This window comes from Rhodoferax sp., from assembly GCF_018780565.1.
Classification (GTDB): domain Bacteria; phylum Pseudomonadota; class Gammaproteobacteria; order Burkholderiales; family Burkholderiaceae_C; genus Rhodoferax.
This window is the reverse complement of sequence record NZ_JADMJN010000005.1, coordinates 230,687-635,149: the sequence shown is the minus strand read 5'-3', so window position 1 is coordinate 635,149 and position 404,463 is coordinate 230,687. Positions and strand designations below refer to the sequence as shown.

Here is a 404,463-nt window from a genome sequence, read left to right as displayed (position 1 = left end):
ACCGCATCATGGTGCCGTTCTATGTGTACTACTCGATGTTCGGCTTCCAGCGCATAGGCGATCTGGCCTGGGCGGCGGGCGACATGCAGGCGCGTGGTTTCCTGCTGGGCGGCACGTCGGGGCGTACCACGCTCAATGGCGAAGGCCTGCAACACGAGGATGGTCACAGCCACATCATGGCCGGCACGATTCCGAACTGCATCAGCTACGACCCGACCTTTGCGCACGAAGTCGGCGTCATCCTGCACCACGGCCTCAAGCGCATGGTGGAAAAGCAGGACAACGTGTACTACTACATCACCTTGCTCAATGAAAACTACCCCATGCCCGGCCTCACGCCTGGTACCGAGGAGCAGATCATCAAGGGCATGTACCTGTGCAAGGAAGGGCCTAAGCTGACGCCGCGCGTGCAACTGCTGGGCTCCGGCACCATTCTGCGCGAATCCATTGCCGCGCAGGAGTTGCTGGAGAAAGACTGGGGCGTGGCCGCCAACGTCTGGAGCTGCCCCAGCTTCAACGAGCTGGCCCGCGACGGCCAGGACTGCGAACGCTTCAACCTGTTGCACCCGGGTGGCGAACAACGCGTCGCCTTCGTTGGACAGCAACTGGAAAAACACACGGGCCCCGTGGTGGCCAGCACCGACTACATGAAGGCCTACGCCGAGCAGATTCGCTCCTTCATTCCGAAGGGCCGGACCTACAAGGTGCTGGGTACCGATGGCTTTGGCCGCAGCGATTTCCGCAGCAAGCTGCGCGAGCACTTCGAAGTCAATCGCCACTACATCGTCGTGGCAGCCCTCAAGGCTTTGAGCGAAGAGGGCACAGTGCCAGTGGCCAAAGTGCTGGAAGCGATCGCCAAATATGGCATCCAGACCGACAAGGTCAATCCGCTTTACGCCTGACCCGGCATGCAGCCTGACAACAAGAACAAGGAGACAGTATGTCTTTAGTAGAAATCAAAGTACCGGATATCGGCGACTTCGCTGAAGTCACGGTGATCGAGTTGATGGTCAAGCCGGGTGACACCGTGCAGGCCGACCAGTCCCTGATCACGGTCGAGTCGGACAAGGCTTCGATGGAGATTCCATCCAGTCATGCCGGTGTCGTGCGGGAGCTTCGGGTCGCCCTGGGTGACAAGGTGAAGGAAGGTTCACTGGTGCTGATGCTTGAAGTGGCCGATGTGGCTGGTGCCACCGCACCAACGCCAGTGTCAGCGCCAGCGGCACCTGTTTCACAAGAAAAACAGCCTTTAGCCAGCGTGGAACATGCTGTTTCAGCTACTGTTTCTGTAGCGTCCAGCGTCAATGCAACGACTGCCACGCTGTCTGTGCCGGCACACAACCCGACGGCGCCGCAGTTCAACCTGCCGCATGCCTCGCCGTCAGTGCGCAAATTTGCGCGTGAACTGGGTGTGCCCTTGAACGAGGTCAAAGGCAGCGGCTTGAAAGGCCGCATCACCGATGCCGACGTCCAGGCCTTTACCCGTTCCGTGATGAGTGGCGCGGTGCAAACGGTGGCGGCAGCCGCACAGATCAAGAGTGCCGGGTCTGCATCGGGTGGTGATGGTGCCGGCTTGGGCCTGATTCCCTGGCCGAAGGTGGACTTCGCCAAGTTTGGTCCGGTGGAGCGCAAGGACATGTCGCGCATCAAGAAGATCAGTGGTGCCAACCTGCATCGCAACTGGGTCATGATTCCGCACGTGACCAACCATGACGATGCCGATATCACCGATCTGGAGGCCTTCCGCTTGGCCACCAACAAAGAGAACGAGAAATCCGGGGTCAAGGTCACCATGCTGGCCTTCCTGATCAAGGCCTGTGTGGCTGCGCTCCAAAAATTCCCGGATTTCAATGCCAGCATTGATGGCGACCAGCTTGTTCTGAAGCAGTACTTTCACATCGGCTTTGCGGCCGACACGCCCAATGGCCTGATGGTGCCGGTTATCAAGGACGCCGACAAGAAAGGCATCATGCAGATCTCGCAGGAGATGAGCGACCTGGCCAGAAAAGCGCGCGAAGGCAAGCTCAGCCCGGCTGAAATGTCTGGCGCCTGCTTCACGATTTCCAGCCTGGGTGGCATTGGGGGGCGCTACTTCACGCCGATCATCAATGCGCCCGAGGTGGCGATTCTGGGGGTCTGCAAATCCACCATGGAGCCGGTGTGGGACGGCAAGGTTTTCCAGCCGCGCCTGATGCTGCCGCTGAGCTTGAGCTGGGACCACCGCGTGATTGATGGTGCGTCTGCGGCCCGCTTTAACGTTTACCTGGGCCAGATTCTGGGTGACTTCCGCCGGGTGCTGCTATGACGACGGTGGTCGTGGTCAAGAAGGCCGGCCAGGTGGCGATTGCGGCGGACACGCTGGTCACGTTTGGTGACACGCGTCTGGGTCACCGTTATGAGCCCAACAGCAAGCTGTTCAAGGTGGATACGCCTACAGGTGTGAGCTATGTGGGCATTGCGGGCACGGTGGCGCATTTTCCGGTGTTGCGCAAAGCCATGATGGCCTTGCCCAAGGAAGAGCTCAAGCTTGGCAGCAAGGACGAAGTGTTTGACACCTTCACCAAGCTGCACCCCTTGCTGAAAGAAACCTTTTTCCTGCAGACCAAGGAAGATGACAACGACCCCTATGAGTCCAGCCAGTTCAGCGTGCTGATTGCCAATGCCAGCGGCATCTATGGTTTGTACAGCTACCGCGAAGTGTTTGAGTTCAATGAGTTCTGGGGGATTGGCTCGGGCCGCAGCTTTGCGCTGGGCGCCATGCACGCAGCCTGGGGTCATGCCAAAACCGCCCGCGAATTGGCCAGCATCGGCGTGAATGCCGGGTGTGAGTTCGACAAGAACTCGGCTGGACCGATTGAGGTGTTCACCGTCAAGTTGAAGAAGAAATAAGAGAGACACACGATATGGCATCCCTAGACATCAAGGTACCCGACATCGGCGACTTCGCCGAAGTGACTGTCATCGAGTTGTTGGTCAAACCGGGTGACACGGTCAAGCCTGAGCAGAGCCTGATCACCGTGGAGAGCGACAAGGCCTCCATGGAAATCCCCAGCTCGCACGGCGGTGTGGTGAAGGAACTCAAGGTCAAGCTGGGCGACAAGGTGAAGGAGGGGTCCCTGCTGATGGTGCTGGAATCGTCTGTCGCTGAAGGTGGTTGGCCAAATCAGCCTCAGGCCCCCGTTAATAATGCCCAGGTAGCTATTAAAACAGTAGCAAACGAGATCGCGTCCGTGCAAGCGGCAAATCCTGTACCTACGGGATCCAGCTACGCCGGTACCGTCGATCTTGATTGCGACCTGCTGGTGCTGGGTGCCGGGCCCGGTGGCTATTCAGCGGCGTTCCGTGCTGCCGACCTCGGCCTGAAAGTCATTCTGGTAGAGCGCTACGCACAACTGGGCGGCGTCTGCCTCAACGTGGGTTGTATTCCGAGCAAGGCGCTGCTGCATGTGGCTGCCGTGATGGACGAAGTGAGCCACCTGTCGGCCCTTGGTGTGGACTACGGCACCATGACGCTGGATATCGACAAGTTGCGTGGCCATAAAGAAAAGGTCATCGGCAAGCTCACCGGCGGATTGGCCGCCATGGCCAAGATGCGCAAGGTCACCATCGTGCGTGGTTACGGCGCCTTCGTCGGCGCCAACCACGTCGAAGTCGAAGAGACCACCGGTACCTCGCAAGAGAAGACCGGCACCAAGAAAGTGATCGGTTTCAAGAACGCCATCATCGCCGCAGGCAGCCAGGCCGTGCGCCTGCCCTTCATGCCCGAAGACCCACGCGTGGTTGACTCCACCGGTGCCTTGGCACTGAAGGAAGTGCCCAAGCGCATGCTGATATTGGGCGGCGGCATCATCGGCCTGGAGATGGGCACGGTCTACAGCACCTTGGGCGCCCGTCTGGACGTGGTGGAAATGCTGGACGGCCTGATGCAGGGCGCTGACCGCGACCTGGTCAAGATCTGGCAGAAGATGAACGCCAAGCGTTTCGACAACATCATGCTCAAGACCAAGACGGTGGGTGCCAAGGCCACGCCTGAAGGTATTGAAGTGACCTTTGCACCGGCGGAAGAGGGCGAGGCGGGAAGCAACGCAAGCGTTGCGGCCCCCGCCCCGCAGGTTTACGACCTGGTATTGCAAGCCGTGGGCCGCACGCCCAACGGCAAGAAGATCGCCGCCGACAAAGCCGGCGTGGCCGTTACAGACCGCGGCTTCATCAACGTCGACATCCAGATGCGTACCAACGTGCCGCACATCTTCGCCATCGGTGACATCGTCGGCCAGCCCATGCTGGCGCACAAGGCGGTGCACGAGGCGCATGTGGCAGCCGAAGTGATTGCCGGTGAACTGCAGGGCAACAAGGAACTGGCAGCCGCTGCCTTCAACGCCCGCGTCATCCCCAGTGTGGCCTATACCGACCCCGAAGTGGCCTGGGTCGGCCTCACCGAAGACCAGGCCAAGGCGCAAGGCATCAAGATCAAGAAGGGCCTGTTCCCCTGGACCGCATCGGGCCGTGCCATTGCCAATGGGCGCGACGAAGGCGTCACCAAGCTGCTGTTTGACGACAGCCCCGAGGCGCACGGCCACGGCAAGATTCTGGGCGGCGGCATCGTCGGCACCCACGCGGGCGACATGATCGGCGAGATTGCGCTGGCGATCGAGATGGGTGCTGACGCGGTAGACATCGGCAAGACGATTCACCCACACCCTACGCTGGGCGAGAGCATTGGCATGGCGGCGGAGATTGCGCACGGTAGTTGCACGGATGTGCCGCCGGCACGCAAGTAGCCCCTTCCTAGCCTACTTTGCCTTGCGACGCGTCGTAAAGCCCAGCAGGCCCAGCCCTGCCAGCAGCATGGCGTAGCTTTCTGGTTCGGGTACCGGAGCCAGTGCGTACAAACTGGTGGTGTTGGATGTTTCGTTGGCGATGGCGAGGTAGTGCTTACCACCCATCTCAAAACCCTTCAGGCCTTCGGGTGCCAGATCGCCGTCGGTCACTATCATGTCAACGAAGCTGGCGTTTTCAGGAGTTGTGATATCGAATATGGCCACGGCTCCCTTGGTGGTGCGCTCCAGCCCGACAAAGGCAAAGGTTTTTCCGCCGATCACCATCAGTTCCACGCCCTCGGGCTCGACCCCTTTGTCACGGCTGCGGCCGTCGTCGTAAATACCGCGGGCTGCTGCTTCGCGGTCCAAAGTCGAACCACTGTCAAACACCATATTTCCGTCGGTATCACGAATGGAGAAAGACCGTGCACCGGCTGTAATCAGGTTGCCCGCACTGGAGTCAGCATTGGAAACGCGCAGGCCAATCAGGTCACCGCTTGCGCCAATATTGGAGGCGCTGGCGGTCAACCGGTCGGCGTCGTCTTCCCGAAAGTCGCCTTCGTTGGCCATGACGATCAGGGTACGCCCACCGGACTCGTAGCTTGCCATGCCATCGGGCATGTACAGGCCTTTGGCTGCGTAGGTGTTAAAGCTGATCGTGCCGCCGGTTTTCGGGTCAATCTCGTTACCCACCGTGTTGAAATTCTTGAGTCCCAGGCCAATGACTTTTTCTGTCGTATTGGTATTCAGATTCAATACCCCCATGGCATTGGCTTCTTGCAGACTCACAAACGCTTTGGAGCCGTCTTTGCTCACGGCAATGTATTCCGGCTCAAAATTCATGCCCGTGTTCGTGCGAATGTTGCTGCCGGTTTGCGTTGCTCCCTGGAAGGTGGGGGTGGCCACGACCGTGCGGGTGTTCATGTCGAGAATGCTGACGCTACCCACTGGGTCCACCGCAGGGGTGTTGAATGTGGCGGGCAAAGTCGTGCCAATGCGTGTGCCGTAGGTCGATGGTGTTCCTTCATTCGCTACCAACAGCTTGCTACCGTTGGGGGTGAAGGTCAGCATGTCGGGCAAGGCCCCAACTACCACGTTATTGTTGCCTGCACTCAAGGTGCGGGTGGCCGTGTCATAAAACTGAACCATGCCTGCATTGGTTTTGGTGGGCGCTTCAATGGCAAAAGCCGCCACGCCATTGTGAATGGCCACACTGTTGATGGAGCCAAAACTGGTGGTGTTAATGTGCCCAATGAAGCTGCCGTTGGTGGCATTGAGGATGTCCACACCCGCCAAGCCGGCAACCCAAAGAGAGTTGGTGATGTTGTCAAACGCGACAATCTCCGCAGTTTGGCCGGCAAACCCCGACAGGCTGTGGTTGTAGGTCCAGGCTTTGCTCAAGCCAGAAAAAGTTTGGGCTGAAGCCGCCACAGGGCTCAAGGCAATTGCAACGGCAACGGCCAGAAAATTTTTCTTCATGGGTGACTTTCTTGGTAATGGGTGCGATAAATTCGCAAGCGAAACAGAACCCAAATAGGTTAACGAGTGGGTATGTCAGATCTGTGACCACCTTGCTCCCTATCCCGCGTTTTGCGCGCGAGCCATGTGCTGCGCATCCCTGGTGCCACCGCCGCGCACGCACCGGCACCGCTATTCGGTCGGCGTTTTGACACGCCCAACCCATGCCATACTTGACCTGATATGGTTGAATTTCCTATCCATCATTGCTGGCGCTTGAAGGCACTGGCGACGATGCACGGGCGCAGATCAATTTTCCCCGCCACGGGACCAAGTGGCTGGCACTGAGTGTGGCCAAGCTCACCTCTGTACCTTAGAACAATGACAAATCACCATGGGAGACAACAAGTTTTGAACAAAACGCAGGGTGATACCCAACGCGACGATCGGGTTGTTGACGTTGGCGTCTGGGAGTCATCAGTGCCCTACATGAAACTATTGGTCGTACTGGTGATGGTGGCAGTTGCCATGTTCCTGATCAGTCTGTACCTGTTTGCCCCAGGGCAGAGTGCACGGGTATTGGGCGCGGTTGCACTGGCTGTGGTGATGGCTGTTGTATGGGTGCAGGTGCAACGCGGTAACGTCCTGCGCGCCTTGCAGGTTGTGACCTATGGTGTATGGCTGGTTGCCACCGGCGTGGTCATGGCCAGCGGCAGTTTGCGTACGCCCATCATTTATGCCTACCCTGTCATCATTCTGGCCATCGGGCTGCTGATCGGTGGGCGTATGGCAGCGCGCATTACCTTGGCAACGATTGTGGTGATTCTGCTGTTGGCCGTGGGGGAAACCACCGGCCTTTTTCGCGTGAGCGTGACCCCGGCACCCGCCATGTTCGGCGTGATCCAAATCACGGTGTGTCTGCTGGCCTTGCTGCTGGTCCGGGTGGTTGTGAAGTCCTACCAGGCGGGACTGACGGAGCTCAGAAGTCTTGGACAGAGTCTCACGGTGCGTACCCAGCACCTCGAAGAAAGCCGGCTGCAGTTGCAGCAGGCCCAGGCAGTTGCCAGGGTTGGCAGCTGGGTCATGGATCTGGCCACTGGTGAGTTCACACTGTCTGCTGAGAGCCAGCGGATTTTCGGCATGACCCAGACGCAGCCGGAGGCCCGTGTGTCCATGCTTGAATGCATCTATCCGGAGGACCAGGCCCAACTGGAGCGGGCGCTGCAAGGCGCACATCAGGGGCAGGGGTTTGATATTGAGCAGCGCGTTGTGGTGGGTGATACGGTCCGCTGGGTTCGCCTCAAGTCCGATGTGCAGCGTGGTGTTCATGGTGAGCCGCAATATGCGGTCGGCATTGCCCAGGACATCACCGAGCGCAAGGAATCAGAGTCCCTGATCCAGAGTTTGGCGTTTTTCGATGTGTTGACCGGCTTGCCCAATCGAAGACTGTTGATGGATAGGCTGGCCCATGCCATGGCGGTATGGTCGCGCCACCAGCGTAAGGGCGCGCTCCTGTTCGTGGACCTGGACAACTTCAAGGTGCTCAACGACACCCATGGCCACTTCATGGGGGACATGCTGTTGCAGCAAGTGGCTCAACGCCTGTCAGGTTGCCTGCGCCAGGGCGACACGGTGGCCCGGCTTGGAGGAGATGAGTTTGTGGTGATGCTGGAGGAACTCAGCGAAGACACCGAGGAAGCCACCAACCAGGCGCGCATTGTTGCCGAGAAAATTCTCGATGTGCTGACCCAGCCGCACCAGCTGGACACCTATAGCCACCTCAGCACGTCTAGCATCGGCATCACCCTGTTCGGGCACCTGCAGGAAGGTATTGAGGAGCCCTTGAAACGTGCCGACATGGCGATGTACCAGGCCAAGGCCGCCGGGCGCAACACCTTCCGTTTCTTTGACCCCAGCATGCAACAGGCGATCGCAGAGCGCGCCAACCTCGAAAAGGACCTGCGCGAAGCCCTGGAGAGCAATCAGTTTCGCCTGGTGTACCAGCCGCAGATCAACGACCGTGCGGAATCCACGGGGGTCGAGGCGCTGGTGCGCTGGCAGCACCCGCAGCGTGGCCCGGTGTCGCCTGCGGATTTCATTCCGCTGGCGGAGTCAACCGGTCTGATTCTTCCTCTGGGTCAATGGGTTCTGGAAACGGCATGTATCCAGTTGGCGGCCTGGGCTACGCAGCCCGTGATGGCCCATCTGACCATGGCGGTAAACGTCAGCCCCCGACAATTCCATCAGCCTGAATTCGTTGACCAGGTGTTGGCGACCCTGGCGCGCACCGGTGCCAATCCCCATCGCCTGAAGCTGGAGCTCACCGAGGGCATGCTGGTCACCGACGTGGAAGATGTCATTGCCCGGATGATGTGGCTCAGGCATATTGGTGTGGGCTTTTCGCTGGACGACTTTGGTATGGGGTATTCCTCGCTGTCATACCTCAAGCGTCTGCCGCTGGATCAATTGAAGATTGACCAGAGCTTTGTGCGGGACATTCTGCTTGACCCCAACGATGCTGCCATCTCGAAAATGGTCATCGTTCTGGCCGAAAGCCTGGGTTTGACGGTCATCGCCGAAGGCGTGGAGACCATCGAACAGCGCGACTTTCTGTCGGGGCAGGGATGCCAAACCTATCAGGGGTATCTGTACAGTCGCCCCCTGCCTGCGGCAGAGTTGGAAACTTTCGTTCAATCGCGGTTAACTTCGCAAGCATGACGAATCGGGAAGAGGGTACCGTTCGTCGAAAGCCCCAAATACCATCCACCTCGTATTTGTGTTTTAAGATTGTGCATGCCTACCAAGCAAAAATTCACCACGAATTCAGTTGCACCCCAGAAGTTTCGTCCCCATGGGCGGGTCGAGTTTTCCAGTCAAGGCAATATCTTGATCAGCGAAGTTATTGGCCCGTTCAACGTCGAGCTGGTCAACGCCGTGGCGAACACGGAGGTTGATCGATTTGAGGAATTTATTGCACGTGGCAAGTGGGGGGACGTCATTGTTTTCCGGGAAAGCGCAATGGCTTCTCATGAAGCATTGGCAGCGGTCACTGCCAATGTCAGGAAAAATATTGAGAACGCTCACCATCCGTCTGCCACCGCCTTGGTGCTTGCACCTTGCGTGGAAGGGGCAAAGTTGATGGCTCGCCGCCATCTGCAGTGTTTTCTGGACGGAGGCTACACACAGGCGGGCATTCCCATTGCTGTATTCGAGGATGAGGACGAGGCAATCAATTGGCTTAAGTCTGTCTTGAACAAGACGAACTCCAGTGATCTCTAGCGTGTCCGGGTCGGGGAATCAGACGATGGCCGCAAGCTAACTTACCGGTACGGCAAACCCCGACACATCCGCAGACACAATGTGGCCTTCCGAGTTCACGAAAAATGCCCCCGCACCAAACTCCTTGCGCAGCCGGGCAGTGAGCTTGCCAAAAGACAAATCCACAGCCCCTTGCACGCCAATGCTCAGCTCAACTCTGGCCTTGCGCGCCAGCGCGAATTGCTGATCAAGTTCATTGCGTTCGGCCAAAGATCGCCCCCATATTTGGATGGCGTGTTTCAGGGATGCGTTGACTCGTTCCAGCATGCCTTTGGGGTCACCCGTGCTGCTCAATTGCTTCGCCAGCTTTTCCAGCGCCTCTTGCGCCGCCTTCTCTTTGTCAATGCGCAACTGCAAGGTCTGGTATTTGGCCTCCAGTTCCGGATTGACGCCCATCACGACCTTGGTCACACTGCCTTTCTCGGAGCCCAGGATGGGCGTGCGGATCAGCATCATGGCAATGGCGGTCCCGCCTGTCAGGCGCCCGCGCTGTGGTGAGCTTGCCCCCACGATGATCTGATTGAGTGACTGCAACTCGCATTCCAGGGCCATGTCTTCCAGTGCGATGACAGTGCCTGCAAAAATGCGGGCACCTTCCGCAAAACGCGCGCTCACCGATCCACCCGCACGCAGGCTGGCGTGGGCAATGATGCCGGCAGTCACCCGAATATTGCCACCGGCTTCGAGCAATCCCCCGTCGACCGTGCCATTCACCACAATGTCTCCGCTGGCCTGGATCTTCATCCCCTGGGTAACGTCGCCATCTACCTGCACGGTGCCGTCATAGTGGATGTTGCCGCTTGCCATGTTGACTTCAGGCACCCGCAAAACGGGCTCGACCATGACGCCGCAATGGACCCGTATCGGCTGCCCGGTGATGGCAGCCTGCAACAGATTGGGGTCTTCTTTGGCCAGCTCCGTGCCTTGCAATTGCGCGGCAAAGGGCTCGTCGTGCCCGGGGCGGGGCGGCAGGATCGTGCCCCGCACGGTTTGTCCCTGGATGCCGGGGCTTGCGGGAATGCGGCGCATCAACAGTTCGCCAGAATGAACCACCGCGATGCTGCCATGCTCCCGGTAGTCGATCAGGCCCTCCTCATCGAGTTGGGGCGCGCGGTCCACTGTTTGTGGATTGCTTTCCTCAAAAATCGTATCCGTTCCATCCTGGGGCGGCACACCCTGAGCCACGGGCGTGGGCTCGCCACTGCGTTGGTCACAGGCCTGCCGCACGGCTGCCGGGTCTATGCCGAACACCACCCCAGCCTCGGCCAACGCCTGCATCACATCGTCCACGGTAGCGGGTGCGCCACTTTGCGAGGGCGTACAACTGACGCTCGCCGTCATCTCGTCTTCGGTTATCTCGACCTGGACTTCGGCACCAAGCCGCTGGGCCACTTGAACAACGAAGGGGACTCTTTGTTCGTTGCAGCTGATGGCAGCACTGGCAATTGCTGCGTCGTCAATTTGACAGTCGCCAAAGCCGGCTTGCACCAGCAGGTCATTCAATACTGTCGCATCAAGCGATGCCCGGGCCGCAATCGGCTCGGATCGCAGAAACACGAACCCATCTGATTCACTGAAGGAAATGCCCGGGTATTCCATTTTCGTTGGGTTCAATCAATTGCCAATTCGTTTCAGGAGCATTCCTATTGAACTTTCCTGGCCGCGCCTTATCATTCATCTATGCGTCGCCCTTTGTTCATTTTCATGATCCTCCTGCTGCTGCTTCGCGGTTGGGTGGGGGATGCCATGGCCACGACCATGGCATCGGCCAAATTGCAGTCTACACAGATTGCTTCCGAAATGATAGCTACAGGGTCCCATTGCGTTGATCACGTCGCGGACCAGGCTTTTGAATCCGTGGGCCAGGATGGCACTGGACATGGCGGTTCCTGCGGCTTCTGCGCGGCCTGCCATGCAGTGGGTTTGTCGCCCCTGTTCGTTGACACGGCTTGTGTCGCCATTCCCCTGGCGCTGCCGCATGCGCCGTCGGCCCAATTTGCCAGTGCCATGGCGGCGCTGGGCCAAAAACCACCCATTTCCTGAGTTGCAGGCCCGTATTGGGCCTGTACTTGCCATTTGGCGCGGGCGCTGCCCCGCGTGTGATGCCCGATCCGTACCGTTTTCGTGATCGCTTCATTGGTCAATCAGGAGTTTTTTGTGGATATTGGTTTCTATTTCAAGGTGATGGCCTTGTCCGTGGGGGCGAGTGCTGCGGCGGCGCAGGGGGGGGCTGGCGGGTCGGCCAGCGATCCTGCTGCGCCCGTTCCGACCGTGCCTTATCGGTCGACCTTTTCAGACAGGCCCTCCGGGGTAGAGCCTGCCCGTGATGACTGGAAGCGTGCCAATGCAGAGGTAGGGCGTTTCACGCGTGGTCACCCGGATATTCTGAAATGGGAGCAGCAACAAGCGCCCGATGCATCCAAACCCCAGGCGCCTGACGCGCACAAACATTGAGCGCCGTCATGTTTCCATTTCAAACCTTGACGCTGGGTGCTTTCGTTCTGGTGGCGCTCACTGGCTGCGCCAGCCTGTCGCCCGATGGCAACCAGGCCGACATGGCCGACTTGATTGCGGGCAGAACCGGCGGTGTCAGTGCACCGGTCGGCATGGCTGACAGCCCAGCAAGCCGCGAAGCCGTCGCCAAGCTGCTGGCCACACCCTTGACTGCCGAGTCGGCCGTGCGCATTGCACTCTTGAACAACCCCGGTATCCACGCGTCCATGGCCGCTCTGGGCATCAGTGATGCGGACCGTGTGCGCGCCGGAACGCTGCCCAATCCTCATTTTTCGATTGCTCGTTTCGTCGAAGGCGACAAGGTGGAGATCGAACGAGGCATCAGCTTCAATGTCATGGGCTTGCTCACACTGCCGTGGCGCGCCAAATACCAGGGCCAGCAACACGAAATCGCCAAGCTGCAGGCGGCGCAGGAGCTTGTGGCGCTTGCTGCCGACACCCGCAAGGCCTGGATCAACGCGGTGGCGGCCCAGCAGTCGGCCAGTTACATGGCAGACGCCAAAGAGGCCGCCGAGGCAAGTGGCGAACTGGCCCGACGCCTGGCACGCGTGGGCAACTGGAGCAAGTTGAACCAGGCGCGCGAGCAGACGCTGGTGGCCGATGCCACCGCACAACTGGCCAAAGCCCGCAACCATGCTTTCGCGGCACGTGAAAAGCTCATACGCCTGATGGGCCTGTGGGGGGCTCAGACGCAGTTCACGCTGGCCGAGCGCCTGCCTGAATTACCCAAAACCGCATCCGATCTGTCCGATATCGAGGCCACAGCTTTGCGTCAGCGCCTGGATGTGCGTGCCAGCGTGGCGCAAGCCGGGTACGTCGCTGAATCGATGGGATTGACCCGCAGCACGGGTTTCATCAATGCGCTGGATGTCAAATACGCCCGCAACACCACCTTTGACAACGCAACAGGTGGCCAGGACAGCAAACGCGGCTGGGGGCTGGAGCTACCCTTGCCAATTTTCGATTGGGGTGGTGCCAGCAATGCCAGGGCTCAAAGCCTTTACCTGCAATCGGTAGCGCGTGTGCAGGAGACAGCCGTCAAGGCGAGGTCCGAGGCCCGAGAGAGCTACCACGCATGGCGCACCGCATATGACCTGGCCCGGCATTATCGCGACGAGGTGGTGCCCTTGCGCAAGTTCATCAACAACGAGCTGCTTTTGCGCTACAACGGGATGCTTGCCAGCGTGTTTGAGCTGCTGGCCGATACCCGCACCAGCATCGCCGCAGTCAACGCCAGCATTGAGGCCCAGCGCGATTTCTGGCTGGCAGACACCGACCTGCAAACCACACTCACCGGCACATCTGCTGGTTTGATGGGTGCGACTTCCGCCAATGCTTCAAGCAGCGGCAGCGAAGCCAAAGGACATTGAGATGAGCATCAACCAAAACCGCAGACATTTTTTTGCCGGCGCTGCTGCCGCGACTGCTACTGCCGTGGCTGCCAGCGCCGTCAGCCGCGTGGCCATGGCCGCATTGCCTGAACCGGTCCTGCAGGCCAGGCCTGACACCATGCCGCCGCTGGCACCCTCAACAGGCCGGCCCTACAAGCCCGTGGTCACGCTCAACGGCTGGACGCTGCCCTGGCGCATGAAGCATGGGGTGAAGGAATTTCACCTGGTGGCTGAACCCGTGGTGCGCGAGATGGCACCTGGCTTCAATGCCAATATGTGGGGCTACAACGGGCAAAGCCCAGGCCCTACGATTGAGGTGGTGGAGGGTGATCGCGTGCGCATTTTCGTCACCAACAAGCTGCCCGAGCGCACCAGCGTGCACTGGCACGGCCAGCGCTTGCCCAATGGGATGGACGGTGTCTCGGGCTTGACCCAGCCGGCGATTGAGGTTGGCAAGACTTTTGTCTATGAGTTCATTGCGCGGCGTCCCGGCACCTTCATGTACCACCCCCATGCCGACGAGATGACCCAGATGGCGATGGGCATGATGGGCTTCTGGATTACGCACCCCAAAGCCAGGCATCCGTTGATCGACGAGGTGGACCGAGACTTTGTGTTCCTGCTCAACGCCTACGACATCGATCCCGGCAGCATGACACCGAAGATCATGACCATGACCGAGTTCAACCTCTGGTCCTGGAACAGCCGGGTGTTTCCCGGTATTGATACGCTCAACGTACGCAAGGGCGACAAGGTGCGCATCAGAATGGGCAATCTCACCATGACGAACCACCCCATCCACCTGCACGGCCATGAATTCGTCGTCACGGGGGGCGACGGCGGACCAAGGCCTATGGCCGCGCGCTGGCCGGAAGTCACTACCGATGTGGCGGTGGGACAGATGCGGCAGATCGAATTCATGGCAGACGAGGAGGGTGACTGGGCCTTTCATTGCCACAAGAGCCACCACACCATGAATGCGATGGGCCACGACGTGCCCACCATGATTGGCGTGGACCACCGCGGCCTGATCAAGAAGCTGCAAAAGGCCGTACCCGACTATATGGTCATGGGTGAGCGCGGCATGGCTGATATGGGCGATATGGAAATGGAGATCCCGGAGAACACGGCGCCCATGATGACCGGTACCGGCCCCTACGGCAGCCTGGAGATGGGCGGCATGTTCAGCGTACTCAAGGTGCGTAAGGACCAACGGCCGGGTGATTACAAGGACCCGGGTTGGTACAAGCAACCGACAGGCACCCAGGCCTATGAATGGACGGGTGCACTGCCCGAGCCTGCTCGCCCCGGGGCTGAAAAACCAAACCTGTCGACGCTACCGCCCGGCCCCGCGACCGAGGTCCGGATTCGCAAGCCTGCAGGTCATTCCGGGCACTGATTGAAATGAACAAAATGAACAACATCTACCGCATTTTTCTTGTATCGCTGGTGGTCGGTGTCAGTACTTGTGCCCAGGCTCATGGAGAGGGTGTGCATGCACGGACGGTCAGCCCGGAACAAAAAGATTGGGGCATCGCAGGGGATGAACTATCGGTCAAGCGCACGGTGACCCTGAGCATGGACGACAACATGCGCTTCACGCCCAGTCTGTTGTCCTTCAAGCAGGGCGAGACCGTGCGTTTTGTCATTCGCAACAAAGGCAAGATGCTGCACGAACTCGTCATCGGCACGCGCAAGGAGCTTGATCAACACGCTGCAATGATGCTGAAGTTCCCCACCATGGAGCACGACGAGCCCTACATGGCGCACGTGGCATCAGGCAAAACCGGTGGACTGGTCTGGACTTTCAACCGCACTGGCGAGTTTGACTTTGCCTGCCTCATTGCCGGTCACTATCAGGCCGGCATGGTTGGCAAGATCCGCGTGACGGCTGTGGTGCCGTGAGGCCGAAATTTCAAGACACCCAAGGAGAAAGCTATGCAAAGAAGAATTTTTGTTCAAACCCTCGCCGCACTCGTGTCCGCTCCGCTGATGGCGCAAACAAGGCCCCAGATCGAAGTCTGGAAGGACCCCAGTTGCGGGTGTTGCAAGGACTGGATAGCTCATGTGAAAGCAAATGGCTTCGACGTCAAGGTTCATGAGAGCGGCAATGCCGCAGCCAGAAGCCGGTTGATGATCCCCGAAAAACTCGGGTCCTGTCATACCGCGATGGTTGGTGGCTATGCCATCGAAGGCCATGTGCCAGCCCGCGAGATCCACCGTCTGCTGAAAGAGCAGCCCCAGGCTATTGGTCTGGCGGTGCCTGGCATGCCAGTGGGTTCACCCGGCATGGATGATCCCGTGTACGGCGGGCGCAAAGATCCCTATGACGTGTTGCTCATTGCCCGCAATGGCAGCACCCGTGTTTATCACAGCTACCACCGCGCCTGAAAGGTGCCTCAAAGGATATCCCATGAAACGTTTAGCACTTCTTTTTCCGACGCTTATGACGTCCCTCGTTTTTGCTCAGGCTGTGCTGCCCGCGACTGAAGCCGAAGTCAGAAAAGTGGACCGGGAGACCGGCAAGATTACCCTCAAGCATGGCGAGATCAAGAACCTTGACATGCCGCCAATGAGCATGGTGTTTCAGGTCAAGACGCCTGAACTTCTGGACAAAGTCAAGGCTGGCGACAAAGTCAGTTTTACTGCTGACAAGATCAATGGGGTTTATACGGTCCTGTCTATCGAGTCGCAGCGCTGAGTCTTCCGCGCGGTCCCCGAGGTTTTCGGGATAGTATCCGCGCATGGTAATGACTCCTGACTTGTCTGTTCTGCTCGATCGCCTCGACCCCGAGGCTGATCGGGTCCATCGCCATCTTTGGCTGATGGCACTGGTGCGCTGGATCCGGGGGGACGCCATGTCCGTTACCGCAGCCGTAGCGCGTGTCGACTTGTTACTGGATGTACTGCACGCGCGTCCTGAACAGACCAAGCGGGTACAGGTCTGGTGGCATCGCCTGCTCGACACGCTGGATGGGAGCACGCTGCTGTCCGACTACGGTTTTGCTTCGCGCAGCGCTTTTGTTAGCGAGTTGGTGGATCGATTGCACAACAAGCTGCTGCCAGCGTCGCCAGAAACAGGCGATGCGGGTGAGTTGTTTGCGCAGTTGCTGCGCACCGAGTTTGACGCCCAGTGGCTGGGGGCCCTGTCGACGCAGACATTGGAGCGCATGGGAAAACTGCTTTGGGCACCCGCGCTCGCGGGTCCTACCCCCGGAATCAGCCACTGGCAGTACACCTTGATGGAAGCCATCACCTTTTGCACCAGCCAGGTTCGCGCGATCGGGTTTTCTCCTGAGGTTCGCTTGCGTATGAGTACGCCCGCGCAGGATGCCAGTCCGTTTCACACCCTGGCCTCTAATTGGGATGCCGTGCGCGACGCCTGGTTGGCAGACAAGGGGCTGGCCGAAGCGGTCCAGCACTTCAAGGCACAGCTTGATGCATGCCGCCAGGCTGCCGCATCGGTATATACCCATCTGGATGCGCACGGCATTTCGGTGGACCTTGTGTTTCGACTGCGGCAGTTGCGCCAGCGGGTGTTGCGTATTCGCGCGTTGATGGACTGCCTGTTGCAGGATCCAGGTTACCCGTACACGGCACGCCTGCTGGCCCACTTGGCTCTGGTGGGGCAAGAGCAGCGCAGCATTAGGGCGCTGATCAACGCCAACTCTTCGCTGCTGGCGGCCAAAGTCGCAGAGCGCAACTCGGAAACCGGCGAGCACTACATTACCCGCAACTGGACCGAATACAAAGCCATGCTGCGGCAATCGGCAGGGGGAGGGTGCGTCATGGCCTTCACCACCGCACTCAAGTTCGGCGTGATGGCATTGGGGCTGAGCGCTTTCTGGTACGGTTTCTGGGCCGGGGTGGTGTATGCCGCCAGCTTCGTGCTGATTCAGTTGCTGCACTACACCGTGGCAACCAAACAGCCGGCCATGACAGCACCTGCCATGGCAGCCAAACTCAAGGACATGTCGGCACCCCATGCGGTAGAGAGCTTTGTGGACGAGTTAACCCACCTTGTGCGCTCGCAGGTGGCTGCAGTGCTGGGCAATGTGGTGCTGGTATTTCCGGTGGCCGTTGCCTTGTCGATCGCGTGGAGCCTGATCTTTGGCAGCACGCTCATCACGCCCGCGACGGCGGACTACGTGCTCCACTCGATTACCCTGCTGGGGCCATCGGTACTTTTCGCTGCCTTTACGGGTGTGTTGCTGTTTTCCAGCTCCATTCTGGCGGGCTGGGTGGAAAACTGGTTTGTGCTGCATCGGCTGGATTCGGCACTGCGCTACAACCCGGCCATTACTTCATGGCTGGGTGACGCGCGCGCCGATCGGTGGGCGTTCTTTTTGCGTAACAATATTTCAGGTTTGGCAGCCAATATTTCCTTGGGCCTGATGCTTGGTCTTGTGCCTTCGATTTTTGGCTTTCTGGGTGTCGGGCTTGATGTGCGCCACGTCACCCTGTCCGCCGGCCAGTTGGGTATGGCATGTGCAGCTTTGGGCTGGAATGTGGTGTCTGCGCCTGCGTTGTGGTGGGCCGTGGCGTGCCTGCCCTTTATAGGGGCCTTGAACGTGTTGGTGAGTTTTGGGCTGGCGTTTCGCGTCGCATTGCGTGCGCACAATGTGACCGAGGTTGAGCGCAGCACGCTGTACCAGGCAATCCGCAAGCGCTTGCGCCACGAACCCCTGCGGTTCTTCTGGCCGGCTCGTGAAACCTGAATAACACCGATTTCAAAGACGAGTCGACGACCCCATGTGCAAACCAAGCCCATGGAAGACCTTGATGGCCGCCCAGGCATCGTTGGCAGAGTAAATAATCTGTCTTTCAGACAACTGCCGATTGGCCCAGTTGGAGGTGGTGGCTTTTTTTGATTTCAAAAAGCGCCGGTTGAACACCACGGCGACAGCGCTTTTGACGCCGAGCTCTTTCACGTAGCCTTTCTCCCTGAAGACAACATTCAGGTCCAGGACGTTCCGGGGACGCACGCCGAGGGTACGCAGGATTTGGGTGTGATCTCCAGCCAGGCCGAAACCTACCTTGGCGGTTCGCTCCGATACCAGAAGCCTGGAGACGATCTCACAGCAGCCCGGATCATGCAATTGAAAGACATAGGCCATATCCAGCGTGGAAAACTGAACGACGTGCGGCCCTTGCGAGACTTCGGTTTTGACAAAAGTCGGTTTGGACTCGGTGTCAAACCCCAGCACCGCATGGGTATCGAGTGCCTGAAATGCCTGTTCTGCTTGCTGACGTGTCGTGACGACAATGATGCTGTCCAGCCCGAGCCGTTTCAAAGGTTCAAGTTCTGCAATCTGCTCTTTGGTGGGTGAAGCCAGGCGTGACATGGGCTTATTTTTCCTTGCCCAGTGCCAGGCGAAATTCCTCCAGCTTGGCTTCGTAGTCTGCTGCGTCACCGTAATCCAGAAAGCGGTTGTAGCGGGCGTGGGTGCCCAGAATCTTGTGTGCGTGTTTGATGGGGCAGAAGTATTGTTCGGTACGCGCCAGAATCTCGGCCATGTAGCTCATGAGTCCGTTGCCGTATTCGCAGTAGGTGCAGTGAAATTTTTCGATAAAGTTGAGATAACCGAGATGGTGCCGGTCAAACACGATGTAGTCGGCGCGACGCACCTTGGTTACACCGTAGATCGGAAAGCAGGCCCACTGGTAGAAGCTGACACACAGATCCAGCATCACCAGCGGAAAGATCATGCCGTAAATGATGGGCCCGGTAATCAGGTTTTGCGGGCGATTGGTTACCAGCCAGCGGAAGAAATTCTTCTTGAGTTTGCGGTGTGCCGCTTTTACCGATGACTCGAATTCCACCCGTTTCCCTTTGATCTGGAAGAACATTTTGCTTTCCTGTTCCTGTACGGCAGTGCGCAGGTCGCTTTCAAGCGCCGCCATTTGGGCCAGTATCTTGGCAATTTGATCGTTCATCGAAGTCCCATCGCGGCAATAGACGCCAGCAGGTACTGGCTTGACTTTGCCTGCCGCCATTGTGCCAAGTGTCACACGGGCAGGTCCTGGGCGGGATTCAGCGCGGCGTTTGATCGCCCTGTGCCTGGGTTTGGGCCGTTTGCCCTGCTGGTTGGGTGGCCGTAACGCGGCGGGCGCCATCAAAACGGCGACTCCAGTAAGACACGCCCATGTCTTCGACGCGGACTTCAGCGCCTGGCTTGGGAGAATGGATGAATTTTCCTTCACCCACATAAATGCCAACATGGCTGAATGCCCGCCGCATGGTGTTGAAGAACACCAAGTCACCGGGCTGCAGGTCAGTGCGCTCGATTTTTTCAGTGGCTGCAGCCTGCTGTTCCGCTTTGCGAGGAAGAATCAGACCCACCGTTTGCTCATACATGGCACGCACAAAGCCGCTGCAGTCAAAGCCGGTTTCCACCGTGTTTCCACCGCGCCGGTAGGGTACGCCAAGAAAGCCCATGGCGGTTACCACCAGTTCGGAAGCCTTGTGGTTAATCGTCTGGCGAACCTGTTCGACGCGAGTCAGCAGACCTTTGTCAGACAAAAAACGGTCCATGTCATCGCCCGTCACAGCAGGCGCAGCATGTGCACCGCTGGCCAGCAGGAGGGTGAAAAGGATCGCGTAAATTCGCATGGAGGGTAGGATACTGGGTGCCTAAGCCGGCTGTCAAGTTAAAGTTTTTTCTAAGTTAATGTTGTAACCAGTTGATTTTTATAAATTTTTAGAGGTTTCCTATGTTTAATGCATTGCTATTGGATAACTCAAGCGGCTTCACGGCCTCGGTTTCCGCGGTGGATGAATCCCGTTTGCCCCAGGGGGATGTGACCGTTGCCGTGGCCTATTCAACGCTGAATTACAAGGATGGATTGGCCATTGCCAATAAGGGGCCTGTCGTGCGCAACTGGCCCATGGTGGCCGGGATTGACGGCGCCGGTACGGTGCTTGAGTCCAGTCATCCCGACTGGAAGGTGGGCGATGCCTTTATTCACAACGGCTGGGGGGTGGGCGAGACCCATTGGGGTTGTCTGAGCGAAAAGGCAAGGCTCAAAGGCGATTGGCTGGTTAAGTTGCCCCCTGCATTTACACCGCGTCAGGCCATGGCCATTGGCACGGCTGGCTACACCGCCATGATGTGTGTCATGGCTTTGGAGGATCATGGCGTCAAGCCGGATGCTGGCGAAATTCTGGTGACAGGTGCCACCGGTGGGGTTGGCAGCATCTCGATCGCGTTACTTGGGAAATTGGGCTACAAGGTGGTTGCTGCGACCGGCAAGGCGAGCGAAGAGGCGTATCTCAAGTCCTTGGGTGCCGAGAGCATCATTGATCGCGCCACACTTGCCAGCGCTGGCAAGCCGTTCCAGAAGGAGCGTTGGGCCGGTGTGGTGGATGCTGTCGGTTCACATACGCTGGCCAATGCTTTGGCCCAGACTCGTTACGGTGGTGTGGTGGCAGCTTGTGGACTGGCGCAAGGTATGGATTTGCCCACCACCGTGATGCCATTCATTCTTCGTGGCGTGACCTTGGCTGGCATCGATTCCGTCATGGCCCCGCTGGCCAAGCGGCAACGTGCCTGGGACCGTTTGGCTCGTGATCTGGATCCAGTCTTGCTTGAATCGATGGTTGAAGAGGTCTCACTGGAAGATGCCATTGCCAAGGCTCATGACCTGATGGCCGGGAAAGTGCGGGGCAGGGTGGTGGTGAAAATTGGGACCTGAACTGAGACTAGGTCTGCGATGAGGCACTGAATCAGAGATGATTCGTCAAATTTTCATCTAATAGAACATTTGGTTGTCTTTAAATCAAAAATTTAAACATTGTTTATTTAATAGTTTATTATTTAATTTAAAAAATTTTAGTTAAATATTTAAACTATCATCGATCAATGACTGCCAAGCACCAGCGTCAGCAAACCATGATCGAGGCCCGACGTGCCTTGGTGCTGGATGCCGCGCGCACTGTTTTTGACGAATCTGGTATGCAAGGGGCGAACATCCGCGAAATCGCCAAGCGGGCCGGCTATACGCCTGGCGCCATTTATTCCTACTTCGACAGCAAGGAGTCCATTTATGGCGCCTTGCTGGCCGAGTCGCTTGAACGGCTTCATGTTGACGTGGCAAAGGTGCGGATTGTCAAGAACAAGCCTGAAAAAACCTTGCTGGCCAAATCGTTGGCCTGGTTTGGTTTTTTTGCCCATAACCCGCGCGATCTGGATTTGACTTTTTACCTGATACGCGGGATGAAAGCGCGCGGTTTGCCGGCTGAAATCAAGCTGCCCCTTGATGAACGCCTGCGCGACGCTCTGCGTCCGGGCGAGGCCGCTTTGTTGGAGATGGGACTGAACGCGACGCAGGCGGCCCGGGAATCTGCGGCTTTGTTCGCCCATGGCATGGGGGTATTGCTATTGCCTGCCGGGAGTCCGACCCTGCTGGGGCAATCTCCGGAGTCCATGTTCCAGGTCTATCTGGAACAGCTCCTGAGTCGCTACAGTGCAGCCGGTGGATCCCTACCCGCCGATGAAGATGCGGCTACGGGGTCAACCCAAGTGGATTTGTTCGCGTAGCCTGCCTCGCCCAATGGGCCTTCGCACCTGCGGTTTAATGGGGAATTACCGCAAAACGCTCAACTTCTCAGAAAGCTTGCCATGTTGCTAGATGCCGCAGAATCACAACTTGTCCTGGTGGACTACCAGACCCGCCTGATGCCCGCAATTTATGACGGTGCTCTCGTTGGCGCCAATGCCGTGCGCTTGGGCCAGCTGGCCCGTTTGCTGGCTGTGCCTGCGTGGGGCACCGAGCAAAACCCCTCCAAACTGGGTGAGAACCTGGGCGATATCAAGGCGTTGTGCGCTCAGACGTTGAGCAAGATGCATTTCAGCGGTGTAGAAGAGGGTTTGGGTGAATGGCTTCGCCCTCCAGCCAAGCCCCCGGCGGGCAATGCCCGCAGTCTGCCCAAGCATTTGCAGAAGCCAGCCAACAACCCGGCAGAGCGCAACATGATCGTCATCGCTGGTTGCGAAGCCCATATTTGCCTGCTGCAAACCGCGCTCGACCTGTTGGAGGACGAGTTTGATGTCTGGGTGGTGACGGACGCCTGCGGTTCCCGGACCGAGCGCAATCGCGATGCCGCTTTTGACCGGCTTGCCGGTGCCGGTGCTGAATTGGTGACTACCGAAATGGTGGCTTTTGAGTGGGTGCGCACGGCTGAGCATCCTTCGTTCAAGGCGATGCAGGCGCTGATTAAATAGGGGCGCGTGCGGCGCTTGGAGCTCGCCATTGCTGCGAGTCAGGCTGTTGCAAGCTGTCTGCTCATAATTATGAATTCAGTTTACTGACCCGACTGGAGACAAATAATGACAAGTTACGCAGATTTCCACCGCCGCTCCCTCACTGAGCGTGACGCCTTCTGGGCTGAGCAGGCCCAGCTGGTCGACTGGAAAACACCGCCCCAGCAAATCTGTGACTACAGCAATCCGCCCTTTGCCAAGTGGTTCGTTGGCGGAACGACCAATCTTTGCCATAACGCTGTCGACCGGCATCTCAAAGATCGACCTGACCAGGCGGCGCTGATTTTTGTCTCTACTGAGACCAATCAGGAAACGGTCTACTCATTCCGCGAGTTGCACGCCGAAGTGCAACGCATGGCAGCCACGATCAAGGATCTCGGCGTGCAAAAGGGCGACCGGGTATTGATTTACATGCCGATGATTGCCGAAGCGGCGTTCGCCATGCTGGCTTGTGCCCGCATCGGTGCCATTCACACAGTGGTGTTTGGTGGTTTTGCATCGGGTTCGTTGGCCTCGCGTATTGAGGACGCATCGCCCAGACTGGTGATCAGTGCTGATGCGGGTTCCCGTGGCGGCAAGGCGGTGGCTTACAAACCCTTGCTGGACGAGGCCATTTCCCTCTCCAGCCACAAACCCGAAAAAGTGTTGTTGGTCGATCGTGGTTTGGTTGCTATGAATTTAGTAGCTGAACGTGACCATTTGTGGGGGGGCTTGCGGCAAAAGCACTTCAATACCGTGGTGGAGTGTGAATGGGTGGATGCCACCCACCCCAGTTACACGTTGTACACCAGCGGCACCACGGGCAAGCCCAAAGGTGTGCAGCGTGACACCGGCGGCTACGCCGTGGCGCTGGCGGCCAGCATGAAGCACATTTACTGTGGCAACGCGGGTGAAACCTATTTCTCCACCAGCGACATTGGCTGGGTGGTAGGACACAGTTACATCGTCTACGGCCCGCTGATTGCCGGTATGGCCACCATCATGTACGAGGGGCTGCCTACACGTCCAGATGGCGGCATCTGGTGGAGTCTGGTGGAAAAATACAAGGTCACCGTGATGTTCAGTGCGCCCACGGCGGTGCGCGTTTTGAAGAAGCAGGACCCGGCGCTGCTCAGCAAATACGATCTCTCCAGCCTGCGCGCCCTGTTTCTGGCGGGTGAACCTCTGGACGAACCCACGGCGCAGTGGATCAGCCAGGGTCTGGGCAAGCCTATCATTGATAACTACTGGCAGACCGAGACCGGCTGGCCGATTCTCTCCCTGTGCAATGGTGTGGAGCAGGCGTCCACCAAGTTCGGCTCGCCGGGCAAGGCCGTCTATGGTTACAACGTCAAGCTGCTGGATGACCAGACCGGTGCTGAGTTGACCGAGCCGAACCAGAAGGGCGTGGTCGCCATTGAAGGTCCGCTACCTCCGGGCTGCATGCAGACGGTATGGCAGGATGACGAGCGCTTCGTCAAAACCTACTGGTCCAGCGTGCCGGGCAAAATGGTTTACAGCACGTTTGACTGGGGCATCCGCGATGCCGATGGCTACTTCTTCATCCTGGGTCGTACCGATGACGTGATCAATGTGGCCGGGCATCGCCTGGGTACCCGCGAGATCGAAGAGAGCATTTCTGCCCATCCCAACATTTCCGAAGTGGCGGTGGTGGGCGTAGCGGACCAGCTCAAGGGCCAGGTGGCCATGGCCTTTGCCGTGGTGAAGGATGCCAGTCTGCTGGTGGATGATGCGGCACGCCTCAAGCTCGAGGGCGAGGTGATGAAGCTGGTGGACAAAGACTTGGGCGCGGTAGCCCGCCCGGCTCGCGTGCGCTTCGTCACGGTCTTGCCCAAGACCCGCAGCGGCAAGCTCCTGCGCCGGGCCGTTCAGGCGGTGTGCGAAGGGCGTGATCCCGGCGATCTGACCACCATGGATGACCCGGCCGCGTTGCAGCAAATCAGGGATTTGATGGCGGTGTAGTCCCTGACAACACGTCTGTACTATTTTCTTTGTGCCGGTTTGATGGCACAATCGCGTTCGTTACTAGGCCCTTCCCATGCCACAGTCGCATCCGCCAAACGGTTCAGCCGTGTCGCGGAAGGTTAATTTAATAAGCTTTAACCAGCTAATGTTCCCTGAAGGGGAACGGAGGTCAGCGGAATATGAGTGAGACAACGTCCCAAGGGGCGGCTTCGACTTCATCGACAACTTCGTCGGTGTACCAAGCCTATCAAAACAATACCTATTTGTTTGGTGGCAATGCCCCGTACGTCGAAGAGATGTACGAAAACTACCTCGCCAACCCGGGCAGCGTGCCCGATACCTGGCGTGACTACTTTGATGCCTTGCAGCACGTGCCCGCAGTCGATGGCAGCAGCGCCAAGGACGTTCCCCATCTTCCGGTGATCAACGCGTTTGCCGAGCGCGCCAAGCAGGGCGGTACCAAAGTCGTGATGGCCACTGGCGCCGACTCCGAAATGGGTCGCAAGCGCACCGCGGTACAGCAGTTGATCGCAGCCTACCGCAATGTGGGTGCGCGCTGGGCCGATCTGGACCCCTTGAAGCGCACCGAACGTGCCAAGATTCCTGAGCTGGAGCCGTCTTTCTACGGCTTTACGGATGCGGACCAGGAAACCGTTTTCAACATCAGCAATACCTTCTTTGGCCGCGAGTCGATGAGCTTGCGTGAGCTCCAGAACTCCTTGCGCGAAACCTATTGCGGTTCGATCGGTGCAGAGTACATGTACATGACCGATCAGAACCAGAAGCGCTGGTGGCAACAAAAGCTGGAAGCGATCCGCAGCAAGCCCAATTTCACAGCCGAGAAGAAGCGTCACATTCTGGATCGCCTGACCGCAGCCGAAGGCCTGGAGCGCTTCCTGCACACCAAGTATGTGGGACAGAAGCGCTTCTCGCTGGAAGGCGGCGAGAGCTTCATCGCCGCGATGGATGAGCTGATTCAGGGTGGTGGCGCCATCGGACTCCAGGAAATCGTGATCGGTATGGCCCATCGGGGACGCCTGAACGTGCTGGTCAACTCGCTGGGCAAAATGCCGGCGGACCTGTTTGCCGAGTTTGACCACACTGCACCGGAAGATCTGCCAAGCGGCGACGTTAAATACCACCAGGGTTTCAGTTCGGACGTGTCCACCCCCGGCGGACCGGTGCATTTGACGCTGGCCTTCAACCCCTCGCACCTTGAGATTGTGAATCCGGTCGTTGAAGGCTCGGTGCGCGCCCGCATGGACCGTCGCGCGGACCCCAAAGGCAAGCAGGTGTTGCCTGTACTGGTCCATGGTGACGCGGCTTTTGCCGGCCAGGGCGTGGTCATGGAGACATTGGCTTTGGCCGAGACCCGTGGTTACTCCACGGGCGGCACAGTTCACATCGTCATCAACAACCAGATCGGTTTCACCACCAGTGATCCGCGCGACAGCCGCTCCACGCTCTATTGCTCGGATGTGGTCAAGATGATCGAGGCACCGGTGCTGCACGTCAACGGAGACGACCCGGAAGCCGTGGTGCTGGCCACCCAGATTGCGCTGGAATACCGCATGGAGTTCCAGAAAGACGTGGTGGTTGACATCATCTGCTTCCGTAAGCTGGGACACAACGAACAGGACACGCCAGCACTGACCCAGCCGCTGATGTACAAGAAGATTGCCCAGCACCCCGGTACGCGCAAGCTGTATGCGGACAAACTGGCGGCGCAAGGTTTCGGCGCCACGCTGGGCGACGACATGGTCAAGGCCACCCGCGCGGCGCTGGATGCAGGCAAGAACACCTTCGATCCGGTCCTGACGAACTTCAAGAGCAAGTACGCCGTGGACTGGATGCCTTACCTGAGCAAGAAGTGGACGGATGCCGGCGACACGGCTATCCCCATGGCTGAGTGGAAGCGTCTGTCGGCCAAGCTCACGACTTTGCCCGACACCATCGCGCCACACCAGTTGGTGAAAAAGGTCTACGCCGATCGCGCCGCAATGGGACGTGGTGAAATCCCCGTGGATTGGGGCATGGGTGAACACATGGCGTTCGCGTCATTGGTTGCCAGCGGCTATCCCGTGCGCCTGAGCGGCGAGGATTGCGGACGCGGTACCTTCACGCACCGTCATGCCGTGATTCACGATCAGAACCGCGAGAAGTTCGACGAGGGAACCTACACCCCGCTGCAAAATGTGGCCGAAGGCCAGGCGCCGTTCGTCGTCATCGACTCCATCCTGTCCGAAGAGGCCGTGCTGGCCTTCGAATACGGGTACGCATCCAACGATCCGAACACCCTGGTGATCTGGGAAGCCCAGTTTGGCGACTTTGCCAATGGAGCCCAGGTGGTCATCGACCAGTTCATCGCCTCGGGTGAAGTCAAGTGGGGCCGTGTCAATGGCATCACGCTGATGCTGCCGCATGGCTACGAAGGCCAGGGGCCGGAGCACAGTTCGGCACGGCTGGAGCGCTTCATGCAGCTGAGCGCGGATACCAACATGCAGGTGGTGCAACCCACCACCGCCAGCCAGATCTTCCATATTTTGCGCCGCCAGATGGTGCGCAACCTGCGCAAGCCGCTCATCATCATGACGCCCAAGTCATTGTTGCGCGCCAAGGATGCGGCGTCCCCGCTGTCCGAGTTCACCAAGGGCGGTTTCCAAACGGTCATTCCGGAGAACAAGGAACTCAAGGCTGACAAGGTCAAGCGCGTGATTGCGTGTTCGGGCAAGGTCTACTACGATCTGGTCAAAAAGCGCGAGGAAAACGGCAGCAACGACACGGCGATCATTCGCGTGGAACAGTTGTATCCCTTCCCGCACAAGGCGTTCGCCAGCGAACTGAAGAAATACCCCAATGCGGTAGATATCGTGTGGTGCCAGGACGAGCCGCAGAACCAGGGTGCCTGGTTCTTCGTGCAGCACTACATCCATGAAAACATGAGTGAAGGGCAGAAACTGGGCTATTCCGGTCGTGCGGCATCCGCCTCACCGGCGGTTGGCTACTCGCATCTGCATCAGGAGCAACAAAAAGCGCTGGTTGAAGGCGCGTTTGCCAAGCTCAAAGGCTTTGTCCTGACCAAGTAAGCATTCGCGAATCAGCGCTTAGAACCCCATTACCGAAAGAATTGATATGGCTATCGTAGAAGTCAAAGTTCCGCAACTGTCTGAATCCGTGGCGGAAGCCACCATGTTGCAATGGAAAAAGAAAGTCGGCGATGCAATCGCCATCGATGAAATCCTGATCGAAATTGAAACCGACAAGGTCGTGATGGAAGTACCGGCTCCTGCCGCCGGTATCCTGGCCGAACTGGTGGTGCCGGACGGTGCCACGGTGACCGCGGAGCAGTTGATTGCACGGATCGATACCGAAGGCAAAGCGAGTGCGACAGCACCTGTGGCTGCCGTCGCCGCTGCGGTGGCTGCGACGCCTGCCGCGGCCACAGCATCCATGGCTGGCGTGGCCATGCCCGCTGCGGCCAAACTGATGGCCGACAACAATGTCGCCACTGGTTCTGTTGCCGGTACCGGCAAGGACGGACGCGTTACCAAGGGTGATGTGCTGGCGGCTGTAGCTTCCGGTGCAACAACCGCAGTTGCTGCTAAATCAGTAGTGTCTTCGGCCATACCTACGGGGGGCCCCACCACTTTCCTGCCTCAAGTGGCGGCACCGCGCACGAATGTGGGTGACACCTTGAGCGGTCGCCCCGAGCAGCGCGTACCCATGAGTCGCCTGCGCGCCCGGGTTGCGGAGCGTCTGCTGCAGTCCCAGTCCACCAATGCGATTCTGACCACGTTCAATGAAATCAACATGGCGCCGGTCATGGACATGCGCAAGCGCATGCAAGAGCGTTTTGAGAAGGAACATGGCGTCAAACTGGGCTTCATGAGCTTCTTCGTCAAGGCCGCAGTGCATGCCCTGAAGAAGTTCCCGGTCCTGAATGCATCCGTGGACGGCAATGACATCGTGTACCACGGCTACTTCGACATCGGTATCGCAGTGGGCTCCCCGCGTGGTCTGGTCGTGCCGATTTTGCGCAATGCCGACCAGATGAGCTTTGCCGACATCGAGAAGAAGATTGCAGAGTTTGGTCAGAAGGCCAAGGAAGGCAAGCTGGGTATTGAAGACATGACTGGCGGCACCTTCTCCATCAGCAATGGCGGTACGTTTGGCTCGATGATGTCGACGCCCATCATCAACCCTCCGCAAAGCGCCATTCTCGGTGTGCACGCCACAAAGGATCGCGCCATGGTCGAAAACGGTGTGGTGGTGGTGCGTCCCATGAACTACTTTGCCATGAGCTACGACCACCGCATCATTGACGGCCGAGAGGCTGTGCTCGGTTTGGTCGCCATGAAAGAGGCGCTGGAAGATCCAGCTCGCCTGCTGTTTGATATCTAAGTAACCTTGCAGGGCGAAACACCCTCCAATGGTGTTTCGCCCTCAACTGACAAACATCATGAATAAACAATTCGACGTGATCGTCATCGGTGGCGGTCCTGGTGGCTATATCGCGGCCATTCGTGCTGCGCAACTCGGCATGAGCGTTGCCTGCATCGACGAGTGGAAAAACGCCAAGGGCGGCCCCGCCTTGGGTGGCACTTGTACCAATGTGGGTTGCATCCCAAGCAAGGCACTGTTGCAGTCGTCCGAGCATTTTGACCATGCCAGTCATCACTTTGCCGACCATGGCATCGCCGTGTCCGGCCTGAGCCTGGACGTGGCCAAGATGGTGGGCCGCAAGGACACCGTGGTCAAGCAGAACAACGACGGTATCCAGTACCTGTTCAAGAAAAACAAGGTCGCCTTTTTTCACGGACGCGGTTCCTTTGTCAAAGCGGTCGATGGCGGCTACGAGATCAAGGTGGCGGGCGCGGCTGAAGAAGTCCTGACAGGCAAACAAGTGGTCGTGGCAACCGGCTCCAATGCCCGTGCGCTACCGGGTACACCGTTTGACGAAGACATGGTCCTGTCCAACGACGGCGCGCTGCGTATCGGCGCCGTACCGAAAAAGCTGGGACTGATTGGCTCTGGCGTTATCGGACTGGAGATGGGCTCGGTTTGGCGCCGTCTGGGATCCGAGGTCACCATTCTGGAAGGCTTGCCCACATTCCTGGGTGCGGTGGACGAACAGATCGCCAAGGAAGCGCATAAGGCTTTCGTCAAGCAAGGCTTGAAGATTGAGTTGGGCGTCAAGGTCGGCGAGATCAAGACCAGCAAGAAGGGCGTGAATGTCGCGTGGACCAATGCCAAGGGCGAGGCCCAGAGCCTCGACGTCGACAAGTTGATCGTGTCGATCGGGCGTGTGCCCAACACCATCGGCTTGAACACCGAAGCGGTGGGCCTCAAGCTCGACGAGCGTGGCGCGATTGTGGTGGACGAGCAGTGTCGCGCCAGCTTGCCCGGCGTATGGGCGGTCGGCGATGTGGTGCGTGGCCCGATGCTGGCCCACAAGGCTGAGGAAGAGGGTGTGGCGGTGGCCGAGCGCATGGCGGGTCAGCATGGCCATGTCAATTTCAACACCATCCCCTGGGTGATCTACACCAGCCCCGAAATTGCCTGGGTCGGGCAGACCGAACAGCAACTCAAGGCCGCAGGGCGTGCCTACAAGGCCGGTACCTTCCCGTTTCTGGCCAATGGTCGTGCCCGGGCCTTGGGTGATACCACAGGCATGGTCAAAATGCTGGCGGACGCCACAACGGACGAAATCCTCGGGGTGCACATCGTGGGCCCGATGGCCAGCGAATTGATTGCCGAGTGCGTGGTAGCCATGGAATTCAGGGCCAGCAGCGAGGACATCGCCCGCATCTGCCATGCCCATCCATCCTTGAGTGAAGCCACCAAGGAAGCCGCCTTGGCCGTGGACAAACGGACCTTGAATTTCTGATTGTTTTATGTATAAAAATGGCCTCTAGCCTTCATGGAATAAGCGCTATCAGCTATTTATTACATAGCAATTTTGAGGTGGTTTCTTGAGTGTCAAACAGGCCTACGAAGCCGAGCTGGCATCCCGGGGCTACAGCGCCGATCCAGCGCAGCTGCGTGCCGTCGCTGCCTTGGAGCGGTGTGCTGACGAGTGGGCGGCTTTCAAGGGCAAGCGTTCCAATGCCCTGAAAAAGCTGATCAACCGGCCTGACATTCCGCGTGGTGTTTACATGTACGGCGGGGTGGGGCGGGGCAAGAGCTTTCTCATGGACTGCTTTTACAACGCAGTTCCGCTCAAGCGCAAGACACGGCTTCATTTTCATGAGTTCATGCGCGAAGTGCACCGTGAACTGGCCGGTCTCAAAGGCGTGGTGAATCCACTTGACGAACTCGGCAAACGCATCGCCAAAAAATACCGGCTGATTTGCTTTGACGAGTTTCATGTGGCTGACATCACCGACGCCATGATCCTGCATCGTCTGTTGGCGGCGTTGTTTGACAACGGTGTTGGCTTGGTGACCACCTCCAACTTCAAGCCTGACGAGTTGTATCCCAACGGCTTGCATCGTGACCGCATTCTGCCCGCCATTGCACTGCTCAACGAGAAGCTGGAAGTCATCAACGTAGACAACGGTACCGACTACCGCCGTCGCACGCTGGAGCAGCTCAAGCTCTACCACGTGCCGCTGGGGGCCGAGGCCGATGCAGCCATGCGCGATGCGTTTGAGAGATTGGCAGAAACCCAGGATGAAGACCCGGTTTTGCACATCGAGTCCCGCGAGATTCGGGCGCGTCGCAAAGCTGGTGGCCTCGTGTGGTTTGACTTCAAGTCGCTTTGTGGGGGGCCGCGTTCCCAGAATGACTACCTGGAAATTGCGACGCAGTTTCATACGGTGCTCCTGAGTGATGTGCCTCATATGCCGGTGCGCATGGCATCGGAAGCGCGTCGTTTTACCTGGTTGATCGACGTGCTGTACGACCGCCGTGTCAAGCTGATCATGTCGGCCGCCGTACAACCGGAAGCGTTGTACACCGATGGGCCTTTGGCTCATGAGTTTCCCCGCACGATTTCCCGTTTGAATGAAATGCAATCGAGCGAGTTTTTGAATTTGGAGCGGCGTGTTGTTGATACGCGTTTGACATGAAAAGATACTTCCTGGCGTTGAGCTTGATCTTTGTCACGGGATGGACCCTTGCGCAACCAGTCGCACCCGCTGTCGTGGGAGGCCTTGATATTGAAGGCGAGCGCAGCCGCATCCAGGCTGAACGGATGCGTGAGGAGGCGCGTTTCGAACAGGAAGAGGCGGCCTGCTATGCCAGGTTTGCCGTCACGGATTGTTTGCGTGGCGTGCGGGTCAGACGAAGCAAAGTGATGGTCGAACTGCGCCAACAGGATATTTTGCTCAACGATGCGCAGCGTAAGCAGAAAGCGCAGGCTCAACTGGAACGAATCGCAGAAAAGGCGGCTGCGCAACAAAGCGAGGAGGGCGCTACAAACCGTTTGGAGGCGCTGCAGGCCCAGAAAGAACGCACAGAACGCGCCAAGCAGAAAGCTGCTGACGCGAATGCCAAGGCAGCTCAGGGCGCTGTCCGGCGTGAGCCCAAGGCGTCGGAGCCGGGCCGCAGCGCCCAGGAGATCACGAAAGAGCAGGAGCAATACACCCGCAAGGTCCAAGAAGCACAAGAGCGCAAGGCCAGCAAGGAAAAGAGCCTCCGTGAGAAAAGCGGTTCAACGTCAAAGCCGCTGCCAAGCGCTCCGTAACAGCCGGCTAGGACCCCAGAGGCTCCAGTTTCACGATCACCAAGGACAAATTGTCCCCACCGCCATGACCCCGTGATCTGGCTTTCTCAATCAAGAATTCCGTCGCTTCCCGCGCGGACAGGGTTGAGAGAACAGAGCCAAGCTCCGCATTGGTGAAGTAGTGCCAGACGCCATCGCTGCAGGCCATCAGAACGTCGCCCGCACGCAGCTTGGGGACAAAATGGATGTCGACCGGAGGGTCACTTTCCGTGCCCAGGCATCCCATCAGAATATTGGACTGCGGATGCACATTGGCCTGTTCTTCGGTGATCTCGCCACGGGCTACGAGCGTCTGCACATAGGAATGGTCCATGGTGCGCTTGATGAACTTGTTGCCGTGATAGTGATAGATCCGTGAATCGCCCGCGTGAGCCCAGTAGCAATCACCACCGGGATTGATCAAAAACGCAGCCACTGTGCTGTGCGGCTCTTCTTCGGACGAGACGGCCGTCAGTTTGATGACGATGTGAGCTTCCTGGACCAGTTGCATCAGCGTCGCAGCGGCATCATCGGTTTCGGGGGCGTACCGTTCAAACAGTTGCTTGGCAGTCATCATCACCTGATCCGACGCCTTGCGTCCGCCACTTCGGCCTCCCATGCCGTCTGCCAGCACAGCCAGAATGCATCCGCTGACACGCGAGTGGTTCAACAATATGACCTGGTCTTGCTGGTAGTCCCGGTCACCTTTGTGAATGCCGGTAGATGCGGTGAGTCGGTAGCCTTTGGACATGTTGGACAGCTTGAAAAGTCAAGACCTCAAGGTAGGTATTCGAAAGTCGTATTATCGAGCCAACTGATGAATCAATCCAGCTTGATTGATTTGCTTACTTTCCCTTACGGACGCCTTGGATTCCAACCTTCACTCTCCCGAACGTCGATTGATTGAGTTGCGCATGGAGCATGGCGACCTCGACGCCATGATTGATCGTGCTGCCCACGTGAGTCCGATAGACGAGCTGTTGATGCGGCGCCTGAAAAAGAGGCGGCTCGGCCTGCGCGACGAAATTGCACGAATTGAACGAACCCTCACGCCCGACGAGCCAGCCTGACGAATGAGTTTGCAGCACCACGTTCGCGAGACCTTCGCAGATGGCGGTCTGTTGTCGCGCACGCTCGATGAATTCGTGCCCCGGGATGGGCAAACGGAGATGGCTGTGGCGATTGCTCGCACGATCGATGATGGGGGCGCGCTGGTGGTGGAGGCCGGAACCGGAATCGGCAAGACGTTTTCGTACCTTGTCCCTGTTCTGCTGAGCGGCACACGGGCGCTGATTTCAACGGCAACAAAAACTTTGCAGGACCAGCTGTTTGGGCGTGACCTTCCCTTGCTGATCAAGGTTTTGGGCTTGCCGGTGCGAACCGCCTTGCTCAAAGGCCGGAGCAGTTATTTGTGCCAGCACCGTTTGGGGCTGGCGCGGCACAACACAAGTTCTCCCGAGCGTTCCCATTGGCACGCTTTGGCCAAAATCGAGTCATGGGCGCAGCAGACCCAAACGGGTGATCTTGCAGAGATGCCGGGACTCGATGAGCGCTCGCCTGTGATGGCGCTTGTAACGTCTTCCCGGGAGAACTGCCTGGGTGCGCAATGTCCCCAGTTTCGCGTTTGCCATGTCAACCAAGCCCGCCGCGCGGCTTTGGCCGCCGATGTGGTGGTGGTCAATCACCACCTGTTTTTTGCCGATTTGGCGGTTCGTGAATCGGGAATGGCCGAATTGCTTCCCTCTGTTCAGACCGTTGTCTTTGACGAGGCCCATCAACTGAATGAAACTGGCGTCCAGCTTCTGGGGCGGCAAATGACGACTGGCCAGTTGCTGGATTTTGCCCGCGACCTGCTGGCGGGTGGCTTGCAGCATGCTCGTGGATTCGCCGATTGGCAGCAGATGGCCTCGAACATCGAACACGCTGCGCGAGACTTGCGTATGGTTGTGGGACAGGTTTATCCCGGCACCAAGTTGCGCTGGGTGGAGCTTGCACCCGAGCAAATCAATCCGGCTGCCTGGAGCGATGCCTTGGGCGCACTTCGCCAGGCGTGCGCCTGTGCAGTGGCCGCGCTGGACGGTCTCGGCGAAGTGGACCCTGACCTGGCGCGGCTGGGTGAACGCTGCCATGCTTTCATCAATGGACTTGATTTGTTTTCGAGCGCCTGCAATGTTGATTCGGTGCGCTGGCTGGACGTTGGAACGCAACTCAGGCTGGTCGAGTCTCCGCTGGATATTGCGCAAACGGTTCAGGCCCGCCTGCTTCAGCCCATGAAGGAAGATGGCTCCAGGAAGTCATGGGTGTTCACCTCCGCAACCCTGGGTGATGACAGTCAGCTCCGCTGGTTTACCGAACCTTGTGGCCTGGAGGCGGCAGAAGTCTTGAGGGTTGGCAGCCCCTTTGACTATGCACGTCAAGCCGCCTTCTATGTACCGCAACATTTGCCCAGGCCAAGTGATCCCGGGCATAGCGAGCAAGTCGCAGAATTTGTTGCGGGTGCGGCCACGGTCATTGGTGGCCGAACACTGGTTTTGACCACCACGCTACGTGCCCTGAACACCATCAGCGAAGCATTGAAACGGCATTTGACGGATACCCATTCTCTTGAAATCCTTGTGCAGGGTCAAAAGCCAAAGCGTGAACTGATGGATCGATTTCGCCAGGGTGGGTTTGGTGGTCAGGCTGGCTGCATACTGGTTGCATCAGCCTCCTTTTGGGAAGGTGTGGATGTGGCCGGCGATGCGCTTCAACTGCTTGTGATCGACAAGCTGCCGTTTCCGCCACCCAACGATCCTTTGGTAGAGGCGCGGGCCAAGCGCCTGGAAGCGATGGGACGCAGTGTCTTTAAAGACTATTTCATGGCCGAAGCTGCCATCGCACTCAAGCAAGGCTCCGGCCGGTTGATTCGACGCGAAACCGATCGCGGCATTTTGGTTGTCTGTGATACGCGACTGGCCCTTATGGGCTACGGGCGCAAACTGATTGCGGCCATGCCGCCGATGCGAAAAATAAACTCGAAAGAAGAATGGAACGAGGCACTCGACGCCCTTACCAGACCTTCCACCACGGATCCGACGTTGTTTTGAAGCCGCGTGTCAGGTACTCGGTCTGAGGAAAGTTTTTTGTCAGTACCCGTTTGGCATCGTCGCGCAACTGTGCCATTCCCAGCGCATCATACGATTGCATCACGATAAACAGCGCCTCTTCAATGGCGGGAACCCCTTGGTAGTCCGACACCGCGATCTGAGCCCGGTTGATCGCTGCCACGTAGGCGCCCCGGCTGTAGTAATAACGTGCCACATGAACCTCGTATTGCGCCAGCGAGTTGACAATGTAGTTCATGCGCAGTGTCGCGTCCGGTGTATAGCGGGATGCCGGAAAGCGGGTCACCAACTCCTTGAACGATTCAAAGGACTCCTTGGCGGCCTTCTGGTCCCGTTCCGCCAGATCCTGGCGAGTGATAAACGAGAACATGCCTAGGTCATCATTGAAGTTGATGATGCCTTTGAGGTACAGGGCGTAGTCCAGTGCAGGACTGGCCGGGTGCAGTTTGATGAATCTGTCCAGCGTTGCAATGGCCTGCGCTGCCTCGCCAGCCTTGTACTGGGCGTATGCCTTGTCAAGCTGTGCCTGCTGTGCCAGCGGTGTGCCAGCGGCACGACCTTCAAGCTTTTCCAGCAGAGTGACGGCCTTGTCGTAACCGCCAGCGCTCAACTCATCCTTGGCTTCCGCGTAGATCTTGTTGGGGCTCCATGCCGTAGTCTTGTCTTCGGTGATGGATGAACACCCGGTCAACAGCAAAGCTGCGCCTGTTAGTGCCCAGGCGCAGACAACCGATAATTTGGCTCGAAGCATGAGGGACAACTTTCTTGAAAAATTCCGAGTTGATTATATCGAGTGGTCTTGATAGCGAAGATCTGGACGACCGGGCCGATACGGGGCCGGAGCTGGAGTTGCGCGACCTTGTTTTCAGCGAGACCCAGCATGGCATGCGGCTTGACCAGGCGCTGGTCGCCTTGGTCCCGGAGTTTTCCCGCAGTTATTTGCAGCAATTGATTGACCTGGAGGGGGTAAAGGTCAACGGCCGGGTGGTGCGAAAACCTTCGGCGCGTATCAAGGCGGCGGATGTCGGTAGCGTTGAACTGCGACCCACGCCGCAGAGCCAGGCGTTCAAGCCGGAGATCATGCCGCTGTCCCTGATCTATGAAGATGAGTATCTCATGGTGCTCAACAAGCCCGTTGGCCTGGTCGTTCATCCCGCCCCGGGCAACTGGAGCGGCACTTTGCTAAATGGCTTGTTGGCTCATGACCCGCAGGCAGTGAACCTGCCGCGTGCCGGAATTGTTCATCGCCTGGACAAAGACACCAGTGGTTTGATGGTGGTGGCTCGCACACGACCCGTGATGGATGCCTTGGTTCGATCTATCGCCGCTCGCCAGGTTGGTCGTCAGTATGTTGCGCTTGCCCATCACCCGTGGGTCGGCAAGGGCGTTCGTGAAGTCAGTGAGCCCATAGGCCGGGATCCAAGAAACCGGCTGCGAATGGCTGTAGTGGACATGGACAAAAATCCGGGGAAACTCGCAAGAACGGATATTGAGCTTCTTCAAAGCTGCGACCACGGCTGCCTGGTTCGTTGCACCCTGCACACTGGCCGAACTCATCAAATTCGAGTTCATATGGCGTGGATTGGCCACCCGCTTGTGGCCGATGCGCTGTATGGCGGCAGCAATGCCGCCGGCATGCAGCGACAGGCTCTGCATGCTTATCGTCTAGCCCTGATGCACCCGGTGACGGGGCAGTCCATGGTTTTTCGGGCGCCATTGCCCGATGATTTGAGTCATGCGCTGGCTGAGTGGGGTCTCAGTTACAATGAAACAACTATGGCGTAAAAACCAGCACCCTGACATACAGTCAGGGTACGCACTGCGAATTTTTCAATCCGCCTGCTGCGCCCCAACGAATCGTACTGATTTTGCACCGTGATGGTGCCCTTCCCGGAACCGCATGACCATGAATACGGCGGATGCCAAGCGCGTACTAGAAACCGCCTTGATTTGCTCCCAGCAACCCTTGCAGGTGCGCGAACTGCGTGCGCTGTTTGACGACGGCTTGGGCTTGGACACGATCAAGCTCATGTTGCAGGAGCTTCAGCTGGATTGGGCGCAGCGCGGGGTTGAGTTGGTCTGCGTGGCAACCGGCTGGCGTTTTCAGAGCCGACCAGAAATGAGGGAATACCTGGACCGGCTGCATCCCGAGAAGCCGCCTCGCTATACCCGCGCGACCCTGGAGACCCTGGCCATCATTGCCTACCGACAGCCCGTGACGCGGGGTGACATAGAGGACATACGGGGTGTGACGGTAAATTCGCTTCTGCTCAAGCAATTGGAAGATCGGGGCTGGGTTGAGGTGATTGGACACCGGGAAGCAATAGGGCGACCGGCACTGTTCGCGACCACCAAGCATTTCCTGGATGATTTGGGGCTGGAGTCTTTGGATCAGTTGCCTCTGCTGGAAACGCCAGCGCAACAGATTGAGGTCATGGACGCTCTGAATGCCAGTGAGTTGACCTATCAGGCCGATGCGGATAGTGCCCAGGCGCTCATAACGAACAACGACAGCGAGAGTGAAGTCTCGGCACCAGTCGAAGCTACCGGTGATGGCAATTCTGGTGATGATTTATTTTTCTTGACGGGAACCCAACCATGAACGAAAACAATCCCGGTTCGCCGGACCCGATGTCCGCCGAGCCTGCTCAGCAGGACGGCAGCCAGGTCGGCAATGAAATGGTTGAGGCCCGGGCAGAGTTGATCGGAAGCGAAGAATCAAAACCTGACGTGACGCCACGGATGCCGCCAGCACGCGACCAGCGGCAGGAATCCGCCATGGCGGGAATCCGGTTTGATGACGTGGTTTCTGGTCAGTTCGATGTGGATGAGGAAAGCGCCGACACGGCTCCGCTCAAACGGGTGCTGGCGCCCATGGCTGAAACCCCCAAGTTGCACAAGGTTCTTGCTCAGGCGGGCATGGGATCGCGTCTGGAGATGGAGCAACTGATCATGGAAGGCCGGATCACGGTTAACAACGAGCCGGCCCACATCGGACAGCGCATTCAATTCGGCGACCACGTGAAAGTCAATGGCAAGCCGATCAGGTTTCGGATTGACGCACCACCAGCACGCGTCATTGCCTACCACAAGCCGGTTGGCGAAGTTGTGACGCATGATGACCCGCAGAATCGTCCCACGGTATTTCGCAGGCTGCCAAAGTTATATCAGGGCAAATGGCAATCAGTTGGACGTCTTGACCTGAATACGGAGGGATTACTGCTATTCACCAGTTCCGGCGAGTTGGCGAACAATTTGATGCATCCGCGTTTTGGGTTGGAGCGCGAATATGCTGTGCGGGTTCTTGGTGCGCTGAGCAAGGACGAAAAGCAAAGATTGCTGGAGGGTGTCAAGCTCGATGACGGCGTTGCCCAGTTTGGTTCGCTGGAAGAAGGTGGCGGAGAAGGCTCAAATTGCTGGTATCGGGTGACCATATCTGAAGGGCGAAATCGGGAGGTCCGTCGGATGTTTGAGGCTGTGGGTCATGCGGTAAGTCGTCTGATCCGCATTCGCTACGGTGCCATGATGCTGCCCCGTGGTCTCAAGCGTGGTGCGTGGATGGAGATGGATGAAGGCGATATTCGCGCATTGATGCAGGCTGCAGGTACGCGAAATTCCCGTGAAGGCGGAGATGATGCAAGGCCGGATGCACCACGCCGTGATGCCTCCGACAAGGATGCGGCCGGGCAAAATCGCTCCCGCAGCAGGCGCGGGAGCGGTCCCCGAAGTTCGGGCAGTGGTCAGCGTAGCGCTCCGGCAGGCGGTGGTGCAAGAGATTCCGGGCAGGGATTTTCTGCGGGCTCAGGACAAGGTCGCAAGAATCGGGGTGAGCAAGGTGATCGGCAAGCCGGTGGAAATCAACCAGACCCCATGAAAACGGCCTTTGGCTACATCGGCGCCGACAGCTTCACGCGGCAGCGCCAGGATCAGGGTCAACGGCGCGGTGGCGGCTCCTCGGGTGGAGGCGGTCAGCGGCGCGGTGGGCGAGGGCGCTAAGGCGCGTGCACCGGTATTTTTCTATCGCCCCCAATTTCCTTCCTACGCAGGTTAAAATACAAAGCTTTGCCCAGTGGGTGGAAATTAATTCTTCAAGCTCAGGAAAAACTCATGACTATCGAACGTACTCTCTCCATCATCAAGCCCGATGCAGTTGCCAAAAACGTGATTGGCCAAATCTACGCCCGCTTCGAAGCAGCTGGTCTGAAAGTGGTTGCCTCCAAGATGGTGCATCTGTCGCGTGGCGAGGCCGAGGCTTTTTACGCCGTTCACAAAGAGCGTCCTTTTTTCAAGGATCTCGTGGGCTTCATGATCTCTGGCCCCGTCATGATTCAAGCACTGGAAGGTGAGAACGCCATTTTGAAGAATCGCGACCTCATGGGTGCGACGGATCCGAAAAAGGCTGCGGCCGGTACCATCCGTGCTGACTTCGCCGATAGCATTGATGCCAATGCCGTGCATGGCTCTGATGCTGCTGAGACCGCTGCTGCGGAAATCAGCTTCTTCTTTGCCGGCATGAACGTGTATTCCCGCTAACACATGGCCCACACGCCCCACTGCGTTTTGCTGCCCCTCAATGGGGCTGTAGTGCGCTTGGGGCAGCCCGGCGCCGCGCCGAAGCGATGACCGCCAATCTGCTTGATTTCGATCTCGAGGGTTTGACTGCTTTTTGTGAGCGGCTGGGTGAGAAGCGCTTTCGTGCTGTTCAGCTTTTTCGCTGGATTCACCAAAAGGGCGCCTCCAGTTTTGATGACATGAGTGATCTTGCAAAGTCCTTGCGAGAGAAACTCAAGAATGTGGCGCATGTGAAGGCGCTGGATGTCATTTCTCAGCACATTTCTGCAGACGGCACCATCAAATGGCTGTTTGATGTGGGCGGTGGAAACGCGGTTGAAGCAGTTTTCATTCCAGAGGAAGATCGCGGCACTCTTTGCATCTCATCGCAAGCGGGTTGTGCTGTTGGTTGTCGTTTCTGTTCCACAGGGCACCAGGGCTTCAGTCGAAACCTGACAACGGGTGAGATCGTGGCGCAGCTTTGGTTTGCCGAGCACTTTTTGCGAAAACACCTGCAACGTGACGAACGCGTCATCTCCAATGTGGTGATGATGGGGATGGGTGAGCCCTTGCAAAACTATGCTGAGCTGGTTCCTGCATTGCGCGTCATGCTGGACGATCATGGCTACGGCATGTCCCGCCGGCGCGTCACGGTTTCAACTTCGGGTGTGGTCCCCATGATTGACCGTCTGGCGCAGGATTGTCCTGTCGCCTTGGCGGTTTCCCTGCACGCGCCAAACGACGCCTTACGCGACAATCTGGTTCCTCTGAACCGTAAGTACCCGATTGCTGAGCTGATGGATGCCTGTAACCGGTACTTGGCCCATGCACCGCGTGACTTTGTTACTTTTGAGTATTGCATGTTGGATGGCGTGAACGACCAGCCAGAGCATGCGCGGGAGCTGGTCGAGCTTGTTCGCCGCCATTCGCGTGGGGGTGTCTGGTGCAAGTTCAACCTGATTCCATTCAATCCTTTCCCGGAATCCGGTTTGCACCGGTCAGCTACGGAAAAAATCCAGATTTTCGCCAAGGTTTTGAGCGATGCTGGTATCGTCACGACAATACGAAAAACACGGGGTGACGATATCGATGCGGCGTGTGGTCAATTGGCCGGTGACGTCATGGATCGTACTGGCGTTGGTGAGCGAATGGCGCGCCAGCGAACAATCATGCTGAAGCCTGTAGCAGCACCAAGCAAGCAAGTCAAGGAGACATGAACATGGATGTGACAGGATGGTTGCAGGACCGGCAGGGATTGCTTGGCGCTTTTTTGATCCTTGTAGCGGTGACAGGGATTTCAGGATGTGCATCCCGATCGGCTGAGCATGGGTCCGGAGGTGACAGAATAGAAATGGTGACCGACTCCGATGAACCTGAGGCGCGCAAACGCGCCCGTATCAGATTGGAGTTGGCCGTTGGATATTTTGAGCAGGGGCAAACGACGATCGCCCTTGATGAGCTGAAGCAATCCATTACGGCAGATCCCACCTATGCCGAGGCCTACAACTTGCGCGGTCTGATCTACATGCGGCTCAATGATTTTCGATTTGCCGAAGAGAGCTTCCGGAAAGTGCTGAGTCTCAATCCCCGGGATTCGAACGTCATGCACAACCTCGGTTGGTTGTTGTGCCAACAAGCTAGGTATCCTGAATCGCTGCAGCTTTTTACACAGGCGCTTGCCAACCCTCAGTATGGGGAACGCGCCAAGACATTCAGAGCCCAGGGCTTGTGTCAGGTCAGGGCTGGCTTTCGGGCAGATGCTGAAGCCAGTTTGGTGAAGTCATATGAATTCGATGCTGGTAACCCTATTACAGCCTATAACCTGGCGGCCTTGCTGTATCAGCGAGGGGACTTTGTCCGGGCTCAGTTCTATGTGCGGCGCCTGAATAACAGCGAACTCGCCAATGCGGAATCGCTGTGGCTTGGTGTCAAGGTTGAGCGTCGCCTGGACAATCGCGACGCCATGCTGCAACTTGCCGCGCAATTGGAAAAGCGGTTTCCAAAGTCAAGTGAGGCTGGTTCTTTCCAGCGGGGAGCCTTTGATGAGTGAGGGTTTGTCTAACGAGGGACTGGTGCCGGGTCAGGATGCAACAGTCAAGGTATCCGGCGGTGCGATGCTTCGCAAGGCACGTGAGGCTGCAGGTCTGCACATCGCCGCGTTGGCAGTTGCGCTGAAAGTCCCGGTCAAGAAGCTGGAAGCGCTTGAAACCGATCGCTTTGACCTGTTGCCGGACACCGTTTTTGTTCGTGCTTTGGCCTCCAGCGTTTGCCGAACCCTAAAGATTGATCCAAACCCGATCTTGGAAAATCTGCCGCACAACGCGGCCCCACGTCTGAAGACCGATGAGTCTGGCATTAACACGCCGTTTCGCGCAACCGGCGACGTATCGGGCTTGCCTTTCTGGGAGCAACTCTCAAAGCCAGTCGTATTGGCGGTTTTATTGCTTCTGGTTGGTGTGGTCGTGTTGGTTTTCTTCCCTTTTGCGGAACATATCAAAGCGGACAATGCTCCAAAGTCTGCGACGGCAGATTTGCCGCCGGTTGTTCTCGCCCCGGTGACTCCGCCGGTGCTAATCGAGCCACCTGCAGTGGTGCCAACACCGACGCCAGCGTTACCGTCCAATTTGATGGAACCTGTGGCGCAGGTTCCTCATGCCCCGGCCTTGGCCGCGAGTGCTGTGGCGATAGCGCCTGCCGCGTCCGCGAGCGTCGCTGCCTTGAAGCCAACTCCGGGCGCCGCGTCGAGTGGCGCAATGGTCGTTCTGAAGGCGCGCGCTTCGTCGTGGGTTGAAGTCGTCGATGCCAGTGGCGCGGTGCAAGTGCGCAAGATCATGGCTGAAGGCGAGGTGATTGGCGCTTCGGGAGCGATGCCTCTGTCGATCGTGTTGGGACGGGCCGATAGCATGGAAGTCCAGGTGCGTGGGAAACTCTTCGATCTGACGCGCGTCGCCAAGGACAATGTAGCTCGTTTCGAGGTGAAGTAGTGGACGCTTTTCTGCCGATTGAAACTGCAACCCCTATAGCACGACGAACCAGACAGGCTCGCGTGGTGTGGGGTTCACGGATCGTCACTGTGGGGGGCGATGCGCCTGTGCGTGTTCAGTCCATGACCAACACCGATACGGTTGATGTGATTGGCACTGCCATTCAGGTGAAGGAGTTGGCGCTCGCGGGTTCGGAGATGGTGCGCCTGACTGTCAATACGCCCGAGGCCGCGCAAGCGGTACCGCATGTCCGTGAACAGCTGGATCGAATGGGGATTGATGTCCCGCTAATCGGTGACTTTCACTATAACGGGCACCGACTCCTGACAGATTTTCCTGCGTGCGCGCAAGCTTTGTCGAAATATCGGATCAACCCGGGCAACGTCGGCAAAGGTGACAAGCGCGACAAGCAGTTTGGTTTGATGATTGAGGCCGCCATGCGCTGGGACAAACCCATACGTATCGGCGTGAACTGGGGTAGTCTGGATCAGGACTTGTTGGCCGGTTTGATGGATGAAAACAGTCGCCGACCTGTTCCCTGGGATGCCAAACCGGTTATGTACGAAGCCTTGATTACATCGGCGATTGAGTCAGCTCGCCGTGCTTCCGAGATGGGCATGAGTCAGAACCAGATTATTCTGTCATGCAAGGTCAGTGGCGTTAGAGACCTTATTGCAGTTTACCGCGAACTTGCACGGCGCTGCGATTACCCTTTGCACTTGGGATTGACCGAGGCAGGTATGGGGACCAAGGGGACGGTTGCCTCGGCTGCTGCACTGTCTGTTTTGCTGCAGGAGGGTATTGGCGACACAATTCGGGTATCGCTGACCCCCCAGCCGGGTGAAGCCCGGACCCAGGAGGTCGTCATTGCTTCGGAGATCCTGCAGGCTCTGGAACTCCGGTCATTTGTGCCCAGCGTGACGGCTTGTCCTGGCTGTGGACGAACGACCAGTACGACGTTTCAGGAACTGACCAAGCAGATCGAAGATTTCCTGCGGGCACAAATGCCGGTGTGGCGTGAAAAATATCCTGGCGTTGAAAAACTCAAGGTCGCCGTGATGGGTTGTATCGTGAATGGCCCCGGTGAAAGCAAACATGCGGATATTGGCATCAGTTTGCCCGGCACTGGCGAAGCACCTGCCGCACCAGTGTTTATTGACGGTGAAAAGCACCTGACCCTGCGCGGAGAGAACATCGCTCAGGAGTTTCAGAGTATTGTTGAAAACTATATTGAGAAGCGCTTTGGTAACCGCGTGGTTACCGAAGCGCCTGATGTGATTCATGAGTGAAAAAGAAAATGTGACGAAGTCAGTCAAACTGACTGGCGTCAAGGGCATGAACGATGTCCTGCCCCCGGATTCTGCTGCGGTTGAATGGCTTGAGGGCAAAGTGCGCTCCTTGATGGCGCGGTATGCCTATCGAAACATTCGTACGCCTATCGTTGAGCGAACCCCCTTGTTCATTCGCGGCCTGGGTGAAGTGACGGACATTGTTGAGAAGGAGATGTACTCCTTCGAAGACCGCCTCAATGGAGACCCGTTGACGCTTCGCCCAGAAGCCACCGCCGGTGTGGTTCGGGCGGTTGTCGAGCATTCCATGCTTTATGACGGTGGCAAGCGCTTGTATTACATCGGCCCGATGTTCCGCCACGAGCGACCACAGAGAGGACGCTATCGTCAGTTTGACCAGATTGGTGCCGAAGCACTGGGGTTCTCCGGTGCCGAGGTGGACGCGGAGCTAATTCTGTTGGCGGTGGCGCTGTGGAAGGATTTGGGTTTGACCGACGTCCGGCTTGAGATCAACAGTCTGGGACAGCCACAGGAACGTCTAACGCATCGGCAAGCGCTGATTGACCATTTTGAACGACACCCGGATGCGCTCGATGAGGACGCCCGACGGCGCTTGTACAGCAACCCACTGCGTATTCTCGACACCAAGAATCCTGTCATGCAAGCCGTAGTGGAGTCCGCTCCCAGACCGATTGACTACTTGGGTGAAGCTTCACTGGCTCATTTTGAGACCTTGAAGACAATCCTGACGGCCAATGGCGTTGCCTTTACCGTCAATCCCCGCTTGGTTCGGGGCATGGATTACTACAACCTCACAGTGTTTGAGTTCGTAACAGACCGGCTGGGTTCGCAGGGTACTGTTTGCGCTGGTGGCCGCTACGACTACCTCGTTGAACAGTTGGGAGGAAAACCTGCCCCGGCCGTTGGATGGGCGCTCGGCGTCGACCGGGTACTCGAACTTGTCAGGGAGCAGGGACTGGCTGCGATCGAGCCACCTTTGGATGCCTATGCGATCGTGTCCGACGCTTCGTCCTTGCCTTTGGTGCTGCAGACGCTGCAAACGCTACGGGCTGCAGGCGTAAGTGTTCAAATGCATACAAGTACCGGTGAAGGTATGGGCAGCATGAAATCCCAATTTAAGCGGGCAGATGGCAGTGGCGCTCAATTCGCACTCATTTTTGGGGCTGATGAAGTGGCTCAAAACTTGGTGACTGTCAAATCCTTGCGTGACGGCAGTGGAGCACAGGTCACCCAATCGCTCGCCTGTGTGGCCGAATGGGCCTCCAACCTACAATCGCGAACTTAACTGAACATTTCCATGGCAAATCATCTAGATCTCGAAGAACAAGAACAACTTGACCAGATCAAGCATTTTTGGAAGCAATACGGCAATGCTATTACCTGGGCTCTGATTGTTGTTCTGGGAGCGTTCGCAAGCTGGAATTTTTACCAGTATTGGCAGCGCAACCAAGCAACTCAGGCGTCCGCCATGTATGACGAGGTGGAGCGTGCCGTCAAGTCGGCGGATGCAGCAAAGATTGACCGTGTTTTTGCCGACATGAAGGACAAATTTTCATCGACTGCTTATGCCCAGCAAGCCGGTCTTCTGGTGGCCAAGCAGTATTACAGCAGTGGCAATATGGACGCCGCCAAGGCGGCGCTGAGTTGGGTTGCCGACAAGTCTGCGGATGCCGGCTATCAGGCCATTGCGAGATTGCGTTTGGTTTCCATATTGATGGATGCCAAGGCTTATGACGATGCATTGAAGCTGTTGACAGCTTCTTTTCCCACCAACTTTGAAGCGCTTGTGGCGGATCGCAAGGGTGACGTGCTGCTGTTGCAGGGAAAAAAAGCGGAGGCGCTTGCTGAATATGGCAAGGCCTATAAGGGTTTTGATGAGCGCACCGAATATCGTCGCCTGGTAGAAGTGAAACTCAATTCGCTTGGCATTGACCCTCTGGGTGACAGTGAAGTCGCCAAAGGCGTGGCGACGGCGAAATCCGCAGGTGCAGTGGCGGAAGGGAAAAAGTGAAGTTCAATTCTGTGATCACCATAGCCACGAAAGTGGCTTTGATTTCTTTGGTTCTGAGTGTGCTGTCTGCATGTTCGAGCGGGCCGGAAAAACCGAAACCTGCTGAATTGGCGCCCAACGCTGGCTTGTTGGGTGTGCGATTGGCTTGGACTTCCAAGATCGGCCTGGTCGATTTTCCGCTCGATGTCAGGGTAAATGGCAATTCGGTGGTCGTTGCCAGTTCAGATGGGGTCGTTGCCTCGTTTGACGCCGTATCTGGCGCAGAGCAGTGGCGAACCAATGTGGGGGGGGCGATTGCAGCCGGTGTCGGAAGTGACGGTCGATTTGCTGCCGTGGTGACGCGTGACAACGAACTGGTTGTTTTGGATGCAGGGCGCGAGGGCTGGCGTCAAAAGCTTGCGGCACAGGGCTTTACGGCGCCGCTGGTGGCTGGTGGACGGGTTTTTTTACTTGGGGCCGATCGTTCAGTGACTGCTTTTGATGTCTCTTCAGGACGCAAGCTTTGGAATCAACAACGTCCAGGTGAAGCCTTGGTATTGCGTCAGAGCGGAGCCTTGCTGGCAGTCGGCGATACGCTTGTGGCTGGATTGTCCGGGCGTTTGGTGGGTATCAATCCTGCGAATGGTTCGGTTCGCTGGGAATCACCCATCGCAACGCCGCGTGGCACCAATGACATTGAGCGTCTGGTTGACGTGGTCGGGCGTGTCAGTCGCGATGGCGGCGTTGTGTGCGCTCGTGCTTTTCAGGCCGCTGTCGGCTGTGTTGACACGACACGAGGTACCCTGCTGTGGAGCAAAGCAGCAAACGGATCAGTTGGCGTACATGGTGACGACAAACATGTATTCGGGGTTGAGAGCGATGGTAAATTGATCGCCTGGCGTCGTGCGGATGGTGAACGTGCATGGGTTTCGGAGCGGTTGCGGTATCGCAGTTTGACCGCACCTTTGATCATCGGACGATCAGTCGTCGTAGGGGATGACACAGGCCTGGTTCATTTGTTGTCGCGCGAGGATGGCTCGGCGCTGACGCGACTGGTCACGGATGGTTCACCGGTCGCTGCAGCCCCTGTGCTGGCAGGCGGAACCTTGCTGGTCGTTACCCGCAACGGTGGTGTTTTCGGCTTCAAGCCAGAGTAAATGTTAATGTCGGACCCCAAGTCATGAAACCAGTATTGGCCCTCGTTGGCCGCCCCAATGTTGGTAAATCGACGCTTTTCAATCGCCTGACCAAATCCCGTGATGCCATCGTTGCAGATTTCGCTGGCCTGACCCGGGATCGTCATTACGGCAACGGGAAGCTGGGTAAGCACGAGTTCATCGTTATTGATACCGGTGGTTTCGAGCCCGATGCTGCAAACGGTATTTTCAAAGAGATGGCAAAGCAAACACGGCAGGCCGTCGCAGAAGCGGATGTCGTTGTTTTTGTCGTGGATGCACGGGACGGCATATCGGCGCAGGATCATGACATCGCCAAATACCTTCGTCGTCTGGGCAAGCCATGTGTGTTGGCCGCCAACAAGGCCGAAGGATTGACGGCTGGCGCCCAGCTGGTCGAATTCTTTGAACTGGGTTTGGGCGAGGTTCATCCCGTTTCGGCTGCGCACGGCCAGGGCATCAATACGCTTCTGGAGTTGGCGCTGGCGCCGCTCCATCTCGCAGACCCTGATGATGAAGAGGAGTTGCGGGAGCCAGGCGTTATCAAGCTGGCCGTTGCGGGTCGTCCCAACGTCGGAAAATCCACCTTGATCAATACGTGGCTTGGTGAAGAGCGCTTGGTAGCGTTTGACTTGCCGGGGACGACTCGGGACGCAATTTCCGTACCTTTCGAGCGCAACGGTCAAAAATTTGAGCTGGTTGATACAGCGGGACTTCGCCGCAAGGGCAAAGTGTTTGAAGCCATTGAGAAATTTTCAGTGGTTAAAACTTTGCAGGCCATTGAGTCCTCCAATGTCGTGTTGCTTTTGATTGACGCGACCCAAGGCGTGACCGATCAGGATGCTCACATTGCTGGCTTCATTCTTGAAAATGGCCGAGCGGTGGTTCTGGCCGTCAATAAATGGGATGCCGTGGACGAGTATCAGAGGGAGCTCGTCAAACGCTCCATTGAAACCCGCTTGCCGTTTCTGAAGTTTGCAACTATGCATTTGATATCGGCAACGAAAAGACAGGGTCTGGGTCCGCTGTGGGGCTCCATTGCGCAAGCCTACAAGGCCGCAAACTGCAAGATGTCGACGCCTGTTTTGACGCGCCTGCTTTTGGAAGCTGTGCAGTTTCAGAGTCCCAAGCGCTCTGGCATGTACCGACCCAAGCTGCGCTACGCCCACCAAGGCGGCATGAACCCCCCTGTGATCGTGATCCATGGCAATTCGCTGGAACACGTTACTGCTGCGTACAAACGCTTTCTGGAAGGGCGGTTTCGCAAGGAGTTTGATTTGGTTGGAACTCCCATGCGGATCGAATTGAAAACATCAAGCAATCCTTATGCCGATAAGGCTGGGAATTGACTTGGCTGAGTTTCAAAAGTACCAATAACTTAATTCGGGGATTGCGTGTTCCGTTGGTGACAACCGACGTTGCTGTGGTATCGTGACACCCTCTTCATAATTTTTTGAACACGGAGAATATCGTGAGCAACAAAGGCCAGTTACTTCAAGACCCTTTTCTCAACGCGCTGCGTCGAGAGCACGTGCCAGTGTCCATTTATTTGGTTAACGGCATCAAGCTGCAAGGTCAAATCGAGTCTTTTGATCAATACGTTGTGCTCTTGCGCAACACGGTCACTCAAATGGTTTACAAACACGCTATTTCCACCATTGTGCCGGGACGTGCCGTGAATTTTGCCAGCGGCGAGGGTGAGCAGCCTGCCGCCGCCTGATCGTCTATTGGCTCCAACCATCCTGGTCGGGGTTGATTTTGGACTCCCCAATTTTGATGGCGAACTCGAAGAGCTGGGTTTGCTGGCTCAAAGCGCCGGGCTGAATCCGGTTGCCCGGGTGACCTGCAAACGCAAGGCTCCTGATGCGGCATTGTTTATCGGCAGCGGAAAAGCCGACGAGATCAAGCTGATGGCGACTCAGTTGGGTGCGGTTGAGATTCTTTTTGATCAGAGTCTGAGTCCCGCGCAGCAGCGTAATCTGGAGCGGCATCTGGAGCTGCCAGTCAATGACCGTACACTCCTGATTCTTGAGATTTTCAGTCAGCGTGCGCGCAGCCATGAAGGCAAGTTGCAGGTTGAACTTGCAAAGATGCAATACCTCAGCACCCGACTGGTTCGCAGGTGGTCCCATCTGGAACGGCAGAGCGGGGGCATTGGCATGCGGGGCGGACCTGGTGAAACCCAGATCGAGCTTGATCGCCGGATGATTGGCGAAAACATCAAAAAGATCAAGGAACGGCTGGTCAAGGTCAAACGCCAGCGCCAGACGCAACGGCGCCAGCGTGAACGCCGCGATGCTTTCAACATTTCCCTGGTTGGGTACACCAATGCTGGGAAGTCCACGCTTTTCAATGCCTTGGTCAAAGCACGGGCTTATGCGGCAGATCAACTTTTCGCGACTCTTGATACAACCACCCGTCAGCTCTATCTGGGCGAGGCGGGGCGCTCAGTCTCACTTTCCGATACGGTCGGATTTATTCGGGATTTGCCGCACGGTTTGATTGATGCATTTCAGGCCACGCTGCAGGAAGCGGTTGATGCCGATCTGCTTCTGCATGTGGTGGATGCGGCCAATCCCAATTTTCCTGAGCAGATCGCTGAGGTGCAGCGTGTGCTGGTGGAGATTGGAGCAGGTGAGATTCCCCAGCTGCTGGTGTTTAATAAGCTTGATGCACTTGAAAATGATCGACGCCCCCTGCAGCTCGAAGATACTTTTGACTTGGCGGGTGTGGCGACACCGAGAATATTTTTAAGCTCAAAGAGTGGCGAAGGCCTTCAGGCTCTGAGACAGCACTTGGCGCGTACCGTGACCGGGGGCGCTTCGCAAGAGGTGCAGGGGGAGCAATCCCCTGAAAATGGTGAGGCTGTCCCCTGATTGGGCACAATCCGGTATTGATATACAAGAGAAGAAGAGATGAAACTTCAATTAAGCGCCTTTCGCTGGGCTGTTTTGTCCGAGCGGTTCAGGGGAATGTTCAACCTGAATGACCCTCGGTGGGGTCGCCATGACGACAAGCCGGTTGAAGGCGAAAAAGGCGAGCCTGCGTCTCCAGATGGCCGGTCGTCCGATACTCCCTCCAAAAGCGGCAATGATCGTGGGCAAAAACAAGGCCCCAACCAGGGGCCACCCGATCTGGACGAGTTGTGGCGTGATTTGAACCGCAAATTGGGTGGCCTGTTCGGGGGCTTGAAAAATGCGGGGCGGGGCGGGGCGGGTGGTTCAATGGGCGGTGGAAATGGCCCTGGAGGATTTCAACCCGACATGAAGAGCGCAGGTATCGGCGCTGGTTTGATTGCCGGCGTTGTCTTGCTGATCTGGCTGGGCACAGGGTTCTTCATTGTTCAAGAGGGTCAGCAGGCCGTCATCACCCAATTTGGAAAGTACAAGTCATCGGTGGGGGCCGGTTTCAACTGGCGTTTGCCGTATCCGATCCAACGTCATGAGTTGATTTTCGTAACCCAGATTCGATCGGTGGATGTGGGGCGTGACACGGTCATCAAGGCCACGGGCCTGCGTGAGTCTGCCATGCTGACCGAGGACGAAAACATTGTCGAGATCAAGTTCGCGGTGCAGTACCGGCTGAGCGATGCCAGGGCTTTTCTTTTTGAGAGCAAGAACCCCGGTGAGGCCGTGGTTCAGGCGGCGGAAACTGCCGTTCGCGAAGTGGTGGGCAAGATGCGCATGGACAGTGCATTGTCCGAAGAGCGCGACCAGATTGCACCTCGCGTTCGTGCTTTGATGCAGAAAATTCTGGATCGCTACAAGGTAGGTATTGAAGTGGTTGGCATCAATTTGCAGCAGGGCGGTGTGCGTCCGCCGGAGCAGGTGCAGGCCGCTTTCGACGATGTGCTGAAAGCCGGTCAGGAACGCGAACGTGCCAAGAACGAAGCGCAAGCCTACGCCAACGATGTGGTTCCACGGGCAGTCGGTTCGGCTTCACGGCTGAAAGAAGAGGCCGACGCTTACAAGGCGAAGATCGTCGCGCAGGCTCAGGGTGATGCGCAACGCTTCAAGTCAGTGCTGACGGAATACCAGAAGGCACCGCAGGTGACCAAGGACCGGATGTACCTTGACACCATGCAACAGATTTACAGCAACGTGACCAAGGTGATGGTGGATTCCAAACAGGGCTCCAACCTTTTGTACCTGCCGCTGGACAAAGTTCTCCAGATGACGGGTCCGGGTGGCGCGTCGGCTGACACCCCGACTGCAGCAGTGCCTGCTGCGGCAGCGCAGACGACCCCGCCCACCGCATCAACCCTTGATGCGCGTACCCGGGATGCATCCCGTTCGCGTGATCGCGATTCCCGCTAAGGAGCCCTCACAATGAACAGGCTAGGTTTTATTTTTTCGTCTTTGCTGGTGGCTTTGGCTCTGGCGAGTTCCATGTTGTTTGTGGTGGACCAGCGGCAGTTTGGCGTGGTCTATGCCTTGGGGCAAATCAAAGAGGTTATTACCGAACCTGGTTTGAACTTCAAATTGCCGCCGCCGTTTCAGAATGTGTCCTACATTGACAAGCGTCTGCTGACACTGGAAACCAGTGATACCGAGCCAATGTTGACCGCTGAAAAGCAACGTGTGGTGATCGACTGGTATGTGCGCTGGCGCATTTCAGAGCCGACTGAGTACATCCGCAATGTGGGCCTGACTGAGGCCGACGGTGCCAATCAGCTCAACCGCGTGGTGCGCAATGCTTTCCAGGAAGAAATCAATAAACGCACCGTCAAGGAGTTGCTGGCGACCAAGCGTGAAGCGCTGACGGCCGACGTCAAAGCCGAAGTGCTGGATAAGGTCAAAGGCAGTAAGCCATGGGGTGTCGATGTGGTGGACGTGCGTATTACCCGTGCTGACTATGTCGATGCCATCACCGAGTCGGTTTACCGGCGCATGGAGGCGGAGCGCAAGCGCGTGGCCAATGAATTGCGTTCGACCGGCGCGGCTGAGGGTGAAAAAATTCGTGCTGACGCGGATCGACAACGTGAAGTGACGGTGGCCAATGCTTACCGTGATGCCCAGAAGATCAAAGGTGAAGGTGACGCTGAAGCTGCCCGCATTTATGCGGAGGCTTTTGGCCGCGATCCGCAGTTTGCCCAGTTTTACCGCAGCCTGGATGCCTACAAGGCCAGCTTCAGCAAGAAGAGCGATGTCATGGTGGTGGATCCATCGTCCTCTGAATTCTTCAAGGTGTTCCGTGGCAACGCGGGTCCGACAGGACCTGCTTCTTCCAAAAAATAGCGCTTGAGCAGCGAAGTTTTCTGGTTGGCCTTGGCCCTCGTTCTGCTGATCGAGGGCCTTTATCCGTTGATGTCTCCTTCCGGGTGGCGTCGGATGTTCCTGCAGATCCTGCAACTCAGTGATGGACAGCTTCGATTTTTCGGAATGTGCAGCATATCTGCAGGGCTCTTGTTGATTTGGTTTCTGCTTTGACAGTTTCCGGGCCTCAAGCCCGGTAAAATCACCGTTTTAACAGCTCCCCAAAATCACATGTCTGCTTGGGTCCTGCCGGATCACATTGCCGATGTCTTGCCGTCCGAAGCGCGGCACATCGAAGAACTTCGTCGAGACTTGCTGGACATGGCGCGATGCTATGGCTACGAGTTGGTCATGCCGCCTTTGCTGGAACACCTTGAGTCTTTGCTCACGGGTGCGGGTAAAGCGCTTGACCTGCAAACCTTCAAGCTCGTGGATCAACTTTCGGGGCGCATGATGGGCTTGCGGGCCGACAGCACGCCCCAAGTGGCCCGTATCGACGCGCATTTGCTCAACCGACAGGGGGTCACCCGCCTGTGCTACTGCGGTCCGGTGTTGCACACCCGTCCAGGCATCCCGCATGCCACGCGTGAGCCCCTGCAATTCGGCGCTGAAATCTACGGCCATGCCGGGCTTGAGGCAGATCTTGAAACCTTGCAATTGGCCCTGGATTGCCTCAAGGTGGCCAAAGTGCAGTCGCCCAGCGTGGATATGGCCGATGCCCGCATCGTCAATGCGCTGCTGGAAGGCGTATCGCTGGAAGGCGACCTGCTGGCGCAGCTTCATGCGGCGCTGGCCGCCAAAGACAGCAGCCAGCTCGCCGTGCTGACCCAGGATTTTCCGTCAGCTTCCCGCCAGGCACTTCTTGCGCTGGTGCAACTGTATGGCGATAAAAGCGTCCTGATTGAAGCTGAAAAAGTGCTTCCCCCCATGCCCGCTGTGCGTGAAGCGCTATCAAATTTGAAGTGGTTTGCCAGCCATCTGGAGGGTACCCAGATGACCTTCGATCTGGCCGATTTACGCGGCTATGCCTATTACACCGGTGCACGGTTCTCAATCTATGCCCAGGGTGCCAGCGATGCCTTGGTGCGGGGTGGTCGTTACGACGAAGTGGGCGCCGTGTTTGGCCGAAACCGTCCGGCCACGGGTTTCAGTCTGGACGTGAAGGCCTTGGTGGGTGTTCTGCCAGCGCCACCCTTGCGTGCGGCGATCCGCGCACCGTGGCGTGAAGCGACTGATTTGCGCACGGCGATAGCCTCGTTGCGCGTCAAGGGTGAAACCGTTGTGTGTGCCTTGCCAGGCCATGAGAGTGAAGTTGATGAGTTCCATTGCGATCGCGAGCTGATTCAGGTCGCGGGGCAGTGGGTCGTGAAAGCCATTTGAGAAATAACTGAAATGAATGCAACCAAAGGACGTAACGTTGTTGTCGTGGGTACCCAATGGGGCGACGAGGGCAAAGGCAAGCTGGTCGACTGGCTGACCGAGAGCGCACAAGGCGTGGTGCGTTTCCAGGGGGGGCACAACGCAGGGCACACCCTGGTGATCAATGGGGTCAAGACCGCGTTGCATCTGATTCCCAGCGGCATCATGCGTCCTGGCGTGAAATGCTACATCGGCAACGGTGTTGTCTTGTCCGCCGCCAAGCTGTTCGAGGAGATCGAAGGACTGGAGAAGGTCGGCATCGAGTTGCGTTCGCGCCTGCGTATCAGCGAGGCCTGCCCGCTGATTTTGCCGTTTCATGCGGCGCTGGACGTGGCCCGCGAAGCGGCGCGCGAGAAGGGCGGCAACGCCAAGATTGGGACCACCGGACGTGGCATTGGCCCCGCCTACGAAGACAAGATTGCCCGCCGCGCATTGCGCGTGCAGGACCTCAAATACCCCGAGCGCTTTGCGTCCAAGCTGCGTGAATTGCTGGATTTGCACAACCATGTGCTGACCACCTACCTGGGTTCGGCAGCGTTTGATTTTGGGCCAACGCTTGCGCCCTATATGGCAGACGGCAAAGTGCAGTTTCAGGCGGTGTTTGATGAGGCGATGCGCCATGCCGAGTTGCTCAAGCCCATGATGGCCGACGTCTCGCGTGAACTCAACGAAGCAAACCTCAAGGGTGCGAACCTGTTGTTTGAAGGTGCTCAGGGCACGCTGCTGGATGTGGACCATGGCACTTATCCCTACGTGACGTCAAGCAACTGCGTGGCTGGCAATGCGGCTGCGGGTTCTGGTGTCGGCCCCGGCATGTTGCACTACATCCTGGGCATTACCAAGGCGTATTGCACACGGGTGGGCGGCGGTCCGTTCCCGACGGAACTGGATTGGGAGACCCCGGGCACACCCGGCTACCACATGAGCACGGTCGGCGCCGAAAAAGGTGTCACCACCGGGCGCAGCCGTCGCTGCGGCTGGTTCGATGCGGCGCTGCTCAAGCGCTCGGCGCAGGTCAATGGCTTGACCGGTCTGTGCATCACCAAACTGGATGTGCTGGATGGTTTGAAGGAATTGCTGCTGTGTACGGGTTACGAACTCGATGGCGAGCTGATTGACATCCTGCCCATGGGCGCTGATGACATCGAGCGCTGCAAACCGATCTACGAAACCATCGAAGGCTGGAGCGACAGCACAGTGGGCGTGACCCAGTACGACAAGTTGCCGACCAATGCACGTCTGTACCTGCAGCGCATCGAGCAAGTCACTGGCGTTCCGATCCACATGGTGTCGACCAGCCCGGACCGTGACCACACGATCATGATGCGTCATCCCTATCTGGCTGATTGAACCGTCAGATATCCCCAAATATTGAATAAAATATTCCGGTAGCCCTCGTGTTACTTGCGTTAATAGCTACTAATTCAGGAGCAACTTCATGTTGACCGAAGACGGCAAACATCTGTATGTGAGCTACGACGAGTACCACAGCCTGATAGAAAAACTGGCCATCAAGATTCACCAATCGGGCTGGCAATTCGACATCATTCTGTGTCTGGCCCGTGGCGGCATGCGTCCCGGCGATATCTTGTCGCGTGTGTTTGACAAGCCGCTGGCCATCATGTCCACCAGTTCGTATCGCTCGGACGGTGGTACGGTGAAGGGGGAGCTGGACATTGCACGTTTCATCACCACCCCCAAAGGCGAGATTGCCGGCAAGGTGCTGCTGGTGGATGATCTGGCCGACTCGGGGCACACGCTGACCGCGGTGATCCAGCAACTCCGGGCCAACTACACGCCCATCACCGAGCTGCGCAGTGCCGTGATCTGGACCAAGGCCATGTCCACTTGCACGCCAGACTATTCGGTTGAATTTTTGTCGACCAATCCCTGGATTCATCAACCCTTTGAAGGTTACGACACCATGCGGCCGGAGAAGCTGATCCAAAAGTGGAGCGTTTGACAACGGAGCTGAACATGCAGGAGCGTTCGACAGCCCTGATTCATCACCCGTACGCGCCACCCGAGGGCTTTGCTGCGCCACAACCAGGGGTGTTCAAGGCCTCGACCGTCATCTTCCCCAGCGTTGCCGCCATGCGCAACTTCGAGTGGAAGGACAAGACGGCTTACACCTACGGCCTGCACGGTACGCCGACCACCTACACCCTGGAAGAGCGTCTGTGTACGCTGGAAGGCGGGCTGCAATGTGTGCTGTTGCCCAGCGGGCTGGCCGCCATCGCCAATGTGGCGTTGTCGCTGCTGCGCAGTGGCGACGAGGTGCTTATTCCTGACAATGCCTATGGTCCCAACAAGGCTTTGGCCGAGGGTGAGCTGACGAGCTGGGGCATCAGCCACCGGTATTACGACCCCCTGAATCCGCAGGATCTGGCGGCGAAAATCAGTTCGCAAACACGCCTGGTCTGGCTGGAAGCGGCGGGTTCGGTGACACTGGAGTTTCCGGATCTGTGCGAGTTGGTGCGGATTTGCCGCGCGCGTGGCGTGCTGACGGCACTGGACAACACCTGGGGTGCAGGGCTCGCCTTTGCCCCCTTTGATCTGCTACCGGGTGTCGAGCCTTCTCTGGGCGTGGACATCTCGGTCCATGCCCTCACCAAATACCCCAGTGGTGGTGGCGATGTGCTTATGGGCAGTGTCATCACGCGCGATGCGGCCTTGCATATGAAGCTCAAGCTGACGCACATGCGCATGGGTTTTGGCGTGGGCGCCAACGATGTCGAGGCGGTACTGCGAGGCTTGCCGAGCCTGGCCTTGCGTTATCGGGCGCACGACGAGACAACTCGGACCTTGGCCCAATGGTGCCAAACCCGCTGCGAGTTTGTACAGGTTCTGCATCCAGCCCTGCCGGATTCGCCGGGGCATGAACATTGGCGCGAGGTGTGCCAGGGTGGACCCGGACACGCGGCCGGATTGCTGAGTGTGATTTTCCAGGCGCACTACAGTCAGAGCCAGATCGATGCCTTTTGCGACGCGCTAAAGTTGTTCAAAATTGGCTACAGCTGGGGTGGCCCCATAAGCCTGGTCGTACCCTACAAGCTTGCATCCATGCGCAGCACTTGGCCTGGCCACCTGAAGCAGGGGACGCTGGTGCGCTTTTCGGTCGGTCTTGAGGCTGCAGCCGATCTGCAGTCTGACCTGAGTCAGGCATTGCAAGCAGCATTGACCTGAGTCAGTGTTTTCCTGAATTGTCATGCGCGACAGTCTCCGATAGGCTGTGGCCCATGAATTCATCTCCAGCTCCCTACGTGCCGCCGCCGGTTGAGGCGCCCACCAAAGAAATCGTCGATCTGCGGTTTTCGGCCCCGTTTCGCTGGCTCGGACGTGGTTGGCAGGACTTGATGGCCGAGAAGGGCATCAGCTTTTTCTACGGCGTGTGTTTCTGGATCATGGCCCTGGTGTTGGGGGCAGTCTTTCGCAGCAAGCCCGAGTACGCCATCTCGATCGCTTCAGGCTGTTTGCTGGTGGGGCCGTTTCTGGCCATGGGTTTGTACGAGGTCAGTCGCCGCCGGGAGCAGGGCTTAGCGCCAGACATGACCTCGTCCTTGACCTGCTGGGACAAGCACCTGGGTAGCATGGGCATGTTGGTGCTGGTGCTGATCGTGCTTGAATTGTTGTGGGGCAGGGCCTCGCTGGTTGTATTTGCGGTGTTTTTCAACACAGGCATGCCATCCACCACGGGCGTGATTCAGGCCGTCTTCAATCTTCAAAACCTGGAGTTCCTGGCGGTCTACCTGCTTGTGGGTGGATTCTTTGCCGGTCTGGTGTTTGCGACCGCAGTGGTGTCCATCCCCATGATTCTGGACCGCGATACCGATGCCATCTCGGCTGGCATTACGAGTTTGCAGGTGGTATTTTCCAACTTGCCTGTCATGCTGCTTTGGGGTGCCTTACTGACGCTGCTGGTGTTGCTGGCCTTGCTTCCCTGGGGGCTGGGCCTGCTCGTGGTCGGTCCCTGGCTGGGGCATGCAAGCTGGCATGCTTACCGGGGTTGCGTGCGCTGGTTGGATGAAAACGCCAGGATGGAGCCGGCCTGAGGCAACAAAAATTCCGTTCAGCATGCCGGGCGCTGGTCGGGTAATGGTAAAGTGCCCCTAACAACCTGAAAGCATACCTTGGCAACACCCAATTACGGATACGAAAAACGTCAGAAAGAGCTGGCGAAAAAGAAGAAAAAAGAAGAAAAGCTCAAGCACAAGGCCGAGCGCAAAGTTGGTGAGGGAGTTGACGATGCCGCGCCCGAAGAGAATGACACTACCGATGCCGCAGAGCCCGGCTCTGACGTCCCCGCACAACCCTGAGTTTTCTTACTTAGGTAGCCAGCCCAATCCCCTGGCGTGCAGGCTCTGGACATAGAGCCTGTCAGCCGTCTCCGTCGCCGCCGTGGTCTCCGGGTACGCCCCGCAAGGGTCTTGCAGATCCGCAACCACTTTCCCTTCTTCCGTGAATGCCATCACATGCCCGTAAGCTTTGGGGATGGGTCAGGGTGCGCGCGGCAAACGCAGCCCCCTGGCCACCACGCGGGTGACCCGCTGCATCAAAGTCGAAGCCCGGCGCCGACCTAGCCGGGAGCAGAATCATTTTTTTCCTTCAGTCTCCTGCAGCATTTCATGGGCTAGAACGGCCATAGCCCTCGTTGAATGGTCTTGGGGTGCGATGATCTTTGAAGTTTCAAACTGACGGAAGTTGCGTCGCATCGATTGCAGGTAGACCGGGTCGTAGTGCTGCGTGAGCAGTTCCTGCACCACCGGTTCGATCTGTCCCGCCCGCACCGAGGCCTGCCAGGCTTCCACCACGGCCTTGCCGCGAAAGTCGGTCAACACCTGCAGTCGTTCACAGAAGGATTCGACATCGCGGACAAAGAAGTCGTAGTCTTCCATCAGCAAGGCAACGCGTTCGGCATCGGGCAACACCAGGTTCAGGCAGGTGCTCTCGCGCATGGTCTCGATCAGCGAGGTGGGCACCGACACGTTGCCGACTTTTTTGCTTTCGCTTTCCACGAACACCGGGCGGGTTCGGTCCAGCTGGCGCAGGGCGTTCCACACCAGCGTATCGAAGCGCTTTTGGGTTGGTTGCGGCAGACCCGGAATGGCGCCCAGCACCGAACTGCGATGGTTGGCCAGCGCTTCCAGGTCAATCACCTGCGCGCCCTGTGCCGCCAGGGCCTGCAACAGCCGGGTTTTGCCCGAGCCGGTGGTGCCACAGATCACGCGCCAGTCCAGACCGTTGACCAGACGAGGAATGTCCTGCACCACGGCAGCACGAAAAGCCTTGTAACCACCCTCCACCAGCGTCACCCGAAAACCGATCTCGGACAGGATCAGCGAGAGCGAGCCGCTGCGCTTGCCCCCGCGCCAGCAGTAGGCCAGGGGTTTCCAGTCTTTGGGCTTGTCAATGACCTCGCGCTCGATGTGCGCTGCGATATTGCGTGCTGCGATGGCAGCCCCGCGCTTTTTGGCCTCGAAGGCATTGACCTGTTTGTATAGGGTGCCGATGTCACGGCGCTCTTCGTTGTTAAGCGTGGGCCAGTTGACAGCGCCGGGCAAGTGGTCCTCCAGATATTCATCTTCGCTGCGGGCGTCGATGAGGGCATCAAATTCATGCAGGCGCGCCAGGACTTCAGTGGCAGGAACGGTGGTCAGGCTCATTTCAGCAGCTTTTTAAGTTCAGGCCATACATTGGCCAGCATGATCGGGTGCGCCTCTTCTCTGGGGTGAATACGGTCAGGCTGGAACAGGCGGATGCTGTCCGGCACATCGGCGATGCCTTTGAGCAGGAAGGGCACCATGGCCGCCTTGTGGGTCTTGGCTACTTCGGCATAGACACCGGCAAAACGCGCAGCGTAGTCTTGGCCATAATTGGGCGGAACCTGCATGCCGACCAGCAGCACCTTGGCTCCGGACTTTTGGGCTGCCTGGGTCATGTGGTTCAGATTGTCGGCCGTCATCTGCAGCGGCAGGCCACGCAAGGCATCATTGGCCCCCAGTTCGATGATCACATGGGTTGGCTGGTGCTGGGCCAGCAGCGCCGCCAGCCGTGAGCGCCCCCCGGACGTGGTGTCGCCGCTGATGCTGGCATTGACAACCGTGGCTGGCCGTTTTTCGGCCTTAAGCCTTTGCTCCAGCAAGGCCACCCACCCGGTGCCGCGTTTGAGGCCATACTCTGCACTCAGAGAGTCACCCACAATCAGAATTTTTGGGGGAGCGTTGCTGATGGTGGCCTGCGTTGTCGCCGTGGCGCCAGCCAACAGGGACAGCCCCGCAAGAACAGCCAGAAAACCAGTTGCATAGAAGTGTCGTCGATACAAAGAAAGCCCCATGTCTGATTCAATTATTTCCGTCGAGCATGTTTTCAAGTCGGTGACAGATTCCACCGGCACCCTCGACATTTTGCGCGATATTGATTTTGTCCTGAATGTGCGCGAAACCGTGGCCATTGTCGGTGCTTCAGGTTCGGGCAAAAGCACGCTGCTGTCCATCATTGCCGGGCTCGATACACCCACCCGCGGCACCGTGCGGTTGGCAGGGCAGGACATGTTTGCGATGAGCGAGGACGATCGTGCGCACCTGAGAGCGCAAAAAGTGGGTTTCGTGTTCCAAAGTTTTCAGCTGCTGGGCAACCTGACCGCACTGGAAAACGTGATGCTGCCGCTGGAGCTGGCCGACCGGCGGGACGCCCGCAAGGCCGCCACCGAGATGCTGGCCCGTGTGGGCCTGTCAGAGCGACTGGGCCATTACCCCAAGGTACTCAGCGGTGGCGAGCAGCAACGGGTGGCCCTGGCGCGCGCCTTTGTGGTGAAACCTGCGGTGTTGCTGGCCGACGAACCCACGGGCAGTCTGGACTTTGCCACCGGTGAAAAGGTGATGGAATTGATGTTTGACCTGAACCGGGAACTTGGTACGACCCTGGTGCTGGTCACCCACGACCGCGCCATTGCCCAGCGGTGCGCGCGATGCATCACCATTGAAGCGGGTCAGGTGCTCGATACCACGGTTGGTGTCTGACCTGAGCACTTTTAGCGATAAAACGCTTCGACTTTGCCCTTGAGTTTGATCAACAGTGGCTTGCCTTTGCGATCGACTGTTTTGCCTGCAGGCACTTTGATCCAGCCCTCGCTGATGCAGTATTCCTCGACATCCATGCGCTCCTTGTCATTGAAACGTATGCCGATGTCATGTTCGAATACGGCCGCGACGTGATGGGGACTGCGCGGATCGCAGCACAGATGATCGGGGAGGGCGGGACGTTGAGTGGTTTCGTTCATGGGGTTTCTTCAATTAATGCGAATCAACGCCCATTTTCCCGCATTTGACCCATGCCGCGATAATGTCGTCATGTCTTCACCCAAAGTTCTTTTCGGCTTTCACGCCGTCGGCGTGCGTCTCAAAACCGCACCCAAATCCATTGTCGAGATTTATTACGAGCCTACACGCCGCGATGCGCGCATGCGCCAGTTCCTTGAAAAAGTGAATGAAGCGGGTGTGCGCCTGATCGAGGCCGATGGCATGCGCCTGGCCAAACTCTGCGGTGGGCATGGTCACCAGGGCGTGGCTGCGCGGGTGCAGGAGTTGACCCAGGTTCACTCACTGGACGAACTGCTGGAGAACCTGGAGGTGTCCAACGCCGCGTTACCTGCCAGCGAGCGGGTTGCGCCCCTGATTCTGGTGCTTGATGGCGTGACCGATCCGCACAACCTGGGTGCCTGCCTGCGCGTGGCGGATGGGGCGGGCGTGCATGCCGTGATTGCACCGAAAGACCACGCGGCCGGCATCAATGCCACCGTGGCCAAGGTAGCCAGCGGGGCTGCGGAAACCGTGCCTTATTTCATGGTGACCAACCTGGCGCGTACCCTGAATGAACTCAAGGAACGCAACATCTGGATCATCGGCACCAGTGACGCGGCCAGCCAGACCCTGTACCAGGCCGACCTCAAAGGTCCGGTGGCCTTGGTCTTGGGGGCCGAGGGTGATGGTATGCGCCAGCTGACCGCAAAAACCTGTGACCAGCTGGTTAGCATTCCCATGCGCGGCGCAGTGGAGAGTCTGAACGTGTCGGTGGCCAGTGGTGTCTGTTTGTACGAGGCCGTGCGTCAGCGGTCCAGCGTCTGAAACCGGCTTCGAAAGAATAATATGTTCGCTATCAAAAGAAGAGCTGGTGTGGCAATTTGGATAGGGGCTGTGTCCCTATTTCTTCTTGCAAGTTGCACCCAGGAGCAGCAAAACAAGATCAGCCGCGACATTCAGAACTGGACCGGCACCAACGGCGTTCTGGAGGTCTATGCGGGCGACAAGCTGGTGCGCCGGTTTCTGAAAATCGACAAGCTCAGTACCGCCATGGGCACCGATGACAACAAGCCGCGTGCCTATCGCTATGGCTATGGTGTGCTGGATGAAAACCTGAATTTTGTGGTCGATCCAGGCGAGAAAAAAGTGTATTTTGAATTCAGCGACTACGCCACCAACTACGTTTTCTTCGAGGGTCCGCGCTGACGAAACCTCAACCCTAAACCCAGCCCAGCCAGCCCAGCATGCCGCCCGCTCCCAGCAGCCACAGTAAATGCAGCTTGGTGCGCCAGACGATCAGTGCGCTCACACCCGTCAGCAGCCACAAGTGCCAATGCTCGGCCAAGCTGCCGTGGCCGGCGGCCAGAATCCAGCCCGTGGCAATCAGCAGTGCAATCACGATGGGTGCCATGCCCTGCTTGAAGGCACGTACAGCGCGCAGCTCCCGGTTTTGATGGGCCCAGCGGGTGGCGGCAAAGGTGAGGGTGGTGCTGGGTAGCATGATGCCCACCATGGCAATGCTCATTCCCATCAAGCCCAAACCCCAGGCCGATGCACCGGCGCCCATTCCGCCTCCGGCATTCACCCCCACGTTCCAGCCCAGCACGGCAATGAACAAAAGGTTGGGACCGGGGGCTGCCTGGGCCAGTGCGATGGAGGATGTAAATTGGCTGTCGGTGAGCCAGTGCTGCTCATCTACCAGATAGCGGTGCATATCGGGCGCGGTGGTGATGGCACCGCCAATGGCCAGCAGCGACAGCGACATGAAATGGGTGAACATGGCCAGCCAGTCAGTCGTGTTCAGCGCCAGATGCAGGTTCATGCTCATGGAGAGCCCTCAAGGGCCTGGACCTTGCCCAATTGTCGATACGCCCAGGCACAGGCCAAACCACCGATACCCAGGAGCACCCAGGCCAAGGGTATCCGGAGAAGCGCAATAGCGATAAAAGTAATAGCGGCCAGCGACCAGCAAACAATAGTTCCCATGATATTGGCCTTGATGGAGGCAATGAGTTTGAGCCCTGTTGCGGCAATCATGCCCGCCGCCACGGCACCCATGCCACGCAGCGCTCCCTGGATGCCGGGTGAATCCGATACGCCGGCAAACAAGGCTGCCAACGACAGGACGATCAGCAGTGGAAAGGTCAGCATGCCTGCCAGTGCTGCCAACGCCCCTCGCATGCCAAAGTAGCGGTCGCCAATCATCAGGGACAGGTTGACCACGTTGGGTCCCGGCAGAATTTGGGCGACAGCCCAGTCTTCAATGAACTCCTCGGGGGTCAGCCACTTCTTCTTCTCGACCATCTCCCGTTGCACGATGGCGACGACGCCGCCGAAGCCTTGCAGGGCCAGATTCGTGAATGACCAGAACAGGTCGCCAAGGGATTCAGGTTGGGGGTGCTTGCTGTTGGATGCGCCGGGCGGTTGGCCGGGCGTTGGCGGGGCAGGATGCGTCATGCCCTCGATTATCGAGGGTAGACCCGTCCTGTCCCCCAGTTGACGCGCCTATCTGGCAAGGCTTGCAGCGTTGACAGTTCCTCACGGTAGGATGGGTACCTCCTCTTCTTCACTTTAGGCGATCATGGAACCTACGCAAACCCTCACTCCCTTTCTTGGCCAGTTGGCCTTTCCCGAGGCGCCGCGCTGGCATGAGGGCGCGCTGTGGTTTTCTGACTTTTATACCCACAGCGTCAAACGAGCGACGATGGACGGGCGGGTGGAGACCGTGGTGAAAGTGCCGGGCCAACCCTCTGGCCTGGGTTGGTTGCCGGATGGGCGTTTGCTGGTCGTGTCCATGACCGATCGGCGTCTGATGCGCCTCGACCCGGAGGGGCTGACCGAGGTGGCGGATCTGTCAAAGCTTGCAACTTTTCACTGCAATGACATGGTCGTGGACGCACTGGGGCGTGCCTACATTGGCAACTTTGGTTTTGACAATGCCGCACGCCATGAGTTGGTGCCTGCGCGTCTGATCATGGTGACGCCTGAAGGCAAGGTTCGGGTTGTGGCCGAAGACCTGCATTTTCCGAACGGCAGCGTCATCACGCCGGACGGACGCACACTGGTGGTGGCCGAAACCTATGGTGCACGACTGACTGCGTTCACCATTGAGTCCGACGGTGGCCTGAGCAATCGCCGTGTCTGGGCGGAACTGCCCGGAACTTCACCAGATGGCATTTGCCTTGATGCAGAAGGAGCGATCTGGGTGGCATCACCCACCAGCCGCGAAGTCGTGCGTGTGCGAGAGGGTGGGGAAGTGACCCAGCGAACACCTACGTCCGGCCAGGCCATTGCCTGCATGCTGGGCGGGCCGGATCGAAAGACCCTGTTTGTGTTGATGAGCAAGTTGAAGTTCAATGCCGAGCAGTCGCGCGAGGCATTGGCGGGTTCGATCGCCACGATGCCTGTGGACGTGCCTGGAGCGGGTCGGCCTTAAGCTCGGGTAGTGACTGGCTTGGCAGTTGCAGATTTAGCCTTGGCAGGCTTTGGTGCAGGGGATTTTGCCAATACCGCCTTGCGTGGCTTGGCCGCGTTCCTGGGCGCAACAGGGCTGGCACTTTCGATGTTCAGTGCGGCTTCGAGTTCCTGAATGGCGCTGTCGGTGTAGTCCAGCATGCGTTGCAGATTGGGCAGCGAGCGGCGGCAGGCAATGTAGCCAAAGCCCAGGTTGTCGCCATAGCCGCTGATGGTGATGTTGAGTGCCTGGTAGTGGGTGACGATGGACACTGGGTAGACCTCATCGAGCCTGGCTCCGTTGAGGTACAGGTCGGTTTTTGAACCGGGTACGTTGGAGATGACCAGATTGAACAGCGGGTGCTCTTTCGCACTGCCCGTGACGATGCTGGCCCCCATGGGTGAGATCGAGGTAACGCCATGGGCCATTTTTTGCAGGCGGGGCATTGTGGACAACCTTGCCTTGGCCTCGGAGGTCGATTGCACAATACGTTGCAGGCGTTTGAGCGGGTCGCGCACATCGGTGGCCAGATTGGCCAGTAGAAGTGACACCTGATTTCCGCCCCCTTCGCTTTCACCATGCAGCGATACTGGCACCATGGCAATCAAGGGTTTCGCAGGAAGTGCGTTGTGGGCTTCCAGGTATTTGCGCAATGCGCCAGCGCAGATGGCCAGCGTGACATCGTTGACGGTGGCGCCCGCCATCTCACCGATACGCTTGAACCGCGCCAGTGAGTACGACTGCGACGCAAACCTGCGTGAACCCGAAATTTCAACATTGAAGGGTGTTGGCGGCGCCTGGAACGGACGCACGGATACGCTGTCGGCCTTGCTGGCCTTCACCATGTCCCACAGGCCGCTGCCAATGCCGGGAACAATATCGCGACCGGCCCGAGCCACGCTGCCAAGTTGCTGCAACAGACCTTGCGGGGCCGAAGCGCGCTGGGTCGAGGCCGACTTGAAATAGGTTTGAGCCCATAGCGGTGGTTTCTGCTCGTCAGGAGTGAGTGCCAGGCCTTTGGCCATGATTTTCGCGCCTGTTACGCCATCGACCAACGCATGGTGGATTTTGATATACGTTGCAAAGCGACCTCCCGGCAGGCCTTCGATCACATAGATTTCCCACAAGGGGCGGCTGCGGTCCATCAGGTTCCCATGCAGGCGCGAGACCATGGCCAGCAGTTCACGAATGCGCCCGGGTTGAGGCAGGGCCAAATGTCGCAGATGGTAGTCCAGCTCAAACTCTGCGTCTTCTTCCCAGAACCACAGGCCCAGACGCAGCACTGGACGCACATTGAAGGGGGCCGTGGCTTTCAGGTGCTTGCCCCATTGGGCAAGCAGACTGCTCACGAAGTCGGGGCCGGCCCCCTTGGGTGGTGTGTAGATGTTGAAACCTGCCACGTGCATGGGTTGGCTACGGGTTTCCATCCATAAAAAGGCGGAGTCGGTTGGGCTGAGGGCTTGCATGGGGACTGTTCCTTGGAATTATTTTTTGAAACCCCGGCGCCTAAGAGTGTGCAGGCGATGGTTCGTGAGACGAATCCAGATGATCGTTTGTGCCATAGAAAACGCGTGCAAGGCCTTCAGGCTCAAACGGCTTCCAGTTATTTTCGGTTTGTGCCAAGCGATCTGCAATCAGGTACAGGGCGCCAGGGCTGCTGCCCATGCCAATGTGTGTGTTGCCGCGCAGATTGATGCTCTCGCCTTCAGGTCGACCGTCTTCGATTGAACATTTCCAGGCCACCACGCCGTCGAGCTTGCTGTAAATTGAAGTGGTGGGGACTGGCGGTTTGTTGCGAATCTCCAGGTGCTGGTTGAAGTCCATGTCTTCAAATCGATCGCCTGAAAGCCACTCGTACAGGTGCGTGCCGGTGGATGCCAGGGGATGGCCGGTGAAGGGTGAACCCAGGGTAATGACCTGGCGCACCATGGAAGGCCCGAACTTGGCTACTTCGCGTGCAAACACGCCGCCCAGACTTTGACCAATGACACTGACCTTTTTCCCATGGCGGTCGAAGATGTATTGGAGTCGCTGCAACATCAAGTCTGATTTCTCTTCTTTGACGCCGGTGTTGCGACCCAGGCCCCAGGGGTAGGTCACGTAGCCCAGGTCATCCAGGAAGCGGCGCAACAGATCCGTCGACAAGTCAGACGCGCCCAAGCCAGGAATGACCAGTACCGGATGCCCGTCGCCCTTGGGAGCGACACGCCGGACAAGGCCATAAAAAGCGACACCCGCAAAGTATTCCCAGAATGCCCGGTACTCCGAGGCCAGCAGCCACATGGATGGCGCTGGAATATCTGGAAACTGGGTCAGAGAGGCCTTCAAACGCTTGATTCGTGACATAGCTTTCTTCCTTGCCGAATAGTCATGGATCAGTCTACCGTTTGTGGTGGAGGTTCATTGATGTGGCGCATCTATTTTTGCAGGAGGCATAGGGGTTAACGCCGAGGGGTGTTGCGAAAGCGTCGCCCAGGGCTTTGGGCAGTATTGAAGCGCATTAGAATCCGCCCGCTGCATCCTTTGTGTCAGCTCTGTTTTGGAAACCGTGAATTGACATGATGAAAGCTGATGACCTGCACTCTTTGAACGCCGAATCGCGTCGGCTCGCAGAGTGGTACCTGCTGCTGGGTGAGTTATCGCAGTGCCTGTGGTTCACCCGAGATCTGTCGGACATGTTGAATGGGTTCTGCAGGATTCTCACCGAGAAGGCCGCTTACCTGAGTGCAGAAATTGAACTCGAGCCTGGTGACAAGACGGCAATCTATCGTGCTTCCCGGGCGCAGGCAAACGCTACCCCGTCGGTACAGCATCTGACGCTGCCGCTCGGATCTGGTAGTGCGCCCTTGGCGCATTTGCGCGTCACTGCTGCTTTCGATCTGAGTGCCGGGCAAGAGGCGCATGGCATTCTGGAGCGTTTTGCGCGCGAGCTGGGCGAAGCGATTCGCGCCTTGTCAACGCCCCATGAACACCCTGATTTGCAGGACATCACCCAGAGCAAGCTGCAGTTGCGCGAGGCTGAACAGGCCCTGCTACTGCGGGAGCAGGCGCTGGTGTCCAGTAGCAATGGCATCATGATCACGCGCAGTGATGACCGCGATCACTCGATTGTTTACGTGAACCCGGCGTTCGAACGCATTACCGGCTACAGTGCGGCCGAGGTGATTGGGCGTGAGGGACGTTTTCTTGTGCGCGACGATCTGGCCCAGCCGGACCTGGAAGAAATTCGCGCGGCCTTGCGGGAGAAGCGTCAGGGCGAAGCACTGTTGCGCAATTACCGCAAGGATGGCACCCAGTTCTGGAACGAGTTGCACATTGCACCCGTGAAGGACGCCAGTGGCATGGCCACCACGCATTTTGTCAGCGTCATCAACGATGTCAGCGACCGCATTAACTACCAGAAAGAACTTGAATACCAGGCGACTCACGACAGCCTCACCGGGCTTGCCAACCGCAACCTGCTGAACGACCGGATCACACAGGCGATCGCCTGGGCCAAGCGCCAGGATCTGACGGTTGGCGTCATGTTGCTTGACCTGGATCACTTCAAGTTGATCAATGATGCGTCGGGCCACGGTGCGGGAGACGAGATGCTGAAGCAGGTGGCGCAGCGCTTGAGCGCTTGCATGCGCGAGACCGATACGGTGGCGCGCCTGGGCGGCGATGAGTTTGTGATTGTGCTCACCGATTTGCCCGAGACGGGCGATGTGGACCTGATTGCCGAGAAGGTGTTGAAAGCGCTGGCGCGACCTTTCGATATCAGCGGGCATGATGTGTTTGTGACCGCGAGCATTGGCATTTCGCTTTATCCGCGCGATGGCGATCATGGTGAAATTCTGTTGCGCTATGCGGACATTGCCATGTACCGCGTCAAGGAGCATGGCCGCAACAGCGTGCGTCAATTCATTCCCGAGATGGGCGTGACCGCTATCAGCCGCATGAACATGGAAGGCGCCATGCGCCGCGGCCTGGAGCGCGGTGAGTTCAAGTTGCACTACCAACCCAAGATCGACCTGGCGAGCGAGCGCATTGTGGGTGCGGAGGCGCTGGTGCGCTGGCAGCACCCGCAGATAGGTTTGATCCATCCGATCGAATTCATTCCCCTGGCTGAAGAGTCGGGCCTGATTCTGCCGCTGGGTGAATGGGTGCTGGCCGAAGCCTGTCGCCAGCAGGTGGCCTGGAAGGCGCAGGGCCTGGGTGTTCTGCGGATGTCGATCAACATGTCCTCCCGTCAGTTCAGACAGGAAGATTTGGCCGAACGCGTGGCGTCCGTGTTTGAGCAAACTGGTGCAGATCCGACGTACGTCACGCTGGAGCTGACCGAGAGCATGGTGATGCAAGACGTCAGCAGTACGCTGTTGGCATTGCGGGCCTTGAAAAGCCTCGGTCTGACGATTTCGCTGGACGACTTCGGCACCGGCTATTCCAGCCTTTCATACCTGCGTCGCTTCCCGATTGACGAGCTGAAGATCGACAAGTCTTTCATCAATGACATTCACGACAACGCGGACGACGCGGCCATTGCCGGTGCCATCGTTGCCATGGCCATTAGCCTGGGTTTGAGTGTGGTCGCTGAAGGGGTGGAGCGCAAGGAGCAGGTCGATTTGCTGCTGGCCATGGGTTGTGCGCAGGTGCAGGGCTATTACTTCGGACGCCCCGTGGAGGCGTCTGGTTTCGCAACGCGTTTTCTGAAGAACCAGGCGCGTGGCTCATGAAGAAGTTGAATTGGCAAGTTGTCTCGGGTACCGAGTTGTCGCAGTTATTGACGCAGTCTTCCCTTGAGGAATCAGGTGCCGTTGGCAGCGCCACCGTTTATCACCTGAGTCACGATGGTCAGGAAAAGATTGCCATCTCATTGCCTGATGGGCAAGTGATGCTGGTGGAGCTTGGCGACGTCAACAAGCCGCGTCGCCGACGGCTGGAATCCTGACTTGGGTGAGTGACGCCAACTGCCCAAGTACCCAGCGAATCACCGGCTGGTCCAGGCACATTTGCACATGTCCAATGCCCTCGAAGATCGTGGGCTCAATGCCGGGCAATACCTGGGCCCGCTGCGGATAGACGATGTTGTCCTGCGGTGTGATGGCGATGCGAATCAGCGCGCGGGCCTCGGCAGTCTCATGGGCCGAGAGCGCCTGTAACCAGGGGCTGCGCCAGCCCATCTGTTGACCATTCGGTGTGTGGGTGTTGGGCGCGATTTGCGTGCCGGCGTGAGGGGTGCCCAATGTCAACACCCGGGCTACCCTGGTGGCCCCGTGTGCACGCATCCACCCGCGAATGGCGAGCCCGCCCATACTGTGGCCCACCAGGGCGACTTGGGATGCGCCGGTTTGACGGCAAAGCTGTGCCACGGCAGATTCAACAATCGGCGCATAGTTGTCAATGGAGATGAACAGGGGTTCCAGATCCACGGCAAAAACCGGGTGTCCGGCCGAGCGCAGGGCAATGGACATATCGTCCCAGATGCGGTTGTTGCACAGGTAGCCATGCACGAGCACCACCGGAATTTTTTTGTCAGATCCTGTGGCGGCCCTGAAAGAGGGGGGCGTTCTGACCCAGGGCTGGCGCAGCAGGAACACCCGAATACCCGCACCAAACTCTCCGAACAGCGAGCGCCACCACATGGCAGCGCTTTCACCCGAAGCACGGGACTTGAGGGCTGTGATCACATCTACGAGCACCATGGTCAGAAAAGGCAGCAGCATGACTATGGCCACCAGGCTCCAGCTGGGCCATGCAGCGTAGGTGATCAGCAGGCAGGCCAGTCCGGCGCCCAGAAGCACCTGCACCAGAAACATGCGCCGTAAAAATTTTGCCAGCATGAGTCGTCCTAAACAGTGTGTTTGCGAGCCTGTGCCTTGCGGCGCAGATGGTTGCTCATGTTCGTGAGCCAGGCGGAGGACCTTGTGGGTACCAGCCGGTAGAGAAAATCCAGCACCTTGGCGTCGGTGCCAATCAGTACCCGGGTTTTGCCGGCCACTATGGCGGCAATAATGGTTTGCGCTGCCTGCTGTGGACTGGTACGCGCCACTTGCGAAAAGTTGTCGCGCAGCTCTTGCGCCGATCCTGCCACCGTGGCGAGATCGGTGATGCGCGCCTTGTTGGCAATATTGGTCTGGATACCGCCAGGATGCACACAGAGAACCTTGACGGTTGAGCCTCGCAACTCTTCGCGCAGGCCATCGCTAAAGCCTCGCACTGCCGCCTTGGAGGCGTTGTAGATACTCTGGGTGGGCATGGACACCATGGCAAAGATGCTGGATATATTGACCAGCAGGGCGTCAGGCCGGGTGCGCATCTGCGGCAAAAAGGCCCTGCAGCCATGCACCACGCCCCAGAAGTTGATGTTCATCAGCCAGTGTGCATCGGCTGTTTCCAGCTTCTCTACCGAGGACACCAGGGATACGCCAGCGTTGTTGATCAAAACGTCGGCCCCGCCGAAGCGGCTGTGCGCCTCGGCCGCCAGCGCATGGATGGCCGCCTCGTTGCCGGTATCGGTCACCAGGCCGAAACAGTCGCATCCGGCCGTGCGCAAGTTGCTGATCACGCGGTCCAGCCCTGTTGCGTCAATGTCCGCCAGCAGGAGCCTCGCACCCCGCTGTGCCAGTTCAACCGCCAGTGCCTCACCAATGCCTGATGCAGCACCCGTGATGACGACGACATTTCCTGCCAATGAACGCATGCAATGACCTTTCTGATCCCAAAAAAAAGAAACCCTGTTGGCGTCCGTTTGGCGACGCAAACAGGGTCGAGCCCTACTTTAACGGCTTAGTAGACCGGCTGGTACTTGCGGATCGCAGCCTTTACTTCGTCGGTCAGGGCAAAGCCTGGGCCAAACTGCTTCGCAAGCTCAGCGGCGCGCTTCTCGAAAGCCTCCACCCCCATGCCATAAATGAACTGCATGGCGCCGCCGGTCCAGGCTGGGAAGCCAATGCCAAAAATGGAACCGATGTTGGCGTCGTGCACCGTGGTCAGCACGTTCTCGCACAGGCAGCGCGCAGTCTCCACCGCTTGGCGGAACAGCAGGCGGTCTTTGATGTCGGTAACGTTCCATTGCACGTTCGACTTCTCGAACAAGTTTTTGAGCTGAGGCCACAAAAACTTTTTGGCGCCTTTCTCGGTGGGGTACTCGTAGAAGCCGCCGCCGCCCGCACGGCCTGGCCGGTTGTGTTTGCGCACCAGTTCAGCCACCAGCAGTTCGCCCGGCGAGGCCACATAGGTCTTGCCTTCCGCTTCAAAGTCGGCCTTGGTCTGCTCCATCACATGCAGGCTCAGCGTGAGGGCAGTTTCGTCCAGCACGGCCAGCGGGCCCACCGGCATGCCGCACTGCACACCTGCGTTTTCAATCGCTGCAGCCGGAATGCCTTCACCCAGCATGGCCACACCCTCCATGACGAAGGTGCCGAACACACGGCTGGTGAAAAAGCCGCGCGAGTCGTTCACCACAATCGGGATCTTGCCGATGGCCTGCACGTAGTCAAAAGCACGGGCCACGGTTTCATCGTTGGTCTGCTTGCCGCGGATGATCTCCACCAGCTTCATCTTGTCCACCGGGCTGAAGAAGTGGATGCCGATGAACTTTTCCGGGGCAGCGCTGGCGGTGGCCAGGCCGCTGATGGGCAGGGTGGAGGTGTTGGAAGCAAAGAAGCCGCCGGGGGTCAGCATGGGTTCGGCTTCTTTGGTGACCTTGGCCTTGAGCTCGCGGTTTTCAAACACCGCCTCGATGATCAGGTCGCAGTCCTTGAGGTCGGACGCGTTGGCGGTGGCCTGGATGCGGTCCAGAATTTTCTGCTGGTCTTCAGCCTTCATGCGGCCTTTGTCCACACGGCCCTGGGTGATCTTGGCGCTGTAGGACTTGCCCAGATCGGCTTTCTCCTGGCTCACGTCCTTGAGCACCGTGGCAATACCCTTGCTCGCCTGCGAGTAGGCAATACCCGCACCCATCATGCCGGCACCCAGCAAGCCCACCTTGGCGGGCTTGAAGCGCGGTGCCGTGCCAGGGCGTGACTGACCGCTCTTGATGGCGTTCATGTTGAAAAAGAAGGTGTTGATCATGGCGCGGGCGTTGATGCCGGTCATGAGCTTGGCCAGGTAACGACTCTCAATGCGCAGCGCAGTGGGCATGTCCACTTGCAAGCCTTCAACCATGCAGGCCATGATGGCTTCAGGCGCCGGGTACAGGCCGCGTGTCTGCTTCTTGATCATGGCAGGTGCAACCACCAGCATGCCGGCAACCTTGGGGTTGCTTGGCGTGCCACCAGGCACCTTGTAGTCCTGGGCTTCCCAGGGATGCTGGGCTGTCGGATGGGCTGCAATCCAGGCCAGCGCCTTGGCGCGCATCTCGGCCGCTGCTGTGTCGGACGGTGCCACCAGATCGTGCACCAGTCCCATGGCCTTGGCTTCGCTGGGGGAGAAGAGTTTGCCTTCGACCAGGTAGGGTTGTGCACCCATCAGGCCCAGATGGCGTGTCATCTTGGTCACGCCGCTGGCGCCGGGCAGCAGGCCCAGGGTGACTTCAGGCAGACCGAACTGAATCTTGCGGTCGTCAATGGCAATGCGGTGATGGCCAATCAGTGCCACTTCCCAGCCGCCGCCCAAAGCGGTGCCATTGAGGCAGCTCACCACGGGCTTGCCCAGGGTCTCGATGGTGCGGAAGTTCTTCTTGACAAGCTCGATGCCGGTGAAGATGCCGCCCGCGTCGGAGGGTTGCACGCGCATCACGCCCTTGAGGTCGGCGCCGGCGAAAAACGTGGTCTTGGCGGAGGCCAGGACGATGCCTTTGATGGCGTCCTTGTCTTTGAGTACTTGCGCCGTCAATTCCGACAGGTCTTCCTGCCATTGCATGCACATGGTGTTGACCGGCGAATTGGGCTCATCGAAGGTGACGGTGGCAATGCCGTCCTGCAAAGCGTATTGAATGGTTTTCATGAAATATTTGCTATTTAATTAGGAGCTACTTGCGTAATGAATACGAGGGCTAGAGGTTAATTTCTCTTAGATTCTCTCGACAATGGTGGCAATACCCATGCCGCCGCCCACACACAGGGTGGCCAGGCCGTAACGCAGATTGCGGCGGTGCAGCTCGTCAATCAGTGTGCTCAGAATCATGGCGCCGGTGGCGCCCAGCGGGTGGCCCATGGCGATGGCGCCGCCGTTCACGTTGACCTTTTCGTGCGGTACACGCATTTCCTTCATGAAGCGCATCACCACCGCGGCAAAAGCCTCGTTGACTTCAAACAGGTCGATCTGGTCAATCGTCAGGCCGGCCTTGGCCAGCGCCTTGCGGGCAGCAGGCATGGGGCCGGTCAGCATGATGGTGGGGTCGGCACCGCTCAGCGCAGCCGACACGATGCGTGCACGTGGCGTGAAGCCATGCATCTTGCCTGCAGCCTCGGAGCCGATCAACACGGCTGCGGCACCGTCCACAATGCCCGATGAATTGCCCGCATGGTGCACGTGGTTGATGCGCTCGACCTGCGGGTAGCGGGTCAGAGCGACCTGGTCGAAACCCATGCCACCCATCTGCTCGAACGATGCCTTGAGCGAGCCCAGGCCTTCCAGTGTGGATTGCGGCTTGATGAACTCGTCCTCCGCCAGAATCACCTGGCCCAGAAAATCCTTGACCGGAACCACCGAGCGAGAAAAGAGCCCACCGGCACGTGCCTTGGTGGCGCGCTTTTGGCTCTCCAGTGCAAATGCGTCCACGTCCTGGCGCGAGAAGCCTTCCAGCGTGGCGATCAGGTCAGCGCCGATGCCTTGCGGAACGAATGCTGTGGCCGAGTTGGTTTCCGGGTCCATGGCCCACGCGCCACCGTCCGAGCCAATGGGCACGCGGCTCATGCTCTCCACGCCACCGGCCACCACCAGGTCTTCCCAGCCGGAGCGCACTTTTTGGGCCGCCATGTTGACGGCTTCCAGGCCCGAAGCGCAAAAGCGGTTGATCTGCACGCCCGAGCAGGTGAAGTCCCAACCGGCCTTGAGTGCTGCCACTTTGGCAATGACCGAGCCCTGTTCGCCCACAGGAGAGACCACGCCCATGACCACGTCGTCCACTTTCGAGGTGTCGAAGTCGTTGCGGCTTTGCAATTCGGTCAGCACGCCGGCCAGCAGGTTGATGGGCTTGACCTCGTAGAGGCTCCCGTCTTTTTTACCCTTGCCACGCGGGGTGCGGATGGCATCAAACACAAATGCTTCAGTCATGGGGGCTCCAGTTGAGGGACAGGTTCAAAAAATTATGTGTGGTGACACATCAGAATGCAGTATATTCTTTTTACAAAGCAATCGCTTTGTAAAATTACCTCAAATTTTGTCAAACAGGCTGCACCATGATTCAGAGAACACTTTTTTCCCCTGAGCACGAAGCTTTTCGTGACAGCTTTCGCCGTTTCATGGAGAAGGAAATTGCGCCTTTTCATGCCGAATGGGAAGAGCAGGGCTATGTGGACCGTGCGGTGTGGAACAAGGCCGGCGACAACGGATTTCTGTGCATGACCATGCCCGAGGAATATGGCGGCGCTGGTGCCGACAAGCTGTATTCCGTAGTGCAGATGGAAGAGCTCAGCCGGGGCGGTTTCTCCGGCATCGGCTACTCCCTGCACAGCGAGATCGTGGCGCCCTACATCCTGCACTACGGCACCGAAGAACAAAAGAAAAAGTACCTGCCCAAGCTGGCCAGTGGCGGGATGATCGGCGCCATTGCCATGAGTGAGCCCGCTGCGGGCTCCGACCTGCAAGGCATCAAGGCCAATGCGATTCAGCAGGCCGACGGCAGCTACCTGCTCAATGGCAGCAAGACTTTCATCACCAACGGTTGGCACGCCGATCTGGTGATTGTGGTGGCCAAGACCAACCCCGCCGCCGGGGCCAAGGGCACCAGCCTGCTGTTGGTTGAGCGTGGCATGCCCGGCTTCTCGGTGGGCAAGCGGTTGAAAAAGCTGGGCCTCAAGGCGCAGGACACTTCAGAGTTGTTCTTTGACAATGTCCGTGTTCCCGCAAGCAACCTGCTTGGGGGAAAAGCCCAGGAAAACCGTGGCTTTATTTGCCTGATGGAGCAGCTGCCGTGGGAACGTATGCAGATCGCCATCGGTGCTGTGGCGGCGGCGCAGGCTGCCATTGACTGGACGGTGGACTACGTGAAGGAGCGCAAGGTGTTTGGCCAGCCCGTCGCTGCCTTCCAGAACACGCGCTTCACGCTGGCCGAGTTGCAGACCGAAGTGCAGGTGGCCCGTGTTTTTGTTGACAAGTGCACCGAGTTGCTGATGGCCAAAACGCTGGACACCGCTACCGCCAGCATGGCCAAGTACTGGTGCAGCGACCTGCAGTGCAAGGTGATGGACGAGTGCGTGCAGTTGTTCGGCGGCTACGGCTACATGTGGGAATACCCCATCACCCGCGCTTACGCCGACGCGCGCGTGCAGCGTATCTACGGCGGCACCAACGAGATCATGAAAGAGGTGATCACGCGTTCGATGGGATTGGGGGGAAAGTGACCACAGTTCTTTCGCTACAGACCGCGCAAGCGCGGCGCGTCCAGATCAGCGGGCGCTCCATCCTGACGGCCATTCACAAGCAGCCCGTGTCCGGCCCGGTCAAGGTCGCTCGCCTGGGACTTGACGGCGATGAACAGGCCGATTTGTCGGTACATGGGGGTCTGGACAAGGCGGTCTACGCCTACCCCAGCGAGCATTACCCGTTTTGGCAGAAGGCGCGTACGGACGCCGGGTTGACCGGCATTGACGATGCGCTGCCTTTTGGCTCCATGGGTGAAAACCTGAGCCTGCAGGGTCTGCTGGAAACCGAGGCGTGGGTTGGCGACGTGCTCAAGTTTGCAGATTGCACGCTGCGCGTGACGCAGCCGCGTGAGCCCTGCTACAAGTTCAATGCCGCCATGGGTTACAACGGTGCCGTCAAAGCCATGGCGCAAAAAGGCTGTTGCGGGTTTTACCTGGCGGTGGACGAGCCCGGGTCGATTGGCGCGGGGGAGTCCTTTGAATTGGTACCCGGCCCGCGGCGCCTGTGCATCACCGAGGCGTTTAACGCCAAGATGTTCAAGCACATGCGTTGAGTGTTTATCGCTATCTAATTGATAGCTTACGACGCTTTATGGATGCCGGCCTGGGGCCGAAGTAAGGCCTCAATCTGCGCATCCTTGTCCAGCCACATCTGGTGGACCCATTTCTGGTAGGCCTCGCGTACCGCGGGGTCGCCGGCGTAGTCTCCCTGGGCCAGTTCATGGGGTACCGGTAGAGGGCGCACCCGCACGATGACGCGTTTGAGCTTGCCGGTAAGGAACTGCCAAAAATCCGGTGCGCCATCGGGGTAAACAATGGTTACGTCCAGAATCGCCTGAAACTTGTCGCCCATGGCGTTGAGTGCCAGGGCAATGCCACCGGCTTTGGGTTTGAGCAAATGCCTGTAGGGTGATTGTTGCCGCTGATGTTTGGCGGCCGTGAAGCGTGTGCCTTCCAGAAAATTCATCACGCTGGTGGGGATGAGTGCATATTTTTCGCAGGCCTTGCGGGTCGTTTCCTGGTCCTTGCCCCGCATCTCGGGGTGTTTTTTCAGATATTCCTCGCTGTGGCGGCGCATGAATGGAAATTCCAGTGCCCACCAGGCCAGCCCCATCACCGGCACCCAGATCAACTGGTGCTTGAGAAAAAACTTGAGCAAGGGAATGCGCCGGTTGAACAAGTGCTGCAGCACCAGAATGTCCACCCACGACTGGTGATTGCAGTTCACCAGGTACCAGCTGCGGTCGTTGAGGCCTTCGATGCCTTGCACATCCCAGGTGGTGCGCTGCGTCAGCCGCATCCAGCTGCTGTTGCCCCAAATCCAGGCTTCTGCGATCAGTAGCAGGATGGGGTCGATCAGCAGACGCACAGCCTTGACCGGGATGATCAACTTCACCAGCGATACAAGCAGCAAAATGGGCACCCAGAACAGGGCGTTGAGCGCCATAAGCGTGGTTGCGATCAGGCCGACCAGGAGTGGCGGCAAAAAATTAAACATGGCGCGCGTTCTCAGTCATTGTTGTTGACACCGTGGCGATTTTTCATCGCGCAGATTTCAATTGCGGGCGTAGGACACATTAAAGCTGTTGACGCCGCTGAACCTGGCCATTTCCTGGGCAAGGTCCGACAGGGGCATCATTTTTTGCCGGCTGCGCGCAATGGCCACAAAACGCCACTCTTGCGAGCCGTCTTTGAGGCTGATGTTGACGGTGCCATCCGCGATGTCGTAGCCGCGTGAGTTGGCCATGCCGCGCAGTGCTGCCTCAACCGGCACGAAGTCCTTGTCGAATTTCAGGGTGATGGCCACCGCCTGCCGGGACGGAAGCCAGCTCTCGAGCCTGGATATCCAAACCATGCAGATGGCACTGAGCAGCGCCAGCGTCATCGCTGCACCGTAAAAACCGACCCCGACCAAAATACCGATGACAGAAGATGCCCATAGCGAAGCAGCCGTGGTCAAGCCACTGATGTTGAAACCCTCACGCATGATGACGCCCGCGCACAGGAAACCGATGCCGGTCACGATGCCCTGAATCACGCGTGATAGATCGCCGCTGGTGGATGCCATGGAATTGCCGCCAAACCAGAAATGGGAATAGCCGCCAATAACGGTCAACGCGGCCGACGCCATGCACACCAGTCCGTAGGTGCGCATGCCAGCCGCTCGACCATGGTAAGACCGTTCGTAACCCACCAGCAGGCCCAGCAGCAGGGCACCCAGCAGGTTCAGGAAGACGATGACATTGGTGGTGACGAGCGGTCCAGACCAATAGGCTTGCAAGGTGTCGAAAGTAAGCATGCAGTAACGATAGCGCATTTCGGATGCATTCAGGAAGATCCGGGGAGGCTCGATAATTAGTTGCGTGCGCAACCAATTTGCAATACAGTGAAGTTACAGCCTCACAAAGCGATACAGCACATGAACTTTTCTTTCACTGAACTCCCTCACCGCGTACCTGTGCTGATTGCCGGCGGCGGACCGGTGGGGCTGACCCTGGCGGCGCTGTTGTCGCGTCATGGCATTTCCAGCCTGGTGATCGAGGCGGACGAAGGCTATTGCTCAGGCAGTCGCGCCATCTGCATGTCGCGTCGCTCGCAGGAAATCCTGGGGTGGGTGGGGGCGGACAAGCCCCTGGTGGAAAAAGGCCTTTCGTGGGTGGGGGGGCGCAGCTACTACCGCAATGATGAAGTGCTGCACTTTCAAATGCCCAGCGAGCCGACGCAGCGCTTTGCGCCGATGGTCAATATTCAGCAGTTCTACGTGGAAGAGTTCGCCCATCAGGCCGCCATGCAAGGGGGCGATCTGACACAGGTGAGTTGGTCCAGCCGGGTAGAGACTGTTGTGCCGCAATTGCACGGTGTTCAAGTCCAGGTGCAAACACCCCAGGGCACGCGCAGCGTCCATGCCGACTGGGTGGTGGCCTGCGATGGCGGACGCAGCACGGTGCGCGAGCAATTGGGCCTGCAACTGCAGGGCACGCAGTACGACGGCAAGTATGTGATTGTGGACATCGTCCAGAAGACCAGTCGACCCACCGAGCGACTGGCCTGGTTTGACCCGCCCAGTAATCCGGGCTCCACCATCCTGATGCACCGCCAGCCCGACGATGTATGGCGCATCGACTACCAGATCCGCGACGACGAAGACCCGCTGGAGGCCGTGAAGCCCGAGAACGTGCTGCCCCGCGTGCAGAGCCACCTGAGCATGATCGGCGAGAACGAGCCCTGGGAGCCGCTCTGGATTTCGATCTACAACGCCAAATGCCTGACGCTGCCCAGTTACCGCCAGGGACGGGTTCTGTTTGCGGGTGATGCGGCACATCTCGTGCCGATTTTTGGCGTGCGCGGTCTTAACTCGGGTCTGGATGACGCCGGCAACCTGGCGTGGAAACTGGCGCGCGTGATCGAAGGCAGTTCGCCGGACCGCCTGCTGGATTCGTATTCTGCCGAGCGTGTTCATGCCACGCAGGAGAACATTGCTTATGGGGCCAAAAGCACCGAGTTCATGGCGCCGCCCAACTTTGCCTTCAAGCTGATGCGCGAAGCCACGCTCAGGCTGGCACTGAGTGACGACAAGGTACGCCCCCTGATCAACCCACGACAGTCGACGCCGATCAACTATGTGGGTTCGCCGCTCAACGAACCCGAAGCAGGCGTCTGGACCAACGCCATGGCGACGCCGGGCGCGCCTGCACCCGAGGCTTTGTTAAGTGGGCGTCAAGGCCCGCGCCACTTGAGCAGCTATTTCGGAACGGACTTTGTGGCGCTGGTATTCAGTGACGGCGCCATGCCCCATGTGGGCAAGACGCTGGTAGAGCAGGGCGTGGCGGTTCTTGAGATTGAACCCGATGCCGACCCGCAGGGCCAAGCCTGGCTGCGCTACGGATTGCCCGACACTGGGGCGTCGGGCCTGGTGCTGGTGCGACCGGACGGTTATGTGATGGGCCGCTGGCGCGGGCTTGATCCCGCGCCGCTACTGACGTGTTTGAAAAGTAAGGGAGTATGGGCATGACCGATGCTGATCTGGACCAGTCCTATTCCACCCTGTGTGCTGCGCTGGCTGATGTTGGAAAAGAGCAGGCTTCACTCTTTCTGGGGATGGTGTGTTTGTCGCTGATGAGCCGCTTTGAGCGGGCCGAAGAGGTGTTGCCGTTGATTGCCAATGCCCAGGCACAGTGCCAAGCCGAGTCGCATGGCGCCTGAGGGTGCGCCGCGTGGTGCGCGCGCAGAAGCGGCGTTGTCAACCTTGGCACTGCCTGCGCTGGACCGGTTTCTCACCTACCGCCTGCATTTGCTCAGCAAACTGAGTGACCGGCATACGGCTGAGGCCTATGCCAGCGAGCTGGATTTGCCCCTCGGCGAGGCACGCTGCCTGGCCGCTATTGGCAGTTTTGCACCCTTGTCCGTGAACGATCTGGCGGCCAGGGCCAACCTCAACAAAGGGCAGGCCAGCCGGGCGGCGCAGGCCCTGGTGGATCGGGGTCACGTCCACAAGCTGGCCAGTACCGTGGACAGCCGGGGTGTCGTTTTAACCCTGACGGAAAGCGGTGAAAGGCGGTTCACCCAGTTGATGGGCATCATTGCCAGTCGTAACGACGCTATTTTCGGTTGCCTGAATACGGCCGAACAGCAAGTGTTGGGTTCGTTGCTGGACCGATTGATCCAGCATGTCCGCATGGGCGTGCCAAACAGCCCGTCTCCCGGCGTCTGATACCCCAGGGGGATACCCCTTTAGGTGGTGCTGCCAAGCATAAAACCTTACACTTACCGGTTACTCCCGGTTATTCCTCCATGAACGCCCCCGTTGACGTCTCCTTTTTCGCGCGCGCCGCCAAACCACTGACCAGTTACCGCAAATACTGGGCGGCTCGCTTTGGCACGGCCAAATTCCTGCCCATGAGCCGGGCCGAGATGGACGTGCTGGGCTGGGACAGTTGCGACATCATCCTGGTGACGGGTGATGCCTATGTCGACCACCCCAGTTTCGGTATGGCCGTGATTGGCCGCATGCTGGAGGCCCAGGGTTTTCGGGTCGGCATTATTGCCCAGCCGGACTGGCAAAGCGCTGAGCCGTTCAAGGTGCTGGGCAAGCCCAATCTGTTCTGGGGCGTGACGGCGGGCAACATGGACTCCATGATCAACCGCTACACCGCAGACCGCAAGATTCGCAGTGACGACGCCTACACCCCCGGTGACGTGGGCGGCAAGCGCCCTGACCGTGCCGCCATTGTGTACAGCCAGCGCTGCCGCGAAGCCTTCAAGGACGTCCCCGTTGTGCTGGGTGGCATCGAAGGCTCGTTGCGCCGGATCGCACATTACGACTACTGGTCTGACAAAGTGCGTCGCTCCATCGTGGTGGACGCCAAGTGCGATTTGCTGCTCTATGGCAATGCCGAGCGCGCGATTGTCGAAATCGCCCACCGGCTGGCTGCCAAGGAGCCGGTCGAGCAGATCACCGATGTGCGTGGCACGGCCTTCTTCCGCCGCGAGTCTCCCGAAGGCTGGTTCGAGATTGACTCCACCAGCGTGGACGAGCCGGGCAGGGTGGAGTCGCATGTCAATCCTTACATGACCACCAGCGAGCAGGCAGCCGAAAAGGGCGGCACATGCTCCAAAGAAGATGCTACAAAAGATGAAGCATCAAGTTCAATGGATACCCTGGCTGGAGGCCAGAAAGTCTCAAAATCCGAGGTCAATGCGACGATCCAGCCCTTGACCTTCATGCCCAACCCTGCGCTCATGGGCAAGCTCAAAGTGCCGCCGCGTGACCGCTCGGTGATCCGACTGCCGAGCTACGAGCAGGTCAAAAGCGACGCCGTCTTGTATGCCCACGCCAACCGCGTGTTGCACCTTGAAACCAACCCCGGCAATGCCCGTGCATTGGTGCAGACCCACGGCGAGGGCGTGACTGCCCGCGACGTTTGGATCAATCCGCCACCGATTCCATTGACCACGGCCGAGATGGACTTTGTGTTCGACCTGCCCTATGCCCGCAGCCCGCATCCGGCCTATGCCGACGAGAACGGCAGCCATGACCATGGCACCAAGATCCCGGCGTGGGAGATGATCCGTTTTTCCATCAACATCATGCGCGGCTGTTTTGGCGGTTGCACCTTCTGCTCCATCACCGAGCATGAAGGCCGCATCATCCAGAGCCGTTCCGAAGACTCGGTCATCAAGGAAATCGAGGATATCCGCGATAAGGTCAAGGGATTCACCGGCACCATTTCCGATTTGGGCGGGCCCACGGCCAATATGTACCGCCTGGGTTGCCGCAGCCCCGAGATCGAGGCCGCTTGCCGCAAGCCCAGTTGCGTGTACCCCGGCATTTGCCAGAACCTCACCACCGACCACGGTCCTTTGATCAGGATGTACCGGCGGGGCAGGGCGCTCAAGGGCATCAAGAAAATCCTGATCGGCTCCGGCCTGCGCTATGACCTGGCGGTCCAAAGCCCTGAGTACGTCAAGGAACTGGTCACACACCACGTTGGCGGCTATCTGAAGATTGCGCCGGAACATACCGAGGCCGGTCCGCTCACCAAGATGATGAAGCCGGGCATCGGCACCTACGACAAGTTCAAGACGCTGTTCGAAAAGTTCTCGGCCGAGGCTGGCAAAAAGCAGTTTCTGATTCCCTACTTTATTGCTGCGCACCCAGGTACCAGTGATGAAGACATGATGAATCTGGCCGTCTGGCTGAAGAAGAACGGCTTTCGCGCTGACCAGGTGCAGACCTTCTACCCCAGCCCCATGGCCACCGCCACGGCGATGTACCACAGCAACAGAAATCCGCTGCGCAAGATCACCCGCGACAGCGAAACTGTGGACATCGTGCGCGGTGAAAAGCGGCGCCGCCTGCACAAAGCCTTCCTTCGCTATCACGATGCCAACAACTGGCCTTTGCTGCGCGATGCGCTCAAGGCGATGGGCCGTGCTGACCTGATCGGCAACGGCAAGCACCATTTGATTCCAACCTTTCAGCCGCTCACGGATGGCAACTACACCAGTGCACGGCGCAAAAATTCGACCCCGGCGGCTTCTAAACAGCCTCTGCCCGGGCAGCTTTTGACGCAGCACACTGGCTTGCCGCCGCGCCAAAATGGCGCTAAATCGACCGATTCGAAGCCAGCACGCAAGCGTCGCTGAACCGGAATTCCGTCAGGGCTGACACGTTCTGGTCGCTCAGGCTTTGGGAGCGCGTTGCAGTTTGATGTTGGCGGCCAGGCCGCCAGATGATGTGTTGCTGAGCATGAAGGTGCCACCCATGCGCACAATCGTTTTCTCTACGATCGCCAGCCCCAGGCCCGCGCCATTGGCGGCTGTGCGCGCTGCTTCTCCGCGGTAGAAGGGTTTGGTCAGGTTGAGCAACTGTTCGGGCGAGACGCCCATGCCATGGTCCCTCACCCTCAGCAAAATCCATTGTTCCCGCTCCTTGGCAGCGATGTCCACAACGGCAATACCCGTGTTCACCGATTTGCCGTAACGGCCTGCGTTTTCCAGCAGGTTGGTGATCACGCGGGCAAGCTCCACTTGGTCCGCAAGTACAGACAGATTGTCCGCCAGATCCAGATTGAAGCGCATGTCGGTGCGGTTTCGGATGCTGTAAATGCAGGAGTCGATGACATCGCGCAAGGAGACCACTTCCAGGTGACCATTGCCAGGGCGAGCGTATTCCAGAAATTTGTCGATGATGGCGTCAAGTTGCACGATATCTGCAGCCATGTGAGCCCGTGCCTCGGTGTCCGCCACGCTGAGTTCCGTTTCCAGTCGCAGGCGCGCCAAAGGGGTGCGCAGATCGTGGGAGATTCCCGCCAGCATGATGGCGCGGTCCTGCTCGATCTTGGCTAGCTTCTGGGTCATTCGGTTGAAGCCGATGTTGACCGCCCGGATTTCGCTGGTGGCCACCGTTTCATCCAGAGAACTGGCTTCAAAGTCGCCATCCCGTACCCGGCTGGCCGCAAACGAAAGCTGCTTGAGCGGCCGGTTGATGAGTCGTGCAATCAGGGCGGCACCGGCAAGCGACAGTGCGGCGGCCGTCATCAGCCAGATCATCCAGGTCCTTCCAGCCGTGCGGTTAAAACGCGCGCGGTCTGTGAGCATCCAGTAGTTGTCGCCATCGATCATGAATCCGACCCATAGGCCTTCTTCCTGGTTCACGCTGTTGGCAACGACCGTGCCGGGCCCCAGGCGCCCCTTGAGTTCTTGCGATATTCGCCGACCCAGCGAATCCGTGTCGAATGGTTCGAAGGTGTCGCCTGGTTCCCTCGGCACGATGCGCACGCCTTCCTGCTCTGTCATGGTCTTGATCAGGGAGACCCGGGCGATGGCATCGGAGTGAATCAGCGCCGCACGGCTTAAATTGACCAGGGACGCAATTTGCTGCGCGGTCTGGATGGCGCGGGGTTCGAATTCCAGGGCGCGCAGCGTCTGCAGCCAGGCCAGAACGCTGCCGATCAGCAGCAGGGCCAGCAGGAAAAAAGTCCGCCAAAAAAGATTCAGCCCAAACCGCTTCCCAGCGCGAAGAAGCCGCCCGGAGCGCGTCTCCAGCGGCATCGGCATGCTGACATCAGGGAGTACGGCTTGTTCGTCCGTCAATCTATTCAACCTGCGCCATCGGGTACGAAGACATAGCCAATGCCCCAAACAGTTTGAATGAAGCGTGGCGCCGCAGCATCCACTTCCACCAGTTTGCGCAAACGCGATACTTGAACGTCCAGGCTGCGATCAAATGGCTCGAACTCACGGCCTCGTGCCAACTGCGCCAGTTTTTCACGTGACAGAGGTTGACGCGGATGGCGCACCAGTGCCTTCAGCATGGCGAATTCGCCGGTGGTCAGAGGCAGTTCTTCTGCACCTTTGTGCAGGGTTCTGGCACCCAAGTCAAAGATGAAGGGGCCGAAGGTCACGGATTCATGGTCGGCCGATGGTGCGCCGGGTGCTTCCTGGACTGGTCGCCGACGCAATACCGCATGAATGCGGGCCAGCAGCTCACGGGGATTGAAGGGCTTGCCCAAATAGTCGTCTGCACCAACTTCCAGGCCGACGATGCGGTCCACATCCTCGCCTTTGGCGGTCAACATGATGATGGGAGTGTGGTCGTTGGCGGCCCGCAGGCGCCGACATATTGACAAGCCATCCTCGCCGGGCATCATCAGGTCCAATACGATCAGATCAACGGTTTCGCGCAGCAGGATCCGCGTGAGGGCCTTGCCGTCTTCTGCCTGCAGGACTTCAAAGCCTTCCTGGGCGAGGTAACGCCGCAAAAGGTCGCGAATGCGGGCGTCGTCATCGACGATCATTATCTTGTCAGTGCGGCTTGTTGCTTGGCTCATGATGGCCTTTGTAAATTTGTAACAAAACCGATTTTGCAGGGTCGTGAATGTAATTTCTGGAAATTTCGCCCAGCACTGACATACTGTTACAAATGTTGCCCCTGAATGCAAGTCCATCGAGAAACAATGTGAACATTGACATGAGGCTAAGCGTTAAGTTCCAACTTATGAAGTATTACAGGCTGATTTTGATCCCCATGGTGGGGTTGCTTGTGTCCACTGCTTGGTCGCAGCCGGCACCACCCAATGGGGAAAGTCCTGCCCGCAGTGCGCCGGAACAACGCCGTTCCGAGCTTCGATCAGCACTCCAAATGCCGCAGGCGCGTGAGGTTCAGGAGGAGAAAAGTGCCGCCAAGTTACCCCCAACGCGTCAATTGACAGCTCAGGAACGGGCGGACCTTCGATTGCAACTGCGTCAGCAACACCGATCTGTCAGCACGGATCGTCCGTGAAATGCACCAGAACTGTGCGCCGCAGATTTTGAATCTGGGCGCGTGTTAATTTTTTTTGGGAGACGATACTTTGAACTCAGCTACTAAATTAATAGCAATTTGTGCAATATTGGCAACTTCTTCTGGCGCTTTTTCACAGCAGGGCATGAATCCGCCGGTTCAAAATGTAGCCCAGCTGACCGCAACTGGCACGGTGGAGGTGACGCAGGATTTATTGTCAATTTCCATGAGCACGTCGCGTGAGGGCAGCGATGCCACGCTGGTGCAAAGCCAGTTGAAGGCGGCGCTTGACGCCGCGCTGACCGATGCCAAAAAAACGGCGCAACCGGGTCAGCTGGATGTACGTACGGGTAATTTCAGCCTGTACCAGCGTTATGGCCGTGACGGCAAGCCCAGTGGCTGGCAGGGCTCTGCCGAGTTGATTCTGGAAGGCCGTGACTTCGCCCGCATCAGCAGCACCGCAGGGAAGATACAGACGCTGACGGTCGCCGGGGTGAATTTTGCTTTGAGTCGCGAACAGCGTGCCCGGGTGGAAGGGGACGCTCAGGGCATGGCGATTGAACGCTTCAAGGCGCGTGCGATGGAAATCGCGCGCGGCTTCGGCTTTGCCGGGTATACATTGCGTGACGTCACGGTCAACACCAACGATCAGGGCATTGCGCCACGCCCCAGATTAATGCAGTTCGAAGCCAAGGCCGCAATGGCCGATGCACCATTGCCGGTCGAAGCTGGCAAGACTTCGGTGGTGGTCACGGTCTCCGGTTCTGTGCAATTGAAGTAAGCCGCCAACTCTGCGGCCATTCCCTGCTTTGGGTTTCGGCTGTTGCGGTACATAATCCGCGAATACTCGAATCCAGGGAGGTCGGACTTGGTCATTGAGCTCATCAAAGGAGTTGCTCTGCTGTTGGCACTCAGCCTGCTGGAGAGTATCAACAGTCGTTTCTGGGAAGGGCGCAAAGTCGCGGCGGCCATATCTTCGGGCGTTCTCTTTGGTGGTATTTGTGTCATCGGCATGATGACACCTGTTGTGTTGGCGCCGGGTGTCATATTTGACGCACGCTCTGTGGTGCTCAGCATGGCTGGCCTGTTTGGTGGTCCACTCGCAGCGGGTGTGGCGACAGCTATAGCGGGCGGGTATCGACTCTGGTTGGGTGGGGCAGGTGTAGGCGTGGGGGTCGCCGTGGTGGTGGCCTGCGCCGCCCTGGGGTTGCTCTATCGCCATGCCATTGGCAAGGGATGGGTCAAGCTGGGTGTCTGGGAACTGCTGGCCTTTGGACTGCTGGTGCATCTGGTCGTCATCACGATCTTCACCCAATTGCCCGCTGAAGTCGCAGCCAGGGTTTTGTCCAATGTTTCTTTTCCCCTTGTCCTTACATTCACGCCCGCAACCTTGTTCTTGGGATTGTTGCTGCAGGATGGCGTGAACCGCCGCAAGGTCGGGATGGCTCTGCGAGAGTCCGAGGCCCGATTTCGCAGTCTGCTACAGGACATTCCCGGAGTGTCGGTGCAAGGCTACGCACCGGACGGGACAACCCGCTACTGGAACAAGGCCTCTGAACGGCTGTATGGCTATAGCGCCGAGGAAGCGCTGGGGCGGAATTTGCGAGAGTTGATCATTCCGCCCGATATGCGCGAGGGTGTGCGGGAGGCCATGCACCAGATGTTTGAAACCGGACAGGCCATTCCTGCTTCGGAATTGGTGCTTCAGCGCAAGGACGGTTCTTCGGTGCCGGTTTTTTCCAGTCACGCGTATGTGGAGCAACCCGGACGTGAGCCTGAGATGTTCTGTATTGATATTGATCTGACCGAGCGCGCGCGTGCGGACGCGGAACTGCGTATTGCTGCTACGGCGTTTGAAGCCCAGGAAGGCATCATCGTGACCGATCCCCGGCAGGTCATTCTGCGGGTCAACAAGTCCTTTACCGACAGCGTGGGCTACACCGAGGCGGAGGCCGTTGGTCAAACGCTGGCCTTGTTCAATTCGGGGCGGCATGACGACGCGTTCTATGCCAACATGAACCGTCACCTGGAGCAGCATGGGCAATGGGCGGGTGAAATCTGGAGTCGACGCAAGAACGGCGAGGTGTTTCCTGAGTGGATCAACATCATGGCGGTTCTGGATGACCGACAGGAGGTGAGTCACTATGTCGCGACCCTGACCGATATCACGCAACGCAAGGCCGCAGAAGAGCAGATCAAGCAACTTGCTTTTTTTGATCCGCTTACCAGCCTGCCCAACCGACGCTTGTTGATGGACCGTTTGGAGCACGCTTTGGCGGTGAGTGAGCGCAACAAGCGCAGTGGTGCTTTGCTGTTCATCGATCTTGATCATTTCAAGACGCTCAACGATACGCAAGGGCACGATAAAGGCGACCAATTGCTGCAGCAAGTTGCCAAGCGCTTGACCGGGTGCGTGCGGGACGGCGACACGGTGGCACGTCTCGGAGGGGACGAATTTCTGGTCATGCTGGAGGATCTGGACCAGGTACCGGAGGTTGCCGCGGCGGAAGCCAGGCTTGTGGGAGAAAAAATCGTGGAGTTGCTCAACCGTCCGTATCGACTGGGTGAGCTTGATTTCCACAGTACACCCAGTGTTGGCGTTGCTTTGTACTATGACCACTCCGTGTCCATTGAAGAGTTGCTCAAACAGGCTGATCTGGCGATGTACCAGACCAAGTCGGCAGGGCGCAACGGCATGCGATTTTTTGATCCGGCCATGCAGGCCGTGGTCAACTCGCGTGCCAGGCTGGAGGCAGATTTACGTCAGGGCATATTGCTGGAGCAGTTTGTACTTTATTACCAGCCTCAGGTTGACAGGCACGGGCGCGTCACTGGCGTTGAAGCGCTGCTGCGCTGGCCCCATCCCGAACGCGGCATGGTGTCTCCACTCGAATTCATTCCGTTGGCTGAGGAAACGGGTCACATATTGCAGCTGGGAAATTGGGTTCTTGAAACCGCTTGTGCGCAGCTGGTGGCATGGGCAAAGCATCCGGTTCGATCCGAACTGACGATTGCCGTGAATGTCAGTGCAAGGCAGTTCCGGGAAAAGGATTTTGCGGCCTACGTTTTGGGTCTGATCGAGTACACAGGGGCCAACCCCCAAAACCTCAAGCTTGAGTTGACCGAAAGCATGCTGGCTGACAACCTGGAGGATATCGTTGACAAAATGAGCGCCTTGAGAGAACGTGGTATTGGTTTTTCACTGGATGATTTCGGTACCGGTTATTCGTCGCTGTCCTATCTCAAGAGACTGCCGCTGGATCAACTCAAGATTGACCAGTCTTTTGTGCGTGATGTGCTGACCGACCCCAACGATGCGGCGATTGCCCAAACCATCGTTGCGCTGGCCCAAAGTCTGGGGCTTGCAGTGATCGCAGAAGGCGTCGAAACGGAGGCTCAGAGGGGCTTTCTGGCAGACCATGGCTGTCATGCTTACCAAGGCTATCTGTTCAGTCGACCGCTCCCCGTCAAGGATCTGGAGCAGTTTGTGGAAGCTGTTCCGAGTCAGGCGCAACTCAATACTTGACCGTCTGCCTGTTGCGCTATAGCGCAGGGCCTGCGGCAATGTCATACTTGGGTCATTATTCGGCCGTATTTCCCTGATCGCCTTACTTCTGCCTGATTCATGGTTGATTTTTCTCCGCTCTCTACTATCAAAAGAATGGCCAATGGCCAGCCATCGCAGTCACAAACCCAAATGCTGGGGCGTTTCGAGTTAAGGCGTGTTTTGGGGCAAGGCGCACAGTCAATAGTCTGGCTGGCCTTTGATCCGCGTTTGGAACGCGAGGTCGCCATCAAGCAGATGAAGCTGGGCAAGGGGTCGGATGCGTCGGCCATTGCGCAGTGGCTGCAGGAAGCCCGCAGCGTGAGCCGCCTCACCCACCCCAACATCGTTCCCGTGTTCGAGGCCGACGTGCACGAGCAGCAGCCCTACCTGGTATTTGAATACGTACCGGGGCAGACCCTGGCGGCAGTGCTGGGCAAGCGTGGTGCTTTGCCTGCGCATGAGGCTGTGCCCATGATGATGGATGTATTGAACGCCCTGATCACAGCCCATGCTGCCGGTGTGGTTCACCGGGATTTGAAGCCCTCCAATGTCTTGATTGACGAAGCGGGTCGGGCTCGTGTGATGGACTTTGGTATTGCGGCCCAGGTACAGAGTGCCCCCAGTGCGGGCAAGTCGGATCGGCCCGCACCCGATGGCGGAACACCTGGTTATATGTCGCCGGAGGCCGCAGAGGGCACCGCTGCGACGCCTTTGATGGATGTCTTTTCTGCGGGCATTGTGTTGGCCGAAATGCTGACAGGCAAACCGCTGATCAACGAACGCGATCCGTACCGGGCCATCTACCGTGTGGTACATGAACAACTTGAACTCCCCAAGGACCTACGGTCCGATGTGGACGACAAGCTGCGCTCCATCGCCTCGCGTGCCCTGGCGCGGGATCCCTCGCAACGCCACGCCAGCGCCAAGGTTTTCCATGACGAGCTTGCCGGCTGGGCTGGCGCGATGTCCAAACCACAAGAGGAGGACGGCGAAGGGGCTTCTGCCAGCAATGGCAACAGCACCCTTGATTTTTTGCTGCGACGGATGCGCCACAAGAGCGATTTCCCCGCCATGTCCGATTCGGTGGTCCGTATTCAGGGCATGGCCACCTCCGAAACCGAGAGCGTGGGCAGCGTCACCAATGAAATTTTGAAAGACGTGGCCTTGACCAACAAGCTCCTGCGCCTGGTCAACAGTGCCCATTATTCGCGGGGTAGCAGTATCAGCACGGTGTCCCGCGCTGTGAGTCTGGTGGGTTTCAACGGTATTCGCAATATGGCGCTCAGCCTGGTGTTGCTGGAGCATATGCAGGACAAGGCTCATGCCAATGTCCTGAAAGAAGAGTTCCTGCGCTCGCTGATGGCAGGGTCGATTGGCAGCGAACTGTGTCCGGTGGTTCGGGAAAGTGAAGAAGCCTTCATTGGCTCCATGTTTCAGAACCTGGGGCGCCTGCTGGCCGAATACTATTTTCCCGAAGAAGCGCGCACTGTACGCGGTCTGACTGCATCTGCCCGTCAGCCAGTCAGTGAGGCAACTGCCTCGGCCGGCGTGCTTGGCTTGAGCTATCAGGCTTTGGGTATGGGTGTGGCCAAAGCCTGGGGCTTGCCCGAGGGCATACAGCGTTGCATGAAAAAACCTGACGGTGCACCGCCCGCCCGGGCTCCGGAAGAGACATCGGAGCGTTTGCGCTGGATCGCCGCAGCGGCCAACGAAATTGCCGATATCCTGCTGCACGCTGACCCCAAGGACGTGACCGCGCGAGTGGCGCAGGTCGCCAAAAACTATGCCAAGACCATGGGCGTTAGCGTCGCGGCCGTGCAGCTGGCGACCACTGCGGCGCGCACCAAGCTCATCGAGCTGGCCAAAGCCATGGATCTCAAGGTCTCCCCCGGCTCGGCCGCATCCAAGCTGTTGAACGATCCGGACGAAGATCAAACCGGTGTACGCGGTAACCAGGGACAAGATCCGCCTGACACACTCGTGCCTCATGAGTTGCACGCAACGCAGACCGCACCCCCTGAAGCCGGTGCTGTGACGCCTCGCGACGTGAAACACGTGGCGGAAATCCTGGCGGCCGGCATTCAGGACATCACCAATGCCATGGTGGAGGACTTCAAGCTGACGGATGTGCTGCGCATGATCCTGGAAACCATGTTTCGGGCCATGGAGTTTCAACGCATCATTTTTTGTATGCGTGATCCCAAGATCGAGGCATTGACCGGCAGGTTCGGTCTGGGTGAAGGTGTGGAGCGGGTCGTCAAATCGTTCAGCGTTACGCTCAAGGGCAGCACACCGGATCTGTTCACCGCGGTTTGTACCAAAGGTGCCGACACCATGATCAGTGACGCCACCGAGCCGCGCATTGCCGATCGTCTGCCGGTTTGGTACCGCAAGTCGATCAATGCACCCACGTTTTTGCTACTTCCGCTCATCATCAAAGGCAAGCCTTTCGGCCTGATTTATGCGGACAAGGGAGAGAAGGGCGGTCTGATCCTGGACGAGAAAGAGCTGGCCCTGTTGCGTACCCTGCGCAATCAGGCAGTGATGGCGTTCAAGCAGTCCAGCTGACTTGGCGTCACTGCGCCGTCCAGCCGCCATCCATGTTCCAGGCTACGCCGCGCACGTTGTTGCCTGCGGGTGAGCAGAAGAACACAGCCAGGGCGCCCAGTTCATCCGGCGTCGTGAACTGCATGGAGGGTTCTTTTTCGCCCAGCAGCTGTTTGGTGGCTTCTTCATTGGAGATGCCCTGTGCAGCGGCTTTGGCATCCACCTGCTTTTGCACCAGCGGCGTCAGCACCCAACCGGGGCAAATGGCATTGCAAGTCACGCCGGTGGTGGCATTCTCCAGTGCGGTCACCTTGGTCAAACCGACCACGCCGTGCTTGGCGGCCACGTAGGCTGATTTTTCTGCAGAGCCCACCAGGCCGTGGATCGATGCAACGTTGATGATGCGTCCCCAGTCGGCGGCCTTCATGGCCGGCAACGCCAGACGCGTGGCGTGAAAAGCGCTGCTCATGTTGATGGCGATGATGGCGTCCCAGCGCTCCACCGGAAAATTCTCAATACGGGCCACGTGCTGGATACCGGCGTTGTTCACCAGGATGTCGACACGGCCAAACTGGGCGGCTGCATACTTCATCATGTCTTCAATTTCGGCGGGCTTGCTCATGTCGGCACCGTGGTAGGCCACTTTCACGCCCAGCGCAGAAACTTCGGCTTTCGGGCCGTCGACATCGCCAAAGCCGTTCAGCACGATGTTGGCGCCTTGGGCTGCCAGCGCCTTGGCGATGCCAAGACCAATACCGCTGGTGGATCCGGTGACGAGGGCTGTCTTGCCTTTTAGCATGGTGTTTCTCCGTAATGGGTCTGAGGGCGCTTCGATTGAATTAGGATAAGGTCATGAAGACAGTCGAGCGCACCTGGCTATCTGCACACTGACATTATCAAACCATTTATTGCACCATGTCTGAACCTAAGCTGAACTACGTACTGTGCCCTGATGCATCGGGTGGGCACCGCATGGCCTATTGGGAATGGGGTAACCCGCAGGGCAAGCATGTTGTTCTGTGCGTGCATGGCCTTTCGCGCCAGGGGAGGGACTTTGACGTGTTGGCACGTACCCTGTGTGAAAAGGCTGGCAATGACCTTCGGGTGGTATGCCCGGACGTGGCAGGACGCGGCCAGAGTGATTGGCTCAAAGACCCGATGGCCTATCAGATCCCTTCCTATGCAGCCGACATGCTGGTTCTGCTGGCGCAGCTCAAGCCCGTCACGCTGGATTGGGTCGGCACCAGCATGGGCGGCTTGATTGGCATGATTGTGTGCGGGCAAGCCGATTTGCCCTTGCCCACTCCCGTGCGGCGCCTGGTGTTGAACGACGTGGGCCCCAGCATTCAGTGGCAGGCCTTGCAGCGAATTGGTGAATACCTGGGCAAGGCAGGGCAGTTTGCCTCACTGCAGCAGGCAGCAGATGTCATGTGGGCCCTATCCACCAGCTTTGGGCCGCATACGCCAGCCCAGTGGCTGGAATTGTCACGCCATATGGTCAAGCCGGTGGGGGACGCTGCAGGCAGCGTCATCCTGCATTACGACCCTGCGATTGCTGTACCGTTTCGTAGCGTCACACAAGAGTCTGCGGCACAAGGCGAAGCCATGCTTTGGCATTTGTATGACAACATCAAGGCGACGACCCTTTTGACACGCGGTGCACAGTCCGACCTGCTCTCGCGTGACACTGCCCAGGCCATGACACGGCGCGGCCCCAAGGCAAGGCTGGTGGAATTTGAGGGCGTGGGCCATGCGCCCACCTTCATTGCAGACGATCAGGTGCAAACAGTGGCATCTTTCCTGCTTGACTAAGAATTTGGTGAAACCTGGATGAAAAGCACTTCAGCCGAGCACGATAGCTCGGCACCCTTGCCGCAGTTGATTGCCGCCACAGCACAGACCCTGCCGGAACAGGCTCATGCGCTGTCGCGCGCCCGTGCCTTTGCAGAGCCGCTGCTCAGCAGTGAAACGCTGGACACTGGCGAGAATATCCTGGCCCACGCCGATGCAGTGGCCGCCATCCTGAAAACCATTGGCGGATCCGAGGCCATGCAGGCAGCCAGTTACCTCGTCTATGCCTGTGATCATCTGAACAAGCCGCAGGAAGTCATCGCCAAGGCCTTTGGCGACAACTTTGCCGCGCTGGCGGTGGAGACCACCAAGCTGGTGCGGGTGCAGCGTCTGGCCCGCCAGACCCAGGTGGCCAATGCACGGGCGGCAACAGCGATCCCCATGGCCCAAACAGCCGCGGCGCAAACCGAGAACGTGCGCAAGATGCTGCTGGCTTTTTCGCGTGATTTGCGTGTGGTGATGTTGCGTCTGGCCTCGCGCCTGCAAACACTGCGCCATTTCGCGGCCACCAAGTTGCCAGTGCCACCCGGGTTGGCACGCGAGGCCCTGCAGGTGTTCGCACCTCTGGCCAACCGCTTGGGCATCTGGGAAATCAAATGGGAGATGGAAGACCTGGCATTTCGCTTTCTTGAGCCTGAAACCTATCGGGAGGTCGCCCGCCTGCTTGATGAAAAGCGGGTCGAGCGCGAAGCCTATGTGGAGCGTTTGCGTGCCAAGCTGCAAGAAGATCTGAAGGCGCAGGACATCGTGGCTACCGTGCAGGGTCGCCCCAAGCACATCTACAGCATTGTCAAAAAAATGCGCGGCAAGTCGCTTGGGTTTGACCAGGTGTACGACATCCGTGCCTTGCGCATCGTGGTGGCGAGTATTCCTGATTGCTATGCGGCCCTGAGCTGGGTGCACAGTCAGTTCACGCCGGTGAGCGATGAGTTTGACGACTACATTGCCAAACCCAAGGTCAATGGCTACCAGTCTCTGCACACGGTCGTGCGAGACCAGGCAGGGCAACCCATCGAGATTCAGATTCGCACCCAGGCCATGCACGATCATGCCGAACACGGTGTAGCCGCGCACTGGGCCTACAAGGAGGCTGGTGTCAAGGGGTATTCAGGTGTTTCGGCCAGCGGCGCCTACGATGCCAAGATCGCCGTGCTGCGCCAGTTGCTGGCCTGGGAGCGCGATCTTTCCGGCGGACACGAGCAGGGCGCCTTTGAGGATCGTATCTATGTCCTGACGCCAGATGCTGCCATTGTGGAGTTGCCTCAGGGCGCCACCGCGGTCGACTTTGCCTACAGCGTACACACCTTGCTGGGCCATCGTTGCCGTGGTGCCCGGGTAGATGGTGCCATGGTGCCGCTGAACACGCCGCTGAAAAATGGTCAAACTGTAGAGGTTACCGTGGCCAAAGAGGGAGGGCCCTCGCGCGACTGGCTCAATCCTGAACTGGGTTATCTGGTCAGCCACCGCGCCCGTGCCAAGGTGCGGGCCTGGTTCAACGCGCTGGCCATGGGGGAAACCGTGGCCAAGGGCCGGGAGGCGGTTGAAAAGCTGCTTCAGCGCGAGGGCAAGACCGCCATCAAGCTGGACGACCTGGCGTCGCAACTGGGCTTCAATTCGGCGGAAGAGCTTTTTGAGGTGGTCGGGAAAGACGAGTTCTCGCTGCGCAACATCGAAATTGTGCTGCGTCCGCCCGAGCCGGTGTTGCCTGAGGATGATTTTCCGACGCTGAGGAAACCGCGCAGCGCAGTCAACGCGGGCAAAGGCGGGGTGCTGGTAGTCGGTGTTGACTCCCTCATGACGCAACTTGCCAAGTGCTGCAAGCCCGCGCCACCCGATGCGATCTGTGGCTTTGTGACGCGGGGCAAGGGCGTGAGCGTGCACCGTACGGACTGCTCGAATTTGCGCGAGATGGTGGCCAAGAACGGGGAGCGCGTCATTGAAGTGGAGTGGGGTCATCCGCAATCCGCCGTACCTGCCGTTTACCCGGTGGACGTGGCGGTGGAGGCGGCCGACAGGCAGGGGTTGCTACGGGATATTTCCGAGGTTTTTGCCAAGGAAAAAATGAACGTCATCGGCGTGCAGACCCAATCGGTCAAGGGAACAGCCTGGATGACCTTCACCGTGGAAGTGACCCAGTCCGGTGGCCTGGCCCGGGTGCTGGGTATCGTGGCCGAGTTGAATGGCGTGCGTTCCGCCCGGCGCAGGTAACCAGCTTGTTCCCTCCACAGAAACGTAACCAAGTTCTGATAAATTCCGGGCGTAGACAAGCACCTTGGAATCCCCGCCGCAGCAAGCTGGCCCCACCTTCACCGAAAGCCATGGATGAAAGACGACATCAGCAGTGCCGACGTAGCCACCCTTGCCTTGCGTGGTCTGCGCCTGCGCCCTGGCATGGCCTTGCAGACGCGGCGAATTGTGGAGGGTGCATCCAAAAAGGAATCCCTTTTTCTAGCTGCCATTGAAGGCAAGGGTGTCATGGTGGGCCCCGTGGGGCCTGACGGCGCCAAGACCGAGCTGGAGGAGGGCGAGGTCTGCATTGTGCGCGGCTTCACCGGGCAGCATGAATTTTCGTTTCTGAGCAAAGTTCTGCAGACCTTTGAGAAACCTTTTGCTTATGCCTTGTTGCAGTATCCCAAACAGGTCGACGCTCGCCTGGTGCGCCAGTCGATGCGCATCAAGACGGCCATGCCTGCTGTGGTGACATTGCCGCTTGAGTCGAGCGGCGTCGGTGCTTCGACCCGGTCGGCGACCCTGATTGACATTAGCACCTCCGGCGCCATGGTGAGTTGCGCCACTGGTTTGGGAGCTATCGGCAGTGCCGTTAGCCTGTCGTTTTCGGTCGATTTTGAAGGCGCTCCAGTTGAACTGAATTTGGTCACCAGCATCTGCCACAGTAGCAACAGCAGTGCCACGGCCAACGGGCAGGATGGTTTTTTCATAGGGCTGGCGTTCAAGTCGGTCACGCAGCACGACAAATTGGTGCTGCACTACATGACCCAGTCCCGCCCCGGTCAATAGTTTCGAGACGCAATCTTCCCTTTATTTCTATTTCTGTTCATACCTCAGCGCCCCGGCAGGCGTCGCGGCAAATATTGCTTTCATGAATGCCGCATGGATGCAGCTTCTGCGTTAGACTTTTTCGGTAGGACAAGAATAGCTGTCGCACCAAAAGTTGTTGCGGCGAGCCTGTCGGAAATTTTACAAACAAGGGACTTTGATGGCGGTCGAATCCAGCGAGTTGACAGTTAACTATTTGAGTGCGGAGCAGTTGCGCGTCGGCATCTTTGTGATGATTGAATTGCCCTGGTTCAAGCACAACTTCACGCTGAGCAGTTTCAAGATTCGAAATGAAGACCAGTTGCGTGAGTTGCGTGGCCTGAATCTGCCTAAATACCGCTATGACCCTGCACGCAGTGATGCTCCGGCGCTTGCCGCACTGTCGGCATCAGCGCCGCTCCTTGCTGACATAGCAAGGCCGGTACCGGCAGCGCCCACGGAAATGCCCGCTGCTCCACCCAGTGAAGCGGACCTTGCCAAGCGCGAACGTTCTGCGGCCCAGGCAAAACGGCTGGAGCAGGTCGCCAACGTAGAGCGGGCCTTTGGCAAGGCGGTGGCCACCATGAAAAATCTCAACCGCAATCTGCTGTCCCGCCCCAAGGAGACGCTGCAGGATATGGGGGCTCTGGTGGAGCAGATGATTGATGCCTTTCTGGAAAGCCCCGAAGCGACCCTGCATGTCATGGGGGACAAGGCGGGAGGCGAGGAGGTGTACTTTCACAGCCTGAACGTCACCATCCTGGCCATGATGCTGGCAAAGGACATGGGACTGGATGCAGCGTCAGCCCGCGATTTGGGCATCGGCTCCATGATCCACGATGTCGGTTTGATGGATATTCCTGACAAAGTGCTCAGAAAGCCCCCTGAGGATTACAACAATGTGGAGCGGTCCCTGCGAAACCTGCACGTGGATTATGGGTCCGCGATTGGTGCCAAACTGGGACTGACGCCAGGAGCGCTGGCTGTGATTGATCAGCACCACGAATTGGCCGATGGCAGTGGTTTTCCCAAAGGCCTCAAGAGCGAGCGTATGACGGAGGCCGCGCGCCTGGTTTCGCTGGTCAATCACTATGACAATTTGTGCAATCCAGTGGACATCAAAAAGGCGATGACGCCCCACCAGGCGCTGTCATTCATGTTTGCGCAGCGACGCAGCAAGTTCGATGCAAAAGCCCTGCAGTTGATGATTCGCAGTCTGGGGGTGTATCCGCCGGGCTCCATCGTACAGTTGTCCACCGATGCACTGGCGATGGTGACCTCGGTCAATCCCAAGAAGCCTCTTCGCCCCTGGGTCATGGTTTATGACGAGGCAGTGCCCAAGGATCAGGCGATCATGCTCGACCTTGAAAAAGAAAGCGAAATCAATATCACCAAATCGATTTCGCCAGCTTTGCTGCCGCCGAAGGTTGCGGCATACCTCAATCCGCGTAAACGGGTGACTTACTTTTTTGACGGTGCGAGCGGCGATGCCAGTGCCAACCCCAAAGGGTGATAGTGAACCATTTGCCAGATCCCGGTCAGTTTGATTCGCTGCTGCTGCAGGCCAGCAGCGAGATTCTTCTGCTTATCGACGGTGACACTTCGTGCATTCTGGCCGCCAATACTGCGGCATCCGCGCATTTGGGTTATGCCGGTGAAAATTTGGTCGGCCAATCCATTGGCGAATTTGAGTGCGCGCTGTCCGACATGTTCTTCTGGGATGAGATGCGTTCGCACAACGGCTTGCGTGAAGTCGAGAGCTCGCTGCGTTGCGCCGACGGGCGGGTGCTCAATGTCACCAAGTCCGTGCAAAAAGTCAGTGACCTGCCGTTGCGGTATACGCTGCGCGCCGTGCCTGCATCGCACCAAAATCTCATTGAAACCGAATTGGCCAACATGGGGTCACGTCTGCGCGCTACCCTGGAAGCCACGGCCGATGGCATCTTGCTGGTGAACCACGAAGACGCCATCATCAACATGAATCAGCGCTTTTCGAGCATGTGGGGTTTGCCGGAAAATCTTCTGGTTGATCGCGATGATGCGGGCGTCATGCGTCATATGCAGTCGCAGTGCATCGAGCTGCTGGAAGGCAGGCAGGACCAGGGTTTTGAAACGCTGTACCTGAAGGATGGTCGGGTTTTCGAAAGCAGTGTGCACATCGCCAACGCGGGCAAGGAAGTCATTGGTCGTGTGTACTCGTACCGCGATGTGACCGAGCGCTACCGCACGCAGCAGGAATTGGTGCATGCTCACGACGAAGCCAAACGTGCCAGCGCTGCCAAGGGCGAGTTTCTGGCCATGATGTCGCATGAAATCCGCACCCCCATGAACGGTGTACTGGGCCTTGCCGAGTTGCTGTCTGGCACAGACCTCAATACCGAGCAAACCGAGTATGTGCGAACCATACGTTCCAGTGGCGAAACCCTGCTGGCCATTCTCAATGACATCCTCGATTTTTCAAAGATTGAGGCCGGCAAACTTCAGCTGGAGCGCACGGACTTTTCTCTGGCACCGTTGCTGGATGAGTTGACCGCCTTGTTCCGTTTCCGCCTGCGCGAGGGGGGTCCCACTTTCAGTTGCACGGCAGATCCGGCAACACCATCTGTGTTGCTGGGTGACGCAGTTCGACTGCGCCAGATCCTGTTCAATTTGGTGGGGAACGCCTTCAAATTCACCGAGCATGGCCGTATCGATGTCCGTGTCAGTTTGTCAGACGCGATCTCACCGCGCCTTGATTCGACCGAGGGCGCCAAGGTTGGCCTGCGCTTTTCGGTGCGCGATACCGGCATCGGACTCACGCCGGAGCAAGCCGGGCGCCTGTTCCGAAGCTTCGAGCAGGCCGACAGTTCTACCACCCGCAAATATGGTGGCACCGGCCTTGGCTTGGCAATCTGTAAACGACTGGTGGAAATGATGGGTGGGGAGATCGGCGTCAACAGCGAGCCAGGGCTGGGTTCTGAGTTCTGGTTCACCGCCACGCTGGGTGCGGCAGTCGCGGGGGCGAAGCGGCAGCCTGAAGGGCTTGACACCATGGCCGCCCCTGCGTTGCCTTTGACGAAACATGTGCGCGTTCTGGTCGTGGAGGATCATCCGGTGAATCGCATGGTGATGCTTGGATTGCTGCAGCGCCTGGGCGGAGGTGAGCCGGTTGTTGCAGAAAACGGGCAGGAGGCTGTGGATATGGCAGCCAACCAGACTTTTGACTTGATCCTGATGGATGCCCAGATGCCGGTCATGGATGGCCTGGAGGCCACGCGCAGATTGCGTGCTGCGGGATTGACTACCCCGATCATCGGCGTGTCCGCTGGCGCTCTGGATGAAGAGCGCCAAGCCGCTCTGGATGCCGGTGCGGATGACTATGTGCTCAAGCCCGTCAACGCGGCGACGCTCGGCGCGGCGGTAGCCCGGGCATTGGGTGGCAAACACGCCGGGATGTAGCTGTGGCCATTGAGTTCACGGTCGATGGCGATCTTGTTGCCGCAACTTCCTGCTGACCATGTGCCTGGAAAATTCTTAGCGTTTGGAGCCGCCAAATATGCCGCCGAGCACGCCACGGATGATCTGTCGGCCCACCTCGCGGCCTACCGCACTGGCGGCGCTGCGGATCATCTGCTCACCAGCGCTGGTGCGGGTTCGCCGCGCACCGCCGCCAAAAATGGAGCCAATGCTGTCGAGCAGACCCCCGCCAGCGGAGGTCTCCTGTGCTTTTTCGTCATTGGGTGTTGCGGGCGCCGCCGGCTGGGCACCCAGGCGTTCCTCGGTGCGGCCCTTGATCTTTTCAAAGGCAGAGTCGCGGTCCAGCGTTTTCTCATAGACCCCCGCCACGACCGATTCCGCCATCAGGGCCTTGCGCTGTTCGGGTGTGATCGGTCCGATCTGGCTTGCAGGTGGCAGCACGTACACGCGTTCGGTCACGCCCGGGCGGCCTTTTTCGTCGAGAAAACTCACCAGCGCCTCACCCACCGCCAGCTCGGTGATGGCGGCTTCGATGTCGAGCTGGGGATTTTGCCGCATGGTTTCGGCGGCGGATTTGACCGCTTTCTGGTCACGGGGCGTGAAGGCGCGCAACGCATGCTGCACACGGTTGCCCAACTGAGCCAGTACGGAGTCCGGAATATCCAGCGGGTTCTGCGTCACAAAATACACGCCCACTCCTTTGGAGCGTACCAGGCGCACCACCAGTTCAATGCGTTCCATCAACACCTTCGGCGCGTCGGCAAACAGCAGGTGGGCCTCGTCAAAGAAAAACACAATCTTCGGCTTGTCCAGGTCGCCCACCTCGGGCAAGTTCTCGAACAGTTCGCTGAGCAGCCACAACAGGAAGGTGGCGTACATGCGGGGCGAATTCATCAGCTTGTCGGCTGCCAGCACATTGATCACTCCGCGTCCGTTGGCGTCGGTTTGCATGAAATCCTCGATGTTGAGCATAGGCTCGCCAAAGAACTTGTCGCCGCCCTGGGCCTCGATCTGCATCAGGCCCCGCTGGATGGCGCCAACGCTGGCCGCGCTGATATTGCCGTATTCAGTGGTGAAGTCGGAGGCGTTGTCGCCCACCAACTGGCACATGGCCCGCAGGTCTTTCATGTCCAGCAGCAGCAGGCCATCGTCGTCCGCAATCTTGAAGACCAGTTGCAAAACACCGGCTTGCGTTTCGTTCAGGTTGAGCATGCGCGCCAGCAGCAGCGGCCCCAAATCGCTGACCGTGGCGCGTACCGGGTGGCCTTGTTCGCCATACACGTCCCACAGGGTCGTGGGGCTTGCTGCAAATTCAGGAGCTGTGAGTGCACGTTCTGCAAGGACTTTGGCCAGTTTTTCGCCCAACTTTCCAGCCTGGGAGATGCCGGTGAGGTCACCCTTGACGTCGGCCATGAACACCGGCACGCCGATACGGGAAAAGCCCTCTGCCATGGTTTGCAAGGTGATGGTCTTGCCGGTGCCAGTGGCCCCCGTGATGAGCCCGTGGCGATTGGCTTTGTCGGGTCGAAGAAAACATTGGGTCTCGCCGTGTTGTGCAATCAGGATCGGATCAGACATGAAACCCTCAAAAAGTACAATTGAGCCTGTAGCGTAACGAATTTTTGAAGGATTCCCCGTGGCAGGACATAGTAAATGGGCCAATATTCAGCACCGCAAAGGTCGCCAGGACGAGAAGCGGGGCAAGATCTGGACGCGCATCATCCGTGAAATCACGGTGGCAGCACGTGCCGGCGGCGGAGATTTGAGTACCAACCCCCGTCTGCGTCTGGCCATTGATCGGGCCAAGGCTGCCAACATGCCGGCTGACCGCATCAAATACAACATTGACAAGGCCACCGGCAACCAGGAAGGCGTGCACTACGAGGAAATCCGTTACGAAGGCTATGGCATTGGCGGCGCGGCCATTGTGGTGGACACCATGACCGACAACAAGGTCCGCACGGTAGCGGAGGTGCGCCACGCCTTCTCCAAATACGGCGGCAACATGGGTACCGAGGGCTCGGTGGTGTTTCAGTTCAAGCACTGTGGGCAACTGATATTCGCGCCCGGCACGAACGAAGACAAGGTGATGGAAGTGGCGCTGGAAGCCGGTGCCGAGGACGTGATTACCGATGATGACGGTGCCATTGAGGTGCTAACGGCCTTTGCCGATTTTGAGACTGTTAAAAATGCACTGGAAGCCGCAGGCCTGAAGCCGGAAATGGCCGAGGTCACCATGCGCCCCGAGAATCCGATTGAGCTTGCTGGTGAGGATGCCGTGCGCATGCAGAAACTGCTGGATGCCCTGGAAGAGCTCGACGATACACAGAATATTTACCACAACGCACAGATTGACAGCACTGCACTATGAACATACTTGTGATTGGCGGCGGTGGCCGTGAACATGCCCTGGCCTGGAAACTGGCACAGTCTCCCAAAGTGCAAACCATTTACGTAGCGCCGGGCAATGGCGGTACGGAACTGGATGCTCGTTTTGAGAACCTCAACATCACGGACGTTCAGAAGTTGCGTGCGTGGGCCATTGAGAACAGGATTGCACTGACCGTGGTGGGCCCCGAGGCGCCACTGGCCGCTGGTGTGGTTGATGAGTTTCGCAAGCACGGCCTGCGTGTGTTTGGCCCCACTCAGGCTGCTGCCCAGTTGGAGAGTTCCAAGGCGTTTTCCAAGGCCTTCATGAAACGCCACGGTATTCCCACGGCCGAATACGAAACGTTTTCTGATCCTGTGGCGGCACATGCTTACCTTGAGAAGCGCGGTGCACCGATTGTGGTCAAGGCCGATGGCCTTGCGGCTGGCAAGGGCGTGGTCGTGGCAATGACTTTGGCTGAGGCGCACGAGGCGGTGGACTTCATGCTGGTGGACAACACCCTGGGGGTGTCTCACAACGAAGGTGGCGCACGCGTTGTCATCGAAGAGTTTTTAGCCGGTGAAGAAGCCAGTTTCATCGTCATGTGCGACGGCAAGAATGTGTTGGCGTTGGCGACCAGCCAGGATCACAAGCGCTTGCTCGACGGTGACCAGGGCCCCAACACCGGCGGCATGGGCGCGTACTCGCCCGCACCGGTGGTCACGCCCGATGTGCATGCACGCGCCATGCGCGAGATTATTTTGCCGACCATCAAAGGCATGGAGCAGGATGGCATTCCCTATACCGGCTTCCTGTACGCCGGGCTCATGATCGATACCAATGGGCATCCCAAGACGCTGGAATTCAACTGCCGTATGGGTGACCCCGAAACCCAACCCATCATGATGCGTCTCAAGACCGATCTGGTCGACGTCATGCTGGCCGCAACTGAACCCGGTCCGCACGGCCGCCTAGATAACGTCGAGTTGGAGTGGGATCGTCGCACCGCATTGGGTGTGGTTGTGGCTGCGCATGGCTATCCGTTGCATCCGCGCAAGGGGGATGTCATTTCGGGTTTGCCCAAGGAGGAGGACGATGCCGCCGTATTCCACGCCGGCACGGCCATCCAAGAGGGCGATGTGCTCACCACCGGCGGACGCGTTTTGTGTGTCACCGTGCTGGCGGATAACGTGCGTCAGGCGCAGCAGCGGGCCTATGAAGTGCTGCGGGGCATTCATTTCGACGGTATGCAATACCGCACGGATATCGGTCATCGCGCTGCCAAGGGTTGAGACCTCATGACTGCATTGGAGAAAAACACCCCCCGGACTGAGACCGTTCGCGCGTACCTGCAGGGCCTGCAAAGACGCATTACCACAGCCATTGCCGACCTGGATGGAGGCTCTTTCCTGACGGATGTCTGGCACAAGGCACCGGGCGAAATGCTGCAGGGCAACGGCATTACCCAAATTCTGGAGAGCGGCCCGGTCTTCGAGCGTGCCGGATGCGGTTTTTCCCATGTCCGCGGCCCCAAATTGCCGCCATCGGCTACGCAACACCGCCCCGAGCTTGCGGGCGCAGCGTTCGAGGCGATGGGCGTTTCTCTCGTGTTCCATCCGCGCAATCCCTACGTGCCGACGGTTCACATGAATGTACGCATGCTCGCGGCCACCGGCAGTGATGGCCAGGAAGTGTGCTGGTTCGGTGGGGGCATGGACCTGACCCCATACTACGGCTTTGAAGAAGACGCAGTGCATTTTCACGCCACCTGCAAGTCTGCACTGGAGCCTTACGGCAGTGATAAATATCCGCGCTTCAAGACTTGGTGCGATGAGTATTTTTATCTGAAACACCGCTCGGAGCAGCGCGGTATTGGCGGCATCTTTTTTGATGACTTTTCAGAACTGGGCTTTGACCAAAGCCTTGCCATGATGCAGGCTGTTGGCAACGCTTTTCTGGCTGGCTATTTGCCCATTGTGGAGCGTCGCAAAGATATGCCTCATGGTGAGCGGGAACGGGCGTTTCAGCTTTACCGGCGTGGTCGCTATGTCGAGTTCAACCTGGTTTTGGACCGGGGCACGCACTTTGGCCTGCAGTCGGGTGGCCGTACCGAATCCATTCTTCTGTCCATGCCGCCTCTGGTGAGTTGGTCATATCAGAATGTGCCGGAACCCGGTACGCCTGAAGCCGATCTGTATTCCCAATTTTTGGTGCGCAAGGACTGGGTTTGACTGAGGCTCAAGTTCAAGCTTCGCCCAAGCGAATCGGTGTTTTTGGCGGCGCCTTCGACCCGCCTCATGCCGCGCACATGGCTTTGGCGCGGGCCGCTGTTGCAGATTTGCAACTCGATGAGCTTCGTATCATCCCAACAGGCCAGGCGTGGCACAAGGCCCGGACCTTGAGCCCAGTCCATCACCGCCTGGCGATGGCGCAACTGGCCTTTTCCGGTTTGCCCCGCGTGGTCGTCGATCCCCGTGAAACGCAGCGCGCAGGCCCGACCTACACCGTGGACACTTTGCGTGAGTTGAAAGCACAATTCTCGGATGCCGAGTTGTTTCTCATCATTGGCGAGGATCAGGCGCATTTGCTGCCCAACTGGCACGCTTGGCAGGAAGTTCTGCAACTTGCTATAATTTGTGTAGCTGAGCGTGAAGATTTGACGGGGGCCAGACCCCGATTTATTGCTCCCAGTGCGCATGAATCCCGTTTTTTGCGCCTGAAAATGCCAGCCATGCCTGTAAGCGCCACGGAGATCCGGGCTCGAATTGCAGCGCATCAAGGCCTTGCCCCACTGGTTTTTGAACCAGTTGCGCGTTATATTGACGATCACCATCTTTACCAGACTACTTGATGACTACCACAACCCTTGCCAAAAAAGACATTCAAAAACTCCAGCGCGCCATTGTTGATGGCCTGGAAGACGTGAAAGCCCAGGATATTCAAGTCTTTGATACGGAGCATTTGTCAGCCTTGTTTGAGCGGGTGATCATTGCATCGGGTACCTCCAATCGCCAGACCAAGGCGCTGGCAGGAAGTGTGCGTGACGCAGTTCGGGACGCCGGTTTTCCCAAGCCCCGCATTGAGGGCGAGGGCAATGGCGAGTGGATCATCGTGGATTGCGGTCAGGCCGTTGTGCACGTCATGCAGCCGAATTTTCGACAGTATTACAACCTGGAAGAGCTCTGGGGCGAAAAGCCGGTGCGTTTGAAGTTTGGCGCGGTCAAGCCCGGTGACAAAGAGATTGTGGCACCGGCGAAAGAAACGAAAGAAGTCGTCAAGCCAGAAGGTAGTTTGAGGCGCTCCAATGCGGCTAAGAAGGGCGTCGCCGATGCATTCCCATCCAAGGCGCAGGTGAAGAAAACGGCCGCTGCTGCCGCCAAGACTTCGGCGTCCAAAACACCGGCAAAGAAGGCCGCTGCCAAGAAGGCCCCTGCGAAGACGACGACGGCAACGGCGGAAAAAAAGACACCGCTGACCAAGTTGATCGTGAAGGCACCCGCCAAGGTTGCAGCCAAGGCCGCAGCGAAAAAAGCACCAGCCAAGGCTGCGGCGAAGAAGGCGCCTGCCAAAAAACCTGCAGTTCGTAAAGCCTGACTGGGGTCTGCGTGAGGTTGGTGATTGTGGCGGTAGGCCAGAGAGTGCCCGATTGGGCACAGACGGCCTGGGACGACTATGCCAAACGCTTTCCGTTTGAGCTCAAGGTAGAGCTCAAAGCTGTCAAGACCGAGCCCCGAGGCTCCAAATCCCTCGAAACCCTGTACGCCGCAGAGCGCGCTCGGATCGAAGCGGCAATACCCAAGGGTTGCCGCATCGTGGCGCTGGATGAGCGTGGCACCACACTCACCACTGTTGCACTGGCATCGAAGCTGCAGAATTGGCAACTGGAGGGTGACGATGTGGCACTGGTCATCGGCGGACCGGACGGCCTTGACCCGGCGTTCAAGCAAGCCGCGCATGAACGCGTTCGTTTGTCAGACCTGACCTTGCCTCACGCCATGGTTCGTGTGCTGCTGATCGAGCAGCTGTACCGTGCCTGGTCCATCAATGCCAATCATCCCTACCACCGTGAGTGACTTTATTTACCTTGCCTCGCAAAGCCCGCGACGGCGTCAATTGCTGGAACAGTTGGGTGTGCGTCATGAGTTGTTGCTGCCTGATGCCAATGAAGATTCGGAGGCATTGGAGCTTGTACTGCCTAACGAAGCACCTACCGCCTATGTGAAGCGGGTGACGCAGCTCAAGCTGGATGCGGCCTTGTTGCGTATGAAGCGCCGGAGTTTGCCAGTGGCCCCGGTTCTTTGCTCGGACACCACCGTCGCTTTGGGGCGAACCATTTATGGCAAACCACAGGACGCGGCCGATGCCCGGCGCATGTTGGCCGAACTCTCGGGTCACAGTCACCGTGTCCTGACAGCGGTGGTTTTGGGCACGGCACGCAAACGCGAGCAGGCTTTGTGCGAGTCGCGCGTGACCTTTGCGCCAATGAGCTCTCGCCAGATCCAAACCTATGTCGCGTCAGATGAGCCTTTGGGCAAGGCCGGTGCCTATGCGGTGCAGGGCAAGGCGGCTGCATTCATTTCGCACATGAGCGGAAGCTACTCTGGCATCATGGGGCTGCCCATGTTCGAGACGGCACAGTTGCTGCGCTCTTTTGGATTCAAAATTTAAGCAGGCGACACATGCAAGAAGACATTTTGATCAACTGGTCCCCACAGGAGACACGTGTCGCCATCGTTGAAAACGGTGCCTTGCAGGAACTGCACGTCGAGCGTACTCTGGAACGTGGTCTGGTTGGCAATGTGTACCTGGGCAAAGTCGCCCGTGTGTTGCCCGGTATGCAGTCAGCATTCATTGACATTGGCCTGGAGCGTGCCGCCTTTTTGCATGTGGCGGATGTCTGGCATCGCCAGCCCGATGGTGAGCCGCCCAGCATGGCGCGCAATACCCAGGTGCAGATCCCGATTGAAAAACAGGTCTTCGAGGGCCAGGCCCTGATGGTTCAGGTCATCAAGGACCCGATTGGAACCAAAGGCGCCCGTCTGTCGACGCAGATCAGTATTGCGGGTCGCCTGCTCGTGTTTTTGCCGCAGGATGACCATGTGGGCGTGTCGCAAAAAATCCCTCAGCATCAGCGTGACGAACTGCGCTCGCGGTTGCAAGCTCTGACGGGCACCGAGGGCGGTGGGTTCATTCTGCGCACCAATGGCGAGGACGCCTCGGACCAGGAGTTGGCGGATGACATCAGTTATTTGAGAAAGGCCTGGGCCCGTATCAAGGGGGCATCCGTGCGACTGCCGCCTCTGTCTCTGCTACACCAGGACCTGAACCTGTTACAGCGGGTATTGCGCGATCTGGTGGGGGAGAGCACCCAGACTATTCGGGTAGATTCACGCGAGCAGTTCGAGGCACTCAAGACCTTTGGTCTTGAGTTCATGCCGACAACGGCAGCGAAGCTGCAGCATTACAAGGGCGAGAGACCCATTTTTGACTTGTACGGGATCGACGAGGAAATTGCCAAGGCACTCGGGCGGCGGGTTGACCTGAAGTCCGGTGGTTACCTGATTGTGGATCAGACCGAGGCTTTGACCACTGTCGATGTGAATACCGGCGGTTTTGTCGGTGCCCGCAATTTTGACGACACTATTTTCAAGACCAACCTGGAGGCGACGCAGGCCATTGCACGGCAGCTGCGCCTGCGCAATCTGGGTGGGATCATCATCGTGGATTTCATTGACATGGCCCGTGACGATCATCGGGAGTCCGTTTTGGCGGAATTCAGAAAGCAGTTGATGCGCGATCGTGTGAAAACGATGGCCGGTGGGTTTTCCCAATTGGGTCTGGTCGAGATGACGCGCAAGCGTACCCGTGAGTCCCTGGCGCACATGTTGTGTGAACCTTGTCCTGTCTGCGAGGGCAAAGGGATCGTCAAGACTGCGCGCAGTGTGGCCTATGACATCTTCCGCGAAATTCTGCGCGAGGCACGCCAGTTCAATCCGCGCGAGTTTCGCGTGGTCGCATCTCCCAAGGTAATCGAGCTTTTTCTTGACGAAGAAAGCCAGCATCTGGCGGGTCTGAGTGAGTTCATCGGCAAGCCGGTGTCCCTGCAGAGCGAAGGCGCCATGGGGCAAGAGCAATACGATATTATTCTTTTGTAGTCTGCGCGACCCCACTGTTTATGCCCAGCTCTCGCACCGTCATCCGGTCTCCGATTCCGATCCTCACTTACCACCAGATTGACGCGGCCCCCCCCCAAGGGGCGGCCTTTCGAAGCCTGTATGTCTCGCCAGCCAGTTTTGCACGCCAGATGGCTTTTCTGCGCATGTTGGGCTACCGGGGTTTGTCGATGTCGGCGCTGTTGCCTTATTTGAAGGGCGAGAAGGTTGGCAAGGTTGTGGGCATCACGTTTGACGATGGCTATCTGAACAATTTGACCCATGCCTTGCCGGTGTTGGAGCGCCACGGATTTTCTTCCACCTGCTACATCGTGAGCCAGCAGGTCGGTAAGACCAACGTGTGGGACCGGGAGCTTGGTATCGCCCAAACGCCATTGATGGATGCCTCGCAATTGCGTCAGTGGCTGGCGGGTGGACAGGAGATTGGTGCACACACGCGACATCATGTGCGCCTGACTCAGACCGATGGGCCCACCTGCGTGCAGGAAATCTCCCTCTGCAAATTGGAACTGGAAAGCATGACAGGGGCGCAAGTGCAACATTTTTGCTACCCCTACGGCGATTACACGGCCGATCATGTGTCGATGGCCAGAGCGGCCCAATTCAAGTCTGTGACCACCACGCAGCGTGGCCGATGCCAGTCTGGGGAGGACATGATGCAATTGCCGCGAGTGCCGGTGTTGCGTTCAACCAGTTTGCCTTTGCTGTGGTTAAAGCTGGCCACGGCTTATGAAGACCGGCGGCGGGCCGGATGAGTGAGTCCCAAGTTAAAGGCGAGTTGGCCTCCGGCAGGCGCTTGCGCATCGCCGTTTTCAATCGAATTTTTTCTCCAAGCGGCGGCGGGGCTGAACGTTATTCGATTGCTCTGGTTGAGCAATTGGCGCAAGACCACGAAGTCCATGTTTTCGCCCAACAGATCAATCATCAATGGCCCGGGGTGACCTATCACAAGGTGTCATCGCCGCTGACAAAGCCGCGCTGGATCAATCAACTGTGGTACGCCACCTCCACATGGTGGGCAACGCGTCGTGGTTTCGATGTTGTGCACTCACATGAAAATACCTGGCACGGGCAGGTTCAAACCGTGCATGTATTGCCGGTCAAGTACAACCTTTTTCATGGGCGCAGTGGCTGGCGTCTGGCTGTGCGCTGGCTGAAAGTGGTCACCAGCCCGCGGCTGCTGGCGTATCTCGGATTGGAAGGTGTCCGCTTTTCAAGACGTGCCAATCGCTGTATTGTCGTTACTTCCAATAGCCTGAAGAATCAGATGGCTGCTACCTACCCGGCCACTGGCGATGCGCTGCAGATCGTGACGCCGGGTGTCTCCCGTGTCAGTGGCGTTGCAAGCTCGGCACAACAACTCGCCGCGCGCCAGGGTTTGGGATTGCCCCTGGCCGGATTTGGCATTTTGTTCGTTGGCAACGATTATCGAAAAAAGGGATTGGATGCCCTGTTTCAGGCTTTGATTCGGTTGCCAGACCAGGCCTGGTTGGCTGTTGTTGGCAATGCTGCACATATTCCTGAATTCCGGGCGCAGGCCCAGGCAGCGGGTATCGCGCACCGTGTATTTTTTCTCGGCGCCATGAACGATGTCAGCGAGGCCTACCGTGCGGCAGATTGCCTGGCGCATCCGACTCTGGAGGATACTTTTGCGATGGTGGTACTGGAAGCCATGTCGCACGGCCTGCCGGTCGTGGTCAGTAGTGGGCAGCACTGCGGCATAGCAGAACTCCTGAACCATGAAACCCATGCCTTGATCCTTTCCAACCCCCGTGATGTCGCGGCTTTGGGCAAGGCTTTGAATAGGCTGCTTCAGGACCCGGAACTGCGGCGGAACCTTCGAGACGCCAGCCTGGCATTTGCCGGCCAGCACCAATGGTCCAACATCGCGCGGCAGCAGGAAAAAATCTACTACGCGGTGGCCAAGGCCTCTGATTGACTCGCCAGCATCCGGTTCAAGTCTCCGGCAGAACTGGCTCTACCTCCACTTCGGGCGACTCCGGGGTGCCGTCATGCAAACCAAGTCGGTAAAGGCGCGCGTACTGGCCTTCGTGCTGTATCAGTTCGGTGTGGTTGCCTGTTTCAACAATCCGGCCGGCTTCCATCACCACAATCCGGTCAGCATGATGCACAGTCGATAGCCTGTGGGCAATCACCAGTGTGGTCCGGTTTTGCATGAGTCGCTCCAGCGCCTCCTGGACAGCGCGTTCCGATTCTGAGTCCAGTGCCGAGGTCGCCTCGTCAAGAATCAGGATGGGGGCGTCCTTGTAAAGCGCTCGTGCGATGGCAAGACGCTGACGCTGCCCACCGGACAACTGCATGGCATTGTGCCCAACCTCGGTGTCGATCCCGCGAGGAAGCTCGGCAATAAAGCGCTCCAGATTCGCTGCCCGAAGGCACTCGGTTACCTTGTCCCTGTCAATGCTTTGACCCAATGCGACATTGGAGGCAATGGAGCCGTTCAGCATGACCACATGCTGGCTGACCACGGCAAACTGGGTTCGCAGGGCATCAAGTTTCCAGTCGCGCAACTCATGTCCATCAAGCTCAATAGAGCCTGAGCTGGGCTCGATGAAGCGAGGCAGCAGGTTGACCAGGGTTGTCTTGCCAGCGCCCGAAGCACCCACCAAAGCTACCGTTTCTCCAGGGCTGATAGAGAGTGAAAAATTGTCTACAGCCGGCGCAGCATCCGAATGAAAGCCGACTGTTGCTTGTATAAAGCGGATATGCCCGCTTGCCCGCGGCTTTGAAAAACTGCCCCCCACTTCGCCAGGCGTTGTTTCGATCAACTCCAGACCACGCTCAATGGCGGCCAATCCACGGGTGACGGGACTGGCCACTTCCGACAAATGCTTGATGGGTGCGACCAGCATCAGCATCGCAGTAACAAAAGCCACAAAGGAACCCACCGAACTGTTGTCGGTTTCACTTTGTATCAGGGCCATTGAAATGACGGCGGACAGTGCGACGGCCGCCAGCATCTGCGTCATCGGCGTCATGGCCGCTGATGCCACAGCGGACTTGATCGAGAGGCGGCGAAGGGCGTCACTGAGCACGCCAAAGCGGGCCATTTGTCCCGCTTGCGCCGCGTGCAGTCGAACATCACGATGTGCCAGTACGTTTTCTTCCACCACATAGGCCAGGTCATCGGTGGCAACCTGACTGGCCTTGGTCAGTCGGTAAAGTCGCGACGACAGTACATGCATCACATAGGCCACTGCGGGAAACAGGAAAGCCACAATTAGTGTCAGTTTCCAGTTCAAATAAAACAAATATCCCACCAATGCCAGCAGTGTGAAGCTGTCCCGGACCAGGCCCATCAAGGCATGGGTCAGCATGGCCGATCCGTTGTAAACCTCGTAGACAACGGAGTTGGTCAACGTGCTGGATGACTGGTTGCGGAACAGAGGCAATTGGGCCGTGAGAATTTTCTGGAACATGGCGCGACGCAAATTCAGCAATCCGGTGTTGGTAAATGTGGCCAGTGCAAACTGGGCCACAAATCCCGCCAGACCACGGATTCCGAACAGCAAAATCAGGGCAACCGGGACCACCCAGAGGTTGAATGCCCCTTTGTTGAATCCCTTGTCAAGCAGCGGTTGCAACAAGGCCGGTATGAGGGGTTCCGTGAAGGCGGCCAGCACAGTGGCAAGAATTGCCAGCATCCATGCTCCCTGACCCGGCCGAAAGTGTGGCCAGATGCGCTTCAAGCGGGCAATAAATTGAAATAGTGAATTCATGTTCTGATCGAGTCTTGGCGTTGGGGGCTGCAAGAAAGTTGCTCGTGACCTAGACGCCATCGAGGTACAAGGCTGCTTGGTCTATGGTTAACTGATCTGTCACGTAACAGGTTTTTTCAGCAATCTCGTGAGGTGCGATATCGTTGACATCCGCTGAGCTTGCGCAAGCGAATGCAACAGTGGGTCGAGAGGGAAGCCTCCATTCGGGCCGGATGCTTGAACTGAACAGGCCAACCATCGGGGTTGAAGTGGTGGCCGCGAGATGCATCAACCCCCCATCTGCGCAAATTACCCCCTTGGCCGCCGCCAGAAGGTCATGACTTTGTGCGATGGAACATTTGCCCACATAGTCATGCAGACGCACGGAATTCCTAAATTGCTTTTGCAGGCGCTGGGCTTCTGCGAGGCCGTTGCCACTGCCAACCAAAAGGAACTCATGATTGCCGCGCTGGATCAGCTCTGAAATCACAGATGACCATCCTGTGTAAGTACGCAAGGGGTCAACGCCACCAAGACACAGCCCAATGGCGTTTTTGACCTCAGAGGTTTGAGACTGGAAATCGTCCGAGGTCATTTGCGTCTTGAGCTTTTGACAAGCGTGCCGGGAAAATTCAGCGGGCGTTAAATCCAAGCTCAGTAAGTCCGAAAGGCGCTGGGTTACATAGCCAGCCCGATGGTAATCCGGTCCTGAAAAACTCTCCAGAAGGGAGACCCATGGCAAGTTCCTGAAATATTTGCGCTTGTGCTGAAGGGAGCGTCGTTTGTTGCTTAGAACAATCGCGAAATCGTAGGGAACTTCAGTCAGTGATGAAGCGTCGTCCGTCACGTTTTCAAACCATGGATCATTTTGGAATACGTGCGCAATGAATTTGTCGGTCAACAAGTCCATGCGAAAGCCCTCATCCTTCAGCAGTGAACGAGGCGCGAGGTCCATCAGTGCGTCCCCCATTTGCCCTTCGCCAAAGTAGAGCCAAAGGCCACGTTTTCCGACGAGCGCCAATGAGTCCAGCTTGCTTTTCGCCTGCCCCGAGCTTGCGAAAATCAGCCGTCTTCTCAAGGCTCGCCATCCCAGTCGCTGATATCCCATCTCGGTCATGTAGTCCTCCGTAGGAACAACGCCAACCGGCTTTGTCAGCTGTGGAGTGATGGTTTCGAGCGCAACGTGTTTCAAATAGCGATCTAGCAGGGAAGGGGTCTGATGGGACATGAACTCAGCCAGGCTCCGTGTCGCGTTCCCGCATGTTGGCCAGACAGGCCAAAAGAACGAAGGTCCAACCTTCCGATTCGTTGTGAAGTGACGAGTCCGTGACCGCATTCACCAGAAAGATAATCAGTCCAATCCTCACAATCCCCTTTAACCAGATATCCCGATGACGACCCGCACTCTGGTAAATCTGTTGCACAAGGCAAAAGAAAATAATCAAACCGATAATGCCGTGTTGCGATAGCAGCGTCAGATACTCATTGTGGGCGTGTCTATGCAATTCCTTATGCAACGGATTCTCAGGCTTTTCTAGATTTTTGCGAAATTTTCCTGGTCCATTACCTGTTAATGGTGCATCAAGAAACATGTTGAAGCTCATACTCCAATAATGAAGCCGGTTTCCACCACTTGTATTTGTATTACTATTTTCAGCATAAGCTCTGGCTTCACGTGCAATCGAATCTATCCGTTCTTGAATGCGTCCCGATAATTCATAAAGGGCCACGCTAGACATAAGAATGGCGAGAGCGACCATGACCCGAAGATGCACATGCGAGATGTAATTTAGGACGATTAGTAGGGAAATAGCTATGACCGCAATCAGTGCTGTGCGCCCGTGAATGAGTGTCACGATGTCAATTATGCAAATGGTCGCCATGGCAGTGCAGAGCCATTTCGTGCGGGGATAGCGGATGGCCGACAAAACACAGACTACAAAAAAAATAGAAACATGAAATCCGTGGACAATGTGATTACGCCAATAGACTAGACTCGTTTCGGAGTAGCTCCCATCACGAAATTGCGACAAGTCAAGCGAAGTCAGGCGCATCAGTCCCGTCCCGTCCAGCAGTGTCGGGAGCATGAGGCTCAAGACGCCAAAGCCATACGCGATCATCAGCCGCTTTGCCCATTTGACATCCCGGTACACCATCATGAATACAGGAATGATGAGCAATTTTCGGTATTTTTTGACATCGAACATGGCCATGTCGAGAGGCGCGCTCGTATAGAGCAACCCAAGTGCGATATAGGCAAAAAGCAGCAAGGCCAACAGGCCCGTGTTTTGCCGGCATGCCAGAAAGAATGTCCGGTAATACGCCGTTGAGGCGAGCGCGCATCCGAGCAAGCCAACAAAGCCAATGTAAAAGAAGGCGTGTGACCACGGCAGTCCAAAAATCATGACGAGGCCAAACCAGCCTGCTGCGGGGTAGGTGAACGCCGAGATTTTCTGTTGAACTTGGTGCATCGTTTTTATGGAAACTGATTGTGACCGTCCTGAGTGGGCTGGCTCGGGGAAAACGGTGGGTATCGATCAAACCACATTTATCAGGTCTGTTATCCTTTGGCCCGATGAAAGAGTCAAGTAAAACTATAGATTTGCGCGGTTCCGAGCTGGTTCAAAGATTTCTGCAAGGACGCGTGATCGACATTGGCGCTGGCAACGATGTGATTTGCCCTTGGGCTGAAGGATTTGATCTTTCACAGGGCGATGCGAACTATATTACAAAATTCAGGCCTGTTGAGGCCTACGACGCTGTATGCAGTTCGCATTGCCTGGAACATATGTTCAAGCCGCAAGATGCGCTGCGGGAGTGGTGGGCCTTGGTCAAACCCGGCGGGTATCTGCTTTTAACGGTGCCCGATGAGGACTTGTATGAGCAGGGATTCTTCCCCAGCCGATTCAATTCCGATCACAAAGCTACTTTCAGATTTCGAAAAACTGATTCCTGGAGTCCTGTCTCCCATGATGTGGAGAGCATGGTCGCGGCGCTGCCCGGATCCCACATTGTTTCGGCTGAGTTACAGAGCGACAACTACGATTTCTCGCTGCAGTTCAAATTTGGAATGCCTGTTCGTGCCAAGAAGTTGATGACACGTCTGTATTTGAAGTTGGAAAAAAAACTGGGCTACACAAACTCGTTGGTCGTGGCAATGCGGCGTCGTTTATTTGAGAAGGGCGTCCCGATTGATCAGACCCACGGCAGTGTTCTGGCTCAAATTCAGGTGGTAGTGCAAAAAGCGCTTGATCCAGCGTCATTCGCACCAAGATGAGTACGTGCAGTTGGGCAGTGAAGGTGACGATTCTGGTTCTAGGCCCTGAGGAAGATGTAGCTTGCCCAAACTGAGTGTCATTGTCATCACCTTCAATGAAATCGCCAATATTGAGGCGTGCTTGAAGTCTGTTTCCTTTGCCGATGAAATCGTGGTCGTAGACTCTGGAAGTACCGACGGAACGATTGATGTGGCTCGCCGCCTTGGAGCTGTGGTGCACGTTACGCCGGATTGGCCTGGCTTTGGGCCGCAAAAAAACAGGGCGTTGGAATTGGCTCAACATCCGTGGGTTCTCTCGCTGGACGCCGATGAACGGGTGCCAGCCGAATTGGCACGGCAGATTCGGCAAGTCGTCACAGAGGGCACCTGGAGTGCCTGCGAAATTCCCAGGTTGACCCAGTTTTGCGGTCAATGGATACGACATTGTGGATGGACTCCCGATTACGTGCTGCGTTTGTTCAAGCGGGGTGCAGCCCATTTCAGCGATGATCTGGTCCATGAGCGCGTTGTGTTCAGCGGTGGTGTGACGCACCGCTTGACCGTACCTTTGTTGCATTTCAGTTACCCCACGCCGACCCATTATTGGCGTAAGCTGGAGCAGTACAGCCAGGCTTGGGCGCAGCAGCGTTTCGCTGCGGGTCAGACCAGCTCCATGCTGCGTGCCGCCTTGGCTGGGGTGGTAGCATTCCTTCGCAGCTATATTGTCCGATTGGGTTTTCTCGATGGTGCAATGGGTTTCGCGGTATGCACCATGCAGGCCCAGGCAGCGTTTGGAAAGTATTTTGCTTTGTATTGCTTGAATCAAAAAAATGACATTTCGCCGACTCCACCGCATGTTTGATCTGCTTCGTGCTGCTGCACTGGGGCTGCTGCTGGTCTGCACGGCGCCTGTGCAGGCTCAGTTTCGCGTTGAGGTCTCCGGCGTTGGCTTGACCCAACTGCCAATTGCAGTAGCCGCTTTTCGTGGTGACGATCTGTCAATTCAAAAGATCGGCGCCATTGTTCAGGCTGACTTGGAGCGAAGTGGCCAATTTCGTGCGGTAGACACTGCGGGTGCAGCATTCGATGAGATCACTCGGCCGGATTTGTCGCCCTGGCGGCAAAAGGGCGCAGACTCCCTGGTGGCTGGAAGTGTGACAAGACTGGCGGATGGTCGCTACGATGTGCGCTTCAGGCTATGGGACGTCGTTCGTGGACAGGATATCGGACGGGATGGGCATGTTGTTGCTGCTGCTGACCTGCGTCTGGCGGCACATTTGATCTCCGACTATATCTACGAAAAGCTGACCGGCGACAAAGGCGCTTTCTCAACGCGCATTGCCTACGTGACCAAAGCCACGCAACGTTTCCAATTGTGGGTTGCAGATTCTGATGGCGAAAATGCCCAGTCAGCTTTTTCAAGTACCGAACCGATCATTTCACCGGCCTGGTCGCCCAACGGCAGCCAATTGGCTTACGTTTCGTTCGAATCTCGCAAACCCGTTGTCTATACACATGATGTTGCGACTGGCAAGCGTCGCCTGATCGCCAATTTCAAGGGCTCAAACAGCGCGCCTGCCTGGTCGCCGGATGGTCGATGGTTGGCCGTGACACTGAGCCGCGACGGCGGCTCCCAGCTCTATGTGATTGACGCGGGAGGTGGCGAACCGCGCAGGTTGGCGCAGACCGGCAGTATCGATACAGAACCCGCTTTCACGCCAGATGGCAAGAGCATCTATTTCGTCAGCGACAGGGGTGGTGCACCCCAGATCTACAAAATGTCGGCAACCGGTGGCAATGCGGAGCGGGTGACATTTACGGGCAGTTACAACATTTCGCCGGCTGTCAGTCCGGATGGGCGTTGGCTCGCCTACATTTCCAGAGTGAGTGGCGCCTTCAAATTGCACGTCATGGAACTGGCAAGTGGCGCAGTGAATGCCGTTACCGATACCTCGGCGGATGAAAGTCCGAGCTTTGCGGCCAATAGTCGTCTGATTGTCTATGCAACGCAGCAACAGGGCCGTGAGGCGCTGATGACGACCACGCTGGACGGCAAGCTAAAGGCGCGTCTTACCGGACAGAGTGGTGACATTCGTGAGCCGGCTTGGGGCCCGTTCCAGAAGTAATAATTTTGACAAGGAGTATTTTCATGAAACATCTCTTGCTGGCTCTGGGTATTGTTGCATTACTTGCAGGCTGTAGCTCTGCAGTGAAACTCGATGACGTACCGGTTGAAGACAAGTCGGGTGCAGTTGTCTCGAAGCAAGGTACTGAGGGGCAGGGCAGTGCTATTGGCAAAGGGGGCGTTGCTTCAGTGGAAGTTGGAAAATCCAACCCGCAAGTGGCTATTCCTGCCGGGGCAAGGATTGTTTATTTTGATTACGACAGTTTTGTGATCAAGCCAGAGTTTCAATCGGTGATGGAGACTCATGCGCGTTATATCAAGGCAGACAAGACTCGCAGGATTGCGATTGAAGGGCATACCGATGAGCGCGGCGGGCGGGAATACAACCTGTCGCTGGGGCAGAAGAGGGCAGAAGCCGTGCGCAGCGCTCTGGGTTTGCTGGGTGTTGGCGACGCCCAGATGGAGGCGGTCAGTTTTGGCAAGGAGAAGCCCGCTGTGATTGGTACTAGTGAGGAAGCCATGGCGAAAAATCGCCGGGCTGAAATCAACTATCGCTAAGTACCTTGGAGCTTGATACTGTGAAAATTCTTCGCCAAACGGCTTTGTCTGTTTTACTGTGTGTGGCGACTACCGTCAGCATGGCAGGCATTTTTGATGATGAGGAAGCGCGCAGGGCGATCCTTGATTTACGTCAGCGAGTCGATGCCATTCGTATCGAGTCGGAGCAAGCCGCTGGCCGTGCCAATGAGGATACGACCTCATTGCGCCGCAGTCTGCTGGAATTGCAGAACCAGATTGAAGGCTTGCGCTCTGAGATGGCCAAGCTGAGGGGCACGAACGAACAACTTTCGCGCGACGTTTCGGAAATGCAGCGAAGACAAAAAGACATCGCACAGGGCTTGGATGATCGACTTCGACCGTTTGAGCCGGTGAAGGTCACGGTCGATGGCCATGAGTTCATGGCCGAGCCTGCGGAAAAGAGAGACTATGACGCCGCGTTTTCTGTGTTCAGGAAAGGTGACTTTCCTGCTGCACAAACTGCGCTCGTTGATTTTTTGAAGCGCTATCCACAAACTGCTTATGGGCCATCAGCGCTGTTCTGGCTTGGCAATGCCCAATATGCGACGCGCGACTACAAAGAAGCCATGATCAATTTTCGCTCATTGATCGCCAGGTCACCCGAGCATTTGCGGGCGCCAGAAGCGGTGCTTTCCATCGCGAATTGCCAGATTGAACTCAAGGATATGCGTGGCGCCCGGAAAACCCTGGATGATCTGACCAAAGCCTATCCGCAATCCGAGGCTGCCATCGCAGCCAAAGAACGGCTGAGTCGTCTCAAGTAAAGCGCTTGGCCATCGTCGTAAAATCGAGCGATGCAAGCATCTGATCTAGCCACACTCAGCACGCAAGTGTTGTGGGCAACATTTATTCTTTCCATCGTGTTTGGTGCGGTTGCACAGCGAACGCATTTTTGTACTATGGGCGCGGTCAGTGACATCGTGAACATGGGGGACTGGACGCGAATGCGCCAATGGGCTCTGGCCATTGGTGTGGCCATGGCGGGGTTCGGCATCCTGGCGTACCTCGGATTGGTAGATCCAAGCAAAGTCATTTATGCCTCCAATCGCTGGATATGGCTATCGGCTGCGGTGGGCGGGAGTTTATTTGGCTTCGGCATGGTGCTGGCGTCGGGGTGCGGCAGCAAGACCTTGGTCCGCATCGGTGGCGGTAGTCTGAAATCGCTCGTTGTTGCCATTGTCATGGGCGTGTCCGCTTTTGCCACCATGAAGGGCATTACAGCGGTGGTGCGGGTCGCAACGGTGGATCGCGTCAGTGTCGATTTCGCAGCGGGGGCCTCACTGCCGCAGTGGCTGGCAGCTGCTTTTGCGATAACGCCGTCTACCGCCGGGTTGACATTGGGCTTGATACTGGGTGGTGGTTTGATCGTATGGGCGCTTGTTGGGCGCGACTTCCGACGTGCAGAGAATTTGATAGCTGGTATCGCTATTGGTTGCGTGGTGACTGCCATGTGGTGGGTTAGCGGGAGCATGGGCTTTGTCGCGGAACACCCCGAGACACTACAGGAGGCTTTCCTTGCCACAAATTCTGGACGTGCCGAGGCCCTGAGTTTTGTGGCGCCAGTTGCCTATTCGCTCGATTGGCTCATGTTTTTTAGCGATAAGAGCAAGGTGCTGACGGTGGGTGTCGTTTCTGTTGCCGGCGTGATCGTGGGCTCCTGGATGTGTGCCTTGTCAGTCCGAACCTTTCGATGGGAAGGTTTCGGAGGAACGGAAGATGTTGCCAATCATCTTGTAGGGGCCTTTCTCATGGGTGTGGGTGGTGTGACCGCCATGGGTTGTACTGTTGGGCAGGGCCTGAGCGGAATCTCCACCCTGAGCGCTACTAGTTTGATAGCGGTCCCCGCGATTTTGACAGGAGCTGTTTTGGCACTGAAATATCAGATGTGGCGTTTGGAGCGCCTGGTTTGAGCGTGGATCGGCGATTTGGTGGTTTGGCTCGTCTCTATGGTGTCGCGGGTGCTGCAAAAATAGCTGCGGCGCATGTGGCGGTGATTGGTGTGGGAGGCGTTGGCTCCTGGAGTGCCGAGGCGCTGGCGCGAAGTGGCGTCGGACGACTGACCTTAATCGATCTGGACCATGTGTCCGAATCCAATATTAATCGCCAGATTCATGCGCTTGAATCGACAGTTGGGCAGGCCAAGGTACTCGCCATGCGGGATCGCATTCTGTCGTTCAATCCGGATTGCGAGGTAACCTGCGTTGAGGAATTTGTCGAAGAGTCGAATTGGCCTGCAATACTGCCGCAGGGCGTGACTGCCGTCATTGATGCTTGTGATCAGGTTAAGGCCAAGACTGCAATGGCTGCATGGGCTCGAAGCTGTGGGACGATTTTTGTCTCGGTAGGTGCGGCTGGTGGCAAGCGACATGCTCATTTGGTGGACATCGACGACCTCGCCAATACGACCTATGATCCCCTGTTGGCACAGCTGCGTTATCGCCTTCGAAAAGAGCATGCTGCTCCCAAAGAGGGGCGAAAAATTGGGGTGACCTGTGTTTTCAGCCGTGAGGCTGTGAAATCTCCAGATGCCTCATGTGAGGTTGAGGGAGACGGGACGCTCAATTGCCATGGTTACGGGTCGGTGGTCAGTGTGACTGCCACGTTTGGACAGTGTGCTGCTGGTTGGATTCTTGATCGAATTTCTGCAGAAGGTAAAAACACTTAAAAAACACGCTATAATTTGAGGCTTCACAGATTGATGAAAATTAATAAGTGAAACCCTGATGGGATGTTAGCTCAGTTGGTAGAGCAGCGGACTTTTAATCCGTTTGTCGTGGGTTCGACCCCCGCACATCCCACCAATATTTAAAGGCCTGATCGATTGATCAGGCCTTTTTTATTGCCTGAAATGATGGGAAATCGTCAACTTATGACGCTGAACTCGCACGTCGTCGCAAAATTTCCGCTTTCACCAACGGCAATCGATCGTTGCCAAAATACATTTCGTCGCCGAGGTAGATCGTGGGTGAACCGAACCCGCCGCGCCGTATCACTTCTTCTGTGTTGAGCTTGAGTTGCTCCTTGATTGCAGGTTGCGCAATACCGGCTACACAGTCATCCCAGTTCACGCCAGTTTGCTCGCAGATGCTCTTCAACACTGCATCTTGTGAAATGTCTTCTTCCTGCGACCAGTAGGCCTCAAACACTGCCCGGGCGAAGGGTACCAGTTTGCCTTGTGATTCCAGCCAGATGCAGGCGCGCATGGCTTTGACGCTGTTCACTGGGAACACCTTAGGCGGCATGACAATCTTCAGGTTCGCTGCACGGGCCCAATCCTGAAGATCCTTGAGCATGTAGGCTTTTTTGGCTGGTACCGGATTCTCGCGCATCGCATAAACACTGGGGTTGATGCTATTGAAAATGCCCCCAACCAGCACAGGACGCCAATGGATCGATTCATTCAACTCGGCGGCCAAGGGTTGGATGTTATGGAAAGCGAGATAAGTCCAGGGACTGGAGCAGTCAAAAAAGAATTCAATCATCGTGGTGAGCCTTCAATTGAGTTTGTGATTTCCATCGCGTACGCTTTGCGCAGTCTGCCCAAACAGGGCCTTGCGCGCTTCTTCGGTCATCGTGCCCGCGCGAAGTTCTTTGCCCAGATCAAGTCCCCGTTTGACTGCTGGTCTCTGGAACAGGGCGTTATACCAACGTTCTACATGGGGGAACCCATTGAGCGAAACATTCTGAGCCTTGTGTGTACGTACCCATGGAAAGATTGCCATGTCGGCAATGGAGTATTCCGATCCCGCGACGAATGCCCCTGTTTTCCCAAGCTGTGTGTTGAGGACTCCGTAAAGGCGGTTCACCTCGTTTCCATAACGATCTATGGCGTATGGAATTTTTTCCGGGGCATACAGCAGAAAGTGTCCATTCTGTCCGGCCATGGGACCCAGGCCGCCCATTTGCCACATCAGCCACTCCAGTACCTGCAGTCGACCGCGCATCTCTCTCGGCAAGTACTGTCCCGATTTTTCTGCAAGGTAAATCAAAATGGCCCCGCTTTCAAAAACGGAGACTGGTTCTCCTCCATCAGTGGGCTCCGTATCAACAAGGGCAGGCATGCGGTTGTTTGGACTGATGGTGAGAAATTCTGGTGCGAACTGTTCACCTTTGCCGATGTTGACGGGTACCAGTTGATATGGCAATCCACATTCTTCCAGCATGATGGAAATTTTCCAGCCGTTTGGAGTTGGCCAGTAATACAGATCGAGCATAGGCAGTTCCTTACATAGATGCAGTCATGATATTCTCACTGCCGCAAGGATGCAGCCGGCCAACGGCGATACATCCACTGATCGCCTGATTGTCCTGAATAAATCAATGACGCACTACCGAACGCCAGAGACCTCCTCCATTTTTTCACGCCGATGGCCTACGAAATTCGGAAGATAAACAAGTGACAATTCCTGTGATCAATATCACCTTTGACCCCGACTTATGCTGGGGTATGGTGGCGTTTACCCTGCGTAGCGAGTATGGTGGTTCATTGTTTGCAACCCAGGCCCCAAGTAATTTGCGATTCCCTTTCACGATCGTGACTTGCGCATGAACACAGCACAGTCCGAATTCATTGATGTCCATCAGCTTCGAACAGGTATGTTCATTGAGCTTGAGGTGGGCTGGATGTCGCATCCTTTTCCCAAGGGTAGTTTCAAGATCTCTTCGCAGAAGCAAATTGAGATTATTCAGGGGCTTGGGCTTAAGCGGGTTCGTTATGTTCCTGAAAAGAGTGATCTCACTGGTGAGACCACTCTTGTCGAGGTGCCCGGGAGCTTGTCGGCGGATGATTTGAGTGCTCAGGCAAAAGCAGAGGCAGAGCGCGCAGCCGCAAAAGCCGAGGATCTTCGCCTGCGAAAGCTGAGAAGCGATTTGCTGGGTGCACAACAGCGGAGTCTGCTGGTTTGCGAGCGACGGTTTGGAGAGGCCATTCGCCAATACAAGACGACAGTGGAGCAAGTCAGTTCGAAACCCCAAGTGGTCATGGAGCAATGTCTTGCCCTGGTCAACAAACTGGTGACGGAAATGTTGGGCGACGGTGAAACGGCCATTCGCCTATTGTCTGAAGGGATGGGTGACAAGGCTTCCATGCACCCTGTCAATGTCACCATTGTGTCTCTTCTGCTCGGAAAATCCCTGGGGCTGTCTCAGTCGGATATGGTTGACTTGGGTATGGCAGCGTATTTGCATGACATTGGCAAATCCCAGTTGCCCGACCGGGTTCGCTGGCTGGAAGAAAATTTTTCTTCAGCCGAATACAAGCTCTATCAGGAACACGTGGCGCAGGGTATTGCATTGGGCAAGAGCATGGAGCTGACCCCCGGTGCTTTGCAAGCCATTAGCCAGCATCATGAGTTGGTGGATGGCAGTGGCTTTCCCTCGCGCCTCAAGGGTGACAAGCTATCCATGCCGGCCAAAATTCTCGCCTTGGTGAATCGCTATGAGAATTTGTGTAATCCCAGTCGACCTGCTGCGGCGATCACGCCTCATGAGGCCTTGTCACTGATTTTTGCGCAATTGAAATCCCGGTTTGACAGCGTGGTCCTCAGCGCATTCATTCGCATGATGGGGGTTTACCCACCGGGGTCAGTCGTGCAGTTGGTCGATGAACGGTATGCACTGGTTGTGTCTGTCAACTCATCGCGACCGCTCAAGCCCCGGGTGATGGTTCACGAACCTGCTGTCTCGAAGCACGAAGCTCTGATACTGGACCTGGAGCTGGCACCTGCTCTTGGAATCCGCCGCAGCCTCAAGGCCGCAAGTTTGCCCAGAGCTGCGATGGATTATTTGTCTCCCCGCCAACGGATTTGCTATTTCTTTGAAAGAGCGGTTGACCCTGGTAGTGCCGAGGTAGCCGCTTGAAACCCCTGGCCTGGAGCCCGTTGATCGAAGGCCTGCTGGAGGCTGTTTGGCTGGTTGATCCAGTCACGCTCAGAATCCTCGCGGTGAACCGCGCTGCCGCAGAATTGCTGGGATTGGTGTCTGAAGATCTGGTTGGCAAACCTGCCATTGAATTGACTGCAACGCCCGAAGACCAGTTCTTCTGGGAAGATATTGCCGCCGGTCTGATTAACAATATTCACTCGGAAACGCTGTTGCGTGGCGCTGACGGTATTGCGATACCCGTGGAGCGGCGAGTTAGCCGGGTTTGGCCAGAGCCTGAGCATCCGGTGTATGTGGTTGGAATTCGTGACTTGCGCCAGCAGCGCCGTACCGAGGATGAACTGGAGCGGCTGGTGGCGGAACTGCGCGCCACACTTGAATCGACGGCCGATGGGATATTGGTCAGTGATCTGAATGGCGCGATCCGAAATTACAACCGGCATTTTGCGGCGCTGTGGGATGTGCCGGAAGAGCTTCTGTTGACTCGACATGATGCCGCTCTCTATGCTCACCTGGCCAATCGTGTGCTGGACGGCCCATCGTATGCCAGGCGTCTCCAGGAGATTTCAGACAACGTTCTGCTGGAGACTTCCGATGTTCTGATTTTGACTTCAGGCCGGGTTCTGGAACGGGTGACAAGGCCACAGTACAGCCGAGGTCAGCCGACTGGCCGGGTTTTCTCATTCAGAGACATTACGCAAAGCAGGGACGCCGAGTCCCGGCTACGTCTGGCCGCAAAGGTATTTGAATCCAGCCTGGATGCGATATTCATCACGAGCGCGGACTTTGCCATTTTGGCCGTCAATCCAGCCTGTGAGCGACTGACAGAAACTTCTTTGGCGCAGTTGATGGGCTCATCGTCAGAGGAGCTGTTTCATGATCCGCACGATCAGAAGATGATCGCCCGTGTGGGGCAGACACTGATTGAGGAGAACTATTGGCGCGGACAGGTGTGGCTCAAGAGGAAAATCGGCGCATCTTGTGCAGTTCAGGTTTCCTGGGTTTTGTTGCGCGACGATCAGGGTGCGGTATCGCACACCATCGGTTTTTTCAAGGATTTGACCGAAGAGCTGGCGGCCCAAAAACGCATTGAGCAACTGGCCTACAGTGATGTGCTCACGGGACTGCCGAACCGGCTGATGTTGTCGCAGCGGGCTGATTTTGCCGTCCGTATGGCTGAAAGAAATGGCGGAGAGTTTGGCGTTTTCTTCATTGATCTTGATCGCTTCAAGAACATCAATGACTCGATGGGCCATTCATTTGGCGACCGTGTTCTGGTTGAAGTTGCGGACCGCATCAAGCGGTGTTTGCGTGACATTGACACCTTGTGCCGACTGGGCGGCGACGAATTTGTGATTTTCCTGCAGGAGATCGATGCCCACGGCGCTGAAGTCCTGGCGCGCCGAATTCTGGATTTGATGGGACGACCGTTCCAGATTGATGAGATGAGTTTTTCTGTAGGATGCAGCATCGGCATTGCGCTATTTCCTGAAGATGGCCGAACGCTGGATGAACTGATCAAATGCGCGGACACCGCCATGTACCTGGTCAAGGAGCGTGGGCGGGGCAGTTTCCGTTTTTACCAGCCGCAGATGAATGTCGATCTCCTGTCCCGCATGAAAATGGACCATGCCATGCGCCAAGCCATGGAGCAGGGGCTGTTTCGTCTTCATTATCAGCCGCAGATATCCTTGGCCAACGGACAACTGCTGGCAGCAGAAGCCTTGATTCGGTGGTCCGATGCGGAGCTGGGCAATGTGCCGCCGTCGCTTTTTATTCCCCTCGCCGAGGAAACGGGTTTCATCATCACTGTAGGTAACTGGGTGCTGGAAGAGGCGGTGCGACAGGCGGCTGCCTGGCAGAACCGTGGCACGCCCGTGGTTGTGTCTATCAACGTCTCGGCGCTTCAGTTTCAGCAGTCTGATTTTGTTGAAATGGTGGCCAGCGTCATCCGGGGTACCGGGCTGGCACCGCAGTTGCTTGAACTGGAATTGACGGAGTCCATTCTCGTGAAGGATGCCAATGAGGCCCTGGGCCGCCTGCATGCTTTGGCAACGCTGGGCGTTGCCATGTCAATCGATGACTTTGGCACAGGTTATTCCAGTCTGGCGTATCTGAAAAAATTTCCCATCTCCAAGCTCAAGATTGACCGCTCCTTTGTAACCGGTTTACCGGAAGACGAGAGTGATCGCGCGATTGTGAGCGCGACCATTGGTATGGCGCGCGGACTGAAGCTGAAAGTGGTGGCTGAGGGCGTGGAAACCGTGGCGCAGAGAGACTATCTGGCCGCGCTGGATTGTGAGTCCTTTCAGGGCTACCTGTGTTCACCCGGCTTGCCTGCCCATGAGTTTGAAGAACTGATGAGGTCTTTGCCTCAAGCGTAATGCTGCCCGGTCCGACGCTGACCGATTGAAGGCACAGGCAGGCGGGTATTACGCGCTCGCCAGACCTTTGTAGAGCATGTAGGCAGCCAACAGATAGAGGATGCTGGAGAAAACCCGTTTGAGTTGCTTGACGGGCAGCTTGTGCGCCGCACGCGCACCCAGCGGTGCCGTCAGGACGCTACAAGTAGCAATCACTGCGAGGGCCGGGAGCCAAATGTAGCCAAAGGAATGGGGTGGCAGGTTTTGCACGCTCTGGCCACTGATGATGTACCCGATCACGTTGGCCAATGCAATGGGAAAACCAAGCGCTGCCGACGTGGCCACGGCGTTGTGAATAGCGACGTTGCACCAGGTCATAAAAGGCACACTGACAAAGCCGCCACCGGCGCCGACCAGTCCTGACAGAAAGCCAATGACTCCGCCAGCACCGATGAGTCCGGCTGTACCGGGAACTTGTCGCGTCGGCGCTGGCTTCTTGTCCAAAAACATCTGGGTGGCAGAAAAACTGACAAAAGCCGCAAAGAACAGTGCCAGCCATGAGCCTTTGAGAATGGCGAAAACCCCCAAGCTGGCCACGGCCCCGCCCCAGACGATGCCGGGTGCCAGACCCTTCACCAGGTCCCAGCGGACCAGACCCCGCTTGTGGTGGGCTCGCACACTTGAAACCGACGTGAAGATGATGGTGGCCATGGAGGTCGCTATCGCCATTTTCACAGAGAGGTCTGGACTGATGCCGCGACCCGACAGGATGATGGTGATGAACGGCACCATCAACATTCCGCCGCCGATACCCAGAAGGCCCGCCAGAAAACCGGTGCCCAATCCGAGTGCGGCGAGTTCAACAATCAGAAGTGGTTCGAGGTTCATGGGGGTGTGGTGATAGGTGTCTGCGAATGCCACCGGACCGGCATCCTGAACCGGGGTTCAGGTGGGCTAGGTCAGCGCAAGCTTTGGGTTCATCTAACGCGAGATGATCACGCTAGCAGGGCAATGTTCCAGGCCCGGGCTCTAAGAGCATTGGTTCAAGGAAATATAAAGCCCGGCGAGCACCGCAGACATTGAAGATTGTAGGCCCTTATAGACCTGGCAGAAAAAATAGAGGCGTGCGGCAGGGGGATTTTGGGTGGTGCAGTCGCTAGATCAATCGACCGTCACCACTGAGGGCATCGTCCAGGCGCTCCAGCAGGGAGGTCAGCAGCAGGTCGCCTGTTTCCGATGGTTCGCGAGGGCCTGCGTCCGATGCTGTGGCTCGGGGGGCTGCCAGTGGCGCAGGGGGAGGGCGGTCGGCCAGATCAAAGGCCAGGTTGAGGGCTGCCAGTACGGCGATGCGATCCCGCGCCCGAACTTTGCCGCCGTCACGAATCTTGCACATGGCCGTATCAACGCGTTCAACGGCTTCGAGCAGGCGGGAATCGCCACCTTCGGGGCAGCCCAGCAGGTAGCTTTGCCCCATGATCTGTACTTCGAGTTGTTTCATGCAGAGCCTTTTGGCGAGCCTGTGGCCGCCATGTCAGGCAAGCGCTCCAGCAGCGCATCGACGCGTGCGCGGGCCGCACTGAGTCGGGATTTGAGGGAGTCGCGTTCCTGGGTCAGGGTGTCGACCTGCTTGCTGAGCAGGGCATTGGTGCGCTGCAGCTCTTCGTAGCGCACGAGCAGTCGCTCCACACGCTCGGCAATTTGGTCGATTTGGGTCTGATTCGCCATAGAACCCGCATTGTAGGGTTAGCGACAGCAAGTCCCGCGTAAAATGCGCATGTTGGTGCTCGCGGTGTGGTTCACACGCCGCAGTTCAACGGGAAGCAGGAGGGGTTGCCGCCCATGGCAAACCTAACCTGCGCTGCCCCCGCAACGGTAAGTGGACGAATCTTCTGATTCCGCTTCCATCACGGCCACTGAGCGTTCTGAACACGCGCTTGGGAAGGCGATGGAGGTTGTTCCACCAGCCCGGATACCGGCCAACAAGGTGGCTGCACGCCTTGTCGCGCAGCCTTGCCGCTCATGCACTGTCGGGGACGACGGTGAGGGCTTTTGATGCTGGTCGTTATGAAAACCTCTCTTCTTCTTGTGCGCACTCGCGCCTTCTGTCGGCTTGCCGTGGCGCCGCTTGCCTTGGTTATTGCTTCTGTGTCCCCCGCAAATAGCCAGAACTCTCTCTCGCTGAAGCCGGTCGTTGTGACGGCCAGCCGCGTTGCCACGCCCGTGACGGATGTCATTGCTGATGTGTCCATCATCGATCGAGCAACTCTGGACAAAGCGGGGCAGACTTCGCTGCGCGAGATACTTGCCCAGCAGCCGGGGGTTCAGTTCACGGCCAATGGCAGTTACCGGTCCTCCACCAGCATTTTTTTGCGCGGTGCCACAGGCACGCAAACACTGGTCTTGATCGATGGTGTTCGGGTTGGGTCCGCCACATCGGGCGGCGCTTCCATTGAAAACATGCCATTGGATCGCATCGAACGCATCGAAATTTTGCGGGGCGCTGCTTCGGCACTGTACGGCCCGGATGCTGTGGGCGGAGTGATTCAGATATTCACCCGCGCGCCAACGGATACGCTGCAACTCAATGCCACGGTGGGCGCAGGCTCCGACGGCCAGCGTCAGGCGGGTGCGTCGATTCGTGGTGCTTCTGGCGCCTTGGGCTACAGCCTTGGCGTGTCGGGTGAGAAGGCCAGCGGTATCAGCGTGGCCACCAATCCGGCTTCCAGTGGTTTTAACGCCGATGAGGACGGATTTTCTTCAAAGAGCTTCGATGTCAAACTTTCAACCAGATTGTCAAATGCGCACGCATTGACACTGGGTATTTTGCAGAGCCGGACCAACTACCAGTTTGACGGGACGCCTTCGCCCAATCCCTTGCTATTGACGAAGCTCAATTCGGACGCCCGCGCCATTGCTCGCCTCAACAATGTCAACCTTCAATGGGCGGCCCAATGGTTGCCTCAATGGAAGTCAACGCTGGTCCTGGGTAGCAGTAACGAGGATTCCGTGAGTGAATATTTCCGCATTCCGGATGGCGCATTGGGTGGCAATAGCGCTTTCAACAGCAGGCGCACGCAGGCGAGCTGGCAAAACGATCTCGCCTTGGGGCAGGACGTTCTGACCTTGCTTCTGGAAAATCGCACGGAGGCGGTTGAAAGCTCCGTCAACTACGCAGTGAAAGAACGCGCGGTGCGCAGTGCCATGATGTCCTATGCATTCAATCACCCGGCCTGGAATGCGCTGGCGGTGCTTCGCCGGGACAACAATTCCCAGTTTGGAAGTTTCAACAATTGGGCTTTTTCCGGCGGCTACAAGTTGACCGAGCATCTCAGGGCCGTGGCCAGCATGGGCACGAGTTTTCAGGCGCCCACCGTCAATCAGTTGTATTACCCGGGTTTTGGCACGGCCACACTGATGCCGCAAAGAAACCGGGCCAGTGAAGTCGGCCTGAAATACGGGCAGGGTGCCTTGAGTCTTGGTGCCGTGGTGTACTACAGTGAAATCCAGGGTTTCATTGTTCCTGCCACCAACGTTCAGAGTTCTCTGGCGCTTTTGCGTGGCGCCACGCTGAGTGCTGACCTGCAACACGGTGCAACCCACTACGCCGTGTCCTACGACTATGCCGACCCGCGCACCCAGCCTAATGATTTGCGCTTTGTGCGTGTGGCGCAAAACATTCTGAATCTTCGGGTCAATCACCGCATGGACGAAATCAGCCTCTTTGGTGAGCTCAGGTTGTCCAGTGACCGGGAAGATGCCAAGGTGGTGGGCACTGGGCGGGATATTTTGCCCGGCTATGGTTTGTTGAACGCGGGAGTGAGCTGGCAACTGCGCAAGGACCTGGTACTGATGGCGAGAGTCAACAACCTGACAGATACACAATACACGCTGGTCAACGGCTATTCGGTGCCTGGCAGAAACTATTTCGTCTCCTTGTCGTGGGCGATGTGATGTCGTACCCCTGCTCATTCAATCCCTGAAAGTATCCGCCTGACTATGTCGTCATCCCACTGTCCCGCCATCCTGATTGCCGCCCCCGCCTCCGGTCAGGGCAAAACAACGATTGCCTCCGCGCTGGCGCGTCTGCACACGCGCCAAGGTCGCAAAGTGCGTGTGTTCAAGTGTGGACCGGATTTCCTGGATCCTTATTGGCACACCCTGGCCAGCGGTGCGCCGGTGTACCAGATGGACCTGTGGATGACAGGCGAAGCCGATTGCCGCGCGCGCCTGAGCCAGGCTGCAACGCAAGCCGACCTGATCATTGTGGAGGGGGTCATGGGCTTGTTTGACGGCGAGCCCAGCGCCGCGGACCTGGCGCAGCGCTTTGGCCTGCATGTGCTGGCGGTGGTGGACGCTTCTGCGATGGCCGGAACTTTTGGGGCGCTGGCATTTGGCCTGCAAAATTACCGGGCCCATATGCCATGGGCTGGCGTGTTGGCCAATCGCGTGGCCAGCGAGCGGCATGCGGGCATGCTTGAGCGCAGCGTGCGCGAACCTGCCCAGTGGATGGGCGCGGTGATGCGCAATGCCGCCATGACTTTGCCCGAGCGGCATTTGGGCCTCACGGTGGCCAGCGAAGTGGGGGACGCGCTGCAGCGGCTCGATGCAGCGGCCGATGCCCTGGCCACCACCCCGTTGGGGCAAATGACGCTGCAGGACTTGCAGCGCTGGCGTGTGGAGTTCAATCCGGCTGAAGACGCGCGCACTGTGGTGCCGGTGCCTGGACTGCAAGGGAAAACCATTGCAGTGGCGCGCGACGCTGCGTTTTGTTTTATCTATGCCGCCAACCTGGACTGCCTGCGTGCCCTGGGTGCTGAGCTGGTGTTTTTTTCGCCTCTGGCTGATGCTGCGCTGCCGGCCTGTGATGCGGTGTGGATTCCCGGCGGCTATCCCGAATTGCATGCGCAGACCATTGCTGCCAATACGGCGCTGCGCGCCAGCCTGGCCGCTCACATCCAGGCTGGCAAGCCGGTATGGGCCGAGTGCGGCGGCATGATGGCATTGTTCGATACGCTGGTCACCGTGGACGGCCAGCACCATGCGCAGTGGGGTTTGCTGCGGGGTGTCGTCACCATGCAAAAGCGTCTGGCCGCCCTGGGTCCGCAGCAGTTGCGCTTGCCCAGCGGCACCTTGCGTGGTCATACCTTTCATTACTCAACGACAGACACGCCACTTGAGGCGAGCTTGCGCACGGCCCGACCCGATGCCGATCCGATGCCCGATGCGGGAGAAGCCCTGTGGGTGCAGGGATCGGTTCGGGCCAGTTACTTCCATGCCTGGTTTCCTTCCTGTCCCGAGGCGGTTGTGGAGCTGTTCTCCCCGCCTGCCAAGGTGGAGTTGGCCGCATGAGCCTGAACCTGCTCGCCTTGCCCCAAGGTCCGCAGCGTATCGTCTGCATGACCGAGGAGACCACCGAGTGGCTGTACCTGTTGGGGCAGGAGCATCGCATTGTCGGTATTTCCGGCTATACCGTGCGACCTCGCCGGGCGCGCGACGAGAAGCCGCGGGTCAGTGCCTTCACCAGCGCCAAGATCGACAAAATTCTTACCCTCAAGCCCGATTGCGTGCTGGGTTTCTCCGACATGCAGGCCGACATTGCTGCCGAACTGGTGCGCCGTGGAATTCAGGTCACCATTTTTAACCAGCGCAGTGTGGCGGAGATTTTTTCAGTGCTGTTCCAGGTGGCGTCCATGGTCGGCGAGGGCGCGCAGGCGCTGCAACGCATTGCAGGCATGCAGGCAGACCTACTCACCATGCAGGCGGCGGTGGCCCAGCGTGTTCAGGCTGGAGCGCGACGCCCCAAGGTGTTTTTTGAAGAGTGGGATACGCCGCATATCAGTGCCATCCGCTGGGTGTCGGAGTTGCTGGGCTTGGCCGGGGGCGATGATTGTTTTCCCGAGTTGGCGGGGAAGTCCCTGGGCAAAAACCGCATCATTGCGGACGGTGCCGAGATTGTGCGGCGCAACCCCGACATCATTCTGGGTTCCTGGTGCGGCAAGAAGTTTCGCGCCGAGAACGTGGCTGCCCGTGAAGGCTGGGGTGCTGTGAAGGCGGTGCGCCACCACCAGTTGTTTGAAATCAAGTCGCCCGATATCTTGCAGCCGGGTCCGGCGGCACTGACCGATGGCGTAGCGCAGATGCACAGCATCATCATGGGCTGGATGGATGCAGAACAAAGCGGGGCGTTCGCAGCATGAACAAGACCGAAGCCGCCATGCACGTGGCCCGCAGTGAGCTGATTTTGGGTGGGCAAAAGAGTGGAAAGTCGCGTCGTGCCGAGTTGCTGGCGCGCCAATGGCTGGGGGCTGACCCGACCCACCGTGCCGTGCTGATTGCCACCGCGCAGGCCTGGGACGAAGAAATGCAGCAGCGCATCGCCCGCCACCAGTCGGACCGTGCCGAGCGAGTACCGGGTATGTTGACAGTGGAAGAACCGCTGGCGCTGGCGCAGGCCATTTCCCGATGCAGCCGGGCGGACACGCTGGTGGTGGTGGACTGCCTCACGCTGTGGCTGACCAACTGCCTGATGCCGGCAGATGAGCAGGCTTCAGGCACTATGGGGAGAAATAGGGACATGGCCCATGTGGAACGAGTGCGGGTAGCTCCATTATTGATAGCAATTGAAGAGGCTGCAGGCCCCATCGTGCTGGTGGGCAACGAGATTGGACTGGGCGTGATCCCGATGGGGGCGCAGGTGCGGGCCTTTGTGGATGCACTGGGCCAGCTCAACCAGAATGTGGCTGCTGCCTGTCAGCGCGTCACGTTGATGGCGGCGGGACTGCCATTGACTTTGAAAGATTCACAATGACAGCGTCTGGCCTGCAACGCGTGTTCAAGCTGCTGATGTGCTTTGTCGCCGCCCTGGGGCTGGCCAACGCCGCCCGTGCCCTGCAAGTGACGGATGACCGCGGCGTGGTTGTCCATTTCGACAAGCCACCGCAGCGCATCGTGAGCCTGCTGCCCTCGCTGACGGAGAGCGTTTGCGAGTTGGGCCAGTGCCATCGGCTGGTGGGTGTGGACCGGTATTCCAATTTCCCTGCAAGCGTTCAGAAGCTGCCCTTGGTGGGGGGCGGGCTTGACCCCCATATTGAGGCCGTTGTGGCGCTGAAGCCCGATGTGGTGCTGCTGGCCACCAGCTCGCGGGCTGGGGAACGATTGCGGGCCTTGGGCATCAGGGTGGTGGCCCTGGAGCCCAAGACCCATGCTGACGTTCAGCGCGTCCTGCTTAAATTGGGGCAGCTGCTGGACGTGCCGGATGCCCAGCGCATCTGGCGCGCGATTGACGCCGGCGTCTCGGCAGCCGCCCAGTCGCTGCCAGCCAGCGTCAGCGGCACGCGCGTGTATTTCGAGGTGAACCCCGGGCCTTACGGAGCGGCGGAGTTGTCGTTCATTGGCGAAACCTTGACTCGCCTGGGCGTGAAAAATATCCTGCCCGCCAGGCTGGGACCTTTTCCCAAACTCAATCCTGAATACGTCGTGCGTGCCAATCCGGATGTGATCATGATTGGCCAGCGTTCCGAAGACGGCCTGGCGCAGCGCCCCGGCTGGAGCAGCATCCGTGCCCTGCGCGAGCAGCGTGTGTGTGTATTTCCCGCCGAACAGGCCAACACCCTGGTTCGACCCGGTCCGCGCATGGCCGAAGCTGCACGACTGATGGCCCAATGCCTGAGTGCCAAGGCACCGAAGGCGTCGACAAAGGGGGGCAAGTCTTGAATCTTCAGCGTGTCGCATGGCTGACCTGGGCCCTGCTGGGGATGAGTCTGGCTCTGGTGCTCCTGGGCGTGTGTGTGGGCAGCACCGGCTATGAAAATCTGGTGAAGCCCTTGCTCAACCCGCAACAGGACCCCGAGGCCTACGCCATGGCGCGGCAAATCGTATGGGACATTCGCCTGCCACGTACCCTGGGTGCCTGGGCCGCCGGGGCTTTGCTGGGGCTGGCCGGTGCGCTGGCGCAGGGCCTGTTTCGCAACCCGCTGGCCGACCCCTATCTGCTGGGCAGTGCCTCGGGCGCATCTCTGGGGGTGGCGCTGGCGCTGGCTGCCATGGGTGGCGGCGCTGGCATGCTGGGGGGCAGCATGATGAATGGCGGTGGGGTGGTGGTCAGCGTGTTTTCCAGCAGTGTGCTGGTGCGCCTGGGCCTGACCGGCGCGGCTTTTGCCGGCGCAGTATTGGCCGTGTTGCTGACGCTGGCGCTCTCGCGCGGGGTGCAGCACACACTGCGGCTGTTGCTGGCCGGGGTGGTGGTAGGTGTGGTGCTGGGCGCCATGACGCATCTGGTTCTTTTGTTCTCACCCGATTCGCTGCAGGCCATGCAGGCCTTCATGCTGGGCTCTACCGCTTTTGTGGGCTGGACGGCCTGCCTGTTGATGGCGGGCGTGTGGGCGGTGTGCGTGGTAGCGGGCGGCTTGCTGGGCCGGGTGCTGGATGGCTTGAGCCTGGGTGAGGCAACGGCCCACAGCCTCGGCTTGCCGCTGGCGCCGCTGCGCATTGCACTGGTGGCCGTGCTGGCATTGGCCACGGGCACGGCCGTGGCGCAAACGGGTTTGATTGCCTTTGTGGGCCTGGCTGCGCCGCATCTGGTGCGATCGGTCATACGGTGCACGCACGGCCGGCTGATCTGGATGTCCAGCCTGATGGGCGGGGCCTTGCTGATGGGGGCCGACACGCTGGCGCGCTGGCTGATTGCGCCGCAGGAATTGCCGGTGGGTGTGCTTACCGCTGTGCTGGGGGGCGGCTACCTGCTGTGGCTGATGCACCGCCGTAGTCCGTCTGGGAGAGGAGGGTGAACATGAACCTTGCTGCCACCTCAATAGCCATTCAAGCGCATTCGATCGAGGCCAGTCTCGGAAATGTGCCCGTATTGCACGACATTGACTTGAGCTTGCCCTCTGGCCGCTGGACCAGCATCGTCGGGCCCAATGGGGCTGGCAAATCGACTTTGCTCAAGGTGCTGGCGGGCTTGTTGCCCCACAGCGGCACAGTGGCCTTGCTGGGTCATCCCTTGCACAGCCTGCCGGCGCGCAAGCGTGCCCGACAGCTGGCGTGGCTTGGCCAGAACGAATCCTCGGGCGATGACCTCACCGTGCTGGACGTTGCCATGTTGGGCCGCCTGCCGCATCAGCCCTGGCTGGCCGCCCCCAGCCCGGCGGACCACGCGGCGGTGGAGCGTGCCTTGAGATCCACACAAGCCTGGGAGTGGCGCCACCGGGCGCTGGGACAGCTCTCCGGCGGGGAGCGCCAGCGCGTGCTGCTCGCCCGGGCGCTGGCTGTCGAGGCGCAGGTGCTGCTCATGGATGAGCCGCTTGCCAACCTTGACCCGCCACACCAGGCCGACTGGCTGGAGGTGGTGCATGCCCTTATCGCCGAAGGCAAAACCGTGGTCAGTGTGCTGCATGAGATCAGCATGGCGCTGCATGCCGATGAACTGGTGGTCATGGCGCAGGGCCGGGTTACCCATCAGGGTGCCAGCGCAGACGCCGCCACGCACCGGGCGCTGGAAGATGTGTTTGACAAGCGCATTGCCATCCACGCGCTGGACGGCCAATGGATCGCGTTGCCAAAAGCCAGGCCAGATGAATTGAAACTCGCCCCCCCATCAAGAAAGACAAGCTGATGCAAATCGAAACACCCCCCTCGGTCAAGCCCTACGAAAAATCCGAAGGCGAGCGCCGCGGTATTGTCATCGTCAATACCGGGGACGGCAAAGGAAAAAGCACGGCCGCTTTCGGACTGGCATTGCGCGCCCATGGACGGGGCAAAAAGGTCAAGATATTCCAGTTCATGAAAGTACCCACCGCGCGCTTTGGCGAGCACCGCATGTTTGAACAACTCGGTATTCCGATTGAGGGCCTGGGTGATGGTTTCAGCTGGAAAAGTCAGGACCTGGAGCACTCGGCCCAGCTGGCGCGCGATGGCTGGCAAAAGGCCAAAGCAGCGATCATGAGCGGCGACTATTTCATGGTCACGCTGGATGAAATCACCTACCCGCTGATCTACGGCTGGATGCCACTGGATGATGTGCTGCAGACCCTGCGCGAGCGGCCCGGCCATGTGCACGTGGTGCTCACGGGGCGACGCTGTCCGCCCGAGATCATTGAACTGGCCGACACAGTGACCGAGATGACCATGGTGAAACACGCGTTCAAGGCCGGTATTCCCGCGCAGCGCGGCATCGAAGACTGAGGCCCATTGCCGGGTGTTGCCGTCATGATCCTTGTTGCCTATTTGATCTCTGACAGTTTTGTGCTGGCGGGGGTGGCTGTGTGCACGGTTGCGGCGTTGTGGATGGCGCTCTGGCTGGATGTGCGATTCGGGGAACCGTCGGTGCGTTGGCATCCCGTGGTATGGATGGGCAATTACCTGGCGTGGGCGGGTGCGCGGATTGCCCCGACCGACCTGAAGACTCCTGCGACTGAGCCGGATTACAAGGCATTTTCACTTGGGGTTTTCGCCTGGATGGCTGGGGCAGCTGTTGTGTTGATGGCATCGTGGGGTGTCCAGTGGCTCAGCCTGCAGGTGCTTGCGCAGCTGCCGCGGGCCTTGGCCGCACCCTGGGCCGGCGGGGCAGGCTTGAAAGCACTGGTGCTGGTTTTGTGTGGCGCTGCGACGGTAACTGCTTTGATGAGCTGGCTGCTCAAGACCCTGCTGGCGTGGGCCATGCTGCGTGACGAGGTTCTGGCAGTGGAAGCCGCACTGGCTCCCTCGCGAGGCGGCTCCGTGGCTGCGGGGCGTGAGCGCTTGTCCTGGCTGGTTAGCCGCGATGTCAGCACCTTGAGCGAGACCCAGGTGCGTGAAAGCGCGATTGAATCACTGGCGGAAAACCTCAGCGACTCGGTGGTTGCCCCCATTTTCTGGTTCATGCTGTTTGGCTTGCCGGGCGCTGCGTTGTACCGTTTTGCCAATACGGCAGATGCCATGTGGGGCTATCCGGGCCAGTACAAGGGGCGTCACTGGGCCTGGGCCGGCAAGTGGGCTGCCCGTGCGGACGATGTTTTGTCCTGGCTTCCATCGCGCCTGACGGGTGTTTGGCTGGCAGCGGTGGCCGGTGGTTTGCCATGGCCGATGTTGCGTGCGCAGGCGCGTTGCACGCCGTCGCCCAACAGCGGCTGGCCCATGGCGGCGATGGCCTTGGCATTGGGCGTTCGACTGGAGAAGCCCGGGGTCTATACATTGAACCCCACCGGCCGTGCGGCGCAGGCAGCAGATACGCTGCGTGCCGCCGTTTATGCATCAAAAGTGGTGGTAGCCCTTGTATTCATTGCTGTTCCTGCTATTTTTATCGTAGTGTTTTGGATGCTGTGATGTCAATGAGCTCAACCTTTCTGCAACGTATTCACGGTGGTCCGGACGCACGGGGCGTGCCGCATTTTGATTTTTCCACCAACAGCAATGCCTGTGGCCCCTGTCCACAGGCGCTGGCTGCCGTGACACAAGCCGATGCCATGCATTACCCCGATGCCAGTTACGCAGCACTGCGTGCACAGCTCGCAGCGTTTCATGGGGTTGAGGTGCAGCGCGTGCTGCTGGCGGGCAGTGCCAGCGAGTTCATCTTTCGGATCACTGCATGGGTGGCGCAACAAGGCGGGCGTCATGTGCATGTGCCACCGCACAGCTACGGCGACTATGCGCAAGCAGCCCTTGCCTGGAATCTGGGTCGGGCGGCACAGGCGGATGACGCCCAGCTGCTGTGGGCTTGTGAACCTTCAAGCCCCCTGGGTGGCAGGCATGCCTGCTGGCCGGGCTGGTTGGTGGATGGCTGCGCCAGTGGCGGGGCGCGCATGCCAACCCGGCCTGTGTTGGTACTGGACTGTGCCTACGCGCCGCTGCGTCTGAGTGGAAATGCATCCTTGTCCGACGCCCAGCGCGCACAGGTTTGGCAGCTATGGACACCCAACAAGGCACTCGGCCTGACCGGCGTGCGTGCGGCCTATGTCATCGCCCCGCTGGACGCGCAGGCCGCTGTGGCGGCGCTGGAACGCCTGTGTCCTTCCTGGCCCGTTGGAGCCCATGGCGTGGCCATGTTGCAGGCCTGGGTGCAGCCAGAGGTGCAGGCCTGGCTGGCGGCGAGTCTGCAAACACTGCGAGACTGGAAGATCCGGCAGATCGGTATGCTGCAAGCCCTGGGCTGGACTTGTCTGCCCAGCGAAACGAACTTCTTTTGCGCACAGCCGGCCCCCGCCGACGACCTGAGCGCAGTCCTTCAGCATCTGCGGGTGGCTGGCATCAAGCTGAGGGACGCGACCTCGTTTGGTTTGTCGGGGCAGGTGCGCCTGGGCGTGCAGCCGCCGCAAGCGCAGGATGCCTTGAAAGCGGCATGGCAATCGATCCGGGAGATGACATGAGCGCTCAATGTGTGATGGTACTGGGCACCACCAGCGGTGCCGGCAAGAGCTGGCTCACCACGGCCCTGTGCCGCTATTACGCCCGCCAGGGCTTGAAAGTGGCGCCGTTCAAAGCGCAGAACATGAGCAACAACGCCCGCGTGGTTGAGCAAGGTGAAATCGGCAGTGCCCAGTACTTCCAGGCGCTTGCGGCCCGCGCTGTACCCGATGTGCGCATGAATCCGCTCCTGCTCAAGCCTGAACGCGATACCCACAGCCAGGTTGTGCTGATGGGACAGGTGGACGAGGCGCTATCGAAAATGGCGTGGCGTGGGCGCAGTGCCAGCGTGTGGCCTGTGATTGCCAAGGCACTGGATGAACTGATTGCAGAGAACGAAGTGGTAGTGATCGAGGGTGCCGGTTCACCTGCCGAGATCAACCTTGCCGGAAGTGACATCGTCAACATGCGGGTTGCCCTGCACAGCAAGGCGGCCTGCCTGCTGGTGACCGACATCGACCGTGGTGGCGCCTTTGCCCACCTGTACGGTACCTGGGCCCTGCTGCCCGAGAACGAGCGCGCCTTGATCAAGGGTTATGTACTGAACAAGTTTCGCGGCGACGCGAGCCTGCTGGCGCCGGCGCCGCAGATGTTGCAAAACCTCACGGGCGTGCCTACGGTAGCCACGCTGCCCATGTGGTGGCAGCACGGTTTGCCCGAAGAAGATGGTGTGTTCGATGACCGCAGCACCGCACCGGGTGCGGTCGCTCTCACAGTCGCGGTCATTGCCTACCCCCGTATCAGCAATCTGGATGAGTTTCAGTCACTGAAGAACATTCCTGGTGTGCGACTGCAATGGGTACGCAGCCCGTCCGAACTGGCGGGTCTGGCGCCGGGCGACTGGATCATTCTGCCGGGCTCCAAAAACACCAGCGGTGACCTGGCCTGGCTGCGCCGGCAGGGGCTGGATGCAGCGGTGGCTGCGCATGCAGGGCGGGGCGGTCCCGTGCTGGGTGTTTGTGGCGGTTTGCAGATGCTGGGCGAAGCCTTGATTGACACCCACGGCATCGACGGCAATGCGCCTGGCTTGGGGCTGCTGCCCTTGGTGACGGTGTTTGACCTGGACAAGACGGTGCGGCATACCTCGGCTTGTTTTAACGCGGACATGGTGGGGCGCACGGGTGGGACCGGGGCCGGGGGCCTCATACTGCCAAATGCGCAGAAATCGGCCCCCGGCCCCGACCCCACCCATGCGGGAGGCTGTGCCGACGCGCCAGCAAATCCATGGGCTGCTTTGGCGGGTGTACCGGTGCGTGGCTACGAAATTCACCATGGCCAGACGGCGCAGCACCCTGCGATGGCGGCTGCAAGTGACGTGGCCCGCCCTGTGTTGCCCAATGGTCTGGGCTGGCAGAACGGCGCGGGCAATGTGCTGGGCCTGTACCTGCACGGACTGTTTGAAGACCCTGCCGTGTTGCAGGCCCTGTTTGGCGCCAGTTTGGGTGGGCGCCCGGTACCCACATTGGACGCGGTCTTTGACGGCCTGGCCACTTACATCGAGCAGCATTTCGAGGCTGGCGTTTTGTCGGCGCTGATCGCCTGAACACCCACCTCATCTTTTTCAACAAATCCATCTACGCGAACGGAACCACCCACCATGACTCATTCCATGCCCACTCTGGCCGACATCTGCAATCCCATGCTCACCAAGGCGCTGCAGCACAAACTCGACAACAAGACTAAACCCCAGGGTTCCTTGGGCCGGCTTGAGTCCCTGGCCCTGCAGCTGGGTGAAATTCTCGGCACCGACTCGCCCGCGCTGGCGCAGCCGCAACTGGTGGTGTTTGCCGGCGACCATGGCTTGACGGCGCGCGGTATCTCGGCTTTTCCCAGTGATGTGAGCTGGCAGATGGTGGAGAACTTCCTCGCTGGTGGCGCGGCCGTGAGCGTGCTGGCACGCCAAAACGGCATCAGCCTCACGGTGGTTGATTGCGGCGTGAACCACGACTTCCTGGCGGGATTTCCCACCCCTACGCAGCGCCCGGGCTTGCAGGTGCGCAAGGTAGCCGGTGGGGAGCAGGGCACGGCAGATTCATCGGCGCAACCCGCCATGACCATGGCCCAATGCCTGCAAGCCGTGCAAAACGGTCAGGACATCGTGATGGGCCTGCCAGGCAATGCTTTGCTGCTGGGCGAGATGGGCATCGGCAATACCTCGGCGGCCTCCCTGTTGCTGGCGCGACTGGCCGGGCTGGATATTGAGGTATGCACGGGCGCCGGCACTGGGCTGGATGCGCCTGCCGTGCAACGCAAAACAGCGGTGCTGCGCGAAGTGCTGGCGCGCCACCCCGACGCCACAGCACCACTGGATGCGCTCGCTGCCCTGGGTGGTTTCGAGATCGCCACCATGGTGGGTGCGGTGCTGCAAGCCGCGCACGAGCGTCGCGTGGTGGTGGTGGACGGGTTTATCGCCACCTCGGCGGTGCTGGTGGCGCACGCGCTGCAGCCACTGGTGCTGCAGCGCTGCGTGTTTGCCCACCGCTCGGGCGAGCGGGGCCATGAGTTCATGTTGCAGCATCTGGGCGTGCAGGCCTTGCTGGACTTGGGCTTGCGCCTGGGCGAAGGTTCGGGCGGCGCACTGGCCTGGCCGCTGCTGCAGTCGGCCTGCACCATCCTGCGTGACATGGCCAGTTTTGAGTCTGCCGGGGTGTCCGAAAAGTCCGCCACGGAAGCCAGTTCAGCATGAGCTTCCTGAGCCGGTTTTGCCGCCACTACCTGCTGTCGCTGCAGTTTTTCACCCGCATTCCGGTGACCGGTCGGCTGGGCGCCTGGGTGGGCTACAGCCCGGCCATGCTGCGCGCCAGTGCCGGGCATTTTCCGGGCGTGGGCTGGCTGGTGGGAGCCCTGGTGGCTGGCTTCACGGCGCTCTTGTTGGCCTGCTTGCCCGATGGCGGGTTTTCTCCGCTGGTCGCGGCCGTGTGGGGGACAGCCTTTGGCGTGCTGCTGACGGGCGCGTTTCATGAGGATGGTCTGGCCGATGTGTTTGACGGGCTGGGTGGCAGCCCGGACCGGGAACGGGCCTTGGTGATCATGAAAGATTCGCGGGTGGGGGCTTTTGGCGCGATCGCCATGATGCTGGCCTTGATGGCCAAGGTGTCCTTGCTGGCCCTGTTGGGCTCGGTCAGCGGCGTGCTTCTGTGCATGGCACTTTTTCTGGCGCATGTGGTGTCGCGCACCTGGCCGCTGCTGTTGATCCGCCTGATGCCGCATGTTGGCGATGTGGCCGGCTCCAAATCCAAACCATTGGCTGATCAGATCAGTGCGCAGAGTCTGTTCAGCGCTTTTATATGGTGTTTTGGGGCTCTGGCCCTTGTAATTTATGCGCAGTATGCTACATATTTAGTAGCAATCGAGGTGCCGACATGGATCATGCTGCGCGCGCTTGGTGTGGCACTGGCCGCGTCCGCCCTGGCCTGGGCGCTGATGGGGCGCTGGTTTTGGCGGCGTCTGCAGGGTTTCACCGGTGATTGCCTGGGTGCCACGCAACAGGCGTGTGAATTGGCGTTTTACCTGGGGCTGGCGGTGAGCCTGTGAAGCCGATGGTGCGGTACACATGAAAGTTTGGCTGGTGCGCCATGCGCAACCCCTGATTGCACCGGGCATTTGCTACGGCGCCACCAATATGCCAGCCGAATCCCAGGCCACGCTGGAGGCTGCGCAAGCCTTGGCACGGACGCTTCCGCCGGGTATTCGGGTGGTGGCATCCCCGCTACAGAGATGTGAGCAATTGGCCCAATGTTTGAGAGAGCTAAGGCCTGATTTGCCCTACATAACCGATGCCCGCCTGGCCGAGATGGACTTTGGTTGTTGGGAGGGACAGCGTTGGGACGCTATCCCGCAAGCCGATTTTGACCAGTGGACCGCCGCGTTTGGCACGCATCGCTTTGGCGGCAGGGAGAGTGTTCACGAGTTCATGCAACGGGTGGCCGAAGCGTGGACGCAGATGCAGCGCCTGGCCCAGGACACGGTGTGGATTACCCATGCCGGTGTCATTGGGGCCGCAAGCCTGCTGTCACAAGGAGTGCTACAGGTGGAGCAAGCGGCCCAGTGGCCCCAAGGTGGGCCGGCGTTTGGCAAGTGGCGTGAACTTCAGGCCTGATTGAAGTCCGTCAAGCCGCCTCCACCCGGTTGCGTCCATTGGCCTTGGCCCGGTAAAGTGCGGCATCGGCACGTGCCAGCAGCGTGTCCACCGTGTCGTTGTCCTTCTGGTTGGTGGTGATGCCAATGCTCACGCTGCAATGTGGGCCGTCCACGTCAAGGGCAAACAGTTCCCGAATCCGCTCGGCCACATGGATGGCTTCGTCAAGGGATGTCTCCGGCAGCAGGGCCATGAACTCTTCACCACCAAAACGCCCCAGTTGATCGGCCCCGCGCAACAAGGCGTTGACCCGGGTCACAAAGTCGATCAGTACCCGGTCACCGGCTTGATGGCCATAGGTATCGTTCACCAGTTTGAAATGGTCCAGATCCATCATCAGCAGCGCCATGCTGCGACCATGGCGGCGGCAGCGTTCCAGTTCGGCCCGGCAGGCTTCGTCCAAATGGCGACGAGTCAGCGCATTGGTGAGCGAATCGTGGCTGGCAAAGTGCTCCAGTTCGATACGCAATCGGTCAGTGGCCATCAACACCAAGCTGATGGACAACAGGAGGCAGGAAAACGCGAAGGCGGTAATGTAGATCAGCTGAAACACTGATGTATCAAAAAATTCGGCGCTGGTTGGCAGAGGCGAGGTGAACGAGGTCACCAGGCGCATGATCTGTGCCGCAAACAGAGCCAGCAACACGCTGATCGCAAGCACGCGGGCAAATGTGAGCGTACCTTGTCTGATCAACAGCCACGCGTGCACCCCGGACAGGCAAGCCGTTATCAGCGTGGTCACAATCATTCGCTTGTGGTAGCTTGGGTCTCCCAGGGTAAACCAGGCCTGCAGCAACATCACAGCCGTGATGAACACCAGCCAGGGTGCGACGCGAGGCGCAACGCCACAGAAACGCTGGGTGCCCACATAGGCCAGGTATAGCCCGCACCACAGCAGATAGCTGGAAAAAACAATCACGAAAATGGCGGGTAGTTTGCCCATGGCGCCCACCAGTAGCGCACCTGCGAAAAGAAGCACCAGAGCCCCGGCCCATTCACCCGGCCCCTTGATGGAAGGCGGGTAATTGCGTTTGAGCGAATACAACACCATCGCCATCAGGCAACTCATCACGCTGGAGAGCAGAATGACGGTACGGGGATCGATAAGACTCATGGGGCAGTTGGGGTTCAGCGTGCTGATGCCTGATCGGCAGTGGTCTGGGGCTTGAACCCGCAATACTGGCTGACCGCACATTGCCAGCACAAAGGCTTGCGCGCCTGGCACACATAGCGACCATGCAGGATGAGCCAGTGATGGGCATCCACAAGGTACTGTGCCGGAATGCGCTTGAGCAGCTTCATTTCCACCTCATAGGGTGTCTTGCCCGGTGCCAGCCCGGTGCGGTTGCCCAGCCTGAACAAATGGGTGTCCACCGCCATGGTGGCCTCGCCAAAGGCCACGTTGAGCACCACGTTGGCGGTCTTTCGTCCAACGCCGGGCAGGGCTTCCAGTGCCTCGCGGGTACGAGGTACCACGCCCTGATGTTGCCGGACCAGGATTTCACAGGTTTGCATCAAATGCCGTGCCTTGCTGCGGTACAGGCCAATGGTCTTGATGTAATTCTCCAGCCCCTCCAGTCCGAGATCGATGATCTTTTGCGGTGTATTCGCGACAGGAAACAGGCGGCGTGTGGCCTTGTTCACGCCCACGTCCGTCGCCTGGGCCGACAGCAACACGGCCGCCAGCAGCTCAAAAACAGAACTGTATTCCAGCTCGGTCACGGGGAGGGGATTGGCCGCCCTGAGCGTGGCAAAAAAGCCTTCGATGTCGCTTTGCTTCATGTACAACAGGTCCGCAGTGCTCAGTCCTGCATGTCCATCACGTTCAGAAATTTCTCCGAACAGGGCAGGCTGGTTCGCATCCACTTTTCGTCCAAATGCAGCGCGGCAATTACAGCAGGGGGCAAGTCATCGACCGCTTGCGGCCCGGCATCGGGGAGGTCGGCCAACAGACCGGCCAGGTGCACAACGGCCCCCAGTCGTGAAAATTCTTGCTCCGCCAGTGGTTGTGCTACGGCGTCCAGGCCATCCACCATCTCGGACGGAAAGTCCCAGCGACGCGCCAGCTCTGCGGTGATCTCCCCTTCACTGAACCCTGTGAGTTGTCGTTCGCGAGCCCAGCGCTCACCGGGTGCACAAGGGCGTTTTTCGATCTCCTGCATCAGGTCGGGTGACTGTTGTGCCACGATCAATTCGCCCAGGCGCAGCATCACCCCCGTCAGCCAGGCTTGTTGCATGTCCATGGACAGCCTGCTGCAAAGCCACTGCGCATAGGCACCAGTGGCCATGCTGGTGCGCCAGAACTCACCGCGATCCATCCCGGGTGCGATAGGAAACGCATTGCCAAGGCAAATCGACAAGGCGTGGGTTCTGATCTGGGACATGCCAACCAGGTGGATCGCCTTGTCCAGGGAGTTGACCTGTTGTGACAGTCCAAACATGGCGCTGTTGGCCATACGCAGCACTGTGGTCGCCAGCGCAGGATCCCTGGCAATCAGGTCGCGCACCCGTACGGCCGACACATCCTCTTCATTCATGGTTTTGATGAGGGCGTGGGCTACTTCGGGCATGACCGGAAGCTTGATGGACTTGAAAAATAGCGAGAGTTCTGACATGGCACTTCTGCACCAGGCAGAACCCGTTGCAATGACTGAATAATAATTGGACCTTACCAGTTACTCAAGCTGCAATTTACCCCATTTGCCTCCAAGCGCCAAAATGAAAGACTTCAATGCAATTCGCTGACCGTCTGAACAATGTCGAAACCTCGGCCATCCGTGAACTTTTCAAGCTGCTGGGCAAACCCGGCATCATCTCGTTTGCAGGGGGGTTCCCCGATTCCGCCATGTTTGACGTGGCCGGCATTCAGGCCGCTGCCAATAAAGCGCTGACAGACGAACCCGGTGCTGCGCTGCAATACGGCGCCACCGAGGGCTACAACCCCTTGCGCGAACAGCTTGCCGCCTTCATGGCCTCAAAAGGCGCAGACCGGAGTGGCGCAGGCGTCACGGTGGCGCCGGATGGGCTGATCGTCACCACAGGAAGCCAGCAGGCGCTGGATCTGATTGGCAAAACCATGATCAATCCGGGCGACAAGATCATCGTCGAAGCGCCCACCTTTTTGGCCACCATCCAGTGCTTTCGCCTGTATGGCGCACAGGTGATTGGCGCGCCGATTGACGCACATGGCGTCAAGGTGGATGAGCTGGAAAAACTGATCGTTGAGCACAAGCCCAAGTTTGTCTACCTCATTCCCACCTTTGGCAACCCCAGTGGCGCCACGTTGAGCCTGGAGCGGCGCACCAAAGTGCTGGAGTTGGCTGTCAAGTACCAAACCCCTGTGGTGGAAGACGACCCCTATGGCGATCTGTATTTCGCTGAGCCGCCACCGCCCAGCATCCTGGCCTTGAGTGCAAAGGTTCCGGCCAGTCGCGACTGGCTGGTGCATTGCGGCAGTTTGAGCAAGGTGCTGTCGCCAGGCTTGCGCGTGGGCTGGATGATTGCTCCGCCCGAATTGCTGGCCAAGGCCACCATGTGCAAGCAGTTCAGTGACGCGCACACCAGCACTTTTGCCCAGGCCACTGCCGCGCAGTACCTCAAGGCCGGTGGCATGCCTGCCACCCTGGCCCATGTGCGCCAGGTTTATGCCGAGCGGGCGCAGACCATGGGACGGGCACTGAAACGTGAGCTGGGTGACGCGATCGAATTCACCCAGCCAGGAGGTGGCCTGTTTTTTTGGGCTCGCCTCACCGGTGCCAATGGCAAGCTGAAAGATGCCGGCGAATTTGCCAGGCGCGCCATTGACAAGGGCGTGGCTTTTGTGCCGGGTGCGCCGTTCTACGCGCATGACCCCGATCCCGCCAGCCTGCGCCTGAGTTTCGCCACCGCCGATGTGGCCAAAATCGAGGAAGGCATCGCGCGCCTGGGGCAGGCACTTTGACTGACAATTGCCAAATGAGGTGATTTCACAAGAGCCGACGATGAAGCCTGGAACGACGTACATCAAGACCGACAGCGGCCGGGCAGAGATTGCCGCACGCGCTCATGCCCTGGCTCCGGTGCAACGACGTTTGCTGATACTCATTGACGGCAAGAAGACGATCAACGATTTGCTGGCTTTTGTTCGCGTTGGCGAACTGGACACCGCGCTGGAGCATCTGCTGCAGGAAGGACTGATTGAATCAAGCCATGCCGTCCATCACTTGCAGGCACCCGTCGCGCCAGGTTTTGCTGCGGCCAGCCCGACAGAACTGCCGCGACCGGCCACGGACCCGGATCAGTTCAAAGAGGTGCGCTCGGCTGCATCGCATTTTGTGTCGGACCGCTTGGGGGCATCCGGTGAGCCCATTTGCGCAGCTATCGAGCGCTGCGACAGCCCTGCTGAACTACGCAAATTGTTGCGCGGCGTCGAAATATTCATTGGCCAACGACTCAGCGCTGAAACCACGCAGGACTTTGCGCGCCATTTTGGCGCCTTGCTGCTATAGCAAACCCCTGTTTCAGCGCTCCTGCAAGCGATTGATGTACTCGATGAGTGACAGGATGCGCGTTCTGACGTAGATCTCCGGGTCGTAAGGCACATCCATGTAGTACTCGGCCGCTTTCACACGGTAGTCAGTCCCCCACACCGGCATATCCCTGGAGCCATGGCTTGGCACGTTGGCACCCTCGATCGTCTCGTACATCCTGCTCACAGGAAAGACCCCGCCATTGCGCTTGGTCAGTGTCGTCAGGTCTGTGGGGCTGCGACGCAACCACTCCACCAACAATCCGTTGCCCTTGCCATTGGTGCCGTGACAACTGGCGCAGTTGGCCTCGAATTCCCGTTTTCCGAGGTCCACCTTGGTGGTTTGCCCGATCGCAAGGCCACTGACCATCGTGAGTGCAAACAGGCTGGCCGACAAGCGCGTGGTGCGTGTGTGTTTCATTTCTTTCCTCCTGGCTGTTGATCCAAACAAAGACAGGCAGATGCAAAGTGCGATTGCCTCAAACTGTCTTGAAGGGAATGTAGGCCGCAAGGCGCGCCGACGATTGAGTTTTCTCAATGAACAGCGGCTTTCTTCGCCAGGCGTTCAGGCTGCGCTTGAAAATATGCCCGACGTGAGTTCGTAAGAGCGCAGGCGAGCCGAGTGTTCAAAGATTTGCGAGGTAATCATCAGCTCATCCGCACCCGTGCGCTCAATGAAGGCTTCCAGACTGGCGCGAACGGTGCGCGGTGAGCCAATGGCGGCACAGGACAGCACGCTGTCAAGCAAGGCACGTTCGGCAGGGCCGACAAGATTGGGATAGTCGGCCAGGGGCGGCGGGAGCCGGGCAGGGCGCCCGCTGCGCAGATTGACAAAGGCCTGTTGCATGGACGTGGCGCGAAATGCCGCCTCTTCATCGCTGTCTGCCGCAAACACATTGAAGCCCAGCATCACGTAAGGCTTGGCCAGCCTGGCCGAAGGGCGAAAACGAGCCCGGTACAGGGCGATGGCCTGCATCATTTGCTGCGGCGCAAAATGGGAGGCAAAGGCGTAGGGCAGGCCAAGCATGGCAGCCAGCTCGGCGCCAAACAGACTGGACCCCAGAATCCAGATCGGTATATCCAGGCCCTGGCCCGGCACGGCGCGCACAGGGCTCTGCGACTCTGCTGAAAAATAATTCATCAGTTCGACCACATCGCGTGGAAACTCGTCCGCATCCGTCGCCAGGTTGCGGCGCAATGCGCGGGCGGTGATCTGGTCCGAACCTGGCGCCCGGCCAAGCCCGAGGTCGATACGGCCTGGATAAAGCGATTCCAATGTGCCAAATTGTTCGGCAATCACCAGCGGCGAATGATTGGGCAGCATGACACCACCCGCGCCCACGCGGATGCTGCTGGTGCCGCCTGCCACATACCCCATCAGCACTGAGGTGGCCGCACTCGCAATGCCCGGCATGCCGTGATGCTCGGCCAACCAGTAGCGCTGGTAGCCCCATCGTTCAGCATGCTGGGCCAGATCAAGGCTGTTGCGAAAAGACTGGGCTGCGTCACTGCCCTGCAAAATGGGAGAGAGGTCGAGAACTGAAAATGGGATCATGGTGTTTAACTTGGGGCACTCAAGGGGAGCACAAGAAGGATGACAATGTGCCATTTAACCCTATTCATCCATGCAACTGTGGCGACACCTCTGCGTACCCCTCGAAGTCATCACTACCACGTCTACGTGGTCGAGTTGTCCGACGAGGTGTGGAACGTGGGCCGTTTTCGCAAAGCCAACCCGGATTGGCAGTTGGGCAAGCCCTTTGTTTACGTGGGCATGACCGGGCTTGACCCGGACGTGCGTTTTGACAAACACAAGGCAGGCATCCAAAGCAATGTGTTCGTGCGCAAGTGGGGCGTGCGTTTGCTACCGGCGCTGTACACCATGTACAACCCCATGCCCTATGAAGGGGCTCGCGACATGGAGGTGGAACTCGGGATCGCATTGCGCGAAGCCGGTTATGGCGTTTGGCAAGCTTGAGGGCTGGCGTCGGGGGTAACATGAGCGGTGAAATCAACAGGTAAAAGACCTATGGCCATTTCCCGCCTTTCTCCAGATGCATTGCGTGTGACGATTGATCCTGCCTCTCTTGGTTTTTTGGACACCTCCGAGTTGCTGCACCTCCCTCTGCCCTGGATTGGCCAGGAGCGCGCTCAAACTGCAGCACGTTTTGGTCTTGGCATGGATCAGCCGGACTACAACCTGTTTGTGCTGGGTGAGGTGGGCAGTGGGCGCTCCACACTCTTGCGTCAGGTAATGCATGAAGTTGCCGCCACTCGCGCCGTGCCACCTGATTTGTGTTACCTGCACAATTTTGATGCACCGGAAAAGCCCCGAGCCTTGCGATTGCCACCCGGTCAGGGGCGTCTGCTGCGCCAGTTGATGGTGCAGATGTGCAAGACCCTGCTAAAAGAAATTCCCCAGCGACTCAATGGCCCGGATTTCAAGGCAGAGAGCGAACACATTGAAAACGCGTACAAGGTCGAGGAGGCCAAGGCTTACGCCGAACTCGATAATTTTGCCGAGGCGCGCAGTTTTGCGCTGTACCGTGAAAATGGTCACCTTGTGTTTACCTTGCTTGGGGAAAAAGGCAATGCACTGACCGAGAGTGAGGCGCGCTCCCTGCCCAAGGAGCGTCGCGCCCAGATTGACCAGTCTGAGCAGGAGTTGCGCGGGGAAATTGCCCGCTACCTGGACCGCACCAGACCGATGGAGCGGCTCATGAACGAAGGCCTGGCGGCCTTGCGTCGGCAGGTTGTCAAGCCTTTGCTTGAACATGAGGTGCAGGAAATCCGCATCGGCCTGAAAAAGCAGATCAAGGATTCCGTCAAACTGGGCAGCTACCTGGAGCAGGTCATGCACGACGTGCTCGATAACCTGGCCCTTTTCCTGATATCGGATACCGATGAAGAACTCCGCCAGGAAGAACTGGCAGACGTACTGTCGCGCTACCGCGTGAACCTGCTGGTAGACAACGAGGGACTGAGCGGCGCACCGGTCATCATTGAAAACAACCCGTCCTTTCGCTCCCTGTTCGGCAGCATCGAATACCAACCTGAAGAAGACGTGCTGCAAACTGATTTCTCCCGCATTCGTGCCGGCGCTTTGCTCAAGGCCCACGGCGGCTTCCTGATGCTGCATTTGCGCGACCTTCTGACTGATGAACTGGTATGGGAAAAATTGCGCCGATTTTCCAGAAACGGCCGATTGCAGATCGAAGAGCCGGGAACCGTCATTGCTCCGATTGCATCCGTGTCCTTGGCGCCCGAAGCGGTGGATGTGGATGTGAAGATTGTTTTGGTCGGTTCGACCGAGCAGTATTACGAATTGCAGGAAGCTGACCCCGAGTTTGCGCGGCGCTTTCGGGTCAAGGTGGACTTTGCCGAGAGTTTTCTGGCCAGCGAACAAACCTACAAGGCCTCTGCCGTGTTCGTGGCCCATACCTGCCAAAGACTGGGCTTGCCGCATTTTTCGGCGCCAGCGGTGGTGTGCCTGCTGGAAGACTCGCACCGTGAGGTGGATGACCAATTGCGCCAGAGTGCCATCTTCGCACGCACCGAGGCGCTGGTTATGGAGGGGGCAGCTGTCTGCCGGGCTCGGGGGGACGGCTTGGTGCAAGAGCGTGATGTCGAGTTGGCATTGCAGGCAAGAACTTTGCGCCACGATTACCCTGACCAAAGACTGCAGGAAACCATCACCGACGGCGATCGCCTGATAACCCTTTACGGCGAAAAGACTGGGCAGCTCAATGGTCTTTCGCAGATCGATCTGGGTGACTACCGTTTTGGCTTTCCGGTTCGGGTGACAGCCCGCACGTTTGCTGGAAATGAGGGTTTGCTCAACATCGAGCGCGAGGTCGAGATGTCAGGCCCGATCCATGACAAGGGCGTTCTGATCCTGCATAGCTACCTGTCAGCCGTATTTGCGCACATTGCGCCCTTGGCGCTGAATGCCTCCATCGTGTTTGAGCAGGAATACAGCGGGGTCGAGGGAGACTCGGCATCCTGCGCAGAGTTCTACGTGCTTCTGTCTTCGCTGTCGGGCCTGCCACTCAAGCAGGGTATTGCCGTGACTGGCGCGGTCAATCTGCATGGCGAGGTGCTGCCGGTGGGCGGTATCAATGAAAAAATTGAAGGCTACTTCCGCATCTGTCAGACGGCAGGGCTGGACGGCAAGCAGGGCGTTCTGATTCCACAACGTAACCGGCGTCACCTCATGCTCAATCCGAATATCGTCAATGCGGTGAAGGAGGGTTTGTTCCATATTTACACTGCAGAACACGTCAGCGATGGGATGGAGCTATTGACTGGATGCCCGTCTGGCATGGTCAGTGCGCCAGGCACTGCGGGGGAATATCCCAAAGACAGCGTACTGGGTCGCGCCGAAAAAACCCTGCAGGCTTATCGGCTGGCTTGCCAGCTGGCAGATTACCCCAAGGCCACGCGCAAACGTTCCCCGCGCACATAGTGTTCAAACTCGGCGCCAGGTACCGGGCGGCTGAAGTAGTAGCCCTGTGCCTCGGTGCAGCCACGGGCACGCAGGAATTCGAGCTGCCCCTCGGTCTCTACCCCCTCGGCAATGGTCTTGAGCCCCAGGCTGCTGGCCATGCTGATGATGGCGCCCACAATGGCCTTGTCATCCGGGTCTACGGTAATGTCGCGCACGAACGACTGGTCAATCTTGAGTTTGTAGACCTGAAAGCGCTTGAGGTAGCTCAACGATGAGTAGCCAGTGCCAAAGTCGTCGATCGACATGCGAACACCGCGCTGGCGCAAGTCATGCATGACTGCAATGGCTTCCAGCGGATGGGTCATTGCCACACCCTCGGTCAATTCAAGCTCCAGCAGATGTGGCGGTAACGCCGCTTCGTTCAGGATGTTGGTCACGAGCAAGGGCAGGTTGGCATGCCTGAACTGAACTGCCGACAGATTGACCGCCATGGTGATGGGGGTCATGCCGTTTTGGATCCAGGTCGCAAGCTGGGTCGTCGCGGTGCGAAGCACCCACTCGCCAATGGAGAGAATCAGGCCGCTGCTCTCGGCGATCGGGATGAATTCTGCAGGTGAAACGGCACCCAGTTCGGGATGGTGCCAGCGTAGCAGGGCCTCGGCGCCCACCGTCGAGCCGGTCTCCATCGAGATTTGTGGCTGGTAATGCAGTTCAAACTGATTACGTTCCATTGCCCGACGCAAGGCATTGCCCAGAATCAGTGTTCGATTGGAATAGGCCTGCATCTCCGCTGTAAAGAAGCGGTAGCCGTTGCGTCCATCCTCCTTGGCGCAGTACATGGCGGCATCGGCACACTTGGACAAGGTGTCGAGGTCTGCGCCATCCTTCGGATACAGCGCGATACCAATGGATGGTGTGACGGTGAGTTCATGCTGGTCAATCTGAAATGGCATCAGGGCTGCCTTGAGCAAACCCTCCGCCACATGTGCAGCACCCGATGCATCGGTATCCGGCAGCAGCAAGATGAACTCATCGCCACCCAGTCGCGATACGGTGTCCTGCTCTCGCACTGCGGCCTTCAGGCGGGCCGCAAGTTCGATCAAGACCTCATCGCCGACCCGGTGTCCCAGCGAATCATTGATGTTCTTGAAGTGATCCAGATCCAGAAAGATCAGCGCAACCGTCTGTTTCCCGCGTTGCGCCACGCTGAGGGCCTGCTGGCACCGATCGTTCAGCAGAATGCGGTTTGGCAGGCCTGTGAGGGCATCAAAATGGGCCAGACGCTGAATGTGGGCCTCAGCCTTTTTTTGCTCTTGCGCGGTCGCCTGCAGCGCGGCAACGGTCTGCCTCAGTTCCTGGGTCCTCAGTTGAACCAGTCTTTCCAGGTCTGCACGCGCCTGCAGCAATTCGTTCTGCGCTTTTTTGCGCGCCATGATGTCCATGGTGATCCAGATGGAGCCCTTGGCTGGATCGGCCGCATCGATGGCTTTGGCGCGAACTTCGCATTCAATGGCAGAACCGTCTTTCTTGCACAGCAGCATTTCTCCTTGAAACGCCTGACCCGCCGCGAACGGTGCATAGCAGCGACGCCCGGCCTCCAGCCAGTCCTCTTCACTCAGGTACCACTGGCGTGAGGAGCTGCCACGCAGTTCGCCAGGCGCGTAACCAAACTGCATCTCGAAAGCCCGGTTGCACAAGGTGACTTTGCGATCTCGCAGAAAAGCGATGCCAACCATGGCGTTGTCGAGAATGAGAGACTGTTCATTCAGGGCCGAATGCAACTGCGCCTGCGCCGCTTTTTGCTCGTCGATGTCGTCAACAATCCAGATAGAGCCTTCGTCGGTGTTCGATGGGTTGACAAGCTTGCCAGTCACATGGCTCCAGAACAGTTGCCCATCCCGGCGCTTCATCAGTATTTCTGACTTGTACGTCAAGCCCGTCGCCAGGATTTTGTACGCGGCCTCGCCCAGTGCGTGAAATGATTCGGCGTCGGGATACAGCGAAAGGCTGGTTGCGCCCAATATCTCTGCAGTCCCCGGGTAGCCATAAATCTCCGCAAAACGCTGGTTGCAGCGGATCACGACGCGGTGTCTGATAAAGGCAATGCCCAGGCCGGCGTTGTCCAGAACCACTTGCTGCTCACGCAACGCAAGACGCAGTTGCTCCATTGCACGTCGACGCGTGGAGGAAGCAGGAGATTCTGGTCTTGATGAGGGCATGGGGCCGGTAGTCGTTCGGGAAATCCTCGCATTGTGAGCCAAAAGTGTGCGCAGTGCCATAGAGAAACCTACCCGGTACAGCGAGGCGTCGCAGCAAAACAAATGCACAATTGGCAGATGGAGCTTCGATCAGTCCTCAAAAAAAATAGTCAGGCAAAAACAATGGGTCTTCAAGCAGGTTTGGGAAAAGGTGTGCTGATCACCGGTGCTTCATCGGGACTGGGCCGCCAGATGGCAATCGAATTTGCCCAGCGCGGTTACCGGGTGGCGGTGACGGCCCGCCGTCTGGATGCGTTGACGGCGCTGCAGACTGAGTTGCAGCAGGCAGGTTCATCCCAGGTGATCGTGGCCGAGCTGGATGTGACCGATGACGAAGCCATCACCCGGGTATTTGCCAGCGTCCTGGCGCAATGGGGCGCACTTGACATTGTTGTGGCCAATGCAGGCGTGGGTCATCACGGCTATATCGGCAAGCTTCCATTTTTCAAGGTGCGTGAGGTCGTGAACACCAATGTCACCGGATTCATGGCCACGGTGGACGCAGCCATGCACTGTTTCCGGGGGCAGGGTTTTGGACATCTGGTGGGTATCAGCTCTGTGGCCGCCTTTCGGGGCATGCCGGCGGGCGGTGCCTATGGTGCGTCCAAGGCCGCAGTCACAACCTATCTGGAGTCACTGCGTGCCGAAACGCATGGTACGAAAGTGCATGTCACTACGCTGTCCCCTGGATTTATCGATACCCCTCTGAACCGGGGTGCAAAAAGTCGCCCCTTTGTGATTCCGGTGGAGCGGGGGGGACGACTGCTGGTGGATCTGATTGAGCGACGGGTTCAAACCGCGACTGTGCCGCGCTGGCCTTGGGGTCTGGTGGCCTGGCTCATGTCGGCGATGCCAACCGCCATCATTGCACGGATGAGATGAGATTGAGCCAATGTCCAGAAACACATTGATCGTTGGAGGCGGCATTGGTGGCTTGGCGGCGGCGCTGGCCTGTGACCGCCGTGGCCTTCAGGTGGAACTGTTCGAGCGCGCTTGCGAGTTTTCTGAAGTCGGAGCAGGCATTCAGCTGGGACCCAATGTTGTACAGGTGCTGCATGGCTGGGGTTTGAAAGACGCATTGTCCGACGTCGCAGCGTTTCCCGAGCGGCTTCAGGTGCGCAGTGCCTTGTCTGGGGCGGAGTTGGGTGTGTTGCGTCTGGGCTCTGTGGCCGTGGCCAGGTATGGATCGCCGTATGCCACGATTCACCGCGCGGATTTGCATGCCCTGCTGCTCAATGCCTTGCGCCAGCAAACCCGCGTGCAGCTTGCCACAAACAGCGTTGTAAGCCGATTTGAACAGGATGAGGACGGGGTTCTGCTTCACACCGCAGAGGGCAAAGCGGTTCGAGGTGATGCACTGCTGGGTGCAGATGGCGTCTGGAGCCGGGTGCGCCAGCAGTTGCTCCATGACGGTGAGCCGCGACCCACAGGTCATCTGGCTTACCGCGCCATGGTGCCCCAGAGTGCCCTGCCTGACAGTTTGCGTTCGCAGCAAATCACCGCCTGGCTCGGGCCACGGCTGCATGTGGTTCAGTACCCGGTGCGGGGAGGGGCGTGGCTCAATGTCGTCGCCATCGTTCACGGCCAGGTGCAGGGAGATCCTCAGCATTGGGATCACAGCACCAATGCTGCGGAATTGAGGGGAAACCTGGTATCAACCTGTGCGCCTTTGCAAAATCTGGTGGCGGCCATTGAACATTGGCGGCTCTGGGCCTTGAGCATCCGTGCGCCGGTGGCTTCAGCCCGGGAGTTGGCGCAGGGGCGCGTGGCCTTGTTGGGCGATGCGGCGCACCCGATGGTGCCCTATTTGGCGCAGGGTGCTGGCATGGCCATTGAAGACGCCGACGAATTGGGGCGTGTCCTGGGTAACGATGGTGTGGCGGTGGCTGCGGCCTTGAGTCACTACGCAGCACGGCGTTGGCAACGCAACGCCAGGGTGCAGGCCCGCGCCATCCGCAACGGGCAGATCTTCCATGCCACAGGCCTGGTTCGCTGGGGACGCGATGCGTCTCTCAAATTGCTGGGCGAGCGTTTGCTGGACATGCCCTGGCTCTACCGCACGCCGTGATCAGGTAGCACGAAACCGTCGGTGCCAACGGGGTCCGCCAAGCCAGTGCCGCGCAAAAGATCCAAGCCGCAGATCAGAGCCGTCCGAAAAGCAAAAACTCCATGAGCGCTTTTTGCACGTGCAGGCGGTTTTCGGCCTCATCCCACACCACGGATTGAGGTCCGTCAATCACCTCGGCTTGCACCTCTTCGCCCCGGTGGGCGGGCAGGCAGTGCATGAACAGGGCGTCGGGCTTGGCCGCGCGCATCATGTCGGCGTCCACACACCAGTCGGCAAACGCGACTTTACGGGCCTCATTTTCCGCCTCATAACCCATGCTGGTCCAGACGTCGGTTGTCACAAGATCGGCGCCAGCGCAGGCCTGCATGGGGTCGCTGAAAACCTGGTAACTTTCGGCCGAACGAACGCCGGCAATCGCCTGGTTGACTTCATAGCCGCCGGGTGTGCTGACATGCACCTTGAACCCCAGAATCTCGCTGGCCTGCAGCCAGGTGTTTGCCATGTTGTTGCCGTCACCTACCCAGGCCACGGTCTTGCCCTGGATGGAACCACGGTGTTCAATGAAGGTAAAGATGTCAGCCAGAATTTGACAGGGATGGAACTCGTTGGTGAGACCGTTGATCACCGGCACCCGGGAATGCTCGGCAAAACGCTCGATTTTGGTGTGCTCGTAGGTACGGATCATCACCAGATCGACCATGCGACTGATGACCTTGGCACTGTCTTCAATAGGTTCTGCGCGGCCCAGCTGGCTGTCGCTCGTGGTCAGGTGCACCACGCTGCCCCCCAGTTGGTACATGCCGGCTTCAAAGCTCACCCGGGTACGGGTTGACGCCTTTTCGAAAATCATTGCCAGTGTGCGGTCAACCAGTGGTTGATGTTTCTCGTAAGCCTTGAACTTCTTCTTGATGAGGGCTGCGCGCTCAAACAGATAGGCATAGTCACTGGCACTGAGATCGCTGAATTGCAGGTAATGCTTCATTCCGGGTACTCTCGGATGGAAATTTGAAAAATCAGGCCGCGTCCAGCAAAAACTGCTTGATCAGCGGGCACAGGATGCTAACGACTTCGTCCGCTTCCGCGACGGTCATGATCAGCGGTGGTACCAGACGAATGACGTTGTCAGCCGTGACACTGATCAGCAGGCCATTGGCGGCACATTGCCCAACCAGGGCGGAGCAGGGTTTGGCAGTTTCAATGCCCAGCATGAGGCCCTGGCCACGAATTTCCCTGACTGCCTTGCTGGCCAGCTCAGTTTGGAGTGCCGCAGCAAGTGCCGCAGCCAGGTGTGCACCGACCTTGGCCGCGTTGGCTAGCAAGCCGTCTTCTTCCATGATGCGAATTGTTTCAACCCCGGCCCGCATGGCCAGCGGATTGCCGCCAAACGTCGTGCCGTGATTACCCGGCTGGAAAATATTCGCCGCTTTGGGACCTGCGACAACAGCGCCAACAGGCACGCCTGAGCCCAGACCCTTGGCCAAAGGCATCACATCAGGTTGGATACCTGCCCATTGGTGGGCAAACCACTTGCCGGTACGGCCCATGCCGCATTGCACTTCGTCAATCATCAGCAGCCAGTCGCGCTCATCGCAGAGCTGGCGTACTGCTTTCAAGTAATCCATGTGCATGGGGTTGACCCCCCCCTCGCCCTGAATGGCCTCAAAGAACACGGCCACCACATTGGGGTTGCCCTGGGTCGCAGCCTTCAGGGCTTCGATGTCGTTGAGTGGAACACGCACAAAACCTTCCACGAGTGGACCGAAGCCGGCCTGCACCTTGGGGTTGCCGGTGGCGCTCAGGGTGGCGATCGAACGGCCATGGAAGGCCTTTTCGTAGACCACGATTTCAGGGCGTTCAATGCCCTTGTCGTGCCCAAACTTGCGGGCCAGCTTGAGGGCCGCTTCATTGGCTTCCAGGCCGGTCGAGCAGAAGAACACATTGGTCATGCCCGACAATTCCACCAGCTTTTTCGCCAGTACTTCCTGATTGGGTACGTGGTAATAATTGGAGCTGTGGATGATTTTGGCAATCTGGTCCTGCAGGGCAGGCACCAGCTTGGGGTGGTTGTGGCCGAGCGTGTTCACGGCAATGCCACCGAGTGCATCCAGATACGGCTTCCCGTTGACATCCCAAACGCGACAACCCTGCCCATGGGAGAGGGCGATCGGTACCCGACCATAGGTGTTCATCACGTGGGGCGATGAAGCTTCAATGAATGGCGTGGCGGCTGTCATGGTTTCAAACTCCAAATGTGTCGCAAAAACAAAGCGGCCCAACTGGGTTGGGCCGTTGAAGCACGATTTTAGGCCCATCAATGGATTGAATTTTTGACAATTTGGCATCACTGCGATGCATTCAAACATTTGGGATGATGTCTTATATAAGACATAAGATAGGGTAGAATTCTTGTGCGCTGCACCATCCCGACAGCACACACCGACTAACATCTACCCGATGGTCTCCACCACTGCCAAAGAAATCTTCATTATGGGCATCACCCATGGTGGGAAGACGTTTCGCCCCAGCGATTGGGCCGAGCGTCTGGCAGGCGTGATGAGCCAGTTTCGACCCGGTGGCCCCCAGCCCGGCAGCCATCTGGGATATTCCCCTTGGTGCGTTCCCATGTCGGTCAACGGCGTGCGGTGCGTCGTCGTCCATTCCGATTTGCGCGATCACGATGTGATGGCATGGGACTTCTGTATGAACTTTGCCAAAGACAACGACCTGCAGGTTTCTCACGGGGCTCCTGCGCCGATGTGAGTTGAAACACCCGGCGCAAGAAACAAAAAAGCCGTCTTTCGACGGCTTTTTGCTTTGCTGACAGCGCACCCGTTACAAACGGCGCATTCTCAATTGCTTGGGAATGCGTGCGATTTGCCTGAAATCAGGCGGCTTTTGCGGCCAGGGCTTTCACCTTGGTCGACAGGCGGCTCTTGTCACGAGCAGCCTTGTTTTTGTGGAAAATGCCTTTGTCAGCCACGGTGTCCACCACGGCTTGCATTTTTGCAAACAGTTCGGTCGCCTTGGCTTTGTCGCCAGCCACAACTGCTTTTTCCACGTTCTTCACCGCAGTGCGGTATTTGGAACGCAGCGAAGTGTTGGCAGCATTGATCTTGACGTCCTGACGGACGCGTTTACGGCCCGACGCCAGGCGCGGGTTCTTTTTCTTGGGTTTTGTAGATGCCATATGTTTAGTTCCTTGTGTCGTAGGATGTTGTCAGCAAAGCTTTCGATTGTATCAGGTACTTCCCATCCTGTGCCTGGGCCGCAGGACTAGGTGCGCACGCGGCTACACTTCCCATCGTGAGCCTCTTCAAATCTGCCTCTGTTGTTTCTCTGTTGACCCTGGCGTCACGCATCACCGGTTTGGTGCGTGAGCTGCTGATCGCCTCGGCTTTCGGTGCCAGCGCCATGACGGACGCCTTCAATGTGGCGTTTCGCATTCCCAATTTGTTTCGCCGGTTCTTTGGCGAAGGCGCTTTCAGCCAGGCATTCGTGCCGGTTTTGGCTGCTACCAAGGCGCGTCATGGTGAGGCGGCCACCAAGGTTTTGATCGACCAGGTTGCATCCGTCCTGACATGGGCTTTGGCAGTCATCAGTGTGATTGGCGTAGCGGCCGCTCCCGCACTGGTCTGGGCAATGGCCAGTGGGTTGCAGCAGAATCCGCGGGGATTTGAGGCCGCCGTTGTGATGACGCGCTGGATGTTTCCCTATATTGCGTTCATGTCCCTGGTGGCGTTGGCTGCCGGCGTGCTCAATACCTGGAAGCGGTTTGCCGTACCTGCCGCGACACCCGTGTTGCTGAACCTGTGCATGATTGCCGCGGCCTGGCTGGGGGCTCCGTGGTTCAAGACCCTTGGGGTGGAGCCGATTTACGCCTTGGGCGGCGGGGTGTTGCTGGGTGGTGTTCTGCAATTGGGTGTCCAGTTACTGGCCCTGAGAAAGCTGGGGCTCATGCCGCATATCGCGGTGCGCTGGAACGCGGTGCGCAGCGCCTGGGCAGATCCGGGCACCAGGAGCGTGGTGTCGCTGATGGGGCCCGCATTGCTGGGCGTCAGCGTGGCGCACATATCGATGCTGATCAACACGCAGATCGCCTCGCGTCTGGCCGTAGGCAGTGTCAGCTGGATTACCTATGCCGACCGGCTGATGGAGTTTCCCACTGCCTTGCTGGGCGTTGCCATGGGCGTCGTGTTGATGCCTCAGCTGGCGGGTGCACGGGCCGCGGGGGACACGGCCAGATACTCTGCCATGCTGGATTGGGGCCTGCGACTGGTGGTGTTGCTGGCCGTGCCTTGTGCAGTGGCCTTGCTGGCCTTTGCCAAGCCCCTGGTAGCGGTGCTGTACCACTACGGCGCGATGACTGAGCATGATGTGCAGCAGATTACCTACGCACTGATGGGCTGGGGCGTTGGCCTGATCGGTATTGTGGCGATCAAGGTGCTGGCACCGGGCTATTACGCCAACCAGGACACCAAAACGCCGGTACGCATTGCCATTGGGGTGCTGATTTTTACGCAGTTGCTCAATATCGGGCTGGTGCCTGTTTTTGCACATGCCGCATTGACGCTGTCGATCGGCATTGGCGCCATGGTCAATGCCGCCTGGCTGTTGTTTGGCCTGCTCCGGCGCGGCAGCTACAAGCCGGAGCCGGGCTGGGGGATTTTTGTGTTGCAGGTGATTGCCGCCTGTGCGTTGCTCGCCGTGTTTCTGATGTGGGCCAACAGTGCTTTTGCATGGACCCAGTTGCGCAGTGAAAGTTTGAAGCGAATTGGGCTTCTGGCCCTTGTATTGATTGGTTCAGGCGCTATATATTTTATAGCTCTTTGGGCTGCCGGCCTGAAGCTTCGGGAATTTGTCAGGCGTTGAGTCAAAATGTAGCCGCTCGACAAGGATGTCCTCATGAACCTCTCGTTTGCTGTACCGACCCCGTTGGAGTACTTTGCCTCTCTGGTGCACAGTGATACCGAGTTTCCGTTGCTGGAGGCGGCTGTCAGCCTGGCGCAGGACGAATACCCGGATCTGGATGTTCAGCAGGTGTTGGGGGAGGTCGATCAACTGCTGGCCCGCCTGAAGCGCCGTATTCCGGCCGATGCTGGGCCCCTGCAAAAGTTGCGGGCAGTCAATCAGTTTTTCTTCCGCGATTTGAGTTTTGCGGGCAATGTCAACCACTACTACGATCCGGACAACAGCTATGTGAGCGTCGTGCTGCACACCCGCCGTGCGATTCCTATTTCCCTGGCGGTGTTGTGGATGGAATTGGCGCAGGGCTTGGGCCTGGCGGCCCGCGGGGTCGGTTTTCCGGGCCATTTCATGCTGAAGGTGAATTTGCCAAACGGCCAGGTCGTGCTTGATCCGCTCGACGGCCAGTCGCTCAGCCGCGAAGAACTGGCCGAACGCCTGGAACCCTACCGTCAGCGTAGCGGTCTGATGGACGAATTTGAAGTGCCTTTGGGTCTGTACCTGCAGGTTTCTCCGCCACGCGACATCATTGCCCGCATGTTGCGCAACCTGAAAGAAATCCATTCATCCCAGGAAGATTGGACCCGGTTGATCGCGGTGCAGGACCGTTTGATTGTGCTGTTGCCGCAGGCCTGGACCGAATACCGTGACCGGGGTCTGGCCCATGCCGAACTGGGTCACAGCGGGCGAGCCTTGGAGGACCTGGAGTGCTATCTCGTCAATGGCGAGGAGGGCAAGGACATGGACGCCATCGCCGCACGGATAGCCGAATTGAAACGGGCCAAGAGTTAATCCAGCCGGCTGATTAAACCCAAGGCCCGGATGCCGGGCGTTTCTTTCAGTTGACGATAACTGCCGCTCCATCGCCACGGGAGGCGATGACACCGATCTCAAATACCTGCTCGCCAGAGGCGCGAAGGGTTGCAGCACAGGCTGCGGCGTTTGCAGCGTCAATCACGACAACCATGCCGATGCCGTTGTTGAAGGTGCGATTCATCTCGAAATCGTCGATGCCCGCCGTGGCCTGAAGCCATGCAAACAGCTCGGTTTGTGGCCAGCTGCCTTTGCTCAAATGCGCTGCAGTGCCATCGGGCAGGACACGCGGAATATTTTCCAGCAGACCGCCTCCGGTGATGTGGGCCAGTGCCTTGATGGGGTGGGCCGCCAGTGCGGCCAGCACGTTTTTCACATAAAGGCGGGTGGGTTCCATGACGGCCTGCTTGAAAGGCTTGCCATCCAGCGTGGCGGGCAGTGAGGCACCAGCGCGCTCAATGCATTTGCGAACCAGGCTGAAGCCATTGGAGTGCACGCCGCTGGAGGCCAAGCCCAACACCACATCACCGGCTTTCACGTCCTGCCCGGTCAGAATCTTTGATTTTTCGACCGCGCCCACCGCAAAACCGGCCAGGTCGTATTCGCCGGCAGGGTACATGCCGGGCATCTCGGCCGTTTCGCCGCCAATCAGCGCGCAGCCTGACAACTCACAGCCTTTGGCGATGCCGCCCACCACAGCGGCAGCGGTGTCCACATCCAGCTTGCCACAGGCAAAGTAATCCAGGAAAAACAGGGGTTCAGCGCCTTGCACCAGCACATCGTTCACGCTCATGGCGACCAGGTCGATGCCGACGGTGTCGTGCATATTCCATTCAAAGGCCAGTTTGAGCTTGGTGCCGACACCATCTGTGCCACTAACCAAAACCGGTTCCTTGTAACGCTTGGGCACTTCAAACAGGGCTCCAAAACCGCCAATACCGGCCAGCACACCTTCGCGCATGGTCTTCTTGGCCAGGGGTTTGATCCGTTCGACCAGCGCGTCGCCCGCATCAATGTCAACACCGGCGTCTTTGTAGGAGAGAGGGGAGGAGGCGTTAGGTGTGGTCATTTAAATTGCTTGGATAAGGAGTATCGGGCAGGTCGAAGGAGCAGAGCCCTATAGAATTTGGCTAGATTTTAAAGGTTTGTCCCCGGCCATCCGTATGCAATTTACTTCCGCTCAAAAAAGTGCCGCAACCTGGGGCCTGATTGCATCCGTTATTGCGGCCACCCTGTGGTTGCTGGCCCCCGTTCTGACTCCCTTTGTCGTTGCTGCAATTTTGGCCTATGCGCTGACGCCCCTGGTCAACTGGCTGGATGATGTGGGACGCGGCCGCCTGCCGCGGCTGGTCGCGGTGGTGGTGGTCGAACTGGTGTTTATTGTGCTGGTGCTGGGCGTCATATTGCTCATCGTCCCGATTCTTGCCAAGGAGTTGCCACTTCTGCGTGAGCAGGTCCCGGTGCTGCTGGATGGCATGAATGCGGTGGTCAAACCCTTTTTGGCCCAGTTTGGCATCAAGATGGCCCTCGACGTGGGCAGCATCAAGGCCTTTGTCCTGAAGTACCTCAGTGCCAACGTTGAAGACACCTTTGGCTCCGTCATGACCTCGCTCAAACTGGGGGGCAGCGTGGCTTTTGCCATTCTGGGCAATGCGGTGTTGATACCGGTAGCCCTGTTTTACTTGCTGATGGACTGGAAGCGGTTTGTCACCCGGACGCTTGAATTCGTGCCACCTCGCCTGCGTGCGGCCTATGACAGCTTTACCAGCGAAGCGGATGCGGTCCTGGGTCAGTATTTGCGGGGGCAACTCTTGGTGATGCTGTTTTTGTCGATCTTCTACAGCGTCGGCCTGGCCCTGTTTGGCCTGGATCTGGCATTGCCGATCGGTATTTTTACCGGTCTGGCTGTGTTTGTACCCTACGTGGGCTTCGGGCTGGGTCTGATTCTGGCGACCCTGGCGGGCTTGCTGGAGTTTGCCGCTACGGCAGGTCCGGCCAAGGCCCTGATCATGGTGGCGGTGGTTTTTGGTTTGGGGCAATTCATCGAAAGTCTGTTTCTGACGCCACGACTGGTGGGGGAGCGCATCGGCCTGCATCCGCTGGCGGTGATTTTTGCATTGCTGGCGTTCGGACAGTTGTTCGGTTTTGTAGGGGTGTTGATTGCATTGCCTGCCAGCGCCGTGTTGCTGGTGGCCATGCGCAGAGCGCAGGCCCGTTACCTTTCCAGCAAGCTCTATCAGGGTTGATGCAGCGAATGAAACAAATTGCGCTCGATATCGGACTGGCCACAGGCCCCACGCTGGCGAGCTTTTTTGCCGGCCCCAATGAGGCCGTTCTCCGCCATCTGGAGCTCTGGGTGGGGGACAAGTCAGGTACCAGCCCGCGCTCGCCGGTGCCCACCTACTTGTGGGGTGTTGGCGCCAGTGGCAAGACGCATTTGCTCAAGGCCGTGCAGGCGGCTTTGCGGGAGCAGGGCGCCACAGTGGGCTGGCTCGATGCCTCGATCGCGGAGCCCCCCGAATTCAATGAAGGATGGGCGGCCATTCTGATGGACGATGTGCACCTGTACACGGCAGAGCAGCAACATGCGGCTTTCAACTGGTTCGTGAATGCACAAAGCCACCAACTCTGGGTGTTGGGCGCCGGTGCACTGCCACCGTCGGATCTCAAATTGCGTGAAGACCTCAGGACCCGCTTGGGCTGGGGTCATGTTTTCGAGTTGCAGGTGCTCAGCGAGCCGGAGCGGCGCGCCGTTTTGCGCAAAGCAGCGGATGCGCGAGGGGTATTCCTGGGCGATGACGTGATGGATTTCATGTTGACCCGATTCAGCCGCGATCTGGGGAGCCTGATGGAGTTGCTGGACCTGATTGATGGCTACGCCCTGCAAACCAAGCGGGGCATCACCATTCCCTTGATCAAATCCATGATGGAAAACATCTGACGCATGAAGCTGGCCCTTTTTGACCTTGATCACACCCTGTTGCCCATCGATTCCGATTATTCATGGGGGGTCTACACCAGCACCATCGGCTGGACCGATCCCGTGGACTTCAATCGGCGCAATGATGAATTTTTCGCCCATTACAAAGCGGGCACCCTGGATATCCACGATTACGTGCGCTTTGCAACCGATGCCGTGAGACGGCAGGGGGCTGTCAATTCCGAAGCAGCTCACGCGGATTTCATGAGAACAGTGGTTCAGCCGGTCGTCAAGCCGCAGGCGCTCGCACTGGTTCGGCAGCACCAGCAGGCGGGCGATGAAGTGCTCATCATCACGGCGACCAATGAATTCGTCACGCGGCCGATTGCGAAGGTTTTTGGCGTCAAGGAGCTGATCGCAGTCGAACTGGAGCGCGATACCTCACCGGGCGGCACGGGATGGATTACCGGTGAAATCAAGGGTGTTCCCTCGGCCCGTGAAGGCAAGGTAACCCGGATGGAGCAGTGGCTGGGCAGCCGCCGCCTGGGCTGGGCGGATGTTGAATCCACTTTTTATACCGATTCCATCAATGACCTCAGTTTGATGGAAAAAGTGACTCACCCTGTGGCCACCAATCCCGATGAACGCCTGCGTGCAATTGCCTTGGAACGTGGATGGCGCATACTTGACCTGTTTTAGGACATCTTCCAGTGGCGTGGACAACGCTGGCCGACTTTGCAGTCGGTGGCCCGTTCCGCAAAATTTCAGAATTAAATGATTAAAAAGTTTATTAACAAGCTGCTGGGCAAATCCCCATCGACAGCAAAGGGCAAGAAGCTCCAGTTTGGCAAGCGCGAAGAAGTCAGTGTCGATGCCCATGGTATTGACCCGGCACTGGTCGATGACCGGGCCCTCAATGTGGTGCGCACGCTTAAAAGCGCCGGCTATGAAGCCTATATTGTGGGTGGGGCGGTGCGCGATTTGATGGTCGGCCTGCGTCCGAAAGACTTTGACGTGGCAACCAATGCCACGCCCGAGCAGGTCAAAGGCCTGTTCCGGCGCGCCTTCATCATCGGCCGGCGTTTTCGCATCGTGCACGTGGTGTACGGGCGAGGGCGTGAAAACGAGGTGATCGAAGTCTCCACGTTCCGTGCCTATATGGACAATGCCGCGGCAGAGGCCGTTTCAGGCAATGAACGCACCAGCAAGAATGAGCTTGCTGGCATGAAGCATGCCGTGGATGCGTCGGGTCGGGTGCTTCGTGACAACGTCTGGGGTCCGCAGGAAGAAGACGCGGTACGGCGTGATTTCACAATCAACGCCATGTACTACGATCCCGAGACCCAGATCGTGGTCGATTATCACAACGGCATCAAGGACGCCAAAAAGCGCGTCATTCGCATGATTGGCGATCCGGCGACCCGTTACCGCGAAGACCCGGTGCGCATCATTCGCGCCGTGCGTTTTGCGGCCAAGCTCAGTGGCTTGGGCTTCCAGCTCGAAGCCAAAACGGCTGGCCCACTGGTCAAGTCGCAGGAGCTGCTGGCCGATGTGCCGCAAAGCCGGCTGTTCGATGAAATGCTCAAGCTGCTGCAAACCGGCCATGCGCTGGCTTCTATCGAGCAGCTCAAGGCGCTGGGCATGGCGCGCGGCATTTATCCCCTGCTGGATGTCGTGGTGGAGCGTGCGCAGCAGACGTTTGTCAACGCCGCCTTGAAAGATACCGACCGCCGCGTGGATGAAGGCAAGCCGGTGGCCCCCAGCTTCCTCCTTGCCTGCGTGCTGTGGGCTGACGTGCGGGACGGCTGGGCGCAACGTGTGCAGCAGCAGCGTCAGCACTCCCATCCCGCGCTGCAAGATGCTATCGACGATGTGTTCAACGCCCGTATCGGCGACGTGTCGGGACGCGGCAAGCTTGCGGGTGACATGCGCGAGATCTGGATGATGCAGCCGCGCTTTGAAAAGCGTGTTGGCAGTACTCCATTCGGTTTGGTGGATCAGCCGCGTTTTCGCGCTGCGTTTGACTTCATGCGCCTGCGTGCCGATGCGGGTGAAATTGACGTGGTACTGGCCGACTGGTGGCAAGAGTTCAGCATGGCCGATGACGACTTGCGTCAGGACATGGTTGACCAGGTCCGGGAAGAGCAGCAACAGCGCCAGCGTGCGCCACGCGTCCATAAGGCGCCTGTGGTGCGTGAGCCGAGCGCGGCATCTGACATGGCAGCAAGCCCCGTGCCGCCGACAAACTCAGGCGATATCCAGGGTGAGGAGGGCGCCAGCGCGCCGCGCAAGCGGCGTCGCCGTCGCCGCACTGGTGCGGCCAAAGGTGCCGAGGGCGCGGGCGGTGATGCTCCGCAAAGCGACAGCTGAACCTTGCCATGCGGGACCCGGTAAGCGCCTACATCGGCCTGGGTGCCAATTTGAGGGAGCCCGCGGCAACTGTGCTGGGTGCGATGGACGATATCGCTGCGCTGGACGGCGTAACACTTTCCCGCCGCTCCTCGCTGTACGGCAGTGCGCCGGTGGATTCAAGCGGACCTGACTATGTCAATGCCGTGGTCGAAGTGCAAACGCGCTTGACCGCGCCACAACTCCTGGCCCAACTGCAGGGCATCGAGGAGAAATCAGGCCGCGAACGACCCTATCGCAATGCCCCTCGAACCCTTGATCTGGATTTGCTCCTGTATGGTGACGCCACAATTTTGAGCGCATCATTGGTGGTTCCCCACCCACGCATGAACTCGCGTGCTTTTGTCTTGCGACCGCTGGCGGAATTGGTACCCGAAAGGGTGAGTGCAGCCAGCTTGCAAAGCGTCATGGATCAGGCCGCGTGGCGACTGTAAGCTTTTCAGTCCGAATGAGCATTTCGACGGGTTCAGTGCTATCCTGACGACACAACAATATTGGATGGAGACTCGTCATGACTCTGAACAACGTTCGCCTTGCTGCCAAGTTGTGGATTGCCACCGGCCTGATTGTTTTTGGCTTGTGCCTGGTGATCGGCTATGCCGCCGTGCGCGCCGGCAGTGACCGGGCCGAGAGTGCGGCGGTACTCGATGCCTTGAGTACCAAGATCAAGCTGACCAATCGTTGGGCGGGATTGACCGAAACCAACGCAGCGCGTTCGCAAGCCATTTTGCTCAGCAGCGACGCTACCGTGGAAGCCGGGTTGAAAGAGGCCCTCGCGGCAACCTCCGCTCAAATTGGCGACATCCAGAAGTCTATTGACGCCACCGAGTTGACGGCGGCAGACAAGTCCCAGATGCAAACCATTGCCAACAACCGCAAGCTGGTGCTTGAGACGCGGGCCAAGGCCATGAAGTTACGGGCTGAGGCCAAGCCAGATGAAGTGCTCACGGTCATCAACAGCCAGTACAACCCGGCCATGACAGCCTATCAAAAATCCCAGCGTGATTTTGTAGCGATGCAGGAGCAGTCCCATGCAACATCGCGCCAGTATTTTGAAAAAAGAGGCAAGGAACTGGTCAACATTTCCGCCATAGGCATTTTTCTGTTGATTGCCGGTATTCTTGGAGGCGCTGCCTGGTTGATTCGCTCGATTCGCGGGCCTCTGGTGCAGGCGAATGAACTCGCGGCCAACATCGCCAAAGGCGATCTCAGCATGCGAATTGACACCTCCCGCGGCGACGAGTTTGGTGATCTGATGAAGTCGCTGGCTTCCATGAACGAGTCACTGGGCCGCATGGTGCACCAGGTGCGCCAGAGCACCGACAGCATTGCCACCGCCAGCGCCGAGATTGCCAGCGGCAACAACGATCTCGCGCAGCGCACCGAGCAGACCTCCAGCAACTTGCAGTCCACCGCTTCCAGCATGAACCAGCTGACCGGCACCGTGCAGCAAAGCGCCGACAACGCGCGCCAGGCCAGCACCCTGGCGGCCAACGCTTCGGCCGTGGCCGAGAAGGGCGGGGCGGTGGTCAAGCAGGTGGTCTTCACCATGGAAGAGATCAACACCAGCAGTCGCAAAATCTCCGACATTATTGGCGTCATTGACGGCATTGCCTTTCAAACCAACATCCTGGCGCTCAACGCCGCGGTGGAAGCCGCACGGGCTGGCGAGCAGGGCCGTGGCTTTGCCGTGGTTGCCAGCGAAGTGCGCAGTCTGGCGCAGCGCAGCGCCGAGGCGGCCAAAGAAATCAAGGGACTGATTGGTACCTCGGTTGAAAAAGTGGAATCTGGCACCAAGCTGGTGTCGGATGCCGGCGCCACCATGAGTGACATTGTGCAATCGGTGCGCAAGGTGGCGGATGTGATTGGCGAAATCAGCGCCGCCTCCACCGAGCAGAGTTCCGGCATTGCGCACGTTCACCAGGCCATTGGCAACCTGGACCAGATGACGCAGCAAAATGCTGCTCTTGTGGAGGAAAGCGCGGCTGCCGCGGAAAGCCTGCGCGAGCAGGCCGATCAACTGGCGCAAGCGGTGGCGGTGTTCAAGATCAGCGATACGGTGAAGTCTGCGTCGACAGCAGCACGCCCTAGCAAGGACATTACGCCACATGCACAGCCACTGACCTACAAGCGACCGCAAGCTCTGACAAAAGCAAAACCGGCTGCGCCCCTGTCGGGCACAGGTGCTGCCAAAAAACCATTGACACTGGCCAACGGAAATACCAGTGCTGCGGCCAAACCCAAGCCGGCGCCAGCCCCAAGCCAGAAGGGCGGCGACGAAGATTGGGAAACCTTTTAGGCCAGCTCGGCGATCAGTTCAATTTCAACGCAGGCGCCCAATGGAATCTGGGCCACGCCGAAGGCGCTGCGGGCATGTGAGCCCTTGTCACCGAAAACATCGCCCAGCAGTTCACTGGCACCATTGGTGACCAGGTGCTGTTCGGTAAAGGCGTCGGTGGAGTTGACCAGCGACATGAGCTTGACGATGCGTTTGACACGGTTGAGATCACCCACCGCTGCGTGCAATGTGCCCATCAGGTCAATGGCCACTTGCCGTGCCGCCGTCCGGCCTTCTTCAGTCACCATGTTTTTTCCAAGCTGCCCCACCCAGGGTTTGCCGTCTTTTTTGGCAATGTGACCGCTGAGGAAAACCAGATTGCCCGTTTGCACAAATGGCACATAGGCCGCTGCGGGGATTGCCACGGGTGGCAGGGTGATGTTGAGTTCGGTCAGTCTTGCGTAGACGCTCATGGTGAATCCTTGTGGTGTGTAAATTACTGAATGAAAATGGCGATAGCCCCCGTCACATATGCCCATATTGCTATCTAATTGATAGTTCTCTGGCTTTGCGACTGGCTCTGGCTCGAAGGGGGTGGCAGGGTCTGGGGTGCTATGGTAGCCGGCATGTCGCTACTGATCGGTTCTACCGTGACGCCCACGGTGAGGGTGTGACTGGCGCCGCCATGGATGACACCGCGCAGGGGTGATACATCGGAAAAATCTCTCCCCATGGCCAGCGTCACATAGTCCTCGCCCGGTGAATGCCAGCCACAGCGGTTATTGGTCGGGTCCAGATCGCACCAGCGATCCTCTGGCGCCAAGTCGGCAAGGTATACCGCCACCCAGGCGTGCGACGCGTCGCTGCCCTTGAGCTTGACGGTGCCGGGTGCCGGTTGGGTCAGCAGATAACCGCTGACGTAACGCGCTGCCACGCCCATGGCGCGCAGGCACGCGATCATGATGTGGGCGAAATCCTGGCACACCCCCTTGCGCTGAGCCAGGGCTTCCAGTGCCGGTGTGTTGACCTGGGTACTCTGGCTTTCATACACAAAGTCGGCGTGAATGCGCTGCATCAGGTTTTGTGCTGCCGCCAGCAAGCTCACGCCGGGCGCAAAACTTGGCCGCGCATAGGCTGCGAACTCGGGTGCCCGGGGGCAAAAAGGTGAGGCGAAAACATACTCGGTCGCGGCATCAAACTCTCCGCCGGATCGGTATCGAAAGCGTTCCCGGGTCTGCTCCCAAGTGATGCTGCTGGCCGGCAATGCCTGGGCGGTGGTGAGCACAACACTGTGTGCCACCACCTCTAACACGGTGTGAGGTGTTTGCAGCGAGAAAAAGCTGCGTGTGTTGCCAAAGACGTCCATCACCGGCCTGATTTGGGCCGGTGTCGGGCTGATGTGCAGCGCGTGACTCAGCAACTGCTGATGGCGGGTATGCAAGGGCTGCAGATACGCCACGTGCTGTGCTGTTTCTACGGCGGGCACATAGTCGTAGCGTGTCTCGTGAGTGATTTGCAGCTTCATCAGCTTCCCAGGCTTTGCTTGATTTGGCCCGAGTGGGTGAAATAGGTGGTGCTGATTTCTTCGGACACCGTGAGGGCTGCCGCGGTACATTGCAACAAAAGATCGTTCAGAGACAGAAAAACGCCGGGTTGCGCGCCGGACTCACCGCCAGTGCCCGGTGCCACCAACATGGCCTCGCACAGTTGCGTCAGGCTCCAGGCCGTGGGGTCCGGCACTCGCATCGCCAGGGCACTGAGCTCGTGGGATTCGCTGCCCGCGAGTTTGGCCAGTCGTCCCCGCAGGGTATGTGCCACCCAGGCCAGTGAGCGGGGGTTGTCGCGGTCCAGCACCAACAGATCGATCAATGCGGCCAGATCCCGGCTTTGCTGGTACTGCGCATGGAAGGTGATGGTGCTGTCAAACAGCGAAATCATGGCTTCAAAGCCCGCGTCCAGATGCACTGCGCCGGTTTCCAGACCCCGCAGGAGTGAAGACGCCAGAAACCCCAGGCGCTCAATGTGCCGCCCGATGCTGAGCAGGCGCCACCCATCGTCGCGCGTCATCCGGTCGGTCTGCGCGCCGGTGATGGCCGCCATGTGGTCGCTGGCGTTCTTCAGCACTCTTTGGGCTTCCAGCGAAGAAAAATCGCCACCCCTTGTGAGGTCGGCGCAACTGGCGAAAAGCTCCTCTTCGGCCCGCACAATCACGCGCCAATGCTCTTGCGACAAACGTTCACGCACCGTGGCGCCCGCCATTTTGAGGGCGCGCAGGTTGTAGCCCACACTGGTGGCGCCATCGGTGCTGCCCAGGCTGGAGATCAGGGAGCGCTCAAACACTCGGCGCGCCTGCGGCGCCAGGGGCACGCCCGGCAGCACCAGGGTATTGGCAAGTGCCATCTTGCCCAGCCATGCCAGAAGCAGTGGCGACGAGGCGTCTTCTCCGTTAAGGCATTCCAGGGTCAGGCGGGCCAGTCGGATGGCGTTTTCGGTACGCTCGGTATAGCGCCCCAGCCAATAAAGATTTTCCGCCGCGCGGCTGGTCACCATGCGTTTGCGCTGTGCCAGCGAAGCCGGTGTCAGGTGCGGTTGCAGCAAGGTGGTCTTGTCCACCTCGCCATGGGTCAGTGCCCAGACATCGGCACTGCTGCCGCCGCGCTGCATGGAGGCAATGTCGGGCGCAGCGCCGGCCACGCGTGCCAACCCACCGGGCAATACGCGCCAGGACTGCGCGCCATCGGACACGGCAAAAACCCGCAGCATCACCGAGCGCGCAAGGACCTGTCCCTGCGCATCCGCAGCATTGCCGGATTGAGGGGGTGCTGCCTGCCAGGTGGGCATTTGGGACAAGGGCATGTAAGCCTGTACGGTGTGCTCCTCACTGTGCTGCGCAATGCGCCCGGCCCATTCGTCCAGCTCGCGCGGAGACAAGGTATGCCCCAGCACCGAATCGAAACTGCCATGGACCGGCGTGCCCGGGTAGGTGGGCTTGATGGCGCAGTCGCGCAAGCGGGCCAGGGCTTCTTCCATGGCTGAGCGCTCACCACACCACCAGGTGGGCAGAGCGGGTAATTGCAGCTCTTCGCCCAACAGGTGGCGCGACAAGGCAGGCAAAAACCCCAGCAGGGCAGGAGACTCCAGAAAAGCGGTCCCCGGTGCATTGGCCACCAGCACATGACCCGCGCGAATGGCCTGCAGCAGGCCGGGTACGCCCAGGGTCGAATCAGGGCGCAACTCCAAGGGGTCAAGGTACTCGTCATCCACACGTTTAAGCAGGCCATGCACGGGCACCAGCCCTTTGAGGGTCTTGAGGTACAGGTGTTCATCGCGCACGATCAGGTCGCTGCCTTCAACCAGCGTCAAGCCCAGATAGCGGGCAAGGTAGGCGTGCTCAAAATAGGTCTCGTTGTACGGGCCGGGGGTGAGCAGGGCAATATGGGAGTCGGCCCCAGCCGGGCTCATCTGCTTCAAGCTGTCCATCAACGCACGGTAGGTGCTGGCCAGTCGCTGCACGCGCATGGTCTGGAAAGCCTGGGGAAACTGGCCCGAGATGGCCAGGCGGTTTTCCAGCAGATAACCCAAGCCCGACGGTGCCTGACAGCGTTGGCTGACCACCCACCAGTTGCCGTCCGGCCCACGCGCCAGATCAAACGCTGCAATATGCAAATGGGTGCCGCCCACGGGCGTGACCCCGTGCATGGCTCGCAGATAGCCGGGATGCCCCTGCACCAGCGCGGGCGGGAGTAAACCACGCTTCATCAAGTGCTGGGGGCCGTACACATCGCCCAGCACCTGCTCCAGCAAGCGCATGCGCTGCAACACGCCAAGCTCAATCTGTTGCCAACTCTCGGGTTCGATCATCAGCGGAAACAGGTCCAGTGACCAGGGACGCTGCGGTCCATTTTCATCGGCGTAGACGTTGTAGGTAACGCCGTTGTCCCGTATCTGGCGCTCCAGACTGGCCGCACGCTGGTTCAGATTGCCGCTGCTGGTCGCCTCCATATGAGCAAAGAACTGGCTCCATGCCTCCGCGAAATCAGCATTGTTTGCTGCTGAATTGGTAGCGTTTGCGGCTTTTTGCGTGGCGGCAGCTGGGGGCACAACGCAGGCGCGCAGTTCATCAAAGTGGCCAGGGCTGGCCGAGCAGGCCTGCGCACTGGACAGCAGGTCGGCAGGCTGGCGCTGGATGGCGCTGCCAGCGGGAGATTCGTTAAGGTCATTCACTGGGCAACAGTATGCCAGCGTTGCCACCCAAGCCCGTGTCAGTCGGTCGCCAACAAATGCTTTGCAAGTGCGTGGTAGGCGGGAATGGATTGCGGATCAATGCCCATATTGCCAGCAATATGGTGGGAAGCGTAACGGGCAACCACCATCTCGGCTTTGGGGTCGATGTAGATAGCCTGGCCGTGGATGCCACGCGCCATGTAGGCACCGTGCGGGTTGTGCGACACCCACCACATCGTGCGGTAGCTCCAGCCCGGCAGGGTCACATAACCAGCAGGCGTGAACTTGGCGGGATCAGCGCCCCGGCGAATGTCATCCACCACAGCCTTAGGCACCACTTGCTGGCCCTGCGCCTGCCCGTCATTGCGCATCATTTCGCCAAAGCGGGCCAGGTCGCGCAGCGTGGTGTTCAGACCGCCGCCTGCAAATTCTGTTCCTGTGGTGTCCACCGTGATGTAGGCGTCATGCTCCATGCCGAGGCGGCTCCAGATGCGTCGCGACAGGTTTTCGGCAAGGGACAAGCCCGTGATGCGCTGAATGATCCAGCCCAGAACATCGGTATTGATCGTCTTGTACGAGAAACTTTCGCCATGGGTGCCCAGCTTTTTCACACTCTGCAGGTACTCATAAAAACTCTCGGGCCCCTCATAGCCAGCGGGACGCGCCATCAAATTGCCGGCCCGGGAGTAGGACCAGATTTCAGCCTTGGGATCGGTATAGACCTCGCTGTATTGCAGGGCCGTGGTCATGTCCAGCACCTGACGCACGGTGGCATCGCCAAACGCACTGGCTTTCAGTTCCGGCACATAGTGCGAGACCAGTGCCTTGTCGTCCAGCAGTCCCTCATGCGCCAGGCAAGCGGCTATCGTGCTGAAGAATGATTTGGTCACTGAGAATGCAATGTGCGGCGTGTCGGCATCCAGCGCACCAAAATAGCGCTCGTATACGATATTGCCCTTGTGCAGCACCACAATGCCGTCGGTGTAGTTCGCCCACAGGGCGTCGGCCCAGGTCATCGGGGCGGTGGCGCCAATGGGTGTGAAGGTGACGGCATCCAGGTCATCACGATCCGAGCGTGGCAGCGCAGCTACTGGCCCCGGCCCCCGCGCCACGGCTTTGGTGGGCACCAGTGCACGGTAGTTGCTGTTGGCCCAGCGATTTTGCGGAAAGCGCGACATGCTTCCGTCGGCAAAACGAACCAGCTTGTCAGGCGGTGGCGGTGAGCCCATCATCCAGCCCATCCGAATCGGATCGGTGTCCATGGCGCTCGGCATGGCCGAGTTTGACGCTGAATTCGAGGTCGCAGTAGATGTCATCTTGAGCCCGCCTGAAAGTGTTGTGGAATGAGCCTTGCAATTGCAGTGTCATGGTACCCGCTCTGGAAACAAGACTGCAATATGGATCTGCCATTTGCTGTCGTTCAGTTAAAGTCCTTGCCCTCAGGGTGAGGGTTGCCCATGTCGTGTGGCTTAAAAAACGAGGAAAACAATATGCTGTTAACTGATATCGCCGTCGAGCACACGCTGGTGTCCAAAAAGAATGGGGTTCGTCAGACTTATCTGCTGCATCCGTTTACCAATACGCAGCGAGATACGCTTGGTAAATTCGAGATCGTTCGTGACATCCGAGAGCCAGGGTTCAAAGATGTTAAACGCTCAGCCTTCGTGACGTTTCAACAATTGGCGGAGTTGTATGCGAAAGGCGTACTCGACGAATTCGGGTTTTCCGTGCGCATGTGTCCGGGTCAGGGCACGTACCCCACTGCGAATCCCCCCAAAAAGATACTGCCAACCACCATCAGGCCAGGCTCATCGTTCGACCTGGCGGTTCAAAAGGTGGATGTTTCAAAACCTGCTAACCGCGAATTGAGAACAGCTTTGCTTCGCACTAACGTCAAACTTTAAGGATACCTGTGAATCCATCCGTTGCCCATGCCGAACTCATCGCCACTTTCAAGCGGGCGCAGGCAGATGCTGCTCACAAGTTCGGATTGATCAAAGCGGCTGCGAAAAAGGGGCCCAAGGCAGTCCAAGCGGCCACCGAAACAGCTGCAAAGGCAGCAAAACGCAGGGACTCGTATGCCAAGAAGCTGGATACCCTGGGGGTGAGCCTCAAGGACTGAGCGCGGCCCAGCCTACTGCCCGACACCAGTCATTGGCGACTACCCCCAACTGGCCCCAAGCGATAGCAGCAACCGACCCAAAACTGAATTTGGTTGGTTCAAATTCATGGCCTAATAGCTGACATTCAGCATTGTCCAGCCAAGCGGATGCGGAGCTGCATCCGAAATGTATTGGTTACTGTCCGCCAACATGTCAGCCATGAGAGCGCTCTGTCGGCCAGAAGCTGAAACAGGAGAAGTGCGGCAGTGAAGAAGTCTGCCTGACCACCCCAGTCACCCAGAGCGCGCCCAACAGGGCAGACTCGGGACAGCTGGCTCCGTCTCATGGCTTGCGCAAGTAAGATGTCGTAGTTCAATTCACTGCCTGGGTCTGGAAAGTTCCTTCGGCGCGCCTGCAGGGAGGAAGATGCACAACGTACAGTTCGAGATTTCGAAGCCTACTGGCGACAGCGAATTCGAAGACATGTGTGCCCGCGTATACGGGACCGTTTTCAATGACCCACTGCCACAGACGAACGGGCGCCGCGGCCAGAAACAAGGGGGCATAGATGTATTCATCGACGCGCCAGAAGGGCGACTCGGGGTTCAGTGCAAGAGGTATGCGGACGGAGCTCTGAAGCTCAAGCACGTAACGCACGAAGTCTCCGAAGCCGACAAGGCGAACACCCCTATAGTTCGCCTAATCGTTGCCACTACTGCCACGAGCGACGCTGTGCTTCTTCGAGAAGTTCATGACCTCTCCGATGCGCGGGTGGCTAAAGGGCAATATCCGGTCAAGATCGAGTTCTGGCAGGACCTCTGCCGGCACATTCGCGGCAGCCTGAAGCTTCAAAATGACTACGCGCCAAACGCGCCTGGCGCTGTCTTCCACCGACTGGACGAGCAGAACGCAGGGCTTCAGGCGAACCTAATCAGCATCAACGCCAAGCTCGAGGTCTTGGCAGGGCTGCCCAGCGGCCGCCCTGACTCCGTAAACAAGTTCCTCTCCTCGCAGCTCGACGCGATCAACGAACTACTTCGGGTCGCTAGGTTCAAGGACGCACTTGAGGACCTGCTGCGCATCGGAGGCGACATGGCGCTCTTTGATGCCCACCAGCAGGCGCGCTGGCACGTGCAACGGGGGGTTTGCACGTGGCACCTGGAGAGCGGTGCTGCTGCCGCGCTAGATTTCCTCCGTGCCGCCGAGTTGTATCCCGACGACGAGAAGATTGCAGCAGCCAAGGTTCGAGGGCTGCTTTTCCTGGACCGAGTTGACGAGGCACTGACCGTTGGGCAAGCGTCGCTTGCAAGATTTCCTGCCTCAGTTCACGTCTGGATTGCCCACGCGAATGCCAAGATGATCAACGGACTCCCCATTACGTTTGCCGACGCTCCGGGCGCGATGCGCGACGACTGCGATGTGCTGCAGCTACTTGCGTGGGCACGAAAGAAAGCTGGGGATACTGCGGGTGCCGTTGAGCTGAGTGCTAGGGCGCTGGCTAAGCCAAACGCGGGGTTCTTTGTGCGGAACACGGCGCTCGTGTTGGCGCTTGAGGCGGCCGCTAGCGATCCCGTCAAGGTCGTGTATGGCCTGGTGAGCGAAGGGGCCATCGCCGCGCTCAAGTTGACTGTCGAGGCACTCACGCCGCGGAAAGACCGCGTGTGGTCGGTGCAATCACCGGAGTCAGTCCACGACACCCTGGTTCATCTTGGATACAGCTATCTTGTGCTGGGTGCGCCTGAGGAAACCTTGGCACTGGTCGAGGAGGCCCGACATGCCGGTGTCTTGTCCCCTTGGCTTAAGCGCGTGGCACTGGAGGCCTATCGCCGCTTGGACCGCTTAGACGAGCTGGTTCAAATCGGACGAGAGTGGCTGGGTGACCTTGGGGAAGAGGCGTTGATTCTGGTCGCGGAGACCGCCTCCGGTGTCGGCGACGTTCAGCTGGTTGAGGCCGTGCAGGCGTTGGTTGCGCGAAAGGGATTCCAGCAGGAAGAGGTGCCGCATCTGCTTCGCGCAATGCGGTGGGTAGCCCTCTGGCGTTCGGGCACCGGCAGGCAACAGGCGCTGGCAGAGGTCAAGGCTGCCGATGTTGCCAGCTCAGACAGCCTCGCAGTCATATGTGGAGGTGCCCGGATACTGCATGAGGGAAAGAGTGAGGCGGCAGCCGACGCGGCAATCGAGAAGGCCTGCACGCTGGTGTCAAAAGACACCGGGTCCGCAGAGCGACTCTTGCTCGCGGACCTGCTATTCGCCACGGACAAGCTGGAACTTGCTGCACGTCAGTACGAGCTGGTCGCCCCGAGGGGCAAGCACTCCGAGCTCCACAATCGACTGCTTCGCTGCTATGTGAGAACAGGCGCACTGCGCAAGGCGAAGGAACTGGTCTTGTCATTCCCGGACACTTGGACCGGCGATGAACGGGCGCTGAGTCTAGCGATTGACCTAGGGCAGCAGGCCTCGGACTGGGAGTTTCTAGTGCCCCTCGCCGAGCTGCATTGCGAACGGCGCCCCCTGGAGGCTGGCGGCTGGCTGCTACGGCTCGCGCTCGATCTAAAGATGCGCAAGATGGCCCGGTTCCACCATGCGCTGGATTCTGTTCCGGTTGAGTTATCCGGGTCACCAAGACTTCTCGCGCAGGTTGCGTCGCTTGAGCTTCGTTTTGGCCGCAAAGAGACAGGCATCAGGCGGTTGTATGGCATGTTTCGCCGCAACCTTGACGATATTGACGCAGCATCAGCGTACTTCATCACCATCCTGGCCGGGCCTCAAGACCTTCCATTTATGGAAGAAGCGCTGACAGAAGTTCAGCCGGGGTCAACCGTCGCGCTAAAGAACGAGATGGGCGAGACGATGACACTCTCGCTGGACCCGGATGGCTTGCCGAACCTTCCTGCCCGCGAAGGCATGGTCGCTCCTTCCGATGACATAGCCCGCAGTCTTCTGGGAGTGGCTGTGGGCCAGCAAGTCACTCTGCCCGGGCCCTTCGGAACCGAACAGCGCTTTGTTATCGAAGGGGTGATGACCACTTTCCGGAGTCTGCTTCGCATTGCGCAGAAACGGGTCACCTCACCGCTTGCGTCGAAGCTCCCGGTCATGTCCGTGCCGATCCCGAAGACAGATAAGGGCGTCGACTTCAGCCACGTGCACGCCATGTTGAAACGTCAGTCTGAGCACTCACGACGAGCGCTTCAAGGCTACGCGGAGAGCCCCATCACGCTGGGAATACTAGGCAAACTGCTCGGGCGAAGTGTCATCGACATGGTATCTGGGTGGCCATCTGACGCGCCGCCGTTGTTTGTGTGTGCCGGAACTAAGGAGCAACGGGCGGTTGCCGTCGAGCTGCTCCAGCGAGCTAACGCCGAGTACGTCGTCGATGCCGCGACCATTGCCGAGCTGGCATCACTTGACTGTCTCGAGGCTTTGGCCGCCTTGCCCCGCGTCTACATCTCAACGAAGGCCTTAGAGACTCTCGAAGGTCGACTCGAGGAGGCGAAGCTCGAGCGGTCTGGCGGACAGATGTTCGATGACAACGGCACCATGCGGTTTGTCGAATACACGAGTCAAGACAGGGAGCGGCAGACGGCGTTTAATCAAAGCATGGTTGACTCGGTCAGACAGCACTGCATCGTGCTCCCCGCCTATGGCCCAGAAGAGCTTCCAGTAGACCTAGAGCGAGCACAGAACATTCTTGAAGTCGAGGAACACGCGGCATTGCTTCTGACCGAGGAGAAGAAGGCCACGCTGTTTACAGTGGACGGGCGACTCGCTCAATTCGGCTTCCTCGCCGCGGGACTCAAGTCAGTGTGGCCACAAGAAGTTCTTCGGTACGCCAGTGAACGAGGGCAGCTGACGCGCCAGCAGTACGCGTTCGCTGTCGTTCGCATGTTCCTTCGGAATCGTAGCTTCGTTTCGCTGGGCGCGTACGATCTAGTCTTCATGTGCTTGCAAGGAGGTTACGCGCTTACCGCGGGTCTTCAACGGTTCAAGGACTACTTGGCCTCCAGCTCTACTGAGCTTGGGTCGGCTGTGTCTGTCGCGTTCGAGTTCCTCGAACTGCAAGCGCGGCACCCCACTCAGTTCAAGGCCTATGCGGAGCTCTTGGAGCACATTGTCGAGGCGAGCCTTCGCCACCCTCACTGCAATCATGAGGAGCTCTTGAAGTTCGCCCTTGAGTTTGCGATCGACATGGCCCGCAAGAGCAACGGCGCCCTCGTGCCGTATGCCCCAGTCGAGGGCCACCGGCAGGAGCGGATGCGCGTCTACGCCAAAGTCCTTGAGGATGCGATTGAGGCCGCCGCAAAGCTTACCATCTCTCCGTCGCGCCGACGAGCAATCAAGCTGCGCACGTTGAAGTGCATGCAGCTTCCGTATCTCACGTTTGACAGAGAAGCGAAAGACCTGGTGGAGCCACCTTTTCAGGACGTGGAGCCTTTGCAAGGAGATGACCTGCAAACCGGGAACGGCAGTACCACCGTAGGACGTAGTCCGACGAATCTGATGCCAATCGGAGACGAGGTAGTTGAACGCGACGGCGACGCGCCGGGTGGATCTGATCCGCCGCAAGTTGTGATGGCCTTGCATGCTGGCTCGGGGCTAAGTCCAGGTCTTGGACCCGCCTTGTAGGTCCTCGATGCTGAAGCGGTGTTTTTTCGTATTGTTTGGCTGAACCGGGTCCACTCTTTCCTCATGTCTAACGTGTACAGGGCGTTCTTGAAAGCCCGCTTCAAAGCCGCGAATCCGAATTGTGGACGACGCGTCTGGATTGGTATCGGCCGATCGATGGGTCTGTGATTAATGAACGATGCCAGCCTGCAGCCGAAATCTGGTTGCCTAATTCGCTTCTAGCGACATGAGTAAATTCACGGCCACTAAGCAGTCATTCGCGAACTTCCGCAACTGGCCCAATCCGGCTAACCAATTTCGTTCAGTGAACGACGGCTATCGCCCACCACGAGCCATTGACACCGCATTGCCGTCTGTCCAGACCTGTTCGCTGAACGTTTCTGGATGTGTGTACGCCTTCAATCTCGCAACATGTCAGCCCCGCCGCAAATCTCGGGTAAACGGGAATTCCTTACTGCCAGCCACATGAATCGTGGCCGGGGGCACATTCATTACACCGGGTGTATGTCCCATCGCGGCAAAGCGCGACATGCGTCGGCTTTCGGCCTCGTAGGCGTTGACCGGAAAAGTGTCCGGGTTCAGTCCGCCGGGGTGTGCCACGTAGTACTGGCAGCCCCCGAGCGAGCGCTTCATCCATGTGTCCACAATATCAAAGGTCAGCGGGGTATGGATGCCTATGCTGGGGTGCAGGCTCGACGGAGGATTCCACGCCTTGTAACGCACCCCGGCCACGTACTCGCCGGTGGTACCGGTGTTTTGCATGGGCAGGGCCTGGCCATTGCAGGTGATCACGTACCGGCTCTGGTTCATGCCGCTCACATGGACCTCGATACGCTCCAGGCTTGAATCCACATAGCGCGCGGTGCCGCCGCTGCCGCCTTCTTCGCCCATCACGTGCCAGGGCTCCAGTGCGTTGCGCAGGGTCAGTTCAATGCCGGCCGAATTGATGGAGCCAACGATAGGAAACCTGAACTCGTAGTGCGGCGCAAACCAGCTCGAATCAAAGGCGTAGCCGGCGCTGCGCATGTCTTGCATCACATCATCAAAGTCCATTTTGATGAAGCTGGGCAGCATGAATCGGTCATGCAGCTCGGTGCCCCAGCGCGTCGCCGGGGCCTTGTAGGGTGTTTTCCAAAATCGGGCCACGAGTGCGCGCAATAAAAGTTGCTGCACGCTGCTCATGTGGGGGTGCGGCGGCATCTCGAAGGCGCGCAGTTCCAGCAAGCCAAGGCGCCCCGTTGCAGAGTCGGGCGAGTACATCTTGTCGATAGAAAACTCGCTGCGGTGGGTGTTGCCAGTGGCGTCGATCAAAATGTTGCGCAGCGTTCGGTCCACCAGCCAGGGCGGCATGCTTTGCCCGTGTAGCTCACGGTTCTTGTAGATCTGCTCGATGGCAATTTCGAGCTCATACAGCTGGTCGTTGCGTGCCTCATCCACGCGTGGCGCCTGGCTGGTGGGGCCGACAAACATGCCGCTGAACAGATAGCTCAGGGCGGGGTGGTTGTGCCAATAGAGCAGCAGGCTGGCCAGCAATTCAGGCTTGCGCAAGAACGGACTGTCTGCCGGGGTGGCACCGCCCATCACAAAGTGGTTGCCTCCGCCCGTGCCGGTGTGGCGCCCATCTTTCATGAACTTTTCAGCGGACAGGCGTGACTCAAATGCCGCGTTGTACAGGAACTCGGTGTTGTAGACGAGCTCTTTCCAGTTCGTGACCGGGTGGATGTTGACCTCGATCACACCAGGGTCAGGCGTGACCTGCAAAAGCTTGAGGCGCGGGTCGCGCGGGGGCGGATAGCCTTCCAGCACCAGTTGAACCTTCAACTCCTCGGCGGTGGCCTCGATGGCTGCCAGCAGGTCAAGGTAGTCTTCCAGTTTCTCCAGCGGGGGCATGAAGATGTAGAGCACCCCCGACTTTTCCCCAACCGCCTCGGCCTTGGGGCCGCTGGCGCGGCGTGGGTCGCGCACCTCGACACACAAGGCGGTGCGGGTGACCCAGGAAGCGGATTCGCTGCGCGCTGGCACCCTGGCAAAGTCGGCAGGTTCGTTCTGTGCGTAGCTTTGGGCGTTGGTCGCAGCCGGATTCGCCGCTGATGAGGACGTACCCTGAAATTGCGGTGTTGCGGAGGGCGCATACCGCGCTGCCATCGCGGTCTGTGCCGGCAATGCCGGGCGCGGGGCAGAAGGGTCTTGCTCGATCAGGTAGGGGTAGTCCGCCTCGCTGACCCACGGTATGGAGTCCAGTGGCAGGCGCAGGCCCATCGGCGAATCGCCGGGCATGAGGTACATGCGCTCGTCGCGCAGGAACCAGGAACCCGTTGTCCAGACCGGTGCGCCTTCGCGGCGCACTTCGGCCACCTTGATGGGCAACACATAGCCCACCACAGAGTCGAGCTTCTGCTCAAACACGCGGCGCAGACGGGCGCGCTCCATTTCATCGTCCAGTTTCGAGTCAAACGGGTCCACATTGACCGGCAGACGGCGCTCGCGCCACAGGTAGTACCAGGCGTCCTCGTGGGCGCTTTGCATGAACTGACTGCTCACGCCCAGCTTGGTGGCCAGTGTTTGGGTAAAGCGCTTGGCGTCTTCGCTGGTGTAGTGCGTGGGGGCTCGTTCATCGGTAAACAAGGCCGGGTTGCGCCAGACGGCTTGGCCATCGGTGCGCCAATAAATGTTCAGGGCCCAGCGCGGCAGTTGCTCGCCGGGGTACCACTTGCCTTGGCCAAAGTGCAGGAAGCCGCCTTGCCCATATTCGGCACGCAGTTTATGCACCAGTGCGGTGGCAAAACCGCGTTTCGTAGGGCCCAGGGCATCGATGTTCCATTCTGGTGCATCGCGGTCGTCCACCGCCACAAAAGTGGGTTCGCCACCCATCGTCAGGCGCACATCGCCTTGTTCCAGCTCCAGGTCCACCGCATCGCCGAGCTTCATTACCTCGGCCCATTGTTCTTCGGTGTAAGGCTTGGTGACGCGCGGCGACTCGTAGATGCGGGTCACTGCCATGTGGTGTTCAAACTCGACTTCGCACTTGTCCATGCCACCCTCAATGGGCGCGGCACCGGACGGCTGGGGCGTGCAGGCCAGGGGAATATGGCCTTCGCCAGCGAGCAGGCCCGAGGTGGCGTCCAGCCCCACCCACCCGGCCCCGGGCAGGTAAACCTCGCACCAGGCGTGAAGGTCGGTGAAATCAACTTCAGTGCCGCTGGGGCCATCCAGTGATTTCACGTCGGGTTTGAGCTGAATCAGGTAGCCAGATACAAAGCGAGCGGCCAGGCCGCAGTGGCGCAGCAGTTGCACCATCAGCCAGGCGGAATCACGGCACGAACCCGAGCCCAGCTTGAGTGTTTCATCCGGCGACTGCACGCCGGGCTCCATGCGGATGGTGTAGCGTATCGCCTTGTGCACCAGCTGGTTCACATCCACCAGGAAGTCAATGGAGCGGCGCTTCTTGCGATCTATGCAAGCCAGACAGGCCTTGAGGCGCTTGGTCAGGTGATCAGTGGCGAGGTAGGGCGCCAGTTCCTGTGCCAGCAGGGCTTCGTATTTGAACGGAAACTTCTCGGCACTGGGTTCGAGAAAGAAGTCAAACGGGTTGTAAACCGCCATTTCGACGACCAGATCCACCGTGACCTTGAATTCACGCGTCTTGTTTGGAAAGACCAATCGACCCTGGTAATTGGAAAAGGGGTCTTGCTGCCAGTTGATGAAGTGCTCAACTGGATCGATCTTGAGCGAATACGAAATGATCTTGCTGCGGCAGTGCGGTGCCGGGCGCAGCCGAATCACTTGCGGACCGAGATTGACAGGTCGGTCGTATTTGTAGTGGGTGACGTGGTTCAGCGCGGCATGAATGGACATGGATTGTCTCGTATGTATGGCAAGGCGGAGCCTCGCGGTAAACACATACTAGCAATGTTGGTGCCAGTTGGCAGCTAGCCATGTCCTTCTCACCTCAGGGCATGACCCTGAGGTGCGGGACTACAAAGCCTGGGTCAGCATGTCGCGGTATTCGTCCGCAGTGGCAATGCGCGGATTGGTCTTGTGGCAATGATCCGCCATGGCGCCCGTGATGATCTGGTCAAACTGGGACGCTTGCACACCCATGGCCGACAAGCCGGTGGGCAGGTCCAGCCGGGCATTCATGTCCTTGATGGCTTCCGGGATATCACTGCTGGCACTCAGACCCATGGCGTGCGCCATGCGCTGCAAGCGCTGTTCTTTTTGAATCGACTCAGCAGCGGAATTGAACTTGATGACTGCCGGCAGAAACATCGCATTGAGGGTGCCATGGTGCAGTCGGGGATCTACACCACCCAGGCTGTGACTCAGCGAATGAACGCACCCCAGGCCCTTCTGGAAAGCCATGGCGCCCTGCATGGAAGCGCTCATCATGTTCAGGCGGGCTTCGCGGTCGCTACCGTCACGTGTGGCGCGCTCGATGTGGGCCCAGCCGCGGGTCAGTCCGTCCAATGCGATGCCGTCCGCCGGGGGATTGAACGACGGCGCCATGAAGGTTTCCATGCAATGTGCAATGGCGTCCATGCCGGTGGCAGCTGTCAGCTTCGGGGGCAGTCCCAGTGTGAGTTCGGGGTCGCAAATGGCAGCTTTGGGTACCAAGTGCCACGAGTGAAAGCCCAGTTTGCGATGGTCATCGACGATGATGATGGCGCCACGCGCCACTTCGCTACCGGTGCCGCTTGTCGTGGGCACGGCAATCAGGGGCGCCACGCGCTCGGTGATGCGGGGTGAGCCGCCTTCTATGGTGGCGTAGTGGGTCAGAGGACCTTCATGGGTGGCGGCAATTGCCACGCCCTTGGCGCAGTCAATGGCCGAGCCACCGCCCACCGCAATCAGGCCGTCGCAGCCCTGGGCCTTGTACATGGCGGCCGCAGCGCGCACTGCCGCCTCGGTCGGGTTGGAAGGCGTCTGGTCGAACACGGCGACCGTCATGCCCGGCAGGGCATCCAGGGCTTTTTGCAAAATGCCTACCGCCTTGACGCCGGGGTCGGTCACGATCAGGGGGCGCGTGATGCCGACACGTTCACATTCCTGCTTGAGCAGCTTGATGGCGCCAAAGTCGAACTGGATTTGCGTCACGTAGTAGATAAGGGACATGGTGTTTTGCGGTGTACGATGAAAACATCAACTGTAACAAATACCGATATCGCCATGACTGACACCCGCCGAACCGACTTCCGCTTTTTTCACCGCCTGCGCGTGCGCTGGGCGGAAGTGGATATGCAAAAAATTGTCTTCAATGCCCATTACCTGATGTATTTCGACACGGCCATCTCCGACTATTGGCGTGCGCTGGCCCTGCCTTACGAAACAAGCATGCATTTGCTGGAAGGTGATTTGTATGTCAAGAAAGCCACCGTCGAATACAACGCCTCGGCGCGGGTAGACGACCAGCTGGATGTCGCACTCAAGTGCAGCCGCATCGGCACCTCATCCATCTTGTTCCATGGCGCCATTTTTCGGGGCGACGAGCACTTGATCAGCTGTGAGCTGGTTTACGTGTTTGCCGATCCGGCCACGCAGACTTCAAAGCCCGTGCCCGCCGCTTTGCGCGAGATCATGCTGGGCTATGAAGCCTTCGAGCCCATGGTTCGCATCGAGCTGGGAAGCTGGCAGGCACTTGGTCCCGAAGCGCGGCAAGTGCGCACCGAAGTGTTCCTTGAAGAACAGCGCATTCCTGTGGAAATGGAGTGGGACGAGGCCGACGAGAGCGCCGTGCACGCCGTGGTGCGCAACCGGCTGGGCGTGGCGGTGGCCACGGGCCGTTTACTGCAATATGCGCCCGGAGTCAGCCGAATTGGCCGCATGGCGGTCAATCGCGTGTTGCGGGGCTCCAACGTGGGCCGCGATGTGTTACGGGCTTTGATGCAGGCCGCCACAAAGCGCGGGGATCGGGAAGTGATGCTGCACGCGCAGCGCAATGCCGAGGGCTTTTACGCCCGGCTCGGCTTTTTACCGCGCGGCGAGCCTTTTGAAGAAGCCGGTATCGTGCACATTGAGATGTACCACCCGCTACCAGCCTCTCTGGTTTGAGCAAGCTTTAAATATCGGCCAGCAGAGGGTAGGGTGCTGGCGTCACAGCCATGGCAGGGCCATTGGCGGCCCCCAAATGCAGACCACCAGCCTGCGCTGCGGAGACCTGAACCGAGACAATGGCGTCAAAGCCACCTTCCGGAGATGGGGCGGCTTGCGCCACGGTGCCGCAAGGTTGCGACCCGTCTTCGGCTTGAAACACTTCGTCCCCAGCCTTCAAGGCAGCATCGCAGTGCACCAGGTAGGCACGACGCTTCAGGGTGCCACGAAATTGGCTGCGTGCCACGACTTCCTGGCCGGGATAGCAGCCTTTTTTGAAATTGACGCCTCCCACGGACTCGTAATTGAGCATCTGGGGCACAAACGCCTCCACGATGGGCGCCGTGATCATCGCAATGCCACTGCGCACATCGCCCCAGGCCCATGTATCCAGGCTCAGTGCCACACCTGCCGGGGCTGCCTCGGCCACGGGGGCCACCCAAAGCGCACGGCGCACGCTGTCAGCAGGGTACAAGGAAATGAGGTTTGCATTGCCAATATCAACCTTGGCCCACGCCGATGGGGGGGCTCCAGCTATTGATTCAATAGCATTCCCAGCCAGGCCGTACACCGCGTAATCGTTGCTGGCATCGGTCAGCTTTGCCTTGGCGCGCATCACAAACATCGACAAGCGCTTGAGGGTAGGTGCCAGAATGTCCTTGCTGCACACGAGCAAAATCTCGGAGTGACTGCGTTTGAAGCCGTAAAAGCTGGCTTGCATGCGACCTTTGGCCGAGCAAAAAGCCGCCAACCGGGCTTCAGACAGACCCAAGAGCGAAAAATCCTGGGTCATTTGTCCATGAAGAAATTTGGCTGCGTCTTCGCCTTCTGCGCGGATGACGCCCAGGTCAATCAAGGGCGCTACGCCGTTTAATTCGTTTTTCATGGCGTGAATTATCATCCCCCATCAATTTCATAGAGGTCTGTAGGGCTGTGCGTCGTCTTATTGCAATATTTGCTCTGTTTCTGGGTCTCCTGGGCGCTGGCGCCTGGTGGTGGCTGAACCAGAGCCTCGCCATGAACGCGGAGACTGTTGACCTGTCGGTTGAGCCAGGCACTTCCGCTCGCGGCATCGCCCAGGCAGTCAGCGAGGCCGGCGTGCAGGTCGATCCTTCTTGGCTGTACTGGTGGTTTCGCCTGTCGGGGGATTCACGCCAGATCAAGGCCGGCAGCTATGAACTGAGCCGTGGCACAAGCCCGCGCAGCCTTTTGCGCAAGCTGGTGCGCGGCGAAGAGGCCTTGCGCGCCGTTACGCTGGTAGAGGGCTGGAACTTTGTCCAGGTCCGTGCAGCGCTATTGAAAGCAGAGCAGCTCAAACCCGAAACACAAGGGCTGAAGGCCGATGCGATCATGGCCGCGCTAGGCAGACCAGGAGTGCATCCTGAGGGGCGCTTTTTTCCCGACACCTACACCTACGCGAAAGGCAGCAGCGATCTCGCCGTGCTCAAGCGCGCCATGCGGGCCATGGACAAGCGATTGGAAGCAGCCTGGAGCCAGCGCCAACCCGACAGCCCCTTGAAAACACCGGAACAGGCGCTGATTCTGGCCAGTATTGTTGAAAAAGAAACCGGGCGCGCCAGCGACCGGCCCATGATTGCTGGCGTTTTTTCCAACCGACTGCGCATCGGCATGATGCTGCAAACCGATCCGACCGTCATCTATGGGCTCGGTGAAGCGTTTGACGGCAATCTACGACGCCGTGATCTGCAGACCGACACGCCCTGGAACACCTACACCCGGGCCGGATTGCCGCCAACCCCCATTGCGATGCCCGGCAAATCGGCTTTGTTGGCGGCGGTGCAGCCGGCCCAAACCAGGGCGCTGTATTTCGTGGCACGGGGTGACGGCAGCAGTCAGTTCAGCAGCAGCCTGGACGAGCACAATCGGGCTGTCAACAAATACCAGCGCGGTCAATAACAGAACAAGCTACGGCATATGACAACAGGCGGTCTCTTTATCAGTTTCGAGGGCATTGATGGCGCAGGCAAATCGACCCACATCGACGGCCTGGCGCAGGCGTTTCGGACGCAGGGCAGGGCTGTGACCCTGACCCGGGAACCCGGCGGAACGCCCCTGGCGGAAAAGCTGCGCACGATGGTGTTGAACGACGCCATGGACGCCATGACAGAAGCCCTGCTGGTGTTTGCTGCCCGGCGAGATCATTTGCAGCAGCTGATTGAACCCGCGCTGGCTCGCGGCGACGTTGTTTTGTGCGACCGATTTACCGATGCCACCTTTGCCTACCAGGGTGGTGGGCGTGGGTTTGATCATGAAATGCTATCAATTTTAGAGCAATGGGTGCAAGGCACACGGGGGATTGATGCCAATTTTGTTCGGCAACCCGACTTGACAGTGTGGTTTGATTTACCGGCTGAAATTGCGGCCCAGCGTCTGGCAGGCGCCCGCGTTCCCGACAAATTCGAGGCACAGCCGGTCGAGTTTTTCAGGCGCGTGTCGGACGGCTACAGGCAACGCATGCTGGCTTTTCCCCATCGGTTTGCCCGCATCAATGCGGACAGCACGCGCGAGGCCGTTTGGCTGGACGTGTTGCAGGCGGTCCGGCGCAGGGGTTGGCTCGCATGACCGTCCCCGCCGTGGCACCGTGGATTGCAACGCAGGCCAGGCAGCTTCTTGCACAGCGTGGCCATGCCTGGCTGCTAGCCGGGCCGTCTGGACTGGGTCAGTATGGTCTGGCGCTGGCACTGGCCCGGGCCTGGCTTTGCGAGGCTCCCACCGCAGCAGGGGCCTGCGCAAGCTGTGGCAGTTGCCACGCGATCGATGTGCGCACCCATGCAGATCTGTGCGTGCTGATGCCCGAGACAACAATGCTGGAGCTGGGCTGGCCCTTGAGTGAAAAGGCGCAGTCCGACATCGACGACAAAAAGCGCAAGGCCAGCAAGGAAATCCGCGTGGATGCCATGCGCGACGCCGTCGAGTTTTCCCAGCGAACCAGCGCCAGGGGGCGAGGCAAGGCGGTGCTGGTGTTTCCCGCCGAGCGCATGAACAACGTGACCGCCAACGCCTTGCTCAAGACGCTGGAGGAGCCGCCGGGCGATGTGAAGTTCGTGTTGGCCAGCGAAGCCGCACATCAGTTGCTGCCCACTATCCGCAGCCGCTGTCTGGGGCACACCATGCTCTGGCCTGATGCTGACACCTCGCTAGCCTGGCTGGCAGAGCAGGGCATCTCGCCTGCGGTGGCCTCAGTCATGCTGCGTGCGGCGGGTGGACGGCCGGAGGACGCTTTGATGTATTGCCGCTCAGGCCTTGATCCGCAAACCTGGGTTGCCCTGCCCAAAGCCGTGGCGCGCGGTGATGTGGGCGTGTTCAAGGACTGGTCACCGGCGCAGGTGGTGGACGCTTTGCACAAACTGTGTCATGACCTGCTGGCCGTTCAGAGCGGTGCCAGTCCCCGGTTTTTTGCGGCTGCTGATCTTCCCGCAGGCAGCTCCATCAGCCGATTGACCACCTGGAGCAAAGCCCTGGCCGAGGCAAGCCGAACGGTGGAACATCCTTTTAATGCGGGACTGATGCTGGAAACACTTGTGAGTCAGGCCCAAAACGCCCTAAACTCAAGACATTAGATACGGCTTATGAGCAATTCCTCTCCTCCCACGCCTCGCCCGAGCGTCATTCAATTGGCGATCAAGGAAAAGGCTGCCTTGTATGCAGCGTATATTCCGCTGTTTTCTGAAGGTGGCATCTTTATTCCAACCTCCCGGGAATACAAACTGGGCGATGATCTGTACGTGTTGCTTTCCTTGCCAGAAGATCCCCAGCGCTACCCGGTGGCCGGAAAAGTGGCATGGGTCACGCCGGCCAAGGCTGCCAGCAATCGAACCCAGGGGGTAGGAATTCTTTTCCCGAAGGACGAAAAATCCCGAGCGCTCAAACTCAAGATTGAAGAGATTTTGGGCGGACACATGGCATCCGATCGACCCACGCAGACCATCTGAGCTTCTCGCCCGTTGGCGACCAGGCGGTTTCGCTTACCTGACCCTCCATGTTCACCGATTCGCACTGCCATCTGACTTTTCCTGAGCTCGCCGCCCAAATGCCCGCGATCCGGCAGGCCATGACCGAGGCCCAGGTCGACCGTGCTTTGTGCATTTGCACGACGCTGGAAGAGTTTTCGGCGGTGCAGGGGTTGGCTGCCCAGTACGACAATTTTTGGGCTACGGTAGGGGTGCATCCTGACAACGAAGACGTCCAGGAGCCCAGCCTGGAAGACCTCTTGACCCTGGGCCGGATGCCAAAGGTGGTCGGCATTGGCGAAACCGGACTCGACTACTACCGTCTGGGCGGGCGCAACATTGCCGACATGGCCTGGCAGCGGGATCGTTTTCGCACCCATATTCGTGCGGCGCGTCAGCTCAAGCTGCCCTTGGTGATCCATACCCGCAGCGCTTCCGACGATACCCTGGCGATTCTGCAGGAAGAGGGTGAAGACGGCTCGCCAGGCAGTGCCGGCGGCGTTTTTCACTGCTTCACTGAAACCGCCCAGGTTGCACGCCAGGCCCTGGATCTGGGTTTTTACATTTCCTTTTCGGGCATCCTGACCTTCAAAAGCGCCCAGGATCTGCGCGACGTGGCTGCGTTTGTGCCGCTTGACCGCATTCTGATTGAGACCGACAGCCCTTACCTTGCACCAGTTCCTTACCGAGGAAAAACCAACAATCCTTCGTATGTGCCTTACGTAGCAGCCTGTCTGGCTGAACTCCGTCAATGCTCTGTGACGGAAATCGCCGAAATAACCAGCCGTAACTTTGATGCCTTGTTCAAAGAGGTCTCGCAATGAATTTCAAGGCCTGGGGGCTTTCCAGAATTTACTTTAGATTTACTTTCTATCTAATTGTTTTTATTGGGTTTTCTAATTGCATGGCGGGATCGTATGAAGATTATTTTCGGGCCCTAAAGCAGGATGATGCCGCCATGGTGACGGGTTTGCTTCGACGCGGCTTTGACGTCAATACACTCAGTCCGTCGGGTGAACATGGGCTGATGATCGCCGTTCGTGAGCCTTCGCTCAGAGTTGCTGCCGTTATCATCGCCTGGCCGCATGTGAAGCTTGAGGCTCGCAACGAAAAGGATGAAAGCCCGCTCATGCTGGCGTCACTCAAAGGTTTGACCGATCTTTGCCGCCAGTTGATCGAGCAAGGCGCTGACGTCAACAAGCCAGGCTGGGCGCCTTTGCATTACGCAGCAACACATGGGCATCTGGAGGTAATGAAGCTGCTGCTGGAGAACCATGCCTATATCGACGCAGGCTCACCCAATGGCACCACACCGCTGATGATGGCGGCGCATTACGGCACGCCATCGGCAGTCAAGTTATTACTGGAGTCTGGCGCCGATCCATTGCTGAAGAATGATCAGGGCTTGTCCGCGATAGATTTTGCCCAGCGTGCCAATCGGGCAGACTCCACTGAGATCATTGCTGCCTTTGTTCGGGGCAAGCAGCCCAAGGGCGCATGGTAATCGTAATTTATACGATGTATATTATGTTAATAAACAAAGGTGTTTGAAGTGTTAACTGCACCGAGTGATCCCTGGGCACGTACTGCCCCCAGTCCTTTGACTGAGCATCCTGCTCCTGCACGCGTCCCGGCCCGGGACATGAATGAACTGTGTGCATGGATCAGCAAAGCAAGACATGCCACCTTTCGCACACTGCCTCAATCCCTGGTCGAGCTGAAACTGGCCGATGTCGACAGTCTGGCCAAGGTTCTTCTCAATCCGTCGGATGGCCAAAGAAGCTCGGAACAGAGATTGCTCGAATCTGGACTGATCACCGAACTCCAGCTTGAACACGCTCGGGCGCACATGCTCGACACCCCTGAAGTCGACGCCATGGCATTTCAGGTCGAAACCCAGGCGCTGGAGCGTTTGAACTGGTCCACCGCCTTCAAACACCACGCCATGCCTTTGGGCATGGAGTCTGGCGTGCTGTATGTCGCATCGTCCACACCCTTCAAGCGCGAGCTGGAGTTGGAATTGAGTGTGATCGCTGATTGCATTGTCTCGCTGGTCTGGGCATCCAAACTTGACATTGATCACCGGCTGGCTCTGGAGAACCATGCCCAGCAAACCACGCACGCCGAATCAACGAGTGGTCCGGATGTCTGGCCGGGTACGGCTGAGCATGCGCCAATGGATGTGCACGCCTTGTTGACCGATGCGCTGATCGAAATGAAAGCTTCGGGCGGTGAGGAGCAGGTCAATGCGGTGAACGAAAGCTCCAGCGTCATCAAACTGGTCAACCAGATGATCATTGACGCTTATGAGCAAAAAGCATCCGACATCCACGTCGAGACCAATCCGGGCGACGATATCTCAAGGGTTCGTTTTCGCAAGGATGGTGACCTCGAGGACTATCTGTTGCTACCCTCAACCCTGCGTGCGGCCATGGTTTCACGCATCAAGATCATGAGTCGACTGGACATCTCGGAGCGCCGTCGGCCACAGGATGGAAAAATCAATTTCAACGAATTCTCGAACATCAAACTGGAGTTGCGGGTGGCGATATTGCCAACCCATGACAATCTGGAAGATGTGGTCATGCGGTTGCTGGCCTCCAGCAAGCCCATCCCCTTGCAACTTCTGGGATTTTCGGCCCGGGATGACCGGACCATCAAACGTCTGACAGAGCGTCCTTTTGGACTGATCCTGGCCTGCGGTCCCACCGGGTCGGGCAAGACCACCACCCTGCACTCCTTGCTGGCCCATATCAATACCGACAATCGGAAAATCTGGACCGCTGAAGACCCGATCGAGATCACCCAGAAAGGGTTGCGACAACTCCAGGTCAACCCCAAAATCGGCGTAACGTTTGCCTCTGCCATGCGGGCCTTCCTGCGAGCCGACCCGGACGTGATCATGATCGGCGAGGTGCGTGATGAGGAAACCGCCAGTGTCTGCATTGAGGCGTCCCTCACCGGGCATCTGGTTTTATCCACACTGCACACCAACAGTGCGGCTGAAAGTGTTATTCGCCTGCTAGATCTGGGCATGGACCCGATGAACTTTGGTGATTCCCTGATTGGTATCGTTGCCCAGAGACTGGTTCGGGCCTTGTGTAAACACTGCTCAGAGCCCAAGGTTTTGACGCGTGACGAGTACGAAGCTCTGGTGCATGAATACATTGATGGTACAGCACTGAGCGCCGCTGAAGGGCATGCACGTCTGGCGGCGGCGGCATCTGAATCAGCCGGCAAGCCCGTACAGCAAATATCCATGCGACATGCCGTCGGGTGTGAGCATTGCGGTGACCGCGGCTACAAGGGCCGCATGGGCATCTATGAGGTACTTGAAAACGTGGGAGACATGAAACACAAAATTCAGTCACGCGCCCCAACGTACGAGATTTTTGCCGAGGCGTCCAAAGCCGGCATGCGAACCCTGCGCCAGGACGCACTTGAAAAAGCGGTGGCAGGCCTGATTGACATGAAGCAGGCCAAGACCGTTTACGCCTGAGACGCCCCCATTTTTATCTTTGGCAAAAATTCAGGAAACAGAAAAACTCACGGTTGGGGCACTCAGATCGGCGAATGAAGAACCCAGGGCAATTTCACCACGCCCATGAAGCACGCATTCTTCCCTTCTCAACAGAAGGTCTGATCCCCCGCCAGAAAATCGCACCCAGCATCCGTAGGAGCTGACATCCACCAGCATGACGCTGCCGTTGCGCCAGTCTATGCGGGCATGGGTACGCGAAACACGTGGGTCATTCACCACAAAATCGGCCTGTCGCACGCGCCCAATATGGATGGGCAGTTCGAAGGACTTGAAGGTCTTTTTCGTGTCCAGCCAGGTCAGCTCTATCTGTCGTCCCAATGCGTCTGTGTAGCTGGCATCCAGCATGGGGTCGAGGTTGGCTTGCATGGTCAGGAAGTCGGACGCTACATCGTCCTGCCATTCAATCTGGTAGACGCTGCAGGGCTCAGCCCGGCCCCGAATATTGATGGGACCCAAAATTCTGAAACGAACACCCTCGGACTCGTCTGCACCATCCAGAGAGGCACTGTTGGCCCATATTTGGTGCGGGCCGGACAAATCACTCAAACGGGCCGCGACATTAACGGCATCGCCATAACAATCACCCGCAACCAACTCCACATCGCCAGTCGCCACGCCAATCCGGATCGGCATACGTTTTGCCACCGGCATCTGGGCCATGCGCTTTTGGTGACCGCGTTGCATTTCCACCACCGCGTTGATGGCCGATCGATTGTCAGCAAACAAAGCCAGAACCCCGTCTCCCAAGGTTTTCACTACCCGGCCTTTGTTGGACTGCACCACATTGGCGATCCAGGTGGTGACCTGCGTCACGGCCTCTGTCGCCTTGACATTGCCCAAAGCTTCAAATGCGCCCGTGCTACCGAAGAGATCGGTGAATACGACAGTAGAGTGAACGCCCATTCCTGACTGATTCCGTTTCTTGAACTTAAACCGAGTTTAGGGCATTGGTTGCCCAAATGAAACTGCCGTGCAAGTATAAGTTTGCACTAGCCAGGGCAAGAGATGGGATTCAAATCGGCATCATGCCGAAATTTGTCAATTAAAAGCGGGCTGAGACGCTGATGTGCAGCTTTTGATCGCCGCTTTGCGGCAAACCCGAGCCAACAGCGAAAGGCAGGGAGCTTCCACTGATGACGCGACCATACTCAGCGGACAGGGAAAACCCCGGCAATGAGTAACGCAAGCCCACACCTGCGCTGCTCAGGCTGTCATGTGCAGGTTTGGGATTGCCGTTGGGATTGTTGTTGCTCAGCCAGCCAGCGTCCACAAAGCCCATCAGGCGTAGTCCGGGAGCCAGTTCAGGACCCGCGATTTCCGCAGAAAGAAATGCCCCTCGATCACCAGAGATGGGGCGCTCCCCGGTACCTCGAACCGACGAGGCGCCGCCGATGCCGAACTGCTCCCCGGCAATCAGGGTGTGCCCGCTGTATTGAAATTGACCCTTGGCACTCCAGAGCCACCCACCGGACAGCGACGAGGCATAGTTGGCCGAACCTCGCAAAGCAGTCCAGCGTGCGGTAGTGATACGCGTGTCTTCGCTCTGGTACGAGGTCAGGTCGTTTCCATGACCGCCCGGCAAATTGACGACCAGATCTGCGCTGTAGCTCCAGGCGGCGGTATCCGAGTCCAGACGGGCGTTGTAGCCCAGGCTGAACGGTCGACTGCGTCTCACGGTTTGTCCGGCCAACCCTATGCCATTGATTTCAGTGACATTGAACTGTTTGTCGTCCAGCGCAACAAGCACGTAACTCCGAAAGCCGCCCGATGGCGGAAGGTAATGGTTGTAATTCAAGCCAAGTGTCTGACCGGCACCTGTGCTCCTGAATGCGCCGAAATCACCAACCACGTCGGAATGGGTATAGCTCCAACCGAAAACACCTCCTTGCCGGTACGCTGGCACACGGTAATTCAGTCCGACTTGTTTGACATCGCTCATCCGCTCAAAAGACGTCGTGTAAGCGGCGGTCATTTGGTGGTCGAGGTCAAAAAGATTGTTGTGTCCGCCAGCGACCGTGACGCGGTCATTGCCCGTTGCATTGGACCCATTGTTGGACATGTTCACCACGAGATTCCAGGGCTTCGCTTCCTTGACGAGTATTCGCGCATCAATCTTGTCTGCCTGCTCCGATTCCTTGAGGGAGATTTGTATTTGTTTTCCCGGATTCTCATTGGCGATGGCGGTTTGCACGGCCAGCGTACGGAAATTTGGTGCCGTGCCCTCAAGCAGTTCAGGCACACTGGCCCTGATATTGCCATTGCTGTAGCTTTTCTGGCCGTCCATGGCAATCTTGCCAATGACAAACTTCACAATATTCAAGGTAACCGTGTCACCGACCTCCTGTGGCGGTAACGCGACCCGGTGCAAGACGAAGCCCCGATCACGTAGCGCGGACTCCAGTGCCGCAGTTGCCTTTTGGAGTGTTTCAATAGTGCCATCAGCCCTCAGGAAGGGTGCCAGCACTTTGGAAACATCCCCGGCCGGAAGCGGATTTTCACCTTGGATGTCAAAGCCCCGGATCAGAAAACTTGGACTTGCCGTCTTGGTTGAAACCGGCGCTTGTGCTTGCTGTCCAACAGCCGATAGCTGCCAACCCAATGCGAACGTCAGTAGCAAAGGGCGCATCCGTTGCCTGGCGAGGCAAGCGGAGGATGTGCCAAAACGGATGGGGCTAGGTTTCAGATGGGACATGGCTATCGGCACACATTCGACGAGCGAATTCCGGTTTCGTCCAGGACGGTAATCAGCATCGGGTTCTTGCTGTCCGGCATCGGTGTGCGATCAAATTCCAGAAACAAGGGCATCAGGTTCGGACGTACCGTGTTGCCATTGTTGTCTGCAAAACCCGTCTCGCCTTTTCCAAGGTGCAAGGTGTCGCGGATCGTTGTGATTTCGATATGACCATCCCGGACAAAGACAAAAAGACCTTCTTGCACCTCGTCGCCACTCACAACGGAAAACAGCTGCCGGACATCCACGGAGACGCCATCAGGACGAGGGAGTTCATCCAGGGTCGGCGCATTCAGGCTGCGAATTTCTGTGGCACTCACGAAAAGGCCCTCCCCCGCCTGCAGCGTCTGCAAGGCCGTTTGCCCCGCTGGGGTCACTTCGATGGAGCCAAGCCAGGTAAAGAAGCTGCAATTGCCCTCGGTACTGCAGTCCATGTCGAGCCCGGTTCCCCGGATGCCGATGGTTGCCGTAGGGGTTGAGAAGCCGACATTGCGACGGTTTGCCTTAGCAATCAGTCCGGTCAAAGCCCGCATCGATCCCCGCAGCAGCGACACCAGAAACTTGCCCTCTGTTGGATTCTTCTCGTCGAAAACGAAGCTCTCCACCTTGAACCGGGTGGCTCCACCCAGCGTCAAGCGACTGTCGTCACGAAACGCAAGCACCGCCTTGGTATGGCTGCCGGTTTCCACGGTTTCCCCTGGGTAGACGCTGCCACCATTGACCAGGCGACGCCTCATACCCGCACCGTCCATGGCGCTGAGCTCGCCATCCACCGTGACCACCTTGGCGCTGGCCAACACAACATTGGGACGCGCCTTTTCCGGAATTTTTGCAGACTCTGACCGGCAGTCTGAAGTGCACAGGCGGGCATCAAAGTCAGTGCCACGAATACCGATCGTCGCCGTCGAGGTCTGGATCTTGGCTGCGTTGGGCGAACCCTTTGAGATCAGGCCGGTAATGGCGCGAAAACCACCACGCACCAGTTGCAGCAGCATATTGTTGTCTGGCGCAGACTCCTTGAACTGGTACTGCTGGATGATGACCTCGGAATTGGGCCGAAGGGTCATCCGCGTGCCGTCAGGCAGCTTGATGATGGCCGAAGCACCATCGGCCGTGCTGAGGCGATCCCCCTGTTTGAGTGGCAACCCTTTGCCCAATGTGCGGGGGGGCTGACCTGCGGTGTGCGCGAAACCGACACCGCGTGCAAATTCGACTTCACCGGCTGTCTGCGCCTCTGCCTTTGTGGTCAAACCTCCCAGGGCAACAACTAGCGCCGCAAGCAAAACACGCGCAGCGACAATGCGGGCATTCAGTGGACTCACGGTCGGCATATTTCGCCTTCCACCACCAGAGCATCCTGTACCTTGTCTTTTGCTTCCACTTGCTGGGCGACAAACAACACATCCTCGAACGACGCTATAAATGCAGCGACTGTGCTGCCCGGCAATGCGGCGTAGGTCCCTGCCATTGCGTTTGTCATGACGGCGTTGACACTCAATGCTGTCGCCGTCTGGGTCATTGACCATCCAGCGGGTCCATTGAACAAAAGAGCGGGGCCGGCGATGGAGCCGGCGCTCAGAACGGACGACAGGGTTCCTGACACCAGACCCGACGACAAATCCCCCACCGAAATGACTTCTGCCGCGGTTGATGCAGTTAAGGTCCCGGAAATATTGACGGTGTCATAGGCACTCGCATTCAGGACATCCAGCGCCAGCGTAGCACCGCCAAGCATGGTCAAATTTCCGTTGACCGTCAGGGTCCCGATGCCGCCAACGCCTCCGGGCTTCAAGGTAGAACCATTCAAGTCGACCCCCGGCGCTGCAGTCAGCGAAATACTTTTACCGGAAACGGACGAGCCACCAATAAGGAAGATACCTTGCGCACCATTGATCGTGACATTGCCTCCCGTACTGGAAATACCCGAGCCTATGGCCTGCACGTTGTAGCCGGTCAGATCGATATTGCCGGTTGCGCTAACCGATCCCTGAATGGACAGGGTGGATGTGCCGGCCGAAGAAATGGTCACGCCACCGCCGGTCGCTTGTACCCCGCTGGTGCTGCCCACGGTCGCAAGTTGGAGTCCTGATGAGTTACTGTTGTTGAAAGTGAAGTTACCCGCAATACTGGCGGCAAGTTTGTTGACGATGTTGGCGCCAGACATGGTCACGGCGCCCGAAGACAGTATCTCCAGCGAGTCAGATTGAAGCACTGACCCCGTTGCACTGATGCCGCCCACCCCTGACTTGAGGGTGATCGGACCGCCCAGGGTTCCGACGGATGAAATGTTACCTGCCAGAGTCATGGCATTGCCCGCGGTCAGGGTGATCGCACCGCCGCCCGAGCCGGAGGAGCTGAGCTTTCCTATGTTGAACAGACTGCCACTTGCTCCGGCGTTGAAGATGATTGAGGCTGCATTGTTGGAGAGAATTTCATCGGCGGCATCGACAAAGCTTATCCCCTGTCCTACTCCAGAGTTCAGAGTCTCCAGCTTGAAGGATGTAATGCCGCTATTCAACTGGAGCAGGTTGTCAGACAGATTGTTGAGCGTGATCCCTTTGTCCGCCTGCAACAGGATGACGCCACTGGACAACGCCTCAATGGCCTGTTCACTGATGGTGTAGGTCAAGCCAACGCCGTCTGTTGCGAACACGTTGTTGTCAGCAACCTGTCCGTCGTCAGCGCCAGAAACACCATTGGAGATCACAATAAAATCGGGGTCCAGCAGCACGGTGCCTGCTTGCCCTTTGGGCGCGCTGGTATCGACACGGGCGGAAAAGTCCAGCCGCTGTTTGCCAGAGGTTTCAACGAAGCCACCATTGCCGCCATTGCTGCCCCCGCGGGCTTCAATTTGGCCATAGGCACGCGTGGCATCGTCAGCCCACAAGATGATCCGACCGCCATCGCCAACATCCAGCGCGTTGGCCTTCAGCTTGGCCTCTGCACCGAAATAAGCCACTTGAGCATTCTGTACAGTCGTATTCTGGCCTTGGTAATCGCCTCCCACGCGGATGTTGCCGCCCCCGAACTGTCCAGAAACGTCGATGACAGCCTGATTCATCACGGCCACACGCTGCCCCAAGACATCGACCTGCCCGCCTTTGGAGCCCGTGGCCTCGATTCGGCCCGCGCCTTCTACATAGGCGTCGGCACTGGCCTTGAGTAGCACACGTCCACCTTCCAGGTTCGCTGTTGTCGCCTGAATCAAGCCGCTATGGCGCAAGGTTCCGGCAAATATGCCAACCGCATCACCCCTCAGGGTCCCCAGGTTGAGCACTTGATCGGCTGGTGCCTGCACTTGCATTGAAATGCCTTCGAGTCCCCTCCCGGTCACTTCCACACTGCGCCCTGCGGCGAGAATGACACTGCCCCCGGGAGCTTCAACCACAGCGGATTGGGCCAGTTCGATACTTGGCGCAATCAGCACAACATCTCCACCACGGGCGATGATATTGCCCTGAACCGTCAAGACCCCGGTTGCTCCGGCAAAGCCCTCATTGGTAAAGCGCAAGCGTCCGGCCAGGGCGTCGGCGTCCTGCATGCCAAGCACGGAGGCGGTAAAACCAGCGGTATCCACCAGTGCACCGGTTCCCACGGCGATGCCCGCTTGATTGACCAGCACCACTTGGCCATTGCTGGAGAGGGTACCGAAGATCAATGATGGCGTATTGGTCACCACCCGGTTGATGGACAGGCTCGTGGCACTGGGTTGCTGGATACGCGTGGTACTGCCTGCCGGGATGGAAAAGCTTTGCCAATTGATGGCAGAGTAATTGGTTCCTGCACCATTCTGAGTGGTGACCACCAATTTGTTCGCCTGACTCGCATCCAAGGTCGCTTTCCCGATGACAGCGACGCCACCGGATGGATTGGCGTGTGAGTAGGACGTCAAACCGATGAATGCGGATGCCACGGCCCAAGCGAGCAAAGAGCGGTCCATCCTCAACGGGGGCCCCAAAGCTGAGCTATTTGGAATCCCGCTCACTGTATTTGCAGATTGTTATCCATCGGGCCATGATAAACCGGCATCCGGACTTGCGGCAAATCAATTAAGGCACGATCTGAGCGTAATTGCGACAATTGCTATCCGTTTTCATGGCCCCAGAAAAGCAGTGCGTCCCGGTCTTCCACCAGCAGGTCGGTCTTGGCGCCCACAGGCAGCAGCACTTTGGTTGGCACATGACCGTAGGGCAAGTTGGTGAGCACGGGTACCTTGATCTGGCTGCGCAACCAGTTCACGACGGTCTGCAATTTATACCCTCGGTCATGCGGCAGCAGCTTGTATTCGGTGAATTGCCCCAATACGATCGCTTTTTGGCGCCCTAGCACGCCAGCATGCAGCAACTGCGTCAGCATGCGTTCGATGCGGTAAGGGTGTTCTGCCACATCTTCCAGAAAGAGAATGCCGCCTTTGATGTCCGGAAAATACGGCGTTCCAATCATGGAGACCAGTATGGACAGATTGCCACCCCACAAAACTGAGTTCTTGATAGAAAATGAGACCTTGGTCCTCGTATCCATTGGCATCTTTGCTATCGAAATAGATGCACTCGCGGCAGACTCACGGTTTTGTCGCCAACCTGCGCCCTCACCCTGCCCGCTCAGGAGATCGTCAAAACAGGCCTCCATGATGTCGTCTGGCGTCTGCTCTTCACTGAAACCATGGCCATCGGCCATGTCAGGTTTGCCACCGACCCCAAAGCCTTCACACAGTGCCGGCCCAGCCCAGGTGACAGCGCCAGTGCGCGCCAAAACGGCATTCTGAAATGCGGTGAAGTCACTGATACCGACAAACAACATGCCTTTGTCGATGGCTTTGGCGACCGATTTGTAGTGAATACCGCCCAGAATTCGCGTCAAGCCGTAGCCGCCACGGGAAATCAGGGCGACGTCCGCACCACTGGCCGCTGCCCGGTGAATGGCCGCCAGCCGGGTGTCATCGTCTCCCGCGAAACGCAAGTGGCTGCTCAACGCCGCCTCATCGATTTCGACCTCGTGACCGAGCATTTTGAGCCGGGCAATGCCCCGCCGAAATGCCGCCTTGTCGCGCACGGCGCCGGAGGGTGAATAGATATAAATGTGTTTTTTCACGAACTTGAATGCTTGGTCTGAGGGGGTAAAAAATACTGGACGGCAGCCTGTGCGATGGGTTCGCCATGCTCCTGCACGAAATGCCCGGCTTGTTCGAGACGCATCGGCTCCGGGCAGCTTCGAATAAGACTCTGCAAGTGCTGCATCATGGGCAAACCCAATACGGGATCCTGCATGCCGACAGCCATCAATGTCTGGCCTGACCAGCGCTCACGCCAGAAATCCCGAGCCTGGCGTGAGATGGCGGCACCATCCGAGTTTTCGAATTCCGGCACCATGGGTGCAAAGGCGCGCAGTGCGGCACGATGACCACGGTCCGGAAACGGTGCCATGTAGGCGGCACATTCCTGGGCACTCATGTGCGGATTGCCACGTGAAAAAAGCCGGGCAACATCAAATTCCGGGTTCTTGGCGCACATTTCGCGCCACCCCAGGAATCCGGCAGACAAAGGGGCATCACCGGTACCCAAAGTGGTGTTCATGACCAGCAAGCCGCAATAGCGTGCTTCGCTGGCCATGGGCAATGTGAGCCCAAGTATCCCGCCCCAATCCTGGACTACAAGAACAACATTTTTTAAATCCAGACGTTCCACAAACTCCAGCAATACCTGTCGGTGCCAGGTAAAGGTGTGAAAGTCATCTTTTTTGGGCTTGTCGCTTTTTCCGAAGCCGATAAGGTCGGGTGCAATGACGCGGCTTCCCGCTGCAGCAAGGGGCGGAATCATTTTCCGGTAGAGATAGCTCCAGGCGGGATTGCCATGCAGGCAGAGGTAGGTGAGCGGCGCATCGGCAGGACCGATGTCAAGGTAATGCATGCGCAGCCCGGCAAGTGCCGGCAGGTCACTCATGTAGTGGGCGGGCCATGGATAGTCCACAAGCTGTTGAAATCGGGCATCCGGTGTTCTCACGGCGTCATCGCGCAAAGGGCTGCTGCTCATTCGGATTTCCTCGCGCTTTTGCTTGAAAAATGCCTGCAACATGCCCGAGCATTCATCGGCCAGTACCTGGCCTTGAACCTGCGTCTGGTGATTGAGCCTGGTATCGGAGAATAAATCCACCACCGACCCGGCAGCGCCGGTTTTGGGATCCGGCGCACCAAACACCACGCGCTTGAGTCGTGCATGCAGCATCGCACCCGCGCACATGACACAGGGCTCCAGCGTCACAAAAAGCTCGCAATCGTCCAGCCTGTAGTTACCCAGGACGGTCGCCGCCGCACGCAAAGCGGAGATTTCCGCATGCGCGGTTGGATCATGCTTGCCAATAGGTGCGTTGTGACCCACCGCGATCACCCGCCCATCCCGAACCACCACGGCACCCACCGGCACTTCCCCCTCAGCCATGGCAACGCGTGCCTGCTCAAGGGCTCTTCCCATGAAGATTGGGTCATCCATGAACTTTGACACTAGGCCCCCATGCCCAGACGCTGCATCCACGCCGCCAGTGCGCGTTCGTTGTCATTGCCCGAGGCATAGATGGATTTCATGGATTCAAAGGCTTCCGGCCGGTGCTGGTTGATCTTCAATTTGCATTGCAACCCGGTCACGCGCAACTCAAAACCCACGATACCTCCCAGCATTTTTTGCGTGAATTCCTCGCTCAAACCTTGCCACTGCATGGCATAAGCCGGCTCGTGATCGGCAATCAGTTTCTTCAATAACTTGTCTTTTTCCGTGGGGTCTTCAACCAGCGTGGCCTGTACGGTGCAATGCACTGCCAGGTAGTTCCAGGTGGGGACACGTGCAAGGTCGGGATAGACCTGCGGCGACAAATAGGCATGCGGCCCCAGAAAGGTCACCAGGGCTTGAGAACGTGCAGCCAGATAGCGCCAGTGCGGATTGCCTTTGGCGACATGGCCCAGCAGGAATTTTTCCTCGTTGCGTTCCTCCAGATGCAGCGGAATATGACTCACGAACGGCAGACCGCCCTCGTCCATGCTGATCAGGCTGGCGAACGGGTTGGCCCGCATCAAATCAGCTGCATCCTGATTGTTTTTTGAATTGAACTGGGGAGAAAGGTACATGATCAGATCCGCGGGTTCTTTGGTATTTGGGGTCCCGTCATGGGCTCGAAAACCAGCTTGAGTGTTTTCAGACCGGGGGCACAGCTTGCTCGACCGGGTGTTCAATGATCCGGGCCAGTATGACGGTGAAACGGCTACCCTCACCCACCTGGGATTCGACACTTACCCGCCCTTGCAGTACCTGAGTGACCATCTGGTGCACGATCGCAAGGCCCAGGCCCGATCCTCCGGTCCCCAGCCGGGTGGTAAAGAAGGGGTCAAATATCCGACTCATTAAGTCCGCTGGCATACCAACGCCATCATCCGCGAACACCAATTCGACACTCTCATTGTCTATCTGACGTCCATGGACTGAAATTTGACCTTCAGTACGCCCCGCGAATGCGTGGATGGCTGCGTTCATGACGATGTTGATCGTCACTTGACCCAGTGCGCCAGGAAAGCTGTCCAGCGTGATGTCGCGCGGGATGTCAATGGCAATCTTCCATGGCATTTTTTTGAGATTGGGGCGCAGCGTAGCGATGATTTCCCGAACCACCTCGTCCAGATTGAACACACGTTGACGCTCCGAAGTTTGATCCACTGCGACCTGCTTGAAGCTGTGCACCAGATCGGAGGCCCGCTGCAAGGAGCGCTGTACCAGTTCGGCTCCTTCCAGACTGTCGGTCATAAAACGCTCCAGCAACGAGCGCTTGAGCTCATTGCGGATGACCAGACCCTGAAACTCGCGAGCCCTGTCGTGCATTGAACTGGCCACGACCATGGCATTGCCAATCGGCGTGTTCAGCTCATGCGAGACACCAGCCACCATGCTCCCCAGGGCGGCCAGTTTTTCAGACTGTACCAACTCCTTTTGGGCATGCTGCAGTGTCGTCAGCGCATTGGAAAGTTCATCATTGGCACTTTTGAGTTCAAGCGTGCGCTGCTCTACCCTCGCCTCGAGTTCGGCATTCGACTTCATTACTTTCGCCTCTGCCAGTTTTCGATCTGTCAGATCGAACAAAAGACTCATGGTCAGACGCCGCCCATCCTGTTCAACCGAATCAGCCGACACGGAGACAGACAACAATCGGCCATCGCGACCTTGCACCGTCATCTCCAGGTTGCGTACGCAGCCGTTGCGCCTGAATTCTGCGCCATAGGCCTGCCGAGCGGCGGGGTCGTACCAAACGCCCAGCTCCAGCGGGGACTTGCCAAGGACGTCTTGTTGCTTCCACCCAAGTACACTTTCCCATGCCTTGTTGACATACACCGTTTCGCCCGTGCTTGCGTCCGTCAGCGACAGCGGCGCGGGAACAATATCCCCGACTTTGGCGAAACGCGATTCCGCCTGGCTTAACTGGGTTTCGCGTGAAGTGAGGTTGGCCACGGTCTCACTCAAGCGTGCGTTGAGCTCTGCCATTTTTGAACCCTGACGCTGCTGGCTGCGCGAGATACTTTGAAGCAACAACATGCCAACGAGAAGGATCACCGAAATATCCGCAGCACGTCCCCAGGGGCCACGGTCAAACTCAATGAATTTGATGCCGGAAGCCTCCATCCATGCCAAAAGGAAAAGTGTGATTGCAGACATCAAACACATGGCGTAGCCGTGCCTCACCCCCAGCAACCATCCTCCGACAAGAATCAGTGCCGGATATAAATAAAGCAAGGTATTGTTGACACTACCCGTCAGCAGTGCCTCTGAAGTAATGCCAAGCCACACGCCCCAACCGTAGGTGACGAAGGCCAGGGTCAGTCGTCCGGCGCGCATCGAAACAATGGCCACCAGCGCGGCCACCAAAATGATGCTTCGCATGAGGGAGCCGTGGGCGTCATCGCCCATCAGGTATTTGAGCAAGGCAAAAAGAACTGTGAAGAGGCTGGCGGTCAGAACAATGGCGCGACCCAGCTTCACGTTTTCGTCGGCAATGACCGCCCCGGGATGACTACCCAGTTTAATTAGCTCACGCATGGCCCGGACTCAGCGGCTTGTATCCCGCGCCCGCAGCCAGTCTTTCAACTCAGGCGCAGGCATGGGTTTCGCATAGAGGTAGCCTTGCCCCTCATGGCAACCCATTTCGCGCAAGATCTTCGCCTGATTCTCGTCTTCAATACCTTCCGCAATCACCGTCATCTTGAGGTTGCGGCCCAACTCAATCACCATGGAGGCAATATGCCCACCCAGCACGGCTGAATTGAGTTCATTCACAAACGCACGGTCAATTTTGAGCCTGTCGACAGGCAGTTGCCGCAAGTGACTCAGAGAAGAATACCCGGTGCCAAAGTCATCAATGGCGATGGAAATTCCCATGCCCTTGATGAGCGCCAGTGTTTCCAGAATGAAATCCGGATCCTCCATGGCCACCGATTCGGTGATTTCCAACTCAAGGTGTTTCGGATTGATACCGGTGTCTACCAAGGCCGTATTCAATTTTGCAAGAAACTCCGGATGCCGGAATTGAATCTGCGACACATTGACAGACATTCTCAGGCCAGGCAGGCCCATCGCCTGCAATCGAATCAACTCGTGGCAAGCCATACGCAAGACCCAGTCGCCAATGGCGATGATCAGGCCCGAGGCTTCTGCTAACGGAATGAACCGGTCAGGGGGAACAAAGCTGCCGTCATCGTTGCGCCAGCGCAGCAAGGCTTCCATGCCAACCACCTGACCATTGTCCAGATTGATCTGCGGCTGGTACACCACAAACAGCCGTTCGGTTTCCACTGCGGAACGCAAACTTTGCAACAAACGCACGCGTTCGCGGATTTCAATTCCCATGTCGACCGAATAGACGACATAGCTACCCCGTCGACTTTTTTTCGCCCGTTTCAGCGCAATATTGGCGTCCTTGATGGCTTCCTGTCCGGACCCCTTGACATCCGCGAGGCGCACCAAGCCGACTGTGGCGGTAACGATCATGGAGTCGTTCAACACGGAAAACGGCTGGCGGAACAGTTTCAGCAGCAGTACAGGATCGATTGAAACCGCGCTGCCCATCAGACCAAAGGTATCGCTGCCGATACGCGCAATCACGACGTCATCGGACAGACTGGTCTTCATCCGTTGGGACACTGCCTGCAACAGCCGGTCGCCCTGCTGATGACCCAGGGCATCGTTGACCTCTGAAAAATCATCAATATCCAGAATGGCCATGACACTGTCACTGCACCCATCCCGCGCCAGCTGATCGTCGATCAGTGTAATAAAGCGATTCCGGTTGGGCAGACTTGAAAGACGATCGTAATAGGCAAGCTCATCCAGTGCGCGAATTTGCTCATAGGCACGGACGGCCGCGGTAACGGTTGCATAGAGCTTGGTGCGGGTTAGCTCCGACTTTGTTTTGTAATCGTTGATATCGAAGTCATGAATGGTTTCGATCTCTGGGGCATAGCCCGGTTGCCCGGTGCGCAAGATGATGCGAACGTCCAGCAATTTCAGATCGTTGCGTATGGTCCTGACGAGATTCAGACCCGCGTCCTCACGCTCCATCACCACATCCAGCAGAATGATCGCGATGTTGGATTCAGTCTTCAGGATTTTTGTCGCTTCGTCGGCCGAGTAGGCATGCAAAAACTCAATTGGACGACCCAGGATATTGACGCCGGTCAACGCAAAAGTCGTTGCGCGATGCACATCAGGCTCATCATCAACGATGAACAAACGCCAGCACAAGGGCTTCGACCCGTCATCCTGACCTTGGTCATCTAGGAAATGCAGATCGTCTGCACCGGATGAGGCGTCCAGTCTATTCACGTGTGGCATTCGGATATTTTGCACCAACGGACCAATGGTGTCTCAGGTTTTTTAAGGGTCATCACAAATGTTGCCTTCCTGAATTGTGGGTCATTGCACAGGCAACGTCTCTTGGGGTTAATCAGGAGCCTGGATCATTCCCATTCGATGGTTGCTGGCGGTTTGCTGCTGACATCATAAGTCACCCGATTGATGCCCCGAACCTCGTTGATGATGCGGCTGGATACTTTCTTGAGCAAAGCATAGGGCAACTCAGCCCAGTCGGCGGTCATGAAATCGCTGGTCTGCACGGCACGCAGGGCCACCACGTAATCGTAGGTTCGCCCATCACCCATCACGCCCACACTCTTGACCGGCAAAAACACCGTGAAAGCCTGGCTGGTCAGGTCGTACCAGCTCTTGCCGCTTTCAGCATCGATAAAATTGCGCAACTCTTCGATAAAGATGGCATCGGCCCGACGAAGCAAGTCGGCGTATTCTTTCTTGACTTCACCCAGAATGCGCACGCCCAAGCCCGGTCCGGGGAACGGATGGCGGTAAACCATGTGATAGGGCAAGCCCAAAGCGACGCCCAGTTCACGCACTTCATCCTTGAACAGTTCTCTCAAGGGTTCCAGCAATTTGAGGCCCAATTGTTCTGGCAGGCCACCCACATTGTGATGGCTCTTGATCGTGACAGCCTTCTTGGACTTTGCCCCGCCCGATTCGATCACATCGGGGTAGATGGTGCCTTGGGCCAGCCATGCAACATGGCGCGACTGGTCGCTCTTGAGCTTGCCAGCTTCGGCCTTGAACACTTCCACAAACTCACGACCAATGATCTTGCGCTTGGCTTCAGGCTCACTCACCCCTGCCAAATGCCCCAAAAACTGCTCCGCCGCATCGACCCGTACCACCTTGGCATGCAGTTTGCCAACAAACATGTCCATGACCAGATCGCCTTCATTCAGGCGCAACAAGCCGTGGTCAACGAACACGCAAGTAAGCTGGTCGCCAATGGCGCGGTGAATGAGCGCCGCTGCCACCGATGAGTCCACACCACCGGAGAGGCCCAGAATGACCTCTTCCTTGCCGACTTGTGCACGGATTTTTTCAACGGCTTCACTGATGTAGTCGCCCATGATCCAGTCCGACCGGGTACCGCAGATTTCCAGCACAAAGCGTTCCAAAATGGCTGCGCCACGTTTGGTGTGCGTTACTTCCGGGTGGAACTGGACACCATAGAACCGGCGCTCTTCGTCGGCCATGCCGGCAATCGGGCAGCTGTCGGTGCTGGCCATGAGCTTGAAGCCATGCGGCAACTCGGTGACCTTGTCGCCGTGGCTCATCCAGACCTGCAACATGCCGTGTCCTTCGGGCGTGGCGTAGTCCTGAATGCCCTTGAGCAATTGTGTGTGGCCATGAGCCCTCACATCCGCATGACCAAATTCACGTTTGTGACCGCTCTGCACCAGTCCACCCAATTGGTGGGCCATGGTTTGCATACCGTAACAAATACCCAGAACCGGCACACCCAACTCAAATACTGCTTGTGGGGCCTTGTCAGTAGTCTCTTCGTAAACGCTGGCGTGACTGCCCGACAAAATGATGCCCTTGAGCATGCCATCTCTGGCATACGCGCGCACCCAGTCGTCACTCACGTCACACGGATGAACTTCACAAAACACGTGCGCTTCGCGCACACGCCGCGCAATCAATTGGGTAACTTGAGAACCAAAGTCAAGGATGAGAATTTTTTGGTGCATGGTTTTTGCAGATCAGTCAGCCCGGTAGTTGGGCGCTTCTTTGGTGATTTGCACGTCGTGCACATGGCTTTCACGGATACCGGCGGTTGTGATTTCCACAAACTCGGCCTGGTTCTGCATGTCTTCGATCGTGGCGCAGCCGCAATAGCCCATGCTCGCGCGCACGCCACCGGACATCTGAAACACAATGGAAACCATGGAGCCCTTGTACGGCACGCGGCCTTCAATACCTTCGGGCACCAGTTTGTCGGCGTTCGGATTGCCGGTCGTGGATTCCTGAAAATAGCGATCCGCACTGCCCTGCTGCATGGCGCCAATGCTGCCCATGCCGCGGTAGCTCTTGTAACTGCGACCCTGAAACAGGATGACTTCACCAGGTGCCTCTTCGGTTCCGGCAAACATCCCGCCCATCATGACGCTGCTGGCGCCAGCGGCAATGGCTTTGGAGATATCGCCGCTGTAGCGGATGCCACCGTCAGCGATCAAAGGAATACCGCTGCCCTTGAGCGCGGTGGCGACACTGTCAATCGCCATGATTTGCGGCACACCCACCCCTGCCACGATACGGGTAGTGCAGATGGAGCCTGGACCAATACCCACCTTGACGGCGTCTGCCCCTGCTTCGGCCAGTGCCAGCGCAGCCGCACCGGTAGCGATGTTGCCGCCAATCACGTCAACCTGAGGATAGTTTTGCTTGACCCAGCGCACGCGTTCGATCACGCCCTTGCTATGGCCATGCGCGGTGTCCACCACAATCGCATCCACGCCGGCGCGCACCAGCGCTTCAACCCGCTCTTCCGTGCCTTCGCCCACTCCGACGGCTGCACCAACACGCAACTTGCCCTGTGCATCCCGTGCAGCATTGGGGAAACTTGTTTGCTTGGTGATGTCCTTGACCGTAATCAGCCCTTTGAGCTCAAACGCATCATTGACCACGAGCAAACGCTCAATTTTGTACTGGTTCAGCAACACCTTGGCTTGTGCCAGAGTTGTGCCGTCGGGCACCGTCACCAGCTTGTCACGCTGGGTCATGATATGGCTTACCGGCAAGTCATAACGGGTCTCGAAACGCAAATCACGACCCGTAACAATGCCGACAACTTTGCCCCCGTCGCAGACCGGAAAGCCGGAGACACCGAGTTGATCAGACAACTCAATGACCTGGCGCACCGTGTGATGAGGGGTAATAACGACCGGGTCACGCAACACGCCGGACTCGTAGCGCTTGACTTTGGCGACCTGCGCAGCCTGCTCCTGCGCCGACATGTTCTTGTGCACGATTCCGATTCCGCCCTCCTGGGCAATGGCAATCGCCAGTCGCGCCTCTGTCACTGTATCCATGGCCGCAGAGACCAGTGGCAAATTCAGTGCGATATTGCGGGAAAAACGGGTTGCAAGGGAAGTGTCCTTGGGCAGGACCTGGGAGAACGCTGGCACCAACAGAACATCGTCGAAGGTGAGCGCTTTACCAATTAGGCGCATGTCTGAGCTCCAAATGGACAATTGTACCCGCGTCATCCGGACCTGCGCTCCGGTGCATGGCGATAAACAGACACCGAGGGCCGCAAAGGAGCTTCTCGCTTGAAAATCCCGACTACTGCGCGCTAAACTCCAATCATGAAGCTCATTCAAAAAATCTTGGTGATGGCGGTTTGTCTGCTTTCGATGGCCGCATCGGCACAGTGGCAATGGATCGACAAGGATGGCCGTAAGGTATTCAGCGATCGTGCGCCGCCCTCCGACATTCTGGAGAAGAACATTCTCAAGCGACCCGGTGGTTCTGTAACGACAGTGCCAAGTACCCCCGTAAGCACAGGCATGGACGCATCGAGCGCTACGACGGCATCAGGTCCACAGGGCGGCGCAAGCGCACCGAAATCAAGTGGCGTTGACAAGGAATTGGCTGAAAAGAAAAAGAAGGCCGAAGAAGCTGAACTGGCCAAGCGCAAGGCTGAAGAAGAGCGAATTCTGAAAGCCAGGATCGAAAATTGCGCCCGCGCCAAGCAAAGCAAGGCCACATTTGATTCGGGCGTGCGTGTATCGCGAACCAATGAAAAAGGCGAGCGTGAAGTGATGGATGAGGCCGCGCGTGCGGCTGAAACCAAACGCATCCAGGCCATTATCGACTCGGACTGCAAATAATTACCCCCGGGCGCAGCGTCGGATAGGCAGCTTCAGTAGCCTGCTTTGGCCCCGGGGCGTTTCTTGATGAACAGTCCCGTGGTCCTTGCTCCTTGCTTCGCAAAGCGCTCCCGTCGTGCCATTTTGGGGTCTACGGTAAGCGTTCGGTAGATTTCGATCCGATCATTGTCTCGGAGTACCTGAGTCAACGGGACTTTGCGGCCCCAAACCCCCACCACAGCGGTTCGCAGATCAATGTCTGGAAATGACTGCAGGAGACCACTGGCGCCAAGCGCCTGCAAAACGGAGCATAAGGGCGCGACGCTCAAGGTGAACTCACGCACTTCACGTGGTGCCGGCGAATAGACCACGGTCACGCTGAGTCTCATGTCACTCACCATAGACTTGTGCGGCTCGTTTGACGAAGGCGTCTACCAAACTCGCGGCGATTTTGTCGAACACAGGCCCCACCAATTTACCAAGTGTCGCGTTTTCAAACCCGTAGCTCAAGCTCAGTTCGACCTTGCAGGCTCTTTGCGAACCATCGCCAAGCGGCAGGAAATTCCACTCGCCGTCCAGCTTTGAAAAAGGGCCATTCACCAGCGTCATGGCTACTTGCCGCCCTTGCGTGTGTTCATTGCGCGTGGTGAAAGTCTGGCGGATGCCACTGAAGGATATCCCGACCTCGGCCGTCATGCCCGTCTCATCAGAACTGACCACGCGGGCGTGATCGCACCATGGTAAAAATTTGGGGTATTGGTCTACCTCAGTCACCAGAACATACATTTCTTGGGGGCTGTACCAGATCAGGACGGACTTCTTTACGGTTTTCATAGAATGGAGGTCTGCGCGGGATTGTAGACAAGCCTTGTACGCACCATTTACACCCCCACTTCGACTATATGGCCAAGAAACCCGATACCGCGACCCGCATTGCTGACAACAAGAAAGCTGCTTACAACTATTTTTTTGAAGAACGGTTTGAGGCAGGCCTTGTTCTTGAGGGCTGGGAAGTTAAATCGTTGCGCGAAGGCAAGGTGCAGCTCACCGATGGTTATGTGGTTATTCGCAATGGCGAGCTGTTCATTATTGGGTTGCAGATCCATCCGCTGAATACGGCTTCCACACACATCAGCCCCGACAAAGTGCGTACCAAGAAGCTCTTGATGCACAAAGAGGAAATCAAGCGCCTGATTGGGAAAATAGAGCAAAAAGGCTACACCTTGGTGCCGATCAATTTGCACTGGAAGGCCGGCAAGGTCAAGTGTGAGATTGCCTTGGCCAAAGGCAAAGCCGAACACGACAAGCGGGACACCATCAAGGATCGGGAAGGCAAGCGCGAAGTTGAACGGGCCATGAAGACCCATCATCGATAGTTCAGGTAAGTTCCCGCAAGGGATGCGCCCACACTGGCCAGGGCGACTGGAAAAACGGTTCAACCTGGTCCGGCGTTACCTCCTCGATGCGCTGCGGATGCCACTTGGGATGGTGATCCTTGTCAACTGCCAGAGCACGGATACCTTCTACCGTTTCGGACGCTGCGCCTGAACGTCCCAGGTGCAATGTGCTGAAGCAATGACGCACGATATCGCGCTCCATGCGCAGGTCTTCTGCCAGGCTCATGGTCCGGGCGCGGCGAATCTGTTCAAGCACCACATGCAGCATGAGCGGGGAACGCTTGCGCAAGGTAGCAAGGGTCTGTTTCGACCATTCATCACCCTCGGCTGCCAGGGCCTGCACAATCCCAGTCACCGAATCAAGCGAAAAATACCGATCAATCTGCGCTCCAGCCAACGAAGTGGTTGATTCCCCCGCTATTGAATACATAGCGATCCAGTTTTTCAGCGCATCACTCTGGTCGAAATTCAGGCTTGCCAGGGAATCCCAGGCCAGGGGCATTTGGCTGGCGTCGAAGCAGGCATCTGCCAAGCCCAGCGACACGGCGGCAGGGCCGTCCAGAATTTCACCTGTCAGTGCAAGCCATTCTCCGGCGCGACCGGGGCAACGGCTCAGAAAATAGCCGCCGCCGACATCGGGAAACAAACCGATGTGGGTTTCCGGCATCGCCATTTTGGTGCGACTTGTCACCAGGCGATGCGAAGCGCCCTGACTGACGCCCATGCCACCGCCCATGACGATGCCGTCCATGAAGGCGATATAGGGCTTGGGATAGTTGTGAATCAGGTGATTGAGTGCGTATTCTTCGGTAAAGAAGTCTTCCAGCTCAGGGTTGCCAGCCAATGCGGCCTGATGGAAAAAGCGGATGTCGCCCCCGGCACAAAAAGCGCCAAAAGGACCTGTCTTGTTGGTGCCACGAATAGCCACGGCCTTGACGATGGCATCGTCGCGCCAGGCCAGCAAACACGCCGTCAGCGCCCGGACCATGCCAAGCGACAAGGCATTGAGGGCCTTGGGTCTGTTGAGCGTGATAAACCCCACCTGACCGCGAACCTCGGTCAGCACGTCGGGAGCATCGTCAGCGGGCAAGGCATTTTGTGCATTCATTTTCTGTTTCTCCATCCAATTAATTCGTTACCAAGCAGGGCACCAATCACCACCAAGCCTCCGACAAGAACGGATGCACGGGGTACTTCGTGGGCGCCCAGCCATGCGAGCAGTATCCCAAAGACGACTTCGAGCAGGGCCAGTAAAGCGATTTCCGGTGCCTTGAGGACGCGCGCGCACAGCACTGACAGTACGCAGGGAATAGCCAGTTGTCCCAAGCCGAGAAAAGCAAGCAAAGCCAGATCGTGCGACGTGGTCTGAAACGGAAACGCCATTGGCAGCGTCACGACCGATGAGATCACCGCCCCCACCAAAACCGCAGGAACCAGATCCACATCCTGACCCTGCGCATGAGCGTGTTGGGTCAGGGTCCAGTTCACCGCGCCCCCCAAAGGGACGCAAAGCGTCACCAGGATGGCCACAAGCGACGCCTCACCGACCTCGGCCGCGTACATGTAGGCCATGCCGGCACCCGCCACCACAATCGCGATCCAGGTACGCATCGGAATGCGGTGTCCGATAAAGACCCACGCCAGCACGGCGGTCAGCAAAGGCCCAATGGACATCGTCACCAGCACATTGGCCACGCTGGTCAGGGTGAGCGCCAGCATGAAGGAGGTGAACATCACGCTCCAGCAGACGCCCGAAGTCCAGAAGGCCGCTGAGCCCTGGCGGATCTGGCGAAAGACTTGTCGTCCCTGGAAAATGGGCAGTATCACCAGCAAAGACAAAGCTGTGAAAGCTGAGCGCCAGAAGGTCACCTCAAAACTTCGAGCCGCCTCCAGATGGCGCGTCACGACACCGGCGGTGGACCACATCAGGGTTACCGCCACCATCAGGAGCACCGCCCGGTTGTGGCTGAGTTTCATGGTGAAAATGAAAAAAGCGGGCTATCAAGCCCGCTTTGAATTCCGGCTCAAAGAGAGACGAAATGTTCTTGAGGCACGGTTTAGCGTCCAGCGCGCTTGCGCTCGCTCTCGGTCAGGTAGCGCTTGCGCAGGCGGATCGACTTGGGCGTGATTTCGACCAACTCGTCGTCTTCAATGAACTCCACACCATATTCCAGTGTGCATTCGATCGGGGGCGTGATCTTGATCGCGTCTTCCTTGCCGCTGACACGGAAGTTGGTGAGCTGCTTGGTGCGCGTGGCGTTTACCACCAGATCGTTGTCACGGCTGTGGATGCCGACGATCATGCCCTCATATACCGGATCGTTGGCCTTGACGAACATGCGGCCGCGATCATCGAGTTTGCCCAGCGCATAGGTGAAGATTTCACCAGCATCCATGGAAATCAACACACCGTTTTTACGGCCACCGATGTCGCCTTTGTGCGGCTCGTAGCTGTCGAAGATGTTGGAGATCAGGCCGGAGCCACGGGTCAAGTTCAGGAATTCGTTGGTGAATCCGATCAAACCCCGCGCCGGGATGCGGTACTCCAGGCGTACACGGCCACGACCGTCCGGCTCCATATTCACCAAGTCGCCCTTGCGTTCACCCAAGGCCTGCATCACGCCGCCCTGGTGTTGCTCTTCAATGTCGGCAGTCACCAATTCGATGGGCTCGTAGCGCACGCCATCCACATCCTTGAACACAACGCGCGGTTTGGATACGGCCAGTTCGTAGCCTTCGCGGCGCATGTTTTCCAGCAAAATAGTCAAGTGCAGTTCACCGCGGCCCATGACTTCGAAGATACCTTCTTCATCGGTTTCCTTGACGCGCAAGGCCACGTTGTGCTGCAGTTCTTTTTGCAGGCGATCCCAGATCTGGCGGCTGGTGACGTACTTGCCTTCGCGACCGGCCAGGGGGCTGGTGTTGACGCAGAAGTTCATGGTCAGGGTGGGTTCATCAACCTTGAGCATGGGCAGTGGCGCCGGATTGATCGGGTCGGTGATCGTGACACCAATGCCAATCTCATTGATACCGTTGATCAGCACAATTTCGCCGGGACCAGCTTCGGTGGCCTGCACGCGCTCCAGGCCCTGGAACGTCAGTACCTGATTGATACGGCCTTTGACGGGTTTGCCGTCCGGGCCTTCCATGACGACCACGTCCATCATGGGTTTGATCGTGCCCTGGCTGATGCGTCCCACACCGATACGGCCGACAAAGGTCGAGAAATCAAGCGCGGAAATCTGAAGTTGCAGCGGTGCTGCCGGATCACCCTTTTGGGGTGGCACGTGCTTCAGGATGGTATTGAACAGAGCCGACATATCAGGGCCCCACTGCTCGCCCTGCGCGCCCTCTTCCATCGACGACCAGCCGTTGATGCCGGAGGCGTAAACGACGGGGAAATCCAGCTGCTCGTCAGTGGCACCGAGCTTGTCGAACAAGTCGAACGCGGCGTTGACCACGAAGTCGGGACGTGCACCGGGCTTGTCCACCTTGTTCACCACCAGGATCGGCTTCAAACCCAGGGCCAGCGCCTTCTTGGTCACAAAGCGGGTCTGGGGCATGGGGCCTTCCTGCGCATCGATCAGCAGCACCACGCCGTCGACCATGGACAAGGCGCGTTCCACTTCACCGCCGAAGTCGGCGTGTCCGGGGGTGTCGACGATATTGATGTGCGTGCCTTCCCAGGTCACAGCGCAGTTCTTGGCCAGAATCGTGATGCCACGCTCTTTCTCGATGGCATTGTTGTCCATCACGGTGTCGACCACTTTTTCGTGCTCGGCGAAGGTGCCGGACTGGCGCAGCAATTGGTCGACCATGGTGGTCTTGCCATGATCGACGTGGGCGATGATGGCGATGTTTCTGATTTGCTTAATGGTCATGATTCACTTTCTCTTAAATCTGGTCAATATGTGTCATCGGGGTGCTTGAGGCCAGAGTTGCGTGCTGTGCGCTCACACCCGTTCCACAATTGCCCAATATTTGCTCAATCTCAGGCGGACTCAACAGCCGCCCGGGTATCAATTCACCCGCTTTGACATGGGCAGTGCCCAGCAAAGCGCGAGGTTGTTCGCCGTATACAGCCACCAACCCCGTGTCAGGCCAGTTTCCCCGGCGGCGCACGCCACTGAGGAATCGTCCTGCATTCTCACCATCCAGCGTGACAACCATGTGATCGCAAAGCAGCGACTCCACGGGCATCAGGCAACTCAAGCGCTCGTCCTCCGTCATGGCTTCCAGTGCCTCCAGCGTCACCGCTTGTGACACGTGGAAGCCGCCCGTCTCGACCCGTCGCAGCGCAGTCAAATGCGCGCCACAGCCCAAGGCCTCTCCGATATCCTCGCCAAGCGTTCGGATGTAGGTGCCTTTGCTGCATTTAACTATCATTTTGATAGCTGGTTGCGCACTGTTGACGGAGGCTAAAAGCATTTTTAGCTCATAAATCGTCACTTCGCGGGCTTCCCGCTCCACCTCAATGCCGGCGCGCGCGTACTCGTACAACGCCTTGCCATCCTTCTTCAATGCACTGTGCATCGGCGGTACTTGGCGGATCAGGCCGGTGAACTGCGGCGCCACATGGCTGAGGTCTGCCTCGGTCACATTGACCGGCCGCTCCTCAATCACATCGCCCTCGGCATCCCCGGTACTGGTCTTGACCCCCAGCTGCGCCACCGCCTCGTAGGTCTTGTCAGCATCCAGCTGGAGCTGACTGAACTTCGTCGCGGCACCAAAGCACAGCGGCAAAACGCCTGTTGCAAGCGGGTCAAGCGTGCCGGTATGCCCGGCCTTCTCCGCACGCAACAGCCATTTGACCTTTTGCAAGGCGTCGTTGCTCGACCAACCCAAAGGCTTGTCCAGCAACAGCACCCCATGCACGGGGCGCCTGGCAACCCGTGCTCGCGGCGCTTTTACCATGTCAATCCTCGTTTTTCGACCGCGAAGCAACCGCCTGCGCAATCAAGGCATTCATGTCCGCAGCTCGTTCCGTCGTGCGATCAAACACGAAATGCAGCGTTGGCACCGTATGAATATGCAAGCGCTTGAACAAGCCGGCGCGCAGAAACCCGGCCGCCTGGTTCAGACCTTCCGTACATTGCTTCGAATCACCCGCCAGAAGACTGAAAAAAACCTTGGCGTGCGCATAGTCAGGGGTCACCTCGACCGCCTGAATCGTCACCATCCCCACCCGCGGATCCTTGAGTTCGCGCGCGATCAGCTCAGTCAGATCGCGCTGGATCTGATCGGCTACCTTGAAGCTACGGTTGGGGGTACTTGACTTTTTTCGCACGGTTTACGCTTGGACTGTTAAAGAGTACGTGCAATTTCGCGAATTTCAAAGAATTCCAGCACGTCACCCGCCTGGATGTCGTTGTAGTTCTTGATATTCAAGCCGCACTCGAAGCTTTCCTTGACTTCCTTGGCGTCATCCTTGAAGCGCTTGAGCGATTCAAGTTCACCGGTGAAGATGACCACGTTGTCGCGCAGCAAACGAAGACGGGCAGAACGTCGAACCACGCCCGCGGTGACCATACAACCGGCAATCGAGCCAATCTTGCTGACCTTGAACACCTGGCGGATCTCGGCGGTACCGATGACTTCTTCCTTCTTGTCTGGTGTCAACATGCCCGACATGGCGAGCTTGAGCTCATCCACAGCGTCATAGATGATGTCGTAGTAGCGGATATCAACACCATTGTTCTCGGCCAGTTTGCGCGCACCAGCGTCGGCACGGGTGTTGAAACCGATGATGACGGCCTTGGAGGCAATGGCCAGATTCACATCCGATTCGCTGATGGCGCCCACGGCGGCGTAGACCAACTGCACTTTGACTTCGTCCGTCGAGAGCTTGAGCAAGGACTGAGCCAACGCCTCCTGAGAACCTTGCACATCGGCCTTGACGATGATCGGAACCATCTTGACTGCACCGGCCGCCATGTCGGTGAACATGTTTTCCAGCTTGGCTGCCTGCTGCTTGGCCAGCTTGGTGTGACGGAACTTGCCGGCACGGTAGGTGGCGATTTCACGGGCACGTCGCTCGTCAGACAGGACCATGAACTCGTCGCCGGCCTGCGGCACTTCAGTCAAGCCCTGAATCTCGACTGGAATTGAAGGGCCTGCAGTTTTGATGGCTTTCCCGTTTTCATCCAGCATGGCCCGAACACGACCATAGGTCGAACCGGCGAGTACAACATCGCCTGTCTTGAGCGTGCCAGACTGCACCAGAATGGTGGCAACCGGTCCGCGTCCCTTGTCCAGACGCGCTTCGATCACAAGGCCCTTGGCCATGGCATCCACAGGTGCCCGCAGCTCAAGCACTTCGGCTTGCAGCAAGACCTGCTCCAGCAAGTCATCTATGCCCTGGCCGGTCTTCGCCGAAACGGCCACGAAGGGTGATTCACCACCAAACTCTTCGGGCACGACTTCCTCGACGACCAGTTCATTCTTGACACGCTCCGGGTTGGCATCGGGCTTGTCGATCTTGTTGATCGCCACCACGATGGGGACCCCTGCCGCCTTGGCATGCTTGATCGCCTCTTTAGTTTGCGGCATCACACCGTCGTCAGCAGCGACCACCAGAATCACAATGTCCGTTGCCTTCGCACCGCGGGCACGCATGGCTGTGAAGGCCTCGTGACCAGGGGTATCCAGGAAGGAAATCATGCCGCGTGGCGTTTCTACGTGGTAAGCCCCAATGTGCTGGGTAATCCCTCCCGCCTCGGCAGACGCCACTTTGGCGCGGCGAATGTAGTCCAGCAATGAAGTCTTGCCGTGGTCCACGTGACCCATGACGGTCACAACGGGCGCACGCGGCAAAGACTCGGAGTGCTGCTGGGATACTTCGTCATCCGTAAACGCTTCTGGATCGTCCAGTGCCGCTACGACGGCGGTATGTCCCATTTCCTCCACCACAATCATCGCGGTGTCCTGGTCCAGCGGCTGATTGATCGTGACCATTTGGCCCAGCTTCATCAGATGCTTGATCACTTCGGAGGCTTTGACCGCCATTTTGTGGGCCAACTCTGCCACGGTGATGGTTTCGGGGACATGCACTTCGATGACACGCGCCTCGACCGGTGCGGCCGGTGCATGGTGATCGTCACGATCACGGTCATTGCTGCCACGCTTACCTCGTGGACCTGCACGCCAGTTGTTACCGCGACCAGCGCCCGGGGCGCCCGTGGCACCACGGGTTGGAATGGCCTTTTTCTTGGCTGGATCGCCCGCCCAGCTACTGGACAATTTGGCCGACTTGACTTCTTTTCCTGCACCCGCTGTTGCACCGGCGGCAGGCGCTCCAGCGACGCCGGGCTTGACCGTCTTGGCGGGAACGCTACCAACCGCTGGCTTGTGCAGGGTGCCTTTCATACCAGCCTTGGCTGCGTCAGCAGTTCCTGGTTTGGCGGCTGCTTTGAGCTCCTCCGGCTTTTTGACGGGCACCGGCTTCTTGGCGGGTGCCGACATCATCAAGCGGATGGCCGCAGCCTCGGCTTCCGCCTTGCGCCGGCGATCACCCAGATCGGCAGCACGAGCGACTTCTTCGTCGGCGCGCGCCTTGGAGATAGCGGCGGCTTTTTCACGCTCAACGGTTTGGGCTTTTGCGACCTCTTCCGCCTTGGCTGCGACTTCGGCGGCCTTTGCTGCCGCAATGGCAATGGCATCTTCCGCCACAGGCGCTGCAGCCGCAGGTTTGGCTTTTTCGGCAACCACTTGTGCAGCGGCGGCTTCAGCGGCCTTGGTGGCAGCTTTTTCAGCCGCTTCGCGCGCTTGAGCTTCCTGCTCTTCGCGCTGACGCCGGCGTTCGGACAGCTCTTCTTCCTGACGACGAATCAGTTCGGCTTGACGTCGCGCTTCTTCTTCGCGTCGTGCCAATTCGGCGTTGTCAATGAGAGGCGCCGCTTCGATTTCCGGTTCCACCTCGGGCGCTTCGACAGGCACTTCCATGCCGTCTTCACGGCGAACGAAGGTTCGCTTTTTGTGTGTGACCACAGGCACTGTGCGAACTTTGCCCGAAGAGTCAGCCTGCTTGATCTCGGTGGTAGATTTCTTTACCAGAGTGATCTTCTTGCGCTCAGGGCTGGCTGTGCCGTGGCTGGCCTGCAGGTGGCTCAGCAAGCTGTGCTTGTCGGCGTCGGACAGAGTGTCTGACGCAGCCGACTTGGCTACCCCAGCAGCTTTGAGCTGCTCAAGCAGCGTTTCGGTTGTTTTTTTGAGTTCATTTGCAAACTCGGCGACGGTCGTACTGGACATTTGTTCTGTAACCTTTCATGACCGTTACTCTTGAGAAGCGGCGTCATTGGTAAACCAATGCTCGCGCGCCTTCATGATCAGGGTCTTGGCTTCGTCCGCAGACTGGCCGGTGATTTCAATGAGTTCGTCAACGGCCAGATCGGCCAGATCGTCACGCGTGTGAACGCCGCCGTCGGCAAGCTTGCCGATCAGTTCCGGAGTCAGGCCTTCCATGTCGCGCAATTCAAGCGACACTTCTTCGACACTTTCCTCGTGTGCAATTTCCATGGTCAGCAACGCGTCTTTGGCACGGGTGCGGAGCTCATGGACGGTGTCCTCGTCGAAACTCTCGATTTCGAGCATCTCTTCAAGAGGCACATAGGCAATCTGCTCCAGGCTGGTAAAGCCTTCTGCGATCAGCAAATCGGCGATTTCCTCGTCGACATCAAGCTTTTCCATAAACAGCTTGCGGCCTGAGTCTGTCTCGTTGGCCTGCTTTTGTGCGGACTCGGCTGCATCCAGAATATTGATTTTCCAGCCCGTCAGCTCAGAGGCCAGGCGCACGTTCTGCCCGCCGCGACCAATCGCGATGGCCAGATTTTCCTCGTCGACCACGACATCCATCGCATGGCGCTCTTCGTCCACCACGATCGAGGAGACATTGGCTGGCGCCAGGGCACCAATCACAAACTGGGCAGGATCTTCACTCCACAGCACGATATCAACACGCTCACCTGCCAATTCATTGGTGACGCCATTGACGCGCGTGCCACGCACACCGACACAGGTGCCGATGGGGTCGACGCGCTTGTCATGAGACAGCACGGCAATCTTGGCGCGGGATCCGGCATCACGGGCACAGGATTTGATCTCCAGCAGGCCTTGTTCGATCTCAGGCACTTCACTGCGGAACAATTCAATCATGAACTCGGGGGCCGAGCGTGACAGGATGATCGGCGCGCCGCGCAGCGTCAGGTCCACTTCCATGATCATGGCGCGCACGCGGTCACCGGTTCGCAGGTTTTCCTTGGGAATCATCTCGCTACGTCGCAGACGGCCTTCAACCCGGCCGCTCTCGACAATGATGTCACCCTTGTCCATGCGCTTGACAGTGCCGACAAAAATCTTGTCGCCACGTGACATGAAATCATTGAGCAACATTTCGCGCTCGGCATCGCGGATCTTTTGCAGAATGACCTGCTTGGCCGCCATGGCGCCAATTCGTCCGATCGGAACCGATGCGACTGTCTCTTCGATGTATTCATCGACTTCGATGTCGGGAATCTGTTCTTTGGCTTCGAACAACAGGATTTCCTGGTCAGGCAATTGCAGGCCAGCCTCATCGGGGACCACATGCCAGCGTCGGAATGTTTCGTAGCTGCCGTTGTCGCGATCGACCGCAACACGGATATCAACCTCGCCTTGGTAAAGTTTCTTCGTCGCTTGCGCAAGCGCGGCCTCAACGGCACCAAAAACCACATCCCGCTCCACGCTTTTCTCACGTGAGATGGCTTCGACAAGCATTAACATTTCGCGATTCATGCCATGACTCTCCTGTATCAATTCAATCCGAATTCGACTCTGTGCCACCCTTGGCACCCCGTCCCTTGAAGCTCACAATGGGCGCCAGTCGCGCCTCTCTCAACTCATCCAGCGCAAACCCCAGGGCTTGCATGGGGGCTGGCACTCTTTTCTTGCTGACCTTCTGCCCAGGCTTGACGGCTGGCGCATCGCTCCAGACGATCTGCCAGCCATGAGTTCCGTCTTCACCCTCGATTCGCTCCAGGGTGCCGCGAAATTTTTTGCGGGTTGCGTTAACCAACGCCCCCGCTGCAGCACCAATGGGCGCCTTCAGGGTGACATCAATCTCCTGACCGACGAAACGTTCAAAATCTTTCTCATGGCGCAAAGGCCGATCAATACCGGGCGAGGACACCTCAAGCCGCTTGTAATCAATGCCATCCACCTCAAGCGCGAACACCAACTGCCGTGTGACCTTCTCGCAGTCCTCAACCGTGATGAACTGCTCATCCGCCGAACCTTCAGTGGGAGGCGACCAGGGCAGGTCAATCGTGATGCGCAGCAAACCACCGGCGGAACGTTCAGTTTCCACCAGGTCGTAACCCAGGCCGGCTACGGTTTGCTCAACAATTTCCTTCAGCGCCACGTCTATCCAGTTGCAGTGTGTAAAACGATCGACCAAAAAAAACGGGCGGTAAATACCCGCCCGTTTGGTCGTGAGCTTTGGATTGTACCCGAAAAGCGACTTAAGTGCCTTGATTTCTAAGGATTTATCCTGCTGCTGCCAGCAAGGTTCGGGTGTAGTCATGCTGCGGGCTGCCCAGCACCTGATCGGCCGTCCCGGACTCCACGATATATCCGTTCTGCATGACCGCGACGTGATGGGCCATGGCGCGAATGACGTCCACGTCGTGGGTGATCAAAAGGTAACTCAAGCCCCGTTCCCGCTGAAGCCGCTGCAAGAGTTGCAGCACCTGTTTCTGAATCGTCACATCCAGGGCGCTGGTCGGTTCATCCAGTACCAGTATCAGAGGATTGATGATGAGTGCCCGGGCGATGGCCAGGCGCTGTCTTTGCCCGCCAGAGAACTCATGCGGGTAGCGTTGCATCAGATCTGAAAACTGGGCTTGATCCAAGTCAACCCCGAGACCGACATCACGCAGGGCCTGCCCGACACGCTGGCGTCGTTCATCCTGCGTCAGGCCGGGCTCGTGCACCAGCAGCCCTTCTCCGACAATTTCCTCCACCGTCAGGCGTGGCGACAGTGACGAAAAGGGATCCTGAAACACCACTTGCACCAGGCGGCGCAAGGCCTTGTTGCTGTTTGCATTGACACTCCAGGCCTGTCCAGTCACCCGCAACTCACCGCCAGAGGGCAGCAAACCCAGCGCGGCCAGGGCCAGCGTGGACTTACCCGATCCGGATTCCCCGATTACTCCGAGGGTTTGCCCCGGCGCCAACTGAAAATCCGCCCCCTGCACGGCGATGAATTCTCCGCGTCGGAACCACCCTTTCAGCCCACTCAACGGTATCGCATAGCCAACCCGAAGCTTGCTTGCCAGCATCACGGGTGGCTCGCTTGACGGCTGAACCTGTTCAACGACATCTCGCACCGGTTTGCTGTCAATCAGTCGGCGGGTATAGCTGTGTTGCGGGTTGGCAAAGACATCGGACACGGTACCCTGTTCAACGACATAGCCGTTTTCCATGACAATGACCCGGTCGGCAAAGCGCCGAACCAGATTCAGATCATGGGTGATCATGAGCACGGCCATGCCATTTTTCTTCTGCATGCTGGCCAGCAGGTCCAGTATTTGCCCCCGCAGCGTGACATCCAGAGCGGTAGTGGGTTCGTCAGCCAGCAGGAGTTTGGGTTGACAGGCCAGCGCCATGGCGATCATGGCGCGCTGACGCTGGCCACCACTGAGCTGATGCGGATACGAAGCCGCGCGTCGTTCGGGCTCGGTGATACCGGTTTCTGCTATCAGTTCAATAGCTTCCTGCGCACAAAGTGTGCGGGCCAGGCCCTGTTTCAGTTCCAAAACTTCGGCAATCTGATCGCCCACCGTGAACAGCGGGTTGAGCGCCGTCATGGGTTCCTGAAAAATCATGGAGATGTCTTGCCCGCGCAAGCCACGCAATTCACGCTCGGACATGGACAACAAATCGCGCCCCAAAAACCGGGATTCCCCGGTGATGTGGGCGTTTTGTACCAGCCGCAACAGGCTCAGCGCGGTGACGGTTTTACCCGAACCGGATTCTCCGACCAGCGCCAGTTTTTCGCCGGGGGCAATGGCAAAGTCGATGCCGTGCACCACTTCCTTGCCGGCAAAGGAAATGCGCAGGTCCTGAACTGTCAGCAATGTGGGAAGCGTCGGGGTTGTCACTTCTCTGCCTTTCTGGGGTCTAGCGCGTCGCGCAGCGCGTCCCCCATGAAGGTCAGCAGCATCAGTGTTATCACCAGCACGCCAAAGGTGGAGATGGAAATCCACCACGCGTCGATATTGTTTTTTCCCTGGGACAGAAGCTCGCCCAGTGACGGCGTTCCGGGTGGCACACCCAGGCCCAAAAAATCAAGCGATGTGAGCGCCAGAATGGCACCACTCATGCGAAAAGGCAAAAACGTGACCACCGGGGTCAGGCTGTTGGGCAGGATGTGCCGGGTGATGATGTGCCAGTTGCTCACCCCCAAGGCACGGGCAGCGCGGACGTAATCAAGCTGACGGTTGCGCAGAAATTCGGCCCGCACATAATCTGACAAACCCATCCAGCCAAAGAGACTCAGCAAGCCCAGCAACAGGGCCAGACTTGGCGCAAAGACGGCACTGAAAATAATGAGCAGGTACAGCTCTGGCATGGAACTCCAGATTTCGATAAAACGCTGAAACGCCAAATCCGTTTTGCCACCGAAATAGCCCTGGACTGCCCCCGTGATCAAACCAAGTAACACACCGGTCGTGGTCAGCGCCAGGGCAAAAAGCACACTGACCCGAAAGCCATAGATCAGCTGGGCCAGCAAATCACGCCCCCGGTCATCGGTGCCCAGCCAGTTGTCGCGACTGGGGCCGGACGGGTTAGGTTCCTTGGCAAAGTAATTCAGGGTCTTGGGGCCGTAGCGGTTGGGTGCATAGACGGCCCAATTTCCCTCGCGTTGCAGCTGCTGCTGAATAAAAGGGTCCAGGTAATCGGTCGTGGTATCAAAATCCCCACCGAAAACCTTCTCCGGGTAGTCCTTGAGCATCGGAACATAGGTCGCGCCGTCAAAACGCACTAAAAGCGGCCGGTCGTTGGAGACCAGTTCCGCCAGCAGACTGAGTGCCACCAGGGTACCCAGTATCAGCAGGCTCCAATAGCCCAGGCGGTTGCGCCTGAAGCGCAGCCAGGCCCTGCGGGAGGGCGATGGAGACTTCGGGGCCGCGTCAGGGGGGTTAGTCAAATTTGACACGCGGATCCACCCATACATAAGACAAGTCGGAAATTAGCTTGGTCACCAGGCCAATCAAGGTAAAGAAATACAGAGTCCCCAGCACTACTGGATAGTCCCGCCGGATCACGCTCTCGTAGCTCAGGAGTCCGAGTCCATCCAGAGAGAACAGGGTTTCAATCAAGAGCGAGCCAGTGAAAAATGCGCCGATGAAGGCGGCCGGAAAGCCTGTCAGTATCGGAATCAGGGCATTGCGAAACACGTGCTTCCAAAGCACCTGCCGCTCGTCCAGGCCCTTGGCGCGGGCCGTCACCACATACTGCTTTCGAATTTCCTCCAGAAACGCGTTCTTGGTCAGCATGGCGGTAACGGCAAAACTGCCCAGCACCATGGCCGTCACGGGCATGGCAATGTGCCAGAGGTAGTCCACGATGCGGGCGCCCCAGGACAACTCATCCCAGTTGCTCGAGGTGAGTCCGCGCAAGGGGAACCACTGCAACTGCCCGCCAAAAATGACCAACAGTGCAACGCCCAGAACAAAACCGGGAATGGCATAGCCCACCAGGATCAGCAGCGTAGTGACGAAATCAAAGCGCGATCCGGCACGCACCGCCTTGGCAACGCCCAGGGGAACCGCAATCAAATAACTGATGAAGAAAGTCCACAAGCCCAGGCTGATGGACACCGGCAATTTTTCCCACAACAGTTGGGAGACGTCCTTGTTCTGGAAAAAACTTTTGCCCAAATCAAAGCGGGCGAACTGGCCAAGCATTTGAAAGAAGCGCTCATGGGCGGGCTTGTCAAAACCATACAAGGCCTTGATTTGTGCCAGCCGTTTGGGGTCCACGCCTTGCGCACCGCGGTAACTCAAACCGCCCCCCTCTGCACTGGCGCCAGGCACGGCCTTGGCCTCGGCCATGTATTGCTCCACCGGGCCACCGGGCACAAACTGAACCACCACAAAAGTGATCAACAGAACGCCCAAAAGCGTCGGAATCATCAGCAGCAGTCGTTTAAGTGTGTAGATCAGCATGGTTTACCTTTTGGCCCACCAGGTATCGATCGCCCAGGTTTCACCCGACGCATAAGGCGGCATGGTTTCCGGCTTGGCAACACGCCAACTGTTGAACACGATTCGGTGCGTTGTTGCAGTCCATTGCGGTATGAGCAGATGACTGTGGCTGACCACCCGATCCAGGGCACGGCAAGCCGGTAGCAACTCGGCCTTGGATCTGGCACCGGTCATGGCCTTGATCAAAGCATCGACAGCGGGACTTTGGATGCCCGTCAGATTGCCTGAGTCTTCAATCCCTGCTGCGGCCGAACCAAACATATCGGCATATTCCTGCCCCGGGTTGTGGGTGCCGCCATAGGCCATGGACGTGATATCGAATTCAAACTTCTGCAATCGCTGCTGGTAGAGCGCAAAGTCCACAGGGCGGAAATTCAGCCGAATGCCCAGTTTTTCCAGGTTTCGCGCCCAGGGGCCAACCACCCGGGCTGATCCTTCGTTGCTGTCCAGGTATTCAATCTCAAATGCCTTGCCCTGCGCGTTGCGCAAAGCGCCATCCCGGACTTCCCAGCCCGCAGCCCTGAGCAAGGCTTGCGCCTGACGCAGGTTGTTACGCAGTGATGAATCACCATCCGTGCGCGGAGACACTGCCATCGGGCCGAAAGCGGCGGGTGGCATATCTTTGCGCCAGGGTTCCATCAACGCGAGCTCGTCTGGTCCGGGAAGCCCCTTGGCCTGGCAATCGGTATTGCCGAACAGACCCGTCACGCGCTGGTAGGAGTTGTAGAACATCTGGCGGTTCATCCACTCGTAGTCGAGTGCCAGCCCCAAGGCCTGGCGCACGCGCACGTCCTTGAAATTGTCGCGCCGGGTATTGAGAACGTAGCTTTGAAAGCCGGACGGCAATCGGTGCTTGAACTCGGTCTTCACCAACTCCCCGGAATCAAAGCGCTTGCCATTGACGCGTCGTACCCAATCACCCGCCGAGAAAAACCGCATCAGGTCAAATTCGCCTGCCTTGAGCGCTTCCAGTCGCGCCGTGTTGTCCTTGTAGATCTTGACGGTAATCCGCTCAAAGTTCCCGGTGCCCCGTTTGACGTTCAGGTCTTTGGCCCAGTAGTTGGGGTCACGGACATACGTGATGTCCTTGCCGAACCTGACCGGGCCAATTTTGTAAGGCCCGCTGCCCACAGGGATGTCCATCACCACCTTGTCAAAGGACTTGGGCTTGCCGTTCTCCACGCCCCATTGACGGCTGAACACCGGCAAGCGACCGACGGTGAGCACAAGTTCCCGGTTGGGTTTCCTGAAGCGATAGCGCACCGTGCGCTCATCCAGCAGATCCATGCCAGCCACATCTTCCAGCAGGCTTTTGAAAGCAGGCGAGGTATGAGGCCCCATCAGGGTGTCAAAGCTGTGCTTGACATCAAGTGCCAGGACCGGGTCGCCGTTGTGAAAGCGAGCCTGCGGTCGCAGCTTGAAAACGGCGCTCATGCCATCGGCGGCCACGTCGACATCCTGGGCCAGCAGGCCGTAGCCGGATGCGGTTTCATCCAGGGAGCCGGTCAACAGGGAGTCAAACATCAAGTCGGACAGATAGGCTGGCGCCGAGCCCTTGATGGTGAACGGGTTGTACTTGTCAAAAGTGGAGACCCGCAGATTGCTGACGAGTCGCAATTCGCCGCCTTTGGGGGCGCCGGGATTGACGTAATCAAAATGTGAAAAATTGGCTGGGTACTTGAGGTCTCCCCACAGGGCATACCCATGGGCTGCCCATGACGAACAGGCAACTCCCCATAGCCATAAAAAAAGCAAGCTTCGCATGCGACAATTCTGCATCAAATGCCGTTGTCGTCCGGCCGGTGCATTTGGGCATCTTCAACGGGGCCCAAAAGCAGGCGGGTCATACTGCGGTGGTGCTTCACCTGTTTATATGAGAGAGACGCTATGGGATTCCTGACAGGAAAAAAATTGCTGATTACTGGTGTTCTGTCCAAACGGTCGATTGCCTATGGCATCGCCCAGGCCTGCCATGAGCAGGGGGCCGAACTGGCATTCAGCTATGTGGGCGAGCGTTTCAAGGAGCGTATTGCCGAATTTGCGGCTGATTTCGGCTCCACGCTGACCTTTGATTGCGACGTAGGTGACGACGCGCAGATTGACAAGCTGTTTGCCGACCTGTCAGTCCACTGGCCGAAATTTGATGGCTTTGTCCACAGCATTGGCTATGCCCCCCGCGAAGCGATTGCCGGCAATTTTCTGGATGGCCTGACGCGCGAAAACTTCCGTATCGCCCATGACATCAGTGCGTACAGTTTTCCCGCCATGGCCAAAGCGGCGCTGCCCTACCTCAATGACAATTCGTCCCTGCTGACACTGACCTATCTGGGTGGCGTGCGTGTGGTGCCGAGCTACAACACCATGGGCCTGGCCAAGGCATCGCTGGAATCTTCGGTTCGCTATCTGGCAGATGCGATTGGCCCACGGGGCATGCGCGTCAATGGTCTGAGCGCGGGCGCTATCAAAACCCTGGCAGCCAGCGGGATCAAGGACTTTGGCCGCTTGCTGGCCATTTCGGCCAATGCATCGCCATTGCGTCGCAACGTGACCATCGAAGAAGTCGGCAACGTGGCTGCCTTCCTGTTGAGCGACCTGGCTTCCGGCATGACGGGTCAGATTTCCTACGTGGATTGCGGCGTCAGCCAGACCGCCGTAGCCGTGGTGGAAGCTCCACAATCGTAATTAAAATAGCATCCAGCCCTCGAATTTCCTGGGCTGGATGCTATTAAATAAGTAGCTTTATTGGCGTCAGGCCTTGACGCAGTCTGCGTAGTAGCGGGTCTGGCCATCAGCCCCCACCTCTTCCACAAGACCATGGATATCGGTTTCAAAGCCAGGACACTGGGCATTGAACTCGCGTGAGAACTTGAGATAGTCCACGATCTTCTTGTTGAACACTTCGCCAGGAATCAGCAAGGGAATGCCGGGTGGGTAAGGCGTCACAAGTCCAACCGTGATCCGGCCTTCCAACTGGTCAATTTCCACTCGCTCAGTTTTGCGCAAGGCAATGTGGGCATAGGCGTCGCTGGGCTTCATGGCCGGTGTCAGGTCGCTAAGGTACATGTCGGTCGTCAAGCGGGCGATGTCGTACTTGGCGTACAGCTGGTGCACATGCTGGCATAAGTCCGCCAGACCCATGGTTTCGTATTTGGGGTACTTCTGGCAAAACTCCGGCAACACGCGCCACATGGGCTGGTTCTTGGCATAGTCGTCCTTGAACTGCTGCAAGGCTGTCAGCATGCTGTTCCAGCGGCCCTTGGTGATGCCGATGGTGAACATGATGAAAAAGCTGTACAGACCGGTTTTCTCAACCACCACGCCGTGTTCTGCCAAAAACTTGGTCACGATGCTGGCCGGAATGCCGGTTTTGGCAAACTTGCCGTTCAAGTCCAGACCTGGCGTGACCACCGTCGATTTGATGGGGTCCAGCATGTTGAAGCCCGCCGCCATCTTGCCGAATCCATGCCAGTTGACACCGGCCTTGGCCTTGGGAGATTCGCCTTTGATGACCCAGTTGTCAGCCCTGCCAATCCCCTCCTCGACCAACTTGTCCGGCCCCCAGACCTTGAACCACCAGTCATCGCCGTACTCTTCATCGACCTTGCGCATCGCACGGCGGAAGTTCAATGCTTCGGCAATACTTTCCTCGACCAGTGCCGTGCCGCCGGGTGGCTCCATCATGGCGGCTGCCACGTCGCAGCTGGCAATGATGCTGTACTGCGGCGAGGTGGATGTGTGCATCAGATACGCCTCATTGAAGAGATGCTTGTCCAGCTTCACCGTCTGCGAATCTTGCACCAGCACATGGCTTGCCTGGCTGATACCGGCCAGCAATTTGTGGATGGACTGCGTGGCATACACCATCGCATGCTTGGGACGGGCGCGCTTCTTGCCCATCGAGTGGTAGGTGCCGTAGAACGAGTGAAAAGCGGCGTGTGGCAGCCAGGCTTCATCAAAGTGGATGTTCTCCACATAACCGTCCAGCATGCCTTTGACGGTTTCCGTGTTGTACAACACACCGTCATAGGTAGACTGGGTCAGCGTCAGCACGCGGGGCTTGATGGTGTTGGCATCCGCATCCGGCAAGTGTTCGCGAATCAAGGGGTTGGCCTTGATCTTTGCCTTGATGGCGGCTGGTTCAAACTCGCTTTTGGGAATCGGTCCGATGATGCCGAAGTGATTGCGCGTGGGTTTCAGGAACACGGGAATGGCCCCGGTCATGATGATTGCGTGCAGAATGGATTTGTGGCAGTTGCGGTCCACCACGACCACGTCATTCGGCGCCACCGTGTGGTGCCACACCATTTTGTTGCTGGTGCTGGTGCCATTGGTCACGAAAAAGCAGTGGTCGGCGTTGAAGATACGTGCGGCATTGCGCTCGCTCTTGCCAATGGCACCATCGTGGTCCAGCAGTTGCCCCAGTTCTTCAACGGCGTTGCAGACGTCGGCGCGCAACATGTTTTCACCATAGAACTGGTGGTACATCTGCCCGACCGGGCTTTTAAGAAAGGCCACACCGCCGGAGTGCCCGGGGCAGTGCCAGGAATAGGACCCGTTTTCTGCATAGTCCAGCAAGGCCTTGAAGAAGGGGGGCTGAACGCCTTCCAGGTAACTCTTGGCCTCGCGAATGATGTGACGCGCCACGAACTCGGGCGTGTCTTCGAACATGTGAATAAAGCCGTGCAACTCGCGCAGGATGTCATTGGGAAGATGCCGTGACGTTTTGGTTTCGCCATACACGTAGATGGGCACATCCAGATTCTTGCGACGGACTTCTTCGATGAAATGACGCAAATCCAGCACCGCCGGGTCCAGATCCGGTCCAGGGGTGAACTCCTCATCGTCGATGGACAGGATAAATGCGCTGGCACGGCTCTGTTGCTGAGCGAATTCGCTCAGGTCACCGTAGCTGGTGGCACCAAGGACCTCAAAGCCTTCCGACTCGATCGCCTGAGCCAGAACCCGAATCCCCAGGCCGGAGGTGTTTTCCGAGCGAAAGTCTTCGTCGATGATCACAATGGGAAAGCGAAATTTCATGGAGACCTCCAGCCAGGCACGGGAAAAATATAAAGCAGGCGCGAAGTGTAAGGACTTATTAAGTCCACTCCCTTGCGCGTCCGGCCTTTTGCCTCAAAATGTGGCAATAGCAACACAAATTAGGGATGGATATGGCCGAATCAACGATCTGGTGGGTACTTGCAGGCGCGGCGGTCGCAATCGAGTTGCTGACAGGGACGTTTTATTTGCTGATGCTGTCCCTTGGACTGGCCGCAGCCGCCCTTGCCGCTCACGCGGGCGCCAGCGCCACACTGCAGGTGGTCGTCGCAGCAGTGGTCGGAGGCGGGTTTGTCGTGGTTTTTCGAGCCTACAAACGAGGCGCCCCCTCTGGACCACCAGCCAGCGCCAACCACGACGTCAATCTGGATATTGGGGAGACCGTGCAGGTCGACGTATGGCGTCCGGATGGAACCAGCGCTGTCAAATACCGTGGCGCCAGCTGGAACGTGTCACTGCTCGCCGGAGCCACCCCCTCCCCCGGTCCCCACACCATTGTGGAAGTTATAGGCAGCCGCCTGATTGTCAAAAAAGCGTAACCAGCTCGCCTGCCGCTTCAACACACTTGTTTATTGGAGAAATATATGGAAATTGCATTCGTCCTGCTCATCATCGCGATCATATTTGTGACGCAGTCGGTCAAAGTGGTGCCACAGCAGCATGCGTGGGTCGTGGAACGCCTCGGCAAGTACAACGGAACGCTGACGCCCGGGCTGAACTTCCTGATGCCCTTTATCGACAAGGTGGCCTACAAACATGTACTGAAGGAAATTCCCCTGGACATCGCCAGCCAGGTCTGCATCACGCGTGACAACACGCAACTGCAGGTGGACGGCATCCTGTACTTTCAGGTCACGGATGCCATGCGGGCCAGCTATGGTTCCAGCAACTTCATCGTGGCGATCTCGCAACTGGCGCAAACCTCGCTGCGCTCCGTCATCGGCAAGCTGGAGCTGGACAAGACGTTTGAGGAGCGCGACATCATCAACGCACAAGTGGTGCAAGCCATCGACGAAGCGGCCCTGAACTGGGGCGTGAAGGTCTTGCGCTATGAGATCAAGGACTTGACGCCGCCCAAGGAGATCTTGCATGCGATGCAACAGCAAATTACCGCAGAGCGCGAAAAGCGCGCCCTGATTGCGGCCTCCGAAGGTCGTCGCCAGGAGCAGATCAATATCGCAACCGGTGAACGAGAGGCTTTCATTGCGCGCTCCGAAGGTGAAAAACAAGCCGTGATCAACAAGGCCGAAGGTGACGCGCAATCCATCCTGGCGGTCGCCGAAGCCACCGCGCAGGCCATCGAACGCATTGCAGCCGCCATTCGCCAGCCCGGTGGTTCCGACGCTGTGCAACTCAAGGTGGCCGAGAAGGCTGTTGATGCCTACGCCCGAGTCGCATCAGATGCCACAACCACCCTCATTGTCCCCAGCAACATGACGGAGGTATCAGCACTTATTTCGTCAGCGATGAAAATGGTGCAGACACAGCGGGCATAGCTCAGCGAAAACAAAAAAGCCCCGTAGAGCTAGGCTTTACGAGGCTTTCAGGGGGTTTGCTTACATGGTTGGAGACCGATGAAACCCTAGTACTGGCGGAGCAGGCGGGATTCGAACCCGCGGAGGGTTTTACCCCTCGCACGCTTTCCAGGCGTGTGACTTAAACCGCTCATCCACCGCTCCAGTGGGGCGTATTCTACCCGAGCTACTGCACGCATTTTCCTCACAACGCAGATTGCCCCAACAAAAAAGCCACCCGGAGGTGGCCTTCTTGTCGGATAGCGCCCAGGGCGCCATCGCTTTGGTCTCTGTTAGCGAATAACTGCGAGATCCACGGCCTTGCCAGCACGGTAAGTTCGCAGGGTCAGTGCACCACCCTTGATATCACCCTTTTCATCAAACCCGATAGGGCCTGTGACGCCCGGATGGTTGGCCGTCTGCGCGAGAACTGGCAAATACTTGGCGGGGTCGGCAGAGTCGGCCTTGACCATCGCAGCCACCATCACATTGACTGCGTCATACACATAAGGGGCATAGAGTTTGACGTCATCGCCAAACTTGGTCTTGAACTTGGCCTTGAAGGCGTCCATGCCCGCCTTTTGCTGGCCCTCAACACCGCCAGCCTCAGCGCAGTAGACCTGGTCATCAGCCAGGGCATCGCCCGCGAGCTTAGGCAACTCACTGGTGCAGATGCCGTCGCCGCCCATGAACTTGGCATTGAGGCCCAGAGACTTCATTTGTTTCAGCATGGGGCCCGCCACGGTGTCCATACCGCCGAAGAACACGACATCAGGCTTTTTGCCTTTGATGGAGGTCAGGATGGAACTGAAATCCGTAGCCTTGTCGTTGGTGAACTCCTTGGCGATCACTTTGCCACCCGCGCCTTCAACAGCTTTGGTGAACTCTTCGGCCACGCCCTGGCCATAGGCCGTGCGGTCGTCGATCACGGCAATGGATTTGCCTTTGAGTGTTGTGACGGCGTACTTGCCGAGGTTGCTGCCCAAGTGAACGTCGTCCGCTACAACGCGAAATGCGGTTTTGAAACCCTGGCGCGTGTATTTGGGATTGGTTGCCGAAGGAGAGATTTGGGGAATGCCAGCGTCGCTGTACAGCTTGGAGGCGGGGATGGTCGTACCAGAGTTCAAATGGCCGATCACACCAGCCACCTTGGCGTCGACCAGCTTTTGAGCAACAGCAGTACCTTGCTTGGGATCGCCAGCGTCGTCTTCGGTCACCAATTCAAGGGTGACTTTTTTCCCACCGATCATCACGCCGGTTGCGTTGAGTTCTTCGATGGCCAACCGTGCGCCATACTCATTGTCTTTGCCCAAATGCGCAGACGCGCCACTGACGGGACCGACATGTCCGATCTTGATCACCGAAGCCGCAGGTGCTGCGGGCGCAGGCGCTGCCACAGGAGCTGACGCCGGTGCGGGAGCGGCCTCTTCTTTTTTTCCACACGCGACCAACAGAACCGCACCAGCGATCAGGGTCAAAGCACTCTTCACTTTGAATTGCATAAAAACTCCAGGTTGATAAATCAGAGAATCCAAAACCGAATTTGGCGACGCCAAACCGTTAACGATAACGCAATTTATGAGACTTCATCGCACCAGCACAGAAATACCAGGCGTGATCAATACGGCTCATTGGTCCGGATTGGGAAGACTGGGCCCCGGCGCCAGAACTTCAGAGAGGGCGTGTCTCACGACGCTCTCCAGTTCTTCTCTTAGGCCTGCACTAATTAACTGCAGTTGTTCAGCCATCCGCGACCGAATCAGCGCTTCGGCCTCGTCACTGATGCGGCGTTCGATCACCCGGTCTACGCGCTCCATGACCAATGAGACAGTGGCCTCGAGGTCTGGCTGAGTCGACGGCGTGGCCTTGACCAAACTGGAAGGATGCACCACTTCGGTCAAAGTCGGCAGAAAACGGGGAAGATTGCGTGGTGGGGTATTCGTGTTCATCACTGCGAGGGTTTCAAATTCAAATCATGGCGCGTGATCGCATAGCCGCGGTCCGCATAGTGTTTCCAGCGGGTTCGGGCGAATTGCCGGTCTTCGTCATCCAGGGTGACCACCTCAATGACGCGCTCAAAGCGTTCAAAGCCACCTGGTACTGCCTTCCCGAGGTTCACCAGGACCTGAAAATGCGGCGCAGATTCAGTGGATGTCATCAACATGACGGGCGACGCAGCCGCAACGGAAGGTTCGCTCTCCAAATAGCAGTGCGGTACAAAGTCGACGGGTGAGAAGGTCCACAGGGCTGCATCGAGTTGGCGCAGCGTGTCTGGCGAGCCTGTCACCACCAGCTGGGCACCACTGCTGACGGCCTTGCGCAACAAACGACAAGCGTAGGCCACCCGATCGGGGGCGTTGAAATGAAAGGCGACCTCGGTCACAGGCAAGACTGTTTTGCTTACTTGGACGAGGCCAGCAGGTATGCCAGCAACAGCGCAACCGGACGACCTGTTGCGCCTTTGGCTGCCCCACTTTTCCAGGCTGTTCCGGCAATGTCCAGATGGGCCCAGGGATACTTTGAAGTGAAGCGCTGCAAAAATTTGGCAGCCGTGATGGAGCCTGCGGCACGCCCGGCCACGTTGGCGACATCGGCAAAATTGGTTTTCAGACCTTCCGCGTAATCGTCGTCCAAGGGCATGCGCCAGCACAAGTCAAGAGACGACTCACCCGCCGACACAAGGGCCGCCGCCAGGTCGTCATGGGTCGAAAAAAGTCCGCTGCGCACAGCGCCCAATGCAATGACGCATGCGCCAGTCAGTGTGGCGATATCCACCACGGCACGGGGCTTGAAGCGCTCCGCATAGGTCAATGCATCGCACAAAACCAGCCGTCCCTCGGCATCGGTATTGAGAATTTCAATGGTTTGCCCACTCATGCTCGTGACCACGTCGCCTGGTTTGACTGCCCGGCCATTGATCAGGTTTTCACAGGACGGAATCAGGCCCACCACGTTGATGGCAGGCTGCAGTTCCGCCAGAGCCCGAAAAACGCCCAACACGCTGGCCGCGCCTGACATGTCAAACTTCATCTCGTCCATCTCGGGCGCTGGCTTGATGGAAATACCGCCGCTGTCAAAGGTAATGCCTTTACCGACCAATACGGTGGGCGCCTGGGTCTTTGCGGCACCGTCGTAGCGCAGCACAATAAAGCGCAGGGGTTCATCCGAACCTTGGGCCACAGCCATGAAAGAACCCATCCCCAACTTGGCCACTTCTTTGGGGCCCAGCACTTCGCATTTGATTTTTGGGAACTTCGCCAGCGATCGGGCGGCCCCTCCCAGAAGTGACGGCGTGGCATGGTTTGCAGGACGATTGGCCCACTCTTTGGCAAACTCAATACCTTTCACGGAGGCGACGACCTGGTCAAAAACCGGTCGGAACTTGACGGCATTGGGCATGCCAAGGAGCACCCGCTGGATCACCCTGCCCTCGGGCCTGGATTTTGTCGTGGTGAAGACGTAGCTCGCGTCGGCCACCGCCATCACTGCAGCGCGGACAGCCTCGTCCTTGGGCAGGGAGGCAAAGCAGATGACCAGCTTCTTGAGACTGCCCGCCTTGAGCGCTGCCACCGCAGTGGCCACAGCCTGGCGTACATCTTTGGCAGCCCCATCGCCGACCCCTGCCAATACGACACGGGAGCAGGCCATGCCGGTCGGGCGGTAAATCGCCAGCGACTTCCCTGCCTTGTAGTCCAGATCACCTGCCTTCAATACCTGTGCAACAAGCCCTGATAAAGCGTCTTTTCCCGGTTTGAAAGACTGACTTAGCAGCACAATCAGGGCATCGCATTTTTCATTGGCTGCGCCCAGGGAATCAATTGTCTTCAGTTCAAAGTTCATAATTCAGGTTTTCCTTTCCGCTGATGTTATTCCATTCCTCCATTCGCAAGGAGCTGGCGCGCAGTTTTGGGGCCACCCTGATCGTGCTGGCGACGGTTGTCATGACCATGACGCTGATACGTACGCTCGGCCAGGCCTCGCGTGGCAGCTTCAATCCGTCCGACGTGATGCTGGTCATGGGCTATACCGTGCTTGCCTACATGCCGACGATTCTGACCATGAGCCTGTTCATTGCCATCATTGCCAGCATGTCACGCATGTACCGCGACAGTGAAATGGTGATCTGGTTTGCCAGTGGCCGTGGTTTGTCCGGGTTTCTGGGCCCGTTGTTCCGGTTTGCCTGGCCGGTGTTGCTGGTGGTGATGGCACTGGCACTGTTTGTCCTGCCCTGGTCCAACCAGCGGATAGAAAACATGAAGGACCAGTATGAAAAGCGCGGGGACATTGAGCGCATCGAACCGGGCCAATTTCAAGAGTCAGTTGGAGGCAAGCGCGTGTTCTTCGTCGAAAAGAACACACCGGGGCAGCAGTCCGGCAACAATGTCTTTATTGCGACGACGGAATACGGGAAGGAAACCATCACCTCGGCCCGCAGTGGCCGCATTCAGAGCCTGAATGGGGACCGATTCTTGATGCTCAGCAACGGCCAGCGTCTGGAAAGCACTATTGGCAAGCAGGATCTAAAGATCAGCGAGTTCGAGGAGTATGGCACCAAGGTGGGTGTGGATATTCTGGGCGGAACAGACTATGTGCCGGTCAACACCCGCCCCACGATTGAATTGATTCGGACAGCGACGCCGCACAACTTGGCAGAGCTGTCCTGGCGCATCGGTCTGATTTTGGCCGCCATCAATTTCGTGATCATTGCCATCGCTGTGTCCAGCGTCAATCCGCGGGTGGGCCGAAGTGCAAACCTGGTCTTTTCCCTGTTTGCATTCGTGATTTATTACAACATGCTCAATCTCGGCCAGAGCTGGATCGTGTCGGGCAAAGTGACGTTCGCCGGGTTTTTGCTGGCCTTGCATGGGGGGGCGCTGGTGCTGGGCCTGTTCTGGCTTGCCAAGGGTCACAATAACTGGCACTGGCGCACCTTGACGGGTTCGCGGTCTGCCCTGTTGCGGAGGTCCAGGACGTGAAAACCATCCGACGTCTGATTTACGGCGAAGTGCTGTCTGCGGTTACCTTTGTCACCTTGGGCTTTCTTTCCCTGTTTTTCTTTTTTGATTTCGTCGAAGAGATACAGGCGCTTGGCCGACATGCGGCGGCGGGCTATCGGCTCATCCACGCGCTGGCCTTTGTCACGCTGATGATTCCGAGTCATCTGTATGAACTGCTGCCCATTGCCGTCCTCATCGGTACTATTTTTGTCATGGCACGCTTGGCCCAAAGCTCGGAATACACCATTTTGCGGACCAGCGGACTCGGCCCCTGGCGCGCCTTGAAAACACTCTTGCTCCTGGGCTTGGGATTTGTGCTGCTGACCTTTGCCATTGGTGACTACATATCCCCCGCCGCAGACCGGACCGGGCAACTTTTGAAAGCCCGCTATCAGGGACGGCTCACGGTCGGTCAAACCGGCGCCTGGTTAAAGGAAAAGCAGCGTTACGCCCAGTATGCGGTGAATGTCAACGCGCTGGAGTCCGATGGCAGCATGCGCGGGGTCCGGGTCTACGAATTCGACAACCAGGGATTCCTGATGTCCATGACGCAATCGCAGACGGCAGTTTTTGGCCGGGATGACTCCTGGACGCTGCAAAGCGTGGACCGGACCGAATTCCCCGCACGAGGCACCGATACCGCCCGCATCGACCGGCAACACCTTGACAGCTTGCGATGGCCGAACCAGATCAGCTCGGAGATGGTTTCTGCCGCGGTACTCAAACCGGAGCGCATGAGTACGATCGACCTGTTTCAGTATATCCAGCACCTGCAGGCCAACGCGCAGACGGCACAACGCTATGAAATCGAGTTCTGGAAAAAAGTCTTCTACCCCTTGAGTTGCCTGGTGATGGTGGTGTTGGCCCTGCCTTTTGCCTACCTGCACTTTCGCTCAGGCGGCATCGCAACCTATGTGTTTGGCGGAGTGATGGCGGGCATCAGCTTCTTCCTGCTCAACAATGTTTTTGGCTATATTGGCAACATGCAAAACTGGCAACCCTGGTTGACCGCAGCACTACCGGGCATGATTTATTCCCTGTTATCCCTGACGGCGTTTGGGTGGCTGGTGTTGAGGCGATGACGGCTATGCGCTCCGAAATTTTGCGTGGCACGATCCTGTTCGCACATGGATCACGTGACCCCTTGTGGAGCAAGCCCATTGAGGCCGTGGCTCATCGCATACAAACTATGTCCCCCGAAGTTCAGGTGCGCTGCGCCTACCTTGAACTGATGGCGCCGGATCTGCCCTCCAGCGTGGCCGATGTTGCGGCACTGGGCGTCACCCGCATCACAATAGTTCCGATGTTTCTGGGCGTTGGCAAGCATGCGCGGGAAGATTTGCCCTTGCTGGTGGACGCACTCCGGTTGAGCCACCCGCAAATTGCGTTTGACTTGAGAGCGGCAATTGGCGAGGCTCCTCAAATGATCGAACTCATGGCTCAAATGGCGCTGTCGTGAAGCGGTTTCGCCGATTCAATATACAACCAAGGCATAATAAAATTATTCTTTAGTTGAATTTTGATATGAATTTACACCAATTTCGCTTTGTCCAAGAGGCGGCACGCCGCAATCTGAATTTGACCGAAGCCGCCAAGGCATTGCACACCTCGCAGCCCGGCGTTTCCAAAGCCATCATCGAGCTGGAAGAGGAGTTGGGCATCGAGATTTTTGTGCGACATGGCAAACGCCTTAAACGCATCACCGAACCAGGACAACATGTCTTGAAGAGCATCGAGCTGATCATGCGCGAGGTTGGCAATCTCAAACGTATTGGTGAGCAGTACAGCGCCGAAGACAGCGGCACGCTGTCCATTGCAACCACCCACACCCAGGCGCGCTATGTGCTGCCCGAGCCCGTGGCGAAGCTGCGCGAAGCCTATCCCAAGGTCAATGTCAGCCTGCACCAGGGCTCGCCCGAACAGGTGGCTCGCATGCTGATTGACGAAGTGGCGGAGATTGGCGTAGCCACCGAGTCCCTGGCAGGCTATTCGGAACTGGTGACCCTGCCCTGCTATGAATGGCAGCACGTGCTGGTTCTGCCCCTGGGCCACCCCTTGTGCCTGAAGGAACACATCACGCTGGAGGACATTGCGCATGAGCCCTTGATTACCTACCACCCCGCCTATACCGGTCGTACCAAGATCGACCACGCGTTTGCCCTGCGCAAACTGGAGCCCCGCATCGCACTGGAAGCGATCGATTCGGACGTGATTAAAACCTATGTCCGCCTGGGCCTGGGTGTGGGCATCGCTGCTGAAATGGCGGTGCGTGATGTTGTGGAAGAAGGTATGAAGAGTGATCTGGTGGTACGTCCGGCGGGTCATTTGTTTGGCCAGAATGTGACCCGGGTCGCGTTCAAACGTGGTGCCTACCTGCGCAACTTTGTCTACAAGTTTGCCGAATTGCTGAGTGACCGCCTGAGCCGCGATCTGGTCGCCCGCGCCATGACCGGCCATGTCAACGACTACGAGTTATGAACCCACAAACGCCCCCCCTGACATCCAGACTGCCCAATGTGGGCACCACGATCTTCACCGTCATGTCCACGCTGGCGGCGGAAAAAAATGCCGTCAATCTCGGACAGGGTTTTCCCGACTTCAACTGCGATCCCAAATTGGTGGATGTGGTGACGGATGCAATGAAGCAAGGTCTCAACCAGTACCCGCCCATGACAGGTGTGCCGGTGCTGCGGGACGCCATTGCTGCGAAGGTCAAGGCCCTTTATGGCCACCAGTACAACGCCGCGAATGAAATCACCGTGACTGCCGGGGCCACCCAGGCCATCATCACTATTATTTTGGCTGTGGTGCACGCAGGTGACGAAGTCATCGTGCTGGAGCCCTGCTACGACAGCTACGTTCCCAACATCGAACTCGCCGGAGGTATACCGGTGCGAGTGCCCCTGACGCCAGGCACCTTCCGCCCCGACTTTGACAAGATTGCCGCCGCCATCACATCGAAAACCCGTGCGATCCTGATCAACTCGCCTCACAACCCCAGCGGCACGGTCTGGACCGCTGCGGACATGCTGCGCCTGCAAGAAATTCTCGCACCCACCAATGTTTTGCTGATCAGCGACGAGGTCTATGAACATATGGTGTTTGACAGCCAGCAGCACCAAAGTGCGGCGCGTTTCCCCGGTCTGGCTGCCCGTGCTTTCATTGTTTCCAGCTTTGGGAAAACCTACCACGTGACGGGCTGGAAAGTGGGCTACGTGGCCGCACCCGCTGCCTTGACGTCCGAGTTTCGCAAAGTACACCAGTTCAACGTGTTCACCGTCAATACCCCGGTGCAATACGGGCTGGCGACTTACATGAGCGATGCCAAGCCCTACCTGGAGCTGCCGGCGTTTTACCAACGCAAGCGGGATCTGTTTCGGGAAGGCCTCAAGCAAACCAAATTCAAGCTGCTGCCAAGCGAAGGCACCTACTTCCAGTGCGTGGATATCTCGGAGGTGAGCGATCTGGGGGAAACGGAATTCTGCAAATGGCTGACCTCGGAGATCGGCGTGGCCGCCATCCCGCTGTCAGCTTTTTACGGCAACGGATTTGACCAGCGCGTGGTGCGGTTCTGCTTTGCCAAAAAAGACGAGACGCTGCATGCAGCGCTCGCCCGGTTGGCCGCACTGTAGCGCGCTGAATCAGCCCTTGTTTGCCAAGCCCAGCCGCTCGATGGTGGCTTTCTCCGCAACAAAGCTGTCGCGGGCGAACTTGGTGTAGGTTTCGGTGTTCATGTAGATCACGGATTGGTCGTATTTCTCGAACACCGCCAACACCGCGGGGTCTTCAATCGCTTTCTTGAAGGCATCGTGCAGAGTGCGGGTGATGGCGGGGTCCATGCCCTTGGGGCCGCACACGCCAAAAGGCGAATCCGAGACCGTTTGGTAACCCAACTCGTCCAGCGTGGGCACCTGCGCCCAGCGTTTGGTTCGTTTGCTGCCATAGGTGGCCAGCAAGCGCAGCTTGCCCGACTCCACATGAGGGCCCCAACCGGTTGCATCGCTGGCACCCATGACGTGGCCACCCAACACCGCCTGCATGTTGTCGGCATTGCCCTTGAAAGGCACGTGGGTCAGCTTGATGCCGGCACGTTGCGCAAACTCTTCCACGGCCAGATGCGGACTGGTACCCGTGCCGGTAGAACCGTAGGTGAATTTCTCCGGGTTAGCTTTGGCATAGGCCACCAGGTCCTTGATGGACTTGATGGGCGAATCACTGGGCACCACCAGTCCGAAGGTGTAGCCTGTCAGGCAGGCGATCCAGGTGAAATCCTTGAGCGGATCGAACTGCGTTTTTTGCATGTGCGGTACGCGAAAAACGCCATGAGGCAATTGCGACACGGTATAGCCATCGGGTTTGGCGTTGACCAGTTCATTGGCGCCCAGCAAGCCGGCAGCGCCGGGTTTGTTGTCCACCACGATGGACTGTCCCAGGGTCTTGCTCGCGCTCAAGGCCAGCGCTCGGATGACCGCATCGGTAGAGCCACCCGCAGGCCAGGGGCAAATGTAACGGATGGGTTTGGTTGGGAACGCAGGTGCTTGCGCCAGCGAAGGCAGCGCCATGCTGCCCAAGGCAGCGGTCGTGCCGGCCATGAACGTGCGACGGTTTGTGTTTGTCTGGGCCATTGTGTCTCCTGATAGCTTCTAAGAAATATTGCCGATAGGTGGCAGTCGCGAGCTTAGCAGCAAGCCGTACCGCATGTTGTCACCACGGGGAGAAAGGCCACAAAAACCGGGCGCACAAGACCGGATCAACTGTTCAACTGCCCCCACGCCTTCTCCAGCCGCTTCACACTCACCGGTTGTGGTGTGCGCAACTCCTGTGCAAAGAAGCTCACGCGCAACTCTTCCAGCAACCAGCGGAATTCCTGCATGCGCTCGTCGCTCACACCTTTGCGCTCGGCCACCAAGCGCCAGTAGCGCTGCTCCAGCGGACGCAGTTCGGTCATGCGTGCGGCGTCGCGAGCCGGGTCGGCGCGGTATTTGTCCAACCGCGCGGTGATCGCCTTGAGGTAGCGGGCGAAGTACTGCAGCGGCCCCCAGGGGGACAGCGTGAGAAAGCGCTTGGGCATCAGGCGCGCCAACTGCTGGGCCGCGTCTGCGGTGGCCTCCGGTGCGTTCTTGGTGTCCTTGATCTTGCGGGCGGCTGCCGCGTACTCGGTCAGGATGGTGGCGGCCAGACGCGCCACTTCGTTGGCGATCAGGGTCAGGCGCCCCCTGCCCTCCTCCACCCGGCGTTTGAAATCAAATTCATTGGTGGGTAAAGGATCCAGCAGAAAAGCCCGGTCGAGTGCCACGGCGATGATCTGCTCTCGCAGTTCCTCAATGGTGCCGCCACCGGAACCATCCGGGCTCTTGCCCACCTGCATAAAGGTGACCGCCATTTTCTGCAGATCGGGAATGTTTTTTTCCAGGTACTTGAGCGCGTCCTTGATTTGCAGGGAAAACAGGCGACGCAATCCGGCGCGGTGTTTGGCAGCGGCCACATCGGGCTCATCGAACACCTCGATCGTGACCGCATCGCCCGCATCGATCAAACCCGGGTAGCCAATCAGGGTTTGACCACCTTTCTGGATTTCGAGCAGCTCGGGCAATTCACCAAAAGTCCACGCGGTGTGACGCTGGCCCACCGGGCTTGCTGAATTTGCTGCGTTTTTTATAGCTTCTTTTGTAGAAGATACGCGGGCCACGGGCTGATTTTCCTTGGAAATAGGCAGCGCAGCGGCATCCTTGGCCAGCTTCAATCCCGCCAGAGCCTGGAAGGCACCACGGGCCTGCGCGCCGAGCTCGGCTTTCAGGGCCCCCAGGTTGCGGCCGGTGCCGAGCTGGCGACCATGCTCGTCTACCACCCGGAAGTTCATGAAAAAATGCGGGCTGAGCATGTCCACCTTGATATCGGCGCGAACGACGTCAATCGAGGTGGCCGCGCGTACCAGCTTCAGCAGCGCGTCCAGCAGGGCGCCCTGACCAAAAGCCTCCGGAGCGTTCAGCAGCTCGGTCATCCGGGAGGCCGTCTCGGGCAAAGGCACCAGCCGCGAGCGCGGACGCTGATGCAGGGTCTTGAGCAGCGCCTGTACCTTTTCCCTGAGCATGCCGGGCACCAGCCACTCGCAGCGCTCCTCATTCACCTGATTCAGCACAAACAGCGGCACGGTCACGGTCAGGCCGTCCTTGGCATCACCTGGTTCATGCAGGTAAGTTGCAGCGCAGTCGACACCACCCAGGCGGATCGTTTTGGGGAAGGACTGGGTGGTGATGCCAGCGGCTTCGTGGCGCATCAGCTCTTCGCGCGTCAATAGCAACAGTTTGGGTTGTTTCTTGATTTCCTCACGGTACCAGTTCTCAAAGCTGTAGCCGCTGCACACGTCGGAAGGCAGTTGCTGGTCGTAGAACGCAAAGATCAGTTCTTCGTCCACCAGGACATCCTGGCGGCGTGCCTTGTGCTCCAGGTCCTCCACCTGTTTGATGAGCTTCTGATTGGCTTCCAGAAACGGCAACTTGGTTTCCCACTGACCATCGACCAGGGCCTGGCGAATGAAGATTTCCCGCGCCGACACCCTATCCACCCGGCTGAAGTTCACCTTGCGCCCGCTGTAGATGACGATGCCGTACAAGGTGGCCCGCTCGAGCGCGGTCACCTCAGCCGCCTTTTTTTCCCAATGCGGGTCAAGCAATTGTTTTTTCAGCAGATGGCCTGCCACCTGCTCCAGCCATTGCGGCTCGACGTTCGCAATGCCGCGGCCAAACAGCCGCGTGGTTTCCACCAGTTCGGCGGCGACGATCCAGCGGCCTGGCTTCTTGGCCAGATGCGCACCGGGATGGGCATAAAACTTGATGCCACGTGCGCCGAGATACTCACCCGAGGCGCCTTCGGTTTCCAGTTTGCAGCCGATGTTGCCCAGCAGACCGGACAGCATGGACAGGTGCAGCTGCTCGTAGTTGGCAGGCAAGGTGTTGAGCCGCCATTTGTGCTCGGCCACCACGGTGTGCAATTGCGAATGGATGTCACGCCACTCGCGCACGCGGCGGATGTTGACAAAGTTCTGGCGCAGCAGTTGCTCGTACTGGCGGTTGCTCAGTTTGTGTGAAGCACCGGCATCGTGCGAACCACCGCGTGCATCGTGAATCCACTTCCACAGCTTCAGGTAACCACTGAATTCACTTTTCTCGTCATCAAACTTGACATGTGCCTGGTCGGCTTGCTGCTGTGCCTCCATCGGGCGATCCCGGACATCCTGCACCGACAAGGCTGAGGCAATCACCAGCACTTCATCCAAAGCGCCCCGACTGCGTGCCTCCAGAATCATGCGGCCCACGCGCGGGTCCAGCGGCAATTTGGCCAACTCCTGGCCCATGGCCGTCAATTCATTGGCATCGTCCACCGCACCCAACTCGTTGAGAAGCTGGTAGCCATCGGCAATGGCGCGACCCGAGGGGCGCTCAATGAACGGGAACTCCTCGACGATGCCCAGGTGCAGCGACTTCATCCGCAAAATCACGCCGGCCAGCGAACTGCGCAGGATTTCGGGATCGGTAAAGCGCGGTCGGCCATTGAACTCTTTTTCGTCATAGAGCCGTATGCAAATGCCGTTGGCCACCCGGCCGCATCGACCGGCACGCTGGTTGGCCGAACTCTGGCTGATGGGCTCGACCAGCAACTGCTCCACCTTGCTCCTGAAACTGTAGCGCTTCATGCGCGCGGTACCTGCGTCAATGACGTAACGGATGCCCGGCACCGTCAAGGAGGTTTCTGCCACGTTGGTGGCCAGCACAATGCGCCGCCCGGTATGGCCGTCAAAAATCCGGTCCTGTTCGGCCTGACTCAAACGCGCGAAAAGTGGCAGCACCTCGGCGTTGCGGAACAGCGGCTGATGGCTCAGGTGTTTGCGCAAATGGTCCGCTGCCTCGCGAATTTCGCGCTCGCCGGGCAGAAACACCAAAATGTCGCCGCTGTTATGCACATCGCGCCACAGTTCATCCACGCCGTCGGCGATGGCCGAGTTCAGGTCGTACTCACGCGACTCTTCAAACGGTCGATAACGCTGCTCTACTGGAAACATCCGGCCCGACACCATGATGACGGGCGCAGGTCCGTTGCGCGAGGCAAAGTGGTCGGCAAAACGTTGCGCGTCAATGGTGGCCGAAGTCACCACAATTTTCAGATCGGGCCGACGCGGCAGAATCTGGCGCAGGTAGCCCAGCAGAAAATCGATGTTCAGACTGCGCTCGTGCGCCTCGTCGATGATGATGGTGTCGTAAGCCTTGAGCAACGGGTCGGTTTGCGTCTCCGCCAGCAAGATGCCGTCGGTCATCAGCTTGACGGACGCGTCACGGCCAAGCCGGTCCTGAAACCGGACCTTGAAGCCCACCACATCCCCCAAAGGCGTCTTGAGCTCTTCGGCAATGCGCTTGGCCACGCTGCTGGCCGCAATGCGCCGCGGCTGGGTGTGGCCGATCAATTTGCCCTTGCCCGGCGGATAGTTCAGCTTGCCGCGCCCCATGGCCAGCGCGATCTTGGGCAACTGGGTGGTCTTGCCCGAGCCGGTTTCCCCGCAAACGATGATGACCTGGTGCTTCTCCATCGCGGCCATGATCTCGTCGCGTTTACCCGACACGGGCAGGGATTGCGGAAACTCGATTTGGAGGGGCTGGGCAGTCAAGGTCATAACTTCGTAGAGAATCGGGGATTATCCCAGCCCACGCACCGAAAAACCGAACCCCGACCGCATGTCCTCTGTTTTCAACTTCACCTTTGTGCCCTGGTTTCGTTCAGTGGCGCCCTACATCCACAAGTTTCGCAATCAGACTTTTGTGGTGGGTATTGCTGGCGAAGCCATCGCCGCCGGCAAACTGCACCATTTGGCGCAAGATCTGGCCATGATCCAGAGCATGGGCGTGAAAGTGGTGCTGGTGCATGGCTTTCGTCCTCAGGTGAACGAGCAGCTCAAAGCCAAGGGCCATATTCCCAAATATTCCCACGGCATTCGGATTACCGATGAGGTGGCGCTGGATTGCGCTCAGGAAGCCGCAGGGCAATTACGCTACGAGATCGAAGCGGCTTTCAGCCAGGGCCTGCCCAACACGCCCATGGCCGACTCTACAGTGCGGGTTATTTCTGGCAACTTCATTACCGCGCGACCGGTCGGTATTGTGGACGGGGTGGATTTCCAGCATTCAGGGCTTGTGCGCAAGGTGGACACCGCCGGCATCATGCGCACACTGGACTTTGGCGCGATGGTGCTCCTGTCGCCTTTTGGTTTCTCTCCCACCGGCGAGGCCTTCAACCTGACCATGGAAGAAGTGGCGACCTCGGTGGCCACGGCCCTGCAGGCCGACAAGCTGATTTTCGTCACGGAAATTCCAGGCATTCGCATGCGCGCTACCGAACCCGCCAGCGACGACAACCCCATCGATACCGAGTTGCCCTTGGCCGCAGCCGAGAAGCTGCTGGCGGAGTTACCCGCAGCCAATCAGCCCACGGATACGGCGTTCTACCTGCAACACTGCGTCAAAGCCTGCAAAAATGGCGTGGAACGCAGCCACATCATTCCATTTGCCATAGATGGCTCCATCCTCTTGGAGGTGTATGTGCACGACGGCATCGGCACCATGGTCGTGGATGAAAAGCTGGAAAGCCTGCGCGAGGCCACGGTGGACGATGTGGGCGGCATCCTGCAGCTGATCGAGCCGTTTGAGAAGGACGGCACCCTCGTCAAGCGCAGCCGTACCGAGATCGAGCGTGACGTTGGCACCTACACGGTTATTGAGCACGACGGCGTGATTTTCGCCTGTGCAGCGCTCTACCCCTACCCGGAAGCGCGTACGGCTGAGATGGCGGCCCTGACAGTTTCGCCCCAGGTGCAGGGACAAGGTGACGGTGAACGGGTCCTGAAACGCGTGGAACAACGCGCCAAGGCCGCCGGGTTGGACAGTATTTTTGTATTGACCACACGCACCACCCATTGGTTTCTCAAGCGGGGGTTTGTGCTGGTTGACCCGGAATGGCTGCCTGAGGCGCGCAAACGCAAATACAACTGGGATCGCAAAAGCCAGGTTTTGGTCAAAAAATTATCATGAGCCCGTGTGCATTTCAGGCCCGGCGCCAGCGCGCAACCAGCCTGTATTAGGCCACCAGCTTGAACACTGCAACCGTCTCCACCAAGTCAAGTGCCTGTGATTTCAGACTGGACGCGGCGGCGGCCATTTCCTCCACCAGCGCGGCATTTTGCTGAGTGGCCTGATCCATCTGCGTAACGGCTTCACCCACCTGTGCCACGCCAGAGCTCTGCTCTGAACTTGCCGCGCTGATCTCACCCATGATGTCAGTCACGCGTCGGATGCTACTGACCACCTCGCTCATGGTGGCACCAGCCTGATTCACCAAATTTGAGCCCTGCTCCACTCGCGCCACGCTGTCATCAATCAAATGCTTGATTTCTTTTGCTGCTTCGGCACTGCGACCCGCCAGGGACCGCACCTCCGAAGCAACTACAGCAAAGCCACGGCCTTGCTCCCCCGCTCTTGCAGCCTCTACTGCGGCATTCAAGGCAAGGATATTGGTCTGGAAAGCAATTCCGTCAATGACACTTATGATGTCGGCAATCTTGCGCGAGCTTTCGTTAATACCCTTCATGGTGTCAACCACCCGCGCCACCACATCGCCGCCCTTAACGGCCACCGTGCTGGCGCTTTGCGCCAAGTGATTGGCTTGTCGGGCATTGTCGGCATTCTGTTTTACCGTAGAACCAAGTTCCTCCATGGAGGCGGCGGTTTCCTCCAGCGCGCTGGCCTGGCTTTCTGTACGGGCGGACAAGTCCTGATTACCCTGGGCGATTTCGGCGCTGGCAGTCGCCACTGACTCGCTACCCTCCCGGACATGGGCCACTATGCTCGCTACGTTGTCGCGCATGGCCCTGATCCCATGCATGATGCTGGAGTCGTCACCAGGCTTGAGGGCAATATCGATGCTCAGATCACCTTGCGCCATGCGATGCGTGATGGCGTTGGCATCGCCAGGTTCTCCACCCAGTTGTCTCACGATGCTACGCGTGATGAGCAGGCCAATACCCAACAAAACCACGGCCAGCACCAGTGCACCAAAGCCCGACTTCATAGCCCTCGACACAATTGCCGATTCAACCGTGTCAATGTAAACGCCTGATCCGATCACCCAACCCCAAGGTACAAAGCTTTTGACGTGGGACACCTTTTGAACCGGCGTATCGCTACCCGGCTTGGGCCACATGTAGGAAACATCGCCAGCACCGCTGGCTTGCACTGTCTTGACAAACTCCACGAACAACTGCTTGCCCGTTGGGTCCTTATTGTCAGTGAGGTCCTTGCCATCCAGTTCGGGCTTGATCGGGTGCATCACCATTTTGGGATGCATGTCGTTCACCCAGAAATATTCGGTGGCGTTGTAACGCAGGGGCTTGAGGGCGGCCAAGGCACGTTGCTTGGCTTCATCCTCAGTCATCTTGCCCTTTATGGCCTGATCGTGGAAATGGACGATCAGACCATGTGCAACGTCCACGGCTTGCCGGACACTGGCCTGGCGCTCCTGCAAGAGCATGCTGCGTTCGGTAATCATGAAGAAGGCCAGCAGGATGGCCAAGCCAACGATTGCACTTGTGATCAGCAATGCCAGACGCTTGGCGACGCTGTAGGAAACCAGTCGAAACATAATGTCTCTCCTTTTGTGTAAGCCGGTGATCGCACGACCATGCGCGAGGCAAGTATGGATTTCGACCTGTTTCCATCTTCACAAAATACATGAACGCACAAGGTCACCATTAGAGACTGTGCGCGTCAATGAAGAGAGATTCTGGACCGATTTATGACCAATCCAGACAATATCAGTCAGTGATTATTCTAGAAACAGATAAACCTGAGCACAAGCCTGCGAAACAGAAATTTGGGGAACGAGGGTAATCAAACGATGCGCCGCTCAATTCCTGCGAAAGCACCGCTCAAGCAGAAGCAGCGAAAGCAGGCCAATTGCAACAAAACACAAGAACGACCAATTGGCGATGGAGCCGCCCAAAAACGTCCAGTCGACCTTGCTGCAGTCACCACCGCCTTTGAAAATCATGGGAATTGCGCGCTGCAACGGAAATGTTTCGATCATTCCGTAAAAATCGCGACCGCAACTGGCCACCTCCGGCGGATACCACTGCAGCCAGCTTTGCCGGGCGGCCACAAAAGCACCGAAACCTGCCGTCGCCAACAACAGAAGCGCACCGCCGATGTGCAGGCCTTTCTTGTCCGCAGCTCCGCTCAAGCCTGCAATGATAGCTACCAAAAATAGAGCATACCGCTGCACGATGCACATGGGACAAGGCTCCAGCCCCACCACATGCTGCAAATACAGGCCAAACGCCAGCAGCGCCACACAAAGCGCACTGACAAGCGAGAACACGCGGCGAGGAGAGTTATCCAGCCACCCTGTCACAACCTGAAAAACCATGGGATCAGCCAGCGGCCTCGTCCAGCGCCTTGCACGAAGGCGAGCACACGGCCTGGGACTTGCCGAGTATCTTGCGCGAGATCATTTGAGACCTCGGCCTATGCTTGCCGCATAGAAAACAGGACATCGTAGCTGCGCCAAACGACGTTGCTGCCGTGAAGGGTGAACCCGATACTTTGGATTTGTAACGCAGGCCATCAGCCAGCATTTTCGTTTTAGTGTCTGCTTTTGCCATAGCTCACATCTTACTTCGACTGGGCCATGGCCCGTCTGATTACGGCTTTCGCCTCATTTTCTGCTGCCAGAGACTGATCAAGCGAGGAGCGACACAGGCCCGCCAACTCATAGTTGATGTTCTCGTAAAGCTCAGCAGCAGCCGGATAATTGTCCAGCAATGCGCCCAAAGCGGTTCCCGCTATGACATCACCGAATTCGTTCACCAGATGCATCACCACCGAGCGATATTGCTCGGCACCCACCGGCACACTGCTGTGCTCAAGGCGTTCAAGCAAATCAGCCAACACATGGGTGATGGCCAGATTTTCCTTTGTAGGCAATGGTTTGGTCGTGTTCATGTCTTCGATTTGGTGCCATTCTGCAGAATTTCAAGCATTCAAATGCGCGGACCTGACCCTTTCCGGACAGCGGCTTGTGAAAGCTTGATAAAGTCGCCCCTCTGACAAAAGATTTAGTAAAAGGCTTCAAATGGCACGCACTGTGAACTGCATCAAGCTCGGCAAGGAAGCCGAAGGTCTGGACTTCCCTCCCTATCCCGGCGAGTTGGGCAAACGCATTTGGGAAAGCGTCAGCAAGGAAGCTTGGGCTGCCTGGCTCAAGCACCAGACCATGCTGGTCAACGAAAACCGGCTTAACCTGGGTGATGCCCGGGCCCGTCAGTACTTGGCACGGCAGATGGAAAACCACTTTTTTGGCGATGGTGCCGACGCGGCACAAGGCTACGTTCCCCCCAACCCGTGAAACACCGGGCATAAGGCCGAACCAGCGGAAAATACCATGTTGACCGGGTGCGGCCTGCCCCAGGCATGGCGTCAGCAACAGGCGTGGCGTATTCTGGATTCCGATTTCGGTCGAGGTCTCCAGTTTTTCCGCACCTTGCAAGCCTGGAAAAACACCCCGCTGCGGCCACGCTTGCTGCACTATGTGGCGCTGAGCTTGGCGCCACCTTCGATGGATGATTTGCTGGCAGATCTGGCGGGCGACCCCGAACTCCGCGAGCTGGCTCAAGAACTGTTGCCCGAATGGACAGGACTGCTTCCGGGCTTTCACCGTCTGTCATTTCAAGGTGGCCAGGCACTGCTCACTCTGTGTGTGGGCGAATCAATGGCGATGCTGCGTGAGCAACAATTTTTCGCCGATTCGGTTTTTCTGAGGGCTGCCGGCACAGGGCCTGCGGGGGCGCAGCCCTGGAGCATCTGGTCGGTGAAGGCGCTGGCACGTTGCTGTCGCCGCGGAACCCGTTTGGCAGTGGCCGCCGATGCCCCTGTGCTGCAGGCTGACCTGACCCAATGTGGCTTTGAAATTCAGGCCCTCCCGAACGATACCCCGAGCGGGTCATACCAGGCCGAGTTCAACCCGCGCTGGACGATCAAAACAACGCGCCAACATTCAATCTCTCATCCTGTGGCCATCGGCAGTTGCGCCGTTATCGGTGCCGGGCTGGCCGGTGCCAGTGTCGCTGCTGCACTGGCCCGACGCGGCTGGCGGGTGCAGGTTCTCGACCAGGGCGCAGAGCCCGCCCTTGGTGCATCGGGTCTGCCTGTGGGGTTGGTGGTGCCGCACGTGTCGGCAGATGACTGCACGCTGTCGCGCCTTTCTCGTGCGGGCGTGAGAATGATGCTGCAGCAGGCTCGAAGCCTGTTGCGCCAAGGGCAGGACTGGGAACTCAGCGGCACACGCGAGCGTCAATTGGACGGTACGCCGGATCTGCCCGACATCTGGCACGCCCAAGCAGCCTGGCTCAAACCCGGCCAACTGGTACAACGCTGGCTGGCGCAACCGGGAGTGACTTTTCAGGGCAACGCCAGGGTCGCCGACCTTCGCCAGAAGCAGAATCAGTGGGAGTTGCTGGACGCGCTGGGTCAGCCGCTGGCCTGCGTCGATCGGGTCGTTCTGGCCAATGCCGGCGGCGCGCTGCCCCTGCTGGCAAGGGTGCAGGCGAGCTTGCCAGCATTGGGCATTCGGCCCGAGCAGTTGCCGACCCTGCACGGTGTTCGGGGCCAGTTGTCATGGGCCATGCACGATGGCAATCAGGAAGACCTTTTCCCATCCCACCCCGTCAATGGTTCGGGCAGTGTCATTCCGGCGATTCCAATGGGCTCTGGCTCAGCCTGGTTCGTCGGCTCCACTTACCAGCCTGATCAGCTGACGCCGTTGCCGGACGAAAGAAACCATCAGTCCAACCTGCAACGTCTTCTGCGCTTGTGCCCAACGCTGGGGCAAGCCCTGGCCAAGCGGTTTGCCGAAGGCAGCGTCCAGGCCTGGAAAAACACACGCTGTGTCAGCGCAGACCGCCTGCCTGTTGTGGGCCCCCTCTACCAGGCGGATAACCCCGGCCTCTGGCTTTGTGCCGCCATGGGGTCCAGAGGTTTGAGTTTCTCGGTGTTATGTGCTGAACTGCTGGCTGCTCAGTGGGGAGGGGAGCCTATGCCGGTCGACGCTGGTCTGGCCCGCTCACTCCAGGCCTTTCGCGGCGAAAGCCCTCGGATTAAATAACCCTTTAGCTATATCTTTTGTAGCAACTCGATAACTTTCGAGGGATCATAGGGTTTTTCAAGTACCGCCGAGCAACCGGATTTTTCGGCATGCTCGCGCATGTGCCAGGTCTTGTCGCTCGTACTCACCACGACCCTTCCAATGGCCGGCTCCAGGTCCACCAACTGGCGGATCACCGCCCAGCCATCCATATCCGAAACGGTCAACCCCACGACAACCAGATCGTAGTGACGGTTTCTGGCCAACTCAAGCGCCATCGCTCCGGTAGAAGCCTCGTCCACATCGGTATGCCCCGCCAATGCAAGACGGGCGCGCAGGTACATGCGGTCTTCACGGGAAGGATCAACCAGAAGGCACACCCGAGCGTCCGATGGCGCACCAAAGCCGGCTTCGGTGTCACCGAAATCCATGTCCATCACCTCGTCCGCGCTGTACAGGCTGTCCATGACCTTCACCACATCAGGCCAATGCAGCGGACGCATAAACGTGCACAAGGCATGGTCCGGTGCGCCTTCACCCACGCAAATCATTTTCAGGCCGGGATGTGCATCCGGCGAGGCCAACTCCAGCACAGCCTCATAGGCATCCAGGTCAATCAAGGCCAGGTGCGGGGCCACGGGAGCCTCGGGCGTCCACAAGGTGTACGACGTGGGTTGCCCTATCGACAATCTGAAAAGCGTGTTGAGCGCGTGACGCTCAACGTCCCGAAAGCCGACAACCTTGACATAAATGCTGGGTCCCATGAATGACAGACTTTCAAAGAAACAAATTCAGGCAAATTATGGCGGCCATTTCAGCTACTTGATAGCTGCCGCCGGTCTGCGCGCCAGCACATACTCATCACGCGGCAGGTAGGCCTTGCCGTCGGCATAACGCCACTGCACCATGCTGCCCTTGCCACCACGCTGATCCAGCTTGCCGACAAACGCGCCCATGGTTGACTGCTGGTCGATGGCGCGAAACTCGGCCGGCCCAAACGGTGTGCTGAATTTGAGTCCACGCATGGCGAGTACAAGTTTTTCGTTGTCGGTGCTCTTGGCCTTGTTGATGGCTGCAAAAATGGCCTGCATGGTGGCATAGCCCACCACCGAGCCTACTTTGGGATGTTCGTTGAACTTTTTGTAGTAATTTGCAGCAAACGAGGCATGTTCACGGGTATCGATCTGGTCCCAGGGGTATCCGGTCACGATCCAGCCGCGTGGGGTTTCGTCCTTGAGCACATCCAGATACTCAGGTTCGCCCGACAGCATGGAAACCACGGCAGTTTTCGGAAACACATTGCGTTGATTACCTTCGCGCACCAGCTTGGCCAGATCCGCCCCAAAGGTGACGTTGAAAATAGCATCCGGCTTGGCCTGCATGATGGCCTGCAAGGTTGTTCCCGCGTCCAGCTTGCCCAACGCAGGCCACTGCTCGGCCACAAACTCAACATCGGGGCGCTTGGCCTTGAGCAACTCTTTGAAACTTGCCACGGCACTTTGACCGTACTCATAGTTCGGGGCGATGGTGGCCCAGCGCTTGGCAGGCAGTTTGGCCGCCTCTTCGACCAGCATGGCCGCCTGCATGTAAGTACTGGGGCGCAGACGGAATGTATAGCGATTGCCTTTTTCCCAAACAATGGCATCCGTCAAGGGTTCACTGGCGACGAACAGGCGCTTGTTTTTGGCTGCATGATCCGCCAGGGCGAGGCCCACATTGGATAAAAAGCCTCCGGCGAGCACATCGACTTTCTCATTGCTGGTGAGCTCGACCGCGTGGCGCAGGGCCTCCTCCGGCTTGCCAGCATCGTCACGGGCAATGACCTCGACCTTGCGGCCCAGCAGGCCACCGCTTGCATTGATTTCCTCTACCGCCAGCTGCCAGCCCTGACGGTAGGGAACCGTGAACTGGGGAATGCTCGAATAGCTGTTGATTTCCCCGATCTTGATCGGACCACTCTGGGCGAACGCACCCGTCACCAGCAAAGATAAAAAACCTGCAATAAGCTTCATAAAATCTCCAAGGGCCGCACTGTAGCAGTGTCGTCCTGATAGGGGCTCCAAATAGGCCTGCAAAACCGTCTGTCCTATGATTCAACCATGATTCTTGTCGCCGGTTCAGCCAATCTTGATTTTGTCGTGCGGGCGCCGCATATCCCTGCGCCCGGTGAAACCGTGCTGGGGCACGATTTCCAGACCGTTCCCGGAGGTAAAGGCGCCAACCAGGCCGTGGCATGCGCGCGGGCTGGCGGTGCAGACACCCATATGCTGCTGGCCCTGGGTCATGACGCGTATGCGGTACCCCTGGAGTCATCCCTGAAAGCAGCTGGCGTGCACCTGCATGCCAGGCGGGTTATAGACCGCGCCACCGGTACAGCTTTTATCTGCGTTTCGGATGACGCAGAAAACGCGATCACTGTGGCACCAGGTGCCAACTACGCTTTGAGTCCCGCGGATTTGCCGCCGCTCAATGGTTTCACCCACCTGCTCATGCAGCTTGAGATACCGCTGGCGTGTGTCCTGGCCTACGCAAAAGCGGCCAGGGCGCAAGGCATCACGGTGGTGCTCAATGCTGCACCCGCATGCGCCTTGCCTGCTGAACTGCTGGCCCTGCTGGACGTGTTGATCGTGAACGAGGGTGAGCTGGCTGTTGTGGCCGACGCAGCAGGCAGCATTGCCCAGTGTCTGGCCCGGATTGCGGTGCCCTGTGTCGTGGTCACCCTGGGTCACCACGGCTGCTGCGTGCGTTCGGAAGGCTCGTTGTCGTACCAACCGGCTTTTGATGTGACGCCGATAGACACCACCGGCGCTGGCGATACCTTTTGTGGTGTTCTGGTGGCAGCCCTGAGTCAAGGACAGCCACTTCAAACGGCCATGCAACGGGGTAGCGCAGCGGCCGCCCTCGCCTGCACGCGCCTTGGTGCGCAGACCAGCATTCCGAACCAGGCCGAAGTGCTCTCCTTTTTGAGCGCTCAGCCACCGGCCACAGATGCGCGCCTGACTGAGCTCAAGCAGTTTTGCGGCCTTGAGTCCATCTGAAAACCTGGCAACCCTTGCTTTCATGATCACTGCGCCACCCCGAAAAGTCATCTATGACACCGACCCCGGCGTAGACGACGCCATGGCCTTGTACTATGCACTGGCACATCCGGCCATCGAGGTCGTTGGTATCACCACCACCTTCGGCAATGTCACCGTGGAGCAGGCAGCGGTGAATGCGCTCTATTTGAACGCCCTGGCAGGCAGAAGCATCCCTGTAACCCAAGGCGCTGCCGCGCCCTTGGTCAAGCCTTTGGAGCCGCCACCGGCTCATATCCATGGCGCCGACGGTCTGGGCAATTTGCCTGCACGAACCCTCCATCGACATCAACTTGACCCGCGCTCATCAGCCCGGTTCACCGTCGACATGGCGCGCGCCAACCCTGGAGAAATTACGCTGGTAGCCGTAGGCCCGCTGGGCAACCTGAGCCAAGCCCTGACATTGGAACCCCAGCTGCCGGAGTTGCTGCACGAAGTGATCATCATGGGTGGCAGCATTCTGGAGCCCGGCAACGCCTCCCCCGTGGCCGAGGCCAACATCTGGAACGACCCCCACGCTGCCGACCATGTTTTCACGGCCGGCTGGGCACTCACGATGGTGGGCCTGGATGTGACGCACCAGGTCATCCTGCCGGTATCACTGTTCAAAAAAATCGCCGATCACCATCGACACCCTGCCACCGACACGCTGCATCATGCGGTCGGTTTCTATGCCAACTTTTACAGTGCTTTGTATCCCCATGTGGCTGCCATTCATGGCTGTTTTGGGCACGACGTGCTGGCCTTCATCTACCTGGCGAGTCCCGAACTCTTTACGGTGGAGATGGGGCGGGTCCGAGTCGCTACGCAGGGGCTGGCGCAGGGTCAGACCATCATGAAACGCAAGGATTCCATTGACTATCCCCAAAACGGCTGGGGTAGCGACATACCGCTGACTCAAGTGTGCATGAAGGTGCAGGCCGAGGCCTGCAAAGCTGATCTGGAGAAAATCCTGATGAGCCCCTGGCTCACCCGCTGAAGCCGATCCATGCAGCGCGTAGTGCACTATCCGCCCCTGTTTCTGCACCCTCATCACGAAGTCGTGCTGTCTGAACGTTACGCGGTGGGTAGCTACTTTGAGGAACGGTTGCGGGCGTTGCGGGGAATGCAATAGGTGGGTGACTGCGATTGCATGTTGCCTACAACCTTCTATATTCCATATGAGAATATAGAAATCATGAAAATGTAGTTTGCAATCTAAAGGTGCCGCTTTAAAGTCTGCCCCTATGCATGACTTTGCGTTCATCTTTGCTGGCTTTTTTGTGGGAATCGTCGTCGGTCTGACTGGCGTGGGCGGCGGCTCCCTGATGACGCCCATTCTGATTTTCTTCTTTGACGTCAAGCCTTATATGGCGGTAGGTACAGACCTGCTGTTTGCGGCATTTACAAAGATGGGCGGCACGCTCAAGCTGGCGCGGGCCCGGCTGGTGGACTGGCGTGTGGTGCTTCACCTCTCGGCCGGCAGCATCCCGGCGGCACTGATTACTCTGTTCCTGCTGCACACCCTTGGCGCCACCAGTGCCCGGGTTCAAAGCCTGATGACCAGCACGCTGGGCGTTGCATTGCTACTGACCGCTGCTGCAACCCTGTACAAGGCGTTGCGCGGAAAAGCCGCTCCCGTCACAGTGGTGAGAGGCAAGGAGGCACAGGCTGCCACACCACGCCATTGGAGCCTGCCCTTGCTGTTTGGCGCGCTGATTGGCACGCTGGTCACGCTGACGTCGGTAGGTGCTGGCGCTATTGGTGTGACCGTTTTGATGATTTTGTACCCTCTGCTTCCTTTGCCGCGCATCGTGGCGGCTGACATTGCCTACGCAGTGCCGCTGACGCTGGTGGCAGGCATGGGGCACGCCTCCCTGGGCTCGGTGGACTGGCCCTTGCTTGCCAAGCTGCTGGCGGGCTCCTTGCCCGGGATCTGGGTGGGTTCGCACCTGATGTCCCGCATTCCTGAGCGGATCATTCGCTCACTTCTCTCCATCTTGCTGGCCTATGCCGGCGTGAAATTGATTGCTTTGTAAAACCTTGCGGCCATAGCCAAAACAGATACCCAACTATGTACCAATACACCGACTTCGACCGCCAGTTTGTTCGTCACCGTGCCGCGCAATACCGCGACCAACTGGGGCGCCATCTGTCTGGTGAGCTCAGCAATGAGGAATTTTTGCCTTTGCGCCTGCAAAATGGCTGGTATGTTCAGCGTTACGCGCCAATGCTGCGTATTGCTGTGCCCTACGGCGAGCTCTCCAGTGCGCAACTGCGCGTCTTGTCACGGATTGCCCGTGAATACGATCAGCCCAACGCCGAGGTCTATGAAACTGCACAAACTACGCAGGGCAAGCTCGGTACGGCCAAGCTGCCCACGGGCTATGGTCATTTCACAACCCGCCAAAATGTCCAGTTCAACTGGATTCCTCTGGCCAGGAGCGCCGATGTGATGGACCTGCTGGCCACGGTCAATATGCACGGCATCCAGACCAGCGGCAACTGCATTCGCAATATCACCAGCGATGAGCGTGCCGGCATCGCCGTGGACGAGATCGTGGACCCGCGCCCATTTTGCGAAATCATTCGTCAGTGGAGCACACTGCACCCGGAGTTTGCGTTTTTGCCACGCAAGTTCAAGATTGCCATCTCAGGTGCCAAAGAAGATCGCGCCGCCACCGCCTGGCACGATGTGGGTCTGCATGTGCTGCTCAACGCCGAGGGCGAGATGGGCTTCAAAGTACTGGTAGGTGGCGGCATGGGCCGCACACCGGTGATTGCCAGCACCATCCGCGAATTCCTGCCTTGGAACCAGATTCTGAATTACCTCGAAGCCGTGGTACGGGTCTACAACCGATGGGGACGTCGCGACAACAAGTACAAGGCGCGCATCAAGATTCTGGTCAAGGCCGAAGGCCAGCGCTTTACCGATGAAGTCGAAACCGAGTACCGCCAGATTGTCGAGCTCGACGGCGCCGTCCACACCATCACCCAGCAGGAGCTGGACCGGGTTAGCGCTTCGTTCATACCCCCTGCATTGACTTGCAACAAGTCGGATGCCGACCTCAAAATCGCCAACATCCTGCGCGCGGCTGCCGAGGACGACGTTGAGTTTGGCCGCTGGTTGCAGCAAAACGTGGCACCCCATAAAAACCCGGATATGCGTGCTGTGACCTTGTCGTTCAAGCGCCTGGGTTACGCCCCCGGCGACGCGACCGCCAGCCAACTGGAAATGGCCGCTTTGCTGGCTGACCAGTTCAGCGCCGGCGAAGTGCGCGTGACGCATGACCAGAATCTGCTGCTGCCCTGGGTTCGTTGCGATCAGTTGCCCGAATTGTGGCGTGCGGCTCGCAAGGCCGGCTTTGCCCGCCCCAACATCCGTTTGCTGACGGACATGATTGCCTGCCCCGGCGGCGATTTCTGCTCGCTGGCCAACGCCCGTTCGATTCCGATTGCAGAAGCCATCACCGAGCGTTACCAGGATATGGACGAACTGCATGACCTGGGTGAAATTGACCTGCACATCAGCGGCTGCATCAACTCCTGCGGGCATCACCACAGCGGCCACATTGGCATTCTCGGGGTAGACAAGGATGGACGCGAGTGGTACCAGGTATCCCTGGGCGGCTCGGACGGCTCTAACCTGAGTGGTGCGCCGGTAGCCGGCAAAGTGGTGGGCCCCTCATTTGGCGCCGAAGAGGTGCCCGATGTGATCGAAGCAGTGCTGGACACCTACCGCAGTGAGCGTCAGCATGGTGAGACTTTCATCGCCACGGTTCGCCGTATCGGCATGGATGCGTTCAAGCTGGCGGCCAACAGTGTGCGCCAGACAGCACCGGCCGAGCTGGTCTGAAAGGAATGAATACTATGAAATTAATAGCTGCAAACGAACACGCGACGAGGGCTATCGGCTCCAATGTTATTGAACTTGAAAACGATGCCGACCCACGCTCCCTGAGTCTGGAGGGCGTGGATCGTGTGGAACTGAGCTTCCCCAAGTTCACCGACGGACGGGCTTTCAGCCAGGCCTTTTTGCTGCGACGCCGGCTCGGCTTCAAAGGTGAGATTCGCGCCACGGGCGATGTGCTGATTGATCAACTGGTGCAAATGCAGCGCAGCGGCTTCGATGCGGCGGTGCTGCGTGAAGACCAGAACGCAGAGCATGCGCAACGCCAGTTTGATCGCTACCAGTCGTTTTACCAGGGCGATACCGTTGCCACTGTCCCCCATTTCATCGCAGGAGCCGCCGCATGAGCGCCATCGATCTGAATGCCCGCGCATCGGCTGATTTCTCGGCCAAGCTGGCAGAAACCACAACCTTGCTGCAACAAGCCGCACGCGACTATGCGCCTCTGGTCACTGGTGGCGCGGCGCGGGTCAGCCAGGCATCCAGTCTGGGCGCGGAAGACGTGGTTCTCACGCACTTGATCAACGCCTTGCAACTCCATATCGGCATCTTTGTGCTGGAAACCGGCATGCTGCATCCCGAAACACTGGCGCTGCTGGACCGCCTTCAGGCGACTTCCCGCACGCCAATTGAAGTCTTCACGCCGCGCAACGAGGCGGTGGTGGAATTTGTGGCCCGCGAGGGCAAGGATGCGATGTACAAGAGCATCGAGTTGCGCAAGGGCTGCTGCCATATTCGCAAGATGGAGCCGCTGGAGCGGGCACTGGCCGGCAAGGATGCCTGGATCACGGGCCTGCGCCGGGAGCAGTCTGGCGCCCGCGCCGACGTGCCCCTGATCGATACCAGCAACCCCGAGCGTGTCAAAATCAATCCTCTGGCCAACTGGACCTGGGGTGACGTGTGGCACTTCATTGCCGCCAACAAAATTGATTACAACCCGCTGCATGACCAGTTTTTCCCCAGCATTGGCTGCGCCCCTTGTACCCGTGCCATCAGCATGGGCGAAGATTTCCGTGCCGGCCGCTGGTGGTGGGAAGACGAGGCCGCCAAGGAATGCGGTCTGCACGTCAATCAGTCATCCCTGGAGAAAGCGCCAGCATGAACGCCCGTACCGAACCTGAATTGCTGCAAACCATGCCCCACCCGAATCGCCCTGATCACCTGAGCAACGCCCATCTGGATGCGCTGGAAGAAGAAACCATCTTCATCCTGCGCGAAGTGGCTGCCGCGTTCGAACGCCCCACCCTGTTGTTCTCGGGCGGCAAAGACTCGCTGGTCATGCTCAAGTGCGCCGAAAAGGCCTTTGGCGTGGGCCGCATCCCCTACCCCCTGCTGATGATCGACACCGGCCACAACTTCCACGAGGTGACCGATTTTCGCGATTCCCGCGCCAAAGAACTCGAAGCCAACCTGATCGTGCGCAGCGTGGAAGACTCCATGAAGCGCGGCACCGTGCGCCTGGCCCACCCCGGCGAGTCGCGCAACGTGCACCAGTCGGTCACACTGCTCGAAGCGATTGACGAATTCCGCTTTGACGCGCTGATTGGCGGCGCCCGCCGCGACGAGGAAAAAGCCCGCGCCAAGGAGCGCATCTTTTCCCACCGCGACAGCTTCGGCCAGTGGCAGCCCAAGGCGCAGCGCCCTGAGTTGTGGACGCTGTTCAACACCCGCCTGCAGCCGGGCGAACACTTCCGCGTGTTCCCGATCTCCAACTGGACCGAGCTGGACGTGTGGCAGTACATCGACCGAGAGAAGATCGCCCTGCCTTCGCTCTACTACACCCACAAGCGTGACGTGGTCGAGCGCAAGGGCCTGCTGGTGCCAGTGACTGCACTCACCCCCGCCAAAGACGGCGAAACGGTGGAGTCGCGCGACGTGCGCTTTCGCACCGTGGGCGACATCACCTGCACCTGCCCGGTGGAAAGCACCGCATCGACTGCGGCCGACATCGTGATTGAGACGCTGGCCGCTGATGTGAGCGAGCGCGGCGCCACGCGCATGGACGACAAAACCTCAGAGGCTTCCATGGAGAAGCGCAAGAAAGACGGGTACTTCTGATGACTGCTACTACTTTAATAGCTGATACTGCACAATCGGCGAGGGCTACAGGCCAAAATGACACGGGTTCAGCGCTGAAGTTCATCACCTGTGGTTCGGTGGACGATGGCAAGAGCACCCTGATCGGCCGCCTGCTGGTTGACAGCCGCTCGGTGTTGCAGGACCAACTGGCCAACGTTTCCAAAAGTGGCGAGGCCGATTTGGCCCTGTTCACAGACGGACTATCCGCCGAACGCGAGCAGGGCATCACCATCGACGTGGCCTACCGCTACTTCAACACAGCGCAGCGCAAGTTCATCATTGGCGATGCGCCCGGTCACGAGCAGTACACCCGCAACATGGTCACGGCTGCCTCCAGCGCCGACGCGGCCGTGGTCTTGGTAGATGCCACCAAACTCCAGTGGCAGACCAATGCTCTGGAACTGTTGCCACAAACCCGCCGGCACTCGCTGCTGGTCAATCTGCTGCGCGTACCCAGCATTGTTTTTGCGGTGAACAAACTGGATGCGCTGGAAGACGCGGCCAAGCCGGAAACGACGGGTCAGGCCGCGCTGGCTTTTGTCAACATCCGCCATGCGCTGGAAGCTTTTGCCAAGGCCGCCGGCATCACCGTTACGGCCATCGTGCCGATCTCGGCGCTCAAGGGCCACAACGTGGTGGATGCCGCCGCCGGTTGGTGCAACTACCAAGGCCCCAGTCTGCTGGAAATTCTGGAAGGACTGCCCGTCACGCCCGCAGAGACGTCGATTCCGTTCGCCTTCCCGGTGCAATGGGTGGAAAAATTTTCGGCCTCCAGCGACACATCCCAAGGCCGCCGCATTTTCTGGGGCCGTGTGGCCACCGGCGCTGCGCAAGTGGGACAACAGGTGTCCGTGTTGCCAAGTGGCCAGACCGCCACCATCGCGCAGGTACTGGGTCATACCCGCCAGCCGGGGTCTGTTCTGGCAGGCCACAGCGCGGGCATCGTGCTGGACCGTGAAGTCGACGTATCGCGTGGTGACTGGTTGCTGGCCGTTGAACCACGGGCAGATGCCAAGGACGACGAATTTGAGACCCCGGTCGGCACTTTCCTCCCCAGCCGCGAGCTCAAGGCCACCGTGGCCTGGATGGACGACGAGCCTCTGGTGGCGGGACGGGTTTACTGGGCGCTGCATGGACACCGCTGGGTCAAAGCCAAAATCAAGCGTATCGTGCACAAGCTCGACGTCAACACACTGGCCGAAGAAGACGCCGCCCAGCTTGACGCCAATGCGATTGGACACGTTGAACTGACGCTTCAGGAGGCCATTGCCGCGCTGCCTTACAGCCGCTCACGCGTGCTCGGCTCGCTGGTGTTGGTGGACACGGCATCGCACAAAACAGCGGGCGCAGTGCTGATTAATTGATCCAAACCAAGTAACCCTGGTGACTTCAAGGCCAGGTCCAATAAAAGGGACTATGGAAAACCAATAAAATATAGGGTTTCCACCCATTCGTCGAAAACTACAAAATGACACATACCGTCACCGAAGCCTGTATCAAATGCAAGTACACCGATTGCGTCGACGTTTGCCCCGTGGACTGCTTCCGCGAAGGCCCGAACTTTCTGACCATCGATCCCGATGAATGTATCGACTGCGCCGTGTGCATTCCCGAATGCCCGGTGAACGCCATCTATGCCGAAGAAGATGTGCCCGCTGACCAGCAACACATGACCAAGCTCAATGCCGAGCTGGCCAAGCTGCCGACCTGGAAAAGCATCACCAAACGCAAAGCCCCGCTGTCGGATGCCGACGAGTGGAAAGACAAGACCGGCAAGCTCCCGCTGCTTATCAAATAATTTGTAGATACCGTGATGGACCCTCAACTGAACCAAGAAGTGATTAACACCGCACAGGCCCATGAAGGCCCCATTGAAACCGATGCAGTCATCGTCGGCGCAGGCCCGGTCGGCCTGTTCCAGGTGTTCGAACTCGGTCTGCTGGAGATCAAGGCCCATGTCATCGACTCTCTGGCCTACCCCGGTGGCCAATGCGTGGAGCTGTATCCAGACAAGCCCATCTATGACATTCCGGCAGTGCCTGTGTGCACGGGTCAGGAACTGACAGACAACCTTCTGAAACAGATTGAGCCCTTTGGCGCGACCTTTCACTTTGGCCAGGAAGTCACCACCGTACAGAAACAGGATGACGGCCGCTTCTTTGTTGAAACGTCCAAGGGCACCAAGTTCATCACCAAGACCATCTTCATCGCTGCAGGCGTAGGTGCCTTCCAGCCCCGAACCCTCAAGGTCGATGGCCTTGATGCCTTCGAGGGCTCCCAGCTGTTCTACCGCGTGAAGAATCCCGATGATTTTGCAGGCAAGAACCTGGTGATCGTTGGGGGCGGCGACTCGGCACTGGACTGGGCACTGGACTTCGTCAAGGACAGCCCGCACAAAGCCGAAAGCGTGATCCTGATTCACCGTCGCGATGGCTTCAAGGCGGCTCCCGCCAACGTCGCCAAGATGAAAGAACTGTGCGACGCGCTGGAGATGCAATTCATTGTGGGTCAAGTGACCGGCTATGAAGAAAAAGATGGCAAGCTCGCCGGCGCCAAAGTCACCGGGGCCGACGGTGTAACCCGCGTCGTGCCTTTGGATGTGCTGCTGGTGTTCTTTGGCCTGAGTCCCAAACTGGGCCCGATCGCCGAGTGGGGCCTGGACATCGAGCGCAAGCAGCTCAAGGTCGATACTGAAAAATTCTCCACCAGCGTGCCAGGCATTTTTGCGGTGGGCGACATCAATATCTATCCGGGCAAGAAGAAGCTGATTTTGAGCGGCTTCCATGAATGCGCGCTGGCCGCCTTTGGCGCCATGCCGATCATCATGCCGGAGAAAAAGGTCTTCTTGCAGTACACGACGACCAGTCCGAAGCTGCACAAAGTGCTGGGGGTTGAAACCCCTGTGTTCGACTAAGTAAAATACGTACCGTGCTCGTTGGAGCACATTCGCTGGGGGTGTTGTCCGGTTTCCGAAAAGATCCGGGCGACTGAGAAAGTCCCTTTGAACCTGATTGAGGTAATCCTCGCGCAGGGAAGCAAGTCCGGTCAGCCAAGTCACGAAACTCTCTTGTGACCCCTCACGACGCCCGGACCCAAGCCCACCTGCCACAACTTTTGCATGGAGCAAATGGATGGCAAACTCAAATCTTTCCCGAACCGACAACCAGGCCTTGACGCCCGTTGCGACGTCTGACCGGGTGTTTCGCTGGCACGAGCACGCATCACTCTGGTTCAGCCTCGGTGTCGGCCTGTTGGTCATGCAGATTGGCGCGTACCTCGTGCCCGCAGTGGGAACACGCGATGCCGCCATAGCCATCGTACTGGGCTCTCTGGTGGGCTCGGGCCTGCTGGCCTGGACCGCCAAATTGGGCTGCGACAGTGGCCTGAGCAGTGCCGGGCTGATGCACACCACCTATGGCAGCTACTTTGCACGCTTGCCGGTTCTGTTGAACATTGCGCAGTTGATTGGCTGGACCACGTTCGAGCTGGTCATCATGCGTGACGGCACTGCCGCCATTGGCAAGCAGTCTTTCGGACTGATCATGGACGGTCCCAGCGGGATGCTCATCACCACCCTGTTATGGGGCGGTGTACTCACGCTGCTGCTGGCCGGCTCGATGACCCAGTTGGTACGCAAAATCGTTGCCCGCATCGGGCTGCCTCTGGTCATTGCATCCCTGTTATGGCTCACCTGGCAATTCGGCGGGCAGTTGCAGGCCAAAGGGTTTGACGCGTTCTGGACCCGTACGGGCGATGGCAGCATGAGCATGCTGGCGGCCATGGACCTGGTGATTGCCATGCCTGTCTCCTGGCTGCCTCTGGTGGCAGACTACGCCCGCCATGGCCTCTCGGGACGCGGTGCCATGAAAGGCACCTGGGTCGGGTACGCCGTGGCCAACATCTGGTGCTACGCCCTGGGCGTCATGGTGGTCAGCGTAGCGCAACCGGGTGCCGATCTGGTAGGCGCCCTGCTGTTGGCGCAAGGCGGCCTGATTGCGCTGAGTCTGATCCTGGTGGATGAAATTGACAACGCTTACGGAGACGTTTACTCAGGTGCCGTGTCCTCGCACAGCCTCAAACCGTCCCTGAGCATCCGTCAATGGGGACTGGTGCTAGCCGTGTTGTGTACTGGACTGGCGCTGGTGCTGCCCATGCACAGCCTGGAACCATTTTTATTGCTGCTGAGTTCTGTATTTGTGCCGCTGTATGGCGTCATTCTGGGTCGACTGGGCACAGGCCAACCCAGCTTTGCATTGACCCAACGCAAGCTTGATCCAACTGCCGCAGTTTTTTGGCTGGGCGGTATCGCGGCCTATCATATGATCGCTAAATGGGCTCCTCAGTGGGGCGCTGCATTGCCAACCCTGGCGCTGACCTTCACCCTGGCCTGGTTGACTCGGCCGAAACGAATCTAAGACCATCCTGCGAGAGCAACTATGAACATTGTCATCCTGGGCGCAGGCTTGATGGGGCGTCTCTTGGCGTGCCAACTGGCACGCGCCGGGCATTCGCTTGAGCTGTTTGATGCGGGGGGGCCTGAAGCCTTGAATTCGGCCGCCCGGGCTGCTGCTGCCATGCTGGCCCCGCTGGCCGAATCGGCCATCACCGAGGCAAGCGTGGTGCAAATGGGTGTTCACGGGCTCAAGCGATGGCCTGAATTGATTGCGCAACTGGACGAACCGGTTTACTTTCAGCAAGACGGCACCCTCGTACTCTGGCACCGGCAGGACGCCGCTGAAGCAGACCGCTTTTCACGCCAGTTGCAGGCCACGGGCGCGTCGCTGCCGAATCTTCCCAGGCCCCAGACTCTGGATGCCCAGGGGATTGCTCGCCTGGAACCTTCACTGGCCTCCAGGTTTGCCCAAGGCCTGTATCTGCCGGGCGAGGGGCAGCTGGACAACCACCAACTGCTGGCTGCCATGCTGAGCCAGCTTCAAGGCCTGGGCGTCAAGCTGAACTGGGACAGTCCGCGGGCGCCTTGCGATTTTTCACCCGGTAGTCCAGGGCAGCCGGATTGGGTGTTTGACTGTCGCGGACTCGGCGCACGCGAGCAATGGCCCGCCTTGCGAGGCGTGCGTGGCGAGATCATCACGCTGCTGGCACCGGAAGTGAAGCTGAGCCGTCCCACACGTCTGATTCATCCGCGCTACCCCATCTACATCGCACCCAAACAGGATGGTATTTTTGTGCTCGGAGCCACCGAGATTGAGTCCGACGACCGGTCGCCCATCAGCGTCCGATCCACCCTGGAGTTGCTGAGTGCGGCTTACTCGGTGGACAGCGGATTTGCAGAAGCGAGGGTGCTGGACCTTGTCACACAATGCCGTCCCGCATTGCCCGACAACCTGCCCTCCATCCGCCACCTTGGCCCGCGCGTGCTGCAAATCAATGGCCTGTACCGGCATGGTTACCTTATCGCACCGGCCATGCTGGATGTGGTCATGGAACTCTTTGATGCGAACACCTCCCCTCTGGCGGCCAACTTTTCCTTGTCCATCCAGAACGCGGACAACTGATGCCATGAAGGTCTTCATCAACCAGATGGCCTACGAACTGAAAGCCGGAGCAACACTGGCTGACGCTATTTCCCTGCTTCAGACAAAACCCCCTTTTGCTGCCGCAGTCAATATGGAATTCGTCCCCAACACCCAGTACAGCCAGAGGCTGCTCCAGAACGACGACCGCATTGACGTCATTGCACCAGTCACCGGGGGATAATTCCTCACACCATGAGCACTGACCCAAGCACCGCCACTTCCGCCGACCCATTGGTTCTCTACGGCCAGACTTTCTCAAGCCGCCTGCTGCTGGGAACCTCGCGCTATCCGTCGCCGCACATTCTAGAAACAGCAGTCAAGACGGCCAGGCCCGCCATGCTCACTGCTTCGCTGCGTCGGCAAAACGTGGCCTCCAGTGACACAGGCAATCGGTTCTGGGACATGTTGCGCCAGTTGCAAGTACCCGTGCTGCCCAACACCGCTGGCTGCCACAGTATTCAGGAGGTCATCACAACCGCGCAGATGGCGCGCGAGGTGTTTGGTACTCCCTGGATCAAGCTGGAACTGATTGGCGACGACTACACACTGCAGCCGGACACACTCAACCTGGTGGAAGCTGCCAGCCAGCTGATCAAAGACGGCTTCAAGGTACTGCCCTACTGCACCGAAGATCTGGTTTTATGCCAGCGTCTGGTGGATGTTGGCTGCCAGGCCATCATGCCCTGGGCCGCCCCCATTGGCACCGGCAAGGGACCGATCAACCCCTACGCCCTGCGAACCCTGCGTGAGCGCTTGTCAGTACCCATGATCGTGGACGCTGGTCTGGGGCTGCCATCGCATGCCTGCCAGGTCATGGAATGGGGCTTTGATGGCGTGTTGCTCAACACTGCCGTGGCACTTGCACAAAATCCTGTGGTCATGGCGGGGGCCTTTGCCGCGGCCACGCAGGCTGGGCGTGATGCCTTTCTGGCCGGCACGATGAGCGAACAGCAGGCGGCCCAACCCAGTACCCCCGTGTTGGGCACACCGTTTTGGCACCAGGCATGAGTAGCGCACCCTACTCCCACGAAACGATGGTGCAGGGCATCGTCACGGCACACCCGGGCCTGGCCCTGCCCGTTGACACCAGACAGTCTGTAACCTTCAGCAGCGACCAAGCGGTTTACTGCGCGGCGAAAGAGGCCTGTCTGGCATTGGGTTTCATCGAGACTGACGCGGAATGCTTGGGCGCGGCATGGCAAGCCATGGTGCAACGGACCGGCCGCTTCGACCCCACTGCCTGGCCCGACCGACCGGAAGACTTTCGCATCCGTCCCTGGCCCCGCAGCGACGCGTTTGCGTCATGTCCGCAACGACTCGGGCTTTACGCCGTTTTGCCTGATGCAGTTTGGGTCGCGCGCATGGCCCGCGCCGGTGTGGCCACCGTTCAGCTGCGTTTCAAGTCTGACGATGCCCAAGCCGTCGAGCGCGAGGTGCGTGCTGCCGTCCAGGCGGTTCAGGGCACAGAATCCCTGCTGTTCATCAATGACCACTGGCAAGCGGCCATTGCCGCGGGCGCCTATGGCGTTCATCTGGGACAGGAAGACCTGGACACTGCGGACCTGCAGGCCATCCGAAGTGCCGGTCTGCGATTGGGACTGAGCAGCCATGGCTATGCCGAAATGCTGCGTGCCGATCGTCACAGCCCCAGCTACATCGCCATGGGGGCCGTATTTCCCACCACCCTTAAACGGATGGTGACCGCACCGCAGGGCACTGGCAGGTTGCAGGCCTACACCCGCCTCATGCGCAACTACCCCTTGGTCGCCATCGGCGGTATCGATCAAAGCAAACTGCCGGAGGTTTTGAGTAGCGGGGTCGGTTCAATTGCCGTGGTTCGTGCCCTGGTGGCTGCGCAATACCCCGAAGAAATGGCTGCCAGCCTTCAGGCTGCGATCAACGCAGCGGCTTGAGTTGCATGGCCACCGGTGCATGGCCGTGGTTAAGTGGTCCGCTGCCCTGCCCGGTGCGAACCTGTGCACCTGAGAGCAAGGCCTCTCGCACATAAGTCCGCGCATGCTGTACGGCATCCAATAGCGAAGCACCCAGCGCCAGATGCGCCGCCATGGCGCTTGACAGCGTGCACCCGGTTCCGTGCGTATTGGCGCTGTGGATACGCGCCGCCTGCATCCAGAATTTCTCACCCGAGCAGGTCATCAACAAGTCAATGACGGTATCGCCCGGCAAATGGCCGCCTTTCAGCAAAACCGCGCGTGCCCCTTTGGCCAGCAGGGCAAGAGCCGCTTGTTCCATATCCTGCGCCGACTTCAAGGCCTGTCCAACCAACAGGGCGGCTTCGTCCAGATTGGGGGTGATCACATCCACGCGCGGGAAAAGCTCACGAACCAGAACATCAACAGCACCGTTGTCAATCAGAACTGCGCCACTGGTAGCCACCATGACCGGATCAAACACCACATTTCGAAGGGCATGCCGATCCACAGCCTCGGCCACCGTGCGCACAATGTCTGGTGAATGCAGCATGCCAATCTTGACCGCATCAGCGCCGAGGTCCTCCATCACCGCGTTAATCTGGTCGCGCAGCATTTGCGGGGGCACGCCGTGAATGGCGCGCACGCCAAGCGTGTTTTGTGCCGTCAGTGCCGTGATGGCCGTCATGCCGTAGCACCCCAGGGCAGAAAACGTTTTTAAATCGGCCTGAATGCCGGCGCCACCGCCACTGTCCGAACCCGCGATGGAAAGTACTCTGGGATACTCGAACTTGAAAGCGTCAACACTCATTGATATTCCTTGGGACTGCATGTCCGAACGTGCCACTTTGGGCGTCCCTGAATTATCCCGCAGCGCTGAATGTGCAAAATTTTCAAGAATTTTCTGCGGATTTTGAACGAATCCACATCTCAGCTCAAAGAGCTGCAAAAAATGACGCTATAATTTGAGGCTGCATTCCTCGATAGCTCAGTTGGTAGAGCGCCGGACTGTTAATCCGTAGGTCCCTGGTTCGAGCCCAGGTCGAGGAGCCAACAACAAGAAACGACTAGAGCACTTAGGCCACAAGCCTAGGTGCTTTTTTCATTCTCAAGTTGAATCTTTCTGATCACTTCAATGGCCCGGATCACCGATCGCTCCGCCAAACTGAAATACATGCAATTACCGAAAGAAACAATGTTTGATCAAAGCGGAAAGTGGATCCACCTCGAATCCTTCGACGATTTCGATAATGGCCTGTCAAATCTCATTGACCTCTGGTCCAGTACGTCAAAGACGGCCACCAAGGGCGTCAAAGAATCAGCACTCGCTCATTTCAAAGAAGATTTGGAAGCCGCTGTACTCAAGTGGAGTGACAACCGAGCCAAGTCGAAAAAATATGCGCAGATTGGTCAAGAGCTGGCAGAGTTTGAAGCCGTACTCCAAGAAGGCTCAGACCCTGCGCGTCCATGATCGAACCCACCTCGTCCTCTCCGCCTAGCCGTCACGCCGCGCGCTGGCGGGCTGCCACCATCGCTTGCCTGCTGCTCATGGCCATCGCCATTGCCACAGGTGTCAGCATGTTCGAGCAGTTGACGGCCCAGATTCGCCACCTTCAGACCAAGCTGCAGAGTAGCGCACAGATCAAATACATTGCCGTGTTGATGGACAGGCAGCAAACACCTGCCATGCTCATCACGCAAGACTCGCAGGACAGCGTCCTGCAGATTCAACGTCTGAACAGCGTCGTTGAAGGTCGCGAAGATACGATGCAGTTATGGGCACTTCCCTTGGCTGGTCAACCCTATTCACTGGGTATTTTGAAGAGCCCGGGCAAGACCCTGCGAATGGCCGCTGACGCAACAGCTTTAGTGAATGTGCGCCAATTGGCCATTAGCGTTGAAAACAAGGGCGGAACCGCACCGGGCGCTGGCCCCAGCCTGCCCTATCTGTTTACCGGCGCAGTCGTGCAAAAGGCGTTGTGACGGCATAAAGCCCGACGGTTCACGTAGACTGCACTACCGAGTTGAAGTCAACAGGCATCGAAGGATGCCGATGCATGCCCCCTATGGGGTCAAGGAAGATTCATGATCGAAGGCCTGATTGCTGGCAAGCTGGTAGGCGTGGCAGAGACCCGTCAAGGAAAGAACGGCTCCTCATTCGCGCTGGCCAAAGTCAAGGCCAGTGCTGGCGATGGCGAAAGCCTCATCGTCAATGTGATTGCGTTTGCTACAGAGGCCAGTGCGGCGCTGATGGCGCTGGACGACGGTGATGCCCTGGCACTGTCCGGCGCCCTGACCCCCAAGGTGTGGACTGACAAACAAGGTAACACGCGCCCCGCCCTGGACATGATTGCCACACAGGTGCTGACCGCGTACCACGTCAATCGAAAGCAGATGGACCTTGACGCCACAACCATGCGTGATGAACCCGCTGCCTAGAACTGCATGGGGATCAACGCTGTTCAGCGTGGGTCAATTTTTCTGATCAAACCTTCTTGTGTAACGCAGGCAACCAGGGTTCCATCGCGACGAAATACGTTGCCGCGATTGAACCCTCGGGCATGGCCACTGGTTGGACTATCGCTGGCGTAAAGTAGCCAGTCATCCATCCGAAAATCACGGTAAAACCACATCGCGTGATCAAGGCTCGCCGTCATCATGTCGGGCTGGGCGTGGGTAACGCCATGCGGTCGCATGCAGGTGCTGAGCAAATTGAAATCAGATGCGTAGGCCAAGAGGCACTTCTGCAGTGCCTGGTTATCAGGAACCGGACCATCGGCGCGAAACCAGATGTACTGGACCGGGGTCTTCTTTTCGGGATGCTTGGGATCCACGGGATCCACAGGACGGATTTCAATGGCCAGATCAGGCCTGATCGGCTCCTGTGCTCCCGAGGACTTCAGTTCGGGCGCTGGGCGAGTTTGACGAAAAACATCGGTGAGCGACTCGGGCGGTGGCACGTCCGGCATGTCTATCTGATGCTCAAATCCTTCCTCATCCGCCTGAAACGATGACGACAGAATCAGGATGGCCTTCCCCGCCTGAGAAGCTGTGACACGACGTACACTGAAACTGTTGCCATCCCGAAGACGGTCCACGTTGTACTGAACGGGCGCGCGCGCATCGCCACCCCGGATGAAGTAAGCGTGCAGGGAATGTGCGTTGCGTTGCTCACACGTGTTTCCGGCAGCCACCAGCGCTTGTCCGAGAATGTGCCCACCAAAGAGATTGCGAAACCCAAGATCCAGACTCTGGCCGACATAGTGATCCGGCTCGACGTGTTCGAGCTGGAACAAATCCAGCAACTGGCCCAGGGCCGTACCTTTGCTGCTCTCTGGCGCAGCCTTTGCTGCAGCGTCTTTTTGCATGTCAATCTCAATCGTTGGTGGGTGCCTGCCTCAATTATAGAAAGGGGTAGCAGCCATTGAGCTCACACTCCAATGTGGTAGAACCCTCACATCAACACAGTGGTTCTGACACATGAAAAACACACGCACCCTCTCCTTGTTGACCTGCGTACTACTGGCTATGGCAAATGCTTATGCTGCGGACTCGCTGTTACGCGTGACCTGCGACGGCGAAGCTACAGGCGCTGAAGTACTGGTCAACGGCAAGTTCAAGGGCGAATGTCCGCTGGATATTGCCGTGCAGGAGGGGGAGCAAAAACTACGGGTTGTCAAAACCCTGGATGCATCCCGCGAACGGATTTTTGAACAGACCGTGCGGCTGGGTGATGGCGTTGTGAAGAAGGTGGAAGTCACGCTTTCTGCCCCCCAACTGAGCGCAGCAGGTCAACAGAGTGCGTTGGAAGCCCGGCGTCAGGACGAAGCCGCCATGCAAAAATCACTGCAGTTGGCGGAAGCCGGGAATGCTGTGGCAATGTTCACGGTGGGCTACAACTACGCAATTGGCAAGGGGGTTGCTCAAAATGACGTGCAGGCGGTCCACTGGTATCGCAAAGCAGCTGAAGGTGGCCAGTCAGGTGCAATGCTCAATCTCGCGACCCGCTACGCAAACGGAAAGGGTATTGAGCAAAGTGACGAACAGGCGGTGATCTGGTACCGAAAAGCGGCAGAGGCGGGGCAGGTTGTCGGCATGACCAGTCTTGGCTATAACTACTACATTGGAAAGGGAGTTGAGCAAAGCAGCGAGCAAGCCGTTTTTTGGTTCCGCAAAGCAGCCGAAGCCGGTTATCCACTTGGCATGTTCAACCTCGGGGTTCACCTTGCCACAGGTAAGGGTGTTGCACAAAATGAGACAGAGGCCATCGCCTGGTACCGAAAGGCGGCGGAAAAGGGCTATGCGTCGGCCATTAGTGAATTGAAGCGGCGTGGCCTGCAATAGATCACTTGTCGCGGCGAAAAATATGGGTGTCGATGATCGAGCTGAATTTGACGACGACCTTGATGGATGATCCCACGCCACAAGCGCCGCAGCCCGAATACTCGGTCACTGTTCCGCCCTGGGCTCCCCAAACCGCCTGAGCCGCCGACATTGAACTCATTTTGCTGGCGACAACATCGCCGGGAATATTTCTTTCGTGGTCAGGGTACTGCTTGACCACGCCGGTTGCGATGACCTGGTTGCTGTAGTCATCGTGCCACACCTCACTGCTGCGCGATCCTGCCCCCACAGCAGGGCTGGCCGCCTGCTGAGCCGAGTTGCGACCGCTGCCAGAAGGTGCACTGCTGTTAAGTGCCGCCGTGGTGTTGCCAATACCTGTCTGTCCCGCCGAGCTGTCCTGCAGGATTCCAGTGATGATTTTGACTTGCGTTTCTCCTGACAATTTGCCGATTCCGCCAATGGCGGATCCCGCCAACAAGGCGCCGGCCTTACCCCACTGAAAACCACTGGACTTGCTGGCTTCAGCTTGTTGCTGCCTTTGACGCTCCGCCTGCGCGATTCGCTGTTGCTCGGCCTCGGCACGTTGTCGCTCTGCTGCAGCTCGCACACGGGCTTCCTCCGCAACCCGCGATTTTTCAACTTCGATACCCTGCCGTGCCGAGGCAATCGACTGCCGATCCGCAGCGCTGGAGGCCAGCTTGGACGCGTCAGCAAGCTGTTCATTCGCACATGCAAAATCACGTTTTCGTGTGCATGCGTCAGCAATGTCCAATGAGGCGCGGAAATCCTGTTTGTCCAATTTATCCTGCTTGTCCACCATATCCAGAAGGCCGGACAAGGATGAGGACGGCGCACGGACCGGTGCGTTTGCGACGGACGGCATGGGGGGAAGTTGGCCAGCTTCGTTGCTGAACCGGGTGCCGGCGACCAGCCTGTCATACAAGTCCCGCACAGAGGCGCTGCCCCCCAGATTTTTGCCCTCCGCCCAGTTGTAGACCCGATCAGCGGCAATGCCCACGGCAACGCCGGTACCGACCGCAACCAGAAACGGCGCCGCAGCGGCCACGGCGCCGCCCAGGGCAACGGTTTCACCCGTCGCCACCGTTTGCCCCACCAGCTTGACCGTGAACGCTGCAGCCCCCACCAGGGAGCCTTTGAACATTTCATGCAAGGGTGCACTCCATCGCTGTCTGGCGTCCTGTGCAGACTGGCTGAAAAACCCCTGGATCAGGTTTTCCTCTTCCTGGGCATGCGCAGTTGAAATCAGGTGGATGTTCTGCCACGCATTTTTGAACCAACGGGCCAGGTCAAGCTTTGGCTCCGTGGATTGAAACGCAAACTTTTCGCTTACATCGGTCACTCCGGTCAACACCGAATAGCCGGCGAAAGCCTCGCTCGTCATCAGCCCTTGCATCCAACGCCCATCCTTTCGGTAGAGAACCGATCCGATGATGAACCGGCGGTCCGGCGCGTACAGGCGGTATTCGATTCGCTCTTGACCGACCCGATTCAGCGTCATCCGCTGCCCCTTGTCCAGAGCCAGGATCTCCTGCAAACCCTTGTTGTCGTCTATGGTCAGTCGCACACGGTCAGTCGGCGTACCCGTGTACACAGTCAACTTGCCAACGCCCAGCGCACCTGTGCGCACCATGTTGACAGTTTGCCCCTGATACTTTCCGGTAAGGTACAACTGTTTGCCCGGTTGCGCTGAATAGGCAAGGTCAGTGATGGGATTTTGGGTGACAGGTCCCTGGGCGAATGCAGCAAACGCCAGCAAAAAGACCATGCCAGCCACGGTGCAAAATTTTCGGATCATTTTATTTTCCCAAGCCCGCGTCTGGCGCTTTGGGCTGAAGGGTCCGCGCGACACGCAGTCCCAGGGTCGACAGCCCGTGCTTTTCGTAGCCTTGGCTGATGGAAATACCGCTGCCGATGTCCTCGTTCCAACTGGCACCCATGACAACATAGGAGTCACCCAGAATCGCCCTGCTGGCTGGCGGACTCGTGATAGCGCAATGCTCGGCACGCGAAGGACTTCCATCCTTGGGCATCGCGGCATACTTGGCAGGCAGCACATTACAGTCCGCAACCATCTCGCTCACGTTGCCCAGCATATCGTGCAAGCCCCAATCATTGGCAGCAAAGGACCCCACAGGGGCCGGTTGCGAGCCGCCTAACCTGAAGTCGCAGTTCTTGCAGTTCGCATTGTTAGACCCGACCTCGTCACCCCAGGGTAATTTGCTGCTGCGCCCGCCGCGTGCCGCATAGGTGAATTCAGCAAGCGACAACAGTCGGTAGCTATATCCGGTTTTCTTGGAAAGCCAGGCGAGGTAGGCCAGCGCATCCGATCGCTGGGGGAAGATCACCGGTTGGCGGCCTTTGCCCCAGCGCGTGGTGGTGAAGACCCCAGAAGTCACGCCTTCCGGCATAGGGCTGCAGGCGCCAACGGCCACACACGCCTCCCATTCATCGTAGGTGACCTCGAATTTACCAATGGCCAAAGGATTGGCAATGGTGACTTGATTCAGCCAGGCAATCAGCGCATTGGCCGGCGGAATTCGCTGCGGCAGCTGTCCAGGAGGTACCAGGACCATTTCAGGACACTCTGGACAATCGCGGAAAGATTTGCCATTGCCGGGTTCAAGGCCCTGGGCCTTGAATTCAGCGAGCGCACGGGTCTGCATTTCGATCCTGCGTTGTTCGGCCAACGCAAGTTCGCGCTGGCGGTTGTCCTCACGCACCCGGGCGGCTTCTTGCTCCTGGCGACGCTTGTCTGCAGCCTGACGCTCCCGCTCGGCTTCGATGCGCTGACCGTCAGCCGTAAATTGGGCAGGACCCAAGCGAGCTTCGATCTTCTTAACCACCCCGTCACCCATACGCACCTCTTGCTCAAAAATCTTTTCACGGGTGCTCTCCACCTTCTTCACCAGACGCAACTTGAAGGTTCCGGCCCCAACCGACATGTCCAAGGGGCATTCGCCTTTGAACACCCCATTGACCGACACCTCGGCACCGACATCAGCGCCCTCGCAGGTCACCCGAAGCATTGAGCCCTGAGCATGGCCATTCAGGTGAACCAGCAGGAAACCCAGCAAGATCAGGAACCGCAAGAGCAACTTCATCTTTTTCCTTCATCAAAAAAATAGACTGTACCCATTTTCACTGTGAGCACAAATTTCTGATGTTCTGCGTATGCAGGCCGTCCGGTGCTGACTCTGCCGGGGCTGGTAGCTTTGCTCATGCCGGGTTTGAAATTCATCAATGCCGCAACAAATCAATAAAAGAAAAAACCCCCTCAAGCCCGAAGGCTGGAGGGGGATGAATTCCCGGGGAGTCCAATTCCCGGGGTTGAGAGACGGTTCAAGTATCTCAATCTCCGGTCGTGCAGCATTGAGAATCCTCAAAAAAACTGCTGTCTCCAGCGTCGCCGAGGATGCAAGTCCTCATGCGTCCCGCCATCAGGCTGGCAAAGCGATCTTGTTGTCCGTGCTGAACTGGTAGTCCTTGAAAATGTGCTCGGCACTCAAGGTCTGGTAGTTGCCGTCAGCCAAACGGCGGGTCGTGTCTTTCAGGCGGTAGGTATAGTGACCGCACGTCCAGCAGTTGTAGTTGCGCATGTGGGTGCACAGGCAGGTCTTGTCCATGACCGAAATTGTCTTGGCGTCGGGGTGCAAGGCCACCTCGCGGTTGTAGGCGGTGATGTAGGCACAGTTGCCATTTCCATCAAGCAAGTAACCATAAGACTCACACCCCGGACGGATGCCCGAGCCAATGGCCGGCGTGCTCTTGAGCATACGCATCGGGTAGCCGGTTGGTGAGATGTTGTTGACAACGATGTCGTCTTCGCTGGCCTTGAAATATTCCTGCTTGACCTTGTCCGGCAAACCGCACTCGTTGGCCACCGTAAAGCGGGTGGCGACCTGGACAGCGGCGGAACCATTTTCCAGAAAGGACACCGCGTCGCTGCCGGTAAAGATGCCACCGGCTGCAACCACGGGAATATCGAGCTGCTCAGTTTTCAGGTATTGCACGATCTCGTTCGTGATGGTGGCCAGATCGTACTGAGCCCAATCCATGCCAAAACCCAGATGACCGCCGGCCAGGGGGCCTTCCACAATCACGTAATCAGGGAACCGGTTCAGCCTGGCGTTCTTGCGCAGGAACAACTGCAGCGCTCTCACTGAAGACACGATGATGCCGAGCTTGGCATCGCGAAACCGGGGGTGATCGGCAATCAGCGCAAATGAACCGAGATGCAAACCAGCACTCAGGGTAATGCCATCAATGCCAGCATCCAGTGCCGAGGCCATACGCACCTGCAAGGTTTCGCGAGGCCCGTTCATTGTGAGCTTTTCCATGCAGTTCACAAAGATCATGCCCTCGCCACGCTTGGCTTGCATGGTTGCGTCCACATGCCGTTTGGTTGCATCGGCGAGCACACCCAAATCGAACTTGATGATGGATTTGTCTGCGTTGTCGATGTTGTGCTTGTAAAAACGGGTTTTATCCTTGACGAAACTGGTGTCAAAACGTCGGTCGGAAACGTCGGGAACCATTGCATCGGAGATGTGCCCAATGCCACCAAGTCGCGCAGCTTCGAGGGCCAACTCAGCAGTTGAAATATCAACACCCATGCCACCAACCATGATTGGCACAAACTCTCTTTTCCCGAACTTCAAGCGGAAATCATCAACACGTTTCATCAAAATCCTTGGGGGGTTCCGGTGCCCCTGGAGACCCTCTTGAGCGACGGCACAAGCAAGCCCAGGGAGTGCGGAAAATCGCAAGCCAAGCCGGTCTTGCATGGCTGGGATTCTACCCCGCTCAAATGTCAGATTTGCGTATTTGACAATTCCCCTACCCGGTTCGAGTACTTCACGCCAGCCTCCATTTTCTCCACCTGCACAGAGGCCGAACGGCCTGCATAAACGGTCGATTTGAGCCAGTCATATTCAGCGATGAGTTGCGCTTCATCAACAAGTCGTGTGTACCAGACTTTCTGCTCTGCGTTCCAGCGGTAGGCTCGCGCCTTGAGAAGGTCTTTGGCTTCGAAGGGCGCTCGGGTCGCCTGCAGGCGAAAGGCTGGCCTGCGGCTGGCCTCGATGATGGTGGCAAGACCGGTACGCCCGGAACTTGGCAAGATGTCGCCAAGCACCGCCAGCAGTGCGTGGCAATCCATCTCGGCGCGGTGCGCGTCGTAGAACCAGCCTTTTTCCATGGCAAGGTACTCCAGCTTGGCGGACCCTTGGCCTTCCTTTTTCCAGTCGATATCAGCGAAGGAACAGCCCCACGGCAGTTGCATGAACGCCGGAATTCGGGCCTCACAAAACGGTCGATCAAACCCGGCGTTGTGGGCGATGACCAGATCGGCTCCTTCCAGCATTGTGGCGATTCGGGCCTCGTCCAGTCGCTGACCCTTGACCATGTCATTGCTGATGCCGGTAATGGTCTGCACTTCAGGCGAGATGGGAATGCCCGGGTCTTCCAGGCCATCGTAGACCTCGACCTCACCCACCGGCAAACCGGTTGCGGTGTCGACATGGACCCGCAGCAGGGCCAACTCGATGATTTTGTCGCGGCTATGGTCCAACCCCGTGGTCTCGGTATCCAGCACCAGCACACATTGAACCGGACCCTGGGGGACTCGATCAAAATGCAGGGCAGGAACCAGCCGACGCAGCACCTTGTAGTCGGGATGGTTTGACAGCAATGCCGCCATAGCCTCCATGTCCAGTACGACCTCAGCTTTTGGCGCCAACGGTCGACGCGGCTTTACCCGGGGTTTTGCCTGGGGCTGCGCTGTCTGCGGCTCATCGGTCGGGTCGAATCCAAGCGGTAATTGGGGATCAGTCACGTCGGTTCTTTCGGTTGGAAATCGATTCAAGGGGGCATTAAACCGCAGTCCTTGAACAAAACCCTGGCTCCATCGAAGAAAATGCACTATAGTGCATCTAAATTATTAAATAGCAATTTAATGCATGCGCAAATAAAACTGCTTGAGACGCACTTAAAGCCCGCTACAGGAATGTCGCAACTGCAATTTGATCCTCTATTTGGGTTTATATTCATTTATGCTTAAACAATTCAAATTTAAAGTACGGGTTTCTCTCTAGTGCAAGAACAGCATGGCCCGCTACGATCAACGCCACTCAAATGACTCACCCTTCAAGGAATTTCACATGACATCCCACTCCACTTCACGCCGTCTTGTCCTGTCCCGCGGTGCCGCCTTGATTGGTGCTGCTTCCAGCGGCCTTCTGTTGCCGGAAATCGCCCGGGCTCAAGGCAGCAAAGTGCGTGTTGGCCTGATGCTGCCCTATACCGGTGCCTTCGCTCCGCTGGGCGTGGCGATTGAAAATGGCGTGCGCATGGCGATTGCCGAACAAGGCGGCAAGCTCGGTGGCCGTGACATTGAATGGTTCAAGGTCGACGATGAGTCCGACCCCTCCAAGGGCGTAGAGAATGCCAGCAAACTGGTACAGCGTGACAAAGTCGATGTACTGATCGGCACTGTGCACTCGGGGGTGCAGATGGGCATCCACAAAGTGGCGCGCGAATCGGGTGTGCTATCCCTCATCCCCAACGCCGGCGTGCATACCGCTACCCGCGCCCTGTGCGCCCCCAACGTGTTCCGCACCAGCTTCACCAACAGCCAGCCCACCCGTGCACTTGGCAAAGTAATGGTGGACAAGGGCCACAAGAAAGCCGTCTGGATCACCTGGAAATATGCGGGTGGCGACGAGGCTTTCGAGGGCTTCAAGGAAAGCTATACAGCCGCCGGCGGCACCATCGTCAAAGAACTGGGCCTGCCTTTCCCCAACGTGGAATTCCAGGCGCTGTTGACCGAGATTGCATCCCTCAAGCCGGACGCCGTGGCCTGCTTCTTCGCCGGCCCCCCTGCCGCCAAGTTCATGAAAGACTTCGCGGCAGCCGGCCTCAAGGGAAAGATTGCGCTGTACGGTTCAGGTTTCCTGACCGAAGGTGTGCTTGAGGCCGCCGGACCCGCAGCGGATGGCGTGATCACGACCATGCATTACAGCGACTCCCTGGACACGCCCCGGAACAAGAAATTCCGACTTGAATACGCCAAAGCGTTCCGGATGCAACCCGATGTCTATGCCGTACAGGGCTATGACACGGGCTTGCTGCTGGTGCAGGGCGCCAATGCCGTCAAAGGCGACTTGAGCGCAAAGCCCGCTTTGTACAAGGCCCTGGAATCTGCCACCATCGACAGTCCGCGCGGCAAGTGGACCATGAGCAAGGCGCACAACCCGGTGCAGGACATTTACCTGCGGGTGGTGGAGAACAAGGAAAACAAGGTGATTGGCGTTGCCGCCAAGGCACTGGCCGATAGCGGCGCGGGCTGCAAACTGGGATAACTGGTCTGACCCTCCAGCAACGGGAGGCCGACCTCCCGTTTTTTTTGAGTTTTTCAGATTTTATGGATTTCCCCACCTTTCTTATCCAACTGCTCAACAGCGTGCAGTACGGCCTGTTGCTGTTCATGCTGGCGGCTGGCCTGACCCTGATCTTCGGCATCATGGGCGTGGTCAACCTCGCCCATGGCAGCTTCTACATGCTGGGGGCTTATCTGGCGTACGCGCTAAGTGGGCTGTTCGGCAGTCTCACAATGGCGATCGTTTGCGGCGCCGTCCTGGCCGTGGTGTCTGGCCTGGCGCTGGAGTGGTTGCTTTTTCGTCACTTTTACCAGCGCGACCATCTGGACCAGGTGCTGTTGACTTTTGGTCTGATCTACATCTTTGAAGAATTGCGCTCCATGCTGTGGGGCGATGACGTTCACAGCGTGCCTATCCCCGACTTGCTGAGCGCATCGATTCCCCTGACCGACAACCTTTCGTACCCGGTCTACCGTTTGTTCATGTCAGGCGTGTGCATTGCGCTGGCCGCTGGCTTGTACCTGTTGATTTCCAAAACCCGTCTGGGCATGAAGATCCGCGCGGGGGCCTTCAATCGCGACATGGCCGAGTCACTGGGCGTGAACATCAAACTCATTCACGCCATTGTGTTCGCGCTGGGCGTGGGCCTGGCCGCCGTGGCGGGAATGATTGCCGCCCCCATCGCCAGCGTGTATCCCAATATGGGCTCGCAAGTTCTGATCATGTGTTTTGTGGTGGTGGTGATTGGCGGCATTGGCTCGGTGCGGGGTGCGCTTATTTCTGCCTTGCTGGTGGGCCTGGTCGACACTTTTGGCAAGGTGTTGCTGCCTTCCGTGTCAGGCATGCTGGTCTATATGCTGATGGCCGCCGTGCTGTTGTGGAAGCCCGAAGGATTATTCAAGCAATGAGCACCGCCAAAGCCAATCTCGAAATACTGCCGCGCAGCGTGCAGGTCGCACTGGGGCTGGCGCTGGTCGCGCTGGCGGCCTTTCCTTTTGCCGGCACCGATTTCTACATCCAGATGGTCACCCGGATGATGATTCTGGCCATCTTTGCCATGAGCCTGGACCTGTTGCAGGGTGTCACTGGCCTGGTCTCGCTGGGCCACGCCGCGTACTTCGGTCTGGCAGGCTATGCACTGGCGTTTCTGATGCCCCAAAACGAGGCTGCATCGCTGTGGCTGACCTTGCCGGTGGCGGTGTTGGCCTCCGGGCTGGCGGCGTTGGTCATTGGTTTTTTTGTGGTGCGCACCCACGGCATCTACTTCATCATGGTCACGATGGCTTTTGCGCAGATGGTGTTTTATCTGTTCTTTGACAACAAGGCCCTGGGCGGCTCTGATGGCCTGTATATCAACTTCAAGCCCACCGCCACGGTGATGGGACTGACCCTGTTTGACCTGGACAACAAGAACACCCTGTACTACTTCACCCTGGGGGCGATGCTGCTGGTCTATGCCTTTTTGCGGCGGCTGCTGTGGAGCCCGTTTGGTCGCGCACTGGCAGGCATTCGTGTCAACGAGCACCGCATGCGGGCCATGGGCTTTGGCACTTTCGGCTACAAGCTCACGGCCTTTACGCTGGCGGGCGCGCTGGCCGGTCTGGCAGGTTACCTGTGGGGCGTGCAAACCGGCTACATCAATCCCGAGCTCATGGGCTTTCACATGAGTGCGCACGCCATCATGATGGTGATTCTGGGTGGTATGGGCAACTTTGCCGGCGCCATTGTGGGAGCCTTTACCTTCGAATATGTCTTGCATGTGTTCAAGGACTTGCCGCAGCTTGGCAGCGTCAACCTGGGCAAGCACTGGCAGCTCTGGATGGGCAGCTTCATTGTGCTGCTGGTGGTGTTTGCCCCCCGTGGCGTGCTGGGGCTGGCACAGTATCTGAGCCTGCGCAAGGAGAAGCAGGATGAATGAAATTTTGCTCTGCGCCAAAGGCCTGACCAAGCGCTTTGGCGGTCTGGCTGCAGTCAATGATGTGTCCATTGACCTCTGGCGCGACCGCATTCACGCGGTCATCGGGCCCAACGGTGCGGGTAAATCAACCCTGACCAACCTGCTCGCCGGTGATTTGCCTCCCACCTCCGGCCAGATCACCCTGTGCGGCACCGACATCACGGGTTGGGACCCTGAGCGCATCTCCCGCCAGGGCCTGGGCCGCAGCTATCAGAAGACCAACATTTTCCTGCCCTTCACGGTGTGGGACAACGTGCACCTGGCGGCCCAATCGCGCGAGCCCCAGCAACCCTGGAATCCCCAGCGCTGGATGCAGCTTGCTGCCAATTCAATAGCTGTAAGAGCAAGAACCACGAGGGCTATTGAGCTATCTGGTATGGAAAATCGGCGCCATGTGATTGCCGGAACCATCAGCCACGGCGAGCAGCGCCAACTGGAAATTGCCATGACGCTGGCCACCGAACCCCAGGTGCTGCTGCTGGATGAACCCCTGGCCGGCATGGGCGTGGCCGAAGCCCAGCGCATGGTGGAACTCTTGCTGAAACTCAAAAAAGACCACGCCATGCTGCTGGTTGAACATGACATGGATGCTGTCTTCACCCTGGCCGACCAGTTGACCGTGATGGTGAATGGCCAGGTGATTGCCAGCGGCACACCGGCACAGGTGCGTGCTGACAGCGGCGTGCAGGCGGCTTACCTGGGTGAGGAGCACGCATGAGCGAGCTGCTGATCAATGCCCGGGGGCTGAACACCTACTACGGCGCCAGCCACATCCTGCGGGACCTGGACTTTTCCGTGGGCCGCGGTGAAACCATTGGCCTGATGGGGCGCAACGGCATGGGCAAGAGCACATTGCTCAAAAGCATCATGGGCCTGGTCAAACCCCGCAGCGGCTCGGTCGAGATCATGGGCCACGCCATGACGGGGCACGCCCCGTACAAGATTGCACAGCGCGGCATCGCCTACGTCCCCGAGGGGCGTGGCATTTTTGGCAACCTGAGTGTGGTCGAGAACCTGAAAATGGCGGCCCGGCCCGGCACACGGGGCCAGCGGGACTGGACCTATGAACGGGTGCTGGAAACCTTCCCGCGCCTGCAGGAGCGCCTGGGCCATGGCGGCCAGCAATTGTCGGGCGGCGAGCAGCAAATGCTGACCATTGGCCGCGCCCTGATGACCAACCCCGATGTGCTCATTCTGGACGAAGCCACCGAAGGCCTGGCGCCCCTGATTGCCCGTGAGATATGGCGCATCTGCGGCCTGATCCGCGAGACCGGCATCAGCAGCGTGATTGTCGACAAGAACTGGAAGCACGTCACCCAGATCACCGACCGCAATGTGATTCTGGTCAAAGGCCAGGTGGTGTTTGAAGGCAGCTCCGATGAACTGCGCGACAAGCCGGAATTACTGGCGCAGCATTTGGGTGTTTGATCGGCGCCCTGCCCGGCACGTCTAAAGCAACGGGCGCAGTTCGCGCGCCGCCTCCAGCAGCAGCGGCAGCAGATCGCGCTGCATGGCGGGCACTGACAATCGGCTTTGAGATGCCACCACATTGAGCGCCGCCACCGCCACGCCTTTGCTGTTGCGCAGGGGAACGGCCAAAGCGTGCACACCCAGTTCATGCTCTTCGCTGGCCAGACAGAAATCATCCTGGCGGACCTGGGTGATGAGAGCCCGGAAAGACCGCGCATCGGTGGTGGTCATGGGTGTCATGCGGGCCAGCGTGCGGCCCTTCATCCATTCTGCAAACGCCGTCTTGGTTTTGGCCGCCAGCAACACGCGCCCAGTCGAGGTGGCATGGGCGGGCAACCTGGCCCCCATGTGAAGGCCATAGGCAATCACGCGCCCGCTGCCGGCCGAAGACGAGTGGCGGTCGTTGCCGCTGCGCGCCACGATCACGACTTCATCGGCATCCAGCACTACGGCGGAGAAGGACTCCTGGGCCTGCACCGCCAAGCGGTTCAAGGTGGGCTGCAGGGCACGCGGCAAACGGGCAGATGCCAGATAGCTGCCCGAGAAGCGCAGCACCTTGCTGGAAAGCCAGAAGTAACTGCCATCGGTTTCCAGGTATCCCAAATGGGCCAGCGTCAGCAAATGACGCCGCGCTGAAGCACGGGTAATGCCTGCGCGCTCGGCCGCCAAAGTGGCGTTGAGCCGCTGGCGCTCGGTATCAAAACTCTCCAGCACCGCCAGACCCTTGGCGGCGCCTTCGATGAAATCTGCCTTGGCTATGGTCACGCTGAATTCCCTCCAGATGCTGCGCGATGATCGCGCAATCAGTGCAATGATCGCACAATTGATGCGCATCACGCTTTACGCAAGGCCGCGTCGGCCCTAACCTTGCGGCATTCCCACAGGAGCTCAGTATGCAAACGCGAACCCAAGTTGCCATCATCGGCGCCGGCCCCTCGGGCCTTCTCCTCGGCCAACTGCTGCACAAGGCCGGTATTGACGCCATCATTTTCGAGCGCCAGACCGGCGACTACGTTTTGAGTCGCATCCGGGCCGGCGTGCTTGAGCAAGTCTGCATGGACCTGCTGGACGAAGCCGGCGTGGGCGAGCGCATGCACAAGGAGGGCCTGGTGCATGGCGGCTTTGACATGCTGTACAACGGCACGCGTCACCGTGTGGACCTGAACAAGCTCACCGGTGGCAAAAACGTCATGGTCTACGGCCAGACCGAACTGACCCGGGACCTGATGGACGCCCGTGTGGCAGCCGGCCTGCCCACCGTTTACGAGGCGACCAACCTGGCCGTGCATGATTTCGACACCAAGCACCCGCGCATCACCTACGAGAAAGACGGGCAGTCCTTCGAGCTTGCGTGCGACTTCATCGCCGGCTGCGATGGCTTTCATGGCGTGTGCCGCGCCAGCGCGCCGCGCAGCGCCATCACCGAGTATGAAAAGGTCTATCCGTTTGGCTGGCTGGGCCTGCTGTCCGATACGCCCCCCGTGCATGACGAGCTTATCTACATCAACAGCCCCCGTGGCTTCGCCCTGTGCTCGCAGCGCAGTAAAACCCGCAGCCGCTACTACCTGCAGGTGCCACTGACCGACAAGGTTGAACAGTGGAGCGACGATGCCTTCTGGCAGGAGCTGCGCCTGCGCCTGGACGAGGAAGGCCGTGACAAACTCATCACCGGGCCATCCATCGAGAAGAGCATTGCGCCGCTGCGTAGCTTCATCACCGAGCCGCTGCGCTTTGGCCGAATGTTTTTGGCGGGTGACGCTGGCCACATCGTGCCGCCCACCGGCGCCAAGGGTCTGAACCTGGCCGCCACTGATGTGAAATACCTCTCCAGCGCCTTCATTGAGTACTACCAGGACAAGACCGAGGCCGGCATTGACAGCTACTCGGAGCGCTGCCTTAAACGCATCTGGCGCGGCGAACGCTTTTCATGGTGGTTTACGCAACTCATGCACCGCTTTCCTGACGACGGCCCCATTGGTGCGAAGTTTCAGGAAGCCGAACTTGAATACCTGCTCAACTCCGAAGCGGGCTCGCGCACCATTGCCGAAAACTACGTGGGCTTGCCGCTGGATTTTGGCGCCTGATTTTTGGGGTAAATTCGAGCTGTCCCCGGCGCAAGTCGGCCCTGAAGTGCTCCTTTTTGAATAGCGCCATGACATCCTCTGCAAAATCCCCTGCCCTGCGTCCCCTGCGCGGTGTGCGCGTGCTCAGCCTCAGTCTGAATTTGCCCGGCCCCGCCGCCTTGATGCGTTGCCAGCAAATGGGGGCTTCTTGCGTCAAGCTGGAGCCGCCTCCGCATCCCGGCGCAGTGCCCGGCACCTCGGGCGACCCCATGGGCTTGTATGCGCCGGCCGCCTACCAGGTGCTGCACCAGGGCGTGCGCGTGGCGGTGGCCGACCTCAAGACCGAAAAAGGCCAAAAAGCCCTGCACCGCGAACTGGCCAAAACCGATGTGTTGCTGACCTCGTTTCGCCCCTCTGCCTTGAACAAGCTGGGGCTGGACTGGAAAGCGCTGCACAAGCTCTACCCGGCCCTGTCCCAGGTAGCCATCGTGGGCGCCCCCGGCGCGCGCGCAGAGGAGCCGGGGCACGACCTCACTTACCTGGCCGAGAACGATCTGATTGGCGCGCTGGACCTGCCACCCACCTTGTATGCCGACATGGGTGGTTCCTTGATGGCCTCGGAAGCGGTGTTGAAAGCCGTCTTGCTACAGCAACGTTCAGGCAAAGGCAGCTACCTGGAGGTGGCGCTGTCTGAAGCGGCTGGCTACCTGGCCCTGCCGCGCTCATGGGGACTGACCAAAAAGGGCTCGGCCGTCGGTGGTGGCCACGCCGGCTATCGCGTCTACCCCTGCAAGGATGGCCGTGTGGCCGTGGCTGCGCTGGAGCCTCACTTTGCCAAGTCGCTGTGCGCGGCGGCGGGCATTCAAAACGCCAACATCATGACCATGATGTCACCCGCCACCCACCAAACCATCGCCGCCTATCTGCTGACCATGACGCGCCAAGCCCTGGATGCGCTGGGCGTGGAGAAAGACATACCGCTTTATACGTTGCCGCAGTAGCAGATGCCTATTGGAAACAATGGCGTTGGGCGTGTCTCCTGTTACGCCCTTAGAGAGTGACGCGCAACATACTGCTGCAGCACGCCATCCATTCGCGACTATCCCAATACACTGCAACGAAACTTGGTTTTCCACATGCTTCGCAGCCCTTATGCAGTCTGCGTTTTTTTGAAATCAGCATATTGATCCTCCCCAAATGAGCCGTGTAACCCGGCAATTTTTTGGTTCATTCTAATCAGAAGCCGATTTACCTGGGTCTGCAAAGCAACACCACCGCCCGCGCTTCCATCGCCTGCCCCAGGCCAACCGGCCCCATCTTCTCAGCGGTCTTGGCCTTGACGTTGACCTGATCCACCTCCACCGCCAAAGCGAACGCAATCCGGGCGCGCATGGCTGGAATGTGGGACATCAGTTTGGGCGCCTGTGCGATCACGGTGCTGTCCACATTGCCAATCTCAAAACCTTGGGCACGCACGCGGCGGGCGGCCTCGGTCAAGAGCACGATCGAGTCGGCACCTTTGAAGCGCACATCCGTATCCGGGAAATGCGTGCCAATGTCGCCCAGCGCAGCCGCGCCCAGCAAGGCGTCGGTGATGGCGTGCAGCAGCACATCGGCATCCGAATGGCCCAGCAGGCCCAGGTGGAAAGGAACATCCACACCACCCAGAATGAGCTTTCGTCCTTCCACGAGGGCGTGCACATCCCAGCCCTCACCAATTCTGAAATTCATGTCATTCGCCTTTCAAGCGTGCGGTCAACACCGCTTCGGCCAGTGCAAAATCTTCGGGGTAAGTTACCTTGAAATTCTGCGCGCTGCCCTGCACCAGCAGGGGCTGAAACCCAGCCGCTTCCATGGCGCTGGACTCGTCGGTTACGGTGTCGCCCGCCTGCTTCAATGCGTCCAGCAGCATGCCCACGCGAAACATCTGGGGCGTCTGGGCCAGCCACTTGTCGCTGCGGTCCAGTGTGTCGGCCACCCGGCCGCCCACCTCACGCTTGAGCGTATCGGGCAGTTTGTGGGCCAGCAGCCCGCCAACAGGGTCCGCCGCGCAGGCATCGATCAAGGCGTTAATCTGGCCCGGGGTCACCAGGCAGCGCGCCGCGTCGTGCACCAGCACCCAGTCGGTAGAGGTGGCGCCGTGCTGCAGCAGAAACAACAAGCCATTCAATACACTGGAGGCCCTTGTGCAACCTCCGCAGTTAGCTATTAAATAAGTAGCACTACGGGACGCAAAGAAATCGTCATCCGGGGCAAGCACCAGCGCCGTGTTGGTGAGCCGGGCCACGCTGGCAAAGGCTGCCAGGGTGTGCATCACCATGGCTTTTCCCGCCAGTGGCTGGTACTGTTTGGGGCCGTCGGCCCCTGAGCGCGAGCCAGTGCCAGCACAGGGAATCAGGGCCCAGAAGCGGGGGCTGGCAGGGGGATTTTGTTGGGGATCAGTCATGGGTTTGGCCTCCATTCTAAAATCCATACTGCATTCGCTACAAAACACCCCCCGCCTGCGTCGCGGGGGGTGTTTTGTATTTGTGTTTCTGAACTTAACCATCGGTCTCCAGGCAATTCATGGATTTACCCAAACTGCATCCCGGCAAACGCTATACCCTGCCCCGCCCCACAGGCTCGGCCGATGCATTGCTTCTGGCCCGACTGGGCATGCGCGAAAAAGGCGACAAGCGCCTCACGGCCATCGTCACCGCCAACGCCACCGATGCGCAGCGCCTGCTGGACGAGATCACGTTTTTTGCGCCCGCCCTGCGCTGCGCCTTGTTCCCCGACTGGGAAACCTTGCCCTATGACGCCTTCTCGCCTCACCAGGACCTGATCAGCGAACGCCTGGCCACCCTGTGGCGCATCAGCCAGCGCGACAAGGAAACGGGCGCGGATGTGGTCATCGTGCCGGCCACCACCGCCCTCTACCGGCTGGCGCCGCCAAGCTTTCTGGCGGGCTACACCTTTCAGTTCAAGGTCAAGCAAAAGCTGGATGAAGCCCGGCTCAAGGCGCAACTGACCCTGGCGGGCTACAGCCATGTGACCCAGGTGGTGAGCCCAGGTGAATACGCCGTGCGCGGCGGGCTGATTGACCTGTTCCCCATGGGCAGCCCGGTGCCTTACCGCGTGGACTTGTTCGACGACGAGATCGACAGCATCCGCACCTTTGACCCCGACAGCCAGCGTAGCCTGTATCCCGTGCCGGAAGTGCGGCTGCTGCCCGGGCGCGAGTTCCCGATGGATGACGATGCCCGCGCGCGGTTTCGCAGCCGCTGGCGTGAATTGATGGAAGGCGACCCCACGAAGAGCCGCATCTACAAGGACATTGGCAATGGCGTGGCCACGGCCGGCATCGAGTACTACCTGCCCTTGTTTTTTGAGGAGACCGCCACCGTCTTTGATTACCTGGGTGCCGACGCCACGGTGGTTTTGCATGGCGATCTGGAGCCCGCGTTTCAGCATTTTTGGCAAGACACCAAAGACCGCTATCGCCTGGTGCAGGGCAACCGCGAATCCCCCGGCCTGCCGCCCGAATCCTTGTTCCTGAACACCGAGCAGTTTTATGCCCGCGTCAATCAGCATGCGCAGTTGGCGATTCGGCCAGCTATTGAGGACACGGCAGACAATGCGCAGTTTCAAAAACTGGGTGAACTGTCGGTGGTGCGCGGTGCCGAAGACCCCTTGAGCCGACTGAAGGAGCATATTCGCAACACGGCCCAGCGCGTGCTGGTGCTGGCCGAAAGCGAAGGCCGGAAAACCAGCCTGCTTGATTTTCTGCACGCCAGCCAGTTGCGTCCGCCTTCGTTCGACTCGCTCGCTGAATTCGAAGCCAGCGACGAAAAACTGGGCATTGCCACCTCGTCATTGAACACCGGCTTCAGCTGGCTGGAAGAAGGCATTGACTTCGTCACCGAGACCGAACTTTTTGCGGCAGGCCCCACGACGCGCCGGCGCAAGAAGCAGGAGCAGGTCAGCGATGTTGAAGCGCTGATCAAGGATCTGAGCGAACTCAATGTGGGCGACCCGGTGGTGCACTCGGCACACGGCATTGGCCGCTACAAGGGCCTAATCAACCTCGACTTGGGCAATCTGCAAGCCAATGGCGAGCCCGAAATTCAGGAGTTTTTGCACCTCGAATACGCAGACAAGGCCACGCTGTATGTGCCGGTGAGCCAGCTGCAGCTGATAAGCCGCTACACGGGGGTGAGTGCGGATGAGGCACCGCTGCACCGCCTGGGCTCGGGCCAGTGGGAAAAAGCCAAGCGCAAAGCGGCAGAGCAGGTGCGCGACTCGGCTGCCGAGTTGCTCAACATCTACGCCCGGCGTGCGGCCCGCGAAGGCCATGCTTTCCGCTACTCACCCAACGACTACGAAACTTTCGCCAACGACTTCGGCTTTGAAGAAACCGCTGACCAGAAAGCCGCCATTCATGCGGTGATTCAGGACATGATCAGTCCGCGCCCTATGGACCGCCTGATCTGCGGGGATGTGGGTTTTGGCAAGACCGAGGTCGCCCTGCGCGCGGCTTTCATTGCCATCACGGGTGGCAAGCAAGTGGCGTTTCTGGCACCCACAACGCTGCTGGCCGAGCAGCATTACCAGACGCTGGTGGACCGTTTCAGCAAGTGGCCGGTGAAGGTGGCCGAGATGAGCCGTTTCCGCTCGGCCAAAGAGATCACTGCGGCGCTCAAGGGCGTAGCCGACGGCACCATCGACATCGTGGTGGGCACGCACAAGCTGCTGAGTGAGTCGACCAAGTTTCACGACCTGGGCCTTTTGATCATCGACGAGGAACACCGCTTTGGCGTGCGCCACAAAGAACAGATGAAGGCGCTGCGCGCTGAGGTGGATGTGCTGACGCTCACGGCAACGCCCATTCCCCGTACGCTGGGCATGGCGCTGGAAGGCCTGCGCGACCTGAGCGTGATTGCCACCGCGCCGCAGCGTCGTCTGGCGATCAAGACCTTTGTGCGCACTGAAGGCAATGGCGTGATTCGCGAAGCCGTGCTGCGCGAACTCAAGCGTGGCGGGCAGGTTTACTTTTTGCACAACGAGGTGGAGACCATTGAGAACCGCCGCGCCATGCTGGAAGAATTGCTGCCCGAAGCCCGCATTGCGGTCGCTCACGGGCAGATGCCCGAGCGCCAGCTGGAGTCGGTGATGCGCGACTTTGTGGCCCAACGCTACAACCTGTTGCTGTGCTCCACGATCATTGAGACCGGCATTGACGTGCCCACCGCCAACACCATTGTCATGAGCCGTGCCGACAAGTTCGGTCTGGCCCAGTTGCATCAACTGCGTGGCCGCGTAGGCCGCAGCCACCACCAGGCCTATGCCTATCTGATGGTGCCCGATCTGGAAAGCCTGACCAAGCAAGCCAAGCAGCGGCTGGAGGCGATTCAGCAAATGGAAGAACTGGGCTCTGGCTTTTACCTGGCCATGCACGACCTGGAGATTCGCGGTGCCGGTGAGGTGCTGGGCGAGAACCAGAGCGGCAACATGCTCGAAGTCGGCTTTCAGCTTTACAACGAAATGCTGTCCGAGGCCGTGCGCTGCCTCAAGGCGGGGATCGAGCCGGATCTGCTGAGTCCGCTCAACGTCACCACCGACATCAACCTGCACGCCCCGGCGCTGCTGCCCGACGACTACTGCGGCGATGTGCATTTGCGCTTGAGCTTTTACAAGAAGCTGGCCACCGCCAAGACAACCGATCAGATCGACTCCCTTCTGGAAGAAATTGTGGACCGTTTCGGCAAGCTGCCAGCCCAGGCGCAAACGCTGATCGATGTGCACCGCCTGCGCGTGATCGCCCGGCCCTTCGGCGTTGTCAAGGTGGATGCAGCGCCCGGTGTGATCACGATCACCTTCAAGAAAAATCCGCCTATCGATCCGATGAAGATTATTTCAATGATTCAGAAGAACAAGCACATCAAACTGGCGGGCAACGAGAAGCTGCGTATCGAGCGCGAACTGCCCGAGGCCAAAGACCGTGCGCAGATGGTGCGGGATGTATTGCGCAATTTGGGGCAGCCGGTATTGGATGCCGTCGCTGGCTGACATTCGGCATCTGCAGAATTCCGCCGAGTGGCCAGAACGCCCTGCGTTCAGCTGCGCTCAATCACAGGGCGACCGCTTTGAACAGAAAATTGGGCCAGGGTTTCGATACGGGTGTCCCTGCTGGTCACGTCATCGACCACGCGCAAGGTGGTGGTGAGTTCTTTGGGCGTGAATTCCACCACGCCATAGCCCTTGCGCTCGGCGTCGGCAAATACAAAATGCGGGTTCTCGGCCAGTCGCTCGGCCGTTTTGGCATTGCCACCCGAGCGCGAGGTGATGCTGGTGCCACAAAATTCAACGCCTACGCTGACGCTGTTTACATCCGCGTAATCGGCCTTGATGTGGCCCACCCAGTTTTCATGCACATCGCCACCCAACAGAACAGGGTTGGCCACCGAGTGCTTGCGCAGCGAATCGGTCAGGCGCATGCGCGCGGCGCTGTAGCCATCCCAGCCGTCGTTCCAGAGGGTTTGTCCGGGGCCAGGCTTGAAGTCACGCTGCCCCAACAGCGTCTGCTGCCCCACCACGTTCCAACCAGAATCACGTGACTGTGTCTTGGCCAATTCGTTGCTCAGCCACTGCTCCTGCGGCAGACCCAGCATGCTGCGCTTGGGGTCATTCCATGAGGGACACTGGGCCGGATTGACCGTGCTTGAGCCCAATCCGTTGCCCTTGGTGCATGCCTGTGGATCCTTGTATTGCCGGGCATCCAGCAGGTACAGGGATGCCAGGCGACCATATTGCAAACGTGAATAGATCCGCATCTCGGCCCCACTTGCCAAACCGGCCACGGCCTTGGTCAACACAGAGGCACGAATCGGCATGTGCTCGTAATACGCCTGATAGGCCGCAGCCCGACGCGCCGCAAAATTGGCCGGTGACGAGGGGTCGGTCATGCCGCTGTCGCCGGCTTGAAGTCCGGCGTAGTCGTTTTGCACCTCGTGATCATCCCAGGTCATGAGCCATGGGCAGGTGGCATGCATGGCCTGCAAATCGGCCTCGCCTCTGTACAAGGCATAGCGCTGCCGATAATCATCCAGACTCAGTACCCAGCCTCCACTGGGTATGCGCACCTTGCTGCTTCGGCCTGTGTATTCGTAGATGTAGTCGCCCAGAAACATCACCGCGTCCAGGTTTTCCTCGCGCATGTGCCGCCATGCGGTGAAGTAGCCGTCCTCCCACTTCTGGCAGGAGGCATAGCCCAGTCGCAGCCTGGCCACTGCCGCGTCGGCCTTCGGGAAGGTACGCGTACGCCCCACCGGACTGACGGCATCACCCACCATGAATCGGTAAAAGTACCAGCGGTCCGGCTCCAGACCGGCCACTTCAACATGGACCGAATGCGCCAGCTCCGGGCTGGCGATGGCTTGCCCGCTCAGGACGATGCGTGCAAATTTGTCGTCATGCGCCACTTGCCACTGCACGGTGATAGGCTCGCGCCCCAGGCTGGCGCCTAACAGGCCTGGGCCATGCAGGCGCGTCCACAGCACCACCGAGTCATGGGTAGGCGAGCCACTGGCCACGCCCAGCGTGAAAGGGTTGCTGGTCAAGCGGGGCTGACTCCAGGCGCTGCGCGGTAGCCAAAGTGCCATGGCACTGGCACCGGCGAGTTGAAGAAGCCGGCGTCGATCCGGAAAATCAGGACTGGTCATACTGCGCCCCTGCTGCGGTCGAAGCTCAAAGCTGGCTTCGCTCCAGCAAACGGTCTGCATACTGTTGCCACGCGGCGTCCTTGGGCAAACCCTCGAACACGCCGTCGCGGCTTTGCTGGGCAACCCAATCGTGCTTTTCGGCGATGGCGCAGGCCATCCAGGGCTCGAACCCGGCCTCGCGCACTGTGTTGGCCGCCTCGCGCATTTCCTCGGCGCGCCGCTTGCCATGCTGCGCCACCCGGCTGAAGAAATAAGAACCCTGCTTCTCCCAGTCGATGGAGGGAAAAGTCTCGACCAGGGTTGGAAGCACATGGGCTTCCACCCCATAGGCGCGCGCTGTGGTGTAGCTTTCAATGACCAGGGCCTCCAGGCCCTTGATCATCACACTGCGGCACATCTTGATGGCCGAGGCCACACCGATTTCGGTTGCGACCGCCCTGGCGTCCATGCCCATGGCGCACAGCAGTTCCGCCAGGGCCTGCGCTTGTCCGCCACCCAGCAACATGGGCACACGGATACCGTAAGGTGGCACCGAGGTCATGACACCCGCTTCCACGTAATGAGCGCCCGTCGCATCGATCAGTTGCGCGGCCTGCTGCTTGGTGCCCGGCGAGGCTGAATTCAGGTCCAGAAAAATGGTGCCCGGGCGAATATGCAGCGCTGCGGCCTGTGCCACGGCCAGCGTGTTGGAGGCCGTCACGGCAGAAATGATGAGGTCGGCGTTCTCGCACAGGTCCTGCATGGATCGGCATACCCGCACGCCCGACTGTGCGGCGTGAGCGGCTTCGGCTTCGCGCACGGTTGCCAGTTCAAGCGCCGGATCCAGTTTGAGATCCCAGGCGCTTATGCTGCTCACACCGCCCTTCAGGCCCGTCGTGAATATCTTGCCGACTTCACCATAGCCGACCATGCCAATGTGCTGCACTTTCATTCAGCGCGCCCTGGCAGCAGCCGATGTGTCCCTCATGCCGCAGCACCCCGTTTGGCTGCGCGCTCCGCCACAAAGGAAAACGCAAATTCGAGCACTTCCTTCATGGTTGTTTCAATGGCGTGACGCTCGTGCTCGGTCAGATAAAACATCATGTCCACATCGTGCCGAACGTAGCGAGCCGGCAAGCGGTTCAAAGCAACGCAAGCCACATCGGCCAGCATGTCGGGGGTGAAGTCTGGATGCGCCTCTGAAAGACGCACCACGTCTTCAAATACCAGACGCTCGTAATAGTTGTGAACCTGCTCGAAATTGATAGCCATAAATCTCTCCAAAAGCCAAAAACAAGACGCTGCCTAGCGTCGAACCTTAGCAGCAACAGCGGTATCTGACAAGAAGGATAGCGGCCCCTGCGACTCTAAAAGGCGGCACCCTTGGGTACAAGAAACAAGGGTAAACACCAATTCAAATTGTAATTTCGGAGCTTGAACTAGTTATATTTAATAATCATAATTCAACCCACCAACAGAAAATCATCATGAGCAACAAACACATTCACTTCGAACTCCAGGGCGAACAACAGGAAGTCGCGATCATCCGCCTCACGCGCAGCGCCAAGCGCAATGCCATGAATGATGCGCTTGTTCTGGCGCTGCGCGCGTTGTTCGAAAAGATGCCTGCCAGCGTTCGCGCCGCCGTCATTGACGGCGATGGAGAACACTTCTGCGCCGGCCTGGATCTGAGCGAGTTGCAGGAACGCGATGCCGGCCAGGGCATGTTCCATTCCCGCATGTGGCACGCGGCCCTTGAATGCGTGCAGTACGGCCCAGTGCCGGTCATCGCTGCGCTGCACGGTGCCGTGGTCGGCGGCGGGCTGGAGCTGGCCAGTGCTTGTCATATCCGCGTGGCCGACGACACCACCTTCTATGCCTTGCCCGAGGGGTCGCGCGGCATCTTTGTCGGGGGTGGCGGCTCGGTGCGCATTCCGCGTCTGATTGGTGCAGCTCGCATGACCGACATGATGCTCACGGGTCGTGTCTACAACGCCCAGGACGGCGAGCGCATTGGCTTGGCGCAGTATCTGGTGCCCAAAGGGACCGCGTTTGACAAAGCCCTGGAGCTGGCCAAACGTGTGGCGCAGAACGCCCCGCTCACCAACTATGCCCTCACCCACGTGCTGCCCCGCATTGCCGAGCAACCGGCCGATCAGGGCTATATCACCGAAGCCATGATGGCCGCGATTGCGCAGAGCGCGCCAGAAGCCAAGAGCCGCGTGCGCGCCTTCGTCGAAGGTCGCGCAGCCAAAGTGCAAAGAGCCTGACGAAGCCATGACAGCTCCTCAATTTCGACCGCTGACATTTGGCGTCACCCGCGTCAACCTGCGCGATGGTGCAACCGGTGTGCACTACCTGCGTGCCGAACAGTCTTTACAGGACTACCCGGCGCGTATCACCGACCGCCTGCAACACTGGGCGCAAGTGGCGCCTCAGCGCACCTTCATGGCACGGCGTGAAAGACTGGCCAGTGGCGGCACAGGGGACTGGCGCCACATCACTTACGCGCAGGCCTGGCGCACGGCGCGCAACATCGCACAAGCACTCATCAACCGCAAGTTGAGTGTGGAGCGCCCTGTGGCGATCCTGTCCGAAAATGACCTGGAACACGCTTTGCTGGCATTGGGTTGCTTGGTGGCAGGCGTGCCTTTTGTCCCGGCTTCCCCGGCCTACTCACTGGTCAGCCAGGACTTTGAGAAGCTGCGTCATGTACTGCGAACGGTGACCCCGGGTCTGGTGTTCGCCGCTGACTCGGCCCGCTACGGGAAAGCCTTGACTGCCGCGGTGCAGGACGATGTGGAAGTGATCCTGACCGAAGGCTCCTTGCCGGGTCGCACCAGCACGGCGTTTGCCGATTTGGCCGACACACCGGCCACAGCGCAGGTCGATCAGGCGATGCAGGCCACCGGGCCTGACACGATCACCAAGTTCCTGTTCACCAGCGGCTCCACCAAATTGCCCAAGGCCGTGATCAACACCCAGCGTATGTGGTGCGCCAACCAGCAGCAAATGGCCCAATCCATGCCGGTGCTGACGCAAGACCCCCCGGTACTGGTGGACTGGCTGCCCTGGAACCATACCTTTGGCGGCAACCACAACTTCGGCATGGTGCTGTACCACGGCGGCACCATGTACATCGATGACGGCAAGCCCACGCCGCTGCTGGTGGCTGAAACACTGCGCAATCTGCGCGAGATCGCACCCACCGTGTATTTCAACGTGCCGACCGGGTTTGAAGCGATTGCCAACGCGATGAAGACCGATGATGCCCTGCGCAGCAAGCTGCTGTCCCGCGTGAAGATGTTCTTTTATGCAGGTGCGGCGTTGGCCCAGCCGGTATGGGATAGCCTGTACGAATCCGAGGAAAGGGAAATTGGCGAGCGCATCGTCATGACCACAGGCCTGGGCATGACCGAGTCCGGCCCCTTCGCCATTTTCGTCACCAACCCCAATGTCAAGGCCGGGGACCTGGGTGTACCCACGCCGGGCATGGAGCTCAAGCTGGTGGACATGGGCGGCAAGACCGAGGTGCGCTACAAGGGTCCGAATATCACGCCCGGCTACTGGCGCGCACCCGAGGAAACGGCGGCTCATTTTGACGAAGAAGGTTTCTTCTGCTCAGGCGACGCGGTCAAGTGGATCGATGAGACCGACGTGCACCAGGGCTTGAAATTTGACGGCCGCATCGCCGAAGATTTCAAGCTCGCCACTGGAACCTTCGTCAGTGTGGGACCCCTGCGCGCCAAAATTGTGGCTGCAGGCGCGCCCTACATTCAGGATGTGGTGCTGACCGGCATCAATCTCAAGGAGGTCGGCGCCATGGTGTTCCCGACTCAGGCGGTGCGTTCCCTGAGCGGCCTGGATGCCAGCGTGCCCATGGCCGACGTGCTGTCGAGCCCGGCGGTGCTGGCGCATTTTCAGAAAGTCATCAACGCGTTGAGCCAGGCCAGCACAGGCAGCGCCAGCCGTGTTGCCCGCATGTGCCTGTTGTCCGAGCCGCCCACCATTGACCGGGGCGAAATCACCGACAAAGGCTCCATCAACCAGCGCGCGGTACTTGCGCATCGCGCCGAAACGGTCGAGGCACTGCATGCCGACACCCTGCACACCATTTTGAAACCCCAAACGAACTGAAAGCCTCACGACCATGGCCACCAAAGGATTTTTCTCCCATTTCGACGATGTCTGGATGCTGGACGGCGTGCGCACTCCCATGGTGGACTATTGCGGCGCACTCGGCCACATTTCACCCACCGACCTCGGCATCAAGGTCGCCCGCGCCGTGCTCGAACGCAGCGATGTACCCGCCGCCGACATTGGCTCCGTCATCACCGGCAACATGGCACCCGGCGACTTCGAGCAATTCATGCTGCCGCGCCACATTGGCTTGTATGCCGGCGTGCCAATCGAAGTGCCGGCCCTCATGACACAACGCATTTGCGGCACCGGATTCGAGCTGTTTCGCCAGGCTGGCGAGCAAATTCAAAGCGGCGCCTGCGAGGCCGCGCTGGTGGTAGGCGCAGAAAGCATGACGCGCAATCCCATTGCCGCGTTTGACCACCGCACCGGTTTCAAACTGGGCGCGCCGGTGGGTTTCAAGGATTTCATGTGGGAAGCCCTGAACGATTCAGCGGCCGGTATCAACATGATCCAGACCGCAGAAAATCTGGCCAAAAAATACAGCATCACGCGCGAACAGGTGGACGAGTTTGCCTCGCAATCGTTTGCCAAAGCGGTCGCTGCGCAACAGGCGGGCTTTCACGCTGGCGAGATCGTGCCGGTGGTCTCTGAAAAGTTTGAGCTCCAAGGCTACAAAACCCGTGGCATCAAGCTGCAAGGCAAAACGCTCGAAGTCGCGCAGGATACCCATGCCCGCATCTCCCCTGTCGACGTACTGGCCAAGCTGCGCTCGGTGTACGAAGGCGGCGTGCAAACAGGTGGCAACAGTTCGGCCCTGGTGGACGCTGCGGCTGCGGCCGTCGTCGCATCCGGCGCTTACGCCAAGGCGCATGGCAAGAAGCCGCTGGCTCGCGTGGTGGCCGCTGCCGTGGTGGGCGTCCCCCCCGAAATCATGGGCATTGGCCCGGCACCGGCCATCCGCCTGCTGCTCGAGCGCACCGGTTTGACGCTCGACCAGATCGGCCGTTTCGAGATCAACGAAGCCCAGGGCGCGCAAACGCTGGCCGTCGGCAAGGACTTGGGACTGGACATGAGTCGCCTCAATGTCAATGGCGGCGCCATTGCGCTGGGTCACCCACTGGCGGCCACTGGAGTCCGCCTGACGATTACCGTGGCGCGGGAACTCAAGCGCGCTGGGCTGCGCTGGGGCATTGCATCGGCCTGCATCGGCGGCGGACAGGGCATCGCGTTGCTGCTGGAAAACACCGACGCCCCTTGAGCTCCCCACTTCTTAAGAAAATAGGCCTCCGGCCCTCATCGAACCTCAACAATCAGCTATTAAATATATAGCAATCATTTTTCGAAAGACCGACATGAACATTCAAGGACACTCCGCTCTCGTGACTGGCGCTGGCTCGGGCCTGGGTGAAGCCACCGCTCGTGAACTCGCCCGCCTGGGCGCCAAGGTTGCGTTGCTGGACATGAATCTGGCCAACGCCGAGAAGGTGGCCGCCGAGATCAATGCGGCCCATGGACAAGGCAGCGCGCTGGCCTGCCAGTGCGACATCACCAACACCGAGAGCCTGCAAGCCGCCATCGCCAAGGCATCTGCCGCTCAAGGTCCGGCACGCATCCTGATGAGCATTGCCGGCATTGGCGCGGCCAAGCGCGTGGTCGCCAAGGACGGCTCGGCCGCCCCGCTGGAAGATTTTGTGCGCGTGATCAACGTCAACCTGATCGGTACCTACAACGCAGCACGCCTGTTTGCTGCCGAATGCGCGAAGCTGTCCCCCATGGAGGACGGCGAGCGCGGCGTGATGGTGTTCACCGCTTCGGTTGCGGCCTTTGACGGCCAGGTGGGTCAGCAGGCCTACAGCGCCTCCAAGAGCGGCGTGGTTGGCATGACCTTGCCCATGGCACGCGATCTGGCGCAGCATGGCATTCGTGTCTGCACCATTGCCCCCGGTTTGTTTGCCACACCGCTGATGAAGACCCTGCCCGAACCCGTGCAGGCATCGCTGGCCGCCAGCATCCCCTTCCCTGCACGCCTGGGCAAACCCGAAGAGTTTGCGCAACTGGCCAGCCACATCGTGACCAACGTGCACCTGAACGGCGAAGTGATCCGCCTGGACGGCGCACTGCGCATGGCGCCCCGCTAATTCAGGCACACCACCATGAGCAAAACCGTTGTCTATGAGGTCGAGGTGATGTTCGGCGATTGCGATCCCGCCGGCATTGTGTTTTTCCCGAATTTTTCCAAGTGGATGGATGCATCCTCGCTGAATTTTTTCGTGAAGTGCGGTGTTCAACCCTGGCGCGAACTGGTTAAGACCACCGGCATCATCGGCACACCGCTGCTGGAAATCCACACCAAATTCATGCGTCCTGCCACCTATGGTGAAACGCTGCAGATACACACCTCGGTTGAAGAATGGCGCGACAAGGTCTTCATTCACAAGCACCTGGTCAAGCGGGGCGACGATTTGCTGTGCGAAGGCAGCGAAACCCGTGCGTTCTGCATGCGCCTGCCGGACAACCCGGATCGCATCAAGGCGATTCCTGTGCCGCCGGACATTCGCCAGCTTTGCAGCTAGCGCATTAGCCACCGATCTCTTTCCCTCACCACTACTACTCAGGAGACAAAACCATGAAACTCTTCAAGACAACTGTTGCAACTGCCATCGCGGCCCTGGCGGCCGGTGTGGCACAGGCCGACATCAATATCGGCGTCAGCCTATCGCTGACCGGCCCCACATCAGCGCTGGGCATCCCGATCAAGAATGCGATCGGCATGTACCCCACCAGCATTGGAGGACAAAAGCTCAATGTGATCATTCTGGACGACGCAACCGATCCGGCCAGCGCCACCAAGAATGCACGCCGCCTGGTCACGGACGACAAGGTCGACATCCTGCTGGGCTCTGTGGCCACGCCACCGGCCAATGCGGTCGCGGCAGTGGCCTCGGAAACCGGCACCATGCACCTGACCTTTGCACCCATTGATGTTTCTACCAACAAGGCACCCTGGTCGTACAACATGCCCCAGTCCACGCTGGTCATGTCGCACGCCATCGTGGCGCACATGAAGAAGCAAGGCGTCAAGACGGTCGGTTTCCTGGGTTATGCCGACGCTTTTGGCGAACTCTTCCTGCGCGACATGAAAGTCAAGATGGCCGGCACCGACCTGAAATTCGTCTCCGAAGAGCGTTTTGCGCGTACCGACACCAGCGTGACCGGCCAGGCGCTCAAAGTAACCGCCGGTGCGCCGGATGCGATCCTGATCGTGGCTTCCGGCAGCGGCGCTGCAATGCCCCACAAGGCCCTGATTGAGCGCGGCTACAAAGGCAAGATCTACCAAACCCACGGTGCCGCATCGCGCGACCTGATGCGGGTTGGCGGCAAGGACGTGGAAGGTGCTTTTGTGGTCGCCGGCCCTGGCATGGTGGCCGAGCAACTGCCCGCCAACCACCCCAGCAAAAAGGTTGCGATGGCCCACGTGGAAAGCTGGGAGAAGGTTTACGGACCCAACACACGAAATCCGTTTGCCGGTCATGCTTACGATGCGTCCATCGTTCTGCAAAAAATCATTCCGATTGCGTTGAAAACAGCCCAGCCCGGTACCAAGGAGTTCCGTGGCGCGCTCAAAGCGGCACTGGAAAACGCCGGTCCGATTCCGCTGTTTCACGGCACGGTGAACTACACCGCCACCAACCATGCGGGCTACACCGATGACACCGGTGTGATCATGCGCATCACCAACGGCGACTGGAAACTGCAATAACCATGGATTTCTCAATCGCCAGCATCCTTGTCGTCGATGGACTGACCAATGGTGCTATCTATGCCTTGCTGGGACTGGCAACGGTGCTGGTGTTTGCGGTGACCCGCGTGATCTTTATTCCCCAGGGGGAGTTCGTCACCTACGGCGCACTCACCCTGGCGATTTTGCAGACGGGCAAAGTGCCGGGCACGATCTGGTTGCTGCTTTTGCTGGCCGCTGTAGCGGCCCTGGCGGAGTCCTTTCAGACCTGGAAAAGGCACCAGTCCGCCACATCTGCCGTGGTGGCTGGCCTCAAGGTCATGGTTATTCCGGTCGTGATTGGCCTGGTCACCATCTGGGCAGCCCCACAGCAGTTCTCTTTGCTGGTGCAGGCCGTCTTGTCGGTCTGCATCGTGACTTGTTTCGGACCCCTGGTGTACCGGCTGGCTTACCAGTCGCTGGCCGATGCAAGCTCCCTGGTGCTGCTGATCGTGTCGGTCGGCGTGCACTTTGCCCTCACCGGGCTGGGCCTGGTGTTCTTTGGTGCAGAAGGGTTTCGCAATCCGCCGTTCTGGGACGCACGCTTCAGCCTGGGTGCGGTCAACCTCTCTGGTCAGGCGATCATCATCGCCCTGGCCTCGGCCTCGCTGATCGTGCTGCTCTGGCTCTTCTTTGAGCGCAGCCTGTATGGCAAGGCCCTGCGCGCCACCGCCGTCAACCGGCTGGGTGCGCGGCTCATGGGTATTTCCTCGCAGACGGCGGGGCAGCTCACACTGGCCATGGCCGCCCTGATCGGTGCGCTGTCGGGCTTGCTGATTGGTCCCACCACCACCGTGTTTTTTGACTCAGGATTTCTCATCGGCCTCAAAGGCTTTGTCGCAGCCGTCATCGGTGGGCTGGTCAGCTACCCCGGGGCGGCGGTGGGCGCCTTGCTGGTTGGGGTGATCGAGGCCTTTGGTTCTTTCTGGGCCAGCTCGTTCAAGGAAGTCATTGTGTTCACCCTGATCCTTCCCGTGTTGCTGTGGCGTTCGCTCACATCGGGTCATTCCGACGAGGAGCACTGAGATGACTTCAAGAAAAGCAGGATGGCTGGCCATCATCACCCTCATTGGACTGATCGCGGTGCTGCCAGTGCCGGAATTCTGGATCATCCAGCTCAATTACATTGGCATCTCCAGCCTGGCTGTGCTGGGCTTGATTCTTCTGACGGGCGTGGGCGGCTTGACCTCGTTCGGACAGGCGGCCTTTGTTGGCATCGGCGCCTACACCTCTGCCTACCTCACGGTGAACGCCGGGCTTTCGCCCTGGCTGACGCTGCTCATCGGCATGGCGCTCACGGCAACATGCGCCATTGTGCTGGGCTGGATCACCTTGCGCATGTCGGGGCACTACCTGCCTCTGGCCACGATCGCCTGGGGACTGTCGCTCTACTACATCATGGGCAACCTGGAAGCACTGGGCAAATACGATGGCATTCTGGATGTGCAGAGCCTTAAGGTTGGGGGCTGGGATCTGGGCCACGGGCGCGTTTTCTTTGTCATGACCTGGAGCCTGCTTCTGCTGGCCAGCCTTGGCATGATTCACCTGCTGGACTCGCGCGTGGGCCGGGCCATACGCTCGCTCAAGACTGGCTCGCAAATGGCCGAGTCCATGGGCATTGACACCCTCAAATTCAAGATCGGCATCTTCACCCTGGCGGCGCTGCTGGCCAGCATGTCGGGCTGGTTGTACGCACATTTTCAACGCGCAGTGAACCCGTCTCCCTTCGGCATGCAGATCGGCATCGAGTACCTGTTCATGGCCGTTCTGGGCGGCGCCGGGCATGTTTGGGGTGCCATCACGGGCGTCACCATCACCAAGCTCTTGTCCGACCAGTTGCAGGTGCTGTTGCCCAAGCTCATCGGCACCAGCGGCAGCTACGAGATCATTGTCTTCGGCGTATTGCTGGTGCTGACCCTGAAGTACGCACCCGAAGGCATCTGGGCGTTTGTGGACCGCAGGCTTCCCAAAGCCCCGCGCAAAGTCGACTGGCACCAGGCCGCCCCACTGGCCCACCGCAGCAAACCCGCTGCCGGTGAGGTCGTGTTGCAGGTGAAGGATATCCGCAAGGAATTTGGCGGCCTGGTTGCGGTGAACAACATCAACTTCACGGTGCAATCGGCCCAAATCGTCGGCTTGATCGGACCGAACGGCGCTGGCAAGTCCACCACCTTCAACCTGATCACGGGCGTGCTCCGGCCCACCAGTGGAAGCGTCACATTCCGGGGCGAAAGCATCACCAACTCTGCGTCGCGCGAAATTGCCAAGCGTGGCATTTCGCGCACCTTTCAGCACGTCAAGATGATCGCCGACATGACGGTGCTGGAAAACGTTGCGCTGGGTGCTCACCTGCGGGGCGATCAGGGCGCGGTGTCGGCCATGCTGCGACTCGATCGCAGCGAAGAGCAAGGCTTGTTCAAAGAAGCCGAGTTCCAGTTGCGACGTGTCGGCATGGGCGAGTACCTGCATGAACTCGCAGGCAACCTGGCCATGGGCCAGCAGCGCCTGCTGGAAATTGCCCGTGCCCTGTGCAACGACCCGGCCCTGCTGTTGCTGGACGAACCGGCCGCCGGTTTGCGCCACAAAGAAAAGCAGGCACTGGCCGATGTGCTGCGCCAGCTCAAGTCCGAAGGCCTGAGCATTCTGCTGGTCGAGCACGACATGGACCTCGTCATGCAAGTCACCGACCGCATTGTGGTCATGGAATTCGGCACCCGCCTGATCGAGGGCACACCGGAAGAAATTCAGGCCAGTCCTGAAGTGCGCGCGGCCTACCTCGGCACCGAGCACTGAGAAAGCCATACAACATGTCATCACCCATCCTCAAGGTCCAGGGGCTCCATGCGGGCTATGGCAAAGCCGAAGTTTTGCGCTCCATCGAGCTTGAAGCCGCGCCGGGCAGCATCATCACCGTCATCGGGCCCAATGGCGCCGGCAAATCGACCCTGCTAAACGCCTTGATGGGCGTGCTCCCATCGACCGGACGCATTGAGTACGCCGGCGAATCCATTGCAAATCTGCCACTCGAAGAGCGTGTGATGCTGGGCATTGCCCTGGTGCCCGAACGCCGCGAGCTGTTTGGCAGCATGTCGGTCGAAGACAACCTGGTGCTGGGTGCCTACCGCCAGCTCAGACAGCACAACAAACAATGGCGTGAGCAGATTGACGTGGTGTTCGAACTGTTTCCGCGCCTGAAGGAGCGCCGCCTCCAGGAAGCCGGTACCCTGTCCGGTGGCGAGCGGCAAATGCTGGCCGTTGGCCGGGCGCTGATGTCGCGCCCCACCCTGCTCATGCTGGATGAACCCAGCCTGGGTCTGGCACCCTTGATCGTGAAAGAAATTTTCCGCACAATTGACGCCCTGCGAAAAACCGGCGTCACCACTTTGCTGGTGGAACAAAACGCACGTGCAGCCCTGGAAACCGCCGACTACGGCTACGTCCTGGAGATGGGCGAAATCGCCTTGCAGGGCCCCGCATCAGACCTGGCCACCGACCCGCGCGTGATCGACACCTACCTGGGCGCTGCCCGAAAAAGCACGCCATGAACTACACGCCACCGCTGGAAGACATTCACTTTATCCTTCATGAAGTGCTCAAGGCCCCTGCACAATTGCAGGCCTTGCCATCGTTTGCAGACACGGATGCCACCCTGATGCACCAAGTGGTGAACGAGGCCGGCAAATTCGTCGCCCAGGCAGTGGCGCCCCTGCAAAGTGTGGGCGACACCATGGGCTGCAAGTTCGTCAACGGCGCCGTGACCACCCCGCCCGGATTCAGGGATGCGTACCAGGCCTTCTGGCAAGGCGGCTGGCCTGCATTGGCATGCGCGCCGCAAGACGGCGGCCAGGGTTTGCCCGCCGTGCTGGAAGCTGTGCTGTTTGAGATGCTCAGCGGTGCCAACCATGGCTGGACCATGGCCCCCGGCCTGCTGCACGGCGCCTACGAATGCATCAGGCACCACGGCAGCGAGGCGCTGAAAAGCCGCTACCTTGAAAAAGTGGCTACCGGCGAATGGCTGGCCACCATGTGCCTCACCGAGCCGCATGCCGGCAGCGACCTCGGGCTGGTGCGAACCCGTGCGCTGCCCCAAGCCGATGGCAGCTACCGCATCAGTGGCACCAAAATTTTCATATCGGGTGGCGAACACGACCTGACCGACAACATCATTCATCTGGTGCTCGCCAGACTGCCTGATGCGCCGCCCGGACCCAAGGGCCTGTCGCTGTTTCTCGCGCCCAAGCTGATGCCCGATGCCTCGCGCAACACCATTCACTGCGAACGCATCGAGGAAAAAATGGGCCTGCACGGCAGCCCCACCTGCGTCATGCGGTTTGACGAAGCTACCGGCTGGATGATTGGCGAGCCGCACCACGGACTGAATGCCATGTTTGTGATGATGAACGCGGCGCGCTTGCATGTGGGCCTGCAAGGCATTGGTCTGCTGGAGGCAGCCTGGCAAAAGGCCGACGCCTACGCCAAGGAACGTCGGCAAATGCGTGCGCCCAAGCAAGTCATGAGCGCCACGCCGGACCTGATCGGCGAACACCCCGCGATGCGCCGCATTCTGGCCACGCAGAGAGCCTGGATTGAAAGCGGCCGGGTGCTGGCCTACCGCACCGCCATCGAACTCGACATGGCCAAACACCACCCCGATGGCGCCCGCCAACACGCAGCGCAGCAGTGGTGCAGCCTGGTCACGCCGGTACTCAAGGCGGCCTGGACCGCCCAGGCGTTTCACGGCAGCAGCGATTGCCTGCAGGTATTTGGCGGCCATGGCTATGTGCGCGAAGGGGGCATCGAGCAAATCGTGCGCGACTCGCGGGTCAGCATGATTTACGAAGGTACCAACGAGATCCAGGCGATTGACCTGCTGGTTCGCAAAGTTCTGGGCGACGGTGGCGCGGGCATGTCCGCCCTGCTGCACGATCTGTGCGACGGACTCGATCTCCAGGTCGCCATACAGGCGAGCCTGCACGCGCAGGCGGATTCACTGAATCAAATTACCCGGGATTTGGTTCATGCCGCCAAGACCAATCCTGAACTTCCGTTCTGGGTGGCCGACGACTACCTTCGCGCCGTGGCCCTGACCTTGCTGGCCTGGTCATGGGTGCAGATCAATGCGGCCACGTCGTCCCGCGCTCTGTCGGCCGATCCAGCCCGATGGGTCGAACCCGCACGCGCCGTCGAGTACTGGATTCTTCCGGAGTGTCACATGCGTCTGCACATCATCAAGGCGCGCCTGATGTGAGTCTGTATGATCCCCGGCTTTCCCCCTTGACGCCCTATGGACGACCAGACCCAGCCACCTTTCGTAGATAAAGTCGATACCAGCTACCTGGAAACCCTGGTCGGCTACAACTCGCGTCGGGCAGCGCTGGTCATCATTGGCGAGTTTCTGGAGCGCATGGCCATCTACGACTTGCGTCCGGTTGATTTCTCGGTGCTGTCACTCGTCGTGCACAACCCCGGCATTACCTCCCGTCAGTTGTGCAGCACCCTGGGCATACTGGCGCCCAACCTTGTCGGCATGGTCAATGCCATGGAAAAGCGCGCCCTGATTGCCCGCAGGCCCCATCCACATGATGGTCGCGCCATGGGGCTGCACCCCACCACAGCGGGCCTGGACATGATGCGCCAGGCAGAAAAAACAGCCGCTCAACTGGAAAAAGAAAGCACCTCGGCACTGAGCGCGACAGAACGAAAGACCCTGATGCGCTTGTTGAAAAAGATCTACAAGTAGTTTTGCCGCAACTTCCATCGCCTCTTTTGCGGTTTTTAATGTGCATTGCCCACGCTAAATGGCTAAAGACAGCTATGAAACTTGTAGCAGGCAAAAATCTACGTTATAGTTTCTGGTCACGCCGGAAAACTGCGGGCTTCGAAAGCCGATGCCCCTGACAAGTTAAAACACCCCGGCGAACAACCAACGCTTTGAGGAGAGCCGTTTAATGAGTTCCAAAGAAAATGCCGCAGTCGGTCAGTTGCTGGGCCTGCTCGAGTCACGGTACGCCATCCGGGTACTGTGGGCCTTGAAGGATGGGCACGCCCAGACCTTTCGGCTGTTGCAAGACAGCGTTGGCGGCATTACCCCCAATACCTTGAACACACGTATCAAGGAATTGCGCGAAGCTGGCCTCGTCAGCCACGGCAATACCGGCTACATCGTGACCTCCTCGGGTGCAGACCTGCTCAAACGCCTGGGCGATCTGCCCGCGTTTGCGGCCAAATGGGCCAGCACCCAAGCCAAGAAGGTCAAGCCGTAACGGCCATCTGACCGGGAAAGCGCTCACCCATCGCACCCGCAGTGGGCGTTGCCTCCAGAAGACAGGTTCAGCCTGTCTTTTTTTTGTCCCCTATTTGATGACTCCGGGTACTGGCAATGCCGCTGGCGTCAGGCTCTGCTGGCATAATTTCGGGTTTTCTGGGTGTCGTCCACGCAAAACGTGCACGCCCAGCTACATATTTGATAGCAAACAAGGAATACCTCATGACGACCACCCCATCCGGCCTGCAATATGAAGACACTACCGTCGGAGAAGGCGCAACAGCGACCAAAGGCCAGAGCGTGACAGTCCACTACACCGGCTGGCTCTACAACGACGGCGTGCAAGGCGCCAAGTTCGACTCCAGCAAAGACCGCAACGATCCGTTCGTCTTCTCACTGGGCGCCGGCATGGTGATTCGCGGATGGGACGAAGGCGTGGCCGGCATGAAGGTGGGCGGTGCCCGCACCCTCATCATCCCGTCTGACCTGGGCTATGGCTCGCGTGGTGCCGGTGGCGTCATCCCGCCCAATGCCACCCTGAAGTTTGACGTGGAACTGCTCGGTCTCTCGGGCTGATTTTTGCCATTGCCGGAACCGAATCCGGCTCTTGAATTGCCTTCATACGCCCCCATTTGCGGGGCGTAGTATTTGAAATTTGGCTCCATAGCATGTCTGACACCAATCCAACTCAACCCCATCCAGCCCAGTCTGGCTACCAAAGCACCGAGGAAATGGTTGCCGCCCAGTCCTCTCACGAGTCCGATGCACTCTCAAAGGCCCAGGCCGATCTGGCTGAACTGCAGGCCAAGAGCGCCGATCTGGCTGATCAGTACCTTCGGGCCAAGGCCGAGGCCGACAACGCCCGCCGCCGTGCTGAAGAAGAAATCTCGAAGGCCCGTAAATTCGCGGTGGAGAGTTTTGCTGAAAGCCTGTTGCCGGTCACTGACAGCCTGGAGGCTGGCCTGCTCATCAAGGACGCCACCATCGAGCAGATTCGCGAAGGTGCCCAAGCCACATTGCGCCAGTTGCTCGCAGCCCTGGAGCGCAATAAGGTGATTGCCATCAACCCGGCCGCCGGTGCCAAATTTGACCCCCATCTGCATCAGGCCATCAGCGTGGTGCCTTCCGAGCATGAGGCCAATACCGTGGTCACCGTACTGCAAAAAGGCTATTCCATTGCAGACCGCACCTTGCGTCCCGCGCTTGTGACCGTCTCGGCGCCCAAATAATCACTATTGCGACTTGAAATATTTCGAGTTATCCACAAGTTCAAAACATCTAAAAACTGGAGTTAATCATGGGAAGAATCATCGGCATCGATTTGGGCACCACCAACAGCTGCGTGGCCATCATGGAGGGCAACACGCCCAAAGTCATCGAGAACTCTGAAGGTGCGCGCACCACACCCTCGATCATTGCTTACCAGGAAGACGGTGAAGTATTGGTTGGCGCCTCGGCCAAACGCCAGGCCGTGACCAACCCCAAGAATACCCTGTACGCGGTGAAGCGCCTGATCGGCCGCAAGTTCACCGAAAAAGAAGTACAAAAAGACATCGACCTGATGCCCTACAAGATTGCCGCTGCCGACAACGGCGACGCATGGGTTGAAGTGCGTGGCAACCGCATGGCGCCCCAACAGGTCAGCGCCGACGTGCTGCGCAAGATGAAGAAAACCGCCGAAGACTACCTCGGCGAAGAAGTGACGGAAGCCGTCATCACGGTACCCGCTTACTTCAATGACGCACAGCGCCAGGCTACCAAGGATGCAGGCCGCATCGCGGGTCTGGACGTCAAGCGCATCATCAACGAACCCACCGCAGCAGCCCTGGCCTTCGGCCTGGACAAGAACGAAAAAGGCGATCGCAAAATTGCCGTGTATGACCTTGGCGGCGGCACCTTCGACGTGTCCATCATCGAAATCGCCGACGTTGACGGCGAGAAACAATTCGAAGTGTTGTCCACCAATGGCGATACCTTCCTGGGCGGCGAAGACTTCGACCAGCGCATCATCGACTTCATCATCTCCGAGTTCAAGAAAGAGCAAGGCGTTGACTTGGGCAAGGACGTGCTGGCCCTGCAGCGTTTGAAAGAAGCCGCTGAGAAGGCCAAGATCGAACTCTCCAGCAGCGCGCAGACCGACATCAACCTGCCGTACGTCACCGCTGATGCATCGGGCCCCAAACACTTGAACATCAAGTTGACCCGCGCCAAGCTGGAATCCCTGGTGGAAGAGTTGATCGAGCGCACCATTGCTCCAATCCGCACGGCTTTGAAAGATGCCGGTGTCAGTGCCTCTGACATCCATGACGTGATCCTGGTTGGCGGTATGACCCGCATGCCCAAGGTGCAGGAAAAGGTCAAGGAACTGTTCGGCAAAGAGCCGCGCAAGGACGTGAACCCCGACGAAGCCGTGGCGGTTGGCGCTGCCATTCAAGGTCAGGTGCTCTCCGGTGACCGCAAGGATGTGCTCCTGCTTGACGTGACACCTTTGAGCCTGGGTATTGAAACCATGGGTGGCGTGATGACCAAGATGATCACCAAGAACACCACCATCCCGACCAAGTTTGCGCAGACCTTCTCCACGGCAGAAGACAACCAGCCGGCCGTGACCATCAAGGTGTTCCAGGGCGAGCGTGAGATTGCATCGGGCAACAAGATGCTGGGCGAGTTCAACCTCGAAGGCATTCCACCTGCAGCACGCGGCACACCGCAGATCGAAGTGTCTTTCGATATCGACGCCAACGGCATTCTGCACGTCGGCGCCAAAGACAAGGGCACCGGCAAAGAGAGCAAGATCACCATCAAGGCCAACTCCGGCCTGAGCGAAGCTGAAATCCAGCAAATGGTGAAGGATGCCGAACTCAATGCCGCCGAAGACAAGAAGAAGCTTGAACTCGTGCAAGCCAAGAACCAGGCCGATACCGCGATGCACAGCGTGAAGAAAAGCCTGACCGAATACGGCGACAAGCTCGAAGCCTCTGAAAAGGAAAAGATCGAAGAAGCGATCAAGCACCTTGAAGAAGCCATCAAGGGTGACGACAAGGCGCACATTGACGAGAAGAGCACTGCACTGATGACCGTCAGCCAGAAGCTGGGCGAGAAGATGTATGCCGACCAGCAAGCCAAGGAAGCCGCTGCAGCCGCACAAGCCGGCGGCGATGCGGGTGGCGCTGGCCCACAGGGTTCTTCGGCGCAAGCCGCTGACGACAACGTGGTCGATGCGGAAGTGAAAGAAGTCAAGAAGGGATAAGCGCTTGCGCTGAACACTGCAAATAGGCGCCGCGTTGAACAGCTTGAATGTTCAACGCGGCGTTTGTGTTGAAACCGGGCACTGAAAGACCATGGCAAAAAGAGATTACTACGATGTTTTGGGTGTTCCCAAGAACGCCTCGGACGAAGAAATCAAAAAGGCATATCGCAAACATGCGATGAAGCATCACCCTGACCGCAATCAGGGTGACTCCTCCAAGGTGGCCGAGGAAAAGTTCAAGGAATCCAAGGAAGCCTACGAAATGCTGTCGGACCCGCAAAAACGCGCGGCCTACGACCAGCACGGCTTCGCCGGTGTCGACCCGAATATGCGGGGTCCGGGCGGAGCAGGCGGTGAGGGATACGGCGGATTTGCCGAAGCTTTCGGCGATATTTTTGGCGACATGTTTGGGCAGCAACGCGGACGCCCCGCAGGTGGCGGACGCCAGGTATTTCGCGGCAGCGACCTGAGCTACGCCATGGAAGTGACGCTGGAAGAAGCAGCCAAGGGCAAGGATGCACAGATCCGTATCCCGAGCTGGGACTCCTGCGACACCTGCCACGGCAGCGGCGCAAAGCCGGGCACACAAGCCAAGACCTGCGGCACCTGCAGCGGCTCGGGCTCGGTCCAGATGCGTCAGGGCTTCTTCAGCGTGCAGCAAACCTGCCCCACCTGCCGGGGCACGGGCAAGGTGATTCCCGAACCTTGCACGGCCTGCCACGGACAGGGCAAGATCAAGAAGCAGAAAACGCTGGAAGTCAAAATTCCGGCCGGTATCGATGGCGGCATGCGCATCCGCAGCGCGGGCAACGGCGAACCCGGCACCAATGGCGGCCCGGCGGGGGACCTGTACATTGAAATCCGCCTCAAGAAGCACGACATTTTTGAGCGCGATGGCGACGACATCCACTGCTCGGTGCCCATCAGCATCGTCACCGCCTCCCTCGGTGGCGAAATCGATGTGCCCACGCTGGCAGGCAAAGCCGCCATTGACATCCCAGAAGGCACGCAAACCGGCAAGCAATTCCGGCTGCGTGGCAAGGGCATCAAGGGTGTTCGCTCCAGCTATCCCGGTGACCTGTACTGCCACATACTGGTGGAAACACCTGTGAAGCTCACCGAGCATCAGCGCAAGCTCTTGCGTGAACTTGACGAATCCCTCAAAAAGGGTGGCAGCAAACATTCACCCAGTGGCGACAGCTGGACCAACCGACTGAAGAGCTTTTTCAGTTGATGAACATCAGCGATCATCAGGAAAACTGATGCCCCAGGAATGCCGCGAATGATACGAATCAGTTCGCGGCATTTTTTTGGGCATAGTCTGGCCATGGCAACAAACCAAGGGGAGTCCCTCATATGAGCGTCAATATTACATTTCTGGGGGGCACCGGCACCGTTACCGGTTCCAAGTACCTGGTACGCCATGGCACGGAGAGCGTGCTGGTGGACTGCGGCCTGTTCCAGGGCTACAAGCAGCTTCGCCTGCGCAACTGGACCCCCCTGCCCATGGCGCCGGACCAGATTGATGCCGTGCTGCTGACCCACGCCCACCTGGACCACAGCGGCTACTTGCCCCTGCTGGCCAAGGAAGGTTTCGCAGGCCACGTGTACGCCACCCCCGGCACACGCGACCTGTGCCGCATCCTGCTGCCTGACAGCGGTCACATCCAGGAAGAAGACGCCGCCTTTTTGAACCGCCACGGCCTGACCAACCATGCACCGGCCATGCCGCTGTATACCCGGCAAGACGCACTGGACTGCCTGCCCCTGATCAAGACCATGGACTTCAGCAAGCCCTTTGCCCCCCTGCCCGGCTGGCGCGCCACCTTTTTCCCGGCCGGCCACATACTGGGTGCGGCCAGCTTGCTGCTGGAGGTGTCCGGCCGGCGCATTCTGTTCTCGGGCGATTTGGGGCGGCCCGATGACCTGATCATGAACCCACCGGACCGGCCACCCTTGGCAGACACGGTCTTGATCGAATCCACCTATGGCGACCGCGAACACCCCAAGGAAGACGTCCTGGCTGAACTGGGCCCGGCCTTGCGCAAGCTGGCCAAGCGCGGAGGCGTGGCCGTGGTGCCCGTGTTTGCCGTAGGGCGGGCGCAGGCCCTGCTGCATGCCATCCACCTGCTCAAGGCGAGTGGTGACATACCCAAATCGCTGCCGATTTTTCTGGACAGCCCGATGGCGGTGCACACCACGCATTTGTTTGAACATCACCTCGGGGAACACCGGCTCAGCACCAAGGATGCCCATGCTCTGACACACTCGGCCACCATGGTCAACAGCACCGATGAATCGCGCGCCCTGGCCAGCCGGCACGGCCCCATGGTGATTCTGTCGGCCAGCGGCATGGCCACCGGTGGGCGCGTGTTGCACCACCTGGCTCTCTACGCTGGCAACCACCGCAACATGATCATCCTGACCGGCTACCAGGCCCCCGGCACGCGCGGCGCCACGCTGGCCAGTGGTGCCAAAACCGTGCGCATTCATGGACGCGATGTGGAGGTCAATGCCGAGGTTGTGCAACTGCAATCGGCCTCGGCCCATGCGGACGCCAGCCAGATCCTGACATGGTTGCGCTCCATGCCCCAGGCGCCCGATCAGGTCTATGTGGTGCATGGCGAGCTCGGCGCATCGGACGAACTGCGCAAGCGCATCAAGCATGAACTGGGCTGGCGCGCCATGGTTCCCGAACACGGGTCCACCTGGCCCACCTGAGGCCCCTGGACTGCCCCGCTTAAAACAGGCTGCCCTGCCCGTGCAGCAATGAAGGGCGAAACTGTGTGACATCCAGCGCCACCCGCTCCCGGTTCAAGCCCAGGCGGGCACAGGTTTTTTCAAAGCGCTGATGAATCAAATCGGCCCACAGCCCCCGCCCCTTCATGCGGGAGGCAAAGTTGCTGTCGTAAACCTTGCCTTGATGCCGTGCGTCGCGGTCCATGTTGTGCATCTCCTGGATGCGCGCCATCACGCGGGCGGCACGCTGCGGGTAATGCAAACCCAGCCACTCCTGAAACAGTGGGTTCAGCTCCCAGGGCAGGCGCAGCACCGTGTAGAAAGCACTGCGTGCACCAGCGTCATAGGCTGCTGCCAGCACCTGCTCCATGTCGTCATTGATAAAAGGAATTTGTGGCGCCACACTCACGCCCACCGGCACCCCGGCCGCGGCCAGCGTGCGGATGGTGCGCAGACGCCGGTGCGGTGCAGCTGCGCGCGGCTCCAGCTTGCGGGCCAACTCGCCATCCAGCGTGGTGATCGTCACGTACACCGCTGCCAGCTTGCGCGCCGCCATGGGGCCGAGCAGGTCCAGGTCACGCTCGACGCCGCTGCCCTTGGTCACCAGCGCCAAGGGGTGATGACACGTGTGCAGAAGCTCCAGCACACTGCGGGTGATGCGCAGCTCGCGCTCCAGCGGTTGGTAGGCATCGGTGGCCGAACCAATGACGATTTGCTGCGGCACATAGCTGCGCGCACTCAACTCACGCGCCAGCACAGCAGCCAGATTGCGCTTGGCGATGATTTTGGTTTCAAAGTCCAGCCCGGGCGACAGGTTCAGGTAACTGTGCGTAGGCCGCGCGTAGCAGTACACACAACCGTGCTCGCAACCCCGGTACGGATTGAGCCCGTAATCGAAGTGAATGTCGGGCGAATCGTTGCGCGTGATGGCGCTTTTGGCTTCTTCCAGCATCACCTCAGTGGCCAGGGGCTGCGGCCCATCGGGCGCGGACTCTTGCAGCGTGCCCCAGCCATCGTCAAATGCATCACGCTCGACCGATTCAAATCGATGCGCCAGGCGTGTGGCAGCGCCCCGGCCCTTGATGGCATGGATGGGGATGCCAACTTCTTTCATGCCACGGCACTCAAAGCATCCCTCACCTCCGGCGCGGTGCGAATACGCTCGGTTGCCAGCATCTGACCATTGCGCCCTGACCAACGGATAAAGAGACGCACCCAGTACAGGTAAACCTTCTCGGTACTGAGGCTATAGTGCATGTACCGAATGCGCTCGCGCAACTGATCCAACAAGCGAACGGATTGCAGCGGAGGGTTGCCGGGTTTCATGGAAATTTTATAACTGTATTTTTGTACAGTATATCCAGATAAAAACAAGGCTACAAGCCACTTTCAGGGAGATTTCATGGCCAGTATATCGAGCAGGGTCCAGTATATCGAGCGCGTTGCGCTCTGGACATCACGTTAGAGCTTTCCCTCATGCATAACGATCCGGAAAGAACCACACCACTTGGAATGGCCCGCTACGCACATGAGTTTCTTGAGGCAGCGTTGGCCGTCGACAAAAAGATCGGGAATCGATTGGGATATGAAATCGTTGCCCCTATTCCAGCGCTTTATTTAATTGGTCATTCAATTGAGCTGTCGTTGAAAGCCTACTTGTTAAGCTGCGATGTTGGTTTGAAGCAGGTACGAAACCTAAATCATGATTTACACGCGGCTCTTCGAAAGGCGAAAGAGTTAAGGCTTTTGGAGCATGTCCAGTTCAAAGGGGAAGAAGAGGGAGCTGTTGAAATTCTTAATGGCCTCTACTCAACTAAGCAACTCGAATACATTGTTACCGGAGCGAAGCATTTTCCGGTGTTCGGCTTGGTTGAGGCTTTTGCTGTCAGACTCTTCAACTCTGTATCTCTCATCGTTGGCTACAAAAAGCAGGTTGAAGGTTATGTATAGCTCTAACACTTCGGTCAAGCGGGACCGTCTTCCGGCGTGCCGCCTCCAGACGGCCCCTTACCTCCAACGTTGGGCGTCAGTAGGCGACCATCCGTAGCAGGAGCAATGCATGCACGTCGATCGCTGGCCAATCAATGGCAAGGGCCGTAGTCGCACTGTCGCGTATAGCAATCTCGTGTGGACCGTCGCCAACGCAACCGACAGCCAGGCCAGCTTCGAAGTACAGGTCAGCCAAAGTCTTCAAATGCTTGAGGCGCACCTCAAGGAAGCAGGCTCTGCACGCACTCATCTACTGTCCCTGCAAGTCATCCTCACGGATATCGCAAACCGACCCGCCTTTGACGATCAATGGCAAGAATGGATTGGGCCGAATCCGGAGCAATGGCCTCAGCGAGCATGTTTTCAGTCAGGCCTGGCACCCGGGCTACAAATCGAGCTCATCGCAGTTGCAGCGTCGGCCTCAGCGAGTCAAAGATCAGCCAACGCCGGTCGTAGCAAAGCTTCCTGATCTCGTGCAAGCATGACGCCCAACCCCTCATATATGGACTCCCCCACAAGCGCAAGAGACTGACTGATATTTTGGCTGTTGGGGATGCGCCTGCAAAGGCGTAACATCCATTTTCCATTCCAAACCGCATTGAAAGGGGAATCCACCATGGCCACAGGTACGGTTCGACTGCATCGCGTGCTCCGAGCAACCCCAGAGCGTGTCTATCGGGCGTTTCTGGATGCCGACGCAATGGCAAAGTGGATACCACCCTACGGTTTCACGTGCAAGGTTCACCACATGGATGCCAGGGTCGGTGGCACGTTCAGGATGTCATTCACAAATTTCAACACAGGAAACGGTCACTCGTTCGGCGGCGAGTATCTCGAGCTGGTTCCTCACGAGCGCATTCGCTACACGGACAAATTCGACGATCCGAACTTGCCCGGAGTCATTCAGGTGACGGTGGCTTTGACAAAAGTGTCCTGCGGAACGGAGATCAACATCGTGCAAGAAGGGCTGCCCGAAGTCATTCCCGTCGAGATGTGCTACTTGGGTTGGCAGGAGTCTCTAGCACAGCTTGCCACACTCGTCGAACCCGAGATTCCGGGCTAGCAAGGTGAGGCGCAAGCGAGCAAGACTATCGGAGGTACTCTCATGCGTCAGTTGAAACTAAGCAAGGCTTTTACGCTGATGGAATCAGGGCCTGTGGTCCTCGTGACGACCCATGATGGGAAGAAAGACAACATCATGACCATCTCCTGGACCATGGTGATGGATTTCACGCCGGTATTTGCCATCACCACGGGTGAATGGAATCATTCCTTCGCGGCGTTGCGAAAAAATCGGGAGTGCGTGATTGCAATTCCCACCGTTGACCTGCTGGACAAGGTGGTTGGCATAGGGACATGCTCGGGGGCAGACACCGACAAGTTTGCCCAGTTCAAGCTCACACCGGTGCAGGCCAAGCTCGTCAGGCCGCCCTTGATCAAGGAGTGCCTCGCCAACATCGAGTGCAAGGTCATCGATATCGTCAAGAAGCACAACATTGTGGTGCTGGAGGCGGTTGCCGCCTACATCGATGTCGCGCGCAAGGAGAAGCGCACGGTTCACGCCGTTGGCGACGGAACTTTCATCGTCGACGGGCGCAAGCTTGACCGCAAGAAGATGATGGCCGCCAAGCTGCCACCGGGCGCTTAGCGTTCATTGTCTCAGACGCGATTCGGTGGCGCCTGTCCGCTCAAACCCATTACCAGGTTTTTGACAGCCAGCGCGATCATCGCCTGATGGGTGCCGGATGTGGCACCCGCGCTATGCGGTGAAAACATCACATGGGGCGCGGCCAACAACTCTGGATGGACCTGCGGCTCGTTTTCCATGCAATCCAGGGCCGCAGCAGCAATCGTGCGATCCGTGAGCGCCACAACCAGTGCCGATTCATCGATGACCCCGCCACGGGCGACATTGACAATGACCGCTGATTTTTTCATTAGCGCAAGTTGCGGCGCGGCAATGATGTGGTGTGTTTCGGTGGTGTAGGGAACGGTCAGAACCAGGTAGTCCGACTGGGTCAGCAAGGCATCAAGAGGCACATGCGTGGCCTTCAATGCAGATTCAACTTCCCCACTGACGCGGCTACGGGTTTGGTACAGCACCGGCATATCGAAGCCCAACGCTCGCCGGGCCACGGCCTGACCAATCTGGCCAAACCCCAGCAGGCCCAGGGTTTTTCCGCTCACGTCCAGGCCGCTTCCGAAGCCCATTCGGTTCGCGGGCGTCCAGGCTCCGCTGCGCACAAACTGGTCCGCCGCGACCAGACGCCGGGCCGCTCCAATCAGCAGCCCCCAGGCGTGGTCGGCCACGGCATTGCTGTTGGCGCCTGGGGTATTGGTCACGGTAACGCCGCAGCGCTTGGCAGTCTCCAGGTCGATACCATTGACACCCACCCCAATATTGACCAGCAATCGCAGCTTGGGGCATGCCTCCATAACCGCGCCGCTAAGGGTATCCAGGCTGGTGATCAGGGCCGCATCCGCGTCGCGCATCAGGGCGATCAATCCACCATCGTCCAGCGTGGCCTCGGTGGGGTTGATCAGCAATTCGCCGTAGGGCGACAGGGTGTCGACCAGGCGTTGCAGCGCAGGGCCCGGGGGGCGACGGATGATGGCAATTTTCTTCTGGGTCATGAGGCGGCTTCTTAAGATTCGTATGTGTGAACATTATTAACCGCTCATGGAAGGTTGCGCTCCAAAGGGGTTGATTCGTGTCCTGCCCGGGACTTTGCCTTGTCGGCGAAAATACCCCCATGCCTGAATTCCTGACCGCCGCGTTTTACAAGTTCGTCGAATTGCCCGACTTCGCTGAGCTCAAGGCCCCGCTGCTCACCTGCTGCGAGGAGAACCATGTCAAAGGCATCATTTTGCTGGCCACCGAAGGCATCAACAGCACCATTGCAGGCCCGGCCGAGGGCGTGCGGGCGGTGCTGGCCTACCTGCGCCGCGATCCGCGCCTAGCGGACCTGCAGCACAAGGAGGCGTGGTCGGCCAAGTCGCCGTTCTACCGGATGAAGGTGCGTCTCAAGAAAGAGATCGTCACCATGGGCGTGCCGGGCATCAGCCCCACGCAGATGGCGGGCACTTATGTGAAGCCGCAAGACTGGAACGCGCTGATCAGCGACCCCGATGTGGTGGTGGTGGACACGCGCAACGACTACGAGGTGGGCATTGGCACCTTTGCCGGGGCGCTGGACCCCCAGATCAAAAGTTTTGCCATGCTGCCGCAATGGGTCAGCGAGGCGCCGGCGCTGAACCCGGCCACGGGCAGGAAGCCCAGGGTGGCGATGTTTTGCACCGGCGGCATTCGCTGCGAAAAATCCACGGCGCTGCTGCGTGCCCAAGGGTATGAGGAGGTGTACCACCTGGAAGGCGGCATCCTGAAATACCTGGAGACCGTGCCCGAGGCGCAGAGCCTGTGGCAGGGCCAGTGTTTTGTGTTTGACGAGCGGGTGTCTGTAGGCCATGGACTGGTGCCCGGGCAGCACGGTTTGTGCCGGGCCTGCCGCCAGCCGCTCAATGATGACGATATGGCCTCACCGCTGTTTGAGGCCGGTGTGAGCTGCCCCAAATGCCATGCCACCACGCTGGAAACGCAAAAAAACAGTGCCCGCGAACGCCAGCGCCAGTGGGAACGGGCCAAAGCCCGGGGTGAGGATGCCCCGATCGGCACACCGATGCCACGGCCCAAGGCATGACGCCCGCGCCCTGCCCGGTTCTCTATTCATTTCGCCGCTGCCCCTATGCCATGCGGGCACGGCTTGCGCTGCTTAGCAGTGGACAGGTGTGTGAACTGCGTGAAGTGGTGCTGGCTGACAAGCCCGCCGCATTGCGGGAGGCCTCGGCCAAAGCCACGGTACCAGTGTTGGTACACCCCGACGGGCAGGTCCTGGAACAGAGCCTGGACATCATGCTGTGGGCCTTGCGCCGCCATGATCCTAAGCAATGGCTGCATGCCAACGGGGTGCCGCTGGACAGCATGCTGCAATTGGTGGCGCAGTGTGACGGCGAGTTCAAGCACCACCTGGACCGCTACAAATACCCAAGCCGCTTCGGCCTGCCCGATGGCTCGGCGCACCAAGCACAGGGTGCAGTTTTCTTGTCTGATTTGAATGGGCGACTGAGTGCACATCACAACTTGATGGGCCAGCAGACCAGCTTGGCGGACGCAGCCATGGCACCGTTTGTGCGCCAGTTTGCGCACACCGATCCAGCCTGGTTTGCCAGCCAGCCCTGGCCCGCGCTGCAGGCATGGCTGGTGCGGTTTGAAGATTCAGCAGCCTTCCAGCAAGTGATGGCCAAGTACCCACCGTGGCAAGCCGGCCATCCTGTGGTATTTTTTCCGGCAGCCTCGAATGCTATAAATTAAATAGCTAACTGCGAATATTTCACGAGGGCTTTAAGCTCATTTATTTAAATTTACCAGCGTTCCATGTAGGGTCGCAGGTCTAGCTCAAAGGTCCAGGCATCGCGTGGCTGTGAGTGCAGGTACCAGTAGTTCTCTGCAATGTGTTCGGGATTGAGGATGCCGTCCTGGTCCTTCAATGCATAGCGTTCGGGGAATGAGGTGCGAATGAAGTCGGTGTCGATGGCGCCGTCCACCACGACAAAAGCCACGTGGATGTTCTTGGGGCCGAGTTCGCGCGCCATGCTCTGCGCCAGGGCGCGCAAGGCATGCTTGGCACCGGCAAATGCGGCAAAGTTGGCGGCACCACGCAAGGCGGCGGTTGCACCGGTAAACAAAATGGTTCCCTTGCCACGGGCGACCATGCGCCGCGCCGCCTGCTGGGCATTGAGAAAGCCGCTGAAGCAGGCCATCTCCCAGATTTTGAAGTATTTGCGCGCCGTTTCGTCCAGGATGCTGCACGGCACATTGGCGCCGATGTTGAACACCAGCACTTCGATCGGGCCGTGCTCGGCTTCGATCTGCTCGAACAGGGCCACCACATCTTCTTCCTTGCGCGCATCGCTGGCGTAGCCGTAGGCCTGGCCGCCATCGGCGCGAATGCTGTCGACCAGCGGTTGCAGTTTGTCAACCGAGCGGCGCGTGACGCAGGCGATGTAGCCCTCTTTGGCAAAGCGGCGGGCAATCGCGCCTCCGGTGGAATCGCCTGCGCCAATCACCAGCGCCACTTTAGGTTCGGATATTTCCATCAACATGCTCCTTTTTAAATAAACGTTCGTTTAGTTAACGAACGTTATTACAAATCAAACGGCCTGTCAACCGGGCGGAGATTTCAGTGCAGCGTGACGCGGCCCTCAGGCCTTCTTGTTCAGGTCTTTCATCTGTGCGTTGTCCAGAAAGCGCCGACTGGAGGCCAGGATTTCCTTGCGTGTTTTGTCGCTTTCAACCGCACGCGCCAGAACCAGTGCGCCAACGCACTGCGCTATCAGCGCCCAGGCAGCGTCCGGATCGCCCACACGGGCACTCCAGCTTTTCTGGGTGTGCTTGAGCGCACGCTCCACCGTGGCGCGGACCTCGGGGCCCGCGCGCGCAATTTCTGCGCCCAGGGTTGGCAACACGCAGCCCACCTCAGGGTGCATGGCGTGAAAAGTGCTGAGATAGTCCCGCAGACACTTGGCTACATGGTTGTCGGGCGAATCTTCACCGCCAGCCAGCATGTCGCTGCTGTTTTGCATTTCTTCTTCGATCAGCGCCTCAAACAGCGCTTGCTTCGAGGGGAAATGGCTGTAGAAGGCCCCGCCGGTCAACCCGATGGAGGACATCAGGGCATCGACACCGGTCGAGTTGAACCCGCCCTTCTTTGCAATGGCCCGGCTGCTGGCCAGAAGCTTCTTGCGGGTCTCGTCTTTGTGGGTGTTGGCGTAGCGCATGGGGAGCCCTCGGTAATTTCCTGGTTGACAGTTTTTCAACGATAGCATATCGTTCGTTTATTAAACGTTCGTTTACTTACGGAGACCCTGATGGAAAAAATTGTTGAGTTCTATTTCGATGTTGGCAGCCCCTCCTCTTACCTGGCATGGACCCAGTTGCCCGCAATCTGCGAACAAGCGGGCGCGCGCCTGATCTACAAACCCATTCTTTTGGGCGGCATCTACCAGGCCACGGGAAACGCATCGCCTGCGGCGGTACCGGTGAAGGGCCGCCACGTGTCGCATGATCTGGGCCGCTTTGCCAAGCGCTACGGCGTGCCCTTGTCCATCAACCCACACTTTCCCATCATCACGCTGCATTTGATGCGGGCGGTGATGGGCATGCAGCTGCGCCAGCCGGAGCGCCTTCATGCCTTCCTGCAAGTGGTATTCAAGGCACTGTGGGTGGATGCCCTGAACCTGAACGACCCCGCCTTGACCATGCAAACGCTGGCCGACGGCGGTTTTGCGCCCGCCGAGGTGGCGGCACTCGTCAATGACCCGGAAGTGAAAGCCGCCTTGAAAGCCAACACCGAAGAAGCCGTGCGACGCGGCGTATTTGGCGCACCCAGCACCTTCGTCGGCGACGAGATGTACTTCGGGCAAGACCGGCTGGACTTCGTGCGCGAAGCACTGGCCTGAGCCGCCCTCACGCGCCCCGTTTCAACACCTTTCACAACACCGTGCCGGCCATGACCGGCACCAGGAGACCCCATGCAAAACCGAATCTGGCATCGCTCGTATCCCCCGGGCATGCCGCGTGAAATCACGCTGGACAGCCAGCAAACCATTGCCTCGATGATCGCGCAGTCATGCCTGCGGCATGCGGAGCGCATTGCAGCCAGCTGCCAGGGCGAGCAACTGCGCTACGCCGATCTGGACCGACTGTCGGTGGCCTTTGGGGTCTACTTGCAGAGCGTCGGCCTGCAAAAAGGAGAGCGAATTGCCTTGATGCTGCCCAACTGTTTGCCTTACCTTGTTGCCCTGTCTGGCGCACTGCGCGCCGGGATGGTGGTGGTGAACGTCAATCCGCTGTACACGGCGCGGGAACTTGAGCACCAGCTGGCGGATTCCGGCGCGACCTGCATAGTGGTCGCAACCCCTTTTCTGTCAACCGTACAAAAGGTACTGTCCGGCACGCGGATCAGGCAGCTTGTCACCACCCCTCTTGGCGATCTGCAGGCGACAGTCGCACTGCGGATGGCAGAGAAACAAAGCGCCGCAGTGTTGCCTGACGAAGTTTTACTGTCTGACGCCATTGCAAAGCATATGGGCCGCAGCCTTGCGCCACTCGACATACAGGCAAGCGACACCGCGTTTCTGCAGTACACCGGCGGGACCACCGGGGTGTCCAAGGGCGCCGTGCTGACCCACCACAGCGTCGGCGCGAGCCTGGCACAGATGCAGGCATGGGCCGGCTTTGCGCTGGAGAAACCGGGCGCCTCTGTTGTCACGCCCTTGCCGCTATACCACATCTATCCGCTGGCCATCACCCTGGTATCGATTGCCTTGGGCTCGGAGAATCGCCTGATCCCCAATCCGCGGGATAGCGCAAGTGTGATTGCAGAAATGCGCCGGCAGCCGTTCGAACTGTTCATCGGTGTCAACACGCTGTTCAATGCGCTGGTGGAAAACCCGGATCTCCAGCAAGTGGATTTTTCGCGCACGCAGCTTGTGACAGGTGCCGGGGCCTCCGTACAGGGGGCGGTCGCCACACGCTGGCTCGCTGCAGGTGGCGCACCGATCACCGAAGGCTACGGACTGACCGAGACATCGCCCAGTGCCACCTTCAACCCGCCCGGGCGCAACGGCACGATCGGCATCCCCGTGCCATCAACCGATGTGCTGGTGGTCGACAACGACGGGCACCCGGTGGAACGGGGACAGCCGGGCGAACTGCTGCTCAAAGGGCCGCAGCTCTTTGCCGGCTACTGGAACCGGGACGAAGAGACACGCAACGCGTTCACGCCGGATGGCTGGTTCAAGACCGGCGACGTGGTCACCATGGACGATGCGGGTTTTCTGTACATCGTGGACCGCAAGAAAGACATGATTCTGGTCTCGGGCTTCAACGTGTATCCGAACGAGATCGAGGCGGTGGTGGCACTGCTGGCGGACGTGCTGGAGTGTGCCTGTGTGGGTGTCCCGGATGCACGCTCGGGTGAGGCACCCCACCTGTTTGCAGTGCCGCGCCACGCCAGCGTCACACCCGAACACATCGAAGCACATTGCCGGGCCAATCTGGCGGCCTACAAGGTGCCACGGCACATCACCCTGGTAGACGCCCTGCCGAAGTCCGCCATCGGCAAGATTCTGCGCAAGGAACTGCGCGGCCAATAAAAAATGCCCTGGCGGCCAGGCCCCAGGGCATTATTTACGCAGGACCGATCAGTCAGGCCAGTTGCAGGCGCGCGCGGGCGGCAGCGTATTCGCGCTTGAGCCTGGCCACAAACTCGGCCGTGCTCTGCACCTTGTCGATGGCGCCAATGCCCTGGCCGCAGCCCCAGATGTCTTTCCAGGCCTTGGTTTTTTCGCCGCCAAAATTCATCTTGCTGGGGTCGCTGACCTCCAGGTTGTCGGGGTCCATGCCGGCGTTACGGATGCTGGGCGCCAGGTAGTTGCCATGCACACCGGTGAACAGGTTGCTGTAGACGATGTCGTCGGAGTTGCTGTCCACAATCGACTGCTTGTAGGCTTCTGCCGCACGCGCTTCTTCGGTGGCAATGAAGGCTGAGCCGATATAGCCAAAGTCAGCGCCCATGGCCTGGGCTGCCAGCACGGCGTCGCCGGTTGCGATGGCGCCGCTCAGGGCGATGGGGCCGTCAAACCACTGGCGGATTTCCTGGATCAGGGCAAACGGGCTCTTCACACCCGCATGGCCGCCAGCGCCTGCTGCCACGGCGATCAGGCCATCGGCACCCTTCTCGATGGCTTTGTGCGCGTGCTTGTTGTTGATCACGTCATGCAGCACCACGCCGCCATAAGAGTGGGCGGCGGCATTGATGTCTTCGCGTGCACCCAGGCTGGTGATGATGATGGGCACCTTGTACTTGACACACATGGCCATGTCGTGTTCCAGACGGTCGTTGCTCTTGTGCACGATCTGGTTGATAGCAAAAGGCGCGGCCGGCTTGTCCGGGTTGGCCTTGTTGTAAGCGGCCAAAGCCTCTGTGATCTCAATCAGCCACTCTTCCAGCTGCGCTGCCGGACGGGCATTGAGCGCAGGCATGGAGCCCACCACGCCGGCAATGCACTGGGCAATGACGAGCTTGGGGGTGCTGATGATGAACAGCGGTGAGCCGATCACGGGAAACGGCAGCGCGTTCAGGGGTGCGGGAAGCTTGGACATGAAATCTCCGTAAGAGTCTGGCAATTATGGGAATAAAAAAGGCCGCACGCCCTCGTGGAACATGCGATCCTAGCTATGCATTCAATAGCAAATCAGAAAGCGTCGAGAGCCAGGGCGGTAACACTTTCCGCACCTTCGACGATGGCGTCGCGCATGCCGCAGGCCTTGGTCAACAGATGGTCGGCGTAAAAACGCGCAGTGATGATCTTGGCCTGCATGAAAGGCACATCCACACCCTGGGCAATTTGCTCTTGCGCCACCAGCAGGCCGCGGGCCAGCTGCCAGCCGGCCATCAGGTTGCCCGCCAGCATGAGGTAAGGCACGCTGCCTGCAAACACGGCATTGGGGCTGGCCTTGGTATTGCCCGCCACAAAGTTCACGACATCGACATAGGCTTCGCGGGCGGCCATCAGGCGCTTGGCCACGGCCAATGCCTGGGCGGTGCCGCTCTGGATCAGCAGGCCTTCGGTGGCTTCAATCTGCGTGGCCAGCGCCTTGGCTGTCTGGCCGCCATCACGCGAGGTCTTGCGACCCACCAGGTCATTGGCCTGGATGGCGGTGGTGCCTTCGTAAATGGTCAAAATCTTGGCATCGCGGTAGTACTGTGCCGCACCGGTTTCCTCGATGAAGCCCATGCCGCCGTGCACCTGCACGCCCAGCGAGGTCACTTCCAGGCTCATCTCGGTGCTGTAACCCTTGACCAGCGGCACCATGAACTCGTAGAAAGCCTGGTTTTGCTTGCGCACATCGGCATCGGGATGATGGTGCGCGGCATCGTAGGCGGCCGCAGCCACCGTGGCCATGGCGCGGCAGCCTTCAATGTAGGCGCGCATGGTCATGAGCATGCGCTTGACGTCGGGGTGGTGAATGATGGGTGCGCTGGCTTGGATGGAGCCATCCACCGGGCGGCTCTGCACGCGGTCCTTGGCGAAGGTCACGGCCTTCTGGTACGCACGCTCGGCAATCGCGATGCCCTGCACACCGACGCCAAAACGCGCGGCGTTCATCATGATGAACATGTATTCCAGACCGCGGTTTTCCTGGCCCACCAGGTAACCCACGGCGCCGCCATGGTCGCCATACTGCAACACGGCGGTCGGGCTGGCCTTGATGCCCATCTTGTGTTCGATGCTGACGCAATGCACGTCGTTGCGCGCACCGAGCGAGCCGTCCTTGTTGACCATGAATTTCGGCACCACGAACAGGCTGATGCCCTTGACGCCTTCGGGCGCGCCGCTGACGCGGGCCAGCACCAGATGGACGATGTTCTCGGCCATGTCATGCTCACCCCAGGTGATGAAGATCTTGGTGCCGAAAACCTTGTAATTGCCATCGGGCTGTGGCTCGGCACGGCTGCGCACCATCGCCAGGTCAGAGCCAGCCTGGGGTTCGGTCAGGTTCATGGTGCCGGTCCATTTGCCGCTCACCAGGTTTTCGAGGTAGATGGCCTTGAGCTCGTCGGAGCCAGCGGTCAGCAGCGCTTCAATGGCGCCGTCGCTGAGCAGCGGGCACAAAGCGAAGCTCATGTTGGCGGAGTTCTGCATTTCGCCACAGGCCGCGCCAATGGTTTTAGGCAAGCCCTGACCGCCGAAATCGACCGGGTGCTGCAGCCCCTGCCAGCCGCCCTGGGCGAACTGGTGGAACGCTTCCTTGAAGCCTGGGGTGGCGGTAACCTTGCCGTCATGCCAGCTGGAGGGGTACTTGTCGCCTTCCCAGTTGAGTGGACTCAACACGCCCTCATTGAACTTGGCAGCTTCTTCCAGAACGGCTTGTGCGGTTTCGAAACCGGCATCTTCAAAGCCGGGAATCTGTGCAATCTGTTCGATATCAGCCAGGTGCTTGATATTGAAAAGCATGTCTTTGAGGGGGGCAACGTAGCTCATGTCGAGTCTCCAGAAAATGTCTCAGAAATGGGCGCCTGAATGGGCGCGAAAAAAAAGGGCATCGCAAGCGATGCCCTTTTTCTGCAGTGCTTACAGCGCGGCAATCAGTTCGGGCACCGCCACGAACAGGTCAGCCTCCAGACCGTAGTCGGCCACGGAGAAGATCGGCGCTTCAGGATCCTTGTTGATCGCGACGATCACCTTGGAGTCCTTCATGCCAGCCAGGTGCTGGATCGCACCGCTGATACCGCAGGCCACATACAGCTGGGGTGCCACGATCTTGCCGGTCTGGCCCACTTGCCAGTCGTTGGGCGCATAACCTGCGTCCACGGCGGCACGCGATGCACCCATGGCAGCACCGAGCTTGTCAGCCAGGGGCGTCATGACTTCCATGAACTTCTCGCTGGAACCCAGGGCACGACCACCGGAGACGATGATCTTGGCAGCAGTGAGTTCGGGGCGATCGTTCTTGGCAATTTCGCTACCCAAGAAGCTTGCCTTGGCGCTGGCCGCAACAGCTGCAACGCTTTCAACCGCCGCTGATCCGCCGGTCGCAGCGGCGGGGTCAAACCCGGTGGTGCGCACGGTGATGATCTTGGTGGCATCCAGACTCTGCACGGTGGCAATGGCATTGCCGGCATAGATGGGGCGCTCAAAGGTGTCGGGGCTGTCCACCTTGGTCACATCGGAGATCTGACCGACATCGAGCTTGGCCGCTACGCGCGGGGCAATGTTTTTGCCGGAAGCGGTAGCGGGAAACAGGATGTGGCTGTAGCTGGAAGCCACGGCCAGAATCTGCGCTGCCACGTTTTCTGCCAGGCCGTGGGCAAAGCCCTCGCCGTCAGCGTGCAACACTTTGGATACGCCAGCGATCTGGGCTGCTGCCGCTGCCGCTGCACCTGCATTGGCACCGGCCACCAGCACGTGCACATCGCCACCGCATTTCGCTGCCGCTGTCACGGTGTTGAGGGTTGCGCCCTTGATGGACGCGTTGTCATGTTCAGCAATTACAAGCGCTGTCATTTAGATCACCTTTGCTTCGTTCTTGAGTTTGGCCACCAGTGTGGCGACGTCTGGCACCTTGATACCGGCGCTGCGCTTGGGCGGCTCACTGACTTTGAGCGTCTTGATGCGGGGCGACACGTCAACGCCGAGGTCTTCGGGCTTGAAGGTGTCGAGTTGCTTTTTCTTGGCCTTCATGATGTTGGGCAAAGTCACATAGCGTGGCTCATTCAGGCGCAAGTCGGTGGTGACGATGGCGGGCAGGGTTACAGAGAGTGTTTCCAGACCGCCGTCAACTTCACGGGTTACCGAGGCTTTGCCGTCAGCGATTTCAACCTTGCTGGCAAACGTGGCTTGCGGCAGGTCAGCCAGGGCGGCGAGCATCTGGCCGGTCTGGTTGCAATCATCATCAATAGCTTGCTTGCCCAGAATTACCAAACCAGGCTGTTCCTTGTCGACCAGCGCCTTGAGCAGCTTGGCCACAGCCAAGGGCTGCAACTCTTCAGCGGTTTCGACCAGAATGCCGCGATCAGCGCCAATGGCCATGGCGGTGCGCAGGGTTTCCTGGCACTGCGCAACGCCGCAGGAGACAGCGATGACTTCGGTCACAACGCCTTTTTCCTTGAGACGAACGGCTTCTTCGATGGCGATTTCGTCAAATGGGTTCATGCTCATTTTGACGTTGGCGATATCTACACCGGTATTGTCCGACTTGACACGGACCTTCACGTTGTAGTCCACCACGCGCTTGACTGCGACCAGGACTTTCATTACTAGGACTCCAGATAGTTACACGAAATTCGTTGATGTAGTTGATGCAAGCGTCAAGGCGATTGATGCTTACGCCAAACTGATGATTTTATCCTGTGCGGACTGCCACCTCTGTCACCGATGCAAAAAACTCGCAACATTCGATGAATTCGGCTGCAATCGGTCATGTGCGCATATGAACAACCCGTTGCGGATAGGGGATTTCGATATGGTTTTCGCGCAGGGCCTTCAGGATATCCAGATTGATGAGCGATTTGAGGCTGAGATTGCCCTTCTCGGGATCCTGAATCCAGAAGCCCACGGTGAATTCAAGTCCATCCACACCAAAAGATGACAGGGCCACGGTTGGCTCGGGGTCGCGCAGCACGCGGTCCTGGTTCAGGGTGGCCTGTTTCAGAAGGCGCATCACCAGATCCACATCGCTGTCATAGGCCACCGAAACCACGGTGGATTGCCAGACCCGAGCGTCGGCCAGGGACAGGTTTTCCACGCGGCTGGTGATCAGCATCTCGTTGGGCACGATCGACTCCCGCCCGGTGACCGAGCGAATGACGGTGTAGCGCGCATTGATCTGGGTGATGCGGCCTTCAAAGCCATCCACCCGCACGTTGTCGCCAATGCGCATGCTGCGCTCCGCCAGGATGACAAAACCGCTGACATAGTTGGCTGCAAGCTTTTGCAGGCCAAAACCCACCCCGACCCCGATGGCGCCGCCCAGAACCGACAGGGCCGACAGGTTGATGCCCACCGCCGACATGGCCAGGAGCAGGCCCACAAACATCAGAAGCGCACGCGTGGCATTGCTGACCGCCTTGCGCAGCGACAACTCGCCACCGGTGGCCGAACGCAATAGCCGCGCCTCCAGGGCCGACGAAATCCACAAGGTAAAAATCAGCACGGCACCCGCCGTCAAGGCACCCTCGATCATGGTGCGCACCGACAGCGTGGTGCCGCCAACCTTCCAGGTGATCTGATCGAGCTCCTCCAGAATCATCGGCAGCAACCCGCTGACCCACAACACCATGGCCAGCCAGGCCACCCAGGAAATGGTTCGCTCCAGCAGCCGGACCACGGGTGTTTCGCTGAACGCAGCCTGCAGCACCTTGACCCCAAGGCGGATGACCAGCAGGGAAATCAGAACAGGAATGGCGATTTTGAAGACGGCCAGCGGCAGCGACTTCATGAGCAGCGCCTTGGCCAGGTAGGCCAGGCACAGCAGCAACAATGGAAACAGCACGCCGTCAACAATTCGCCTGCCGAACAGGATGGAGGATTTGTCGTGCGAGGCAAGTCCGCGACCAAGCAGCGAGGCGATCGACCAGGCGATCAGCGCGCACACCACCAATGCCCCCAACTCCATCAGGGCGGTCGATCTGGTCAGTGCTGCAAGCCAGCTTTCCAGATCGGTAATGCGCGGATCAGACATCGGCCAGCACCCGCAGATGAGCCTCCACGCTGCGCCCCAGCGCGCTCAGGTTGTAGCCGCCTTCCAGACAGGAGACGATGCGCCCCTTGGCATGGCGCCGGGCTACATCCATCACGCGGTGGGTGATCCAGGCATAGTCCTGCTCGACCAAGCCCATCTGACCCATATCGTCTTCGCGATGGGCATCAAAACCGGCACTGATGAAGATCATCTCGGGGCGGAACGCCTCCAGACGCGGCATCCAGTTGCATTCAATCAGATCCCGAACATCCATGCCCCTGGTGTAGGCCGGCACCGGCAGATTGACCAGGTTGCTGGCATTCGACAGGCTTCCCCCCTCGGGGTAAAACGGGTGCTGGAAAAAACTCACCATCAAAATGCGCTGGTCGCCCGCGACGATATCTTCGGTGCCATTGCCATGGTGCACATCAAAGTCGACAATCGCCACCCGCTTCAGGCCGTGGCGTTCCACGGCGTACTTGGCGGCAATGGCCACGTTGTTGAAGAAGCAGAAGCCCATGGCCTTGTCGCGACAGGCATGGTGCCCCGGCGGGCGAACGGCGCAAAATGCATTCTCCAGTTCCCCGGCAATCACGGCGTCGGTCGCGGCCAGTGCGGCACCGGCGGCGCGCAAGGCGGCATCCCAGGTACTGACATTGAGGGATGTGTCGGGATCGACCTGGGCATGGGTGGGGCCACCGGCTTCAATCTCTTCCTTCAGCCCGTCGCTCAGACCCCGGATGGAGGCCACATGCATGCGGCCATGCGCCAGTTCAATATCGGTCAGGGGGGCAATAGGCGCCTCGCGCCGGTCCAGCGCCACGTCCAGGCCCGAGATGAGCAAACGGTCTTCGATGGCATCGAGTCGCTCCGGGCATTCGGGGTGACCCGCGCCCATTTCATGTTTCCAGCAATCGCGGTGGGTAAAGTATCCGGTCATAGTCACAGTGCGCGCCCGTCTCTCTTGTTTTCAGGTAACGTCATGCCATGGATGCACAACAAAAACTCAAATCACTGGTCGATCAGCTTAACACGGTGATTGTGGGCAAACCTGAGCAATGTCAAGATTGCGTGGCTTGTCTGCTGGCTGGCGGACATTTGCTGATTGAGGACGTACCCGGTGTCGGAAAAACCACACTGGCCCATGCGCTGGCCAAAACCTTCGGCCTGCAGTTCTCACGGGTCCAGTTCACCTCGGACCTGATGCCCAGCGATCTTTCGGGCGTTTCCATCTACGAGCGCGGCAAGGAAGCCTTCGTTTTCCACCCCGGCCCCATCTTTGCCCAGGTGTTGCTGGCCGATGAGATCAACCGGGCCAGCCCGAAAACCCAGAGTGCGCTGCTTGAGGCCATGGAGGAAAAGCAGGTCACAGTGGAAGGTGAAACCCGTGCCCTGCCCTCGCCTTTTTTCGTGATTGCCACGCAAAACCCTCATGACCAGCTGGGCACGTACGCTTTGCCGGAGTCGCAGCTGGACCGGTTTTTGATGCGCATCTCGCTGGGCTACCCCGACCGTGCCGCCGAGCGTGAATTGCTGGCCGGACATGACCGCCGCGAACTGGTGGACGCCCTGCCCAGCCTGCTCACGGCGCACGAGCTTCAGCTATTGCAGCGCAAGGTGCTGGATGTGCACGCCAGCGAGCCCCTGCTGGACTATGTGCAGAACCTGATTGCAGCCACCCGCACCGGACAATGGTTTTTGCAGGGTTTGAGCCCGCGCGCCGGGATCGCCGTGGTGCGCGCCGCCAAGGCACAGGCTTTGCTCAGCGGGCGCGACTATGTGGCCCCGGACGATGTGCAGGCCATCCTGCCGCAAACCATGGCCCACCGCCTGATTCCGGTCGGTGATGCAGGCCGTGGTGCGGTGGAACAGGTGCGCGCCATGCTGGACGCTGTGCCGCTGCCGTGAGTGTTTTCAATGTCCGGGAGCGACTTCAGCGCTGGTTCGAGGCCCGCTTGCCGCTGCGCGACACCACGGCCCTGACCCAACGCAATGTCTACATCCTGCCCACGGGCCCCGGCTTCATGCTGGGTGCCACGATCCTGGTGCTGCTGGTGGCATCCATCAACTACCAGCTCAATCTGGGCTATCTGCTGACCTTTCTGCTGGCCGGCAGTGCCGTGGTGGGCATGCATGTGTGCCACGGCACGCTGCGTGGATTAACGATGAATTTGATAGCGCCTGACGCCCAATTTGCGGGGGCCAGTGCCATTATTGGCATCAACCTGCAAAACCTGCGGCGCAGCATCCGGCACGGCATCGGGCTGGCCGTGATGGGATCGGACCACTGGGTTTGGACTGATGTGCCGGCGCAGGGCAGCGCCACCGTGCACATTGCCTTCAAGCCGGTGCGACGTGGCCTGCACCGGGTGCCAACGCTGACGGCCGAGACGCGTTTTCCGCTCGGTACCTTCAGGGTATGGACGGTGTGGCGCCCCGCTGCCCAGGTCCTCGTCTACCCGGCGCCGGAACCTTATCCACCGCCCCTGCCGCAGGGCGAGCCCCGGTCCGGTGGCGCGGCCTCGGCCCGGCAACAGGCCAGCGGCGAATACGATGGCGTGCGCGCTTACCGCAGGGGCGACCCCCTGAAACTGGTGGTCTGGAAAAAGACTGCCAAAGCCGACGAACTGGTCAGCCGTGACGCCCAACAGGTGCAGCGTTTTGAGCTGTGGCTGGACCAGCAGCACACCGGCACGGGCCATGCCGAGCAACAACTGTCCCGCCTGTGTGCCTGGGTGCTGATGGCAGAGAAGCAGGGGCTGAGCTATGGCCTGCGCCTGAGCGCGCAGGAAATCAAGCCGGCCAGCGGCGAGGGTCACAAGAGAAGATGCCTGGAGGCGCTGGCCCTATGCTGAACCGCCTGAGCAAACTGCCCCGCGACAGCCGCGACACCCTGTTCCTGCTGTTCGTGATCGCCTGGGTGCTCATGCCGCAGGTCAGCCAGCTGCCGATGTGGTGCAGTGCGCTGGCGGCGGCTGTGCTGCTGTGGCGGGGCTGGCTGGCCTTCACCGTCAAGCCCCTGCCTTCCCGGTGGTGGCTGTTGGCGCTGCTGATCGTGACCGTGGCGGCCACCCTGTTCACACACAAAACGTTGCTGGGGCGCGATGCCGGGGTGACCCTGGTTGTGGTGTTGCTGGCCTTGAAGACGCTGGAATTGCGCGCCAGGCGCGATGCCTTCGTGATCTTTTTCCTCAGCTTCTTCACGATGCTGACCAACTTCTTTTTTTCGCAATCGCTGCTCACCGCGGCTGCGATGCTGGTGGCCTTGCTGGGGCTGCTCACCGCACTGGTCAACGCCCACATGCCGGTGGGCAAGCCGCCCCTGTTGCAGGCCGCCAAAACCGCGGGCTGGATGGCGCTGCTGGGCGCGCCCATCATGGCGGTGCTGTTCGTGCTGTTCCCCCGGGTAGCCCCGCTGTGGGGTATTCCGAGCGACGGCATGGCCGGGCGTAGCGGCCTGTCCGCCACCATGCAAGTGGGCACCATCGCCAGTCTGGCGCTGGACGACAGCATTGCCATGCGCATCCGCTTTGAGGGTGCGCCACCACGACAGTCCGATTTGTACTTTCGCGGCCCGGTACTGTCGACCTTCGATGGGCGCGACTGGCGTACCCTGCGCTCCAGTTTCCCACCCCGGCTGCAGCCCACCGCCAACTTGCAGGTGCAGGGCGCGCCGATCCGGTACACGGTCACCCTGGAGCCCAACCACCGCCCCTGGCTGCTGGTGCTCGATGCCAGCCCGGCCAAACCCGTCCTGCCCGGCTTTGACGCCACCATGACCTCCGAGCTGCAATGGCAGACCGAGCGTCCAATCTCAGACCTGGTGCGCTACAGCGCCCAAAGCTACCCGAACTTCTCTCACGGCCCGGCAAAGACTGAGGTCGGACTGCAAGACTATGTGAATCTGCCGCCGGGCTTCAACCCCCGCACACTGGCCCTGGCTGCCGAGTTGCGACGCGACCCGGCCCTGGCCACCGCTGATCACGGCCAGCTGGTGCAAGCCGTGCTGCAACGCCTGCGCAGCGGTGGCTACACCTACACACTGGAACCTGGCGTCTTTGGCCAGCACACAGCCGACGAATTCTGGTTTGACCGCAAGGAGGGCTTTTGCGAGCACATTGCGTCGAGCTTTGTCATTCTGATGCGCGCGCTGGACATACCCGCCCGCATCGTCACCGGCTACCAGGGGGGCGACAGAAACACGGTGGACGGCTTCTGGACGGTGCGCCAGAGCGACGCCCATGCCTGGACCGAAGTCTGGCTGGCCGGACGTGGCTGGGTCCGGGTGGACCCGACTTCCGCCGTGGCACCGGGGCGCACCGGAAGCTTGCAGCGCTTGCAGGCGCCACGCGGCGCCATTGCCAGCGCCTTGCTGGGCAGCGTCAGCCCGGCTTTTGCGCTGAACCTGCGCGCCATGTGGGATGCCGTCAACAATGGCTGGAACCAATGGGTGCTGAATTACACCCAGGGCAAACAGCTCGACTTGCTGAAGAACATCGGTTTTGAATCGCCCAGCTGGGAAGACCTCGGTCTGGTGTTGATCGGCGTGGTAGTGGTTGCCAGCCTGTGCGCCGCAGCCTGGACCCTTTGGGAGCGCCATCGCCAGGACCCCTGGCTGCGACTGCTGGACAGGGCGGCGCGCAAGCTTCAGAAGGCGGGCGTGGCACTCGCCCCCCACAGCCCGCCCCGGCGCATGGCCGAGCAAATGCTGGAACAACTAGGCCGGAATAATCCGCAGGCAATGGCCCTGCACGACTGGCTGCTGCGCCTGGAAGCGCAGCGCTATGGCGCAAGCGGCGGCAAGCACGCCACCCTCGTTAAACTGCAACGCGAACTCAAACAACTGACACTGTCCCCGTGATTTCCAAGCCCTACCTCATTGCTACTATTTTTATAGCTACCTGTGCAATCGCCACGGGGGCCAGTGCAGCAAAAGCCTCCAAGAAAAAGCTGGCACACTCGCGACAAGCCCGCCAGCCGGCATTGCCAGGCCCGGCCTATGCGCAGCGCGCCGACGCCATGCAGGCCGCCGATGACATTGCCGCGCGCCGGGACCTGGACCCCCAATGGGTTCGCGCCACCCTGGGCCAGGCCCGTTACCTGCCCCAGGTGGCCAAGTTCATCCAGCCACCGCCCGCAGGCACGCCCAAGAACTGGGCTGTGTACCGCAGCCGCTTCATTGACCCGGTCCGCATTGCAGCCGGCGTCAGGTTCTGGCAGGACAACCGCGAGACGCTAGCCCGCGCGGAAGCCGAAACTGGCGTGCCGGCCGAAATCATCGTGGGCATCATCGGGGTGGAAACCATCTATGGCCAGCAGGTCGGCACCTTTCGCGTGATCGATGCTTTAACCACGCTGGCCTTTGACTTCCCAACCAACCACCCCCGAACCAAAGAGCGCACAGAGTTTTTCAAAGGCGAACTCGAACAATTCCTCAGCCTGACCCATCGCACGAGCGTGGACCCCTTGAGCCTGCGCGGCAGCTTCGCCGGGGCCATGGGCATGCCCCAGTTCATGCCGTCAAGCTGGGTGAAGTACGCGGTGGACTTCGATGGTGACGGCAAGGTGGACTTGTTCAACAGCGCAGCTGACGTGATCGGCTCGGTGGCCAACTATTTCAAGGCATTCAACTGGCAGCCCGGCATGCCCACGCATTACCCGGTGAGCTTTGACACCAGCAAGCTGGACAAAGAAGCCTTGCTCGCGCCCGATATCCTGCCCACCTTCAACGTGGCGGGTTTCGTCTCGAAAGGCGCAGTGCTTGAGGGCGCTGCCCTGCAGCACAAAGGCCCCCTGGCGCTGGTCGAATTGCAAAACGGCGACGCTGCGCCAAGCTATGTGGCAGGCACAGAGAATTTTTACGCCATCACGCGCTACAACTGGAGCAGCTACTACGCGCTGGCCGTGATCGAGCTGGGCCAGGCCGTTGCCGCCGCCCATCGCCGCTGAGGGCGAGTCTCCCCACAAACGCCGCTCAGTATCCCGTGCTCTGGCGCAAGGGCTTGGCTGAATCGGGACCGCGAAAGCTCTGCGCTAAGTCAGTGGCGGCGCGGACCAGCAAGGTGGTGTCCACCCCCACGGCGACAAACAGTGCGCCTGCGTCCAGGTAGATTTGGGCCAGCTTTTTGTCGGTCATCAGGATGCCGGCAGCCTTGCCCGCCGCGCGCACGGTCGCTATGCCGTCCAGAATGGCTTTTTGCACTTCCGGGTGATTGGGCTGACCGCGGAAACCCATGGAGGCGGACAGGTCGGCTGGACCAAAAAACACGCCATCCACATGCTCGGTGTGCGCAATGGCGTGCAGGTTTTTGAGCGCCAATGTCGTCTCGGCCTGCACCAGCAGGCACATTTGATCATTGGCATGGTGAACGTAATCTTCAATCTGGTTCCAGCGCGAGGCCCGCGCCAACGCAGCGCCCATGCCCCGGATGCCATCGGGCGCATAGCGCATGGCTTGAACCATGAGGGCCGCTTGTTCGGGCGTGTCAACCATGGGGATCAGCAGTGTCTGCGCGCCTACATCCAGGTACTGCTTGACCAGTGCCACGTCGGCTTGTACGGGGCGCACCACCGCCTGCACCGGATAAGGCGCAAGCGCCCGCAGCTGGTCGAGCACGGTGCGAGGATTGTTGGGACCATGCTCCCCGTCCAGCAACAGCCAGTCAAAACCGCAGCCAGCCAGGGCTTCGGCTACGCCGGTATCGGCGAAACCAACCCAGCAGCCAATTTGTGCCTGTCCGGCGCGCAGTGCATCGCGAAATGTGTTGTGTGGAATCTGCATGATCATTCAGGAGAAATAGATGCCGTCAGGCTCTGTAGCCAGGGTCAATGCGGTCGATCAAACGCTGCATGGCAGCGAACGAATCCTCACCCGCACCGAAGTTGAGGTTGAAGTTGAGCGAGTCTCTCACACATGCCTGCAAAGCAGCCTCCGATATGGGCTGGAGAACACCCAGCGCCTGCGAAGCCACCTGAATTTCGCAGGCGCGCTGCACCAGCCACATCAGGTTGAAGGCCTGTGCCAGCGTGCGGCCCATCACCACAGGCCCGTGGTTGCGCAACAGCAGTACACGTTTTCCGCCGGCGCTGGCCAGGATGCGCGTTCCTTCTTCGCGGTGTACCGTGATACCTTCAAAGTCGTGGTAGGCCACCTGGCCCCACAGTTGTGCAGCATAAAAATTGGTGAACGAGAGCCCGTCTTTCAGGCAGCACACGGCCATGGTGGGCGTGGTGTGCACATGCATCACGCAATGCGCATCGGGCAGCGTGGCGTGAATGGCGCCGTGAAAGGTGAAGCCCGCCGGGTTGATGGGCCAGTCGCTGTGGCCCATGATGTTGCCGTCCCCATCCACCTTGACCAGATTGGACGCCGTGACCTCGGTGTAGTGCAGGCCAAAGGGGTTGATCAGGAAATGCCCGTCTTCGCCGGGAACGCGAAGTGAAATATGGTTGTAGATCAGTTCGGCCCAGCCCAGATGGGCAAAGATGCGGTAGCAGGCAGCAAGCTGGACGCGCGCAGCCCATTCAGCCTCTGTGCAGCGAAGGGGGCGTATGAAAGCCTGGCTCATGGCACTCTCCTCAGACAAACTGAAAACGCAGGCAACCCAGCGGGCCGTAGTCAGCCTCGAAGGAGTCGCCCACCTGGGCAGCCACGGGACGGGTAAAAGAGCCGGCCAACACGACGTGCCCGGCTTTCAGCGTTTCACCCCAAGGCGCCAGCTTGTTGGCCAGCCAGGCGATGCCGATGGCCGGGTGACCTTGCACACCGGCGGCAAGACCTGTCTCCTCGACCACGCCGTTTTGCCGCAGGATGGCGCCGCACCAGGGCAGGTCCACACTGCGCGGGTCCACCTTCGCGCCACCCAGCACAATGCCGGCGTTGGCAGCGTTATCGCTGATCGTGTCAAACACCTTGCGCATGACCCTGGTGTGGCGGTCGAACTGTTCAATGCGCGCGTCGATGATCTCAACAGCCGGGGTCACGTAGTCAGTGGCCGCCAGCACCTGCGCCATATCCACGTGGGGTCCCTGCAGCGGGGCCTTCAGCACAAAGGCCAGCTCGACTTCGACCCGCGGTGCAATGAAGCGCGCGGCGGGAATGTTGAGCACCTGGCCCGGCGTGCATTCAAAGCGCATGTGGTCCAGCAAGGTACCGTAGTCCGGTTCGGTGATCTGGCTGGCGATTTGCATGGCGCGGCTGGTCAGACCGATCTTGTGGCCGATGACCTTTGCACCCGCTGCAATCTGCTGCGCCACCCAGGCACGGCTGATGCGGTAGCCGTCTTCCGTGGTGATGCCCGGAAAGCGCCTGGAGAAGTGCTCCACCTGCACCCCACTTTGTTGAGACTGCTGCAACTCGGCGGCAAGTTGTTCGATGACGGTGTTGTCGAGCATGGCTCACTCTTTCTTGAACAAGGGGTGCAGAGAACTGTTCTTGGCATCAAAGACTTCGGGGCCTTCGTCAATCTGCAGCGTGATACCGATGGGCCGTGCCGCCAGTTGCGGGGCGAAGTGCGCCTTGGCACAGGCCTCCAAGGCCCGGCCCACACCTTCATGCACAGCCGCGCTGCGGCCACGCCCCATGCGAAGGTTCAGGTACACAAACGCATAGTCACCGGATTGACCGGTGGCCAGGGCTGCAGCGCCACCGTCGGCCACGGCATGGTGGGCAGCCGGGTAGGCCAGCACGCGAACGCCACCGGGCGGAAACACCACCTCGCCAGCCTCGTCGCGTGCGCCCAGCATGGTGTCGGCCAGCGCGCGGCACAAAGCGCTCATGTCACTGCCGCCTTCCTGCGCAGGTCGATCAAGGTTGGCGGTGTAAAGAATGAGCAGGTGCGGCATGGCCGTGTCTTTCTACAAACGGCTGAAGGCCTGGTAGCCCGCAGCGGAGGAAGCCTGCGCGGGCGGGATCATCGCGCCACTGACGGGGGTGACCGGAAACACCGCATTGATCTGGCCGGTGCCCGACGCGCCGAAGTAAGGCGTGACAAGCTCTGCCCGCCCCTCGTACTCGGACCAACCGAGTGCGCCCAGCATCATGGCGGTGTCGTGCATGAAGCCTTCGCCATGTCCTTTGGATGCGTACTCGGGCAACATGGCGCAGAAATCACGCCACTGGCCGGTCTGCCACATGCCAAGCACATGGTGGTCCAGTTGCTCCAGAAAAGGACTCCATACCTTGAAGGCAAACTCCGGGGCCAGGCCGTTTTGCGCGAAGCGGTGGCTGAGCGAGCCACTGGCCAGAAAAGCGACCGTGCCGTCATAGTGATCTTCCACCGCTTTGCGCATCGCCCAGCCCAGGCGGGCGCTGTCGTTGAGGTAATGCGCAGTGCACAGCGCAGATACCGAGATCGCCTTGAAGTGCTGATCGGCATTCATGTAGCGCATGGGCACCAGCGTGCCGTACTCCGGGTTCAGCGTGGTGGTGTGGTGCGCCAGCGTCTCAACGCCGTGCTCCACGCAAACCCGGGCCAGCAACTGCCCCAGTGCGGGGTTGCCGGGGCACTCGAACGGCAGGTTGGCGATGAAGTGAGGCAACTCATTGCTGGTGTACAAACCCTTGAAGTGGGGCGCACAGTTCAGGTGGTAATTGGCATTGACCAGCCAGTGCGTATCAAAGACAACCATGGTGTCTACGCCCAGTGCGCGGCAACGCCGCCCAATTTCCTGGTGGCCGTCAATGGCATCCTGTCGTGTGCCTTTGCGCGGTCCCTCAAGTTCCGAAAGGTACATCGAGGGCACATGCGTGACCTTGGCTACCAGTGCGAGCTTTCCCATGATCAGACTCCCCAATGCGGAATGTGGTGCGACCCCATGGACACGGCCACGTTCTTGGGCTCCAGAAAAACTTCGTGGCTCCAGGTGCCACCTTCGCGCCCCGTGCCGCTGGCCTTGGTCCCACCGAACGGCTGGCGCAGGTCGCGCACGTTCTGGCTGTTGACGAAACACATGCCCGCCTCGATGGCGCCAGCCACCCGATGCGCCTTGCCCAGGTTTTCGGTCCAGACGTAGCTGGACAGGCCATATTGAATGTCGTTCGCCTTGGCCACGGCATCGGCTTCATCTTCAAATGCAATCAGACAGGCCACTGGCCCGAAGATTTCGTCCTGCGCAATTTTCATGCGGTTGTCCACGTCTGCAAACACGGTGGGCTTGACGAAGTTGCCCCTGGCCAAGTGCGCGGGCAGGTCCGGCGCGTCCAGTCCACCACACAGCAGTGTGGCGCCTTCCTGGGGTCCGAGTTCAATGTAGCTGCGCACCTTGGCCAGGTGAGCCTGCGAAATCATGGGGCCGATGATGGTTTTTTCATCGAGTGGATCGCCCACCGTGATGCGCTGCGCACGGGCAGCGAACTTGGCGGCAAAGTCTGCGTAAATGCTTCTTTGCACCAGGATGCGCGAGCCAGCGGTGCAGCGTTCGCCGTTGTTGGAGAAGATCATGAACAGCGCGGCATCCAGCGCGCGCTCCAGGTCGGCATCGGCAAAGATCACAAAGGGGCTCTTGCCGCCGAGTTCCATGCTGAACTTTTTGAGACCTGCGGCCTGCACAATGCGGTTGCCGGTGGCGGTGGACCCGGTGAACGAGATGGCCCGCACGTCCGGGTGTGCGCACAAGGGCTCGCCAGCATCCTTGCCGTAGCCGTGAACGATGTTGAGCACCCCGGCAGGAATGCCCGCTTCCATGGCCAGTTCGCCCAGCCGGGCTGCTGTCATGGGCGAGAGTTCGCTCATCTTCAGCACCGCCGTATTGCCAAAAGCCAGACAGGGTGCGACCTTCCAGGTAGACGTCATGAAAGGCACGTTCCAGGGCGAGATCAGTGCACACACACCCACAGGGTGAAACAGCGTGTAATTCAGGTGCGTGGGCGTGGGGTACGTGTGACCGTCCACCCGGGTGCACATCTCGGCAAAGTACTGAAAGTTGTCCGCCGCGCGCGGCACCAGTTGCTTGCCGGTCTGTGCAATGGATTGGCCCGTGTCTTTGGTTTCGGTTTGGGCAATCTCCGGCACATGCTTTGCAATCAGCTCGCCCAGTTTGCGCATCAGGGCTGCGCGCTCCGTAGCCGGGCGTCCTGCCCAGCCGGGAAAAGCCGCCTTGGCAGCCTGCACCGCCATGTTCACCTCGGCGGCGCCACCGGCGGCCACTTCTGCGAGCACCTCTTGCGTGGCTGGGTTGATGGTTTCGAAATACTGGCTGCCGGTGACGGGTTTGCCGTTGATCAGGTGTTCAATGCGCATAAAAATATTTCTCTGAAAAATCAGCGGCCGAAGACTGCATCGCCGACGATGTCATTGACGAGTCGTCCTATGCCCTCAATTTCGGTGACGACTTCGTCCCCTTCGCTCACATTGACCACGCCCTCGGGCGTGCCGGTCAGGATGACATCGCCAGATTGAAGTGTCATGAAGCCACTGAGGTATTCGATCAGCGCTGGAATGTCGTTGACCATGTTCGAGGTATTGCCCTGTTGCGTCACCCGGCCATTGACCAGGGTGCGCAGGGTGAGCGCGTGCGGGTCAGCAAGCTCCGATGCGGGAACAAACCACGGACCTAGCACCGTTGCACCATCACGGTTTTTGACGCGCAGGTTGGGCCGGTACCAGTTCTCCAGATAGTCACGGATGGCGTAGTCGTTGCAGACGGTGTAGCCGGCCACGTGGTCCATGGCCTGCGCACGCTTCACATTCTTTGCGGTCTTCCCAATGATCACGGCCAGTTCGCATTCGTAATGCATGAAACTCACGCCGGCCGGGCGGCGCGTTTGACCACGGTGCCCAATGAGTGAGCCACGACTTTTCAGAAAAACCAGCGGCTCGTCTTTGGCACTGACGGTGAGTTCTTTGCTCAACTCCTTGAGATGGTCGGCGTAGTTCAGACCCAGCGCGATGATGGTGCCCACCTCAAACGGGGGCAACCACACAACCTCGGACTCCTTCACCACACGCCCATCGGCCAGGCGCAAGCCTTCAGCATGGGGCACGGCTTCGTGAATACCACCCGAGTAGGCAACACGTGCGAGTTTCATGACAGCAAGCCCTCCGGCACCAGCGTGAAACCCAATTCACCGAGACCTTCCATGGCAATCCGAATTTGCTGGCCTGCACGGGCACGGGGTGCGTGTGCACTGGCGCCCAGCATGAGCACGTCACCCGCAGCGAGCGTCATGAACTCGGACACATCGGCAATCAATTGGGCGACCGGGCGAATGCGCTCACTGGTGCGGGCGCTCTGCACCAGCACGTCATCCACCCAGATATGCACGGCGAGATTGTCTGGAGCCGCGACCTTGTCGCGCGACACTACTGTCGGACCCATGGGGCAAAACCCGTCGCGCGCCTTGAGCCGGACCGACGGACGGTAAAACACCTCATGGGGAATGCTGATGTCGCACACGATGGTGTAGCCAGCCACACAGTCCAATGCTTCGTCGGGTGTCACCCGGCATGTCGTACGACCCATGACAATGCCCAGTGTCGCGCCCATCTCCAGTTCCGATGCATCTGCCGGAACCGCCACTTTGGCACCGTCGCCCGCCAGGCAGTTGCGCGGCTTGATATACAGCACGGGTGCCACCGGTGGCATGTTGTAGGGCAGCAAATGCGCCGCCGCGTCAAGGGCCTGCAATGCAGGAGCATGGTTCAACAAGATGCCCACCACAGTACCGGAGAGTCCACAAGGACGAAATCCAGCATCAGGTGCCATGTGGGTGTTCCTGCGGTCACTTTTAATCGTTAACATGTTAGTATTCTACGAACATCAACGTGAAAAGGTCAATCTCAAAATGGCGTTATCTTTGCCATGAAGAATCGAGAGATGCATCTGAGGCAGCGCAATCTGCCCTTGCTGATGCTGCAAGCCCGTGAAGCGGTTTTCGAGCGTTTCAGACCCATCCTTGCAGAGGCTGGACTGACGGAGCAGCATTGGCGCATCATTCGCGCCCTGTTGGAAAATGGCCCTTTGGAGCCGCGGCAGATTGGCTCTATCTGCTGCCTCTCAAGCCCCAGCCTGGCCGGTATCCTGGCGCGCATGGATGCTCTCGAACTCGTGCACCGAGAGCGCCTGGCGCATGACCAGCGGCGCGTGCTGGTGTCAGTCTCCGGCAAGGGCCGGGAAATTGCCAGCCAACTGGCACCTGCTATCCAGGGTGCCTATGCCGAATTGGAGAAACAGTTGGGAAAGCAGGTCACCCAGGATCTGCACGCCTTGCTTGATCTGGTGATTTCCAGACTGAAGGGCGGCTAGTGCGCCGCATCGGGAATTGCATGTCCAGCGATCAATCGACGTCGTTTCAGCTTGACGCCTGAAGCTTGTCCTGGGTCTTGGTTTCAAAATCGCTGGCGTCATGTCGCTCGGGCAACTGGCTGGTGGGCTGGCCCCAGGTGCGGTTGACCATGCGGCCACGTTTCACGGCCGGACGCTGGGCGATCTCGTCGGTCCAGCGCAGGATGTTCTTGTACTCCTGAACCTGCAGGAATTCGCCCGCTTCGTAGAGCTGGCCCTTGGCCAGGGCGCCGTACCAAGGCCATACCGCCATGTCGGCAATCGTGTAATCATCCCCGGCCAGGTAAGGGCTATCCGCCAAGCGCCGGTCGAGCACGTCGAGCTGGCGTTTGACCTCCATGGCGAACCGATCGATCGCATACTCGATCTTTGTCGGCGCATAGGCATAAAAGTGGCCGAATCCCCCGCCAAGGTAGGGGCCGGCGCCCATCTGCCAGAACAACCACGACAGGCATTCGGCGCGCTTTGCCCGGTCTTTCGGCAAGAAGGCGTCAAAATTCTCGGCCAGATACAGCAGGATGGCGCCGGACTCGAACACCCGGATCGGGGTGGGTCCGCTACGGTCCACCAGCACCGGGATCTTGGAATTCGGATTGGCCGCCACAAAGCCACTGCTGAACTGCTCGCCCTCATTGATACGAATCAACCAGGCGTCGTATTGCGCACCGCCATGACCCAGCGCCAATAGTTCTTCCAGCATCACCGTCACCTTCACGCCATTGGGCGTGGCCAGCGAATAGATTTGCAAAGGATGCCGGCCCACTGGCAGATCTTTGTCATGGGTCGGTCCTGCGATCGGTCGGTTGATGCTTGCGAACCGGCCGCCACTCTCCTTGTTCCAGGTCCAGATGTCAGGCGGTGTGTAGACGGACGAATCATTCATGCGGTGAACTCCAGGCATCGGGCACCCGCACGGAAAAGCCGTGCAGCCATGCATGGACAAGACTGTACTGGATATGCCAAGCTGCGTTGGGGTCGACCAACTGAACAGCACCCCCACTTGCTGCTTTGGCGATCGGCGATGGCGCAGCGGCCATCAATGTCGCTCCAAAATCACACCAAAGCCACGCTCTCAAAAACCGGATGCAAGGCGTCAACCCAGCTGTCCACTTCATGGTCATTGATCTGCAGATAGGCCAGGCATTCAGCGCCATGGCGCTCCCATTCCTTTTGTTCTTTCACGCCTTCGTGCATGCCGACCAGGTGTTCGGCAATGGCGGCAATGGCGACGAGATTGCGCACATCGGCCGGAATCGTTGTATCGCGCAAGGCAGGGAAATCGTGGTGCAGACGCACCGCAATCGCGATCACAGGCGGCAGACGCCAGGTCTTGGCAACAATGGCACCCACCACAGCGTGGTCGGTACGGTGCGCAGCGTTCTCAGTCTGAGTGAATGTTCGGTCCTGCCGCGCCATGGCTTCGGCCAGTGTGCCGGCGTAGCCTTTGACCCCTTGCATCATCACCGGAATGCCTACATGGCAAAACAGGCCGCAGGTTTGCGCCACATCAGCGTCCACGCCGTAGAGCTGGCGCGCAATGTAAGCCATCGCCAGTGAACGGCGGGTGGATGATTCCCAGAAGTGTTCCAGCAGCGGTGAATTGACCTGGATGGCGTTGCGGGTCAGAAAGCCGGTCAATATCGAAACCGTCTGCCCAACACCCAGCATGGCCACGGCCTCGGCCACGGTGGCCGCCGGGCGAGAACGGGAATACAAGGGGCTGTTGGCAATGCGGAGCAAGGCGGCCGCCATGGCCACATCGCCACCGGCAATTTGGGCAATCACACCCGGGTCAGGATCCCCCTGACTGACTTCGCGCCGCAACTCGGCCAGCAGCTCCGGGCACGGCGGGATGATGATGTCACGCACTGGGCCCTGGGTTCTGGCGATTTCGAGTTCCCGATTGATGTCTGCCACTGTCATGCGTTCGTCTCCTGACAGGGATTATGCTGAAAAAACTTTCAGCACTTTGACATCATGCGGTGGAGGGAATCAGGAAATCTCGGCTGATGTGCGCCCCCAAGTCATTAACCCGGTCCAAAAACTGGGTGAGGTAGGCGTGCAAACCGGTCGCCAGAATTTCATCAATACGGCCGTATTTGAGCTCTGAGCAGAGTTTTCCCGCCCTGCGGTGGGTTTCACCGGACTGGTCGTTGGCGACCATGGCCAGGTTGCTGACGACTTCGTTCAGACTGGCGTGCAGGGAGCGCGGCATATCGGGGCGCAGGATCAGCAGTTCGGCCACGCGCTCGGGTTTGATGACGTCGCGGTAGACCTTGCGATACACCTCAAAGCCCGAAACACTGCGCAAAATGGCGCTCCAGTGGTAGAAGTCGTATTCCTGGTCTTTCTCGTTGGCGATGCCAAAGAAATCGCTTTGCACCGCATGGAACTTCACATCGACCAGGCGCGCCGTGTTGTCGGCTCTCTCCAGAAAAGTGCCCAGGCGCATGAAGTGCAAGGCCTCGTCCATCAGCATGGTGCCCACGGTGACGCCACGCGACAGGTGCGAACGAAACTTGACCCACTCAAAGAATTGCGCCGGATCGCGTTCGAACTCACCGGTCTTGATCATGCGCTTGACCTCCAGCCAGGTCTGGTTTTGTGTCTCCCAGACTTCGGTGGTGAGCGTGCCTCGCACCGCCCGCGCGTTCTCGCGAGCGGCACTCAGGCAAGACAGGATGCTGGAGGGATTGCTCTCATCCTTCACCATGAAGTTCATCACATCGCGCGCGGTGACTTCGCCGTGCAATGCGGTGTACGCGGGCAAGAGTTCGCTGATGCTGAGCAGGCCCTGCCAGCCCATCAAAGCCACGCCATCGGACTGCGGCAGCAGGGAGGTCTGGTAGTTCACATCCAGCATGCGGGCGGTGTTTTCGGCCCGCTCGGTATAGCGGGACATCCAGAACAAATGATCGGCAGTGCGTGACAACATGGTTCAGACCTCCAGTATCCAGGTATCTTTGGTGCCGCCGCCCTGCGAAGAGTTGACGACAAGCGAGCCCTCCTTGAGCGCCACGCGCGTCAGTCCACCGGGCACCATTTGCACGGTCTTGCCGCTGAGCACGTAGGGCCGCAGATCGATATGGCGCGGGGCAATACCGCTTTCCACAAAGGTGGGGCAACTCGACAAACTCAGCGTGGGCTGCGCGATGTAGCCGCTCGGATTGGCCAGCACCGCCTTGCGGAAATCCTCAATCTCTGCCGCTGTGGCGGCCGGCCCCACCAGCATGCCGTAACCACCGGCCCCATGCACTTCTTTCACGACCAGGTCTTTGAGGTTGGCCAGGGTGTAGGCCAGGTCATCCTTGTTGCGGCACATGTAGGTTGGCACGTTGTTGAGGATAGGTTTTTCGCCAAGGTAAAACTCGATCATGCGGGGCACATAGGGGTAAATGGACTTGTCGTCCGCCACGCCGGTGCCGACCGCGTTGCAGATGCTCACATGACCGGCGCGGTACACATCGAGCAGACCCGCACAGCCCAGTGTTGAGGTGGGACGAAACACCTTGGGATCGAGAAAGTCATCGTCAACCCGGCGGTAGATCACATCCACCCGGCGGGGTCCACGCGTGGTACGCATGTAAACAAAGTTGTCTTTGACGAACAGGTCCTGCCCTTCCACCAGTTCAACGCCCATTTGCTGCGCCAGAAACGCATGCTCGAAATAAGCGCTGTTGTGCATGCCGGGCGTCAGCACCACCACGGTAGGCTCCGCCGTGGTGGCGGGGCTGCTGGCGCGCAGGGTTTCCAGCAGCAAGTCAGGGTAATGCGCGATGGGCGCCACGCGGTGTGCATTGAACAGTTCGGGGAAGAGGCGCATCATCATCTTGCGGTCTTCCAGCATGTAGCTCACGCCGCTGGGCACCCGCAGGTTGTCCTCCAGCACGTAGTATTCGCCCTCGCCCGCTGCGTTGGACGCGCGCACAATGTCGATGCCGGAAATGTGCGAATAGATGTTGTTGGGCACGTCCACGCCCATCATTTCAGGGCGGAACTGCGCGTTGTTCTCAATCTGGTCACGTGGCACCACACCGGCCTTGATGATCTCCTGGTCGTGGTACACATCATGGATGAAGCGGTTGAGCGCCGTCACCCGCTGCACCAGACCGCGCTCCATCAGCGCCCACTCTTGGGCCGCAATGATGCGGGGAATCAGGTCAAACGGAATCAGCCGCTCGTTGCCGGCGCCGTCTTCGTCCTTGTCACCATACACAGCAAAGGTGATGCCGACACGGCGAAAGATCATCTCGGCCTCTTCGCGCCGCTTGGCCATGGTGTCGCCAGGTTGGCGGGCCAGCCATTCGTCGTAGATCTTGTAGTGATCACGGATCTGCGCCCCATGAGTAAAAAACTCGTAGGGCAACTGGGTGTACATCTCGTCGAATTTCCGCATAAAGGATTTCTCTCCTGTTACACACAGCTTAGCAAGCTTTGCGCCAACCTGGGCTTACTGCACGTTTCAGGGTGGGCGGTGATGCCAGTAGCGCAAAGACACCGTTCTCTGGCATTGAACATCTTTGGGCCGTGTTGACTGCCATGTTGCCGCACCACAGTGGGGCGAATCAACAATTTGTATCTGTCTCTCGGCGTAACGCACCAAAACGGGTTCTGCCGGGTGGCCGTAACGGTTGCGATAGCCCGATTGCACCAGCGCGATCTGCGGCTGCACAGCATCCAGAAAAGCCGCGCTGCTGGAAGTTTTGCTGCCGTGGTGCGGCACCAAAAGCAGATCCGACTTCAAGTTGCCCTCCCGCGCCACCAACAGATCTTCTTGTGGGCGCTCAATGTCGCCGGCCAGAAGGGCTGAGGATGTGCCGTTGGAAATCCGCAGGGTGCAACTCATGGCGTTGGACTTGTTGCCGGCGTCGTAATCAGCCGCAAGCGGATGCAGCACTTCAAAATCGACGCCATCCCAGCGCCAGTGCTGCCCTGCGATGCAGCGGGTTGCCTTGCGCACGCTCTGGAGTTCATGCTCGTCCTCCATCGAACTCAGCAACTCTGCCTTGGACTGCATCGCCAGCACTGCCAGCGCGCCACCCACATGGTCCATGTCCCGGTGACTGAGCACCAACCTGTCCACGGAAAGGTCCAACGCACGCAGCAGCGGCACCAGCACACGGTGCCCGGCATCACTTTCACGGCTGAAACGCGGCCCGGTGTCATACACCAGTGCGTGGGTGGCGGTGCGCACAATCACGGCGTTGCCCTGCCCGATGTCAGCCGCCAGCAACTCGAACTGTCCATCCATCGGGCGCGGTGCTTGCCACAGCAAGATCGGCAGCATCAGGGGCAAGCCCGTCAGCCGCAGACGCCAGGGCAATTGCATGGCCAACACAATGCCACCCAGTACCGCAAAGGCGCCCGCCCACACGGGGGCCTGGGCGACGGAGACGGTGGCGAATGGCAAGGCGGCCAAAAACTGCAGGTAGCTGGCCAGTGCGGCCATAGCCAGCGCAGCCAGGTCCCACAGCGGTGGCGCAAGCGCGCCCAGCATGGCCAGTGGGGTGATGACCAGCGTCACCCATGGAATGGCCAGTGCGTTGGCCACCAGGCCCACCACAGACACCTGGCCAAACAGCAGCAGGGTCAGCGGCGTCAAGGCCAGTGTAATCACCCATTGCTCCCTGAACATGGCACAGATATGCCCTCTGGCCCCCGTCGCATCTGTTTTCTTCGCTCCTGAATCTGTAGCAAATAGCACCCCGACAGCGACAAAGCTCAGCCAGAACCCGGCTTGCAGCAGCGCCCAGGGGTCCACTGCCACCACCACCGCACAGGCCAGCAGCCAGACATGCGGCCAGGGCCAGCGCTTGCCCGACAAGCGCAAGAGCCCCATGGTGGCCAGCATCAGCACCGTGCGCTGCGCAGGAACACCCCAGCCACTGAACAGCGCATAGGCCGTCGCCAGCAACGCACCCCCCACCAATGCCGCACTAGGTGCTGCAACCCAAAGGCAAAGCCACTCGGAGCGACGCCAAAGCCAGCCCACCAGAAGCGCGGCAGCCCAGGCGAACATGGTGATGTGCAAGCCCGATATCGACATGAGATGCGCCACGCCAGTGGCACGGAAAATATCCCAGTCGGCTCGGTCAATGGCGTTTTGGTCGCCCACCACCAGGGCGGCGATCAGGCCGGCGTACTTGCGCTCGCTGACCCGCTCGAAAATCAGATCGCGCAAGTGCTGGCGTGCCCGCTCGACCCCATGCCATCCAGTTTGTGCCAGCCGCTGCGGCGCGGGGTCTTTGGGACCGGCGCGCACATAACCGGTGGCTTGCAGGCCCTGTTCCCACAGAAACAACTCGTAGTCAAATCCATGCGGGTTGCGCGCACCATGTGGCGCTTTCAAACGCACCGTCAAGCGCCAGCGCTCACCCGCCTGGATGGCGGCAGGCTGGCGCTGCAGCTCTGCAGCCACGCCGGCACCACCACCCCAAACTCCCGAATACCAGCCCAGGTCAATGCGGGGAGGCAGCCGGGTGGGTCGATCCGCGAGTTGTGCCGACTCCACATCCAGCCGGAAACGCAGGCCGGACTCATTGCGCTGCGGCATGGCTGCGACCACGCCCGTGACCACCACATCGCGCCCCTCAAGCCCGCTATCCAACGCGTCAGCGAGGAAGGTCGACGCACGCCACCCTGTCGCGCCAAAGCCCAGCAGGCCCAGGGCCAGCGCAGCCAGGCCGATCCGCCATGAAATTGCGATGGATTTCGAAGCAGCCAATGCCCATAAGATCAAAGCCATGAGCACAAGACATGCAGAAATCCAGGATGAATAAAGTGCTGTCTGCTGCAACTGCAACGCGGTGCCAGCCACAAGGCCCAGCAAGGCCGGAAAAATGAGCCGGGCCTTTCCTTCGCTGCTGTACGGTTCGTTTTGCATGCGCTGGATGCTAACCCGCCGCCCCATCCCTAAAGCACCCGCACCTGCCCCAAGTCAGGTTTCTGCAGCCAGGCCTCGAACTCGTCAGCGATCTGGACACTGGCACGGGTCGCGGTTTGCCAGGCCTTGACGCGCCCGGCCAGGTCCTGCCCATAGTGGGTGAAATCGGTGCGGTCCGGCAGCTTGCCATGGGGCAAGGTTTTGACCCAGTCCGGGTCAGGGGCCAGCAGCACCATGTTGTCCAGAAATGAGGTGGCTTTATGGCGCCACCTCAGGGTCTTGTCCAGCCAGCCCGGCACCACTTCTTTTTGGAAATGCGGATACAGAACCAAGCCATTTGGGCCATCAGCCTTCGTGGCATATACGTCATCAGCTACATTTTTAGTAGCACCTGGTGCTGCAGCGTAATTCAGATGCAGGTGGTAGTCGGTAATGCCGCCGTCCCAGTAAGCGCCAGGGGGTGCGCCTGGTATGTTGTGAACCGCCTGCAGCACGAAGGGGATGGAGCAGCTGGCCTGCAGGGCAGCCTGGAAATTGGCTTCGCTCAGCGCCACCTGGCGGGTGCGGTAGTCACCCGTGGCAAACGGCAGCGGCGCATGGCCGCTGGAAAACACCACGCGCTCCAGCCACGCGCCCATTGCCTTGCGATGCACGGTGTTGGTCACAAAAGCCCCGAAATAGCCCAGCGGCGTACGCCAGCTACCTTCGCGCCCCAGGATATGGCGCCCACGTGCGGTCACGATGTGCAGTTTGTAGCGGGGATGGCTCAGCACCTCGTTCACCCGCCCCCCATAAAAAGCTTGCAGGTTCTGTCCAAACAGTTCACTGATCCGCTGCGCAGGCGGGCGCTTTTCACCGGGCTGCAATTCATAGTGCTGGCGAATGTAATCGTGCTCCAGCCGTTCAAACGCCACCACCGGATCATTCAGGCAGGCCGTGGCCATGCGCCACGCGCCGATGGATGCACCCACCAGATCAACCGGCTGCGGGGTCTGGCTCAGCCAGCGACCAAAAATGAAACGGTCCAAGGGCCCGAGAATCAAGCCTTTGGGGCCGCCTGCAGCGCCGGGAACGGTGCAGATATCGCTGGCGCCCAGACCGTTCTTTTCAATGTGTTTTCTGGCCCGTGGGCCCGCATAAATGCGTAAGGCACGCATGTACCGCCACTACATCAAGTTGCGGCCTGGCGTCTGGAGGGACCAGTCGATGGGGTCCTGCTGCAACACCATGTCAATGTCCAGGCCCAGCACCTCGCCAACCGAACCGGGGAAGCTGACCGCCAAAGCCTTGTCGGAGAGCCCCGCCTCTTTGGCACGGGCCCGCCAGGTGGCCAAATGAATGACACCGGCCAAAGGTTCGTACACATCATTGTCAAACGGCGCGTACTGGTGTTCCAGCGCGTCCACCATCGGTTGCGGGAACTGCCAGTTGCGGGCTAAGCCCCCCCCCACCTGGGCATAGCAATACCCAAAGTGCCGCACCTCCGCCTTGGCCCGCCTGAGATCAAGTGGCGCCACTTCTCTGTCCAGCTGTGCAATTTCCGTCGGCATGCCGACGTGCATGACCAACTCGCCCACCGCATGGATCAGACCGCAGGTAAAGGCAGCCCCCTGGTTTTGCCGAACGACGCCCGCCAGCGACCGCGCCAGCTTGGCAACATTGAGGCTGTAGGCCCAGAACTGCTGAAGATTGATGCCCGGCACCGCTTTGAGCGACGCCGCCGAAGCCGCCGCAGAGGCCATGGCGCGGATGTGGGGCAGACCCAAAATGGCAATGGCCTCGGAGGCACTGTTGACCTTGCCCGAGAGCTTGAAGAAACTGGCATTGGCGGTTTGCAGCAAACGCGTGGTCAAGGCCGGGTCGGTGCTGATGAGCTGGGTGACCTTCTGGAGATCCGGTTCGTCACGCTCAAGCTCGCTGAGCAAGAGCGCGACCACTTTGGGGATGCTGGGCAGGACGAACTGTGACGCCAGCAGGGCATTCAGTTCCATGACAACATGACTCCATTGATTGATGAACCTGAGCGTCTCATTATGTACCAGCGGCAGTGTCAGCTACCAAGCCCCTTGAGCTTGGCAAAGGCCGACGACATCGCGGTCGATTGCGGACTGGCCGAAGGTGGTGCGCCACCGAAGCCGCCCGCCCTGCCCCGCTGGTTGTTGGTGGCACCCTGGAACCGGTTGTCGCCTGCGTTGTCGCGTCGGCCGGGTGCCGCACCCAGCTTCATGGTCAGCGCAATGCGTTTGCGTGCCACATCGACCTCGACGACCTGCACCTTGACGATGTCACCGGTCTTGACGATCTCCCGCGCATCGGTCACAAACTTGTGGCTCAGCTGGCTCACATGCACCAGGCCATCCTGGTGCACACCCAGATCGACGAAGGCACCAAACGCGGCCACGTTGCTCACGGTGCCTTCGAGCACCATGCCTTCTTTCAGATCCTTGATATCGTCCACGCCATCATTGAAGCGCGCCACCTTGAAATCAGGGCGCGGGTCACGGCCCGGCTTTTCCAGCTCACCCAGAATGTCCTTGACGGTAATCACGCCAAACTGCTCGTTGGCAAACAGCTCAGGCCGCAGCGTCTTGAGCATGTCGGCACGGCCCATCAATTCGGCCACGGGCTTGGCGGTGTGGATCATGATTTTTTCCACCACCGGATAGGTCTCCGGATGCACGCCGGTCATGTCCAGCGGGTTGTCTCCACCCCGAATGCGCAAGAAGCCGGCGCTTTGCTCGAAAGTCTTGGCACCCAGTCCGGTAACCTGCATCAACTGCTGGCGGTTGGCAAAAGCGCCGTTGGCTTCGCGCCAGCGCACCACCGCCTTGGCCACACTGGCGCTCAGGCCAGACACACGCGAGAGCAGCGGCACGCTGGCGGTATTGAGGTCCACGCCCACCGCGTTCACGCAGTCCTCCACCACAGCCTCCAGCGTCTTGGCCAGCTCGCTCTGGTTGACATCGTGCTGATATTGCCCCACCCCGATCGATTTGGGATCGATCTTGACCAGCTCGGCCAGAGGGTCCTGCAGACGCCGGGCAATGCTGGCCGCCCCGCGCAGGCTCACATCCACATCGGGCATTTCCTGCGAGGCAAATTCGCTGGCGGAATAGACCGATGCCCCCGCTTCACTGACCACCACTTTCTCAATCAGCCGGTCCGAGGCCTTGGCCATGAGCTTGATCAAGTCCGCCGCCAGTTTGTCAGTCTCACGGCTGGCCGTACCGTTGCCGATAGCGATCAGATTCACACCATGTTTTTCACACAGCTTGCCCAAGGTGTGCAGGGAACCTTCCCAGTCCTTGCGCGGTTCATGCGGGAAAACCGTAGACGTATCCACCAGCTTGCCCGTGGCATCCACCACGGCGACCTTCACACCGGTGCGGATGCCGGGGTCGAGCCCCAGCACCACGCGCGGACCGGCCGGCGCGGCCAGCAGCAAATCACGCAAATTGTCGGAAAACACCTTGATCGCGACTTTCTCGGCCTCCTCACGCAAGCGGGTAAACAAATCGCGCTCGGTGGACAGGCTCAGCTTGACACGCCAGGTCCAGGCCACACATTTGCGGATCAGATCATCGGCCGGACGCGCCTTGTGACTCCAGCCCAAACGCAGTGCAATACGCCCCTCCGCCAGCGACACCACCGGACTCGCTACTTTTTTAATAGCAACCTGCCCAGAAGGCGCGGAGGCCGACGGTTGATTTGGCTCTGGAAGCACGAGCTTGGCATCAAGAATTTCCAGACCACGCCCGCGGAAAACGGCCAGCGCGCGGTGCGAAGGTACACGGCCAATCGGCTCGTCATAGTCAAAATAGTCCCGAAACTTGGCCACATCGGCGTTGTTTTCATCCTTGCCGTCCATCAACTGGCTTCGAAACAGCCCCTCTTGCCACAGCCATTCCCGCAAGTCCTGCACCAGGGCCGGGTTTTCAGCCCAACGCTCACTCAAAAGATCGCGAACGCCGTCCAGTACCGCCTGCACGGTCGAAAAGTCGGGCTGCTTGTCCTCGCCCTCCACCACGGGCCGCATGGGAATGACATAGGCCAGCGCCTCGTCAGCCGGCACCAGCAACGGATTGGCAAACAAGGCATCGGCCAACGGCTCCAGTCCGGCTTCCCGCGCCAGCTGACCCTTGGTGCGCCGCTTCAGCTTAAAGGGCAGATAGAGGTCTTCCAGCTCCTGCTTGGTGGCGGCCGACACGAGAGCGGCCAGCAATGAGGGCGTCATCTTGCCCTGTTCCTCGATATTCTTGATGACAGACTGCAGGCGGTCACGCAGCTCGCGCAAGTAGCTCAAGCGTGCTTCGAGCTCGCGAAGCTGGATGTCGTCCAGCCCATCGGTCACCTCTTTGCGGTAACGGGCGATAAAGGGCACGGTGGCCCCGCCGTCAAGCAACTCGACGGCTGCCTGCACCTGTTTGGTCTGAACCCGGAGTTCCTGCGCGATTTGCGCGATGATTTTCTGCATGACTGTAAGAACCACCAGCCTTGCGCTGGCTAAAACTTGAAACAAAGGCCGCGAGTGTGCCACAGGCGGGGCCCACAACCCCCAGCGGCGTGTAGGAAAAAACCTGACACAGCCTTTATCCAGGTGCCGACACAACTTTTTCACAGTCGCATCTACATTGGTATTCAACGCAAGCGAAGGACAAGACATGGCCATTGAATCGGCCTGCCAATCCTTCCAGCCAGGAGTATCCAAATGATTGACCAAGCCAATTCCGCCACCTTCAGGCCTCACCGCATAGAGACATTGTCACCCCGGGTGGATGTCTCCCCTCGCCCCATCATGGCCGAAGAATTGCTGCCCTTCACTGTGCGCATCGTGAGCGACGATGAAGCCATGGGCAAAGCCGTGCAAATACGGCACGCGGCCTATTCACGTCATTTGCCTGAGTTCGCAGAAACCCTCAAACGACCCGAGGCGGATGACACCGAGCAAGGCGCGGTTGTCCTGCTGGCGGAATCCAAGCTGGACGGCTCGCCGCTAGGCTCCATGCGGATTCAGACCAACCAGTTCAAACCGCTCAGCGTGGAGGAATCGGTGGTTTTGCCGGACTGGCTCAGAACCTGCAGGCTGGCCGAGGCATCGCGTCTGGGCGTGACGGGCACCACGGGTGGGCGGCTCGTCACAACCGTGCTGTTCAAGGCGTTCTATCTTTATTGCCAGCATATCGGCATTGAATGGATGGTGATCACCGGTCGCGCGCCGATTGACCGGCAGTATGAACGGCTGCTGTATGAAGATGTATTTCCCGGCAAAGGGTTCATTCCTCTTCATCACGTCGGCGACATACCTCACCGGGTCATGACTTCGAGCGTTGATACGGCAGAAGATCGTTGGCATGCAGCCAAGCACCCGCTGTTTGACTTTGCATTCCGTACGCATCATCCGGACATCAAAATCGGTGGCCAGTACAGGCGCCAGGCCCCGTCCATGGGAATGCCGGCATTTCCTTCGCATGGCGCGACACTGCCCATGTGATAAGCGAGGCCCGAAGGGCTTGACACGCATTCTCATTTCCGGGCTTTCATGCGCCTGATTTGCTGACTATTTAGGCATCCTGTTGTCGCCAGAATCGCGGCAATTTAAGCCGTAAATCGGAAGTGTTACATGACATTTTTACGGCAACCCAATGATTTATATGTTGTTTTTTAATAACGTTACATTTTGAAATTTCTTGCCGATCAACCCACTCAGGTGTAACGTCTGTTCTTCGCCACACGTTTTAAGGCGTGGCACAAAGACTTATATGGGTTGTTGGAAGAAAAATTTGTACGGAAAAGCGCATGGCTTTATGGGCATCCCCCTTGTCAGGGGGGGGATGATGACGCACAGCCCGCGTCAGGCCAAGCCATCCCAACCGGAGCAATGAACGCCATGCTCGAACAATTCAATCTTTTCCGATACAGGCTTGGTCGACTCACTTACGGGCTGGACAAGCTTTTGTACGTGATTTCGACGTACGCACTACCGATTGTTATTGGATTGCTCTCTGTGGTGGCGCTTTTTGTATGGAAAGCCCAGTACCCCATCCCGGCACCCCAGCAGTTGGACATTCGGGTCCTCAAACAGACGGATGCGCTGATGGATCCGCAACTGGCATCGCTTCAACTGACCGCCCGGGAGCCAAGCGCCTACCACGACACCCAGCTATCGGAATCCCCGTTCTGGTTCATGTTCGCCGTGCCGAAAGACGTTGAGAGTGTTCCCATGATGGCGGAGTTTCCCTCCCGCCACACGGTTGAGATGGCATGTTGGGATGCCCAGACAATGAACAGTCTGGGTAACGGCAACCGTCAGACTGCCACCGGGGGCATTTCATCGGTCAAGGCCGGCTTCGCGCTGGAACTCGCTCCCTCCCTCAAAGGCGGTCAAGTCATTTGTCGCATCAGTTCGATTGGCCCTGCGCGGCTTACCGCAATGGGTTGGGAGTCGGCCAACCTGGCACTGTCCAATCAGGAGTTTCATCGGAAATCAGGGTTGCTTGACGGAGGCATCCTGGTGTTGGCCCTGTTCGTCCTCATCACCGCCTTGATCAATCGAAGCGGTCTGTACATCTTGTTCGCAGCCTGGCTGGTACTCAACCTGCGAATGGCGGCGCTCTCTGCGGGATGGGATTCCCAATGGCTGGGCAACACGGTACCTCAAGAACTTGTGACGCGACTTCGGTCAATCACATTTGGCACTTACTACGTGTTGTCAATGACACTGTTCACGGTGCTGTTCCGCGACGACTTGAAGAAGCTGAGTTCAACATTGCCACTGAAAATAGTGCAATGGACATGCCTGCCTGTGCTGGCCATGTCCATTTTGATGCCCTACCGCTCCTTCCTGCCCTTCCTGTGGGCATCGACTGGCTTGATGACCGCAATCCTTGCGTACTTCTTGACGAAAATTTTGCTGGAAACCCGCTCCCGTGTGGCCGTGTGGTACGCAGCATCCGTGAGCATCACGGTAGCGGCAAGCCTTTACGAGGTCATCGCAGCCGCCCTGGGCATCAAAGGCTTGATTGGTTCGGTCAACAGCGTCACCGCCGCCCTGTCGTCCAGCCTGCTTGCCGCCTTGGCGATTGCAGAACAGATGCGCCAAGAGCATGAGCAGCGGCTGGAAGTTCAAGCTGAATTGGCGCATACCTATGAGGCCATGCCGATCGGGCTTTTCACCCTTGACCTCCATGGGCGATTCATGAGTGCCAATCCAGCCTTGCTGGCGATGCTGGGACCGAACGTTCTGAGCGGCGGGGGCAATGGCTGGCAGCAGTATTTCACCGAAGGTGCATGGACCCAACTGCACCAGATGGTGCACCGAAACGAAGGCGATGAAATGGAGGTCAAGAGTACGCAAACCCTTGCCTCCAATGGCTCAGTCCGCTTCTCGAAGCGCTTTTTGGTCAAGGCAACCCTGGCGCGTGACAAGATTGAGGGCTCCTTGCAGGATGTCACTGAAAAATCCCGTGCCACAGAAAACCTGCACTTCCTGGCCAACCATGATTCACTGACGAAAGTACTGAACCGCCGGGGGATCGAGAAGGCGCTCAATCACGCCATCGCAACGCTGACTGAAGACAAGGTCCTGGCATTGGCCTATCTGGATCTCGATCGATTCAAGCTGATCAATGACTTGTATGGCCATGGTGCCGGCGACGAAGTCCTGCAACAGGTTTGCAAACGCATCGCTGACATGCTTTCACGTGATATCCAATTGGGCCGTGTGGGCGGTGATGAATTTGTCATCGTGTTTCCGGACACGCGCATTTCGCTCGCCCGACTCATGTGTCGCGGCATCATCGACAGCATTGGCACCCGGCCTTACCGCGTTGGAGACAAAGCATTTTATGTACGCGGCTCCATCGGGCTTGTCGAAGTCAGCGCAACCATGAAATTCAATGACGCCATGTCCAGCGCCGATCGCGCCTGCCGCGAAGCCAAAGCGGGCAATAGCGCCGGTCTGGTGGTGTATGAGCGTTACGCAGTCGCGTTTCAGCGTCATGAAGATGAATTGAAGTTGATTGCCCTGCTCTCAACCAGTAACGCCACCGACGGCCTGTACCTGGAAATGCAGCCGATCATGTCGTTGACGGCGCCACATGAGTCACTGAACTTTGAAGTGTTGCTGCGCATGCGCAACGCTGAGGGTCAGGTAGTGCCCACAGATCGGCTGATTGGCGCAGGCGAAAGCAGCGGCCGCATGGGCATGATTGACCGCTGGGTGCTTTCAACAACGCTGGCGTGGCTCAATGAAAACTATACGCAGATGAAACATACGAAATTCATTTGCATGAACCTGAGCGGAGCTTCGTTGAACGACGAGCAATTCCTGCAGGATGTGTATGCACTGCTTGAGCAGAACCTGCACGTAGCCGGACAGTTATGCCTTGAAATCACCGAAAGTGTGGCCTTGCACGATCTTGAGAACACACGGCGCTTTGTCGACAAAGTTCGCGGCTACGGTGCCAAGGTGGCCCTTGACGATTTTGGCGCAGGTTATACATCGTTCTCTTACCTGAAAGAGTTCACTGCGGATTTGCTCAAGATCGATGGCAGTTTCATCATCAACATGAACAAGCACCCTGCCAATATCGCCATCGTTGAGGCTATCGTCAACCTGGCGAAAAACCTGGGCATGAAGGTCATTGCCGAATGGGCGGAAGACAACGCCACGGTGCAGACTCTGACCGAAATTGGCGTCGACTATGTGCAAGGTTTTGCGGTCGCCCGGCCTCAACACCCGGACAAACTTTTATCAGCAGAATCTTCGGCCAGCTTTATTCAGGATGCAGAACTGGCCCAGTATGTTGAACTCATTGGAAAGTCAGACCCTATGCTGGCACAAGTGGATCTGTTTCCCGAAGTACGCAGCATCAACGTGCATTGAAACGCCCCCAAAAAAAACAAAAAGGCCGCTACCTGACATCCAGGCAGCGGCCTTTTTTTCGGATGTCTAATCCGCGCGGAGGGCCCGCTTCAATTCCACGCCGAGTTCCGGCTTGTGGGAAAACGGGTCGGTTGGATTGCGTGCCTGCATGATGTCTTCCAGTCGGACCTGTACGGAGCCGATGGATTTGGGATGGCTGTAGATGTAGAACTGGTTCGCAGCTATCGCATCAAACACTTTTTGTGCGACATCGGCCGCGCTGACCTTGCCCGAACCCACAGCCTTGTCGCTCATGGCCTGTCCGATAAGTTGGCTTCGGGTCGGCTTCTCTGCCACCGCATCTGCCGGACGATTTCGGTGACTCTGGCTGATACCGGTCGACACGAAGAAGGGACACAAAACCGACGCACTGATCTGATCTGTGACCAAAGCCAAGTCCTGGTACAGCGTTTCACTCATACTCACCACAGCGTGTTTGCTGGCGTTGTAAATGCCCATATTGGGGGCATTGAGCAAACCAGCCATGCTGGCCGTGTTCACAATATGGCCTTGGTAGGCCGGGTCTTTTTTGGCTGCTTCGAGCATCATCGGCGTGAAGACGCGCAGACCGTGGGCCACGCCCATCAGGTTCACACCAATCACCCATTCCCAGTCCTTGGCAGTACTCTCCCAGATCAGGCCCCCTGCCCCAACCCCTGCATTGTTGAAGACAAAGTGAGGCGCACCGAAACGCTCTTGCACAGCACGGCCCAAAGCCTCTACTTCACTGGCCTTGGAAACGTCGAGTTTGAACGCCAGCACCTGAGCGCCGGCGGCCTGCATCTCGGCCGCAGCCTTGTCCAGCGCATCCTGCTGCACATCCGCAAGCACCAGGTTCATGCCCAGCTTGGCACCAATCCGTGCACACTCCAGGCCAAAGCCTGAACCTGCTCCAGTGAGGACAGCTGTTTTACCTTTGAAATTCGTGATCATAGTTTTCCTCTAAGTGACCGGGCCGTGAACTCAGGCTTCGGCTTTTTTCAAAACATATCCAATACGGGGGAAATGAACGTGCACTGTTCCTGCGCGTTCATCAATGCGGCGCAATGTGTAATGCATGCGCGTGGCGGCGACGAGTTCGCCTTCGGTCGTTTCCGGGCCGAAGGTCTCAGCCGCCACGGTGACACGACTTCCCAATGGAATGCCGTGTTCGTCCTGAAAGGATTCATCCGCCACGGAGAGCGGTGTCGACGTCGCAGCCAGGGCAATGGCCTCTGCCGAGCTGAATTTTTCCATGCGACCATGCCCAAGCGCCGCCATGCGGTCCATCCAGGCCAGCACACCGGGTGTCGCATCCAGAATACCCGCCATCACCGGCACCCGCACCCGGGAGTACCACAGGGGATGGTAGGCGGCAAAGTCTGCCACGGTGGGCGCGGCACCCAGCAAGAAGGTATTGCTCTCAAGCATATTGGCCAGACGGCGCAAATAACTCTTGTAGGCCGCAGCAGCATCCCCCGAGCGCAGCCGGGTCATACCAGCCGACATCTTGCCCCGGTCCTCGGCAAAGGCTTTGGCAGCCTCTGGCGGTGCATCCGCAAACATGTAGGCAACGCCCTTGGGGCTGAGGTTGTAGGCCATCGAGGCCCAGAACAGGGTCGTATCGGCCCATTGGGCCGTGATGCGTGCAATGCCCTTGATACCTTCAGGGTACAAGGCGGGAGCAGGCTGACGGTGCTCCAGTACATCGCAGATCAAAGCAGTGTCGCAATAAACATCGGCACCAATCTGCATGAATGGCGTCTTGCGGTATCCCCCGGTAAGCGCCACCACATCTGGCTTGGGCATCAGGGACGGAATGAGAACCGATTTCCATGCCAGGTTTTTGTACCCCAGAATCAGTCGCACTTTTTCGGAAAACGGCGAGCTCTCGAAGTGATGAAGAATGATGTCAGCCATAAATGCCTCCACAAAAATTGATCCCGGATCAAGTCCGGGATGTACACGACATACTCAAATCTGCGTAACTTAGTCGATCAGCTTGACCAGTTGCTTGCCGAAATTTTTGCCTTTAAGCAAACCCAGAAAAGCTTCAGGCGCTGCCTCGATACCTTGGGCGATGGATTCGCGAGCCTTCAGCTTGCCAGTGGCAACCAGGGTACCCAGTTCCTTGAGCGCTTCGGGCCACACTTCCATGTGCTCGCTGACAATGAACCCTTCCACCTTGAGGCGGTTGGTCAAGATCAGAGCAGGGTAAGTCAAGGGCAGCGGTGCGCCATCGTAGCCAGCAATCATTCCACAGACGGCAATGCGACCAAAGGCGTTCATGCGTGTGAGCACGGCATCCAGCACCATGCCACCCACATTTTCAAAATAGCCATCAATCCCATTCGGGCAGGCTTCCTTGAGTGCGTTGGAAAGTGAAGATGCGTCTTTGTGCAGTTTGTAATCAATGCAGGCGTCAAAGCCGAGTTCTTCAACCGCGTACTTGCATTTGTCGGGACCGCCGGCAATACCCACCGTGCGGCAACCACGCGCTTTCGACAGGGCTGCGAACGCACTGCCCACCGCACCCGTAGCGGCACTGACCACCATCGTCTGACCAGCGACGGGCGCGATGATCTTGACCAGACCGTACCACGCAGTGACGCCGGGCATACCGACTGCACCCAGGTAGGCGCTCAGTGGAACATGGGTCGTGTCAACCTTGCGCAAAGCACCGAGTTGATTTGCATCGACTACGCTGTACTGTTGCCAGCCGCCCATGCCCACCACCGTGTCACCCACCGCAAATTTGGAATTCCTGGATTCAACAATCTCGCCCACCGTACCGCCACCCATGGTTTGACCCAAAGCTTGTGGCACTGCGTAGCTTTTGGAATCATTCATGCGACCACGCATGTAGGGATCCAGGCTCAGGAAATGATGACGCACAAGTACCTGTCCATCCTGCAGTGCCGGTGTGTCGCCAACGACGAGTTTGAAATTACTGGCAACGGCTTCGCCTGCAGGGCGGTTGTCAAGGTGGATTTGTTTGTTCTGCGGCATGAATTGCTCCTGAAATAATACTAATCGGTTGAAATAACTGTGGTGTTTGCATCGGTCGCGGTGCTCAAACCATTGCTGCTTTTCGCCCCTATTGGCAAACGCTTGACGTATTTGAAAGTGCCGGTGGCGTGGGCACAGGCATGCCCCTGCTCGTCAAAAACCGTGGCTTCCGTAAAGGCCATCGTGGCCGTACGGTGCATCAAGTGCCCCTTGCCGATCAAGGGTCCACGCGCTGGCTGCATAAAACTGGTCTTCATTTCGATCGTGACAACACCCGTGTCCTTTTGCACACTGCGCGCGGCCACTGCCATCGTGACGTCAAGCAGGGTCATCAAAGCGCCGCCATGGGTAACCGCGAAAGAATTGAGATGCTCGGGCTTGGGTGTGTAGGACAACTCGGACAAGCCGCCGTCAAACACCTTCAACTCAAAGCCGAGGTGGTTGACGAACGGGATCTGAACACCAGAACCAAAGCCCATTCCTGCCGGTAATTCAGCCACCGGTCACCACACTCACGCCACCGTCCACTGCCATCCATTGGCCAGTGATATGTTTACCCGCATCCGATGCGTACAGCAGTGTCAGGCCCTTGAGGTCTTCGTCGTCACCCAGGCGATTGAGCGGCGCGTGGGCGGCCATGTTTTCTTCGCCCATCGACTTGATCAAGCCTTCTGCCATCTTGGTCATGAAGAACCCCGGGCAAACTGCGTTTACATTGATTTTGTATTTACCCCATTCAGCGGCCAGCGCGCGGGTAAAGTTGATCACGGCACCCTTGGACGTGTTGTAGGCAATCGTGGTCATCTCCTTGGGGTTGCCGTTGAGGCCCGCGATCGAAGCGATGTTGATGATGCGTCCGCCGCCATTGGGAATCATGCTGTGCTTGGCGACGTGCTGGCTCAGGATGAAATAGCCACGCACGTTGAGATTCATCACCTTGTCCCAAGCCGCGACCGGGTGGTCTTCAGCTGGCGCACCCCAGCTGGCGCCCGCGTTGTTCAACAAGATATCGACCTTGCCCATGCGTTCGAGGGTTTCATCGGCCAGGCGGCGAATATCCTCTTCCTTGCCGCAGTCGGCTGCAATCCAGCGTGCATCAATACCAGCAGCCTGCAGTTCGGCTGTAGCCTGCTCCAGATCTTCAGCTTTGCGCGAACTCAACATGATTCTTGCGCCCGCTTCACCAAGAGCGTGCGCCATCTGAAGGCCCAGGCCGCGTGAGCCACCGGTGACCAGGGCCGTCTTGCCTTTGAGGTCAAAAAGTTGCTGAATATTACGAGTCATGATGTTTCCTTAAGGTTGGCAGATTGTGCCGTGTGTACTTGTGAATTGCGTGTCTCTTGCGTGATATCAGAAGGCTTCTTCGGACATGCTGGCGCAAGTCTGATCACGGCTCTCCACGACCTTGAGCCACGCGCCGATTTTCGGCAATTCGTAGTGAAAAAAGTAGCGAGCCGAACCCAGCCGACCTTCGGTGGCAGTTGAAGATTTCGCTGCGTCCATGGCCAGCGCAGCCATGGCCACATCGAGTGAAATCCAGGCCAACACCGTGTGACCAAACGCCTGCATGTAAGGTACGGCATTGGCCAATGCATCGCTCGGCTCACCGGTAGACCATGCAGCTTGCGTTGCAGCCACCACCTGTTTCATGGCCAGGGCCAGGGCTTCAGCATGTACCGCGAGTTCGGGGATCTTTTTCGCCCGATCAACAGTCGCGTTGATGCGCTCCACAACCAGCACCAGCCCACGGCCGTTTTCCATCAGCACCTTGCGCCCCAGCAAGTCTGCCGCCTGGATGCCGTGCGTCCCTTCGTGAATCATGTTCAGACGGTTGTCGCGCCAGTACTGCTCCACGGGGAAGTCCCGGGTGTAGCCATATCCGCCGTGGATCTGAATGGCCAGAGAGTTGGCCTCCAGACACCATTCACTGGGCCAACTCTTGGCAATTGGCGTAAGCACCTCCAGCAACAAACGGGCATCATCCGCCGCTTCGGGGCTTGCAGTGTGCTGCTCGTCAACCAGTCGAGCGCAGTAGAGCATCAGGCCCAATGAACCTTCGCAATAGGATTTTTGTGCCAACAACATGCGTTTGACGTCCGCATGTTCGATGATCCGAACCTGAGGCCGCGCCGCGTCTTTGCCACCGGCGCCCACGGGACGCCCTTGCGGCCGGTTCTTGGCATACTCCAGCGACGCATAGTAGCCAGCCAGACCCAGCATGGTGGCCGCAATACCAATCCCGATCCGGGCCTCGTTCATCATGTGAAACATGCACCGCAAGCCCTCATGCGGCTTGCCTACCAGATAACCTACGGCACCGGCACCCTGCCCATCAAGTCCGCCCCCCGTGCTCTTCACGGGATACTTGCCTTCACCAAAATTGAGCAAGGTATTGGTGGTGCCACGCCAACCCAATTTATGGTTCAAACCTGCCAAGGCTACGTCGTTGCGCTCGCCGGTGAGCTGGCCCGCCGTATTCACCATCTTCTTGGGAACGATGAACAGCGAGATACCGCGAGTGCCCGGAATCAGCTTGCCATCCGGTCCGGGGATCTTGGCCAGTACCAAATGAACGATATTTTCTGTGAGTTCGTGCTCTCCCGCAGAAATCCACATTTTGTTGCCCTTGATGCGATAGCGTGGGCCCAACGGATCGGAGGCGAAGTCATCACCATCCGGTACGGCTCGTGTAGCAACATCACTCAACGAAGAGCCCGCCTGTGGCTCCGACAAACACATGGTTCCCGAAAACCGTCCGGCAAATTCGTTCTTGGCAAACACCTCTTTTTGCAGCGGAGTACCGTGCACCATCAACAAGTTGGCGTTGCCAGTGGTCAGCAAGCCCGTTCCCATGCTGACCGAGGCGCAGGCAAAAAAGGAGTTGGCTGCAGCCTCGATCGTGTAAGGCAACTGCATGCCACCCATGTCGTAATCCTGCGCTGCGCTGAGCATGCCAGACGCTGCGTAAGCCTTGCCCGCATCATGTGTCGCCTGGGGCAGGATGACTTTCTCGCCATCGAAATGGGGCTCCTGTGTATCCACCAAACGATTGAATGGCGCAAATTTCTCCCGCGCAATCCGCTCGCAGGTTTCCAGCACGGCGTCAAAGGTCTCACGGGAGTGATCGGAGAACCGTGGACGTTCGTTCAAGGTCGTGGCATTGAGCCACTGGTACAACAAAAAATCAAGAGTAGGACGTAGAGACATGGTCGTATGAATTCAAAGCAAAAAAAAACTGAGCCGCTCAAATGAGTCGGCTCAGCCCTGTTCATCCAGCCGAAATCGGCAAATTTTTACAGCACTTCAAAAATGCCCGCCGCACCCATGCCGCCACCAATACACATGGTGACGCAAACACGCTTGGCACCGCGACGCTTGCCTTCAATCAGGGCATGGCCGGTCAAACGCTGGCCACTCACACCGTAAGGGTGTCCCACTGCGATGGCGCCGCCATTGACATTCAGGCGATCTGCAGGAATTCCCAGTTTGTCGCGGCAATACAGAACTTGCACGGCGAACGCCTCGTTGAGCTCCCACAAGTCGATATCGCTGATCTTCAGACCCAAGCGGGCCAACACTTTGGGAATGGCAAACACCGGGCCAATACCCATCTCGTCAGGCTCGCAACCAGCCACAGCAAAACCAAGGAAACGACCCAATGGCTTGAGGCCTTTTTTCTCTGCCAGAGTTTCGTTCATCACGACCACTGCACCACCACCGTCCGAAAACTGGCTGGCATTGCCCGCCGAAATCAGGCCACCAGGCAAAGCCGAACGCAAGCCGGTGATACCTTCCTTGGTCGTGCCGGCGCGAATGCCTTCATCCTGACTAACCGTGACTTCGCGTGTGGTCATGCCCATGACTTTATCAACAACACCCATGGTGACCGTGATCGGGGCAATTTCGTCATTGAACAGACCGGCGGCCAAGGCGGCTGTGGCGCGCTGCTGACTTGCGGCGCCGTACTCGTCCATGGCGTCGCGGCCAATGTTGTAGCGCTTGGCAACGTTTTCGGCTGTCTGCAACATGTTCCAGTAGATCTCAGGCTTGTTTTTGACCAGCCAAGGATCGGCCAACATGTGGGTATTTGCCTCCTGCTGAACGCAGGAAATGCTCTCGACGCCGCCAGCGACGTAGATGTCGCCTTCATTGGCGATGATGCGCTGTGCTGCCATTGCAATGGTTTGCAAACCAGACGAGCAAAAACGGTTGATGGTCATGCCCGATACGGTGACAGGGCAACCAGCGCGCAGTGCGGCCTGGCGTGCGATGTTGGATCCTGTGGCACCTTCGGGTGTGGCGCAGCCCATGAGCACGTCGTCAACTTCGCCCGCTTCAATACCGGCCCGTTTGATGGCGTGCTCGACAGCGTGACCACCCAAGGTAGCTCCGTGGGTCATGTTGAAAGAACCCTTCCAGCTCTTGGCGAGTGGGGTGCGGGCGGTAGAAACGATTACTGCTGAGGTCATGATGAATTACTCCTGAATTTCTCTCCGAAGAGGCAACGAACCCAGGGCCTCTGCCCCAAGTTCGTCAATGCCATGTTCTTTGGAGAATTTACGATCCTGGATTGGGATAGAAGGCCCAATCCGCGCTTTAGTTGAATGTCTTGCCTTCAGCGGCCAGCTTCGCGAGCAACGGTGCTGGCGCCCAGAACTTGGCATCGTCCAGCGGGTTTTGTGCAAAGCGTTTCATGGCCTGAACCACATTGAACAAACCAACCTGATCTGCATAGTTCATCGGACCGCCACGGTGAATGGGGAAGCCGTAGCCCATGAGGTAGACCATGTCGATATCGCTGGCCTTGGAAGAAATGCCTTCTTCCAGGATGCGTGCACCCTCGTTGACCAGGGCATAGACCAGTCGCTGAACAATCTCTTCATCGGAGATCTTGCGTGGTGTGATACCGAGCGCCTTGCGATGATCTTCGATCATTTTGACGACATCTGCATTTGGAATGGCGTCGCGCTTGCCAGCCACATAGTCATACCAGCCAGCGCCAGTCTTTTGGCCAAAGCGACCTTTTTCACACAGCAAATCAGCAGTCTTGCTGTATTTCATGTCGGGCTGCTCGACCACGCGACGCTTGCGGATGGCCCAGCCAATATCATTTCCTGCCAGGTCACCCATGCGGAACGGGCCCATGGCGAAACCGAACTTTTCGATGGCTTTGTCCACCTGAGCCGGTGTGCAACCTTCATCCAGAAGGAAACCACCCTGACGACCATACTGCTCAACCATGCGATTGCCGATGAAACCATCGCAAACGCCCGATACCACGGCGATCTTCTTGATCTTCTTGGCGACAACCATCACGGTCGCCATCACGTCCTTGGCGGTCTTCTTGCCACGCACCACCTCAAGCAACTTCATCACATTGGCGGGACTGAAGAAATGCAGGCCCACGACGTCTTCGGGACGCTTGGTGAAGGACGCAATCTTGTCCACATCCAGCGTCGAAGTGTTGGATGCCAGAATGGCACCAGGCTTCATGACACGATCGAGTTCCTTGAACACGGCTTCTTTCACACCGATTTCCTCGAACACAGCCTCAATCACCATGTCGGTACCCGCCAGATCGTCGTAGCTCAGCGTGGTGGACAGCAAGCTCATGCGCTGGTCATATTTGTCCTGCTTGAGTTTGCCCTTTTTCACCTGGGATTCATAGTTTTTGCGGATGGTGGCAATGCCACGGTCCAGCGCTTCCTGCTTCATCTCCAGCATCTTGACCGGAATACCTGCATTCAGGAAGTTCATCGCAATACCGCCACCCATGGTGCCGGCGCCGATCACGGCAATCGACTTGATTTCGCGCACTGGCGTGTCTGACGGCACATCAGGAATCTTGGAAGCAGCACGCTCCGCCAGGAAAATGTGGCGCAAAGACTTGCTCTCGGGTGTCGCCATGAGGGCGATGAAGATCTCGCGCTCAACAGCCATGCCGTCGTCAAACTTTTTCTTGGTCGCGGCTTGCACGGCATCCACGCATTTGGCGGGTGCCGGGAAATTTTTGGACATGCCATTGACCATGTTGCGCGCAAACTGGAAGTACGCATCGCCCTGAGGGTGTTTGCATGGCAGATTACGTACCAGTGGCAAGGGTCGCACGTCGGCCACCGAACGGGCAAACGCCAATGCTTCTTCAGCCAATGTGTCGGCCGATGCAGCGACCTTGTCAAACAATTTTTGACCAGGCACCATCGCGAGCATTTCGCTCTTGACCGCCTCGCCGGTGACGATCATGTTCAGTGCGGCCTCAACACCGATCAAACGTGGCAGACGCTGTGTACCGCCTGCGCCTGGCAACAAACCCAACTTGACTTCGGGCAATGCAACGCTGCAACCAGGCGCAACCACGCGGTAATGGCAACCCATAGCCAACTCGAGACCCCCACCCATGGCCACGGTATGCATGGCCGCAATGACCGGTTTGGCAGAAGCTTCCAGCACCGCGATCACACTGTTGAGGTTCGGCTCCTGACCGGCTTTCGGAGAACCAAACTCCTTGATGTCAGCACCGCCCGAGAATGCCTTGCCGGCGCCGGTGATAACGATAGCCGTAACGGCCGCGTCGGCATTGGCACTGGCCATGCCATCGGCGATGCCTTGGCGAGTCGAAAGACCCAGACCATTGACAGGGGGATTATTCAGCGTAATCACGGCAACATTGCCGTGAACTTGGTATTGGGCGGTCATGCTTGCATTCCTAAGAAGTGAAAATAGAACGATCGTGCTCTCATTGAATTGTAAGAGCTACCTCCCGTAACCAAACCCGGTTTTGTCACGGGAGGGACAAGGCGCTTAAACCTCTAGCCATTCCTTGCGCGTATAGCTGTCATTGCGCAAATCGTCTGGCGTTCCCGAGAACACAATGCTGCCGTGCCCCATCACCAGACAACGATCTGAAATCTGCATCGCGATGGTCAATTTTTGTTCAATCAACAATACAGAAATTCCACGTCTTTTCAACTCCTGGAGATACTGGGCCACCAACTCGACAATCTTGGGCGCCAAACCTTCCGTGGGCTCATCAATGATGATCAAGTCCGGATCACCCATGAGGGAACGGCACAAGGTCAACATCTGCTGCTCACCACCGGACATCACACCGGCCTCGGTGTGCTGACGCTCCTTGAGACGAGGAAACATCTGGTACATGTCATCCAAAGACCAGCGCCCCGCTTTATTTGCGTTTTTCTGTCCAAGGTAGAGATTCTGTTCAACCGTCAGCGTGGGGAAAATTTCACGGCTTTCAGGCACATAGCCAAGGCCCAAATGGGCAATCTCAAAGGTGCGCTTGCCAATGAGCTCCTGCCCCTTCCAATGAATGGAGCCGTGGCAATCAACCAATCCCATGATGGCTTTGGCCGCGGTGGAGCGACCGGAACCATTTCGACCCAAAAGCGAAACAATCTCGCCAGGCTGCACCTCAAAGTGAACACCATGCAGGACATGGCTCTTACCGTAGAAGGCTTGCAAATTTTCAATTTTCAACATGCTCAATGGCCTCCCGCCTGTGCATCAGCAACCGAAGACCCGAGATAGGCTTCCTGTACGCGCTGGCTGGCACGCACAGCATCCGGTACATCATAGGCAAGCAATTCGCCGTACACAACGACAGCGATTTTGTCCGCCAAACCAAAGACCACCCCCATGTCATGCTCCACTGTCAGAAGAGTTTTTCCAACAGTGACATCCTTGATCAGCTTGATGAAACGACTGGTCTCTGATTTGCTCATACCGGCCGTTGGTTCATCCAGAAGAATCACGTTCGCACCACCTGCAATGGTGATGCCGATCTCAAGCGCCCGTTGTTCAGCGTAGGTCAGGTTGGTCGCGATCACATCACGTTTTTTGTCGAGATTGACCATTTGCATGAGTTCTTCAGCGCGATCGTTTGCATCATCCAGATCAGCCAAAAACTTCAGAAAGGTGTATTTGTAGCCCAGGCTCCAAAGCACCCCGCAACGTAGATTTTCAAAAACGCTGAGATTGGGAAAAATATTGGTGATCTGGAAACTGCGGCTCAGACCCATCCGATTGATCTCATAGGGCTTTTTCCCCGCAAGGCTTTGGCCATTGAGCAGTACATCGCCACTTGTGGCACCAAAACGACCACTGATGAGGTTGAACAAGGTTGATTTGCCAGCCCCGTTGGGACCAATAATGCCAACTCGCTCACCTGCCGGAATTGCCAGGTTGATACCGCGGATGATCTCCGTTTTTCCAAAGCTCTTGCGCAAGTCTTTCAGCTCAAGCGCATAGCCGGATGACTGGGTAGACGTTTGAGTCATAGCGCTTCCCTCCGTTTAATTTCTATTTCAATGCTTTCCTGAATTTGGGCCCATTCACCAGCGAACTTTCTCCGGCAAAATTCAAACAAGCCCAATCCAGTCACCGTGACAAGGACTGCTGTCAACCAGCTATTGAGGCTCAGAGCGTCAAGGCTGGCGCCCATGAATGACAACTTGGAACCAAGTGCGGCGTTCAACTGCAGGTGATAGACCATTTCGATCATCACTGCGACCCCAAACAGTGCCGTCAACGCCGTCAGTGTCAGTACCAGGTAGAGTCCCCATAGCTTGCGCATATGGCCAAATGCAGCAACCCGGATGTTCATCATGATGAGGGCGGCGACGCCACCAGGCGCAAACATCACCATGAACAGAAACACCAAGCCCAGGTAGAGCAGCCACGCCTTTGTAATTTCAGACAAGAGCACAAAGGCCAGCACCATGAGAATAGCGCCGATGATGGGACCGAAAAAGAAGGTCGCACCACCAAGGAATGTAAACAACAAATAAGCCCCAGAGCGATTCCCGCTAACCACCTCCGAAGTAACAATTTCAAAATTCAAGGCAGCCAGTCCGCCTGAAATTCCGGCGAAAAAGGCAGCCACGATGAACGTGAAATAGCGGACTTTCTGGGTGTCGTAACCGACAAACTCGACACGCTCAGGGTTGTCTCGCACGGCATTCAACATCCGACCCAATGGGGTCCGAGTGAAAGCGAACATCAACCCGGTACAAAAGAAGGTGTAGACCGCGATCAGGTAATACAACTGAATCTGTGGTCCATACGTGATGCCAAGCGTCTTGGGGCCGGTAACGCGATTCCCTGATACGCCACCCTCACCGCCAAAAAAATCCGGGAACATCAAAGACATGGCCCAGACCAACTCTCCAATACCCATGGTGATCATCGCAAATGTGGTGGATGATTTTTTGGTGGTCACCCATCCCAAAACAACCGCGACCAGCATTGCAGCCAGACCACCCACAATCGGGATCAGACTGACCGGCAAAGGCAGCCCGCCTGCAACCAGATTCAGGGTATGAATCGCCAAAAATGACCCCATGCCGGAATACACAGCGTGACCAAAACTCAGCATGCCGCCCTGCCCCAGCAACATGTTGTAGCTAAGACAAACGATGATGGCAATACCCATTTGACTGAGCATCGTCTGACTCAAGCTGCTACTGAACACCAGGGGCGCAACCAGCAGAACCACCGCAAATAACGACCAAACGACAGCACGCCCGACATTGAGCGGCTTGAATTGATAAACAGTGCTACTCATGAATTAGCCCTCCCTCTTGCCCAACAGACCCTTGGGCCGGAAAATTAGAATCAGCACCAGAAACAAATAAGGCAGGATAGGCGCCACCTGGCTAAGTTTCAGCTTCCACAAGGCATAGCCAAATGTCGAAGGGGTCAGGTTGATCCCCACCGTTTCCATGGCTGACAGCAAGGATGCATCAATGGCAACCGCAAAAGTCTGCAGAACGCCAATCAGGAGGGACGCCAAAAACGCCCCCTCAAGCGATCCCATTCCACCGACCACCACAACGACAAAGATAATGCCGCCAACAGAAAATGCCATACCGGGCTCGGTCACATAAGCGTTGCCACCAATGACCCCCGCCAAACCGGCAAGCGCGCATCCACCGCCAAACACCAGCATGAACACGCGTGGGACGTTGTGCCCCAGTGATTCAACCATGTGGGGATGGGTCAACGCACCCTGAATGACCAGACCGATGCGGGTCCGAGTCAGCAAGAGCCAAATTGAAAGCAGCATCATCAAGGCCACAAACATCATGAAAGAGCGGTACATCGGGAACTGAGTACCAAATATGGTGAACAAGGGACCATCCAGCGCCACTGGCACGCGATAGTCAACAGAACTGCGTCCCCATACCAATTGAACAAGCTCCAAAATGATGTAGCTAAGACCAAAGGTAATTAAAAGCTCAGGGACGTGACCAAACTTGTGGACACGCCGCAGGCAATATCTCTCAAACGCTGCACCGGTCACTCCGACCAAAATCGGAGCAAGCACCAGGGCTGGCCAAAAACCAATGAACGACGTGATCGTGAAGGCAAAGTAAGCCCCCAACATGTAGAAGGATGCGTGGGCGAAATTGAGAACGCCCATCATGCTGAAAATCAGTGTCAGCCCGGAACTCAGCATGAATAGCAGCAAGCCGTAGCTGATGCCATTCAGCAATGAAATAGTGTAAAACTCCATGGCGTACTCATAGTGGATATAAATCAAAGCAACCGACGCATATTGTCAATACGAAAATAACGTCGACAAAAAAACGCCGGGGTCGCAGCATGCTCACCCGGCGTTCAGACGAAATGCCTTTAACTTGGGCGCTTCATCTGGCAGCTTGTAGGCGTGCTGGCCGCATAACTTTCAATGTACTTGATCGGCGCAAATGTATAGCCTGTTTTTTCCACGTTATAGGCATTTTTTGCATCCACTTTTTGCCACTTGGAGATATACAAGCCTTGCTGCATCTGGTGATCAGACTTGCGCATCTCGGACTCACCATTGAAGCCCTGGAACTTCAATCCATCCAATGCGGCCGCGACCTTGACAGGATCAGTTGACTTCGCCTTGGCAATACCTTCACTCAGCATCACCAAGCCGTTGTAAAGAGAGAATGTGTAAAAGTCATCACCGAACTTCTTCTGGAAATCCGCAGACAGCTTACCCATGATGCCCGTATGGTTGGAATGGGCGTAAGAAATCTGATAAACCTCGCCTTCACCACTTGCAGCCAACACAGTCGGCGTACCGGACACAGCGGCGTAGTAGGTGTACATCGGCAATTTGAGACCGGAATCGTTCATGGCCTTGACCAAAAGCGTCAAGTCCTGACCCCAGTTGCCCGTCACGATAGCATCGGCACCCGACTGTTTGATCTTGGCAACATAGGGTGCAAAGTCTTTAACCTGACCCAAGGGCACCAAATCCTCACCCACGATGGATGAATCAGGGCGCTTGCGAGCCATACCCTCTTTGAAGTACTTCGCAACCTGATGGCCGTGTGAGTAATTCTGGTTCAGCAAATACACCTTCTTGACCTTGGGCTGATCCTTCATGAAAGTGGTCAGCGCTTCCATTTTCTGGGTGGTATCAGCATCCAGACGGAAATGCCAGTAATTGCACTTCTCGTTGGTCAACGCTGGATCCACAGCCGAGTAATTGAGGTAGACCACCTCTTTGCCAGGATTACGCTCATTGTGTTTGGCAACAGCATCCGACAAAGCCAGCGCTGCGCCAGAGCCATTACCCTGCGCAATGTAGCGGAAGCCCTGATCCACGGCAGCCTTGAAGGTGCTCAACGCTTCTTGCGGAGAACCCTTGCTGTCCAAACCAACGATTTCAAATTTCACGCCTGCGGGGTTCTTGACCCCATTGGCTGGATCAGCCAGGAATTGAAGGTTTTTAAGCTGATTCTGACCAACGTTACCCATCGGACCGGACAGGCCTTCGATCATGGCAATTCTGACAGTCTCACCCTTTTGGGCGAACGCGCTGCCCATGCACAACACGGCAGCAGTAGCAGCCACAACTTTCATCGCGAATCTCATACATATCTCCAAAGTTTTAATCAACCAACACCAGCACAGCTTACAAGTATTTGTGCATTGCACCAAGAGGGTTTCCCCTACACCGAATCACCCATGTGACACCCGAGCGAAAGCCCGTGCGCACCCCTGTGGTGCGCACCGTTGGCCAACACTCAGGCATCGGGAAGTTTGTAGTCCGCAAGCTGCTCGCGCAACTTCGATTTTTGCATTTTGCCCGTGCCACCCAAGGGAATGGCATCCACGAAAACGACGTCATCCGGGATCTGCCATTTGGCAGTCTTGCCATCGTAGAACTTGATCAGGTCGTCGCGGGTCACTTCGGCACCTGGCTTCTTGACCACGGCAATGATGGGGCGCTCGTCCCACTTCGGATGTTTCATGCCGATACATGCCGCCATCGCCACAGCAGGATGCGCCATCGCGATGTTTTCGACATCGATCGAGCTGATCCATTCCCCTCCGGACTTGATGACGTCTTTACTCCGATCCGTGATCTGCATGTAACCATCCGGGTCAATCGTTGCGACGTCACCTGTTGGAAACCAGCCATCGACCAGAGGAGCGCCGCCCTCGCCCTTGTAATATTCACTGATGATCCACGGGCCCTTGACCAGCAGGTCGCCATAGGCTTTGCCGTCCCACGGAAGTTCTTTGCCTTCGTCATCGACGATCTTCATCTCCACCCCGAAAATGCCACGGCCCTGCTTGAGGCGGACTTTCATTTTTTCGGCGGGGGACAGCGCAAGGTGTTTGTTCTTGAGAGTACAAACCGTACCCAGGGGGGACATTTCCGTCATGCCCCAGGCGTGCAACACTTCGACGCCATAGTCATCATTGAAAGAGGTGATCATGGCGGGAGGGCAAGCCGAACCACCAATCACCGTGCGCTTGAGCGTCGAGAACCGCAAGCCACCTGCCTGCATGTGACCCAGCATCATTTGCCAGACGGTGGGCACACCAGCAGCGAACGATACCTTTTCGTTTTCAATCAATTCAAAAATCGACTTGCCATCCATGGCGGGTCCGGGGAACACCAGTTTGGCACCCGTCATGGCAGCCGAATAAGGCAGACCCCACGCGTTGACGTGGAACATGGGCACCACCGGCAAAACCGTGTCGCGCGCGCTCATGCACAGGGCATCGGGCAAGGCACCGGCCCAGGCGTGCAACATGGTCGAGCGATGGCTATACAGGGCGGCCTTTGGATTGCCCGTTGTACCGCTGGTGTAGCACATGCTGGACGCCGAGTTTTCGTCAAACGAGGGCCATTTGTAGGTGGCGGATTGCGCTCCAATCCAGGCTTCGTAGCTCACCAACCCGGGAATGCCGCTGTCAGCCGGAAGCTTGTCTGCGTCGCACATTGCCACGAAAGTCTTGACCGTGCCGCAACGGCTGTGAATAGCCTGCACGATAGGCAGAAAGCTCATGTCAAAACACAGGACCGTGTCTTCAGCGTGATTGGCAATCCACACAATCTGGTCGGGGTGCAGACGCGGATTGAGCGTGTGCAACACACGGCCCGAACCACTTACACCGAAATAAAGCTCAAGATGGCGGTAACCGTTCCATGCCAGCGTAGCGACGCGATCGCTAAAGCCAAGCTTTAAACCATCCAGTGCGTTGGCCACGCGCCGTGCGCGGGCGGCGACATCCTTGTAGGTATACCGATGGATATCACCTTCCACCCGGCGTGACACGATTTCGGCGTCGCCATGGTGGCGTTCGGCGAAATCGATCAACGACGAGATCAACAACTGTTGGCTTTGCATCAACCCGAGCATGTAAGAACTCCTGAATAATTGTGGAATCGAAACGCGCATGGTACTGCGGTTTTTGAACAAGCATGGCCAAGCCGACATACGAGCCTGAGGTCATGAACAGCAGATTTCGTATCATCGAGGTCTTGGCGCGGACGTCATTTTGATGTGAATGACGGCGCACGGCAAACCCTGTCAACTGAGCGACAGTTTATAGGTAGTAACCCTGGGTCTTCATTTTCTGACCAGCCGTATCCATGACCACATCGCGGCTTGTCTTACATAAAAAAACCATGTTTCCCGACTCGGTCTCTCCCATATCCCGATTTGTAGCGCTGCAACCCTGGTTTGCCAGCCTGCCCCTGTCGACTCAAACCCGGGTCGCTGATAGTTTGCTGCGCATTTCGGGCAAAAAGGGAGAGGTCCTGCTGCCAGCTGGCGCCCAAGTGGAAGGGTGGTATGGCGTTCTGTCAGGGCTCGTCAAATTGCAGAGCGTGCCCGTTCAGGGAAAGACATGCAGTTTCGTGTGTGCAGCTTGCGGCGACTGGTTCGGCGAAGGTTCGGCGATGAACATCGAGCTTCGCCGTTACGAGGTCGTTGCCCTGCGTGACACCGAATTGCTGTGCCTGCCGCAGAGTGAGTTTCATGAACTGCGTGCCAGCAGCCTGGCGTTCAACCAGTTTCTGGCAAAGCAATTGAGTATCCGGGTGAGCCAAACCATGGCCATTATCGAAACCAGCCGTTTGCGCACACCCGAGCAGCGTGTTGCGCTGTCCCTCAGTCGGCTGTTCTGGGGGCGAACGCGAAAGCTCAACCTGTCGCAGGACGAACTGGCCAGCCTGGTCGGCATCTCCCGTCAGACGGCCAACCAGTCGCTGCGGTCACTGGCACAACGGGGCCTGGTGACACTGGATTTCGGCCGACTGGAAATTCCCGATGACGAAGCGCTGACCAATTTCATCTTTTCCGCACCTCAGACTTCCTGAGCGCACGAAGCGGGTTCGATCGGAGGTCGGATAACCCTGCGGCCGCGGGGTCTGGCGACACTGCGAGACAATTCAACCATGAACACGGCATCTGACAGCCACGACGGTCTGGACATAGGACTGACTTGGAACAACAGCTTCTCCCAATTGGGCGAAGACTTTTATACGCGCCTTGCGCCACAACCCCTGCCTGCGCCCTACTGGGTAGGGCGAAGCAGCGCAGCCGCCGCGGTACTGGGGCTGGACCCGTCCTGGCTGGATTCGTCCGAACTGCTGGAAGCGGTATCAGGCAACCGCCGCCTTGCAGGCGGAGCCACTTTGGCCAGCGTGTACAGCGGACATCAATTCGGAATGTGGGCCGGACAGTTGGGCGACGGCCGCGCCCTTCTGCTGGGCGAGACGGGCGCAGGCATGGAAGTTCAGCTCAAAGGTGCGGGACTCACGCCCTACTCCCGCATGGGCGACGGCCGCGCGGTGCTGCGCTCCAGCATTCGCGAATTCCTGTGCAGCGAAGCCATGCACGGCCTGGGCATACCCACGTCACGCGCTTTGTGTGTCATTGGCTCGGATGCGCCGATTCGGCGTGAAACGATCGAAACTGCGGCGGTCGTCACGCGACTGGCACCCAGCTTCGTGCGGTTTGGCCACTTTGAGCATTTTTCACATGGCAACCAGCACGATCAGCTCAAGGCGCTTGCCGACTACACCATTGACCGGCACTACCCCGAATGCCGAACGAGTGAAGAATTTGCCGGCAATCCTTACGCCGCGCTTTTGCAAGCCGTGAGCGAGCGAACCGCGATCATGGTCGCACAATGGCAGTCCGTCGGCTTCTGCCATGGCGTGATGAACACCGACAACATGAGCATTCTGGGCCTGACCATTGACTATGGGCCATTCCAGTTTCTGGACGCGTACAACCCAGGCCACATCTGCAATCACTCCGACAACCAGGGGCGCTATGCCTTCAACAAACAGCCCAATATGGCTTACTGGAATCTGTACTGCCTGGGGCAGGCTTTACTACCGCTGATTGGGGAGCAAGAACCCGCCATTGCTGCGCTTGAGTCTTACAAAACAGTGTTTCCAGCGGAGTTTGGCCAAAGAATGGGCGCCAAACTGGGTTTGATGGCGTCGCAAGGTGAGATGTCGGCGCTGGACCGGGCCTTGATTGAAGACATTCTGAAATTGCTGGCTGCGGACCGCGTCGACTACACCATTTTCTGGCGGCGCCTGAGTCATTCGGATGGCGGCCGTGATGCTGCTGCAGTGCGTGACCTGTTCCTGGATCGCGTAGCTGCAGACGCCTGGTTGCTACGCTATTCGGAGCGAATCAAGCATATTCCACGCGGGGAATCGACTGATTTGATGCTCAAAACCAATCCCAAGTTTGTGCTGCGAAACCACTTGGGTGAACAAGCTATCAAAAAAGCGAAACTAAAGGACTTTTCCGAAGTCAATACCTTGCTGACACTGCTCGAATCCCCATTTGAGGAACACAAGGGGTTTGAAGAATATGCCGGTTTCCCGCCAGAGTGGGCTGCAGGCATTGAGATCAGTTGCAGTTCCTGAAACTACCATCACATTAAGACGAGTCATCTTCATGAGCTACAAAATCGAAAAAACCGAGCTCCAGTGGAAAGCCCTGCTGCAAGAAAAGGGGGCCGAGCCTCTGGCCTTTGATGTCACACGCCACGAAGCCACCGAACGCGCCTACACCGGCAAGCTGGAGAGCAACAAGGCAGAGGGCGTCTACAAGTGCATCTGCTGCGAAAAGCCCTTGTTTGATTCCAGCACCAAGTACGAATCCGGCTCCGGCTGGCCCAGCTTTTTTCAACCCCTGGATGAAACTGCCGTGGGCACCAAGGTCGACGGTGTGCTGTGGATGAAACGCACCGAAGTGCACTGCGCTGACTGCGGTGCCCACCTTGGCCATGTCTTCGAAGATGGCCCGGCGCCCACCGGACTGCGCTATTGCATGAACTCGGCTTCGTTAAACTTCAGCCCTAAATGAAAATACTGATTGATTTCCTCCCCATCCTGCTGTTTTTTGGGGCCTACAAAGCCTACGACATATACGTGGGCACAGGCGTGCTGATGGCCGCCACCGTGGTTCAAATGGTCCTGATCTACGTCATTGACCGCAAATTGCAGGCCATGCACAAGATCACGCTGGCCTTGGTGCTTGTTTTCGGTACCTTGACCCTGGTCCTGCATGACGACCGTTTTATCAAATGGAAGCCGACGGTACTCTACGCGGCCATGGCGATTGCGCTGGCAGTGGCCGTCTGGGTATACAAAAAGAACTTCCTCAAAATGTTGCTGGGTAGCCAAATGGAACTCCCCGATCCGGTCTGGATGCGACTCAACGTTTTGTGGATTGCCTACAGTGCATTCATGTCGCTCATCAATGCCTATGTGGCCGCCTACTACAGCACCGAGGCCTGGGTGAATTTCAAGCTCTGGGGCTACGCGTTCCCGCTGGCCTTCATCATTGGTCAGGGGTTTTATATTTCCCGCTACCTCAAGTCTGACGAGCCCAGGGCCTGACGCCCAGGCCCTTGCGACTGCATCACCATGACCTCTCCAACAATCCCCGAAGCCCCCACTGCGGTGCAACTTGAACAGCGTTTGCGCGAAGCGCTTCAACCCACCACGCTCGAGGTACTGGATGAAAGTTTCCAGCACCATGGTCACGCCGGAGCCAATGGCACCGGTTTTGGCACCCACTTTCGTGTCCGCATTGCTTCACATTTGTTTACAGGCAAGTCGCCCGTGATGCGACATCGCCTTGTGTATGATGCACTGCAAGATTTCATGGACCGGGGCCTGCACGCCTTGGCGATTGAAGCCCAGTTGCCACCGGCTTGAACCCTTTCAAGCCTGGTTTCGCAGAACTTTTGTAGATCCTGTTTTTGACTTTATCGCATAGGAAACCTGAATGAAAATGAAACTTTTGGCGGCTGTGGCTGCTGCTGCCATGCTGGGAACACTGGCACCGACCGTTATGGCCCAGAACGTGGCCATCGTCAACGGCAAGGCCGTTCCCAAGTCACGTATTGATGCACTGATGCAGCAAATCGCCCGCTCCGGCCGGCCTGTCACGCCTGAAATGCAGGGCCAGCTCAGGGATGAAGTCATTGCCCGCGAAATTTTCATTCAGGAAGCCAAAAAGCAGGGTCTGGATACGACCGAGGACTTCAAGACCCAGATGGAGCTGGCACATCAGTCCATCCTGATTCGCGAGTTGTTCGGCAATTATCAGAAGAACAATCCAGTCACCGATGTTGAGATCAAGGCAGAGTACGACAAATTTGTTGCAGCCAACGGCGGCAAGGAATACCGTGCGCGTCACATCCTGGTGGAAAAAGAAGACGAAGCGAAAGACATCATTGCCAAGCTGAAAAAGGGCGGCAAATTTGATGAGATCGCCAAGAAATCCAGTAAAGATCCAGGTTCTGGCGCCAAAGGTGGTGATCTCGACTGGGCCAGCGCCGGAAGCTATGTGGCTGAATTCGCGGATGCTTTGGGCAAGCTGGCCAAAGGCAAGACAACCGAGGCGCCTGTCAAGACGCAATTCGGCTACCACATCATTCGCCTGGACGACGTCCGCGACGCCCAGCTGCCCAAGCTTGACGAGGTCAAGCCTCAAATTGCCCAACAACTGCAACAGCAAAAGCTGGCCAAGTTCCAGGAAGATTTACGCGCCAAAGCCAAAATCGAATAAACCTGCTTGCAGCTTTGACAAAAAACGCGGCCAAGGCCGCGTTTTTTGATGGGCAAGCCTATTTAAGCAGCCAGGCGAGCGCCATCAAGACCGCAATCATCACAGGCTGATGCACCATGTAGTAGCTCAAACTCCAGCGCCCCAGCACCGCCAATGGCTGCAGCAGTTCAGGCAAACGCCACGACAAGATGCCAGACGCCTGGCGGGACAAACTGGCGCCGGCGGCAACACCCCACCACATGACACCCAGCCAGGGAATCAGCGGCACATAGTCTTCTGTGACGGGTTTGCGCGAAATAAAACCCAGCCAGTTGAGCACCGGCGCATTCATGGTATCGGCATACAAGGCCAAGGCCTCCGTCGTCAAAGCGTAGGCTGCTATGAATTTAAAAGCAATGGCGACCCCGCCGAGCCACCACAAGTGCCAGCCCCAGTGCACTGTCAACCGCGCCAGAATGAGCATCAATGCAATACCGTGCAAAACGCCGAAGTAAATATAGCTTTGCGGGTACATCCACCACGACCCCAGCGTAACCAGCGCCGCACATCCGGCAACCTGAGCCCAGCGGCGCCAGAAACGAGGCCAGCTCTGGCCTTGAAGGACGGCAATGGCCTGCCCGATACCTGCGCAAAAAAGAAAAAGGCTGACGATGCAGGTTCGCTGCCAGGTCCACAGCGGATCGTTGTAGAAATCCTGCCGAAGGTAGCCGAAGTGATTCAGATCGAAGCCAAAGTGAAAGGCGGTCATCCACACCATCGCGGTACCACGCAATGCGTCCACTGTTTCGAATCGAGAAATGGCAGAGCCTGGGTTGTTGCGAGACATGCGGGAACGATACCCGATTCGTGCGTTTTCACAATCCAGCGCGTGAAACCGAGTTGTATTCTTTGGATTTAGTCAGGGATAACGCTTGCACGGCGATCCGTCTCACCCTTCAATAAGGAAACATTCATGGTTACCAGCACTGCTACCAAAGCAAGGAAAACTGCAACGGCCAAGACGCAAAGTCGGGCGCCGGCCACCAGGCGCAAGACGAAGACCGACACAACCCTTGCGGCCCAACCCGCCACCTTGAAACAGGTCACCAGCCAAAGCCGCAAAAAAGTCAGCGCTGCGGTCCACCTGACGCGGGATGCATCCTTGCGGCTGATTGATTCCCAGCGTGCCATCTGGCTGGCGGGCTTGGGGGCTTTGGCCAAGGTCACCACCTCCACTGGTACCCGCGGAGAAAAAGCCTTTGAAGCGCTGGTCAAAGCTGGCGAAAAGCTGGAGTTCCAAGCACGTGGCGCGATCGACAACAATGCCGACCTCCTCAAGGGCCGCATCAGCAACGCGAGCAAAGCCGTGGACCAGCGCCTTTTGAACGTCACTGATGCTTTCGATGCGCGAGTCAAGCAGGCACTGGCACGTTTGGGCTATCCCAAAGCCAGCACGCCCAAAGCTTGACGCCGGGCAGCCCTGCATCCATACTTTGACCGGCGGGTGTGAGATCCCGTCCGTTGACGATATCGATACAGCCGGGAGGCCGCGATGAGCAGTGGAGTTCTGACACCCCAGAAGCCCGACGTAAGTGGGCTGGTTGCGGCCATATCACGCCATACAGACGACGGCACATTGGCCAGGTTCATGGAGCCGCACCGATGGACCGCACTGGCCAGCTATCTGCATCCTTCGGTGCTGCCACGCGGGCACGTTTTGATTTCGCAGGGCGCCACTGATCGCAAACTGTATTTTCTGGAATCCGGCAGCCTGAAAGTGGACCTGCGAACCGACGGCGGCTTCACGCAACTGGCCATACTGGGGCCTGGCACCGTGGTGGGTGAAGGCAGTTTCTTTTCTCACCGGGCTCGCAATGCATCGGTCGTGGCCTACAGCGACTGCAAAGTGTGGGAACTCAGCCCCACCGATTTCGCAGCCCTGTCCCGACAACAGCCCAGTATCGCGTTGGCACTTTCCATGGCCTTGGGAGCCATCCTGGCCACCCGCACACTTGACTTGAGCACGCGGGTCGCCGTGACCTGAGCTTCAGCCCACCCAACGTCTCGCGTTTTCCCATAGCTGCATCCAGGCGCTGAAAGCCGCTGGGTCGCCATTGGTCCAACTCATCTGGATGTTGCGAAACACGCGCTCGGGGTGGGGCATCATGGCGGTGAAGCGTCCGTCGGCCGTGGTTACCGCCGTCAGGCCGCCGGGACTGCCGTTCGGATTAAACGGATAAGCCTCGGTCGCAGCCCCATGGTTGTCGGTGAAGCGCATGGCGGCGATGGCTTTGTCGGCATTGCCCCGGTACTTGAAGTTGGCGTAGCCCTCGCCGTGCGCCACAGCAATCGGCAAGCGGTTGCCGGCCATGCCCTTGAAGAACAGCGAAGGGGACTCCAGCACCTCCACCATGCTCAACCGTGCCTCGAAGCGTTCGCTCTGGTTGGTCGTGAAGCGCGGCCAATCTTGTGCGCCCGGAATGATGTCGGCCAGCTCGGCAAACATCTGGCAACCATTGCACACGCCCAAACCAAAGGTGTCAGTGCGACCGAAGAAAGCCTTGAACTGGTCGGCCAAAACGGCATTGAAGGTGATGGAGCGAGCCCAGCCAATGCCGGCACCCAGCGTGTCGCCGTAGCTGAAACCACCGCAGGCCACCACGCCCTTGAAGTCAGCCAGGTTGGCGCGGCCACTTTGCAGGTCGGTCATGTGCACGTCAAAGGCTTCAAAACCCGCTTCGGTAAAGGCATAGGCCATTTCCACATGCGAGTTGACGCCCTGCTCGCGCAACACTGCCACTTTGGGGCGGGACAGCATGAGCGCTGGACTTGCTATTGATTTAGAAGCATCTTGCGCAGATGATACGGCGGCCGCAGCCTGATTTGGCACGCAATGCAGGTGCATGCCGGGGTCCGACGGCTCACCGGCAGCAGCGTGCTCGGCGTCGGCGCAGGCCGGGTTGTCGCGCTGCTGGCAGATCTTCCAGCTGGTGCTATCCCAGACCTGGTGCAGGTCCTGCAGCTTGGCCGAGAACACGGCCTTGGCATCGCGCCAGACCTGCACTTCGCCGACACCCATCGCCACGGTCGAGTCCAACGGGCGGGTCTTTCCGATCTCATGGCTGTATTTGCTCAAGCCGTGCTCGCGCAAAGTCTGAATGACGTCACCGCGCTGTGCGGTGCGAACCTGCAGCACCACGCCCAGTTCTTCGTTAAACAGGGCTTTGAGGGTGAGTTCGTCGCGCCGTGCGCTCACCTGCCCTGCCCAGTTCTTGCTGTCGCCATGGTCAGCGCGGCTATCGGTAATGCCGTCGCCTTCGGTGACCAGCATGTCCACATTCAGGGCCACGCCCACATGACCGGCAAAAGCCATCTCGCATACCGAGGCAAACAGGCCGCCATCGCTACGGTCGTGATAGGCCAAAATCTGCCCCTGCGCGCGCAAGGCGTTGACGGCCTTGACCAGGTTCACCAGATCTTGCGGGTGGTCCAGATCGGGCACCTGGTCACCCAGTTGCCCCAGCGTCTGCGCCAGCATGCTGCCGCCCATGCGGTTCTGGCCACGGCCCAAGTCCACCAGCAGCAGTGTGGTGTCCTCGCTGGCGTTCAGTTGCGGCGTCAGGGTGCCGCGCACATCGGCCAGTGTGGCAAACGCCGTCACGATCAGGGAGACGGGCGAGGTCACCTTCTTGGCGCCCTGCTCATCCTTCCACTGCGTGCGCATGGACAGGGAATCTTTACCCACCGGAATCGAGATACCCAACGCGGGGCACAGCTCCAGACCCACGGCCTTGACGGTGGCGTACAACGCCGCATCTTCACCGGGCTCGCCGCAGGCGGCCATCCAGTTGGCCGACAGTTTGACACGCGACAACTCGATCGGTGCAGCGAGCAAATTGGTGATGGCTTCCGCCACCGCCATGCGGCCCGATGCCGGTGCGTTCACGGTGGCCAACGGCGTGCGCTCGCCCATGCTCATGGCCTCACCTGCGAAGCCCTTGAAATCGGCCAGCGTCACGGCGCAATCGGCCACCGGCACCTGCCAGGGGCCCACCATCTGGTCGCGATGGCTCAGGCCACCCACGGTGCGGTCGCCAATAGTGATGAGGAAACGCTTGGACGCCACGGTGGGGCTGGCCAACACGTCAATGCAAGCTTTCTGCAGATCGACACCGGTCAGATCAACGGGGCTGAAACTGCGCGCCACCGTTTTCACATCCCGGTGCATCTTGGGCGGCTTGCCCAGCAGCACGTTCATGGGCATGTTGACGGGTGATTCGTTACCCGCGTCAGCCAATTCCAGTTGACGCTCCTGCGTGGCCACGCCGACCACCGCAAACGGGCAGCGCTCGCGTTCGCACAGGGCACGAAAGCCCTCCAGCGATTCCGGCGCAATCGCCAGCACATAGCGTTCCTGACTCTCGTTGCACCAGATTTCCTTGGGGGCCATGCCAGATTCTTCCAACGGCACGGCGCGCAAATCGAAGCGGGCTCCGCGCCCGGCATCGTTGGTCAGCTCGGGGAAGGCATTGCTCAGGCCACCGGCACCCACGTCGTGGATCGCCAGAATGGGGTTGGCCGCGCCCTGAATCCAGCATTGGTTGATGACCTCTTGCGCACGGCGCTCGATCTCCGGGTTGCCGCGCTGTACCGAATCAAAGTCAAGCTCAGCCGCATTGGCGCCCGTCGCCATGGAGCTGGCCGCACTGCCGCCCATGCCGATGCGCATGCCGGGGCCACCCAGCTGGATCAGCAGGCTGCCCGCAGGAAACTCGATCTTGTGGGTCTGCGTGGCGTCAATCACGCCCAGGCCACCGGCGATCATGATCGGCTTGTGGTAGCCGCGCTGCTCCTGCTGCACATCCTGCCCAGCGGCTGCACGGTACGAAACACTCTGCTCGTACTCCCGGAAATAACCCAGCAAATTGGGCCGGCCAAATTCGTTGTTGAACGCAGCACCGCCCAGCGGACCTTCGATCATGATCTGCAAGGGGCTGGCAATGTGACCGGGCTTACCGTAGCCAGACTGCGCCTCATCAAAACGCAGCGTGGACACGGTAAAGCCGGTCAGGCCCGCCTTGGGCTTGGAGCCGCGCCCGGTGGCACCCTCGTCGCGAATCTCACCACCGGCACCGGTAGACGCACCAGGGAAAGGAGAAATGGCCGTCGGGTGGTTGTGGGTTTCCACCTTCATCAAGATGTGATTTGTTGCACTATTTTTTTGATAGCTGGCCGAGCTTATTCCACGAGGGCCAGCAGCGGAATTTGCTGCCTTGGCCACAAAACGCTCCACCTGGGCACCTTCCATCACCGAGGCGTTGTCCGAGTACGCCACCAGCATGTGCTGCGGGTTGGTCTGGTGCGTGTGGCGGATCATGCCAAACATGCTCTGGTCCTGCGCCACGCCATCAATGGTGAACTGGGCGTTGAAAATCTTGTGCCGGCAGTGCTCGCTGTTGGCCTGCGCGAACATCATCAGTTCCACGTCCGTCGGATTGCGCTTCAACTGAGTGAAGGCCTGCACCAAGTAGTCAATCTCATCGGCGGCCAGGGCCAGGCCAAACTGGGTGTTGGCGGCTTCCAGCGCCGCCTTGCCACCGCCCAGCACATCCACGTGGGCCATGGGTGCGGGGTGCAATTCTGTAAACAAACCGCAAGCCGAAGTGCGGTCAAACATCACGCTTTCGGTCATGCGATCGTGCAGCAATTCGCCGATCCGGGCCAGTTGCACATCAGACAAAGTGGACTTGCTCAACAGGCCGCTTTTAAGGCTGATGCGGTATTCGATCACCCGCTCGACCCGCCTGACGTTCAAACCGCAGTTGTGGGCAATGTCGGTGGCTTTGGAGGCCCAGGGTGATACGGTGCCAAAGCGCGGAGAAACCACCACCAGCGGGCCCTCTGTGGACCCGACATAGGGGTCGCCGTAGGTGAGTAAGGCCGCCAACTGGTCCGCGAGTGCCGGCGAGGGAGAGGTGTCCGACGTGACCAGATGCACAAAGCGTGCGGCGATACCGTTGATCTTGTCGTGAATGGCTTGCAGGCCCGGCAATAACTGCTGGACACGGAAACTGCTGAGAGCGCTGCCGCCCTCGATTTGGGTGATATGCAGGGTCACTTTAGGGCCTGAAATGGATAGCTGACTGGGTTGACGATCGGCTCATGGCGCAGGCGCTGACTGGGCCTGTCCGTGAAAACCCTAGATTTTACCTGTCCGTCGCACCGACCTCCCGCAGAAAAGTGGCGTCAATGGGATAATTGACTCCATGACTATCACTTACAAAGACGCTGAAGGCGTTGCGGGAATGCGCGTGGCGGGCCGTCTGGCCGCCGAACTGCTGGACTATCTGGCCCCTTTCGTCAAACCCGGCATCACGACCAATGAGCTGGACAAACTGGCCGACGAATACACCACCCAAGTGCAGCACGCCATCTCGGCACCGCTGAACTACGCACCCTCGGGCCACAACCCCTACCCCAAAGCCATCTGCACTTCGATCAACCATCAGGTGTGCCACGGCATTCCGAACGACAAGCCGCTGAAAAAAGGCGATATCGTGAACGTGGATGTCACCGTCATCAAGGACGGCTGGCACGGTGACTCCAGCCGCATGTTCATGGTGGGCGATGTGTCCGTGGCCGCCAAGCGCCTGTGCAACCTGACGCACGACGCCATGTGGCACGGCATCGTCAAGGTGAAGGCGGGCGCCTACCTGGGTGACATTGGCCATGCGATTCAAACTTTTGCCGAAGGTCACGGCCTCAGCGTGGTCCGCGAATTTTGTGGGCACGGCATTGGCCAAAAGTTCCATGAAGAACCGCAGGTACTGCACTACGGCCGCCCCGGCACACTGGATCAACTCAAGGCCGGCATGACGATCACGATTGAACCCATGCTCAACATCGGGCGTCGCGAGATCAAGGAAATGGGCGACGGCTGGACCATCGTCACCAAAGACCGATCGCTGTCCGCGCAATGGGAGCATACCGTGCTGGTGACGGAAACCGGCTATGAGGTGCTGACCCTCTCGGCGGGCTGCCCACCCATTCCGGCCTTCGTACCCAAGGTTGTACCGGCTGCCGCCAGCACTGCCAGCGCCTGAGAGGCGCCATGACGGACTCCCGTTCGCTGCGTGACCAATACCGCGCCGAGAAATCGGCGCTGTTGGCGTCACTGGCGTCCAGTGGCACATCCACACGAGGCGTCAAAGCGACGCTGGGCAAGCTCTCCGTGCTGGCTGACGGCATGTTGCAGGCCCTGTGGCAACAAGCGGGCTTTACCGCCCCTTTTGCCCTGGTCGCCGTTGGTGGCTTCGGGCGCGGCGAACTCTTCCCCTACTCGGATGTCGATGTACTGGTGTTGCTGCCCGACGATCAGTCACCAGACAAAGACGCGCAACTCAAGGCCCGGATTGAAGGCTTTATTGGCAGCTGCTGGGATACAGGACTGGAGATTGGCTCCAGCGTTCGCACGCTCACCGAGTGCCTGGACGAGGCCAGCCGTGACGTCACCATCCAGACCTCGCTGATCGAATCGCGGCTGATCACGGGCAACGCGGACCTGTTCACAAGATTTCAGAAAGCATTTTTTTCGGCGATCGACCCCAAAGCCTTCTTTGTTGCCAAGACGCTGGAGCTGCGCCAGCGCCACAACAAGTTTGAAGATACGCCCTATTCCCTGGAGCCCAATTGCAAAGAATCCCCCGGTGGCTTGCGCGATCTGCAGGTCATTCTGTGGGTGGCCAAAGCAGCCGGTTTTGGCGGCAACTGGGATGCCTTGGCCAGGAACGGACTGGCCACCGCCTTTGAGGTCAAGCAGCTCAAAAACAATGAAGCGCTGTTGCGGCTGATCCGGGCGCGCCTGCACTTGATTGCCCAGCGCCGGGAAGACCGGCTGGTGTTTGATCTTCAAACTGCCGTGGCGCAATCATTTGGGTATGACAATCCCACGGCCGACACCGATGCGAAAACAAAGAGCGTTTTCATTCGCCCCAGCGAGGCACTGATGCGCCGCTACTACTGGGCTGCCAAGGCGGTAACCCAGCTCAACCAGATTCTGCTGCTCAACATTGAAGAGCGACTCAATCCGTCAACCCACGCGCCGCGCCCCATCAATGAACGTTTTCTGGAAAAAGCCGGCATGGTGGAAGTGGTCAGCGATGACCTGTACCAGCGCGAGCCGCACGCCATTCTGGAAACCTTTCTGGTCTATCAAACGACCGTGGGCGTGAAAGGGCTGTCGGCACGCACCCTGCGGGCTCTGTACAACGCCCGCAACTTGATGAACGGCAAGTTCCGCAACGACCCTGTCAACCGCGAAACCTTCAAGAAAATTCTGATGCAGCACGATGGCATCACCCACGCCATGCGGCTGATGAACCAGACCTCGGTGCTGGGGCGTTACCTGTGGGTGTTTCGCCGCATTGTGGGGCAAATGCAGCACGACCTGTTCCATGTCTACACCGTGGACCAACACATTCTGATGGTGCTGCGCAATGTGCGGCGTTTCTTTATCGTGGAGCATGCGCACGAGTACGCCTTTTGCTCCCAACTCGCCTCGGGCTGGGACAAGCCCTGGATACTTTACGTGGCGGCCCTGTTTCACGATATTGCCAAAGGCCGCGGCGGCGATCACTCCAAACTGGGTGCCATCGATGTTCGGCGTTTCTGCAAGCAGCACGCGATCGAACGCGAGGACGCCAGCCTGATCGAATTCATCGTGAATGAGCATCTGACCATGAGCCACGTGGCCCAAAAGTCAGATTTAAGCGACCCCGACATCATCAAAGCCTTTGCCAAACGCGTTGGCACTGAACGTCAGCTTACTGCGCTGTACCTTCTGACTGTGGCCGACATCCGCGGCACCAGCCCGAAAGTCTGGAATGCCTGGAAGGGCAAGCTGCTGGAAGACCTGTACCGGCTGACCCTGCGCGCCCTGGGTGGGCGCGCACCGGACCCCGACGCCGAGGTCGAAGCCCGCAAGCGCGAGGCCCTGGTGATGCTGGCCTTGCACGCCCTGCCCTTTGAAGCCCACAAGCCCCTGTGGGATACGCTGGATGTGGGTTACTTCATGCGCCACGACGCGGCAGATATTGCCTGGCACACGCGACAACTCTCACGCCACATGGGGTCGGGGAAATCCATTGTGCGCGCCCGCCAGTCACCGGTCGGTGAAGGCCTGCAGGTACTGGTGTACACACCCGACCAGCCGGACCTGTTTGCCCGTATCTGCGGCTATTTTGACCAGGGTGGCTTCAGCATTCTGGACGCGCGCATTCACACGGCCAAGAATGGCTATGCACTGGACACTTTTCAGGTCGTCGCCTCAAGTTCCCCAGACCACTACCGTGAACTTACCAGCATGGTGGAGAGCGAGCTGGGGCGGGCTATTGCACAAACCGGACCATTGCCACCACCAAGTCGCGGACGGGTATCCCGACGCGTCAAGAGTTTCCCGATCGCGCCAAGGGTCACGCTGAGACCCGATGAAAAAGCCCAGCGCTGGCTGCTCAATATTTCCGCGAGCGATCGGGTCGGGCTGTTGTATTGCGTGGCACGCGTACTGGCCAGGCACAACATCAATCTCCAGCTGGCCAAGATTGCAACCCTGGGCGAACGCGTGGACGACACCTTTCTGATCCAGGGCGCAGAGTTGCAGCACAACCGCGCCCAGATCGAGATCGAGACCGAGTTACTGGAAGCGTTGGCTTCCTAGCCAGGGCCCAAGAAATCAATCTGCGTGGGAGTGCCCATGCATCGCTCCGCCGTTCAGCTCACCACGTGCCTGCCGCAGCACTGACCAGCCGCCATGCAAGGCCAGCGACGACATGATGATGGCGACAAATAGATCGGGCCACGCCGAGCCGGTCCCGAACACACCCAAGGCAGCGGCCAACACGGCAAGGTTGGCTATGGCGTCGTTGCGGGTGCACAGCCAGACACTTCGCATGTTGGCATCGCCTTCGCGGAAGGCATACAGCATCCAGGCCACGCTCAGGTTGGCAATCAATGCCAACGTCCCCACCAGCCCCATGGTCTGCGCATCGGGAACAGTGCCGAAGACCATGTTCCACAGTGCGTTGCTCAGAACAAACAGGCCAAATCCCATCATGCTGACAGCCTTTAGCATGGCCGCACGCGATCTCAACGTCAAACCTGCGGCCAGCACAGCGATAGAAACACCATAGTTAATTGAATCGCCCGCGAAATCAATGGCATCCGCCAAAAGTGACAGGGATCCGGAATTGAAACCAGCCGCCAATTCCACCAGGAACATGGCGGCATTGACGACAAGGGCAATCCAGAGAATCCGGCGGTACCGGGGAAGATCGGAAATGGTGTGGGTATCGGGCGTATCGTGGTCGCAGCAATGAGTAGACATGGTGGCTTTCCTTGGTGAGCCTCTATTGGAAACCCGGTAGTCACTACAGAGTCAAGCTTTATACTTGAATCCCATGAAGATCGGTGTACTTTCAACGACCACAGGCGTTCCCATTGAAACCATTCGCTACTACGAGCGAGCAGGTATCCTGCCGGAAACCAACCGGACCGAGGGCAACTACCGCATCTACAGCGATTGCCATGTTGAACGCCTGTCTTTTATACGCCATTGCCGAAATCTGGACATGACACTGGATGAAATCCGGGTGCTTCTGCAGTTCAAAGATGCACCGGCGGAGAACTGTGCGGAAGTGAACGCACTGCTGGATGAACACATCGACCATGTGGCAACCCGCATCCATGGCCTTCGCCAGTTGGAGAAGCAGCTCAAGGGCTTGAGGGCACTGTGCCAACAGACGCAGGACACTGCGCACTGCGCCATACTGACTGAACTCACCACAGCGGCCCGCCTGCACCCAAGGGGCCAGCAAGGCTCAGCAGGCCATGTGCAGGGCGCACACACTGGTGGTACCCGCAACCATGCCAAGGTCGACAGATAGATTCAGTCGTCCTGCGAAGCGTCCAGCCCCGGAAACAGCACATCGGTGAAACCAAAGCGGGTGAAGTCACGCACCCGCATCGGATAAAGCTTGCCGATCAGGTGGTCGCATTCATGCTGCACCACGCGGGCGTGAAAACCTTCCACCGTGCGGTCGATCGGGTCGCCGTACTGGTCGAAGCCGGTGTAGCGAATACGCGCAAACCGCGGCACCACAGCACGCAAGCCCGGCACCGAAAGGCACCCCTCCCAGTCCTCTTCTTCCAGCACAGCCACCTCGCCTTCAGATTGCCCCAATGGCGTGATCACGGGATTGACAAGTACCGTCTTTGGAACAATCGGCGCATCCGGGTAGCGTGGATTGCGCTCATTGCTGCCAAAAATCACCACTTGCAGGTCCACCCCAATCTGCGGCGCGGCAAGCCCGGCTCCGTTGGCGGCAAGCATGGTGTCGAGCATGTCGGTGATCAAAAGATGTAATTCATCTGTGTCGAACCGGGGCACTGGCTGGGCTATGCGCAGCAAGCGCGGATCGCCCATTTTGAGGATGTTGCGTACGGTCATGGGGGTTATCTGGAGTCAAGCCTGCAAGCATACCGTGAACAGGTCTTCGCGGCACAATCGGAGCATGTCCTCATCTCATCACCCGCAGCCTCAGGTAGGCGGCCCCGTTGCACCGGCACATTCCCTGATCGTGCAATGGCTTCTCAGAGGCCTGGCGCTGGTGTGTCTGCTGCTGGGCTTTATCGGGATCTTTCTGCCCGTGCTACCCACCACACCCTTCATCCTGCTCTCAGCCTGGGCCGCTGCGCGCAGCTCGCCACGTTTGTTGACCTGGCTTGAAAACCACACGGCCTTTGGCCCCATGCTGAAAGACTGGCGTCGCGGCGGTGTGGTACGCCGCCATGCCAAATGGGCTGCGACACTGGTGATGAGCGCCAGTGCGGTCTTGTTGCTATTGACAGCACCCAAGCCTTGGGTTGCATGGCTGGCGATCGCATGCATGGCCTGTGTGCTACTTTGGCTATGGCGCCGTCCCGAGCGCTATGTCGCTGAGCGGCCTTCCTGCAATCCGAACGACTGACGCCGATCAGCCTGTAAAAGTGGCCAGCAGCGTTTGCAGGCCCGATTCATCCAGAATGGCGACGCCCAGGGACTGGGCTTTTTCGAGTTTGCTGCCAGCCTCAGTGCCTGCCACCACATAGTCTGTTTTCTTGCTGACCGAGCCAGCCACTTTGCCTCCGGCCGCCTCAATCAGTTCTTTGGCCTCGTCACGGCTCAGGGTTGGCAGTGTGCCAGTCAGCACAAAAGTCTTGCCGGTCAACGGCTTGGGCGTTGCCAAGGCCGGGGCGCCCTCTTCCCATGTCACACCACAGGCGCGCAGCTGCTCCACAACCTCGCGGTTATGCGCCTGATCGAAGAATGTGCGCACGCTTTGAGCCACGATCGGACCGATATCGTTCACCTGCAGGAGTTGTTCCTCGCTCGCATTCATGATTGCATCCAGCCCGCCAAAGTGGCGCGCCAACTCCTTGGCCGTGGCCTCGCCCACATGGCGAATACCGAGACCAAAGAGAAAGCGTGGCAGTGTGGTTTGCTTGGATTTCTCCAGCGCCTGCACGATGTTCTGTGCCGATTTATCAGCCATCCGGTCCAGACTGGCCAGTGCCGTGAGGCCCAGGCGGTACAAGTCCGGCAGGGTACGAATGACATCACCATCCACCAGCTGGTCCACCAGCTTTTCGCCAAGTCCCTCGACCTCCACCGCCCGGCGCTGGGCAAAGTGAAGAATCGCCTGCTTGCGCTGGGCACTGCAGAACAGCCCGCCAGTGCAGCGGTAGTCGGCCTCGCCTTCCTCGCGCACCGCCGCGCTGCCGCACACCGGGCAAATGCGCGGCATGGTGAACTCGATGGCCCCCGGCTGCCGCTTCTCTGCAACGACCGCCACCACTTCAGGAATAACATCACCGGCACGGCGCACGATCACCGTGTCACCCACGCGCACGTCCTTGCGGCGGGCTTCGTCTTCGTTGTGCAGCGTGGCATTGGTGACGGTCACACCGCCCACAAACACCGGCGCCAGCTTGGCCACCGGTGTCAGCTTGCCGGTACGCCCCACCTGCACCTCGATCCCCACCACGGTGGTGAACTGTTCCTGCGCCGGGAACTTGTGCGCCACCGCCCAACGCGGCTCACGCGTGACAAAACCCATGCGCCGCTGCAGCGCCAGACTGTTGACCTTGTAGACCACTCCGTCGATGTCAAAGCCCAGACCGTCACGCTGGCGCCCGATGGCCTCGTAGTACGCTACCAATTCAGCAGCACCTTGTGCAATACCAACGAGGGCCGAGACCGGAAAACCCCATGATTTCAGGGCCTGCAACATGGCATAGTGCGTCTCAAACGCAGGGCCACCCGACTCAGCAGGTGTGATCTCGCCCAAGCCATAGGCAAAAAAACTCAAAGGTCGCTGCGCGGCAATCGCAGGGTCAAGCTGGCGCACCGCACCGGCGGCGGCGTTGCGGGTATTGACGAAGGTTTTGAGGCCCTTGTCGCGCTGCTGCTCGTTCAGCCTTTGAAAGTCGTCGCGGCGCATGTAGACCTCGCCGCGCACCTCCAGCACTGGCGGCACCTGGGCTGGCAAACGCAATGGGATCTGACCGATGGTGCGAATATTCTGCGTGACGTCTTCACCGACTTCGCCGTCGCCGCGTGTGGCTGCCTGCACCAGCACACCGTGCTCATAGCGCAGACTCATGGCCAGGCCATCGAACTTGGGTTCGGCCACGTACTCCACCGCCGGGGCTGAGGCGTCCAGGCCCAACTCACGCCGAACCCGGGCATCAAAATTCTCGGCACCGCTGGACTGGGTATCGGTCTCGGTGCGAATACTCAGCATGGGCACGGCATGGCGCACACTTGCAAAGTGCTCCAACGCTCGCCCGCCCACCCGCTGTGTCGGGGAGTCTGGTGTGATCAACTCAGGATGCTGCGCCTCCAGCGACTGCAACTCCTGAAACATGCGGTCGTACTCAGCATCCGGAATGGTGGGCTCGTCCAGCACGTAATAACGGTGCGCATGTTCATGCAGGAGACGCCTTAGCTGTGCAATGCGCTCCAATTCCAACGGGGATGCGCCTGCAGCAAACAGATCCTGAGTCACCATGCGAAGCAAACCGGATGTCAGGAGAACAGACGTCGCGCCAAGGCAGAGCCCGCGGACAAATCACGTTGATCCAGAGTGTCGTACAAATGCTCCAACTCCGCACCAATCACCGACATGGCTTCTGGGGGCAGAGGCAAGCCGTTGTCATCTGTCACCACGCCGTCCATGCTTTGCGCCAGCGACTGCGCCGTCTCGCACATGCGCTCAAAGGCGCGCTCACTGCGATCAACCTGCGGCACGTCCAGGCTGAGGACCAGCTCACGGATAGCGGACTGGGCCGGATCATCCGCCATCGCAGCTTGTGTATCAAAGCTCAGACCCAGCACGGGCGGCAGACCGGGCAAGCTGGCAGGTACCACCATGCGCCCCGGAATCACCCCCGCCACAAAGCCAAGCCGCGACGCAGTTTGCTGCACGTACCCAGGGCTCCAGGCCGCATTGCGGGCGCGCAGGACAAAGCCAAGCTGCGCATCATGGTCACCGGCAAACTGGTCCAGCTCGCGCGCCCGGGCCACTTCTTCCAGCATTTCCGGGAAGTCCGGTGTGCCATTGATAGTGTCGCAAAAAGCCTGCGTTTTCATCACAAACTCGGAGTACTCAATTTCATTGAGAGCACCGGTGCGGTTGGCCAGCTGCACGCCGGCCTGAAAGGTGGCGTAGCGCTGACCCAGCGCTGGTGTTTCCCAGCGCTGCGTGGCCTCATTGAAACCTTCGATGGCAAACGGCTTGCTGCCGGCACGACGAGTCGTTGGCATGGCGGCCAGCGCGGCGTCGCCTGAGACCGGGCTTTCCAAGGCAATAGGGGCAATGATGTCGATCAACGCATCCATGGATGGCCTGCGCTCCAGCATCGGTACGGGAAAACTGGCCACATCGAATGCTGCAGCATCCAGCTCCGGCTCGATGCCCGAGTTGGGCTGGGTTTCGTTGCTGGTCACGTCGGGTGTGGCTTGTCGCGGCTGGTTCTTGCGCGAGGTCCATGCCCCGTGCGCCACCATGACTGCCAATACCAAGCCGCCACCGACGGCCAAACCGATCTGCAAAGTACTCATGGGATTCAGGTCGCTTCCACCATCGAGACCGCCGCATCCATGTCCACCGCGACGATGCGGGAAACACCCTGTTCCTGCATCGTCACGCCAATCAACTGCTTGGCCATTTCCATGGCAATCTTGTTGTGACTGATGAACAGGAACTGCGTTTCCTTGCTCATGCTGGACACCAGCTTGGCGTAACGTTCGGTGTTGGCGTCGTCCAGCGGCGCATCCACCTCGTCCAGCAAGCAAAAGGGTGCGGGGTTGAGTTGAAAAATGGCAAACACCAGGGCAATCGCGGTCAGCGCTTTTTCTCCGCCCGACAGCAAATGAATGGTCTGGTTCTTCTTGCCTGGCGGCTGGGCAATCACCTGCACGCCGGAGTCCAGAATTTCCTCCCCTGTGATGACCAGCCGGGCATTGCCCCCGCCAAACAGTTCGGGGAACATCTTGCCGAAGTGCTCGTTCACGGTGTTGAAGGTGCCTGCAAGCAACTCGCGGGTCTCACCGTCAATCTTCTTGATGGCGTCTTCAAGCGTGGTCATGGCCTCGACCAAATCCGCGTTCTGGGAATCCAGAAATTGCTTGCGCTCGCGGGCCGTGGCCAGCTCGTCCAGCGCCGCCAGGTTCACGGCCCCCAATGCCGCTATTTCGCGGTTGAGGCGATCGATTTCGCTTTGCATGCCACTCAGACGGACATTGCCATCTGCGATCGACTTGGCAACGGCCTGCAGATCCGCCTGCGCTTCGGTGAGCAATTGGGTGTATTGCTCAAAGCCCAGACGCGCGGCCTGTTCCTTGAGCTGAAATTCAGTGATGCGCTGACGCAAGGGGTCCAGCTCGCGCTCCAGCTGCAGGCGGCGCTCGTCGCTGGCGCGCAATTTGGCGGTCAGGTCATCGTATTCACTGCGCCGCGCACCCAGAGCCTGCTCGCGATCAAGTTTGACGGCCAAAGCATTTTGCAGTCCCCCTTGGGCTGCAGCGTCGGTCAATCGCGCCAGCTCTTCAATGGCTCGCTGCTCTTCAGCCTTTATGGAATCGGCCTGTTGCGCTGCAGTTTCGATAGCGCGTGACAACTCGGCCTTGCGTGCATCGAGGCTGCGCATGGAAAACACGGCCTCTTGCGACTGACGTTCCAGGCTGCGCTGCTGCTCTCGGCACTCACCGAGTTTGCGCTCGGCATTGATCACCCGCTCATCCAGCTGGGCGTGGCGTTCCTGGGTGTCGGCAAGCTGCATGTCCAGCTCTTCAAACCGGCCCTCGGCAGTAACCCGGCGCTCCTGCAAATCGCCCAACTGCGCATCCACCTCGGCCAGATCGCCTGCAATTTGCTCGCTGCGGGCACGGGTTTGCTCAGCCAGCTGACTCAGTCGCAAGGTTTCAACCTGCAGCTCATGGGCGCGGCTTTGGCTCTCTGCAGCCTCGCGACGCACCGCAACCAGACGCTGGGAGGCATCGGCGTAGGCCGCCTCGGCCCGCACCAGCGCAGAACGGCTTTCGTCGCTGATCAGGGCTTGTGCCCGTAACTGCTTTTCCAGGTTTTCAATTTCCTGGGCCCGAGCCAACAAACCAGCCTGTTCGGAATCCTGCGCGTAAAAATTCACGCTGTACGGACCCACGGCATGGCCCGACTTCACGAAAATCATTTCACCGGGCTGCAGCTTGTCGCGATGGGCCAGTGCGTCTTCAAAACTGGCGGCCGTGAAGCAACCATGCAGCCAATCGGTCAGGACCGCGTTTTGCCCCGCATCGTTGACGCGCAACAAATCAGACAGGCGCGGCAGTGCAGATGCCTTTTCCGGCAAGGCCGCCAGTGGTGGGCTGTAAAACGCCAACTTGGCGGGCGGGGCATCAGCGCCGAAAGAGCGCACCATGTCCAGACGCGACACTTCCAGTGCACCCAGACGTTCGCGCAAGGCGCCTTCCAGTGCGTTTTCCCAACCCTGTTCAATGTGGATGCGGCTCCACAAGCCCTGCAAGCTCTCCAGCCCATGCTTGGCCAGCCAGGGTTGCAACTTGCCATCGGTCTTGACTTTCTCCTGCAAAGCCTTCAAGGCCTCCATGCGGGCCGACAAATCGGCCTGCCGGGCAGATTCGGTGTTCACGGCCTGCTGCTGGGCACGACGGCTTTCGTCAAGCTGTGGCACGCTCTCCTGCAGTTCATGCAGGCGACCCTCGGCCACACTGGCGGTTTCCTGGGCCTGCGCCAACTGACTTTGCAGATTGACCAGCCGGGCCTCATCCGGTGCGGCCAGTGCATTGCGGTCGGCACTCAGACGCTCGCGACGACTGGTGAGCTGGCGTGACTGCTCTTCAATGCTGCGCTGGTCGGCCGCCAGCACCTGAATCTGCTGCTGTACCTGCGCCACGCTGCTGCGTTGCTCGTTAGCCGCTTTCTGGGCCAATCGCAAGGCTTCTTCCAGATCCGGCAGTTGCTGGGCTTGGTCCTCCACCTGAGCGGCCAGCAATTCGGTTTTCTCTTCACCGAGCATGGCCAGCTCAAGCAGATTTTCAATCTCGGCCTGGGCGTCATCGCGGCGGGTGGCCCACTGGGCGGTTTGCTCCTTGAGCGTGATCAGGCGCTGCTCGACGCGCTGACGACCTTCCACCACAAAACGGATTTCGGCTTCCAGGCGACCCACCTCGGTGCTGGCTTCGTACAGCAAGCCCTGCGCCTGATTGACCTGATCCCCGGCCGCGTAATGGGCCTGGCGCACGGTTTCCAGTTCGGATTCGATATGGCGCAAATCAGCCACCCGGCTCTCCAGCGCATTGACCGCGCCCTGCGCATCCGCATTGACCTTGGCCTGATCCGCCTCGGACTCCGTGCGCTTGAGAAACCACAGTTGATGCTGTTTGAGCGTGGCATCCGCCGACAAGGTGTTGTACTTCTGCGCCACCTCGGCCTGCTTCTCCAGCTTTTCCAGGTTGGCATTGAGCTCGCGCAGAATGTCTTCCACGCGGGTCAGGTTTTCGCGGGTGTCGCTCAGGCGGTTTTCTGTTTCACGCCGGCGCTCCTTGTACTTGGAGACGCCCGCCGCCTCTTCCAAAAAGAGGCGCAGTTCTTCAGGCTTGGATTCAATGATGCGGCTGATGGTGCCCTGACCAATGATGGCGTAGGCGCGCGGCCCCAGGCCGGTGCCCAAAAAGACGTCCTGCACATCACGGCGACGCACGGGCTGGTTGTTGATGTAGTAGCTGCTGGTGCCATCGCGCGTCAACACGCGCTTGACGGCAATTTCGCCGAACTGCGCCCACTGCCCTCCGGCACGGTGGTCCGCATTGTCAAACACCAGTTCGACACTGGCACGGCTGGCCGGCTTGCGCGTGGTGGTGCCATTGAAAATGACGTCCTGCATGGACTCGCCACGCAGTTCTGAAGCCTTGGACTCACCCAGCACCCAGCGCACCGCATCCATGATGTTGGATTTGCCGCAACCATTGGGCCCGACCACACCCACCAGTTGCCCTGGCAGCATGAAATTGGTTGGCTCGGCGAAGGACTTGAACCCCGATAACTTGATTGAATTGAGACGCACGGATCGGTGAAGCTACTTAAGCTATTGATTTGACTGGTATTTCCCGGGTTTTGGGCTTGTCAGGCAAGCACCGAAACATCCTGACATGATACCTTGCCTGACCTTTAACAAGCGCCAGCCCAGGGGGGTTAAGGCGCAGTCTCGGTACGGGTTACCAGGAAAACGCCCGGCAGGATCAGACCGGCCCCTACCAGATGGTGCCAGCCCAAAGGTTCATTGAGCACACCCCAAGCGGCAACCGCAGCATACAAAGGCCCCAGGTACAGCGTGACCGCCACCCGACTGGCCCCCAGGATCTTTTGCGACCAGCCATAAATCCAGTAGGCAACAAGGCCGGGCACAAGTGCCGCGGTCAACACCAGCCAGGTCGCTTTCCAGGTCCAGGCAGGTGTCGTGGGCAGGGTCAGCTCCCAGACAGCGCAAGGCAGCAGCACCGCAACGCCACCCATGCAAATCGCAGCCAGCCGCGCCGTAGCGCTGAGTGAACTGGGCCACATCTTCTGTAACAGCGCATACAGCGCCCACGAAACCATGGCCAACACGATCCAGCCATCCCCCGCCACCCATTGCACCTGAGTCAGCGCCATCCATTGACCCTTCACGACCACATGCACCACTCCAGCCAAGGCCACCACAACACCGAGCACCTGGCGTGCCCTGAAGCGTTCGCCCAGCCAAAATACCGCCCCCAGGGCAATCAGCACGGGTGAGGCCGAGTAAATCAGCGCAATGTTCATGGCTACCGTGGTTTTTGCGCCCAGGTAAACCCATGCGCCACACACCAGCATGCCTAAAAATCCAAGCGTCACATATTGGTACCACACGGACAAGATGGCATGGCGCTCGCGCCACAACTCTGATCGTGCAAACAGGGTCAACAGGACACCGGCTGTGGCCCAACGACCGAGCGCCAGCGCATAGGGCTCCACCACGCCGGGCGCACTGCGAGCGATGATGTAGTTGACAGCCCAAAGCGCCGGGGTCACCCAGATCAGCGCCAAAGCCAGCCGGTGACGCGATTCAGGCCGAAACAAGCGCCGCTCCCTGGGCTTGCGCCATGACATCACGCGCAGCTTGCCCCTTGAGCCTGTGATCACTCCATACCTGACGCCAGCGGCGTGCACCCGCCACACCATGGCGCAAGCCCAGCATGTGACGCGCTATGGCATACCAGGGCGTGCCGTGCTCGGCAGCCTCGCGCTCCATATAGTTCACCATTTGCGCCTCAACCAGCTCGCGGGTAAGGCCGGTGGGCGCAGCCCCATAGAAGGCGGCGTCCCACTCGCTGAGCCACCAGGGGTTGTGGTAGGCCTCCCGGCCGAGCATGACGCCATCGACATGCTGCAGTTGCTCCTGTACCTGCGCGGTACTCGTGATGCCACCATTGACGGCGATGGTGAGATGCGGAAAATCAACTTTGAGCTGGTGCACCAGCGCGTACCGCAGTGGCGGCACCTCGCGGTTTTCTTTCGGACTCAAGCCTTTGAGCCAGGCGTTGCGGGCATGCACAATGAAGGTTGTACAACCCGCCTCGGCCACGGTGCCGACAAAATCGCGTACGAAGTCGTAGCTCTCGGCCTTGTCAATGCCAATGCGATGCTTCACGGTGACGGGAATTGACACAGCATCCACCATGGCCTTCACACAATCTGCCACCAGTTGAGGCTCGGCCATAAGGCAGGCGCCAAACGCGCCGCGCTGCACCCGTTCACTGGGGCATCCGCAGTTGAGGTTGATCTCGTCATAGCCCCATTGCTCGCCCAACCTGGCGCAATGGGCCAGATCAGCCGGCTCGCTACCGCCCAATTGCAGAGCCAGGGGATGCTCTTCAGCGTTGTAACGCAAATGGCGCGGCACATCGCCATGCAGGAGAGCACCGGTCGTGACCATTTCCGTGTACAACAAAGCATGCCGTGACAACAAGCGGTGAAGGTAGCGGCAGTGGCGGTCAGTCCAGTCCATCATCGGGGCAACGGACAGTTTCCAGCGGTCAGGAGTAACAGGTTTCGGGCTCGGCATGCGACGGATTATCCCTGCCCCAGCACTTTTTGACGTAAGTCAATCCAGCCAGGGCGAGAACATGCCATATTGAACACATAGCACCCATCGCCAAACCCTGAACTGTGCCAACCGTCCAAACACTTCCCCCTGCCCGCGAGAACCCGCCCAGCGATGAGGCAGGTCGCCCGGCTGTTTTCATGGCCCGGGGCTTGAGCAAGACCTATCAGATGGGCGAGGTGAAAGTCCATGCACTGCTGGATGTGGACCTGACCGTTTATCGCGGTGAATTCATCGTCTTGCTGGGCCCCTCGGGTAGCGGCAAATCAACCTTGCTCAACATCCTTGGCGGCTTGGATCGCCCCAGCAGCGGCATTGCCCGCTTTGCCGAACACGAGTTGACAGGCGCAACGGAGGCACAACTGACACGGTATAGGCGCGAGCACGTCGGTTTTGTGTTTCAGTTCTACAACCTGATTCCGAGCTTGACGGTGCGCGAGAACGTCGAACTGGTAACCGATATTGCAGACAAGCCGATGCCGGCTATCGACGCGCTAAGCCTGGTCGGCCTAGGGGAGCGGCTGGACCACTTCCCTTCGCAACTATCCGGGGGCGAGCAACAACGCGTGGCAATTGCCAGGGCCATCGTGAAGCGCCCCGAGGTGCTGCTGTGCGACGAGCCTACCGGCGCGCTCGACTACGTCACTGGAAAACTGGTACTGGAAGTGATTGAGCGCATCAACCGGGAACTGGGCACA

At 58.6% G+C, this 404,463-nt stretch carries 361 protein-coding genes, 3 tRNA genes, 3 pseudogenes and 2 riboswitches (1 of these 369 running past the window's edge); of the genes and pseudogenes, 214 read left to right on the top strand and 153 right to left on the bottom strand.

All coding sequences use genetic code 11. The annotated features are described in order from the left end of the window. The 4 genes and pseudogenes from aceE to lpdA (IV109_RS10395) all read left to right on the top strand — a co-directional run. A pseudogene (gene aceE, locus IV109_RS10410) lies at positions 1-902 on the top strand (pyruvate dehydrogenase (acetyl-transferring), homodimeric type); the annotation flags it as partial. 38 nt (positions 903-940) lie between these two features. After that, positions 941-2,305, top strand: coding sequence for a dihydrolipoyllysine-residue acetyltransferase (gene aceF, locus IV109_RS10405; RefSeq protein WP_296695693.1), 1,365 nt, complete (start codon positions 941-943; stop codon positions 2,303-2,305). Beyond that, positions 2,302-2,889 carry an MFS transporter gene (locus IV109_RS10400; protein WP_296695691.1) on the top strand — a complete coding sequence of 196 codons (588 nt, stop codon included), beginning with the start codon at positions 2,302-2,304 and terminating at the stop codon, positions 2,887-2,889. Before aceF ends, IV109_RS10400 begins: the two co-directional genes overlap by 4 nt. 14 nt (positions 2,890-2,903) lie before the next feature. Next, positions 2,904-4,781, top strand: a complete 1,878-nt coding sequence (gene lpdA, locus IV109_RS10395) for a dihydrolipoyl dehydrogenase (protein WP_296695689.1) — start codon at positions 2,904-2,906, stop codon at positions 4,779-4,781. Between the two features lie 12 nt (positions 4,782-4,793). Here the strand turns inward: lpdA (IV109_RS10395) and IV109_RS10390 are convergent, their stop codons facing one another. Further along, the gene (locus IV109_RS10390) at positions 4,794-6,299 is read right to left on the bottom strand and encodes a choice-of-anchor I family protein (RefSeq protein WP_296695687.1); all 1,506 of its coding nucleotides are present in this window, start codon (positions 6,297-6,299) and stop codon (positions 4,794-4,796) included. A gap of 468 nt (positions 6,300-6,767) precedes the next feature. Here IV109_RS10390 and IV109_RS10385 point away from each other — a divergent pair, with 468 nt between their 5' ends. Then, on the top strand, positions 6,768-8,996 hold the full coding sequence (locus IV109_RS10385) for an EAL domain-containing protein (RefSeq protein ID WP_296695685.1): 2,229 nt from the start codon (positions 6,768-6,770) through the stop codon (positions 8,994-8,996). 75 nt (positions 8,997-9,071) lie between these two features. Further along, positions 9,072-9,557 (top strand): hypothetical protein, encoded by a 486-nt coding sequence (locus IV109_RS10380; protein WP_296695681.1) that lies wholly within the window; start codon positions 9,072-9,074, stop codon positions 9,555-9,557. Between the two features lie 36 nt (positions 9,558-9,593). On the opposite strand, the gene IV109_RS10375 is transcribed toward IV109_RS10380, so the two are convergent. Then, a complete protein-coding gene (locus IV109_RS10375) occupies positions 9,594-11,153 on the bottom strand; it encodes a FapA family protein (RefSeq protein WP_296695676.1) in 1,560 nt (519 codons plus the stop codon). Positions 11,154-11,300: 147 nt separating this feature from the next. On the opposite strand from IV109_RS10375, the gene IV109_RS10370 reads away from it, so the two are divergent. The 8 genes from IV109_RS10370 to IV109_RS10335 all read left to right on the top strand — a co-directional run bounded on the left by IV109_RS10370 (position 11,301) and on the right by IV109_RS10335 (position 18,219). Beyond that, positions 11,301-11,639, top strand: coding sequence for a hypothetical protein (locus IV109_RS10370; protein ID WP_296695673.1), 339 nt, complete (start codon positions 11,301-11,303; stop codon positions 11,637-11,639). An 81-nt stretch (positions 11,640-11,720) separates the two neighbouring features. Continuing rightward, a complete protein-coding gene (locus IV109_RS10365; protein WP_296695671.1) occupies positions 11,721-12,050 on the top strand; it encodes a hypothetical protein in 330 nt (109 codons plus the stop codon). An 8-nt stretch (positions 12,051-12,058) separates the two neighbouring features. Beyond that, complete coding sequence (locus tag IV109_RS10360) at positions 12,059-13,480, top strand: TolC family protein (protein WP_296695668.1); 1,422 nt, start codon at positions 12,059-12,061, stop codon at positions 13,478-13,480. 1 nt (position 13,481) lies between these two features. Further along, the gene (locus IV109_RS10355) at positions 13,482-14,900 is read left to right on the top strand and encodes a copper oxidase (protein WP_296695664.1); all 1,419 of its coding nucleotides are present in this window, start codon (positions 13,482-13,484) and stop codon (positions 14,898-14,900) included. A 14-nt stretch (positions 14,901-14,914) separates the two neighbouring features. After that, complete coding sequence (locus tag IV109_RS10350) at positions 14,915-15,406, top strand: cupredoxin family protein (RefSeq protein WP_296695777.1); 492 nt, start codon at positions 14,915-14,917, stop codon at positions 15,404-15,406. Positions 15,407-15,439: 33 nt separating this feature from the next. Next, positions 15,440-15,892 carry a DUF411 domain-containing protein gene (locus tag IV109_RS10345; protein WP_296695660.1) on the top strand — a complete coding sequence of 151 codons (453 nt, stop codon included), beginning with the start codon at positions 15,440-15,442 and terminating at the stop codon, positions 15,890-15,892. Between the two features lie 22 nt (positions 15,893-15,914). Then, entirely contained in the window at positions 15,915-16,202 is a 288-nt protein-coding gene (locus tag IV109_RS10340) for a copper-binding protein (RefSeq protein WP_296695656.1), read from the top strand. A gap of 61 nt (positions 16,203-16,263) precedes the next feature. Further along, the gene (locus IV109_RS10335) at positions 16,264-18,219 is read left to right on the top strand and encodes a site-specific recombinase (RefSeq protein WP_366834233.1); all 1,956 of its coding nucleotides are present in this window, start codon (positions 16,264-16,266) and stop codon (positions 18,217-18,219) included. Between the two features lie 12 nt (positions 18,220-18,231). Here the strand turns inward: IV109_RS10335 and IV109_RS10330 are convergent, their stop codons facing one another. From IV109_RS10330 to IV109_RS10320, 3 genes are read right to left on the bottom strand one after another with little or no spacing between them, the layout of a single operon-like run. Next, on the bottom strand, positions 18,232-18,846 hold the full coding sequence (locus IV109_RS10330; protein ID WP_296695653.1) for a 3'-5' exonuclease: 615 nt from the start codon (positions 18,844-18,846) through the stop codon (positions 18,232-18,234). Positions 18,847-18,850: 4 nt separating this feature from the next. After that, positions 18,851-19,513, bottom strand: a complete 663-nt coding sequence (locus tag IV109_RS10325; protein ID WP_366834232.1) for a hypothetical protein — start codon at positions 19,511-19,513, stop codon at positions 18,851-18,853. A gap of 22 nt (positions 19,514-19,535) precedes the next feature. Then, positions 19,536-20,114 carry a C40 family peptidase gene (locus tag IV109_RS10320; RefSeq protein WP_296695649.1) on the bottom strand — a complete coding sequence of 193 codons (579 nt, stop codon included), beginning with the start codon at positions 20,112-20,114 and terminating at the stop codon, positions 19,536-19,538. A gap of 101 nt (positions 20,115-20,215) precedes the next feature. On the opposite strand from IV109_RS10320, the gene IV109_RS10315 reads away from it, so the two are divergent. The 9 genes from IV109_RS10315 (at position 20,216) to IV109_RS10275 (ending at position 32,416) form a co-directional block, all read left to right on the top strand. Beyond that, positions 20,216-21,196: an MDR family oxidoreductase gene (locus IV109_RS10315; protein ID WP_296695646.1), complete on the top strand. Its 981-nt coding sequence runs from the start codon at positions 20,216-20,218 to the stop codon at positions 21,194-21,196. Between the two features lie 167 nt (positions 21,197-21,363). Continuing rightward, positions 21,364-22,041 (top strand): TetR/AcrR family transcriptional regulator, encoded by a 678-nt coding sequence (locus IV109_RS10310; RefSeq protein ID WP_296695644.1) that lies wholly within the window; start codon positions 21,364-21,366, stop codon positions 22,039-22,041. 81 nt (positions 22,042-22,122) lie between these two features. Further along, positions 22,123-22,725: an isochorismatase family protein gene (locus IV109_RS10305; protein WP_296695640.1), complete on the top strand. Its 603-nt coding sequence runs from the start codon at positions 22,123-22,125 to the stop codon at positions 22,723-22,725. Between the two features lie 105 nt (positions 22,726-22,830). Next, positions 22,831-24,726 (top strand): propionate--CoA ligase, encoded by a 1,896-nt coding sequence (locus IV109_RS10300; protein ID WP_296695636.1) that lies wholly within the window; start codon positions 22,831-22,833, stop codon positions 24,724-24,726. A gap of 182 nt (positions 24,727-24,908) precedes the next feature. Beyond that, entirely contained in the window at positions 24,909-27,815 is a 2,907-nt protein-coding gene (locus IV109_RS10295) for a 2-oxoglutarate dehydrogenase E1 component (protein WP_296695634.1), read from the top strand. Positions 27,816-27,861: 46 nt separating this feature from the next. Beyond that, positions 27,862-29,130 carry a 2-oxoglutarate dehydrogenase complex dihydrolipoyllysine-residue succinyltransferase gene (gene odhB, locus IV109_RS10290; protein ID WP_296695630.1) on the top strand — a complete coding sequence of 423 codons (1,269 nt, stop codon included), beginning with the start codon at positions 27,862-27,864 and terminating at the stop codon, positions 29,128-29,130. Positions 29,131-29,188: 58 nt separating this feature from the next. Further along, a complete protein-coding gene (gene lpdA / locus IV109_RS10285) occupies positions 29,189-30,616 on the top strand; it encodes a dihydrolipoyl dehydrogenase (RefSeq protein WP_296695628.1) in 1,428 nt (475 codons plus the stop codon). Between the two features lie 85 nt (positions 30,617-30,701). Next, positions 30,702-31,799, top strand: a complete 1,098-nt coding sequence (zapE, locus tag IV109_RS10280) for a cell division protein ZapE (protein ID WP_296695626.1) — start codon at positions 30,702-30,704, stop codon at positions 31,797-31,799. 23 nt (positions 31,800-31,822) lie between these two features. Continuing rightward, a complete protein-coding gene (locus IV109_RS10275; RefSeq protein ID WP_296695622.1) occupies positions 31,823-32,416 on the top strand; it encodes a hypothetical protein in 594 nt (197 codons plus the stop codon). Between the two features lie 7 nt (positions 32,417-32,423). Here the strand turns inward: IV109_RS10275 and IV109_RS10270 are convergent, their stop codons facing one another. Further along, on the bottom strand, positions 32,424-33,185 hold the full coding sequence (locus IV109_RS10270; RefSeq protein ID WP_296695619.1) for a protein phosphatase 2C domain-containing protein: 762 nt from the start codon (positions 33,183-33,185) through the stop codon (positions 32,424-32,426). Between the two features lie 115 nt (positions 33,186-33,300). Between IV109_RS10270 and IV109_RS10265 the strand changes: the two genes are divergently transcribed. Together IV109_RS10265 and IV109_RS10260 are read left to right on the top strand one after the other, a co-directional pair. Continuing rightward, positions 33,301-33,504, top strand: coding sequence for a YdcH family protein (locus tag IV109_RS10265; protein ID WP_296695616.1), 204 nt, complete (start codon positions 33,301-33,303; stop codon positions 33,502-33,504). A 3-nt stretch (positions 33,505-33,507) separates the two neighbouring features. Then, entirely contained in the window at positions 33,508-35,520 is a 2,013-nt protein-coding gene (locus IV109_RS10260) for an ATP-dependent DNA helicase (protein ID WP_296695612.1), read from the top strand. On the opposite strand, the gene IV109_RS10255 is transcribed toward IV109_RS10260, so the two are convergent. Then, positions 35,483-36,289 (bottom strand): outer membrane protein assembly factor BamD, encoded by an 807-nt coding sequence (locus IV109_RS10255; protein WP_296695609.1) that lies wholly within the window; start codon positions 36,287-36,289, stop codon positions 35,483-35,485. The genes IV109_RS10260 and IV109_RS10255 overlap by 38 nt on opposite strands. 29 nt (positions 36,290-36,318) lie before the next feature. On the opposite strand from IV109_RS10255, the gene IV109_RS10250 reads away from it, so the two are divergent. The 23 genes from IV109_RS10250 to IV109_RS10140 all read left to right on the top strand — a co-directional run bounded on the left by IV109_RS10250 (position 36,319) and on the right by IV109_RS10140 (position 58,538). After that, positions 36,319-37,323, top strand: coding sequence for an RluA family pseudouridine synthase (locus IV109_RS10250; RefSeq protein ID WP_296695606.1), 1,005 nt, complete (start codon positions 36,319-36,321; stop codon positions 37,321-37,323). Positions 37,324-37,444: 121 nt separating this feature from the next. After that, positions 37,445-38,140 (top strand): SMC-Scp complex subunit ScpB, encoded by a 696-nt coding sequence (scpB, locus tag IV109_RS10245; RefSeq protein ID WP_296695766.1) that lies wholly within the window; start codon positions 37,445-37,447, stop codon positions 38,138-38,140. After that, positions 38,137-39,534 carry a pseudouridine synthase gene (locus IV109_RS10240; protein ID WP_296695604.1) on the top strand — a complete coding sequence of 466 codons (1,398 nt, stop codon included), beginning with the start codon at positions 38,137-38,139 and terminating at the stop codon, positions 39,532-39,534. The genes scpB and IV109_RS10240 overlap by 4 nt, the downstream gene beginning before the upstream one ends. Before the next feature lie 111 nt (positions 39,535-39,645). Next, positions 39,646-40,071: a nucleoside-diphosphate kinase gene (gene ndk, locus IV109_RS10235; RefSeq protein ID WP_296695603.1), complete on the top strand. Its 426-nt coding sequence runs from the start codon at positions 39,646-39,648 to the stop codon at positions 40,069-40,071. An 86-nt stretch (positions 40,072-40,157) separates the two neighbouring features. Further along, positions 40,158-41,306, top strand: a complete 1,149-nt coding sequence (gene rlmN, locus IV109_RS10230) for a 23S rRNA (adenine(2503)-C(2))-methyltransferase RlmN (protein WP_296695600.1) — start codon at positions 40,158-40,160, stop codon at positions 41,304-41,306. Further along, positions 41,303-42,139, top strand: a complete 837-nt coding sequence (gene pilW / locus IV109_RS10225) for a type IV pilus biogenesis/stability protein PilW (protein ID WP_296695597.1) — start codon at positions 41,303-41,305, stop codon at positions 42,137-42,139. The genes rlmN and pilW overlap by 4 nt, the downstream gene beginning before the upstream one ends. Next, a complete protein-coding gene (locus IV109_RS10220) occupies positions 42,132-43,073 on the top strand; it encodes a helix-turn-helix domain-containing protein (RefSeq protein WP_296695594.1) in 942 nt (313 codons plus the stop codon). The genes pilW and IV109_RS10220 overlap by 8 nt, the downstream gene beginning before the upstream one ends. An 11-nt stretch (positions 43,074-43,084) precedes the next feature. Then, positions 43,085-44,362 (top strand): flavodoxin-dependent (E)-4-hydroxy-3-methylbut-2-enyl-diphosphate synthase, encoded by a 1,278-nt coding sequence (gene ispG, locus IV109_RS10215; RefSeq protein ID WP_296695762.1) that lies wholly within the window; start codon positions 43,085-43,087, stop codon positions 44,360-44,362. Next, the gene (hisS, locus tag IV109_RS10210) at positions 44,355-45,668 is read left to right on the top strand and encodes a histidine--tRNA ligase (protein ID WP_296695591.1); all 1,314 of its coding nucleotides are present in this window, start codon (positions 44,355-44,357) and stop codon (positions 45,666-45,668) included. Before ispG ends, hisS begins: the two co-directional genes overlap by 8 nt. Before the next feature lie 12 nt (positions 45,669-45,680). Continuing rightward, positions 45,681-46,394 (top strand): tetratricopeptide repeat protein, encoded by a 714-nt coding sequence (locus IV109_RS10205; protein ID WP_296695587.1) that lies wholly within the window; start codon positions 45,681-45,683, stop codon positions 46,392-46,394. After that, positions 46,391-47,530 carry an outer membrane protein assembly factor BamB gene (gene bamB, locus IV109_RS10200; RefSeq protein ID WP_296695583.1) on the top strand — a complete coding sequence of 380 codons (1,140 nt, stop codon included), beginning with the start codon at positions 46,391-46,393 and terminating at the stop codon, positions 47,528-47,530. Before IV109_RS10205 ends, bamB begins: the two co-directional genes overlap by 4 nt. Before the next feature lie 23 nt (positions 47,531-47,553). After that, positions 47,554-48,897 carry a ribosome biogenesis GTPase Der gene (gene der, locus IV109_RS10195; RefSeq protein ID WP_296695579.1) on the top strand — a complete coding sequence of 448 codons (1,344 nt, stop codon included), beginning with the start codon at positions 47,554-47,556 and terminating at the stop codon, positions 48,895-48,897. 104 nt (positions 48,898-49,001) lie between these two features. Continuing rightward, a complete protein-coding gene (gene hfq, locus IV109_RS10190) occupies positions 49,002-49,268 on the top strand; it encodes an RNA chaperone Hfq (RefSeq protein WP_296695575.1) in 267 nt (88 codons plus the stop codon). Between the two features lie 7 nt (positions 49,269-49,275). Then, positions 49,276-50,424, top strand: coding sequence for a GTPase HflX (gene hflX, locus IV109_RS10185; RefSeq protein ID WP_296695570.1), 1,149 nt, complete (start codon positions 49,276-49,278; stop codon positions 50,422-50,424). A gap of 39 nt (positions 50,425-50,463) precedes the next feature. Further along, on the top strand, positions 50,464-51,864 hold the full coding sequence (hflK, locus tag IV109_RS10180; RefSeq protein ID WP_296695567.1) for an FtsH protease activity modulator HflK: 1,401 nt from the start codon (positions 50,464-50,466) through the stop codon (positions 51,862-51,864). Between the two features lie 12 nt (positions 51,865-51,876). Continuing rightward, positions 51,877-52,785, top strand: coding sequence for a protease modulator HflC (gene hflC, locus IV109_RS10175; protein ID WP_296695564.1), 909 nt, complete (start codon positions 51,877-51,879; stop codon positions 52,783-52,785). A gap of 3 nt (positions 52,786-52,788) precedes the next feature. Further along, complete coding sequence (locus tag IV109_RS10170; protein ID WP_296695562.1) at positions 52,789-52,977, top strand: DUF2065 domain-containing protein; 189 nt, start codon at positions 52,789-52,791, stop codon at positions 52,975-52,977. Positions 52,978-53,034: 57 nt separating this feature from the next. Next, positions 53,035-54,183 (top strand): ATP phosphoribosyltransferase regulatory subunit, encoded by a 1,149-nt coding sequence (locus IV109_RS10165; RefSeq protein ID WP_296695558.1) that lies wholly within the window; start codon positions 53,035-53,037, stop codon positions 54,181-54,183. 12 nt (positions 54,184-54,195) lie between these two features. Then, positions 54,196-55,572: an adenylosuccinate synthase gene (locus tag IV109_RS10160; RefSeq protein ID WP_296695554.1), complete on the top strand. Its 1,377-nt coding sequence runs from the start codon at positions 54,196-54,198 to the stop codon at positions 55,570-55,572. Positions 55,573-55,660: 88 nt separating this feature from the next. Beyond that, a complete protein-coding gene (locus IV109_RS10155; RefSeq protein WP_296695549.1) occupies positions 55,661-56,185 on the top strand; it encodes a phosphoribosyltransferase family protein in 525 nt (174 codons plus the stop codon). A gap of 14 nt (positions 56,186-56,199) precedes the next feature. After that, positions 56,200-57,408 (top strand): PLP-dependent transferase, encoded by a 1,209-nt coding sequence (locus tag IV109_RS10150; RefSeq protein WP_296695545.1) that lies wholly within the window; start codon positions 56,200-56,202, stop codon positions 57,406-57,408. Positions 57,409-57,461: 53 nt separating this feature from the next. After that, the gene (locus IV109_RS10145; RefSeq protein ID WP_296695542.1) at positions 57,462-58,274 is read left to right on the top strand and encodes a DUF2189 domain-containing protein; all 813 of its coding nucleotides are present in this window, start codon (positions 57,462-57,464) and stop codon (positions 58,272-58,274) included. A 78-nt stretch (positions 58,275-58,352) separates the two neighbouring features. Further along, positions 58,353-58,538, top strand: coding sequence for a hypothetical protein (locus IV109_RS10140; protein WP_296695539.1), 186 nt, complete (start codon positions 58,353-58,355; stop codon positions 58,536-58,538). 6 nt (positions 58,539-58,544) lie between these two features. Here IV109_RS10140 and IV109_RS10135 read toward each other — a convergent pair. The 3 genes and pseudogenes from IV109_RS10135 to IV109_RS10125 all read right to left on the bottom strand — a co-directional run. Next, a pseudogene (locus IV109_RS10135) lies at positions 58,545-58,742 on the bottom strand (SMP-30/gluconolactonase/LRE family protein); the annotation flags it as partial. 72 nt (positions 58,743-58,814) lie between these two features. After that, positions 58,815-59,885 carry a tRNA 2-selenouridine(34) synthase MnmH gene (gene mnmH / locus IV109_RS10130; protein WP_296695536.1) on the bottom strand — a complete coding sequence of 357 codons (1,071 nt, stop codon included), beginning with the start codon at positions 59,883-59,885 and terminating at the stop codon, positions 58,815-58,817. Next, the gene (locus tag IV109_RS10125) at positions 59,882-60,556 is read right to left on the bottom strand and encodes an arylesterase (RefSeq protein ID WP_296695532.1); all 675 of its coding nucleotides are present in this window, start codon (positions 60,554-60,556) and stop codon (positions 59,882-59,884) included. The genes mnmH and IV109_RS10125 overlap by 4 nt, the downstream gene beginning before the upstream one ends. Here IV109_RS10125 and IV109_RS10120 point away from each other — a divergent pair. Continuing rightward, positions 60,555-61,241: an ABC transporter ATP-binding protein gene (locus IV109_RS10120; RefSeq protein WP_296695529.1), complete on the top strand. Its 687-nt coding sequence runs from the start codon at positions 60,555-60,557 to the stop codon at positions 61,239-61,241. The two genes, IV109_RS10125 and IV109_RS10120, sit on opposite strands and share 2 nt — an antisense overlap. Positions 61,242-61,252: 11 nt before the next feature. Here IV109_RS10120 and IV109_RS10115 read toward each other — a convergent pair whose 3' ends face one another. Beyond that, entirely contained in the window at positions 61,253-61,501 is a 249-nt protein-coding gene (locus IV109_RS10115) for a DUF3297 family protein (RefSeq protein ID WP_296695526.1), read from the bottom strand. Positions 61,502-61,571: 70 nt separating this feature from the next. Between IV109_RS10115 and rlmB the strand changes: the two genes are divergently transcribed. Together rlmB and IV109_RS10105 are read left to right on the top strand one after the other, a co-directional pair. Then, positions 61,572-62,345 carry a 23S rRNA (guanosine(2251)-2'-O)-methyltransferase RlmB gene (gene rlmB, locus IV109_RS10110; protein WP_296695524.1) on the top strand — a complete coding sequence of 258 codons (774 nt, stop codon included), beginning with the start codon at positions 61,572-61,574 and terminating at the stop codon, positions 62,343-62,345. A 21-nt stretch (positions 62,346-62,366) separates the two neighbouring features. Then, entirely contained in the window at positions 62,367-62,726 is a 360-nt protein-coding gene (locus tag IV109_RS10105; protein ID WP_296695521.1) for a hypothetical protein, read from the top strand. Positions 62,727-62,739: 13 nt separating this feature from the next. Here IV109_RS10105 and IV109_RS10100 read toward each other — a convergent pair whose 3' ends face one another. Beyond that, positions 62,740-63,348 (bottom strand): chromate transporter, encoded by a 609-nt coding sequence (locus IV109_RS10100; protein WP_296695518.1) that lies wholly within the window; start codon positions 63,346-63,348, stop codon positions 62,740-62,742. Beyond that, on the bottom strand, positions 63,345-63,977 hold the full coding sequence (locus IV109_RS10095; protein WP_296695515.1) for a chromate transporter: 633 nt from the start codon (positions 63,975-63,977) through the stop codon (positions 63,345-63,347). Before IV109_RS10095 ends, IV109_RS10100 begins: the two co-directional genes overlap by 4 nt. A gap of 124 nt (positions 63,978-64,101) precedes the next feature. Between IV109_RS10095 and IV109_RS10090 the strand changes: the two genes are divergently transcribed. Further along, positions 64,102-64,956 carry an SMP-30/gluconolactonase/LRE family protein gene (locus IV109_RS10090; RefSeq protein ID WP_296695512.1) on the top strand — a complete coding sequence of 285 codons (855 nt, stop codon included), beginning with the start codon at positions 64,102-64,104 and terminating at the stop codon, positions 64,954-64,956. On the opposite strand, the gene IV109_RS10085 is transcribed toward IV109_RS10090, so the two are convergent. Both IV109_RS10085 and IV109_RS10080 read right to left on the bottom strand, forming a co-directional pair. Continuing rightward, entirely contained in the window at positions 64,953-66,440 is a 1,488-nt protein-coding gene (locus IV109_RS10085; protein WP_296695510.1) for a wax ester/triacylglycerol synthase family O-acyltransferase, read from the bottom strand. The genes IV109_RS10090 and IV109_RS10085 overlap by 4 nt on opposite strands. 40 nt (positions 66,441-66,480) lie before the next feature. Then, a complete protein-coding gene (locus IV109_RS10080) occupies positions 66,481-67,320 on the bottom strand; it encodes an alpha/beta hydrolase (protein ID WP_296695507.1) in 840 nt (279 codons plus the stop codon). Between the two features lie 215 nt (positions 67,321-67,535). On the opposite strand from IV109_RS10080, the gene IV109_RS10075 reads away from it, so the two are divergent. Next, positions 67,536-69,689, top strand: coding sequence for an EAL domain-containing protein (locus tag IV109_RS10075; RefSeq protein ID WP_296695505.1), 2,154 nt, complete (start codon positions 67,536-67,538; stop codon positions 69,687-69,689). Continuing rightward, complete coding sequence (locus tag IV109_RS10070) at positions 69,686-69,904, top strand: hypothetical protein (protein WP_296695502.1); 219 nt, start codon at positions 69,686-69,688, stop codon at positions 69,902-69,904. Before IV109_RS10075 ends, IV109_RS10070 begins: the two co-directional genes overlap by 4 nt. Here the strand turns inward: IV109_RS10070 and IV109_RS10065 are convergent. From IV109_RS10065 to IV109_RS10050, 4 genes are all read right to left on the bottom strand, one after another. Further along, positions 69,870-70,796: an alpha/beta fold hydrolase gene (locus IV109_RS10065; protein ID WP_296695499.1), complete on the bottom strand. Its 927-nt coding sequence runs from the start codon at positions 70,794-70,796 to the stop codon at positions 69,870-69,872. The genes IV109_RS10070 and IV109_RS10065 overlap by 35 nt on opposite strands. An 8-nt stretch (positions 70,797-70,804) precedes the next feature. After that, entirely contained in the window at positions 70,805-71,656 is an 852-nt protein-coding gene (locus IV109_RS10060) for an SDR family NAD(P)-dependent oxidoreductase (protein WP_296695496.1), read from the bottom strand. Positions 71,657-71,742: 86 nt separating this feature from the next. Further along, positions 71,743-73,902, bottom strand: coding sequence for a 3-hydroxyacyl-CoA dehydrogenase NAD-binding domain-containing protein (locus IV109_RS10055; RefSeq protein WP_296695493.1), 2,160 nt, complete (start codon positions 73,900-73,902; stop codon positions 71,743-71,745). Positions 73,903-73,968: 66 nt separating this feature from the next. Beyond that, a complete protein-coding gene (locus IV109_RS10050) occupies positions 73,969-75,174 on the bottom strand; it encodes an acetyl-CoA C-acetyltransferase (RefSeq protein ID WP_296695491.1) in 1,206 nt (401 codons plus the stop codon). A 125-nt stretch (positions 75,175-75,299) separates the two neighbouring features. Between IV109_RS10050 and IV109_RS10045 the strand changes: the two genes are divergently transcribed. Together IV109_RS10045 and IV109_RS10040 are read left to right on the top strand one after the other, a co-directional pair. Further along, a complete protein-coding gene (locus tag IV109_RS10045; RefSeq protein WP_296695489.1) occupies positions 75,300-76,463 on the top strand; it encodes an acyl-CoA dehydrogenase family protein in 1,164 nt (387 codons plus the stop codon). After that, positions 76,460-77,038, top strand: a complete 579-nt coding sequence (locus IV109_RS10040; RefSeq protein WP_296695486.1) for an MOSC domain-containing protein — start codon at positions 76,460-76,462, stop codon at positions 77,036-77,038. Before IV109_RS10045 ends, IV109_RS10040 begins: the two co-directional genes overlap by 4 nt. 26 nt (positions 77,039-77,064) lie before the next feature. On the opposite strand, the gene IV109_RS10035 is transcribed toward IV109_RS10040, so the two are convergent. Together IV109_RS10035 and IV109_RS10030 are read right to left on the bottom strand one after the other, a co-directional pair. Beyond that, positions 77,065-77,982, bottom strand: coding sequence for an acyltransferase (locus IV109_RS10035; RefSeq protein ID WP_296695483.1), 918 nt, complete (start codon positions 77,980-77,982; stop codon positions 77,065-77,067). 57 nt (positions 77,983-78,039) lie between these two features. Then, on the bottom strand, positions 78,040-78,783 hold the full coding sequence (locus IV109_RS10030; RefSeq protein ID WP_296695759.1) for an MgtC/SapB family protein: 744 nt from the start codon (positions 78,781-78,783) through the stop codon (positions 78,040-78,042). Between the two features lie 120 nt (positions 78,784-78,903). Here IV109_RS10030 and IV109_RS10025 point away from each other — a divergent pair, with 120 nt between their 5' ends. From IV109_RS10025 to IV109_RS10010, 4 genes are all read left to right on the top strand, one after another. Beyond that, complete coding sequence (locus IV109_RS10025) at positions 78,904-80,496, top strand: FAD-dependent oxidoreductase (protein ID WP_296695480.1); 1,593 nt, start codon at positions 78,904-78,906, stop codon at positions 80,494-80,496. Then, positions 80,493-80,687, top strand: coding sequence for a hypothetical protein (locus IV109_RS10020; RefSeq protein ID WP_296695477.1), 195 nt, complete (start codon positions 80,493-80,495; stop codon positions 80,685-80,687). The genes IV109_RS10025 and IV109_RS10020 overlap by 4 nt, the downstream gene beginning before the upstream one ends. After that, complete coding sequence (locus IV109_RS10015) at positions 80,677-81,195, top strand: MarR family winged helix-turn-helix transcriptional regulator (protein WP_296695474.1); 519 nt, start codon at positions 80,677-80,679, stop codon at positions 81,193-81,195. Before IV109_RS10020 ends, IV109_RS10015 begins: the two co-directional genes overlap by 11 nt. 80 nt (positions 81,196-81,275) lie before the next feature. Beyond that, complete coding sequence (locus IV109_RS10010) at positions 81,276-83,630, top strand: YgiQ family radical SAM protein (protein ID WP_296695471.1); 2,355 nt, start codon at positions 81,276-81,278, stop codon at positions 83,628-83,630. A 36-nt stretch (positions 83,631-83,666) separates the two neighbouring features. Here IV109_RS10010 and IV109_RS10005 read toward each other — a convergent pair whose 3' ends face one another. Further along, positions 83,667-85,043, bottom strand: a complete 1,377-nt coding sequence (locus IV109_RS10005) for a sensor histidine kinase (RefSeq protein WP_296695756.1) — start codon at positions 85,041-85,043, stop codon at positions 83,667-83,669. A gap of 41 nt (positions 85,044-85,084) precedes the next feature. After that, positions 85,085-85,816, bottom strand: a complete 732-nt coding sequence (gene ompR / locus IV109_RS10000; RefSeq protein ID WP_296695469.1) for a two-component system response regulator OmpR — start codon at positions 85,814-85,816, stop codon at positions 85,085-85,087. Between the two features lie 597 nt (positions 85,817-86,413). On the opposite strand from ompR, the gene IV109_RS09995 reads away from it, so the two are divergent. The 3 genes from IV109_RS09995 to IV109_RS09985 all read left to right on the top strand — a co-directional run bounded on the left by IV109_RS09995 (position 86,414) and on the right by IV109_RS09985 (position 92,383). Further along, positions 86,414-87,049, top strand: coding sequence for an SIMPL domain-containing protein (locus IV109_RS09995; RefSeq protein ID WP_296695464.1), 636 nt, complete (start codon positions 86,414-86,416; stop codon positions 87,047-87,049). 87 nt (positions 87,050-87,136) lie between these two features. Then, the gene (locus IV109_RS09990) at positions 87,137-89,794 is read left to right on the top strand and encodes an EAL domain-containing protein (protein ID WP_296695460.1); all 2,658 of its coding nucleotides are present in this window, start codon (positions 87,137-87,139) and stop codon (positions 89,792-89,794) included. A 99-nt stretch (positions 89,795-89,893) separates the two neighbouring features. Further along, positions 89,894-92,383, top strand: a complete 2,490-nt coding sequence (locus IV109_RS09985; protein WP_296695458.1) for a serine/threonine protein kinase — start codon at positions 89,894-89,896, stop codon at positions 92,381-92,383. A gap of 7 nt (positions 92,384-92,390) precedes the next feature. Here IV109_RS09985 and IV109_RS09980 read toward each other — a convergent pair whose 3' ends face one another. Then, positions 92,391-93,161: a 3-hydroxybutyrate dehydrogenase gene (locus tag IV109_RS09980; protein WP_296695453.1), complete on the bottom strand. Its 771-nt coding sequence runs from the start codon at positions 93,159-93,161 to the stop codon at positions 92,391-92,393. A gap of 116 nt (positions 93,162-93,277) precedes the next feature. Here IV109_RS09980 and IV109_RS09975 point away from each other — a divergent pair, with 116 nt between their 5' ends. The 5 genes from IV109_RS09975 to IV109_RS09955 all read left to right on the top strand — a co-directional run bounded on the left by IV109_RS09975 (position 93,278) and on the right by IV109_RS09955 (position 100,687). Then, positions 93,278-94,174, top strand: a complete 897-nt coding sequence (locus IV109_RS09975) for an alpha/beta hydrolase (RefSeq protein ID WP_296695450.1) — start codon at positions 93,278-93,280, stop codon at positions 94,172-94,174. Positions 94,175-94,192: 18 nt separating this feature from the next. After that, positions 94,193-96,421 carry a bifunctional (p)ppGpp synthetase/guanosine-3',5'-bis(diphosphate) 3'-pyrophosphohydrolase gene (locus IV109_RS09970; RefSeq protein WP_296695447.1) on the top strand — a complete coding sequence of 743 codons (2,229 nt, stop codon included), beginning with the start codon at positions 94,193-94,195 and terminating at the stop codon, positions 96,419-96,421. Between the two features lie 114 nt (positions 96,422-96,535). Next, positions 96,536-97,231, top strand: coding sequence for a PilZ domain-containing protein (locus IV109_RS09965; RefSeq protein ID WP_296695444.1), 696 nt, complete (start codon positions 96,536-96,538; stop codon positions 97,229-97,231). A gap of 199 nt (positions 97,232-97,430) precedes the next feature. Then, positions 97,431-98,762 (top strand): HD-GYP domain-containing protein, encoded by a 1,332-nt coding sequence (locus IV109_RS09960; RefSeq protein WP_296695441.1) that lies wholly within the window; start codon positions 97,431-97,433, stop codon positions 98,760-98,762. A gap of 2 nt (positions 98,763-98,764) precedes the next feature. Further along, a complete protein-coding gene (locus IV109_RS09955) occupies positions 98,765-100,687 on the top strand; it encodes a PAS domain-containing hybrid sensor histidine kinase/response regulator (RefSeq protein ID WP_296695438.1) in 1,923 nt (640 codons plus the stop codon). A gap of 75 nt (positions 100,688-100,762) precedes the next feature. Here the strand turns inward: IV109_RS09955 and IV109_RS09950 are convergent, their stop codons facing one another. After that, on the bottom strand, positions 100,763-102,283 hold the full coding sequence (locus tag IV109_RS09950) for a helicase HerA-like domain-containing protein (RefSeq protein WP_296695435.1): 1,521 nt from the start codon (positions 102,281-102,283) through the stop codon (positions 100,763-100,765). 58 nt (positions 102,284-102,341) lie between these two features. On the opposite strand from IV109_RS09950, the gene IV109_RS09945 reads away from it, so the two are divergent. From IV109_RS09945 to IV109_RS09900, 10 genes are read left to right on the top strand one after another with little or no spacing between them, the layout of a single operon-like run. Then, positions 102,342-103,076, top strand: a complete 735-nt coding sequence (locus IV109_RS09945) for a YebC/PmpR family DNA-binding transcriptional regulator (RefSeq protein WP_296695433.1) — start codon at positions 102,342-102,344, stop codon at positions 103,074-103,076. After that, a complete protein-coding gene (gene purD / locus IV109_RS09940) occupies positions 103,073-104,365 on the top strand; it encodes a phosphoribosylamine--glycine ligase (protein WP_296695427.1) in 1,293 nt (430 codons plus the stop codon). Before IV109_RS09945 ends, purD begins: the two co-directional genes overlap by 4 nt. A gap of 6 nt (positions 104,366-104,371) precedes the next feature. Continuing rightward, entirely contained in the window at positions 104,372-105,304 is a 933-nt protein-coding gene (gene hemF, locus IV109_RS09935) for an oxygen-dependent coproporphyrinogen oxidase (RefSeq protein ID WP_296695424.1), read from the top strand. Beyond that, positions 105,301-105,924 (top strand): nicotinate (nicotinamide) nucleotide adenylyltransferase, encoded by a 624-nt coding sequence (gene nadD / locus IV109_RS09930; protein ID WP_296695421.1) that lies wholly within the window; start codon positions 105,301-105,303, stop codon positions 105,922-105,924. Before hemF ends, nadD begins: the two co-directional genes overlap by 4 nt. After that, positions 105,924-106,667: a ribosome silencing factor gene (gene rsfS, locus IV109_RS09925; RefSeq protein WP_296695419.1), complete on the top strand. Its 744-nt coding sequence runs from the start codon at positions 105,924-105,926 to the stop codon at positions 106,665-106,667. The genes nadD and rsfS overlap by 1 nt, the downstream gene beginning before the upstream one ends. Before the next feature lie 11 nt (positions 106,668-106,678). Next, positions 106,679-107,146, top strand: coding sequence for a 23S rRNA (pseudouridine(1915)-N(3))-methyltransferase RlmH (gene rlmH, locus IV109_RS09920; protein ID WP_296695416.1), 468 nt, complete (start codon positions 106,679-106,681; stop codon positions 107,144-107,146). Further along, a complete protein-coding gene (locus tag IV109_RS09915) occupies positions 107,139-107,741 on the top strand; it encodes a Maf family protein (protein WP_296695411.1) in 603 nt (200 codons plus the stop codon). The genes rlmH and IV109_RS09915 overlap by 8 nt, the downstream gene beginning before the upstream one ends. Before the next feature lie 11 nt (positions 107,742-107,752). Further along, a complete protein-coding gene (rng, locus tag IV109_RS09910) occupies positions 107,753-109,228 on the top strand; it encodes a ribonuclease G (RefSeq protein WP_296695408.1) in 1,476 nt (491 codons plus the stop codon). 20 nt (positions 109,229-109,248) lie between these two features. Further along, the gene (locus tag IV109_RS09905; RefSeq protein ID WP_296695404.1) at positions 109,249-110,001 is read left to right on the top strand and encodes a polysaccharide deacetylase family protein; all 753 of its coding nucleotides are present in this window, start codon (positions 109,249-109,251) and stop codon (positions 109,999-110,001) included. Further along, a complete protein-coding gene (locus tag IV109_RS09900) occupies positions 109,998-111,185 on the top strand; it encodes a glycosyltransferase family 4 protein (protein ID WP_296695400.1) in 1,188 nt (395 codons plus the stop codon). Before IV109_RS09905 ends, IV109_RS09900 begins: the two co-directional genes overlap by 4 nt. A gap of 16 nt (positions 111,186-111,201) precedes the next feature. On the opposite strand, the gene msbA is transcribed toward IV109_RS09900, so the two are convergent. From msbA to IV109_RS09885, 3 genes are read right to left on the bottom strand one after another with little or no spacing between them, the layout of a single operon-like run. Further along, the gene (gene msbA / locus IV109_RS09895) at positions 111,202-112,986 is read right to left on the bottom strand and encodes a lipid A export permease/ATP-binding protein MsbA (protein WP_296695399.1); all 1,785 of its coding nucleotides are present in this window, start codon (positions 112,984-112,986) and stop codon (positions 111,202-111,204) included. Between the two features lie 49 nt (positions 112,987-113,035). After that, entirely contained in the window at positions 113,036-114,193 is a 1,158-nt protein-coding gene (locus IV109_RS09890; RefSeq protein ID WP_296695397.1) for a glycosyltransferase family 9 protein, read from the bottom strand. Positions 114,194-114,197: 4 nt separating this feature from the next. Then, positions 114,198-115,436: an O-antigen ligase family protein gene (locus tag IV109_RS09885; RefSeq protein ID WP_296695394.1), complete on the bottom strand. Its 1,239-nt coding sequence runs from the start codon at positions 115,434-115,436 to the stop codon at positions 114,198-114,200. A gap of 20 nt (positions 115,437-115,456) precedes the next feature. On the opposite strand from IV109_RS09885, the gene IV109_RS09880 reads away from it, so the two are divergent. The 8 genes from IV109_RS09880 (at position 115,457) to IV109_RS09845 (ending at position 121,726) form a co-directional block, all read left to right on the top strand. Further along, the gene (locus IV109_RS09880) at positions 115,457-116,242 is read left to right on the top strand and encodes a methyltransferase domain-containing protein (RefSeq protein ID WP_296695392.1); all 786 of its coding nucleotides are present in this window, start codon (positions 115,457-115,459) and stop codon (positions 116,240-116,242) included. Positions 116,243-116,303: 61 nt separating this feature from the next. Next, the gene (locus IV109_RS09875; protein ID WP_296695390.1) at positions 116,304-117,083 is read left to right on the top strand and encodes a glycosyltransferase family 2 protein; all 780 of its coding nucleotides are present in this window, start codon (positions 116,304-116,306) and stop codon (positions 117,081-117,083) included. Continuing rightward, positions 117,076-118,347, top strand: a complete 1,272-nt coding sequence (gene tolB, locus IV109_RS09870; protein WP_296695387.1) for a Tol-Pal system beta propeller repeat protein TolB — start codon at positions 117,076-117,078, stop codon at positions 118,345-118,347. Before IV109_RS09875 ends, tolB begins: the two co-directional genes overlap by 8 nt. A gap of 23 nt (positions 118,348-118,370) precedes the next feature. Continuing rightward, complete coding sequence (pal, locus tag IV109_RS09865) at positions 118,371-118,904, top strand: peptidoglycan-associated lipoprotein Pal (protein ID WP_296695385.1); 534 nt, start codon at positions 118,371-118,373, stop codon at positions 118,902-118,904. An 80-nt stretch (positions 118,905-118,984) separates the two neighbouring features. Then, positions 118,985-119,689 carry a tol-pal system protein YbgF gene (gene ybgF / locus IV109_RS09860; protein WP_296695753.1) on the top strand — a complete coding sequence of 235 codons (705 nt, stop codon included), beginning with the start codon at positions 118,985-118,987 and terminating at the stop codon, positions 119,687-119,689. Between the two features lie 30 nt (positions 119,690-119,719). Further along, positions 119,720-120,835, top strand: coding sequence for a YeeE/YedE family protein (locus IV109_RS09855; RefSeq protein WP_296695383.1), 1,116 nt, complete (start codon positions 119,720-119,722; stop codon positions 120,833-120,835). Continuing rightward, positions 120,802-121,590, top strand: coding sequence for a tRNA threonylcarbamoyladenosine dehydratase (locus IV109_RS09850; RefSeq protein ID WP_296695750.1), 789 nt, complete (start codon positions 120,802-120,804; stop codon positions 121,588-121,590). Before IV109_RS09855 ends, IV109_RS09850 begins: the two co-directional genes overlap by 34 nt. A gap of 60 nt (positions 121,591-121,650) precedes the next feature. Beyond that, a tRNA-Lys gene (locus IV109_RS09845) sits at positions 121,651-121,726 on the top strand. 66 nt (positions 121,727-121,792) lie between these two features. On the opposite strand, the gene IV109_RS09840 is transcribed toward IV109_RS09845, so the two are convergent. Next, positions 121,793-122,407: a 2-hydroxychromene-2-carboxylate isomerase gene (locus IV109_RS09840; RefSeq protein WP_296695381.1), complete on the bottom strand. Its 615-nt coding sequence runs from the start codon at positions 122,405-122,407 to the stop codon at positions 121,793-121,795. Positions 122,408-122,419: 12 nt separating this feature from the next. Further along, positions 122,420-123,139, bottom strand: a complete 720-nt coding sequence (locus tag IV109_RS09835; protein WP_296695378.1) for a glutathione S-transferase N-terminal domain-containing protein — start codon at positions 123,137-123,139, stop codon at positions 122,420-122,422. Between the two features lie 331 nt (positions 123,140-123,470). Here IV109_RS09835 and IV109_RS09830 point away from each other — a divergent pair, with 331 nt between their 5' ends. Together IV109_RS09830 and IV109_RS09825 are read left to right on the top strand one after the other, a co-directional pair. Continuing rightward, positions 123,471-124,784: an HD-GYP domain-containing protein gene (locus IV109_RS09830; protein ID WP_296695376.1), complete on the top strand. Its 1,314-nt coding sequence runs from the start codon at positions 123,471-123,473 to the stop codon at positions 124,782-124,784. Next, positions 124,781-127,189: an EAL domain-containing protein gene (locus IV109_RS09825; protein WP_296695374.1), complete on the top strand. Its 2,409-nt coding sequence runs from the start codon at positions 124,781-124,783 to the stop codon at positions 127,187-127,189. Before IV109_RS09830 ends, IV109_RS09825 begins: the two co-directional genes overlap by 4 nt. Positions 127,190-127,237: 48 nt before the next feature. Here the strand turns inward: IV109_RS09825 and IV109_RS09820 are convergent, their stop codons facing one another. The 3 genes from IV109_RS09820 to IV109_RS09810 form a co-directional block, all read right to left on the bottom strand. Beyond that, positions 127,238-128,056 (bottom strand): sulfite exporter TauE/SafE family protein, encoded by an 819-nt coding sequence (locus IV109_RS09820; protein ID WP_296695371.1) that lies wholly within the window; start codon positions 128,054-128,056, stop codon positions 127,238-127,240. A 268-nt stretch (positions 128,057-128,324) separates the two neighbouring features. Continuing rightward, positions 128,325-128,666 carry a cell division protein ZapA gene (locus tag IV109_RS09815; protein ID WP_296695368.1) on the bottom strand — a complete coding sequence of 114 codons (342 nt, stop codon included), beginning with the start codon at positions 128,664-128,666 and terminating at the stop codon, positions 128,325-128,327. Further along, complete coding sequence (locus IV109_RS09810; RefSeq protein ID WP_296695365.1) at positions 128,663-128,893, bottom strand: DUF904 domain-containing protein; 231 nt, start codon at positions 128,891-128,893, stop codon at positions 128,663-128,665. Before IV109_RS09810 ends, IV109_RS09815 begins: the two co-directional genes overlap by 4 nt. Before the next feature lie 36 nt (positions 128,894-128,929). Then, positions 128,930-129,164, top strand: a riboswitch (cobalamin riboswitch). 68 nt (positions 129,165-129,232) lie between these two features. On the opposite strand from IV109_RS09810, the gene IV109_RS09805 reads away from it, so the two are divergent. The 14 genes from IV109_RS09805 to IV109_RS09740 all read left to right on the top strand — a co-directional run bounded on the left by IV109_RS09805 (position 129,233) and on the right by IV109_RS09740 (position 143,645). Continuing rightward, positions 129,233-131,119 (top strand): TonB-dependent receptor, encoded by a 1,887-nt coding sequence (locus tag IV109_RS09805; RefSeq protein WP_296695363.1) that lies wholly within the window; start codon positions 129,233-129,235, stop codon positions 131,117-131,119. Positions 131,120-131,164: 45 nt separating this feature from the next. After that, positions 131,165-132,517 carry a cobyrinate a,c-diamide synthase gene (locus tag IV109_RS09800; protein WP_296695360.1) on the top strand — a complete coding sequence of 451 codons (1,353 nt, stop codon included), beginning with the start codon at positions 131,165-131,167 and terminating at the stop codon, positions 132,515-132,517. Next, a complete protein-coding gene (locus tag IV109_RS09795; RefSeq protein WP_296695358.1) occupies positions 132,514-133,365 on the top strand; it encodes an ABC transporter substrate-binding protein in 852 nt (283 codons plus the stop codon). Before IV109_RS09800 ends, IV109_RS09795 begins: the two co-directional genes overlap by 4 nt. Further along, on the top strand, positions 133,362-133,976 hold the full coding sequence (locus tag IV109_RS09790; RefSeq protein WP_296695355.1) for a bifunctional adenosylcobinamide kinase/adenosylcobinamide-phosphate guanylyltransferase: 615 nt from the start codon (positions 133,362-133,364) through the stop codon (positions 133,974-133,976). The genes IV109_RS09795 and IV109_RS09790 overlap by 4 nt, the downstream gene beginning before the upstream one ends. Continuing rightward, positions 133,973-134,881 (top strand): ABC transporter substrate-binding protein, encoded by a 909-nt coding sequence (locus IV109_RS09785; protein WP_296695354.1) that lies wholly within the window; start codon positions 133,973-133,975, stop codon positions 134,879-134,881. The genes IV109_RS09790 and IV109_RS09785 overlap by 4 nt, the downstream gene beginning before the upstream one ends. Continuing rightward, positions 134,878-135,954, top strand: coding sequence for an iron ABC transporter permease (locus tag IV109_RS09780; RefSeq protein ID WP_296695352.1), 1,077 nt, complete (start codon positions 134,878-134,880; stop codon positions 135,952-135,954). Before IV109_RS09785 ends, IV109_RS09780 begins: the two co-directional genes overlap by 4 nt. A gap of 2 nt (positions 135,955-135,956) precedes the next feature. Continuing rightward, positions 135,957-136,781 carry an ABC transporter ATP-binding protein gene (locus IV109_RS09775; RefSeq protein WP_296695350.1) on the top strand — a complete coding sequence of 275 codons (825 nt, stop codon included), beginning with the start codon at positions 135,957-135,959 and terminating at the stop codon, positions 136,779-136,781. Then, entirely contained in the window at positions 136,781-137,350 is a 570-nt protein-coding gene (cobO, locus tag IV109_RS09770; RefSeq protein WP_296695349.1) for a cob(I)yrinic acid a,c-diamide adenosyltransferase, read from the top strand. Before IV109_RS09775 ends, cobO begins: the two co-directional genes overlap by 1 nt. A gap of 102 nt (positions 137,351-137,452) precedes the next feature. Beyond that, positions 137,453-138,469: an adenosylcobinamide-phosphate synthase CbiB gene (gene cbiB, locus IV109_RS09765; protein WP_296695746.1), complete on the top strand. Its 1,017-nt coding sequence runs from the start codon at positions 137,453-137,455 to the stop codon at positions 138,467-138,469. 5 nt (positions 138,470-138,474) lie between these two features. Next, positions 138,475-139,509, top strand: coding sequence for an aminotransferase class I/II-fold pyridoxal phosphate-dependent enzyme (locus IV109_RS09760; protein WP_296695347.1), 1,035 nt, complete (start codon positions 138,475-138,477; stop codon positions 139,507-139,509). After that, positions 139,506-141,089, top strand: coding sequence for a cobyric acid synthase (locus tag IV109_RS09755; protein WP_296695344.1), 1,584 nt, complete (start codon positions 139,506-139,508; stop codon positions 141,087-141,089). The genes IV109_RS09760 and IV109_RS09755 overlap by 4 nt, the downstream gene beginning before the upstream one ends. A 54-nt stretch (positions 141,090-141,143) precedes the next feature. Continuing rightward, a complete protein-coding gene (cobT, locus tag IV109_RS09750) occupies positions 141,144-142,232 on the top strand; it encodes a nicotinate-nucleotide--dimethylbenzimidazole phosphoribosyltransferase (RefSeq protein WP_296695342.1) in 1,089 nt (362 codons plus the stop codon). Next, positions 142,229-143,080: an adenosylcobinamide-GDP ribazoletransferase gene (locus tag IV109_RS09745; protein WP_296695340.1), complete on the top strand. Its 852-nt coding sequence runs from the start codon at positions 142,229-142,231 to the stop codon at positions 143,078-143,080. Before cobT ends, IV109_RS09745 begins: the two co-directional genes overlap by 4 nt. A gap of 19 nt (positions 143,081-143,099) precedes the next feature. Continuing rightward, positions 143,100-143,645, top strand: a complete 546-nt coding sequence (locus tag IV109_RS09740) for a histidine phosphatase family protein (protein ID WP_296695338.1) — start codon at positions 143,100-143,102, stop codon at positions 143,643-143,645. Positions 143,646-143,655: 10 nt separating this feature from the next. On the opposite strand, the gene IV109_RS09735 is transcribed toward IV109_RS09740, so the two are convergent. From IV109_RS09735 to IV109_RS09725, 3 genes are read right to left on the bottom strand one after another with little or no spacing between them, the layout of a single operon-like run. Further along, positions 143,656-144,798 (bottom strand): GGDEF domain-containing protein, encoded by a 1,143-nt coding sequence (locus tag IV109_RS09735; protein WP_296695335.1) that lies wholly within the window; start codon positions 144,796-144,798, stop codon positions 143,656-143,658. 14 nt (positions 144,799-144,812) lie between these two features. Continuing rightward, entirely contained in the window at positions 144,813-145,466 is a 654-nt protein-coding gene (gene nth / locus IV109_RS09730; protein WP_296695334.1) for an endonuclease III, read from the bottom strand. 20 nt (positions 145,467-145,486) lie between these two features. Further along, positions 145,487-146,299: an HDOD domain-containing protein gene (locus tag IV109_RS09725; RefSeq protein WP_296695332.1), complete on the bottom strand. Its 813-nt coding sequence runs from the start codon at positions 146,297-146,299 to the stop codon at positions 145,487-145,489. 116 nt (positions 146,300-146,415) lie between these two features. Here IV109_RS09725 and IV109_RS09720 point away from each other — a divergent pair, with 116 nt between their 5' ends. Continuing rightward, on the top strand, positions 146,416-147,624 hold the full coding sequence (locus IV109_RS09720; RefSeq protein WP_296695329.1) for a PLP-dependent aminotransferase family protein: 1,209 nt from the start codon (positions 146,416-146,418) through the stop codon (positions 147,622-147,624). Positions 147,625-147,664: 40 nt separating this feature from the next. Beyond that, positions 147,665-148,171: a hypothetical protein gene (locus tag IV109_RS09715; protein WP_296695328.1), complete on the top strand. Its 507-nt coding sequence runs from the start codon at positions 147,665-147,667 to the stop codon at positions 148,169-148,171. A 12-nt stretch (positions 148,172-148,183) separates the two neighbouring features. On the opposite strand, the gene IV109_RS09710 is transcribed toward IV109_RS09715, so the two are convergent. Together IV109_RS09710 and IV109_RS09705 are read right to left on the bottom strand one after the other, a co-directional pair. Next, a complete protein-coding gene (locus tag IV109_RS09710; protein ID WP_296695325.1) occupies positions 148,184-148,612 on the bottom strand; it encodes a c-type cytochrome in 429 nt (142 codons plus the stop codon). A gap of 144 nt (positions 148,613-148,756) precedes the next feature. Then, a complete protein-coding gene (locus IV109_RS09705; RefSeq protein WP_296695322.1) occupies positions 148,757-149,746 on the bottom strand; it encodes an LLM class flavin-dependent oxidoreductase in 990 nt (329 codons plus the stop codon). Positions 149,747-149,824: 78 nt separating this feature from the next. On the opposite strand from IV109_RS09705, the gene IV109_RS09700 reads away from it, so the two are divergent. Continuing rightward, a complete protein-coding gene (locus IV109_RS09700; RefSeq protein ID WP_296695319.1) occupies positions 149,825-150,169 on the top strand; it encodes a hypothetical protein in 345 nt (114 codons plus the stop codon). Between the two features lie 51 nt (positions 150,170-150,220). Beyond that, the gene (locus IV109_RS09695) at positions 150,221-152,656 is read left to right on the top strand and encodes a Lon protease family protein (protein WP_296695317.1); all 2,436 of its coding nucleotides are present in this window, start codon (positions 150,221-150,223) and stop codon (positions 152,654-152,656) included. On the opposite strand, the gene IV109_RS09690 is transcribed toward IV109_RS09695, so the two are convergent. Further along, the gene (locus IV109_RS09690) at positions 152,617-154,806 is read right to left on the bottom strand and encodes a bifunctional diguanylate cyclase/phosphodiesterase (protein WP_296695315.1); all 2,190 of its coding nucleotides are present in this window, start codon (positions 154,804-154,806) and stop codon (positions 152,617-152,619) included. The genes IV109_RS09695 and IV109_RS09690 overlap by 40 nt on opposite strands. 213 nt (positions 154,807-155,019) lie before the next feature. Between IV109_RS09690 and IV109_RS09685 the strand changes: the two genes are divergently transcribed. Then, a complete protein-coding gene (locus IV109_RS09685) occupies positions 155,020-155,778 on the top strand; it encodes an SDR family oxidoreductase (RefSeq protein ID WP_296695313.1) in 759 nt (252 codons plus the stop codon). A gap of 10 nt (positions 155,779-155,788) precedes the next feature. Then, on the top strand, positions 155,789-156,964 hold the full coding sequence (locus tag IV109_RS09680) for an FAD-dependent monooxygenase (protein WP_296695310.1): 1,176 nt from the start codon (positions 155,789-155,791) through the stop codon (positions 156,962-156,964). Positions 156,965-157,037: 73 nt separating this feature from the next. Here the strand turns inward: IV109_RS09680 and argF are convergent, their stop codons facing one another. Then, on the bottom strand, positions 157,038-157,946 hold the full coding sequence (gene argF, locus IV109_RS09675) for an ornithine carbamoyltransferase (RefSeq protein WP_296695308.1): 909 nt from the start codon (positions 157,944-157,946) through the stop codon (positions 157,038-157,040). Positions 157,947-157,977: 31 nt separating this feature from the next. Beyond that, positions 157,978-159,198: an aspartate aminotransferase family protein gene (locus IV109_RS09670; protein WP_296695305.1), complete on the bottom strand. Its 1,221-nt coding sequence runs from the start codon at positions 159,196-159,198 to the stop codon at positions 157,978-157,980. Between the two features lie 220 nt (positions 159,199-159,418). Here IV109_RS09670 and IV109_RS09665 point away from each other — a divergent pair, with 220 nt between their 5' ends. Continuing rightward, entirely contained in the window at positions 159,419-159,724 is a 306-nt protein-coding gene (locus tag IV109_RS09665; protein WP_296695303.1) for a DUF3579 domain-containing protein, read from the top strand. A 124-nt stretch (positions 159,725-159,848) separates the two neighbouring features. On the opposite strand, the gene rpsT is transcribed toward IV109_RS09665, so the two are convergent. Beyond that, a complete protein-coding gene (gene rpsT, locus IV109_RS09660) occupies positions 159,849-160,151 on the bottom strand; it encodes a 30S ribosomal protein S20 (protein ID WP_296695299.1) in 303 nt (100 codons plus the stop codon). Between the two features lie 116 nt (positions 160,152-160,267). Here rpsT and murJ point away from each other — a divergent pair, with 116 nt between their 5' ends. Next, the gene (murJ, locus tag IV109_RS09655) at positions 160,268-161,833 is read left to right on the top strand and encodes a murein biosynthesis integral membrane protein MurJ (RefSeq protein ID WP_296695297.1); all 1,566 of its coding nucleotides are present in this window, start codon (positions 160,268-160,270) and stop codon (positions 161,831-161,833) included. 33 nt (positions 161,834-161,866) lie between these two features. After that, on the top strand, positions 161,867-162,718 hold the full coding sequence (locus IV109_RS09650; RefSeq protein ID WP_296695293.1) for a tetratricopeptide repeat protein: 852 nt from the start codon (positions 161,867-161,869) through the stop codon (positions 162,716-162,718). Between the two features lie 46 nt (positions 162,719-162,764). Here the strand turns inward: IV109_RS09650 and purM are convergent, their stop codons facing one another. Beyond that, positions 162,765-163,808 carry a phosphoribosylformylglycinamidine cyclo-ligase gene (purM, locus tag IV109_RS09645; RefSeq protein WP_296695291.1) on the bottom strand — a complete coding sequence of 348 codons (1,044 nt, stop codon included), beginning with the start codon at positions 163,806-163,808 and terminating at the stop codon, positions 162,765-162,767. 94 nt (positions 163,809-163,902) lie between these two features. Between purM and IV109_RS09640 the strand changes: the two genes are divergently transcribed. From IV109_RS09640 to IV109_RS09615, 6 genes are all read left to right on the top strand, one after another. Next, the gene (locus IV109_RS09640) at positions 163,903-164,985 is read left to right on the top strand and encodes an AI-2E family transporter (protein ID WP_296695289.1); all 1,083 of its coding nucleotides are present in this window, start codon (positions 163,903-163,905) and stop codon (positions 164,983-164,985) included. An 8-nt stretch (positions 164,986-164,993) separates the two neighbouring features. Then, entirely contained in the window at positions 164,994-165,680 is a 687-nt protein-coding gene (hda, locus tag IV109_RS09635; RefSeq protein WP_296695287.1) for a DnaA regulatory inactivator Hda, read from the top strand. Between the two features lie 3 nt (positions 165,681-165,683). After that, positions 165,684-166,358: an HAD family hydrolase gene (locus IV109_RS09630; protein ID WP_296695284.1), complete on the top strand. Its 675-nt coding sequence runs from the start codon at positions 165,684-165,686 to the stop codon at positions 166,356-166,358. A 75-nt stretch (positions 166,359-166,433) separates the two neighbouring features. Continuing rightward, entirely contained in the window at positions 166,434-168,029 is a 1,596-nt protein-coding gene (pcnB, locus tag IV109_RS09625; protein WP_296695282.1) for a polynucleotide adenylyltransferase PcnB, read from the top strand. Positions 168,030-168,037: 8 nt separating this feature from the next. Further along, entirely contained in the window at positions 168,038-168,502 is a 465-nt protein-coding gene (gene folK, locus IV109_RS09620) for a 2-amino-4-hydroxy-6-hydroxymethyldihydropteridine diphosphokinase (RefSeq protein WP_296695280.1), read from the top strand. Between the two features lie 77 nt (positions 168,503-168,579). Further along, positions 168,580-170,367 (top strand): methyl-accepting chemotaxis protein, encoded by a 1,788-nt coding sequence (locus IV109_RS09615; RefSeq protein WP_296695278.1) that lies wholly within the window; start codon positions 168,580-168,582, stop codon positions 170,365-170,367. Here the strand turns inward: IV109_RS09615 and IV109_RS09610 are convergent. The 5 genes from IV109_RS09610 to IV109_RS09590 form a co-directional block, all read right to left on the bottom strand. Further along, positions 170,364-170,819 (bottom strand): RidA family protein, encoded by a 456-nt coding sequence (locus tag IV109_RS09610; RefSeq protein ID WP_296695275.1) that lies wholly within the window; start codon positions 170,817-170,819, stop codon positions 170,364-170,366. The two genes, IV109_RS09615 and IV109_RS09610, sit on opposite strands and share 4 nt — an antisense overlap. 74 nt (positions 170,820-170,893) lie before the next feature. Further along, positions 170,894-171,871, bottom strand: coding sequence for a transglutaminase family protein (locus IV109_RS09605; protein WP_296695272.1), 978 nt, complete (start codon positions 171,869-171,871; stop codon positions 170,894-170,896). Further along, on the bottom strand, positions 171,871-174,570 hold the full coding sequence (locus tag IV109_RS09600) for a circularly permuted type 2 ATP-grasp protein (protein ID WP_296695270.1): 2,700 nt from the start codon (positions 174,568-174,570) through the stop codon (positions 171,871-171,873). Before IV109_RS09600 ends, IV109_RS09605 begins: the two co-directional genes overlap by 1 nt. A gap of 38 nt (positions 174,571-174,608) precedes the next feature. After that, positions 174,609-175,832, bottom strand: coding sequence for a serine hydrolase (locus tag IV109_RS09595; RefSeq protein ID WP_366834231.1), 1,224 nt, complete (start codon positions 175,830-175,832; stop codon positions 174,609-174,611). Beyond that, a complete protein-coding gene (locus IV109_RS09590; protein WP_296695781.1) occupies positions 175,777-175,938 on the bottom strand; it encodes a hypothetical protein in 162 nt (53 codons plus the stop codon). The genes IV109_RS09595 and IV109_RS09590 overlap by 56 nt, the downstream gene beginning before the upstream one ends. 122 nt (positions 175,939-176,060) lie before the next feature. Here IV109_RS09590 and IV109_RS09585 point away from each other — a divergent pair, with 122 nt between their 5' ends. The 3 genes from IV109_RS09585 to IV109_RS09575 all read left to right on the top strand — a co-directional run bounded on the left by IV109_RS09585 (position 176,061) and on the right by IV109_RS09575 (position 181,295). Then, positions 176,061-176,474: a hypothetical protein gene (locus tag IV109_RS09585; protein ID WP_296695267.1), complete on the top strand. Its 414-nt coding sequence runs from the start codon at positions 176,061-176,063 to the stop codon at positions 176,472-176,474. Between the two features lie 8 nt (positions 176,475-176,482). Then, complete coding sequence (locus IV109_RS09580) at positions 176,483-176,692, top strand: hypothetical protein (protein ID WP_296695265.1); 210 nt, start codon at positions 176,483-176,485, stop codon at positions 176,690-176,692. A gap of 712 nt (positions 176,693-177,404) precedes the next feature. Further along, positions 177,405-181,295 (top strand): hypothetical protein, encoded by a 3,891-nt coding sequence (locus IV109_RS09575; RefSeq protein ID WP_296695263.1) that lies wholly within the window; start codon positions 177,405-177,407, stop codon positions 181,293-181,295. A gap of 414 nt (positions 181,296-181,709) precedes the next feature. Here the strand turns inward: IV109_RS09575 and IV109_RS09570 are convergent, their stop codons facing one another. Together IV109_RS09570 and IV109_RS09565 are read right to left on the bottom strand one after the other, a co-directional pair. After that, positions 181,710-185,150 (bottom strand): DUF2126 domain-containing protein, encoded by a 3,441-nt coding sequence (locus tag IV109_RS09570; RefSeq protein ID WP_296695261.1) that lies wholly within the window; start codon positions 185,148-185,150, stop codon positions 181,710-181,712. 120 nt (positions 185,151-185,270) lie between these two features. Further along, entirely contained in the window at positions 185,271-186,407 is a 1,137-nt protein-coding gene (locus tag IV109_RS09565; protein ID WP_296695260.1) for an iron-containing alcohol dehydrogenase, read from the bottom strand. Between the two features lie 54 nt (positions 186,408-186,461). On the opposite strand from IV109_RS09565, the gene IV109_RS09560 reads away from it, so the two are divergent. Next, the gene (locus IV109_RS09560) at positions 186,462-187,343 is read left to right on the top strand and encodes a YbgC/FadM family acyl-CoA thioesterase (protein WP_296695258.1); all 882 of its coding nucleotides are present in this window, start codon (positions 186,462-186,464) and stop codon (positions 187,341-187,343) included. Positions 187,344-187,350: 7 nt separating this feature from the next. Here the strand turns inward: IV109_RS09560 and IV109_RS09555 are convergent, their stop codons facing one another. Beyond that, positions 187,351-188,268 carry a folate-binding protein gene (locus IV109_RS09555; protein ID WP_296695255.1) on the bottom strand — a complete coding sequence of 306 codons (918 nt, stop codon included), beginning with the start codon at positions 188,266-188,268 and terminating at the stop codon, positions 187,351-187,353. A gap of 47 nt (positions 188,269-188,315) precedes the next feature. Here IV109_RS09555 and mltG point away from each other — a divergent pair, with 47 nt between their 5' ends. The 7 genes from mltG (at position 188,316) to IV109_RS09520 (ending at position 194,852) form a co-directional block, all read left to right on the top strand. Further along, a complete protein-coding gene (mltG, locus tag IV109_RS09550) occupies positions 188,316-189,299 on the top strand; it encodes an endolytic transglycosylase MltG (protein WP_366834230.1) in 984 nt (327 codons plus the stop codon). 18 nt (positions 189,300-189,317) lie between these two features. Continuing rightward, on the top strand, positions 189,318-189,965 hold the full coding sequence (gene tmk / locus IV109_RS09545) for a dTMP kinase (RefSeq protein ID WP_296695253.1): 648 nt from the start codon (positions 189,318-189,320) through the stop codon (positions 189,963-189,965). Next, entirely contained in the window at positions 189,962-190,963 is a 1,002-nt protein-coding gene (locus tag IV109_RS09540) for a DNA polymerase III subunit delta' (protein WP_296695252.1), read from the top strand. The genes tmk and IV109_RS09540 overlap by 4 nt, the downstream gene beginning before the upstream one ends. 9 nt (positions 190,964-190,972) lie before the next feature. Beyond that, complete coding sequence (locus IV109_RS09535) at positions 190,973-191,335, top strand: PilZ domain-containing protein (protein ID WP_296695250.1); 363 nt, start codon at positions 190,973-190,975, stop codon at positions 191,333-191,335. Between the two features lie 47 nt (positions 191,336-191,382). Beyond that, a complete protein-coding gene (locus IV109_RS09530; RefSeq protein ID WP_296695248.1) occupies positions 191,383-192,177 on the top strand; it encodes a TatD family hydrolase in 795 nt (264 codons plus the stop codon). Next, positions 192,174-192,857 carry an ankyrin repeat domain-containing protein gene (locus IV109_RS09525; RefSeq protein ID WP_296695246.1) on the top strand — a complete coding sequence of 228 codons (684 nt, stop codon included), beginning with the start codon at positions 192,174-192,176 and terminating at the stop codon, positions 192,855-192,857. Before IV109_RS09530 ends, IV109_RS09525 begins: the two co-directional genes overlap by 4 nt. A 138-nt stretch (positions 192,858-192,995) precedes the next feature. Further along, on the top strand, positions 192,996-194,852 hold the full coding sequence (locus IV109_RS09520; protein ID WP_296695245.1) for a GspE/PulE family protein: 1,857 nt from the start codon (positions 192,996-192,998) through the stop codon (positions 194,850-194,852). Positions 194,853-194,882: 30 nt separating this feature from the next. On the opposite strand, the gene IV109_RS09515 is transcribed toward IV109_RS09520, so the two are convergent. From IV109_RS09515 to guaB, 11 genes are all read right to left on the bottom strand, one after another. After that, positions 194,883-195,797 carry an adenylate/guanylate cyclase domain-containing protein gene (locus IV109_RS09515; protein WP_296695244.1) on the bottom strand — a complete coding sequence of 305 codons (915 nt, stop codon included), beginning with the start codon at positions 195,795-195,797 and terminating at the stop codon, positions 194,883-194,885. Between the two features lie 139 nt (positions 195,798-195,936). Continuing rightward, positions 195,937-197,511, bottom strand: coding sequence for a ShlB/FhaC/HecB family hemolysin secretion/activation protein (locus IV109_RS09510; RefSeq protein WP_296695241.1), 1,575 nt, complete (start codon positions 197,509-197,511; stop codon positions 195,937-195,939). A 77-nt stretch (positions 197,512-197,588) separates the two neighbouring features. Next, positions 197,589-198,947: a FecR family protein gene (locus tag IV109_RS09505; protein WP_296695240.1), complete on the bottom strand. Its 1,359-nt coding sequence runs from the start codon at positions 198,945-198,947 to the stop codon at positions 197,589-197,591. After that, positions 198,944-201,565: a filamentous hemagglutinin N-terminal domain-containing protein gene (locus IV109_RS09500; RefSeq protein ID WP_296695239.1), complete on the bottom strand. Its 2,622-nt coding sequence runs from the start codon at positions 201,563-201,565 to the stop codon at positions 198,944-198,946. The genes IV109_RS09505 and IV109_RS09500 overlap by 4 nt, the downstream gene beginning before the upstream one ends. A gap of 143 nt (positions 201,566-201,708) precedes the next feature. Beyond that, positions 201,709-202,716, bottom strand: coding sequence for an LD-carboxypeptidase (locus IV109_RS09495; protein WP_296695237.1), 1,008 nt, complete (start codon positions 202,714-202,716; stop codon positions 201,709-201,711). After that, positions 202,713-204,110, bottom strand: a complete 1,398-nt coding sequence (tadA, locus tag IV109_RS09490) for a tRNA adenosine(34) deaminase TadA (protein WP_296695235.1) — start codon at positions 204,108-204,110, stop codon at positions 202,713-202,715. The genes IV109_RS09495 and tadA overlap by 4 nt, the downstream gene beginning before the upstream one ends. A gap of 11 nt (positions 204,111-204,121) precedes the next feature. Continuing rightward, entirely contained in the window at positions 204,122-204,739 is a 618-nt protein-coding gene (locus IV109_RS09485; RefSeq protein ID WP_296695233.1) for an FMN-binding negative transcriptional regulator, read from the bottom strand. Positions 204,740-204,806: 67 nt separating this feature from the next. Further along, a complete protein-coding gene (locus IV109_RS09480) occupies positions 204,807-206,693 on the bottom strand; it encodes an ATP-binding protein (RefSeq protein ID WP_296695230.1) in 1,887 nt (628 codons plus the stop codon). A gap of 9 nt (positions 206,694-206,702) precedes the next feature. Next, entirely contained in the window at positions 206,703-208,484 is a 1,782-nt protein-coding gene (locus tag IV109_RS09475; protein WP_296695228.1) for an EAL domain-containing protein, read from the bottom strand. A gap of 125 nt (positions 208,485-208,609) precedes the next feature. Beyond that, complete coding sequence (guaA, locus tag IV109_RS09470) at positions 208,610-210,220, bottom strand: glutamine-hydrolyzing GMP synthase (RefSeq protein ID WP_296695226.1); 1,611 nt, start codon at positions 210,218-210,220, stop codon at positions 208,610-208,612. A 12-nt stretch (positions 210,221-210,232) separates the two neighbouring features. Continuing rightward, positions 210,233-211,702, bottom strand: coding sequence for an IMP dehydrogenase (gene guaB / locus IV109_RS09465; protein ID WP_296695224.1), 1,470 nt, complete (start codon positions 211,700-211,702; stop codon positions 210,233-210,235). 135 nt (positions 211,703-211,837) lie between these two features. Here guaB and IV109_RS09460 point away from each other — a divergent pair, with 135 nt between their 5' ends. Next, entirely contained in the window at positions 211,838-212,362 is a 525-nt protein-coding gene (locus IV109_RS09460; RefSeq protein WP_296695223.1) for a DUF4124 domain-containing protein, read from the top strand. A gap of 32 nt (positions 212,363-212,394) precedes the next feature. Here IV109_RS09460 and IV109_RS09455 read toward each other — a convergent pair whose 3' ends face one another. Together IV109_RS09455 and IV109_RS09450 are read right to left on the bottom strand one after the other, a co-directional pair. Further along, positions 212,395-212,730 carry an RnfH family protein gene (locus tag IV109_RS09455; protein ID WP_296695220.1) on the bottom strand — a complete coding sequence of 112 codons (336 nt, stop codon included), beginning with the start codon at positions 212,728-212,730 and terminating at the stop codon, positions 212,395-212,397. Between the two features lies 1 nt (position 212,731). Further along, positions 212,732-213,175, bottom strand: a complete 444-nt coding sequence (locus tag IV109_RS09450) for a type II toxin-antitoxin system RatA family toxin (RefSeq protein WP_296695219.1) — start codon at positions 213,173-213,175, stop codon at positions 212,732-212,734. 68 nt (positions 213,176-213,243) lie between these two features. Between IV109_RS09450 and smpB the strand changes: the two genes are divergently transcribed. Next, positions 213,244-213,717, top strand: coding sequence for an SsrA-binding protein SmpB (gene smpB, locus IV109_RS09445; protein WP_296695217.1), 474 nt, complete (start codon positions 213,244-213,246; stop codon positions 213,715-213,717). A gap of 1 nt (position 213,718) precedes the next feature. On the opposite strand, the gene IV109_RS09440 is transcribed toward smpB, so the two are convergent. The 12 genes from IV109_RS09440 to IV109_RS09385 all read right to left on the bottom strand — a co-directional run bounded on the left by IV109_RS09440 (position 213,719) and on the right by IV109_RS09385 (position 229,745). Next, on the bottom strand, positions 213,719-214,846 hold the full coding sequence (locus IV109_RS09440) for an enoyl-CoA hydratase/isomerase family protein (protein WP_296695215.1): 1,128 nt from the start codon (positions 214,844-214,846) through the stop codon (positions 213,719-213,721). Continuing rightward, positions 214,843-215,715, bottom strand: a complete 873-nt coding sequence (locus IV109_RS09435) for a DMT family transporter (RefSeq protein ID WP_296695213.1) — start codon at positions 215,713-215,715, stop codon at positions 214,843-214,845. The genes IV109_RS09440 and IV109_RS09435 overlap by 4 nt, the downstream gene beginning before the upstream one ends. 80 nt (positions 215,716-215,795) lie before the next feature. Further along, a complete protein-coding gene (typA, locus tag IV109_RS09430; protein ID WP_296695204.1) occupies positions 215,796-217,619 on the bottom strand; it encodes a translational GTPase TypA in 1,824 nt (607 codons plus the stop codon). A 13-nt stretch (positions 217,620-217,632) separates the two neighbouring features. Then, on the bottom strand, positions 217,633-218,652 hold the full coding sequence (gene truB / locus IV109_RS09425; RefSeq protein ID WP_296695202.1) for a tRNA pseudouridine(55) synthase TruB: 1,020 nt from the start codon (positions 218,650-218,652) through the stop codon (positions 217,633-217,635). Between the two features lies 1 nt (position 218,653). Next, entirely contained in the window at positions 218,654-219,025 is a 372-nt protein-coding gene (gene rbfA, locus IV109_RS09420) for a 30S ribosome-binding factor RbfA (protein ID WP_296695200.1), read from the bottom strand. Between the two features lie 17 nt (positions 219,026-219,042). Then, a complete protein-coding gene (gene infB, locus IV109_RS09415; RefSeq protein ID WP_296695197.1) occupies positions 219,043-221,985 on the bottom strand; it encodes a translation initiation factor IF-2 in 2,943 nt (980 codons plus the stop codon). A gap of 24 nt (positions 221,986-222,009) precedes the next feature. Further along, complete coding sequence (gene nusA / locus IV109_RS09410; protein WP_296695196.1) at positions 222,010-223,506, bottom strand: transcription termination factor NusA; 1,497 nt, start codon at positions 223,504-223,506, stop codon at positions 222,010-222,012. 22 nt (positions 223,507-223,528) lie between these two features. Continuing rightward, on the bottom strand, positions 223,529-224,131 hold the full coding sequence (gene rimP, locus IV109_RS09405) for a ribosome maturation factor RimP (RefSeq protein ID WP_296695733.1): 603 nt from the start codon (positions 224,129-224,131) through the stop codon (positions 223,529-223,531). 124 nt (positions 224,132-224,255) lie between these two features. Further along, a complete protein-coding gene (locus IV109_RS09400; RefSeq protein WP_296695193.1) occupies positions 224,256-225,872 on the bottom strand; it encodes an ABC transporter ATP-binding protein in 1,617 nt (538 codons plus the stop codon). Then, entirely contained in the window at positions 225,869-226,948 is a 1,080-nt protein-coding gene (locus IV109_RS09395) for an ABC transporter permease (RefSeq protein WP_296695191.1), read from the bottom strand. Before IV109_RS09395 ends, IV109_RS09400 begins: the two co-directional genes overlap by 4 nt. Further along, on the bottom strand, positions 226,914-227,942 hold the full coding sequence (locus IV109_RS09390) for an ABC transporter permease subunit (protein WP_296695189.1): 1,029 nt from the start codon (positions 227,940-227,942) through the stop codon (positions 226,914-226,916). Before IV109_RS09390 ends, IV109_RS09395 begins: the two co-directional genes overlap by 35 nt. Positions 227,943-227,945: 3 nt before the next feature. Further along, positions 227,946-229,745, bottom strand: coding sequence for an extracellular solute-binding protein (locus IV109_RS09385; protein WP_296695187.1), 1,800 nt, complete (start codon positions 229,743-229,745; stop codon positions 227,946-227,948). A gap of 123 nt (positions 229,746-229,868) precedes the next feature. Here IV109_RS09385 and fabI point away from each other — a divergent pair, with 123 nt between their 5' ends. Beyond that, positions 229,869-230,663 (top strand): enoyl-ACP reductase FabI, encoded by a 795-nt coding sequence (gene fabI, locus IV109_RS09380; protein WP_296695185.1) that lies wholly within the window; start codon positions 229,869-229,871, stop codon positions 230,661-230,663. A 66-nt stretch (positions 230,664-230,729) separates the two neighbouring features. Here fabI and IV109_RS09375 read toward each other — a convergent pair whose 3' ends face one another. Beyond that, positions 230,730-233,018 (bottom strand): arginine/lysine/ornithine decarboxylase, encoded by a 2,289-nt coding sequence (locus IV109_RS09375; protein WP_296695183.1) that lies wholly within the window; start codon positions 233,016-233,018, stop codon positions 230,730-230,732. Positions 233,019-233,149: 131 nt separating this feature from the next. Between IV109_RS09375 and IV109_RS09370 the strand changes: the two genes are divergently transcribed. Both IV109_RS09370 and IV109_RS09365 read left to right on the top strand, forming a co-directional pair. Then, a complete protein-coding gene (locus IV109_RS09370; protein WP_296695181.1) occupies positions 233,150-233,575 on the top strand; it encodes an NfeD family protein in 426 nt (141 codons plus the stop codon). Positions 233,576-233,620: 45 nt separating this feature from the next. Then, positions 233,621-234,532 (top strand): stomatin-like protein, encoded by a 912-nt coding sequence (locus IV109_RS09365; RefSeq protein ID WP_296695178.1) that lies wholly within the window; start codon positions 233,621-233,623, stop codon positions 234,530-234,532. Between the two features lie 93 nt (positions 234,533-234,625). On the opposite strand, the gene IV109_RS09360 is transcribed toward IV109_RS09365, so the two are convergent. From IV109_RS09360 to IV109_RS09340, 5 genes are all read right to left on the bottom strand, one after another. Then, a tRNA-Ser gene (locus IV109_RS09360) sits at positions 234,626-234,715 on the bottom strand. 128 nt (positions 234,716-234,843) lie between these two features. Then, entirely contained in the window at positions 234,844-236,052 is a 1,209-nt protein-coding gene (locus tag IV109_RS09355) for a branched-chain amino acid ABC transporter substrate-binding protein (RefSeq protein WP_296695177.1), read from the bottom strand. 126 nt (positions 236,053-236,178) lie between these two features. Continuing rightward, a complete protein-coding gene (locus IV109_RS09350) occupies positions 236,179-236,499 on the bottom strand; it encodes a hypothetical protein (RefSeq protein ID WP_296695174.1) in 321 nt (106 codons plus the stop codon). After that, on the bottom strand, positions 236,499-236,933 hold the full coding sequence (locus IV109_RS09345) for a DNA polymerase III subunit chi (RefSeq protein WP_296695730.1): 435 nt from the start codon (positions 236,931-236,933) through the stop codon (positions 236,499-236,501). Before IV109_RS09345 ends, IV109_RS09350 begins: the two co-directional genes overlap by 1 nt. 17 nt (positions 236,934-236,950) lie before the next feature. Further along, positions 236,951-238,390: a leucyl aminopeptidase gene (locus IV109_RS09340; RefSeq protein WP_296695173.1), complete on the bottom strand. Its 1,440-nt coding sequence runs from the start codon at positions 238,388-238,390 to the stop codon at positions 236,951-236,953. Positions 238,391-238,413: 23 nt separating this feature from the next. Between IV109_RS09340 and lptF the strand changes: the two genes are divergently transcribed. The 5 genes from lptF to IV109_RS09315 all read left to right on the top strand — a co-directional run bounded on the left by lptF (position 238,414) and on the right by IV109_RS09315 (position 243,179). Continuing rightward, positions 238,414-239,526, top strand: a complete 1,113-nt coding sequence (lptF, locus tag IV109_RS09335) for an LPS export ABC transporter permease LptF (protein ID WP_296695171.1) — start codon at positions 238,414-238,416, stop codon at positions 239,524-239,526. Further along, positions 239,523-240,629 carry an LPS export ABC transporter permease LptG gene (gene lptG / locus IV109_RS09330; protein WP_296695169.1) on the top strand — a complete coding sequence of 369 codons (1,107 nt, stop codon included), beginning with the start codon at positions 239,523-239,525 and terminating at the stop codon, positions 240,627-240,629. Before lptF ends, lptG begins: the two co-directional genes overlap by 4 nt. A gap of 5 nt (positions 240,630-240,634) precedes the next feature. Further along, complete coding sequence (locus tag IV109_RS09325) at positions 240,635-241,006, top strand: CbiX/SirB N-terminal domain-containing protein (RefSeq protein ID WP_296695167.1); 372 nt, start codon at positions 240,635-240,637, stop codon at positions 241,004-241,006. Between the two features lie 65 nt (positions 241,007-241,071). Then, positions 241,072-242,025 carry a CysB family HTH-type transcriptional regulator gene (locus IV109_RS09320; RefSeq protein WP_296695165.1) on the top strand — a complete coding sequence of 318 codons (954 nt, stop codon included), beginning with the start codon at positions 241,072-241,074 and terminating at the stop codon, positions 242,023-242,025. After that, positions 242,022-243,179, top strand: coding sequence for a pyridoxal phosphate-dependent aminotransferase (locus tag IV109_RS09315; RefSeq protein ID WP_296695162.1), 1,158 nt, complete (start codon positions 242,022-242,024; stop codon positions 243,177-243,179). The genes IV109_RS09320 and IV109_RS09315 overlap by 4 nt, the downstream gene beginning before the upstream one ends. 9 nt (positions 243,180-243,188) lie before the next feature. Here IV109_RS09315 and IV109_RS09310 read toward each other — a convergent pair whose 3' ends face one another. After that, complete coding sequence (locus IV109_RS09310; RefSeq protein WP_296695160.1) at positions 243,189-244,172, bottom strand: tripartite tricarboxylate transporter substrate binding protein; 984 nt, start codon at positions 244,170-244,172, stop codon at positions 243,189-243,191. A gap of 125 nt (positions 244,173-244,297) precedes the next feature. After that, on the bottom strand, positions 244,298-248,212 hold the full coding sequence (gene hrpA, locus IV109_RS09305; protein ID WP_296695158.1) for an ATP-dependent RNA helicase HrpA: 3,915 nt from the start codon (positions 248,210-248,212) through the stop codon (positions 244,298-244,300). Between the two features lie 61 nt (positions 248,213-248,273). On the opposite strand from hrpA, the gene argA reads away from it, so the two are divergent. Then, a complete protein-coding gene (gene argA / locus IV109_RS09300; protein ID WP_296695157.1) occupies positions 248,274-249,623 on the top strand; it encodes an amino-acid N-acetyltransferase in 1,350 nt (449 codons plus the stop codon). 46 nt (positions 249,624-249,669) lie between these two features. Here the strand turns inward: argA and IV109_RS09295 are convergent, their stop codons facing one another. The 4 genes from IV109_RS09295 to IV109_RS09280 all read right to left on the bottom strand — a co-directional run bounded on the left by IV109_RS09295 (position 249,670) and on the right by IV109_RS09280 (position 252,587). Further along, entirely contained in the window at positions 249,670-251,229 is a 1,560-nt protein-coding gene (locus IV109_RS09295) for a methyl-accepting chemotaxis protein (protein WP_296695155.1), read from the bottom strand. 264 nt (positions 251,230-251,493) lie between these two features. Continuing rightward, entirely contained in the window at positions 251,494-252,012 is a 519-nt protein-coding gene (locus tag IV109_RS09290) for a disulfide bond formation protein B (RefSeq protein ID WP_296695152.1), read from the bottom strand. A gap of 4 nt (positions 252,013-252,016) precedes the next feature. Next, on the bottom strand, positions 252,017-252,247 hold the full coding sequence (locus tag IV109_RS09285) for a hypothetical protein (RefSeq protein ID WP_296695151.1): 231 nt from the start codon (positions 252,245-252,247) through the stop codon (positions 252,017-252,019). A 10-nt stretch (positions 252,248-252,257) separates the two neighbouring features. Next, positions 252,258-252,587, bottom strand: coding sequence for a hypothetical protein (locus IV109_RS09280; protein ID WP_296695148.1), 330 nt, complete (start codon positions 252,585-252,587; stop codon positions 252,258-252,260). Between the two features lie 130 nt (positions 252,588-252,717). Here IV109_RS09280 and IV109_RS09275 point away from each other — a divergent pair, with 130 nt between their 5' ends. Both IV109_RS09275 and IV109_RS09270 read left to right on the top strand, forming a co-directional pair. After that, positions 252,718-252,990, top strand: coding sequence for an oxidative damage protection protein (locus tag IV109_RS09275; protein ID WP_296695145.1), 273 nt, complete (start codon positions 252,718-252,720; stop codon positions 252,988-252,990). 36 nt (positions 252,991-253,026) lie between these two features. Then, positions 253,027-254,745, top strand: a complete 1,719-nt coding sequence (locus IV109_RS09270; RefSeq protein WP_296695143.1) for an FAD-dependent oxidoreductase — start codon at positions 253,027-253,029, stop codon at positions 254,743-254,745. Between the two features lie 8 nt (positions 254,746-254,753). Here IV109_RS09270 and IV109_RS09265 read toward each other — a convergent pair whose 3' ends face one another. After that, positions 254,754-255,488, bottom strand: coding sequence for a response regulator (locus IV109_RS09265; protein WP_296695142.1), 735 nt, complete (start codon positions 255,486-255,488; stop codon positions 254,754-254,756). 54 nt (positions 255,489-255,542) lie between these two features. After that, on the bottom strand, positions 255,543-256,736 hold the full coding sequence (locus IV109_RS09260) for an ABC transporter substrate-binding protein (RefSeq protein ID WP_296695140.1): 1,194 nt from the start codon (positions 256,734-256,736) through the stop codon (positions 255,543-255,545). Positions 256,737-256,823: 87 nt separating this feature from the next. On the opposite strand from IV109_RS09260, the gene IV109_RS09255 reads away from it, so the two are divergent. From IV109_RS09255 to IV109_RS09185, 15 genes are all read left to right on the top strand, one after another. Further along, positions 256,824-257,762 (top strand): ribokinase, encoded by a 939-nt coding sequence (locus tag IV109_RS09255; RefSeq protein ID WP_296695138.1) that lies wholly within the window; start codon positions 256,824-256,826, stop codon positions 257,760-257,762. A 22-nt stretch (positions 257,763-257,784) separates the two neighbouring features. Beyond that, positions 257,785-258,780 carry a nucleoside hydrolase gene (locus IV109_RS09250; protein WP_296695135.1) on the top strand — a complete coding sequence of 332 codons (996 nt, stop codon included), beginning with the start codon at positions 257,785-257,787 and terminating at the stop codon, positions 258,778-258,780. A gap of 247 nt (positions 258,781-259,027) precedes the next feature. After that, entirely contained in the window at positions 259,028-259,819 is a 792-nt protein-coding gene (locus IV109_RS09245) for a sulfite exporter TauE/SafE family protein (RefSeq protein ID WP_296695132.1), read from the top strand. 35 nt (positions 259,820-259,854) lie between these two features. Further along, positions 259,855-261,636: a nitrite/sulfite reductase gene (locus tag IV109_RS09240; RefSeq protein WP_296695130.1), complete on the top strand. Its 1,782-nt coding sequence runs from the start codon at positions 259,855-259,857 to the stop codon at positions 261,634-261,636. 14 nt (positions 261,637-261,650) lie between these two features. Next, positions 261,651-262,037, top strand: coding sequence for a DUF934 domain-containing protein (locus tag IV109_RS09235; RefSeq protein ID WP_296695128.1), 387 nt, complete (start codon positions 261,651-261,653; stop codon positions 262,035-262,037). Next, entirely contained in the window at positions 262,034-262,792 is a 759-nt protein-coding gene (locus IV109_RS09230; protein WP_296695126.1) for a phosphoadenylyl-sulfate reductase, read from the top strand. The genes IV109_RS09235 and IV109_RS09230 overlap by 4 nt, the downstream gene beginning before the upstream one ends. Beyond that, positions 262,789-263,748 carry a sulfate adenylyltransferase subunit CysD gene (gene cysD / locus IV109_RS09225; protein ID WP_296695123.1) on the top strand — a complete coding sequence of 320 codons (960 nt, stop codon included), beginning with the start codon at positions 262,789-262,791 and terminating at the stop codon, positions 263,746-263,748. The genes IV109_RS09230 and cysD overlap by 4 nt, the downstream gene beginning before the upstream one ends. Next, positions 263,748-265,133, top strand: a complete 1,386-nt coding sequence (locus IV109_RS09220) for a GTP-binding protein (protein WP_296695121.1) — start codon at positions 263,748-263,750, stop codon at positions 265,131-265,133. Before cysD ends, IV109_RS09220 begins: the two co-directional genes overlap by 1 nt. Positions 265,134-265,237: 104 nt before the next feature. After that, on the top strand, positions 265,238-265,567 hold the full coding sequence (fdxA, locus tag IV109_RS09215; RefSeq protein WP_296695118.1) for a ferredoxin FdxA: 330 nt from the start codon (positions 265,238-265,240) through the stop codon (positions 265,565-265,567). A gap of 15 nt (positions 265,568-265,582) precedes the next feature. Continuing rightward, positions 265,583-266,683, top strand: a complete 1,101-nt coding sequence (locus IV109_RS09210) for an NAD(P)/FAD-dependent oxidoreductase (RefSeq protein WP_296695116.1) — start codon at positions 265,583-265,585, stop codon at positions 266,681-266,683. Positions 266,684-266,710: 27 nt separating this feature from the next. Beyond that, a riboswitch (TPP riboswitch) is annotated at positions 266,711-266,820 on the top strand. A gap of 80 nt (positions 266,821-266,900) precedes the next feature. Beyond that, complete coding sequence (locus IV109_RS09205; protein ID WP_296695114.1) at positions 266,901-268,184, top strand: cytosine permease; 1,284 nt, start codon at positions 266,901-266,903, stop codon at positions 268,182-268,184. Positions 268,185-268,205: 21 nt separating this feature from the next. After that, positions 268,206-269,285, top strand: coding sequence for an FAD-dependent oxidoreductase (locus tag IV109_RS09200; protein ID WP_296695111.1), 1,080 nt, complete (start codon positions 268,206-268,208; stop codon positions 269,283-269,285). A gap of 4 nt (positions 269,286-269,289) precedes the next feature. After that, the gene (gene thiS, locus IV109_RS09195; protein WP_296695109.1) at positions 269,290-269,487 is read left to right on the top strand and encodes a sulfur carrier protein ThiS; all 198 of its coding nucleotides are present in this window, start codon (positions 269,290-269,292) and stop codon (positions 269,485-269,487) included. Between the two features lie 11 nt (positions 269,488-269,498). Beyond that, complete coding sequence (locus tag IV109_RS09190) at positions 269,499-270,314, top strand: thiazole synthase (protein ID WP_296695107.1); 816 nt, start codon at positions 269,499-269,501, stop codon at positions 270,312-270,314. Beyond that, positions 270,311-271,219, top strand: coding sequence for a thiamine phosphate synthase (locus IV109_RS09185; RefSeq protein ID WP_296695105.1), 909 nt, complete (start codon positions 270,311-270,313; stop codon positions 271,217-271,219). Before IV109_RS09190 ends, IV109_RS09185 begins: the two co-directional genes overlap by 4 nt. Here IV109_RS09185 and thiD read toward each other — a convergent pair. Then, the gene (gene thiD / locus IV109_RS09180) at positions 271,203-272,048 is read right to left on the bottom strand and encodes a bifunctional hydroxymethylpyrimidine kinase/phosphomethylpyrimidine kinase (RefSeq protein ID WP_296695104.1); all 846 of its coding nucleotides are present in this window, start codon (positions 272,046-272,048) and stop codon (positions 271,203-271,205) included. The genes IV109_RS09185 and thiD overlap by 17 nt on opposite strands. Positions 272,049-272,214: 166 nt before the next feature. Here thiD and IV109_RS09175 point away from each other — a divergent pair. The 4 genes from IV109_RS09175 (at position 272,215) to IV109_RS09160 (ending at position 273,676) form a co-directional block, all read left to right on the top strand. Then, positions 272,215-272,290, top strand: a tRNA-Asn gene (locus tag IV109_RS09175). Positions 272,291-272,372: 82 nt separating this feature from the next. Then, positions 272,373-272,708: a hypothetical protein gene (locus IV109_RS09170; protein WP_296695101.1), complete on the top strand. Its 336-nt coding sequence runs from the start codon at positions 272,373-272,375 to the stop codon at positions 272,706-272,708. Next, on the top strand, positions 272,705-273,220 hold the full coding sequence (locus IV109_RS09165) for an anti-sigma factor (protein ID WP_296695099.1): 516 nt from the start codon (positions 272,705-272,707) through the stop codon (positions 273,218-273,220). Before IV109_RS09170 ends, IV109_RS09165 begins: the two co-directional genes overlap by 4 nt. Before the next feature lie 102 nt (positions 273,221-273,322). Then, positions 273,323-273,676 (top strand): single-stranded DNA-binding protein, encoded by a 354-nt coding sequence (locus tag IV109_RS09160; RefSeq protein ID WP_296695096.1) that lies wholly within the window; start codon positions 273,323-273,325, stop codon positions 273,674-273,676. Between the two features lie 23 nt (positions 273,677-273,699). Here the strand turns inward: IV109_RS09160 and IV109_RS09155 are convergent, their stop codons facing one another. After that, positions 273,700-274,605, bottom strand: coding sequence for an acyl-CoA thioesterase II (locus tag IV109_RS09155; protein WP_296695094.1), 906 nt, complete (start codon positions 274,603-274,605; stop codon positions 273,700-273,702). Between the two features lie 112 nt (positions 274,606-274,717). Here IV109_RS09155 and IV109_RS09150 point away from each other — a divergent pair, with 112 nt between their 5' ends. After that, entirely contained in the window at positions 274,718-275,581 is an 864-nt protein-coding gene (locus IV109_RS09150) for a tetratricopeptide repeat protein (protein ID WP_296695092.1), read from the top strand. Position 275,582: 1 nt separating this feature from the next. Here IV109_RS09150 and IV109_RS09145 read toward each other — a convergent pair whose 3' ends face one another. The 4 genes from IV109_RS09145 to IV109_RS09130 all read right to left on the bottom strand — a co-directional run bounded on the left by IV109_RS09145 (position 275,583) and on the right by IV109_RS09130 (position 281,435). Beyond that, positions 275,583-277,397: a hypothetical protein gene (locus tag IV109_RS09145; RefSeq protein WP_296695089.1), complete on the bottom strand. Its 1,815-nt coding sequence runs from the start codon at positions 277,395-277,397 to the stop codon at positions 275,583-275,585. A gap of 1 nt (position 277,398) precedes the next feature. Continuing rightward, on the bottom strand, positions 277,399-278,703 hold the full coding sequence (locus IV109_RS09140) for an SUMF1/EgtB/PvdO family nonheme iron enzyme (RefSeq protein ID WP_296695087.1): 1,305 nt from the start codon (positions 278,701-278,703) through the stop codon (positions 277,399-277,401). Between the two features lie 336 nt (positions 278,704-279,039). After that, a complete protein-coding gene (locus IV109_RS09135) occupies positions 279,040-280,284 on the bottom strand; it encodes a nitronate monooxygenase (RefSeq protein ID WP_296695085.1) in 1,245 nt (414 codons plus the stop codon). A 128-nt stretch (positions 280,285-280,412) separates the two neighbouring features. Next, positions 280,413-281,435, bottom strand: a complete 1,023-nt coding sequence (locus IV109_RS09130; protein ID WP_296695082.1) for a 3'-5' exonuclease — start codon at positions 281,433-281,435, stop codon at positions 280,413-280,415. 325 nt (positions 281,436-281,760) lie between these two features. Between IV109_RS09130 and IV109_RS09125 the strand changes: the two genes are divergently transcribed. The 5 genes from IV109_RS09125 (at position 281,761) to IV109_RS09105 (ending at position 286,363) form a co-directional block, all read left to right on the top strand. Continuing rightward, on the top strand, positions 281,761-282,960 hold the full coding sequence (locus IV109_RS09125) for an ABC transporter substrate-binding protein (protein ID WP_296695081.1): 1,200 nt from the start codon (positions 281,761-281,763) through the stop codon (positions 282,958-282,960). 62 nt (positions 282,961-283,022) lie between these two features. Next, on the top strand, positions 283,023-283,886 hold the full coding sequence (locus IV109_RS09120) for a branched-chain amino acid ABC transporter permease (protein WP_296695078.1): 864 nt from the start codon (positions 283,023-283,025) through the stop codon (positions 283,884-283,886). Next, positions 283,883-284,896 carry a branched-chain amino acid ABC transporter permease gene (locus tag IV109_RS09115; protein WP_296695074.1) on the top strand — a complete coding sequence of 338 codons (1,014 nt, stop codon included), beginning with the start codon at positions 283,883-283,885 and terminating at the stop codon, positions 284,894-284,896. Before IV109_RS09120 ends, IV109_RS09115 begins: the two co-directional genes overlap by 4 nt. Further along, entirely contained in the window at positions 284,889-285,653 is a 765-nt protein-coding gene (locus IV109_RS09110; RefSeq protein WP_296695072.1) for an ABC transporter ATP-binding protein, read from the top strand. Before IV109_RS09115 ends, IV109_RS09110 begins: the two co-directional genes overlap by 8 nt. Beyond that, the gene (locus IV109_RS09105) at positions 285,650-286,363 is read left to right on the top strand and encodes an ABC transporter ATP-binding protein (protein WP_296695071.1); all 714 of its coding nucleotides are present in this window, start codon (positions 285,650-285,652) and stop codon (positions 286,361-286,363) included. The genes IV109_RS09110 and IV109_RS09105 overlap by 4 nt, the downstream gene beginning before the upstream one ends. Before the next feature lie 21 nt (positions 286,364-286,384). Here IV109_RS09105 and IV109_RS09100 read toward each other — a convergent pair whose 3' ends face one another. Continuing rightward, a complete protein-coding gene (locus IV109_RS09100; protein WP_296695069.1) occupies positions 286,385-287,170 on the bottom strand; it encodes an IclR family transcriptional regulator C-terminal domain-containing protein in 786 nt (261 codons plus the stop codon). A 128-nt stretch (positions 287,171-287,298) separates the two neighbouring features. Between IV109_RS09100 and pobA the strand changes: the two genes are divergently transcribed. After that, positions 287,299-288,489, top strand: a complete 1,191-nt coding sequence (gene pobA, locus IV109_RS09095) for a 4-hydroxybenzoate 3-monooxygenase (protein WP_296695067.1) — start codon at positions 287,299-287,301, stop codon at positions 288,487-288,489. A gap of 68 nt (positions 288,490-288,557) precedes the next feature. Next, positions 288,558-289,469 carry a CoA transferase gene (locus IV109_RS09090; RefSeq protein ID WP_296695066.1) on the top strand — a complete coding sequence of 304 codons (912 nt, stop codon included), beginning with the start codon at positions 288,558-288,560 and terminating at the stop codon, positions 289,467-289,469. A 247-nt stretch (positions 289,470-289,716) separates the two neighbouring features. Here the strand turns inward: IV109_RS09090 and ispF are convergent, their stop codons facing one another. Both ispF and ispD read right to left on the bottom strand, forming a co-directional pair. Beyond that, positions 289,717-290,199 (bottom strand): 2-C-methyl-D-erythritol 2,4-cyclodiphosphate synthase, encoded by a 483-nt coding sequence (ispF, locus tag IV109_RS09085; RefSeq protein ID WP_296695063.1) that lies wholly within the window; start codon positions 290,197-290,199, stop codon positions 289,717-289,719. A 1-nt stretch (position 290,200) separates the two neighbouring features. Beyond that, complete coding sequence (gene ispD / locus IV109_RS09080) at positions 290,201-290,914, bottom strand: 2-C-methyl-D-erythritol 4-phosphate cytidylyltransferase (RefSeq protein ID WP_296695062.1); 714 nt, start codon at positions 290,912-290,914, stop codon at positions 290,201-290,203. A gap of 119 nt (positions 290,915-291,033) precedes the next feature. Here ispD and mfd point away from each other — a divergent pair, with 119 nt between their 5' ends. Then, positions 291,034-294,516: a transcription-repair coupling factor gene (gene mfd / locus IV109_RS09075; RefSeq protein WP_296695060.1), complete on the top strand. Its 3,483-nt coding sequence runs from the start codon at positions 291,034-291,036 to the stop codon at positions 294,514-294,516. A gap of 47 nt (positions 294,517-294,563) precedes the next feature. Here mfd and IV109_RS09070 read toward each other — a convergent pair whose 3' ends face one another. From IV109_RS09070 to IV109_RS09060, 3 genes are read right to left on the bottom strand one after another with little or no spacing between them, the layout of a single operon-like run. Next, entirely contained in the window at positions 294,564-296,168 is a 1,605-nt protein-coding gene (locus IV109_RS09070) for an alkaline phosphatase D family protein (RefSeq protein ID WP_296695058.1), read from the bottom strand. 25 nt (positions 296,169-296,193) lie between these two features. Next, positions 296,194-297,099, bottom strand: a complete 906-nt coding sequence (locus IV109_RS09065; protein WP_296695057.1) for a DUF1932 domain-containing protein — start codon at positions 297,097-297,099, stop codon at positions 296,194-296,196. A 32-nt stretch (positions 297,100-297,131) separates the two neighbouring features. Further along, the gene (locus IV109_RS09060; protein WP_296695054.1) at positions 297,132-297,419 is read right to left on the bottom strand and encodes a late competence development ComFB family protein; all 288 of its coding nucleotides are present in this window, start codon (positions 297,417-297,419) and stop codon (positions 297,132-297,134) included. A 215-nt stretch (positions 297,420-297,634) separates the two neighbouring features. Between IV109_RS09060 and IV109_RS09055 the strand changes: the two genes are divergently transcribed. The 17 genes from IV109_RS09055 (at position 297,635) to IV109_RS08975 (ending at position 316,304) form a co-directional block, all read left to right on the top strand. Then, entirely contained in the window at positions 297,635-298,417 is a 783-nt protein-coding gene (locus IV109_RS09055) for a crotonase/enoyl-CoA hydratase family protein (RefSeq protein WP_296695052.1), read from the top strand. Between the two features lie 7 nt (positions 298,418-298,424). Then, positions 298,425-300,284 (top strand): feruloyl-CoA synthase, encoded by a 1,860-nt coding sequence (locus tag IV109_RS09050; protein WP_296695050.1) that lies wholly within the window; start codon positions 298,425-298,427, stop codon positions 300,282-300,284. A 13-nt stretch (positions 300,285-300,297) separates the two neighbouring features. Next, a complete protein-coding gene (locus IV109_RS09045; protein WP_296695049.1) occupies positions 300,298-301,548 on the top strand; it encodes a thiolase family protein in 1,251 nt (416 codons plus the stop codon). Positions 301,549-301,642: 94 nt separating this feature from the next. Further along, on the top strand, positions 301,643-302,428 hold the full coding sequence (locus tag IV109_RS09040; protein ID WP_296695048.1) for an SDR family NAD(P)-dependent oxidoreductase: 786 nt from the start codon (positions 301,643-301,645) through the stop codon (positions 302,426-302,428). Between the two features lie 15 nt (positions 302,429-302,443). Next, entirely contained in the window at positions 302,444-302,863 is a 420-nt protein-coding gene (locus IV109_RS09035; RefSeq protein ID WP_296695047.1) for an acyl-CoA thioesterase, read from the top strand. 53 nt (positions 302,864-302,916) lie between these two features. Then, positions 302,917-304,050: an ABC transporter substrate-binding protein gene (locus tag IV109_RS09030; protein WP_296695045.1), complete on the top strand. Its 1,134-nt coding sequence runs from the start codon at positions 302,917-302,919 to the stop codon at positions 304,048-304,050. A gap of 2 nt (positions 304,051-304,052) precedes the next feature. Then, positions 304,053-305,093, top strand: a complete 1,041-nt coding sequence (locus tag IV109_RS09025) for a branched-chain amino acid ABC transporter permease (RefSeq protein WP_296695043.1) — start codon at positions 304,053-304,055, stop codon at positions 305,091-305,093. Between the two features lies 1 nt (position 305,094). After that, the gene (locus tag IV109_RS09020) at positions 305,095-306,861 is read left to right on the top strand and encodes a branched-chain amino acid ABC transporter ATP-binding protein/permease (protein ID WP_296695042.1); all 1,767 of its coding nucleotides are present in this window, start codon (positions 305,095-305,097) and stop codon (positions 306,859-306,861) included. A gap of 14 nt (positions 306,862-306,875) precedes the next feature. Continuing rightward, on the top strand, positions 306,876-307,613 hold the full coding sequence (locus tag IV109_RS09015; protein ID WP_296695041.1) for an ABC transporter ATP-binding protein: 738 nt from the start codon (positions 306,876-306,878) through the stop codon (positions 307,611-307,613). After that, the gene (locus tag IV109_RS09010) at positions 307,610-309,316 is read left to right on the top strand and encodes an acyl-CoA dehydrogenase (protein WP_296695040.1); all 1,707 of its coding nucleotides are present in this window, start codon (positions 307,610-307,612) and stop codon (positions 309,314-309,316) included. Before IV109_RS09015 ends, IV109_RS09010 begins: the two co-directional genes overlap by 4 nt. Positions 309,317-309,352: 36 nt before the next feature. After that, on the top strand, positions 309,353-309,808 hold the full coding sequence (locus tag IV109_RS09005; RefSeq protein WP_296695039.1) for a MarR family winged helix-turn-helix transcriptional regulator: 456 nt from the start codon (positions 309,353-309,355) through the stop codon (positions 309,806-309,808). A gap of 208 nt (positions 309,809-310,016) precedes the next feature. Next, positions 310,017-310,331: a winged helix-turn-helix transcriptional regulator gene (locus IV109_RS09000; RefSeq protein ID WP_296695036.1), complete on the top strand. Its 315-nt coding sequence runs from the start codon at positions 310,017-310,019 to the stop codon at positions 310,329-310,331. Between the two features lie 224 nt (positions 310,332-310,555). After that, on the top strand, positions 310,556-310,909 hold the full coding sequence (locus IV109_RS08995; protein WP_296695035.1) for an FKBP-type peptidyl-prolyl cis-trans isomerase: 354 nt from the start codon (positions 310,556-310,558) through the stop codon (positions 310,907-310,909). A 92-nt stretch (positions 310,910-311,001) separates the two neighbouring features. After that, positions 311,002-311,562 (top strand): nucleotide exchange factor GrpE, encoded by a 561-nt coding sequence (gene grpE, locus IV109_RS08990; RefSeq protein WP_296695033.1) that lies wholly within the window; start codon positions 311,002-311,004, stop codon positions 311,560-311,562. A 68-nt stretch (positions 311,563-311,630) separates the two neighbouring features. Next, the gene (gene dnaK / locus IV109_RS08985; protein WP_296695031.1) at positions 311,631-313,583 is read left to right on the top strand and encodes a molecular chaperone DnaK; all 1,953 of its coding nucleotides are present in this window, start codon (positions 311,631-311,633) and stop codon (positions 313,581-313,583) included. Between the two features lie 91 nt (positions 313,584-313,674). Next, a complete protein-coding gene (dnaJ, locus tag IV109_RS08980; RefSeq protein WP_296695029.1) occupies positions 313,675-314,817 on the top strand; it encodes a molecular chaperone DnaJ in 1,143 nt (380 codons plus the stop codon). 122 nt (positions 314,818-314,939) lie between these two features. After that, positions 314,940-316,304 (top strand): MBL fold metallo-hydrolase, encoded by a 1,365-nt coding sequence (locus IV109_RS08975; protein ID WP_296695027.1) that lies wholly within the window; start codon positions 314,940-314,942, stop codon positions 316,302-316,304. A gap of 19 nt (positions 316,305-316,323) precedes the next feature. Here IV109_RS08975 and IV109_RS08970 read toward each other — a convergent pair whose 3' ends face one another. Both IV109_RS08970 and IV109_RS08965 read right to left on the bottom strand, forming a co-directional pair. After that, positions 316,324-317,436 (bottom strand): PA0069 family radical SAM protein, encoded by a 1,113-nt coding sequence (locus IV109_RS08970; protein WP_296695026.1) that lies wholly within the window; start codon positions 317,434-317,436, stop codon positions 316,324-316,326. A 2-nt stretch (positions 317,437-317,438) separates the two neighbouring features. Then, positions 317,439-317,648: pseudogene (locus IV109_RS08965) on the bottom strand (phage integrase N-terminal SAM-like domain-containing protein); the annotation flags it as partial. Positions 317,649-317,798: 150 nt separating this feature from the next. On the opposite strand from IV109_RS08965, the gene IV109_RS08960 reads away from it, so the two are divergent. The 4 genes from IV109_RS08960 to IV109_RS08945 all read left to right on the top strand — a co-directional run bounded on the left by IV109_RS08960 (position 317,799) and on the right by IV109_RS08945 (position 319,959). After that, positions 317,799-318,272, top strand: a complete 474-nt coding sequence (locus IV109_RS08960; RefSeq protein ID WP_296695024.1) for a hypothetical protein — start codon at positions 317,799-317,801, stop codon at positions 318,270-318,272. A gap of 109 nt (positions 318,273-318,381) precedes the next feature. Then, positions 318,382-318,780, top strand: coding sequence for a Rid family hydrolase (locus IV109_RS08955; RefSeq protein ID WP_296695023.1), 399 nt, complete (start codon positions 318,382-318,384; stop codon positions 318,778-318,780). Between the two features lie 147 nt (positions 318,781-318,927). After that, complete coding sequence (locus tag IV109_RS08950; RefSeq protein WP_296695021.1) at positions 318,928-319,374, top strand: SRPBCC family protein; 447 nt, start codon at positions 318,928-318,930, stop codon at positions 319,372-319,374. A gap of 42 nt (positions 319,375-319,416) precedes the next feature. Next, positions 319,417-319,959 (top strand): flavin reductase family protein, encoded by a 543-nt coding sequence (locus IV109_RS08945; RefSeq protein WP_296695019.1) that lies wholly within the window; start codon positions 319,417-319,419, stop codon positions 319,957-319,959. 11 nt (positions 319,960-319,970) lie between these two features. On the opposite strand, the gene IV109_RS08940 is transcribed toward IV109_RS08945, so the two are convergent. Next, positions 319,971-320,945, bottom strand: a complete 975-nt coding sequence (locus IV109_RS08940; RefSeq protein ID WP_296695017.1) for a D-glycerate dehydrogenase — start codon at positions 320,943-320,945, stop codon at positions 319,971-319,973. A 119-nt stretch (positions 320,946-321,064) separates the two neighbouring features. Between IV109_RS08940 and IV109_RS08935 the strand changes: the two genes are divergently transcribed. Beyond that, positions 321,065-322,009 carry a rhodanese-related sulfurtransferase gene (locus IV109_RS08935; RefSeq protein WP_296695015.1) on the top strand — a complete coding sequence of 315 codons (945 nt, stop codon included), beginning with the start codon at positions 321,065-321,067 and terminating at the stop codon, positions 322,007-322,009. Then, positions 322,006-322,680: a glutathione S-transferase gene (locus tag IV109_RS08930; RefSeq protein WP_296695014.1), complete on the top strand. Its 675-nt coding sequence runs from the start codon at positions 322,006-322,008 to the stop codon at positions 322,678-322,680. Before IV109_RS08935 ends, IV109_RS08930 begins: the two co-directional genes overlap by 4 nt. 50 nt (positions 322,681-322,730) lie before the next feature. Here IV109_RS08930 and IV109_RS08925 read toward each other — a convergent pair whose 3' ends face one another. Both IV109_RS08925 and IV109_RS08920 read right to left on the bottom strand, forming a co-directional pair. Next, the gene (locus tag IV109_RS08925; protein WP_296695013.1) at positions 322,731-323,465 is read right to left on the bottom strand and encodes an SDR family oxidoreductase; all 735 of its coding nucleotides are present in this window, start codon (positions 323,463-323,465) and stop codon (positions 322,731-322,733) included. A gap of 105 nt (positions 323,466-323,570) precedes the next feature. Next, positions 323,571-324,146 carry a TetR/AcrR family transcriptional regulator gene (locus IV109_RS08920; RefSeq protein WP_296695012.1) on the bottom strand — a complete coding sequence of 192 codons (576 nt, stop codon included), beginning with the start codon at positions 324,144-324,146 and terminating at the stop codon, positions 323,571-323,573. Positions 324,147-324,236: 90 nt separating this feature from the next. Here IV109_RS08920 and IV109_RS08915 point away from each other — a divergent pair, with 90 nt between their 5' ends. Both IV109_RS08915 and IV109_RS08910 read left to right on the top strand, forming a co-directional pair. Further along, positions 324,237-324,827 (top strand): 2-hydroxychromene-2-carboxylate isomerase, encoded by a 591-nt coding sequence (locus tag IV109_RS08915; protein ID WP_296695011.1) that lies wholly within the window; start codon positions 324,237-324,239, stop codon positions 324,825-324,827. 72 nt (positions 324,828-324,899) lie between these two features. Next, positions 324,900-326,525 (top strand): AMP-binding protein, encoded by a 1,626-nt coding sequence (locus tag IV109_RS08910; protein ID WP_296695010.1) that lies wholly within the window; start codon positions 324,900-324,902, stop codon positions 326,523-326,525. Positions 326,526-326,577: 52 nt separating this feature from the next. Here the strand turns inward: IV109_RS08910 and IV109_RS08905 are convergent, their stop codons facing one another. From IV109_RS08905 to IV109_RS08880, 6 genes are all read right to left on the bottom strand, one after another. Next, positions 326,578-327,534 carry a nitronate monooxygenase family protein gene (locus tag IV109_RS08905; RefSeq protein WP_296695009.1) on the bottom strand — a complete coding sequence of 319 codons (957 nt, stop codon included), beginning with the start codon at positions 327,532-327,534 and terminating at the stop codon, positions 326,578-326,580. Positions 327,535-327,626: 92 nt separating this feature from the next. After that, on the bottom strand, positions 327,627-329,417 hold the full coding sequence (locus tag IV109_RS08900) for an acyl-CoA dehydrogenase (RefSeq protein WP_296695007.1): 1,791 nt from the start codon (positions 329,415-329,417) through the stop codon (positions 327,627-327,629). A gap of 90 nt (positions 329,418-329,507) precedes the next feature. Then, positions 329,508-330,440: an electron transfer flavoprotein subunit alpha/FixB family protein gene (locus IV109_RS08895; RefSeq protein ID WP_296695006.1), complete on the bottom strand. Its 933-nt coding sequence runs from the start codon at positions 330,438-330,440 to the stop codon at positions 329,508-329,510. Next, positions 330,441-331,190, bottom strand: coding sequence for an electron transfer flavoprotein subunit beta/FixA family protein (locus tag IV109_RS08890; protein ID WP_296695004.1), 750 nt, complete (start codon positions 331,188-331,190; stop codon positions 330,441-330,443). A 163-nt stretch (positions 331,191-331,353) separates the two neighbouring features. Further along, positions 331,354-332,616, bottom strand: coding sequence for a mechanosensitive ion channel domain-containing protein (locus IV109_RS08885; protein WP_296695002.1), 1,263 nt, complete (start codon positions 332,614-332,616; stop codon positions 331,354-331,356). Beyond that, complete coding sequence (locus IV109_RS08880; protein WP_296695000.1) at positions 332,609-333,562, bottom strand: histone deacetylase family protein; 954 nt, start codon at positions 333,560-333,562, stop codon at positions 332,609-332,611. Before IV109_RS08880 ends, IV109_RS08885 begins: the two co-directional genes overlap by 8 nt. 41 nt (positions 333,563-333,603) lie before the next feature. On the opposite strand from IV109_RS08880, the gene IV109_RS08875 reads away from it, so the two are divergent. From IV109_RS08875 to mltB, 4 genes are all read left to right on the top strand, one after another. Then, on the top strand, positions 333,604-334,524 hold the full coding sequence (locus IV109_RS08875; RefSeq protein WP_296694999.1) for a MoxR family ATPase: 921 nt from the start codon (positions 333,604-333,606) through the stop codon (positions 334,522-334,524). Then, the gene (locus IV109_RS08870) at positions 334,521-335,471 is read left to right on the top strand and encodes a DUF58 domain-containing protein (RefSeq protein WP_296694997.1); all 951 of its coding nucleotides are present in this window, start codon (positions 334,521-334,523) and stop codon (positions 335,469-335,471) included. Before IV109_RS08875 ends, IV109_RS08870 begins: the two co-directional genes overlap by 4 nt. Continuing rightward, positions 335,465-337,477, top strand: coding sequence for a DUF3488 and transglutaminase-like domain-containing protein (locus IV109_RS08865; protein ID WP_296694996.1), 2,013 nt, complete (start codon positions 335,465-335,467; stop codon positions 337,475-337,477). Before IV109_RS08870 ends, IV109_RS08865 begins: the two co-directional genes overlap by 7 nt. Before the next feature lie 158 nt (positions 337,478-337,635). Beyond that, positions 337,636-338,565 (top strand): lytic murein transglycosylase B, encoded by a 930-nt coding sequence (mltB, locus tag IV109_RS08860; RefSeq protein WP_296695727.1) that lies wholly within the window; start codon positions 337,636-337,638, stop codon positions 338,563-338,565. Positions 338,566-338,590: 25 nt separating this feature from the next. Here the strand turns inward: mltB and hpaI are convergent, their stop codons facing one another. Genes hpaI through IV109_RS08820 form a run of 8 tightly spaced genes read right to left on the bottom strand, consistent with a single transcriptional unit; the run spans position 338,591 to position 345,321 of the window. Beyond that, a complete protein-coding gene (gene hpaI / locus IV109_RS08855; RefSeq protein WP_296694995.1) occupies positions 338,591-339,403 on the bottom strand; it encodes a 4-hydroxy-2-oxoheptanedioate aldolase in 813 nt (270 codons plus the stop codon). A gap of 19 nt (positions 339,404-339,422) precedes the next feature. Beyond that, positions 339,423-340,184 (bottom strand): class II aldolase/adducin family protein, encoded by a 762-nt coding sequence (locus tag IV109_RS08850; protein WP_296694994.1) that lies wholly within the window; start codon positions 340,182-340,184, stop codon positions 339,423-339,425. Positions 340,185-340,194: 10 nt separating this feature from the next. Next, entirely contained in the window at positions 340,195-341,010 is an 816-nt protein-coding gene (gene hpaH, locus IV109_RS08845) for a 2-oxo-hept-4-ene-1,7-dioate hydratase (RefSeq protein WP_296694992.1), read from the bottom strand. 3 nt (positions 341,011-341,013) lie between these two features. Then, a complete protein-coding gene (locus IV109_RS08840) occupies positions 341,014-341,460 on the bottom strand; it encodes a 5-carboxymethyl-2-hydroxymuconate isomerase (protein ID WP_296694990.1) in 447 nt (148 codons plus the stop codon). A gap of 12 nt (positions 341,461-341,472) precedes the next feature. Beyond that, on the bottom strand, positions 341,473-342,396 hold the full coding sequence (hpaD, locus tag IV109_RS08835) for a 3,4-dihydroxyphenylacetate 2,3-dioxygenase (protein ID WP_296694988.1): 924 nt from the start codon (positions 342,394-342,396) through the stop codon (positions 341,473-341,475). Between the two features lie 2 nt (positions 342,397-342,398). Then, positions 342,399-343,856: a 5-carboxymethyl-2-hydroxymuconate semialdehyde dehydrogenase gene (gene hpaE / locus IV109_RS08830; protein ID WP_296694986.1), complete on the bottom strand. Its 1,458-nt coding sequence runs from the start codon at positions 343,854-343,856 to the stop codon at positions 342,399-342,401. 20 nt (positions 343,857-343,876) lie between these two features. After that, positions 343,877-344,644 carry a fumarylacetoacetate hydrolase family protein gene (locus IV109_RS08825; protein ID WP_296694984.1) on the bottom strand — a complete coding sequence of 256 codons (768 nt, stop codon included), beginning with the start codon at positions 344,642-344,644 and terminating at the stop codon, positions 343,877-343,879. Further along, a complete protein-coding gene (locus tag IV109_RS08820) occupies positions 344,641-345,321 on the bottom strand; it encodes a fumarylacetoacetate hydrolase family protein (RefSeq protein WP_296694982.1) in 681 nt (226 codons plus the stop codon). The genes IV109_RS08825 and IV109_RS08820 overlap by 4 nt, the downstream gene beginning before the upstream one ends. A gap of 96 nt (positions 345,322-345,417) precedes the next feature. Here IV109_RS08820 and hpaR point away from each other — a divergent pair, with 96 nt between their 5' ends. After that, on the top strand, positions 345,418-345,861 hold the full coding sequence (gene hpaR / locus IV109_RS08815; protein ID WP_296694978.1) for a homoprotocatechuate degradation operon regulator HpaR: 444 nt from the start codon (positions 345,418-345,420) through the stop codon (positions 345,859-345,861). Positions 345,862-345,907: 46 nt separating this feature from the next. Here hpaR and yghU read toward each other — a convergent pair whose 3' ends face one another. The 9 genes from yghU to IV109_RS08770 all read right to left on the bottom strand — a co-directional run bounded on the left by yghU (position 345,908) and on the right by IV109_RS08770 (position 357,257). Beyond that, complete coding sequence (gene yghU, locus IV109_RS08810) at positions 345,908-346,783, bottom strand: glutathione-dependent disulfide-bond oxidoreductase (protein ID WP_296694976.1); 876 nt, start codon at positions 346,781-346,783, stop codon at positions 345,908-345,910. Next, entirely contained in the window at positions 346,776-346,937 is a 162-nt protein-coding gene (locus IV109_RS08805) for a hypothetical protein (RefSeq protein WP_296694974.1), read from the bottom strand. The genes yghU and IV109_RS08805 overlap by 8 nt, the downstream gene beginning before the upstream one ends. Before the next feature lie 16 nt (positions 346,938-346,953). Next, positions 346,954-347,823 (bottom strand): HDOD domain-containing protein, encoded by an 870-nt coding sequence (locus IV109_RS08800; RefSeq protein ID WP_296694972.1) that lies wholly within the window; start codon positions 347,821-347,823, stop codon positions 346,954-346,956. Between the two features lie 52 nt (positions 347,824-347,875). Continuing rightward, positions 347,876-348,835, bottom strand: coding sequence for an alpha-E domain-containing protein (locus IV109_RS08795; protein WP_296694970.1), 960 nt, complete (start codon positions 348,833-348,835; stop codon positions 347,876-347,878). Positions 348,836-348,838: 3 nt separating this feature from the next. After that, positions 348,839-350,296: a circularly permuted type 2 ATP-grasp protein gene (locus IV109_RS08790; protein ID WP_296694968.1), complete on the bottom strand. Its 1,458-nt coding sequence runs from the start codon at positions 350,294-350,296 to the stop codon at positions 348,839-348,841. A gap of 66 nt (positions 350,297-350,362) precedes the next feature. Next, positions 350,363-352,783: a DNA internalization-related competence protein ComEC/Rec2 gene (locus IV109_RS08785; RefSeq protein WP_296694966.1), complete on the bottom strand. Its 2,421-nt coding sequence runs from the start codon at positions 352,781-352,783 to the stop codon at positions 350,363-350,365. Between the two features lie 29 nt (positions 352,784-352,812). Continuing rightward, complete coding sequence (locus IV109_RS08780) at positions 352,813-353,940, bottom strand: phospholipase (protein ID WP_296694964.1); 1,128 nt, start codon at positions 353,938-353,940, stop codon at positions 352,813-352,815. A 9-nt stretch (positions 353,941-353,949) separates the two neighbouring features. Continuing rightward, positions 353,950-354,774 carry an HDOD domain-containing protein gene (locus IV109_RS08775; RefSeq protein WP_296694962.1) on the bottom strand — a complete coding sequence of 275 codons (825 nt, stop codon included), beginning with the start codon at positions 354,772-354,774 and terminating at the stop codon, positions 353,950-353,952. 59 nt (positions 354,775-354,833) lie between these two features. Continuing rightward, positions 354,834-357,257 carry a Tex family protein gene (locus tag IV109_RS08770; protein WP_296694961.1) on the bottom strand — a complete coding sequence of 808 codons (2,424 nt, stop codon included), beginning with the start codon at positions 357,255-357,257 and terminating at the stop codon, positions 354,834-354,836. Between the two features lie 234 nt (positions 357,258-357,491). On the opposite strand from IV109_RS08770, the gene IV109_RS08765 reads away from it, so the two are divergent. Both IV109_RS08765 and IV109_RS08760 read left to right on the top strand, forming a co-directional pair. Continuing rightward, complete coding sequence (locus tag IV109_RS08765) at positions 357,492-358,274, top strand: hypothetical protein (protein WP_296694960.1); 783 nt, start codon at positions 357,492-357,494, stop codon at positions 358,272-358,274. 396 nt (positions 358,275-358,670) lie between these two features. After that, positions 358,671-361,667, top strand: coding sequence for an EAL domain-containing protein (locus IV109_RS08760; protein WP_296694959.1), 2,997 nt, complete (start codon positions 358,671-358,673; stop codon positions 361,665-361,667). Between the two features lie 66 nt (positions 361,668-361,733). On the opposite strand, the gene IV109_RS08755 is transcribed toward IV109_RS08760, so the two are convergent. The 14 genes from IV109_RS08755 to IV109_RS08690 all read right to left on the bottom strand — a co-directional run bounded on the left by IV109_RS08755 (position 361,734) and on the right by IV109_RS08690 (position 378,361). Then, positions 361,734-362,639, bottom strand: a complete 906-nt coding sequence (locus IV109_RS08755) for an SDR family oxidoreductase (RefSeq protein ID WP_296694956.1) — start codon at positions 362,637-362,639, stop codon at positions 361,734-361,736. Between the two features lie 30 nt (positions 362,640-362,669). Further along, the gene (locus tag IV109_RS08750; protein ID WP_296694955.1) at positions 362,670-363,605 is read right to left on the bottom strand and encodes a glutathione S-transferase family protein; all 936 of its coding nucleotides are present in this window, start codon (positions 363,603-363,605) and stop codon (positions 362,670-362,672) included. Between the two features lie 69 nt (positions 363,606-363,674). Further along, positions 363,675-364,694: an NADP-dependent oxidoreductase gene (locus IV109_RS08745; protein ID WP_296694954.1), complete on the bottom strand. Its 1,020-nt coding sequence runs from the start codon at positions 364,692-364,694 to the stop codon at positions 363,675-363,677. 20 nt (positions 364,695-364,714) lie between these two features. After that, positions 364,715-365,173: a PaaI family thioesterase gene (locus IV109_RS08740; RefSeq protein WP_296694952.1), complete on the bottom strand. Its 459-nt coding sequence runs from the start codon at positions 365,171-365,173 to the stop codon at positions 364,715-364,717. A 13-nt stretch (positions 365,174-365,186) separates the two neighbouring features. Beyond that, positions 365,187-365,978, bottom strand: a complete 792-nt coding sequence (locus IV109_RS08735; protein ID WP_296694949.1) for an SDR family oxidoreductase — start codon at positions 365,976-365,978, stop codon at positions 365,187-365,189. Positions 365,979-366,044: 66 nt separating this feature from the next. Further along, a complete protein-coding gene (locus IV109_RS08730) occupies positions 366,045-367,901 on the bottom strand; it encodes an acyl-CoA dehydrogenase (protein WP_296694947.1) in 1,857 nt (618 codons plus the stop codon). Positions 367,902-367,987: 86 nt separating this feature from the next. Beyond that, positions 367,988-369,163 carry an acetyl-CoA C-acyltransferase gene (locus IV109_RS08725; RefSeq protein WP_296694945.1) on the bottom strand — a complete coding sequence of 392 codons (1,176 nt, stop codon included), beginning with the start codon at positions 369,161-369,163 and terminating at the stop codon, positions 367,988-367,990. A 127-nt stretch (positions 369,164-369,290) separates the two neighbouring features. After that, positions 369,291-371,390: a 3-hydroxyacyl-CoA dehydrogenase NAD-binding domain-containing protein gene (locus IV109_RS08720; RefSeq protein WP_296694944.1), complete on the bottom strand. Its 2,100-nt coding sequence runs from the start codon at positions 371,388-371,390 to the stop codon at positions 369,291-369,293. A gap of 105 nt (positions 371,391-371,495) precedes the next feature. Then, on the bottom strand, positions 371,496-372,191 hold the full coding sequence (locus tag IV109_RS08715) for an ABC transporter ATP-binding protein (protein WP_296694943.1): 696 nt from the start codon (positions 372,189-372,191) through the stop codon (positions 371,496-371,498). A gap of 2 nt (positions 372,192-372,193) precedes the next feature. Further along, positions 372,194-372,988: an ABC transporter ATP-binding protein gene (locus tag IV109_RS08710; protein WP_296694941.1), complete on the bottom strand. Its 795-nt coding sequence runs from the start codon at positions 372,986-372,988 to the stop codon at positions 372,194-372,196. Further along, positions 372,985-374,274: a branched-chain amino acid ABC transporter permease gene (locus tag IV109_RS08705; RefSeq protein ID WP_296694939.1), complete on the bottom strand. Its 1,290-nt coding sequence runs from the start codon at positions 374,272-374,274 to the stop codon at positions 372,985-372,987. The genes IV109_RS08710 and IV109_RS08705 overlap by 4 nt, the downstream gene beginning before the upstream one ends. 3 nt (positions 374,275-374,277) lie before the next feature. Beyond that, a complete protein-coding gene (locus tag IV109_RS08700; protein ID WP_296694937.1) occupies positions 374,278-375,225 on the bottom strand; it encodes a branched-chain amino acid ABC transporter permease in 948 nt (315 codons plus the stop codon). Positions 375,226-375,344: 119 nt separating this feature from the next. Further along, positions 375,345-376,580 (bottom strand): branched-chain amino acid ABC transporter substrate-binding protein, encoded by a 1,236-nt coding sequence (locus IV109_RS08695; protein WP_296694935.1) that lies wholly within the window; start codon positions 376,578-376,580, stop codon positions 375,345-375,347. A 152-nt stretch (positions 376,581-376,732) separates the two neighbouring features. Then, positions 376,733-378,361 carry a 3-(methylthio)propionyl-CoA ligase gene (locus tag IV109_RS08690; protein ID WP_296694933.1) on the bottom strand — a complete coding sequence of 543 codons (1,629 nt, stop codon included), beginning with the start codon at positions 378,359-378,361 and terminating at the stop codon, positions 376,733-376,735. Positions 378,362-378,630: 269 nt separating this feature from the next. On the opposite strand from IV109_RS08690, the gene IV109_RS08685 reads away from it, so the two are divergent. From IV109_RS08685 to IV109_RS08660, 6 genes are all read left to right on the top strand, one after another. After that, the gene (locus tag IV109_RS08685) at positions 378,631-379,323 is read left to right on the top strand and encodes a Crp/Fnr family transcriptional regulator (RefSeq protein WP_296694932.1); all 693 of its coding nucleotides are present in this window, start codon (positions 378,631-378,633) and stop codon (positions 379,321-379,323) included. 78 nt (positions 379,324-379,401) lie between these two features. Next, positions 379,402-380,895 carry a protein adenylyltransferase SelO gene (locus tag IV109_RS08680; protein WP_296694930.1) on the top strand — a complete coding sequence of 498 codons (1,494 nt, stop codon included), beginning with the start codon at positions 379,402-379,404 and terminating at the stop codon, positions 380,893-380,895. A gap of 31 nt (positions 380,896-380,926) precedes the next feature. After that, complete coding sequence (msrB, locus tag IV109_RS08675; protein ID WP_296694928.1) at positions 380,927-381,337, top strand: peptide-methionine (R)-S-oxide reductase MsrB; 411 nt, start codon at positions 380,927-380,929, stop codon at positions 381,335-381,337. After that, the gene (locus tag IV109_RS08670; protein ID WP_296694927.1) at positions 381,334-381,873 is read left to right on the top strand and encodes a septation protein A; all 540 of its coding nucleotides are present in this window, start codon (positions 381,334-381,336) and stop codon (positions 381,871-381,873) included. The genes msrB and IV109_RS08670 overlap by 4 nt, the downstream gene beginning before the upstream one ends. Positions 381,874-381,900: 27 nt before the next feature. Next, a complete protein-coding gene (locus tag IV109_RS08665) occupies positions 381,901-382,194 on the top strand; it encodes a BolA family protein (protein WP_296694926.1) in 294 nt (97 codons plus the stop codon). A 70-nt stretch (positions 382,195-382,264) separates the two neighbouring features. Then, the gene (locus IV109_RS08660) at positions 382,265-383,050 is read left to right on the top strand and encodes a peptidylprolyl isomerase (RefSeq protein WP_296694925.1); all 786 of its coding nucleotides are present in this window, start codon (positions 382,265-382,267) and stop codon (positions 383,048-383,050) included. A gap of 58 nt (positions 383,051-383,108) precedes the next feature. Here the strand turns inward: IV109_RS08660 and IV109_RS08655 are convergent, their stop codons facing one another. Continuing rightward, positions 383,109-383,876: a heparan-alpha-glucosaminide N-acetyltransferase gene (locus IV109_RS08655; protein WP_296694924.1), complete on the bottom strand. Its 768-nt coding sequence runs from the start codon at positions 383,874-383,876 to the stop codon at positions 383,109-383,111. Between the two features lie 126 nt (positions 383,877-384,002). Between IV109_RS08655 and IV109_RS08650 the strand changes: the two genes are divergently transcribed. Next, positions 384,003-384,497, top strand: coding sequence for a phasin family protein (locus IV109_RS08650; RefSeq protein ID WP_296694923.1), 495 nt, complete (start codon positions 384,003-384,005; stop codon positions 384,495-384,497). A gap of 84 nt (positions 384,498-384,581) precedes the next feature. Then, positions 384,582-385,073: a cyclic nucleotide-binding domain-containing protein gene (locus tag IV109_RS08645; RefSeq protein ID WP_296694920.1), complete on the top strand. Its 492-nt coding sequence runs from the start codon at positions 384,582-384,584 to the stop codon at positions 385,071-385,073. 3 nt (positions 385,074-385,076) lie between these two features. On the opposite strand, the gene purL is transcribed toward IV109_RS08645, so the two are convergent. Further along, positions 385,077-389,147, bottom strand: a complete 4,071-nt coding sequence (gene purL, locus IV109_RS08640; RefSeq protein WP_296694917.1) for a phosphoribosylformylglycinamidine synthase — start codon at positions 389,145-389,147, stop codon at positions 385,077-385,079. A gap of 148 nt (positions 389,148-389,295) precedes the next feature. Between purL and map the strand changes: the two genes are divergently transcribed. Then, positions 389,296-390,132 (top strand): type I methionyl aminopeptidase, encoded by an 837-nt coding sequence (gene map, locus IV109_RS08635; RefSeq protein WP_296694914.1) that lies wholly within the window; start codon positions 389,296-389,298, stop codon positions 390,130-390,132. Positions 390,133-390,140: 8 nt separating this feature from the next. Next, complete coding sequence (locus tag IV109_RS08630; protein WP_296694913.1) at positions 390,141-392,744, top strand: [protein-PII] uridylyltransferase; 2,604 nt, start codon at positions 390,141-390,143, stop codon at positions 392,742-392,744. Positions 392,745-392,759: 15 nt separating this feature from the next. On the opposite strand, the gene IV109_RS08625 is transcribed toward IV109_RS08630, so the two are convergent. Continuing rightward, entirely contained in the window at positions 392,760-393,410 is a 651-nt protein-coding gene (locus IV109_RS08625; RefSeq protein WP_296694910.1) for a cation transporter, read from the bottom strand. Positions 393,411-393,483: 73 nt separating this feature from the next. Here IV109_RS08625 and cadR point away from each other — a divergent pair, with 73 nt between their 5' ends. Beyond that, a complete protein-coding gene (gene cadR / locus IV109_RS08620) occupies positions 393,484-393,969 on the top strand; it encodes a Cd(II)/Pb(II)-responsive transcriptional regulator (protein ID WP_296694908.1) in 486 nt (161 codons plus the stop codon). A 2-nt stretch (positions 393,970-393,971) separates the two neighbouring features. On the opposite strand, the gene def is transcribed toward cadR, so the two are convergent. Beyond that, positions 393,972-394,532 (bottom strand): peptide deformylase, encoded by a 561-nt coding sequence (gene def / locus IV109_RS08615; RefSeq protein ID WP_296694906.1) that lies wholly within the window; start codon positions 394,530-394,532, stop codon positions 393,972-393,974. Between the two features lie 64 nt (positions 394,533-394,596). Between def and IV109_RS08610 the strand changes: the two genes are divergently transcribed. After that, positions 394,597-395,052, top strand: coding sequence for a YbaN family protein (locus IV109_RS08610; protein ID WP_296694905.1), 456 nt, complete (start codon positions 394,597-394,599; stop codon positions 395,050-395,052). Positions 395,053-395,058: 6 nt separating this feature from the next. On the opposite strand, the gene ligA is transcribed toward IV109_RS08610, so the two are convergent. From ligA to dusA, 5 genes are all read right to left on the bottom strand, one after another. Beyond that, complete coding sequence (gene ligA / locus IV109_RS08605; RefSeq protein ID WP_296694903.1) at positions 395,059-397,134, bottom strand: NAD-dependent DNA ligase LigA; 2,076 nt, start codon at positions 397,132-397,134, stop codon at positions 395,059-395,061. Between the two features lie 17 nt (positions 397,135-397,151). Continuing rightward, a complete protein-coding gene (locus IV109_RS08600; RefSeq protein WP_296694902.1) occupies positions 397,152-398,186 on the bottom strand; it encodes a cell division protein ZipA C-terminal FtsZ-binding domain-containing protein in 1,035 nt (344 codons plus the stop codon). A gap of 5 nt (positions 398,187-398,191) precedes the next feature. After that, on the bottom strand, positions 398,192-401,707 hold the full coding sequence (gene smc, locus IV109_RS08595; protein ID WP_296694901.1) for a chromosome segregation protein SMC: 3,516 nt from the start codon (positions 401,705-401,707) through the stop codon (positions 398,192-398,194). A 128-nt stretch (positions 401,708-401,835) separates the two neighbouring features. Next, the gene (locus tag IV109_RS08590; protein ID WP_296694900.1) at positions 401,836-402,741 is read right to left on the bottom strand and encodes a DMT family transporter; all 906 of its coding nucleotides are present in this window, start codon (positions 402,739-402,741) and stop codon (positions 401,836-401,838) included. Further along, a complete protein-coding gene (gene dusA, locus IV109_RS08585; protein WP_296694899.1) occupies positions 402,728-403,726 on the bottom strand; it encodes a tRNA dihydrouridine(20/20a) synthase DusA in 999 nt (332 codons plus the stop codon). The genes IV109_RS08590 and dusA overlap by 14 nt, the downstream gene beginning before the upstream one ends. Before the next feature lie 179 nt (positions 403,727-403,905). Between dusA and IV109_RS08580 the strand changes: the two genes are divergently transcribed. Next, positions 403,906-404,463: the 5' portion of an ABC transporter ATP-binding protein gene (locus tag IV109_RS08580; protein ID WP_296695724.1), read on the top strand. The gene runs 132 nt beyond the window's last position; only the first 558 of its 690 coding nucleotides appear in the window; it begins with the start codon at positions 403,906-403,908; its stop codon lies off the right edge, out of view.

Excerpts from the sequence above, each read along its gene's own strand:
- aceF (WP_296695693.1), top strand. The coding sequence starts at position 941 with ATGTCTTTAGTAGAAATCAAAGTACCGGATATCGGCGACTTCGCTGAA.
- IV109_RS10400 (WP_296695691.1), top strand. The coding sequence starts at position 2,302 with ATGACGACGGTGGTCGTGGTCAAGAAGGCCGGCCAGGTGGCGATTGCG.
- lpdA (WP_296695689.1), top strand. The coding sequence starts at position 2,904 with ATGGCATCCCTAGACATCAAGGTACCCGACATCGGCGACTTCGCCGAA.
- IV109_RS10390 (WP_296695687.1), bottom strand. The coding sequence starts at position 6,299 with ATGAAGAAAAATTTTCTGGCCGTTGCCGTTGCAATTGCCTTGAGCCCT.
- IV109_RS10385 (WP_296695685.1), top strand. The coding sequence starts at position 6,768 with ATGAAACTATTGGTCGTACTGGTGATGGTGGCAGTTGCCATGTTCCTG.
- IV109_RS10380 (WP_296695681.1), top strand. The coding sequence starts at position 9,072 with ATGCCTACCAAGCAAAAATTCACCACGAATTCAGTTGCACCCCAGAAG.
- IV109_RS10370 (WP_296695673.1), top strand. The coding sequence starts at position 11,301 with ATGATCCTCCTGCTGCTGCTTCGCGGTTGGGTGGGGGATGCCATGGCC.
- IV109_RS10360 (WP_296695668.1), top strand. The coding sequence starts at position 12,059 with ATGTTTCCATTTCAAACCTTGACGCTGGGTGCTTTCGTTCTGGTGGCG.
- IV109_RS10355 (WP_296695664.1), top strand. The coding sequence starts at position 13,482 with ATGAGCATCAACCAAAACCGCAGACATTTTTTTGCCGGCGCTGCTGCC.
- IV109_RS10350 (WP_296695777.1), top strand. The coding sequence starts at position 14,915 with ATGAACAACATCTACCGCATTTTTCTTGTATCGCTGGTGGTCGGTGTC.
- IV109_RS10345 (WP_296695660.1), top strand. The coding sequence starts at position 15,440 with ATGCAAAGAAGAATTTTTGTTCAAACCCTCGCCGCACTCGTGTCCGCT.
- IV109_RS10340 (WP_296695656.1), top strand. The coding sequence starts at position 15,915 with ATGAAACGTTTAGCACTTCTTTTTCCGACGCTTATGACGTCCCTCGTT.
- IV109_RS10330 (WP_296695653.1), bottom strand. The coding sequence starts at position 18,846 with ATGTCACGCCTGGCTTCACCCACCAAAGAGCAGATTGCAGAACTTGAA.
- IV109_RS10320 (WP_296695649.1), bottom strand. The coding sequence starts at position 20,114 with ATGCGAATTTACGCGATCCTTTTCACCCTCCTGCTGGCCAGCGGTGCA.
- IV109_RS10315 (WP_296695646.1), top strand. The coding sequence starts at position 20,216 with ATGTTTAATGCATTGCTATTGGATAACTCAAGCGGCTTCACGGCCTCG.
- IV109_RS10310 (WP_296695644.1), top strand. The coding sequence starts at position 21,364 with ATGACTGCCAAGCACCAGCGTCAGCAAACCATGATCGAGGCCCGACGT.
- IV109_RS10305 (WP_296695640.1), top strand. The coding sequence starts at position 22,123 with ATGTTGCTAGATGCCGCAGAATCACAACTTGTCCTGGTGGACTACCAG.
- IV109_RS10300 (WP_296695636.1), top strand. The coding sequence starts at position 22,831 with ATGACAAGTTACGCAGATTTCCACCGCCGCTCCCTCACTGAGCGTGAC.
- IV109_RS10295 (WP_296695634.1), top strand. The coding sequence starts at position 24,909 with ATGAGTGAGACAACGTCCCAAGGGGCGGCTTCGACTTCATCGACAACT.
- odhB (WP_296695630.1), top strand. The coding sequence starts at position 27,862 with ATGGCTATCGTAGAAGTCAAAGTTCCGCAACTGTCTGAATCCGTGGCG.
- lpdA (WP_296695628.1), top strand. The coding sequence starts at position 29,189 with ATGAATAAACAATTCGACGTGATCGTCATCGGTGGCGGTCCTGGTGGC.
- IV109_RS10270 (WP_296695619.1), bottom strand. The coding sequence starts at position 33,185 with ATGTCCAAAGGCTACCGACTCACCGCATCTACCGGCATTCACAAAGGT.
- IV109_RS10260 (WP_296695612.1), top strand. The coding sequence starts at position 33,508 with ATGAGTTTGCAGCACCACGTTCGCGAGACCTTCGCAGATGGCGGTCTG.
- IV109_RS10255 (WP_296695609.1), bottom strand. The coding sequence starts at position 36,289 with ATGCTTCGAGCCAAATTATCGGTTGTCTGCGCCTGGGCACTAACAGGC.
- scpB (WP_296695766.1), top strand. The coding sequence starts at position 37,445 with ATGAATACGGCGGATGCCAAGCGCGTACTAGAAACCGCCTTGATTTGC.
- IV109_RS10240 (WP_296695604.1), top strand. The coding sequence starts at position 38,137 with ATGAACGAAAACAATCCCGGTTCGCCGGACCCGATGTCCGCCGAGCCT.
- ndk (WP_296695603.1), top strand. The coding sequence starts at position 39,646 with ATGACTATCGAACGTACTCTCTCCATCATCAAGCCCGATGCAGTTGCC.
- rlmN (WP_296695600.1), top strand. The coding sequence starts at position 40,158 with ATGACCGCCAATCTGCTTGATTTCGATCTCGAGGGTTTGACTGCTTTT.
- pilW (WP_296695597.1), top strand. The coding sequence starts at position 41,303 with ATGAACATGGATGTGACAGGATGGTTGCAGGACCGGCAGGGATTGCTT.
- IV109_RS10220 (WP_296695594.1), top strand. The coding sequence starts at position 42,132 with ATGAGTGAGGGTTTGTCTAACGAGGGACTGGTGCCGGGTCAGGATGCA.
- hisS (WP_296695591.1), top strand. The coding sequence starts at position 44,355 with ATGAGTGAAAAAGAAAATGTGACGAAGTCAGTCAAACTGACTGGCGTC.
- IV109_RS10205 (WP_296695587.1), top strand. The coding sequence starts at position 45,681 with ATGGCAAATCATCTAGATCTCGAAGAACAAGAACAACTTGACCAGATC.
- der (WP_296695579.1), top strand. The coding sequence starts at position 47,554 with ATGAAACCAGTATTGGCCCTCGTTGGCCGCCCCAATGTTGGTAAATCG.
- hflK (WP_296695567.1), top strand. The coding sequence starts at position 50,464 with ATGAAACTTCAATTAAGCGCCTTTCGCTGGGCTGTTTTGTCCGAGCGG.
- hflC (WP_296695564.1), top strand. The coding sequence starts at position 51,877 with ATGAACAGGCTAGGTTTTATTTTTTCGTCTTTGCTGGTGGCTTTGGCT.
- IV109_RS10165 (WP_296695558.1), top strand. The coding sequence starts at position 53,035 with ATGTCTGCTTGGGTCCTGCCGGATCACATTGCCGATGTCTTGCCGTCC.
- IV109_RS10160 (WP_296695554.1), top strand. The coding sequence starts at position 54,196 with ATGAATGCAACCAAAGGACGTAACGTTGTTGTCGTGGGTACCCAATGG.
- IV109_RS10155 (WP_296695549.1), top strand. The coding sequence starts at position 55,661 with ATGTTGACCGAAGACGGCAAACATCTGTATGTGAGCTACGACGAGTAC.
- IV109_RS10150 (WP_296695545.1), top strand. The coding sequence starts at position 56,200 with ATGCAGGAGCGTTCGACAGCCCTGATTCATCACCCGTACGCGCCACCC.
- IV109_RS10145 (WP_296695542.1), top strand. The coding sequence starts at position 57,462 with ATGAATTCATCTCCAGCTCCCTACGTGCCGCCGCCGGTTGAGGCGCCC.
- mnmH (WP_296695536.1), bottom strand. The coding sequence starts at position 59,885 with ATGAGCCTGACCACCGTTCCTGCCACTGAAGTCCTGGCGCGCCTGCAT.
- IV109_RS10120 (WP_296695529.1), top strand. The coding sequence starts at position 60,555 with ATGTCTGATTCAATTATTTCCGTCGAGCATGTTTTCAAGTCGGTGACA.
- IV109_RS10125 (WP_296695532.1), bottom strand. The coding sequence starts at position 60,556 with ATGGGGCTTTCTTTGTATCGACGACACTTCTATGCAACTGGTTTTCTG.
- IV109_RS10115 (WP_296695526.1), bottom strand. The coding sequence starts at position 61,501 with ATGAACGAAACCACTCAACGTCCCGCCCTCCCCGATCATCTGTGCTGC.
- rlmB (WP_296695524.1), top strand. The coding sequence starts at position 61,572 with ATGTCTTCACCCAAAGTTCTTTTCGGCTTTCACGCCGTCGGCGTGCGT.
- IV109_RS10105 (WP_296695521.1), top strand. The coding sequence starts at position 62,367 with ATGTTCGCTATCAAAAGAAGAGCTGGTGTGGCAATTTGGATAGGGGCT.
- IV109_RS10100 (WP_296695518.1), bottom strand. The coding sequence starts at position 63,348 with ATGAGCATGAACCTGCATCTGGCGCTGAACACGACTGACTGGCTGGCC.
- IV109_RS10095 (WP_296695515.1), bottom strand. The coding sequence starts at position 63,977 with ATGACGCATCCTGCCCCGCCAACGCCCGGCCAACCGCCCGGCGCATCC.
- IV109_RS10090 (WP_296695512.1), top strand. The coding sequence starts at position 64,102 with ATGGAACCTACGCAAACCCTCACTCCCTTTCTTGGCCAGTTGGCCTTT.
- IV109_RS10085 (WP_296695510.1), bottom strand. The coding sequence starts at position 66,440 with ATGCAAGCCCTCAGCCCAACCGACTCCGCCTTTTTATGGATGGAAACC.
- IV109_RS10080 (WP_296695507.1), bottom strand. The coding sequence starts at position 67,320 with ATGTCACGAATCAAGCGTTTGAAGGCCTCTCTGACCCAGTTTCCAGAT.
- IV109_RS10075 (WP_296695505.1), top strand. The coding sequence starts at position 67,536 with ATGAAAGCTGATGACCTGCACTCTTTGAACGCCGAATCGCGTCGGCTC.
- IV109_RS10070 (WP_296695502.1), top strand. The coding sequence starts at position 69,686 with ATGAAGAAGTTGAATTGGCAAGTTGTCTCGGGTACCGAGTTGTCGCAG.
- IV109_RS10065 (WP_296695499.1), bottom strand. The coding sequence starts at position 70,796 with ATGCTGGCAAAATTTTTACGGCGCATGTTTCTGGTGCAGGTGCTTCTG.
- IV109_RS10060 (WP_296695496.1), bottom strand. The coding sequence starts at position 71,656 with ATGCGTTCATTGGCAGGAAATGTCGTCGTCATCACGGGTGCTGCATCA.
- IV109_RS10055 (WP_296695493.1), bottom strand. The coding sequence starts at position 73,902 with ATGAAAACCATTCAATACGCTTTGCAGGACGGCATTGCCACCGTCACC.
- IV109_RS10050 (WP_296695491.1), bottom strand. The coding sequence starts at position 75,174 with ATGACTGAAGCATTTGTGTTTGATGCCATCCGCACCCCGCGTGGCAAG.
- IV109_RS10045 (WP_296695489.1), top strand. The coding sequence starts at position 75,300 with ATGATTCAGAGAACACTTTTTTCCCCTGAGCACGAAGCTTTTCGTGAC.
- IV109_RS10035 (WP_296695483.1), bottom strand. The coding sequence starts at position 77,982 with ATGTTTAATTTTTTGCCGCCACTCCTGGTCGGCCTGATCGCAACCACG.
- IV109_RS10030 (WP_296695759.1), bottom strand. The coding sequence starts at position 78,783 with ATGCTTACTTTCGACACCTTGCAAGCCTATTGGTCTGGACCGCTCGTC.
- IV109_RS10025 (WP_296695480.1), top strand. The coding sequence starts at position 78,904 with ATGAACTTTTCTTTCACTGAACTCCCTCACCGCGTACCTGTGCTGATT.
- IV109_RS10020 (WP_296695477.1), top strand. The coding sequence starts at position 80,493 with ATGACCGATGCTGATCTGGACCAGTCCTATTCCACCCTGTGTGCTGCG.
- IV109_RS10015 (WP_296695474.1), top strand. The coding sequence starts at position 80,677 with ATGGCGCCTGAGGGTGCGCCGCGTGGTGCGCGCGCAGAAGCGGCGTTG.
- IV109_RS10010 (WP_296695471.1), top strand. The coding sequence starts at position 81,276 with ATGAACGCCCCCGTTGACGTCTCCTTTTTCGCGCGCGCCGCCAAACCA.
- IV109_RS10005 (WP_296695756.1), bottom strand. The coding sequence starts at position 85,043 with ATGCCGATGCCGCTGGAGACGCGCTCCGGGCGGCTTCTTCGCGCTGGG.
- ompR (WP_296695469.1), bottom strand. The coding sequence starts at position 85,816 with ATGAGCCAAGCAACAAGCCGCACTGACAAGATAATGATCGTCGATGAC.
- IV109_RS09995 (WP_296695464.1), top strand. The coding sequence starts at position 86,414 with ATGAATCCGCCGGTTCAAAATGTAGCCCAGCTGACCGCAACTGGCACG.
- IV109_RS09985 (WP_296695458.1), top strand. The coding sequence starts at position 89,894 with ATGGTTGATTTTTCTCCGCTCTCTACTATCAAAAGAATGGCCAATGGC.
- IV109_RS09980 (WP_296695453.1), bottom strand. The coding sequence starts at position 93,161 with ATGCTAAAAGGCAAGACAGCCCTCGTCACCGGATCCACCAGCGGTATT.
- IV109_RS09975 (WP_296695450.1), top strand. The coding sequence starts at position 93,278 with ATGTCTGAACCTAAGCTGAACTACGTACTGTGCCCTGATGCATCGGGT.
- IV109_RS09970 (WP_296695447.1), top strand. The coding sequence starts at position 94,193 with ATGAAAAGCACTTCAGCCGAGCACGATAGCTCGGCACCCTTGCCGCAG.
- IV109_RS09965 (WP_296695444.1), top strand. The coding sequence starts at position 96,536 with ATGAAAGACGACATCAGCAGTGCCGACGTAGCCACCCTTGCCTTGCGT.
- IV109_RS09960 (WP_296695441.1), top strand. The coding sequence starts at position 97,431 with ATGGCGGTCGAATCCAGCGAGTTGACAGTTAACTATTTGAGTGCGGAG.
- IV109_RS09950 (WP_296695435.1), bottom strand. The coding sequence starts at position 102,283 with ATGTCTGATCCGATCCTGATTGCACAACACGGCGAGACCCAATGTTTT.
- purD (WP_296695427.1), top strand. The coding sequence starts at position 103,073 with ATGAACATACTTGTGATTGGCGGCGGTGGCCGTGAACATGCCCTGGCC.
- hemF (WP_296695424.1), top strand. The coding sequence starts at position 104,372 with ATGACTGCATTGGAGAAAAACACCCCCCGGACTGAGACCGTTCGCGCG.
- rsfS (WP_296695419.1), top strand. The coding sequence starts at position 105,924 with ATGACTACCACAACCCTTGCCAAAAAAGACATTCAAAAACTCCAGCGC.
- rng (WP_296695408.1), top strand. The coding sequence starts at position 107,753 with ATGCAAGAAGACATTTTGATCAACTGGTCCCCACAGGAGACACGTGTC.
- IV109_RS09905 (WP_296695404.1), top strand. The coding sequence starts at position 109,249 with ATGCCCAGCTCTCGCACCGTCATCCGGTCTCCGATTCCGATCCTCACT.
- IV109_RS09900 (WP_296695400.1), top strand. The coding sequence starts at position 109,998 with ATGAGTGAGTCCCAAGTTAAAGGCGAGTTGGCCTCCGGCAGGCGCTTG.
- msbA (WP_296695399.1), bottom strand. The coding sequence starts at position 112,986 with ATGAATTCACTATTTCAATTTATTGCCCGCTTGAAGCGCATCTGGCCA.
- IV109_RS09890 (WP_296695397.1), bottom strand. The coding sequence starts at position 114,193 with ATGTCCCATCAGACCCCTTCCCTGCTAGATCGCTATTTGAAACACGTT.
- IV109_RS09885 (WP_296695394.1), bottom strand. The coding sequence starts at position 115,436 with ATGCACCAAGTTCAACAGAAAATCTCGGCGTTCACCTACCCCGCAGCA.
- tolB (WP_296695387.1), top strand. The coding sequence starts at position 117,076 with ATGTTTGATCTGCTTCGTGCTGCTGCACTGGGGCTGCTGCTGGTCTGC.
- pal (WP_296695385.1), top strand. The coding sequence starts at position 118,371 with ATGAAACATCTCTTGCTGGCTCTGGGTATTGTTGCATTACTTGCAGGC.
- ybgF (WP_296695753.1), top strand. The coding sequence starts at position 118,985 with ATGGCAGGCATTTTTGATGATGAGGAAGCGCGCAGGGCGATCCTTGAT.
- IV109_RS09855 (WP_296695383.1), top strand. The coding sequence starts at position 119,720 with ATGCAAGCATCTGATCTAGCCACACTCAGCACGCAAGTGTTGTGGGCA.
- IV109_RS09840 (WP_296695381.1), bottom strand. The coding sequence starts at position 122,407 with ATGATTGAATTCTTTTTTGACTGCTCCAGTCCCTGGACTTATCTCGCT.
- IV109_RS09835 (WP_296695378.1), bottom strand. The coding sequence starts at position 123,139 with ATGCTCGATCTGTATTACTGGCCAACTCCAAACGGCTGGAAAATTTCC.
- IV109_RS09830 (WP_296695376.1), top strand. The coding sequence starts at position 123,471 with ATGAACACAGCACAGTCCGAATTCATTGATGTCCATCAGCTTCGAACA.
- IV109_RS09820 (WP_296695371.1), bottom strand. The coding sequence starts at position 128,056 with ATGAACCTCGAACCACTTCTGATTGTTGAACTCGCCGCACTCGGATTG.
- IV109_RS09815 (WP_296695368.1), bottom strand. The coding sequence starts at position 128,666 with ATGAAACAACTCGAAGTACAGATCATGGGGCAAAGCTACCTGCTGGGC.
- IV109_RS09810 (WP_296695365.1), bottom strand. The coding sequence starts at position 128,893 with ATGGCGAATCAGACCCAAATCGACCAAATTGCCGAGCGTGTGGAGCGA.
- IV109_RS09805 (WP_296695363.1), top strand. The coding sequence starts at position 129,233 with ATGAAAACCTCTCTTCTTCTTGTGCGCACTCGCGCCTTCTGTCGGCTT.
- IV109_RS09800 (WP_296695360.1), top strand. The coding sequence starts at position 131,165 with ATGTCGTCATCCCACTGTCCCGCCATCCTGATTGCCGCCCCCGCCTCC.
- IV109_RS09795 (WP_296695358.1), top strand. The coding sequence starts at position 132,514 with ATGAGCCTGAACCTGCTCGCCTTGCCCCAAGGTCCGCAGCGTATCGTC.
- IV109_RS09790 (WP_296695355.1), top strand. The coding sequence starts at position 133,362 with ATGAACAAGACCGAAGCCGCCATGCACGTGGCCCGCAGTGAGCTGATT.
- IV109_RS09785 (WP_296695354.1), top strand. The coding sequence starts at position 133,973 with ATGACAGCGTCTGGCCTGCAACGCGTGTTCAAGCTGCTGATGTGCTTT.
- IV109_RS09775 (WP_296695350.1), top strand. The coding sequence starts at position 135,957 with ATGAACCTTGCTGCCACCTCAATAGCCATTCAAGCGCATTCGATCGAG.
- cobO (WP_296695349.1), top strand. The coding sequence starts at position 136,781 with ATGCAAATCGAAACACCCCCCTCGGTCAAGCCCTACGAAAAATCCGAA.
- cbiB (WP_296695746.1), top strand. The coding sequence starts at position 137,453 with ATGGCGCTCTGGCTGGATGTGCGATTCGGGGAACCGTCGGTGCGTTGG.
- IV109_RS09760 (WP_296695347.1), top strand. The coding sequence starts at position 138,475 with ATGAGCTCAACCTTTCTGCAACGTATTCACGGTGGTCCGGACGCACGG.
- IV109_RS09755 (WP_296695344.1), top strand. The coding sequence starts at position 139,506 with ATGAGCGCTCAATGTGTGATGGTACTGGGCACCACCAGCGGTGCCGGC.
- cobT (WP_296695342.1), top strand. The coding sequence starts at position 141,144 with ATGACTCATTCCATGCCCACTCTGGCCGACATCTGCAATCCCATGCTC.
- IV109_RS09745 (WP_296695340.1), top strand. The coding sequence starts at position 142,229 with ATGAGCTTCCTGAGCCGGTTTTGCCGCCACTACCTGCTGTCGCTGCAG.
- IV109_RS09740 (WP_296695338.1), top strand. The coding sequence starts at position 143,100 with ATGAAAGTTTGGCTGGTGCGCCATGCGCAACCCCTGATTGCACCGGGC.
- IV109_RS09735 (WP_296695335.1), bottom strand. The coding sequence starts at position 144,798 with ATGAGTCTTATCGATCCCCGTACCGTCATTCTGCTCTCCAGCGTGATG.
- nth (WP_296695334.1), bottom strand. The coding sequence starts at position 145,466 with ATGAAGCAAAGCGACATCGAAGGCTTTTTTGCCACGCTCAGGGCGGCC.
- IV109_RS09725 (WP_296695332.1), bottom strand. The coding sequence starts at position 146,299 with ATGTCAGAACTCTCGCTATTTTTCAAGTCCATCAAGCTTCCGGTCATG.
- IV109_RS09720 (WP_296695329.1), top strand. The coding sequence starts at position 146,416 with ATGCAATTCGCTGACCGTCTGAACAATGTCGAAACCTCGGCCATCCGT.
- IV109_RS09715 (WP_296695328.1), top strand. The coding sequence starts at position 147,665 with ATGAAGCCTGGAACGACGTACATCAAGACCGACAGCGGCCGGGCAGAG.
- IV109_RS09710 (WP_296695325.1), bottom strand. The coding sequence starts at position 148,612 with ATGAAACACACACGCACCACGCGCTTGTCGGCCAGCCTGTTTGCACTC.
- IV109_RS09705 (WP_296695322.1), bottom strand. The coding sequence starts at position 149,746 with ATGATCCCATTTTCAGTTCTCGACCTCTCTCCCATTTTGCAGGGCAGT.
- IV109_RS09695 (WP_296695317.1), top strand. The coding sequence starts at position 150,221 with ATGGCCATTTCCCGCCTTTCTCCAGATGCATTGCGTGTGACGATTGAT.
- IV109_RS09690 (WP_296695315.1), bottom strand. The coding sequence starts at position 154,806 with ATGGAGCAACTGCGTCTTGCGTTGCGTGAGCAGCAAGTGGTTCTGGAC.
- IV109_RS09685 (WP_296695313.1), top strand. The coding sequence starts at position 155,020 with ATGGGTCTTCAAGCAGGTTTGGGAAAAGGTGTGCTGATCACCGGTGCT.
- IV109_RS09680 (WP_296695310.1), top strand. The coding sequence starts at position 155,789 with ATGTCCAGAAACACATTGATCGTTGGAGGCGGCATTGGTGGCTTGGCG.
- argF (WP_296695308.1), bottom strand. The coding sequence starts at position 157,946 with ATGAAGCATTACCTGCAATTCAGCGATCTCAGTGCCAGTGACTATGCC.
- IV109_RS09670 (WP_296695305.1), bottom strand. The coding sequence starts at position 159,198 with ATGACAGCCGCCACGCCATTCATTGAAGCTTCATCGCCCCACGTGATG.
- IV109_RS09665 (WP_296695303.1), top strand. The coding sequence starts at position 159,419 with ATGGTCTCCACCACTGCCAAAGAAATCTTCATTATGGGCATCACCCAT.
- rpsT (WP_296695299.1), bottom strand. The coding sequence starts at position 160,151 with ATGGCATCTACAAAACCCAAGAAAAAGAACCCGCGCCTGGCGTCGGGC.
- IV109_RS09650 (WP_296695293.1), top strand. The coding sequence starts at position 161,867 with ATGAACCTCTCGTTTGCTGTACCGACCCCGTTGGAGTACTTTGCCTCT.
- purM (WP_296695291.1), bottom strand. The coding sequence starts at position 163,808 with ATGACCACACCTAACGCCTCCTCCCCTCTCTCCTACAAAGACGCCGGT.
- IV109_RS09640 (WP_296695289.1), top strand. The coding sequence starts at position 163,903 with ATGCAATTTACTTCCGCTCAAAAAAGTGCCGCAACCTGGGGCCTGATT.
- hda (WP_296695287.1), top strand. The coding sequence starts at position 164,994 with ATGAAACAAATTGCGCTCGATATCGGACTGGCCACAGGCCCCACGCTG.
- IV109_RS09630 (WP_296695284.1), top strand. The coding sequence starts at position 165,684 with ATGAAGCTGGCCCTTTTTGACCTTGATCACACCCTGTTGCCCATCGAT.
- pcnB (WP_296695282.1), top strand. The coding sequence starts at position 166,434 with ATGATTAAAAAGTTTATTAACAAGCTGCTGGGCAAATCCCCATCGACA.
- folK (WP_296695280.1), top strand. The coding sequence starts at position 168,038 with ATGCGGGACCCGGTAAGCGCCTACATCGGCCTGGGTGCCAATTTGAGG.
- IV109_RS09615 (WP_296695278.1), top strand. The coding sequence starts at position 168,580 with ATGACTCTGAACAACGTTCGCCTTGCTGCCAAGTTGTGGATTGCCACC.
- IV109_RS09610 (WP_296695275.1), bottom strand. The coding sequence starts at position 170,819 with ATGAGCGTCTACGCAAGACTGACCGAACTCAACATCACCCTGCCACCC.
- IV109_RS09605 (WP_296695272.1), bottom strand. The coding sequence starts at position 171,871 with ATGAAGCTGCAAATCACTCACGAGACACGCTACGACTATGTGCCCGCC.
- IV109_RS09595 (WP_366834231.1), bottom strand. The coding sequence starts at position 175,832 with ATGGACACCGATCCGATTCGGATGGGCTGGATGATGGGCTCACCGCCA.
- IV109_RS09590 (WP_296695781.1), bottom strand. The coding sequence starts at position 175,938 with ATGACACTGCAATTGCAAGGCTCATTCCACAACACTTTCAGGCGGGCT.
- IV109_RS09585 (WP_296695267.1), top strand. The coding sequence starts at position 176,061 with ATGCTGTTAACTGATATCGCCGTCGAGCACACGCTGGTGTCCAAAAAG.
- IV109_RS09570 (WP_296695261.1), bottom strand. The coding sequence starts at position 185,150 with ATGTCCATTCATGCCGCGCTGAACCACGTCACCCACTACAAATACGAC.
- IV109_RS09565 (WP_296695260.1), bottom strand. The coding sequence starts at position 186,407 with ATGTCCCTTATCTACTACGTGACGCAAATCCAGTTCGACTTTGGCGCC.
- IV109_RS09560 (WP_296695258.1), top strand. The coding sequence starts at position 186,462 with ATGACTGACACCCGCCGAACCGACTTCCGCTTTTTTCACCGCCTGCGC.
- IV109_RS09555 (WP_296695255.1), bottom strand. The coding sequence starts at position 188,268 with ATGAAAAACGAATTAAACGGCGTAGCGCCCTTGATTGACCTGGGCGTC.
- tmk (WP_296695253.1), top strand. The coding sequence starts at position 189,318 with ATGACAACAGGCGGTCTCTTTATCAGTTTCGAGGGCATTGATGGCGCA.
- IV109_RS09540 (WP_296695252.1), top strand. The coding sequence starts at position 189,962 with ATGACCGTCCCCGCCGTGGCACCGTGGATTGCAACGCAGGCCAGGCAG.
- IV109_RS09535 (WP_296695250.1), top strand. The coding sequence starts at position 190,973 with ATGAGCAATTCCTCTCCTCCCACGCCTCGCCCGAGCGTCATTCAATTG.
- IV109_RS09530 (WP_296695248.1), top strand. The coding sequence starts at position 191,383 with ATGTTCACCGATTCGCACTGCCATCTGACTTTTCCTGAGCTCGCCGCC.
- IV109_RS09525 (WP_296695246.1), top strand. The coding sequence starts at position 192,174 with ATGAATTTCAAGGCCTGGGGGCTTTCCAGAATTTACTTTAGATTTACT.
- IV109_RS09520 (WP_296695245.1), top strand. The coding sequence starts at position 192,996 with ATGAATGAACTGTGTGCATGGATCAGCAAAGCAAGACATGCCACCTTT.
- IV109_RS09515 (WP_296695244.1), bottom strand. The coding sequence starts at position 195,797 with ATGGGCGTTCACTCTACTGTCGTATTCACCGATCTCTTCGGTAGCACG.
- IV109_RS09500 (WP_296695239.1), bottom strand. The coding sequence starts at position 201,565 with ATGGACCGCTCTTTGCTCGCTTGGGCCGTGGCATCCGCATTCATCGGT.
- tadA (WP_296695235.1), bottom strand. The coding sequence starts at position 204,110 with ATGGATGACCCAATCTTCATGGGAAGAGCCCTTGAGCAGGCACGCGTT.
- IV109_RS09485 (WP_296695233.1), bottom strand. The coding sequence starts at position 204,739 with ATGTACCTTTCTCCCCAGTTCAATTCAAAAAACAATCAGGATGCAGCT.
- IV109_RS09480 (WP_296695230.1), bottom strand. The coding sequence starts at position 206,693 with ATGCGTGAGCTAATTAAACTGGGTAGTCATCCCGGGGCGGTCATTGCC.
- IV109_RS09475 (WP_296695228.1), bottom strand. The coding sequence starts at position 208,484 with ATGCCACACGTGAATAGACTGGACGCCTCATCCGGTGCAGACGATCTG.
- guaA (WP_296695226.1), bottom strand. The coding sequence starts at position 210,220 with ATGCACCAAAAAATTCTCATCCTTGACTTTGGTTCTCAAGTTACCCAA.
- guaB (WP_296695224.1), bottom strand. The coding sequence starts at position 211,702 with ATGCGCCTAATTGGTAAAGCGCTCACCTTCGACGATGTTCTGTTGGTG.
- IV109_RS09460 (WP_296695223.1), top strand. The coding sequence starts at position 211,838 with ATGAAGCTCATTCAAAAAATCTTGGTGATGGCGGTTTGTCTGCTTTCG.
- IV109_RS09455 (WP_296695220.1), bottom strand. The coding sequence starts at position 212,730 with ATGAGACTCAGCGTGACCGTGGTCTATTCGCCGGCACCACGTGAAGTG.
- IV109_RS09450 (WP_296695219.1), bottom strand. The coding sequence starts at position 213,175 with ATGAAAACCGTAAAGAAGTCCGTCCTGATCTGGTACAGCCCCCAAGAA.
- smpB (WP_296695217.1), top strand. The coding sequence starts at position 213,244 with ATGGCCAAGAAACCCGATACCGCGACCCGCATTGCTGACAACAAGAAA.
- IV109_RS09440 (WP_296695215.1), bottom strand. The coding sequence starts at position 214,846 with ATGAATGCACAAAATGCCTTGCCCGCTGACGATGCTCCCGACGTGCTG.
- IV109_RS09435 (WP_296695213.1), bottom strand. The coding sequence starts at position 215,715 with ATGAAACTCAGCCACAACCGGGCGGTGCTCCTGATGGTGGCGGTAACC.
- typA (WP_296695204.1), bottom strand. The coding sequence starts at position 217,619 with ATGACCATTAAGCAAATCAGAAACATCGCCATCATCGCCCACGTCGAT.
- truB (WP_296695202.1), bottom strand. The coding sequence starts at position 218,652 with ATGGTAAAAGCGCCGCGAGCACGGGTTGCCAGGCGCCCCGTGCATGGG.
- infB (WP_296695197.1), bottom strand. The coding sequence starts at position 221,985 with ATGTCCAGTACGACCGTCGCCGAGTTTGCAAATGAACTCAAAAAAACA.
- nusA (WP_296695196.1), bottom strand. The coding sequence starts at position 223,506 with ATGAATCGCGAAATGTTAATGCTTGTCGAAGCCATCTCACGTGAGAAA.
- IV109_RS09395 (WP_296695191.1), bottom strand. The coding sequence starts at position 226,948 with ATGTATGGGTGGATCCGCGTGTCAAATTTGACTAACCCCCCTGACGCG.
- IV109_RS09390 (WP_296695189.1), bottom strand. The coding sequence starts at position 227,942 with ATGCTGATCTACACACTTAAACGACTGCTGCTGATGATTCCGACGCTT.
- IV109_RS09385 (WP_296695187.1), bottom strand. The coding sequence starts at position 229,745 with ATGCGAAGCTTGCTTTTTTTATGGCTATGGGGAGTTGCCTGTTCGTCA.
- fabI (WP_296695185.1), top strand. The coding sequence starts at position 229,869 with ATGGGATTCCTGACAGGAAAAAAATTGCTGATTACTGGTGTTCTGTCC.
- IV109_RS09375 (WP_296695183.1), bottom strand. The coding sequence starts at position 233,018 with ATGAAATTTCGCTTTCCCATTGTGATCATCGACGAAGACTTTCGCTCG.
- IV109_RS09370 (WP_296695181.1), top strand. The coding sequence starts at position 233,150 with ATGGCCGAATCAACGATCTGGTGGGTACTTGCAGGCGCGGCGGTCGCA.
- IV109_RS09365 (WP_296695178.1), top strand. The coding sequence starts at position 233,621 with ATGGAAATTGCATTCGTCCTGCTCATCATCGCGATCATATTTGTGACG.
- IV109_RS09355 (WP_296695177.1), bottom strand. The coding sequence starts at position 236,052 with ATGCAATTCAAAGTGAAGAGTGCTTTGACCCTGATCGCTGGTGCGGTT.
- IV109_RS09350 (WP_296695174.1), bottom strand. The coding sequence starts at position 236,499 with ATGAACACGAATACCCCACCACGCAATCTTCCCCGTTTTCTGCCGACT.
- IV109_RS09340 (WP_296695173.1), bottom strand. The coding sequence starts at position 238,390 with ATGAACTTTGAACTGAAGACAATTGATTCCCTGGGCGCAGCCAATGAA.
- lptF (WP_296695171.1), top strand. The coding sequence starts at position 238,414 with ATGTTATTCCATTCCTCCATTCGCAAGGAGCTGGCGCGCAGTTTTGGG.
- IV109_RS09325 (WP_296695167.1), top strand. The coding sequence starts at position 240,635 with ATGCGCTCCGAAATTTTGCGTGGCACGATCCTGTTCGCACATGGATCA.
- IV109_RS09320 (WP_296695165.1), top strand. The coding sequence starts at position 241,072 with ATGAATTTACACCAATTTCGCTTTGTCCAAGAGGCGGCACGCCGCAAT.
- IV109_RS09315 (WP_296695162.1), top strand. The coding sequence starts at position 242,022 with ATGAACCCACAAACGCCCCCCCTGACATCCAGACTGCCCAATGTGGGC.
- IV109_RS09310 (WP_296695160.1), bottom strand. The coding sequence starts at position 244,172 with ATGGCCCAGACAAACACAAACCGTCGCACGTTCATGGCCGGCACGACC.
- hrpA (WP_296695158.1), bottom strand. The coding sequence starts at position 248,212 with ATGACCTTGACTGCCCAGCCCCTCCAAATCGAGTTTCCGCAATCCCTG.
- argA (WP_296695157.1), top strand. The coding sequence starts at position 248,274 with ATGTCCTCTGTTTTCAACTTCACCTTTGTGCCCTGGTTTCGTTCAGTG.
- IV109_RS09295 (WP_296695155.1), bottom strand. The coding sequence starts at position 251,229 with ATGTTTCGACTGGTTTCCTACAGCGTCGCCAAGCGTCTGGCATTGCTG.
- IV109_RS09290 (WP_296695152.1), bottom strand. The coding sequence starts at position 252,012 with ATGGTTTTTCAGGTTGTGACAGGGTGGCTGGATAACTCTCCTCGCCGC.
- IV109_RS09285 (WP_296695151.1), bottom strand. The coding sequence starts at position 252,247 with ATGGCAAAAGCAGACACTAAAACGAAAATGCTGGCTGATGGCCTGCGT.
- IV109_RS09280 (WP_296695148.1), bottom strand. The coding sequence starts at position 252,587 with ATGAACACGACCAAACCATTGCCTACAAAGGAAAATCTGGCCATCACC.
- IV109_RS09275 (WP_296695145.1), top strand. The coding sequence starts at position 252,718 with ATGGCACGCACTGTGAACTGCATCAAGCTCGGCAAGGAAGCCGAAGGT.
- IV109_RS09270 (WP_296695143.1), top strand. The coding sequence starts at position 253,027 with ATGTTGACCGGGTGCGGCCTGCCCCAGGCATGGCGTCAGCAACAGGCG.
- IV109_RS09265 (WP_296695142.1), bottom strand. The coding sequence starts at position 255,488 with ATGGGACCCAGCATTTATGTCAAGGTTGTCGGCTTTCGGGACGTTGAG.
- IV109_RS09260 (WP_296695140.1), bottom strand. The coding sequence starts at position 256,736 with ATGAAGCTTATTGCAGGTTTTTTATCTTTGCTGGTGACGGGTGCGTTC.
- IV109_RS09255 (WP_296695138.1), top strand. The coding sequence starts at position 256,824 with ATGATTCTTGTCGCCGGTTCAGCCAATCTTGATTTTGTCGTGCGGGCG.
- IV109_RS09250 (WP_296695135.1), top strand. The coding sequence starts at position 257,785 with ATGATCACTGCGCCACCCCGAAAAGTCATCTATGACACCGACCCCGGC.
- IV109_RS09245 (WP_296695132.1), top strand. The coding sequence starts at position 259,028 with ATGCATGACTTTGCGTTCATCTTTGCTGGCTTTTTTGTGGGAATCGTC.
- IV109_RS09240 (WP_296695130.1), top strand. The coding sequence starts at position 259,855 with ATGTACCAATACACCGACTTCGACCGCCAGTTTGTTCGTCACCGTGCC.
- IV109_RS09235 (WP_296695128.1), top strand. The coding sequence starts at position 261,651 with ATGAAATTAATAGCTGCAAACGAACACGCGACGAGGGCTATCGGCTCC.
- IV109_RS09230 (WP_296695126.1), top strand. The coding sequence starts at position 262,034 with ATGAGCGCCATCGATCTGAATGCCCGCGCATCGGCTGATTTCTCGGCC.
- cysD (WP_296695123.1), top strand. The coding sequence starts at position 262,789 with ATGAACGCCCGTACCGAACCTGAATTGCTGCAAACCATGCCCCACCCG.
- IV109_RS09220 (WP_296695121.1), top strand. The coding sequence starts at position 263,748 with ATGACTGCTACTACTTTAATAGCTGATACTGCACAATCGGCGAGGGCT.
- fdxA (WP_296695118.1), top strand. The coding sequence starts at position 265,238 with ATGACACATACCGTCACCGAAGCCTGTATCAAATGCAAGTACACCGAT.
- IV109_RS09210 (WP_296695116.1), top strand. The coding sequence starts at position 265,583 with ATGGACCCTCAACTGAACCAAGAAGTGATTAACACCGCACAGGCCCAT.
- IV109_RS09205 (WP_296695114.1), top strand. The coding sequence starts at position 266,901 with ATGGCAAACTCAAATCTTTCCCGAACCGACAACCAGGCCTTGACGCCC.
- IV109_RS09200 (WP_296695111.1), top strand. The coding sequence starts at position 268,206 with ATGAACATTGTCATCCTGGGCGCAGGCTTGATGGGGCGTCTCTTGGCG.
- thiS (WP_296695109.1), top strand. The coding sequence starts at position 269,290 with ATGAAGGTCTTCATCAACCAGATGGCCTACGAACTGAAAGCCGGAGCA.
- IV109_RS09190 (WP_296695107.1), top strand. The coding sequence starts at position 269,499 with ATGAGCACTGACCCAAGCACCGCCACTTCCGCCGACCCATTGGTTCTC.
- IV109_RS09185 (WP_296695105.1), top strand. The coding sequence starts at position 270,311 with ATGAGTAGCGCACCCTACTCCCACGAAACGATGGTGCAGGGCATCGTC.
- thiD (WP_296695104.1), bottom strand. The coding sequence starts at position 272,048 with ATGAGTGTTGACGCTTTCAAGTTCGAGTATCCCAGAGTACTTTCCATC.
- IV109_RS09170 (WP_296695101.1), top strand. The coding sequence starts at position 272,373 with ATGGCCCGGATCACCGATCGCTCCGCCAAACTGAAATACATGCAATTA.
- IV109_RS09165 (WP_296695099.1), top strand. The coding sequence starts at position 272,705 with ATGATCGAACCCACCTCGTCCTCTCCGCCTAGCCGTCACGCCGCGCGC.
- IV109_RS09160 (WP_296695096.1), top strand. The coding sequence starts at position 273,323 with ATGATCGAAGGCCTGATTGCTGGCAAGCTGGTAGGCGTGGCAGAGACC.
- IV109_RS09155 (WP_296695094.1), bottom strand. The coding sequence starts at position 274,605 with ATGCAAAAAGACGCTGCAGCAAAGGCTGCGCCAGAGAGCAGCAAAGGT.
- IV109_RS09150 (WP_296695092.1), top strand. The coding sequence starts at position 274,718 with ATGAAAAACACACGCACCCTCTCCTTGTTGACCTGCGTACTACTGGCT.
- IV109_RS09145 (WP_296695089.1), bottom strand. The coding sequence starts at position 277,397 with ATGATCCGAAAATTTTGCACCGTGGCTGGCATGGTCTTTTTGCTGGCG.
- IV109_RS09140 (WP_296695087.1), bottom strand. The coding sequence starts at position 278,703 with ATGAAGTTGCTCTTGCGGTTCCTGATCTTGCTGGGTTTCCTGCTGGTT.
- IV109_RS09135 (WP_296695085.1), bottom strand. The coding sequence starts at position 280,284 with ATGAAACGTGTTGATGATTTCCGCTTGAAGTTCGGGAAAAGAGAGTTT.
- IV109_RS09125 (WP_296695081.1), top strand. The coding sequence starts at position 281,761 with ATGACATCCCACTCCACTTCACGCCGTCTTGTCCTGTCCCGCGGTGCC.
- IV109_RS09120 (WP_296695078.1), top strand. The coding sequence starts at position 283,023 with ATGGATTTCCCCACCTTTCTTATCCAACTGCTCAACAGCGTGCAGTAC.
- IV109_RS09115 (WP_296695074.1), top strand. The coding sequence starts at position 283,883 with ATGAGCACCGCCAAAGCCAATCTCGAAATACTGCCGCGCAGCGTGCAG.
- IV109_RS09110 (WP_296695072.1), top strand. The coding sequence starts at position 284,889 with ATGAATGAAATTTTGCTCTGCGCCAAAGGCCTGACCAAGCGCTTTGGC.
- IV109_RS09105 (WP_296695071.1), top strand. The coding sequence starts at position 285,650 with ATGAGCGAGCTGCTGATCAATGCCCGGGGGCTGAACACCTACTACGGC.
- pobA (WP_296695067.1), top strand. The coding sequence starts at position 287,299 with ATGCAAACGCGAACCCAAGTTGCCATCATCGGCGCCGGCCCCTCGGGC.
- IV109_RS09090 (WP_296695066.1), top strand. The coding sequence starts at position 288,558 with ATGACATCCTCTGCAAAATCCCCTGCCCTGCGTCCCCTGCGCGGTGTG.
- ispF (WP_296695063.1), bottom strand. The coding sequence starts at position 290,199 with ATGAATTTCAGAATTGGTGAGGGCTGGGATGTGCACGCCCTCGTGGAA.
- ispD (WP_296695062.1), bottom strand. The coding sequence starts at position 290,914 with ATGACTGATCCCCAACAAAATCCCCCTGCCAGCCCCCGCTTCTGGGCC.
- mfd (WP_296695060.1), top strand. The coding sequence starts at position 291,034 with ATGGATTTACCCAAACTGCATCCCGGCAAACGCTATACCCTGCCCCGC.
- IV109_RS09070 (WP_296695058.1), bottom strand. The coding sequence starts at position 296,168 with ATGACCAGTCCTGATTTTCCGGATCGACGCCGGCTTCTTCAACTCGCC.
- IV109_RS09065 (WP_296695057.1), bottom strand. The coding sequence starts at position 297,099 with ATGAAAGTGCAGCACATTGGCATGGTCGGCTATGGTGAAGTCGGCAAG.
- IV109_RS09060 (WP_296695054.1), bottom strand. The coding sequence starts at position 297,419 with ATGGCTATCAATTTCGAGCAGGTTCACAACTATTACGAGCGTCTGGTA.
- IV109_RS09055 (WP_296695052.1), top strand. The coding sequence starts at position 297,635 with ATGAGCAACAAACACATTCACTTCGAACTCCAGGGCGAACAACAGGAA.
- IV109_RS09050 (WP_296695050.1), top strand. The coding sequence starts at position 298,425 with ATGACAGCTCCTCAATTTCGACCGCTGACATTTGGCGTCACCCGCGTC.
- IV109_RS09045 (WP_296695049.1), top strand. The coding sequence starts at position 300,298 with ATGGCCACCAAAGGATTTTTCTCCCATTTCGACGATGTCTGGATGCTG.
- IV109_RS09040 (WP_296695048.1), top strand. The coding sequence starts at position 301,643 with ATGAACATTCAAGGACACTCCGCTCTCGTGACTGGCGCTGGCTCGGGC.
- IV109_RS09035 (WP_296695047.1), top strand. The coding sequence starts at position 302,444 with ATGAGCAAAACCGTTGTCTATGAGGTCGAGGTGATGTTCGGCGATTGC.
- IV109_RS09030 (WP_296695045.1), top strand. The coding sequence starts at position 302,917 with ATGAAACTCTTCAAGACAACTGTTGCAACTGCCATCGCGGCCCTGGCG.
- IV109_RS09025 (WP_296695043.1), top strand. The coding sequence starts at position 304,053 with ATGGATTTCTCAATCGCCAGCATCCTTGTCGTCGATGGACTGACCAAT.
- IV109_RS09020 (WP_296695042.1), top strand. The coding sequence starts at position 305,095 with ATGACTTCAAGAAAAGCAGGATGGCTGGCCATCATCACCCTCATTGGA.
- IV109_RS09015 (WP_296695041.1), top strand. The coding sequence starts at position 306,876 with ATGTCATCACCCATCCTCAAGGTCCAGGGGCTCCATGCGGGCTATGGC.
- IV109_RS09010 (WP_296695040.1), top strand. The coding sequence starts at position 307,610 with ATGAACTACACGCCACCGCTGGAAGACATTCACTTTATCCTTCATGAA.
- IV109_RS09005 (WP_296695039.1), top strand. The coding sequence starts at position 309,353 with ATGGACGACCAGACCCAGCCACCTTTCGTAGATAAAGTCGATACCAGC.
- IV109_RS09000 (WP_296695036.1), top strand. The coding sequence starts at position 310,017 with ATGAGTTCCAAAGAAAATGCCGCAGTCGGTCAGTTGCTGGGCCTGCTC.
- IV109_RS08995 (WP_296695035.1), top strand. The coding sequence starts at position 310,556 with ATGACGACCACCCCATCCGGCCTGCAATATGAAGACACTACCGTCGGA.
- grpE (WP_296695033.1), top strand. The coding sequence starts at position 311,002 with ATGTCTGACACCAATCCAACTCAACCCCATCCAGCCCAGTCTGGCTAC.
- dnaK (WP_296695031.1), top strand. The coding sequence starts at position 311,631 with ATGGGAAGAATCATCGGCATCGATTTGGGCACCACCAACAGCTGCGTG.
- dnaJ (WP_296695029.1), top strand. The coding sequence starts at position 313,675 with ATGGCAAAAAGAGATTACTACGATGTTTTGGGTGTTCCCAAGAACGCC.
- IV109_RS08975 (WP_296695027.1), top strand. The coding sequence starts at position 314,940 with ATGAGCGTCAATATTACATTTCTGGGGGGCACCGGCACCGTTACCGGT.
- IV109_RS08970 (WP_296695026.1), bottom strand. The coding sequence starts at position 317,436 with ATGAAAGAAGTTGGCATCCCCATCCATGCCATCAAGGGCCGGGGCGCT.
- IV109_RS08960 (WP_296695024.1), top strand. The coding sequence starts at position 317,799 with ATGCATAACGATCCGGAAAGAACCACACCACTTGGAATGGCCCGCTAC.
- IV109_RS08955 (WP_296695023.1), top strand. The coding sequence starts at position 318,382 with ATGCACGTCGATCGCTGGCCAATCAATGGCAAGGGCCGTAGTCGCACT.
- IV109_RS08950 (WP_296695021.1), top strand. The coding sequence starts at position 318,928 with ATGGCCACAGGTACGGTTCGACTGCATCGCGTGCTCCGAGCAACCCCA.
- IV109_RS08945 (WP_296695019.1), top strand. The coding sequence starts at position 319,417 with ATGCGTCAGTTGAAACTAAGCAAGGCTTTTACGCTGATGGAATCAGGG.
- IV109_RS08940 (WP_296695017.1), bottom strand. The coding sequence starts at position 320,945 with ATGACCCAGAAGAAAATTGCCATCATCCGTCGCCCCCCGGGCCCTGCG.
- IV109_RS08935 (WP_296695015.1), top strand. The coding sequence starts at position 321,065 with ATGCCTGAATTCCTGACCGCCGCGTTTTACAAGTTCGTCGAATTGCCC.
- IV109_RS08930 (WP_296695014.1), top strand. The coding sequence starts at position 322,006 with ATGACGCCCGCGCCCTGCCCGGTTCTCTATTCATTTCGCCGCTGCCCC.
- IV109_RS08925 (WP_296695013.1), bottom strand. The coding sequence starts at position 323,465 with ATGGAAATATCCGAACCTAAAGTGGCGCTGGTGATTGGCGCAGGCGAT.
- IV109_RS08920 (WP_296695012.1), bottom strand. The coding sequence starts at position 324,146 with ATGCGCTACGCCAACACCCACAAAGACGAGACCCGCAAGAAGCTTCTG.
- IV109_RS08915 (WP_296695011.1), top strand. The coding sequence starts at position 324,237 with ATGGAAAAAATTGTTGAGTTCTATTTCGATGTTGGCAGCCCCTCCTCT.
- IV109_RS08910 (WP_296695010.1), top strand. The coding sequence starts at position 324,900 with ATGCAAAACCGAATCTGGCATCGCTCGTATCCCCCGGGCATGCCGCGT.
- IV109_RS08905 (WP_296695009.1), bottom strand. The coding sequence starts at position 327,534 with ATGTCCAAGCTTCCCGCACCCCTGAACGCGCTGCCGTTTCCCGTGATC.
- IV109_RS08900 (WP_296695007.1), bottom strand. The coding sequence starts at position 329,417 with ATGAGCTACGTTGCCCCCCTCAAAGACATGCTTTTCAATATCAAGCAC.
- IV109_RS08895 (WP_296695006.1), bottom strand. The coding sequence starts at position 330,440 with ATGACAGCGCTTGTAATTGCTGAACATGACAACGCGTCCATCAAGGGC.
- IV109_RS08890 (WP_296695004.1), bottom strand. The coding sequence starts at position 331,190 with ATGAAAGTCCTGGTCGCAGTCAAGCGCGTGGTGGACTACAACGTGAAG.
- IV109_RS08885 (WP_296695002.1), bottom strand. The coding sequence starts at position 332,616 with ATGTCTGATCCGCGCATTACCGATCTGGAAAGCTGGCTTGCAGCACTG.
- IV109_RS08875 (WP_296694999.1), top strand. The coding sequence starts at position 333,604 with ATGGATGCACAACAAAAACTCAAATCACTGGTCGATCAGCTTAACACG.
- IV109_RS08865 (WP_296694996.1), top strand. The coding sequence starts at position 335,465 with ATGCTGAACCGCCTGAGCAAACTGCCCCGCGACAGCCGCGACACCCTG.
- mltB (WP_296695727.1), top strand. The coding sequence starts at position 337,636 with ATGCAGGCCGCCGATGACATTGCCGCGCGCCGGGACCTGGACCCCCAA.
- hpaI (WP_296694995.1), bottom strand. The coding sequence starts at position 339,403 with ATGATCATGCAGATTCCACACAACACATTTCGCGATGCACTGCGCGCC.
- IV109_RS08850 (WP_296694994.1), bottom strand. The coding sequence starts at position 340,184 with ATGAGCCAGGCTTTCATACGCCCCCTTCGCTGCACAGAGGCTGAATGG.
- hpaH (WP_296694992.1), bottom strand. The coding sequence starts at position 341,010 with ATGCTCGACAACACCGTCATCGAACAACTTGCCGCCGAGTTGCAGCAG.
- IV109_RS08840 (WP_296694990.1), bottom strand. The coding sequence starts at position 341,460 with ATGCCGCACCTGCTCATTCTTTACACCGCCAACCTTGATCGACCTGCG.
- hpaD (WP_296694988.1), bottom strand. The coding sequence starts at position 342,396 with ATGGGAAAGCTCGCACTGGTAGCCAAGGTCACGCATGTGCCCTCGATG.
- hpaE (WP_296694986.1), bottom strand. The coding sequence starts at position 343,856 with ATGCGCATTGAACACCTGATCAACGGCAAACCCGTCACCGGCAGCCAG.
- IV109_RS08825 (WP_296694984.1), bottom strand. The coding sequence starts at position 344,644 with ATGAAACTCGCACGTGTTGCCTACTCGGGTGGTATTCACGAAGCCGTG.
- IV109_RS08820 (WP_296694982.1), bottom strand. The coding sequence starts at position 345,321 with ATGGCACCTGATGCTGGATTTCGTCCTTGTGGACTCTCCGGTACTGTG.
- hpaR (WP_296694978.1), top strand. The coding sequence starts at position 345,418 with ATGAAGAATCGAGAGATGCATCTGAGGCAGCGCAATCTGCCCTTGCTG.
- yghU (WP_296694976.1), bottom strand. The coding sequence starts at position 346,783 with ATGAATGATTCGTCCGTCTACACACCGCCTGACATCTGGACCTGGAAC.
- IV109_RS08805 (WP_296694974.1), bottom strand. The coding sequence starts at position 346,937 with ATGGCCGCTGCGCCATCGCCGATCGCCAAAGCAGCAAGTGGGGGTGCT.
- IV109_RS08800 (WP_296694972.1), bottom strand. The coding sequence starts at position 347,823 with ATGACAGTGGCAGACATCAATCGGGAACTCGAAATCGCCAGAACCCAG.
- IV109_RS08795 (WP_296694970.1), bottom strand. The coding sequence starts at position 348,835 with ATGTTGTCACGCACTGCCGATCATTTGTTCTGGATGTCCCGCTATACC.
- IV109_RS08790 (WP_296694968.1), bottom strand. The coding sequence starts at position 350,296 with ATGCGGAAATTCGACGAGATGTACACCCAGTTGCCCTACGAGTTTTTT.
- IV109_RS08785 (WP_296694966.1), bottom strand. The coding sequence starts at position 352,783 with ATGCAAAACGAACCGTACAGCAGCGAAGGAAAGGCCCGGCTCATTTTT.
- IV109_RS08780 (WP_296694964.1), bottom strand. The coding sequence starts at position 353,940 with ATGCGTGCCTTACGCATTTATGCGGGCCCACGGGCCAGAAAACACATT.
- IV109_RS08775 (WP_296694962.1), bottom strand. The coding sequence starts at position 354,774 with ATGGAACTGAATGCCCTGCTGGCGTCACAGTTCGTCCTGCCCAGCATC.
- IV109_RS08770 (WP_296694961.1), bottom strand. The coding sequence starts at position 357,257 with ATGCAGAAAATCATCGCGCAAATCGCGCAGGAACTCCGGGTTCAGACC.
- IV109_RS08765 (WP_296694960.1), top strand. The coding sequence starts at position 357,492 with ATGATTGACCAAGCCAATTCCGCCACCTTCAGGCCTCACCGCATAGAG.
- IV109_RS08760 (WP_296694959.1), top strand. The coding sequence starts at position 358,671 with ATGCTCGAACAATTCAATCTTTTCCGATACAGGCTTGGTCGACTCACT.
- IV109_RS08755 (WP_296694956.1), bottom strand. The coding sequence starts at position 362,639 with ATGATCACGAATTTCAAAGGTAAAACAGCTGTCCTCACTGGAGCAGGT.
- IV109_RS08750 (WP_296694955.1), bottom strand. The coding sequence starts at position 363,605 with ATGGCTGACATCATTCTTCATCACTTCGAGAGCTCGCCGTTTTCCGAA.
- IV109_RS08745 (WP_296694954.1), bottom strand. The coding sequence starts at position 364,694 with ATGCCGCAGAACAAACAAATCCACCTTGACAACCGCCCTGCAGGCGAA.
- IV109_RS08740 (WP_296694952.1), bottom strand. The coding sequence starts at position 365,173 with ATGGGCTTTGGTTCTGGTGTTCAGATCCCGTTCGTCAACCACCTCGGC.
- IV109_RS08735 (WP_296694949.1), bottom strand. The coding sequence starts at position 365,978 with ATGACTCGTAATATTCAGCAACTTTTTGACCTCAAAGGCAAGACGGCC.
- IV109_RS08730 (WP_296694947.1), bottom strand. The coding sequence starts at position 367,901 with ATGTCTCTACGTCCTACTCTTGATTTTTTGTTGTACCAGTGGCTCAAT.
- IV109_RS08725 (WP_296694945.1), bottom strand. The coding sequence starts at position 369,163 with ATGACCTCAGCAGTAATCGTTTCTACCGCCCGCACCCCACTCGCCAAG.
- IV109_RS08720 (WP_296694944.1), bottom strand. The coding sequence starts at position 371,390 with ATGACCGCCCAATACCAAGTTCACGGCAATGTTGCCGTGATTACGCTG.
- IV109_RS08715 (WP_296694943.1), bottom strand. The coding sequence starts at position 372,191 with ATGTTGAAAATTGAAAATTTGCAAGCCTTCTACGGTAAGAGCCATGTC.
- IV109_RS08710 (WP_296694941.1), bottom strand. The coding sequence starts at position 372,988 with ATGACTCAAACGTCTACCCAGTCATCCGGCTATGCGCTTGAGCTGAAA.
- IV109_RS08705 (WP_296694939.1), bottom strand. The coding sequence starts at position 374,274 with ATGAGTAGCACTGTTTATCAATTCAAGCCGCTCAATGTCGGGCGTGCT.
- IV109_RS08700 (WP_296694937.1), bottom strand. The coding sequence starts at position 375,225 with ATGGAGTTTTACACTATTTCATTGCTGAATGGCATCAGCTACGGCTTG.
- IV109_RS08695 (WP_296694935.1), bottom strand. The coding sequence starts at position 376,580 with ATGAGATTCGCGATGAAAGTTGTGGCTGCTACTGCTGCCGTGTTGTGC.
- IV109_RS08690 (WP_296694933.1), bottom strand. The coding sequence starts at position 378,361 with ATGCTCGGGTTGATGCAAAGCCAACAGTTGTTGATCTCGTCGTTGATC.
- IV109_RS08685 (WP_296694932.1), top strand. The coding sequence starts at position 378,631 with ATGTTTCCCGACTCGGTCTCTCCCATATCCCGATTTGTAGCGCTGCAA.
- IV109_RS08680 (WP_296694930.1), top strand. The coding sequence starts at position 379,402 with ATGAACACGGCATCTGACAGCCACGACGGTCTGGACATAGGACTGACT.
- msrB (WP_296694928.1), top strand. The coding sequence starts at position 380,927 with ATGAGCTACAAAATCGAAAAAACCGAGCTCCAGTGGAAAGCCCTGCTG.
- IV109_RS08670 (WP_296694927.1), top strand. The coding sequence starts at position 381,334 with ATGAAAATACTGATTGATTTCCTCCCCATCCTGCTGTTTTTTGGGGCC.
- IV109_RS08665 (WP_296694926.1), top strand. The coding sequence starts at position 381,901 with ATGACCTCTCCAACAATCCCCGAAGCCCCCACTGCGGTGCAACTTGAA.
- IV109_RS08660 (WP_296694925.1), top strand. The coding sequence starts at position 382,265 with ATGAAAATGAAACTTTTGGCGGCTGTGGCTGCTGCTGCCATGCTGGGA.
- IV109_RS08655 (WP_296694924.1), bottom strand. The coding sequence starts at position 383,876 with ATGTCTCGCAACAACCCAGGCTCTGCCATTTCTCGATTCGAAACAGTG.
- IV109_RS08650 (WP_296694923.1), top strand. The coding sequence starts at position 384,003 with ATGGTTACCAGCACTGCTACCAAAGCAAGGAAAACTGCAACGGCCAAG.
- IV109_RS08645 (WP_296694920.1), top strand. The coding sequence starts at position 384,582 with ATGAGCAGTGGAGTTCTGACACCCCAGAAGCCCGACGTAAGTGGGCTG.
- map (WP_296694914.1), top strand. The coding sequence starts at position 389,296 with ATGACTATCACTTACAAAGACGCTGAAGGCGTTGCGGGAATGCGCGTG.
- IV109_RS08630 (WP_296694913.1), top strand. The coding sequence starts at position 390,141 with ATGACGGACTCCCGTTCGCTGCGTGACCAATACCGCGCCGAGAAATCG.
- IV109_RS08625 (WP_296694910.1), bottom strand. The coding sequence starts at position 393,410 with ATGTCTACTCATTGCTGCGACCACGATACGCCCGATACCCACACCATT.
- cadR (WP_296694908.1), top strand. The coding sequence starts at position 393,484 with ATGAAGATCGGTGTACTTTCAACGACCACAGGCGTTCCCATTGAAACC.
- def (WP_296694906.1), bottom strand. The coding sequence starts at position 394,532 with ATGACCGTACGCAACATCCTCAAAATGGGCGATCCGCGCTTGCTGCGC.
- IV109_RS08610 (WP_296694905.1), top strand. The coding sequence starts at position 394,597 with ATGTCCTCATCTCATCACCCGCAGCCTCAGGTAGGCGGCCCCGTTGCA.
- ligA (WP_296694903.1), bottom strand. The coding sequence starts at position 397,134 with ATGGTGACTCAGGATCTGTTTGCTGCAGGCGCATCCCCGTTGGAATTG.
- IV109_RS08600 (WP_296694902.1), bottom strand. The coding sequence starts at position 398,186 with ATGAGTACTTTGCAGATCGGTTTGGCCGTCGGTGGCGGCTTGGTATTG.
- dusA (WP_296694899.1), bottom strand. The coding sequence starts at position 403,726 with ATGCCGAGCCCGAAACCTGTTACTCCTGACCGCTGGAAACTGTCCGTT.